The 459,383-nt window shown below is 60.5% G+C and carries 422 protein-coding genes, 1 other RNA gene, 4 pseudogenes and 1 riboswitch (1 of these 428 cut by a window edge); of the genes and pseudogenes, 194 read left to right on the top strand and 233 right to left on the bottom strand.

Going from position 1 to position 459,383, the window contains the following annotated elements; genetic code table 11:
- Positions 1-51 precede the first annotated feature (51 nt).
- The 4 genes from QZR30_RS06790 to QZR30_RS06775 form a co-directional block, all read right to left on the bottom strand.
- Positions 52-1,830, bottom strand: a complete 1,779-nt coding sequence (locus QZR30_RS06790) for an acyl-CoA dehydrogenase C-terminal domain-containing protein (protein WP_311903083.1) — start codon at positions 1,828-1,830, stop codon at positions 52-54.
- A 119-nt stretch (positions 1,831-1,949) separates the two neighbouring features.
- On the bottom strand, positions 1,950-3,722 hold the full coding sequence (locus QZR30_RS06785) for an acyl-CoA dehydrogenase C-terminal domain-containing protein (RefSeq protein WP_046069813.1): 1,773 nt from the start codon (positions 3,720-3,722) through the stop codon (positions 1,950-1,952).
- A 90-nt stretch (positions 3,723-3,812) separates the two neighbouring features.
- The gene (locus QZR30_RS06780) at positions 3,813-5,102 is read right to left on the bottom strand and encodes a GGDEF domain-containing protein (RefSeq protein ID WP_068965596.1); all 1,290 of its coding nucleotides are present in this window, start codon (positions 5,100-5,102) and stop codon (positions 3,813-3,815) included.
- A gap of 206 nt (positions 5,103-5,308) precedes the next feature.
- Positions 5,309-7,114, bottom strand: a complete 1,806-nt coding sequence (locus tag QZR30_RS06775; protein ID WP_043049735.1) for a phenylacyl-CoA dehydrogenase — start codon at positions 7,112-7,114, stop codon at positions 5,309-5,311.
- Positions 7,115-7,166: 52 nt separating this feature from the next.
- Here QZR30_RS06775 and QZR30_RS06770 point away from each other — a divergent pair, with 52 nt between their 5' ends.
- On the top strand, positions 7,167-7,295 hold the full coding sequence (locus QZR30_RS06770) for a hypothetical protein (protein ID WP_267896698.1): 129 nt from the start codon (positions 7,167-7,169) through the stop codon (positions 7,293-7,295).
- A gap of 155 nt (positions 7,296-7,450) precedes the next feature.
- Here QZR30_RS06770 and QZR30_RS06765 read toward each other — a convergent pair whose 3' ends face one another.
- The 6 genes from QZR30_RS06765 to bioB form a co-directional block, all read right to left on the bottom strand.
- A complete protein-coding gene (locus tag QZR30_RS06765; protein ID WP_046069815.1) occupies positions 7,451-7,732 on the bottom strand; it encodes a hypothetical protein in 282 nt (93 codons plus the stop codon).
- Positions 7,733-7,838: 106 nt separating this feature from the next.
- Positions 7,839-8,519, bottom strand: coding sequence for a dethiobiotin synthase (gene bioD / locus QZR30_RS06760; RefSeq protein WP_311903082.1), 681 nt, complete (start codon positions 8,517-8,519; stop codon positions 7,839-7,841).
- Positions 8,516-9,328 carry a malonyl-ACP O-methyltransferase BioC gene (gene bioC, locus QZR30_RS06755; RefSeq protein ID WP_311903081.1) on the bottom strand — a complete coding sequence of 271 codons (813 nt, stop codon included), beginning with the start codon at positions 9,326-9,328 and terminating at the stop codon, positions 8,516-8,518. Before bioC ends, bioD begins: the two co-directional genes overlap by 4 nt.
- Positions 9,321-10,052: an alpha/beta fold hydrolase gene (locus QZR30_RS06750; protein ID WP_311903080.1), complete on the bottom strand. Its 732-nt coding sequence runs from the start codon at positions 10,050-10,052 to the stop codon at positions 9,321-9,323. Before QZR30_RS06750 ends, bioC begins: the two co-directional genes overlap by 8 nt.
- On the bottom strand, positions 10,045-11,226 hold the full coding sequence (gene bioF / locus QZR30_RS06745) for an 8-amino-7-oxononanoate synthase (RefSeq protein WP_311903079.1): 1,182 nt from the start codon (positions 11,224-11,226) through the stop codon (positions 10,045-10,047). The genes QZR30_RS06750 and bioF overlap by 8 nt, the downstream gene beginning before the upstream one ends.
- A gap of 76 nt (positions 11,227-11,302) precedes the next feature.
- Positions 11,303-12,358, bottom strand: coding sequence for a biotin synthase BioB (gene bioB / locus QZR30_RS06740; protein ID WP_043049742.1), 1,056 nt, complete (start codon positions 12,356-12,358; stop codon positions 11,303-11,305).
- A gap of 91 nt (positions 12,359-12,449) precedes the next feature.
- On the opposite strand from bioB, the gene QZR30_RS06735 reads away from it, so the two are divergent.
- From QZR30_RS06735 to rarD, 5 genes are all read left to right on the top strand, one after another.
- A complete protein-coding gene (locus QZR30_RS06735) occupies positions 12,450-13,187 on the top strand; it encodes a ComF family protein (RefSeq protein WP_311903078.1) in 738 nt (245 codons plus the stop codon).
- Positions 13,188-13,244: 57 nt separating this feature from the next.
- Complete coding sequence (locus QZR30_RS06730) at positions 13,245-14,009, top strand: TOBE domain-containing protein (RefSeq protein ID WP_311903077.1); 765 nt, start codon at positions 13,245-13,247, stop codon at positions 14,007-14,009.
- A 79-nt stretch (positions 14,010-14,088) separates the two neighbouring features.
- Positions 14,089-15,987: a PhoX family protein gene (locus QZR30_RS06725; protein WP_311903076.1), complete on the top strand. Its 1,899-nt coding sequence runs from the start codon at positions 14,089-14,091 to the stop codon at positions 15,985-15,987.
- 169 nt (positions 15,988-16,156) lie between these two features.
- Positions 16,157-17,131, top strand: coding sequence for a serine/threonine protein kinase (locus tag QZR30_RS06720; protein WP_046069822.1), 975 nt, complete (start codon positions 16,157-16,159; stop codon positions 17,129-17,131).
- Between the two features lie 122 nt (positions 17,132-17,253).
- Positions 17,254-18,138 (top strand): EamA family transporter RarD, encoded by an 885-nt coding sequence (rarD, locus tag QZR30_RS06715; RefSeq protein ID WP_046069823.1) that lies wholly within the window; start codon positions 17,254-17,256, stop codon positions 18,136-18,138.
- A 222-nt stretch (positions 18,139-18,360) separates the two neighbouring features.
- On the opposite strand, the gene QZR30_RS06710 is transcribed toward rarD, so the two are convergent.
- Positions 18,361-18,873: a glycine cleavage system protein R gene (locus QZR30_RS06710; RefSeq protein ID WP_068965606.1), complete on the bottom strand. Its 513-nt coding sequence runs from the start codon at positions 18,871-18,873 to the stop codon at positions 18,361-18,363.
- Between the two features lie 267 nt (positions 18,874-19,140).
- On the opposite strand from QZR30_RS06710, the gene QZR30_RS06705 reads away from it, so the two are divergent.
- On the top strand, positions 19,141-21,318 hold the full coding sequence (locus QZR30_RS06705) for a malate synthase G (protein WP_311903075.1): 2,178 nt from the start codon (positions 19,141-19,143) through the stop codon (positions 21,316-21,318).
- Positions 21,319-21,383: 65 nt separating this feature from the next.
- Here QZR30_RS06705 and QZR30_RS06700 read toward each other — a convergent pair whose 3' ends face one another.
- Both QZR30_RS06700 and QZR30_RS06695 read right to left on the bottom strand, forming a co-directional pair.
- The gene (locus tag QZR30_RS06700; RefSeq protein WP_311903074.1) at positions 21,384-21,812 is read right to left on the bottom strand and encodes a hypothetical protein; all 429 of its coding nucleotides are present in this window, start codon (positions 21,810-21,812) and stop codon (positions 21,384-21,386) included.
- A gap of 128 nt (positions 21,813-21,940) precedes the next feature.
- Positions 21,941-22,387, bottom strand: coding sequence for a response regulator (locus QZR30_RS06695; RefSeq protein ID WP_057013953.1), 447 nt, complete (start codon positions 22,385-22,387; stop codon positions 21,941-21,943).
- A gap of 244 nt (positions 22,388-22,631) precedes the next feature.
- On the opposite strand from QZR30_RS06695, the gene QZR30_RS06690 reads away from it, so the two are divergent.
- The 8 genes from QZR30_RS06690 to QZR30_RS06655 all read left to right on the top strand — a co-directional run bounded on the left by QZR30_RS06690 (position 22,632) and on the right by QZR30_RS06655 (position 31,623).
- Positions 22,632-24,554 (top strand): putative nucleotidyltransferase substrate binding domain-containing protein, encoded by a 1,923-nt coding sequence (locus tag QZR30_RS06690; protein ID WP_057022921.1) that lies wholly within the window; start codon positions 22,632-22,634, stop codon positions 24,552-24,554.
- Entirely contained in the window at positions 24,551-25,258 is a 708-nt protein-coding gene (locus QZR30_RS06685) for a 3'-5' exonuclease (RefSeq protein ID WP_311903073.1), read from the top strand. Before QZR30_RS06690 ends, QZR30_RS06685 begins: the two co-directional genes overlap by 4 nt.
- Positions 25,259-25,356: 98 nt before the next feature.
- The gene (locus QZR30_RS06680; RefSeq protein ID WP_043049751.1) at positions 25,357-25,875 is read left to right on the top strand and encodes an RNA polymerase sigma factor; all 519 of its coding nucleotides are present in this window, start codon (positions 25,357-25,359) and stop codon (positions 25,873-25,875) included.
- Positions 25,872-26,840, top strand: coding sequence for a FecR family protein (locus QZR30_RS06675; protein ID WP_311903072.1), 969 nt, complete (start codon positions 25,872-25,874; stop codon positions 26,838-26,840). The genes QZR30_RS06680 and QZR30_RS06675 overlap by 4 nt, the downstream gene beginning before the upstream one ends.
- 207 nt (positions 26,841-27,047) lie before the next feature.
- Positions 27,048-29,486: a TonB-dependent siderophore receptor gene (locus tag QZR30_RS06670; protein ID WP_311903071.1), complete on the top strand. Its 2,439-nt coding sequence runs from the start codon at positions 27,048-27,050 to the stop codon at positions 29,484-29,486.
- Between the two features lie 62 nt (positions 29,487-29,548).
- Complete coding sequence (locus tag QZR30_RS06665) at positions 29,549-30,652, top strand: PepSY-associated TM helix domain-containing protein (RefSeq protein WP_046069831.1); 1,104 nt, start codon at positions 29,549-29,551, stop codon at positions 30,650-30,652.
- The gene (locus tag QZR30_RS06660) at positions 30,649-30,831 is read left to right on the top strand and encodes a hypothetical protein (RefSeq protein WP_046069832.1); all 183 of its coding nucleotides are present in this window, start codon (positions 30,649-30,651) and stop codon (positions 30,829-30,831) included. The genes QZR30_RS06665 and QZR30_RS06660 overlap by 4 nt, the downstream gene beginning before the upstream one ends.
- Before the next feature lie 162 nt (positions 30,832-30,993).
- The gene (locus QZR30_RS06655; protein WP_311903070.1) at positions 30,994-31,623 is read left to right on the top strand and encodes a glutathione S-transferase family protein; all 630 of its coding nucleotides are present in this window, start codon (positions 30,994-30,996) and stop codon (positions 31,621-31,623) included.
- Positions 31,624-31,797: 174 nt separating this feature from the next.
- On the opposite strand, the gene creD is transcribed toward QZR30_RS06655, so the two are convergent.
- The 4 genes from creD to rloA2 are packed head-to-tail and all read right to left on the bottom strand — an operon-like array spanning position 31,798 to position 35,816.
- Positions 31,798-33,147 (bottom strand): cell envelope integrity protein CreD, encoded by a 1,350-nt coding sequence (creD, locus tag QZR30_RS06650; RefSeq protein ID WP_046069834.1) that lies wholly within the window; start codon positions 33,145-33,147, stop codon positions 31,798-31,800.
- 52 nt (positions 33,148-33,199) lie between these two features.
- On the bottom strand, positions 33,200-34,639 hold the full coding sequence (gene creC, locus QZR30_RS06645; RefSeq protein WP_046069835.1) for a two-component system sensor histidine kinase CreC: 1,440 nt from the start codon (positions 34,637-34,639) through the stop codon (positions 33,200-33,202).
- A complete protein-coding gene (creB, locus tag QZR30_RS06640) occupies positions 34,639-35,307 on the bottom strand; it encodes a two-component system response regulator CreB (RefSeq protein WP_046069836.1) in 669 nt (222 codons plus the stop codon). The genes creC and creB overlap by 1 nt, the downstream gene beginning before the upstream one ends.
- 8 nt (positions 35,308-35,315) lie before the next feature.
- On the bottom strand, positions 35,316-35,816 hold the full coding sequence (gene rloA2 / locus QZR30_RS06635; RefSeq protein WP_046069837.1) for a retropepsin-like aspartic peptidase RloA2: 501 nt from the start codon (positions 35,814-35,816) through the stop codon (positions 35,316-35,318).
- Positions 35,817-35,989: 173 nt separating this feature from the next.
- Between rloA2 and QZR30_RS06630 the strand changes: the two genes are divergently transcribed.
- Positions 35,990-36,877: an acyltransferase gene (locus QZR30_RS06630; RefSeq protein ID WP_046069838.1), complete on the top strand. Its 888-nt coding sequence runs from the start codon at positions 35,990-35,992 to the stop codon at positions 36,875-36,877.
- On the opposite strand, the gene QZR30_RS06625 is transcribed toward QZR30_RS06630, so the two are convergent.
- Positions 36,874-37,446 carry a DUF2780 domain-containing protein gene (locus QZR30_RS06625; RefSeq protein WP_046069839.1) on the bottom strand — a complete coding sequence of 191 codons (573 nt, stop codon included), beginning with the start codon at positions 37,444-37,446 and terminating at the stop codon, positions 36,874-36,876. The genes QZR30_RS06630 and QZR30_RS06625 overlap by 4 nt on opposite strands.
- A 136-nt stretch (positions 37,447-37,582) precedes the next feature.
- Here QZR30_RS06625 and QZR30_RS06620 point away from each other — a divergent pair, with 136 nt between their 5' ends.
- Complete coding sequence (locus QZR30_RS06620) at positions 37,583-38,041, top strand: anti-sigma factor domain-containing protein (RefSeq protein ID WP_046069840.1); 459 nt, start codon at positions 37,583-37,585, stop codon at positions 38,039-38,041.
- A 93-nt stretch (positions 38,042-38,134) separates the two neighbouring features.
- On the opposite strand, the gene fdhA is transcribed toward QZR30_RS06620, so the two are convergent.
- The 8 genes from fdhA to QZR30_RS06580 all read right to left on the bottom strand — a co-directional run bounded on the left by fdhA (position 38,135) and on the right by QZR30_RS06580 (position 47,923).
- The gene (gene fdhA / locus QZR30_RS06615) at positions 38,135-39,334 is read right to left on the bottom strand and encodes a formaldehyde dehydrogenase, glutathione-independent (RefSeq protein ID WP_005792122.1); all 1,200 of its coding nucleotides are present in this window, start codon (positions 39,332-39,334) and stop codon (positions 38,135-38,137) included.
- A gap of 180 nt (positions 39,335-39,514) precedes the next feature.
- On the bottom strand, positions 39,515-40,372 hold the full coding sequence (gene purU, locus QZR30_RS06610; RefSeq protein WP_005792124.1) for a formyltetrahydrofolate deformylase: 858 nt from the start codon (positions 40,370-40,372) through the stop codon (positions 39,515-39,517).
- Positions 40,373-40,382: 10 nt separating this feature from the next.
- A complete protein-coding gene (locus QZR30_RS06605) occupies positions 40,383-41,015 on the bottom strand; it encodes a sarcosine oxidase subunit gamma (RefSeq protein ID WP_046069841.1) in 633 nt (210 codons plus the stop codon).
- A gap of 130 nt (positions 41,016-41,145) precedes the next feature.
- A complete protein-coding gene (locus QZR30_RS06600) occupies positions 41,146-44,163 on the bottom strand; it encodes a sarcosine oxidase subunit alpha (RefSeq protein ID WP_046069842.1) in 3,018 nt (1,005 codons plus the stop codon).
- Positions 44,160-44,462 carry a sarcosine oxidase subunit delta gene (locus QZR30_RS06595; RefSeq protein ID WP_027605979.1) on the bottom strand — a complete coding sequence of 101 codons (303 nt, stop codon included), beginning with the start codon at positions 44,460-44,462 and terminating at the stop codon, positions 44,160-44,162. Before QZR30_RS06595 ends, QZR30_RS06600 begins: the two co-directional genes overlap by 4 nt.
- Before the next feature lie 15 nt (positions 44,463-44,477).
- Entirely contained in the window at positions 44,478-45,728 is a 1,251-nt protein-coding gene (locus QZR30_RS06590; RefSeq protein ID WP_010207084.1) for a sarcosine oxidase subunit beta, read from the bottom strand.
- A 22-nt stretch (positions 45,729-45,750) separates the two neighbouring features.
- Entirely contained in the window at positions 45,751-47,004 is a 1,254-nt protein-coding gene (gene glyA / locus QZR30_RS06585; protein WP_046069843.1) for a serine hydroxymethyltransferase, read from the bottom strand.
- 190 nt (positions 47,005-47,194) lie between these two features.
- Positions 47,195-47,923: a TraX family protein gene (locus QZR30_RS06580; RefSeq protein WP_046069844.1), complete on the bottom strand. Its 729-nt coding sequence runs from the start codon at positions 47,921-47,923 to the stop codon at positions 47,195-47,197.
- A gap of 90 nt (positions 47,924-48,013) precedes the next feature.
- On the opposite strand from QZR30_RS06580, the gene QZR30_RS06575 reads away from it, so the two are divergent.
- Both QZR30_RS06575 and QZR30_RS06570 read left to right on the top strand, forming a co-directional pair.
- Entirely contained in the window at positions 48,014-49,054 is a 1,041-nt protein-coding gene (locus QZR30_RS06575; protein ID WP_046069845.1) for a threonine aldolase family protein, read from the top strand.
- A gap of 182 nt (positions 49,055-49,236) precedes the next feature.
- A complete protein-coding gene (locus QZR30_RS06570; RefSeq protein WP_046069846.1) occupies positions 49,237-49,437 on the top strand; it encodes a hypothetical protein in 201 nt (66 codons plus the stop codon).
- 74 nt (positions 49,438-49,511) lie between these two features.
- Here the strand turns inward: QZR30_RS06570 and QZR30_RS06565 are convergent, their stop codons facing one another.
- Complete coding sequence (locus QZR30_RS06565) at positions 49,512-51,332, bottom strand: flavin monoamine oxidase family protein (protein WP_046069847.1); 1,821 nt, start codon at positions 51,330-51,332, stop codon at positions 49,512-49,514.
- 274 nt (positions 51,333-51,606) lie between these two features.
- Between QZR30_RS06565 and QZR30_RS06560 the strand changes: the two genes are divergently transcribed.
- Together QZR30_RS06560 and QZR30_RS06555 are read left to right on the top strand one after the other, a co-directional pair.
- Positions 51,607-53,052 carry a purine-cytosine permease family protein gene (locus tag QZR30_RS06560; protein WP_046069848.1) on the top strand — a complete coding sequence of 482 codons (1,446 nt, stop codon included), beginning with the start codon at positions 51,607-51,609 and terminating at the stop codon, positions 53,050-53,052.
- Positions 53,049-53,858: a nitrilase-related carbon-nitrogen hydrolase gene (locus QZR30_RS06555; RefSeq protein WP_046069849.1), complete on the top strand. Its 810-nt coding sequence runs from the start codon at positions 53,049-53,051 to the stop codon at positions 53,856-53,858. Before QZR30_RS06560 ends, QZR30_RS06555 begins: the two co-directional genes overlap by 4 nt.
- A 4-nt stretch (positions 53,859-53,862) precedes the next feature.
- Here QZR30_RS06555 and gbcB read toward each other — a convergent pair whose 3' ends face one another.
- Positions 53,863-54,963 (bottom strand): glycine-betaine demethylase subunit GbcB, encoded by a 1,101-nt coding sequence (gene gbcB, locus QZR30_RS06550; protein WP_043046144.1) that lies wholly within the window; start codon positions 54,961-54,963, stop codon positions 53,863-53,865.
- A 281-nt stretch (positions 54,964-55,244) separates the two neighbouring features.
- On the opposite strand from gbcB, the gene gbcA reads away from it, so the two are divergent.
- Positions 55,245-56,540: a glycine-betaine demethylase subunit GbcA gene (gene gbcA, locus QZR30_RS06545; protein WP_046069850.1), complete on the top strand. Its 1,296-nt coding sequence runs from the start codon at positions 55,245-55,247 to the stop codon at positions 56,538-56,540.
- A 1,045-nt stretch (positions 56,541-57,585) separates the two neighbouring features.
- Positions 57,586-59,124: a lytic polysaccharide monooxygenase gene (locus QZR30_RS06540; protein ID WP_274356629.1), complete on the top strand. Its 1,539-nt coding sequence runs from the start codon at positions 57,586-57,588 to the stop codon at positions 59,122-59,124.
- Positions 59,125-59,251: 127 nt separating this feature from the next.
- Here the strand turns inward: QZR30_RS06540 and etfB are convergent, their stop codons facing one another.
- The 6 genes from etfB to QZR30_RS06510 form a co-directional block, all read right to left on the bottom strand.
- Positions 59,252-60,022 carry an electron transfer flavoprotein subunit beta gene (gene etfB / locus QZR30_RS06535; RefSeq protein WP_046069851.1) on the bottom strand — a complete coding sequence of 257 codons (771 nt, stop codon included), beginning with the start codon at positions 60,020-60,022 and terminating at the stop codon, positions 59,252-59,254.
- A 10-nt stretch (positions 60,023-60,032) separates the two neighbouring features.
- Positions 60,033-61,253: an electron transfer flavoprotein subunit alpha gene (gene etfA, locus QZR30_RS06530; RefSeq protein ID WP_046069852.1), complete on the bottom strand. Its 1,221-nt coding sequence runs from the start codon at positions 61,251-61,253 to the stop codon at positions 60,033-60,035.
- A complete protein-coding gene (gene dgcB, locus QZR30_RS06525; RefSeq protein WP_274356632.1) occupies positions 61,253-63,196 on the bottom strand; it encodes a dimethylglycine demethylation protein DgcB in 1,944 nt (647 codons plus the stop codon). The genes etfA and dgcB overlap by 1 nt, the downstream gene beginning before the upstream one ends.
- Before the next feature lie 172 nt (positions 63,197-63,368).
- Positions 63,369-65,429, bottom strand: coding sequence for a dimethylglycine demethylation protein DgcA (gene dgcA, locus QZR30_RS06520; protein WP_046069854.1), 2,061 nt, complete (start codon positions 65,427-65,429; stop codon positions 63,369-63,371).
- A 16-nt stretch (positions 65,430-65,445) separates the two neighbouring features.
- Positions 65,446-65,976: a DUF5943 domain-containing protein gene (locus QZR30_RS06515; RefSeq protein WP_003194877.1), complete on the bottom strand. Its 531-nt coding sequence runs from the start codon at positions 65,974-65,976 to the stop codon at positions 65,446-65,448.
- 77 nt (positions 65,977-66,053) lie between these two features.
- On the bottom strand, positions 66,054-67,031 hold the full coding sequence (locus QZR30_RS06510; RefSeq protein WP_014720245.1) for a dipeptidase: 978 nt from the start codon (positions 67,029-67,031) through the stop codon (positions 66,054-66,056).
- 218 nt (positions 67,032-67,249) lie between these two features.
- Between QZR30_RS06510 and QZR30_RS06505 the strand changes: the two genes are divergently transcribed.
- On the top strand, positions 67,250-67,651 hold the full coding sequence (locus QZR30_RS06505) for a lysozyme inhibitor LprI family protein (protein WP_043046153.1): 402 nt from the start codon (positions 67,250-67,252) through the stop codon (positions 67,649-67,651).
- Between the two features lie 43 nt (positions 67,652-67,694).
- Here the strand turns inward: QZR30_RS06505 and QZR30_RS06500 are convergent, their stop codons facing one another.
- On the bottom strand, positions 67,695-68,651 hold the full coding sequence (locus QZR30_RS06500) for a tyrosinase family protein (RefSeq protein WP_046069856.1): 957 nt from the start codon (positions 68,649-68,651) through the stop codon (positions 67,695-67,697).
- Between the two features lie 189 nt (positions 68,652-68,840).
- Between QZR30_RS06500 and QZR30_RS06495 the strand changes: the two genes are divergently transcribed.
- Complete coding sequence (locus QZR30_RS06495; protein WP_056846921.1) at positions 68,841-69,257, top strand: DUF3010 family protein; 417 nt, start codon at positions 68,841-68,843, stop codon at positions 69,255-69,257.
- 6 nt (positions 69,258-69,263) lie between these two features.
- Here the strand turns inward: QZR30_RS06495 and QZR30_RS06490 are convergent, their stop codons facing one another.
- The 3 genes from QZR30_RS06490 to QZR30_RS06480 all read right to left on the bottom strand — a co-directional run bounded on the left by QZR30_RS06490 (position 69,264) and on the right by QZR30_RS06480 (position 72,074).
- The gene (locus QZR30_RS06490) at positions 69,264-69,692 is read right to left on the bottom strand and encodes a hypothetical protein (RefSeq protein WP_046069858.1); all 429 of its coding nucleotides are present in this window, start codon (positions 69,690-69,692) and stop codon (positions 69,264-69,266) included.
- A gap of 190 nt (positions 69,693-69,882) precedes the next feature.
- Positions 69,883-71,061 carry an AAA family ATPase gene (locus tag QZR30_RS06485; protein ID WP_059396620.1) on the bottom strand — a complete coding sequence of 393 codons (1,179 nt, stop codon included), beginning with the start codon at positions 71,059-71,061 and terminating at the stop codon, positions 69,883-69,885.
- Positions 71,062-71,129: 68 nt separating this feature from the next.
- Positions 71,130-72,074: a GlxA family transcriptional regulator gene (locus tag QZR30_RS06480; RefSeq protein WP_046069860.1), complete on the bottom strand. Its 945-nt coding sequence runs from the start codon at positions 72,072-72,074 to the stop codon at positions 71,130-71,132.
- A gap of 194 nt (positions 72,075-72,268) precedes the next feature.
- Between QZR30_RS06480 and QZR30_RS06475 the strand changes: the two genes are divergently transcribed.
- The 5 genes from QZR30_RS06475 (at position 72,269) to QZR30_RS06455 (ending at position 76,227) form a co-directional block, all read left to right on the top strand.
- Positions 72,269-73,213 (top strand): choline ABC transporter substrate-binding protein, encoded by a 945-nt coding sequence (locus QZR30_RS06475; RefSeq protein ID WP_068965632.1) that lies wholly within the window; start codon positions 72,269-72,271, stop codon positions 73,211-73,213.
- A gap of 73 nt (positions 73,214-73,286) precedes the next feature.
- Positions 73,287-74,174 (top strand): 3-keto-5-aminohexanoate cleavage protein, encoded by an 888-nt coding sequence (locus QZR30_RS06470; RefSeq protein ID WP_046069862.1) that lies wholly within the window; start codon positions 73,287-73,289, stop codon positions 74,172-74,174.
- A gap of 80 nt (positions 74,175-74,254) precedes the next feature.
- Entirely contained in the window at positions 74,255-75,220 is a 966-nt protein-coding gene (locus tag QZR30_RS06465) for an L-carnitine dehydrogenase (RefSeq protein WP_046069863.1), read from the top strand.
- A gap of 14 nt (positions 75,221-75,234) precedes the next feature.
- The gene (locus QZR30_RS06460; protein ID WP_311903068.1) at positions 75,235-75,711 is read left to right on the top strand and encodes a thioesterase family protein; all 477 of its coding nucleotides are present in this window, start codon (positions 75,235-75,237) and stop codon (positions 75,709-75,711) included.
- 252 nt (positions 75,712-75,963) lie between these two features.
- Positions 75,964-76,227 (top strand): hypothetical protein, encoded by a 264-nt coding sequence (locus QZR30_RS06455; RefSeq protein ID WP_046069865.1) that lies wholly within the window; start codon positions 75,964-75,966, stop codon positions 76,225-76,227.
- A gap of 88 nt (positions 76,228-76,315) precedes the next feature.
- Here the strand turns inward: QZR30_RS06455 and QZR30_RS06450 are convergent, their stop codons facing one another.
- Both QZR30_RS06450 and QZR30_RS06445 read right to left on the bottom strand, forming a co-directional pair.
- On the bottom strand, positions 76,316-77,419 hold the full coding sequence (locus QZR30_RS06450) for a GlxA family transcriptional regulator (RefSeq protein ID WP_043046168.1): 1,104 nt from the start codon (positions 77,417-77,419) through the stop codon (positions 76,316-76,318).
- Positions 77,420-77,919: 500 nt separating this feature from the next.
- Positions 77,920-79,296, bottom strand: coding sequence for an L-serine ammonia-lyase (locus QZR30_RS06445; protein ID WP_056846928.1), 1,377 nt, complete (start codon positions 79,294-79,296; stop codon positions 77,920-77,922).
- Between the two features lie 415 nt (positions 79,297-79,711).
- Between QZR30_RS06445 and QZR30_RS06440 the strand changes: the two genes are divergently transcribed.
- The 3 genes from QZR30_RS06440 to choV all read left to right on the top strand — a co-directional run bounded on the left by QZR30_RS06440 (position 79,712) and on the right by choV (position 82,746).
- Positions 79,712-80,659 (top strand): choline ABC transporter substrate-binding protein, encoded by a 948-nt coding sequence (locus QZR30_RS06440; RefSeq protein WP_046069867.1) that lies wholly within the window; start codon positions 79,712-79,714, stop codon positions 80,657-80,659.
- A 66-nt stretch (positions 80,660-80,725) separates the two neighbouring features.
- Positions 80,726-81,571 (top strand): choline ABC transporter permease subunit, encoded by an 846-nt coding sequence (gene choW, locus QZR30_RS06435; RefSeq protein ID WP_046069868.1) that lies wholly within the window; start codon positions 80,726-80,728, stop codon positions 81,569-81,571.
- Positions 81,568-82,746, top strand: a complete 1,179-nt coding sequence (gene choV, locus QZR30_RS06430; protein ID WP_034116165.1) for a choline ABC transporter ATP-binding protein — start codon at positions 81,568-81,570, stop codon at positions 82,744-82,746. The genes choW and choV overlap by 4 nt, the downstream gene beginning before the upstream one ends.
- A 169-nt stretch (positions 82,747-82,915) precedes the next feature.
- On the opposite strand, the gene QZR30_RS06425 is transcribed toward choV, so the two are convergent.
- Entirely contained in the window at positions 82,916-84,850 is a 1,935-nt protein-coding gene (locus tag QZR30_RS06425) for a BCCT family transporter (protein ID WP_233518734.1), read from the bottom strand.
- 388 nt (positions 84,851-85,238) lie between these two features.
- On the opposite strand from QZR30_RS06425, the gene betI reads away from it, so the two are divergent.
- From betI to yccS, 10 genes are all read left to right on the top strand, one after another.
- The gene (betI, locus tag QZR30_RS06420; protein ID WP_043046178.1) at positions 85,239-85,832 is read left to right on the top strand and encodes a transcriptional regulator BetI; all 594 of its coding nucleotides are present in this window, start codon (positions 85,239-85,241) and stop codon (positions 85,830-85,832) included.
- Positions 85,833-85,942: 110 nt separating this feature from the next.
- On the top strand, positions 85,943-87,415 hold the full coding sequence (gene betB / locus QZR30_RS06415; protein ID WP_043046181.1) for a betaine-aldehyde dehydrogenase: 1,473 nt from the start codon (positions 85,943-85,945) through the stop codon (positions 87,413-87,415).
- A 143-nt stretch (positions 87,416-87,558) separates the two neighbouring features.
- Positions 87,559-89,262, top strand: coding sequence for a choline dehydrogenase (betA, locus tag QZR30_RS06410; RefSeq protein WP_046069870.1), 1,704 nt, complete (start codon positions 87,559-87,561; stop codon positions 89,260-89,262).
- Positions 89,263-89,468: 206 nt separating this feature from the next.
- Positions 89,469-90,911 carry a TldD/PmbA family protein gene (locus QZR30_RS06405; protein WP_311903067.1) on the top strand — a complete coding sequence of 481 codons (1,443 nt, stop codon included), beginning with the start codon at positions 89,469-89,471 and terminating at the stop codon, positions 90,909-90,911.
- Positions 90,911-92,227 carry a TldD/PmbA family protein gene (locus tag QZR30_RS06400; protein WP_056846932.1) on the top strand — a complete coding sequence of 439 codons (1,317 nt, stop codon included), beginning with the start codon at positions 90,911-90,913 and terminating at the stop codon, positions 92,225-92,227. Before QZR30_RS06405 ends, QZR30_RS06400 begins: the two co-directional genes overlap by 1 nt.
- Positions 92,228-92,397: 170 nt before the next feature.
- The gene (locus tag QZR30_RS06395; RefSeq protein ID WP_311903066.1) at positions 92,398-93,288 is read left to right on the top strand and encodes an alpha/beta fold hydrolase; all 891 of its coding nucleotides are present in this window, start codon (positions 92,398-92,400) and stop codon (positions 93,286-93,288) included.
- Between the two features lie 35 nt (positions 93,289-93,323).
- Positions 93,324-94,751, top strand: coding sequence for a multidrug transporter subunit MdtD (gene mdtD / locus QZR30_RS06390; protein ID WP_068965638.1), 1,428 nt, complete (start codon positions 93,324-93,326; stop codon positions 94,749-94,751).
- Between the two features lie 130 nt (positions 94,752-94,881).
- Positions 94,882-96,219, top strand: a complete 1,338-nt coding sequence (gene dbpA, locus QZR30_RS06385) for an ATP-dependent RNA helicase DbpA (RefSeq protein ID WP_235577295.1) — start codon at positions 94,882-94,884, stop codon at positions 96,217-96,219.
- A 159-nt stretch (positions 96,220-96,378) separates the two neighbouring features.
- The gene (locus tag QZR30_RS06380; RefSeq protein ID WP_311903065.1) at positions 96,379-97,557 is read left to right on the top strand and encodes an NAD(P)/FAD-dependent oxidoreductase; all 1,179 of its coding nucleotides are present in this window, start codon (positions 96,379-96,381) and stop codon (positions 97,555-97,557) included.
- Positions 97,558-97,788: 231 nt separating this feature from the next.
- Positions 97,789-99,972, top strand: coding sequence for a YccS family putative transporter (gene yccS, locus QZR30_RS06375; protein WP_057014002.1), 2,184 nt, complete (start codon positions 97,789-97,791; stop codon positions 99,970-99,972).
- Between the two features lie 22 nt (positions 99,973-99,994).
- Here yccS and QZR30_RS06370 read toward each other — a convergent pair whose 3' ends face one another.
- On the bottom strand, positions 99,995-100,732 hold the full coding sequence (locus QZR30_RS06370; RefSeq protein WP_046069877.1) for a substrate-binding periplasmic protein: 738 nt from the start codon (positions 100,730-100,732) through the stop codon (positions 99,995-99,997).
- Between the two features lie 198 nt (positions 100,733-100,930).
- Between QZR30_RS06370 and QZR30_RS06365 the strand changes: the two genes are divergently transcribed.
- On the top strand, positions 100,931-101,383 hold the full coding sequence (locus QZR30_RS06365) for a GNAT family N-acetyltransferase (RefSeq protein ID WP_046069878.1): 453 nt from the start codon (positions 100,931-100,933) through the stop codon (positions 101,381-101,383).
- A 103-nt stretch (positions 101,384-101,486) separates the two neighbouring features.
- Here the strand turns inward: QZR30_RS06365 and QZR30_RS06360 are convergent, their stop codons facing one another.
- Genes QZR30_RS06360 through QZR30_RS06350 form a run of 3 tightly spaced genes read right to left on the bottom strand, consistent with a single transcriptional unit; the run spans position 101,487 to position 104,449 of the window.
- A complete protein-coding gene (locus QZR30_RS06360; RefSeq protein WP_311903064.1) occupies positions 101,487-101,783 on the bottom strand; it encodes a winged helix-turn-helix domain-containing protein in 297 nt (98 codons plus the stop codon).
- A gap of 17 nt (positions 101,784-101,800) precedes the next feature.
- Positions 101,801-102,301 carry a M48 metallopeptidase family protein gene (locus QZR30_RS06355; RefSeq protein ID WP_311903063.1) on the bottom strand — a complete coding sequence of 167 codons (501 nt, stop codon included), beginning with the start codon at positions 102,299-102,301 and terminating at the stop codon, positions 101,801-101,803.
- A gap of 42 nt (positions 102,302-102,343) precedes the next feature.
- Positions 102,344-104,449 (bottom strand): putative bifunctional diguanylate cyclase/phosphodiesterase, encoded by a 2,106-nt coding sequence (locus QZR30_RS06350; protein ID WP_046069881.1) that lies wholly within the window; start codon positions 104,447-104,449, stop codon positions 102,344-102,346.
- A 310-nt stretch (positions 104,450-104,759) separates the two neighbouring features.
- On the opposite strand from QZR30_RS06350, the gene QZR30_RS06345 reads away from it, so the two are divergent.
- On the top strand, positions 104,760-105,425 hold the full coding sequence (locus tag QZR30_RS06345) for a polysaccharide lyase family 7 protein (RefSeq protein ID WP_046069882.1): 666 nt from the start codon (positions 104,760-104,762) through the stop codon (positions 105,423-105,425).
- Between the two features lie 482 nt (positions 105,426-105,907).
- Complete coding sequence (locus QZR30_RS06340) at positions 105,908-106,201, top strand: hypothetical protein (RefSeq protein ID WP_046069883.1); 294 nt, start codon at positions 105,908-105,910, stop codon at positions 106,199-106,201.
- A gap of 105 nt (positions 106,202-106,306) precedes the next feature.
- Here QZR30_RS06340 and QZR30_RS06335 read toward each other — a convergent pair whose 3' ends face one another.
- A complete protein-coding gene (locus QZR30_RS06335) occupies positions 106,307-106,699 on the bottom strand; it encodes a DUF3757 domain-containing protein (RefSeq protein WP_233518726.1) in 393 nt (130 codons plus the stop codon).
- Between the two features lie 553 nt (positions 106,700-107,252).
- Here QZR30_RS06335 and QZR30_RS06330 point away from each other — a divergent pair.
- A complete protein-coding gene (locus QZR30_RS06330; RefSeq protein ID WP_145916442.1) occupies positions 107,253-107,585 on the top strand; it encodes a hypothetical protein in 333 nt (110 codons plus the stop codon).
- A gap of 105 nt (positions 107,586-107,690) precedes the next feature.
- On the opposite strand, the gene fba is transcribed toward QZR30_RS06330, so the two are convergent.
- The 6 genes from fba to tkt form a co-directional block, all read right to left on the bottom strand.
- Complete coding sequence (fba, locus tag QZR30_RS06325; RefSeq protein ID WP_003177554.1) at positions 107,691-108,755, bottom strand: class II fructose-bisphosphate aldolase; 1,065 nt, start codon at positions 108,753-108,755, stop codon at positions 107,691-107,693.
- A 262-nt stretch (positions 108,756-109,017) separates the two neighbouring features.
- Positions 109,018-109,350, bottom strand: coding sequence for an MliC family protein (locus QZR30_RS06320; RefSeq protein WP_046069885.1), 333 nt, complete (start codon positions 109,348-109,350; stop codon positions 109,018-109,020).
- 63 nt (positions 109,351-109,413) lie between these two features.
- Positions 109,414-109,641, bottom strand: coding sequence for a hypothetical protein (locus QZR30_RS06315; RefSeq protein ID WP_046069886.1), 228 nt, complete (start codon positions 109,639-109,641; stop codon positions 109,414-109,416).
- Positions 109,642-109,672: 31 nt separating this feature from the next.
- Positions 109,673-110,836, bottom strand: coding sequence for a phosphoglycerate kinase (locus QZR30_RS06310; RefSeq protein ID WP_043046203.1), 1,164 nt, complete (start codon positions 110,834-110,836; stop codon positions 109,673-109,675).
- Between the two features lie 17 nt (positions 110,837-110,853).
- Positions 110,854-111,909 (bottom strand): erythrose-4-phosphate dehydrogenase, encoded by a 1,056-nt coding sequence (epd, locus tag QZR30_RS06305; protein WP_046069887.1) that lies wholly within the window; start codon positions 111,907-111,909, stop codon positions 110,854-110,856.
- A gap of 169 nt (positions 111,910-112,078) precedes the next feature.
- Positions 112,079-114,076 carry a transketolase gene (gene tkt, locus QZR30_RS06300; RefSeq protein ID WP_005792201.1) on the bottom strand — a complete coding sequence of 666 codons (1,998 nt, stop codon included), beginning with the start codon at positions 114,074-114,076 and terminating at the stop codon, positions 112,079-112,081.
- Between the two features lie 259 nt (positions 114,077-114,335).
- On the opposite strand from tkt, the gene QZR30_RS06295 reads away from it, so the two are divergent.
- The 4 genes from QZR30_RS06295 (at position 114,336) to QZR30_RS06280 (ending at position 118,752) form a co-directional block, all read left to right on the top strand.
- On the top strand, positions 114,336-115,331 hold the full coding sequence (locus QZR30_RS06295; RefSeq protein WP_046069888.1) for an ArsR/SmtB family transcription factor: 996 nt from the start codon (positions 114,336-114,338) through the stop codon (positions 115,329-115,331).
- A gap of 19 nt (positions 115,332-115,350) precedes the next feature.
- Positions 115,351-116,541: a methionine adenosyltransferase gene (gene metK, locus QZR30_RS06290; protein ID WP_003194964.1), complete on the top strand. Its 1,191-nt coding sequence runs from the start codon at positions 115,351-115,353 to the stop codon at positions 116,539-116,541.
- 111 nt (positions 116,542-116,652) lie between these two features.
- Positions 116,653-118,317: an NAD-dependent DNA ligase LigB gene (ligB, locus tag QZR30_RS06285; protein WP_311903062.1), complete on the top strand. Its 1,665-nt coding sequence runs from the start codon at positions 116,653-116,655 to the stop codon at positions 118,315-118,317.
- A gap of 39 nt (positions 118,318-118,356) precedes the next feature.
- Entirely contained in the window at positions 118,357-118,752 is a 396-nt protein-coding gene (locus QZR30_RS06280; protein ID WP_056846947.1) for a DUF1090 domain-containing protein, read from the top strand.
- 6 nt (positions 118,753-118,758) lie between these two features.
- Here the strand turns inward: QZR30_RS06280 and QZR30_RS06275 are convergent, their stop codons facing one another.
- Positions 118,759-119,208, bottom strand: a complete 450-nt coding sequence (locus QZR30_RS06275) for a c-type cytochrome (protein ID WP_311903061.1) — start codon at positions 119,206-119,208, stop codon at positions 118,759-118,761.
- 129 nt (positions 119,209-119,337) lie between these two features.
- Between QZR30_RS06275 and mltA the strand changes: the two genes are divergently transcribed.
- Positions 119,338-120,531: a murein transglycosylase A gene (mltA, locus tag QZR30_RS06270; RefSeq protein WP_311903060.1), complete on the top strand. Its 1,194-nt coding sequence runs from the start codon at positions 119,338-119,340 to the stop codon at positions 120,529-120,531.
- A 63-nt stretch (positions 120,532-120,594) separates the two neighbouring features.
- Here mltA and QZR30_RS06265 read toward each other — a convergent pair whose 3' ends face one another.
- The gene (locus QZR30_RS06265) at positions 120,595-120,981 is read right to left on the bottom strand and encodes an MAPEG family protein (protein ID WP_046069893.1); all 387 of its coding nucleotides are present in this window, start codon (positions 120,979-120,981) and stop codon (positions 120,595-120,597) included.
- Positions 120,982-121,150: 169 nt separating this feature from the next.
- On the opposite strand from QZR30_RS06265, the gene QZR30_RS06260 reads away from it, so the two are divergent.
- Complete coding sequence (locus QZR30_RS06260) at positions 121,151-122,410, top strand: cation:proton antiporter (RefSeq protein ID WP_046069894.1); 1,260 nt, start codon at positions 121,151-121,153, stop codon at positions 122,408-122,410.
- On the opposite strand, the gene QZR30_RS06255 is transcribed toward QZR30_RS06260, so the two are convergent.
- The 3 genes from QZR30_RS06255 to QZR30_RS06245 form a co-directional block, all read right to left on the bottom strand.
- The gene (locus QZR30_RS06255; protein WP_046069895.1) at positions 122,404-123,291 is read right to left on the bottom strand and encodes a formate/nitrite transporter family protein; all 888 of its coding nucleotides are present in this window, start codon (positions 123,289-123,291) and stop codon (positions 122,404-122,406) included. The two genes, QZR30_RS06260 and QZR30_RS06255, sit on opposite strands and share 7 nt — an antisense overlap.
- A gap of 71 nt (positions 123,292-123,362) precedes the next feature.
- A complete protein-coding gene (locus QZR30_RS06250) occupies positions 123,363-125,282 on the bottom strand; it encodes a patatin-like phospholipase family protein (RefSeq protein ID WP_068965657.1) in 1,920 nt (639 codons plus the stop codon).
- A 100-nt stretch (positions 125,283-125,382) separates the two neighbouring features.
- On the bottom strand, positions 125,383-125,787 hold the full coding sequence (locus QZR30_RS06245) for an acyl-CoA thioesterase (protein ID WP_046069897.1): 405 nt from the start codon (positions 125,785-125,787) through the stop codon (positions 125,383-125,385).
- A gap of 198 nt (positions 125,788-125,985) precedes the next feature.
- Positions 125,986-126,092, top strand: a riboswitch (S-adenosyl-L-homocysteine riboswitch).
- 21 nt (positions 126,093-126,113) lie between these two features.
- Between QZR30_RS06245 and ahcY the strand changes: the two genes are divergently transcribed.
- The 5 genes from ahcY to QZR30_RS06220 all read left to right on the top strand — a co-directional run bounded on the left by ahcY (position 126,114) and on the right by QZR30_RS06220 (position 132,682).
- On the top strand, positions 126,114-127,523 hold the full coding sequence (gene ahcY, locus QZR30_RS06240) for an adenosylhomocysteinase (RefSeq protein WP_043046226.1): 1,410 nt from the start codon (positions 126,114-126,116) through the stop codon (positions 127,521-127,523).
- A 172-nt stretch (positions 127,524-127,695) separates the two neighbouring features.
- Complete coding sequence (metF, locus tag QZR30_RS06235) at positions 127,696-128,541, top strand: methylenetetrahydrofolate reductase [NAD(P)H] (RefSeq protein ID WP_046069898.1); 846 nt, start codon at positions 127,696-127,698, stop codon at positions 128,539-128,541.
- Positions 128,542-128,620: 79 nt separating this feature from the next.
- The gene (locus tag QZR30_RS06230; protein WP_311903059.1) at positions 128,621-129,703 is read left to right on the top strand and encodes a hypothetical protein; all 1,083 of its coding nucleotides are present in this window, start codon (positions 128,621-128,623) and stop codon (positions 129,701-129,703) included.
- A 63-nt stretch (positions 129,704-129,766) separates the two neighbouring features.
- Positions 129,767-130,570 carry a substrate-binding periplasmic protein gene (locus tag QZR30_RS06225; RefSeq protein WP_274356725.1) on the top strand — a complete coding sequence of 268 codons (804 nt, stop codon included), beginning with the start codon at positions 129,767-129,769 and terminating at the stop codon, positions 130,568-130,570.
- Between the two features lie 222 nt (positions 130,571-130,792).
- The gene (locus tag QZR30_RS06220; RefSeq protein WP_046069901.1) at positions 130,793-132,682 is read left to right on the top strand and encodes a DEAD/DEAH box helicase; all 1,890 of its coding nucleotides are present in this window, start codon (positions 130,793-130,795) and stop codon (positions 132,680-132,682) included.
- Positions 132,683-132,828: 146 nt separating this feature from the next.
- On the opposite strand, the gene QZR30_RS06210 is transcribed toward QZR30_RS06220, so the two are convergent.
- Together QZR30_RS06210 and QZR30_RS06205 are read right to left on the bottom strand one after the other, a co-directional pair.
- The gene (locus QZR30_RS06210; protein WP_043046234.1) at positions 132,829-133,428 is read right to left on the bottom strand and encodes a YceI family protein; all 600 of its coding nucleotides are present in this window, start codon (positions 133,426-133,428) and stop codon (positions 132,829-132,831) included.
- Between the two features lie 32 nt (positions 133,429-133,460).
- The gene (locus tag QZR30_RS06205) at positions 133,461-134,012 is read right to left on the bottom strand and encodes a cytochrome b (RefSeq protein WP_032878972.1); all 552 of its coding nucleotides are present in this window, start codon (positions 134,010-134,012) and stop codon (positions 133,461-133,463) included.
- A gap of 272 nt (positions 134,013-134,284) precedes the next feature.
- Between QZR30_RS06205 and QZR30_RS06200 the strand changes: the two genes are divergently transcribed.
- Together QZR30_RS06200 and QZR30_RS06195 are read left to right on the top strand one after the other, a co-directional pair.
- Entirely contained in the window at positions 134,285-135,691 is a 1,407-nt protein-coding gene (locus tag QZR30_RS06200) for an adenosylmethionine--8-amino-7-oxononanoate transaminase (protein WP_046069902.1), read from the top strand.
- Positions 135,692-135,722: 31 nt separating this feature from the next.
- Complete coding sequence (locus QZR30_RS06195) at positions 135,723-136,442, top strand: 16S rRNA (uracil(1498)-N(3))-methyltransferase (protein ID WP_046069903.1); 720 nt, start codon at positions 135,723-135,725, stop codon at positions 136,440-136,442.
- Positions 136,443-136,457: 15 nt separating this feature from the next.
- On the opposite strand, the gene QZR30_RS06190 is transcribed toward QZR30_RS06195, so the two are convergent.
- Both QZR30_RS06190 and QZR30_RS06185 read right to left on the bottom strand, forming a co-directional pair.
- Positions 136,458-137,375 (bottom strand): transporter substrate-binding domain-containing protein, encoded by a 918-nt coding sequence (locus tag QZR30_RS06190; protein WP_068965663.1) that lies wholly within the window; start codon positions 137,373-137,375, stop codon positions 136,458-136,460.
- A gap of 93 nt (positions 137,376-137,468) precedes the next feature.
- Positions 137,469-138,710: a D-amino acid dehydrogenase gene (locus QZR30_RS06185; RefSeq protein WP_056846951.1), complete on the bottom strand. Its 1,242-nt coding sequence runs from the start codon at positions 138,708-138,710 to the stop codon at positions 137,469-137,471.
- Between the two features lie 106 nt (positions 138,711-138,816).
- On the opposite strand from QZR30_RS06185, the gene QZR30_RS06180 reads away from it, so the two are divergent.
- A complete protein-coding gene (locus QZR30_RS06180) occupies positions 138,817-139,746 on the top strand; it encodes a LysR family transcriptional regulator (protein WP_046069906.1) in 930 nt (309 codons plus the stop codon).
- Here QZR30_RS06180 and trhA read toward each other — a convergent pair.
- The gene (gene trhA, locus QZR30_RS06175) at positions 139,734-140,351 is read right to left on the bottom strand and encodes a PAQR family membrane homeostasis protein TrhA (RefSeq protein ID WP_046069907.1); all 618 of its coding nucleotides are present in this window, start codon (positions 140,349-140,351) and stop codon (positions 139,734-139,736) included. The two genes, QZR30_RS06180 and trhA, sit on opposite strands and share 13 nt — an antisense overlap.
- A 146-nt stretch (positions 140,352-140,497) precedes the next feature.
- Between trhA and QZR30_RS06170 the strand changes: the two genes are divergently transcribed.
- Positions 140,498-141,412, top strand: a complete 915-nt coding sequence (locus tag QZR30_RS06170; protein ID WP_046069908.1) for a LysR family transcriptional regulator — start codon at positions 140,498-140,500, stop codon at positions 141,410-141,412.
- A 58-nt stretch (positions 141,413-141,470) separates the two neighbouring features.
- Here the strand turns inward: QZR30_RS06170 and madM are convergent, their stop codons facing one another.
- The 12 genes from madM to QZR30_RS06110 all read right to left on the bottom strand — a co-directional run bounded on the left by madM (position 141,471) and on the right by QZR30_RS06110 (position 150,196).
- Entirely contained in the window at positions 141,471-142,235 is a 765-nt protein-coding gene (gene madM / locus QZR30_RS06165) for a malonate transporter subunit MadM (protein ID WP_046069909.1), read from the bottom strand.
- 1 nt (position 142,236) lies between these two features.
- Positions 142,237-142,641 carry a malonate transporter subunit MadL gene (madL, locus tag QZR30_RS06160; protein ID WP_046069910.1) on the bottom strand — a complete coding sequence of 135 codons (405 nt, stop codon included), beginning with the start codon at positions 142,639-142,641 and terminating at the stop codon, positions 142,237-142,239.
- A 67-nt stretch (positions 142,642-142,708) separates the two neighbouring features.
- Positions 142,709-143,608, bottom strand: coding sequence for a malonate decarboxylase subunit epsilon (mdcH, locus tag QZR30_RS06155; RefSeq protein WP_046069911.1), 900 nt, complete (start codon positions 143,606-143,608; stop codon positions 142,709-142,711).
- Entirely contained in the window at positions 143,605-144,201 is a 597-nt protein-coding gene (locus tag QZR30_RS06150; protein ID WP_059396635.1) for a malonate decarboxylase holo-ACP synthase, read from the bottom strand. Before QZR30_RS06150 ends, mdcH begins: the two co-directional genes overlap by 4 nt.
- Entirely contained in the window at positions 144,195-144,965 is a 771-nt protein-coding gene (gene mdcE / locus QZR30_RS06145) for a biotin-independent malonate decarboxylase subunit gamma (protein WP_274356735.1), read from the bottom strand. The genes QZR30_RS06150 and mdcE overlap by 7 nt, the downstream gene beginning before the upstream one ends.
- Entirely contained in the window at positions 144,962-145,804 is an 843-nt protein-coding gene (locus QZR30_RS06140; RefSeq protein ID WP_103734242.1) for a biotin-independent malonate decarboxylase subunit beta, read from the bottom strand. Before QZR30_RS06140 ends, mdcE begins: the two co-directional genes overlap by 4 nt.
- Positions 145,797-146,096 (bottom strand): malonate decarboxylase subunit delta, encoded by a 300-nt coding sequence (locus QZR30_RS06135; protein ID WP_059396637.1) that lies wholly within the window; start codon positions 146,094-146,096, stop codon positions 145,797-145,799. The genes QZR30_RS06140 and QZR30_RS06135 overlap by 8 nt, the downstream gene beginning before the upstream one ends.
- Positions 146,096-146,929 carry a triphosphoribosyl-dephospho-CoA synthase gene (locus QZR30_RS06130; RefSeq protein ID WP_311903053.1) on the bottom strand — a complete coding sequence of 278 codons (834 nt, stop codon included), beginning with the start codon at positions 146,927-146,929 and terminating at the stop codon, positions 146,096-146,098. Before QZR30_RS06130 ends, QZR30_RS06135 begins: the two co-directional genes overlap by 1 nt.
- Positions 146,930-148,600, bottom strand: coding sequence for a malonate decarboxylase subunit alpha (mdcA, locus tag QZR30_RS06125; protein WP_046069916.1), 1,671 nt, complete (start codon positions 148,598-148,600; stop codon positions 146,930-146,932). It lies immediately after the preceding gene.
- Positions 148,601-148,868: 268 nt separating this feature from the next.
- Entirely contained in the window at positions 148,869-149,303 is a 435-nt protein-coding gene (locus QZR30_RS06120; protein ID WP_311903051.1) for a hypothetical protein, read from the bottom strand.
- Entirely contained in the window at positions 149,266-149,895 is a 630-nt protein-coding gene (locus QZR30_RS06115) for a nucleotidyltransferase domain-containing protein (RefSeq protein ID WP_046069918.1), read from the bottom strand. The genes QZR30_RS06120 and QZR30_RS06115 overlap by 38 nt, the downstream gene beginning before the upstream one ends.
- A 61-nt stretch (positions 149,896-149,956) precedes the next feature.
- Positions 149,957-150,196 (bottom strand): DUF6124 family protein, encoded by a 240-nt coding sequence (locus QZR30_RS06110; RefSeq protein ID WP_046069919.1) that lies wholly within the window; start codon positions 150,194-150,196, stop codon positions 149,957-149,959.
- 433 nt (positions 150,197-150,629) lie between these two features.
- On the opposite strand from QZR30_RS06110, the gene QZR30_RS06105 reads away from it, so the two are divergent.
- Positions 150,630-150,917 (top strand): HigA family addiction module antitoxin, encoded by a 288-nt coding sequence (locus tag QZR30_RS06105; protein ID WP_311903048.1) that lies wholly within the window; start codon positions 150,630-150,632, stop codon positions 150,915-150,917.
- A gap of 120 nt (positions 150,918-151,037) precedes the next feature.
- On the opposite strand, the gene QZR30_RS06100 is transcribed toward QZR30_RS06105, so the two are convergent.
- The 7 genes from QZR30_RS06100 to pilG form a co-directional block, all read right to left on the bottom strand.
- Positions 151,038-152,582 (bottom strand): Fic family protein, encoded by a 1,545-nt coding sequence (locus QZR30_RS06100; RefSeq protein WP_311903094.1) that lies wholly within the window; start codon positions 152,580-152,582, stop codon positions 151,038-151,040.
- Between the two features lie 167 nt (positions 152,583-152,749).
- The gene (locus tag QZR30_RS06095) at positions 152,750-153,205 is read right to left on the bottom strand and encodes a chemotaxis protein CheW (RefSeq protein ID WP_046069921.1); all 456 of its coding nucleotides are present in this window, start codon (positions 153,203-153,205) and stop codon (positions 152,750-152,752) included.
- Positions 153,198-159,011, bottom strand: coding sequence for an Hpt domain-containing protein (locus tag QZR30_RS06090; protein ID WP_311903046.1), 5,814 nt, complete (start codon positions 159,009-159,011; stop codon positions 153,198-153,200). The genes QZR30_RS06095 and QZR30_RS06090 overlap by 8 nt, the downstream gene beginning before the upstream one ends.
- Before the next feature lie 161 nt (positions 159,012-159,172).
- Positions 159,173-161,224: a methyl-accepting chemotaxis protein gene (locus tag QZR30_RS06085; RefSeq protein WP_046069923.1), complete on the bottom strand. Its 2,052-nt coding sequence runs from the start codon at positions 161,222-161,224 to the stop codon at positions 159,173-159,175.
- Positions 161,221-161,745 carry a chemotaxis protein CheW gene (locus QZR30_RS06080; protein WP_059396642.1) on the bottom strand — a complete coding sequence of 175 codons (525 nt, stop codon included), beginning with the start codon at positions 161,743-161,745 and terminating at the stop codon, positions 161,221-161,223. Before QZR30_RS06080 ends, QZR30_RS06085 begins: the two co-directional genes overlap by 4 nt.
- 11 nt (positions 161,746-161,756) lie before the next feature.
- Entirely contained in the window at positions 161,757-162,122 is a 366-nt protein-coding gene (gene pilH / locus QZR30_RS06075; protein WP_014720320.1) for a twitching motility response regulator PilH, read from the bottom strand.
- Positions 162,123-162,168: 46 nt separating this feature from the next.
- Positions 162,169-162,576, bottom strand: a complete 408-nt coding sequence (pilG, locus tag QZR30_RS06070) for a twitching motility response regulator PilG (RefSeq protein ID WP_046069925.1) — start codon at positions 162,574-162,576, stop codon at positions 162,169-162,171.
- A 239-nt stretch (positions 162,577-162,815) separates the two neighbouring features.
- On the opposite strand from pilG, the gene gshB reads away from it, so the two are divergent.
- The 7 genes from gshB (at position 162,816) to QZR30_RS06035 (ending at position 168,847) form a co-directional block, all read left to right on the top strand.
- Positions 162,816-163,769 (top strand): glutathione synthase, encoded by a 954-nt coding sequence (gshB, locus tag QZR30_RS06065; protein ID WP_046069926.1) that lies wholly within the window; start codon positions 162,816-162,818, stop codon positions 163,767-163,769.
- Positions 163,770-163,846: 77 nt separating this feature from the next.
- Complete coding sequence (locus tag QZR30_RS06060) at positions 163,847-164,752, top strand: energy transducer TonB (protein ID WP_046069927.1); 906 nt, start codon at positions 163,847-163,849, stop codon at positions 164,750-164,752.
- 151 nt (positions 164,753-164,903) lie between these two features.
- Positions 164,904-165,473, top strand: a complete 570-nt coding sequence (locus tag QZR30_RS06055; RefSeq protein ID WP_046069928.1) for a YqgE/AlgH family protein — start codon at positions 164,904-164,906, stop codon at positions 165,471-165,473.
- The gene (gene ruvX, locus QZR30_RS06050) at positions 165,473-165,910 is read left to right on the top strand and encodes a Holliday junction resolvase RuvX (RefSeq protein ID WP_003195067.1); all 438 of its coding nucleotides are present in this window, start codon (positions 165,473-165,475) and stop codon (positions 165,908-165,910) included. The genes QZR30_RS06055 and ruvX overlap by 1 nt, the downstream gene beginning before the upstream one ends.
- A 133-nt stretch (positions 165,911-166,043) precedes the next feature.
- On the top strand, positions 166,044-166,550 hold the full coding sequence (gene pyrR, locus QZR30_RS06045; protein ID WP_046069929.1) for a bifunctional pyr operon transcriptional regulator/uracil phosphoribosyltransferase PyrR: 507 nt from the start codon (positions 166,044-166,046) through the stop codon (positions 166,548-166,550).
- 24 nt (positions 166,551-166,574) lie between these two features.
- The gene (locus QZR30_RS06040) at positions 166,575-167,579 is read left to right on the top strand and encodes an aspartate carbamoyltransferase catalytic subunit (protein ID WP_046069930.1); all 1,005 of its coding nucleotides are present in this window, start codon (positions 166,575-166,577) and stop codon (positions 167,577-167,579) included.
- Entirely contained in the window at positions 167,576-168,847 is a 1,272-nt protein-coding gene (locus QZR30_RS06035; protein WP_046069931.1) for a dihydroorotase, read from the top strand. Before QZR30_RS06040 ends, QZR30_RS06035 begins: the two co-directional genes overlap by 4 nt.
- Before the next feature lie 119 nt (positions 168,848-168,966).
- Here QZR30_RS06035 and QZR30_RS06030 read toward each other — a convergent pair whose 3' ends face one another.
- Positions 168,967-169,395: a TM2 domain-containing protein gene (locus QZR30_RS06030; protein WP_056846962.1), complete on the bottom strand. Its 429-nt coding sequence runs from the start codon at positions 169,393-169,395 to the stop codon at positions 168,967-168,969.
- Between the two features lie 249 nt (positions 169,396-169,644).
- Here QZR30_RS06030 and QZR30_RS06025 point away from each other — a divergent pair, with 249 nt between their 5' ends.
- Positions 169,645-170,283 carry a C40 family peptidase gene (locus tag QZR30_RS06025; RefSeq protein ID WP_046069933.1) on the top strand — a complete coding sequence of 213 codons (639 nt, stop codon included), beginning with the start codon at positions 169,645-169,647 and terminating at the stop codon, positions 170,281-170,283.
- Between the two features lie 77 nt (positions 170,284-170,360).
- On the opposite strand, the gene QZR30_RS06020 is transcribed toward QZR30_RS06025, so the two are convergent.
- Positions 170,361-171,395, bottom strand: a complete 1,035-nt coding sequence (locus QZR30_RS06020; RefSeq protein WP_068965673.1) for a type IV pilus twitching motility protein PilT — start codon at positions 171,393-171,395, stop codon at positions 170,361-170,363.
- Positions 171,396-171,452: 57 nt separating this feature from the next.
- Between QZR30_RS06020 and QZR30_RS06015 the strand changes: the two genes are divergently transcribed.
- From QZR30_RS06015 to QZR30_RS05975, 9 genes are all read left to right on the top strand, one after another.
- On the top strand, positions 171,453-172,139 hold the full coding sequence (locus tag QZR30_RS06015) for a YggS family pyridoxal phosphate-dependent enzyme (RefSeq protein ID WP_043046293.1): 687 nt from the start codon (positions 171,453-171,455) through the stop codon (positions 172,137-172,139).
- A 34-nt stretch (positions 172,140-172,173) separates the two neighbouring features.
- Positions 172,174-172,992: a pyrroline-5-carboxylate reductase gene (gene proC, locus QZR30_RS06010; RefSeq protein WP_311903042.1), complete on the top strand. Its 819-nt coding sequence runs from the start codon at positions 172,174-172,176 to the stop codon at positions 172,990-172,992.
- 25 nt (positions 172,993-173,017) lie between these two features.
- On the top strand, positions 173,018-173,605 hold the full coding sequence (locus tag QZR30_RS06005) for a YggT family protein (RefSeq protein WP_046069937.1): 588 nt from the start codon (positions 173,018-173,020) through the stop codon (positions 173,603-173,605).
- Between the two features lie 141 nt (positions 173,606-173,746).
- On the top strand, positions 173,747-174,889 hold the full coding sequence (gene metX / locus QZR30_RS06000) for a homoserine O-succinyltransferase MetX (protein WP_046069938.1): 1,143 nt from the start codon (positions 173,747-173,749) through the stop codon (positions 174,887-174,889).
- A gap of 25 nt (positions 174,890-174,914) precedes the next feature.
- The gene (metW, locus tag QZR30_RS05995) at positions 174,915-175,535 is read left to right on the top strand and encodes a methionine biosynthesis protein MetW (protein ID WP_046069939.1); all 621 of its coding nucleotides are present in this window, start codon (positions 174,915-174,917) and stop codon (positions 175,533-175,535) included.
- Positions 175,536-175,556: 21 nt separating this feature from the next.
- Entirely contained in the window at positions 175,557-175,994 is a 438-nt protein-coding gene (locus QZR30_RS05990) for a DUF4426 domain-containing protein (RefSeq protein WP_046069940.1), read from the top strand.
- Complete coding sequence (rdgB, locus tag QZR30_RS05985) at positions 175,991-176,584, top strand: RdgB/HAM1 family non-canonical purine NTP pyrophosphatase (RefSeq protein WP_046069941.1); 594 nt, start codon at positions 175,991-175,993, stop codon at positions 176,582-176,584. Before QZR30_RS05990 ends, rdgB begins: the two co-directional genes overlap by 4 nt.
- Positions 176,581-177,783 carry a radical SAM family heme chaperone HemW gene (gene hemW / locus QZR30_RS05980; RefSeq protein ID WP_046069942.1) on the top strand — a complete coding sequence of 401 codons (1,203 nt, stop codon included), beginning with the start codon at positions 176,581-176,583 and terminating at the stop codon, positions 177,781-177,783. The genes rdgB and hemW overlap by 4 nt, the downstream gene beginning before the upstream one ends.
- Positions 177,784-177,804: 21 nt before the next feature.
- The gene (locus tag QZR30_RS05975) at positions 177,805-178,128 is read left to right on the top strand and encodes a DUF3392 domain-containing protein (protein ID WP_003176691.1); all 324 of its coding nucleotides are present in this window, start codon (positions 177,805-177,807) and stop codon (positions 178,126-178,128) included.
- 141 nt (positions 178,129-178,269) lie between these two features.
- Here the strand turns inward: QZR30_RS05975 and trmB are convergent, their stop codons facing one another.
- From trmB to QZR30_RS05955, 4 genes are all read right to left on the bottom strand, one after another.
- Positions 178,270-178,995 carry a tRNA (guanosine(46)-N7)-methyltransferase TrmB gene (gene trmB, locus QZR30_RS05970; RefSeq protein WP_032878921.1) on the bottom strand — a complete coding sequence of 242 codons (726 nt, stop codon included), beginning with the start codon at positions 178,993-178,995 and terminating at the stop codon, positions 178,270-178,272.
- Positions 178,996-179,004: 9 nt separating this feature from the next.
- The gene (locus tag QZR30_RS05965; RefSeq protein WP_032884143.1) at positions 179,005-179,799 is read right to left on the bottom strand and encodes a thiazole synthase; all 795 of its coding nucleotides are present in this window, start codon (positions 179,797-179,799) and stop codon (positions 179,005-179,007) included.
- A 64-nt stretch (positions 179,800-179,863) separates the two neighbouring features.
- Positions 179,864-180,064 carry a sulfur carrier protein ThiS gene (thiS, locus tag QZR30_RS05960; protein WP_046072595.1) on the bottom strand — a complete coding sequence of 67 codons (201 nt, stop codon included), beginning with the start codon at positions 180,062-180,064 and terminating at the stop codon, positions 179,864-179,866.
- Positions 180,065-180,135: 71 nt separating this feature from the next.
- Positions 180,136-180,516, bottom strand: coding sequence for a DUF423 domain-containing protein (locus tag QZR30_RS05955; protein ID WP_046069943.1), 381 nt, complete (start codon positions 180,514-180,516; stop codon positions 180,136-180,138).
- 74 nt (positions 180,517-180,590) lie between these two features.
- Here QZR30_RS05955 and mtgA point away from each other — a divergent pair, with 74 nt between their 5' ends.
- The gene (gene mtgA / locus QZR30_RS05950) at positions 180,591-181,313 is read left to right on the top strand and encodes a monofunctional biosynthetic peptidoglycan transglycosylase (RefSeq protein WP_046069944.1); all 723 of its coding nucleotides are present in this window, start codon (positions 180,591-180,593) and stop codon (positions 181,311-181,313) included.
- 131 nt (positions 181,314-181,444) lie between these two features.
- Here mtgA and rpoH read toward each other — a convergent pair whose 3' ends face one another.
- The 4 genes from rpoH to ftsY form a co-directional block, all read right to left on the bottom strand.
- A complete protein-coding gene (gene rpoH / locus QZR30_RS05945; protein WP_003176698.1) occupies positions 181,445-182,299 on the bottom strand; it encodes an RNA polymerase sigma factor RpoH in 855 nt (284 codons plus the stop codon).
- Positions 182,300-182,428: 129 nt separating this feature from the next.
- Positions 182,429-183,451, bottom strand: a complete 1,023-nt coding sequence (gene ftsX / locus QZR30_RS05940; RefSeq protein WP_046069945.1) for a permease-like cell division protein FtsX — start codon at positions 183,449-183,451, stop codon at positions 182,429-182,431.
- A complete protein-coding gene (gene ftsE / locus QZR30_RS05935) occupies positions 183,448-184,119 on the bottom strand; it encodes a cell division ATP-binding protein FtsE (protein WP_003195112.1) in 672 nt (223 codons plus the stop codon). The genes ftsX and ftsE overlap by 4 nt, the downstream gene beginning before the upstream one ends.
- Positions 184,116-185,492 carry a signal recognition particle-docking protein FtsY gene (ftsY, locus tag QZR30_RS05930; protein WP_046069946.1) on the bottom strand — a complete coding sequence of 459 codons (1,377 nt, stop codon included), beginning with the start codon at positions 185,490-185,492 and terminating at the stop codon, positions 184,116-184,118. Before ftsY ends, ftsE begins: the two co-directional genes overlap by 4 nt.
- 338 nt (positions 185,493-185,830) lie before the next feature.
- On the opposite strand from ftsY, the gene QZR30_RS05925 reads away from it, so the two are divergent.
- The 4 genes from QZR30_RS05925 to QZR30_RS05910 are packed head-to-tail and all read left to right on the top strand — an operon-like array spanning position 185,831 to position 190,333.
- The gene (locus tag QZR30_RS05925) at positions 185,831-187,186 is read left to right on the top strand and encodes a M16 family metallopeptidase (protein ID WP_046069947.1); all 1,356 of its coding nucleotides are present in this window, start codon (positions 185,831-185,833) and stop codon (positions 187,184-187,186) included.
- Positions 187,179-188,669, top strand: coding sequence for a M16 family metallopeptidase (locus QZR30_RS05920; protein ID WP_059396646.1), 1,491 nt, complete (start codon positions 187,179-187,181; stop codon positions 188,667-188,669). The genes QZR30_RS05925 and QZR30_RS05920 overlap by 8 nt, the downstream gene beginning before the upstream one ends.
- Entirely contained in the window at positions 188,669-189,286 is a 618-nt protein-coding gene (gene rsmD / locus QZR30_RS05915) for a 16S rRNA (guanine(966)-N(2))-methyltransferase RsmD (protein WP_068965679.1), read from the top strand. The genes QZR30_RS05920 and rsmD overlap by 1 nt, the downstream gene beginning before the upstream one ends.
- A gap of 51 nt (positions 189,287-189,337) precedes the next feature.
- Positions 189,338-190,333: a hydrolase gene (locus tag QZR30_RS05910; RefSeq protein WP_046069950.1), complete on the top strand. Its 996-nt coding sequence runs from the start codon at positions 189,338-189,340 to the stop codon at positions 190,331-190,333.
- Positions 190,334-190,453: 120 nt separating this feature from the next.
- Here QZR30_RS05910 and QZR30_RS05905 read toward each other — a convergent pair whose 3' ends face one another.
- The gene (locus QZR30_RS05905; protein ID WP_311903034.1) at positions 190,454-191,308 is read right to left on the bottom strand and encodes a sulfurtransferase; all 855 of its coding nucleotides are present in this window, start codon (positions 191,306-191,308) and stop codon (positions 190,454-190,456) included.
- 34 nt (positions 191,309-191,342) lie between these two features.
- Positions 191,343-192,014 (bottom strand): TetR/AcrR family transcriptional regulator, encoded by a 672-nt coding sequence (locus QZR30_RS05900; protein WP_005792294.1) that lies wholly within the window; start codon positions 192,012-192,014, stop codon positions 191,343-191,345.
- Between the two features lie 145 nt (positions 192,015-192,159).
- On the opposite strand from QZR30_RS05900, the gene QZR30_RS05895 reads away from it, so the two are divergent.
- From QZR30_RS05895 to QZR30_RS05875, 5 genes are all read left to right on the top strand, one after another.
- Positions 192,160-193,587, top strand: a complete 1,428-nt coding sequence (locus QZR30_RS05895) for a coniferyl aldehyde dehydrogenase (protein WP_046069952.1) — start codon at positions 192,160-192,162, stop codon at positions 193,585-193,587.
- Positions 193,588-193,616: 29 nt separating this feature from the next.
- On the top strand, positions 193,617-194,162 hold the full coding sequence (locus QZR30_RS05890) for a hypothetical protein (RefSeq protein WP_046069953.1): 546 nt from the start codon (positions 193,617-193,619) through the stop codon (positions 194,160-194,162).
- A gap of 37 nt (positions 194,163-194,199) precedes the next feature.
- Positions 194,200-195,795: a GMC family oxidoreductase gene (locus QZR30_RS05885; RefSeq protein WP_311903033.1), complete on the top strand. Its 1,596-nt coding sequence runs from the start codon at positions 194,200-194,202 to the stop codon at positions 195,793-195,795.
- Positions 195,796-195,898: 103 nt separating this feature from the next.
- Positions 195,899-196,378, top strand: coding sequence for a pantetheine-phosphate adenylyltransferase (coaD, locus tag QZR30_RS05880; RefSeq protein WP_003176711.1), 480 nt, complete (start codon positions 195,899-195,901; stop codon positions 196,376-196,378).
- Between the two features lie 102 nt (positions 196,379-196,480).
- Positions 196,481-196,732, top strand: a complete 252-nt coding sequence (locus QZR30_RS05875) for a YfhL family 4Fe-4S dicluster ferredoxin (protein WP_003195146.1) — start codon at positions 196,481-196,483, stop codon at positions 196,730-196,732.
- Between the two features lie 85 nt (positions 196,733-196,817).
- On the opposite strand, the gene mutM is transcribed toward QZR30_RS05875, so the two are convergent.
- Complete coding sequence (gene mutM, locus QZR30_RS05870; RefSeq protein ID WP_056846974.1) at positions 196,818-197,630, bottom strand: bifunctional DNA-formamidopyrimidine glycosylase/DNA-(apurinic or apyrimidinic site) lyase; 813 nt, start codon at positions 197,628-197,630, stop codon at positions 196,818-196,820.
- Positions 197,631-197,651: 21 nt separating this feature from the next.
- Positions 197,652-198,464 (bottom strand): HDOD domain-containing protein, encoded by an 813-nt coding sequence (locus tag QZR30_RS05865; protein WP_173664498.1) that lies wholly within the window; start codon positions 198,462-198,464, stop codon positions 197,652-197,654.
- Positions 198,465-198,670: 206 nt separating this feature from the next.
- Between QZR30_RS05865 and QZR30_RS05860 the strand changes: the two genes are divergently transcribed.
- The 3 genes from QZR30_RS05860 (at position 198,671) to ilvD (ending at position 203,258) form a co-directional block, all read left to right on the top strand.
- A complete protein-coding gene (locus QZR30_RS05860) occupies positions 198,671-199,867 on the top strand; it encodes a class I SAM-dependent rRNA methyltransferase (RefSeq protein WP_046069957.1) in 1,197 nt (398 codons plus the stop codon).
- A gap of 184 nt (positions 199,868-200,051) precedes the next feature.
- Complete coding sequence (locus tag QZR30_RS05855; protein ID WP_056846975.1) at positions 200,052-201,212, top strand: MFS transporter; 1,161 nt, start codon at positions 200,052-200,054, stop codon at positions 201,210-201,212.
- Positions 201,213-201,416: 204 nt separating this feature from the next.
- Complete coding sequence (ilvD, locus tag QZR30_RS05850; protein ID WP_046069958.1) at positions 201,417-203,258, top strand: dihydroxy-acid dehydratase; 1,842 nt, start codon at positions 201,417-201,419, stop codon at positions 203,256-203,258.
- 226 nt (positions 203,259-203,484) lie between these two features.
- Here the strand turns inward: ilvD and QZR30_RS05845 are convergent, their stop codons facing one another.
- The 4 genes from QZR30_RS05845 to QZR30_RS05830 all read right to left on the bottom strand — a co-directional run bounded on the left by QZR30_RS05845 (position 203,485) and on the right by QZR30_RS05830 (position 208,814).
- Positions 203,485-205,929, bottom strand: coding sequence for a TonB-dependent siderophore receptor (locus QZR30_RS05845; RefSeq protein WP_311903032.1), 2,445 nt, complete (start codon positions 205,927-205,929; stop codon positions 203,485-203,487).
- A 131-nt stretch (positions 205,930-206,060) separates the two neighbouring features.
- Complete coding sequence (locus tag QZR30_RS05840; protein WP_046069960.1) at positions 206,061-207,008, bottom strand: FecR family protein; 948 nt, start codon at positions 207,006-207,008, stop codon at positions 206,061-206,063.
- Positions 207,005-207,538 (bottom strand): RNA polymerase sigma factor, encoded by a 534-nt coding sequence (locus QZR30_RS05835; RefSeq protein WP_005792307.1) that lies wholly within the window; start codon positions 207,536-207,538, stop codon positions 207,005-207,007. The genes QZR30_RS05840 and QZR30_RS05835 overlap by 4 nt, the downstream gene beginning before the upstream one ends.
- A gap of 214 nt (positions 207,539-207,752) precedes the next feature.
- A complete protein-coding gene (locus QZR30_RS05830; protein WP_046069961.1) occupies positions 207,753-208,814 on the bottom strand; it encodes a hypothetical protein in 1,062 nt (353 codons plus the stop codon).
- Positions 208,815-209,055: 241 nt separating this feature from the next.
- Between QZR30_RS05830 and QZR30_RS05825 the strand changes: the two genes are divergently transcribed.
- A complete protein-coding gene (locus QZR30_RS05825) occupies positions 209,056-210,447 on the top strand; it encodes an L-cystine transporter (protein WP_046069962.1) in 1,392 nt (463 codons plus the stop codon).
- A gap of 12 nt (positions 210,448-210,459) precedes the next feature.
- Here the strand turns inward: QZR30_RS05825 and QZR30_RS05820 are convergent.
- A pseudogene (locus tag QZR30_RS05820) lies at positions 210,460-210,582 on the bottom strand (outer membrane lipoprotein carrier protein LolA); the annotation flags it as partial.
- Complete coding sequence (locus tag QZR30_RS05815) at positions 210,560-211,072, bottom strand: dihydrofolate reductase (RefSeq protein ID WP_046069963.1); 513 nt, start codon at positions 211,070-211,072, stop codon at positions 210,560-210,562. The pseudogene QZR30_RS05820 and the gene QZR30_RS05815, both read right to left, overlap by 23 nt.
- Before the next feature lie 69 nt (positions 211,073-211,141).
- On the opposite strand from QZR30_RS05815, the gene QZR30_RS05810 reads away from it, so the two are divergent.
- Positions 211,142-212,521, top strand: coding sequence for a DUF2868 domain-containing protein (locus QZR30_RS05810; protein ID WP_311903027.1), 1,380 nt, complete (start codon positions 211,142-211,144; stop codon positions 212,519-212,521).
- Positions 212,514-213,881: a DUF3482 domain-containing protein gene (locus QZR30_RS05805; RefSeq protein ID WP_046069965.1), complete on the top strand. Its 1,368-nt coding sequence runs from the start codon at positions 212,514-212,516 to the stop codon at positions 213,879-213,881. The genes QZR30_RS05810 and QZR30_RS05805 overlap by 8 nt, the downstream gene beginning before the upstream one ends.
- Before the next feature lie 3 nt (positions 213,882-213,884).
- On the opposite strand, the gene QZR30_RS05800 is transcribed toward QZR30_RS05805, so the two are convergent.
- The 10 genes from QZR30_RS05800 to QZR30_RS05755 all read right to left on the bottom strand — a co-directional run bounded on the left by QZR30_RS05800 (position 213,885) and on the right by QZR30_RS05755 (position 225,011).
- A complete protein-coding gene (locus tag QZR30_RS05800; RefSeq protein WP_311903025.1) occupies positions 213,885-214,412 on the bottom strand; it encodes a hypothetical protein in 528 nt (175 codons plus the stop codon).
- Between the two features lie 113 nt (positions 214,413-214,525).
- Positions 214,526-215,080 carry a hypothetical protein gene (locus QZR30_RS05795; RefSeq protein WP_311903023.1) on the bottom strand — a complete coding sequence of 185 codons (555 nt, stop codon included), beginning with the start codon at positions 215,078-215,080 and terminating at the stop codon, positions 214,526-214,528.
- A gap of 110 nt (positions 215,081-215,190) precedes the next feature.
- Positions 215,191-215,766: a hypothetical protein gene (locus QZR30_RS05790; protein ID WP_046069968.1), complete on the bottom strand. Its 576-nt coding sequence runs from the start codon at positions 215,764-215,766 to the stop codon at positions 215,191-215,193.
- A 4-nt stretch (positions 215,767-215,770) separates the two neighbouring features.
- The gene (locus tag QZR30_RS05785; RefSeq protein ID WP_046069969.1) at positions 215,771-216,325 is read right to left on the bottom strand and encodes a hypothetical protein; all 555 of its coding nucleotides are present in this window, start codon (positions 216,323-216,325) and stop codon (positions 215,771-215,773) included.
- Positions 216,326-216,513: 188 nt separating this feature from the next.
- Positions 216,514-217,641: a TIGR03364 family FAD-dependent oxidoreductase gene (locus QZR30_RS05780; protein ID WP_311903022.1), complete on the bottom strand. Its 1,128-nt coding sequence runs from the start codon at positions 217,639-217,641 to the stop codon at positions 216,514-216,516.
- 130 nt (positions 217,642-217,771) lie between these two features.
- Positions 217,772-218,785 (bottom strand): putative 2-aminoethylphosphonate ABC transporter substrate-binding protein, encoded by a 1,014-nt coding sequence (locus QZR30_RS05775; RefSeq protein ID WP_056846985.1) that lies wholly within the window; start codon positions 218,783-218,785, stop codon positions 217,772-217,774.
- A 20-nt stretch (positions 218,786-218,805) separates the two neighbouring features.
- Positions 218,806-220,518: a putative 2-aminoethylphosphonate ABC transporter permease subunit gene (locus QZR30_RS05770; RefSeq protein ID WP_311903021.1), complete on the bottom strand. Its 1,713-nt coding sequence runs from the start codon at positions 220,516-220,518 to the stop codon at positions 218,806-218,808.
- Position 220,519: 1 nt separating this feature from the next.
- Positions 220,520-221,584, bottom strand: coding sequence for a putative 2-aminoethylphosphonate ABC transporter ATP-binding protein (locus QZR30_RS05765; RefSeq protein ID WP_059396663.1), 1,065 nt, complete (start codon positions 221,582-221,584; stop codon positions 220,520-220,522).
- Between the two features lie 246 nt (positions 221,585-221,830).
- Positions 221,831-222,694, bottom strand: a complete 864-nt coding sequence (locus QZR30_RS05760) for a LysR family transcriptional regulator (protein ID WP_046069974.1) — start codon at positions 222,692-222,694, stop codon at positions 221,831-221,833.
- Positions 222,695-222,710: 16 nt separating this feature from the next.
- The gene (locus QZR30_RS05755) at positions 222,711-225,011 is read right to left on the bottom strand and encodes a heavy metal translocating P-type ATPase (RefSeq protein WP_311903019.1); all 2,301 of its coding nucleotides are present in this window, start codon (positions 225,009-225,011) and stop codon (positions 222,711-222,713) included.
- An 85-nt stretch (positions 225,012-225,096) separates the two neighbouring features.
- On the opposite strand from QZR30_RS05755, the gene cadR reads away from it, so the two are divergent.
- Complete coding sequence (gene cadR, locus QZR30_RS05750; protein WP_046069976.1) at positions 225,097-225,537, top strand: Cd(II)/Pb(II)-responsive transcriptional regulator; 441 nt, start codon at positions 225,097-225,099, stop codon at positions 225,535-225,537.
- A 130-nt stretch (positions 225,538-225,667) separates the two neighbouring features.
- On the opposite strand, the gene QZR30_RS05745 is transcribed toward cadR, so the two are convergent.
- Positions 225,668-226,501: a thymidylate synthase gene (locus tag QZR30_RS05745; protein ID WP_046069977.1), complete on the bottom strand. Its 834-nt coding sequence runs from the start codon at positions 226,499-226,501 to the stop codon at positions 225,668-225,670.
- 58 nt (positions 226,502-226,559) lie between these two features.
- On the bottom strand, positions 226,560-227,372 hold the full coding sequence (gene lgt / locus QZR30_RS05740) for a prolipoprotein diacylglyceryl transferase (RefSeq protein ID WP_043047005.1): 813 nt from the start codon (positions 227,370-227,372) through the stop codon (positions 226,560-226,562).
- A 216-nt stretch (positions 227,373-227,588) separates the two neighbouring features.
- Between lgt and QZR30_RS05735 the strand changes: the two genes are divergently transcribed.
- Complete coding sequence (locus tag QZR30_RS05735) at positions 227,589-228,335, top strand: NRDE family protein (RefSeq protein ID WP_059396665.1); 747 nt, start codon at positions 227,589-227,591, stop codon at positions 228,333-228,335.
- 125 nt (positions 228,336-228,460) lie between these two features.
- Here the strand turns inward: QZR30_RS05735 and ptsP are convergent, their stop codons facing one another.
- Both ptsP and QZR30_RS05725 read right to left on the bottom strand, forming a co-directional pair.
- On the bottom strand, positions 228,461-230,740 hold the full coding sequence (gene ptsP / locus QZR30_RS05730) for a phosphoenolpyruvate--protein phosphotransferase (RefSeq protein ID WP_046069979.1): 2,280 nt from the start codon (positions 230,738-230,740) through the stop codon (positions 228,461-228,463).
- 22 nt (positions 230,741-230,762) lie between these two features.
- A complete protein-coding gene (locus QZR30_RS05725) occupies positions 230,763-231,242 on the bottom strand; it encodes an RNA pyrophosphohydrolase (RefSeq protein WP_003176750.1) in 480 nt (159 codons plus the stop codon).
- Between the two features lie 143 nt (positions 231,243-231,385).
- Here QZR30_RS05725 and QZR30_RS05720 point away from each other — a divergent pair, with 143 nt between their 5' ends.
- Positions 231,386-232,042 carry an HAD family hydrolase gene (locus tag QZR30_RS05720; RefSeq protein WP_057022796.1) on the top strand — a complete coding sequence of 219 codons (657 nt, stop codon included), beginning with the start codon at positions 231,386-231,388 and terminating at the stop codon, positions 232,040-232,042.
- A 113-nt stretch (positions 232,043-232,155) separates the two neighbouring features.
- Here the strand turns inward: QZR30_RS05720 and QZR30_RS05715 are convergent, their stop codons facing one another.
- Entirely contained in the window at positions 232,156-232,569 is a 414-nt protein-coding gene (locus QZR30_RS05715; RefSeq protein ID WP_043047001.1) for a DUF2269 family protein, read from the bottom strand.
- Positions 232,570-232,610: 41 nt separating this feature from the next.
- Positions 232,611-234,125, bottom strand: a complete 1,515-nt coding sequence (gene ilvA, locus QZR30_RS05710) for a threonine ammonia-lyase, biosynthetic (protein WP_046069981.1) — start codon at positions 234,123-234,125, stop codon at positions 232,611-232,613.
- Between the two features lie 138 nt (positions 234,126-234,263).
- On the opposite strand from ilvA, the gene rpiA reads away from it, so the two are divergent.
- A complete protein-coding gene (gene rpiA, locus QZR30_RS05705; RefSeq protein ID WP_032878877.1) occupies positions 234,264-234,935 on the top strand; it encodes a ribose-5-phosphate isomerase RpiA in 672 nt (223 codons plus the stop codon).
- 324 nt (positions 234,936-235,259) lie between these two features.
- The gene (locus QZR30_RS05700; RefSeq protein WP_311903018.1) at positions 235,260-237,206 is read left to right on the top strand and encodes an autotransporter domain-containing protein; all 1,947 of its coding nucleotides are present in this window, start codon (positions 235,260-235,262) and stop codon (positions 237,204-237,206) included.
- Here QZR30_RS05700 and QZR30_RS05695 read toward each other — a convergent pair whose 3' ends face one another.
- From QZR30_RS05695 to QZR30_RS05680, 4 genes are all read right to left on the bottom strand, one after another.
- Entirely contained in the window at positions 237,207-238,115 is a 909-nt protein-coding gene (locus tag QZR30_RS05695; RefSeq protein ID WP_043046998.1) for an SdiA-regulated domain-containing protein, read from the bottom strand.
- A gap of 121 nt (positions 238,116-238,236) precedes the next feature.
- Entirely contained in the window at positions 238,237-239,163 is a 927-nt protein-coding gene (locus QZR30_RS05690; RefSeq protein WP_046069983.1) for an SdiA-regulated domain-containing protein, read from the bottom strand.
- Positions 239,164-239,440: 277 nt separating this feature from the next.
- Entirely contained in the window at positions 239,441-240,106 is a 666-nt protein-coding gene (locus QZR30_RS05685; RefSeq protein WP_046069984.1) for a fumarylacetoacetate hydrolase family protein, read from the bottom strand.
- Between the two features lie 22 nt (positions 240,107-240,128).
- Positions 240,129-241,523, bottom strand: a complete 1,395-nt coding sequence (locus tag QZR30_RS05680) for an FAD-binding oxidoreductase (RefSeq protein ID WP_043046995.1) — start codon at positions 241,521-241,523, stop codon at positions 240,129-240,131.
- Positions 241,524-241,728: 205 nt separating this feature from the next.
- On the opposite strand from QZR30_RS05680, the gene serA reads away from it, so the two are divergent.
- Positions 241,729-242,958: a phosphoglycerate dehydrogenase gene (gene serA, locus QZR30_RS05675; RefSeq protein ID WP_034116292.1), complete on the top strand. Its 1,230-nt coding sequence runs from the start codon at positions 241,729-241,731 to the stop codon at positions 242,956-242,958.
- 63 nt (positions 242,959-243,021) lie between these two features.
- Here the strand turns inward: serA and QZR30_RS05670 are convergent, their stop codons facing one another.
- Positions 243,022-243,462, bottom strand: a complete 441-nt coding sequence (locus tag QZR30_RS05670) for a DUF4399 domain-containing protein (RefSeq protein ID WP_311903016.1) — start codon at positions 243,460-243,462, stop codon at positions 243,022-243,024.
- Between the two features lie 134 nt (positions 243,463-243,596).
- Here QZR30_RS05670 and QZR30_RS05665 point away from each other — a divergent pair, with 134 nt between their 5' ends.
- Positions 243,597-244,091 (top strand): transporter substrate-binding domain-containing protein, encoded by a 495-nt coding sequence (locus QZR30_RS05665; RefSeq protein WP_059396668.1) that lies wholly within the window; start codon positions 243,597-243,599, stop codon positions 244,089-244,091.
- 132 nt (positions 244,092-244,223) lie between these two features.
- Here the strand turns inward: QZR30_RS05665 and QZR30_RS05660 are convergent, their stop codons facing one another.
- The gene (locus tag QZR30_RS05660) at positions 244,224-244,856 is read right to left on the bottom strand and encodes a 2OG-Fe(II) oxygenase (protein ID WP_059396669.1); all 633 of its coding nucleotides are present in this window, start codon (positions 244,854-244,856) and stop codon (positions 244,224-244,226) included.
- A gap of 131 nt (positions 244,857-244,987) precedes the next feature.
- Here QZR30_RS05660 and QZR30_RS05655 point away from each other — a divergent pair, with 131 nt between their 5' ends.
- Positions 244,988-245,740, top strand: coding sequence for a DUF2059 domain-containing protein (locus tag QZR30_RS05655; RefSeq protein ID WP_046069988.1), 753 nt, complete (start codon positions 244,988-244,990; stop codon positions 245,738-245,740).
- Positions 245,741-245,845: 105 nt separating this feature from the next.
- On the opposite strand, the gene QZR30_RS05650 is transcribed toward QZR30_RS05655, so the two are convergent.
- Entirely contained in the window at positions 245,846-246,787 is a 942-nt protein-coding gene (locus QZR30_RS05650) for an alpha/beta hydrolase (protein ID WP_056847038.1), read from the bottom strand.
- 99 nt (positions 246,788-246,886) lie between these two features.
- Between QZR30_RS05650 and QZR30_RS05645 the strand changes: the two genes are divergently transcribed.
- Both QZR30_RS05645 and QZR30_RS05640 read left to right on the top strand, forming a co-directional pair.
- On the top strand, positions 246,887-247,462 hold the full coding sequence (locus tag QZR30_RS05645) for a DUF6436 domain-containing protein (RefSeq protein ID WP_311903015.1): 576 nt from the start codon (positions 246,887-246,889) through the stop codon (positions 247,460-247,462).
- Between the two features lie 26 nt (positions 247,463-247,488).
- Positions 247,489-249,843: a penicillin acylase family protein gene (locus tag QZR30_RS05640; protein ID WP_311903014.1), complete on the top strand. Its 2,355-nt coding sequence runs from the start codon at positions 247,489-247,491 to the stop codon at positions 249,841-249,843.
- A 9-nt stretch (positions 249,844-249,852) separates the two neighbouring features.
- Here QZR30_RS05640 and QZR30_RS05635 read toward each other — a convergent pair whose 3' ends face one another.
- Positions 249,853-250,818, bottom strand: coding sequence for a GlxA family transcriptional regulator (locus tag QZR30_RS05635; RefSeq protein ID WP_311903013.1), 966 nt, complete (start codon positions 250,816-250,818; stop codon positions 249,853-249,855).
- Between the two features lie 240 nt (positions 250,819-251,058).
- Here QZR30_RS05635 and QZR30_RS05630 point away from each other — a divergent pair, with 240 nt between their 5' ends.
- Positions 251,059-251,700, top strand: a complete 642-nt coding sequence (locus QZR30_RS05630) for an HD domain-containing protein (RefSeq protein ID WP_046069992.1) — start codon at positions 251,059-251,061, stop codon at positions 251,698-251,700.
- Positions 251,701-251,830: 130 nt separating this feature from the next.
- Here QZR30_RS05630 and QZR30_RS05625 read toward each other — a convergent pair whose 3' ends face one another.
- From QZR30_RS05625 to QZR30_RS05595, 7 genes are all read right to left on the bottom strand, one after another.
- On the bottom strand, positions 251,831-252,715 hold the full coding sequence (locus QZR30_RS05625; RefSeq protein WP_003195236.1) for an ABC transporter permease subunit: 885 nt from the start codon (positions 252,713-252,715) through the stop codon (positions 251,831-251,833).
- Positions 252,712-253,632 (bottom strand): ABC transporter permease subunit, encoded by a 921-nt coding sequence (locus tag QZR30_RS05620; RefSeq protein WP_005792353.1) that lies wholly within the window; start codon positions 253,630-253,632, stop codon positions 252,712-252,714. The genes QZR30_RS05625 and QZR30_RS05620 overlap by 4 nt, the downstream gene beginning before the upstream one ends.
- Entirely contained in the window at positions 253,629-254,771 is a 1,143-nt protein-coding gene (locus tag QZR30_RS05615; RefSeq protein WP_046069993.1) for an ABC transporter ATP-binding protein, read from the bottom strand. The genes QZR30_RS05620 and QZR30_RS05615 overlap by 4 nt, the downstream gene beginning before the upstream one ends.
- 66 nt (positions 254,772-254,837) lie before the next feature.
- Positions 254,838-255,932, bottom strand: coding sequence for a polyamine ABC transporter substrate-binding protein (locus QZR30_RS05610; RefSeq protein WP_046069994.1), 1,095 nt, complete (start codon positions 255,930-255,932; stop codon positions 254,838-254,840).
- 151 nt (positions 255,933-256,083) lie between these two features.
- Entirely contained in the window at positions 256,084-257,178 is a 1,095-nt protein-coding gene (locus QZR30_RS05605; protein WP_043047043.1) for a polyamine ABC transporter substrate-binding protein, read from the bottom strand.
- A 196-nt stretch (positions 257,179-257,374) separates the two neighbouring features.
- A complete protein-coding gene (locus tag QZR30_RS05600) occupies positions 257,375-258,739 on the bottom strand; it encodes an aspartate aminotransferase family protein (RefSeq protein ID WP_056846994.1) in 1,365 nt (454 codons plus the stop codon).
- A 59-nt stretch (positions 258,740-258,798) separates the two neighbouring features.
- On the bottom strand, positions 258,799-260,157 hold the full coding sequence (locus QZR30_RS05595; RefSeq protein WP_003195249.1) for a glutamine synthetase family protein: 1,359 nt from the start codon (positions 260,155-260,157) through the stop codon (positions 258,799-258,801).
- Positions 260,158-260,766: 609 nt separating this feature from the next.
- On the opposite strand from QZR30_RS05595, the gene QZR30_RS05590 reads away from it, so the two are divergent.
- Together QZR30_RS05590 and QZR30_RS05585 are read left to right on the top strand one after the other, a co-directional pair.
- Positions 260,767-262,143, top strand: coding sequence for a glutamine synthetase family protein (locus QZR30_RS05590; protein ID WP_003213894.1), 1,377 nt, complete (start codon positions 260,767-260,769; stop codon positions 262,141-262,143).
- A gap of 222 nt (positions 262,144-262,365) precedes the next feature.
- Positions 262,366-262,995, top strand: coding sequence for a TetR/AcrR family transcriptional regulator (locus QZR30_RS05585; RefSeq protein WP_274356881.1), 630 nt, complete (start codon positions 262,366-262,368; stop codon positions 262,993-262,995).
- Between the two features lie 124 nt (positions 262,996-263,119).
- Here QZR30_RS05585 and QZR30_RS05580 read toward each other — a convergent pair whose 3' ends face one another.
- From QZR30_RS05580 to QZR30_RS05545, 8 genes are all read right to left on the bottom strand, one after another.
- On the bottom strand, positions 263,120-263,335 hold the full coding sequence (locus QZR30_RS05580) for a TOBE domain-containing protein (protein ID WP_003176783.1): 216 nt from the start codon (positions 263,333-263,335) through the stop codon (positions 263,120-263,122).
- 19 nt (positions 263,336-263,354) lie between these two features.
- Positions 263,355-264,161 carry an aliphatic sulfonates ABC transporter ATP-binding protein gene (gene ssuB, locus QZR30_RS05575; protein ID WP_046069997.1) on the bottom strand — a complete coding sequence of 269 codons (807 nt, stop codon included), beginning with the start codon at positions 264,159-264,161 and terminating at the stop codon, positions 263,355-263,357.
- The gene (gene ssuC, locus QZR30_RS05570) at positions 264,158-264,943 is read right to left on the bottom strand and encodes an aliphatic sulfonate ABC transporter permease SsuC (protein ID WP_032878854.1); all 786 of its coding nucleotides are present in this window, start codon (positions 264,941-264,943) and stop codon (positions 264,158-264,160) included. The genes ssuB and ssuC overlap by 4 nt, the downstream gene beginning before the upstream one ends.
- A 9-nt stretch (positions 264,944-264,952) precedes the next feature.
- Positions 264,953-266,101, bottom strand: a complete 1,149-nt coding sequence (gene ssuD / locus QZR30_RS05565; RefSeq protein ID WP_005792361.1) for an FMNH2-dependent alkanesulfonate monooxygenase — start codon at positions 266,099-266,101, stop codon at positions 264,953-264,955.
- A 25-nt stretch (positions 266,102-266,126) separates the two neighbouring features.
- Entirely contained in the window at positions 266,127-267,095 is a 969-nt protein-coding gene (locus QZR30_RS05560) for a sulfonate ABC transporter substrate-binding protein (RefSeq protein ID WP_046069998.1), read from the bottom strand.
- Positions 267,096-267,190: 95 nt separating this feature from the next.
- Positions 267,191-267,784 carry an NADPH-dependent FMN reductase gene (gene ssuE, locus QZR30_RS05555; RefSeq protein ID WP_043046976.1) on the bottom strand — a complete coding sequence of 198 codons (594 nt, stop codon included), beginning with the start codon at positions 267,782-267,784 and terminating at the stop codon, positions 267,191-267,193.
- Between the two features lie 324 nt (positions 267,785-268,108).
- Positions 268,109-268,747 carry a peroxiredoxin gene (locus tag QZR30_RS05550; RefSeq protein WP_046069999.1) on the bottom strand — a complete coding sequence of 213 codons (639 nt, stop codon included), beginning with the start codon at positions 268,745-268,747 and terminating at the stop codon, positions 268,109-268,111.
- Between the two features lie 272 nt (positions 268,748-269,019).
- Positions 269,020-270,363 carry an OprD family porin gene (locus QZR30_RS05545; protein WP_046070000.1) on the bottom strand — a complete coding sequence of 448 codons (1,344 nt, stop codon included), beginning with the start codon at positions 270,361-270,363 and terminating at the stop codon, positions 269,020-269,022.
- A gap of 370 nt (positions 270,364-270,733) precedes the next feature.
- On the opposite strand from QZR30_RS05545, the gene tauA reads away from it, so the two are divergent.
- Positions 270,734-271,720, top strand: coding sequence for a taurine ABC transporter substrate-binding protein (gene tauA, locus QZR30_RS05540; RefSeq protein WP_046070001.1), 987 nt, complete (start codon positions 270,734-270,736; stop codon positions 271,718-271,720).
- A 131-nt stretch (positions 271,721-271,851) separates the two neighbouring features.
- Here tauA and argA read toward each other — a convergent pair whose 3' ends face one another.
- Both argA and argE read right to left on the bottom strand, forming a co-directional pair.
- Positions 271,852-273,150: an amino-acid N-acetyltransferase gene (argA, locus tag QZR30_RS05535; protein ID WP_043046973.1), complete on the bottom strand. Its 1,299-nt coding sequence runs from the start codon at positions 273,148-273,150 to the stop codon at positions 271,852-271,854.
- Positions 273,151-273,284: 134 nt separating this feature from the next.
- Positions 273,285-274,433, bottom strand: a complete 1,149-nt coding sequence (gene argE / locus QZR30_RS05530) for an acetylornithine deacetylase (protein WP_046070002.1) — start codon at positions 274,431-274,433, stop codon at positions 273,285-273,287.
- A gap of 158 nt (positions 274,434-274,591) precedes the next feature.
- Between argE and QZR30_RS05525 the strand changes: the two genes are divergently transcribed.
- Positions 274,592-275,959, top strand: coding sequence for a CYTH domain-containing protein (locus QZR30_RS05525; RefSeq protein WP_274356903.1), 1,368 nt, complete (start codon positions 274,592-274,594; stop codon positions 275,957-275,959).
- Positions 275,960-276,086: 127 nt separating this feature from the next.
- On the opposite strand, the gene QZR30_RS05520 is transcribed toward QZR30_RS05525, so the two are convergent.
- A complete protein-coding gene (locus tag QZR30_RS05520) occupies positions 276,087-276,557 on the bottom strand; it encodes an Lrp/AsnC family transcriptional regulator (RefSeq protein ID WP_043046970.1) in 471 nt (156 codons plus the stop codon).
- 127 nt (positions 276,558-276,684) lie between these two features.
- Here QZR30_RS05520 and QZR30_RS05515 point away from each other — a divergent pair, with 127 nt between their 5' ends.
- The 6 genes from QZR30_RS05515 to QZR30_RS05490 all read left to right on the top strand — a co-directional run bounded on the left by QZR30_RS05515 (position 276,685) and on the right by QZR30_RS05490 (position 281,948).
- Positions 276,685-277,023, top strand: a complete 339-nt coding sequence (locus QZR30_RS05515; protein WP_046070004.1) for a hypothetical protein — start codon at positions 276,685-276,687, stop codon at positions 277,021-277,023.
- Positions 277,024-277,108: 85 nt separating this feature from the next.
- Positions 277,109-278,803: a GspE/PulE family protein gene (locus QZR30_RS05510; RefSeq protein WP_311903012.1), complete on the top strand. Its 1,695-nt coding sequence runs from the start codon at positions 277,109-277,111 to the stop codon at positions 278,801-278,803.
- Positions 278,804-278,879: 76 nt separating this feature from the next.
- Positions 278,880-279,800: an SPFH domain-containing protein gene (locus tag QZR30_RS05505; RefSeq protein ID WP_003195285.1), complete on the top strand. Its 921-nt coding sequence runs from the start codon at positions 278,880-278,882 to the stop codon at positions 279,798-279,800.
- A 10-nt stretch (positions 279,801-279,810) separates the two neighbouring features.
- Positions 279,811-280,257: an NfeD family protein gene (locus QZR30_RS05500; protein ID WP_046070006.1), complete on the top strand. Its 447-nt coding sequence runs from the start codon at positions 279,811-279,813 to the stop codon at positions 280,255-280,257.
- A 68-nt stretch (positions 280,258-280,325) separates the two neighbouring features.
- Positions 280,326-280,640 carry a DUF2388 domain-containing protein gene (locus QZR30_RS05495; RefSeq protein ID WP_034116324.1) on the top strand — a complete coding sequence of 105 codons (315 nt, stop codon included), beginning with the start codon at positions 280,326-280,328 and terminating at the stop codon, positions 280,638-280,640.
- Between the two features lie 165 nt (positions 280,641-280,805).
- On the top strand, positions 280,806-281,948 hold the full coding sequence (locus QZR30_RS05490) for a DegT/DnrJ/EryC1/StrS family aminotransferase (RefSeq protein ID WP_059396682.1): 1,143 nt from the start codon (positions 280,806-280,808) through the stop codon (positions 281,946-281,948).
- 125 nt (positions 281,949-282,073) lie between these two features.
- On the opposite strand, the gene gcvH is transcribed toward QZR30_RS05490, so the two are convergent.
- From gcvH to QZR30_RS05450, 8 genes are all read right to left on the bottom strand, one after another.
- A complete protein-coding gene (gcvH, locus tag QZR30_RS05485) occupies positions 282,074-282,454 on the bottom strand; it encodes a glycine cleavage system protein GcvH (RefSeq protein ID WP_046070008.1) in 381 nt (126 codons plus the stop codon).
- Positions 282,455-282,506: 52 nt separating this feature from the next.
- Positions 282,507-283,589, bottom strand: a complete 1,083-nt coding sequence (gene gcvT, locus QZR30_RS05480) for a glycine cleavage system aminomethyltransferase GcvT (protein ID WP_046070009.1) — start codon at positions 283,587-283,589, stop codon at positions 282,507-282,509.
- A gap of 156 nt (positions 283,590-283,745) precedes the next feature.
- On the bottom strand, positions 283,746-285,362 hold the full coding sequence (locus QZR30_RS05475) for an ABC transporter permease (RefSeq protein ID WP_056847002.1): 1,617 nt from the start codon (positions 285,360-285,362) through the stop codon (positions 283,746-283,748).
- A 161-nt stretch (positions 285,363-285,523) separates the two neighbouring features.
- Positions 285,524-286,528 carry an extracellular solute-binding protein gene (locus QZR30_RS05470; protein WP_068965727.1) on the bottom strand — a complete coding sequence of 335 codons (1,005 nt, stop codon included), beginning with the start codon at positions 286,526-286,528 and terminating at the stop codon, positions 285,524-285,526.
- Positions 286,529-286,690: 162 nt separating this feature from the next.
- Positions 286,691-287,908: a 2-octaprenyl-3-methyl-6-methoxy-1,4-benzoquinol hydroxylase gene (locus tag QZR30_RS05465; protein WP_200909402.1), complete on the bottom strand. Its 1,218-nt coding sequence runs from the start codon at positions 287,906-287,908 to the stop codon at positions 286,691-286,693.
- A gap of 61 nt (positions 287,909-287,969) precedes the next feature.
- The gene (gene ubiH, locus QZR30_RS05460; RefSeq protein WP_046070013.1) at positions 287,970-289,157 is read right to left on the bottom strand and encodes a 2-octaprenyl-6-methoxyphenyl hydroxylase; all 1,188 of its coding nucleotides are present in this window, start codon (positions 289,155-289,157) and stop codon (positions 287,970-287,972) included.
- Entirely contained in the window at positions 289,154-290,476 is a 1,323-nt protein-coding gene (gene pepP / locus QZR30_RS05455; RefSeq protein WP_046070014.1) for a Xaa-Pro aminopeptidase, read from the bottom strand. The genes ubiH and pepP overlap by 4 nt, the downstream gene beginning before the upstream one ends.
- A 20-nt stretch (positions 290,477-290,496) precedes the next feature.
- On the bottom strand, positions 290,497-291,054 hold the full coding sequence (locus QZR30_RS05450) for a YecA/YgfB family protein (protein ID WP_043046957.1): 558 nt from the start codon (positions 291,052-291,054) through the stop codon (positions 290,497-290,499).
- Positions 291,055-291,192: 138 nt separating this feature from the next.
- On the opposite strand from QZR30_RS05450, the gene QZR30_RS05445 reads away from it, so the two are divergent.
- The 4 genes from QZR30_RS05445 to QZR30_RS05430 all read left to right on the top strand — a co-directional run bounded on the left by QZR30_RS05445 (position 291,193) and on the right by QZR30_RS05430 (position 292,613).
- Positions 291,193-291,402 (top strand): TIGR02449 family protein, encoded by a 210-nt coding sequence (locus QZR30_RS05445; RefSeq protein ID WP_003177365.1) that lies wholly within the window; start codon positions 291,193-291,195, stop codon positions 291,400-291,402.
- Positions 291,399-291,716 carry a cell division protein ZapA gene (locus QZR30_RS05440; RefSeq protein WP_034116333.1) on the top strand — a complete coding sequence of 106 codons (318 nt, stop codon included), beginning with the start codon at positions 291,399-291,401 and terminating at the stop codon, positions 291,714-291,716. The genes QZR30_RS05445 and QZR30_RS05440 overlap by 4 nt, the downstream gene beginning before the upstream one ends.
- A 30-nt stretch (positions 291,717-291,746) precedes the next feature.
- Positions 291,747-291,925: non-coding RNA, 6S RNA (gene ssrS, locus QZR30_RS05435), on the top strand.
- 58 nt (positions 291,926-291,983) lie between these two features.
- Complete coding sequence (locus QZR30_RS05430) at positions 291,984-292,613, top strand: 5-formyltetrahydrofolate cyclo-ligase (RefSeq protein WP_046070015.1); 630 nt, start codon at positions 291,984-291,986, stop codon at positions 292,611-292,613.
- A gap of 13 nt (positions 292,614-292,626) precedes the next feature.
- On the opposite strand, the gene QZR30_RS05425 is transcribed toward QZR30_RS05430, so the two are convergent.
- Positions 292,627-292,776, bottom strand: a complete 150-nt coding sequence (locus QZR30_RS05425; RefSeq protein ID WP_010207387.1) for a hypothetical protein — start codon at positions 292,774-292,776, stop codon at positions 292,627-292,629.
- A gap of 194 nt (positions 292,777-292,970) precedes the next feature.
- Here QZR30_RS05425 and QZR30_RS05420 point away from each other — a divergent pair, with 194 nt between their 5' ends.
- The 4 genes from QZR30_RS05420 to QZR30_RS05405 all read left to right on the top strand — a co-directional run bounded on the left by QZR30_RS05420 (position 292,971) and on the right by QZR30_RS05405 (position 298,287).
- Positions 292,971-293,420: an EVE domain-containing protein gene (locus QZR30_RS05420; RefSeq protein WP_046070016.1), complete on the top strand. Its 450-nt coding sequence runs from the start codon at positions 292,971-292,973 to the stop codon at positions 293,418-293,420.
- A 69-nt stretch (positions 293,421-293,489) separates the two neighbouring features.
- Positions 293,490-294,455 carry an HlyD family secretion protein gene (locus QZR30_RS05415; RefSeq protein ID WP_311903011.1) on the top strand — a complete coding sequence of 322 codons (966 nt, stop codon included), beginning with the start codon at positions 293,490-293,492 and terminating at the stop codon, positions 294,453-294,455.
- Entirely contained in the window at positions 294,452-297,169 is a 2,718-nt protein-coding gene (rbbA, locus tag QZR30_RS05410; RefSeq protein WP_311903010.1) for a ribosome-associated ATPase/putative transporter RbbA, read from the top strand. The genes QZR30_RS05415 and rbbA overlap by 4 nt, the downstream gene beginning before the upstream one ends.
- Positions 297,169-298,287: an ABC transporter permease gene (locus QZR30_RS05405; protein ID WP_046070019.1), complete on the top strand. Its 1,119-nt coding sequence runs from the start codon at positions 297,169-297,171 to the stop codon at positions 298,285-298,287. Before rbbA ends, QZR30_RS05405 begins: the two co-directional genes overlap by 1 nt.
- Positions 298,288-298,381: 94 nt before the next feature.
- On the opposite strand, the gene QZR30_RS05400 is transcribed toward QZR30_RS05405, so the two are convergent.
- Entirely contained in the window at positions 298,382-298,789 is a 408-nt protein-coding gene (locus QZR30_RS05400; RefSeq protein ID WP_046070020.1) for a flagellar basal body-associated protein FliL, read from the bottom strand.
- 150 nt (positions 298,790-298,939) lie between these two features.
- Between QZR30_RS05400 and QZR30_RS05395 the strand changes: the two genes are divergently transcribed.
- A complete protein-coding gene (locus QZR30_RS05395; RefSeq protein WP_056847007.1) occupies positions 298,940-299,917 on the top strand; it encodes an NADPH:quinone oxidoreductase family protein in 978 nt (325 codons plus the stop codon).
- Between the two features lie 292 nt (positions 299,918-300,209).
- Positions 300,210-301,547: a glycerol-3-phosphate transporter gene (glpT, locus tag QZR30_RS05390; protein WP_043046949.1), complete on the top strand. Its 1,338-nt coding sequence runs from the start codon at positions 300,210-300,212 to the stop codon at positions 301,545-301,547.
- Here the strand turns inward: glpT and QZR30_RS05385 are convergent.
- A complete protein-coding gene (locus tag QZR30_RS05385; protein WP_046070022.1) occupies positions 301,544-302,197 on the bottom strand; it encodes a gamma-glutamylcyclotransferase in 654 nt (217 codons plus the stop codon). The genes glpT and QZR30_RS05385 overlap by 4 nt on opposite strands.
- A gap of 27 nt (positions 302,198-302,224) precedes the next feature.
- Positions 302,225-304,612, bottom strand: coding sequence for a TonB-dependent receptor plug domain-containing protein (locus QZR30_RS05380; RefSeq protein ID WP_311903009.1), 2,388 nt, complete (start codon positions 304,610-304,612; stop codon positions 302,225-302,227).
- A gap of 327 nt (positions 304,613-304,939) precedes the next feature.
- On the opposite strand from QZR30_RS05380, the gene QZR30_RS05375 reads away from it, so the two are divergent.
- Entirely contained in the window at positions 304,940-305,419 is a 480-nt protein-coding gene (locus tag QZR30_RS05375) for a sn-glycerol-3-phosphate transporter (RefSeq protein WP_046070024.1), read from the top strand.
- A 111-nt stretch (positions 305,420-305,530) separates the two neighbouring features.
- Here the strand turns inward: QZR30_RS05375 and QZR30_RS05370 are convergent, their stop codons facing one another.
- The 6 genes from QZR30_RS05370 to QZR30_RS05345 all read right to left on the bottom strand — a co-directional run bounded on the left by QZR30_RS05370 (position 305,531) and on the right by QZR30_RS05345 (position 312,803).
- Positions 305,531-306,499, bottom strand: coding sequence for a CDP-6-deoxy-delta-3,4-glucoseen reductase (locus tag QZR30_RS05370; protein WP_046070025.1), 969 nt, complete (start codon positions 306,497-306,499; stop codon positions 305,531-305,533).
- Positions 306,499-307,965 (bottom strand): 4-hydroxy-3-polyprenylbenzoate decarboxylase, encoded by a 1,467-nt coding sequence (gene ubiD, locus QZR30_RS05365; protein ID WP_043046945.1) that lies wholly within the window; start codon positions 307,963-307,965, stop codon positions 306,499-306,501. Before ubiD ends, QZR30_RS05370 begins: the two co-directional genes overlap by 1 nt.
- Positions 307,966-308,024: 59 nt before the next feature.
- Complete coding sequence (locus QZR30_RS05360) at positions 308,025-310,007, bottom strand: acyltransferase family protein (protein WP_046070026.1); 1,983 nt, start codon at positions 310,005-310,007, stop codon at positions 308,025-308,027.
- Positions 310,008-310,162: 155 nt separating this feature from the next.
- The gene (gene rho / locus QZR30_RS05355) at positions 310,163-311,422 is read right to left on the bottom strand and encodes a transcription termination factor Rho (RefSeq protein ID WP_003176825.1); all 1,260 of its coding nucleotides are present in this window, start codon (positions 311,420-311,422) and stop codon (positions 310,163-310,165) included.
- A 235-nt stretch (positions 311,423-311,657) separates the two neighbouring features.
- Positions 311,658-311,987: a thioredoxin TrxA gene (trxA, locus tag QZR30_RS05350; RefSeq protein ID WP_003213989.1), complete on the bottom strand. Its 330-nt coding sequence runs from the start codon at positions 311,985-311,987 to the stop codon at positions 311,658-311,660.
- 120 nt (positions 311,988-312,107) lie between these two features.
- Positions 312,108-312,803: a FadR/GntR family transcriptional regulator gene (locus QZR30_RS05345; RefSeq protein WP_056847009.1), complete on the bottom strand. Its 696-nt coding sequence runs from the start codon at positions 312,801-312,803 to the stop codon at positions 312,108-312,110.
- Between the two features lie 254 nt (positions 312,804-313,057).
- Between QZR30_RS05345 and QZR30_RS05340 the strand changes: the two genes are divergently transcribed.
- Genes QZR30_RS05340 through QZR30_RS05325 form a run of 4 tightly spaced genes read left to right on the top strand, consistent with a single transcriptional unit; the run spans position 313,058 to position 315,897 of the window.
- The gene (locus tag QZR30_RS05340; RefSeq protein ID WP_046070028.1) at positions 313,058-313,843 is read left to right on the top strand and encodes a transporter substrate-binding domain-containing protein; all 786 of its coding nucleotides are present in this window, start codon (positions 313,058-313,060) and stop codon (positions 313,841-313,843) included.
- 14 nt (positions 313,844-313,857) lie between these two features.
- Positions 313,858-314,526: an amino acid ABC transporter permease gene (locus QZR30_RS05335; RefSeq protein ID WP_046070029.1), complete on the top strand. Its 669-nt coding sequence runs from the start codon at positions 313,858-313,860 to the stop codon at positions 314,524-314,526.
- Positions 314,523-315,173 (top strand): amino acid ABC transporter permease, encoded by a 651-nt coding sequence (locus tag QZR30_RS05330; protein ID WP_046070030.1) that lies wholly within the window; start codon positions 314,523-314,525, stop codon positions 315,171-315,173. Before QZR30_RS05335 ends, QZR30_RS05330 begins: the two co-directional genes overlap by 4 nt.
- Positions 315,160-315,897 (top strand): amino acid ABC transporter ATP-binding protein, encoded by a 738-nt coding sequence (locus QZR30_RS05325; protein WP_046070031.1) that lies wholly within the window; start codon positions 315,160-315,162, stop codon positions 315,895-315,897. The genes QZR30_RS05330 and QZR30_RS05325 overlap by 14 nt, the downstream gene beginning before the upstream one ends.
- Here QZR30_RS05325 and QZR30_RS05320 read toward each other — a convergent pair.
- The 4 genes from QZR30_RS05320 to QZR30_RS05305 all read right to left on the bottom strand — a co-directional run bounded on the left by QZR30_RS05320 (position 315,869) and on the right by QZR30_RS05305 (position 320,372).
- Positions 315,869-316,444 (bottom strand): hypothetical protein, encoded by a 576-nt coding sequence (locus QZR30_RS05320; protein ID WP_233518727.1) that lies wholly within the window; start codon positions 316,442-316,444, stop codon positions 315,869-315,871. The genes QZR30_RS05325 and QZR30_RS05320 overlap by 29 nt on opposite strands.
- On the bottom strand, positions 316,410-318,908 hold the full coding sequence (locus QZR30_RS05315) for a fimbria/pilus outer membrane usher protein (RefSeq protein ID WP_311903093.1): 2,499 nt from the start codon (positions 318,906-318,908) through the stop codon (positions 316,410-316,412). The genes QZR30_RS05320 and QZR30_RS05315 overlap by 35 nt, the downstream gene beginning before the upstream one ends.
- A 10-nt stretch (positions 318,909-318,918) precedes the next feature.
- Positions 318,919-319,641 (bottom strand): fimbria/pilus chaperone family protein, encoded by a 723-nt coding sequence (locus QZR30_RS05310; protein ID WP_082363173.1) that lies wholly within the window; start codon positions 319,639-319,641, stop codon positions 318,919-318,921.
- Between the two features lie 83 nt (positions 319,642-319,724).
- A complete protein-coding gene (locus QZR30_RS05305) occupies positions 319,725-320,372 on the bottom strand; it encodes a DUF1120 domain-containing protein (RefSeq protein WP_056847012.1) in 648 nt (215 codons plus the stop codon).
- Positions 320,373-320,853: 481 nt separating this feature from the next.
- Between QZR30_RS05305 and ppx the strand changes: the two genes are divergently transcribed.
- A complete protein-coding gene (gene ppx, locus QZR30_RS05300; RefSeq protein WP_046070035.1) occupies positions 320,854-322,356 on the top strand; it encodes an exopolyphosphatase in 1,503 nt (500 codons plus the stop codon).
- A gap of 137 nt (positions 322,357-322,493) precedes the next feature.
- Here the strand turns inward: ppx and ppk1 are convergent, their stop codons facing one another.
- Complete coding sequence (gene ppk1, locus QZR30_RS05295; RefSeq protein ID WP_046070036.1) at positions 322,494-324,716, bottom strand: polyphosphate kinase 1; 2,223 nt, start codon at positions 324,714-324,716, stop codon at positions 322,494-322,496.
- A gap of 18 nt (positions 324,717-324,734) precedes the next feature.
- Positions 324,735-325,748, bottom strand: a complete 1,014-nt coding sequence (gene hemB, locus QZR30_RS05290) for a porphobilinogen synthase (protein ID WP_274356956.1) — start codon at positions 325,746-325,748, stop codon at positions 324,735-324,737.
- A 208-nt stretch (positions 325,749-325,956) separates the two neighbouring features.
- Between hemB and QZR30_RS05285 the strand changes: the two genes are divergently transcribed.
- A complete protein-coding gene (locus QZR30_RS05285) occupies positions 325,957-326,592 on the top strand; it encodes a DedA family protein (RefSeq protein ID WP_046072601.1) in 636 nt (211 codons plus the stop codon).
- Here QZR30_RS05285 and QZR30_RS05280 read toward each other — a convergent pair.
- Positions 326,573-327,808 (bottom strand): sterol desaturase family protein, encoded by a 1,236-nt coding sequence (locus QZR30_RS05280; protein WP_046070038.1) that lies wholly within the window; start codon positions 327,806-327,808, stop codon positions 326,573-326,575. The genes QZR30_RS05285 and QZR30_RS05280 overlap by 20 nt on opposite strands.
- 116 nt (positions 327,809-327,924) lie before the next feature.
- On the opposite strand from QZR30_RS05280, the gene elbB reads away from it, so the two are divergent.
- Complete coding sequence (elbB, locus tag QZR30_RS05275; RefSeq protein ID WP_059396688.1) at positions 327,925-328,590, top strand: isoprenoid biosynthesis glyoxalase ElbB; 666 nt, start codon at positions 327,925-327,927, stop codon at positions 328,588-328,590.
- A gap of 106 nt (positions 328,591-328,696) precedes the next feature.
- Here the strand turns inward: elbB and QZR30_RS05270 are convergent, their stop codons facing one another.
- The 5 genes from QZR30_RS05270 to QZR30_RS05250 all read right to left on the bottom strand — a co-directional run bounded on the left by QZR30_RS05270 (position 328,697) and on the right by QZR30_RS05250 (position 334,530).
- Positions 328,697-329,152, bottom strand: a complete 456-nt coding sequence (locus tag QZR30_RS05270; protein ID WP_311903008.1) for a YaiI/YqxD family protein — start codon at positions 329,150-329,152, stop codon at positions 328,697-328,699.
- A 1-nt stretch (position 329,153) separates the two neighbouring features.
- Positions 329,154-331,049 carry an FTR1 family protein gene (locus QZR30_RS05265; protein WP_311903007.1) on the bottom strand — a complete coding sequence of 632 codons (1,896 nt, stop codon included), beginning with the start codon at positions 331,047-331,049 and terminating at the stop codon, positions 329,154-329,156.
- A 202-nt stretch (positions 331,050-331,251) separates the two neighbouring features.
- On the bottom strand, positions 331,252-331,884 hold the full coding sequence (locus QZR30_RS05260) for a LysE family transporter (RefSeq protein WP_046070042.1): 633 nt from the start codon (positions 331,882-331,884) through the stop codon (positions 331,252-331,254).
- Positions 331,885-332,053: 169 nt separating this feature from the next.
- On the bottom strand, positions 332,054-332,620 hold the full coding sequence (locus QZR30_RS05255) for a mechanosensitive ion channel family protein (protein WP_046070043.1): 567 nt from the start codon (positions 332,618-332,620) through the stop codon (positions 332,054-332,056).
- Positions 332,620-334,530 (bottom strand): ATP-binding cassette domain-containing protein, encoded by a 1,911-nt coding sequence (locus QZR30_RS05250; protein WP_046070044.1) that lies wholly within the window; start codon positions 334,528-334,530, stop codon positions 332,620-332,622. Before QZR30_RS05250 ends, QZR30_RS05255 begins: the two co-directional genes overlap by 1 nt.
- Positions 334,531-334,580: 50 nt before the next feature.
- Here QZR30_RS05250 and QZR30_RS05245 point away from each other — a divergent pair, with 50 nt between their 5' ends.
- Complete coding sequence (locus QZR30_RS05245) at positions 334,581-335,045, top strand: TIGR02444 family protein (protein ID WP_046070045.1); 465 nt, start codon at positions 334,581-334,583, stop codon at positions 335,043-335,045.
- On the opposite strand, the gene QZR30_RS05240 is transcribed toward QZR30_RS05245, so the two are convergent.
- The gene (locus QZR30_RS05240; protein WP_311903005.1) at positions 335,042-336,079 is read right to left on the bottom strand and encodes an AlgP family protein; all 1,038 of its coding nucleotides are present in this window, start codon (positions 336,077-336,079) and stop codon (positions 335,042-335,044) included. The two genes, QZR30_RS05245 and QZR30_RS05240, sit on opposite strands and share 4 nt — an antisense overlap.
- A gap of 192 nt (positions 336,080-336,271) precedes the next feature.
- Here QZR30_RS05240 and QZR30_RS05235 point away from each other — a divergent pair, with 192 nt between their 5' ends.
- A complete protein-coding gene (locus QZR30_RS05235; protein ID WP_046070047.1) occupies positions 336,272-336,949 on the top strand; it encodes an FKBP-type peptidyl-prolyl cis-trans isomerase in 678 nt (225 codons plus the stop codon).
- 53 nt (positions 336,950-337,002) lie between these two features.
- Here QZR30_RS05235 and QZR30_RS05230 read toward each other — a convergent pair whose 3' ends face one another.
- From QZR30_RS05230 to QZR30_RS05200, 7 genes are all read right to left on the bottom strand, one after another.
- Positions 337,003-337,461, bottom strand: a complete 459-nt coding sequence (locus QZR30_RS05230) for an Rsd/AlgQ family anti-sigma factor (protein ID WP_046070048.1) — start codon at positions 337,459-337,461, stop codon at positions 337,003-337,005.
- A gap of 211 nt (positions 337,462-337,672) precedes the next feature.
- Positions 337,673-338,194: a disulfide bond formation protein B gene (locus tag QZR30_RS05225; protein WP_046070049.1), complete on the bottom strand. Its 522-nt coding sequence runs from the start codon at positions 338,192-338,194 to the stop codon at positions 337,673-337,675.
- 237 nt (positions 338,195-338,431) lie between these two features.
- The gene (locus tag QZR30_RS05220; protein ID WP_046070050.1) at positions 338,432-339,673 is read right to left on the bottom strand and encodes a heme biosynthesis protein HemY; all 1,242 of its coding nucleotides are present in this window, start codon (positions 339,671-339,673) and stop codon (positions 338,432-338,434) included.
- Positions 339,674-339,678: 5 nt separating this feature from the next.
- Complete coding sequence (locus QZR30_RS05215; protein ID WP_046070051.1) at positions 339,679-340,794, bottom strand: uroporphyrinogen-III C-methyltransferase; 1,116 nt, start codon at positions 340,792-340,794, stop codon at positions 339,679-339,681.
- 18 nt (positions 340,795-340,812) lie between these two features.
- The gene (locus tag QZR30_RS05210) at positions 340,813-341,571 is read right to left on the bottom strand and encodes a uroporphyrinogen-III synthase (protein WP_046070052.1); all 759 of its coding nucleotides are present in this window, start codon (positions 341,569-341,571) and stop codon (positions 340,813-340,815) included.
- Complete coding sequence (gene hemC / locus QZR30_RS05205; protein ID WP_046070053.1) at positions 341,568-342,509, bottom strand: hydroxymethylbilane synthase; 942 nt, start codon at positions 342,507-342,509, stop codon at positions 341,568-341,570. The genes QZR30_RS05210 and hemC overlap by 4 nt, the downstream gene beginning before the upstream one ends.
- A gap of 138 nt (positions 342,510-342,647) precedes the next feature.
- A complete protein-coding gene (locus QZR30_RS05200) occupies positions 342,648-343,394 on the bottom strand; it encodes a LytR/AlgR family response regulator transcription factor (protein ID WP_046070054.1) in 747 nt (248 codons plus the stop codon).
- A gap of 501 nt (positions 343,395-343,895) precedes the next feature.
- Here QZR30_RS05200 and argH point away from each other — a divergent pair.
- Positions 343,896-345,290: an argininosuccinate lyase gene (gene argH / locus QZR30_RS05195; RefSeq protein ID WP_046070055.1), complete on the top strand. Its 1,395-nt coding sequence runs from the start codon at positions 343,896-343,898 to the stop codon at positions 345,288-345,290.
- Between the two features lie 97 nt (positions 345,291-345,387).
- On the opposite strand, the gene QZR30_RS05190 is transcribed toward argH, so the two are convergent.
- Positions 345,388-346,047 (bottom strand): glutathione S-transferase family protein, encoded by a 660-nt coding sequence (locus QZR30_RS05190; RefSeq protein WP_068965764.1) that lies wholly within the window; start codon positions 346,045-346,047, stop codon positions 345,388-345,390.
- 125 nt (positions 346,048-346,172) lie between these two features.
- Between QZR30_RS05190 and QZR30_RS05185 the strand changes: the two genes are divergently transcribed.
- The 3 genes from QZR30_RS05185 (at position 346,173) to QZR30_RS05175 (ending at position 349,870) form a co-directional block, all read left to right on the top strand.
- Complete coding sequence (locus tag QZR30_RS05185) at positions 346,173-346,457, top strand: hypothetical protein (protein ID WP_043046913.1); 285 nt, start codon at positions 346,173-346,175, stop codon at positions 346,455-346,457.
- Positions 346,458-346,607: 150 nt separating this feature from the next.
- Positions 346,608-346,862, top strand: coding sequence for a TIGR02647 family protein (locus tag QZR30_RS05180; RefSeq protein ID WP_056847020.1), 255 nt, complete (start codon positions 346,608-346,610; stop codon positions 346,860-346,862).
- 167 nt (positions 346,863-347,029) lie between these two features.
- Positions 347,030-349,870, top strand: coding sequence for a class I adenylate cyclase (locus tag QZR30_RS05175; RefSeq protein WP_274356969.1), 2,841 nt, complete (start codon positions 347,030-347,032; stop codon positions 349,868-349,870).
- On the opposite strand, the gene rnk is transcribed toward QZR30_RS05175, so the two are convergent.
- The 3 genes from rnk to cyaY form a co-directional block, all read right to left on the bottom strand.
- Complete coding sequence (gene rnk / locus QZR30_RS05170) at positions 349,867-350,277, bottom strand: nucleoside diphosphate kinase regulator (protein WP_046070058.1); 411 nt, start codon at positions 350,275-350,277, stop codon at positions 349,867-349,869. The two genes, QZR30_RS05175 and rnk, sit on opposite strands and share 4 nt — an antisense overlap.
- Before the next feature lie 132 nt (positions 350,278-350,409).
- Positions 350,410-350,628 (bottom strand): DUF1289 domain-containing protein, encoded by a 219-nt coding sequence (locus tag QZR30_RS05165; protein ID WP_046070059.1) that lies wholly within the window; start codon positions 350,626-350,628, stop codon positions 350,410-350,412.
- Positions 350,629-350,630: 2 nt separating this feature from the next.
- Entirely contained in the window at positions 350,631-350,978 is a 348-nt protein-coding gene (gene cyaY, locus QZR30_RS05160) for an iron donor protein CyaY (protein WP_046070060.1), read from the bottom strand.
- A gap of 238 nt (positions 350,979-351,216) precedes the next feature.
- Between cyaY and lptM the strand changes: the two genes are divergently transcribed.
- The 6 genes from lptM to QZR30_RS05130 are packed head-to-tail and all read left to right on the top strand — an operon-like array spanning position 351,217 to position 355,799.
- On the top strand, positions 351,217-351,384 hold the full coding sequence (gene lptM / locus QZR30_RS05155) for an LPS translocon maturation chaperone LptM (RefSeq protein WP_003195417.1): 168 nt from the start codon (positions 351,217-351,219) through the stop codon (positions 351,382-351,384).
- Positions 351,385-351,393: 9 nt separating this feature from the next.
- Positions 351,394-352,641, top strand: a complete 1,248-nt coding sequence (lysA, locus tag QZR30_RS05150) for a diaminopimelate decarboxylase (protein WP_046070061.1) — start codon at positions 351,394-351,396, stop codon at positions 352,639-352,641.
- Between the two features lie 3 nt (positions 352,642-352,644).
- Positions 352,645-353,475, top strand: coding sequence for a diaminopimelate epimerase (gene dapF, locus QZR30_RS05145; RefSeq protein WP_043046906.1), 831 nt, complete (start codon positions 352,645-352,647; stop codon positions 353,473-353,475).
- Between the two features lie 13 nt (positions 353,476-353,488).
- Positions 353,489-354,205: a DUF484 family protein gene (locus QZR30_RS05140; protein WP_043046905.1), complete on the top strand. Its 717-nt coding sequence runs from the start codon at positions 353,489-353,491 to the stop codon at positions 354,203-354,205.
- Positions 354,206-354,207: 2 nt separating this feature from the next.
- Positions 354,208-355,107, top strand: a complete 900-nt coding sequence (gene xerC / locus QZR30_RS05135) for a tyrosine recombinase XerC (protein ID WP_059396695.1) — start codon at positions 354,208-354,210, stop codon at positions 355,105-355,107.
- Positions 355,104-355,799, top strand: a complete 696-nt coding sequence (locus QZR30_RS05130) for an HAD family hydrolase (RefSeq protein WP_046070063.1) — start codon at positions 355,104-355,106, stop codon at positions 355,797-355,799. The genes xerC and QZR30_RS05130 overlap by 4 nt, the downstream gene beginning before the upstream one ends.
- A 192-nt stretch (positions 355,800-355,991) precedes the next feature.
- Here the strand turns inward: QZR30_RS05130 and sutA are convergent, their stop codons facing one another.
- From sutA to glnK, 4 genes are all read right to left on the bottom strand, one after another.
- On the bottom strand, positions 355,992-356,324 hold the full coding sequence (gene sutA, locus QZR30_RS05125; RefSeq protein ID WP_043046902.1) for a transcriptional regulator SutA: 333 nt from the start codon (positions 356,322-356,324) through the stop codon (positions 355,992-355,994).
- A gap of 102 nt (positions 356,325-356,426) precedes the next feature.
- Positions 356,427-356,852 carry a secondary thiamine-phosphate synthase enzyme YjbQ gene (locus QZR30_RS05120; protein ID WP_046070064.1) on the bottom strand — a complete coding sequence of 142 codons (426 nt, stop codon included), beginning with the start codon at positions 356,850-356,852 and terminating at the stop codon, positions 356,427-356,429.
- A gap of 207 nt (positions 356,853-357,059) precedes the next feature.
- Positions 357,060-358,397, bottom strand: a complete 1,338-nt coding sequence (locus tag QZR30_RS05115; protein ID WP_043046900.1) for an ammonium transporter — start codon at positions 358,395-358,397, stop codon at positions 357,060-357,062.
- Between the two features lie 34 nt (positions 358,398-358,431).
- On the bottom strand, positions 358,432-358,770 hold the full coding sequence (gene glnK / locus QZR30_RS05110; RefSeq protein ID WP_002555808.1) for a P-II family nitrogen regulator: 339 nt from the start codon (positions 358,768-358,770) through the stop codon (positions 358,432-358,434).
- A 423-nt stretch (positions 358,771-359,193) separates the two neighbouring features.
- On the opposite strand from glnK, the gene QZR30_RS05105 reads away from it, so the two are divergent.
- The gene (locus tag QZR30_RS05105) at positions 359,194-359,457 is read left to right on the top strand and encodes an accessory factor UbiK family protein (protein ID WP_046070065.1); all 264 of its coding nucleotides are present in this window, start codon (positions 359,194-359,196) and stop codon (positions 359,455-359,457) included.
- Between the two features lie 217 nt (positions 359,458-359,674).
- Positions 359,675-361,171, top strand: a complete 1,497-nt coding sequence (locus QZR30_RS05100) for a YifB family Mg chelatase-like AAA ATPase (RefSeq protein ID WP_068965771.1) — start codon at positions 359,675-359,677, stop codon at positions 361,169-361,171.
- A 6-nt stretch (positions 361,172-361,177) separates the two neighbouring features.
- On the opposite strand, the gene QZR30_RS05095 is transcribed toward QZR30_RS05100, so the two are convergent.
- Positions 361,178-361,753, bottom strand: a complete 576-nt coding sequence (locus tag QZR30_RS05095; RefSeq protein ID WP_046070068.1) for a TetR/AcrR family transcriptional regulator — start codon at positions 361,751-361,753, stop codon at positions 361,178-361,180.
- A 114-nt stretch (positions 361,754-361,867) separates the two neighbouring features.
- Here QZR30_RS05095 and QZR30_RS05090 point away from each other — a divergent pair, with 114 nt between their 5' ends.
- Entirely contained in the window at positions 361,868-362,782 is a 915-nt protein-coding gene (locus QZR30_RS05090; protein WP_059396700.1) for an ABC transporter six-transmembrane domain-containing protein, read from the top strand.
- 3 nt (positions 362,783-362,785) lie between these two features.
- On the opposite strand, the gene QZR30_RS27985 is transcribed toward QZR30_RS05090, so the two are convergent.
- The 3 genes and pseudogenes from QZR30_RS27985 to QZR30_RS05080 form a co-directional block, all read right to left on the bottom strand.
- Positions 362,786-363,508, bottom strand: coding sequence for a methyl-accepting chemotaxis protein (locus tag QZR30_RS27985; RefSeq protein ID WP_442967502.1), 723 nt, complete (start codon positions 363,506-363,508; stop codon positions 362,786-362,788).
- Between the two features lie 180 nt (positions 363,509-363,688).
- A pseudogene (locus QZR30_RS27980) lies at positions 363,689-364,762 on the bottom strand (Cache 3/Cache 2 fusion domain-containing protein); the annotation flags it as partial.
- Between the two features lie 177 nt (positions 364,763-364,939).
- Positions 364,940-365,860: a LysR substrate-binding domain-containing protein gene (locus QZR30_RS05080; protein ID WP_311903004.1), complete on the bottom strand. Its 921-nt coding sequence runs from the start codon at positions 365,858-365,860 to the stop codon at positions 364,940-364,942.
- Positions 365,861-366,012: 152 nt separating this feature from the next.
- Between QZR30_RS05080 and QZR30_RS05075 the strand changes: the two genes are divergently transcribed.
- Positions 366,013-367,422 (top strand): NorM family multidrug efflux MATE transporter, encoded by a 1,410-nt coding sequence (locus tag QZR30_RS05075; protein ID WP_311903003.1) that lies wholly within the window; start codon positions 366,013-366,015, stop codon positions 367,420-367,422.
- 52 nt (positions 367,423-367,474) lie between these two features.
- Here the strand turns inward: QZR30_RS05075 and QZR30_RS05070 are convergent, their stop codons facing one another.
- Positions 367,475-369,139 (bottom strand): putative bifunctional diguanylate cyclase/phosphodiesterase, encoded by a 1,665-nt coding sequence (locus QZR30_RS05070; RefSeq protein WP_046070073.1) that lies wholly within the window; start codon positions 369,137-369,139, stop codon positions 367,475-367,477.
- A gap of 276 nt (positions 369,140-369,415) precedes the next feature.
- Between QZR30_RS05070 and rep the strand changes: the two genes are divergently transcribed.
- A complete protein-coding gene (gene rep, locus QZR30_RS05065; RefSeq protein WP_046070074.1) occupies positions 369,416-371,425 on the top strand; it encodes a DNA helicase Rep in 2,010 nt (669 codons plus the stop codon).
- A gap of 57 nt (positions 371,426-371,482) precedes the next feature.
- Positions 371,483-372,055, top strand: coding sequence for a xanthine phosphoribosyltransferase (locus QZR30_RS05060; protein WP_043046890.1), 573 nt, complete (start codon positions 371,483-371,485; stop codon positions 372,053-372,055).
- A 147-nt stretch (positions 372,056-372,202) separates the two neighbouring features.
- On the opposite strand, the gene QZR30_RS05055 is transcribed toward QZR30_RS05060, so the two are convergent.
- The 6 genes from QZR30_RS05055 to dadA form a co-directional block, all read right to left on the bottom strand.
- On the bottom strand, positions 372,203-374,125 hold the full coding sequence (locus QZR30_RS05055; RefSeq protein WP_311903002.1) for an acetyl-CoA hydrolase/transferase C-terminal domain-containing protein: 1,923 nt from the start codon (positions 374,123-374,125) through the stop codon (positions 372,203-372,205).
- A gap of 138 nt (positions 374,126-374,263) precedes the next feature.
- Entirely contained in the window at positions 374,264-374,674 is a 411-nt protein-coding gene (locus QZR30_RS05050) for a c-type cytochrome (RefSeq protein WP_032878737.1), read from the bottom strand.
- A 181-nt stretch (positions 374,675-374,855) separates the two neighbouring features.
- A complete protein-coding gene (locus QZR30_RS05045; protein WP_005792468.1) occupies positions 374,856-375,404 on the bottom strand; it encodes a cupin domain-containing protein in 549 nt (182 codons plus the stop codon).
- 116 nt (positions 375,405-375,520) lie between these two features.
- Positions 375,521-376,594 (bottom strand): alanine racemase, encoded by a 1,074-nt coding sequence (alr, locus tag QZR30_RS05040; protein WP_046070076.1) that lies wholly within the window; start codon positions 376,592-376,594, stop codon positions 375,521-375,523.
- Between the two features lie 79 nt (positions 376,595-376,673).
- A complete protein-coding gene (locus tag QZR30_RS05035) occupies positions 376,674-377,027 on the bottom strand; it encodes a RidA family protein (RefSeq protein WP_046070077.1) in 354 nt (117 codons plus the stop codon).
- Entirely contained in the window at positions 376,999-378,300 is a 1,302-nt protein-coding gene (dadA, locus tag QZR30_RS05030; RefSeq protein ID WP_043046885.1) for a D-amino acid dehydrogenase, read from the bottom strand. The genes QZR30_RS05035 and dadA overlap by 29 nt, the downstream gene beginning before the upstream one ends.
- Before the next feature lie 156 nt (positions 378,301-378,456).
- Here dadA and QZR30_RS05025 point away from each other — a divergent pair, with 156 nt between their 5' ends.
- Positions 378,457-378,945 (top strand): Lrp/AsnC ligand binding domain-containing protein, encoded by a 489-nt coding sequence (locus tag QZR30_RS05025; RefSeq protein WP_003176896.1) that lies wholly within the window; start codon positions 378,457-378,459, stop codon positions 378,943-378,945.
- Positions 378,946-379,005: 60 nt separating this feature from the next.
- On the opposite strand, the gene QZR30_RS05020 is transcribed toward QZR30_RS05025, so the two are convergent.
- Positions 379,006-379,359, bottom strand: coding sequence for a YkgJ family cysteine cluster protein (locus tag QZR30_RS05020; RefSeq protein ID WP_043046884.1), 354 nt, complete (start codon positions 379,357-379,359; stop codon positions 379,006-379,008).
- 115 nt (positions 379,360-379,474) lie between these two features.
- On the opposite strand from QZR30_RS05020, the gene QZR30_RS05015 reads away from it, so the two are divergent.
- Positions 379,475-380,767 (top strand): NAD(P)/FAD-dependent oxidoreductase, encoded by a 1,293-nt coding sequence (locus QZR30_RS05015; protein WP_311903001.1) that lies wholly within the window; start codon positions 379,475-379,477, stop codon positions 380,765-380,767.
- Here the strand turns inward: QZR30_RS05015 and QZR30_RS05010 are convergent, their stop codons facing one another.
- Positions 380,768-380,992, bottom strand: a complete 225-nt coding sequence (locus tag QZR30_RS05010) for a DUF1127 domain-containing protein (protein ID WP_046070080.1) — start codon at positions 380,990-380,992, stop codon at positions 380,768-380,770.
- A 166-nt stretch (positions 380,993-381,158) separates the two neighbouring features.
- On the opposite strand from QZR30_RS05010, the gene QZR30_RS05005 reads away from it, so the two are divergent.
- Together QZR30_RS05005 and QZR30_RS05000 are read left to right on the top strand one after the other, a co-directional pair.
- Complete coding sequence (locus tag QZR30_RS05005) at positions 381,159-382,583, top strand: aminotransferase-like domain-containing protein (protein WP_056847032.1); 1,425 nt, start codon at positions 381,159-381,161, stop codon at positions 382,581-382,583.
- Between the two features lie 62 nt (positions 382,584-382,645).
- A complete protein-coding gene (locus tag QZR30_RS05000; RefSeq protein ID WP_311903000.1) occupies positions 382,646-384,214 on the top strand; it encodes a phospholipase D family protein in 1,569 nt (522 codons plus the stop codon).
- 26 nt (positions 384,215-384,240) lie between these two features.
- Here QZR30_RS05000 and QZR30_RS04995 read toward each other — a convergent pair whose 3' ends face one another.
- Positions 384,241-385,383, bottom strand: a complete 1,143-nt coding sequence (locus QZR30_RS04995; protein ID WP_311902999.1) for an MFS transporter — start codon at positions 385,381-385,383, stop codon at positions 384,241-384,243.
- Between the two features lie 156 nt (positions 385,384-385,539).
- Positions 385,540-387,033 carry an aldehyde dehydrogenase gene (locus QZR30_RS04990; protein WP_311902998.1) on the bottom strand — a complete coding sequence of 498 codons (1,494 nt, stop codon included), beginning with the start codon at positions 387,031-387,033 and terminating at the stop codon, positions 385,540-385,542.
- Between the two features lie 229 nt (positions 387,034-387,262).
- Here QZR30_RS04990 and QZR30_RS04985 point away from each other — a divergent pair, with 229 nt between their 5' ends.
- Positions 387,263-387,625 carry a cupin domain-containing protein gene (locus QZR30_RS04985; protein WP_046070085.1) on the top strand — a complete coding sequence of 121 codons (363 nt, stop codon included), beginning with the start codon at positions 387,263-387,265 and terminating at the stop codon, positions 387,623-387,625.
- A gap of 71 nt (positions 387,626-387,696) precedes the next feature.
- Here the strand turns inward: QZR30_RS04985 and rpmG are convergent, their stop codons facing one another.
- Together rpmG and rpmB are read right to left on the bottom strand one after the other, a co-directional pair.
- The gene (gene rpmG / locus QZR30_RS04980; RefSeq protein ID WP_003176906.1) at positions 387,697-387,852 is read right to left on the bottom strand and encodes a 50S ribosomal protein L33; all 156 of its coding nucleotides are present in this window, start codon (positions 387,850-387,852) and stop codon (positions 387,697-387,699) included.
- 11 nt (positions 387,853-387,863) lie between these two features.
- Complete coding sequence (gene rpmB / locus QZR30_RS04975; RefSeq protein ID WP_003176907.1) at positions 387,864-388,097, bottom strand: 50S ribosomal protein L28; 234 nt, start codon at positions 388,095-388,097, stop codon at positions 387,864-387,866.
- A 458-nt stretch (positions 388,098-388,555) separates the two neighbouring features.
- Between rpmB and QZR30_RS04970 the strand changes: the two genes are divergently transcribed.
- On the top strand, positions 388,556-390,148 hold the full coding sequence (locus QZR30_RS04970; protein ID WP_046070086.1) for an ABC transporter substrate-binding protein: 1,593 nt from the start codon (positions 388,556-388,558) through the stop codon (positions 390,146-390,148).
- A 129-nt stretch (positions 390,149-390,277) separates the two neighbouring features.
- On the opposite strand, the gene radC is transcribed toward QZR30_RS04970, so the two are convergent.
- Positions 390,278-390,952 carry a RadC family protein gene (gene radC / locus QZR30_RS04965; protein ID WP_046070087.1) on the bottom strand — a complete coding sequence of 225 codons (675 nt, stop codon included), beginning with the start codon at positions 390,950-390,952 and terminating at the stop codon, positions 390,278-390,280.
- A gap of 143 nt (positions 390,953-391,095) precedes the next feature.
- Here radC and coaBC point away from each other — a divergent pair, with 143 nt between their 5' ends.
- From coaBC to argB, 4 genes and pseudogenes are all read left to right on the top strand, one after another.
- Entirely contained in the window at positions 391,096-392,304 is a 1,209-nt protein-coding gene (gene coaBC, locus QZR30_RS04960) for a bifunctional phosphopantothenoylcysteine decarboxylase/phosphopantothenate--cysteine ligase CoaBC (protein WP_043048060.1), read from the top strand.
- Positions 392,305-392,309: 5 nt separating this feature from the next.
- Positions 392,310-392,765, top strand: coding sequence for a dUTP diphosphatase (gene dut, locus QZR30_RS04955; RefSeq protein ID WP_046070088.1), 456 nt, complete (start codon positions 392,310-392,312; stop codon positions 392,763-392,765).
- Positions 392,766-393,019: 254 nt separating this feature from the next.
- Positions 393,020-394,426, top strand: a pseudogene (locus tag QZR30_RS04950) (phosphomannomutase/phosphoglucomutase); the annotation flags it as partial.
- Positions 394,427-394,446: 20 nt separating this feature from the next.
- Positions 394,447-395,352 (top strand): acetylglutamate kinase, encoded by a 906-nt coding sequence (gene argB / locus QZR30_RS04945; protein WP_043048062.1) that lies wholly within the window; start codon positions 394,447-394,449, stop codon positions 395,350-395,352.
- Positions 395,353-395,466: 114 nt separating this feature from the next.
- Here argB and pyrE read toward each other — a convergent pair whose 3' ends face one another.
- A complete protein-coding gene (pyrE, locus tag QZR30_RS04940; protein WP_003195489.1) occupies positions 395,467-396,111 on the bottom strand; it encodes an orotate phosphoribosyltransferase in 645 nt (214 codons plus the stop codon).
- Positions 396,112-396,193: 82 nt separating this feature from the next.
- On the opposite strand from pyrE, the gene QZR30_RS04935 reads away from it, so the two are divergent.
- Complete coding sequence (locus tag QZR30_RS04935) at positions 396,194-396,973, top strand: exodeoxyribonuclease III (RefSeq protein WP_003195493.1); 780 nt, start codon at positions 396,194-396,196, stop codon at positions 396,971-396,973.
- Between the two features lie 59 nt (positions 396,974-397,032).
- On the opposite strand, the gene QZR30_RS04930 is transcribed toward QZR30_RS04935, so the two are convergent.
- Both QZR30_RS04930 and rph read right to left on the bottom strand, forming a co-directional pair.
- Positions 397,033-397,401, bottom strand: coding sequence for a DUF4870 domain-containing protein (locus tag QZR30_RS04930; RefSeq protein ID WP_043048064.1), 369 nt, complete (start codon positions 397,399-397,401; stop codon positions 397,033-397,035).
- A 22-nt stretch (positions 397,402-397,423) separates the two neighbouring features.
- On the bottom strand, positions 397,424-398,146 hold the full coding sequence (gene rph, locus QZR30_RS04925) for a ribonuclease PH (RefSeq protein ID WP_043048066.1): 723 nt from the start codon (positions 398,144-398,146) through the stop codon (positions 397,424-397,426).
- A 286-nt stretch (positions 398,147-398,432) separates the two neighbouring features.
- On the opposite strand from rph, the gene QZR30_RS04920 reads away from it, so the two are divergent.
- From QZR30_RS04920 to QZR30_RS04895, 6 genes are all read left to right on the top strand, one after another.
- Positions 398,433-399,296 (top strand): YicC/YloC family endoribonuclease, encoded by an 864-nt coding sequence (locus QZR30_RS04920; RefSeq protein ID WP_056847473.1) that lies wholly within the window; start codon positions 398,433-398,435, stop codon positions 399,294-399,296.
- Between the two features lie 10 nt (positions 399,297-399,306).
- On the top strand, positions 399,307-399,927 hold the full coding sequence (gene gmk, locus QZR30_RS04915) for a guanylate kinase (RefSeq protein ID WP_046070092.1): 621 nt from the start codon (positions 399,307-399,309) through the stop codon (positions 399,925-399,927).
- Positions 399,928-400,094: 167 nt separating this feature from the next.
- The gene (gene rpoZ / locus QZR30_RS04910; RefSeq protein ID WP_003195508.1) at positions 400,095-400,358 is read left to right on the top strand and encodes a DNA-directed RNA polymerase subunit omega; all 264 of its coding nucleotides are present in this window, start codon (positions 400,095-400,097) and stop codon (positions 400,356-400,358) included.
- A gap of 60 nt (positions 400,359-400,418) precedes the next feature.
- Positions 400,419-402,524 carry a bifunctional GTP diphosphokinase/guanosine-3',5'-bis pyrophosphate 3'-pyrophosphohydrolase gene (spoT, locus tag QZR30_RS04905; RefSeq protein ID WP_015886535.1) on the top strand — a complete coding sequence of 702 codons (2,106 nt, stop codon included), beginning with the start codon at positions 400,419-400,421 and terminating at the stop codon, positions 402,522-402,524.
- A gap of 24 nt (positions 402,525-402,548) precedes the next feature.
- Entirely contained in the window at positions 402,549-402,929 is a 381-nt protein-coding gene (locus tag QZR30_RS04900) for a RidA family protein (RefSeq protein WP_003176922.1), read from the top strand.
- A 55-nt stretch (positions 402,930-402,984) separates the two neighbouring features.
- Positions 402,985-403,725, top strand: coding sequence for a hypothetical protein (locus QZR30_RS04895; protein ID WP_311902997.1), 741 nt, complete (start codon positions 402,985-402,987; stop codon positions 403,723-403,725).
- Positions 403,726-403,851: 126 nt separating this feature from the next.
- Here QZR30_RS04895 and QZR30_RS04890 read toward each other — a convergent pair whose 3' ends face one another.
- A complete protein-coding gene (locus QZR30_RS04890; RefSeq protein ID WP_046070094.1) occupies positions 403,852-404,703 on the bottom strand; it encodes an SDR family oxidoreductase in 852 nt (283 codons plus the stop codon).
- Between the two features lie 187 nt (positions 404,704-404,890).
- Here QZR30_RS04890 and exbB point away from each other — a divergent pair, with 187 nt between their 5' ends.
- The 6 genes from exbB (at position 404,891) to QZR30_RS04860 (ending at position 411,701) form a co-directional block, all read left to right on the top strand.
- The gene (gene exbB / locus QZR30_RS04885) at positions 404,891-405,877 is read left to right on the top strand and encodes a tonB-system energizer ExbB (RefSeq protein ID WP_056847474.1); all 987 of its coding nucleotides are present in this window, start codon (positions 404,891-404,893) and stop codon (positions 405,875-405,877) included.
- A gap of 6 nt (positions 405,878-405,883) precedes the next feature.
- Entirely contained in the window at positions 405,884-406,309 is a 426-nt protein-coding gene (gene exbD, locus QZR30_RS04880; protein ID WP_003176926.1) for a TonB system transport protein ExbD, read from the top strand.
- A complete protein-coding gene (locus QZR30_RS04875; protein WP_043048079.1) occupies positions 406,306-407,055 on the top strand; it encodes an energy transducer TonB family protein in 750 nt (249 codons plus the stop codon). The genes exbD and QZR30_RS04875 overlap by 4 nt, the downstream gene beginning before the upstream one ends.
- Positions 407,056-407,218: 163 nt before the next feature.
- Positions 407,219-408,139, top strand: a complete 921-nt coding sequence (locus QZR30_RS04870) for a hydrogen peroxide-inducible genes activator (protein ID WP_046070096.1) — start codon at positions 407,219-407,221, stop codon at positions 408,137-408,139.
- A gap of 8 nt (positions 408,140-408,147) precedes the next feature.
- Complete coding sequence (gene recG / locus QZR30_RS04865) at positions 408,148-410,223, top strand: ATP-dependent DNA helicase RecG (protein WP_046072605.1); 2,076 nt, start codon at positions 408,148-408,150, stop codon at positions 410,221-410,223.
- Between the two features lie 77 nt (positions 410,224-410,300).
- Positions 410,301-411,701, top strand: a complete 1,401-nt coding sequence (locus QZR30_RS04860) for an aminoacyl-tRNA deacylase and HDOD domain-containing protein (protein ID WP_311902995.1) — start codon at positions 410,301-410,303, stop codon at positions 411,699-411,701.
- A 130-nt stretch (positions 411,702-411,831) separates the two neighbouring features.
- Here QZR30_RS04860 and QZR30_RS04855 read toward each other — a convergent pair.
- The 4 genes and pseudogenes from QZR30_RS04855 to QZR30_RS04840 all read right to left on the bottom strand — a co-directional run.
- A pseudogene (locus QZR30_RS04855) lies at positions 411,832-411,912 on the bottom strand (helicase); the annotation flags it as partial.
- A 97-nt stretch (positions 411,913-412,009) separates the two neighbouring features.
- The gene (locus QZR30_RS04850) at positions 412,010-412,486 is read right to left on the bottom strand and encodes a DUF6392 family protein (RefSeq protein WP_057023323.1); all 477 of its coding nucleotides are present in this window, start codon (positions 412,484-412,486) and stop codon (positions 412,010-412,012) included.
- Positions 412,486-413,082: an S-type pyocin domain-containing protein gene (locus QZR30_RS04845; protein ID WP_311902994.1), complete on the bottom strand. Its 597-nt coding sequence runs from the start codon at positions 413,080-413,082 to the stop codon at positions 412,486-412,488. The genes QZR30_RS04850 and QZR30_RS04845 overlap by 1 nt, the downstream gene beginning before the upstream one ends.
- Positions 412,992-413,951 (bottom strand): PAAR domain-containing protein, encoded by a 960-nt coding sequence (locus QZR30_RS04840; RefSeq protein WP_311902993.1) that lies wholly within the window; start codon positions 413,949-413,951, stop codon positions 412,992-412,994. The genes QZR30_RS04845 and QZR30_RS04840 overlap by 91 nt, the downstream gene beginning before the upstream one ends.
- A 507-nt stretch (positions 413,952-414,458) precedes the next feature.
- Here QZR30_RS04840 and QZR30_RS04835 point away from each other — a divergent pair.
- Complete coding sequence (locus QZR30_RS04835; RefSeq protein WP_046070102.1) at positions 414,459-414,701, top strand: DUF6124 family protein; 243 nt, start codon at positions 414,459-414,461, stop codon at positions 414,699-414,701.
- 129 nt (positions 414,702-414,830) lie between these two features.
- Here QZR30_RS04835 and QZR30_RS04830 read toward each other — a convergent pair whose 3' ends face one another.
- The 13 genes from QZR30_RS04830 to tagH all read right to left on the bottom strand — a co-directional run bounded on the left by QZR30_RS04830 (position 414,831) and on the right by tagH (position 432,329).
- A complete protein-coding gene (locus tag QZR30_RS04830) occupies positions 414,831-415,208 on the bottom strand; it encodes a hypothetical protein (RefSeq protein WP_046070103.1) in 378 nt (125 codons plus the stop codon).
- 124 nt (positions 415,209-415,332) lie between these two features.
- Positions 415,333-416,259, bottom strand: a complete 927-nt coding sequence (tagQ, locus tag QZR30_RS04825) for a type VI secretion system-associated lipoprotein TagQ (protein ID WP_046070104.1) — start codon at positions 416,257-416,259, stop codon at positions 415,333-415,335.
- Positions 416,260-416,343: 84 nt separating this feature from the next.
- Positions 416,344-418,056: a formylglycine-generating enzyme family protein gene (locus QZR30_RS04820; RefSeq protein ID WP_046070105.1), complete on the bottom strand. Its 1,713-nt coding sequence runs from the start codon at positions 418,054-418,056 to the stop codon at positions 416,344-416,346.
- The gene (locus tag QZR30_RS04815; RefSeq protein WP_056847476.1) at positions 418,049-419,233 is read right to left on the bottom strand and encodes an FtsX-like permease family protein; all 1,185 of its coding nucleotides are present in this window, start codon (positions 419,231-419,233) and stop codon (positions 418,049-418,051) included. The genes QZR30_RS04820 and QZR30_RS04815 overlap by 8 nt, the downstream gene beginning before the upstream one ends.
- Positions 419,233-419,937, bottom strand: a complete 705-nt coding sequence (locus QZR30_RS04810) for an ABC transporter ATP-binding protein (RefSeq protein WP_046070107.1) — start codon at positions 419,935-419,937, stop codon at positions 419,233-419,235. The genes QZR30_RS04815 and QZR30_RS04810 overlap by 1 nt, the downstream gene beginning before the upstream one ends.
- Positions 419,937-422,915, bottom strand: coding sequence for a serine/threonine-protein kinase (locus QZR30_RS04805; protein ID WP_056847477.1), 2,979 nt, complete (start codon positions 422,913-422,915; stop codon positions 419,937-419,939). The genes QZR30_RS04810 and QZR30_RS04805 overlap by 1 nt, the downstream gene beginning before the upstream one ends.
- A complete protein-coding gene (locus QZR30_RS04800) occupies positions 422,912-423,631 on the bottom strand; it encodes a PP2C family protein-serine/threonine phosphatase (RefSeq protein ID WP_046070109.1) in 720 nt (239 codons plus the stop codon). The genes QZR30_RS04805 and QZR30_RS04800 overlap by 4 nt, the downstream gene beginning before the upstream one ends.
- Positions 423,632-424,285, bottom strand: a complete 654-nt coding sequence (tagF, locus tag QZR30_RS04795; RefSeq protein WP_059396708.1) for a type VI secretion system-associated protein TagF — start codon at positions 424,283-424,285, stop codon at positions 423,632-423,634.
- The gene (gene tssM, locus QZR30_RS04790; RefSeq protein ID WP_311902991.1) at positions 424,282-427,782 is read right to left on the bottom strand and encodes a type VI secretion system membrane subunit TssM; all 3,501 of its coding nucleotides are present in this window, start codon (positions 427,780-427,782) and stop codon (positions 424,282-424,284) included. Before tssM ends, tagF begins: the two co-directional genes overlap by 4 nt.
- Entirely contained in the window at positions 427,779-429,068 is a 1,290-nt protein-coding gene (locus QZR30_RS04785; protein WP_046070112.1) for a DotU family type VI secretion system protein, read from the bottom strand. Before QZR30_RS04785 ends, tssM begins: the two co-directional genes overlap by 4 nt.
- Before the next feature lie 6 nt (positions 429,069-429,074).
- Positions 429,075-430,409, bottom strand: coding sequence for a type VI secretion system baseplate subunit TssK (gene tssK / locus QZR30_RS04780; RefSeq protein WP_046070113.1), 1,335 nt, complete (start codon positions 430,407-430,409; stop codon positions 429,075-429,077).
- Positions 430,410-430,427: 18 nt separating this feature from the next.
- Positions 430,428-430,937, bottom strand: coding sequence for a type VI secretion system lipoprotein TssJ (tssJ, locus tag QZR30_RS04775; protein ID WP_046070114.1), 510 nt, complete (start codon positions 430,935-430,937; stop codon positions 430,428-430,430).
- 57 nt (positions 430,938-430,994) lie between these two features.
- Positions 430,995-432,329: a type VI secretion system-associated FHA domain protein TagH gene (gene tagH / locus QZR30_RS04770; RefSeq protein WP_311902990.1), complete on the bottom strand. Its 1,335-nt coding sequence runs from the start codon at positions 432,327-432,329 to the stop codon at positions 430,995-430,997.
- 396 nt (positions 432,330-432,725) lie between these two features.
- On the opposite strand from tagH, the gene tssA reads away from it, so the two are divergent.
- From tssA to QZR30_RS04710, 12 genes are all read left to right on the top strand, one after another.
- Entirely contained in the window at positions 432,726-433,745 is a 1,020-nt protein-coding gene (gene tssA, locus QZR30_RS04765) for a type VI secretion system protein TssA (RefSeq protein WP_311902989.1), read from the top strand.
- A 54-nt stretch (positions 433,746-433,799) separates the two neighbouring features.
- Positions 433,800-434,306 (top strand): type VI secretion system contractile sheath small subunit, encoded by a 507-nt coding sequence (gene tssB, locus QZR30_RS04760; RefSeq protein ID WP_016969965.1) that lies wholly within the window; start codon positions 433,800-433,802, stop codon positions 434,304-434,306.
- Between the two features lie 2 nt (positions 434,307-434,308).
- Positions 434,309-435,805, top strand: coding sequence for a type VI secretion system contractile sheath large subunit (gene tssC, locus QZR30_RS04755; protein ID WP_043048103.1), 1,497 nt, complete (start codon positions 434,309-434,311; stop codon positions 435,803-435,805).
- A gap of 78 nt (positions 435,806-435,883) precedes the next feature.
- Positions 435,884-436,372, top strand: coding sequence for an Hcp family type VI secretion system effector (locus QZR30_RS04750; protein ID WP_005792512.1), 489 nt, complete (start codon positions 435,884-435,886; stop codon positions 436,370-436,372).
- 78 nt (positions 436,373-436,450) lie between these two features.
- A complete protein-coding gene (tssE, locus tag QZR30_RS04745; RefSeq protein ID WP_005792513.1) occupies positions 436,451-436,966 on the top strand; it encodes a type VI secretion system baseplate subunit TssE in 516 nt (171 codons plus the stop codon).
- A complete protein-coding gene (gene tssF / locus QZR30_RS04740) occupies positions 436,963-438,822 on the top strand; it encodes a type VI secretion system baseplate subunit TssF (RefSeq protein WP_046070117.1) in 1,860 nt (619 codons plus the stop codon). The genes tssE and tssF overlap by 4 nt, the downstream gene beginning before the upstream one ends.
- Complete coding sequence (gene tssG / locus QZR30_RS04735; RefSeq protein ID WP_046070118.1) at positions 438,786-439,829, top strand: type VI secretion system baseplate subunit TssG; 1,044 nt, start codon at positions 438,786-438,788, stop codon at positions 439,827-439,829. The genes tssF and tssG overlap by 37 nt, the downstream gene beginning before the upstream one ends.
- The gene (gene tssH, locus QZR30_RS04730) at positions 439,822-442,479 is read left to right on the top strand and encodes a type VI secretion system ATPase TssH (protein ID WP_046070119.1); all 2,658 of its coding nucleotides are present in this window, start codon (positions 439,822-439,824) and stop codon (positions 442,477-442,479) included. Before tssG ends, tssH begins: the two co-directional genes overlap by 8 nt.
- A gap of 157 nt (positions 442,480-442,636) precedes the next feature.
- Positions 442,637-444,583: a type VI secretion system Vgr family protein gene (locus QZR30_RS04725; RefSeq protein WP_046070120.1), complete on the top strand. Its 1,947-nt coding sequence runs from the start codon at positions 442,637-442,639 to the stop codon at positions 444,581-444,583.
- A 15-nt stretch (positions 444,584-444,598) separates the two neighbouring features.
- Positions 444,599-445,033, top strand: coding sequence for a DcrB-related protein (locus QZR30_RS04720; protein WP_046070121.1), 435 nt, complete (start codon positions 444,599-444,601; stop codon positions 445,031-445,033).
- Between the two features lie 14 nt (positions 445,034-445,047).
- On the top strand, positions 445,048-449,430 hold the full coding sequence (locus tag QZR30_RS04715) for an RHS repeat-associated core domain-containing protein (RefSeq protein ID WP_056847481.1): 4,383 nt from the start codon (positions 445,048-445,050) through the stop codon (positions 449,428-449,430).
- The gene (locus tag QZR30_RS04710; RefSeq protein ID WP_173664465.1) at positions 449,427-450,188 is read left to right on the top strand and encodes a pentapeptide repeat-containing protein; all 762 of its coding nucleotides are present in this window, start codon (positions 449,427-449,429) and stop codon (positions 450,186-450,188) included. Before QZR30_RS04715 ends, QZR30_RS04710 begins: the two co-directional genes overlap by 4 nt.
- A 229-nt stretch (positions 450,189-450,417) precedes the next feature.
- On the opposite strand, the gene QZR30_RS04705 is transcribed toward QZR30_RS04710, so the two are convergent.
- From QZR30_RS04705 to QZR30_RS04690, 4 genes are all read right to left on the bottom strand, one after another.
- Positions 450,418-451,623 (bottom strand): type III secretion effector protein, encoded by a 1,206-nt coding sequence (locus tag QZR30_RS04705; RefSeq protein WP_311902988.1) that lies wholly within the window; start codon positions 451,621-451,623, stop codon positions 450,418-450,420.
- Between the two features lie 276 nt (positions 451,624-451,899).
- Positions 451,900-452,175 carry an HU family DNA-binding protein gene (locus tag QZR30_RS04700; RefSeq protein WP_003195589.1) on the bottom strand — a complete coding sequence of 92 codons (276 nt, stop codon included), beginning with the start codon at positions 452,173-452,175 and terminating at the stop codon, positions 451,900-451,902.
- Between the two features lie 189 nt (positions 452,176-452,364).
- Positions 452,365-453,513: an NAD(P)/FAD-dependent oxidoreductase gene (locus QZR30_RS04695; protein WP_056847483.1), complete on the bottom strand. Its 1,149-nt coding sequence runs from the start codon at positions 453,511-453,513 to the stop codon at positions 452,365-452,367.
- Between the two features lie 36 nt (positions 453,514-453,549).
- A complete protein-coding gene (locus QZR30_RS04690) occupies positions 453,550-453,717 on the bottom strand; it encodes a rubredoxin (RefSeq protein WP_003213373.1) in 168 nt (55 codons plus the stop codon).
- Positions 453,718-453,912: 195 nt separating this feature from the next.
- Here QZR30_RS04690 and QZR30_RS04685 point away from each other — a divergent pair, with 195 nt between their 5' ends.
- Together QZR30_RS04685 and ubiA are read left to right on the top strand one after the other, a co-directional pair.
- Entirely contained in the window at positions 453,913-454,476 is a 564-nt protein-coding gene (locus tag QZR30_RS04685) for a chorismate--pyruvate lyase family protein (RefSeq protein WP_046070126.1), read from the top strand.
- The gene (ubiA, locus tag QZR30_RS04680; RefSeq protein ID WP_311902987.1) at positions 454,476-455,366 is read left to right on the top strand and encodes a 4-hydroxybenzoate octaprenyltransferase; all 891 of its coding nucleotides are present in this window, start codon (positions 454,476-454,478) and stop codon (positions 455,364-455,366) included. Before QZR30_RS04685 ends, ubiA begins: the two co-directional genes overlap by 1 nt.
- A 108-nt stretch (positions 455,367-455,474) precedes the next feature.
- Here ubiA and QZR30_RS04675 read toward each other — a convergent pair whose 3' ends face one another.
- Positions 455,475-455,852, bottom strand: coding sequence for a COG4315 family predicted lipoprotein (locus QZR30_RS04675; RefSeq protein ID WP_046070128.1), 378 nt, complete (start codon positions 455,850-455,852; stop codon positions 455,475-455,477).
- Positions 455,853-456,006: 154 nt separating this feature from the next.
- Between QZR30_RS04675 and phoB the strand changes: the two genes are divergently transcribed.
- From phoB to QZR30_RS04660, 3 genes are all read left to right on the top strand, one after another.
- Complete coding sequence (gene phoB, locus QZR30_RS04670; protein WP_003176964.1) at positions 456,007-456,696, top strand: phosphate regulon transcriptional regulator PhoB; 690 nt, start codon at positions 456,007-456,009, stop codon at positions 456,694-456,696.
- Between the two features lie 82 nt (positions 456,697-456,778).
- A complete protein-coding gene (gene phoR / locus QZR30_RS04665) occupies positions 456,779-458,065 on the top strand; it encodes a phosphate regulon sensor histidine kinase PhoR (protein WP_311903092.1) in 1,287 nt (428 codons plus the stop codon).
- A 180-nt stretch (positions 458,066-458,245) separates the two neighbouring features.
- On the top strand, positions 458,246-459,383 hold the 5' portion of the coding sequence (locus QZR30_RS04660; RefSeq protein WP_043048122.1) for a hemolysin family protein. It continues 203 nt past the right edge of the window; the window shows 1,138 of its 1,341 coding nt (coding positions 1-1,138); its start codon is at positions 458,246-458,248; the stop codon falls past the right edge of the window.

Here is a 459,383-nt window from a genome sequence, read left to right as displayed (position 1 = left end):
GACGAATAGCAGTACGTCATGTAAGAGAATGCTTACACGGCCTCCCCGCCCTTAGAACAGGGCCTCATCCATCAGGAACAGCGATTCGCTACCGGCTTTTACCGACGCACTCAATGAGTGGATACGCGGCAACAAGCGGGCAAAGTAGAAACGTGCGGTACCCAGTTTGCTGGCGTAGAACGCTTCCTCGGTCTCCTTGCCCAACGCGGCCTTGGCCATGCGCGCCCACATGTAGGCGTAGGCCATGTAGCCGAACGCATGCAGGTATTCCACCGACGCCGCACCGATTTCATTCGGATTGTGCTTAGCGCGATCCAGCACCCACGCCGTCAATTCATCCAGGTTATCCACCGCAGCGCTGAGCGGCTTGGTGAACTCGGCCAACTCTGGACCCGACTCAGTGACGAATTGGCGGATCTCATCGGCGAACAGGGTGTAGAAAGCACCGCCGCTGCCAACGATCTTACGGCCCATCAAATCCAGAGCCTGAATGCCGTTGGTGCCTTCGTAGATCTGGGTGATGCGCACGTCACGCACCAACTGCTCCTGGCCCCACTCTCGGATGTAGCCATGGCCGCCGAATACTTGCTGTCCGAGCACGGTGGTTTCCAGGCCCAGGTCCGTAAGGAAGGCCTTGGCAACGGGGGTCAGCAACGCCACCAGATTATCCGCGCGCTCCCGAGCAGCTGCATCGTCACTGAACTTGGCGATGTCCAGCTGCGTCGCCACGTAGGTGGAGAACGCCCGGCCGCCTTCGTTCGCCGCCTTCATGGTCAGCAGCATGCGGCGCACATCCGGATGCACGATGATCGGATCTGCCACTTTGTCCTTGGCCTGTGCCCCCAGCGGGGAGCGGCTCTGCAGGCGATCACGGGCATATTCAATCGCGTTCTGATAAGAGCGCTCGCCGGAAGCCAAGCCCTGGATCCCCACCCCCAGGCGCTCATAGTTCATCATGGTGAACATCGCCGCCAGGCCACGGTTAGGCTCGCCCACCAGGTAACCCACGGCCTCGTCGAAATTCATCACGCAGGTCGCGGACGCCTGAATGCCCATCTTGTGTTCAATCGAACCGCAGGTCACCGGGTTACGCGCACCCAGGCTGCCGTCGGCATTGACCAGGAACTTCGGCACCAGGAACAGCGAGATGCCCTTGGGCCCGGCTGGTGCATCCGGCAGCTTGGCCAGCACCAGATGGATGATGTTTTCGGTCAGATCGTGTTCGCCACCGGTGATGAAGATCTTGGTGCCGCTGACTTTGTAGGAACCGTCTGCCTGAGGCTCGGCCTTGGTGCGGATCATCCCCAGGTCAGTGCCGGCATGGGCTTCGGTCAAGCACATGGAACCGGCCCACTCACCGGAATACATCTTCGGCAGGTAGGCCGCCTTGAGCGCTTCACTGGCGTGAGTGTTGATCGATACACAGGCGCCGGAAGTCAGCATGGGGTACAGGCCGAATGCCAGGCTCGACGAGTTGATCATTTCTTCGACCTGCGCCGACACCGCCTTGGGCATGCCCATGCCGCCATAGGTCGGGTCGCCGCCCACGCCCACCCAACCGCCTTCGGCATAAGTGCTGTAGGCCTGGGGGAAGCCGTCCGGGGTACTGACTGCGCTGTTTTTCCACTGGCAGCCTTGCTCATCGCCGCCGCGGCTGAGGGGCGCGATGGATTTGGCGGTGACTTTGCCGGCTTCTTCGAGGATCGCCTCAACGGTTTCGGCATCAACGCTGTCTGCCAACGCCGGCAACTGGGCCCAAGTCTTGGCGACCTCAAAAACTTCGTTGAGGACGAAGCGCATATCACGCAACGGCGCTTTGTAATCAGCCATGGCAAACCTCGTGAGAACGTGAAAAGTGATTCGATAGGATCGGTTTTACAAGCTCCGAGTGTACCCGAACAACTTTTCAGACACATAGGGTCCACTTGTGACCGACAGGTATTTTTAAGTCACTCCAGCTGGAATGCCGACCCGGACAGACTCATCAGGCATTCACTGCCCGCTTCCACGGCGGCGCGGTGGGTGGTGGTACGCGGCAGCAGACGCTTGAAGTAGAAATCGCAGGTGGCCAGCTTGGCCTGGGTGAACGCGGCATCGTCCTGGGACTGGGCGGCAATCGCCATGCGCAACCACAGGTAAGCCAGGATGATATAGCCGCTGTACATCAGGTAATCCATTGCTGCCGCACCCACTTCGTCAGGATTCTTCATCGCCGCCATCCCGACTTTGGTGGTCAACTCACCCCACTCCTGATTGAGCTGATTGAGCTGCGTCACATGAGCCCTGAATTGCGGATGCTCGGCCTGCGCGCCACAGAACTTATGCACGATCTTGGTAAACCCGCGCAGCAATTTGCCTTGGCTACCCAGCACTTTGCGCCCCAGCAAATCGAGGGCCTGGATACCGTTGGTGCCTTCATAGATCGGCGCAATCCGCGCATCGCGCGCCAGTTGCTCCATGCCCCACTCACGAATATAGCCATGGCCGCCAAATACCTGCATGCCATGGTTGGTCACCTCCAGACCGGTTTCGGTCATGAAGGCCTTGCAGATCGGCGTAAGGAAGGCCAACAAGTCTTCGGCCTCCTGGCGTTGGCCGGCGTCGCTGCCCAGATGAGCAGTATCGAGCAGTTGCGCGGTGAAGTAGGTCAGTGCGCGGTTGCCCTCGTTAAAGGCTTTCATGGTCAGCAGCATGCGGCGTACATCGGCATGCACGATAATCGGGTCAGCAGCCTTCTCCGGGGCCTTGGCGCCGGTCAGCGAGCGCATTTGCAGGCGTTCACTGGCGTATTTGATCGCGCCCTGGAAGCTTGCTTCGCCATTGCACAGGCCCTGCATGCCGGTGCCCAGGCGGGCGTGGTTCATCATGGTGAACATGCAGTTGAGGCCCTTGTTCGCCTCGCCGATCAAAAAACCCTTGGCGCCATCGAAATTCAGCACGCACGTGGCCGAAGCCTTGATGCCCATCTTGTGTTCGATGGAGCCGCAGTGCACTGCGTTGCGCTCACCCGAGTCGGCATGGAACTTGGGCACGATAAACAGCGAAATCCCCTTGGTACCCGCAGGCGCGTCCGGCAACTTGGCCAACACCAGGTGGATGATATTGGCGCTCATGTCGTGCTCACCGGCCGAGATGAAGATCTTGCTGCCGGTGATTGCATAACTGCCATCGGCCTGGGGCACGGCACGGGTCTTGATCAGGCCCAGGTCGGTGCCGCAGTGTGCTTCGGTCAAGCACATGGTGCCGGTCCATTCGCCAGCGGTGAGCTTGGTCAGGTAGGTGGCTTTCTGTTCGTCGGTACCGTGGGCCTGGATGGCCGACATTGCGCCATGGGTCAGGCCCGGGTACATGCCCCAAGAGGTATTGCTGGAACCGATCATCTCGCTCAGCACCAGGCCCAGAGAATGGGGCAAGCCCTGGCCACCGTAGGCCGGGTCCGCCGCCACGCCGTGCCAGCCGCCTGCCACGTATTGGGCGAAGGCTTCCTTGAAGCCCTTGGGTGTGGTCACCACGCCATTGTCGAAATGGCAGCCCTCTTCATCGCCACTGCGGTTGAGTGGCGCGAGCACGTTTTCGCAAAACTTCGCGCCCTCCTCAAGGATCGCACTGACCATGTCCGGGCTGGCGTCCGTTGCGCCCAGGGCCGCGTAATGGCCGTGGAAATCGAACACGTTGTCGATCAGAAAGCGCATGTCGCGCAAGGGAGCTTTGTACTCAGGCATGGCAATGTCTCCGGCAGCAGATGCTTTCAAGCTACTGCCGGCACCGCCTGTGGACAATCACTGTAGCGCTGCTGAATACAGCGCCATTACTCAACCGGCAGCGCTTTCCATACGTACCGCGCCACGTCGGGTTTGGCCGGCCGCGACCACACAGTTACGCCCCGCGCCCTTGGCGGCGTACAACGCCTGGTCGGCGGACTTGAGCACTTCCTCGGGGCTGCGCTGATCGGCCTGGCGCTCAGCCACACCGATGCTGACCGTCACCGACACACTGGATGCACCGCTGCCAGCACGCCGCTGGCGGCCTTGATGGTCGTCATGGGGGCGGTCCGCGTTGCGCAACTTGATAGCGTAGCCGGCGATGATCTCGCGGATCTCCTCCAGATGCGGCATGCATTCATCCAGGGTCTTGCCGGCAAACACCACGGCAAACTCTTCACCGCCATACCGGTAGGCTCGCCCGCCGCCGCTGACCTTGGACAACTTGCTCGCCACCAGGCGCAACACCTGGTCTCCCACGTCATGACCATGGGTGTCGTTGAAACGCTTGAAGTGATCCACGTCGCTCATCGCCAGCACATAGCTGCGCCCCAGCCGCTGCATGCGCTCGTTGAGAGCCCGTCGCCCGGGCAAGCCGGTCAGCTCGTCGCGAAATGCCATTTGATAGGCCTCGTGAGCCACACCGGCGGCGATCATCAGCATCACCTGGCTGCACATGATGTTAAGGGTGAACGGCAGGATGAAGGTTTGCGGCAACATCCAGAACATCCCCAGCAATCCCACCAGTTGCGCCGCGTGCAGCGGGCGCGGCTGGTACCAGTACTGTGCGGCCAGGGTGAGAAAGCCGATCAGGAACATGGGGTATGAGAGTTGGATCAGGCTCATCCAGGTGCCATGCAGCGCCGGCCAGCGAATCTCCGCCAGCCAGTTAAGTAGCGCCTGGGGAAAACTTTGCTCCAGAGCCAATGCCACGCTGCCTACCGCCAGTAACACCGCGGCGCGTGCGATGAAGTCACGGAACAAATGGGTCTTCTCCTGCCACAGCGCGTAAATGCTGAACAGCAACGGCAACAACAAGCAACACAGGTGAAACACCACCGCAGCGTCCTCGCGCACGCGGCCATTGTCACGGTAGAAATCGGTCTGGGTATCCAGCAGGTAATAGGCAACGTACACCGTGATCATCAGGAACAGTTCACGCTGGCGTCGATACACCGCACAGTAGGCACCGCCCAGCAGCAAGACCAGGGTGGGCAGCACGTTGAACAACGAGGTGAAGAAGACACTGAGGTCCTTGACGTACGCAGCCGAAAGCCCAGCCAGCAATAACAGCAGCGAGGGTAGGAAGTGGCTTAAACGTAGCGCAGACACGCGTGACAAGGGTAAAACTCCGACCCGCAAAAAATAATAGCACTGTGCCTCTATGCGATCAGTTAAGCACAACCGACCGACCATGTATCACATTGCCATCACTTTAACGGCAGGCGCTCCCAATCCCTGAGTGCTGTACGCGGGTTTTTTAACCGGCCATAAAAAACCGCCGACTCCCAAGGGAGGCGGCGGTTTTCAGAAGGTTGCCGGAAGGCTTAGTAAGCCAGGCCGAAGTCTTCTTCTTTCATGTCCATCAGGTTGCTGGCGCCCGACAGCATGGTTGCTACGTGGGTGCGGGTACGCGGCAGGATGCGCTGGAAGTAGAAGCGCGCGGTCTGCAACTTGGCAGTGTAGAACGCTTCTTCGGTGGTGCCGGCAGCCAGCTTCTCGGCAGCCAGGCGTGCCATGTCGGCCCAGAAGTAAGCCAGGCACGCATACCCGGAATACATCAGGTAGTCCACCGACGCGGCACCGACTTCTTCACGGTCTTTCATCGCAGCCATGCCGACCTTCATGGTCAACTCGCCCCATTCTTTGTTCAATGCCGCCAGCGGTGCAACGAACTCTTTGACAGCCTCGTTACCTTCGTTGGCCTGGCAGAACTTGTGCACGATCTTGGTGAAACCCTTGAGCGCTTCGCCCTGAGTCATGAGCACTTTACGGCCGAGCAAGTCCAGTGCCTGGATGCCGGTGGTGCCTTCGTACAGCATCGAAATGCGGCTGTCGCGAACGTTCTGCTCCATGCCCCACTCGGCGATGAAGCCGTGGCCGCCGTAGATCTGCACGCCGTGGTTGGCCGATTCAAAACCGACTTCGGTCATGAACGCCTTGGCGATCGGAGTCATGAAAGCCAGCAAGCCGTCGGCCTGTTTCTTGGCTTCGTCGTCGGTGCCGTACTTGACGATGTCTACTTGCTTGGCAGTGAAGTACACCATCGCACGGTTGCCTTCGGCGAAGGCTTTCATCGTCAGCAGCATGCGGCGCACGTCAGGGTGCACGATGATCGGGTCGGCGGCTTTGTCCGGTGCTTTCGGGCCAGTCAGGGAGCGCATCTGCAAGCGATCACGTGCATATTTCAAGCCGCCCTGGAAGCCGATCTCGGCGTGGGACAGGCCCTGCAGCGCAGTCCCCAGGCGAGCGGTGTTCATGAAGGTGAACATGCAGTTCAGGCCTTTGTTCGCCGGGCCGATCAGGAAACCGGTGGCCGCGTCGAAATTCATCACGCAGGTGGCGTTGCCGTGGATACCCATCTTGTGTTCCAGGGAGCCACAGGTCACCGCATTGCGCTCGCCCACCGAACCATCGGCGTTGGGCAGGAACTTGGGCACGATAAACAGCGAGATGCCCTTGGTGCCGGCCGGTGCATCCGGCAGGCGGGCCAGTACGATATGGACGATGTTGTCGGCCATGTCGTGTTCACCGGCCGAGATGAAGATCTTGGTACCGGAGACTTTGTAGGAACCGTCGGCCTGAGGCTCGGCCTTGGTGCGCAACATGCCAAGGTCGGTGCCGCAGTGCGGCTCGGTCAGGCACATGGTGCCGGTCCACTCGCCCGACACCAGCTTGGTCAGGTAAGCCTCTTGCTGCTCTGGGGTGCCGTGCTCGGAAATGGTGTTCATCGCACCATGGGACAGGCCCGGGTACATGCCCCACGACCAGTTTGCGGCCCCCACCATTTCGCTCACCGCCAGGCCCAGGGATTCCGGCAGGCCTTGGCCGCCGTGCTCCACATCGTGGGCCAGGCTTGGCCAGCCGCCTTCGACGAATTGCTTGTAGGCTTCTTTAAAGCCAGTAGGGGTTTTAACGCCTGACTCACTCCAGGTACACCCTTCGATGTCGCCCACGCGGTTCAACGGTGCCAGTACTTGCTCACAGAACTTGGCGCCTTCTTCGAGGATGGCGTCAACCATGTCCGGGGTAGCGTCTTGGCACGCCGGCAGGCTCTGATAGTGCGCTTCATAACCGAGCAGTTCGTCACGAACGAAGCGAATATCACGCAAGGGGGCCTTGTAGTCAGGCATAGCGATAAACCTCTGCTGATGTATCTGGGATGAACAACCGCGTGGATTTGTTATGGCGGTCAAACAGGTGTTTGAAACATACGTTTACGACCAAGGGTTGTCAAGCATCGGCCGGATGCCGTTTGTCTTGATGCAGGTCATCGCCAGGCACGGCAAGGCCCGCGGCAAGACGCCACGCTAAATTGAGTGCAGAGAGTGATCAGGGCTAGGCAAGAGAAAAAGGTGGGAGGGGGCTTGCTCCCGATAGCGGAATGTCAGTCAGTACTTTTGTAACTGACACAGCGCTATCGGGGGCAAGCCCCCTCCCACATTTTGAACTACGTACATGAAAGAGGATCAGGCGTAGGTGTCGATCAAGGTACCAAGCATTTCATTCGAAGCCTTCGCGACTTTCGCCCCCAGCTCCACTTGAAACTTGCCCTGGGCCATTTCCACCATATTGCTCGCCGAATTGGATGGCTGGGCGCGGTCGCTGGCTTGCAGACGATCACTTTGTGCACCCGATGGCTGGGTCGTCGCGGCGCTGGCAATCTTGCCGGCCGCCTGGTCGACACGGTTCTGCCCGGCCTGAATGCTGTTCAGGCCGGAATAAAACGCGCTGCTGCCAGAGATTTCCATGGCGTAAACCTGCCTTTAGAGAATCGTGAAGTTGGATTGAAGCAGACATCCTGTCAAAAGGCCCGTCAAAAACACTAATGGCACATTGCCTTAGTGATAGCCAAAATCAGTCAAGCAGGTCCAATTCAAGGTATTCGGCCACTGCAGCCGCCGCGGCGTGCTTGAGTTTCGGCACTCTTCCCAGGCAAGGCGCCGGCAAGCGCTCAGCCAGGGTGGCGAGGTTTTCTTCCAGACGAGAGGTCTTGGGGTCGATGATGTTCGCCACCCAACCGGCCAGCGGCAAGCCATCCCGTGCGATGGCTTCGGCGGTGAGCAATGCATGGCTGATACAACCCAGGCGCACCCCAACCACCAGGATCACTGGCAGCTTGAGCGCCATGGCCAGGTCCGACAGGTTGGCCTGGTCAGCCAAGGGTACGCGCCACCCGCCTGCGCCCTCGATCAAGGTGAAATCCGCCCCACGGGCCAGGACGTGCTGCATCGGCTTGAGCAACGATTGCACCGTCAACGCGACACCCGCCTCGCGTGCGGCCAGATGAGGCGCGATAGCCGGCTCGAATGCTACCGGGTTGACCTCGGCATAGCTCAGCGGCACTGAACATTCGGCCAACAGCGCCAAGGCATCGGTGTTGCGCAACCCTTGGGCAGTCAGTTGGCAGCCCGACGCCACCGGCTTTCCGGCTGCGGTACTTTTACCTGCCAGCCTGGCGGCATGCAGCAGTCCAGCCGCGATAGTGGTCTTGCCCACATCGGTGTCGGTGCCGGTGATGAAATAAGCGGCGCTCATGCAGGTTTCTCCAATACGGCATACACCACTTGGTAGGTGGCAGGCAGGCCATGGGCCTGGCGCAACTGCTCGTAAGCATCGACCAGTGCCACCATTCGTGCGCGACCCGTCAACCCTCCCGGGCGGCCCGGGTTGAGGTTATGGGCGCCCAACGCCTTGAGCTCGTGGGTCAGGCTGCGCACATCCGGGTAATGCAGCACATGGGGCTGTCGCTCCAGGCTCATCACCCGCAAGCCACTGGTCGCACACAGTTGTTGATAAACCTCGAAGGTGCGGAAGCGGTTGACGTGGACCAGGCCATCCGCCGCCCGCCAGCTTTCGCGCAGTTCATCCAGTGTGCCTGTGCACAGGCTCGCGAAGGCCAGCACACTGCCCGGTCGCAGTACGCGATGAGCTTCACTGAGTACTGCATCGAAATTTGCGCACCATTGCACCGCAAGGCTGGAAAAGAGCAATTCGATGCTGTCAGCCTTAAGCGGCAAGCGTTCCGCATCACCGGCAATAAAGTGCTGCGCACCGCCCAAAGGCCGCGCATGGTTGAGCATGCCTTCGGCGATATCCAGCGCGATGCCTTCGCTTGCAGGCAAACGCTCACCCAGTACCCGGCTGAAGTAGCCCGTGCCGCAGCCCATATCCAGCCAGCATTGTGGCGAAAGGTTGGGCGGCAAACGGCTGAGCAATTCATGCCCCACCGCCCGCTGCAACTCGGCCACGCTGTCGTAGCTGGCCGCTGCACGGGAAAACGAGGCCGCGACCTGACGCTTGTCCGGCAAGGCGCCCGGCAGGCAAGGATGGGATAAATCAGTCATCAACACACTCATGCAAAAAAGCCTGGATGGCCCCTGCTACACCGTGGGGGTCTTCCAGGAGAAACGCGTGACCGGCCTGTTCAATCAGGCCGACTTCTACATCGGGGAGCAATGCCAGCAGGTCACTGGCGGCTTCGGCAGGCACCAGCCCATCCAAGCCGGCAAACAAATGCAACTGCGGCCCGCGAAATGCCTGCAAGGCGGCTCGGGTATCCAGTTGGGCCAGCAATTCCAGGCCAAGCATCAAGACACTGGGGGGTGTATTCGGCGCACCGCTGACCAGCAGCCGCGACAGTCCGCGGGGGTCTGCGGCGCCCTTGGCGCACAGCAGGCCGAAGCGCTTGCGGGTGACCTGGGAGTCGGCATGGCAGCCCGCCAGGAATGCATCAAAGGTCTCGGCCGGCATCCCGTGGGGCCAGCTGTCATGGGCGACGAAACACGGATTGCTCGCCAGGGTCAGCAAACCGCAGCAACGCTCGCCGCGCCGCGCCGCCAGCTCTGAAGCGAGCATGCCGCCGAGGGACCAACCACCGAGCCAGACGTTGTCCGGCAGCGTCGCATCGAGCTCGTCGAGCCATTCACCCACATCACTGGAATCCAGCACCGGCAAAGGCTCGATCTGTACCCGCAGATGCTCATTCAGGCCGTGCAGTGCATTGGCCAGCGGCTCCAGCGGTGACACACCAAGCCCCCAGCCGGGCAGCAATATCAGTCGATTACGCATGGTCGGGCTCCGAGGCGCCTAACAAGCGGAAACACTCTTCCAACCCGTTTAACAATAGCTGCACCTGCGCCTCGCTGTGGGCCGCCGTTAATGTCACCCGTAAACGGGCGGTACCGGCGGGCACCGTAGGCGGGCGGATCGCAGTTACCATCAGGCCACGCTCGCGCAGCATTTGCGACAGGCGCAACGCCCGGGCGCTGTCGCCAATCAGGATCGGCTGGATCGGCGTAAAGCTGTCCATCAACGCCAGGCCCATCTGCTCGGCGCCCTGGCGGAACTGGCAGATCAACCCGTTGAGGTGCTCGCGGCGCCAATGTTCATGGCGCAACAGCTCCAGGCTTTTCAGGGTGGCGCAGGCCAGTGCCGGGGGTTGGCTGGTGGTGTAGATATACGGGCGGGCAAACTGGATCAGGCTTTCGATCAACTCCTCGCTGCCGGCCACAAATGCCCCGGCGGTGCCGAAGGCTTTGCCCAAGGTGCCAACCAGCACCGGCACGTCCTCCTGGCTCAAGCCGAAATGCTCGACGATGCCACCGCCCTGGGCGCCCAACGGACCGAAGCCATGGGCGTCATCCACCATCAGCCAGGCACCTCTGGCCTTGGCTTCACGGGCCAGTGCGGGGAGGTTGGCCAGGTCGCCGTCCATGCTGAACACGCCATCAGTGACCACCAGCGTATTGCCGCTGGCCTTCTCCAGGCGCTTGGCCAGGCTGTCGGCGTCGTTATGCAGGTAGCGATTGAAACGCGCCCCGGACAGCAAGCCGGCATCCAGCAATGACGCGTGGTTGAGGCGATCTTGCAGCACCGTATCGCCCTGCCCCACCAATGCCGTGACCGCGCCGAGGTTGGCCATATAGCCAGTAGTGAACAGCAGTGCACGCGGGCGCCCGGTCAAATCAGCCAGGGCTTCTTCCAACTCATGGTGCGGCGTGGCGTGGCCCACCACCAGATGCGAAGCGCCACCGCCCACGCCCCAACGGGCCGCTCCGGCGCGCCAGGCCTCGATCACCTGCGGGTGATTGGCCAGGCCCAGGTAATCGTTATTGCAGAACGCCAACAATGGCTGGCCATCCACCACCACTTCGGGCCCTTGAGGGCTCTGCAGCAGCGGGCGTTGACGGTATAGATGTTCGGCACGGCGGGCAGCGAGGCGTGCGGCGAGATCAAAAGACATGCTGGCCTCGATTTGGCGGGTTCAACTGGATCAAATAATGTGGGAGCAAGCCCCCCACATTGGGATCCCATTTCAATCAGACGACAGCGTTGTAGAACTGCTCGCTGCTCTTTTGCTCCACCAGCGCCTGCTCGATCGCCGCCTGATGCACTTCATCGGCGTGCTCTTCGCGAGCTTCAGGCAGGATGCCCAGGCGTGCAAACAGTTGCATGTCCTTGTCGGCCTGCGGGTTGGCGGTGGTCAGCAGTTTGTCGCCGTAGAAGATCGAGTTGGCGCCGGCAAAGAACGCCAGGGCCTGCATCTGCTCGTTCATGGCCTCGCGGCCGGCGGACAGGCGCACGTGGGATTTCGGCATGAGGATGCGTGCCACCGCCAGCATGCGGATGAAATCAAAGGGGTCGATGTCGTCGGCGTTCTCCAACGGCGTGCCGGCAACCTTCACCAGCATGTTGATCGGCACCGACTCCGGGTGCTCGGGCAGGTTGGCCAACTGGATCAGCAGATTGGCGCGGTCGTCAAGGGACTCACCCATGCCGAGGATGCCGCCCGAGCAGATCTTCATCCCCGAATCACGCACATAGGCCAGGGTTTGCAGGCGCTCGCCGTAGGTGCGGGTGGTGATGATCGAGCCGTAGAACTCCGGCGAGGTATCGAGGTTGTGGTTGTAGTAATCCAGGCCGGCCTGGGCCAGGGCTTCGGTCTGGTCCTGGTCGAGGCGCCCGAGAGTCATGCAGGTTTCCAGGCCCATGGCCTTCACGCCTTTGACCATCTCCAACACGTAGGGCATGTCCTTGGCCGACGGGTGTTTCCACGCCGCGCCCATGCAGAAACGCGTCGAGCCGATGGCCTTGGCGCGGGCAGCCTCTTCGAGGACCTTCTGCACTTCCATCAGCTTTTCTTTTTCCAGGCCGGTGTTGTAGTGGCCCGACTGCGGACAATATTTGCAATCTTCCGGGCAGGCGCCGGTCTTGATCGACAGCAAGGTCGATACCTGCACGCGGTTGGCGTCAAAATGCGCGCGGTGCACGGTCTGCGCCTGGAACAACAGGTCATTGAATGGCTGCACGAACAGGGCTTTGACTTCGGCTAAGGACCAATCGTGACGCAGGGTGGCAGAGGTGCTGGCGCTCATGGGCGATTCCTTGATTATGCTTTGGCAAGCGCTGCGGGAAGGGCAATACCCACAGGCACGACACGGATGCCGGCATATTTAAGGAAGAATCATGCACTGTCAACCTGATCACAAACGCCAAGTTTACATCTGGTCAAAAACCATACAATCCTGCCTGATTTGCGATGAAAGCACTCAGTCAGCCGAACATATATGCAACGTCTGCGAAACAGACTTACCTTGGCTAATGGAGCAGTGTGAACGCTGCGCCCTACCCTTGCCGATGGATGGCTTGATCTGCGGGCAGTGCCAGAGGCATTCACCCGCTTTCAAGCAGGTCGTCGCGCCATGGACCTATAGCTTTCCCATCGACACCCTCATCAGCCGCTTCAAGCACCAGGGCCGTTGGCCGCTGGGGCACATGCTGGCACGCCTGCTGGGGCAACACTTGCAACACCGCTTCGACAACGCTGAACTCGACCGACCCGACGGCCTGCTGCCGGTGCCCATGGCCCGCAAACGCCTGCGCGAGCGCGGCTTTAACCAAGCGTTGATGGTGGCCCGCTGGCTCAGTAAAGCCCTCGAGATTCCCTATCATGAACATGCGTTATTACGCCCTTATGAAACCGTCGCGCAGCAAGACCTGGATGCCAAGGCCCGCAAACGCAACCTGCTCAACGCTTTTGCCCTGGCACCCGACGCCCACGTAGCAGGGCAGCATCTGGCGTTGGTAGACGACGTACTCACCACCGGCGCCACGGCCCACAGCCTGGCGCGGCTGTTGATAGGTGCCGGCGCACGCCAAGTCGACGTCTATTGCCTGGCACGTACACCAAGGTCCAGCGTCTGACTTGACTCCCCTGCGCCAGGACGGCAACGTCCGCTCATCTCATCCAGACGTATGCCCATGTCCCTGCCCAACCCCCTCAACCAGCACATCATCCGTCGCCCCCAGCGCATTGCCTTGCTGGGGCATATCGCCGAGCAGGGTTCCATCACCCGTGCGGCCAAAAGCGCCGGGTTGAGTTACAAGGCTGCTTGGGACGCCATCGACGAACTGAACAACCTGGCGCAAAAACCGCTGGTTGAACGCAGCGTCGGTGGCAAGGGCGGTGGTGGCGCCAGGCTGACGCAAGAAGGTGAGCGGGTGTTGCGCCTCTATCAGCGCCTGCAAGTGTTGCAGGCCGAAGTACTCGGCTCGGACGAAGCGGCCAGCGACTTCAACCTGCTGGGCCGCTTGATGCTGCGCACCAGTGCGCGCAACCAATTGCACGGCCAGGTCAGCGCCATCGACAGCCATGGGCGCAATGACATGATTGGCCTGCAGTTGGCCGGCGGCCTGCATCTGGACGCACAGATCACCCACGACAGCACCCAACGACTGGAACTGCAGATCGGCGTGGAGGTGGTCGCCCTGATCAAGGCCGGGTGGCTCGAGTTGCTGGCGATCGGGCAACTTGAAACACCTGGACACAATTGCATGGTCGGTGTGATCGAGACGATTCTCGACGCCGAAGATGGCCCCAGTGAGGTGCGTGTCGCCCTGCCTAACGGCCAGGTGCTATGCGCGCTGGCACCGCCCGCTGCACTCCAGGCCCTTGACGCTGCCGAGGGCCTACCGATCCGCGTGCAATTCGCCCCCAGCAATGTGTTGCTTGGCACGCCGGTATAGCGGGCCAAAGTCTTCGAACTGCAACAATTTGGTCACAAGCGCTGCTTAAGGTGTCTGCAAAAACCGCAGGGAGCCTGAGATGAGCCTATTAGAAGAAAACCAAGCCACCGACCTTGAACAGATGGTCGGCCTCACCCGTCGTCGCTTTATCGGCGCAGGCGCCCTGTGCGGCGCGGCGATGTTCCTGGGTGGCAACCTGTTGAGCCGCAGCGCCCTGGCTGTGAACGCCGCCTCTGCCAGCCCGTTGCTGGGCTTCACCAGCATCGCCGCCGCCACCAGCGACACCATCACCCTGCCCCCTGGCTACAGCGCTTCGGTGCTGATCAGTTGGGGCCAGCCATTGCACAAGAACGCGCCGGCTTTCGACCCGTCCGGCAATGGTACGGCCAAGGCGCAGGAACAACAGTTCGGCGACCACAACGACGGCATGAGCCTGTTTCCCTTCCCGGGCGACAACAACCGCGCGCTGATGGCGATAAATAACGAATACACCAACTACCGCTACCTCTTCGCCCACGGCGGTGCACCGCAGTCGGCTGAAGACGTACGCAAGGCCCTGGCCAGCGAAGGCGTGTCGGTCATCGAAGTGCGGCGCAACGGCGACACCTGGCAGTTCGTTCAGGACTCTCGCTACAACCGGCGCATCCACGGCAATTCACCGATCCGCTTGAGCGGCCCCGCCGCCGGCCATGATTGGCTGAAAACCCGCGCCGACAAAAGCGGCAAAAAAGTCCTCGGCACGTTCCAGAACTGCGCCAACGGCAAGACCCCATGGGGCACCTACCTGACCTGCGAAGAAAACTTCACCGACTGTTTCGGCAGCAGCAACCCGCAGCAGGCTTTCGACGCCGGGCAGAAGCGCTACGGTGTGGTAGCCGCCAGCAAAGACATCAACTGGCACCCGCACGACCCACGTTTCGACATGGCCAAGAACCCCAATGAACTCAATCGTCATGGCTGGGTGGTGGAAATCGACCCATTCGATCCGCAATCCACTCCGGTCAAGCGCACGGCGCTGGGTCGCTTCAAGCACGAAAACGCCGCCCTCGCCGAGACCCGCGACGGACGCGCCGTGGTGTACATGGGCGACGATGAGCGCGGTGAGTTCATCTACAAATTCGTCAGCCGCGATCAGATCAACCACGACAATCCGAAAGCCAATAAAGACCTGCTCGAACACGGCACCTTGTACGTGGCCATCTTCGACGCGGGCGACGGCGATGCCGATCATCCCAAAGGCAAAGGTCAATGGGTTGAACTCACCCATGGCAAAAACGGCATCGACGCCAGCAGCGGTTTCGCCAACCAGGCCGAGGTGCTGATCCATGCGCGCCTGGCCGCCAGCGTAGTGAAAGCCACGCGCATGGACCGCCCGGAATGGATCGTGGTCAGCCCCACCGACGGCCAGGTCTATTGCACCCTGACCAACAACGCCAAACGCGGCGAAGACGGCCAGCCGTTGGGCGGGCCCAACCCACGGGAGAAGAACGTCTACGGCCAGATCCTGCGTTGGAAGGCCAACGCCGATAACCACGGTGCCACGGACTTCACCTGGGACTTGTTCGTGGTAGCCGGCAACCCGGGCGTGCACGCCGGTACGCCGAAGGGCGGTTCATCCAATATCAGCCCTCAGAACATGTTCAATAGCCCCGACGGCCTGGGTTTCGACAAAGCGGGGCGCCTGTGGATCCTGACCGATGGCGACTACAGCAACGCCGGCGACTTTGCCGGCATGGGCAATAACCAAATGCTGTGTGCCGACCCGAGCACCGGTGAAATCCGCCGTTTCATGGTTGGGCCGGTGGCGTGTGAGGTGACAGGAATCAGCTTTGCGCCGGATCAGAAAACCTTGTTTGTGGGGATTCAGCATCCGGGGGAAACCGGTGGTTCGACCTGGCCGGAGCATTTGCCCAATGGCAAGCCGCGTTCGTCGGTAGTGGCGATTCGGCGGGATGATGGTGGGGTTGTCGGCGCCTGACAGAGCCTCATCGTGGGCAAGCCCCCTCCCACAATTGCGAATTGCGAATACATTCAAGTGTGGGAGGGGGCTTGCCTCCAATTGCAATAGCACAGCCACCACCTATCCCAGCCCCGGTGCGTTACCATACCCGGCCCGACGCGGCGCCCTGCTGCGCGCAGGAGTTCGCATGGCCCACCCGTTTGAAACCCTCACCCCTGACCTGGTCCTCGACGCCGTTGAAAGCATCGGTTTCCTCAGCGACGCACGCGTATTGGCACTCAACAGCTACGAAAACCGCGTGTACCAAGTGGGTATCGAAGACGCCGAGCCGCTGATCGCCAAATTCTACCGGCCCCAGCGCTGGACCAACGAGGCGATCCTCGAAGAACACCGCTTTACCTTCGAACTGGCCGAATGCGAAGTACCGGTAGTAGCGCCGCTGATTCACAACGGCGAAAGCCTGTTCGAACACGCAGGTTTCCGCTTCACCCTGTTCCCGCGCCGTGGCGGCCGGGCGCCTGAGCCAGGCAATCTTGATCAGCTCTATCGCCTCGGGCAATTGCTGGGCCGTTTGCACGCAGTGGGTTCCACCCGCCCGTTCGAACACCGTGAAGCTCTGGGTGTGAAGAACTTCGGTCACGACTCCCTCAACACCTTGCTTGAAGGCAACTTCATTCCCAAGAGCCTGCTGCCGGCCTACGAGTCCGTGGCCCGTGACCTGCTCAAGCGCGTGGAAGAGGTGTACAAGACCACGCCGCACAAGAACATCCGCATGCACGGCGATTGCCACCCGGGCAACATGATGTGCCGCGACGAGATGTTCCATATCGTCGACCTCGACGACTGCCGCATGGGCCCGGCGGTGCAAGACCTGTGGATGATGCTCGCCGGCGACCGCCAGGAATGCCTGGGCCAGCTGTCGGAACTGATGGATGGCTACCAGGAATTCCACGACTTCGACCCGCGCGAGCTGGCCCTGATCGAACCTCTGCGCGCCCTGCGCCTGATGCACTACAGCGCCTGGCTGGCACGCCGCTGGGATGACCCGGCGTTCCCCCACAGCTTCCCGTGGTTCGGCAGCGAGCGGTATTGGGGCGACCAGGTGCTGGCGTTGCGTGAGCAGTTGTCGGCGCTCAACGAAGAACCGCTGAAACTCTTCTAACCGCTTTTGCTTTTAATGTGGGAGGGGGCTTGCTCCCTCCCACATAAAGCGAAGCGGGTCCCACTGCTGCACAAATATCCTTACAATCGCGCTTTGTTAGCTGCCTAAGCAAGGATTCTGCAATGCAAGCCGCCAACCCTCGCAAAGGGTACATCCTGGGCCTGAGCGCCTACGTCATCTGGGGCCTGTTCCCGCTTTACTTCAAAGCCATCGCCAGCGTCCCCGCTGCCGAGATCATCGTGCACCGCGTGTTGTGGTCGGCGCTGTTCGGCGGTTTGCTGCTGATGGTGTGGAAACATCCCGGCTGGTTCCGCGAGTTGCGCGACAACCCCAAGCGCCTGGCGATCCTGGCCCTCAGCGGTTCGTTGATTGCGGCTAACTGGCTGACCTACGTATGGTCGGTGAACAGCGGGCGTATGCTCGAGGCCAGCCTGGGTTACTACATCAACCCGCTGGTGAATGTACTGCTGGGCATGCTGATCCTTGGTGAACGCCTGCGGCGCCTGCAATGGATAGCGGTGGGCCTGGCAGCGGTGGGCGTGGCGCAGCAGGTCTGGCAGGTCGGCAGCTTGCCGTGGGTGTCGCTGGTGCTGGCGTTGACCTTCGGTTTCTATGGCCTGATTCGAAAGCAAGCGCCGGTCAAGGCACTGCCGGGGCTGGTGGTGGAGACCTGGATGCTGGTGCCAATTGCCGTGGCCTGGCTGCTGTTCAACCCGTCGGCCCACAGTGCGCAACTGGAATTCTGGAGTACCTCCGAAGCCTGGTGGCTGGTGGCCGCAGGCCCGGTCACGTTGATCCCACTGGTGTGCTTCAACGCCGCCGCTCGGCATTTGCCCTACACCGCACTGGGCTTTTTACAATACGTCGCGCCGACCCTGGTGCTGCTGGAAGCCGTATTGCTGTTCGGCGAACACTTGGCGCCGGCCACACTGATGGCATTCGCCTTTATCTGGGCCGGCCTGGTGGTGTACAGCCTGGATGCCTGGCTGAGCGTGCGCAAACGCTGATCAAATAACGTACAAATCTCTGCAAGCCACGGTTTTCGTGGCTTGCAGCGTTCCACCCCAAGGTTATCCACAACCTGATCCCCGCCATGTGTGCACAAGTCATTGAAACTGCTCGTTTTTTGCTCAACTTACGGAGAAGCAAGGCCGGCGTGGGCTGGCGCCGGGTCTCTACAGGTTATCCACAGGCCCATGCAAGATTTCCATGCATAACCCTGTGGGTCGTTACTCCTCTTGACGCAACTCCACCATCAAGTCATCGGCCAAGGTTTCCAGCGACGCTTGCAAGGACTCCAACGACAGGCTCGCTGGCACCTGCAACAACGCCTCGGCGTTAAACAGCGGATCACCGCTCATGGGTGCCGGGCGCACATCGGTACTCAGGCGTTCCAGATTGACGCCCTGCTGGCTCAACAGCGCGGTGATCTCGCGCACGATGCCCGAGCGGTCATTGCCCACCAGCGTCATCACAATCGACTTGGACACCGACGCTTGCCCGGTGCTGCCCTCGCCCACCAGCGCACGTATGCCATGCGTGGATAAATCCTCCAACGCGCCCACCAACGCTTGACGCTGCTCGGCCGGCACGCTGACCCGCAGGATCCCGGCAAACTGCCCCGCCATATGAGCCATGCGGCTTTCCAGCCAGTTACCGCCGTGGGCGGCAATGGTCTGGGCGATGCGTTCCACCAGTCCGGGTTTGTCGGCAGCGATAATTGTGAGTACAAGATGGTCCATGGCAACGCCCTCTGGAATTCAATCTACAAGGTGGACCCGGGAGCCCTCGAAAACAAATCGTGTACTATTTTTATATTTATCTGGAACAATCCAATAGTTTTTTGAGAACATCTGGTTCTCCGCTGTGACCGTACGACCAAAGTGGGTCGCTAAACGACGTATTTAGTCTAATTTTCACAACCGCAAGTCATCATGTAGTATGCGCAACCGTGCACTACATAATGAAAATCTGAAAAAGCGCATAAGCTCCGCAGAGTGAGGCAAGCAATGACTGAACACGTTCAAGTCGGTGGCCTGCAGGTCGCCAAAGTCCTGTTCGACTTCGTGAACAACGAAGCCATTCCCGGTACAGGCATCACTGCCGACCAGTTCTGGGCCGGTGCCGACAAGGTTATCCACGACCTGGCACCGAAGAACAAAGCCCTACTCGCCAAACGCGACGATTTCCAGGCGCGGATCGATACCTGGCACCAGACCCACGCGGGCCAGGCGCATGACCCGGTGGCCTACAAAGCCTTCCTGCAAGACATCGGATACCTGCTGCCAGAAGCCGCAGACTTCCAGGCCTCGACCCAAAACGTCGACGACGAAATCGCGCACATGGCCGGCCCCCAGCTGGTAGTGCCGGTGATGAATGCCCGCTTCGCTCTGAACGCTTCGAATGCGCGCTGGGGTTCGCTGTACGACGCCTTGTATGGCACCGACGCCATCAGCGAAGCCGATGGCGCAGAGAAGGGCAAGAGCTACAACAAAGTGCGTGGCGACAAGGTCATCGCCTTCGCCCGTGCGTTCCTCGACGAAGCCGCGCCGCTCAGCGCCGGCAGCCACGTTGACTCCACCGGCTACAAGATCGCCGATGGCAAGCTGATCGTCAGCCTCAAGGGCGGCAGTAACAGCGGCCTGCGCGACGATGCGCAATTGATCGGCTTCCAGGGCCCGGCGGCCGAGCCGATTGCGATCCTGCTCAAGCACAACGGCCTGCACTTCGAGATCCAGATCGACGCCAGCACCCCAGTCGGCCAGACCGATGCGGCCGGCGTCAAAGACGTGCTGATGGAAGCCGCGCTGACCACCATCATGGACTGCGAAGACTCCGTCGCCGCCGTGGATGCCGATGACAAGGTGGTGATCTACCGTAACTGGCTCGGCCTGATGAAGGGCGACCTGGCCGAAGAAGTCGCCAAGGGCGGCAAGACCTTCACCCGCACCATGAACCCTGATCGCGTGTACACCGGGGTGGATGGCCAGGACGTGACCTTGCACGGCCGTTCGCTGCTGTTCGTGCGCAACGTTGGCCACCTGATGACCATCGACGCGATCCTCGACAAAGACGGCAACGAAGTGCCGGAAGGCATTCTCGACGGCCTGCTCACCAGCCTGGCGGCGATCCACAGCCTCAATGGCAACAACACGCGCAAGAACAGCCGTACCGGCTCGGTGTACATCGTCAAGCCGAAGATGCACGGCCCGGAAGAAGCCGCGTTCACCAACGAAATGTTCGGTCGCATCGAAGACGTGCTGAACCTGCCACGCAACACCCTCAAAGTCGGGATCATGGACGAGGAGCGCCGCACCACGGTCAACCTCAAGGCCTGTATCAAGGCGGCCAGCGAGCGCGTGGTGTTTATCAACACCGGCTTCCTCGACCGCACCGGCGATGAAATCCACACCTCCATGGAAGCCGGCGCGATGGTGCGCAAGGCAGCCATGAAGGCAGAGAAGTGGATCGGCGCCTATGAGAACTGGAACGTCGATATCGGCTTGAGCACGGGCCTGCAAGGTCGTGCACAGATTGGTAAAGGCATGTGGGCGATGCCCGACCTCATGGCAGCGATGCTCGAACAGAAAATCGCCCACCCACTGGCCGGCGCCAACACCGCCTGGGTGCCGTCACCAACCGCCGCGGCGCTGCATGCGCTGCACTATCACAAGGTCGATGTGTTCGCCCGTCAGGCCGAACTGGCCAAGCGCGAACGTGCGTCGGTGGACGACATCCTCACCATTCCGCTGGCCAGCAACACGGATTGGTCTGAAGAGGAGATCCGCAACGAACTGGACAACAATGCCCAGGGCATCCTTGGCTATGTGGTCCGTTGGATCGACCAGGGCGTTGGCTGTTCGAAAGTGCCGGATATCAACGACATCGGGCTGATGGAAGACCGTGCCACCCTGCGTATCTCCAGCCAGCACATCGCCAACTGGTTGCGTCACGGCATTGTCAATGAAGCCCAGGTGATGGAAAGCCTCAAGCGCATGGCGCCGGTGGTGGACCGCCAGAATGCCGGGGACGCGTTGTACCGCCCACTGGCTCCGGATTTCGACAGCAACATCGCGTTCCAGGCGGCGGTGGAGTTGGTGATTGAGGGGACCAAGCAGCCTAATGGGTATACCGAGCCGGTGTTGCACCGCAGGCGTCGGGAGTTCAAGGCTAAGAATGGGCGTTGAGTAAACGCTGAAAGGAAGAAAGCCCTGTTCGTGAGATCAGGGCTTTGTTCTTATTAGGAGGGCTATCAATTAAAAACAAAAGTGGCTTCACCTGTGCCGTTAATCGTGAGTTCTTGTCCTTCATATTCAAATTTCAAATTCACGTAGTTAATATAATTTATATACGTATCTGGCGAACCTGCGTCTTTGGAAACAACAAAAAACTTTCCAGACGTCGGCCTTATAAAGTAAACGCCATTTTCGTCTCTATAATCAATGTTTCCTCGATGCTTATCTTCATCCCGTGGAAAGTCGAACTCGTAGGGTTCGTCCCGCGGAAACAGTGTGTTCCCATACTGAGCTGTCAACGACCCGGCGCCTTCCATGATGACCACAAAATGTCTCAAGCTTGCTCCTACATTAGAAGATTTTAAAAAGCGCGCCTTTCCATCCCTGAGAATTAGAATATTTGCGTTGTCGCTAGCGGCTTGTTCAGTAGACGTTTGAATAGGCATAACAAGCTCCTTTGGAGGGTATAAGGTCCCGGCTGACGACCAGAACTCTCCAGTGCAGTAGACCCGCTGGCCAGCTGCTTGCCTACTGTGAGAATTGACAGTTCAAACAAGGAAAAGATAAGCGGTAGTTATTGCACCATTCCCAACTCCCGCTTGACCAACTTCGCCAACTTCACGCTATCAATCGGCTTGAGCAAGAAATCCACCACGCTCAAATGCATCGCATCGATCACATCCGGCGCTTCGGCGTCACCCGACATGATGATGATCGGCAGCGCCGCCCGGGTCGACTCACGCACCTGGCGAATCAACTCCAGGCCGTTGCTGGGCTGCATGCGCAGGTCAGTGATCAGCAAACCGATGGAGCTGCTGGACTTCAACAAATCCCACGCTTTCTCACCACTGTCGGCGGTCATGCAGCGAATACCGTCCAGCCCCAGGATCTCCGCCAGCAGTTCACGCGCATCCTTGTCGTCGTCCACGATCAACACGCGTTGTGGCGGTAAATCAGGCTCCAGCATCACGGCGCTCAGCGCCTCGCGCTCGGCATCACTCAAAATATCGTGGTCGGACATACGTTTCTCAGCAATTCTCATCAATCTCCCAGCACAGATGTCAGACATCGTCGGAAGGGCGAACAATGTGCACTTCGTCGGAAAGTTTGCCTAGTGGGCGTTCTACGGGTTTCGGACGATAGTCATGTAAGGTTTTTCCCTAGTTTTGTGCGGTTTTCATCAACCTAGACTTACGTCCAATGGGCACCCGCCGTGCAGGCGTCGACCATGCAGCACGATAACGACAAAAACTGCGGTCACTGTTATGAGTAAAGCTGATGCATTCGCACAGGCAGGAAAAACTGCGGTGTTGCAGAACATCCACGGCACCCTGCAATTCCTGCAACGCTTCCCGCCATTCAACCAGATGGAGCAGGCGCACCTGGCGTTTCTGGTGGAACAGTGCCAACTGCGCTTCTACGGACCCGGCGACAGTATCCTCAAGCCATCGGGCGGCCCGGTCGAACACTTCTATATCGTCAAGCAGGGCCGAGTGGTCGGCGAACGGCCTGACTCGCAAGAAACTACCTTTGAAATCACCACCGGCGAGTGTTTCCCCCTTGCTGCGTTGCTGGGTGAACGCGCCACCCGTACCGAACACAAGGCCGCCGAAGATACCTTCTGCCTGCAACTGAACAAGCCGGCCTTTATCAAGCTGTTCGCGCTTTCCAGCCCCTTTCGTGATTTCGCCCTGCGCGGTGTCAGCAGCCTGCTCGACCAGGTCAACCAGCAGGTACAGCAAAAAGCCGTGGAAACCCTCGGCACCCAATACTCGCTGAACACTCGATTGGGCGAATTGGCCATGCGCCACCCGGTCACCTGCAGCCCGCACACGCCGCTGTGTGAAGCGGTGACCTTGATGCACGAACAGCAGGTCGGCAGCATTGTGATCGTCGACCCGCACAAGGCGCCCCTGGGCATTTTTACCCTGCGTGATCTGCGCCAGGTGGTGGCCGATGGCACCAGCGATTTCAGCCAGGGCATTGAAGCTCATATGACCCAGGGGCCGTTTTCCTTGAGCCCGGACCACAGCGCTTTCGACGCGGCCATCGCCATGACCGAACGGCATATCGCCCACGTGTGCCTGGTCAAAGACCAGCGCCTATGTGGCGTGGTATCCGAGCGTGACCTGTTCTCCTTGCAACGTGTGGACCTGGTGCACCTGGCCCGTACCATCCGCAACGCACCACGAGTGGAAAACCTGGTGGCAATTCGTGGTGAAATCGGCCAGTTGGTGGAGCGCATGCTCGCCCATGGAGCGTCGTCCACCCAGATCACCCACATCATTACGCTGCTCAACGACCACACCGTGTGTCGCGTGATCGAATTGACCCTCGCGGAAAAAGGCGACCCCGGTGTGCCGTTCAGTTGGTTGTGTTTCGGCAGCGAGGGCCGCCGCGAGCAAACGCTGTACACCGACCAGGACAACGGCATCCTGTTCGAGGCCAAGGACGCTGTCGAAGCCGCCGAGATCCGTGGCCGCTTGCTGCCCCTGGCGCAGCACATCAACCAGAGCCTGGCGCTGTGCGGTTTCAGCCTGTGCAAGGGTAATATCATGGCCGGCAACCCCGAGCTGTGTTTGTCGCGAGTGGAGTGGGCGCGGCGCTTCGGCGCGTTTATCCGTGAAGCAACACCGGAAAACCTGCTGGGATCGAGCATCTATTTTGATTTGCGCGCGGTGTGGGGCGATGAGCGCGGCTGCGAGCAACTGCGCCAGGGCATTCTCGATCAGGTGGCGGATAACCGCTTGTTCCAGCGCATGTTGGCCGAAAACGCGCTGCGCCAGCGCCCGCCGGTAGGGCGTTTGCGCGAGTTCGTGCTGACGCGCAAAGGCGGCGAGAAGGCTACCCTGGATCTCAAGGTGCAGGGCCTTACACCATTCGTGGACGGTGCACGCCTGCTGGCACTGGCCAATGGTATCCACGCCAACAACACCCTGGAACGCCTGCGCCAGTTGGTGGCCAAGCAAGTGATCGAACCGCTGGATGGTGCCGCCTATGAAGAGGCCTACCACTTTATCCAGCAGACCCGTATGCAGCAGCACCAATTGCAGACCCGTGAAAACCTGCCCTATTCCAACCGCGTCGACCCCGACAGCCTCAACCATCTGGACCGGCGCATCCTGCGTGAAGCCCTGCGCCAGGCCCAGCGCCTGCAAAGCAGCCTGACCTTGCGGTATCAACTGTGAGCCTGTTCAGTTGGTGGCATAAGAAAAAACCTGGCCTGGATGCGGCGCAGCAGCAGCGCCTGGCGCAATTACCCAAGCCTCGCGCCTTGGGCGACGGCTCGTTGCGCAGCCAGCGCTGGGTGGTGGTGGACCTGGAGACCAGCGGCCTGAACCTTAACCGTGACCAGGTACTGTCCATCGGCGCCGTGGTCATCGAGGATGGTGCAGTGGATTTTTCCCAACTGTTTGAACGCACCCTGCAACGCACCGACACCAAACTCAGCCCCAGCGTGTTGATCCACGGGCTCGGCCCCAGCGCGATCGCTGCCGGCAGCGACCCGGCCGAAGCGCTGCTGGATTTCATGACGTTTGTTGGCGACAGCCCGCTACTGGCCTTCCACGCGCCCTTCGATCAACACATGCTGGGCCGGGCGCTCAAGGACAGCCTGGATTATCGACTGGCCCATCCCGTTCTGGATGTAGCCGACCTGGCTCCTCTGTTGTGCCCGGACGTCACGCTGCGCGAAGCCGGCCTGGACGACTGGCTCAACCACTTCAAGCTTCAGGCATGCGAACGCCATCACGCCAGCGCCGATGCACTGGCTACGGCGGAGCTGATGCTGATCCTGTTCAGCCGTGCCCGGCAGCAGCAGATCGACACGCCCCATGCCCTGCAAGAGCGTTTGGCCCAATGGAAACGCCGTCAACAAGCGCCATCCTTTTAATGGCATCCCGACAGACGCCAATTGCACCCACCTCACGCCTCTGACACAATCGCGAATAATTCTCGTTAGTTAAAGCCCCTTATTTATTCGGTGATGCCGTGTCGTCGGTTCAGACCCCACACAGTGAGCTTGTTGGCGCGTTGTATCGCGACCATCGCGGCTGGCTGCTGGCCTGGCTGCGGCGCAATGTGGCATGTCCAAGCCGCGCCGAAGACCTGAGCCAGGACACCTTCATGCGCCTGCTGGGCCGGGATGAGCTGCGCGAACCCCGCGAACCCCGCGCGTTCCTGGTGGCGATTGCCAAGGGCTTGCTGTTCGACTACTTCCGCCGCGCCGCCCTGGAACAGGCCTACCTCACCGAATTGATGCTGATCCCGGAAAGCGAACACCCTTCGCCGCAAGAGCAGCACCTGATCCTCGAAGACCTCAAGGCCATCGACCGTCTGCTCGGCAGGCTGTCGAGCAAGGCTCGCGCCGCTTTCCTCTATAACCGCCTCGACGGCCTGGGCCATGCAGAAATCGCCCGGCGTCTCGGTGTGTCGGTACCCCGCGTGCGCCAGTACCTTGCCCAGGGCATTCGGCAGTGCTACATCGCGCTGTACGGCGAGCCGTCGTGACCGCCGTCAGTGCCAAACCGGTGTCAGCGCGGGTGCTGGATGCCGCGATTGCCTGGCAACTGTCCCTCGACTCGGGCGACGGCAGCGCGGTGGAACAGGAAGAATTCGCCAAATGGCTGGCCAGCGATGAGGAGCATGCCCGCGCCTGGCGCCAACTGGGCATGCTCGACCAACGTTTCAGCGTGGCCTCGGGCCCGGCGCGGGCGGCGTTGCTGCAATCGCGCCAAGGCATTCGCCAACGCGTGCGCAAGCTGGGCCGTGGCCTGGCGAGCATCGTGCTGGTGTGCGGCCTGGCGCTGTTTGCCGGCGAGCGGTACGTGCCGATCCACTATTGGCTGGCCGACCAGCGCACCGCCACCGGCGAGCAACGCACACTGAAACTGGCAGACGGCACGCAGATCAACCTCAACACCCATAGCGCCATTGATGTGCGCTTCGATGAAAAACGCCGGTTGATTGTGTTGCAGGAAGGCGAAATCCTCGTCGAAACCGGCCACGACGATGCACGGCCTTTCTATGTGCAAACCCGCGACGGCAGCCTGCGAGCGCTGGGCACGCGGTTTATCGTCAAGCGCGAAGACGAGGCCACGCGCCTGAGCGTATTGCAGTCTGCGGTGGCTGCCCAACCTGAGGCGCTGCATCAGGAACAGGTGTTCGAGGCCGGCCAGCAAGTGCTGATGCGCAGCGACGGCCTGGGCCAGACATTGGCTGTCACCCCGGCCTCCGATGCCTGGACCCGTGGCATGCTGGTGGTCGACAACGCCCGCCTGGGGGATGTGGTCAATGAACTGAGTCGCTACCGCGCCGGCTACCTGGGTGTGGATAACGACGTGGCCGAGCTGCGTATCACCGGCAGCTTCCCGTTGCACGACACTACCCTGGCGTTGAACGCGCTGCTGCCGACCTTGCCCGTGCAGATCGAGCAGCACACGCCGTGGTGGGTGACCGTAGCTGCCAAGCCTTAGATTCTGTGGTGACCGGGCAATCGCCATCGGGAGCAAGCCCCCTCCCACATTGGACGGTATTCACATATCCAAAATGTGGGAGGGGCCTGCTCCCGATGAGGCCCTGAAACACACCGCCAAAAAAATAGTTTCGCCCGGCCCTATCACTTTCCGCTTCTCGTTCGGCACCTAGGCAATTGAGAAATATTTCCATTCAGGAGCCGCCCTATGTCCCGCACGCTAGACACCTTGTTGCGCCCCAGCCTGTTAGCCCTGGCCATCGTCCTCGGCACCCCGCTGACCAGCACCGCACTGGCCGCTGCTGAACAAGCCTCCAGCACGCGTGCCTACAACCTGCCGGCCGCGCCATTGGCCGCCACCCTGAACCAGATCGCCAGCCAGGCCGGCCTGGCACTGACCCTCAACCCGACACTCGCCGCCGGCAAGACCTCGGCCCCGGTCAAGGGCCAGTTCGATGCGCAGGGCGCGTTGCGTGAAGCGTTGCGCGGTACTGGCTTGCAGTTGGAACAAAGCAGTGCGGGCACTTACACCTTGGTGCCGGTTCCGGAAGGCGTCGTCGCCTTGCCGATTACCAATATCACCGGCCAGGGCAGCTATGAGAGCGCTTGGGGGCCGGTGGAAGGTTATGTCGCTACTCGCACAGCAGCGGGCACAAAGACTGATACCCCTATCGCCGAGCTGCCCCGTTCCGTCACGGTCATTACCCGCCAGCAAATGGAAGACCGCTCCGTTCTCAACCTCAACGACGCCCTTCGCTACACCGCAGGCGTACAGAGCAGTGGCTATGGCTCCGACTCGCGCAGTGACTGGTTGTTGGTACGCGGTTTTGTCCCGACCCAATTCCTCGATGGCCTGCCATTGCCCAAAGGTAACTACGCAACGCCAAAAATCGACACTTGGAATCTGGAACGCATCGCGGTACTGCGAGGCCCGGCGTCGTCGGTCTACGGGCAAACGCCACCCGGCGGCCTGCTGGATATGGTCAGCCGCCGCCCCCAGGCCGAAAGCTCAAACGAAATTGAAGTGCAGGCCGGCAGCAATAACCACAAGCAGTTCAACTTCGATAGCACCGGCAAAATCGACGACGAAGGCCAGTTCCTCTACCGAATCAGCGGCGTGGTGCGCGACAGTAATACCGCGGTGGACCACATCCCCGATAAGCGATACAACGTTGCCCCCAGCCTCACGTGGAATATCAACGACGACACCAAGCTGACGTTACTCACCCAGTTCACCCGCGATGATACCGGTATCACCGGTCAGTTCCTGCCATTGCAGGGCACCAAATTGAGTTCGCCAGCCGGCAAGATTTCCCATCATAAGAACCTGGGCGATCCAGACTGGGAATTCTATGACCGCACTTACTACGCACTGGGCTATGCATTTGAAACGCGCCTGAACGACACTTGGCAGTTCCACCAAAACCTGCGCTATACCAAGAACGACTTGTCGTTCCAGGGCCTGACCGCCGGTGGTGCGTTCTTCCCCAATGGCCCGGAAACCGCAGTTGACGCTGACGGCAACGTGCGTCGTTCAGCCGGCAAGGTCGATGAGGACATCAGTCAGTTCGCGGTCGACAATAACTTGCAGGCCGACTTCAACACTGGCGCCGTGAACCACACACTGCTGCTAGGCCTGGACCATCAGCGCTCCACCAGCAATGCGCGCTGGGACTGGGGTTCGACCGGCGTGCCAACCATCAATTTCAACCGCCCGGTGTATGGACAGGACTTCTCCAATGTCCAGTACTTCACCATGTATGACTACACCCAGAAGACCCAACAGACCGGCCTATATGTCCAAGACCAGATGGCACTGAACAACTGGCGACTGACGCTTGGCGGACGGGAAGACTGGGTACACACCGGCACGACTTTCCATAACCTGAGCGACGTCACCAACACACAACGCGACAAGCATTTCAGCGCAAATGCCGCGCTGAGTTATGTGTTCGATAACGGCATCACACCGTACCTGTCCTATGCCGAATCGTTCCAAGCGGGTACCGGTACACAAGTGGCCAGCACCGGGGCTTTCAAGCCGACTGAAGGCAAACAGTACGAAGCAGGGATCAAGTACCAGCCACCGGGCACAAAGGCTTTGTTTACAGCGGCGGTATTTGACCTGACCCAAAAGAACTCCACGGTGACTGAGGGCAGCATCACGCGCCAGATCGGTGAAGTGCGCAATCGCGGTCTGGAATTGGAAGCCAGCGCCGACGTCACCGACAGCCTCAAACTGGTAGGCTCCTACACCTATAACGATAGCGAGATCACCAAGGGCGCGACCGGGGAAGAAGGCAATCGCATGAACCAGTTACCACGCAACCAGGCGACAGGATGGGCCGATTATACGTGGCGCAGTGGGTTACTGGACGGCTTCGGCGTAGGTGCAGGCGTGCGCTACGTTGGCGATACCTACGGCAACGCCGCCAACACCGAACTCGGCCATGTAGGTTCCTACACTGTCTACGACGCCTCGGTGCACTACGACCTAGGCCGTGTGAACAGCGCCATGAAGGGTGTCACAGTGGCCGTGGACGCCAAGAACATCTTCAACAAGGACTACCTGTCCACCTGCGACGGTTTCTATTGCTACTACGGTGACCAGCGCAACGTGGTTGCCAGCGTGAACTACAAATTCTAAGACGGTGAAAAACCGCTTATGAAGGGCCGCCTGAACTGCGGCCCTTTTGCCTTGGAGCCGTGATGAAAAGCAAAACCATCCGCCGCTGGTCCTTCATCCACACCTGGACCAGCCTGATCTGCACCGTATTCCTGCTGCTGCTCGCCCTCACTGGCCTGCCGCTGGTGTTCCACCATGAGATCGACCATCTGCTGGGCAACGAGCCCGAGTTGGCGCAGATGCCCGCCAATACACCGCAGCTCAACCTTGAGCAGTTGGTGACTAAAGCCCAGGCCCATCGCCCCGGCGAGGCTTTGCAATACCTGGCTTGGGATGAGGACGACAAGAACGGTGTGATCGCAATCATGGCCGCCACAGCGGGCACTGAGCCGAACGCATCCCATACCTTCATGCTCGACGCCCGCACCGGCGAGGCAATGGAAACACCATCGGCGAACGGCGGGCTGACCCTGTTCCTGCTGCGCCTGCATGTGGATATGTTCGCCGGCCTGCCGGGCAAGTTGCTGCTGGCATTCATGGGTATTCTGTTTGTGCTGGCGATTATTTCGGGCACGGTGTTGTACCTGCCGTTCATGCGCCGCTTGAAATTCGCCACCGTGCGCCAGAACAAGTCCACCCGCCTGCGCTGGCTCGACCTGCACAACCTGATCGGCGTAGTCACCCTGACCTGGGCGCTGGTCGTGGGCGTGACAGGCGTGATCAGCGCCTGCGCCGACCTGCTCATCGCCGCCTGGCGCCAGGACAGCCTCAGCGCCCTGATCGAACCGTACAAAAACGCCGCGCCGCTGACCCATCGCGCACCAGCCACTGAGCTGCTGAGCATTGCCGCCAAGGCCGCGCCCGATATGGAACCGGACTTTATCGCCTTCCCCGGTACACGCTTTTCCAGTGAACACCACTACGCCGTGTTCATGAAGGGCAGCACCCACCTGACTTCCCATCTGCTGACACCAGTGCTGATAGACGCCAGCACCCTGGCCGTTACCGCCATCGCCGAACGACCGTGGTACATGGACGCCATGGGTCTGTCCCAACCGTTGCACTTCGGTGATTACGGCGGCATGCCGATGAAGATCCTGTGGGCGGTCCTGGATGTGCTGACCATCGTCGTACTGGTGAGCGGGATTTACTTATGGATCGTGCGGCGCAAGGCGGCCAAGGTATGAAGCCGCGGCAGTCGAATTTCTGGAAGGTGTTTGGCATACCGCTGGGGATTGGCCTGTTCAGCGCCGTCGGGTTGTTTGCGGCGCTGCTGGGGGATGGGGTGTGGGATTCGTTGAGTTGGGTGGGGTTGGGCGTACCTGCTGCCATTGGCGCCTGGGCGTTGGGCAAGCGGCGCGGCTGAGGGCGCTATCGGGGGCAAGCCCCCTCCCACATTTGATTTGTGAACGCCGTCCACTGTGGGAGGGGGCTTGCCCCCGATGAGGCCCTCAGGATCACAAAAATCCCCCTCGCCAGCCACTGCGCAAGCATCTACGCTAGCCCCAGTCCATTTCGAGAAATGCCCATGTCCGCCCCCAGCATGACCTTGTTCCACAACCCCGCTTCGCCGTTCGTACGCAAAGTTCGCGTGCTGCTGAGCGAGACCGGCCAGCAGGACCGCGTGGCCCTGCACGCTTGCCTGCCGACACCGGTCAACCCGGATGCCCAAGTGGTGCAAGGCAACCCCGTGGGCAAGATCCCGGCCCTGCGCCTGGCAGACGGTTCGGTGCTGCACGACAGCCGGGTGATCCTCGATTACTTCGATCACCAGCACGTCGGCAACCCGCTGATCCCCCGAGATGGCTCGGCCCGCTGGCGGCGCCTGACCCTGGCCTCGATGGCCGACGGCATCATGGATGCCGCCGTGCTGGTGCGTTACGAGACCGCCATGCGCCCGGTGGAAAAGCATTGGGACCAATGGCTGGATGAACAGCGCAACAAGATCCGTCGTGCCCTTGCCGAGCTGGAACAGGACGCCATTGCCGAACTGGCCAGCCACTTCGATATCGCCGCCATCAGCGTGGCCTGTGCCCTGGGTTACCTCGACTTCCGCCACCCGGACCTGCAATGGCGCACGGATAACCCCAAGCTCGCCGCCTGGTACGCCGAGGTCAGCCAGCGGCCTTCAATGCTGCAGACCCAGCCGCCCATCTAAAACTCACCGCCGTCCACTGTGGGAGGGGGCTTGCTCCCGATTGCGGCGTGTCATTGGGCACATCTGTTTCTGAACCATCGCTATCGGGGGCAAGCCCCCTCCCACACTGAAAGGCGGCGTGATTGAGGAAGTTGACCATCCTGTTCTTCAGTTGCTGATCTTCGCGCAATCCGATCATTGCTCCATCTCCACCTTGCGCTTGCCCACCCCATACCAATCCAGTTTGCGCGTCAGCACCATCACCGTACCCAGCAGGCCAAACAGCAACAGCGAGCCCATCAGCAGCGCGTAATCCTCGGCACTCAGCAGCCCGTACAGCAAGCCATACAATGCCGCCAGCCCCGCCGAGAACCCCAAGCCATGAGCAACGCTGCGCAGCACATGGCACACGTAGAAACCAATCAGCAATACGCAGGCACTGGCGGATATCAGGTACGCCAGGGCAAAGCCCACATGCTCGGACAACGACAACAGCAGCAGATAGAAGAACGCCAGCGCGACACCCACCAGCGCATACTGGACCGGGTGCACGGCCAGGCTCTTGAGCACTTCGAACAGGAAGAAGCCGGCAAAGGTCAGGGCGATAAACAGCAGCGCATACTTGATCGCGCGGTCGCTCTTGAGGTACTGGTCCACCGGGTCGATGAAGTTCACGCCAAAGCTGCGGTTGGTGAAATCCTCGCAGCCTTGCCCGTCCAGGCAGTTTTGCAGGGCCTGCTCTAGGTTGGTGGAGAAGAATGAAGTCTGCCAGTTGGCGCTGAAGCCCTGGTCGGTGACTGCCCGTTGAGCCGGCAGGAAGTTGCCGATAAAACTCGGGTGCGGCCAGTTGGACGCCAGCGAAACCTGGCTGGTCTTGCCCACCGGCACCACTTGCAGTTGTTCGGTGCCTTGCAGGCGCAGGTCGAAGGCGAACTCCAGTACCGCAGGTTGCTTGCCGTCCTGCTCCGGCAACGTCACATGCACGCCCTCGCCCAGCCAGTCCACTTGGGAGCCCGGCGAAAATTCCAGGCGTTGGTCACCCAGTTCCAGCTTCAGGGCGTTTTCAATCCCGCGAATATCGCTGATACCCACCGCCAGGAACGCCGGTTCAAAACGGTAATCGGCAAAGTTTTCGGTGATGCCCAACTGCGCAGGCAACTCGAAACGCCCGCTGATACGGTTGTCGGCGTGGAACAGCCGCGCCTGGTAAATGCCCCGTGCCCGCAGTTCGGTTTGCACCTTGCCGTCAAGTTCAAAGCGGTCCGGCAGGAAATACAGACGCCCGCGCTCTTCACGGGTTTCTTCATAGCGCTTGTTGAGCTTTTCATTGAGCTTCCATTCGCGCACGGTCTTGCGATACGGCACCACCATGACCGGCCCGGCCAGGCGCTGGGCGTAGCTGGAACTGCGGGCAATGTCCATCAAGACGCCGTCGCGCAGTTGCTGGCGGTCGCTGATGATGCCGTTGATCATCAGTAGTGGAATCAACAACAGCAGAATCAGCAGCGCAATCGCGCCAAGTTTGAAAAGCAGGCTGCGGTTCATGGGTCTCTCCCTGTTTGAATGGGAGAGAGTCTGGGGAATACGTGTGGGGGATTTATGTGGGTAATGTGGAGACTGTATGGAGATGCAGCACCGCTTGCACACCGCCAGGCACATTGCCGATCTGCAACGAGCCGCCGTGCAGCTTCATCACTTCTTCGACAAAGTTGAGGCCCAGCCCAGTGCTTTTGCGCCCACTGGCCGGGCGTGGCAGCGAGTAGAAGCGCTCGCTCAAACGCGGCAAGGCGTAGTCGGGAATGGCGTCGGCCTGATTGAACAGGCTGACTTGCACATCGTTATGCCGCACCTGCGCACTGAACCGCAGCGCACCACCGGGCGGGGTGAAATCCAGAGCGTTGTCCAGCAGATTGCCCAAGGCCTGGCGCAGCAGGAAGGGTTCGCCAAACACCTTCACGTCGGCGGCAATCGCCTGCTCGACGTGCAAGCCGGCGCCTTCGATCCGCGCACACTGGGCCTTGAGTACGTCCTCGACCAAGGCCGCCAGCGGGATGTTCGACTGTTCTTCCAGCCCCTGGCGTTGCTCCACCTGGGCCAGGTTGAGCAAGCGCTCGATCAACTGCTGCAGGCGTGCACTTTCGCTGTCGATGTTGCCGACAAAACGCTGCTGCTGTTCACGGCTCATATCGCCCTGCAACAGCTCCGCCGCGCCACGAATCGCCGCCAACGGGCTTTTCAGTTCATGGGTCAGGGTGTGCACGTACCGCTCGACGTAAGCCTTGCCCTCCAGCTGCGTGCGCATGTGCTCCACGGCGGTGGACAACTGCTTCAACTCGCCGCCTCGGTAATGGGGCAACTCGGCGCGCCGTCCTTCGCTGACCGCCTCTGCATAAGCCGTCAACCGCCGCAGCGCCACGCTCAACCACCATGACAACAAAGCCCCCAGCAGCAAGCCGAGCACCACCAGCCCGGCGCCGTACCACAGCAGGCGGCGTTCGGTGCGGTCGACATAGGGTTGCAATGAACTGTTGGGCTTGGCCACGGTGACCACGCCGATAATCTGGCCGTTATCGCGAATCGGCGCGCCCACGTGCATCACCGATGAGGCAGCGTCCTCCGCCGCACTGCGGGTGGAACGCGCACCGTATTCGCCGCGCAGAGTCAGGTACACGTCGTTCCATTTCGAATAGTCCTGGCCCACCGCTTCACCCGAGGAGTCGAGCAGCACCGTGCCCTTGGCATCGGTGACGTAGATGCGATGGTTGACCTGGTTTTTCGGCAGGCCCCAAATGGTCGCACCCGGCTGGCGACTGCCATAGGCCTTGAGCAGCGCCGGCCAATGACTCTGGCCGAGAGTGCCGTTCTTCACATCCTCGCGCAGGATTTCAGCCAGCAGGTTGGCGGTATCCACCAGGGTTTCTTCGGTGGACTGGCGCACGCCGGGGCGGATTTCCTTCATCACCGTATTGAGCACAAAGTAACCAGTCAGCCCGATAAACAGCGCATACACCAGGAAGATCCGCAGCCCCAGGCGCATCAGCCGTTGCTCGGGCTGTAGCTGTAGCCGAGGCCGCGGTGAGTCTGGATCGGCTCGGCGTCCGCCGCCACGCTGCGCAGTTTGCTGCGCAGGCTTTTGATGTGGCTGTCGATATTGCGTTCGTAACCCGCATCGGCCGGCACCCCCACCGCGTCCAGCAATTGTTCGCGGCTGAACACGCGCTCGGGTTGTTCCAGCAGGCTTTGCAGCAGGCGGAATTCATGGCGTGTGAGGCTCAAGGGGTGCCCGCGATAGTTGATCTGCATGCGCTCCAGGTCGACCTGGAACAGCGTCGGCGCCACGCCCGGGCCGACCCGCTTGAGGATCGCCCGGACCCGCGCCGCCACTTCCCGTGGGCTGAAGGGCTTGACCACATAATCGTCAGCACCGATTTCCAGCCCTACCACTCGATCGATCTCGGCATCGCGCGCGCTGAGGAACATCACCGGCACTTCGCTGAAGCGGCGCAATTGCTTGCAGGTTTCAAAGCCGGTGATGTCCGGCAGACCGATGTCGAGGATGATCAGGTCGGCAGGGCTCTGGCGCTGATGCTCCAGCGCCGCCTGGCCGAGAGTCAGCCAGGTGGTGGTGAAGCCTTCGCCTTGCAGGGCAAAGATCAGCGTGTCGGCAATCGCCGCTTCGTCTTCGACAATCAGGATGTGCGGCATGGGTTCAATCAGCAGTCCGGTTTGTCGGCAGTGTAGCGACGTGCCGGGTTCACCGCCGCGCCAAATTCACGCAGGGCCTTGGCGCCGATCAGCAGCGGGTAATTGAAGCTGCTGCGGTCGGTGAGGTTGACCTCGACGGTGCGCTTGACGTTGCCCAGGCACATTTCCAGATCGACCACCGGGCGCTTGGCCACCGAGGGCTCGTCCTTGTCGTCGTCTTCGTCGGCACGGCTCTTGATCTTGCTGATACGCGACACCTTGTGCTCGTAGACCTTGTTGCCGGCGTCCTTGCCGCCAAGGCGGAAGCGCACCCAATCATCGCCGTCGCGGGTGAAGGTCTCGATGTCACGAGCCGACAGCGAAGCGGTCAACGCGCCGGTGTCCATCTTGGCCTTGAAGGTTTCGCCGATCTCCGGCAACTGGATGTATTCGTAGCGACCGTAAAGGGTCGGTTCGGCGGCCATGACAGGCAGGGTGACAAGAGCGAGGGAGGCAAATAACAGTTTCACGAAGTGATTTCCTCGGAAAGAAGTAGGCGGATTCTAGACCGCAAAAGCGGCACTTAGTTAGTGACGGCCACCCTACACGGCACATTGTGAAACATTCGTCCGTTGATTTGCGATTTGGCCTCTAGACTCACCTTGCTTATCATGGCCCGCCCACAAGATCCCAAGAGTTATTTATGCGCCGCCTGCTCACCGGCTGTTTTGTCACACTGCTGCTGTTGCTTAACACCCTGGTGCTGTTCGGGCCGCTGATGGTGTTTGCCTTGCTCAAGCTGGTGGCCCCGGGTCGCTTTCGCGACTATATGTCCTGGGCGGTGATGTGGATCGCCGAGACCTGGGCCGAGATCGACAAGCTGATCTTTTCGCTGTGCATTCCGACCCAATGGGACATCCGCGGTGGCGATGACCTGCGCGGTGACACCTCCTACCTCGTCATCAGTAACCACCAGTCCTGGGTCGATATCCCGGCGCTGATCCAGGCACTGAACCGGCGCACGCCGTTCTTCAAGTTCTTCCTGAAAAAAGAGCTGATCTGGGTGCCGTTCCTCGGCCTGGCCTGGTGGGCGCTGGATTATCCGTTCATGAAGCGCTACACCAAGGCCTTCCTGGCCAAGCACCCGGAACTGGCGGGCCAGGACTTGAAGATCACCAAGCAGGCCTGCGAGCTGTTCAAGCGCCAGCCGGTGACGGTGGTCAATTACCTGGAAGGTACGCGCTTCAACGCGACCAAGCACAAGCAGCAGAATTCACCTTTTACGCGCCTGCTAAAACCCAAGGCGGGCGGCGTGGCGTTTGTACTGGCGGCGATGGGTGAACAGCTGGACGCGGTACTTGATGTGACCGTGGTCTATCCACAGCAAAAGATTCCGGGGTTCTGGGACTTGATCAGCGGCGCGGTGCCGAAGGTGATCATTGACATCCGCACTCGCGATCTGGACCCGGCGTTATGGCAGGGGGACTATGAGAATGATCCGGCGTTCCGCCAGACCGTCCAGAACTGGGTGAACCAGCTCTGGATGGAGAAAGATGCGCGCATCGACCAACTGCGCGCGGGGCGGGCCTAGCTGCCAGTACCCCAGGCTTGAGCGAGTTTGCTAAGCACTGAATTGCTGGCGCCCTGGCCGCCCAGGTATTGCAGGATCACCGGGGCAAACTGGCTGACCATCCCGCTGTCCATGCCCAGCGCACTGAACGCGGTATTCAGGTCATTGGTGTTCTTCACGTCACCCAGCAAACCATCAAGGCCGCTGGTCTTGCTGCCACCCTTCTGGCCGAGCAGGCCGCTCAAGGCGCCAAGGCTGCCCAATGCGTTGTTGCCCGACAACTGATCAAGACCCGGCACGCTGTTGCCCAGTTGCGAATAGTCGTTGCCACTCAGTTTGTTCTTGGCCAGGCCCAGCATCGCGCCGGTACCACCGACAGCCTGTTCGGGGGTGATGTTGAGTTGCGAAGTCAGGGCGCTGAGCAAGCCGGCCGTCTCGGACGACGGTGCAGCGGCTGCGGCCTTGTTGTTACCGCCTTGCATGCCCGAGATGGCATTGGCCGCGTCGCCAAGGCTGAAGCCTGCGGCGAACACCGGGCCTGCTGCCAGGGTCATCACACAGGAAAGGGCGAAACCGCGTGAAATCTTCATCAAGACAACCTCTGAATGTGGGAGCAAAAGCAGGCGTTGGACTGGGTATCTCGTCGGTTGTTCCAAGGCCACCCTGGAACCCATCGAGGATAAGGGGGTCCATGCACTGACTACAAAATTTGTCAGGAAGAGACTTATGACTGCGATCCAACCCCAAGTGATTGAGCAAAAGCCTCCGTTCTGGAGCCGCCCGCGCCTGTTCATCGGCGCCTGTGTGGTAGTGGTTGCCGGCATCGGCGGCGCCCTCTACACCCAGGACAGCGTCAAGTCCGCCGCTACGCTGGTGACCACTACCCAGCAGCCAGCGGCACAGATCATGGCCCACAAGGATTACCTGGAAGTGCAGCCGATTGCCTCCACGGCGCCAGCACCGGACCAGAGCCTGGAGCTGTGGGCCATTCCTGAAGGTGGCACGCCGGTTTCGTTAGGGCTGCTGCCGGAAGACGGCAAGGGCATCATTGGCCTCAACCCGCGCCAGCAGGAATCGATCAGCAAGCCGGTGGAGTTGATGGTGAGCTCGGAGAGCAAGGGCGGCTCGGTGAGCAAACAGCCGACAGGCCCGACCATTTACCAGGGTGCGCTGGCCACACGCTGATCCCCCTCCCACATTTGATCTTCAGTGCAGCCTTAAGCGGCAGACGCAAAAAAGGGCGACCCACGGGTCGCCCTTTTTCATTTGCCCAACGCTTTACGCTGCACTGAACAACTTATGCGGATCAATCACAAACTTCTTCGGCACACCCGCATCGAACTCGCCATACCCACGTGGCGCATCGTCCAGGCTGATCACCTGTACGCCAACGATCTCGGCAATGTTGATCCGGTCCCACATGATCGCCTGCATCAGCTGGCGGTTGTACTTCATCACCGGCGTCTGCCCGGTGTGGAAGCTGTGGGATTTGGCCCAGCCCAGGCCAAAGCGAATGCTCAGGCTGCCCATTTTCGCGGCGGCATCCACCGCGCCTGGATCTTCAGTGACATACAGGCCGGGAATACCGATTTTGCCTGCCACACGTACCACGCCCATCAGTGAGTTGAGCACGGTGGCCGGAGCTTCGGCCTTGACGCCGTCGTGACCATGGCCGCGTGCCTCAAAGCCCACGCAGTCGACGGCGCAGTCCACTTCCGGCTCGCCCAGCAGTGCGGCGATTTGTTCGTGCAACGGTGTATCAGTGGACAGGTCGACAATCTCAAAGCCCTGGGCCTTGGCGTGTGCCAGGCGGATCGAGTTGACGTCGCCGATGATCACCACCGCCGCACCGAGCAGGCGAGCAGAGGCGGCAGCCGCCAGGCCGACCGGGCCGGCACCGGCAATGTAGACGGTGCTGCCTGGGCCAACGCCGGCAGTGACGGCGCCATGGTAACCGGTGGGCAGGATGTCGGAGAGGCAGGTCAGGTCACGGATTTTCTCCATGGCCTTGTCGCGGTCGGGCAGTTTGAGCAGGTTGAAGTCGGCATACGGCACCAGCACGTATTCGGCCTGGCCGCCGGTCCAATCACCCATGTCCACATAACCGTAGGCACCACCGGCACGGGCGGGGTTGACGGTCAGGCATACGCCGGTGTGTTGTTCCTTGCAGGAGCGGCAGCGCCCGCACGCCACGTTGAACGGTACGGAAACCAGGTCACCGATTTTCAGGTTTTCGACGTCGCTGCCCTTCTCGATCACTTCGCCAGTGATCTCGTGCCCGAGTACAAGGCCGGTCTGGGCAGTGGTGCGGCCGCGCACCATGTGTTGGTCAGAGCCGCAGATGTTGGTGGAGACCACGCGCAGGATGACGCCGTGCTCGATCTTCCTGCCACGGGGGTCCTGCATTTTGGGATAGTCGATTTTCTGTACTTCGACCTTGCCGTTGCCGAGATACACGACACCACGATTACCAGACATGCTTTCACCTCGCTGTTGTTTTTGTGGAACTGCGTTGCCGCTTGGGTGGGCAGCGCGTTTAAGTGCTCGGGTACAGATGCTGTTTTTGCGTTGTTTGTGAGGGCCTCATCGGGGGCAAGCCCCCTCCCACATTGGGAATGCAATCTCCTGTGGGAGGGGGCTTGCCGCCGATGGCGCCAGTCAGAGCACCACCGTCCGATTGGCGTTCAAAAACACCCGTCGCTCAATGTGATACCCAACGGCCCGCGCCAAGGTCAGCCCTTCGATATCCCGCCCCTTGGCAATCAAATCCTCGGGATAGTGGCTATGGTCTACCACCTCCACACCCTGGGCGATGATCGGCCCCTCATCCAAATCGTTATTGATGTAATGCGCCGTCGCGCCCACCAGTTTCACACCCTTGTTGTACGCCTGGTGATAGGGCTTGGCGCCCTTGAAACCCGGCAGCAACGAGTGATGGATATTGATGGCCTTGCCATCCAGCTTGCGGCACAGTTCCGGCGACAGCACCTGCATGTAACGCGCAAGGATGACCAGCTCGGCGCCAGTGTCTTCCACCACCTGCCACACCTGACGTTCCTGGGACGGTTTGTCGTTGGGGTCGAGCGGGAAATGGTAGTAGGGAATCTGGTGCCAGTCGGCCAACGGCTTGAGATCGGGATGGTTGGAGACCACCGCAACCACGTCCATCGACAGCTGACCGATGCGCTGGCGATAGAGCAGGTCATTGAGGCAGTGATCGGCCTTGGAGACCATGATCACCACTTTCGGCCGGTAGTTCGGCGCGGTCAGCTCGAAAATCATGCCAAAGGCTTCACCGCGTGTTGCCAGGCCATCGCGAAACGCCTGCTCGTCGAAACCGTCCGGCTGGCGGAATTCGACGCGAATAAAAAACCGGCCCGAGAGGCGATCATCGAACGAATGGTGTTCAGTGACATAGCAGCCCTGCTCGAACAGATAGCGGGTGACCGCGTCCACCGTGCCGAGCACGCTGGGGCAGTCGGCGGTCAAAATCCATGTATCGGGTGCGCGGCTCATGGGTCACTCCTCAGGCTTGGACACTCAGGCCAAACTCGGCCGAGGCATCCTGCAACCACAACCACCAGTAATCAGAGAAGCTGCGACGGATCACCAGCTCCCAGGTGTCTTCAGCGGTATGGCGGATCACCAGTTGCGACTTGGCGAACACTGTGCCCACTGCCTTGCCCACCGGGAAGTTGTTGGGGTGCACGTCGTAGCTGGTGGACTTCATCAGCACATCGCGCACATTAGGGCCGCTGAGTTCGAGAACCTGCTGGCCGCCGCTGACGTTGACGATCTGGATGTGCAAATCACCCAAGGCGGCACGCAGGTTCTGTTCGGCGGCGAATTCTTCACCGCTTGGCACGATCAGCAACCACTCATCCGGGCCGAGCCACTGCAGGCTGGTTTCGCCTTTGACGACCACGCTCAGTGGGCCGGGAAGCTCAATGCCGACGGCCTTGTGTACGCCAGCGGCGAAGGCGGCATCATGGCCATCACCGCGGATAGTCAGGTGGCCGAGGAGTTTCTTTTCGCGCACGGTCACGCCGGCGTTCTTGCGGCCCTTGCCGACCAGGCTGGCGAGGTCGGCATGGTGCAGCGACGACTCGGCCTTGGCACCGGTGGTGGGGCGTTGTTGGTAAACGTTGGCTGCTGTCATAAAGCACCTTTCCTGAATTCTGTTGTGAGGCTGATGGCCTCATCGGGAGCAAGCCCCCTCCCACATTTTGATTTGTGAATACCTTCAAATGTGGGAGGGGGCTTGCTCCCGATGGCCGCGACGCGGTCTATCAGATGTTCTGGCGATCTCCTTTCGGATCGAAGAACACCGAAGGCACAATTTCCGCCTCGATCACGCTGCCATCGGCCTGCGGTGAGAACACCCGCTCGCCGATGCGCTTCAAGCCGCCCTTCACCACTGCCATCGCAAACGAATAGCCGAGGGAGTTGTGCGCATAGCTTGAAGTGACATGACCGACCATCTTCATCGGGATCGTCTGCTTCGGATCGAACACCAGCTGCGCGCCTTCCGGCAGCCACACGTTCGGATCAATCGGCTTCAAGCCCACCAGTTGCTTGCGTTCTTCACGCACGCAGTCTTCGCGGTTCATGCCACGCCAGCCGATCCACGAGAACGGTTTGGTGCGGCCCACACACCAGCCCATGTTCAGGTCGTCCGGGGTCATCGAGCCGTCGGTGTCTTGCCCAACGATGATGAAGCCCTTCTCGGCGCGCAATACGTGCATGGTCTCGGTGCCGTACGGAGTCAGGTTGTACTTCTTGCCCGCCTCGACGATCTGTTCCAGCACGCCCATGGCGTAGTCGGCCTGCACGTTGACTTCGTACGACAGCTCACCGGTAAACGAGATGCGGAACACCCGCGCCGGTACGCCGCCGACCAGGCCTTCCTTCCAGGTCATGAACGGGAAACCGTCCTTGTCCAGGTCGATGTCGGTCACTTCACTCAGCAGCTTGCGGCTGTTGGGGCCGGACAGGGTCATGGTCGCCCAGTGGTCGGTGACCGAGGTGAAGTACACCTTGAGGTCCGGCCATTCGGTCTGTTGGTAGATTTCCAGCCACTGGAGAACGCGCGCCGCACCGCCGGTGGTGGTGGTCATCAGGAAGTGGTTGTCGGCCAGGCAGGCGGTGACACCGTCGTCGAAGACCATGCCGTCTTCCTTGCACATCAGGCCATAACGCGCCTTGCCCACGTCGAGCTTGGTCCAGGCATTGCTGTAGATGCGGTTGAGGAACTCGCGGGCGTCCGGGCCCTGGATATCGATCTTGCCGAGGGTGGAGGCATCCAGCAGGCCGACGCTGTCACGCACCGCCAGGCATTCGCGTTTCACCGCGGCGTGCAGGTCTTCACCGTTGCGCGGGAAATACCAGGGGCGCTTCCACTGGCCGACGTCTTCAAATTCGGCGCCATTCTTCACGTGCCAGGCGTGCAAGGCGGTGTAGCGTACCGGTTCGAAGATGTGCCCACAGTGACGCCCTGCTATCGCACCGAAGGTCACGGGCGTGTAGTTGGGACGGAACATGGTGGTGCCCATCTGCGGGATGGTCACGTTCAGCGAGCGCGCGGCAATCGCCAGGCCGTTGACGTTACCCAGCTTGCCCTGGTCGGTGCCGAAGCCGAGTGCGGTGTAGCGCTTGACGTGTTCCACCGACTCGAAACCTTCGCGGGTGGCCAGTTCGATGGCAGCAGCGGTGACGTCATTTTGCAGGTCGACAAATTGCTTTGGCGCCCGTGCGGTAGCTTTCTCGTGGGGCACCTGGAACAGCGCCAGGGTCGGTTCTTCCAGACGGCTCAAGGCCTTTGGCAGCGTACCTTCCACCGGCGCAAAACCGGCTTCGCTGGCGGCGCGCACGCCGCCTTCAAAACCATCGGCCAGGGAATCGCCAAGCCCATAGACGCCGTTGATGCCGCCGACGCATACGCGTTTCTGTGGTGCTTCACCCGGTACGAAACCGAGGATGTCTTCGCGCCAGGTCGGCTTGCCACCCAAGTGCGAGGCCAAGTGAACCACCGGGCTGTAGCCGCCGGAACTGGCCACCAGGTCGCAGTCCAGCCATTCGCCGGGGCTGGTGACTTTATGCGCTTTGACATCGATGGCGGCGACGCGCACACCGGTCACATGCTTACTGCCACGGGCTTCGATCACGGCGCTGCCGGTGAGGATGCGAATGCCTTTGGCGCGGGCCTCCTCAACCAGGGCGCCGCGGGGGTTGTGGCGTGCATCGGCTACGGCGACGACTTGGAGACCGGCATCGAACCAGTCCAGTGCTACGCGGTAGGCGTGGTCGTTGTTGGTCGACAGCACCAGCTTTTTACCCGGTGCCACGCCGTAACGACGCACGTAGGTTGAAACCGCACCGGCAAGCATATTGCCCGGCACGTCGTTATTGCCGTACACCAATGGACGCTCGCACGCACCCGTCGCCAGTACCACGCGCTTGGCACGTACGCGGTGGATACGCTGGCGTACCACACCAATCGGCGCACGGTCGCCGAGATGATCGGTAAGGCGCTCGTGGATAGTCAGGAAGTTATGGTCGTGGTAACCGTTGACGGTGGCGCGGGGCAGCAGCACCACGTCCGGCAGGGCTTTGAGTTCAGCGATCACGCTGGCAACCCATTCGGTGGCCGGCTTGCCGTCGAGGCTTTCGCGGGAGTCGAGCAAAGACCCGCCGAACTCTTCCTGCTCATCGGCGATGATCACGCGCGCACCACTGCGGGCGGCAGCCAGTGCAGCGGCGAGGCCAGCAGGGCCTGCGCCGACGATCAGCACGTCGCAGTGACGGTTGAAGTTGTCGTAGGTGTCCGGATCATTCTCGGTCGGCGAGCGGCCAAGACCGGCGGCTTTACGAATGTACTTCTCGTAGGTCATCCAGAACGATTGCGGGTACATGAAGGTTTTGTAGTAGAAACCCGGCGGCATCAGCTTGCCGCCGACCTTGCCGAGAATCCCCATCATGTCGTTGTTGACGCTCGGCCAGCCGTTGGTGCTGGTGGCGACCAAACCCTGGTACAGCGCCTGCTGGGTAGCACGCACGTTGGGAATCTGGGTAGCTTCGGTGGCGCCGATCTGCAGCACTGCGTTCGGCTCTTCGGCGCCGGCGGCGAAAATGCCCCGTGGGCGCGAGTACTTGAAGCTGCGACCGATGATGTCGACGCCGTTGGCCAGCAACGCGGCGGCCAGGGTATCGCCTTCAAAGCCTTTGTAAGTCTGGCCGTTGAAACTGAAAGTCAGGACTTTATTGCGGTCGATGCGGCCACCGTTGGACAGGCGATTGATCTGGCTCATACCTTCTCTCCAGAAGCCTTGGCGGTGAACTGGGGTTTTTCGCCAATCTTGTAGGTTTCAAGAATTTCGTAGGTGACGGTGTCGCGGGTAGCGTTGAAGTACTGGCGGCAACCGGCGGCATGGATCCACAGCTCGTGGTGCAGGCCGCGAGGGTTGTCGCGGAAGAACATGTAGTCGCCCCACTCTTCATCGGTGCAGGCATTCGGATCCAGTGGGCGCGGGATATGCGCTTGGCCGGACGCATGGAATTCCTCTTCGGAGCGCAGTTCGCCACAGTGAGGACAGAAGATATGCAACATAGGGAATTTCTCCTGTTAGTGGGCGACGGCCGCAGCGCCGTGTTCGTCGATCAGCGCACCGTTGTGGAAACGGTCGATGGAGAAAGGCGCAGCCAATGGGTGCATTTCACCTTTGGCCAGGCTGGCAGCAAAGACGTTGCCTGAACCCGGGGTGGCCTTGAAGCCACCGGTGCCCCAACCGCAGTTGAAGAACATGTTCGGTACCGGGGTCTTGGAGATGATCGGGCAGGCGTCCGGCGTGGTGTCGACGATACCGCCCCACTGGCGGTTCATGCGCACCCGCGACAGCACCGGGAACATCTCGACGATGGCCTGGATGGTGTGTTCGATTACCGGGTACGAGCCGCGCTGGCCGTAGCCGTTGTAGCCGTCGATACCGGCGCCGATCACCAGGTCGCCCTTGTCGGACTGGCTGATGTAGCCGTGCACGGCGTTGGACATGATCACGCTGTCGATAATCGGCTTGATCGGCTCCGACACCAGGGCTTGCAACGGGTGGGATTCGATCGGCAGGCGGAACCCGGCAAGCGAGGCCATGTGCCCGGAATTACCGGCGGTGACTACGCCGACGCGCTTGGCGCCGATAAAACCCTTGTTGGTTTCCACACCGATGCACACGCCGTTTTCCTTGCGAAAGCCAATCACTTCAGTCTGCTGGATCAAGTCCACGCCCAAAGCATCGGCGGCACGGGCGAAGCCCCAGGCCACGGCATCGTGACGGGCCACACCGCCGCGCCGTTGCACGGTGGCGCCCAGGACGGGGTAGCGGGTGTTTTTCGAGCAGTCCAGGTACGGAATCTCGTCGGCCACTTGCTTGGCATTGAGCAATTCGCCGTCCACGCCGTTGAGGCGGTTGGCGCTGACGCGGCGTTCGGAATCACGGATGTCCTGCAGGGTGTGGCACAGGTTGTAGACGCCGCGCTGGGAGAACATCACGTTGTAGTTCAAGTCCTGAGACAAACCTTCCCAGAGCTTCATCGCGTGTTCATACAAATGCGCCGACTCGTCCCACAGGTAGTTGGACCGCACGATGGTGGTGTTGCGCGCCGTGTTACCACCGCCCAGCCAGCCCTTCTCGACCACGGCCACGTTGGTGATGCCGTGCTCCTTGGCCAGGTAGTAGGCGGTCGCCAGACCATGCCCGCCGCCGCCGACGATGACCACGTCGTAGACTTTTTTCGGCGTCGGAGTGCGCCACATTTTCTGCCAGTTTTCGTGATGGCTGAGGGAGTGCTTGAAGAGGCCGAAGCCTGAGTAGCGTTGCATAGTCATTACTCCAAAACCGCGCTCAGCGATAAACCGGGAAATCAGCGCACAGGGCAGACACGTGCTTGGCCACGTTGGCCTCGACATCGGCATCGCCGAGGTTGTCGAGGATGTCGCAGATCCAGCCAGCCAGTTCGATGCATTGCGGCACCTTGAAACCACGCGTGGTCACCGCCGGGGTGCCGATGCGCAGGCCCGAGGTCACGAACGGCGATTGCGGGTCGTTCGGCACCGCGTTCTTGTTGACGGTGATGTGGGCGCGACCGAGGGCGGCGTCCGCCTCTTTGCCGGTGAGGCCCTGGCGGATCAGGCTGACCAGGAACAGGTGGTTGTCGGTACCACCGGAGACTACGTCATACCCGCGCTTGATAAATACGCCGGCCATGGCCTGGGCATTGTCGATCACTTGCTGCTGGTAGGCCTTGAAGCCTGGCTCCTGGGCTTCCTTGAAGCACACCGCCTTGCCGGCGATCACATGCATCAGCGGGCCGCCCTGGGCACCGGGGAATACCGCGGCGTTGAGTTTCTTTTCGATCTCTTCGTTGGCCTTGGCCAGGATCAGGCCGCCACGCGGACCGCGCAGGGTCTTGTGAGTGGTGGTGGTGACCACATCGGCATAAGGCAGCGGGTTCGGGTACAAGCCGGCGGCAACCAGGCCGGCGACGTGGGCCATGTCGACGAACAGCAGCGCGCCGACCTTGTCGGCGATGGCACGAAAACGTGGGAAATCCAGGGTCTTGGAGTAGGCAGAAAAACCGGCCACCACCATCTTCGGCTTGTGCTCCACCGCCAGGCGCTCGACTTCGTCGTAGTCGATCAGGCCAGTGTCGGTGTTAATGCCGTACTGCACCGCGTTATACAGCTTGCCCGAGGACGACACCTTGGCGCCGTGGGTCAGGTGACCGCCGTGGGCCAGGCTCATCCCAAGGATGGTATCACCGGCGTTCAGCAACGCCAGGTACACCGCACTGTTGGCCGATGAACCGGAGTGTGGTTGCACGTTGGCATAATCGGCACCGAACAGCTGCTTGGCGCGTTCAATGGCCAGGGCCTCGACCTTGTCCACATGTTCGCAGCCGCCGTAGTAGCGCTTGCCCGGGTAGCCCTCGGCGTATTTGTTGGTCAGGCCGCTGCCCTGGGCTTGCATGACGCGCTTGCTGGTGTAGTTCTCCGACGCGATCAGCTCGATATGGTCTTCCTGACGCTGCTCTTCGGCATTCATCGCCGCCAACAGTGCGTCGTCATATCCCTGGATCTGGTCTTGTTTGCTGAACATCGCGTCTCTCCCAGCCTTTCGTATTGTTGAGGCCCGTGCAGGGCCCTTTGATGCGATGGTAGGGCTGGCGCAGACAGGCCAAATGCCTGCGCACGCCACGCAAAGGTGCGTTTACGACATTGACCAAACAACACCGAACAAATGTGGAACAGGGCTTGTGTGGGAGGGGGCTTGCTCCCTCCCACAGGGGTTAGGCGATGATCTGACGGACGAATAGCAGCAGGAGGAAGTGCAGCGGATAGAGGGTGTAGGCCCAGCGGCGCATTGCGGGCGGTGAGGCGCTGCGCGCGTGTCGCAATAAAACCATCCCCGCCAATGGCGCAATCAGACAGATCGCCAACCCGGAAAGCGCCACAGGCGTGCCGCTATTGAGCAGAATCTGCCATTGATTCGCGGCGACGCAGACCAAACCCGGCAGCACGCTAAAATACCAGGGCCTGCGAAACACCAGCAACATCGCCAGCGGCAGCAACACACCAAAGAAACCGAACATCAACTGAGTTGAAAATACTGCCGCCATTGTAACGGCGATCAGCGCCAATCCTCGATCAAGCAACGCCTTCTGCTGCCAACCTCGGACAACCAGCAGGCCCAGCGCCAGGGTCGGCAACACATTCAATGTATCGGCATCATCGATAAACATCCGATACGGCACTTCGCTGATCACGCTAAACAGTAGCAACCAACCCAGGTAGCGCCAATGACCGGTCACCGGCGCGTTCCGGAGCCGATGCACATTGGCTGCAATCGCCAGGCAAAACCACGGGAACGCCAGGCGCCCCGGCACATACAGGCCATCCAGGCTTAACCCGACGTAGCGCAGGTGGTCCAGCACCATGCTCAGCAACGCCAGCCACTTGAGCAAGTCCAATGCGCCATCACGGACACGTCCTACAGGAGCCGTTACAGTACTGTGCATAATTCCCCAGTGACTTTGCATTTACAGTGCGTGCGCCTCCTCGACAATCTTGGTTAAAGTGCGCACCAACATCGACCACAGGAATGGGCCATGACCGACAAGAGCCAACAATTCGCCAGCGACAACTATTCCGGCATCTGCCCGGAAGCCTGGGCCGCCATGGAACAAGCCAACCACGGCCATCAACGCGCCTACGGCGATGATGAATGGACCCACCGTGCCGCTGACGGTTTCCGCAATCTGTTCGAGACCGACTGCGAGGTATTCTTTGCCTTCAACGGTACGGCAGCCAACTCCCTGGCGCTGTCCTCGCTGTGCCAGAGCTACCATAGCGTGATTTGCTCGGAAACCGCCCACGTCGAAACCGACGAATGCGGCGCGCCAGAGTTCTTCTCCAACGGTTCCAAGCTGCTCACCGCCCGCACCGAAAACGGCAAGCTGACTCCAGAATCGATCCGCGAAATCGCGCTCAAGCGCCAGGACATCCACTACCCCAAGCCGCGCGTGGTCACCCTGACCCAGGCCACCGAAGTCGGCAGCGTCTACACCCCGGAAGAAATCCGCGCCATCAGCGCCACCTGCAAGGAACTGGGCCTGAACCTGCACATGGACGGCGCGCGGTTCTCCAACGCCTGTGCTTTCCTCGGTTGCTCACCGGCTGACCTGACCTGGAAAGCCGGCGTGGACGTGCTGTGCTTCGGCGGTACCAAGAACGGCATGGCGGTAGGTGAAGCGATCCTGTTCTTCAACCATAAGCTGGCCGAAGACTTCGACTACCGCTGCAAGCAGGCCGGCCAGTTGGCGTCGAAAATGCGCTTTCTGTCGGCCCCCTGGGTGGGCCTGCTGGAAAACGACGCCTGGCTCAAGCATGCGCGCCATGCCAATCACTGTGCGCAACTGCTGAGCAGCCTGGTATCAGACATCCCCGGTGTGGAGCTGATGTTCCCGGTACAGGCCAACGGCGTGTTCCTGCAGCTCTCGGAACCGGCCATTGCGGCGTTGACAGCCAAGGGCTGGCGCTTCTACACCTTCATCGGCAAAGGTGGCGCGCGGTTCATGTGTGCGTGGGATACCGAGGAAGAACGTGTAAGGGAATTGGCTGCGGATATTCGGACAGTGATGGGGGCCTGAAGCTAACGAATACTGGCGGAGTGCCGAGACTGTTTTTTGATATTTCTGACAGGCACGAACTTGGATTTTATTGTCTAGCCTCTTGTTACCCGCAAGGAAAAGCCGCTGCAGAGGCCGCCTTGCGGGGACAACTGCCTGCCGAATAATCGGCCGGAAACGGAAATCCAGCAGAGAGCCAAACCATGGAATATCAAAGCAACGCCAGCATCCTTAAAAGCGACGACACTGCCAGTACCACGGTGATTGATTGGGATGAGTTCAGGACGCACGCAAAGGTCGGGGACACTATCCGCGAGCCGTCCAGGACGTTGAGGATCTACGACAAAGTCTATGAACTGACAGCATCAGGCCAACATTTCGTGGTTCATATCTACGCCCAATAACCCTTAACGCCTAAAGGCCGCGCCGGGGATTCATGGCCTCCGACGCGGAACCGAACTGACGTACCAGCCCTTACTTACAAAGCCTTCGGCTGGAGCGCCGCCCATTCATCGATGGGGCCTGGGTTATTGATAAAGGTACCTCCACCGAACTTCACCGCCAGTTTATTAACCGCGTTCAGGGCAGTGGTCACCGCGCCTTCCCCCCAGCCACCGGTAAAGGACACATCATCCCCAGCAAGAATGAACCCATCGGGACTCGGGCTATGCACATCGTTCATAAACTGGGAAAACAACAGGCGCTGGTATTCGTACTGCCCTGGCAGGTTCATTTTGAAGGCGCTTAGAAAAAACGGCTGCTCTTCCCAATTGATTTCGACAAATGGGTCTGTCATGCCGAACTCTGCGCCAAGGTCTAGCTGATGGTGGGCATACACCGAGTCCAGCAAGGTTGAACATACCGCCACATGGGACGGCAACGGCACGGCACGGTCACCCAGGAACTTGAGGCTGTCGTCATTCCAGGCGTAAGACAAAAACATCCCACTGCCCTTGTACGAACCTTTACTCGCAGCGTAGTCCAACAGATAGGTGCCCCGGGTAATTCGATCCGACAACGTCACACTCATCTTGTGTTGGTGATCCGTTCCGACATCGGTCCAGAAAGGTCGCTTGGTTTGCGCAAATATCTTGGCCGACTGCATGTAGTGGGTGTACATCACCGCTTCCCATTCTTTAGTCGACAAAAGGTCATTCATCTGACTGAAGCGACCGGCACCATCCATGTAACGGAATTTGTCCAGTATCCGCTTGTGGGGGGTATAGACCACGGCGGGGAAGACGTATCGGCTCTCAGTTTTCTGGACATGATCATAAATCCACACGTCGAACTGATCGTCCTCTGATCGCCGTATGATTTGCCGCACTTCTTGATTCAACATCTGCGGAATGACTTGGGCACTCAGACTCTCGACAGTAGTTCCCGCCGGCCAGTGGTCCATGCTGTCGCCCATCATGTCCGGGCTACGTGACAACAACCGGCGCGGCAGCTCACTGGAGCCGTCGTACATCAACTTATGGTTGGTATCCAGGCCGGTGTACAACACCCGCAGCACCTCCAGAAAACTGTTCGGGTAGTCGGTATTCCATCCCCCGGTACCAAAACCGATCTGGCCGAACAGGTCGATATCCTCGCGACTCCATTTTGCCTGCTCCACCATGGCCGCAAAAAAGCTCAGGTTGTCCCAACCTGCGTCCAAAATGGCGTTCCACAGCGTCTTGATCTTCGCCTGATCAATGCTTTCCTCGGACATTGCCGCTTCCATCTCGCGGAAATTGATCGGCTGTTGTTCCAGGAAAATATCGAACAATTTACGTTCGATTTCGACATATTTATCGGGCAATTTATCGCGTTCGTAATAGACCTGTTGCTGCTGGTAATCGACCACTGTACTGGGCGTGGAAGCCGCGCCCGGGTTGGGAAAGTCAGTCGAATTGGCTGACATGCCAACCTTGTCGAAATAGTGCATCAGCGCCTTGCCGGAAACGGGAAAACGCATGGCGCCCATTTCACATATAACGCTGTTGCCGGGGTCCTGCGGATCACCTGTCACATGGGAATAGAACCGCCCACCAATACGGTCACTGGCCTCCACTACCACGGGGTGCAACCCCATGCGCATGGCTTCATAAGCCGCCACAGCGCCGGCTACTCCCGCCCCCACGATAAGTACCTGGCGGCAACTCGTACCGCTGGAAACCCGCCCCAACGGCCTGTCGTCGCTGACGGCCTGATTGAGAAAACGGGAGTAATGAAAGGGGAAGTCTGGGATAAGCGCTGTTACACCTTGGGCCAACAAACGCGCGGCACCTTGAGAACGAGAAGGAATAGCAGACATGTTGATCATCCTTGGTGTGTCAAAGGACGTCCGCCTACTTCTTCACTGCAAAGGGCGACTACGACGAGTTCGCTCTAGCGTAGACGCTTGTAGGAAATCTCTCTATATCAACTAGAAATAAAAGGTACGTGCGTAAGGCAAGCCCTGCTTAGACTGGACTTGCGCAATCAGTTCAGAAATTCCTGAAGTGATTATTTGCGAATGCCGATTCAAATGTACTTTTGCTTACAAGACTCTCCGTGGTCTCACTCAATAAAAACAGACCGTGATATCTATGAACACGCCCCCAGAACGATCAACTGCTGCGTCTTCCACCACGCTGAAAGTTGAAACCCGCTCCATTGACTATGTGCCGCGCCATGAACGCCACGGCAAGGTTTGGCATCAAGCGCCGTTCTGGTTCACAGGCAACTTCGTACTGACCACCATGGTCACCGGCTTTACCGGCGCGGCGCTGGGCCTGAGCCTGATGTATGCGATCCTGGCGATTGTCATCGGCGTGTGCCTGGGCACCTTTGCCATGGCCTTCCACGCCAATCAAGGCCCACGCATGGGCTTGCCGCAAATGGTCCAGTCACGGGCACAATTCGGCTTGCGCGGGGCAATCGTGCCCTTTATCGCAGTGGTCTTCGTGTATATCGGTTTCAACGTCTTCAACGTGATTCTCGCAACAGACGCGATCAACACCGTGCTGCCCGGCGAGCGCGCCCCCTGGTACGCCTTGATGATCATCCTGGCAGTGATCATTGCAGTAGTCGGCCACGACCTCCTGCACACCGTACAACGCTGGCTGACCTACGTGATGATCAGTGTTTTCACCGTACTGACGGTGGCTGCTTTGATGAGCCTGCAAGCCGATTCGGCGGTGGTGGGCGCGCACTTTTCCTGGTCAGCCTTCTTGATTCAACTGTCCGCCGCCGCGGGCTACCAGATCAGCTACGCCGTGTACGTGTCGGATTACTCGCGCTATCTGCCGCACACCACGCCCACGCGCAGCGTTGTCACCTGGACCTACCTGGGCGCCGCCGGCTCAGCGCTGTGGCTGATGTCATTGGGGGCTTTCCTCGCGTCGGCCCTGCCCTCTCCGGATGCTATCGCCAGCGTGCAGGCCGTGGGCAACCAAGTGATACCCGGCTTTGGCACCTTTACCGTATTGATCGCGGTGCCTGCGCTGGTGGGCATCATGGCGGTCAACTGCTATGGCGCCATGCTCACCGGCATCAGTGCCATCGACGGCTTCATCTCGATCAAGCCGCGCCTCAAGAGCCGAATCATCGGCATCAGCTTGGTGGCCGCGGTCATCTTCGTGATCGCCCTGAGCATCCCGGAGAGCTACCTGCACAGCTTCAATAACTTCGTCCTCTTGATGCTGTATTTCCTGGTGCCTTGGACGGCGGTAAATCTCGCGGACTACTATGCTGTACGCAAAGGGCGCTACGCAATCAGCGACCTGTTCAACCCTGGCGGCATCTACGGTCGCTGGTCGAGCGCCGGCCTCACCGCGTATTTCTTCGGCATCGCAGCGATGGTCCCGTTCATGTCCCTGGGTTTTTACCAAGGCCCGGTCGCACTATGGCTGGGCGGTGCCGACATAGCATTCGTGGTTGGCCTGGTGGTCTCGGCGGCGACCTATTGCATCATGGCCCGACGCCTCGATCACGCCCGTGAAGCCCGCGCCGTGGAGGCCAGTGAACGGCTATTGGAAGGAGAAGAGTCATGACCGCAATAACGGTCGTTTGCCATCAACTGGCCCCCCGTATTAGCGATCTTGATTACAACCGGGCGCTAAGCGAAAGCGCAATCCGTGGCGCAAGTGGGGCACAGGTCATCGTCCTGCCCGAACTGATGCAAAGTGGTTACGCCTTCGATAACCGAGGGGAAGCCCATGCGGCTTCCGAGACAGATGACGGCCCGACCCTGAGCCTATGGCGCGCCTTGGCCAGTGAACTGGATATCATCATCGTCGCCGGCTTCTGTGAGCGCCTGAGTGCTGGACGGGTCGCCAATAGCCTCGCGTTGATCCAACCCGCAGGCCGGCTGACGGTGTATCGCAAAGCCCACTTATGGAACCGGGAAAAGCTGATCTTCACGCCCGGCACCGAACCACCGCCGGTCGTCGAAACCAAAATCGGCCGGGTCGCCGCGATGATCTGCTACGACCTGGAACTACCTGAGTGGGTGCGCCTGGCCGCCTTGGCCGGCGCCGACCTGCTGTGCGCCCCGGTGAACTGGCCGGACGGTCCACGCCCGGCCGACGAGCGGCCGGGGGAGATTGTTCGCGTCCAGGCCAATGCTGGGGTCAATCGCATGTTCATTGCCGCCTGTGACCGCTATGGCGAGGAGCGCGGTATAAACTGGGTGGGCGGCTCGACCATTGTCGATGCCAACGGTTACCCGTTGGCCGGCGCAGTCTCCCATCAGAGGGAACAGCGGCTAGTCGCTCAACTACCTCTGGCCGAGGCCAGAGACAAGTTCATCAGCGAGCATAACCACGTTCACCAGGATCGCCGACCGGGCTTGTACTGACCTCTCAAAACTCAATCCGCACATCACCCTTCGGCACACTGCAGCACGACAGGATGTAGCCTTCGGCTTCGTCTTCCTCAGTGATCCCACCGTTGTGCTCCATCTCCACCTCGCCGCCCAGCTTCATCACCTTGCATGTCCCGCAGATGCCCATGCCGCAGGCCTTGGGAATCAGCAGGCCGAGCTTGGCGGCCGCGGCGTGCACCGTTTCACCCGGTGCTACACGAATGCTCTTGCCAGAGGCAATGAACTCCACCTGGTGCAGATCCGCCAAGTCGATCTCCGGCGCATCCGCCGCTTGCTCGGCTTGCTCCACTGCATCGGCCCGCGCTTCTGGCGGCGTCGCGCCAAAGGACTCTTCGTGATAGCGCGCCATATCGAAACCAGCGGCTTCGAGCAGGCGCTTCACCGCGCTCATGTAGGGCGTCGGGCCGCAGCAGAACACTTCGCGCTCGAGGAAGTCCGGCACCATCAGTTCCAGCATCTTGTGGTTCAGGTAACCACGGTACCCGGCCCAAGGCTCTCCCAAACCATGCTTTTCGCAGATCAGGTGCAGACTGAAGTTGTCGATCCGCGACGCCATGTGCTCCAGCTCGCGGTGGTAGATGATGTCCTTGGGCGAGCGGGCGCTGTGAACAAAGGTCATGTCGACATTCGCGTTGGTGTCGTAGAACCAACGGGCCATGGACATGACTGGGGTGATACCGACGCCGCCGCTGAGGTACAGCACTTTCGGGCTGGGAAAGTCGATGGCATTGAACAGCCCCACCGGGCCGTGCACTGCCAGCTCCTGCCCTTCATGCAGCGTGTCGTGCAGCCAGTTGGAGACCTTGCCGCCCGGTACGCGCTTGATGGTTACCGAAAAGCTGTAGGGCACCGAGGGCGAACTGGAAATCGTATACGAGCGCATGATCGGCTGGCCTTCGATCTCCAGCTCCAGGGTGACGAATTGCCCGGGCTTGAAAAAGAACAGGATCGGCTGGTCAGCCATGAAGCAGAAGGTGCGCACGTCCCAGGTTTCCTGGATGACTTTGACGCAACGGACGATGTGTCGACCATTGGCCCAGGTCTGGGTGGTTACCGGATTCAGGAAATTGCTAGACATGTTGTTCTCCACCGCCGACGTCGGCCTTATGGTGGCGATTCTGCGTAACGCCGGGGCCACCCATTTACCTATCTGCGACATTCACATACTTACGGCGACCAGCCCCCAACTACCGGGGGTTGCGCGTCGGGATCAGATTGCGCCATGTCGCCCATGGATAAGGTTCGACGCAACGCCGGGCCCACACTCGCTCCCAACAAAGACGCTTTCTTTACGCCTTGCAACGCAACAACCGTAGCCACTTATCCCGGCCACACAGAATGGCCACGAGGACACATACGATGGACGTCACCGCAACCTTAAGCTTGGGCGATCCGCTGGAACCCGCACGCAAGGCCACCGCGCAAATGCTGCACGAGCGCGAGCGCACCTTTTCACTGCCGCAGCCGTTTTACTCTGATGAGCGGTTGTTTGATATCGACATGCAGGAGATCTTCCAGAAAGAGTGGTTGATCGCCGGCATGACCTGCGAAATCCCTACCAAGGGCAACTACCTGACCCTGCAAGTGGGCAAGAACCCGATCATCGTGATCCGTGGCGCCGAAGGCGTGGTGCATGCATTCCACAACGTGTGCCGCCATCGTGGCTCACGCTTGTGCACCAGCGACAAGGGCAAGGTCGCCAAGCTGGTCTGCCACTACCACCAGTGGACCTACGAGCTGGACGGTCGCCTGTTGTTCGCCGGCACCGAGATGGGCGCTGATTTCGACATGAAGCAGTACGGCCTCAAGCCGGTGAACGTGAAGACCGCCGGCGGCTACATCTTTATCAGCCTGGCCGAGAACCCGCCGGCCATCGATGACTTCCTGTCGACCCTGAATCACTACATGGAACCCTACGACATGGAAAACACCAAGGTGGCGATCCAGACCACCTTGTTCGAAAAGGCCAACTGGAAACTGGTGCTGGAAAACAACCGCGAGTGCTACCACTGCAACGCGTCGCACCCCGAACTGCTCAAAACCCTGCTGGAGTGGGACGACGTCACCGACCCTCGCGCCGACCAAGCTTTCAAGGACCATGTGGCCGCTTCCGCCGCCGCCTGGGATGCCGAGAAGATTCCTTACGCCCACGCCAGTTTCGGCCTGCGCAACCGTATCGTGCGCATGCCGTTGCTCAAGGGCACCGTGTCCATGACCCTCGACGGTAAACAGGGCTGCGCCAAGCTCATGGGCCGTATCAAGAACCCGGACCTGGGTTCGATGCGCATCCTGCACCTGCCCCACTCCTGGAACCACTGCATGGGCGATCACATCATTGTGTTCACCGTGTGGCCGATCAGCGCCCAGGAAACCATGGTCACTACCAAGTGGATCGTGCACAAGGATGCCGTGGAAGGCGTGGACTACGACGTGGAGCGCATGCGCCAGGTGTGGGACGCCACCAACGACCAGGACCGCCGCCTGGCGGAAGAGAACCAACGCGGCATCAACTCCACCGCTTACCAGCCTGGCCCATACTCCAAGACCTATGAGTTTGGCGTGGTGAATTTTGTGGATTGGTACAGCGAGCGCATGTTGAACAACCTGGGCGCCGCTCCAGCGCCGTACCTCAAAGGTGTGGCAGCACACGAATAACTGACACCCTATGGATCAAAATGTTGGAGGGGGCTTTTTGTAGGAGCGAGCTTGCTCGCGAAAAACTCACAGGCATCGCGTTTATTCAGGAAGCACGCGTTATCGTTGACGTTTTTCGCGAGCAAGCTCGCTCCTACTGGTATTAGGGCTGGCCCCTTCCCACATTTGAAGCAGGCGCTGCTTACTATTTGATCAGTTCTCCCGCAGGCCGCTAACACCCTGCCCTCCAGCCTTCGCCCAACAACTTATCCACAAAGTCACCCACCGCAATTGTGGGCAAGTGCGCCGCGCATGCAAATTAAATCAAGAAAATCCGTGACTTATTCAAACTCCCGAGTGCTACGCCGATCTGATCATTTTTTAATCAACCTTCCAGAAGCTTTGATTGACGTGGCTTGCAGCGGTAAGCGAACACCTTATCCACAGATACACCAACAGACTTTGGGGGCAACTTCGTCAGGGCTGTGGAAAAGCGCTTCAACTCTACACAAGCCGGGCCATACAGCAGCCTAAAGCAAAAAAAATCCGAATTTGTTCAAAATTCAACCAGAACCCTGAAAGCCACGCTTTACAAGGGGTGTGGCTGATAGCGAACATCTTATCCACAGAAGCGCCAACAGACTTTGGGGGCAAGTTTCACATTCACCTGTACCGAAAGCATCTAAAAACCTCTGCAAAAACGCAGACTTAGGCTGGCTACTTTTCATACAGGTATCTGCGAGCCTTGCTTTACGTGGCCTGTGGACAACAACAAACACCTTATCCACAGCCACGCGCACAGGGATTGTGGGTAACTGGACGTTTATCCGACTTCGGCCCCCCAATCACTCGTTTTCCAAGATCGACTAACCTCTTTTATGCAGTTATATCCAACGACCCGGAATTTGAAGCGACATCACGTGCCGCCAGCAACCTGACTTTCCGGGACGACGCAGTTAACGCTCCCATAGGAGAACGGCTGATCCATTGAGTGCCGTTGCATAACACACATTGGTCGTTCCAGCAGTTCGGAACTTGTCTATCTGAATTGAAGGTGAGCTAGTTCATGAAAAATCTACAGCGACATAGAGGGGATCTGATTAAGTGGGCGCTGGCAGTGGCATTTCTACTGCCCGCTCTGGGATGGACGCACGGCGCTGTTGACACCCCCATTGCACGGCAAGTGAAGTGCCAAAAAGATGGAGGTTATTGGAGTTCACAAGACGGCTCCTCCATAAAAGATAAAGGCTGCAGGGGCGCTGCACTGGTATTTGAGACACCTGACAAATGGGCGTATCAATTTCAACAATGGAACGAAGTTGCCCACTTGATCAAGGCACCGGGTTATAACGATCCCGAGACGGTCAAGCGGGAAGTTCCGGATGGCAAGCTGTGTTCGGCAGGTGACGATAAGAAAGACGGCCTGAACCGTGTTTCGGCGGATTGGTATCGGACAGATGTCATTCCTGAAAACGGAAAAATGGACGTTCGGATCATCGGTACCGCACCGCACGTCCCCAGCTTTGCCAAAGTGTTTCTCACAAAACCGGGCTTCGATCCGACCACCGCCCCCTTGACCTGGGATAAGTTGACACTGATACACACTGAGCAACTGACTGTCGCCAGGCAGGATTGGGGCAGCAGCCCACCGGCCATTTCCGGCGCCTCTGGGTATTTCCAGTTCGAAGTTCCCGTGCCTTCGGAACAATCGGGCAAAGCCACCTTGTTTGTGCAGTGGCAACGTATCGATCCGGCGGGGGAAGGGTTTTATAACTGTAGCGATATCAACATCGTCGGGGCCTCGATTCCGGAGGAGTGGTATGAACTGGGTCAGTTCATCGATCCCGTCATGGGCGATCTCAAAGCCGGAGACAAGGTCCATTTCCGAATTCTGGACAATTCGCCGCAAGCCAAGGAAGTGATTGATCTGACCCTGCCAATCACCGCAAGCAATCTGGATGCGAATATTTGGGGCAAGCAACTCAGTGACCGGATCAATCCCGCCGTTGCCAAAGTGGGAGAGAAAAACGGCGGCCGCATCGAGTTCAACCTGACTCGACCTGGTGCCAACGCTGTTTACACGCTGGAAAAAGGCTACAGCCAAGCGATGGCAATTGTTCGAGGAGAGGACCCTGGCCCTGTGGACCCGGCACCGCCAGTAGCGCGAATATCTGGCCCGGCAACACTCAAATCAGGGCAAGCCTTCACATTCTCCGGTGTCTCCTCATCGGGCAGCAACGGCCCCCTAGAGTATGAATGGGCTGTTCCGGGGATGAGACAACCGAAAAACGAACCGACCGTCAGCGGGAATGCCGAATCCGTGAGTCAGACGACTACCTTCACAGCACGCTTGAGCGTTACCGACCAGCAAAACGGCAAAACCGGTGAAGCGACATTCGACTTTACCGTCACGCCAGGAAGCGGTGGGGACCACCCGGCGTACGTTGAGGGCACCGACTATAAGGCAGGAGATATTGTGACCAACGAGGGCAAGAACTTTAAGTGCAAGCCTCACCCCTACACCGGCTGGTGTGCGGGGCCTGCCAGGGCATATGCCCCAGGCACTGGGTCGGACTGGATCCAAGCATGGGACCTGGTTCAATGAGCCGCCCGTGAAGCCGTTCAAATCAGCGCCCGGACAGCCAGCTGCCAAGCCCTGACTTCATGGCCTGAAGAGGACCCGATGTGGGAGCAAGCCCTCTCCCACATTTGGGATGTGCGCTGGTTTTAATTCAGCGCACCACACCCTCCTCCACCAATAACTTGAGAATCGCCTGAGCGCCCTCTTCAGCGCTCAGGCCCTTGAGCACCTGCCCGCCACCTCCGCTGGCCTTGGCCGTCGCTGCTTTCATACGATCAGCGCCGCTCTTGGCTTTGATCACCTTGAGACGCTTTGGACGCGGTTTGGCCGGTTGCAACAGTGCGCCGGTGAATAACTCGTCCTGCTCGACCTCTACTTCATGGGCCGCCAGTTCGCCACGTTGCGCCGGGCCGTACGCGCTCTGCCGCGGTTTGGGCGCAGCGTTATCCACAGTGGCGAGAAACGGCAGGCGCACTTTCAGGCGCCGCCGCTGGCCACGGGGCAACGCCTGCAGTACATGGGCTACGCCAGCGTCAATGGATTCCACTTGGGCCAACCCTACAATCAGCGGCCAACCCAATTGTTCGGCCAACAGGAACGGCAGCATGCCCGAGCCTTCACCGGTTTCGGCCTGGCTGCCGGTGAGTACCACTTGAGCACCGGCATCGCGCAGATACTCAGTGAGTACCGGCAAGGCATCCGAGCCTGGCGGTTGCTCCAGTACCTGCAGTTGCGCCAGGCCCATGCCCAGGTAGCTGCGCAGGGTCGGTTCAGCGATGTTGCCGGCGTGCAGCACCTGCAACTTATCCCCAGCCATTTGCAGGCCCAGCTCGACGGCACGCGCATCCTGCTCCGCACGGCGTGGACGCCCGGAAGTGGGGTGGGCGCCGATGGATACCAGGCTGATTACATTGCTTGTCATGGTCATGTCCCTAAGCTGCATCGCGCTTGGCGCCGTTGCGGTAGGCCTCGACCGCATCGATCAAGGCTTGCAGTATCGCGGCGCTCTCGCCGATTACCGACAGGTCGGCACGCTTGATCATGTCGCACCCCGGGTCGAGGTTGATCGCCACCACCTTGTCACAGGCACCGATGCCTTGCAGGTGCTGGATGGCCCCGGAGATGCCCACGGCCACGTAGACCCTTGCAGTGACCCAGGTGCCGCTGGCACCGACTTGGCGATCACGCGCCATAAAGCCATCGTCCACCGCCACCCGTGAGGCGCCTTCCGTGGCGCCCAGGGCCGCGGCGGTCTGGTGGAACAGCGCCCAGTCCTTCACGCCGTTACCGCCGGAGAAAATGAACTCGGCCTCGGCCATGGGAATCGCTGCCGGGTCCACCGCCACCGCGCCGAGATCTTCGATGCGTGGCAGGCTGCGCGCCAGGCCTGTGGATAACTCTACGGGCAACACTTCATGGCGTGTATCACTGACCGGGTCGGCACATTCGGCAGCAGCCAGAATCAGGCGTGGCAGTGGTCGGGCCAAGTCTTCCTGACCTGCGCCGGCACGGCCGATGCAGGTCTGATCCTTGATTTGCCACACCCGCGTGGCCGGGCGCTCCCCGAGGCTGGCGGCAAAGCGCCGGCCCAATTCGCCACCGCCACTCCGACTGTCCGGCAGCAACCAGTGACGGGGGTTGAACTGGTTATCCACAGCACGCAGACCCTGCACACGTTGCTCGGGTGAATAACCGTCGAATTCATGGCCCTCCAGCACCAGCAGGCGGTCGACACCGGCGGTGGAAAACCCGGCCTCCTTGTGTTCGCCGAATACCACCGCCAGCACTGCGCCGTCGCTGCCGGCCAGTTGCCGCGCCAGACCGAGCAAGTCACGGTCGTGACTGCTCAGGCGGCCACCGACCATGTCCGGCACCACGTTGATGTAAAACGCAGGCGCTGGCACCTGATGCAGCGGCAATTGCACTTCCACTGCTGCCGTGCGCTTGGCTGCGCCGCCCTGCTGGGCGCCGCTGCGATCAATACGCTTGATGCCGTTGGGGCCGATAAAACCGACGCCATGCACATTCTTGCGGATGATCCCGTTAGGGCCCATCCAACTGTGTTGTACCGGCTGCATGGCCGCATGCAGCGGGTGCAGGCGGTTACGGGCGATCCATTCGGCCCGTGGGTCGCGGCGGATAATGTCGCTCATCAGTGCACCTCCGCAGGTTCACGTTTGATCGGGGTCTTGACCGGTGCCGGGTCCTCAAGCAAAGCGTCGGCCACCAGCTCAGCGATGTCTTTGATCAATGGCCGTGGTTCGACCACGCCCTCAAGCATCGCCGTACATTGCGGGCAACCTACAGCCACCAGCTCGGCGCCGGTTTCGCGGATGTCATCCATGCGCATATCCGGGATACGTTGCTTGCCGGGAATATCGGTGATCGGCGCGCCGCCACCGCCACCGCAGCAGCGCGAACGGAAGCCCGAACGTTGCATTTCCTTGACCTCGATCCCGAGCGCCCGCAGCACTTGGCGCGGTGCCTCGTATTCGCCGTTGTAGCGGCCCAGGTAACAAGGGTCGTGGTAGGTCACGCTGTTGCCTTTGTGCTGGCCCAGGTTCAGCGCACCATCGCCGATCAGCTCGGCCATGAAGGTGCTGTGGTGCTGCACGAGGTAATTGCCGTTGAACGCACCGTACTCGTTTTTCAGCACATGGAAACTGTGGGGGTCACAGGTGACGATGCGCTTGAAGCTGTACTTGGCCAGGGTCTGGATATTGCGCGTAGCCAACAGCTGGAACGTGGCTTCATCGCCCAGGCGCCGCGCAACGTCCCCGCTGTCGCGCTCCTCCAGGCCGAGTACCGCGAAGTCGACCTTGGCGGCTTTCAGCACTTTGACGAATGCGCGCAGGGTTCGTTGGTTGCGCATGTCGAAGGCACCGTCACCGACCCAGAACAGCACTTCGCAGCTGCCGTTATCGCTGAGCAGCGGCAGGTTCAAGTCCGCGGCCCAGTTCAGACGGCCGCCAGGTGCGAAGCCGCCTGGGTTATCGGTGGCGATCAGGTTTTCCAGGACTTCGGCGCCCTTGTTCGGCGTGGCGCCTTTTTCCAGGGTCAGGTGACGGCGCATGTCGACGATGGCATCCACGTGCTCGATCATCATCGGGCATTCTTCCACGCAGGCGCGGCAGGTGGTGCACGACCACAACGTCTCAGCGTCCACCAGGCCGTTGACGATCGGTTGATGAGGATTGCCGCCATGCTCGCCTACGGGTTTGCCCGGATACGGGCTGCCGGCGAACTTGGCATCGGTGCCACCGGCCAGGCCGACCACCATGTCCTGGATCAGCTTTTTCGGGTTCAGCGGCTGGCCGGCAGCAAAGGCCGGGCACGCCGCTTCGCATTTGCCGCACTGTACACAGGCGTCGAAACCAAGCAGTTGGTTCCAGGTGAAATCCTTGGGTTTTTCCACGCCCAGCGGTGCAGATTTATCGCTGAGGTCCAGGGGTTTCAACCCCGTGGAGCGGCCACCGCCAAAGCGCTCGGCGCGACGGTGCCAGGCCAGGTGCAGGGCACCGGCGAAGGCGTGCTTCATTGGCCCGCCCCAGGTCATGCCAAAAAACATCTCGGACACACCCCACAGCACGCCCACGCTCAATAGCGCAGCGAGCAGCCAACCGCCGAAGTCCGCTGGCAGGATTCCGGCCACCGGCAAGGTCACCAGAAAGAAGCTCACCGAGAAAGCCATCAGGCTTTTCGGCAGGCGCATCCACGGGCCCTTGGATAGGCGCGCCGGAGGATTGCGACGACGCAGGTAGACGAAGGTAGCGCCAACGAACATCAGCACCGAGGCCAGCAGCAGGGCATAGCCGAGGATACGGTTATGCAGGCCAAAGCCATGTACGAGAATGGCCAGCAGGGCCGACAGCACAAAGCCCAGCGCCGTGGCGACGTGGGTGTTGGCGATGTATTTGTCGCGGGCGACCACGTGGTGCAAGTCGACCATGTAGCGCTTGGGCATGGCCAGCAGGCCGCCGAGCAAGTCGACTTTGGATGCACGGCCACGACGCCACATGTTCATGCGGCGCAGGGCGCCAAGGACCGCAAGGCCCAGGGCAGCAAACAAGAGGATTGGCAGCAAGGTGTTCAACATGATGAAGCTCCCACAGACCACACAGGTCTACTGTGAAACTGGCCTTGAATGTGGGAGGGGGCTTGCTCCCGATGGCGGAGTGTCAGTTGATACTGTTGTAGCTGACCCATCGCTATCGGGAGCAAGCCCCCTCCCACATTTGGACCCAGTCCCACATTGGTTCGGTGTCGGGTCAGAAATCCTTGCACAGGCGCAGGGCGTCATAGATCGCAGCGTGGGTATTACGCTGCGCCACACAGTCACCGATGCGGAACAGCAAGTACCCCTCGCCCGCCTCGCTCAGGCACGGCTGCGGCTTGATCGCGAACAGGGCTTCGACGTCGATCTGGCCCTTGTTGCGCGACCCTTCCTTGAGCCCGTAGTAGATGGCTTCGTCCGGACGTACGCCGTTTTCCACCACCACCTGGTCGACCACCCGTTCCTCTTTGGCGCCGGTGTATTCGTTCTCCAGCACAGCCACCAGCTTGTCGCCCTCGCGATAGACCTTTTCCAACATCATGTCGCCGGTCATGATCACTTCCTTGGGGTACATGCTGCGGTAGTAAGTCGGGAACGACGTACCGCCAACTGCCACGCCGGGTTTGATGTCATCGGTGACGATTTCCACCTGGCAGCCTTTGTCGGCCAGGAAGTCGGCCACCGACATGCCGGTGAATTCACAAATGGTGTCGTACACCAGCACGTTCTTGCCTGGCGCGACTTTGCCGTCGAGTACATCCCAACTGCTCACCACCAAACCTTCGGCGGCGCCCCAGTGTTCGTTCTGCTCGATGAACGGATGCCCGCCGACAGCCAGCACTACTACATCCGGACGCAGGTCCAGGATGGTCTCGGCATCCGCCGCCACGCCCAGGCGCAGGTCGACTTTCAAACGCGCCAGCTCCAGTTGGTACCAACGAGTGATACCGGCGATCTGGTCGCGTTGCGGGGCTTTCGAGGCAGTGGTGATCTGCCCGCCGATAAATTCCTTCTTCTCCAACAGGGTCACATCGTGGCCACGTTCGGCGGCGACCCGCGCAGCTTCCATCCCCGCCGGGCCGGCACCGACCACCACGACTTTGCGTTTGGGTCCGGTGGATTTTTCGATGATGTGCGGCACGCCCATGTATTCACGGGAGGTCGCGGCGTTCTGGATGCACAACACATCCAGGCCCTGGTACTGGCGATCGATGCAATAGTTGGCGCCGACGCACTGCTTGATCTGGTCGATCTGGCCCATCTTGATCTTGGCGATCAGGTGCGGGTCGGCGATGTGCGCACGGGTCATGCCGACCATGTCCACATAGCCGCCTTCCAGAATGCGCGTGGCCTGGTTTGGGTCCTTGATGTTCTGCGCGTGCAGCACCGGAACCTTGACCACTTCCTTGATACCGGCGGCCAGGTGCAGGAATGGCTCCGGTGGATAACTCATGTTGGGGATCACGTTGGCCAAGGTGTTGTGGGTGTCGCAACCCGAGCCCACTACGCCGATGAAATCGAGCATGCCGGTGTCGTCGTAATACTTGGCGATCTGCTTCATGTCCTCATGGGAAAGGCCGTCCGGATGGAACTCGTCACCGCACAGACGCATGCCCACGCAGAAGTCATCACCGACTTCTGCACGCACGGCTTTCAAGACTTCCAGGCCGAACTTCATGCGCCCTTCGAAGCTACCGCCCCATTCATCGGTACGCTTGTTGACCCGCGGGCTCCAGAATTGGTCAATCATGTGCTGGTGCACCGCAGACAATTCCACACCGTCCAGGCCACCGGCCTTGGCACGCCGCGCAGCCTGGGCGTAGTTGCCGATCACGCGCCAGATTTCTTCCGGTTCGATGGTCTTGCAGGTGGCACGGTGCACCGGCTCACGTACGCCGGATGGCGACATCAGGGTCGGCCAGTTGAAGCCGTCCCAACGCGAGCGACGGCCCATGTGGGTAATCTGGATCATGATCTTGGCGCCATGCTTGTGCATGGCGTCGGCCAGGTTCTGAAAGTGCGGGATGATGCGGTCGGTGGACAGGTTCACCGAGCTCCACCACTCCTGGGGGCTGTCGATGGCCACCACCGAGGAACCGCCGCAGATCGCCAGGCCGATACCGCCCTTGGCTTTTTCCTCGTAGTACTTCACATAGCGGTCGGTGGTCATGCCACCGTCGGTGGCATACACCTCGGCGTGGGCGGTACTGAGCACGCGGTTGCGGATGGTCAGTTTGCCGATCTGGATCGGCGCGAACATTGCTTCGAAAGCCATGGCAGGGTTCCTCGACTTACAACGGCTTGACGGTGAACAGCCCGTCGTCATGGCCCTCTTCGGAGCCTCCATAGACTTGTTCGGCCACAGTGCGGATGTTGCTGCCGCGCGCTTGCAGAATCTGGTCCATGGCGCCGGCAAACCAGCCGGTGAACATGTAGTCCACTTTGCGCCCGACCTTGCCGTACACATAGACAAACGCCGAGTGCTCCAGCTTGACGCTGGCGGTGCCTTTATCCAGGTCGATGTCCTGGATCTTGAACAATCCCCAGCCGCGCTGCGACAGGCGCTTCATGTAGTGCTCGAACACCGCGACACCTTCCAGGCCGTGGCATTCGGCTTCTTTTTCGCACCAGTGCCAGGCGGATTTGTAGCCGGCCTTATAAAGGATTTCGGCATAGGCGTCGGCGCCCAGTACTTCTTCGATACCCATGTGGTTATTGACGAAGAAATGCCGCGGCACGTACAGCATTGGCAGGGCGTCGGAGGTCCAGACACCGGTTTCGCTGTCGACTTCAATAGGTAATTGCGGGGCGATCTTGGCCATGGAAACTTAACTCCAGAAAATTTGTTTTGATGCCCCCGCCGTCGGATGGCCGAGGGAAAAGAAGTGTCAGCGGTGGCTTATTCGCCCCAGACGTCCTTGAGCACGTTGACCCAGTTCTCGCCCATGATCTTGCGCACTACGCGCTCGCTGTGGCCGCGCTTGAGCAGGGTTTCGGTGAGATTGGGGAACTCGCCCACGGTGCGGATGCCCAGCGGGTTGATGATCTTGCCGAAGCTGGTCAGGCGGCGGGCGTAGCCCTTGTCATGGGTGAGCATTTCGAAGAAATCCTGGCCATGGCCCTGGGTGAAGTCGGTGCCGATGCCGATAGCGTCTTCGCCGACGATATTCATGGTGTATTCGATGGCTTCGGCGTAGTCGTCGATGGTCGAATCGATGCCCTTGGCCAGGAACGGCGCGAACATGGTCACACCAACGAAACCGCCATGATCAGCGATGAACTTGAGCTCTTCATCGGATTTGTTGCGCGGGTGCTCTTTAAGACCCGACGGCAGGCAGTGGGAGTAGCACACCGGTTTTTTCGATTCGAGGATCACCTCTTCTGAGGTTTTGGACCCGACGTGTGAGAGGTCGCACATGATGCCTACGCGGTTCATCTCGCCGACGATTTCGCGACCGAAACCCGACAAGCCGCCATCGCGCTCATAGCAGCCGGTGCCCACCAGGTTCTGGGTGTTGTAGCACATCTGCACCACCCCCACGCCGAGCTGCTTGAAGATCTCCACGTAGCCGAGCTGGTCTTCAAACGCATGGGCATTCTGGAAGCCGAAGATGATGCCGGTCTTGCCTTGTTCCTTGGCGCGGCGGATGTCGGCGGTGGTTTTTACCGGGATCACCAGGTCGCTGTTCTCACGGATCAGGGTCTGGCTGGCAACAATGTTATTAATCGTGGCCTGGAACCCTTCCCACACCGACACGGTGCAGTTGGCGGCGGTCAGGCCCCCCTTGCGCATGTCCTCGAACAGGTCGCGATTCCACTTGGCAATGATCAGCCCGTCGATAACGATGCTGTCGGCGTGCAATTCGGCTGGGCTCATCAGGCGTCCCCTTATTGGCGATTCATGCGCCGAATCGTGTGCCGGCGCTTTGGGGCCAGCATATGCCCAGGGATCGACGGAGCCGGGTGCAAAAACGACAGGGGAATTGCCGAAAGCGTCAATCCGCGACAAAGGCTATGTAGACATGCCTGCTGGGCGGCTGTTCTTTGTCTTACGCTTGAGCCAGAATTGCGCATCACCTGATATGAGACGGCGCAATGAAATCGATTTTCCTGGCTTTGGCACTCATCGCAACCACCGCCCACGCAGCCGAAGACACCGACAGCACACCGTGCGACGGCATCGAAAACGACAAACAGACCCTGGCCTGCGCCGCCTACAACAAAACCACTGCCGAGCAACTGCTCAAGGATAACTACCAGGGCCTGCTGGAACGCATGGGTTCGATCTATGGCAGCGACAAGACCAAGCTGGCCGACATTACCGCACGTCTGAAGGACGCCCAGCAGAAATGGGAAAAATTGCGTGACGCCGATTGCGCGGTGGACACCTTCCCGGCGGTGAACGGCAGCAAGGAATACGCGATTGCGCAGAATGATTGCCTGGCACGGATGAGTGATGAGCGGTCGGAGTTTTTGGAGTCGATTGGGCAGGAGTAAACGCTATTTGCGCGGCAAGGCCGCGCAAATAGCGTCGTTACATTCAAGCCATGAAGGGTGACTTGAACGGGCGCTTGCTCAGGGGTGGGGATGGCTCGTAGGCATAATCCAAACTATTGATTTCCATCACCTGCGAAATACTGCGCGTCCAAGGCACGATCACGTCGTGGTAATTATGCCCTGACGGCCCACCTTGCATCGGACAGTAGTGAGGCGCCAAGCTGGGTTTATCCAGCCTCATCTGCGCTTGCCAATCGGCCCAGATCTTGTCGACGAAGCAGTGATGCAGAAAAAACACCGGGTCTTCGGGTGAAGTCATCGCCAACATGTTGCCGCCAATCCACAGGTGGACTCGGTTGTGCAATTGCGAGCCAGGCGTGGTGACTTGGGGGTCGCCCCTCTGGGTAATCCACCCTTCGAGACGGTTTCTGAACCCCCGATTAAACGGGCTTGCCGTATAATTCGGCTCGTCATACAGCCCTTCGTTCATCGCCATTTTCAAGTCGGCGCCCGTGGGCAGCGAATCGACCAGCTGCGAAAACTGTCGCTTCAGGCCCGGGCCCGGCAGACCGTCTTCCGGATACTCAGGAACGTCCCAATTCCCGGTTTCGTATGCAAATGGCCCATCCTGCACCCTGAACTGATCGGCAGGGTCACCATCACCGCCCATATGTTTCCATACCGGCGCATTCCAGGGATCTGCCGCGTCCAATGTCCAATCCCAGTAAGGAATCGTTACTTCGGGGCTGATACCCCTTAGCTCGTTTTCCAACTGCATCAACATCTCACGGTGCCAAGGCAAAAAGGCCGGGCCCAAATGGGCGCCATTGCGATAGTCGGGGTCCTGGGGCTCATTGGGGTAAACCGTAGGCACCATGACCGCGTGGTGCCAATGCACGTACTTGTCATATTTGCCCTGCTTCCTGAGAGCCAACATCGCCTTGATAAAGTCGTCTAATTCATCATCGTTCAATGTTCGAATTTCCTTGCGAATCCTCATGGCGCAACTCCTTTGTCGGAAAGATCTGGAGCCACGTAAGGCTCCGTCCCGAATCTAGGTGAGGCGCCAAACGGGATCTACTGTCAAACATGACAGTGCAGCCACTATTTCAGACAAACGGCCAACGCCTCTCCATCACGTCGACCCTGTTAAGATTCACGCTCTCTTTACCTGCTCAAGGCAACGTCCATGACCCTCTGCGGCATCGAAATCAAAGGCAGCGAAGCCATCATCGCCCTCGCCGCCCTGGACAACCAGGCGCTGACCCACGTCGCCCTGGCCACCAAGAAAATCGCCCTGGATGACGACGACGAGGCAGCTAACGTCAAAGCCTTCGCCACCCAGGTAAAGGCTTTCGTACTGGACAACGGCATCCAGCGCATCGCGATCAAGAAGCGCAGCAAGAAGGGTGAATTCGCCGGCGGCCCGACGACGTTCAAGATTGAAGGGGTGTTTCAATTGCTGGAAGGGGTTGAGGTAACGCTGCTGTCGCCGCAGACCATCAATGCGCAAAACAAGAAGCACACCTTTGACCTGCCGGCGACGCTCAACAAGTATCAGCACGAGGCGTATAAGACCGCGTGCTCATGCCTGATGAAGAAATAAACGCGATCAGCTTTTGACGCAGTGCTCCAGGCCGTGCCCGCCGCCTTCGTATTCAGGACCGTAATAGTATTTAACGAAGGAGACTTTGCCTTCCGGGGTCGGTGTCACTTGTGCCACGCCCACACCAAAGTCTTTCAAGGCCGGATCGGTGTGGGCAAAGTAGATGCCCAGCGTATCCGAGGTGCCGGCGGCCATGCCTTCATAGCGGGACTTGTCCTCCAGGGTCAGGGTGAAGGTGTAGGCGGCGTACTTGCCAGTGCTTTGCTTGGCATCGAGCTTCATCTCGACCACGCCCTTGAAGTTGCCGATATGTTTATCCTGGCCGTTACATTCATAACGCCCGCTGTAATCGGCGCCGGTAAAAGGTGCGGGCGCCTGGGCAGCCCACAGCGGGGTGGAAACGAGGGCCATCACAGCAACGAGTTTTTTCAGCATGCCAACCTCTTGGGGTTACGTAGTGGCGCTCCTGACGTAGGCGCTTTGATTTTCAAAGCACTTGGCCAGAAGCAACATGGAGACCCTTGGACGTTAGCAGGCTCTTTCTATAGATCGTAGTTAACGGCAAAAAACAAGAAACTTCCGACAGCTTTTGTGACGACCCTTACAAGATACGTCTGACGCTGTCTTAGTGTGATGTACGACTTTTATGCCGTAGCCAATCACCGAACGACTTGTCCTCCAAGGCATAGCCCCCCCGGCTCGACTTCCACACCAGCTCCTTGTCGCGCAAGGCATCGATACACGCCTGGATGGTCTGGGTGCCCGGCACCACGTCACTGCCCATAGCCTCCAGTTTCTTGCTGACCGCCGTAAGGGTGCTGTCAGTGAATGGCGCAAATGGCTCATTGGCGTGTGAACGCTCCACCATCACTTCCAACACGGCACGTTGCGGGACGGTCAGGGCGTTCCAGGCGCTTTCGAATTCGGTCCACACCCCGGCGCGTAGCAGTTCGGCGCGACTGTGCAACAGTTGGCCCAGGTTGCTCGCCTCCCCCAGTTCCAGCGCCACTTCACCAATGATGGTGCGCAGCATCTCGGGACGACGGCCTACCAACTCAAACGCTTCGTCGATATCCGCCGCTTTGAACTGGTTGGTCTTGGCCAGATGGGCGTTGAGGTGAGTCGTGTAAGCCTGGGTGAATTCCTTGCCCAGCAAGGGGAACGGCGTGATGCTGGAGCCGAAAAACGGTTGGCTTTTACCCAGCACCAAATGCGCGAGCTTGTCGCGATTAGAGCCGGTGAACACCAGGTGCAAGCCACTGCCCTCGCCTTCACGGCCCTGATTGAGCTGATCCCGCGCGGCCTTGAGCGCGAACATGGAGTTAAGGCCAGCCTCAGTGGTCAGCGCGTGTTGCGCCTCATCGATCACCAGCACCACGGTTTTTTCGGCGGCGCTGTGGAGTAATTCCAGCGCTTGCGTAAGCGTCGCCCCGGCCGGTAATTGCGGCGTGGTGAAATCCCAGGACAACGTGCGTAGAAAACTGAGTTTTTCGATACCGATATTTTTCGCCAGCTTGCGTACACCCTTTTCAAAGGGCACCAAGGCACCGGCGATAGCACTGGCGATCAGGTCTGCAGGATCTTTTTCCTTGTCGGCCCACAGGTCGACATACACAACCAACCAGCCACGGGCCTGGCATTGCGGGACGAGATCTTCACGCAGAAACGTACTTTTGCCCGTACGGCGCGGAGCCGCGAGAAACAGGCCAGAAGTGAAATCCTGAATACCGGCCCCCACCAGGCCATCGGCAATGCTGCTTGCCAAGGTGGGGCGGCGGAACACAAAGCCGCTGTGCTTGGACATGGTTTTATACTCAATTATGAAACGGACTATAAATTATAGCCGAGAGTATAATTAACTATAATTGCCCGTCAAACCGCCTCCCGTCGCCGATCCTCTCTCGGGCACTTGGCAAACCTGGCTCGATAGCTACGGGTGAAATACGACGGCGACTCAAACCCGCACGCAATGCTCACCTCCAGCACACTCATGCCGCTCTGGCGCAGCAGTTTCCGGGCTTTCTCCAGGCGCAGGCCAAGGTAGAAGTTGCTCGGCGTATCGTTCAGGTGCAGACGAAACAGCCGTTCCAGCTGGCGCCGGGTAACCTTGATCGCCTCGGCCAGGGCCAGGGTGCTCAGGGGCGGTTCAGTGTGTTGCTCCATCTCGCCAATCACCTGCACCAACTTCTTGTTGTTGATGCCATAGCGCGTGGCGATCTGCATGCGCTGGTGGTCTTTGCGTGGGCGGATGCGCCCCAGTACGAATTGCTCCGAGACCTGGATCGCCAACTCCGGGCCGTGTGCCTGGGCGATCAGGTCGAGCATCAGGTCGATGGACGCCGTACCACCGGCGCAGGTGATGCGGCGGCGGTCGATTTCGAAGAGTTCCTGGGTCACGCTCAGGTGTGGATAGGACTCCTTGAAGGCGTCGATGGCTTCCCAGTGCAAGGTCAGGCGGTGACCATCGAGCAGGCCGGCCCCGGCCAGCACGCAGGCACCAGTGTCGATGGCGCCGAGGGTCACGCCGTCATGATCGAGACGGCGCAGCCAGTGTTCCAGCATGGGAGTGGCGAACTGAAGAGGTTCGAAGCCGGCCACCACCAATAACGTCGCGCCTTTTTTCAGCGGCTCCAGCGCGGCGTCAGCGTTGACCGACATGCCATTGCTCGCCAGCACCGCGCCGCCATCGGCGCTCAATATATGCCAACGGTACAGCTCGCCGCGAAAGCGGTTGGCAACCCGCAACGGTTCCAGTGCAGAGATAAAGCCGATGGCCGAAAAACCCGGCATCAGCAGGAAGTAGAAATCCTGGGACATGGTGGCGCTCTCGTAGTACGGGCAGCGTGGTCACTGTGATACGCCAGTTCAACCAGCCATTCAAGAGCACAGGTCGCTGCAGTGCAAGAGTCGGTCGCCGCCGTGCGTTTTGTTGGCACTCAAGCTGCGTAACTTGATGTCACGGCGCACAAAGACGCCGGACCCCACAATAACGACCTGCCGAGGGATCCACCATGAACCGACTGATCAGCCGCTGTGCGCTTGCACTCAGCGCCAGCGCTATTTTGAGTACCCACGTCATGGCAGCGGACGCCGCTTCTTGCCAGAACGTGCGCATGGGCGTGGTGAACTGGACCGACGTAATCGCCACCAGCGCCATGACTCAAGTGCTGCTCGACGGCCTCGGCTACAAGACCAAGCAAACCAGCGCCTCCCAGCAAATCATCTTCGCCGGGATCCGCGACCAGCGCCTGGACCTGTTCCTCGGCTACTGGAACCCGCTGATGACCCGGACCATCACGCCGTTCGTCGATGCCAAGCAGGTCAAGGTCCTCGACAAGCCCAGCCTGGAAGACGCCCGCGCCACCCTGGCGGTGCCCACCTACCTGGCGGACAAGGGGCTGAAAACCTTTGCCGACATCGCCAGGTTCGAAAAAGAGCTGGGCGGCAAGATCTACGGCATCGAGCCAGGCTCAGGCGCCAACACCCAGATCAAGGCGATGATCGCCAAGAACCAGTTCGGCCTGGGCAAGTTCCAGTTGGTGGAGTCCAGCGAGGCCGGCATGCTCGCCGCCGTGGACCGCGCCGTGCGGCGCAAGGAAGCCGTGGTGTTCTTCGGTTGGGCGCCGCACCCGATGAACATCAACGTGGCGATGACCTACCTCAGCGGCAGCGAAGATGCCCTGGGCCCGAACGAAGGCAAGGCCACCGTCTGGACCGTAACCGCGCCGACCTATGCCCAGCAGTGCCCCAACGTGCACAGACTGCTGACCAACCTGACCTTCACCGCCGCCGACGAGAGCCGGATGATGCAGCCGCTGCTGGAACACAAGGACGCCATTGAATCCGCCCGGCAGTGGCTCAAGGATCACCCGCAGGACCAGACGCGCTGGCTGGAAGGCGTGACCACCTTCGACGGCAAGCCGGCTGCGACCAACCTGCAATTGACCAGCAAATAACCCATTTCTTCTCACCGCTTCGCAGCCCGTAACGGCTGCGAACGGCACCACCACGCCCGTAAGGAACCACCCCATGAACCACGACGTCATCATCACCTGCGCACTCACCGGTGCTGGCGACACGACCGCCAGAAGCCCCCACGTGCCGGTCACGCCCAAACAAATCGCCGCTGCTGCAGTAGAAGCCGCCAAGGCCGGCGCCACCGTGGTGCATTGCCATGTACGCGATCCGCAAACCGGCAAGTTCAGTCGCGACGTGGCGCTGTACCGCGAAGTGATGCAGCGCATCCGTGAGGCCGACATCGACATCATCGTCAACCTCACCGCCGGCATGGGTGGCGACCTGGAAATTGGTAGCGACGAGAACCCGATGGAATTCGGCCCCAACACCGACCTGGTCGGCCCGTTGACCCGCCTGGCCCATGTGGAGGAACTGCTGCCGGAGATCTGCACCCTGGACTGCGGCACGCTCAATTTCGGCGACGGCGACACCATTTACGTGTCCACCCCGGCGCAATTGCGGGCCGGTGCCAAGCGTATCCAGGCGCTGGGCGTAAAGGCCGAACTGGAAATCTTCGACACCGGCCACCTGTGGTTTGCCAAGCAGATGATCAAGGAAGGCCTGCTCGATAACCCGCTGTTCCAACTGTGCCTGGGCATCCCCTGGGGCGCGCCGGCCGACACCACCACCATGAAAGCAATGGTCGACAACCTGCCCGCCGACGCGGTGTGGGCCGGCTTCGGGATTGGCCGCATGCAGATGCCGATGGCCGCTCAAGCGGTGCTGCTGGGCGGCAACGTACGGGTCGGCCTGGAAGACAACCTGTGGCTGGACAAAGGCGTACTCGCCACCAATGGTCAATTGGTGGAACGCGCCAGCGAAATCCTCAGCAAGCTGGGGGCACGGGTCATGACCCCGGCCGAGGGCCGAATCAAGATGGGCCTGACCAAACGCGGTTAAGAAATGTGGGAGGGGGCTTGCTCCCTTCCACATTGAGCTGATTCCAAAACAGAACCTTGAATACTTCAGGAAATTCGCCAATGAGCTTTATTACTGAAATCAAAACCTTCGCTGCCCTGGGCAGCGGTGTAATCGGCAGCGGCTGGGTATCCCGCGCCCTGGCCCACGGCCTGGACGTAGTGGCCTGGGACCCGGCGCCCGGAGCCGAGATTGCCTTGCGCAAACGCGTCGCCAACGCCTGGGGAGCCCTTGAGCAACAAGGATTGGCGCCTGGTGCATCTCAAGACCGTCTGCGCTTTGTGAGCACCATCGAAGAATGCGTCAAAGACGCCGATTTCATCCAGGAAAGCGCTCCGGAACGCCTGGAGCTGAAGCTGCAGTTACACAGCCAGATCAGCGCGGCGGCCAAGCCTGATGCACTGATCGGTTCGAGCACGTCCGGGCTGTTGCCGAGTGAGTTCTACGAAGGTTCCACACACCCGGAACGCTGCGTCGTCGGCCACCCGTTCAACCCGGTCTACCTGCTGCCACTGGTGGAAGTGGTCGGCGGCAAAAACACCGCCCCCGAAGCGATCCAGGCTGCAATCAAGGTGTATGAAGCCCTCGGCATGCGCCCGCTGCATGTGCGCAAGGAGGTGCCCGGGTTTATTGCTGACCGCCTGCTCGAAGCGCTGTGGCGCGAGGCGCTGCACCTGGTCAATGACGGCGTGGCGACCACCGGCGAAATCGATGACGCGATTCGCTTTGGTGCCGGCTTGCGCTGGTCGTTCATGGGCACCTTCCTCACCTACACCCTGGCGGGCGGCGATGCCGGCATGCGCCACTTCATGGCGCAGTTCGGGCCGGCGTTGCAGTTGCCGTGGACTTATCTACCAGCGCCTGAACTGACCGACAAATTGATCGATGATGTGGTCGATGGCACCCGTGACCAATTGGGCAGCCACAGCATTTCGGCGCTGGAGCGCTATCGTGATGATTGCCTGCTGGCGGTGCTGGAGGCGGTGAGAACCACCAAGGCCAAGCACGGCATGACCTTCGCCGAATAACAGGACCCTAATAAATGCCCGCATTGACCACCTATACCACCCAAGTCCTTGCAGATTGGGTCGACTACAACGGCCACCTACGCGACGCGTTCTACCTGCTGATTTTCAGCTACGCCACCGACGCGCTGATGGACACCCTGGGCCTGGACAGCGACAACCGGGACGCCAGCGGCCACTCGCTGTTCACCCTGGAGCTGCACCTGAACTACCTGCACGAAGTGAAACTCGACGCCGAGGTGGAGGTGCGCACCCAACTGATCGCCCACGACGCCAAGCGCCTGCACCTCTACCACAGCCTGTATCGAGTGGGCGAAGACCGCGAGCTGGCAGGTAACGAACAGATGTTGCTGCACGTTGACCTCGCCGGCCCGCAGGCGACGCCGTTCACTGCGGCCACGCTGGAAAAACTCGCCGCCATCAGCACCGAACAGGCCGAGCTGCCAAAACCTGCACTCCTCGGCCGCGTCATCGGTTTGCCGGTCAAGAACTGAGCAAAAAAAGCCCCGGTCCAGCCGTGACTGGATCGGGGCAGAGTGCCTTGTGTGAGCCGTGCATCCCGAGGGTGACCAAACCGTCAAGCTGCGTGCCTGGGATTGAGTGTGCCGAATCCTTCTCAAGGTGAGTGACCCGAAAACGACCTGTTCATAGCCATCCGAGCCATTCGTTGATTCTGCCCTTGCCGACCGGCCGGGGCCCTACCAGAATCCAAGTCAGCTCCCGCTCCCTACACCAGGATGAACGTCATGATGCACGCGGATTTGATTGACCAGGATGACCTGCTGAGCCAACTACGCTCGCTGGGTTTTGAAGTGTCCAGCGGTACCACCGCCGAGCAGGCTTGCGAGTGTGCGGTGCGCGGTTTGAGCGAGGCGCGAGCCAAGGCGCTCAAGGGCATGGTTGAAAAGATGTACAGCGGCAGTGCGACGATTTTGCCGGCGGTAAGGCAGGCGATCGACAAGCAGTTGTTGCCGGCTTTGATGCAGTTCAAACAGAACTCAGGCGTCTGACAGATCGCTATCGGGGGCAAGCCCCCTCCCACCTTTGGAATGCATTCCCCTGTGGGAGGGGGCTTGCCCCCGATGCAGGCGACCCGGTTTAAAGCCTTACACTGGCAAACGTCGATTCATTCCTGGCCTGGCTCAACGCCGACATCGGCCCCGACAACGGTGATAGCACCAACGCCTGGGGAATCGGCATCATCGCCACCTGCTGGGTGGTATTGGAGCCGACGCGCTCATCCCGCGGCGGTATGCCGAAGTATTCGCGGTAGCACTTGGAGAAGTGCGGCGTGGAGACAAACCCGCACACCGACGCCACTTCGATGATCGACATCGGCGTTTGCTTGAGCAATTGCCGCGCGCGGATCAGGCGCAGCTTGAGGTAGTAGCGCGATGGCGAACAATGCAGGTATTTCTGGAACAGCCGCTCCAACTGTCGACGCGACACGGCGACATATACCGCCAGTTCATCCAGGTCGATCGGCTCTTCCAGGTTGGCTTCCATCAGCGCGACGATTTCCTGCAGCTTCGGCTGGTTGGTGCCGAGCATGTGCTTGAGTGGCACGCGCTGGTGATCCTGTTCGTTGCGGATGCGCTCGTACACAAACATCTCGGAGATAGCCGCCGACAATTCACGCCCGTGGTCGCGGCTGATCAGGTGCAGCATCATGTCCAGCGGCGCGGTGCCACCGGAGCTGGTGAAGCGGTTGCGGTCGAGGGTGAACAGGCGTGTGCTCATGGACACCCGCGGGAAGGCTTCCTGCATCGACGCCAGGCATTCCCAGTGCACACTGCAATCAAAACCGTCGAGCAAACCCGCGCAAGCCAGCGCCCAGCTGCCGGTACACACCGCGCCGAGACGTCGGGACTGGCGCGCCTGGCTTTGCAGCCACGACACATGTTCACGAGTGACGGTGCGTTGGATACCCACGCCGCCGCACACGATGACAATGTCCAGGGCCGGCGCTTTATGCATGGAGGCATCGGGGGTGATCTGCAGGCCATCGCTGGCCCATACCTGGTTGCCGTCGACGCTCAGGGTCGTCCAGCGATACAGCTCGCGCCCGGACAACTGGTTGGCCATGCGCAGCGGTTCCACTGCCGAAGCCAGAGAAATCAGCGTGAAATTGTCCAGCAGCAAAAAGCCGATGGATTGAGGCGCACGGTTCTGGGGTTGGGCCCCGGAGTTGAACGACGTCATCGCGGTATCTCCTCACACAAAGCGGGTGTTGGCCTCAGGCGAGGCTCTTGTTATGGCGGTCGTCCTCAGGAAGGCGACGCTTTGATAGAGCAAATGCCATGCCTAAATTGGATGGCTATTCAATAACTCCTGAAAACGACCTGTTGACGCGTCTATATAAGCTCGCGCCTGGAGTGCCCGGCAGGTCGCATAACGAGTGATGTTCAAGGGGTGTGAGCAGATCGGTAGCACTTGTGGGAAGGCGCTTTGCGAGCGTAGGAGAAGTCTGTCACCCAAAGCACATTGCTCCGGTGATCGTGTAGGAATAGTTCGGAAGCTACTTATCTATTTGCGACGCGCTAAAAGGTGGCGTTTTTGGCTCGGGTGTTCACTTTATGAGCAGTGTTGACCGGACCACCGCTATCGGGAGCAAGCCCCCTCCCACACTTGACCGAGTTCCAACATGAGAATGTGGTCAAAAATGTGGGAGGGGGCTTGCCCCCGATGCAGGCGACTCGGTCTCAACACTCGACAGCACTCACTGCCAACCCGCCCCGCGAAGTCTCTTTGTACTTGTCATGCATATCCGCGCCGGTATCGCGCATGGTGCGGATCACCCGGTCCAGCGAGATAAAGTGCTGGCCGTCGCCACGCAGGGCCATTTGCGCCGCGTTGATTGCCTTGACCGCCGCAATTGCATTGCGCTCGATGCACGGCACCTGCACCAGCCCACCCACCGGGTCGCAGGTCAGGCCGAGGTTGTGTTCCAGGCCAATTTCAGCAGCGTTGCACACCTGCTCCGGCGTGGCGCCAAGAATCTCGGCCAAGCCGGCCGCGGCCATGGCGCAGGCTGAACCGACCTCGCCCTGGCAGCCAACTTCAGCCCCGGAGATCGAGGCGTTCTTCTTGCACAGAATGCCCACCGCTGCGGCGCCGAGCATATAGTCGACCACGTTGGCTTCGGTGACTTCCTCACTGAATTTCATGAAGTAATGCAGCACCGCCGGAATGATCCCCGCCGCACCATTGGTCGGTGCCGTGACCATGCGCCCGCCGGCAGCGTTCTCTTCGTTGACCGCCAAGGCGAACAGGTTCACCCATTCCATGGCGCTCAAAGTCGAGCCGATAACATTGGGTTTGCCCAGTTCCTGCAAGCTGCGGTGCAACTTGGCCGCGCGGCGGCGCACGTTCAAGCCGCCGGGCAGGATGCCTTCGTGCTTGAGGCCCTGCTCCACGCAATCCTGCATGGCGCGCCAGAGCTTCATCAGGCCACTGCGGATTTCCTCTTCGGAGCGCCAGGTTTTTTCATTTGCCAGCATCAGCTCGGCGACGCGCAGGTTATGGGTCTTGCACAGCTGCAACAGCTCCACTGCGCTGGAGAAATCGTAGGGCAGTTCGGTGCGATCCATGTCCGCCACTCCGCTCTGGGCCTGGGCCTCATCCACCACAAACCCCCCGCCGACCGAATAGTAGGTATCACGGTGCAGTTCGCCATCATCGCCCCATACCACCAGGGTCATGGCATTGGGATGAAACGGCAGGTTTTCGTCGAGCAGGCGCATGTCCCGCGCCCATACGAAAGGCACCGGCAGGCGACCGTCGAGCAGCAGAGTGTCGGTTTCGCGCAGGGTGTGGATGCGCACGCCGATCTGTGATGGGTCGATTGCGTCGGGCCACTCGCCCATCAGGCCCATGATGGTTGCGGTGTCGCTGCCATGGCCGATGCCGGTGGCCGACAGCGAGCCGTAGAGCTGAACTTCGACGCGCCGCACCTGTTCCAACACGTCACGTTCACGCAACGCCTGGACGAACAACGCCGCGGCGCGCATGGGGCCGACGGTGTGAGAACTCGAAGGCCCGATGCCGATCTTGAACAGGTCGAAAACACTGATAGCCATTGCGGTAGAACTCCTCGATAAGCACGGCCAGGCTTGAACGAGGTGCTACGCTCAGATCGCCCAGATGGCGGCATCATCAAGCTTTTGTCGCCGCTCACGGCGTCTCACACCGACGCATCCATGCTCACCAGCGTCGCTCGCGTGCGAACGCCTGTTTCGGCCGTTTTTTGCGGTGCAGAGGGGTAAAAACAGCGGTTTCACCTTCGGAAAAACCTGTAAGCGACGTCATCGGTACTGGATGCGACCCTCCCTGTACTGGATACGACGCCCCCTGTAGGCGTCAGATTTTCACTGGTACATGATCAGTTCCGACTCGTTTGCAAGGCACCGTGCCAGAGCTGTTGTCGCACGCTCCAACCGCAACACTTATAAAGCGCGGCAAATGCCGCCAGAAAAAACACAGGAGTCTAGCCTTATGAAAGCTTCACCCTCGTTGTTGTTGGCCGCCATGTTGAGTCTGCCAGCCCTGGCAAACGCTGCAGAACCGGAACAGTGCAAGACCGTCAACTTCTCCGATGTCGGCTGGACCGACATCACCGTCACTACCGCGACCACCAGCGAAATCCTCAAGGGCCTGGGCTACAAGCCGCGCACCACGATGATTTCGGTACCAGTGACCTACAAGTCCCTGGCCGACGGCAAGAACATGGATATCTTCCTCGGCAACTGGATGCCGACCATGGAAAACGACATCAAGCAGTATCGTGATGCCGGCACCGTGGAAACCGTACGCGCCAACCTGGAGAACGCCAAGTACACCCTGGCGGTGCCCGAGGCGCTGTACGACAAAGGCCTGAAAGACTTCGCCGACATTGCCAAATTCAAGGACGAGCTGGGCGGCAAGATCTACGGGATCGAGCCGGGTAACGACGGCAACCGCACTATCCAGACCCTTATCGACAAAGACGCCTTCGGTCTCAAGACCGCAGGGTTCAAAGTGGTCGAGTCCAGCGAAGCCGGCATGCTCTCCCAGGTCGAACGCGCCTCCAAGCGCAACCAGGCCATCGTGTTCCTCGGCTGGGAACCGCACCCGATGAACACCCGCTTCAAGATGAAGTACCTGACCGGAGGGGACGACTCGTTCGGCCCCAACTACGGCCAGGCCACCATCTACACCAATACCCGCAAGGGCTACACCCAGGAATGCAGCAACGTCGGCCAGTTGCTGAAGAACCTGGTGTTCACCCTGAACATGGAAAGCACGCTGATGGGCAATGTGCTGGACGACAAAATGAAGCCCGACGCCGCCGCCAAGGCGTGGCTGAAAAAGAACCCCCAAGTGCTCGACACCTGGCTTGCAGGCGTCAACACCGTCGATGGCAAACCAGGGCTGGAGGCCGTCAAAGCCTACCTGGACAAGTAACCACTATCCCGGGCCGTTAAGCCGGTCCGGGATGTTTCCCCCCTTCGCATGTGGACATTCACTACCATGCTGACTGAACAGAAAATCCCACTAGGCCAGTACATCGCTGCCTTCGTCGAATGGTTGACCCAGAACGGTGCCAACTACTTCGATGCAATCGCATCGACACTGGAAACGATGATCCACGGCGTGACGTTTGCGCTGACCTGGTTCAATCCGCTGGCATTGATCGGTCTGATTGCGCTGCTGGCTCACTTTATCCAACGTAAATGGGGCCTGACGGTCTTCGTCATCGCCTCCTTCCTGCTGATCCTGAACCTTGGGTACTGGCAGGAAACCATGGAAACCCTCGCCCAGGTGCTGTTCGCCACCCTGGTCTGCGTGGTCATCGGTGTGCCGCTGGGCATTGTTGCCGCGCACAAGCCGATGTTCTACACCATGATGCGGCCGGTACTCGATCTGATGCAGACCGTACCGACCTTCGTCTACCTCATCCCTACCCTGACCCTCTTCGGGCTGGGTGTGGTGCCTGGGCTGATTTCCACGGTGGTGTTCGCGATTGCCGCGCCGATCCGCCTGACCTACCTGGGTATCCGCGATGTACCGCAAGAGCTGATGGACGCCGGCAAGGCCTTTGGCTGCTCGCGCCGCCAGCTGCTCTCGCGTATTGAACTGCCCCACGCCATGCCGAGCATCGCCGCCGGCATTACCCAATGCATCATGCTGTCGTTGTCGATGGTGGTAATTGCCGCACTGGTGGGTGCCGACGGCCTCGGCAAGCCGGTGGTCAATGCACTCAACACAGCCGATATCGCCCTGGGCTTTGAAGCGGGCCTGGCCATCGTGCTGCTCGCCATCATGCTCGACCGTATCTGCAAACAACCCGACGCTAAAGTAGGGGGTGATGCATGAGCATTATCCGATTCGACAAAGTCGACGTGATCTTCTCCAAAGACCCACGCGAGGCGCTCAAGCTGCTGGACCAGGGCATGAGCCGTAACGAAATCCTGAAAAAGACCGGGCAGATTGTCGGTGTCGAAAACGCCAGCCTGGATATCGAGAAAGGCGAGATCTGTGTGCTGATGGGCCTGTCGGGCTCCGGCAAGTCGAGCCTGCTGCGCTGCATCAACGGCCTCAACACCGTGAGCCGTGGCCAACTGTTTGTGGAGCATGAGGGACGCCAGATCGACATCGCCTCCTGCACCCCGGCCGAGCTGAAAATGATGCGCACCAAGCGCATCGCCATGGTGTTCCAGAAGTTCGCCCTGATGCCCTGGCTGACGGTGCGCGAGAACATCAGCTTCGGCCTGGAAATGCAGGGTCGCCCGGAAAAAGAACGACGCACCCTGGTGGATGAAAAGCTCGAACTGGTGGGCTTGAGCCAATGGCGCAACAAGAAGCCCGATGAGCTGTCCGGCGGCATGCAGCAGCGTGTCGGCCTGGCCCGCGCGTTGGCGATGGACGCCGATATCCTGCTGATGGACGAACCCTTCTCGGCCCTCGACCCACTGATTCGCCAGGGTCTGCAAGATGAACTGCTGGAACTGCAACGCAAGCTGAGCAAGACCATTGTGTTCGTCAGCCACGACCTCGATGAAGCGCTCAAGCTCGGCAGCCGGATCGCGATCATGAAAGACGGCAAGATCATCCAGTACAGCGTGCCGGAAGAAATCGTGCTGAACCCGGCGGACGACTATGTGCGCACCTTCGTCGCCCACACCAACCCGCTGAACGTACTGTGCGGGCGCAGCCTGATGCGCACGCTGGATAACTGCACGCGGGTCAATGGTTCGGTGTGCCTGGATCCGGGCGGCGATTCATGGCTGGACCTGGCTGAAGGCAACACCATTCAGGGCGCACGCCAGAACGGCGTGGTGATGAATTTGCAGAACTGGGCGCCAGGGCAAGCGGTGGAAGGTCTGGGCCGGGTGCCGACGCTGGTGGACTCCAACATCGGTATGCGCGATGCGTTACAGATTCGCTACCAGACGGGGAACAAGCTGGTGTTGCATGACAACAACAAGGTGGTGGGGATCCTGGGCGACAGTGAGCTCTATCACGCCCTCCTGGGCAAAAACCTGGGCTGACAAACACTGCAAAACAACTGAAGAAACTGGGTCAATGTAGGAGGGGGCTTGCCCCCGATAGCGGTGTATCAGTAACAGATGTACTGACTGACACACTGCAATCGGGGGCAAGCCCCCTCCCACATTTGGACCCAGTGGTGTCAGCAAGGACACCACTGGCTTTCAACTATCAGCTATAGACCCGGCCAAGGAGCTGCCGATGGCTTTCGAACTGATCGAGCACATCCCGGGTAATCTGTTCCTGGGTGAAGCCCATCAGGTCATATTCCTGCGGCCCATTATGCAGGTACACCTCGGCACGGTAGTAACGGGTGCGTTCTTCTTCAGGCAGGTCAGCCGGCGCCGCCGAGTAACCATCCAGGCTCACCTCGTAGACAAACGGGTTGCCCTCTTGCATCTCGATACGCACGCCGATGCAGCGCTTGGATTTGCCCAGCAAGGTCTGCACCTCCAAGCCTTGCTCACGCAGCGCAACCGCCGCTTCTTCCAGCGCCGGCGTTACGTGCTTGTCCATAAAGCGCTGCACGGTGGCCTGGCTCGGTTGCAGGTCCAGGGCGGTCAAGCGCTCGCTGAAACCACGGCGGCCACGCTCAGCCAGTTGCGCCTGTTCCAGTTCTGTCGCCACATCCTGGCGCATGGCCTTGTGCAAACCGAACATAAACAGGATCAGCACCACCGAAAACGGCAGCCCCGCCAGCACGACCATGGTTTGCATGGCTTCGAAGTTACCGGCAAACAGCAGGCCGATGGTCACCAGGGTGATCACCACCGACCAGAAGATCCGCAACCAGTGCGGCGCATCTTCATCCACATTGCCGCCTTTGCAGGACAGGTTGGCCATCATCACCGCGCCGGAATCCGCCGGGGTCAGGAACAGTACAAAGCCTACGAAGATCGATACGCCGATGACGACTTTCGACGCCGGGTAATGCTCAAGCAGTTGGTAGATGGCCATGGACGGTTGTTCCAGCGCCGTCTTGCCCAACTCCACGGCACCATGGTTCAACACCAGGTCCAGCGCCGAGTTACCGAAGATCGACAGCCATGCCAGAGTAAAGCCCAGCGGGATCAGCAAGACGCCGGCCACCAGCTCACGCACGGTACGACCACGGGAAATACGTGCGATGAACATGCCCACGAATGGCGCCCAGGAAATCCACCAGGCCCAGTAGAACAGGGTCCACAGGCCCATCCAGCGTTCGGTCTTGGCACCGTCGCCTTCATACACATAGAGGTCGAAGGTTTTCAGGATGATACCGTTGAGGTAATCGCCGGTGTTCTGCACCAAGCCGTTGAGCAGGTGCAGGGTCGGGCCGAACAGCAGCACGAAGATCAGCAAGCCGCTGAACAGCACGATGTTCAGGTTGGACAGACGGCGAATGCCGTTTTCCACACCCGACACAGCGGCGATGGTCGCCACGGTGCTCATCACGATGATCACGATCAACAGGTTGGTATTGCTGTGCTCCATGCCGAACAGGTTTTCCAGCCCCGAGGACACCTGCATCGAGCCGATCCCCAGGTTGGTCACCAGGCCCAGCAGGGTCACGAACATACCAAAACCGTCTACCGCGTGGCCCGCCGCGCCCTTCACCCAACGCTCGCCCACCAGTGGGTACAGCGCCGAACGCAAGGCCAGCGGCTGATTGTGACGGTAGGCAAAGTACGCTACGGCCAGGCCGACCAGTGCATAGATCGCCCAGCCGTGCAGGCCCCAGTGCAGGAAGGTCAGTTGCAGCGCCTGGCGGGCCGCACCATTACTGGCCGCAGCGCCCTCGGGCGGGTTGAAGTAATGATCCAACGGCTCGGACGCACCGAAATACAACAGCGAAATACCGATGCCCGACGAGAACAACATGCCCGCCCAGGCGCCGTAACTGAAGTCCGGGGTGTCGTCTTTACTACCCAGTTTCAATTTTCCGTAGGACGAAAACGCCAGGCCGACCACAAACACCAGGTAGGCGGCGATGACCACCATGTAGTACCAGCCAAAGCTTTTGGAAAGCCAGGCCTGGGCGACGCCGAGCATGCGCCCGGCCTCCTGCGGGGCGATGATCAGGATGGCGGTCAATAACAGAATCAGCGCGGTGGAGGTGTAGAACACCCAACCGTTGACCCGGACCTGTTCCGGCGGGGTCTTTATAAGAGAGGCAGAACTCATGGCGCAGATGCTCCAGGCAGTGCGAGAGAGAAACACAAGGCAGCGGTTATCCCGGGACATCGATTTTTCGGCAGTCGACGGACGGGTGTTATAAAGACACCCCGAAAATTCTTGAGCCGCCGAGGCGGTGATCAGGCTCTGATATGGCCTGTTTCAAGGGTTTTGCAGGTGTCAGCGGTTGCGGCCAGCAGGTAGGAAACATCTGTAGGTAGCGACCATTTGTCGCAGATCTTATTCTTTGTTGATTGAACGTTCAATCAAAACAAAATAGACTGGCCCTCAAGCCGACGGACGTTCTTCGCCCATCGGCAGGCCTAAGGAGAGGTGCTACATGCCCAAGGTCGGTATGCAACCCATACGCCGCCAGCAGTTGATCGAAGCCACATTGACGGCCATCGATCAGGTCGGGATGGGAGATGCCAGCATTGCGCTGATTGCGCGTCTGGCCGGCGTCTCGAACGGCATCATCAGTCACTACTTTCAGGACAAGAACGGCCTGATCGCAGCGACCATGCGTTATCTGATGAATGCGCTGATCGAGAACGTCCAGGAACGCCGGCGCGCCTTGAAGGATGACAGCCCACGGGCCCACCTTCAGGTGATCATCGAAGGCAACTTCGACGCCAGCCAGGTCAACGGCCCGGCAATGAAAACCTGGCTGGCCTTCTGGGCCACCAGCATGCATCACCCGTCATTGCACAGGTTGCAGCGGATCAACGATCACCGCCTGTATTCCAACCTGTGCTGCCAGTTCCGCCGTGCGATGCCGTTGTCCGAGGCTCGCAGCGCAGCCCGCGGCCTGGCGGCGTTGATCGACGGTTTATGGTTGCGCGGCGCTCTGTCGGGAGACGCTTTCGACACGGAGCAGGCGCAACGGATCGCTTACGAATACATGGATTTCCAATTGGCCAAGCAGGTGAGTTAGAGCCCTTATAAACGCTCAACCCCTGAACGTCCGCCGCTCAGTGTTGCCACAACCCCATGGCCCACTGTTCGGCGGGTAACGCCAACCACTTATGCACTTGCGAGGACTTTATGGCCCGTTTCGACCTGCAAAAACTCTACATTGACGGCGGCTACAGCGACGCTGGCAGCGATGCCACCTTCGAAGCCATCAACCCGGCTAACGGTGAAGTTCTCGCCCAAGTGCAACGCGCCACGAAAGAAGACGTCGAGCGTGCCGTAGTCAGCGCTGAAAAAGGCCAGAAGGTCTGGGCTGCCATGACCGCCATGGAGCGTTCGCGCATCCTGCGTCGTGCTGTCGACATCCTGCGCGAGCGCAACGATGAGCTGGCCGCCCTGGAAACCCTGGACACCGGTAAAGCCTTCTCCGAAACCAAGTATGTCGACATCGTCACCGGCGCCGACGTGCTGGAATACTACGCCGGCCTGGTGCCCGCCATCGAAGGCGAGCAGATCCCGCTGCGCGATACCTCGTTCGTCTACACCCGCCGCGAGCCCCTGGGCGTGGTCGCCGGTATCGGCGCATGGAACTACCCGATCCAGATCGCCCTGTGGAAATCCGCCCCGGCCCTGGCCGCCGGTAACGCGATGATCTTCAAGCCAAGCGAAGTCACTTCGCTGACCACCCTGAAACTGGCCGAGATCTACACCGAAGCTGGCGTTCCAGCAGGCGTGTTCAATGTCTTGACCGGCAGCGGTCGTGAAGTCGGCACCTGGCTGACCGAGCACCCGCGCATCGAGAAAGTCTCGTTCACCGGCGGCACCGACACGGGCAAGAAGGTCATGGCCAGCGCTTCGAGCTCCTCGCTCAAGGAAGTGACCATGGAACTGGGCGGCAAGTCGCCGCTGATCGTGTTCGAAGATGCCGACCTGGATCGCGCCGCCGACATCGCGATGATGGCCAACTTCTACAGCTCCGGCCAGGTCTGCACCAACGGCACCCGTGTGTTCGTGCCTAAGCACCTGCAGGCTGCGTTTGAAGCCAAGATCCTTGAACGCGTTGCGCGCATCCGTGTGGGTGACCCGCAGGACGACAACACCAACTTCGGCCCGCTGGTCAGCTTCGCCCACATGGAAAGCGTGCTGGGCTATATCGCCAAAGGTAAGGAAGAAGGCGCCCGCCTGCTGTGCGGCGGCGATCGCCTGACCGACGGCGACTTCGCCAAGGGCGCCTTCGTGGCCCCGACCGTGTTCACCGACTGCACCGACGAGATGACCATCGTCCGTGAAGAAATCTTCGGCCCGGTGATGAGCATCCTCACCTATGAAACTGAAGAAGAAGTGATCCGCCGCGCCAACGACACCGACTTCGGCCTGGCTGCGGGCCTTGTGACCAAGGACCTGAACCGCGCCCACCGCGTGATTCATCAACTGGAAGCGGGTATCTGCTGGATCAACGCCTGGGGCGAGTCCGACGCCAAGATGCCGGTCGGTGGCTACAAGCAATCCGGTGTGGGCCGTGAGAACGGCATCAGCTCGCTGAACAACTTCACCCGCATCAAATCGGTACAGGTTGAGCTGGGCGACTACGCCTCGGTGTTCTAACACCCGAGCCTTGTATTGCCTATAAGGCCGCCATCGGGGGCAAGCCCCCTCCCACCTTTGACTGTGTGAACCCGATCAAATGTGGGAGGGGGCTCGCCCCCGATGAGGCCTGACCTGACTAGACTTCAAAGAGGGTGCATCCAATGTCCCAAGAATACGATTACATCATTGTGGGTGCCGGCTCCGCCGGTAACACCCTGGCGACCCGTCTGACCGAAGACGAAGGCGTCACCGTTTTGCTGCTGGAGGCCGGTGGCCCCGACTACCGCCTCGACTTCCGGACCCAGATGCCAGCTGCCCTGGCCTTCCCGCTGCAGGGCCGCCGCTACAACTGGGCCTACGAAACCGATCCAGAGCCACACATGGACGGTCGTCGGATGGAATGCGGCCGCGGCAAGGGCCTGGGTGGTTCGTCGCTGATCAACGGCATGTGCTACATCCGTGGCAACGCCATGGACTACGACAACTGGGCGAAGCTGCCGGGCCTGGAAGACTGGACCTACCTCGACTGCCTGCCGTATTTCCGCAAGGCCGAAACCCGTGACATCGGGCCCAACGATTACCACGGTGGCGAAGGCCCGGTCAGCGTGACCACGCCGAAAGCGGGCAACAACCCGCTGTTCCACGCCATGGTCGAAGCCGGCGTACAAGCCGGCTACCCGCGTACCGAAGACTTGAACGGTTACCAGCAAGAAGGCTTCGGCCCGATGGACCGTACCGTCACGCCGAACGGCCGTCGCGCCAGCACCGCACGCGGTTACCTGGACACGGCTAAAAAGCGTTCGACCCTGACCATCGTCACCCACGCCCTCACCGACAAAGTGTTGTTCGAAGGCAAGCGAGCCGTAGGCGTGCGCTACCTGATCGGTGCCGCCGAAGAGCGCGTCGAAGCTCGTGCGCGTAAAGAAGTGCTGGTGTGCAGCGGCGCAATCGCTTCGCCGCAACTGCTGCAACGCTCCGGCGTCGGCCCGGCCAAACTGCTGGAAAGCCTCGACATCCCGGTGGTCCACGACCTGCCAGGCGTCGGCGAAAACCTGCAGGACCACCTTGAGCTGTACCTGCAATATGCGTGCACCCAGCCGGTGTCGCTGTACCCATCATTGCTCTGGTACAACCAGCCTGCGATTGGTGCCGAGTGGCTGTTCAACGGCACTGGCATTGGCGCCAGCAACCAGTTCGAAGCCGGCGGTTTTATCCGTTCGCGTCCGGAATTCGAATGGCCGAACATCCAGTACCACTTCCTGCCGGTCGCGATTAACTACAACGGCAGCAACGGTGTGAAAGAGCACGGTTTCCAGGCACACATGGGCTCCATGCGTTCGCCAAGCCGTGGCCGCGTGCAACTGAAGTCGAAGAACCCACGGGACTACCCGAGCATCCTCTTCAACTACATGGCCACCGAGCAGGACTGGCAGGAGTTTCGCGATGGCATCCGCCTGACCCGTGAAATCATGCAGCAGCCGGCACTGGATCAATACCGTGGCCGCGAAATCAGCCCGGGTATTGAAGTGCAAACCGATGAGCAGCTCGACAAGTTCATCCGCGAGCACGCCGAAACCGCGTTCCACCCGTCCTGCTCGTGCAAGATGGGCACCGACGAGATGGCCGTAGTGGATGGCGAAGGCCGCGTGCATGGCATGCAGGGTCTGCGTGTAGTCGATGCGTCGATCATGCCGATCATCACCACCGGTAACCTGAACGCGCCGACGATCATGATCGCCGAAAAAATCGCCGACAAGATCCGTGGCCGCAAGCCACTGCCGCGCAGCACCGCCGACTACTACGTGGCAGGCGATGCGCCGGTGCGTGGCAAGCCGATGCGTGAAGTAGGCCCTACTGCGCAGTAACTGATACACCGCGGCGCCTGGTATCGCAGGCAAGCCAGCTCCCACATTTGACTGTGTTCACAAATCAAAATGTGGGAGCGGGCTTGCCCGCGATGAGGCCCGACCCGACACCGCAAGCCCCCCGCCTACACTTTCCTTGATCAGCTCTGCGCCCCGGCCTACTCTGTTGGCCTGCCGCGCGCCGAGCCGCCCACAAGGAAGGCCCCATGTTCGAACACCACGCCACCCTCAAACAGCACTTCAGTGCCCTGCGCACCCGTGCCGAATTCTTCTCCCTGCGCTACGTACGCGAATCCGGTCAGTACCTGTCGGTACGCAAGAACGTCGCCGAACCACCACATCTGAGCCACGATGAAGGCGCCATGCTTACCGTGCGTCTCAATGGTGTGGAAGCCTATGCCGCGACCAACGACATTTCCCTTGCCGGCCTGCAAGCGGCCCTTGAGCGCGCCGAACAGCAAGCCCGGCTGATCCAGCCCCACGCCCTGCTCGACCTGCACCAGCAGCCGGTTTCCAATGAAGTCGCCGACTACCTGTCTCCGGACCTTGATCAGCCCTTCCCGTCCCTGAGCGACTGCTACCAATTGCTCGGCGATGAATCTGCCGCCGTGCCCAAGGATGAACGCCTGGTGACTTGGGAAGTCAGCCTGGGCACCACCCATGTTGAGCAGATCTACCTCAACAGCGCCGGCGCGCAATTGCGCCAGGCTCAGCGCTTCGTCTTTCCTGGCCTGAGTGTCACCGCCTTCGACGGCAACGACAGCCAGACCCGCACCCTGGGCGGTACCAACTTCGGCCAGCAAGGCAGTGCCGGTGTGATCCAGCGCTTTGGCCTGGTTGGCGCTGCCAGCCAGGTGGCCGACGAAGCCCTGCAATTGCTGCTCGCACCGAACACGCCCCACGGCCCACGTGACCTGCTATTGATGCCCGACCAGATGATCCTGCAGATCCACGAATCCATCGGCCACCCGCTGGAGCTGGACCGTATCCTCGGGGACGAGCGCAATTACGCCGGCACCAGCTTTGTGAAGGCCAGCGACTTCGGCCATCTGCAATACGGCTCACCTTTGCTCAACGTGACCTTCGACCCGGACATCCCCGAACAACTGGCCAGCTACAGCCACGACGACGACGGCAGCCGCGCCAGCAAGCAATTCCTGATCCGCGACGGCCTGCTGCTCAAGCCCTTGGGCGGTGCGCTGTCGCAATTTCGCGCCAACCTGCCAGGCGTCGCCAACAGCCGCGCCTGCGGCTGGAACCGCCCACCCATCGACCGCATGGCCAACCTGAATATCGAGGCCGGCGATAAAAGCCTCGCGCAACTGGTGGGCGGCATCGAACACGGCATCCTCATGTCGACCAACCGTTCGTGGTCCATCGACGATGCGCGCAACAAGTTCCAGTTCGGCTGCGAGTGGGGCCAGTTGATCGAAAACGGCGAACTCAAGGGCGTGGTGAAGAACTCCAACTACCGGGCGATTTCCGCACAATTCTGGCGCAAGCTCAGTGCCGTCGGCGATGCCAGCACTTTCAAGGTATTGGGCACGCCGAACTGTGGCAAAGGCGAGCCCAACCAGGTGATCCGCGTTGGCCATGCATCGCCGGCCTGCGTGTTCAGTAACGTCGACGTATTTGGGGGAGATGCCTGATGGATAACTTCAAGGCATTGGTGGACTGGCTCAAGCAAGCCATCACCGACAAGGAACAATTTCACCTCGGCTACGCGGATGAGTCGTCCGAATTCGTGCGTTTCAATCACGCCAAGGTACGCCAGGCCGGACAGGTGCAACAGGCCAGCCTCAACCTCAAGCTGATCGACGATGGTCGCCATGCGGACCTTGGCATCACCTTGTCCGGCGAGGCGGAACTGGACCGCCAGCGGCTCGCCGATGGCCTGGAACAACTACGCCAGACCCTGCCGCTGCTGCCCCAGGATCCGTACCTGCTGCTCAACCACAACGCCTGGCAAAGCCACAACGAACAATTGCGACCGCTGCCGGACATGGCGCAAGTGCTGCAAGACATCAGCCTGGCTGCCGAAGGCGTAGACCTGGTCGGCTTCTACGCAGCCGGGCCCATCAGCCGTGGGTTCGCCAGCTCCGAGGGTGCATTCGGCTGGCATCGGGCCAATAGCTTCAACTTCGATTTCAGCCTGTTCCACGCTAATGGTGAAGCGGTAAAAGCCAGCTACGCCGGGCACACCTGGAACAGCGCCGAATTCACCGCCCGCTTGCAGCAAGCGCGCGAGCAGCTGGCGTTTCTCGGTCGCCCGCTGCACAACCTGGCGCCCGGCCAGTACCGGGCCTACCTCGCCCCGGCAGCGCTGGAAGAAATCATCAGTATCATCACCTGGGGAGGGTTTTCCGCCCAGGCCATCGCCAGCAAGAGCAGTTCATTGCAGCGCCTGTATGCCGCTGAGCAGTCGCTGAGCCCGCTGGTGACAATCGATGAGCAGATCAGCGGCTCCCTGAGCCAGGCGTTTTCCACAGAGGGCTACCCGCGCGAGGACGTCACCCTGATCGGCGCCGGCAAGGCGCTAGGCCAACTGGTGAATTCGCGCAGCGCCGCCGAATACGGCTTGAGCGCCAACGGCGCGAGCAGCGATGAATCGCCCAGCGCCCTGCAGATGGCGCCAGGCAGCCTGGCCCAGGCCGATATCCTCAAGCAGTTGGGCACCGGCCTGTATATCAGCAACCTGTGGTACCTGAATTATTCCGACCTGCCGGCGGCACGCCTGACCGGCATGACGCGCTTCGCCACGTTCTGGGTGGAAGACGGCGAGATCAAGGCGCCGGTCAGCACCATGCGTTTTGATGACAGCGTCTTCCAGTTGCTCGGTTCGCAATTGGAAGCGCTGACCGCTGATCGGGAGCTGCTGCTGTCGGCCAGTACCTACAGCCAGCGCAATACGGCCTCCAGCCTTCTGCCTGGCGCCTTGGTAAAACGCCTGACGCTGACCTTGTAAGCACCGGCTCCCTATGGGAGCGGGCTTGCTCGCTCCCACATTGGACTGCATCTCTCCTGTGCGGCCTGTTGTCGCCTGCAAAAAACCTCGATATAACGGTTAGTGGCCACCCGCCACCCCACCCACGAGAGCACGACCTTGCCTGGGAAAGGGCAAGCTGGAGCGTTGACATGAACCATGGAAGTTTTGTCATTGAAAAGCTGGTCAAGCACTACAACGTTCATGTTGAGCAACTAGGAAAGAATCCTGGAAAGAAAACCGTACTGATGGTCAACGGCGCGCTCTCCACCACCCGCTCCTTTGCCCGTACCAGCAAATGCCTTGCCGAGCATTTCAATGTGCTGCTGTTCGACCTGCCCTTCTCAGGCTATTCACGCGAACACAACACCGACCTCGACCTGGTCAACAAGGATGACGAAGTACAAATCCTGCGCGCCCTGGTGGAACGCTTCCAGGTCAACCATCTGGTGTCGGCCTCGTGGGGCGGCATCTCCACGCTGCTGACCTTGGCGCACAACCCGCCCTCCATCGAAAGCTCGGTGGTGATGGCCCTGGCGCCCAACCTCAACCAGGCCATGCTCGAATACGTGGAGCGCGTGCGCGTGTTGATCGAGGCCGATGACAAGTCTGCGGTCGGTCACCTGCTCAACGAAACGGTCGGCAAATATCTGTCTCCCCGCCTCAAGCGCAACAATCACCGGCACCTGTCGAGCATGGCCACCACTGAGTACCGCCAGGCGCGCTTTCATATCCACCAGGTACTGGACTTGGGCGATGGCAACTACTTGCCCACACTCCAGCAGATTAAAACCCCAGTGCACTTTCTCAACGGCACACTGGATGAATACACTCCGGCCACGGACGCCCAATTGTTCAAACAGTATGTAGGCCGCAGCAGCTTCGCCGTCGCCGCACACACTGGCCATCTACTGGACCTGGAGTCCTGCGAGGCGGCATTGGCAGTGCACCGCGCGTTGTTGGATTTTCTAGTGGGCGAGCATGCAGCGTTATCGGACTTAGATGAACCGCCAGTGGGAAAAAACTTAAGGGTTAGCGCATAATCGCCAACACATAGCCTGCTAATCAAAGGGTCTCCATGCCGAATCGCGCCCCTCTCGATGCCAAGACCGCCCGCTGGCTACCCTGGGTGGTAGCGATTGCCTTCTTCATGCAGTCGCTGGATGGGACGATCCTCAACACTGCGCTGCCGGCCATGGCCCGGGACCTGGCGGAAAACCCGTTGCGCATGCAGGGGGTGGTGATCGCCTACATGCTTACCGTCGCCTTGCTGATTCCTGCGTCGGGCTGGATAGCCGACCGCTTCGGCACCAAGAAAATCTTCTTTGGCGCGATCATGCTGTTCAGCATCGGCTCGCTGCTGTGTGCATTGTCCAGCAGCCTGACCATGCTGGTGGGCGCACGGGTGATCCAAGGCTTGGGCGGTGCGCTGATGCTGCCGGTAGGGCGCTTGGTAGTACTGCGGGCTTATCCGCGCTCCGAGCTGGTACGCATCATGGGCTTCATTACCATCCCCGGCCTTCTCGGCCCATTGCTGGGCCCGACCATGGGCGGCTGGATGGTGCAATACCTGACCTGGCACTGGATCTTCCTGATCAACCTGCCGGTGGGCATGATCGGTTGCTACGCCGTGTGGAAGTTCATCCCCGACCTGCGCGGCAGCGAGCGCACGCGCTTCGACGGCCTGGGTTTCCTGCTGTTCGGCGCAGCCATGGTGTTGATCACCATCGCCATGGAGGGCCTGGGCGAACTGCACCTGCCGCACCTGCGGGTGATGTTGCTGCTGTTCGGTGGGCTGGCGTGCCTGGCGGCGTACTGGTTGCGCGCCGGGCATATCGATAGCCCGTTGTTCTCCCCGATACTGTTCAAGACCCGCACCTTTGCCGTGGGCATTCTCGGTAACCTGTTTGCGCGGCTGGGCAGCGGCGCATTGCCGTTCCTGGTGCCGCTGCTATTGCAGGTGGCGCTGGGCTACTCGCCGTCGGAAGCCGGGATGAGCATGCTGCCGCTGGCGGCGGCGGCGATGTTTGCCAAGTCCGTGGCCAGGCCGCTGATCGAGCGCCTCGGCTACCGCGTCGTGCTGACCGGCAACACCTTGGCCCTGGGCCTCATGCTGGCGAGCATGGGCCTGGTCGGCGAGCACACGCCCTACCCGCTGCTGTTAGCCATGCTGGCGGTCCTGGGGGCGATCAACTCCCTGCAATTCACGGCAATGAACACCGTGACCTTGATCGACCTCGACGACGCCCAGGCCAGCAGTGGCAACAGCTTGCTGTCGGTGGTGGCGCAATTGTCCCTGAGCCTGGGCGTGGCCTGCGCCGGTGCATTGCTCGGCGGCTTTACCGCCGAGGCGGGCAACGACGGGGTGGAAAGCGTGCTCGGGGCCTTCCAGCTGACCTTCCTCACCGTGGGTATCATGGCGATGCTGGCGGCGGCGATCTTCCTGCAATTGTCGCCAAAAGACGGCAAACGAGTGGTCAGCCGCGAGCACGATATCGAGCACTGACGGGCTTCTCGTCTAGAACTTGCAGGGAAAATCCCACGGGGCTGGTACACTACGCGACATTTTGTTTTGCAGAGCCAGTCCCGTGACTACCATCGCCACCGCTTTTAATACTTTGCCCCTGTCCGCCGCCATGCTGGCTAACCTCGACTCGCTGGGGTATGTCGAGATGACGCAGATCCAGGCGCAAAGCTTGCCGGTGATCCTCAAGGGGCTGGACCTGATTGCCCAGGCCAAGACCGGCAGCGGCAAGACCGCCGCCTTCGGCATCGGCCTGTTGAACCCGATCAACCCACGCTACTTCGGTTGCCAGGCACTGGTGATGTGCCCGACCCGTGAGCTGGCCGACCAGGTCGCCAAGGAAATCCGTCGCCTGGCCCGTGCCGAAGACAATATCAAGGTGCTGACCCTGTGCGGCGGCGTGTCCCTCGGCCCGCAGATCGCTTCCCTGGAGCACGGTGCCCACGTGATCGTCGGCACCCCGGGCCGTATCCAGCAGCACCTGCGCAAAGGTTCGCTGGTACTGGATGGCTTGAACACCCTGATCCTCGACGAAGCCGACCGCATGCTCGACATGGGTTTCTACGACGCCATCGAAGACATCATCAGCAAGACCCCGCCACGCCGCCAGACCCTGTTGTTCTCGGCCACCTACCCGGTGAGCATCAAGCAACTGGCGTCCAAGTTCATGCGCGCGCCCCAGCAAGTGAAAGCCGAAGCGTTCCACTCCGATGACCAGATCGAGCAGCGCTTCTACGAGATCTCCCCGGAAGAACGCATGGATGCGGTGACCAAGGTCCTGGCGCACTTCCGCCCGGCTTCCTGCGTGGCGTTCTGCTTCACCAAGCAGCAAGTGCAGGAAACTGTCGACCACCTGACAGCCAAAGGCATTTCCGCCGTCGGCCTGCACGGCGACCTGGAACAACGCGACCGTGACCAGGTACTGGCCATGTTCGCCAACCGCAGCACCTCCGTACTGGTCGCCACAGACGTCGCCGCCCGTGGCCTGGACATCGACTCGCTGGACATGGTGATCAACGTCGAACTGGCCCGCGACTCGGAAATTCACATCCACCGCGTCGGCCGCACCGGTCGTGCCGGAGAGACCGGTATCGCCATCAGCCTGGTGGCGCCGTCCGAAGCGCACCGCGCCCAGGCCATCGAGCAACTGCAGAAGTCGCCACTGAACTGGGACCAACTGGACAACCTCAAGCCGCAAAGCGGTGGCCCGCTGCTGCCGCAGATGAGCACCCTGTGCATCGCCGCCGGGCGCAAGGACAAGGTCCGCCCAGGCGACATTCTGGGTGCATTGACCGGTGAAGCCGGCATTCCGGGCGCCCAGGTCGGCAAGATCGCAATCTTTGATTTCCAGGCATTCGTGGCCGTGGAACGCGGGATCGCCAAGCAGGCGTTGCAGCGTTTGAATAATGGCAAGATCAAGGGCCGATCGTTGCGCGTGCGGATCTTGTAAATATCTCGCATACCAATGGAGATTCAAATGTGGGAGGGGGCTTGCTCCCGATAGCGGAGTCTCAGTCAATATAGATGTGACTGAACCACCGCCATCGGGAGCAAGCCCCCTCCCACATTTGACTGTATTTCAATTCAGAATTTGTATGAGGACACCGTTTTGCGCTCGACCGAAGTTGTGATCATTGGCGCCGGCGCCGCAGGCTTGATGTGCGCACTGACCGCCGCCGGGCGTGGGCGCAAAGTGATGCTGATCGACCACGCCAACAAGGCCGGCAAGAAGATCCTGATGTCCGGTGGTGGCCGCTGCAACTTCACCAATATGTACACCGAGCCTGCCAACTTCCTCTCGCATAACGCGCACTTCTGCAAGTCGGCCCTGGCGCGCTACACCCAGTGGGATTTCATTGGGCTGGTGGCCAAGCACGGCGTGCCGTACCACGAGAAAAAACTCGGCCAACTGTTCTGCGACAACAAGTCCAGCGACATCCTCGGCATGTTGCTCGATGAGTGCATCCAGACCGGCGTGAGCCTGCACCTGGACACCTCCATCGAGGCAATCGCCAAACTCGAAAGCGGTTATCAGTTGCAGACGACTCTGGGCGAGTTGCGCTGCGAGTCGTTGGTCATTGCTACCGGCGGCTTGTCGATCCCGACACTGGGCGCCACCGGTTTCGGTTACCAAGTGGCCAGGCAATTCGGCCATGAACTGTTGCCGACCCGCGCCGGGCTGGTGCCGTTCACCATCACCGACCAGCTCAAGCCATTGTGCAGCGAGTTATCCGGCACTTCAGTGGATTGCCTGGTGAGCTGTAACGGCCAGAGCTTTCGCGAGAACATCCTGTTCACCCATCGCGGCCTGAGCGGGCCGGCGATTTTGCAGATCTCTTCCTACTGGGAATCGGGCGACACGGTGGAAATCAATCTGTTGCCCGATCATGACGCCCATGACTGGCTGCAACAGCAACAGGCCGAGCATCCCAACAGCGAGTTAAAGACCCTGCTGGGGGAGATTTTCACCAAGAAGATGGCCAACCTGCTGGCCCAAAGCTGGTTCGAATCCAAACCGATGAAGCAGTACACCCACGCTGAAATTGCCGATATCGCGCAAAAGCTTGGGAGCTGGCAACTCGTACCGGCCGGCACCGAGGGCTATCGCACTGCTGAGGTAACCTTAGGTGGAGTGGATACGCGGGAGGTGTCGTCCAAGACCATGGAGTCACTGAAAAGCCCTGGCCTGTACTTCATCGGCGAAGTGCTGGATGTGACCGGTCACTTGGGCGGGTTCAACTTCCAGTGGGCCTGGGCTTCGGGCTACGCAGCCGCGCAATATGCCTAACGCAACACAGTAAAATGTGGGAGGGGGCTTGCCCCCGATGGCGGTGTATCAGTCACCTGATGAGCTGGCTGACACAATGCTATCGGGGGCAAGTCGAATCGTCGCACCGCCCCTCCCACATTGGTTTTGTGGTGATCTTGAAAAATTTGCTGTTGGATGTGATCACCACCCTTGCCGTGGCGTCCTTGATAGCTCAATTTAGCGACACTGTCCCGGAAGACTCCAGACTTCATGTCATCGACCTCGTTCAAGCAGTCCATGCGGCGCCTGTGGGCGCTGGATAAATTCAGCTACAGCGTACGGGTGTTCATCGCCCTCACCGGCAGCATGGCGCTGTGTTGGTACCAGGATGAAATGACGCTGCTGATCCCGCTGTTCCTGGGGATTATCGCCAGCGCCCTGGCCGAGACCGATGACAGTTGGCAAGGCCGTCTCAACGCCCTGGCGGTGACGCTGGTGTGTTTCAGCATCGCTGCACTGTCGGTGGAGTTGCTGTTCCCCTACCCGTGGATCTTTGCCATTGCCCTGGCCCTGGCCAGTTTCTGCCTGACCATGCTTGGCGCGTTGGGTGAGCGCTATGGCGCGATTGCCTCGGCCACCTTGATCCTGTCGGTCTACACCATGATCGGCGTTGACCAGCGTGGCGGCGCCGTCACCGACTTCTGGCATGAACCGTTGCTGCTGGTGGCCGGCGCCGCCTGGTACGGGGTGCTGTCGGTGCTGTGGCAGGTACTGTTTTCCAACCAGCCGGTGCAGCAAAGCCTGGCGCGATTGTTCCGTGAGCTGGGGCGTTACCTCAAGCTCAAGTCATCCTTATTCGAACCGATACGCCAGCTGGATGTGGAAGCACGCCGCCTCGAACTGGCCCAGCAAAATGGCCGGGTGGTCGCGGCATTGAATGCGGCCAAGGAAATCATCCTGCACCGCGTCGGCAACGGTCGGCCGGGCTCGAAGGTCAGCCGCTACCTGAAACTCTACTTCCTGGCCCAGGACATCCACGAGCGCGCCAGTTCCTCCCACTACCCCTACAACGCCCTCACCGAAGCCTTCTTCCACAGCGATGTGCTGTTCCGCTGCCAGCGCCTGCTGCGCCAGCAAGGCAAGGCGTGCCAGACCCTGGCCGAGTCGATCCAACTGCGCCAGCCATTCATCTATGACGACAGCTTCGCCGAAGCCCTGGGCGACCTCAACGCCTCCCTGGAACACCTGCGCATCCAGAGCAACCCGGCCTGGCGTGGCCTGTTGCGCTCGTTGCGCGCCTTGGCGGCCAACCTGTCCACCCTCGACCGCCTGCTGGGCGATGCCAGCAACCCCGACGCCCTGGCCGACGCCACCGACAGCAACCTGCTGGACCGCGCCCCGCGCAACCTCAAGGAAATGTGGACGCGCCTGCGCACCCAACTGACCCCCACCTCGCTGCTGTTTCGCCATGCCCTGCGCCTGTCCCTGGCGCTGACCATCGGCTACGGCACCCTACATGCGATCCACGCGTCCCAGGGTTACTGGATCATCCTCACCACCCTGTTTGTCTGCCAGCCCAGCTACGGTGCTACGCGGCGCAAGCTCGGCCAGCGCATCATCGGTACCGCCATCGGCCTCACCGTGGCCTGGGCGCTATTCGACCTGTTTCCCAACCCCGTGGTGCAATCAATGTTCGCCATCGCCGCGGGCCTGGTGTTCTTTATCAACCGCACCACGCGCTACACCCTGGCCACGGCGGCGATCACCCTGATGGTACTGTTCTGCTTCAACCAGGTGGGCGATGGCTACGGGCTGTTCCTGCCGCGGCTGTTCGATACCTTGCTCGGCAGCCTGATCGCGGGGCTGGCGGTATTCCTGTTCCTGCCGGACTGGCAAGGCCGGCGCCTGAACAAAGTGCTGGCCAATACCCTGACCTGCAACAGCATCTACTTGCGCCAGATCATGCAGCAATACGCCGCCGGCAAACGCGACGACCTGGCCTACCGCCTGGCCCGCCGCAACGCCCACAACGCCGATGCCGCACTGTCCACCACCCTGGCGAATATGCTGATGGAGCCGGGACATTTCCGTAAGGAAGCCGATGTGGGCTTTCGCTTCCTGGTGCTGTCCCACACCCTGCTCAGCTATTTGTCAGGGCTGGGTGCGCACCGCGAAACCCAACTGCCGGCCGATGTGCGCGAGCATTTGATCGACGGCGCCGGGCACGCCCTGGCATTGAGCATCGATGAAATCGCCAGTGGGCTGGCGAATAAACAACCGATTGCGATTCAGAGTGATGCCGAAGAAGCGTTGGCGGCAGAGCTGGAGCAAATGCCCGATGAGATCGACGAAGGGCAACGGTTGGTGCAGACGCAGTTGGCGTTGATTTGCCGGCAGTTGGGGCCGTTGCGTACCTTGGCTGCGCATTTGATCAAAGATACCAGCGCGGCTTAGGCCGCTAACGGGAGCAAGAACGCTACATCCCATGCGCCTTCATCAACCGCGCATAACTGCCATCAGCCTTCATCCTGGCAATCTCCCGGTCAAAACCGGCGACGATCTGCGCATGCTCGGGGTTCTTCAGGCTGACCAGGATGTGCAGGCTGTTCTCGCTCAATGGCTTGCCCACAAACACCACGGCATCGCGCACCCGCGGCGACTCCCGCGCCAGGTAATAGCGCGCTACGTATTCATCCTCCAGCGTCAGTCTCACACGCTGCGCCGCCAGCATGCGCACGGCCATGGCGAAGTTGTGCACTGGCACTTTCTGCAACTGGGTGTCTTGATCGAATGCCGCCGAGTAGGCATAACCGCGCACCACGGCGATGGCCTCGTCGTGCAGTGCGTCCAGGCTGTGATATTCGATGGCATCGTCGCTACGCTTGAGAAAGCGCACACGGTTAAGCAAGTACTCGCCGGAAAACTGCCCCAGGTGCGTGCGGTCCTCGTTATACCAGGCGTTGATCAGCACGTCGTAGCGCCCATCCCCCACGCCCTTCAATGCGCGCGCCCAGGGCACCTGTTCAAAATCACTGGCGTACCCTGCGCGGGCCAGGGCCGTACGGACGATATCAGTAGCCAGGCCGCCATTGACCAAGGTGGCATCAGTAAACGGTGGCCAACCATCCGCCACCAGGCGCAAACGTTGTGCCAGCGCCGGTTGCGCCAGCAGCAGCACTGCGATCAAAGCAACGGCACGAGTCAATCGCGGCATGCTTAAAGTCCTTGGCGGGCAGGCGATGGCCTGATAACAGTAGCTCATCAATGAGCTTGCATTGCAGATTACACAAAGAAGCCCGCGGCGCATGCACAGAATGATGGCAAATTGACGCCATTCACAAAATGGCCGATTTTAGACAGCAGCGCCCGTCGCGCTTACTATCCCTGGCAGGTCTTTATAAGAGCGCACATCATGACGGTTGATTGGGTCTGCAAACATCACGACGACTTGGGCAAGGAACAGCTGTACGCCATCTTGCGCCTGCGCAGCGAGGTCTTCGTCGTCGAACAAAAATGCGTCTACCAGGACATAGATAGCCAGGACCTGGCAGGGGATACTCATCACCTCATGGCCTGGCAAAATGATGAGCTGGTGGCCTACCTGCGGTTACTCGACCCGGAGTCCCAGGGCGGCGATGTGGTGATTGGCCGCGTTATCGTAGCAAAGGTGGCACGGGGCAGCGGGCTGGGGCATCAAATGATGGAAGAGGCGCTCAAGCGCGTTGAGGATATCTGGCCGCAAACACCGGTTTACCTGTCGGCGCAGGCACATTTGCAGGGGTATTACGCGCGGTATGGATTTGTGGTGGCGGGCGAGGAATACCTGGAAGACGATATTCCACATATCGGTATGCGGCGGGCTTGAGGGCCTCATCGGGGGCAAGCCCCCTCCCACCTTTGAATGTATTCACAGATCAAATGTGGGAGGGAGCTTGCCCCCGATGGCGCCAGACCAGCCCCCCCCTGCCTCAGGGATAACCCAGCACTTGCTTGATCGCCGCAAGATTGGCCTCGATCCACCGCCGATCAATCGCGCCCCACTCACGAATTCGATAATTCCCCGCGTGGTTGCGCGCTCCCTCTTGCTGCTCAAACTCGCAGACGATATCCAGGTCCGCCAATGCCGCAATCGTGTCCTGGGCCGTACGCCGAGGCATGCCAGTGGCTTCGGTGAGCGCCGGCACGCTGCTGGCCAACTGGCTGTCGATCAGGTACGCCACGTACAGGCGCCGGTAGAAGCTGCTCTTGGTCTTGCTCACATCCATGGTCAGTCGCCTTGTGCTCAGGGTTTGCCTTGCAGGTCTCGCCATGTGAGGTAGACCCGCAGGTCGAACTCCACCTGATGGTAGCCCGGCATCATGTATTCGCAGAGTTTGTAGAACGCCTTGTTGTGGTCCGACTCCTTGAAGTGGGCCAGCTCATGCACCACGATCATGCGCAGAAACTGCGGCGCCGCCTCCTTGAACAGCGAAGCGATGCGAATCTCCTTCTTGGATTTGAGATTACCGCCCTGCACCCGCGAAATCGTAGTGTGCAAACCCAGGGCGCGATGAGTCAGGTCCAGCCGGTTGTCGAACAGCACTTTATCAATAGCGGGTGCGTTGCGCAGGTGCTCCTGCTTCAAGGCCAGGGCATAGGCGTACAGGGCCTTGTCGCTCTGCACGGCGTGGCGTTCGGGGTAACGCTGTTCCAGGTAGGCGCCCAACTGGTCTTTGGCAATCAGTTGGCGCACCTGCTCCTGGAGCGCAGCGGGATAGGCCTGGAGGTATTTCAACGCGGTCATGGGGTCTGCAACGCAATTCGGACGGGCGCCAGTGTAGCCAATTCAAGGCAAATGAGGGTACGACCAACCGGCAACGTCCTCGGCCATCAATGGCGCCGCCGCCCACGGCCCCTGGATATGCGTGCAACCATTGGCTTTGAGCCACTGGATTTGCTCAAGGGTCTGCACCCCCTCGGCAATCACCAGCACATCAAAATGCCCACACAACTGGATGATGCTGCGTGCCATCGCCGCATCCCGTGTCGAACCGGGCAGGCGCGCCACCAGTTGCGGGTCAAGCTTGAGCGTGTCGAACTGCAAGTCCCGCAAATGGGCCAATGAACAGTGACCTGAACCAAAGTCATCCAGGGCAATACGCACCCCAATTCGGCGCAGTAGTTGCAGCTGTTTGGTCGACTCCTCCAGGTTACTCATCAGGCAGTTCTCGCCGATTTCCACCTCCAGTTGCCGCCCCTGCAGCCCATATCGCTCCAGGATCTGCTGCAGTTGGCTGGCCAGGTTGGGCATATTGAACTGGCTGCTGCTCAGGCTCACGCTCAGCACCAGCTCAGGGTCGAAGACGCCCTGCCAGGCCTGGCGCTGGGCAGCGACTTGCTGGTAGATCCAGGCGCTCAACTGGCTGATCAACCGCGCCTCTTCCAGCAGCGGCAAGAACAAACCCGGCGGTACATCGCCGACGCTCGGATGCTGCCAGCGCAACAACGCCTCGACGCCGCGCAAACGTCCATCCACGATACAAACCTGGGGCTGGTACACCAGGGTGAAATCTTTGTTTTGAATGGCGGTGCGCACGCTGTCTTCAAGCATCAGCCGCGAACGGGCACGGCCGTTCATTTCCTGGTCGTAATAACGATACTGCTGACGGCCGGCCCGCTTGGCTTCGTACATCGCAATGTCTGCCGCCCGCAACAGGCCGTTCAGGTCTGAGCCACAATCCGGGAAAGTCGCAATCCCGATACTGACCCCGAGCATTACCTCCAAACCGTCGACCTGCTGGCACACAGACACCCGCTCGATGAGCTTTTCCGCGATCTTCGCCGCCTGTTCGGGAAATTCCAGCTCAAGCAACGCGGTGAACTCGTCCCCGCCCATGCGCCCGAGAATGTCGTAGGAGCGCAGACAGGCCTGCATCTGTTCCGACACCCAGCGCAGCACTCGGTCGCCAGCGTCGTGGCCCAGCGTATCATTGACCCGCTTGAAGCCATCCAGGTCCAGGTACAACAACACCAGCGCCTGCTCGTTGCGTTCGTTGCGCAACAAGGTGTTCTCTACCGCCTGATGGAATCCACGACGATTGAGCAGCCCGGTCAACGGATCGGTCACGGCCTGGAATTCCAGTTGCTGATGAAGATGGCGCACTTCGGACATGTCCAGCACCGTCACGACCATAGCCTTCTGCTCGGCAGGCAATGGCGCACAGGACAATGCCACCGGCACCTGCTGGCCACGCCCGGTGCGCAAAATGGCGTCATGCTGGCGCCACGTCTCGCCCCTGCGATACGCCTCGTACATCGGGAAGCCCAACCAGGCGGGCACATGGGGTTTTTGCAGGAAACTCAGGAAACTTTCGCCCTGCAGCTCAGCCATCGTGGCGTTCAGCAAACGCGAGATAGCCGGGTTGGCGTACTCGATCACACTGCCTTCGCCCACCACCAGGATGCCCTCGGCAGCGTTATCCAGTATCGAGGCATTAAAGGCCCTGGCCAGCTCCAGGTCATGGCTCAGGCACTGCAAGGCACGGCGGTTGCGCTGATGTTCAAGCAAGGCTTGCACCTTAGGCTTGAGGATATGCGGGTCAAACGGTTTGAACAGATAGTCGATCGCCCCGCTGGCATAGCCTTCAAGCACTGACGCGGGGGACTGGGCGGTGGCTGTCAGAAAGATAATCGGCGTCATGCGCGTACGTTGGCTGCCACGCATCAGGCGCGCCACCTCGAAGCCGTCCATACCGGGCATGCGTACGTCCAGCAGCACCAGGTCGACATCGTGGGCCAGCAGCAACTCCAAGGCTTCCAGGCCGGACGTGGCGGTAATCACCTGCCAGTCTTCACGTTGCAACAGCGCACGCATGCTGACGAGGTTTTCCGGGTAGTCATCGACCACCAGGAGAACCGAACTTGCATCGCCGGGTTGTGGAGCGCCATCCATGCTACGTCTCTTCCTTAGGGAGCTGCACCGGTCACTTCTGATACAAAGGCCGGATAAACACTGAGGGCTCACTCTAGCCCCGGTTCCAAAAAAGCAGAAGTGACGCCGATGCCCTCATTGCACCAAAGCCAAGGAAGCCGACTAACGGTAAGGCCCTGTAGCCCGCGATTCATGGGCAACATGGCTTTTTGGCATTCCTCTGACGCCAATAAATTGCCAGCTATTGTTTAACAATCGTACGAGCAGCGCCTATAAAGAACCGGTAAGGCCTGCGGGCCAACGCTTTCACCCTCTGTAAAAGGCCAACACCATGATCGACCTTTCCACCTGGAACCTGAGCATTCCGGTCGGCTCCCCGCCCACGACCATCGACACCCCGAGGCTACTGAGCGGCTTCAACGATCAATACTTCCAGGCCGAAGGCAGCGACGTGCAGTTCTGGACCCCCGTTACCGGCACCCGCACCGAAAACGCCATCTACCCGCGCAGCGAACTGCGCGAAACCTACGCCGACGGCCGCCTGCGCAACTGGACCTACCCCGAGGCCGACAACTTTCTGCGCGCCACCCTGGCGGTCAACCAGGTGCCCTCCTCCGGCAAAATCGTGATCGGCCAGATCCACGCCTATGACAGCCAAAAGCCGCTGATCAAGCTGGAGTACCAGTTCAAGGAAAAAACCCAGACCGGCAACATCGTCGCCAAGGTGCGCATGCGCCCGGATGAAGCCGAAAGCCGGGTGATCATCGTCGCCTCCAATGTGCCCCTGGAAAAGAGCTTCACCTACGTGATCAACCTCAACAAAGCCGGGCTGCTCAGCGTGTTTGCCGCCGACAGCGAGTGGAATGAACGCATAGGCGCGGCCTGGGGCGACAAGCCGCTGTACTTCAAGGCGGGGGTGTATGTGCAGGACAACAGCGGGGACAGTAAGGAAGGCGCGAGGGTGACGTTTGCGAAGTTGGATATTGATCACGAGTAAGCGGATTGCCCTCAATACGAGTAGTCCATGTCTGATGAGCACGAGGATCATTTCCCGATAGATCCAGACGATTAAATCCCCTGTGGGAGGGGGCTTGCTCCCGATAGCGGTGTATCAGTTCCAATAGCTGTGACTGACCCACCGCAATCGGGAGCAAGCCCCCTCCCACACTTGCCGCGCTTGGCCTGAGAGTCCGGTGCTAGTCCTACAGCACCGTTGCGGCCAGTCAATTCGCCGCTTATAGTTCGCCCCGTCGCTGGCTGAACAGCGATAGGGTTTCGCAGCCCTACAGAGTTAAACCGCACCCGTCAAAACAGTCCCGGTATTCTTGCCGATGGCCGTCTTTGTTATGGCGGCTGTGCGTGGGAGACCTTCGGGTCTGCCGGGTCTTAACTCCTCGGTCTGCGAACCCGCGTACAGCTGCCACCTAATTTGTTTCGCAGCAAACGGTGGTCAATCTTCTTTCGAGTTAAGGATTCACCATGACCCAACAACTACCACCCCGCCGCTTCACCCCCTGCACCGAAACCGCCACAGACTACCCCGTGCTCCTGATCGACAGCGACGCCCCACTGCTCGACCTCCACGCCTGCCTGCGCGAACGCCTCAACGCGGCCCTTGAACATCTCAACCTGATGGCCTGTTCCAGCCTGCCGGACTTCGCTGAGCGCGACCTGAACAACATCGCCAACACTGCACGCATACTGGTTCAGGACGTGAGCGATGTGTTTCGAGTGATTGAGCATCGAGGGTTCGATACGCCCAGCGCCGTCTAATCAAACTCCAGCAAAAAACCCGTATTCCTGCGGGTTTTTCATAGATCGGACTTATTTAAAATTATCCCATCAGGTCAGTCCTAATCACCTGATGGCTTCGCCTATCTACTGAGGAGGCAATGTAAATTTCGCAGGACCCTTTGAGTTCATCAGCTCAAAAGTACAGTCTGTGACATTGTTACCTTTACATTCCTCGTGCTCGTTCCAAGCACTGCCTTTAGCCACGGGAGATAAGGTAAAACGCTTGGACAGTCTTAAATAGTCGTTCTTGCCTTTTCCTACATAATCGCAGATCACATAGTTGTAAGGTAACTTCGTTTCACTGTCTGTTTCCTGCTTGATCGCCGCGACTGAAAATTTAAACCCGTCAACCATCGAACTATCCTCGATAAGCTGCTCACCATTCCACTCCTGCTCCCCGTCTGAAAAGTGAATGCTCACTGCCTTAATACTTGAGACGTCGGGACAAGACAGCGGAGCTGTATAGGCATTACCCATTAGCGCTAATCCTCCAACAGCAGTAAGGCATTGAAGCGTTTTTAATAGATGCAAATGTGACATAGCTTGTATTCCCTTATTGGAGTAATCATCTGCAGCATGCGGGAATTAATTTACGAAGAACACTGTCAACATTGACAGTGTTAAATAACAATTAGAAATAAGCACAGTAACTTAATAGCCAGACCATTACGATACAGGGGGCACGCCAGGTTGAGCTTATTGAACAAGGCGTTCCGATCTCGTAGATTCAATTAATCAGCAATGCGCCACAAAGAGGGCAGCTAATCGGGAACTCAGCTTTCACAGATAAAATTCAAAAAAATTACAGTTCAGCGGATCATTAACCTTGGGAGGGAAAGCCCTTGATGGATTTAAACAGATCTTCTTCCTTGGACCTCCATAGCGAAATCGTATAAAAAACTGTCAAATTTAACAGTTCCTCCAAATCGCGCTGCTAGCTAACCTCTCAGAGCGCCACATAAGTAATCGAGATTGGCCGAATACACATGTTCAGGCCTACCTTAAACATTTCCACAGAATGGTGAAAATCATGGCCTTAACCAACCCAAATGGAACCTATGAAGGTGCTGTATATGATCCCGGCGAACGCAATGCCGCCACCCTCATAATTTCCTCCTCAGACACACAAGCAGGCAGAATAACAAAAGCCGATATGACTTATTACGGACTTAATTTTAATGTTACCGGAACCTTTACAGCTCAATCTTTTAATTTGCGAGCTCAAGCCAAAAACGGAGACAGCATACTCAATATAACCCTGAACTCGTCGAACGATTATCAAAAACTGGACGGCAAGGTCACTGTGGAGCGAGGAGGACCAAATGTAGGTAGAACCTACGACATGACATTCCAGAAACACTGATACAAGCGCATAACCGACTGTTACTTTTATTTGACATTATCATCCAGCAAATTTAAAAAACCCGTCTGACGACGGGTTTTTTAATACAGATTAAAAGTGAAAAATTTAGTTCACCTTAGCGTTCAACTCACCTTTCAAATACCGCTGGTACATCGCTTCCAACGAAATCGGCTTGATCTTCGAAGCATTGCCGGCAGTACCAAACGCTTCGTAACGCGCGATACACACATCACGCATCGCAGTGACGGTAGCGCCGAAGAATTTACGTGGGTCAAATTCGCTCGGATTGGTCGCCATCAGGCGACGCATTGCACCCGTGGATGCCAAACGCAGGTCGGTGTCGATGTTGACCTTGCGCACGCCGTACTTGATGCCTTCGACGATTTCTTCAACCGGTACGCCGTAGGTTTCTTTGATGTCGCCGCCGTACTGGTTGATGATCGCCAGCCACTCTTGCGGTACCGAGGAAGAACCGTGCATCACCAGGTGGGTGTTGGGGATGCGCTTGTGGATTTCCTTGATGCGGTCGATGGCCAGCACGTCGCCAGTAGGCGGCTTGGTGAACTTGTAGGCGCCGTGGCTGGTGCCGATGGCGATGGCCAGGGCGTCAACCTGGGTCTTCTTGACGAAGTCCGCGGCTTCTTCCGGGTCGGTCAGCATCTGGCTGTGATCCAGCACGCCCTCGGCGCCGATGCCGTCTTCTTCGCCGGCCATGCCGGTTTCAAGCGAACCCAGGCAGCCAAGCTCGCCTTCAACCGATACGCCGCAGGCGTGAGCCATGGCCACGGTTTGTTGGGTCACGCGCACGTTGTACTCATAGTCGGTCGGGGTCTTGCCGTCTTCGCCCAAGGAGCCGTCCATCATTACCGAGCTGAAGCCCAGTTGGATGGAGCGCTGGCACACGTCAGGGCTGGTGCCGTGGTCCTGGTGCATGCACACCGGGATATGCGGAAATTCTTCGATGGCGGCGAGGATCAGGTGACGCAGGAATGGGGCGCCGGCGTATTTGCGCGCACCGGCCGAAGCCTGGACGATCACTGGGGAGTCGGTCTTGTCAGCGGCTTCCATGATGGCGCGCATCTGCTCAAGGTTGTTGACGTTAAAGGCTGGGACGCCGTAGCCGAACTCGGCTGCGTGGTCCAGCATTTGACGCATGCTGATAAGTGCCATTGTGTTGTCTCTCCCGGTCGAGGGTCGTTAATCGTGCAAGCCTGCCGTAGCGGCGGCTGCTATTCAAGTTATTGCAGATCAAGGGGTTAAGCTTGAGCTGCTGAATCGTTATTGCAGTAGCCGATTCTCACTTTGGAACCGAATTTACTGTGGGAGGGGGCTTGCTCCCGATTGCAGTGTGTCAGCCAGCACATGGGTGTCCGGCAGACCGCTATCGGGGGCAAGCCCCCTCCCACATTTGGATCTCATTACAGTCAAAATTTCACTGAGCTTTGCAGCCGCGCCCGATCAAATCATCGGTGGCCACCCAGTAAACCAGGCCTTCCTCACCTTTGGTGTGAAACGCCAACTGGCCGTCGCTGTACAACACGCCCGAAGCGGCAATCTCTTGCTTGAGACGGTAAACCTGGTCCGAACCACCCAGGCGTACATCCACCTGGCTGCGGTCCTGATTGGCAAAGCGCCAATTGACCTCGGCCTTGCTGTCGCAGGTCCAGGTGGTCCACTTATCGGCAGGCTCTGCCTTGTTAAACATGTTCATGCTGCTGCAGCCAGCCAACAGGGCCAGGGCTGCCAGGGCGAAAACGCCTTTCATTGCCAATCCTCGAACGGCGACCCCGGAAGGCCGCCTTTGCTGTCGGTTAGTGGATCAGACCCGTCATGGGCAACCCTGTTCCTGACCGTTGGGCGCGGAGTCGTATTTCTCCAGCCGTTCGTTGCCGATGCGCTTGTTGATCACCGGCATGGTCTCGGCTTGCCAGTCAGCCTGGTAACAGCTTTTTTTCAGCGGTGCCTTGGCGTTATCCGCCTCGGGCGCCGCACTTGGCGTGCTGCCGCAGCCGGCCAGCAGGCCCGCTGCGATTACCAGTGCCAACGACTTGATCATGGGAACACTCCTTTTCCTGATCACGCGAGCTTTAGCCCTTGGCTCGGGTTTCCAGCACTTCTACGGCTGGCAGTACTTTGCCCTCGACGAACTCGAGGAAGGCGCCGCCACCGGTAGAAATGTAGGAGATCTGATCAGCAACGCCATATTTATCAATGGCCGCCAGGGTGTCGCCACCGCCGGCAATGGAGAAAGCCGAGCTTTCAGCGATCGCCTTGGCCAGCACTTTGGTGCCGTTGCCGAACTGGTCGAACTCGAACACGCCCACCGGGCCATTCCACAGGATAGTCTGGGATGCCTTGAGCAGTTCGGCGAAGTTGGCCGCAGTTTGCGGGCCGATATCCAGGATCATGTCGTCAGCGGCCACGTCAGCGATGAGCTTGACGGTGGCTTCGGCGCTTTCAGCGAACTCTTTGGCAACGACCACGTCCACCGGCAATGGCACGCTGACTTTGGCGGCAATGGCGCGGGCGGTATCCAGCAGGTCCGGCTCGTACAGGGACTTGCCCACCGGATGGCCGGCTGCGGCCAGGAAGGTGTTGGCGATGCCGCCGCCGACGATCAACTGGTTGCAGATCTGGCTGAGGCTATTGAGTACATCCAGCTTGGTGGAGACCTTGGAGCCGGCGACGATGGCGGCCATCGGCTGGGCCGGAGCGCCCAGGGCCTTGCCCAATGCATCCAATTCAGCGGCCAGCAGTGGGCCGGCAGCGGCAACCTTGGCGAACTTGGCCACACCGTGGGTCGAACCTTCGGCGCGGTGCGCAGTGCCGAAAGCGTCCATCACAAACACGTCGCACAGCGCCGCGTATTGCTGGGCCAGTTCGTCGCTGTTCTTTTTCTCGCCCTTGTTGAAGCGCACGTTTTCGAACAGCACGATGTCGCCAGGCTTAACGTCAACACCGCCCAGGTAGTCAGCCACCAACGGCACGTCACGGCCCAGGGCCTTGCTCAGGTATTCAGCTACCGGCTTGAGGCTGTTTTCGGCAGAAAACTCACCTTCGGTCGGGCGACCCAAGTGGGAGCAGACCATCACGGCCGCGCCTTTTTCCAGGGCCAGCTTGATGGTCGGCAGCGAGGCCAGGATTCGCGCATCGCTGGTGACAACACCGTCCTTGACTGGGACGTTGAGGTCTTCGCGGATCAGTACGCGTTTACCTTGCAGATCGAGGTCGGTCATCTTCAACACGGTCATGGGTCGCAGTTCCTGAATTACTGTTGAGGTTGTTTAGAGGCGATGTGCAGATAATGTTCCGCAACATCCAGCATTCGGTTGGCAAAACCCCATTCGTTGTCGAACCAGGCCAGGATATTCACCAACCTCGGGCCGGAAACGCGGGTCTGGCTGGCATCGACAATCGCCGAATGCGGGTCATGGTTGAAATCGCAACTGGCATGGGGCAACTCGGTGTAGGCCAGCAGGCCTTTGAGCGGGCCGCTGGTGGCGGCGTCGCGCAGGATCCGGTTGACCTCCGCCGCATCGGTGTCGCTGACGGTTTGCATGGTGATATCCAGGCAAGACACATTCACCGTCGGCACCCGTACGGCTTTGGCCTGGATTCGCCCGGCAAGTTCCGGCAACAGTCGCTCGATGCCGCGAGCTAAGCCTGTGGACACCGGAATCACTGACTGGAACGCCGAGCGCGTGCGGCGCAGGTCTTCGTGGTGATAGGCGTCAATCACCGGCTGGTCGTTCATCGCCGAGTGAATCGTGGTGATCGACACGTAATCCAGGCCGATCGCCTGATCCAGCAAGCGCAACAGCGGCACGCTGCAGTTGGTGGTGCACGAGGCGTTGGACACCAGCAGCTCATCGCCAGTCAGGCAATCCTGGTTGATGCCGTAGACGATGGTGGCGTCCACATCCGCCTCGCTGGCCATCGGCTGGGAAAACAGCACACGCGGCGCGCCGGCGTCGAGAAAACGCTGGCCATCGGCACGGGTGTGATAGGCACCGGAGCATTCCAACACCAGGTCGACGCCCAGCGCCGCCCAGTCGATGCCCTCGGGGGTGGCACTGCGCAACACTTTCACGCAGTCGCCATTGATATGCAGACAATCGCCGTCGACCCGCACTTCGCCGGGAAAGCGGCCGTGGGTGGAGTCAAAGCGTGTCAGGTATTCGATGCTGGCCATGTCGGCCAGATCATTGATCGCGACAATTTCAAACCCGGCCGCCGCTCCTCGCTCGAACAGCGCACGCAAGACGCAACGACCAATGCGGCCGTAGCCGTTGAGTGCAACTTTGTAAGGACGCGGTTGAGGCATGGGGTTCTCGCATTGTGGGCGACACAAACCACTGTAGGAGCGAGCTTGCTCGCGAAGAACTTGAGAGCGCCGCGTTAAACCAGAAACACTGCGTTATCGTTAACGATCTTCGCGAGCAAGCTCGCTCCTACAGTAGAGGCGGTGACCAGTGGGCCACCGCGTTAGCGCCTTAGTCTTCCAGCAGCTCTTCAGCCTGACCCAGGATATTTTCCAGGGTAAAACCAAACTCTTCGAACAACGCTGGTGCCGGCGCCGACTCACCGTAGGTGGTCATGCCGATTACGCGACCTTCCAGGCCCACGTACTTGTACCAGTAGTCGGCGTGGGCCGCTTCGATGGCGATACGCGCGCTGACCTGCAAAGGCAACACCGACTGCTTGTAGCCGGCGTCCTGGGCTTCGAACACGCTGGTGCACGGCATGGACACAACGCGCACGTTACGGCCCTGGGCGGTCAGCTTGTCGTAGGCCTGGACGGTCAGGCCCACTTCGGAACCGGTGGAGATCAGGATCAGCTCCGGCTCGCCGATGCAGTCCTTGAGCACATAACCACCACGACTGATGTCGGCGATCTGCGCGTCGGTACGCACCTGGTGTTGCAGGTTCTGGCGCGAGAAGATCAGCGCCGATGGGCCGTCCTTGCGCTCGATGGCGTGCTTCCAGGCCACGGCGGATTCAACCGCGTCGGCCGGGCGCCAGCAATCCAGGTTCGGCGTGGTACGCAGGCTGGTCAGTTGCTCGACCGGCTGGTGCGTCGGGCCATCTTCGCCCAGGCCGATGGAGTCGTGGGTGTACACATGGATCACGCGCTTCTTCATCAGTGCGGCCATGCGCACGGCGTTACGGGCGTATTCCATGAACATCAGGAACGTCGCGCCGTATGGCACCAGGCCGCCGTGCAGGGACACGCCGTTCATGATGGCGCTCATGCCGAACTCGCGCACGCCGTAGTACATGTAGTTGCCGCTGGCATCTTCTGCCGAGACACCTTTGCAGCCTTTCCACAGGGTCAGGTTGGAACCGGCCAGGTCGGCCGAGCCGCCGAGAATCTCAGGCAGCAGCGGGCCAAACGCGTTCAGGGTGTTCTGGCTGGCTTTACGGCTGGCGATGGTCTCGCCCTTGGCCGCGACTTCGGCGATGTAGGCCGAGGCTTTTGCCGAGAAGTCGGCAGGCAGGTCACCGGCCAGACGGCGTACCAGTTCATTGGCAAGCTCAGGGAATTCGGCGGAGTAGGCCGCGAAACGTTGGTCCCATTCGGCTTCGGTGGCCAGGCCTTTTTCCTTGGCATCCCATTCGGCGTAGATGTCGGCCGGGATTTCAAACGGGCCGTGGTTCCACTTCAGCGCTTCGCGGGTCAGGGCGATTTCCGCGTCACCCAGAGGGGCGCCGTGGCAGTCTTCTTTACCTTGCTTGTTCGGCGAGCCGAAGCCGATGGTGGTTTTGCAGCAGATCAGGGTCGGCTGTGCACTCTTGCGCGCGGTGTCGATGGCGATCTTGATCTCTTCAGGATCGTGGCCATCAACATTGCGGATCACCTGCCAGTTGTAGGCCTCGAAACGCTTGGGGGTGTCGTCGGTAAACCAGCCTTCGACTTCGCCGTCGATGGAGATGCCGTTGTCATCGTAGAAGGCAATCAGCTTGCCCAGGCCGAGAGTGCCAGCCAGGGAGGCGACTTCATGGGAAATGCCTTCCATCATGCAGCCATCACCCAGGAACACGTAGGTGTGGTGGTCGACAATGTCGTGGCCAGGGCGGTTGAACTGCGCGCCCAGGACTTTTTCCGCCAGCGCAAAGCCTACGGCGTTGGCCAGGCCTTGGCCCAGGGGACCGGTGGTGGTCTCCACGCCTGGGGTGTAGCCGAACTCCGGGTGGCCCGGGGTGCGGCTGTGCAGTTGGCGGAAGCTCTTGAGGTCGTCGATGGTGACGTCGTAGCCAGTCAGGTGCAGCAGCGAGTAGATCAGCATCGAGCCGTGGCCGTTGGACAGCACGAAGCGGTCACGGTCGGCAAACGAAGGGTTGCTCGGGTTGTGTTTCAGGTAGTCACGCCAAAGTACCTCGGCGATATCCGCCATGCCCATCGGGGCACCGGGATGGCCGCTGTTGGCTTTTTGCACGGCATCCATGCTGAGGGCACGAATGGCGTTGGCACGCTCACGACGGCTGGGCATCGCTGATCTCCTGGAGTTTGCTTAAAAGAAACGGAAAAAAGGACCGGCATTTTCCCTCAGCCACCGCCTGCGGGCAATGACAGATAGTCACTTGAAGGGCTTTTTCCCGAGGTTTCTACAGTTATCCCTTGCAGAACCCTGCCACAGGTTCGTCTAAGGGTTATAGCGGTGGCTTATAACCGCCACTTATCGATCAATATCAAAACTTTTTGATATTGACCTTGCGAGGATCCCAACCCGTCACTAGACTGCTGGCCTTATGAACCTACCCGTGCCCTCCCTGCGTCCTGACGATGGCGATGAGCTTGCAGCCTTGTGCAAGGCCGCTGGCGATCCGTTGCGCTTGAACGTATTGCGTGCACTGGCCAACGATTCTTTCGGGGTATTGGAACTGGCACAGATCTTCGCCATCGGCCAGTCCGGCATGAGCCACCATTTGAAGGTGCTGGCCCAGGCCGACCTGGTAGCCACCCGCCGTGAAGGCAATGCGATTTTTTACCGCCGCGCCCTGCCCCACACCGAACAACTGGGCGGCAAACTGCACGCGGCCTTGCTTGAGGAAGTGGACAACCTGGGGCTGCCAAGCGACGTGCAATCGCGGATCGGCCAGGTGCACGGGCAACGCGCCGCCGCCAGCCAGGACTTTTTTTCCCGGGTTGCCGACAAGTTTCGCGCCCAGCAGGACCTGATCGCCGGGCTGGCCCAGTACCGCGAAAGCGTGCTGGCGCTATTGGACAAGCTGAGCTTCAGTGATAAGGCCACGGCCCTGGAAGTCGGCCCTGGCGACGGCGGTTTCCTGCCGGAATTGGCGCGCCGCTTCGTGCAGGTCACGGCTCTGGACAACAGCCCGGCGATGCTGGAGCTGGCGCGCCAGCTCTGTGAGCGCGAAGCCTTGGGCAATGTGCGCCTGCAGTTGGCCGACGCCCTGGGTGACACCGGCCTGCGGGCCGATTGCGTGGTGCTGAACATGGTCTTGCACCATTTCGCCGCACCAGCCGATGCCCTCAAGCAAATGGCCGGGTTGCTGCACCCCGGCGGTAGCCTGCTGGTAACGGATTTATGCAGCCACAACCAGAATTGGGCCAAGGAGGCCTGCGGTGATCTCTGGCTGGGTTTTGAACAGGACGATCTGGCCCGTTGGGCCACCGCTGCGGGACTCGTTCCCGGGGAAAGCCTCTATGTAGGTTTACGTAATGGTTTCCAGATTCAGGTCCGCCATTTTCAGCGGCCGGCTGGCGACACTCACCATCGGTAAATATCAGGAAAACATCGAGATGAGCGAATACTCCCTTTTCACCTCCGAGTCCGTGTCTGAAGGGCATCCGGACAAAATCGCCGACCAGATCTCTGACGCGGTGCTGGACGCTATCATCGCTGAAGACAAGTTCGCCCGCGTGGCGTGCGAGACGCTGGTGAAAACGGGCGTGGCGATCATCGCCGGTGAAGTCACCACTACGGCCTGGGTCGACCTCGAGCAGATCGTTCGTGATGTGATCACCGATATTGGCTACAACAGCTCCGACGTCGGCTTCGATGGCGCCACCTGCGGCGTGATGAACATCATCGGCAAGCAATCGCCCGACATCAACCAGGGCGTTGACCGGGCCAAGCCTGAAGACCAGGGCGCCGGCGACCAGGGCCTGATGTTCGGCTACGCCAGCAACGAGACCGACGTGCTGATGCCGGCACCGATCACCTTCTCGCACCAGTTGGTGCAACGCCAGGCCGAGGCGCGTAAATCCGGGGTATTGCCATGGCTGCGCCCGGACGCCAAGTCCCAGGTGACCTGCCGCTACGAAGGCGGCAAGGTCGTGGGGATCGACGCCGTTGTATTGTCGACCCAGCACAACCCGGACGTGTCCTATGCCGACCTGCGCGAAGGCGTGATGGAGCTGATCGTCAAGCACGTGTTGCCTGCCGAGTTGCTGACCAAGGACACCCAGTTCCATATCAACCCGACCGGCCAGTTCATCATCGGCGGCCCGGTGGGCGACTGCGGCCTGACCGGGCGCAAGATCATCGTCGACAGCTACGGCGGCATGGCCCGTCACGGCGGCGGCGCGTTCTCCGGCAAGGATCCCTCCAAGGTTGACCGTTCCGCGGCTTACGCCGGTCGCTATGTGGCCAAGAACATCGTGGCTGCCGGCCTGGCCGAGCGCTGCGAAATCCAGGTGTCCTATGCCATTGGCGTGGCCCAGCCCACGTCGATCTCGCTGAATACGTTCGGCACCGGCAAGATCAGCGATGACAAGATCGTCAAGCTGGTGCGTGAGATCTTCGACCTGCGCCCCTACGCGATCACCACCATGCTTGACCTGCTGCACCCGATGTACCAGGAAACCGCAGCCTACGGCCACTTCGGTCGTACCCCGGCGCAGAAGACTGTTGGCGACGACACCTTCAGCACCTTCACCTGGGAAAAAACCGACCGCGCCAACGACCTGCGCACTGCCGCCGGCCTGTAAGCGTTCGCGCTGCACACAGAAACACCTGGTAAAAAGCCCCGAGCAGTCGGGGCTTTTTTGTGGGCACTTGGATGACTTAGGCTGGGCACCCTTCCTCGAGCAAGGATGCTCATGATGCATAGGTTCATGGCTTTTTTTCTCAGTGTTCTACCCGGCTGGGCGTGGGCAGAGGCCTGCCCCGATGACGCTCACGCGCAACTCGACACCTTGACCAGGCAGGTCAGCCAGTGGGACGACAGCTACCACCGCCTGGGCCAGTCCCCCATCAGTGACGAACTCTACGACCAGGCCCGCCAGCGCCTGGCGCACTGGCACGAATGCGCTCACCAGCCCCTCCCGAAGGCTGATAATCCGCTGGCCAGTTCACGTGGCACATTACGCCATCCGGTCGCGCACACTGGCCTGGGCAAGCTGCTGGACGAGTCGGCAGTCAGTGACTGGCTCAGCACCCGTCACGATGTATGGGTCCAGCCCAAGGTAGACGGCGTCGCGGTGACGCTGGTGTATCGACAAGGTCGCTTGCACCAGCTCATCAGCCGGGGCGACGGCCTGCTGGGGCACGACTGGTCAGCCTCCGGGCGCAGGATCCCGGGCATCGTGCAACAGTTGCCAGACGCGGTGGATGTAGTGTTGCAAGGCGAACTTTACTGGCGCCTGAACCACCACGTGCAATCGATGAAGGGTGGGCTCAGTGCACGCAGCAAAGTGGCTGGCCTGATGAACCGTCGACAGTTGAGCGATGCCGAGGCAGCAGGGATCGGCTTATTCGTCTGGGCCTGGCCCGATGGTCCGAGCGATTTCAACGAACGCCTGGCCACCTTGGCGCACTGGGGCTTTACCGACAGCCAGCGTTACAGCCACCCTATCGAGAACATCAGCAAAGCTGCGCATTGGCGCACGCATTGGTACAACGCGCCACTGCCCTTCGCCAGCGATGGCGTGGTACTGCACCAGGCCGCGCGGGCGCCCGCCGAACGCTGGGAGGCCAGCGCCCCCTATTGGGCGGTGGCCTGGAAGTTTCCGGCAGTAAAGGCCCTGGCGCTGGTGCGCAACGTAGAGTTCCAGGTCGGGCGTACCGGGCGCATTACCCCCATCCTCGAGCTGGAACCCGTGCGCCTGGATGATCGGCAGATCAGCCGAGTCAGTGCCAGCTCACTGAAACGTTGGGAAACTCTGGATATCCGTCCTGGTGACCAGGTGTCCATCAGCCTGGCGGGCCAGGTGATTCCCCGGTTGGATGAGGTGGTCCTGCGTAACGCCACAAGGGTGGATGTGCAGGTTCCCGATACCCGGGCCTTTCATGCCTTGAGCTGCTGGCAACTGGACCCGGGCTGCGAAGATCAATTGCTTGCCCGCTTAACCTGGCTGAGCGGCAAACAGGGCCTGGCCTTGCCGCATATGGGCCGTGAAACCTGGAACATATTGATCCAGGCGGGTCTAATCGCAGGCTTTCTCGATTGGTTAACCCTGGATGCGGCCCAGCTTGCTACCATTGAGGGCTTCGGTGACCGCACCCGTACGCGGGTGCTCGACAATATTCAACGCGCCAGGCAACGCCCTTTTTCACAATGGCTCAAAGCCTTGGGCGTACCACCTGCGGCGCGCAACAACCTGGAAGGCGACTGGCAGACACTGGTCGCCAAAGACACCCAAGCCTGGCTGGCCTCGGACGGCATCGGCCCGGGACGTGCGGCGCAACTCAGCGCTTTTTTTCGCGACCCGCAGGTACAAGCCTTGGCTGAAACATTACGCGGGGCCGGGATAGATGGGTTTTGAACGCCGCCCGGCCACCTGATTGCGACCTTGGAGCTTTATATGAAATTTCTCGCCCCCCTTGCCTTGCTGACCCTCGCAAGTTTCACAGCCACGCCACTACTGGCCGCCGAAGACGCGCAGCCGCTTACCGGCTGCGCCGCCAAGCGCCAGGCTATCAGCGCCCAGATTGACCAGGCCAAGGCCCATGGCAACAGCGCCCAGCAAGCCGGCCTGGAAAAAGCCCTGGCCGAAGTCACCGCCCACTGCACCGATGCGTCCTTGCGTAAAGAGCGTGAAAACAAGGTGCTGGACGCCAAGCATGAAGTCAGTCGGCGTCAGGCCGACCTCGACAAGGCCATGAAAAAAGGCGACCCGGACAAGATCGACAAACGTAAGGACAAGCTGGCCGAGTCGCGCAAAGAGTTGCAGGACGCGGTGGAAGAACTCGACCAGTAAACCCGGTCAGTGGTCGCGGAACTGCTTATGACAGGCGCTGCAGGCATCTTCGACTTTTTGTACCGCAGGCTGGAGGTTGCTGGCCTTGTAGGGCTGCATTTGGCTGGCGATCACCAATTCACCGGTGGCAGCCTCAAGGTCGCGGGCCAGTTGCTGGAATTGCGCCTGTTTTTGCCAGACATCGTCCTTGGCACTGGTGTGGTCTTCTTCGCGCACACTCGGGAAATGCTTCCATGGTTCATGGGACAAGGCATCCAGCTTGACCGCGCCCTCGGCGAACCTGGCACCGTCGAACGGAATACGTCCGCGCAGCATGCCGCCCAGGTCTTCGCCGGTCTTGAGCATCTGCTTGAAGATCGCCTTGCGCTGGCCCAGAGGGGAGTTGGGGTCGACACCGCCACAGGCGGACAAGGCCAGGCAGGCCAGCAGTACAACGGTCAGTTTTTTTAACATCATGATGGCTTCAAGGTCACGGAAAACGGCGGCCAGTATCCTCGCACCGCCCACAAAGACCAATAGCCCTATTAATAATAAGGGTTGCCCGCCTGCAGCGACGCACGGGCAATCGTTTCAGGAATTGCCTAGATGAATGTCACCTTGAAACCCTGGAGCCGCCGCCTGGTGTGGGCTCTGCCAATGATCGCGCTGCTGGCCGGCTGTGATGCAGGTAAAGACACCGACAAAGAAGTCGCCAAAGAAGAAGCCAAGCCTCACGCCGTCGCCACCTATGTGAGTGCGCCTTGGGAAGCCTTGCCGGTTGTCGCCGATAGCGACTTGCTGGCCGGGTTTGAATCCTGGCGCAGCGCCTGCCAGCGCCTCAAGGCCGACCCGGTGTGGGGCACGACCTGCGCAGCCGCGGCCAGCGTACCGGGCGATGCCGTGACGGTCCGTGGCTTCCTCAAAGAGCACCTGGATGTATTCGGCCTGCGTTCGGCTGACAACACCCCACATGGCTTGATCACTGGCTATTACGAGCCGGTCTACCCTGGCAGCCTGACCAAAACCGCCAGCGCCCACGTGCCGGTATACGGTGTGCCGGATGACCTGATCATCGTCAACCTGGAAAGCATCTACCCGGAACTCAAGGGCAAGCGCCTGCGCGGACGCCTGGAAGGCCGCGTCCTCAAGCCCTACGACGACGCCAGCACCCTCAACAGTCAAGGTTCGACCGCCAAGCCGATTGCCTGGCTGACTGACCCGATGGACCTGCAATTCCTGCAGATCCAGGGTTCGGGGCGCATTCAACTGGCGGGCGGGCGTCAACTGCGTGTCGGTTATGGCGACCAGAACGGCTACCCCTATCGCCCTATCGGCCGTTGGCTGGTAGAGCAAGGCGAGCTGAAAAAAGAAGAGGTGACCATGGGCGCCATCAGTGCCTGGGCCAAGGCACACCCGCAGCGTATTCCAGAGCTGCTGGCGAGCAACCCCAGCTACGTTTTCTTCAGCGCCCGCCCCGACAGCAACGAAGGCCCGCGCGGCTCACTGAACGTGCCATTGACCGCTGGCTATAGCGTGGCGGTGGATCGCAAGGTGATCCCACTGGGTAGCCTGCTGTGGCTGTCGACCACCAAACCCGACGGCTCACCGATCATCCGCCCCGTCGCAGCCCAGGACACCGGCGGCGCAATCACCGGCGAAGTGCGGGCAGACCTGTTCTGGGGCACGGGTGATGCGGCAGGCGAGCTGGCGGGAAATATGAAGCAGCAGGGGCAGATCTGGATGTTGTGGCCAAAAGGTGCGCCACTCCCCCAGGTACCAGAGGCGCCAGCTGGTACCTGATAATGCTGAAGATCAAATTTGGGAGGGGGCTTGCCCCCTCCCGCAAGCTTTCTGCGTCAAGGGTTAGATCGAGACGAAGAAGAAACTCGCAATCAACACCATCCCCACAAACCACACCAGCGAACGCAAGATCGCCCAGTCCGCCAGGTAGCAGATGATGTACAGCAGGCGGCTGGTGATAAATAGCACCGCCAGCACGTTGATCGTCACCAGTTCTGCCGTACCGGCCAGGTGCGCGATGATCACCGCCGCGGCAAACGCCGGGGTCACTTCAAAGCTGTTGAGTTGCGCACTGTGGGCGCGCTTGGCAAAGCCTTCGAGGGTATCGAGGAAGGCCCGCGGATCGTGGTTCTGCCGAGCCCCGAACTTGCCGCCGCTGAACTTGGCCACTCCCGTGCACAGGTACGGCAGAAAAATTGCGATCAACACACACCAGAAAGCCACTGTCATAACCCATTCCTTTTTAGTTTTATCCGATAGTCAAAGTTTTATCACCAGCATGCCGAACAATACCACCAGGCCCTGCTCAATTGATTCGTGATGTAACTGCACCTGTTTATACTAAACCCTGCTTCGGCGCACCTCGTGTGCCTACATTTCCCCGCTCCAAGGACCCCGGATGCTTGAACTTGTCGCCGCCTTCATTTGCCTTACCACCCTGCTCACCTATGTGAACTTCCGTTTCATCGGCCTGCCACCGACCATCGGCGTGATGGTCACCGCGCTGATCTTTTCGCTGATCCTGCAAGGCCTGAGCGTGCTCGGCTACCCAGGCCTGGAGGAACGCGTCCAGCAACTGATCGGCCAGATTGATTTCGGCGATCTGTTGATGAACTGGATGCTCTCGTTCCTGCTGTTCGCCGGCGCCTTGCACGTCAACTTGAACGACCTGCGCAGCTATCGCTGGCCCATCGGCTTGCTGGCAACCTTTGGCGTGCTGATCGCCACCGTCGTGATCGGCAGCCTGGCGTACTACATCTTCGCCCTGTTTGGCTGGCATGTAAGCTTTCTCTACTGCCTGCTGTTCGGCGCCTTGATTTCCCCCACTGACCCGATTGCGGTGCTTGGCGTACTGCGTACCGCCAATGCGTCGAAACCGCTGAAAACCACCATCGTCGGCGAGTCGCTGTTCAACGACGGCACCGCCGTGGTGGTGTTTACCGTGTTGCTGGGCATCGCGCAGTTGGGCGAGACGCCCACCGTGAGCGCCACTGCGATGTTGTTTGCCCACGAGGCCATTGGCGGCGTGGTCTTTGGCGGGCTGATCGGCTACCTCGTGTACCTGATGATAAAGAGCATCGAACAGCATCAGATCGAGGTCATGCTAACCCTCGCCCTGGTGATCGGCGGCTCGGCCATGGCTTCGGAACTGCACGTCTCGGCACCGATTGCGATGGTGGTCGCGGGGCTGATCATCGGCAACCTGGGTCGCAAGCTGGCCATGAACGATATGACCCGTCGTTACCTGGATGGCTTCTGGGAACTGCTTGACGACATGCTCAACGCCCTGTTGTTTGCGCTGATCGGCATGGAACTGCTGCTGTTGCCGTTCAATTGGCTGCATGTGTTCGCAGCCAGCCTGCTGGCGCTGGCGATCCTGCTCTCGCGCCTGTTGACCGTGGCCCCGGCAATCCTGCTGCTACGACGCTGGCGCACGGTGCCACGCGGCACTATCCGCATCCTCACCTGGGGTGGCTTGCGTGGCGGTGTCTCGGTGGCACTGGCCTTGGCCCTGCCGCTCGGCCCGGAGCGTGACTTGCTGCTCAGCATCACCTATATCGTGGTGCTGTCATCGATCCTGTTGCAGGGCTTGAGCATCGGCAAGCTGGTCAAGCACGTGACCCGGGATGAGCAACAGGTCACGTCCAGCCCTCACTGATCCTTGTCGATCTGCTGCGGATGCCTTGGGTCCGCAGCCGCTTTACCCGGCAGGCTGCTTTCACTGCGGATCTGCGCGTGACTGATCAGGGCGAAGATGAAGCTGCCCCCGATGATGTTGCCGGCCAGCGTCGGCCCGGCGAAGACCAGCCAGAAGTCCTTCCACGGCAGTTCGCCGGCAAACACCAGGTACGACACTTCCGCCGAGCCGACGACGATATGGGTGAAATCTCCCAACGCCATCAGGTAAGTGATCAGTACGATGATCCACATCTTCGCGCTTTCCATCGAAGGGATCATCCAGACCATGGTGGCGATCATCCAGCCGGACACGATGCCCTTGGCAAACATCTGCGCGGGATCGTTCTCCATGATCTTGCGCCCGATATCGAGGAAGGCCAGGTCGGTCTTGGTGTCAAAGATCGGCAGGTGCAACATCACGTAGGCCACCAGCAAAGTGCCGCACAGGTTGCCCACCAGTACCACTGACCATAACCGCAACAGGCGACCGGCATTGCCCAGGGTAGGCTTGCTCATCACCGGCAGCACTGCGGTCAGGGTGTTTTCGGTGAACAGTTGCTGGCGCGCCAGGATCACTGCGAGAAACCCCGCGCAATAGCCGAAGCTGGCGATCACCTTGAAGCCTTCGCCGTCCGGCAGCCGCGAATTGAGCAACCCCATCGCCATCAATGAAAGCCCCATGGTGAGCCCGGCCGCGAGTGCCGACCACCACAAGGCGGCGACACTGCGTTCCAGTTCCTGGTCGCCCTGGGTGCGGATGATTTCGTGCAAAACAGCCGCGCGCGGCGGCTGGTTCTTGTCGACGTCCTGTTGCTCTTCCTGCGACAGGTTGGGGGTCTTGCCGTCTGCTTGAGTGGCCATGATGTACCAGAGTCCGAGAGGTGCCTGAAACTACGACCTGCCGCAACGATGGCTGTTCAATGGCTCGGCAGCTAAACCGGAATAAGCCAGGCCTTTGCCTGTTCTACCGCAGGGGAACTGACCAGTGTGCTCCAGGGCTTATCGTGGGGTTGATAGTATTTGATGATGCCGTTGAGCACGCTGTTGAAGTCAGCCGGTGTGGTTGCGTCGCGCAGGTCTCGCGCCGCGCGCTGCAACAACTCAACATTGGCGGGCGGCTGGCCGGGAAGGTACAACGACGGGTAAATGACCTCCCTGGTAAAATTCTCGCCCTTCACTCCGACATCCCGTCTTTGCATTTCAGTAACGGCGCTGCTCAACACCTTGGACAGGCTCGAAGAATTGCTCGACGCCAGTTTGGCGCCCACCTGCAACAACTGCTGGAAATTACGATGACCCGGCGCATTCAAGCGCTTGCCCAGCCAATCGATATGCTCGGGCCTGCTGGCCAGGGCATCCAAGTTGCGTAGCGCCGAGGCCAACTTCGGCGTAATCACCAGCGATGTGCTGGTTTGATTAGCTTCGCTGATCGCAGCGTCCAGCGCTTGCAAAGCCTGTTGTGCCTGCTGGCGAAACCGAAGCGCATCCGCGCCGGCCGGATCCTTCTGCAGCTCATCCTGCACGCCGGCGAGCATTTGATCATCCATCGCCATCACAGCATCGTCCAGGGAGGCGAACTCATGACGTTCACGCACCAGCTCGCGCTTTTCCAGGTGCCCCGACACCGCCTGGTGAGCCTTGGCCTGCAGATGCAGTTTCTGCTCAGGGGTCATGGTGAAGTTGACAGTGCCATTAAGCAGGCCGCGAAAATCACCTTTTTCCGAATTCAGCGGCAAGGTTATCGATTGATCTTCGAACGCTTTGAGCCGGTCGTCCTGGTAGGCTTCTGCAGCGGTATGCGGTGCCCCCGTGAAGGTGTCGCCCAGAAAACTGAAAAAGCTTCCGCTGTTGGACGAATCAGCGGTTTTTTCAGACTCGAATTTTACGATCAGCGTTTCGTCCTTGCTTAGGGGACTCTCCGGGAAAGAACGTTCGATAACCCCGGAAGCCGGCGTATTGAGCAACAGTCCACCATCCTGAAAAGCCGTGATTTCAGCTTCGGCCTGGAACCCATGGCCTTGTTCGGATGGGCTGCTGAACAGGCCCGGCAGTGCACCCGAAATATGCGCAGCACGAGCAATATCCATATCCGGCGTCAAGCTGGCATTGAACACCACCAATTGCGGGCGGCCATCGAACATGCCAGTACCCGTGATGTTGAGCTGCTTGATCGCCGGGATATGGCGACTCAACACCTCCAGATCGCGAAAGGTAGGCCCTGCTCCTGCGCTGAGCCGGTTGGCGATTTCCGTGACTTCAGTCGGTCGTTTGGCCTCGGGTATGTCCGCGATATGGGCGAGTATTGATTGACGCGACTGATCGCGGATCAATTCCTCCAGTGGCTGTGCCTCGCTTTGCAGGCGCGGCAACATGGTCAGCAACAGTTGAGAAATATTACCCACCGGGCCAGGCAGCTTGCTGGCGAGTTTGCCAAGCTGGGAACTGACACCCTGCAACCAGGCCAGGACGGGGTTTTTGCTGTTGAGCAAGCTGGGCAGATCGAGGTTGTTCGACAACTCGGTGAATGCCTTGGCGTCCATGCCACTGGCGAGCACCGCTGCAGAGATAGCACCGGCAGATGAGCCGGAAACCACCTTGATGTCTTTCAGTTTGTCGGCCTCTTCAAGGGCCTGCACCATCCCCGGGAAGGCGATGCCCTTGGCACCACCACCACTGAGCACCAGATGTGCCGGGGGCGGCGGTGACAGTGCGACCTCCACACGCCCGTCGCCGTGGCGAAAAACGCTTACCTTGCTTTCGCCCACGCCTTTGACCAACGGCGTCTTCACCTCTTGATCGAGGTTTTGAGGTAATAGTGGCTGATTCTGTACAACGGAATTGGAGACATTCATACACGAGGCTCTCTCTACAGGGTGTAGGCCTGAGTGATGAGAGAGTCTCGGGAAGATCCATGCGGAAGAATCCGGTAACGCAAATCATGCCGTGCAGTTGTTACTCAGAGAGACCGTCGTCCTTGAACTGGTCCTTCACGTACTTGATTTCGGTACGGCCGTGAGGCGCTGGCAAGCCGTCTTCGCCCAGGTTGACGAAGACCAATTTTTCCACGGTCAGGATGCTTTTGCGGGTGATCTTGTTGCGCACCTCACAAGTCAGGGTGATCGAGGTGCGGCCAAACTCTGTAGCGGTGATGCCCAGCTCGATAATGTCGCCCTGGCGCGAGGCGCTGACAAAGTTGATTTCGGAGATGTACTTGGTCACCACGCGCTGGTTGCCGAGCTGGACAATCGCGTAGATGGCCGCCTCCTCATCGATCCAGCGCAGCAGGCTGCCGCCGAACAGGGTGCCGTTGGGGTTGAGGTCTTCGGGTTTTACCCATTTGCGGGTGTGGAAGTTCATGGTCACTCCAAAGCGTCTTGCGAAATGATGGGCAACATCATGGCAGAGCGCGGACCCAAGCTCTATGAACCATTGCCTATCACCCCCATGAGCGATCTTCATGCCGCCGACAGAAAGGCTTGGGAAGTGTGTCGTACACGGCTATAATCGCTCCCGCTTCAAAACGGTCATCTTCGATTGATACCGTTCTCCCGCCACCTGTCCGAGGGGCGCTGCAGCAGGTTCAACCTGTCAGGCTCGGATGGGGCGTTGTCCGGCCTGGTTGCCCTGGCCTGATACTAAACGCACAACGGCGCCCATTCGCACACTACGAATGGAGGCTCTTCATGAGCGCTGTCATCACGCCTGCAGATTTCACCGACTACAAAGTCGCCGATATGTCCCTCGCTGCCTGGGGCCGTCGCGAAACCTTTATCGCCGAATCCGAAATGCCTGCCCTGATGGGCCTGCGTCGCAAGTACGCCGCCGAGCAACCGCTCAAGGGCGCGAAGATCCTCGGCTGCATCCACATGACCATCCAGACCGCCGTACTGATCGAGACCCTGGTTGCCCTGGGCGCCGAAGTGCGTTGGTCGTCCTGCAACATCTTCTCGACTCAAGACCAGGCCGCTGCCGCTATCGCTGCCGCCGGTATCCCGGTATTTGCCTGGAAGGGCGAGACCGAAGAAGAGTACGAATGGTGCCTGGAGCAAACCATCCTCAAGGATGGCGCGCCATGGGATGCCAACATGATCCTCGACGACGGCGGTGACTTGACCGAGCTGTTGCACAAGAAGTACCCGCAGATCCTCGACCGCGTCCACGGCGTGACCGAAGAAACCACCACCGGCGTACACCGCCTGCTGGACATGCTGGCCAAGGGCGAGCTGAAAATCCCGGCCATCAACGTCAACGACTCGGTGACCAAGAGCAAGAACGACAACAAGTACGGTTGCCGTCACAGCCTGAACGATGCGATCAAGCGCGGCACCGACCACCTGCTGTCGGGCAAGCAAGCCCTGGTGATCGGCTACGGTGACGTGGGCAAGGGTTCGTCCCAGTCCCTGCGCCAGGAAGGCATGATCGTCAAGGTTTCCGAAGTCGACCCGATCTGCGCCATGCAAGCCTGCATGGATGGTTTCGAAGTGGTTTCACCGTTCATCGACGGTATCAACGACGGCACTGAAGCAAGCATCGACAAAGCCCTGCTGGGCAAGATCGACCTGATCGTCACCACCACCGGTAACGTGAACGTGTGCGATGCGAACATGCTCAAGGCCCTGAAAAAGCGCGCCGTAGTGTGCAACATCGGTCACTTCGACAACGAGATCGACACCGCCTTCATGCGCAAGAACTGGGCATGGGAAGAAGTGAAGCCGCAGGTTCACAAGGTTCACCGTACCGGTGCCGGTCAGTTCGACCCGCAGAACGATGACTACCTGATCCTGCTGGCCGAAGGCCGCCTGGTTAACCTGGGCAACGCCACTGGTCACCCAAGCCGCATCATGGACGGCTCGTTCGCCAACCAGGTACTGGCGCAGATCTTCCTATTCCAACAGAAATACGCCGACCTGTCGCCAGCCCAGAAAGCCGAGCGCCTGACCGTGGAAGTACTGCCGAAGAAACTCGACGAAGAAGTGGCCCTGGAAATGGTCCGCGGCTTCGGTGGCGTGGTGACTCAACTGACCAAGACCCAGGCCGACTACATCGGCGTGACGGTTGAAGGCCCGTTCAAGCCGCACGCTTACCGCTACTAAGTAATCAGCCCAATCTGCTCTACCTGTAGGAGCGAGCTTGCTCGCGAAAAACTCAAGGACACCGCGTACATCCTGTTTCTACGCGTTATCGTTGACGTTCTTCGCGAGCAAGCTCGCTCCTACAGTGCAGATGGGTTGCACAGTCGGCTTCTGAGTTTCCAAGGGTATTACTATGTCCCAAGACCGTCGCTACAGCTTCGAGTTCTTCCCGACCAAGACCGATGCTGGGCATGAAAAGCTGATGGCCACTGCCAAGGTGCTGGCCAGCTACAACCCCGACTTCTTCTCCTGCACCTACGGCGCCGGCGGTTCGACCCGCGACCGCACGATCAACACCGTGCTGCAGCTGGAAAGCCAAGTCAAAGTTCCCGCCGCTCCGCACTTGTCGTGCGTGGGCGACAGCAAGGACGACTTGCGCGGCCTGCTGACCCATTACCAGCAAGCCGGCATCCAGCGTATCGTCGCCCTGCGTGGCGACCTGCCTTCCGGTATGGGCATGGCCAGTGGCGAGCTGCGCTACGCCAACGAGCTGGTGAGCTTCATCCGCGAAGAAAGCGGCGATCACTTCCATATCGAAGTGGCCGCTTATCCGGAAATGCATCCCCAGGCGCGCAATTTCGAAGACGATTTGCAGAATTTCGTGCGCAAAGCCAATGCCGGCGCCAACAGTGCGATTACCCAGTACTTCTTCAACGCCGACAGTTATTTTTACTTCGTCGAGCGCGTGCAGGCGATGGGCGTGAATATTCCGATCGTGCCGGGCATCATGCCAATCACCAACTACAGCAAGCTGGCGCGCTTTTCCGACGCCTGCGGCGCCGAGATCCCACGCTGGGTGCGCAAACAACTGGAAGCTTATGGCGACGACGTAAAAAGCATCCAGGCGTTCGGCGAGCAGGTCATCACCGAGATGTGTGAGCAATTGTTGCAAGGTGGCGCGCCAGGGTTGCATTTCTATACCCTGAACCAGGCTGAACCCAGCCTTGCCATTTGGAACAACCTCAAGCTGCCACGCTAAGGCTTGTGCAGTTGTGCCAAGGCCCTCGTCCAGACGAGGGCCTTTGTCGTTTTACGTTACCCACGGAACCCCGTAGTCCATGAATACAGTGTCCTCGCCTTCCCGTCCGCAGCTGATCTACCTGGTCTTCGGTGCCGAGACCTACCACCAGGAGGCGGTATTCAGCATCGCCAGCGCACTTGCGTTCCTGCAGGAGACTACGGACGCGAACATAGACATTCAGGTATTCAGCGACAACCCCGAGCCTTATCGCCTGCTGCCGGTGCGCGTGCGTCCTCTCGACGAGGCCACCCGCAAACGCTGGAGCGAGCCCCACGGCTATCACTTCCGCACCAAACACGTGGTGCTGCGCCAGGTGTTGCAAGAGTCTCCGGTGGCGCTGCTGATCGACACCGACACCTTCTTCCACCATTCTCCCATGACGCTGTTCGAACGCGTCCAGCCCGGCACCCTGCTGTGCAATGCCTTCTACACCAAGTACGGCGATAATCACGAAAGCATCCTCTACACTGCTCTGCGCCAGCGCCTGCTGGATATGGGCGTGGCCGACGATGACATGATGACCCTCAATTCCGGCGTCATGGGCCTGACCCAGCAGGATGCGCACATCCTTGATCGCTCTATCGAATTGATGGATGAGCTGTTCCCCCATGCCCAGGGCGCGTACACCCTGGAAGAGTTCTGCCTGTCCATCGCCGCCTATCGCACCGTCAACGTGCGCGAGTGCCCGGACCTGATCCATCATTACTGGAGCCGCAAGCAGTTGTTCCGGGCCAAGGTCAAGGCGTGGATCGCCAAGCACGCCAGCGCCCCTACCAGTGCACAAGCCCTGGCCGACACGCGGCAGGTGTCCTCGCACCTGCCGCGCCCGCCACGCTTGCAGCGCTTGATGTACAAGCTCATCACCCTGTTGCTGCCCAAGCACCAGCAACAGTTCATCCGCGAAATTCTTTACGGTTGCTACGAACACGAAAACGAGTTCGACCAGGCCTGCGGTCCGGTGTGGTGGGATAAGGCCCGACAAAACCAGGAGGAACGCCAGAAGCGCCCGATCGATGCCCACCAGCTGGAACACTGGTTCGCCAACCCCGTGGTGCGCCTGATTCTGGGTGAGCGCCGCGCCGCGATCCACGAACACCTGCTGGACGCTCCGGCGAAATAGGAGCGTCCGCCAATACGCGTGCCAGAGCTTCTCTTTCGCCCATGAGCGTCGTAACCTGAGGGCATGCCCGTCATTTTCAAGCTGTTGATCGCTGCGCTTTTTGCTTGCCTGAGCCTGGCCGCTAATGGCGAGAAATTGCGCATTGTCACCGAGCCCTGGGCCCCCTACGTCTACGACGACCACGGCCGCATGGCTGGCCTGGACTATGAAACCACCGTGATCGTGTTCCAGCGCCTGGGCGTCGAGGTGCAATGGCAGTTCCTGCCCTGGAAGCGCTGCCTGGCGATGCTCGATCAGGGCCACGCCGACGGCGCGCTGGATATTTTCCACAGCCACGACCGTGACGCCCTGCTGCTCTACCCCGGCGAGCCATTGTCGGACGTTGAATTCGTACTGTTCTACGCCAACGAACGCGCGCATCCTGCCGAAACCCTCGATGACCTGCGTGGCCTGACCGTCGGTGTTTCCCCCGGCTACCTCTATGGCGATGCATTCAGCGAGTCCAACGCCTTTGAGCGTGAGCCCGCACCCAGCCATGAAGCCAATTTCGGCAAGCTCATGCTCGGGCGCATCGATATGGTGGTTACTGACCGACGGGTGGGGCAACACGTGATCAAGGCACTGGGCCTTGAGGGCAAGGTCAGCCAGGCGTCGGTGTTGGTCAGCCGCCAGCCGCAATTTCTCGCGGTGCGGCGCGGCGCGGGCATGGACCTGCTGGTACAACGCTTTGCCGCCGAGCTCAAGCGCTTCAAGCAAGAGCCGGCCTATGCCGCCTTGAGCGCCAAATATGGTGGAATGCACCCACAAACGGCGCCTATATCAGCGTCAGGACGTGCCGTTGAGCAGCAGGAAAGCAGCGCGCCGTGATTGCTCTGTTATACTCCGGCCTTTCCGCCAGGCTTACGCCCGGCCGCTCGGGTCTTGAAAAAGGCACCCAACCCAGCTACTGCGCAGCTTTGCAGCCCGCGCGAGCCGGTGGCGTGCCCGCCAGACGCAGCAGGACCGGACGGGATTGCGCTCCCCTAAGCGCCATTCACGCCCGGCAAGATTATCCCTTTGGGCCAAGCCCTAACTAAAACAGGATTACTCATGTCCTTTGCTTCCCTCGGTCTCTCCGAGGCTTTAGTCCGCGCCATCGAGGCAGCGGGCTATACCGAGCCTACTCCGGTGCAACAGCGGGCCATTCCCGCCGTGTTGCAAGGTCGCGACCTGATGGTCGCGGCTCAGACAGGTACTGGTAAAACCGGCGGTTTCGCCCTCCCGATCCTGGAGCGGTTGTTTCCCAACGGTCACCCGGACAAATCCCAGCGTCATGGCCCGCGCCAACCGCGCGTACTGGTCCTGACCCCAACCCGCGAACTCGCCGCCCAAGTGCATGACAGCTTCAAGCTGTATGCCCGCGACTTGAAGTTCGTCAGCGCCTGCATCTTCGGCGGCGTCGGCATGAACCCCCAGGTTCAGGCCATGTCCCGTGGCGTCGACGTGCTGGTGGCCTGCCCCGGTCGTTTGCTCGACCTTTGCGGCCAAGGCAGCGTCGATTTGTCCCACGTGGAAATCCTCGTGCTGGACGAAGCCGACCGCATGCTCGACATGGGCTTTGTCCATGACGTGAAGAAGGTCCTCGCCCGCCTGCCAGCCAAACGTCAAAACCTGCTGTTCTCGGCGACGTTCTCCCAGGACATCACCGCCCTGGCCGGCAAGCTGCTGCATAACCCGGAACGCATCGAGGTCACGCCGCCGAACACCACGGTCGAGCGTATCGAGCAACGCGTATTCCGCCTGGCCGCCAGCCACAAGCGCTCGCTGTTGGCACACCTGATCACCCACGGCGCGTGGGAACAGGTGCTGGTCTTCACCCGCACCAAGCACGGCGCCAACCGCCTGGCCGAGTACCTGGACAAACACGGGCTCACTGCCGTAGCCATCCACGGTAACAAGAGCCAGAACGCACGCACCAAGGCCCTGGCAGATTTCAAGGCCGGCTCAGTACGTATCCTGGTCGCCACCGATATCGCCGCCCGCGGCCTGGATATCGACCAGTTGCCACACGTGGTCAACTTCGAGTTGCCCAACGTCGATGAAGACTATGTGCACCGTATCGGCCGTACTGGCCGCGCCGGTCGTTCGGGCGAGGCTATTTCCCTGGTCGCGCCGGACGAAGAAAAACTGCTTAAAAGCATCGAGCGCATGACCAAGCAGAAGATCGCCGACGGCGACCTGATGGGCTTCGATGCCAGCGCCGTGGAGGCCGAGAAACCTGAAGCCCGCGAGCGTCCAGATGTGCGTAACCCGCGCAACCCACGCGGTCCGAAGGGCGATGGCCCGAACGGCGGCGGTGGTGGCGGTGGTCGTCGCGACAAAGGCAAGGACAAGGGCAAGGAAAAGTCCGCCACCAGCAGCCGAGGTGAACGCCCGGCCCGTGAGCAAAAGCCACGTGAAGGCACCCCGGCCCGCGAACAGCGCCAGCCGAGCCAGCCGCCACGCGCCGCCGCTGACCGTGCCCCGGACGAGTTCCTCGACGACGATGTGGATAACTTTGGTAACCGCGTCGACTACGTGCCCCAGGCCAAGCCGGCCCAGGGCCGTGGCCGTCGTCCAGGTGCCCCGGCACAAGGCGCCGGTGCGGGTGCTCCCCGTGGCGGCCAGCCTCAGGGCGGTCGCCAGAACGGCCCGCGCAACAGCAGCGGCGGCAGCACCGGTACTCCGCCTGCCAAGCGCAGCGGCCCGCGTAATGGTGCACCGCGTGACGGCCAGGCGCGTCGCGAAGATTCGCGCAGCAACAACCGCCGCCCGGCCCGTGACGACCAGCCACGCCTGTCCGAGCCAGCGGTGCAAAACCCGCGTGGTGGCCCGGCGCCGAAGATCATCCACAAGGAGTCGAAAGCTGATCGCTTCCCGACACCCGAGCAGTTGGACCAACTGCCCGGCCGTCCTCGTGGTGAAAAACCGGCACTGCTGACTCGCAACCGCGAGGCATAAAAAAAACCCGTATCGCGAGATACGGGTTTTTTTTGCCTATAGGAACGTGCTTGCTCGCGAAGGTCGTCAACGATAAAGCTGGCAGCCTGAAAAAACGCGGTGTCTCTACGTTTTTCGCGAGCAAGCTCGCTCCTACATACGGAGCATTACTTCGCTTTCACACCTTCAAAGGTGATGTACAGCTGAACCACGTCGGACTGTGGACCTACGTCCATGCCCTTCGGAACGAACTCTTTACGGCTGATCGAGGTGGTGCCTTCAAAGCCGGCACGGTAGCCGCCCCATGGATCCTTGCCTTCGCCCAGGAACGTAGCCTTGACCACGATAGGCTTGGTTACGCCATGGAAGGTCAGATCGCCCGTTACATCAGCAGTCTGCTTGCCATCCGCGTTCTTGCCGGTTGGCTTGACACTGGTGGAGACGAACTTGGCGTCAGGGAATTTGCCCGAATCCAGGAAGTCTGCGCTGTTGACATGCTTGTCGCGCTCGGCGTGGTTAGAGAACACGCTGGCGGTGCGGACATTCATTTCAATCTTGGCGTCTTCTGGCTTGGCAGCGTCGAAGCTGAACTTGCCGTCCAGGTCCTTGAAGGTACCGGTGATGTAGCTGTAGCCCAGGTGGCTGATCTTGAAATCGACGAAGGCGTGCTGGCCTTCCTTGTCGATCACGTAGTCAGCGGCCATCGCCGAACCTGCGGACAGCAGAGCAGAACCGATTGCCAGAGCAGCGAGTGTTTTTTTCAACATGCTTTCTATTCCTTGTGAGTCGAGGTTGAACATCAGGCTTTGCGCCCCAGCATTCGTGTCAGGGTCGCATCACGATCGATAAAGTGGTGTTTCAACGCAGCCACGCCATGCAAGCCGGCGAAGACCACCAACACCCAGGCCAGGTACAGGTGCACCCAACCGGCGGTATCTGCCTGGTCCGGTAGACCGGAAACCACGGCAGGAATTTCAAACAGACCAAACACCGGAATACCGACGCCGTCGGCGGTGGAAATCAGGTAACCGGCAATCATCACGGCAAACAGCCCCAGATACAGGAACGCATGGCCAAATGCAGCACCGATCCGCGTCATACGGCTATAGCTGGCCAGCGGCGGTGGCGGCGGGCTGACCAGACGCCAGACGATACGCACCAGCATGATGGCAAACAGCGTGATGCCAATGCTCTTGTGCAAGTCAGGTGCATCTTTGCGCCAGGCGCTGTAGTAGTCGAGGCCGACCATCCACAGGCCCAATGCGAATAAACCAAAGACCACCAAGGCGACGCCCCAGTGTAGAACCATGCTGACCCAGCCGTACCGGGCGGGAGAATTGCGTAGCTGCATGTACTTAATCCCGTAAGAACTGTGCCCAAGACTAGCGTTTTACCTATCGAATTAAAGCGGAAAATTTCGCTTTGAAATATCGAGAAATACGATGAAGAGGCTAGGTATCATAAATTAACAAGGGATTAAGACTATTCCCAAGAAACGCGACAGACCGTCCTGCATTTACCGCCAATTGCCCCACAATGGCTTGTGACAGGCGCCACCATTGCATAGGCTTGCGCGATTGTTTCGCCTGCGCCGGCCGCAGGACCGCTTCGAGGAGATCACCGATGGGCTTGAATAACCAGTGGATGCAACGCGACCTCGCGGTGCTGTGGCATCCCTGCACCCAGATGAAAGACCACCAGCAACTGCCGCTGATCCCGATCAAGCGCGGTGAAGGCGTATGGCTGGAAGATTTCGAAGGCAAGCGCTACCTCGATGCCGTCAGTTCCTGGTGGGTCAATGTGTTTGGCCACGCCAACCCGCGCATCAACCAGCGCATCAAGGACCAGGTCGATCAACTGGAACACGTAATCCTCGCCGGTTTCAGCCACCAGCCGGTGATCGAGCTGTCCGAGCGCCTGGTGCAGATGACACCTGAGGGCCTGACGCGCTGCTTCTATGCTGATAACGGCTCATCCTGCATCGAAGTCGCCTTGAAGATGAGCTTTCACTACTGGCTCAACCGCGGCCTGCCAAACAAGAAGCGCTTCGTCACCCTGACCAACAGCTACCATGGCGAAACCATCGCCGCGATGTCGGTGGGCGACGTGCCGCTGTTTACCGAAACCTACAAGGCGCTGCTGCTCGACACCATCAAGGTGCCGAGCCCGGACTGCTACCTGCGCCCCGACGGCATGAGCTGGGAAGAACATTCGCGCAACATGTTCCTGGCCATGGAACAGACCCTGGCCGACCACCACGAGACCGTCGCCGCCGTGATCGTCGAGCCGTTGATTCAGGGTGCAGGCGGCATGCGCATGTATCACCCGGTGTATCTCAAGCTGTTGCGCGAAGCCTGCGACCGCTACGGCGTGCACCTGATCCACGACGAAATCGCCGTGGGCTTCGGTCGCACAGGCAGCATGTTCGCCTGTGAACAGGCCGGCATCCGCCCTGACTTCCTTTGCCTGTCCAAGGCCCTCACTGGCGGTTACCTACCATTGGCCGCCGTGGTCACCACCGACGATGTCTACGAAGCGTTCTACGACGACTACCCGACCCTGCGCGCCTTCCTGCATTCCCACAGCTACACCGGCAACCCGCTGGCGTGCGCGGCGGCCTTGGCGACGCTGGATATCTTTGAAGAAGACAACGTCATCGAAAACAACAAGGCCCTGGCCCAGCGCATGGCGACCGCCACCGCGCACCTGGTCGACCATCCCCATGTCGCGGAAGTCCGCCAGACCGGCATGGTGCTGGCCATCGAGATGGTGCAGGACAAAGCCACCAAGACTGCCTACCCATGGCAGGAACGCCGTGGCCTGAAGGTTTTCGAGCATGCCCTGGAACGCGGCGCGCTGTTGCGGCCGTTGGGCAGCGTGGTGTACTTCCTGCCGCCCTATGTGATTACACCTGAGCAGATCGACTTCCTGGCCGAGGTGGCCAGCGAGGGGATTGATATCGCCACTAACAGCAAAGTCAGTGTGGCAGTGCCGAAAGATTTTCACCCAGGCTTCCGTGATCCGGGTTGATTGCCTACATACACCTTTTCAGAGAACAGAAATGAGACTGTCCCGCTTTTTCACCGACGCCCCGCTGAGCCTCGGCGACCATGAACTGCCCGAAGCCCAGGCGCATTACATCAGCCGTGTGTTGCGCATGGGTGAAGCCGATGCCGTGCAATTGTTCGACGGTTCTGGCCAGGAGTTCCGGGGCACCTTGCTGGAAGTCGGTAAAAAGCGCGTCACCGTGCAACTGACGGAGTGCTTTGCCGGCCAGGCCGAATCACCGCTGCACGTCCACCTCGGCCAGGGCCTATCCCGGGGCGAGCGTATGGATTGGGCGATCCAGAAAGCCACTGAACTGGGCGTCAACGCGATCACGCCGATCTTCACCGAGCGCTGCGAAGTGCGCCTCAAGGACGAGCGCGCCGACAAGCGTCTGCTGCACTGGCGCCAAGTGGCAATCAGCGCCTGCGAGCAATGTGGGCGTTCGACGGTGCCGGTGATTCATGCGCCGGTGCTGTTGGCAGACTGGCTCAAGCAGGTCGAGGCCGACCTGAAGCTGGTGCTGCACCCGGTGGCCGAGCCGATGATCAGCCATGCCAAGCCATCGCGGCTGGCTTTCCTGATCGGGCCGGAAGGTGGCTTGACGGATGGAGAAGTCGAAACCGCCCAGGGCGCGGGCTTCCATGCCGCGCGATTGGGGCCGCGAGTATTACGTACCGAAACCGCGCCGGTGGTGGCGCTGGGCGTTGCGCAGCAACTCTGGGGCGACTTCTAAAGGTGGATGAGGTGATCACTCCACCGGGTCGCTGACCGGGCTGGCAATGATCGCCTTCAACTCACTGGTCATCGGAAACTCCAGGTTCAAGCCATTCGGTGGAATCGGCTGCTCGAACCAGCGCTGGTAAATCCCGTTGATCGCCCCCGAGTGGTAAAGGTCGCCCAAGGCCTGGTTAACCACCGCGAGAAACTGTGGGTCATCCTTGCGCACCATGCAGCTGTAGATCTCCCGCGATTGCTCCTTGCCCACGACCACCCAATGGTGTGGGTCCCTGGCCTTGGCGCGTTCGCCGTAGAGCAGCGCATCGTCCATATAGAACGCCACCGCACGGCCGGTCTCCAGCATCTTGAACGCTTCGCCGTGGTCCTTGGCGCTGATCACGAACATATTGCTCTGATGCTCGGCGTTGTAGCGTTTGAGGAAGCGTTCGTTGGTGGTGCCGGCGGTGGTCACCACGTTCTTGCCCTTGAGGTCGGAGAGTCCGTGGATGCCGCTGGTCCTGGCCGTCAGTAACTGCCCCTTCACATAGATAAACCCATAGGAAAATGCCACCTGCTTCTGCCGTTCGGCGGTCACTCCGGTGGAGCCACACTCCAGGTCAACGGTGCCGTTCTGTACCAATGGGATCCGGGTCTGGGACGTCACCAGGCGATAATTCACACGCAAGTTTTTCAGGCCGGCCTGTTCCCGGACGCGCTCGACGATCCTGTGGGTGAGGTCCACCGAATACCCCATCGGCTTGCCGCTCTGATCGCCTATATACGAGAACGGCACTGACGCATCACGATAGCCAACGGAAATTTGCTGGCTGGCAGTGATTTTCTTCAAGGTTGCGCTGGATTCGCTCGCTGACGCCAGGGGTAGTCCCAGCGTCAGCGAAGAGAAAATGCAGACCTTGAAAATGCAACGGTTTACCGCTGTTTTTTGCATAGGGTAGTCTCGCTGGCTATAGCTATAGGTCGAGCCGGCAGCCGGCCTATCCAGGCATCGCTATTCATCTCTTTACACTCCAACAACCAAAGGTCAGGCCGCCTTGGGAAGAAACACATGTGCGTCAATCGAAGTCGACCGCTCTGCAATCATTTCGGCCAGCAACTGGCCGCTGGCACACGCGAGCGTGAAGCCAAGAGCGCCATGCCCGAGGTTGAGCCACAGATTGCGATAGGAACTGGCGCCAATCAGTGGCAGGCCGGTGGGCGTCGCTGGCCGCATCCCTGCCCATTCAACCGCAGCGTCATAGTTGCCGCCCATCGGAAACGTCTGGCGGGCCAAGCGTTTTATCACCGCCAGGCGCTTGGGCTCCGGGGCGCTGTTGAAACCCACCATGTCGACCATGGCGGCGACACGTAACTGATCGCCGATCCGGGCATAAACAGCCCTGCGGTCGTAATCGGTCACATTGACCTTCGGGGCATTGTGCTGCTCGCCGATGGGCACGCTGAGGCTGTAGCCCTTGAGGGGGTAAAGCGGTAGACGCATACCTGGCAAACCCAGGCTTGAACTGTTGTGACCGGCTGCCAGGATCAGGTTCTCCACAGGGATGACTTCGTCCTCAAGCTCTACGGCTACAGCCGTATTAAACGCCTCATGGACACGCAATACTTTGCGCCCGTAGACAATGCGGCAGCGTCCCGATGCCTCCAAATGCCCGCCAAGCTGCTGGCAAAATGCATGGCAATCGGCAACCTCTTCATTGGGGTTGTAAATACCGCCGACAAAGGTCCCCTCCATCAGGGACGGTTCAAGCTTGCGGCAGTCTTCGGCCGATAGCACTTGTTGCTGGAGGGGGTCAGTCAATCTGCGCCGCCCCTGCGCGAAGCTGTCATCGGAACGGAAGGTCAGCAGTTTCCCATTGCGCTTCCAGTTGAACCCTTCCAGATGGTCCTCTACCCGCCAGCGGTTCAGGACGTCCTGGCTCATCGCTGCCAGGCGAAGCAAATGTGCGGAGTTTGTACGGTTGACCGAGGAGCGGCAGGCGCCGAGGAAAGAGGCGAGCCAGCGCCATTGTGAAAGGTCCAGCCGGGGCCTGAGCTTCAGGGGAGACTCCGAGCGCAGCAGAAAGCCAAGCGCCTTGAGTGGTACACCAGCATCAGCAAGGGGGGTGACATAGCGGTAGGACAGTTGGCCACCATTCGCAAAACTGGTGACATTACCCAGTTTTTTTTGCGCTTCGACCAAGGTGACTTCCATGCCTGCACGCACACATGCATAGGCACTCGCCAACCCGATGACACCGCCGCCGATGATACATACTCGCCTTGCCATATTGACACCTCACATGGATTGAAACGAATTCCAGAGTAGGTTCAAGTGACAAAAGTTGAACAATGAATAAAGGTAAGCCACCTATAAGTTAAGGTTATGAAAACCCATGCGTCTGCGACATATCGAAATCTTCCAGGCCATCCGCCAGACCGGCTCCGTCAGCGCCGCCGCGCAGTTGCTGCACGTCTCGCAACCAGCGGTGACCAAGGTGCTGCAGCACGCCGAATTGCAGCTCGGCTTTCCGTTGTTTCTAAGGGTGCGTGGCAAGTTACAGCCCACACCGGAAGCCCTGGCCTTGGAAAGCGAAGTAGAGAAAGTCACAACGAGCCTGCAAGGAGTGCAACGGCTGGCCAAGAGCTTGCGCCATACGTCTGAACAAAGCGTGCGCATCGGCGCCATCCCGGCGCTGGCACAGTCGCTGCTGCCACCGTCAATCCTTGAGTGGAAGCGCAGCTACCCGGACATGATCTGTGAGCTGTCCAGCGACCATAGCCGCGAGCTGGTGCAGCAGTTGTTGATGCGCGAAATCGACCTGGCACTGACCCTCAATTTCTCCGGCCACCCGGGGCTCACCAGCCAGATACTGGCAAACGGGGCGCTGGTAGCGTTGGCCTCCAAGGCTTACTGGCCTGAGGCTGAATCAAGCAAGCCATTGCCTTTGGCCGAACTGGCGAACACGTCGCTGATTGGTCTTTCCAGCGCTGATCCGTTGGCGGCAAAGCTCGACAGTTACCTGGAAAATATTGACCCACCGCCACAAATAAGCATTTCCGTACAAACCTATTCCCTGGCCCGGGCCATGGTTGAATCCGGTGCGGGAATAACGGTGATTGATCCCTTCACGGCCCTCGGTGCGTCCACGACGACGATGTGCATTCGCACGCTTGTCCCGCAGTTGCCGATCACCCTGTACGCCCTGACCCGCGCCAACGAACCGCCTCCGCATATGTTGGCCGACCTGTTGCATATCTTCGGCAACCGGGCACGTGAGTTGCTCGAGCGCCTTCAGAATGCCCCCTTCATTCAGAGCACGTAATGCATGATCGCCACGAAATGCAGCAGGCTGCCGCCGATGACAAACAGATGCCAGATCCCATGGGAATGGCGCAGGCGATCCTCCAGAGCAAAAAAGATAATACCGACGGTATACAACACCCCGCCCGACGCCAACCAGATGAATCCCGCCGTACCCAGCGCCGCCATCAGCGGCTTGACTGCCACGAGTACGATCCAGCCCATCACGGCATAAATTACAATGGACAGAATCCGCGCCTCCGAGCGCGGCTTGATCTCTTGCAGGATGCCGATCACCGCCAGCCCCCACACGATGCCGAACAGCGTCCAGCCCCATGGCCCGCGCAGGGTCACCAGGCAAAACGGCGTATAGCTGCCGGCGATCAACAGGTAGATGGAAAAATGATCGACCTTCTGCATGATCGCTTTTCGCCGCCCCTGCACGCTGTGGTACACCGTCGACGCGCTGTACAGCACCATCAGGGTAAAGCCGTAGATCGCCACGCTGACGATCTTCCAGGGGCTGCCGTCCAGGCTCGCCACCACCAACATCCACACGGCGCCAATACACGCAGCGACTGCACCGAGCAAATGGCTCCAGGCGTTGAATCGTTCCCCGTGGTACATCTGTCACCGACCTCCCCATAACCTTCAAGAACAGGCTGGCAAGCGTCCAGCCTTGCGCATAAGAGTGCAAGCGGCTTGTGACGTTCCGAGGACGGCGCACGCGTTTGCGGGCACAATTGTAGGTAATCGAACAAGAGCCCACGGCCATGCTGATCGACGAAGAGTTCACCCTCAAGAAGCTGGAAATCTTCCTGGCGTTCATGCGCACCGGCAACCTGGCCCGCGCCGCCGCCGAGTTGCAAACCAGCAACGTCAGCGTTCATCGCGCCATCCACTCCTTGGAAAATGCCCTGCGCTGCCCGCTGTTCAAACACGAAGGTCGCAACCTCACCCCGCTGGAAAGCGCCTATGTGCTTGAAGAACGCGCACAAAAACTGGTGGCCGATGTGGTCGACAGCGTACGCCTGACCCGCGAAGCCGCCGGCTTCTCCGCTGAGCGTTTCAAGCTCGGCTCGCTGTATTCGCTGACGGTAAAAACCGTACCGCAACTGATCATGGGCCTGAAGATCCGCCGCAGCGAACTCAACATCGACCTGATCCTCGGCTCCAATTTCGACCTGCTCTACAAACTCAAGAACATGGAAGTCGACGCGATCCTCATCTCCCTCGACGAACACGCCAACGACCCCGACTGTGAGCAGATCGCCCTGTTCAGCGATGACATTTTCCTGGCCACCCCGGCCGATTCGCCTCTGGATCGCAATCTGGAAATCGACCTGGCCGACGTGCGCGACGCCACCTTCATCACCCTCACCCAGGGTTTTGCCACGCACCAGGACGGCAATCGGGTGTTCAAGCAGGCGGGGTTCGAGCCGAAGGTGGCGATGCAGGTGAACGACATCTTCACTCTGCTGAGCATGGTCAGTTCAGGGGTGGGTTATGCCCTGCTGCCGGGGCGGATTGCAGCGGTGTATGAGAACCGCGTGAAGCTGATACCGCTGCAACCCCGCTATCGGTTGCAGCAGCATATCGGCGTGGTGTTCCTGAAGGCCAAGGAGCGCGACCCGAACCTGCTGGCGCTGCTGGCGGAGTGTCGGATGTATGCTAATCGCCAGGCTTGAGAATGCCATCGGGGGCTTGCCCCCGATTGCGCCCGACCAAACACCACAGTCCGCAAACCTAACCAACCAACCCACGCACAATGAAGTACAGCAGCGAAGGGCCAAGCAAACACCCAAGCCCGGTATGGAACGTCGCCGTCAGCGCGCCATACGGTACCAGCCGCCGATCCGTCGCCGCCAGGCCCGCCGTCACGCCACTCACGGTGCCGGCCAACCCACCAAACACCATCGCCGAACGCGGGTTATCCAGGCCCATCCAGCGCGCCGCCACTGGCGTGCCAACCATCACCAGTATCGCCTTGATCAACCCCGTTGCGATCGACAGCGCCATCACATCCGAGGTCGCGCCAATCGCCGCGCCGGTCACCGGGCCGACGATGTAGGTTACAGCGCCAGCTCCGATAGTGGTCATGCTGATCGCATCGCGATAACCAAAGGCCCAGGCCATGCTCGCGCCAACAATAAACGGCAGGATCGTGCCCAGCAGCAGTGCAATCACGCCGATCATTCCGGCCTTGCGCGCCTCGGTGGCTTGCACTTCGAACGCCGTAGCGACGATGGCGAAGTCACGCAACATCGCACCGCCCATCAGGCCGATCCCGGAAAACAGCGCAAGGTCCGCCAGGCCCTTTTGCCCACCCGTGAGAGTGCCGCCGACCCAAGCCAGGACCAGGCCGATAACAATGGCAATCGCCGAGCCATGAATGCGCCCGAACGTCAGGCGCTTGGACAGCACCACGGAAATCCACATCACCACGCCAACGAACGCAAAAGCGGTAATCAGGCCGTTATGTTCCAAGCCTTTTTCAATGAGGTCCCACATATCAGCGACCTCCCGCGACGAGAATCAGCGGCTCTTCGGGCGGCAAGGGCTCGCCCTTGTGGGTGCGGCTGATCAAGGCGATGGTGCAACCACACACCACGACCGAACCAATGGCCGCGAGCACTGCAACCGGGCCGCCATGCAGCGCCGTTACTACGTTTTGCTGCGCCGCCATCGCCACCACCACCGGGATGTACATGGCGCCCCAGAAGCCCACGCCCATCTCGCAGTCCTTAGTCATGCCACCGCGCTTTTGCATCCACAACCGCGCGCAGATCAGCAGGATCATCGCGATCCCCACGCCGCCTACGTTGGATTTGACGCCCAGCAACACGCCAAGCATGTCGCCCATGATCACGCCTGCAAGCGTGCAGATCGCCAGCAATGCCACACCGTAGATAATCATTATTGTTGTCCTCAAAGTGCTCGTTCGAAATTGTTGTTTTTGTGCTTCGAAAGCCTTGGGTGCTGCTTTATCGGTGGCGGCGTTCCTCCTCTTGCAGCAGGGCCTGCAAGGTATCCAGGCGTGCGCCTTCGCAGGCGATCACCGTGCCTTGGTCGAAGACCCGCCGTGACAGGCCGGTGAGCACCGCGCCCGGAGGCAATTCGATCTGCAGGCGCACGCCGCGCTCATAGGCGCTTTGCACGGTGCCGCGCCAGTCGACGACGCGGCACATATTGAAAGCCAGGTCATCGCGCAGTTGCTCGGGGTTGTGGATGGGTCGTGCGCGGGTGCTGCTCAGGTAGGTGATGCGCGGCGCCTTGAGCGGCACGAAGGCTTGGGCCAGGACCTGGGCCGGCTGTTCCAGCAACGCGCAATGGGACGGCACGCTGACGGCCAGGCGCTTGGCGATGCCGCTGCCTTTAATGCGTTCGGCGACGAGCTTCATGGCTTCATCACTGCCGGCGATGACGGTCTGGTTATCGGCGTTGATATTGGCCAGGTACACCGGGGTCAGTGGGCTGTGGATATCCGCCAGCAGCGCCTCGACGCGGGATAATTCAGGGCCAATCAGGGCGGTCATGCCATAGCCCTGTGGATAAGCCTGCTGCATCAGCTCGCCCCGCAAGCTCACCAGCTTTACCGCGTCAGCGAAGTTCAGGGCACCGGCGATGACGGCGGCTGGGTAGGCGCCGATGGACAGGCCCGCCACGTAATCAGGCGTATGTTGCAACTGACGGGCATGGGCGACGCCGACGATCAGCAGGCACAGTTGCACCGCACGCGTGCTCGCCAAGGCTTGCGCCGAATCGAGCTGACGCACATCTTCACCCAAGGCATCACTGGCTTCTTCCAGAACCTCGGCCGATAGCGCCTGGAGCATACCCGTCCGCTGGGCACCCTGCCCCGGAAACACCAGGAGGCTGCTCATGCCACAGCCTGCCAAGGGTCGAGCACAAGGTGTGCGCCGCTGCTGGTTTTGAGCAGCACACGACGAGATACGCCGGCCCATTCGCGCAAGGCGACAGCGCCAAACGGGGTTTGCAGTTGCAGGTCCACGGCGCACGGCGCGGTGTCGAGTTTCGCCAGTAACGCCCGCGCCTCAAAGCGATCAAGCGGTTCGGGGGTGCGCAAAATTAAATCCAGGTCACTCATGACATGCAACGCTTCGACGCCGCTCGCCAATTCAAATCCGGCGCTACCGCTGACGCCCCAGTGATACTGCGCCAACACTGGCCGCAGTTGATCGAGCGCCCGCAGCGCCGGTAAATCCCGTGGCGAGATCACCTGGCGCAAGTCTTCGGGCACCACGCGCCGTTGCACCCCTGCAATGGGCATCACCGCCGCAAACCGCTGCTCACGCAAACGCCCACGCACACCAACCGCCACTTGGCCCGGATCGGTGACGGCGCGACGCACCACCACCGGATGACCCGCGCTGATCGCATCCAGCGCCCAGGCTGGCGCGTCATCAGGCAGATGCGCCGGCGTCATGCCCCAGAGCAAATCGTGGGCGTTCACCATTGTTCCCGCAGCAGTTGGCGTACGTGGCTTGAGGCGGCGCGATTAGTCGCACCGAGACGTCCTTTCAAATCGGGTTGCACGACATCTTTGATCGCCTGCACCAGGCAATCGGTGACCCGCGCCACATCGTCCGTTGTCGGCTGTTCAATCTGGCTCACCGACAAGGTCTCCCAGAGCAAACCCAGGCTGGCATAACTGTCGATGTCATAGGCCATCGGCGGCACACTGGCGGCCAAGGCTTCCAGCTCTTCAACACTGCGCAAGGTCACCCGCGCCGCCGAGGCCTTGCCCATGGCGTGCACCATTACCCCAGGGTCGCGCAGGGCGATCAAGCGGTTGGCCTGGTAACCGTGGGCCAGAAACGCACCGGACATGGCCTTGCCCACCAGCAACGCAATCACCGGGTGCCCGGCCAGGCGTGCGCGGGCGTAGCTGTCGGCGGCGGCGGCCAGGGCCTGGTGGATGCCGAGGGCTTCTTCACGGCGACCATAGGCTTGGCTGGGCACATCGACGATGGCGATGATGGGGCGTTTGTCACCCGTCACGATGGCTTCATCGACGGCCTTGGCTAGCCCCCAACCTTCCAGCAACCCGACTTCGCCATTGCGCGCACGCGGGAAGCGGTTATTCGGGTCGGTGACCACCGCGATAAAGCGCACCGCCTGTTCACCCAAGACGCCGTCTGCGACTTTCAATGAGTCCGGCAAGCCCTCTACGGGTGCTGCGCCAGCGCTCAATGCATTGAACCACTGTAACCCTCTCATGGGCGTTCTCCCTGATACAGAGCGCGAACCGTCGCGGGCTCGATTTGCGCCGCTGTGTCGAGTTCGGCCAGGCGCGCCAGGTAGAAATCAGCGCGCCGGCTGCGGGGTTGTTCGGGCGCCCCGTGTTGCAACAGCGCGCTCACGGTCTGCTGGATCTGCACCACATCGTCCGCCACGTAACGGTCGGCCAAGCCACTGTTGAAACGTTGTTCGCCGCCGGTGAGGCTCCAGATAAACGGGCGGTCGCGGGAGTCGTATTCTTCCAACCCGGCCTCCTGTTCGATCACCTGCGGTCCGTTCAGCCCCAGGCGCGCTTCGCGGGTGACCACCAGGTAACTGCACAGTCCGGCCGCGATGGACATACCACCAAAACAACCGACACTGCCCGCCACCACACCGACCACCGGCTGGTACTGGCGCAGGTCGACAATCGCAGCATGGATATCAGCAATCGCGGCCAGCCCCAGATTGGCTTCCTGCAAGCGCACCCCACCGGTCTCCAGCAGCAGCACGGCACGGGTCGGTATGGCGTTGCGGTTGTCTTCGGCGGCCAGTTCCAGTGCCCCCGCGATTTTTGCGCCACCGACTTCACCGAGGCTGCCGCCTTGGAAATTGCCCTCGATAGCGGCGACCACTACCGGCAAACCGCCGATGCTGCCCTTGGCAATCACCACACCGTCATCGGCCTGGGGCACCACGCCCTGGCGGCTGAGCCACGGCGACATGACCCGTTGGAACGGGTCGATCAGTTCACGATAAGTGCCAGCATCCAACAACGCCTTGGCGCGCTGCCGCGCACCGAGTTCGACGAAGCTGTGTTTGTTGAGCAAATCAGTCATGGCCGACCTCCTCGAAACCTTGCTCCAGGCGCAAACGCACCACGCCGGGGGTGGCGCCGAAATCGTGGATATCGATGTTCAAGGCAGGTGGCGTCTGCTCCTGGAAGATGCGTTCTAACAGGTGCTGCCAACGTTGCTCGGCGCCGTTGACCGAGGTCTGCACTTGGATGGTCAGCGTGCCGGGAGTGCCCGGCTCCAGCAGCACTTCGAGGTCGCCCGAACCGACGCAACCCACCAGCGCGCGGCCTTTTGGCGGCTGGCCCGCGGGGAATTCAAAGGATAAGGTTTCCATCACAACGCTCCGTCGAGGCGGTCGATAAACAGGCAGGCGGCGAGCAAGTCGGCAGCGCCGCCAGGGGAGGCATTCAGGGCCAGGAGTTGCTGGTCCAGTGCGTGCAGTTGGCGACGGCCCGCAAGGGTTGCGCTACCGCCAGCGTCGAGCACGGCCTGGGCGCCTTGCTGCATGGCTTGGAGGCCTTCAGTGCCGGCGCGGTAGAGCACGCAGGTGTCGGCCAGCTCGGTCATGATCGCGAGCAATGCATCCAGGCGGGCATTTTGCTCACCGGCGTTTTGCCCGCGGCTTTTATGCAGTTGCGGCAGGCCGCGTTGCATCACAGCGGGGAAGCCCAGTTGCGCTTCTTCACGGGCACCGCGTGCGCCGTAGCGCTGGGCGACCTGTGCGCCGTGGCTCAGCGGTTGCGGCGCGAAGCGGTCTTCGAGCAGAGCTAGTTTGGCCGCGGTCAGGGTTACGGCGCGTGGTTGCAGGGCCGCTGCTGCGGTGAGCAAACCAAGAGCCCAGATTGCGCCGCGATGGGTATTTACGCCGTTGGTAGTGATGAGCATCGCTTGCTCGCCTTCGCGGCCAAGACGGCCGAGTGCTTCACGCAAGGGCACACCGACTTCACCGAATACAAGGGCAGCCTCGGCCATTTCCTTGAACATCGGCCACAGCGACAGCGCTGAGGCGTGCATCAGGCCCAGGTGCAAATCACTGTGGGCGCCGTTGCCGCGCCGGTCTACCAAGGCGGGTTTGGGCGACAAATCCGCTTCATCGATCAGCGAGTCGACGGCCATATCCGCCAGGCGATCAGCCAGGCTCAGTTCATGCTGTTTGAGAGCGTGCATTTACCAGCTCCTGAATTTGGCAGGCGGGTTGTACAAGCCGCCGGACCATTCCACCAGGTCGGCTACGCTCTTGGCAGCCAGCAACTCGCGGGTGGCGTCGGTGCGGCGGATACCCAGGTCTTCGGGCAAGGCAATCAAGCCTTCGCGGCGCATACGGACGGTGTCCTTGGGGTTATGCCGCATACCGATGGCCGTCACCCCGGCGACTGCAGCGATCATTGCCTGGCGTTCTTCCAGGGAGCGCGCCTTGTAGAGGTAAGCGATGCCCTCTTCGGTGAGCAAGTGGGTAACGTCGTCGCCGTAGATCATGATCGGCGCCAGGGGCATGCCGCTTTTGCGGGCCACTTCTACTGCGTCGAGGGTGTCGACAAAGGTCGGTTTGCCGCCTTCCTGGAAGGTCTCGACCATTTGCACCACGAGTTTTTTGCCGCGCTCAAGCAGCGCTTCCGGCGCATCGTCATGGCGCATATCCAGCCAGGCCGGTGTGCCGTGCCGACGACCACGTGGGTCGTGGCCCATGTTCGGCGCACCACCGAAACCGGCAAGGCGGCCACGGGTCACGGTGCTGGAATGCCCGTCGCCATCCACCTGCAGGGTGGCGCCGATAAACAGGTCCACCGCGTACTGGCCGGCCAGTTGGCAGAACATGCGATTGGAGCGCATCGAGCCATCGCGACCGGTGAAGAACACATCCGGGCGGGCGGCGATGTAATTCTCCATGCCCAGTTCGGTGCCGAAGCAATGCACGCTCTCGACCCAACCGCTTTCAATCGCCGGGATCAACGTGGGGTGTGGGTTGAGGGTCCAGTTGCGGCAGATCTTGCCCTTGAGCCCCAGGGATTCGCCGTAGGTGGGCAGGATCAATTCGATGGCGGCGGTGTTGAAGCCGATGCCATGGTTGAGTGACTGCACATTGTGTTTTTCATAGATGCCACGGATCGCCATCATCGCCATCAACACATGCACCGGCTTGATATGGCGCGGGTCGCGGGTGAACAGCGGTTCGATGTAGAAAGGCTTGTCGGCCACCACCACGAAATCCACCCAGCTTGCGGGGATGTCCACACGGGGCAAGTCGGTGACGTCGTCCACCAACTGGTTGACCTGCACAATGACGATGCCATCGCTGAACGCGGCGGGTTCGATCAGCGCCGGGGTGTCTTCGGTGCTGGCGCCGGTGTAGATATTGCCGGCGCGGTCGGCCATGAAACCGGCGGAAAGCACCACGTTGGGGATCAGGTCCACCACCAGACGCGCATAGAGTTCGATGTAGGTATGGATCGCGCCGATTTCCAGCAGGCCATCTTCCAGCAGCTGGCTGATGCGCAGGGATTGAGTGCCGGCGAAGGAAAAGTCGAGCTTGCGGGCGATGCCTTTTTCGAACAGGTCCAGGTGCTCGGCGCGCCCGACACTGGGCATGATCATGTGCAAATCGTGGAGCTTGGCCGGGTTGGCCTTAGCCAGGGAGCGCGAGAGGAAGTCGGCCTGCTTCTGGTTGTTGCCTTCCAGTACCACGCGGTCGCCGGGGAGGATCAGCGCTTCAAGCGCCTCGACGATCTTGTCACTGGGCAGCACCGCCCCGTCTGCAATTTTTTTGACCAGCCCGAGCCGCCGCTGCTTCTCGTCGCGCCGCCGCGTCCAGCGCGAGTCGGGGGTGATGGTTGTTGTCATGGTCGCTCCACGGGGTTTGCTGTCGTGGGGCTGTACCTTAGGAGTGAATTTGGGGGCTATCAATCAAGCTCAGCGGCAGACTGTTACGCCTGGAGTAATGAAGATCAAAATGAGGGAGGGGCTTGCTCCCGATTCCGCTGGGTCAGCTATTAAATTTTGGCTGATACACCGCTATCGGCGGCAAGTCGAATCGTCGCACCGCCCCTCCCACATTTGCTCAGTAGCGCCTGTCAGATAGCAGTCCCTGTGTGGGACCGAACGAACCGCGCTATCTCTGATCAAGGCTAGCCAACAAATCTTGCACTTTGAGCATCAATACCGTCGCGCTATCGATCAACTGGCTTAGCAGGGCCTCATCCTCATCCATATACCCTTCGTATTCCGCCAGGTTGCGACGCTCATGACACAACGCCAACAACCGCACCTGCACCTTGCTCGCGTCGAGGGTGTGAACCAGACATTGAAAGACCAGATAGCGTTTGTCAGAACGATAGCCTTGCAAGCGCAAAGCCGTGAGGGCGATAGCATGGGCGGCGTTGTAAGCCAGATCGAAACGGCTGGCGAATGATAGCTGTGGGGTTGCGGCGTCCTTCAATCGATCACGAGCTGAACGCATCAGCCCGTCACACTCCCTGCGATCCGGCGGCTCAGCCTTCAAGCCACCACTACGTTGCAGATTCTCCAGGTTTGCCTTGCTGTCCATCCGTGGATTCCAGAGGGTTGCCCCCTAACAGATTGATCTTGTCCTGCTGCACTACCCGCTGCACGAAACTGTTCCCGGCATTCCATTTACCGATCCAGTCTTCAGGGGTGTACAGCGTCGGGTTGATGGTGCGACCCAGTTGCTCTTCCAGCGGCATGAGTTGCTCCATGACTTCACTGTAGTTGAGGCTTTGACCGATCAGCATCAGATCTATGTCACTGGATGAGTGCGCCTCACCCTTGGCGATGGAACCGTAGATAAACGCCCAGGTGATCTGCTCGGCAAACGGTGCCAGTGCATTGCGCAATGGCTCGTCCAGGCTCAGCGTCTTGCGCACGATAGCCAACAGTTCCGAGTAAATCGGGCACTGAGGGTTGGCTTGGTAGTGAGTCTGGTTGCCTTGGCGCGTCATGTTCAAGATGCCCGCCAACTGCAAACGCTCCAACTCTCGGGTGAGGCTACCCTTACCCACCTGGGCCCACCGGGCAATTTCATTGGTGAAAAAGCTTTGGTCGGGCTTGCCGAAAAGCAGGCCCAGCACTTTTTGCTGGGTGACCGTGAAGAGCGCAGTACTGAGCGGCAAGGTGTGCATGGCAGCGGCCAATGAGTCCCAAAAAGGGAACGATAGGTCCCTTTTTGGGAACGATCAAGTTTTAAGCCGCTGAGGAGGGGGATATCTGTTCCAGTGCTTGATCCACCAATAGCTGTCCTATCTCTGCCATTTGCTGAATCCCGAGCATGACGGCGCGCTGGGAAGTGTCCAAGTCGAAAGCCAGGTTGCAGGTGAGTGCGTTGAGGGAGGACAGGGTTTCGCTGGCGTTGACCAGCAGGGTTTCGGTGTTTTGGTGGGGGTTTACGGTGAAGAGGGGTGGATTGGGGGTAGGTTTGATCATGATGAAACTCCTAAACAGTCAGTAAGGAGCGCCACCGTTCGCTTGCACGCGAATGAGGGTGGCGACCGTGCGCAGGTGTGCAAGACCGGGCCTGTTTAGGACACCCAGCAGGTCCGAAGACCTCCTGCGCGCAGCCGCCATAAAGCAGCGAGCACAAAAAACGCCCGTTGGATGGCTGGGCGTTCATACGCCTAAACAGTTTCGTCGGACTTGCACGTCCGTGTCACCGTTTTTTGCGATGACGGGACGAAGACTAGGCGTGCGGACCTCTCACCACAAGTTCATGCACGGCTCAAAATCTTGCAGGAAAAATCCGAAGCCTTTTATGTCGAAGTGCGTGCAGGAAGTTTCATACAGCGTTTTGGGGTTGTTGCTTGGAACTGGTCCTTCTAGCCTTCGCGGTTGAATGCCCATAGTCGAAGGACGTACCAACATGCCGATGCACAACCCACCTCACCCAGGTGAAATCTTGCTCGAAGATGTGATCCCTGCCCTGGGTATCACCATTACCGAAATGGCGCGACGTTTTGGCTTCGCCCGCGAGACTTTTTCAAGGATCCTGCATGGCCACGCCCCGGTCAGCCCGGACCGTGCCGTCCGGTTAGAGCGGGCCGGTGTAAGTACTGCACAGCTGTGGTTGTCGATGCAAAGTGCCTACGACCTGTGGCAGGCCGAGCATCGGGAGCAGCCGGTAATTGAACGCTTGGCGCGGATTGATTGAGGAATGGAGAAAGTGGGAGGCGCAAGTCGAATCGTCGCACCGCCCCTCCCACATTTGCTCAGTAGCGCCTGTTAGATAGCAGTCCACGAGAAGTTCATGCACGGCCCAAATCTGCCCCAATCAATCTTCGCCACTCCCCACCTCTCGCTCTTCAAATGCCGATCGCACGGCTTCCACAACACGCTCTGCACGGCCCGTATCGTCCAACTGCGGATAGGCTTTCTTCAGTTTCCCTGATACCTGCCAGCCATTTTCCTTGAGCGAGCGAATGATGCGGTTCGCGTCGTGATCCGGCATTTCCAGCACTTCCTTGAGCCGCTCCTGGGCAAGCTGGAAAATGATGAGTACCCGCGCTTCATCAGCCATCTCGGTACGGACGGTATGCGCCACGACCTGCGCCGTGTACAGCACGTGCTCGGTCAGATCGGGATAGCGCCATGCAAAGTGCGCGTCGTCGTAGTCATCGAAGACCAGGTTGCTTGAGGTGCCGTCTTCATAGACGGCGACTTTTCCAAAACGATAGGACGCTGCATAGCGTTGCATAAATGGCCGCGAAAACACTTCCAACGTACGGTCATAACGCGCCCGAAAATCAATCGAACGGGTGATGGTGGCCGATACAGGCAGGATCACGCCCTCCGGCACCGCCTTATCACGAATCAAGATATCGTTGATCAAGAAACGATGAATCCGACCATTACCATCGCGCATCGGCTGGATATACACAAAGGCAAAGGCAATTGCCGCCGCCCGGGCCAACGGCTCGGCGCCGCGTGTGGCTAGTTCGAATGCCTTTAGGCCACCGAGCAAGTGTGGCAGCCCCTCAAAGGCCGGCGCGATGTAGTGCACGATATCCTCGCGCATCGTCGCCTGCCCCACGAAGACCGGTGAGCGTCGCAAGCCCAGCCCGAACGCGTCGTGCCCCAAAATTCCGGCTTGCAACGTGTGCAGGCTGTCGTTGCTCAACGGATCCTCGATACGGCCGCAATACTTGGCAATCACGTGGGCAAACCGCTGAATCCTGTCGGCTTTGTCTGACTCTTGCTCGATCAGAAAGCTGGCCCGCGACTCCTTGAGCGTCAACCAGCTGGCCGTGCGCATCAGGATGTCAGTGCCAAAGGTTTGGTTCAGCTCGCGAAGGGCTTCGCCCAGGTCAAATTGCAGCACTTCTTGAACCGATTCGGTACGGCGGACCAAGGGGCAGAACGCTGGCACACCGGGAAGATTATTGTTTATCCGCCAGCGTCGTACCCGCAGAAGCTCAACACGCGTCAGGTAATGCTGCGCTGATACGGCGTCGACATAACCGCCATTGGTGACATCCGGCACATCAAGGTGCTGTCCCGTCAGCCACTCGTACAAGAATCCAGCGCGGCGAGCATATTGACCAAAGGGCGCTTGCCGGCACCAGTCTTCGATTGGTTTCGGGCCAACTGTGGCAAACAGACGGGCAAAAAACTCAAGGTGAATCTCTTCGTACTTGAGCCCAAATTCGAAATGCCCCGCGAAATCGTCCGACGGTTGGTAGCTGGCGGGATACTTGCGCTCGACATGTCCATCGCTCTCGCGGCTCATCCGTGTCTTACCGATTACCGATTCGACGCGTAGGGGTTGTGCAAGTGCGATACCGTATTGCTCGGCGAGTGCCTTGAAACCTACTTGCATCATCAAATCCCCTAACGAGCCATTAAAAATACTAACTATGGGGGGATAGTAGGCGAAAACAATAATCTCGCGCTCATGAAAATGCTAACGCTCACTTTAATTTGATAACAAATCAGCTTTTCTCGTCTAAAACGATAATTTCAGCTGCAACGGCTCGACACGCGTGTTTACGCCAACCCGGACTCGACCAACAGCGCCTCCAACCCCATCAAATCCGGCACCTTCGCCACCTGTTCCCCCACTTGCACCGCCGCCAGTTCCAACGGGCACAACGGCACATCCACGTAGCTCAACTCGCTGTCGAGTTTGTACGAGCGGGGAATGCCCTGGATCACCAGCGCAATAAACTTCAAGGTCGGCCGCCCGCCCAGTGCGTTCAACACCACGATCCGCGAACGTTCGCCGGTCACGCTGGCTTCACCGCACACGGCTTCAAAGCTGATCAAGGGGATTTGCCGATCACGCCAGGTCACTTGCCGCAGGTACCACGGCGGTGCATCGCTGGCCGGTTCGCCGCGCTGGAAGTCGATCAGCTCGGCGATGGCGACGTTGGGCAGCACCAGGTGGCGGTCGGCCAGGGGCAGCAGCAGGCCGGTGAGTTGGCTGGCGCGGTAGTCAAGCATGGGACTTGCTCCAGTAGGCGATGCTTTCCAGCAGCACCGACTCCTGGTACGGCTTGCCGAGGTAGTCGTTGACGCCGATGGCCATGGCGCGGTCGCGGTGTTTCTGGCCGGTGCGCGAGGTGATCATGATGATCGGCAGGCGCATCAGGCGGGGGTCGTTGCGCACTTGGATGGCCACTTCGAAGCCGTCCATGCGCGGCATTTCGATGTCGAGCAGCATCAGGTCCGGGGTGTGTTCTTCGAGCACGGCGATGGCGTCGATGCCGTCCTTGGCGGTGAGCACGTTCATGCCGTTGCGCTCCAGCAGGCGGCTGGTGACTTTGCGCACGGTGACCGAGTCGTCCACCACCAGCACCAGCAGCGGGCGCTTTTTCAGCGGGTCGGTGAGGATCAGCGGGGCGTCGACCGACTGGGCCGGCAAGGCCGGTTGGCGAGCACGGATATGCGCAAGCAGGTCGATGATCAAGACCACGCGGCCATCGCCGAGAATGGTCGCCCCGGACAAGCCCTGCACCCCGGCAAACTGCGGGCCCAGCCCCTTGACCACGATCTCCCGAGTTCCGGCCATGGCGTCCACATGCACCGCCACGCGCCGTTCATTGCAGTGCACCAGCAGCACCGGCACCGGCTGATACTGGCCCAGCAGTTTCGGGCGGCTGACGGTGTGCAGCAGGTCGCCCAGGTAGAACAACTCGTAGCGCTGGCCGGCATATTCATAGTGCGGCGGGTCTTGCTGGTAGTGCCCCGCCAGCTCGTGGGGCAGCACGCGCACCAAACCTTCGATGGTGTTGAGGGGAATCGCGTATTGGTCGTCTGCGCATTGCACCATCAGCGCCCGATTGACCGACACCGTAAACGGTAAGCGAATGCGAAAATGCACGCCCGCCCCCGGCGTCGAATCGATCACCATCGAACCGCCGAGTTGGCGCACTTCTTCATGCACCACGTCCATGCCGACGCCGCGCCCGGAAATCTGCGTGATTTTTTCCGCGGTGGAGAAGCCCGGTTGCAGGATGAATTGCAGCACGTCGCGATCACTGATCTCTTGATCAGGGCCAAGCAGGCCGCGCTTGATCGCCTTGCGCCGCACGGCTTCAAGGGGCACGCCGGCACCGTCGTCGCGCATGTCGAAGACGATATCGCCGCCTTCGTGGGTCAGGTCCAGGGTAATGCGACCTTTCTCCGGCTTGCCCGTCTGCAACCGTACCTCGCGGGATTCCAGGCCGTGGTCGACGGCGTTGCGAAGCATATGTTCCAGCGGCGCCGCCATGCGTTCGAGTACGTTACGGTCCATCTCGCCTTCGGCGTTGCCGACGATGAACTCCACGTCCTTGCCCAGCTCCTGCGCCACTTGGCGCACGATACGCTTGAGGCGCGGCAGCATGCGTTCGAAAGGCACCATGCGCGTGCGCATCAGGCCCTCCTGCAACTCGGTGTTGATGCGCGCTTGTTGCTGCAACAGGTCGTGGGCGTCCTGGTTGCGGCGCTCGAGGGTGTCCTTGAGATCGAGCAGGTCGGAGGCCGATTCAGACAGCGCACGGGCCAACTGCTGCAGTTGCGAATGGCGGTCCATTTCCAGCGGGTCGAACTCTTCGTAGCCCAAGCGTTCGGCTTCGGCCTGCTGGCGGCTGAGGAGACGGCCCTGGGTTTCGCTGTCGAGTCGGCGCAATTGGTCGCGCATGCGCTCGATGGTAGTTTGCACTTCATTCAAGGCGATGCGCGCATCGTTGACTTGCTGTTCGATGCGACCACGGAAGATCGAGGTTTCCCCAGCCAGGTTGACCAGGTCGTCGAGCAGGTCGGCAGAGATTTTCACCATGTCGGCAGCAGGATCTATCACTGCCTCACCCTTGCCCGCCGGCAACGCCACCGGCATGACTGGCTCATCACTGGGGTGCACCAGACTCTTGATGCGTTCGATCAGCTTGTCCACCGAGCCGACGGGCAATCCATCCGCTACGGCGTCGATCATCTGCGCCAGGCGGTCATGGCAACCTTGCAGCAGCGCAAACAGCTCGGGGGTCGGCGCGAGCAAGCCGGCGGACAAGCCTTCGTAGAGAAATTCGAGCTCATGGGCCAAATCGCCAATCGGCCCGATCTCGACCATACGTGCGCCGCCCTTGAGGGTATGCAGGTCACGCAGCAGGGTTTCGACTTCCTGGCGATTGCTCGGCTCGGCCTGCCAGCGCAGCAGCGCGCTACCTGAACTGTCGAGGATATCGGCGGCTTCTTCGAGGAAGATATCCAGCAGCTCAGGGTCGGCACCCGAGGCCGGCTCCGCCGCAACCGGAGTTGTTGGTGTGCTGCTCTGGCGCAGCTCCCGCAGTTTGGCGACCAGCTCGGCGCCATCGCTCAAGGGCTGCTGGTGTTGCAGCTCTTCGAGTTGCAAGGCCAACCGTTCGTGGCTGGCCATCAATACCAGGGACAGCTCGGTGGAGTAACTGTAGCGGCGGTCCACCAGGCCTTCATACAGGCACTCCAGCTCATGGGCCAGGTCGCCTACCGGGTCGATTTCGGCCATGCGCGCACCGCCCTTGAGGGTGTGCAGGTCGCGTTGCAACGAGGACAACGGCGTCCCATTGTCGGGCTCCAGCAGCCAGCGCTTGAGGGACTGCCCGGCGCTGTCGAGGATATCCACGGCTTCTTCAAGGAAGATGTCGACAATCTCGTCGTCCATCGCCGTCTGCTGGCCCAGCTGCGCAGTGGCGGCGCCCAGCTCGGAAATACTCAGCGCACGGCTGCCGTCGCTTTTGACCAGGCCGGTAGCCGAGGGGTCCAGCGCGTCATCCAGTAACTCGCGCAGGGCCTGCACCCGTGCCGGCACCGGGCTGATTTCCTGGCCGGCGGCCAACTGGTCGAGCATGTTGATCAAGGCTTCATGGGCCTGCTCGGCTTCCAGGAAAAACCGCTCGCTGACCGCCAGGCTGCTTTCTTCCACGGCGCCATACAGGTCGAGCAAGGCTTCGCACAGCTCATCGATGGGGTGCAGGTCGGCGATGTGCGCGCCCTCCCCCAAGGTCGTCAGTTCATCCAGCAGTGCGGTGAGCTCCTGGCGCTCGCCAGGGTGTTGCTGCCAGCGACGCAGCAGGCTTTCAGCATCGAGCAGGATGTCCATGCCCTGGGCCAGGAAATTGGTGATCAGCTGCGGGTCGCGCTTGATGCGCAGGCCAGTGCCTGGGCCGTCGAGCAGTGCTGCAAGCTGCTGGTCCAGCAGGCTTTGGGTACGGTTGATCAGGTCTGCCGCCCCTTTGATCGGTGCCAGGGGATCGCTGCCCAGGTCGCGCAGCCCGCGCTGAAAAAGCCCTTGGGCCTCGAGCAGCAACTCCACTTCATCCAGGTCCAGCGGCAGGCGGTGGGCCTTGTATTCGCGGGTCAGGTGATCGAGCGGCCGCGCCAGTTCGGCGATGGGTAGCACCCCGGCCATGTAGGCACTGCCCTTGAGGGTGTGCAGGGCGCGTTGCAGTTCATCACTGACCTGCAGCGGCACATGCTCTGCAGCCTGTTGCAGGAAGTGGTCGAGGCTGTCCAGATGGCTCTGGGCTTCGTTGCGGAAGATCTCCAGTAGCATCGGGTCATGGGGTTCGGCAATCGACACGGGTGCGCTGCTGGCCAAGGCGTGGGCACGGGCGGCCAGGGCGTCGACTTCGTCGCGCTGACGCTGGGCATCGGTAGCAAAATCGGCGATCAATTCCGGCAGCAGGGCCACCGCTTCATCCAGCACCTGCTGCACCTCAGGGCCGAGGGTGACGCTGCGCTCCAGTACACGATTGAGCAGGTTTTCCACAGCCCAGGCCAACTCGGCCAGCACCAGGGCGCGCACCATGCGGCCGCTGCCTTTGAGGGTGTGGAAGGCCCGGCGCATTTCACCCTGGGCGAGTTTGTCCGTGGTGTTGGGCAGGTTGCGATGCAGCACCTCAAGGACTTCCTCGGTTTCCTCAAGGAAGACTTCGCGCAACTCATCGTCAATCGGCGCTTCATCAGCCGGCGGCGGTAACAGGCTGCCCGGACGCCGCAAGGCTGGAGGATTGAGGCGTGAGGTGGGGCTGGCCAACGCATCGAATTGGGACTGGCTCGGTGCGGTCTCGGTAGACAATGCGCCGTCGGGCGCGGCCAGGGCCTGGCGCCAGGGTTTTTCTGTTGGCAGGTAACCCAGTGCGCTCAAGCCCTGAGTCGCCAGTTCCAGCACTTTTTCGCCGGCCGCGTCAGGATCTTGGAGCATGCGTTCGAGGTAATACTCCAGGCTGCTGATCACCTCGGCGAAATGCGCCAGTTGCGCCTCGCAAGGCGCAGCGTCACTGACCATCAACTGCTCATCGACGTAGTCGGTGCAACCGCGCATCAAGCTCGCCGCCCGCGGCAAGGGAATCATCGCCAGGGCGCCGCGCACTTGGCTCAACAGCTGCGGCAGGGATTCCAGGCGCTGGCGGTCCCAGTGGGCCTCGATGCAGTCGATCACCAGTTCCTTGGCCTGCTTCAAGCACTGGCAGGACTCACGAATCACCAATTGATGAATCTGAGTCAGGTCGGTGGTGGGCAGCCGATTCTCTTCGCGGCTTTCCGGCTCGACGGTGCCGATCATCCCGGCCAACGTCGCTTCGACGTAGAGCAAGGCGCCGGCCACATCCATCAATACCGCATCACTGGGTTCGCGCTGGCCCTGGACCAGGCTCAACACCACGGCGAGTTGGTCAATGATCACTTTGCGCGGCTGACCGAACCCCAGTACAGCAAGGGTATCGGCGATCTGCCGCAGCGGCGCCAGCAGCGCGTCGAGGTCGTTGGTGTGTTGTCGGTCACTGCGTACGAACAGGTCGAGGCGCTCCTTGACCCGCACCAGTTCCTCGCACAAGGCGCCAAGCACCGAGCCCATGGCATTGCGATCCGGCCCGGCCAACCGCGCACGCTCGGCATCCACCACGGCACTGTCGGGCAAGGCTTCGTCCAGGCCATAGCGTTCTTTCAGGCTTTGCATGCGCGGCGTCGGACGGGTGACTTTGGCGACGTAGAACAACAGGCTCTTGAGCAACTCATCCGGCGCCGGCTGGTTGATACCGCCGATGCCCTGGGCCAGCAGGCGCTTGAGTTGTTTGTCACTGGCCTTGAGCAGGCTGCGCAGCGCCGGGCTGTTGGCGATCACGCCAGTGAGCATGCCTTCGACCAACGCCGAGGCGACCTGCCACAACGGCAACAACGGCGCGCCCTGGCACAGCGCCTCAAGGCGCGCGAACACCCGCGCCATATCTTCCAGGTTGCTCGGGCCGTGGTCTTCGCGCAGCAACCCGGCGAGGGCTTGTTGCAGCAGTTGGTGCCACTGGCGCAATTGTTCATGCAAATCCGATGTCGCACGCAGGGCCAGTGCTTCATCAGGCAGCGGCGTGATCGACAGCAGTTGCGGGCTGAACAGGCTGGTTTCCGACAACAGGCTTTCACCCCGGGCGCTGCGCAGGTCGTTGAGCAACGGCAGCACCACCAGTGGCAAATCGCGGCGGGCGCTGTGCACGCGGTCGAGGTACAGCGGCAATTGGCCGAGGGCTTGTTGCAGCAGGCGGATGCTTTCATCGCGCTGGCCGACACGACCGGCCTGGAGGGCCAGGGCCAGCGCCTCGATCTCTTCGGCCAGCAACGCCGCGCCATAGAACTCGACCATTTGCAGCGCGCCATGCACCTGGTGAACACCGGCCAGGCACTCGTCGATGGCGTCGCCGGTTTCAGCGTACAGGTCCAGCGCCGAACGGGCCTGCTTCAGGGTTTCGGCAATGTCGCCCTTGACCCATTCGAGGGCCACGTAGTCGTGCCGATCAACCATAACTGCTCCGCTTTGAATTCGTGGGTTGCTGGTGTTCTTGAAACCAATGGAGATCAAATGTGGGAGGGGGCTTGCCCCCGATAGCGGTGTATCAGCCAGCAGGTGTATTTACTGACCCGCCGCAATCGGGGGCAAGCCCCCTCCCACATATGGAGCGCATTTCAATCATCAGTCTGCTTGGGCGGTGGGAGCGTGAAACCCGACACCGACCTGCGCAACTGACTGGCCATCTTCGCCAGGTTACCAATGCTTTCGGCGGTGGCGGTGGAACCCGAAGACGTCTGGGTGGTGATCTGCTGGATCACATTCATGGTCAGGGAGATCTGCCCCGCCGACGAAGTCTGCTGCTGCGCCGCGTTGGAGATGCTCTGGATCAGCGCCGCCAGGGTTTTCGACACGCCTTCGATCTCTTCCAGCGCCACCCCCGCGTCCTGGGCCAGACGGGCGCCACGCACCACTTCGGTGGTGGTCTGCTCCATGGAAATCACCGCCTCGTTGGTGTCGGCCTGGATCGCCCGCACCAGGGTTTCGATCTGCCGCGTGGCCGCCGACGAGCGCTCGGCCAACCGTTGCACTTCATCGGCCACCACAGCAAAACCGCGTCCGGCGTCCCCGGCCATGCTCGCCTGGATCGCCGCGTTAAGGGCGAGGATATTGGTCTGGTCGGCGATGTCGTCGATCAGGCTGACGATGTCACCGATTTCCTGGGAGGACTCGCCCAGGCGCTTGATGCGCTTGGCGGTGTCCTGGATCTGTTCGCGAATGTTGTCCATGCCGTGGATGGTGTTGTGCACCACCTCGTTGCCTTTGTTGGCGATTTCCACCGAACGCTCTGCCACCGCCGAGGATTCGGCGGCGTTGGCCGATACCTGGTCGATGGACTGGGCCATCTGCTCAATCGCCGTCGAAGCCTCGGCAATCTGCTGGGCCTGGTGCTCCGACGCCTGGGCCAGGTGCATGGCGGTGGCCTGGGTGTCCTGCACCGCCCCGGCGACTTGCCCGGCGGTGAGGTTGATGGTGGCGACCAGGTCGCGCAGCTGGTCTACGGAGTAGTTGATGGAGTCAGCGATGGTGCCGGTGAAATCTTCGGTGACCGAGGCCGTGACGGTGAGGTCGCCGTCGGCCAGGTCTTCGATTTCATCCAGCAGGCGCATGATCGCGTTCTGGTTGCGCTCGTTCTTCTCGGCGGTTTCATGCAATTGGCGGTTGGTCTCGCGCACCATGACCAGGCCGATCAGGATGATCGAGGCCAGCGCCAGCAGGCCCAGTACGTAACCACCGATGGTGTCGAAACTGCGCCCACTGGCAAGGTTTTCAAAACCGGTGGCCAGGTGCGAGGCTTCATCGAGCAGGGTTTGCGACAGATTGAAAATATGGCTCGCCGATGCCCGCACCTGGAACAGCTGCGGCGAAGTCTCGAGGATTTCATCCACGGAGCCGGAGACGAACTCGAACAGCTCGGCGATTTCCGTCAGTCGCGCACGGGCGTCCTGGTCTTCGACCTGGGTGATGCGCAGCCCCGGGTTGCCGTTGAGCATACCGTTGAGCACCACGCCGAAACGGTTGGCGTCACGACCAAAGGCATCGGCGGCCTGCACCGCGGTTTCGTCCCCTGCGAGCACAGTGTTGACCGCCCCCAGGATACGTTCGGCCAGCAGTGATTGGCGCTGGGCCAAAGCCACCTGACTGGCCGGGGCGCCGCGTTGCAGGAGGATATCGACGACTTTTTCCGACTCCATCTGCAATTGCGGGACGGTTTCGGCCAGGGTCGCGGCCACTTGATGCAGGGACAGTACGGTCTGCTCGCTGGCAAGGATCGCGTCGGTGTTTTTCAGCAACGCCTCCCAATCGGTCTGCACCGCACGCATTTCGGCGCGTACCGCACTGGGCGCAGCCGGCAAGCCGGTTTGCGGGTCGCCTTTTTTCAGATAGCCCCAGCGCTGGGCAAAATCATTGCGCGCATCGCCCAGCAGTTTGAACGCGGCGGCCTTGCCGGCGGCCGCTTCGGTAGCGTTCTTGGCGATGCGCTGGGACAGCACGCGCAGCTCACCGGCGTGGCCGATGTACTGTTTATCGTAGGTGGACTGGGTGTTGAGGTACGCGAAGTTGGCGAACAACAGCATGATGAACACGATCAAGGCGATAAACAGCACGATGATCTGCGAACGGCTGCGCGAAGCGGCCTGGGGCTTGGGCGTGGTAGCGGTACTCATGCGGCGACATCCATGAAGCCTGGGGCCTGGGCCAGGGCGAAGGGACTGATGACTTGCCACTGCGTGTCGCCGTCGAAGTGGCCCTGGATAAACGGCGCACCAGAGGCGGTGCTGGCCATCCAGGCATCCAATGGGAAATGCTGCATACCCGCCACCTCGTCTACCAGCAGCCCGACAAACAGGTCGTTGAACTCCACCACCAATACACGCCGTTGCTTGCGCGCCTTGGACAACTCAAGACCAAGGAAACCACCCAGGTCCATTACCGGCAACAAGCGCCCGCGCAGGTTGGCCACGCCCTTGACCCAGGGCTTGACCCCGGGTATCAGGGTGCAACGCGGCTCATGCAACACTTCGGCGACTTCGCCCATGGGCGCCACGTACCCGTTTGCCCCTACACGAAAAGCAATCCCGCTCCAGCGTTGCAGGCGGGTTTCCTGGGACGGCAGGTCGGCGGCCAGCAGGCGGCAGCGGCGGTCGATGTCCAGCAGCAGTTCGAAGGCGGTTTGCGACTCGGTCATGATCGCGAGCCTTAGCCGGCCAGTACCTTGTTCAGGGTGGCGATCAGGGTTTCTTCGTCCACCGGTTTGGTCAGGTAGTCCTTGGCGCCCTGGCGTGCGCCCCAGATCTTGTCGGTTTCCTGGTCCTTGGTGGTGATGATGATGATCGGGATGCCGTTGGTTTCCGGCTCCTTGGACAATTGGCGCGTGGCCTGGAAGCCGTTGAGACCCGGCATCACGATGTCCATCAGCACCGCGTCAGGTTTTTCCTGGCGGGCCAGGGCCACGCCGTCCGCGCCGTTTTCGGCTTTCAGGACCTGGTGGCCGTGCTTTTCCAGCATGCCGGTAAGTTTGTACATTTCGGTCGGCGAATCGTCGACGATCAGAACACGTGCCATGGTTTTCCCCACTACATTGGTCGGCGCCGGCCCTTGTGGGGTGGCGTCAGTGTGCTTGTTCTACTGCGGCGAAGGCAGGCACATAGGCCTTTATCACGCCCAGCAGTTCTTCCTTGCTGAAAGGTTTGGTCAAAAACTGATCGACACCCACGATGCGCCCCTTGGCCTTGTCGAACAGGCCATCCTTGGAGGACAGCATGATCACCGGGATCGCTTTGAATGCCGGGTTGTTCTTCACCAGGGCGCAGGTCTGGTAGCCATCCAGGCGCGGCATCATGATGTCGACAAAGATAATGTGCGGGTGATGATCCACAATCCGCGCCAGGGCATCAAAACCGTCGATGGCCGTGATGACCTCGCACCCCATGTTCTTCAACAGGGTCTCGGCGGTGCGGCGGATCGTTTTCGAATCGTCGATCACCATCACCCTCAAGGCGTTGGAATGCTGTTCCATATCTGCTCTACCATCGCCACAGCGAATCGGTTTTCGGTGTGTACTGCCTGATGTTGCACAGGATGAGCGCCGCAAGCCTTGGAATTCAAGGGCCGCTGCGCCGTGGCAGTCTTTTTAGCACAGTCTCGGGGAGCAATCTATCGAGGCACCTGCCCAGTGGTTTTTCCTTGACCCACAACAGCCGCAGCGCCACTCTGACGCCACTTTTATGCGCCCTAATTTGCTAGAGGAAATCCCCCATGAGCGTTCGCGTCGGCATTGTCATGGACCCTATCGCCAGCATCTCCTATAAAAAGGACAGTTCGCTGGCCATGCTCCTGGCCGCCCAGGCCCGCGGCTGGACGTTGTTCTATATGGAACAGCGCGACCTGTACCAGGGTGACGGCCAGGCCCGCGCGCGCATGCGGCCGTTGCAGGTGTTCGCCAACCCTGAGAAGTGGTTCGAGCTTTCAGACGAAATCGACAGCCCCCTGAGCGATCTGGATGTGATCCTGATGCGCAAGGACCCGCCGTTCGACATGGAATTCGTATATTCCACCTACCTGCTGGAGCAGGCCGAACGCGCCGGCGTGTTGATCGTCAACAAGCCGCAGAGCCTGCGCGACTGCAATGAAAAGCTGTTCGCCACCCTGTTCCCACAGTGCACGCCACCGACCGTGGTCAGCCGCCGCGCCGACGTACTACGTGAATTCGCCGCCAAGCATGGCGATGTGATTCTCAAACCGCTGGACGGCATGGGCGGCACCTCGATCTTCCGTCACCGCGCCGGCGACCCGAACCTGTCGGTGATCCTCGAGACCCTGACTGTGCTGGGCACCCAGCAGATCATGGGCCAGGCCTACCTGCCGGCGATCAAGGACGGCGACAAGCGCATCCTGATGATCGACGGCGAGCCGGTGGATTACTGCCTGGCGCGTATCCCGGCAGCAGGCGAGACCCGTGGCAACCTGGCGGCCGGTGGTCGCGGTGAAGCGCGACCGTTGTCGGACAAGGACCGCTGGATCGCCGCCCAAGTCGGCCCGACCCTGCGGGAAAAAGGTCTGCTGTTTGTCGGACTCGACGTAATTGGAGAGCACCTGACTGAAATCAACGTCACCAGCCCTACCTGTATTCGCGAGATCGACAATGCATTTGGCACGAACATCGGCGAAATGCTGATGGCCGCCATTGAGCGCAAGCTACAAGCCAAGTGACATAGAACAGCCGGACACACACCAACATTGCGTTATCATGCGCCACCTGTGAAACGCGCGATGTTGGTTTTCTTGTCATGACACTCCCGTCCGATCTGCCCCCAGAACTCACCCACAGAGGCGTGCGCCCGGCTGATCGGCTCGGATTTACCCTGTTTCTCGCCGCCTTGATTCACCTCGCCTTGCTGCTGGGCGTGGGCTTCACCATGGTCGAGCCCAAGCAGATCACCAAGACCCTGGAAATCACCCTCGCCACGTTCAAGAGCGAAAAGAAGCCCGAAAAAGCCGATTTTCTCGCCCAGGACAACCAGCAAGGCAGCGGCACCCTCGACAAGAAAGCGGTGCCCAAGACCACCGAAGTCGCGCCCTTCCACGACAACAAAGTCAATAAGGTCACCCCACCGCCGGCGCCCAAGCCCGAGGTCAAGCAGGCTGCGCCCAAGGCCGCCGTAACGACCGTCGCACCCAAGCCGCAAAAAGCCCCGACCCAGCGCGAAAAGACCAAGACCGAACCCAAGCCCGAACCGGTGAAACCCGCGCCAACCTTCGACAGTTCGACGCTGTCCGACGAAATTTCCAGCCTGGAAGCCGAACTGGCCCATGAACAACAGCTGTACGCCAAGCGTCCGCGCATCTATCGCCTGAACGCCGCCTCGACCATGCGCGACAAAGGCGCCTGGTATAAGGACGAGTGGCGCAAGAAGGTCGAGCGCATCGGTAACCTCAACTATCCGGAAGAAGCCCGGCGCCAACAGATCTATGGCAATTTGCGCTTGCTGGTGTCGATCAACCGTGACGGTTCGCTCTATGAGGTGCAGGTACTGGAATCCTCCGGCCAACCGTTGCTGGACCAGGCCGCCCAGCGCATCGTGCGCCTGGCCGCGCCCTTTGCGCCGTTCAGCGGCGACTTGAACGACGTGGACCGCCTGGAAATCATCCGCACCTGGAAATTTGCCAAGGGTGACCGGCTGTCCAGCAACTGATGCGCCCCGCCTACTGTAGGAGCGAGCTTGCTCGCGAAAAACCCCAGGACGACACGTTCATTCAGGCAGCACGCATAATCGTTGACGAGCTTCGCGAGCAAGCTCGCTCCTACACTTGTCAGTTCGCCCCTCCAACGCCACACTAGCGGACATGAAAAACGTCAGCCCGACCTACCTCAAGCACCAATTCCTGATCGCCATGCCCCATATGGCCGACCCGAACTTTGCGCAGACCTTGACCTACATTGTCGAGCACACGGCCAATGGTGCCATGGGGCTGGTGGTCAATCGCCCGCAGGAGCTGAACCTGGCCGATATCCTTGAACAATTGCGCCCGGAGATCGACCCGCCGGCCCGTTGCCAGGGCGTGCCGATCTACATCGGCGGGCCGGTGCAGACTGATCGCGGCTTTGTGCTGCACCCCACCGGGCCGAAGTTCCAGGCCACGGTCGACCTTGAAGGCGTGTCACTGTCCACTTCCCAGGATGTGCTGTTCGCCATCGCCGATGGCGTTGGCCCTGAGCAAAGCGTGATTACCCTAGGCTACGCCGGTTGGGAAGCCGGGCAACTGGAGGCCGAACTGGCCAGCAATGCCTGGCTGACCTGCCCGTTCGACGCCGACATCCTGTTCAACACCGCCAGCGAACTGCGCCTGGAAGCGGCCGCCGCCAAGCTGCGGGTCAACCTCAACCTGTTGACCAGCCAGGCGGGACACGCCTGATGGCCTTGCGTCTGATCCTCGGTTTTGACTACGGCACCAAGCAGATCGGCGTAGCGGTCGGCCAGGTCATCACCGGCCAGGCCCGTGAACTGTGCACCCTCAAGGCCCAGAACGGCGTGCCGGACTGGAACCAGGTTGAAGCCCTCATTAAAGAGTGGAAGCCAGATGCGGTGGTGGTCGGCCTACCCTTGAACATGGACGGCACCCCCAGCGACATGTGCCTGCGCGCCGAGAAGTTCGCCCGCCGCCTCAATGGCCGCTACAACCTGCCCTTCTATACCCACGACGAGCGCCTGACCACCTTTGAAGCCAAAGGCGAGCGCCGCGACCGTGGCGGGCAGAAGGGCAGCTACCGCGACAACCCCGTGGACGCCATCGCCGCCGCCTTGCTGTTGCAGGGTTGGCTGGATGAAAACACCGCTTTATTTGAATCCTGACCCGCCGCGATCCTGTGGGAGCGGGCTTGCCCGCGAAGAACGTTAACGATACCGCGTGAAGGCTGGATGAACGCGGTGCCCATGAGTTTTTCGCGAGCAAGCTCGCCCCTACACACTTAATAAGGAGCCCCCCGTGAGCCTGCCCAACCCCGCCGAACTGATCAGCCAGATGGCAATACGCCTCAAGGCGCACCTGGAACACCGCGCCATCAGCGAGCCGCGTTTTATCGGCATTCGTACCGGTGGTGTGTGGGTGGCCCAGGCACTGCTGGAAGAGCTGGGCAGCGACTCGCCCCTGGGCACCCTGGATGTGTCCTTCTACCGTGATGACTTCAGCCAGAATGGCCTGCACCCGCAAGTGCGCCCTTCGGCCCTGCCGTTCGAGATTGAAGGCCAGCACTTGGTATTGATCGACGATGTACTGATGAGCGGCCGCACCATCCGCGCCGCCCTGAACGAGCTATTCGACTACGGCCGCCCGGCCAGCGTGACCCTGGTGTGCCTGCTGGACCTGGACGCCGGCGAATTGCCGATCAGCCCGGACGTGGTCGGCGCTACCCTGTCGCTTTCCGCACAGCAGCGGGTAAAATTGTCCGGTCCCACGCCGCTCGAACTCGAACTGCAAGACCTTGCCCTTTAAACCGCCTTGTACAGAGTCCCCGCGATGACGCCTCTAGATGCCAAGCGCCCGCTGCAGCTCAATGCTCAGGGCCAGTTGCAACATTTCTTGTCCCTCGACGGTTTGCCCCGCGAACTGCTCACCGAAATCCTCGATACCGCTGACTCGTTCCTCGAGGTCGGTGGCCGGGCGGTGAAGAAGGTCCCGCTGCTGCGCGGCAAAACCATCTGCAACGTGTTCTTCGAGAACTCTACCCGTACCCGTACCACCTTTGAACTGGCGGCCCAGCGGCTGTCGGCCGACGTGATCACGCTGAACGTGTCGACCTCGTCGGCGAGCAAGGGCGAGACCCTGCTCGACACCCTGCGCAACCTGGAAGCCATGGCCGCCGACATGTTCGTGGTACGCCATGGTGACTCCGGCGCCGCGCACTTCATTGCCGAGCACGTGTGCCCGAACGTCGCGATCATCAACGGCGGCGACGGCCGCCACGCCCACCCGACCCAGGGCATGCTCGACATGCTCACCATCCGTCGGCACAAGGGCAGCTTTGAAAACCTCTCGGTGGCCATCGTCGGCGACATCCTGCATTCGCGGGTGGCGCGCTCGAACATGCTGGCCCTGAAGGCCCTGGGTTGCCCGGATATCCGCGTGATCGCACCCAAGACCCTGTTGCCCATCGGTATCGAGCAATACGGCGTGACGGTCTACTCCGACATGACCACAGGCCTCAAGGATGTGGACGTGGTGATCATGCTGCGCCTGCAACGCGAGCGCATGGCCGGTGGCCTGTTGCCGAGCGAAGGCGAGTTCTACCGTCTGTTCGGCCTGACCACTGCACGCCTGGCGGGCGCCAAGCCGGACGCCATCGTGATGCACCCGGGGCCGATCAACCGCGGTGTGGAAATCGAGTCGGCGGTGGCCGACGGCCCGCAGTCGGTGATCTTGAACCAAGTGACCTACGGTATCGCCGTGCGCATGGCCGTGCTGTCCATGGCCATGAGCGGGCAAACCGCGCAACGTCAATTCGAGCAGGAGCAGGCCCAGTGAAGCTCAGCATTCTCGGTGCCCGAGTCATCGATCCAGCCAGTGGCCTGGATCAAGTTACCGATCTACATCTGGATGCCGGCAAGATCATCGCCATCGGCGCAGCGCCCGCTGGCTTCGGCGCCGTCGAGAGCATCGACGCCAAGGGCCTGGTGGCCGCGCCAGGGCTGGTGGACCTGAACGTCGCCCTGCGCGAGCCGGGCTACAGCCGCAAAGGCAATATCAACAGCGAAACCCAGGCCGCGGCGGCCGGTGGTGTGACCAGCCTGTGCTGCCCGCCCAATACCAAGCCGGTGCTGGATACTTCGGCGGTGACCGAACTGATCCTCGACCGCGCCCGCGAAGCCGGCAATTGCAAGGTGTTCCCTATCGGCGCCCTGAGTAAAGGCCTGGATGGTGAACAACTGGCCGAACTGATCGCCCTGCGGGACGCCGGTTGCGTGGCTTTCGGCAATGGCCTGGACAATTTCCGCAGCACGCGCACCCTGTGCCGCGCCCTGGAATACGCGGCCACTTTCGACCTGACGGTGATCTTCCACTCCCAGGACCGCGACCTGGCCGAAGGCGGCCTGGCCCATGAAGGCGCTGTCGCCAGCTTCCTCGGCTTGCCGGGCATTCCGGAGACCGCCGAAACCGTGGCCCTGGCCCGTGACCTGCTGCTGGTGGAGCAAAGCGGTGTGCGTGCGCATTTCAGCCAACTGACCAGCGCCCGGGGCGCGGCCCTGATTGCCCAGGCCCAGGCCCGAGGTTTGCCGGTGACGGCAGATGTCGCCTTGTACCAGCTGATCCTGACGGATGAAGCGCTGATCGACTTTTCCAGCCTGTATCACGTGCAGCCGCCCTTGCGCACCAAGGCCGACCGTGATGGTTTGCGGGCGGCGGTGAAGTCGGGCGTGATATCGGCGATCTCCAGCCATCACCAGCCCCATGAGCGCGACGCCAAGCTGGCACCGTTTGGCGCGACCGAGCCGGGCATCAGCAGCGTGGAGTTGTTGCTGCCGTTGGCGATGACGTTGGTGGAGGACGGCTTGCTCGACCTGCCAACGCTGCTGGCACGCTTGAGCGCCGGCCCGGCTCAGGCCCTGCGCCTGCCGGCGGGCAAGCTTGAAGTCGGTTCGCCAGCGGACCTGGTGCTGTTTGACCTGGGCAGCTCGACGGTGGCAGGGGAGCATTGGTTGTCCAAGGGTGAAAACTGCCCGTTCATTGGCCACAGCCTGCCGGCGACGGTGCGGTACACCTTGATGGATGGGCGGATCAGCTACCAGGCCTGATGCTGGCAAAACTGTAGGAGCGAGCTTGCTCGCGAAAAACGTATAGGCGACGAGGGCAGCCTGTCAGCACTGCGTCATCGTTGACGTTCTTCGCGAGCAAGCTCGCTCCTACAGGTTATTCAGCGGCCGTTATTGCGCTCGGCATTGCGGATCGAAATCTGCGTATTCAACGTCCAGAAGTCATACAGCACCCCCAGCAGGAACAAACCGCCGGTCAGCAGGTAGATCAGGCCGGTGATCCATTTGCCTTGGTACATACGGTGCACACCGAACACACCCAGGAATGCCAACAGAATCCACGCGACGTTGTATTCGATCGGCCCGGCGGTAAAACGCAGGTCGGCTTCACGGTCCATGGCCGGGATCAGAAACAAGTCGATCAGCCAGCCAATACCCAGCAGGCCGAAGGTGAAAAACCAGATCGTACCGGTCACGGGTTTGCCGTAGTAAAAGCGATGCGCCCCGGTAAAACCGAAAATCCACAGCAGGTAACCGATCACCTTGCTGTGGGTGTCTTGCTGCTGAGCAACCTGTTGATAGGTGTTCATGAAGTACCTCTTTTGCTTCGATAGATAAATTTTTTCATTTTCTTTGTGACTTTTTTACGAGCGCCCGACGTACGGCAAATGGTATCTTCCTGCCCTCAAAGCCTTATGCCACCTGACTTGTGTAGGACAATTGCGGCAATTCGTCGCGTTTTTCCTGAATTTGACCCCAAGGTTCAGTCGACAAACGGCCTGAGGACGACACAAAAAGCTGTTATAAAGTTGCGCGCAAACCCATAAGAGCCACGCCTAATGCGACCATTTTTCAAGACATGGCTGACCATCTGCCTATTAATGCCACTGGCCGCCCACGCCACCAATCGTGAGCAACGACTTCCGAACGTCAATGGTTTCACCCCTAAAGTCCACAGCACAACCAGTACGGCCAAATCGGCAAAGCTGACCGTCAACCGCCCAACTCAACTGAGCAAGGCCCACGGTAAAGCAACTCCCGGCCTGATGGCGGTGAACACCAAGCAAAGCAGCAACGTGCTCAGCCGCGCCGTCAACGTGCTCGGTACTCCTTATCGTTGGGGCGGCAGCAGCCCAAGTAAAGGGTTCGACTGCAGCGGCTTGGTGAAATATGCCTTTAACGATGTAAAAGCGGTGGATTTGCCACGCACTTCCAACGCCATGGCGGCCGGTCACGGCTTGAAGGTTGATCGCAAAGACCTTAAGCCAGGCGATCTGCTGTTCTTCAAGTTGAAGAGCCGCCAGGTCAACCACGTTGCCATCTACCTGGGCAACGACCGCTTTATCCACGCGCCACGCCGTGGCAAGTCGGTAAGCATCGACACGCTGAAAAAGCCGTTCTGGGACAAGAACTACGTGATTGCCAAGCGGGTGCTGCCGAAAGAGCAGAACAGCAACCTGCGGATCGTGCAGCGCTGATATTCAGCTGGAATACAGTAAACAATGCGGGAGGGGGCAAGCCCCCTCCCGCATGTGGTTTCATTGTTTGAAAAATTTCATATGTCTGCAGGCACCCTCGCCTTCTCTCGCGCATCGTCTCGACTGACCACGCCTCGCGCAACCAACGCCTTCAAACTCATATCCAGCGTCTTCATCCCCAACGCCCCACCGGTCTGAATCGCCGAGACCACCTGCGCCACCTTGTCCTCGCGGATCAGGTTCCGGATCGCCGGCGTGCCCAGCATGAGTTCATGAGCCGCCACGCGCCCGCCGCCGACCTTCTTCACCAGCACTTGGGACACCACCGCCTGCAACGACTCCGACAGCATTGAGCGAACCATGGCCTTTTCCCCGGCCGGGAAGACGTCTATCAGCCTGTCCACGGTCTTTGCTGCCGATGAAGTGTGCAGGGTGCCAAATACCAGGTGCCCGGTCTCAGCGGCCGTCAGCGCCAGGCGAATGGTTTCCAGGTCGCGTAGCTCACCCACCAGTATCACATCCGGGTCTTCCCGCAGGGCCGAGCGCAGGGCGACCGAAAAGCTGTGGGTATCGCGGTGCACTTGGCGCTGGGTGATCAGGGACTTTTTCGGCCTGTGGATAAATTCAATAGGATCTTCCAGGGTGAGGATATGCTGGCGTCGATGCTGGTTAAGGTGGTCGATCATCGCGGCCAAGGTGGTGGACTTACCCGAGCCGGTGGGCCCAGTGACCAATACCAGGCCGCGTGGAAGCTGGGCGATACGCTGGAAAACCTCGCCCAGCCCCAGGTCTTCCAGGCTCTGGACCTCGGTCGGGATAGTGCGAAATACCGCACCCACGCCGCGGTCCTGGCGGAACACGTTGGCTCGAAAACGCGCCACCCCGGGCAACTCGAAGGCAAAATCCGTTTCAAGAGATGTTTCGAAATCCTTTTGTTGGTGTTTATTAAGCAACGGGCACACCAGGTCGACCATTTGCGATGCCTCAAGCACCGGCCAATCCATGGGCCAGACCTCGCCATCGATGCGCAGCATTGGCACCAGGCCGGCCGAGAGATGCAGGTCGGAGGCGCCTCGGCTTACGCTGGCCGTCAGCAATTGCGTGATATCCATAGGGCTTTCCATTTCCAGTAGAATGCCGCGGACTCCATATCCACGGGTGCAACTTGAATGTCGACGATAGCAGACAACATCGGCCTGGTTAGCCAGCGCATCCGCGCCGCAGCCGAGGCCGCGCAACGTGACGCAAGCAGCATCCACCTGCTGGCCGTGAGCAAGACCAAGCCTGCCCAGGCGGTGCGCGAAGCCTATGCCGCCGGTATGCACGACTTTGGCGAGAATTACCTGCAGGAAGCCCTGGGCAAACAGGCCGAATTGACCGACCTGCCCTTGAGTTGGCACTTCATCGGCCCCATTCAATCGAACAAGACTCGCGCCATCGCCGAGAACTTCGCCTGGGTGCATTCCGTGGACCGCCTGAAAATCGCACAACGCCTGTCCGAACAACGCCCGGCCGACCTGCCGCCGCTGAATATCTGCATCCAGGTCAATGTTAGCGGTGAAGCCAGCAAGTCCGGCTGCACGCCTGCCGACCTGCCGGCCCTGGCCAATGCCATCAGCGCGTTACCGCGCCTGAAGCTGCGTGGCCTGATGGCGATCCCCGAGCCAACTGAAGACAGGGCCGCGCAGGATGCAGCGTTCGCCAGGGTGCGCGACCTGCAAGCCAGCCTGGACCTGGCGCTCGACACACTTTCCATGGGCATGAGCCATGACCTTGAGTCGGCCATCGCCCAAGGCGCCACCTGGGTGCGCATCGGTACCGCCCTGTTTGGCGCCCGCGATTACGGCCAGGCGTGAAATGGCTGACTTCCCTCGAAAATAAGGACCTGTCATGAGCAACACGCGTATTGCCTTTATCGGCGCCGGTAACATGGCGGCCAGCCTGATAGGCGGCCTGCGGGCCAAGGGCCTGGACGCCGAGCAGATCCGCGCCAGCGACCCGGGCGCCGAAACCCGCGAGCGCGTCAGCGCCGAGCACGGTATCGAAACGTTTGCCGACAACGCCGAGGCCATCCATGGCGTCGACGTGATCGTACTGGCGGTCAAGCCCCAGGCCATGAAGGCCGTGTGCGAGAGCCTGCGCCCAAACCTGCAACCTCATCAGCTGGTAGTGTCCATTGCCGCCGGTATCACCTGCGCCAGTATGAACAGCTGGCTCGGTGCCCAGCCCATCGTGCGCTGCATGCCTAACACCCCGGCGCTGCTGCGCCAAGGCGTCAGCGGCTTGTATGCCACCCACGAAGTCACAGCGCAGCAACGCGAACAGGCCGAGGAGCTGCTGTCTGCCGTGGGCATCGCCGTGTGGCTGGAGCAGGAGCAGCAGCTGGATGCGGTTACCGCTGTTTCCGGCAGCGGCCCGGCCTACTTCTTCCTGTTGATCGAGGCCATGACCGCAGCCGGCGTCAAGCTGGGCCTGCCCCATGATGTCGCCGAGCGACTGGCCGAACAAACAGCCCTGGGCGCCGCGAACATGGCCGTCGGCAGCGATGTGGATGCCGCCGAGCTGCGCCGTCGTGTAACGTCCCCGGGCGGCACTACGCAAGCCGCCATCGAATCGTTTCAAGCCGGGGGCTTTGAGGCCCTGGTGGAAACAGCACTGGGTGCCGCGGCACATCGTTCAGCCGAGATGGCTGAGCAACTGGGCAAATAGTCGTCCCTTACCAAGGTAATCAAACATGCTCGGAATCAATGACGCTGCCATTTTTATCATCCAGACCCTGGGCAGCCTGTACCTGCTGATCGTGCTGATGCGCTTTATCCTGCAACTGGTGCGGGCCAACTTCTACAACCCCCTGTGCCAGTTCGTGGTCAAGGCCACGCAGCCACTGCTCAAGCCGCTGCGCCGGGTGATCCCGAGCCTGTTCGGCCTGGACATGTCCTCGCTGGTGCTGGCGTTGCTGCTGCAAATCCTGCTGTTCGTGGTGATCCTGATGCTCAACGGCTACCAGGCGTTCACCGTGCTGTTGTTGCCATGGGGGCTGATCGGTATTTTCTCGCTGTTCCTGAAGATCATCTTCTGGTCGATGATCATCAGCGTGATTCTTTCGTGGGTCGCACCGGGCAGCCGTAGCCCGGGCGCCGAATTGGTGGCCCAGATCACCGAACCGGTGCTGGCGCCGTTCCGTCGCCTGATCCCGAACCTGGGTGGCCTGGATATCTCGCCGATCTTCGCGTTTATCGTGATTCAGCTGATTCAGAGCTGGGTGATTCCACGCCTGGCGTACTTTGCGTACATGCCCAAAGAGCTGTTCGGCCTGATCTGAAATATGCAAAAAATTGTGGGAGGGGGCTTGCCCCCTCCCACATTTGTATCTTTGTATTGAATTGAATCCGTGCAGGCCTTTGCTTGCCGCTGGGGGCCCCGCTCTTTAGACTTACGCCTCATTTAAACGAGAGCAGGGTCGATGCCAGCTGCCTTCCCCCCCGATTCCGTTGGACTGGTCGTGCCCCAAGTGGCGCACTTCAGCGAACCGCTGGCCCTGGCCTGCGGCCGTTCGTTGCCCGCCTACGACCTGATCTATGAAACCTACGGCGAACTGAACGCCACGGCGAGCAACGCCGTGCTGATCTGCCACGCCTTGTCCGGCCATCATCACGCTGCCGGCTTCCACTCTGTGGACGAGCGCAAACCCGGCTGGTGGGACAGCTGCATCGGCCCCGGCAAACCCATCGACACTAACAAGTTCTTCGTGGTCAGCCTCAACAACCTCGGCGGTTGCAACGGTTCCACCGGCCCCAGCAGCCTCAACCCGGAAACCGGCAAGCCGTTCGGCGCGGACTTCCCGGTGCTGACCGTGGAAGACTGGGTGCACAGCCAGGCACGCCTGGCCGACCTGCTGGGCATCGGCCAGTGGGCCGCAGTAATTGGCGGCAGCCTGGGCGGCATGCAGGCGCTGCAATGGACCATCAGCTACCCGGACCGCGTCCGCCATTGCCTGGCCATCGCCTCAGCGCCCAAGCTGTCGGCGCAGAACATCGCCTTCAACGAAGTGGCGCGCCAGGCCATCCTCACCGACCCCGAGTTCCACGGCGGTTCGTTCCAGGAAGCCGGCGTGATCCCCAAGCGTGGCCTGATGCTGGCGCGGATGGTGGGGCATATCACCTACCTGTCCGACGATTCCATGGGCGAAAAATTCGGCCGTGGCCTCAAGAGCGAGAAGCTCAACTACGACTTCCACAGCGTCGAGTTCCAGGTAGAAAGCTACCTGCGTTATCAGGGCGAAGAGTTTTCCGGGCGTTTCGACGCCAACACCTACCTGCTGATGACCAAGGCCTTGGACTATTTCGACCCGGCCGCCAACCACGGCGACGACCTGGCGAAAACCTTCGAGAACGTCACGGCCAAGTTCTGTGTGATGTCATTCACCACTGACTGGCGTTTCTCGCCGGCCCGCTCCCGTGAGCTGGTGGACGCCCTGATGGCCGCCAAGAAAGACGTTTGCTACCTGGAAATCGATGCTCCACAAGGCCACGATGCCTTCCTGATCCCGATCCCGCGTTACCTGCAGGCGTTTCGCAACTACATGAACCGAATCACGCTTATATGAATTGCTTACGCTTTGGGAGAACGCCATGAGAGCCGACCTGGAAATCATCCAAGACTGGATCCCCGCCGGCAGCCGCGTGCTCGACCTGGGTTGCGGCGATGGCGAGTTGCTGAGCTGGCTGCGCGACAACAAGCAAGTCACCGGCTACGGCCTGGAAAACGACCCGGACAACATCGCCCAGTGCGTGGCCAAGGGCATCAATGTAATCGAGCAGGACCTGGACAAAGGCCTGGGCAACTTTGCCAGCAACAGCTTCGACATCGTGGTGATGACCCAGGCCCTGCAAGCGGTGCACTATCCGGACCGCATCCTTGACGAAATGCTGCGCGTCGGCCGCCAATGCATCATCACCTTCCCCAATTTCGGTCACTGGCGCTGCCGCTGGTACCTGGCCACCAAGGGCCGCATGCCGGTCTCGGATTTCCTCCCGTATACCTGGTACAACACGCCGAACATCCACTTCTGCACCTTCGAAGACTTCGAAGCCCTGTGTGGCGAGCGTGAAGCCAAGGTGATCAACCGTCTTGCCGTCGATCAACAGCACCGCCACGGCTGGGCGAGTAAGCTATGGCCCAATCTGTTGGGCGAAATCGGTATTTACCGGGTCAGCAGCCCTGGCCTGTCCGACCACAAAGTTGCCGTCTAATCATCTTCAAGAGGAACGTTCATGAGTCGTTTGGCTATTTTTCTATTGACCGCATGCCTGGGCGCCAGCGCCATGGCCGCCGACGCTATCGACGCTAATCGCAAGAAGGATTTTGGCGATATCACCGTCCACTACAACACCTTCACCTCCAGCTTCCTGCCACCCGAGACCGCTCAGAAAGTCGGCGTGGTGCGCAGCAAGGAGAAGGGTCTGATCAATGTGACTGTGATCAAGGGCGTGGCCCCGGTCGCGGCGCAGGTGACCGGCACCATCAAGGATCTGGGTGGCAAGAGCGAGATCCTGACGTTCAAGCAAATCGAAGAAAAAGGCGGGATCAGCTATCTCGCGCCCTATTCGGTGACCCAGCGCGAATACAAGACGTTTACCATCAACGTTGAAACCGGCGGCAAAGCCCATGGTTTCCAATTCAATCAAGAACTGTTTCCGGCCGACCGATGAATCTCTCCCAACTGGTATTGGCCAGCCATAACGCTGGCAAACTCAAAGAACTGCAAGCCATGCTCGGCGAATCAGTGCAACTACGCTCGATTGGCGAGTTCAGCCAGATCGAGCCGGAAGAGACCGGCCTGTCGTTCGTTGAAAACGCCATCCTCAAGGCACGCAATGCCGCGCGCATCTCCGGCCTGCCGGCGTTGGCGGACGACTCGGGCCTGGCAGTGGACTTTCTCGGCGGCGCCCCCGGCATCTATTCGGCCCGTTATGCCGATGGCAAGGGCGATGCGGCCAACAATGCCAAACTGCTCGACGCCCTCAAGGACGTGCCGGATGCCGAACGCGGCGCACAGTTCGTCTGCGTTCTGGCCCTGGTGCGGCACGCCGATGACCCGTTGCCGATCCTGTGCGAAGGCTTGTGGCAGGGGCGCATCCTGCACGCCGCCAGCGGCGAACATGGCTTTGGCTACGACCCATTGTTCTGGGTGCCGGAGCGCAATGTTTCCAGCGCCGAACTGAGCCCGGCCGACAAGAACCAGATCAGCCACCGCGCCCGCGCCATGGCCTTGCTGCGCCAGCGCCTGGGCTTGAAATGACCCAGAACACCTCTGCGCAGCCGCTGATCCATGGTGGCGCGCAAACACCACGGGCGGCCCTGCCCCACCTGCCGCCCTTGGCGCTGTACATCCACATCCCTTGGTGCGTGCGCAAATGCCCGTATTGCGACTTCAACTCCCACACCGCCAGCAAGGTGCTGCCGGAAGAAGAGTATGTAGATGCATTGCTGGCGGATCTGGATCAAGACCTGCACGCCGCTTATGGCCGGGAACTGAGCTCGATTTTCTTCGGTGGCGGCACCCCTAGCCTGTTCAGCGCCGCCGCGTTGGGGCGCTTGCTCAGGGGTGTGCAAGCGCGCATCCCGTTTGCCACGGATATCGAGATCACCCTGGAAGCCAATCCCGGGACCTTCGAGCAAGAGAAGTTCGTGGCCTACCGCAAGTTGGGGATCAATCGCCTGTCCATCGGCATCCAGAGTTTCCAGCAGGAAAAACTTGAGGCCCTGGGTCGCATCCACAATGGCGATGAAGCCGTGCGCGCTGCCGGTATGGCCCGCCAGGCAGGGTTCGATAACTTCAACCTGGACTTGATGCATGGCCTGCCCAACCAGTCCCTGGACGACGCCCTCGGCGACCTGCGCCAGGCCATTGCGCTTAATCCGACGCACCTGTCTTGGTACCAACTGACCCTGGAACCCAACACCGTCTTCTGGAACCAGCCGCCCGCGCTGCCGGAAGACGACACGTTGTGGGATATCCAGGAAGCCGGCCAGGCCCTGCTCGCCGAGCACGGTTACGCGCAATACGAGGTGTCGGCCTACGCCCAACCGGGGCGGCCGGCGCGACATAACCTGAATTACTGGAGCTTTGGCGACTTTATCGGCATTGGCGCTGGCGCCCACGGCAAGCTCAGCCACCCGGACGGGCGCATCGTGCGCACCTGGAAAACCCGTGCGCCCAAGGACTATCTCAATCCGGCCAAAAGCTTCCAGGCCGGGGCGAAAGAACTGACCAACGACGAGCTGCCGTTCGAGTTCCTGATGAACGCTTTGCGCCTGACCGAGGGCGTCGATGCCAGGCTCTACGCCGAACGCACCGGGCTCGAGCTGGCCAGCCTCGACGAAGGCCGCCGCGAGGCAGAACAAAGTGGCTTGATGCAGGTCGAACCGTCACGCCTGGCGGCAACCGACCGCGGGCAACTCTTTCTCAATGACCTGTTGCAGAAGTTTTTGAGCTGATAGCTCTTTTAAGGAAATCGAATGGATCTGGTACTCGACCTGCTCGCCACCGTATCCCGCTGGAGCCGTAGCAACCTGTCGGAAATCTCCCTGGCACTCGTGGGCTGCTTGCTGGTGCTGTTCGGCGCCGATATCAAGGGCTGGGTCGAAGCGCGCCTGGGCAGCATCGCTGGCGCCTTGCGCGTGCCCTTGATGGCCCTGCTGTGCATGATCGGCAGCGGTGCGGCGTTGATCTACGCTACGCCGTGGATTGTGCGGGGGTTGAGCCAGTTCAATAACTACAGCCTGGCGCCGGTGTTGGTGGTGGTGCTGGTGTTGATTGGGGTGGTGGCAGACCGCCGCTGATCTCGAACCCAACACAAAACAAAATGTGGGAGGGGGCTTGCTCCCGATTGCGGTGTATCAGCCAAAGATTTGGTGGCTGACACCCTGCTATCGGGAGCAAGCCCTCTCCCACATTTGATTGCATTTCAAGCTGATGACTGTTTAAGCCAACTTCTCAAACTTCAAATCCCACACCCCATGCCCCAACCGCTCACCACGGCGCTCAAACTTGGTGATCGGCCGCTCGGCCGGGCGCGGCACGCACTTGCCATCTTCCGCCAGGTTGCGGTAGCCAGGGGCGACGTTCATCACCTCCAGCATGTATTCCGCGTACGGTTCCCAGTCGGTGGCCATGTGCAGGATACCGCCCACTTTCAGCTTGCTGCGCACCAACTCCGCAAAGGACGCCTGGACGATACGACGCTTGTGGTGACGGGCTTTGTGCCATGGATCGGGGAAGAACAGCATCAGGCGGTCGAGGCTGTTGTCGGCGATGCAGCGGTTGAGCACTTCAATCGCATCGCAGTCGTAGACTCGCAGGTTGGTCAGGCCCTGGGTGAGCACGCCGTTAAGTAACGCACCAACGCCTGGACGGTGCACTTCCACACCGATGAAATCCTGCTCCGGTGCGGCCGCGGCCATTTCCAGCAGGGAGTGGCCCATGCCGAAGCCGATTTCCAGGGAACGTGGGGCCGAACGGCCAAAGACCTGGTCGTAATCAACCGGCGCATCGGCCAGAGGCAACACGAACAGCGGCGTACCTTGTTCCAGGCCCTTCTGCTGGCCTTCGGTCATGCGACCGGCGCGCATCACAAAACTCTTGATGCGGCGGTGCTTGGACTCGTCGCCTGCTTCCACGGTGTTCGGCGTTTCGTTTGATTCAGTCATCAATAGCTCTTACTTGATCAGACCATCCAGCGGCGAAGAGGCGCTGGCATAGAGTTTTTTCGGCATGCGCCCGGCGAGGTAGGCCAGGCGGCCCGCGACGATCGCGTGTTTCATGGCTTCGGCCATCATGATCGGTTGCTGGGCGTGGGCGATGGCCGAGTTCATCAGCACCGCATCGCAGCCCAGTTCCATGGCGATGGTTGCATCGGAGGCTGTGCCCACGCCCGCATCCACCAGCACCGGGATCTTGGCTTCTTCAAGGATGATCTGCAGGTTGTACGGGTTGCAGATGCCCAGGCCGGAACCGATCAACCCAGCCAGCGGCATAACGGCGATACAGCCGATTTCGGCCAGTTGGCGGGCAATGATCGGGTCATCGCTGGTGTAGACCATCACGTCGAAGCCTTCCTTGACCAGGGTTTCAGCGGCCTTGAGGGTTTCGATCACGTTGGGGAACAGGGTTTTCTGGTCGGCCAGCACTTCCAGCTTCACCAGGTTGTGGCCGTCGAGCAGCTCACGAGCCAGGCGACAGGTGCGCACGGCTTCGATGGCGTCATAGCAGCCAGCGGTGTTCGGCAAGAAGGTGTAGCGATCCGGCGACAGCACTTCGAGCAGGTTCGGTTCGCCTTCGATCTGGCCAAGGTTGGTGCGGCGCACGGCGAAGGTGACGATCTCGGCACCCGAGGCTTCGATGGCCAGACGGGTTTCTTCCATGTCGCGGTACTTGCCGGTGCCGACCAGCAGGCGGGACTGGTAGGTACGACCGGCCAGGACGAAAGGCTTGTCGCTACGAACGATGCTCATGGGAAATCCTCTGTTTGGATGAGGTTCTGCAGAATGCGGGTTGACGCACTTGGGCGCCGGGCGGCTAGCCGCCGCCGATGGCGTGGACCACTTCGACCTGGTCACCTTCGACGAGCGCGGTCTCGGCGTGCTGGCTACGCGGAACGATATCCAGGTTGAGCTCCACTGCGACGCGTCGCCCGGTCAGGTCCAGGCGGGTCAGCAGGGCCGCGACGGTTTCGCCATCGGGCAGTTCAAAGGATTCGCCGTTCAACTGAATGCGCATGCCACGGGCCGCCATCGTTTTTAGGGGCCAGTATTCTAGCTCGATTGGAACCTAAAGGTCAGCTCCAAGCGTCAAGCGGTCAGCTGCAAGCGCCAGGCCGCAAGGCCGAGGAAGAACCAGCCGAGCAGGAATGCCAGCCCGCCGAAGGGCGTGATGATCCCCAGTTTGCTGATGCCGGTCAGGGTCAGCGCATACAGGCTGCCGGAAAACAGCAGAATACCGACGGTAAACGAGATGCCCGCCCAGCTGACCAACCGCCCAGGAATATGTGCCGCCAGTAAGGCCACGCCGAACAGCGCCAGGGCGTGCACCAACTGGTAGGTCACACCGGTGTGAAAGATCGCCAGGTACTCGGCGCTCAGGCGGTTTTTCAGGCCGTGGGCGGCAAACGCCCCCAGGGCGACACCGGTAAAGCCGAAAAAGGCAGCCAGCATCAGAAAGCTACGCAGCATGGGGAACTCCAGTCAGACTCATCGGGCAGGGTCTGTATAATGGCCCGCTCAACGGGTTCGGCCAAGCCATCTCTATGCTGCGTGTCCTCTTCAAACGCTTTCTCAACGTCGTGAAATGGTTTGCCATCGGCAGTGTGTTGCTGGTGCTGCTGTTCAGGGTTGTCCCGCCACCGTTCACTGCATTGATGGTGGAGCGCAAGGTCGAATCCTGGATCGACGGTGAGCCCATTGACCTGCAACGCACCTGGGTGCCGTGGGATGAGATTTCCAACGACCTGAAAGTGGCAGTGATGGCCGGTGAAGACCAGCGCTTCCCGCAACATTGGGGTTTTGATTTTGGTGCGATCCAGGCGGCGATCCAGCACAACGAGCGCGGCGGTTCGATTCGCGGCGCCAGCACGTTGAGCCAGCAGGTGTCGAAGAACCTGTTCCTGTGGGCCGGTCGCAGTTATCTGCGCAAGGGCCTGGAGGCGTGGTTTACCGGGTTGATCGAGGTGCTGTGGCCCAAGGAGCGGATTCTTGAGGTGTACCTCAACAGCGTGGAGTGGGATGAAGGTGTGTTTGGTGCAGAGGCGGCGGCGCGGCACCATTTTGGCGTGAGTGCCAAAGGCCTTTCACGGCAACAGGCCAGTTACCTGGCGGCTGTATTGCCTAATCCGCGGGTGTGGAGTGCCAGCCACCCGACAGCTTACGTGGCGCGACGGGCGGCGTGGATTCGTCAGCAGATGAGTCAGTTGGGTGGGGATGGCTACCTGACTGAGCTGAACAACTCTCGAAAAGCCCCCTGGTCCAACTGACACAATACAAAATAACTGTGGGAGGGGGCTTGCTCCCGATAGCAGAGTGTCAGTCAACATCAAAGTGACTGATCTATCGCTATCGGGAGCAAGCCCCCTCCCACATTTTCAAACCAGCATTGCCAGCTGGATTAAGCGGCGATCGACAGCTTCAACTTGTTCATCGCGCTTTTCTCAAGCTGACGAATCCGCTCGGCCGACACGTTGTACTTCTGCGCCAGGTCGTGCAGCGTGGCTTTCTCTTCCGCCAGCCAGCGCTGGTAGAGGATGTCGCGGCTGCGGTCGTCCAACACTTCCAGCGCTTCATGCAGGTTGTGGTTGGAGTTGTCGCTCCAGTCGGCGTCTTCCAATTGACGAGCCGGGTCGTACCGGTGGTCTTCCAGGTAGTTGGCCGGCGATTGGAAGGCGCTGTCGTCATCCGCTTCGGCGGCTGGGTCGAAGGCCATGTCATGGCCGGTCAGGCGGCTTTCCATCTCGCGCACTTCACGAGGCTCCACACCGAGGCTTTCGGCCACGCGGTGGACTTCCTCATTGTTCAGCCATGCCAGGCGTTTCTTCTGGCTACGCAGGTTGAAGAACAGCTTGCGCTGGGCCTTGGTGGTCGCCACTTTCACGATGCGCCAGTTGCGCAGGATGAACTCGTGGATTTCCGCCTTGATCCAGTGCACGGCAAACGACACCAGGCGCACACCCATTTCAGGGTTGAAGCGCTTTACAGCCTTCATCAGGCCGACGTTGCCTTCCTGGATCAGGTCAGCCTGGGCCAGGCCGTAGCCGCTATAGCTACGGGCGATATGTACGACAAAACGCAGGTGGGCGAGCACCATCTGCCGAGCCGCCCCCAAATCCTGCTCATAGTAGAGACTCTCGGCCAGTTCACGCTCCTGCTCGGGCGTCAGCAATGGAATGCTGTTGACCGTGTGCACATAGGCCTCCAGGTTCGCACCTGGGACCAAGGCATAAGCAGGTTGCAAAGAAGTGGTCATACGAAAAAACCTCCGACTCACATAACTCGTGCAGTTCAGCACTGCGAAAATTGACCGGGAACCGTAGGACAAGTTCCCTAAACCACTGATACGGTCAATACAAACGAAACCACATTACCCTGGCATTAACTACTTCGGCGCCAGCTCACGTAAATGCCGTGCTACCGCAATCCAGGCACCGATATACCCCAACAGGACCGCGCCAAGCAAGAGACTCAGACCATCGGCAACCGGCACCCCGGCCAAGGCAAAATCACTGCCATACAAACCGGCCAGCCCAACTACCGCGTCGTTCAGCCAATCAAGGCCAAACGCCAGCACGCCCCAGGACAAAACCCCGGCACCCAAGCCATAAAGCGCGCCCATGTATAGAAAAGGACGACGCACATAGCTGTCCGTGCCGCCGACCAGTTTAATCACTTCTATCTCGGTGCGACGGTTTTCAATATGAAGACGAATGGTATTACCTATCACCAAAAGTAATGCAGACACCAACAGCACCGTCAAACCGAACACAAAGCGGTCGCCCAGCTTGAGGATCGCGGCCAGACGCTCTACCCAGACTAGATCAAGTTGCGCCTGTTGCACCTTCGGCATCTCTGCGAGTTTTTGTCGTAGGGCCTCCAGGGCCGGCTTATCGACTTCGTTCGGCGTCACCAGCACCACGCCAGGCAATGGGTTCTGCGGCAGCTCCTTGAGCGCCTCGCCCAGGCCGGATTGCTGTTGGAACTCTTCAAGGGCCTGGTCGCGGCTGATGTACTCGGCCTCGGCAACGCCCGGGATGTTCTTGATGTCGTCGCGCAGCGCTTCGCCGTCCTTGCTGCTGGCGTCCAGGTTCAGATACAGCGAAATCTGCGCCGCACGCTGCCAGGAGCCACCCAGGCGCTCGACATTATTAAGCAGCAGCGACAAGCCCATCGGCAGGCTCAACGCCACGGCCATCACCAGGCAGGTGAAGAAGCTGCCTATCGGCTGCTTGCCCAGGCGGCGCAGGCTGTCGACCAGGCTGGCCCGATGGCTTTCGATCCAGGCATGCAGCAAGGTGCCGAAGTCAGGACCGTCGTCTTCGTCGCGCTTTTTCTTCGGTGGTTGCGGGTCGGCCGGTTTCGGCGCCACGCGTTCGGACACTTTAGGACTGCGAGTGGCACTCATACGCCGGCCTCCCCATCACCAATCAGGCGACCGCGTTGCAGGGTCAGCATCCGATGACGCATGCGGGCGATCAGGGCCAGGTCGTGGCTGGCGATCAGTACGCTGGTGCCCAGGCGGTTGATGTCTTCGAACACGCCCATAATCTCGGCCGCCAGGCGCGGGTCGAGGTTGCCGGTAGGTTCGTCCGCCAGCAACAAGGCCGGACGGTGGACGATGGCGCGAGCAATACCGACGCGTTGTTGCTGGCCGGTGGACAGGTCGCCAGGGAAGAGATCGGTCTTGTCCGACAAGGCTACGCGCTCCAGGGCCGAGTCCACGCGCTTGACGATCTCGGCCTTGGACAACCCGAGGATCTGCAACGGCAAGGCCACATTGTTGAAGACCGTGCGGTCGAACAGCAACTGGTGGTTCTGGAACACCACGCCGATCTGACGGCGTAGGAACGGAATCTGTGCATTGCTGATGGTCGCCAGGTCCTGGCCTGCCAGCAGCAACTTACCGGTGGTCGGGCGTTCCATGGCCAGCAACAGACGCAACAGCGTACTTTTGCCCGCACCCGAATGCCCGGTGACAAACAGGAATTCGCCGCGCCGCACCCGAAAGCTCAGCTCATGCAAGCCCACATGCCCGTTGGCATAGCGTTTACCGACCTGTTCGAATCGAATCATGAACGCTCCCGCTCGGCAAACAGCGCCTGTACAAAGGGTTCGGCTTCAAAAGTGCGTAAGTCATCGATGCCTTCACCGACACCGATATAACGAATCGGCAACCCGAACTGTTTAGCCAGGGCGAAAATCACACCGCCCTTGGCCGTGCCGTCGAGCTTAGTCAATGCCAGGCCGGTCAGTTGCACCGTCTGGTTGAATTGCTTGGCCTGGCTGATGGCGTTCTGGCCAGTGCCGGCGTCGAGCACCAGCAAGACTTCGTGCGGCGCGTCGGCATCGAGCTTGCTGATGACACGGCGGACTTTTTTCAGCTCTTCCATCAGGTTGTCTTTGGTGTGCAGGCGCCCGGCGGTATCGGCGATCAACACATCGATATTCCGAGCCTTGGCCGCTTGCACGGCATCGAAGATCACCGAAGCGGAATCGGCACCGGTGTGCTGGGCGATCACCGGAATCTTGTTGCGCTCACCCCATACCTGCAATTGCTCGACCGCGGCGGCACGGAAGGTGTCACCGGCGGCGAGCATGACTTTCTTGCCCTCACCCTGCAGCTTCTTGGCCAGCTTGCCGATGGTGGTGGTCTTGCCGGCGCCGTTAACGCCGACCACCAGGATCACGAACGGCTTGTTCGGCGTGATCACCAGCGGCGCCTCCACCGGCTTGAGCATCGCCGCCAGTTCGGCCTGCAAGGATTTGTACAGGGCATCGGCGTCGGTCAACTGCTTGCGTGCGACCTTCTGGGTCAGGCTCTGGATGATCACGGCGGTGGCTTCGACGCCCACGTCGGCGGTGAGCAGGCGGGTCTCGATGTCTTCCAGCAGCTCATCATCAATGACCTTCTTGCCCAGGAACAGGCTGGCCATGCCTTCACCAATGCTGGCGCTGGTCTTGCTCAAGCCCTGCTTGAGACGGGCGAAGAACCCGGTCTTGCTGGTTTCGGCAGGGACGGTTGGCTCTTCGATCACAGCGGGAGCGGCAATCTGCACGGGCGCAGGCTCGACCGATGCTTCGACAACCACCGGCTGCGGCTCTATAACCACCGGGATCGGCGGAGCCACATGCTCGGCCTGCACATCTTCAACCAGTGCTACAGGCTCTTCGGCCACCGGCAATTGCGGCCACGGTTTGTGCTCGGGTTCAGGCTCGGGCTCTGCCTCGACCACGGGCTGCAATACCGGCTCGGCCATCGGCAACACCACCGGCGCCGGGGTATCGGCAACCGGTTCGGCTTCTACTAAAGGCTCAGGAACGGGCTCGGGTTGAACCTGCGGCTGTTCGACGACGGTTTCCTGCGGCTTTTTGCGCAGCCATCCGAACAGGCCTTTTTTCTCGCCAGCCGCAGCTGGGCTCTTCTTGTCGTCGTTGGAACCAAACATGGAGGACGGCTATCTCAAAGTAGCGATGCGCCAGGGCGCCTCGGTAAATAAATTCGATGCAGAACAGACTGCTTTAACGCCCGCTTGTTCATGCGCAACATTTTGTAAGGCGTAAATAAAGGCCTTGGCAAATCGTTTCAATATAGGACTGAAGCGATAAAATCGGCGAAAAGTTGAAGATCGTCGGGGAAAAACACCCTCTATTCCAACATTCCTACGACTGGATCCAGGACTAGATGACAACCGCAGTGGCCGTCTCTAAATCGGATCAGTATCCTAGCACCTCCTCGCCCGCCGACGCTAAGACCAAGCGGGCAGCCCAACAGGTTTAAAAACGAATGAATGCTCTAGCCCGCCGCGCCGCAGGCCTGCTGCTCAGCACAGTTTGTCTGCCCCTCTCAGCCTTGGCTGCCGACCCACAACCCACCCATGAATTCACCCTGGATAACGGCCTTAAAGTGGTCGTGCGCGAAGATCATCGTGCGCCCGTGGTGGTTTCCCAGGTCTGGTACAAGGTTGGCTCAAGCTACGAAACCCCGGGCCAGACCGGTTTGTCCCACGCCCTGGAACACATGATGTTCAAGGGCAGCGCCAAGGTTGGCCCAGGCGAAGCCTCGCTGATCCTGCGTGACCTGGGCGCCGAAGAAAACGCGTTCACCAGCGATGACTACACCGCCTATTACCAGGTGCTGGCCCGCGACCGCCTGGGCGTGGCCTTCGAACTGGAAGCCGACCGCATGGCCAGCCTGCGCCTGCCGGCCGACGAGTTCAGCCGCGAAATCGAGGTCATCAAGGAAGAACGCCGCCTGCGCACCGACGATAACCCGATGTCCAAGGCCTACGAGCGTTTCAAGGCCATGGCCTTCCCCGCCAGCGGCTACCACACGCCGACCATCGGCTGGATGGCTGACCTGGACCGCATGAAGGTCGAGGAGCTGCGCCACTGGTACCAATCCTGGTATGTGCCGAACAACGCCACCCTGGTGGTGGTCGGCGACGTGACCCCGGACGAGGTGAAAAACCTGGCCCAGCGTTACTTCGGCCCGATCCCCAAGCGTGACGTGCCACCGGCGAAGATCCCAATGGAGCTGCCCGAGCCTGGCGAGCGCCTGCTGACCCTGCACGTGCAGACCCAACTGCCGAGCGTATTCCTGGGCTTCAACGTCCCTGGCCTTGCCACTGCCGAAGACAAGCGCTCGGTACAAGCCCTGCGCCTGATCTCGGCCCTGCTGGACGGCGGCTACAGCGCACGTATCTCCGAACAACTGGAGCGTGGCGAGGAGCTGGTGTCTGCCGCTTCCACCAACTACGACGCCTATACCCGTGGCGATACGCTGTTCATGCTGTCGGCCACACCCAACCAGCAGAAGAAAAAGACCGTAGCCCAAGCCGAAGCCGGCCTGTGGCGCCTGCTTGATGAGTTGAAAGCCAAGCCGCCGACTGCCGAAGAACTGGAACGGATCCGTGCTCAGGTGATTGCCGGCCTGGTGTACCAGCGCGACTCCATTACCAGCCAGGCCACGGCCATCGGCTCCCTGGAAACCGTCGGCCTTTCCTGGAAACTGATGGACAGCGAGTTGGCCGATCTGCAAAGCGTCACGCCGGAAGATATCCAGAAAGCTGCCCGCACCTATTTCACCCGCGAACGTCTGAGCGTCGCCCATGTTTTGCCTGAGGAGAGCGCTCATGAATAATCGTAAAAGCAGCCGCCTGATCCTGCCCGGCCTGATCGCTGTCACCCTGGTCGCGGCCAGTGCCGTGTATTTCCTGCGCCCGAGCGAGTCGGTCGCCAGCCAAGCCCTGGACAAGGCCCAATCGGCCAGCACCCTGCAATCCCTGGCAGAACTGGACGGCAAGGCACCGACCAACCGCAAGCTCGATGTGCAGACCTGGACCACAGCCGAAGGCGCCAAGGTGCTGTTCGTCGAAGCCCATGAACTGCCGATGTTCGACATGCGCATCCTGTTCGCTGCCGGCAGCAGCCAGGATGGCGATACGCCGGGCCTGGCACTGATGACCAATGCCATGCTCAACGAAGGCGTGCCGGGCAAGAATGTCAGCCAGATCGCCAGTGGTTTTGAGGGCCTGGGTGCCGACTTCGGCAATGGCGCCTACCGCGACATGGCGCTGGTCTCCCTGCGCAGCCTGAGCGACAGCGATAAGCGCGAAGCAGCCCTGACACTGTTTGACCAAGTGATCGGCCAGCCGACGTTCCCGGCGGACTCCCTGGCACGGATCAAAAATCAGATCCTCGCCGGTTTCGAGTACCAGAAGCAGAACCCCGGCAAGCTGGCGAGCATTGAGCTGTTCAAGCGCCTGTACGGCGACCACCCTTATGCGCACCCAAGCGAAGGCACCTCCGAGAGCGTGCCGAAGATCACCTTGGCGCAGTTGCAGGCGTTTCACGCCAAAGCCTATGCGGCCGGTAATGCGGTGATTGCGGTGGTGGGCGATCTGACCCGCGCCGAAGCCGAGGCCATGACGGCCAAGGTCTCTGCGTCGCTGCCCAAAGGCCCGGCCATGGCCAAGATTGCCCAGCCGACCGAGCCAAAACCCGGCCTGAGCCGCATCGAGTTCCCATCCAAGCAAACCCACTTGCTGTTCGCGCAACTGGGGATCGACCGCGCTGATCCGGACTACGCCGCTTTATCCCTGGGCAACCAGATCCTCGGCGGCGGCGGCTTCGGCACCCGCTTGATGAGTGAAGTGCGTGAGAAGCGCGGCCTGACCTACGGTGTGTACTCCGGTTTCTCACCGATGCAGGTGCGTGGCCCGTTCATGATCAACCTGCAGACCCGCGCCGAAATGAGCGGTGGCACCCTGCGCCTGGTTGAAGACGTGCTGGCTGACTATCTCAAGACCGGCCCGACGCAAAAAGAACTGGATGACGCCAAGCGCGAACTGGCTGGCAGCTTCCCGCTGTCCACCGCGAGCAATGCCGATATCGTCGGGCAGTTGGGCGCCATGGGTTTCTACAACCTGCCGCTGAACTATCTGGAAGATTTCATGAAACAATCCCAGGCCCTGACCGTAGAGCAGGTCAAGGCAGCCATGAACAAACACTTGAGCGCCGACAAGATGGTCATCGTGACCGCCGGCCCGACGATTGCGCAAAAGCCACTACCGCCCCCCACTGATAAACCTGCCGAGCAGCCGCTCGGGGTTCCGGAGCATTAATGGCCAGTTCATCTCGCCCGAAAAAACCTGTCCACAACGTACATAACGGTGTGGGCCAACTGCGCATCATTGGCGGTGAATGGGGCAGCCGCAAGCTGAGCTTCCCCGACGTCGTCGGCCTGCGCCCGACGCCGGACCGCGTGCGTGAAACCCTGTTCAACTGGCTCGCGCCGTATATCGGCGGGGCCAAGGTGCTTGATCCGTTCGCCGGCAGTGGCGCGTTGTTCCTGGAGGCGCTGTCCCGTGGTGCCGCCCAGGGCCAGGCGCTGGATGCCAGTAATGTGGCAGTGTCCAGCCTCAAGGAGCACCTGGGCACGCTGCGCTGCAATACCGGCCAGGTGCAGACGGCTGACGCGCTGCGCTATCTGGAAACCCAGGCGGCCACGGAATATGACGTGGTGTTTCTCGACCCGCCGTTCAACCAGAACCTGCTGCCGACCGTGTGCGCATTGCTGGAAGAACGTCAGTGGTTGGCACCGGATGCCTGGGTCTACACTGAAAGCGAGACCGCGCCGTCCACACTCGGCCTGCCGGGCAGCTGGCGCCTGCACCGGGAGCAGAAATCCGGGCGGGTGTATTACGCACTGTGGCACCGGTTGGTCGAAAACGCCGCTTAACCTGTGGCGAGGGAGCTTGCCACGGCGAGCTCACTGGCTACCGAGAGTTTCATGACCCCCTCTTCCGACTTGTTCAAACCCGCCTTCGGCCTCGGCAACCCCCACCTGCAAACATTGTGGGGGCCGCTGTGGCGCCCGACGACCCACATCGAGCGCCAGCGCGAACGCCTGTGGCTGGAAGACGGCGACTTCCTCGACCTCGACTGGCACGGCCCCCACGATGCACAGGTACCATTGGTGCTGGTGTTGCATGGCCTCACCGGTTCGTCCAACTCACCTTACGTGGCCGGCCTGCAAAAAGCCCTTGCCGCCCAAGGCTGGGCCAGCGTCGCATTGAACTGGCGGGGCTGCTCCGGCGAGCCGAACCTGCTTGCCCGCAGCTATCACTCCGGCGCCAGCGACGACTTGGCGGCGGCGATTGCCCATCTGCGCACCAAGCGGCCTCTGGCTCCCTTATATGCCGTAGGGTATTCACTGGGCGGCAATGTGTTGCTCAAGCACCTGGGGGAAACCGGCATGGCTTCGCAGCTGCAAGGCGCGGCGGCGGTGTCGGTGCCGTTTCGCCTGGACCAGTGTGCTGACCGCATCGGCTTGGGGTTTTCGCGGATCTATCAGAAACATTTCATGCGCGAGATGCTGGCGTATATCCGCGTCAAACAGCGCCAGTTTTTGCAGGATGGCCGTGAGGAAGGGCTCAAAACCCTGAACGCATTGGGCTCCCTGGAAAAGATGCGAACGTTCTGGGACTTCGACGGGCGGGTGACGGCGCCGTTGCATGGTTTTATGAGTGCTGAGGATTACTATCGCCGCGCTTCCAGTCGCTACTACCTGGGCGATATCCGCACGCCAACGCTGATCATCCAGGCGGCCGATGATCCCTTTGTGTTTGCTCATAGCCTGCCCGAGGCGAGTGAACTCTCGGAGTGCACCGAGTTTGAATTGCTGGCAAAGGGTGGGCACGTGGGGTTCGTGGAGGGCTCGCTGAAACGCCCAGGCTATTACCTGGAACGCCGCATCCCACAATGGCTACTGGCACAACATGGATAAAAATGTGGGAGGGGGCTTGCTCCCGATTGCAGTGGGTCAGCTAAAGATAAGCTGACTGTTACACCGCTATCGGGAGCAAGCCCCCTCCCACATTTTGATTGGGTTTACAGGGGCGATTGCTCAGTCGCCTGTTGCAATTTCCCGCGCCGGCTCCGTAATCCACTCACTCCACGACCCCGCATACAACTTGCCCAACGGATATCCCGCCAACGCCAGCGCAAACAGGTTATGGCACGCCGTCACCCCCGAACCGCAGTACGCCACCAACTCCTCCGGCGGACGCCCCTTTAACTGCGCAGCAAAGCGCTGCTTGAGCTGCTCGGCCGGCAGAAAGCGCCCGTCACCGCCCAGGTTTTCAGTAAACGCTGCGCACTGCGCGCCTGGGATGTGCCCGGCAATCGGATCGATGGGCTCAACCTCTCCACGAAAGCGCGGCTGGGCGCGGGCATCGATCAGGGTCAAGCCAGGTCGGCCCAGGCGTTTGTGCAAGTGTTCGGCATCCAGCACCAACCGGTGATCCGGCGCTCCGGCAAAGGTGCCCGGTTCGATCACTGGTGCATCCAGGCTCAAGGGGAAACCAGCGACATGCCAGGCCTTGAGGCCACCGTCGAGAATAAACACGCCCTCCCGCTTGCCCAGCCAGGCCAGCAGCCACCAGGCACGGGCGGCATAGGCGCCTGGGCCATCGTCATATAGCACCACATCGGTGTCGGCACTGATGCCCCAGGCCCGTAGCTGCTTGGCGAACGTGTCTGCTGCTGGCAAAGGATGACGACCCGTCACGCCCTTGGTTACCGGGCCGCTGAGGTGGCGCTCCAGGTCGGCGTATTGAGCCCCCTCGATATGCCCTTCGGCGTAACTGCACAGCCCGTAGTCCGGGTCTTCCAGGGCAAAGCGGCAATCCAGGATCACCAGCCCGGCCGACTTCTGGCGCTCGGCCAATTGCTGGGGGCTGATCAGTTGGGCAAGCGGCATGACGGACTCCTGTGAATACAAAGGGGGAAAGGTCCTACTTCACTTCTTCCAGTGCCTGGTTCAACGGCACGTAAAACTCTTTGAACAAGGCGTCCACCGCCTCTTTGGCCTGGGGCGTGACAAAACCAGCCTCCAGTACCAGCACCTGATACACCCCGCGCTTGATCGCCTCGGCGCTCAAGTGGGTGGATTTCTCATTGGTGGTGCACAGGAATCGCACCCACGAGGTCAGGATTATCCAGGCGTTCAGGGTCAGGGCTTCGGTTTGCACCGGGTCCATATTGAGAATGCCTGCGTCGACAAACCCCTGGTAGATGGCACCACCCTGGATCAGGCAACGCTGGGAAAACCGCCGGTAGCCGGTGGCCAGCTCCGGGTCGCTTTCGAGTAAATGTTCAAGATCGCGGTGCAGGAAACGATAACGCCACATGCCCGCCAGCACGGCCTGCAGATAAAAGCGCTTGTCTTCCACCACCATAGTGCGCCCCTGGGGCGGGCGCAGGAAACTGTCCACCAACGCTTCATATTCGCGAAACAGCACGGCGATGATCGCCTGCTTGTTGGGGAAGTGGTAGTACAGGTTACCCGGGGAAATTTCCATGTGGGCGGCAATGTGGTTGGTGCTGACACTGCGCTCGCCCTGCTGGTTAAAAAGCTCCAGGCTGGTTTGCACAATGCGCTCGCTGGTCTTTACTCGTGGTGCCATGGGGGATCAGCTTCTATACACGGGATGGGCCATCTTACGGCCTATGCCGGCCAGGATAAATCCGGATGTTACTGCAATCTTATTTGACAATTTAGAGCAATGACTCTAAAAATCCAGGCAGACCAATAACAACCGGGACCGCGCCATGTCTGCCAACGTTGCCTACCTGCAAGATTCCCAGGCGCTGGATCACCTCCAGGACCTGTTCGACGCCCAACGTCGCGCCTACGCCGCCAACCCGATGCCACCGGCGGCGCAACGCCAGCAATGGCTCAAGGCCTTGCGGGACATGCTCAGCGATGAACGCCAGGCGCTGATCACGGCGATCAGCCAGGACTTCAGCCATCGCAGCGCGGACGAAACCCTGTTCGCCGAACTGATGCCCAGCCTGCACGGCATTCACTATGCCAGCAAACACCTCAAGGGCTGGATGAAACCCTCCCGCCGCGCTGTAGGCATTGCCTTCCAGCCCGCCTCGGCCAAGGTTATTTACCAACCCTTGGGCGTGGTCGGCGTCATCGTGCCGTGGAACTACCCGTTGTACCTGGCCATCGGTCCGCTGGTCGGGGCGTTGGCAGCCGGCAACCGGGTGATGCTCAAGCTCAGCGAATCCACGCCCGCCACCGGCGAACTGCTCAAGACGCTGCTCGCCAGGATCTTCCCCGAGGACCTGGTTTGCGTGGTACTGGGCGAAGCCGAAGTGGGCATGGCGTTTTCCAAATTGCGCTTCGATCACTTGCTGTTCACCGGCGCCACCAGCATTGGCAAGCACGTGATGCGCGCAGCCGCCGAACACCTCACGCCGGTCACCCTGGAGCTGGGCGGCAAGTCGCCGGCCATTGTCTCGGCCGATGTACCGCTCAAAGACGCCGCCGAGCGTATCGCCTTCGGCAAAGCCTTGAACGCCGGGCAAACCTGCGTGGCGCCGGACTATGTGTTGGTTCCGGAAGACCGCGTGGAGGGGTTTGTCGAGGCTTACTCCAAGGCCATTCGCGGGTTCTATCCGACCCTGGCTGACAACCCGGACTACACCGCCATCATCAACGAGCGACAACTGGCCCGGCTCAATGCCTACGCCAAGGACGCCACCGACAAGGGCGCCACCCTGATCCCGCTGTACGAGCAAGGCCAGGCGCGACGGATGGCCCACAGCCTGCTATTGAATGTCAGCGACGACATGACCGTGATGCAGGACGAAATCTTCGGCCCGCTTTTGCCCATCGTGCCTTATCGCGGCCTTGACCAAGCCTTTGCCTACATCAACCAGCGTCCGCGCCCACTGGCCCTGTATTACTTCGGCTACAACAAGGGCGAGCAGGAGCGCGTGCTCCACGAAACCCACTCCGGTGGCGTATGCCTGAATGACACCTTGCTGCACGTCGCCCAGGATGACATGCCGTTCGGTGGCATCGGCCCGTCGGGCATGGGCCATTACCACGGCCATGAGGGTTTCCTGACGTTCAGCAAGGCCAAGGGCGTGCTGGTCAAACAACGCCTCAACGCAGCAAAGCTGATCTACCCGCCCTATGGCAAATCGATCCAGAAACTGATCCAGAAGCTGTTTATCCGCTGATAACCGCCACCTTCGGGACGATAAAAATAATGAACCCCAGCCTGACTGACTCACCCGCGCTGTCGCGGCGCGGCGTCTTGAAAATCGGCCTGTGCGCCAGCGCGTTTCTCGCCACTGCCGGGCTTGGCGCCAGCCTCAGCGGCTGTTCCAGCAGTACACCGGCCAGTGGCTTTGCCATGCTGCGCGCCAGTGACTTGCCGTTTTTGCGTGCGGTGATCCCGGTGCTGCTGGAAGGCGCGGCCAGCGCCGAGGCGGTGGTCGCTGGCATTGACGACACTCTGAAAAAGCTCGACTACAGCCTGCAGCATTTGTCGCCAGAAATGTTCAAGCTCACCCAGCAGTTATTTGACGTGCTGAGCATGGGTATCACCCGCGGCCCGTTGACCGGTATCTGGGGCAGTTGGGAAAACGCCAGCAGCGAGCAAATCCGCAACTTCCTGCACCGTTGGGAGAACAGCTACCTGAACCTGCTGCGCATGGGCCAGGGCTCGTTGCTCAAGCTGGTAATCATGGCCTGGTACTTCCGGCCCGCGTCCTGGGCCCATTGCGGCTACCCCGGCCCGCCGAAGATCTGATTCGCATCCCCCACAATAAAAACCAGAGACGAACCTGATGCCCGTACCCGATCTGTTCCGCGACGGCCTGGCCCGAGGCTGGAAAACCCACAACGGCGCCGCCCTCGACAACGACCTGACCCTGGAAGCCGATGTAGCCATTATCGGCAGCGGTGCCGGAGGCGGCACCACCGCCGAAATCCTCAGCGCCGCCGGCTACAAAGTGTTGTTGATCGAAGAAGGCCCGCTCAAGACCAGCAGTGACTTCAAGCTGCTGGAGGACGAAGCCTATGCCAGCCTTTACCAGGAAGGCATCGGGCGTATGAGCAAGGACGGCGCCATTACTATCCTGCAAGGCCGGGCGGTGGGTGGCACCACCTTGATCAACTGGACCTCCAGTTTTCGCACACCCGACGCCACCCTCGCCCACTGGGCCAGCGAATACGCGGTGAAAGGCCACAGCAGCGCCGAGATGGCACCCTGGTTCGAAAAAATGGAGCAGCGCCTGGGCATCGCGCCGTGGGCGTTGCCACCGAATGCCAACAACGATGTGATCCGCAAAGGCTGCGAAAAACTCGGCTACAGCTGGCATGTGATCCCACGCAATGTGCGCGGCTGCTTCAACCTGGGTTATTGCGGCATGGGCTGCCCGGTCAATGCCAAGCAGTCGATGCTGGTGACGACTATCCCCTCCACCCTGGAAAACGGCAGCGAGCTGCTGTATCTGGCCCGCGCCGAGCAGCTCAAATACAGTGGCGACACTATCAGCAGCCTGGAGTGCGTGGCCATGGACGAACGCTGCGTGGCCCCCACCGGACGCAAGATCAGCGTGAAGGCCAGGCACTACGTGCTGTCGGGCGGAGGCATCAACAGCCCGGCCCTGCTGATGCGCTCGGACGCACCCGACCCGCATTCGCGGCTGGGCAAGCGCACCTTCCTGCATCTGGTCAATTTCTCCGCCGGGTTGTTCGACGAAGTGATCAACCCGTTCTACGGTGCACCGCAGTCGATCTATTCCGACCATTTCCAATGGCAGGACGGCACCACCGGTAAAATGTCCTACAAGCTTGAAGCACCGCCTTTGCACCCAGGGTTGGCCAGCACCCTGTTCGGCGGCTATGGCACGCAGAACGCACTGGACATGAATCGACTGCCCCACACCCACGCCATGCTCGCACTGCTGCGCGACGGTTTTCACCCCGACAGCCTGGGCGGCACTGTGGGTCTGCGGGGTGACGGCACGCCGGTGCTCGACTATCAGGTCTCGCCCTACGCCTGGGATGGCCTGCGCCGGGCCTTCCACAGCATGGCCGAGATCCAGTTCGCCGCAGGAGCCAAATCGGTCAAGCCCCTGCATCACGATGCAAGGTTCGTGAACACCTTGGCCGAAGCACGCAACGTGATTGACGGCTTGAGCCTGGAACTACACCGCACAACCCTGGGCAGCGCCCATGTGATGGGCGGTTGTGCCATGGGCGAAGACCCGAAAAACGCCGTGGCCGACAGCCTTGGCCGACATCATCAGTTGCGCAACCTGTCGATTCACGATGGCTCGTTGTTCCCCACCAGCATTGGCGCCAACCCACAATTGTCGGTGTACGGATTGACCGCGCAACTGGCGACAGCATTGGCCGAACGTCTGAAAACGGCATGAAAAAGCCTGGGATTGACGACCTCTATCTACATAAGTCGACTTGGCCGACCGGGATGGCTGCGATACCATCCGGTTCCCCAACGGACTCCGCCAGGACGACGCGATGAACCGAGTGTTGTACCCAGGTACCTTCGACCCGATTACCAAAGGCCATGGCGATCTGGTCGAACGCGCCTCTCGCCTGTTCGACCATGTGATCATCGCGGTCGCGGCCAGCCCCAAGAAAAACCCGCTGTTTCCCCTGGAACAGCGCGTGGAGCTGGCGCGCGAGGTCACCAAGCACCTGCCTAATGTGGAAGTAGTGGGCTTTTCGACGCTGCTGGCGCATTTCGCCAAGGAGCAGAACGCCAATGTGTTCCTGCGTGGCCTGCGCGCGGTGTCGGACTTCGAATACGAATTCCAGCTGGCCAACATGAACCGCCAGCTGGCGCCGGATGTGGAAAGTCTGTTCCTCACGCCGTCGGAACGTTATTCATTCATTTCCTCGACGTTAGTCCGTGAAATCGCGGCTTTGGGCGGAGATATCACCAAGTTCGTCCATCCTGCGGTGGCAGATGCACTGACCCTGCGCTTCAAGAAGTAAGACCGCTCAAGCGGCGCCTGCTCGCACTGCGGGCGCCAATGCGGCACAATTGCGCGCATTAGTTTTCAGATGCCTTGGCCGCGTGCCCTGGCAGGAGTTTCCATGTCCCTGATCATCACCGACGATTGCATCAACTGCGACGTCTGCGAACCCGAGTGCCCGAACGCTGCGATCTCCCAAGGCGAAGAGATCTATGTGATCGACCCTAACCTGTGCACCCAGTGCGTTGGCCATTACGACGAACCTCAGTGCCAGCAGGTTTGCCCGGTGGATTGCATTCCGCTGGATGAGGCACACCCTGAGACTGAAGAGCAGTTGATGGAGAAGTACCGCAAGATTACCGGTAAGGCTTAAGTTTTTTAGTGCCTATGAGGGCCTCATCGGGGCGGTGCGACGGTTCGACTTGCCCCCGATGACAATCTCAGCCATCACAAAGCTATCAGCTCTGGCACTTGGGGCAAAACACACTCGCCCGCTGCCCCAGCACCACATTGCGCAACTCGGTCCCACAGACCTTGCACGCCTCGCCGCCACGGCCATAAACGAACAGTTCCTGCTGGAAATACCCCGGCTGCCCATCGCCGCCGATAAAGTCCCGCAGCGTAGTACCGCCCCGCTCGATAGCAGCGGCCAGCACCCGCTTGATCTCAATCGCCAGCTTCAAATAGCGCCCGCGTGAAATGCCACCGGCGGCACGCCGCGGGTCAATACCCGCCGCAAACAGTGCTTCCGTCGCATAGATATTGCCCACCCCCACCACTACCGCGTTATCCATGATGAACGGCTTCACCGCCATCGATTTGCCGCGCGACAGCTGGAACAAACGTTCGCCGTCAAACAGCTCGGTCAACGGCTCCGGCCCCAGGCGAATCAGCAGTTCGTGGTTGTGCGGGTCCTGGCTCCAGAGCATTGCACCGAAACGTCGAGGATCGGTGTAGCGCAAGGCCAGGCCGGATTCGAGTTCGATGTCGACATGCTCATGCTTGAGCGCAGGCATGCCGACCTCCACCAGGCGCAGGTTGCCCGACATGCCCAAGTGACTGATCAAGGTGCCCACTTCGGCATTGATCAACAGGTACTTGGCCCGCCGTTCCACCAGCACGATGCGCTGCCCGGACAGGCGCACATCCAGGTCTTCCGGGATCGGCCAGCGCAGGCGCCGCTCACGCACCACCACGCGGCTGACACGCTGGCCTTCCAGGTGCGGGGCGATCCCGCGCCGGGTGGTTTCGACTTCTGGTAACTCGGGCATGTGTACCTCTTGAATAACGGGTCAGTGCGCGCCCAGTTCGCGGATCGACAACTTCAGGCTCTCGAAGTCGTAGTCCGACAGGCCCACGTAATCCAGCACCAGATGGCCAATCGCGTTCCACTCATGGTCCACGGCCTGGTTACCCAGCACGCGACAGGACGAACAGATATGCTCGGCCATCTTCAAAATCGCCAGCAGGTTTTTAAGCTGCGGATTGCGCGACGTCTCATCGCTGAAAATCGCCAGGGCGTTGTGGTGATTGGCGATGGCATCGGTCACATGTTCCGGCAGGCGCCAGGACTTGGCGGTGTAGTAGCCGACCACCGCATGGTTGGTGTTGAACGCGTTGTTCTCGGTGTCGACCACGCGGCGCTCGGGGCCGGCGCTGGCATAAGCCTGCTCCAGCACTGCCATGTAGTTGGGGAAACGCTTGAGCATCAGCGGCACGCCGCAATCGTGGAACAGGCCCAATGCATACGCTTCATCGACGGCCTGGGAACCGGTGCGCTTGGCCAGGGTGAGGCAGGTCATGGCCACATCCTGGGCGGTGTCCCAGAAGCGGTTGAGGGTGACGATGGTGTCGTCGCTCATCTCGCCCTTGATCGACAAGGCATTGATCAGGTTGATGACCGACCGGCTGCCCAGCAGGTTAACTGCACGCTGGATCGAGGCGATCTTGTTGCTCAAGCCGTAATACGACGAGTTGACGATCTTGAGCAACGCGCCAGACAAGCCCGGGTCCTGGGCGATCAACCGTGCGATCACTTCCAGGTCCGGGTCGGGCATGTACTGCTCCATCTGCAAATCCACCATGATCTGCGGTTGGGGCGGCACGCTGATGCCTTGCAGGACCTGTTGGATCTGCTCGGCGGAAAGCTCTTGGGACATAAGTACACACTCTGGGCTAGACGCGAATTCTAACCCTTATGAAGACGTGACCGACACCCACAACCCAAACTGAAACCCTCCCACATGTCCGGTGCCGCCGCCAAATAATGCGCAACACGCTATACTCCCGCTCTTTTTTCCGGAGCGACGTCATGTCCCTGCCAAGCCTGCGTCTCAAAGCCAACGCTGATCGTCGTTTGCGCAACGGCCACCTGTGGGTCTACAGCAACGAAATCGACGTGGCCGCCACACCTCTTCACGGCTTCCAGGCAGGCGACCAGGCGATCCTGGAAGCGGCCGGCGGCAAGACCCTGGGCATCGTGGCCATGAGCCCCAACAACCTGATCTGCGCCCGCCTGCTGTCGCGCGACATCAAGTTGCCGCTGGACAAGTCGCTGCTGGTGCACCGCCTCAACGTCGCGCTGTCCCTGCGTGATCGCCTGTTCGACAAGCCGTTCTACCGTCTGGTCTACGGTGATTCCGACCTGCTGCCGGGCCTGGTGGTCGACCGTTTCGGCGACATCCTGGTGGTACAGATCGCCTCGGCGACCATGGAAACCCATAAAGAAGACGTGATCGCCGCGCTGACCCAAGTGCTCAAGCCGAGCGGCATCCTGTTCAAGAACGATTCCGCCGCACGTGACGCCGAGGGCCTCAACCGCTACGTCGAAACCGTTTTCGGCCTGGTGCCGGAGTGGGTGGCGCTGGAAGAGAACGGCGTGAAATTCGAAGCCCCGGTGATCCAGGGCCAAAAGACCGGCTGGTTCTACGACCACCGCATGAACCGCGCCCGCCTGGCCCCGTACGCCAAAGGCAAGCGCGTGCTCGACCTGTACAGTTACATCGGCGGCTGGGGCGTGCAGGCCGCCGCCTTTGGCGCCAGTGAAGTGTTCTGCGTCGATGCGTCGGCCTTCGCCCTCGACGGCGTCGAGCGCAACGCCGCGCTGAACGGTGTTGCCGAGAAGATGACCTGCATCGAAGGCGACGTATTCGAAGCCCTGAAAGAACTGAAAGCCAGCGAAGAACGCTTCGACGTGATCGTCGCCGACCCGCCAGCCTTCATCAAGCGCAAGAAAGACATGAAAAACGGCGAAGGCGCCTACCGCCGCCTTAACGAGCAAGCCATGCGCCTGCTCAGCAAGGACGGCATCCTCGTCAGCGCCTCGTGCTCCATGCACCTGCCGGAAGATGATCTGCAGAACATCCTGCTGACCAGCGCCCGCCACCTGGATCGCAATATCCAGATGCTCGAACGCGGCGGCCAGGGCCCGGATCATCCGGTGCACCCGGCGATTGTCGAAACGCGCTACATCAAGAGCATTACGTGCCGGTTGTTGCCCAATAGTTAAAAAATGTGGGAGGGGGCTTGCCCCCGATTGCTGTGGGTCAGCTAAAGACAAACTGACTGTTCCACCGCTATCGGGAGCAAGCCCCCTCCCACATTTGTTATGTGTTTCTCCCAATAGTTTTGATTGAATTCCATTTTTCGCAGACTAGTATCGGTTTCTGGTTTTACTCCGGAAAACAAAAACAATGTCTGGGCCCACTCTCTCCCGCTTTATCCTTATCACCTGCATTTCCCTGATCAGCTTTTTCCCGATCAATATCCTGCTCCCTTCATTTCCCGCGCTGTCCAACCAGTTCCACACGCCCAGCGCAGACATCGCGCTGTCCATCAGCCTGTTCACCCTAATGTTTTCGATCTCACAACTGGTCGCAGGCCCGCTGTCGGATAAATGGGGGCGCAAGGAAGTGCTGCTTGGCTGCATCACGCTGTCAATCATTGGCGCAATAGGCTGCGCGATGGCGTCGGACTACCTGACCTTCCTACTGTTTCGCACGGTCCAGGCCATGGGCTGCGGCTTCTTCGTATTGGGCCATGCACTGGTGGAAGACCTGTTCGACGAACAGGACCGAGCCCGCGTGCGCCTCTATTACATGACCTTGAGCGGCTCGTTTGTCGCACTGTCGCCGCTGATCGGTTCCTGGCTGCAAACTACGTTCGACTGGCAAGGCAGCTTCTATGGTTTTGCGTTGATGGCGCTGGGCATGTTGATCCATGCGTTCTGTATCCTGCCGTCGAAGTCCTCCGGCCCACACCGCGAGCCGGTATCCATCATCGGTACACTCAAGGCTGTGGCGCGCAATCGCGACTTCCTGCGCTACTGGTGGATCGCCGCGCTGGTGTTCGCCTGCTACTTCGCCTTGATCAGCGTGACACCGTTGATTTTCATGGACTCGCTGAAACTCACCGAGTACCAGTACGCGCTGGTGCTGATGGTGTACGGCCTGGCCTATCTGCTCGGCGGTGTGGTGGCCTCCTATCTGCAAAAATACATATCGCTGTCCAGGCAGATCAATATCGGCCTCGGGTTGTTACTCGTCGCCGGTGTATCGCTGGCGCTGATCGTCAGCCTTGAGGTGATCACCACCGCAACCCTGCTGATCCCGATGCTGGTCAGCGCGCTGGCCGTCACCCTGGTGCGCCCGGCCGCCATTTCTGCGGCGATGTTGCTGTTCTCAAGCAGCGCGGGCACGGCGGCATCAGCAGGTAACAGCATCATGTTCCTGACGGCCGCCGTCAGCAGTGCCGCTCTGGCGCAAACCGGAACCCATTTGCTGATGACCATTGCCGTCAGCTTCATTGCTTTCAGCCTGTGGGGTTGGCTGACGAATGCCAGGATCAATCGCTGACGCACCTACAGGAAGTCGGTGTAGAATCGGCCCTATTCATCGCCAGTCATCCCCCGGCGGGTTTATGAGCTCGAGGCCCAAGCACGCGGCGATCCCGCGACGCGAGTGGCAACTTCCGGACACACGGCCATTTTTCGGGTGTTCCAGTCGTCAATTAGAAGCTCACTCCCCTTTAGTACTTGATTAGCCGCCCGGAGTGCTCCAATGCCTGATTACCGCTCGAAAACATCCACCCACGGCCGCAACATGGCCGGCGCGCGCGCACTGTGGCGTGCCACGGGGATGAAAGATGACGACTTCAAGAAGCCGATTATCGCGATTGCCAACTCCTTCACCCAGTTCGTACCCGGTCACGTCCACCTCAAGGACCTGGGCCAGTTGGTCGCCCGTGAAATCGAACGCGCTGGCGGTGTAGCGAAAGAATTCAACACCATCGCCGTGGATGACGGCATCGCCATGGGCCATGACGGCATGCTGTACTCGCTGCCGAGCCGCGAGATCATCGCCGACTCCGTGGAGTACATGGTCAACGCCCACTGCGCCGACGCCATCGTATGCATTTCCAATTGCGACAAGATCACCCCTGGCATGCTGATGGCTGCCTTGCGCCTGAACATCCCGGTAATCTTCGTCTCCGGCGGGCCGATGGAAGCAGGCAAGACCAAACTCGCCTCCCACGGCCTCGACCTGGTCGACGCCATGGTGATCGCCGCCGATTCCAGCGCTTCTGACGAGAAGGTCGCGGAATACGAGCGCAGCGCCTGCCCGACTTGTGGTTCGTGCTCCGGCATGTTCACCGCCAACTCGATGAACTGCCTGGTCGAAGCCCTGGGCCTGGCCTTGCCGGGCAACGGTTCCACGCTGGCCACCCACAGCGACCGCGAGCAGCTGTTCCTGCAGGCCGGCCGAACCATCGTCGAGCTGTGCAAGCGTTACTACGGCGAGAACGATGAGTCGGTGTTGCCGCGCAATATCGCCAACTTCAAGGCGTTCGAAAACGCCATGACCCTGGACATCGCCATGGGCGGTTCCACCAACACCATCCTGCATTTGCTGGCCGCCGCTCAGGAAGCCGAGATCGATTTCGACCTGCGCGACATCGACCGCCTGTCCCGTCACGTGCCGCAACTGTGCAAGGTCGCGCCAAACATCCAGAAGTACCATATGGAAGACGTGCACCGCGCCGGCGGGATCTTCTCGATCCTCGGCTCCCTGGCCCGCGGCGGCCTGCTGCACACCGACCTGCCGACCGTGCACAGCAAGTCCATCGCCGAAGGCATCGCCAAATGGGACATCACCCAGACCGACGACGAAGCCGTGCACACCTTCTTCAAGGCCGGCCCGGCGGGCATCCCGACCCAGACCGCGTTCAGCCAGTCGACCCGTTGGGACAGCCTGGACACCGACCGTGAAAACGGCTGCATCCGCAGTGTCGAGCACGCCTACTCGCAAGAGGGCGGCTTGGCCGTGCTGTACGGCAACATCGCCCTCGATGGCTGCGTGGTGAAAACCGCGGGTGTGGATGAGTCCATCCATGTCTTCGAAGGCCGCGCCAAGATCTACGAAAGCCAGGACAGCTCGGTTCGCGGCATCCTCGCTGACGAGGTCAAGGAAGGCGACATCGTGATCATCCGCTACGAAGGCCCGAAAGGCGGCCCGGGTATGCAGGAGATGCTCTACCCCACCTCGTACCTGAAATCCAAGGGCCTGGGCAAAGCCTGTGCGCTGCTGACCGACGGGCGCTTCTCCGGCGGCACCTCGGGCCTGTCCATCGGCCACGCTTCGCCGGAAGCCGCTGCCGGGGGCGCGATTGGCCTGGTGCAGGATGGTGACAAGGTGCTGATCGACATTCCGAACCGCTCGATCAACCTGTTGATCAGCGATGAAGAACTGGCTGCACGCCGGGTTGAGCAGGACAAGAAAGGCTGGAAGCCGGTGGAGAAGCGTCCGCGTAAAGTCACCACTGCGTTGAAGGCCTACGCCCTGCTGGCCACCAGCGCCGACAAGGGTGCTGTGCGTAACAAAGCGATGCTCGACGGACTGTAAGACTCGCGCAAAAAAATGCCCCGCCAAGTGCGGGGCATTTTTTTGCCTGGAGATAACCCCAAGCACAATGATGATCAAAATGTGGGAGGGGGCTTAAGCTAATGCCAGTGTAGGAGCGAGCTTGCTCGCGAAAAACTCAAAGGCACCGCGTTTATTCAGGAAACACGCGTTATCGTTGACGTTTTTCGCGAGCAAGCTCGCTCCTACAGAAGTAATGCATCAGGCTTTAGAACTGTGGGGTGTAGGTCATGCTGAACATCACATTACGCGGGTCGCCATAGTAGTTGCTGCCCCACGTCGCGTTATACGCAGGGATGTAGTACTTCTTATCGAACATATTGTTCAAGTTCGCCGCCACGGTGAATTCCTGGTTGATCTTGTAGGCCACCCGCGAATCCCACAGTGCATTGCCGGGTACGCTGAAGTTGCGGTCGTAGGCTTCGATGCTGCTTTGTGCGGTTACGCCGGCACCGACACTGAACTGCTGCCAATCGCCCGGCAACTGGTAGTCACCCCAGACCTTGAGCAGGTGCTTGGGTGTCCAGGTGCTGAAGATCTTGCCTTCGTAAGTGTCGTCTTTGAGGAATTTGGTGGTGTTGTAGGTGTAGCTGGAGACCAGTTGCAAACCCGGCAGCACTTCGCCGCTCAAAGTGGCTTCGAAGCCTTGGCTGCGAACCTTGCCCGAGGCGAGCGAGCAGTACCAGCCGCCGCAGACTTTGCCGCCTTGCAGGTCTTGAGCCGCACGGTTTTCCTGGTCATAACGGAAGATGGCGAACGAAGTATTCAGACGACCGTCCGCCAGTTCACCCTTCAGGCCCAGTTCGTAGTTCTGGCCTTCGATGGGCTTGAGCACGGTCAAAGAAGTGGTCAGGTTGGTCTGCGGTTCGAACGCGTCCGCGTAGCTGGCGTAGGCCGACCATTGGTCATTGAGGGCGTAGACCAGGCCAGCATACGGGGTAACGTGACCATTGCTCTGCGTGGTGCTGCGGGTTGGGTCGCCATACACACCCCGGGAACCGCTCTCGTCGGTGTAGCCATAGTCATACCAACTGGTACGTGCACCGACAATCAAGGTCAGTGGGTCCACAACCTTAACGCGCCAAGTGCCATAAACCCCTTTCTGCCGAATGTCATACCAACTTTTCGTAGCATTGCCCGCCTGGAACAGCTGGTTTTTATCGCGCTGTGGACGGTTGTGATCAATGTTGAAAATGTCCGCGCCGGCCGTCGCTGCTCGCGCCCACTGGTCGTTGGTGGTGAGTTTGGAATAGTTGGCGCCCAGTACCATCTCCTGTTGCAAGCCCAAACCTTCAAACTTGCCGTTCACATACACATCTACGCCGCGGCTCTTGGTATTGAAGTCGGTGACCCAATCCACATAACGCACATTGCCGGCGGTGCCGGGGTTGGGAATCTCATCCCAGGTCGCCTGGTAGGTCGCATCGTTGTGTTCATCCATGGCCACGAGGGCGGCTTTCACCTTCCAGTCATCGTTGAAGCGATGCTCGATATCGGCGAACACCTGGGTCTGGTTATTGACGTTGCGGTTCCAGCTGGCGCCGACAAAAGTCGAGCGCGGCAGGCCGATATCGCTGCCATTGGCGTAACGGGGCAGTGACATGAAGTTGGGGCGCGAGTGGCCTTTCTGGTTGCTGACCCCCACACCGACCGTGGTGTCTGGCGTGAAGTCGTAGTCCACGGCGGCATACACCGTCTGATTCCAGCCACCGGCATAGTCAACGAACGAGTCCGTCGTGTCGTAATCCGCCACAAACCGGCCGCGCAGAGTGCCTTCGTCATTAAGCGGGCCACCAGCATCGACCTGGGTGCCGTAGTGGTCCCAGGAGCCGGCTTTTGCGGTGATCGTCACGGTCGGGTCCTGCTGGCCACGCTTGCGCACCAGGTTCATGGTGCCGCCCGGGCTGTTGGCGCCCTGCAACAAGGCGGCCGGGCCGCGCAGGGTTTCTACACGGTCATAGATGGCCATGTTTTCAGTGAGGTAGCTGCCCAACGCATAGGTGTTACGCGGGATGCCCACGCCATCGTATTGCAGGGTGCCGATTTCGAAACCACGGGAGAAGATGAACATACCCGGCCCGGGGGATTTGGTCGCCGTCAGACCCGGGGTACGCTTGACCACCTCGGAAAGCTTGGTGGTGTTCTGGTCATCCATCTGTTTACGGGTCATGACGCTGACCGATTGCGGGATGTCCTTGAGCTTCTGCTCACCCTTGCCCAGGGTCACCGCACTGGTGGTGTAGGAGCCACTGCCTTCGGTCGTGGCGCCCAGTCGTTCAGCGCTGATGGTAGTGGCGCCGACTTCGATAGCGCCGCCGGTGGCTGCGCGCTTCTCTAGGGTCACGGTGTCGGCGTTGATAAACGCCGCACTCAAGCCCGTACCGCCAAGCAATTGCGCCAAGGCTTCGCGCTGGCCGAGATGGCCACTCACACCGGGCGACACCACCCCTTGGGTCAACTCACCGGACACCAGCACCTGCACGCGCGTCACCGCTGAAAATGCCGCCAGCGCGCCATCGAGGCCTTGCCCGGGAATATCGAAACGGTAAGCCTGGGCCTGGGTGACCTCGGCAGCTTGCAGGGATAGCGACGCAGTGCCGGTCAAGCAAATGACCAGCGCGAGCAAGGGCGATGCGGCGAAACGGTGTGCCATGGATGGAGCTCCCCGGTGCAAAAAGTCTGTGATCGGCGCGGCACTACTTGAGAGTGCTTACTATTTACGCCTCAGTGATCAAGGACGAATGCTCACCGGGAAACCCTGAAAGTATTTTCAAAAAGTTGCGACTACGACGCCTTGCCCTCGCGAAGCACCAGCAAATACGGGGTGTAATGCTCGGCACGCAGGTTGAGGGTGTATTCCAGCGCCTTGATCACCGCGTCGGGTTTATCGATTTCAAACACGCCGGAGACCACGCGATTGCGCAATGCGTCGCCCAGTATCAGGGTCTTGCCCGGCCAATAACGGTTCAGCTCGCTGACCACGTCCGACAGCGGTTGCTGGCGAAACACCAGTTGCCGCTGGCGCCAGGCAAACCCGCTTGCCGCGTCGAAGCCATGGACTTCAGCCAGGCGTTGGTCCTGGTACTCCACCGCCCTTCCCGGCTCCAGATACACCGGTGCGCCACTGCCGGAACTGACCTGCACCTTGCCCTGCGCCACCTGCACGAGGGTTTGCGCATCGCGTCGCGCCACACTGAACCGGGTGCCGACCACCTTCACCCAGCCGTCGCCGGACTGCACTACAAACGGTCGCGCCGGATCCTTGGCCACCTCGAAGAAACCTTCGCCACGCAACAAGCGCACCTGGCGCTCGCCCGCATTCATACGCACCTGTATGGCACTGTCGGTATTGAGCTGCAGGCGGGAGCCATCGGCCAGTTCGATGCTGCGTGACTCGCCGGTGCCGGTGGCATAGTCCGCACGCATACGGTCAAGCCAAGGTGTGTTTTGCACAGTCAGGCCTACCGCCAGCAGCAAGGCCGCGGCGCAGGCCCAGCGCCGTGCGGGCTTGCGCCAGGCGGCCTGTTCGGCGCGGCGAACCACCCGCGCCGGTTCATGCAAACCACCGAGCATCGCCTGCACTTCCTGCCAGGCGGCATCCTGGGCATCGCCCTGCTCCAGCCAGAGGGCAAAAGCCTGCAGTTCGCCAGGTGTGACATCCTCGGCCTGCAGGCGGAAATACCAGGCGGATGCTTCGTCGAACAGTTCGTCGGCTGTGGGGGTAGCGGTCATGACCGACGTCCTTGTTCATCGCAGGCAAGCCGCTTTTTGATAAAGCCACGGCATTCAATCAAGGCGCGACGCAATTGGTATTCCACACTGCGCGGGCTGATCGACAGGCGTTCGCCGATCTCGCGATAGGAGAGTTCGTCGACATGATAGAGCAGGAAGATCTGTCGAGTCGCTTCAGGCAACGCCAAAATCGCGTCCTGCATCAACTGTTGCTGTTGATAGGCAGCCAATTGCTCATCGATACCCGGGTTGCTGCACGGCAATTCTTCGCTGGGCTCGCCGGCATCCAGGCGTTCGCGGCGAATGGCCTGGCGCTGGTGATCGCGCACCAGGTTGCTGGCGATGGTGAAGAGGAACGCCGGGAGATTGTCGATTTTATCGCCACAGTCCATGCGAGCCAGGCGCAGGAACGACTCTTGGGTCAGATCGGCAGCCACTTGGGCACTGCCGGTGCGGCGAGTGACGAAGGCTTCGAGGGCTTTCTTCTGCTCCGCGAACAGGCGCGCGATCTGCGAATTCCAGGAGAGCACGGCACTACCTTGAGAAGAACATGGGGTTCAGGAGGTGTGCACGCTAGCAGAGGATGAGATTGGTTCGCAATTGATATCTATTTTTGCATAGATACTGCTGTGTACTTGAGGCTGCCTTCGCGAGCAAGCCCGCTCCCACATTTGACCGTATTCTCAGGTTGAAACTCGGTCGAATGTGGGAGGGGGCTTGCCCCCGATGGCAGGCGACGCGGTCCTACTGAATCTCCTCCGGCTTGACGATCACCCAGTTCTTGTCCGCCGTCACTGGCAGTCCTTCTTTGGCTTGCGCCGCCGCGTGCTTGGCGATCATGCCGTTAAGCTGGGTCATATATTTGTCCTTGCGGTTGATCCATAAATGGATGCCTCCCTTGGCCACGTCCACATCGTGGAACAGCATATAGCCATCGCTGGTGGGTGTATCACCGCCGACAATCACCGGTTTTTTCCATTCGTCGATGTAGGTGAGGATCGCCGCGTGCTTGCCGGCCATCCAGGTTGCCGGGGTCCACAGGTAGGGGGTCAGTTCCAGGCCGAGGTTGGCGTTCTGGTCATACTTGCCGGCGGCGATCTGCTTGCGTGCGGTGGTCAGCTCGCCGGTCTTGCGATCCTTGAGCAGGGTGCTCACGCCGATGACATTCTCGGGCTTGACGTTGTAGCCGTACTTCGGATCGGCGGCGACCATGCGCACCAGCTCCTCGGAAGCGGCGGTCATCACGTACACCTCGATGCCGTTTTCCATCAGTTTGTTGTATAGCTCGGCCTGGCCGGTGAAGACTTTCGGCGGCTGCACTTCGGACTGCTTCACCGCGTCGCCTTCGAAGTAACTGACCGGCACCGGCTTGCCGGATGCCATCAGCTCATCGACCTGGACCTTGAGCTCCTTGAGGGTGAAGCCGGAAAACACCTGGGCAACCCACGGGTAGCAGACCATGTCGTCGACTTCGCAGAGGCGATAGTAGTAACTGAACAGGCTTTCCTTATGTTCGGCGGTGTCCTTGAACGGCATCAGCTTGAGCGAAGGATCGAGGCTGTCGCGGGTGATCAGGCCCTTGTTTTCCATGTACGGCAGCAGCGACTCCTCAAGATCGTAGCGGTAGCTGGTGTTGTCCATGTCGAACACCGCGTAGTTACCCTTGTTGGCGTTGGCGGCGATCATTTCGTTCAACTGCTTGGCAGCCGGCACCGGCCAGTGTTTCAACTCGGTGGCGGCGAACGCCTGGCTGGCGAGCCCGAGGAGGAAAGCGGCGGATACCAGTAGTTTCGGCGCAAGCTTCATAGGCGTTGTCTCCCTGAGTGAAAGACATCGACGCTAACAAATCCGTATGACAGTTATCGCCCGGGCGCGACCGCTTGCGTCTTGATCACGCCAAGGCCATACGCATGCGCGCCAGCGCCTTATTCCAAAAACGACAGTCACCATTCCATATCGGTATTAAATCATTATATTTCAAGCTGTTAGGCTTCCCGGTTCGCAATCGCAGGCTCACGCGATTGGCTGCCCTCTCAACGGAGCTTCAATGAATCTGCCCCTGATTCTCAATTTATTGGTGTTCGCGGCCCTTTTGCTGGGCCTGGCACAAACCCGTCGGACTAACTGGAGCCTGGCCAAGAAGGTTCTGTTTGCCCTGGTTCTTGGCGTGCTGTTCGGTGCGGCCTTGCACACGATCTACGGCGACGGCAACCCGGTGCTCAAAGCCTCCATCGGCTGGTTTGACCTGGTCGGCAACGGCTATGTGCAACTGCTGCAAATGATCGTGATCCCACTGGTGTTCGCCTCGATCCTCAGTGCCGTGGCGCGTCTGCATAACGCTTCGTCCCTGGGTAAGATCAGCTTCCTGACCATCGGCACGCTGCTGTTCACTACCGCCATCGCGGCGTTGATCGGCATCGGTCTGACCAATCTGTTCGGTCTCACTGCCGAAGGTTTGGTGGCCGGCACTCAGGAAATGGCGCGCCTGCAAGTGATCCAGAGTGATTACGCCGGCAAGGTTGCCGACCTGAATATCCCGCAATTGCTGCTGTCATTCGTGCCGGCCAACCCGTTCGCCGACCTGGCCCGGGCCAAGCCGACATCGATCATCAGCGTGGTAATTTTCGCCGCTTTCCTGGGGGTTGCTGCGCTGCAGTTGCTCAAGGATGACGTGGAAAAAGGCCAGAAGGTCATCAATGCCATCGACACTCTGCAAGCCTGGGTGATGCGCCTGGTGCGCCTGGTGATGAAGCTGACCCCGTACGGTGTATTGGCGCTGATGACCAAGGTGGTCGCCGGTTCCAACCTGCAAGACATCATCAAGCTCGGCAGTTTCGTGGTGGTGTCGTACCTGGCCCTGGGGCTGATGTTCGTGGTGCACGGCTTGCTGCTGTCGTTGGCCGGGATCAACCCGCTGCGCTTCTTCCGCAAGGTCTGGCCGGTGCTGACCTTTGCCTTTACCAGCCGCTCCAGCGCAGCGAGCATTCCGCTGAGCATCGAGGCACAAACCCGTCGCCTGGGTATCCCGCAATCCATCGCCGGTTTCGCCGCCTCGTTTGGCGCGACCATCGGCCAGAACGGTTGCGCCGGTCTTTACCCGGCGATGTTGGCGGTGATGGTCGCGCCGACCGTGGGCATCAACCCCCTGGACCCGCTGTGGATCGCGACCCTGGTAGCGATTGTGACCTTGAGTTCGGCGGGCGTCGCCGGTGTGGGCGGTGGTGCGACCTTTGCCGCGCTGATCGTACTGCCGGCCATGGGCTTGCCGGTGTCACTGGTGGCGCTGCTGATTTCCGTGGAGCCGTTGATCGACATGGGCCGTACGGCGTTGAACGTCAATGGCTCGATGACGGCGGGGGCGATTACCAGCCAGATCATGGGGCAGACGGATAAAAAGCTGTTGAATGCCGATGAACATGCCGAACTGGCGCAGGCATAAAGGCTTATAACCTGTAGGAGCGAGCTTGCTCGCGAAGAACCTGAGGGCGCCGCGTTCATTCAGAATGCCCGCGTCATCGTTGACGATCTTCGCGAGCAAGCTCGCTCCTACACTAGTTGCGCTCCCACACCTCAAAGTTGTACGCCGGCTTATCGCCTTCAGCCGGATTCTCGACATTCGACACCAGCTTCCACTGGTTCATATCAAACTCTGGAAACCACGCATCCCCTTCCGGGCTCAACGCCACCCGCGTCAGATACAGGCGATCGGCCTGTTCCAGCCCCTGCGCGTAAAGCTGCGCGCCGCCGATCAGCATCAGCTCGTCCGCGCCCTGCGCCTTGGCCCATTCCTCAGCCCGTTCTACCGCCGCTTCCAGTGACGGAAAAACTTGCGCACCTTCAAGCGCCAGATCGGTCTGACGACTGACCACCAGGTTCAAGCGCCCCGGCAGCGGCCGGCCCAGGGAGTCCCAGGTCTTGCGCCCCATGATGATCGGCTTGCCGAGCGTGGTGGCCTTGAAATATTTGAAATCCCCCGGCAAATGCCAGGGCATGCTGTTGTCGACGCCGATCACGCGGTTTTCACCGAGGGCTGCGATCAGGCTTAAAGGGAGAGTTTTTTTCATGGCGACGAGAATACCAGAGGCGCGAGCCAGCGGTTATGCTCCAACCTCACTGAAACAACAGGATGGCGCGTGACTGCACTGAACCCCCTGCACACACTCTGGCTGACAGAAACCGTGCGCCTGCGTGAAGAACACGCTGGCCCCCTGGAAGATTTGGAAGCCAACCGCCTGGCTCGCACAGCCGGGGGCGACCTGCCGACGCGGATTACCCTGCGTGCCTTGCACCTGGCCGAACGCGATGGCCTGACCGGCGCCCTCACGCGCTGGCTGCAAGGCGCACGCCTGGCGCTGGTGTTGCTGGCAGTGGTGGCCGTGATCAGCGGCGCCGGCTTGGCGTTTGCCGCACTGGGTAACGGTTTGACCTCAGTAAACGTGTTCTGGGCCTTGGGCAGCCTGCTCGGTTTGAACCTGATCTTGCTGATCAGCTGGGCCCTGGGCCTGCTGTTTGCCGGCGAGCACAGCGCCAGCCTCGGGCGACTATGGTTGTGGCTCAGCGAAAAGCTCGCCCGCGATGCCAAGAGCGCGCAATTGGCACCGGCGTTGTTGCTGTTGCTGCAACGGCAAAAACTCAATCGCTGGGCGGTGGGTGTGCTGGTCAACGGCCTGTGGCTGCTGGCATTGCTCAGCGCCCTGGTGATTTTGTTGATCCTGTTGGCCACACGGCGCTACGGCTTTGTATGGGAAACCACCATTCTCGGTGCCGACACCTTTGTCGCCGTAACCCAAGTCCTCGGCACCCTGCCCGCGCTGCTGGGCTTCAACGTGCCGAGCGTCGACATGATTCGCGCCAGCGGCGATTCCGCGCTGAATATCGAAAGCGCCCGCCAAGCCTGGGCCGCCTGGCTGGTGGGCGTGTTACTGGTCTACGGCCTGCTGCCCCGGCTGATCCTCGCGCTGCTCTGCCTGTGGCGCTGGAAGGTCGGGCGTGCCGCATTGCGCCTGGACCTCAACCTGCCCAGCTACAGCCAGTTGCGCGAACGCCTGATGCCCAGCAGCGAACGCCTGGGGGTCAACGATGTGGCGCCCGAGCAACTGCACCACGTCAGCGGTGGCGTCAGCGATCTGGACAGCGACGGCGCTTTGCTGGTCGCCATCGAGCTGGACGATCAACACCCTTGGCCACCCAAGCTGCCGGCCAGCGTAAAGAACGCAGGCATTCTCGACAGCCGCGAATCGCGGAACAAACTGCTGGAGCAACTCAGCCGGTTCCCGCCCGCGCGCCTGGCCATCGCCTGCGACCCGCGCCGCTCGCCCGACCGAGGCAGCCTGGCGTTGATCGCCGAACTGGCACGCAGCGCCACCGCTACCCGCGTATGGCTGCTGCAAGCGCCGCCGGGACAGGCCCTGGACGCCGAGCGCCTGGGTGATTGGCACTCCGCGCTGCAACAGCTTGATCTTAAGTTTGCCGATTGCGCGCCGCTGAACTGGCTGGAGACCGGTCATGACTAAACCGCTGAAACTCGCCGTGGTCGGCCACACCAACGTCGGCAAGACCTCGCTGCTGCGCACCCTCACCCGTGACGTGGGCTTCGGTGAAGTCTCCCATCGGCCCAGCACCACGCGGCATGTCGAAGGCGCACGCTTGTCGGTAGATGGTGAAGCCTTGCTGGAACTGTACGACACGCCCGGACTGGAAGACGCCATCGCCCTGCTCGACTACCTGGAGCGCTTGGATCGCCCCGGCGAACGCCTGGACGGCCCGGCCCGCCTTGCGCGCTTCCTGGAAGGCAGCGAAGCCCGCCAGCGTTTCGAACAGGAAGCCAAGGTGTTGCGCCAACTGCTGGCCTCGGACGCCGGCCTGTATGTAATCGACGCCCGCGAACCGGTGCTGGCCAAGTACCGTGACGAGCTGCAGGTGCTGGCCAGTTGCGGCAAGCCGTTGCTGCCGGTGCTCAACTTCGTCAGCAGCAGCGAGCATCGCGAGCCGGACTGGCGCGAAGCCCTGGCCCGCCTCGGCCTGCATGCGCTGGTGCGTTTCGACAGCGTGGCGCCGCCGGAAGACGGCGAGCGCCGCCTGTATGAAAGCCTGGCCCTGCTGCTGGAAACCTCACGGCCGCAGTTGCAGCGCCTGATCCTCGATCAAGAAGCCCAGCGCCAGGCCCGCCAGCAAAGCGCTGCGCGGTTGATCGCCGAGCTGCTGATCGACTGCGCCGCCTGCCGTCGCAGCGTGGTGACCGAAGATGAACAGCAAGCCATCGGTGATCTGCGCAAAGCCGTGCGCCAACGCGAACAGAAGTGCGTCGAAGCCTTGCTCAAATTGTTCGGCTTCCGCCCCCAGGATGCCGCCGCCAGTGACCTGCCGCTGCTCGATGGGCGCTGGGGCGATGACTTGTTCAACCCGGAGACCCTCAAACACCTTGGTGTGCGGGTCGGTGGTGGAATTGCCGCCGGCGCTGCGGCTGGCGCGGGCGTGGACCTCTTAGTCGGCGGCCTGACGCTTGGCGCCGCAGCCCTGGCCGGCGCTATCGCCGGGGGCGCCCTGCAAACCGCACGCAGCTACGGCAGCCGCCTGCTCGGCAAAATCAAGGGCCAACGCGAGCTGACCGTCGACGACAGCGTGCTGCGCCTGCTCGCCCTGCGTCAGCGCCAGTTGCTCAAGGCCCTCAACCTGCGCGGCCATGCAGCGGTGCACAGCATCAAGGTCGACACGCCCCAGGACAAAACCTGGCGTGAGGGCAAGCTGCCCGACGCCTTGGGCAAGGCCCGTGCCCACCCGCAATGGTCGAGCCTCAACCCCCACGCCAAGCTGAGCCAGGCTGAGCGCCAGGAGCAGATCCTGGCCCTGGCGCAGCAACTCACTGCGAATTGACCACTAGTGCCAGTTGAACTTGAGGAACAGTTGGCTCAAGGCGTGAATGGTTTGATGGTCCAAGGTATCGAACAGCTCGAAAGAAGCATCCTGACCGGAAGGCTCCAAACTGCCATTGCCGTCCTGATCACAGGCAGTGGTGCTATACATCAGCTTGTCCCTGCCCCCGGTGCTGCTGCGCTGGTAGAAGTCGGATCGAACTTCCACTGCCTGGCCGCTTTTATCGTAACGACTCACATACAAGTCAACTGAGCGCCCCGCAGTCTCACCGGCATTGAACCAACTCAGTTTCAACGCTTGGTTGGCGAACGCTTGTAGCAGCCGACGGTCATGGAGCGACGATGCCCCGCTGAAATCAACATCCCCGGTTTTCTGATAGTCCACCGCGCCATCGGCAGTGGCATCGAACGCCAAGGCTTCATGCACCAACTCATCGGGCAGCCCCGGGTCTCTCTGAAAAAAGTACAGCTTCGCCGTGTCTGCCAGTTCGTTGTCACTGCGATCTTGCACGATCACCTTCAAGTAACGCATTGGTATTGCCTCAGTAAAGAACCAGGCGCCAACATAGTTTCGCCTCAGGTTCATGCCTAGGTAACACCGGCGCCACGACCAGTCAGAAACCACGACGCTCGTGTATTCGCGCTTCACTCTTCCAGGCGAGGCTTCTCATACCACTTGAAGGCGAGAAAGCTATTGCACAGATGACGAACCAGTTCCTGATCACTCTGGTTGACCGCGCCATTTCGGTCGACGTCGATACGGGAAAAGGCCTCCACCACACCATTGCCGTCGACATCGTAACCGGCAGCCTGATAAATCAGCGAGGGTTTGCGCAGAGGGCTACGTCGATTCAGGAAGTTCAGCTGCACACGATTGGGCGGGCCCTGGGGGTAGTCGTATAACCCCACCATTACGAGAGTGCGCTGCCAACTCTCGCCCGGGTTAAACCAATTCAACTTCAGAAAGGTATTGGCAAATGCCTTGAGCAATAAGCTATCGACGGTATCGCAGGTACCGTCATGGTTGATATCACCGGCGAACTTGAAGTCTACCTTTCTATCGGCATCGATATCCACGGCGACGGTCTCATGGATCAACTCGTCGATGCCTTCGGAACAGCGTTGATAGAAATGCAGAATGACCGTATCGGCCTGCCCGTTGCCGCTGCGATCCTGGGCGGTAACTTTTAAATAGCGCATGGAATGTCTCACATAAAGAACAGCTCCATACGCTAGTTCATACCTGCTTTACCCACTAGAGTCTGGCGTCCGCCATGGCCGTAGGAAACAGCAACTTGGCGACGCATCAATCAATGCGCCGGAACATCAACGACCTTGACGTCGCAAGCTTCGGGCGCATGCCAATTGAACTTCAAGTAAAGTTCAGCCAGTTGCTGGACCAGATGCTTGTCCACCTCATCGATAACACCATCCCGATTGATATCGGAATGAATGTTCCACTCAAGCTCACCGTTGTTATCAAAATCATAGGCGGCACTCCATGACACCTGCGTATCCGGGCTTAGGAACCCTGGCCCTTTATGCAAATGCAGGCGCACGGTGTCGGGTGTGCCGTCTTTATAAAAGTCTTCGGAAAAAATCTTCATATAGCGCTTTGTACCAGCCCCGCGATTAACCCAATTGATTTTCAGATAGATATTGGCAAACCTGTCCAGCAGCACCCTGTCCAAGCTGTTTTCCTGACCGTTATTTGTAACGTCGCCCCGGCTGTAGTCCACTTTCCCATCTGAGGTGAAATCATAGGCAACGACCTCATTGACCAAGCGGTTCTGATCGCATTGCGTACGTTGGTAGAATTGGAGTCGCACCGTATTTGCCCGGCCATCCCCAGTCTGATCCTGTGCAATAACCTTTAAATAACGCACTTTTTTACTCCTTGTGTGCATACCACTTGAACTCGAGAAAGAACTTGCATAACACTCTGATCAACGCCTTATCCAGCTCATCCACTTTGCCACTTCGATTGACATCGGTGTTGGTAAACGAGTCCATCACGGCATCCCCATCACCGTCATAAGCGCTGGCTTTATAAACAAGGGTTTCCTGCTCTCCCGAGCGCTCAATAAAATTCAATTCAATCGCATTGGGCTTGCCGTTGGCACTGTAGTGTTTCACATGCATGGTTAAACAATGTGAATGACCAGCGCAAAAATCAAACCAACCGAGCAACATGAATACATTCACGAACGAATTGAAAATACGTTGATCAAGGAAGTCTTCCTTGCCATCTCCGTTAATATCCCCACTGAGATGCAAATCATAAAGACCATGTTCATATTCCCCTTCGCGATCCAAGTTGAAGGCAATCTCTTCGTGCATCAACTGATCAGCACCGCAATTATCCCTCTGATAAAACCTGGCAACAATTTTATCTGTGTGGTCACGCCCTCCACGCCCCTGAGCAAAAACTTTCAAATAACGCATCAATTAAATCCTATGATGAATGATTGATTACGCTATCAGTCTCTTCAAACTTCAAACTAGTCGACATGGCAGCTTCGGCCGCGAGAGGCAACTTCAGGCTACGTAGGAAGAACCCGCCAACAGCACGATAGTCGGCCATGCCATGTTGCTCGTACAGCCAAATACCTAGGCAATCGCCGGCTCCGGTTTCATCGCGCCTCTCCCCACACCGTGCTGATATTTCGCTCGGCCAGCGCCGGGCCCACACTCATGCCCACGCCGGTGTGCATCAATGCGGCGCTGACACCGGGTGCCGCCTGCACAAACGAAAACGGCCCCGGCCCGCGAGCACCGTAGACACCTTGCCAGCGCTCGACCACCTGGATCTTGCCCCCAAGGGTCTGCTCGGCCAGCTCGATCATCCAGTCGTCCACCTGTTCGGCGTTGAAGGGTGACGGATCGCTGTCGTAGTGGTGGGAGTCACCGATGATCAATTCGCCATGGGGTGTGGGGCTAATCAGCAAGTGGATACCGTGCTCATGCAGGTGCGGCGTTTCGCGCAGGATCTGCGCCTGCACCGCGCAGGCTTCCGGCAGGTCGGCGAAGGCGCCGTAGTGCACGCAGCTCAGGCCGGTGAGCAGGGCGTGTTGCAGCTCCAGGTTAAACATCGGTCGGGCGCGCAGCATTTGCAGGCGACAGGTTTGCGGGTTGAGCTGGGCGATGGATTCGGCCAACAGGGTCTGATAGTCATGGCCGGAGCAGACAATGATCTGCTCGCCGCGAAAGCTGCCTGCGGTGCTGTGCAACCGGCCGGGCTCAACGTCGCGCACCAGGGTGGAGAAATGAAACTCCACGTTTAGCGCCTGGCTGAGGTACTGGACCAGCGCCGGGATCGCTTCACGGGAATACAGTTGCTGGTCGTCCTTGCCGTGCAGCGCAGCGCGATGATGGCGGAACTGGCCGGCGTAGAGATCGTTCATCGCATTGCCTTGCAGCAGCTCGACGTTGTAGCCGTGTTCTTGCGCGCGATCGCTGCAGAAGGCTTCCAACAGATGCTCTTCGGCTTCGGTGCGGGCGAACAGATATGAACCGTTGCGCTTGAGCTGCAGGCCGCCCACCTGCGCCCACTGTGCCCAGATTTCGCGGCTTTCCCGCGCCAGGTCGAGCATCGGCCCCGGTGGCTGGCCGGCGACCAGCGCTTGGCCGAAGTTGCGTACCGAGGCGCCCAGAGGCGTGGCGCTGCGCTCGAACACCTTGACCTTGAGGCCGCGTTTGGCGGCGGCATAGGCGTGTGAGAGGCCAAGGATGCCGGCGCCGACAATCAGTAAATCTGCCATGGAATATGCAGCCCTCTGTAGGAGCGAGCTTGCTCGCGAAAATCGCCAACGATGACGCAATGCGTCTGATGACCCGCGTCGTCTGTCCGTTTTTCGCGAGCAAGCTCGCTCCTACAGGTTGAAGTAAAAGTTATTGTTTTTCCGACTTGCCGTCATAGCGCTTGCGCCATTCGGCCAAAATGCTGTCACGGTTCTTCGACGCCCAGGCAAAATCGTTCTTGATCAGGCGCTGCTCGTAATCGGCCGGCAACTCGGTCTGCGGCTTGGCGATACCTGGTTGGGCAAGGATGGCGAAGTTGGCCTTGTATAGCTCCATCGCCGCTGGGCTGGCGGAGAAGTCAGCGAGTTTTTTCGCGGCGTCGCCGTGGGCGCTGCCTTTGATCACAGCGGTAGCTTCAATCTCCCAGCCCAGGCCCTCTTTCGGCAGGATGATGTCCAACGGGGCACCCTGGCGTTTGAGTTGAATCGCCGGGTACTCGAAGGAAATCCCAATCGGGAACTCACCGGACGCCGCCAGCTTGCATGGCTTGGAGCCGGAGTGAACGTACTGGCCGATGTTCTGGTGCAGGTCGTCCATGTATTGCCAGCCTTGCTTCTCGCCGAAGGTCTGCAACCAGGCGCTGACGTCCAGGAAGCCGGTGCCGGAGGACGCCGGGTTAGGCATCACGATTTTGCCCTTGTACTCAGGCTTGGTCAGGTCCTGCCAGCTCACCGGCTTGGCCAGGCCCTGCTTTTGGGCTTCGATGGTGTTGAAGCAGATGGTCGCGGCCCACACATCCATGCCGACCCAGGATGGCGGGTTGGCAGCGTCGCGGTAGTTTTTGCCGATTTTGTCCAGATCTTTGGGCGCGTAGTTGTCGAGCATGCCTTGCTGGTCGAGGATCGCCAGGCTGGAGGCAGCCAGGCCCCATACCACGTCAGCCTGCGGGCGGTCTTTCTCGGCCAGAAGCTTAGCGGTGATGATGCCGGTGGAGTCGCGTACCCACTTGATCTCGATATCGGGGTTGGCCTGCTCGAAGGCTTTTTTGTAGGTCTTCAATTGCTCGGCTTCGAGGGCCGTGTACACGGTCAGCTCGGTCTTGGCCAAAGCATTCAGGCTGAATGCCGTGAGGACCGCAGCGACCAGCGCCAGGGGCTTGAACATGGAGCACCTCCTTCAGTTTGTTATTGGCCAGGCGCGGTCTGGCGCCAGGCTTGAGAGCGACGCAGCGCGCCACGTGAGGCCCACGCCAGCAGCAGCGAGACGCCGGCCGAAGTGAACAGGATCAAGGTCGACATGGCCGCGGCGCCGCCCACATTGCCGGCGTCGTCCATGTTCAACACGGCGACGGCGGCGAGGATGGTGTCGGGGCTGTAGAGGAAAATGGCGGCGGACACGGTGGTCATCGCCGACACAAACAGGTAGCGCAGGATATCCAGCAGCGCCGGCAGGCAAATCGGCACCGTGACACGCAGGTAGTGACGATACAGCGGCGCCTTGAGGGACAACGCCGCGGCTTCGAACTCGGCGTCCAACTGGCGCAGGGCGGTGGTGGCGGTCATCTGCGCAGTGGTCAGGTAATGCGCAATGGTGCACACCACCAGCAATGCCATGCTGCCGTAGAACACATGCAGCGGGTTGCCGTTGAGGTTGAAAAAGAACACGTAGCCCAGGCCCAGCACCAGACCTGGTACGGCCATCGGCACGAAGCTGAGCATGCGCAGCGCCAGGTTCAGGCCCTTCTGGCCCTTGGTCTTTTCCATCAGGTAGGCGCCAGTGAAGATCAGTACGCTGCCGATCAACGCCGTGCACAGCGCCATGGTCAGGCTGTTGCGATAGGCCAGCCAGCCGCCGCCGGCGGTGTCTTCGAACTGGTAGTGGTTGAGCGATAGCGACAGATTGTACGGCCAGAACTTCACCAGCGACGAATACACCGCCATGCCGAACACCAGCAGCAACACCGCGCAAATCAGCAATACGATGGCCAGGTAGCAACCGTCGCGCAGCCGCGATGGCGCGGGCAGAAACACCTGGGCGCGACCGCTCATCGAGTCGCCATGCCGACGGCGCAACCAGGCATCCACGCCGAAGCTGAACAGTGCCGGCAGCAGCAACACCATGCCGATCAACGCGCCGCGCCCGAACTGTTGCTGACCGACCACCGCCTTGTAGGCTTCCAGCGCCAGCACCTGGTAATCACCGCCCACCACCACCGGCACACCGAAGTCGGTGATGGTCAGGGTAAACACCAGGCAGAACGCGGCGAACACCGCCTGGCGCGTGGCTGGCCAGGTAATGCTGCGAAATGCCCGGGCCGGGCTGGCGCCCATGCTCGAAGCGGCATCGAACAAACGCGCGTCTGCCAGGGACAAGGCCGACAGCAGGATCATCAATGCATGGGGAAAGGTGTAGATCACTTCGCCGAGCACAATGCCCCAGAAGCCGTAGATATTCTCCGAGAGCAAGCCACGCAACAGGCCCTGGTTGCCGAACAGGTAGACCAGCGCAATACCCGGCAGCATCGATGGCGCCATCAACGGCAGCAACGACAAGCCACGCCAGACAGATTTGCCGGGAATCAACGTGCGTTGCAGGGCGTAGGCAAACAGATAGGCCAGCGGTACGACGATGGCTGCTACGCTGAGGGACACTTTCAGGCTATTGCCCAGCAACCAGTGGAAGTTGGCGCTGGTCAGCAGTTCGCCCGCGGCCACCAGACCACCGCCCTGCCCGGATTCGCTGCTGAAGCCGCGCCAGAAGATAGCCAATAGTGGCAGCAACACCGCCACCACCAAAAGGCCCAGCCAGAGCCATTTGCCGCCGACCACGAAGATACGGTCGCCCCACTCGGCGCGGGACACCTGACGCGCTACCGGCAGTGTCATGACAGCAGCCATCTCAGGCAAACACCTGCAGGCTGCGCGGCGGCAAGGCCACCCAGATATCCTGGGCGCCCAGGCGCGGCATGGCTTCGGGCGCCAGCTCGGCCAGCAACGGATGGCCCGGCAACTGCTCCAGTTCAAAGCTCATGCGGCAGCGGTTGCCGAGGAAAGTGATCTCGCGGACCTTGGCCGGGAACAGGTTTTCCTCATGCACCGGCGGGTTGACGCTAATGGCTTCCGGGCGGCAGAACAGACGGCCGGACTTGGCCACGCCGGCATCGTCGGCCAGGCGCATCTTCATGCCGCCAACCTGGGCATGGCTGGCGCTGTTGCGGCTGAACGGCAGCCAATTGCCCTGCCCCACAAACTCGGCCACGAACGGCGTGGCCGGACGGTCGTAGATTTCCTGCGGCGTGGCGTACTGCTCGACCTTGCCGTTGTTCATCACGGCAATGCGGTCGGCCATCAACATGGCTTCATCCTGGTTGTGGGTCACCATCAAGGTGGTGATGCCCAGGCGCCGTTGCAGTTGGCGCAGCTCAGTGCACAGATGCTCGCGCACACGGGCATCGAGGGCTGACATCGGTTCATCCAGCAGCAATAGCGACGGGGCCGGCGCCAGTGCACGGGCCAGGGCCACCCGCTGTTGTTGGCCGCCGGAGAGTTGACCGGGGTATTTCTTTTCGCTGCCGAGCAGGCCGACCAGCTCGAGCATCTGCCCGACGCGCTTGCGTACTTCATCACGGCCGCTGCCGGTGAGGCCATAGCCGATGTTCGCTTCCACGCTGAGATTGGGGAACAGCGCATAGGACTGAAACAGGATGCCGTAGTCCCGCGCCTGCGGTGGCAGCAGGGAAACGTCACGCTCGCCCAGGTAAAGCGCGCCGCTGTCCTGGCGTTCCAGGCCGGCGATGCAGCGCAGCAGCGTGGTCTTGCCGCAGCCGGAGGGGCCTAGCAGGCACACCAGCTCGCCGGCGGCGACGTCCAGGGACACGTTGTCCAGCGCGGTGAAGGCGCCAAAGCGTTTCTGGATCCCGCGCACCTTCATGGGCGTGCCGGGTTGGGTCAGGGCTGTGTTCATTAGGGGCACCTCATCAACTGATGAAGGCCATGCTAGGTGGGCAATGCGTAGCTGGTGTGGCAGAAAGGCAAAAGGAGGTGATAGTGGTATTGGTGGATTTGTGTAGGACTCATGGAGATGAGTTGCCTGTCCTACCGCTATCGGGAGCAAGCCCCCTCCCACAGTTGACCGGGTTCCAACATGAGAATGCGGTCAAAATGTGGGAGGGGGCTTGCTCCCGATTGGCCCTCAAGCCAGCCACAGAACTTAAATTGGCGACATTTCCTGAGCCAGGCCAAGGAATGCCGCAGGCAACCGCGCACCTTTGCGCTCCTTGAGGCAATACAGATACTCCGGAATCTGCGGCGCATTCTCGATGGTCAGCACCCGCAACTGCGGGTCATGGGGCACTTCCTGGCGGGCAATGATGCTGATGCCGATATTGCGCAGCACCGCCTCACGGATCGACTCACGGCTGCCAATCTCCAGCAAAGGCCCATAACCCACGCCGGAGCCCTGCAACATCTCTTCGGTCAGCCGACGGGTGGTGGAGCCTGCCTCGCGCATCAGCAGCGTATGCCCAGCCAGCGCGCTCAACGGCACATGATCGAGCTTGGCCAGCGGGTGATTGCGATGCACCGCCAGCACCAGCGGGTCAGTGCCCAGCACGCGGCGGATCAGGCGCGGGTCTTCCAGCAATTGCGAAGACGCGGCGACATCGACGCGGTAATCATCCAACGCTTCAAGCACTTGCTGGGAGTTGCCGATTTCTACCGACACGTCCACTTGGGGCAGGCGCTCGCGGAAGGCTTTGACCAGATCGAGGATGTAATACGGCGCCGTCGCGGCAATCCGCAGCGCGCCCTGGACCTGGCCGTTGTTGCGCAGGAAAAACTCGATATCCGCTTCCTGCTGCAACAGCGTCTTGACCATTGGCAGCAGCCGCGCACCTTCGTCACTGACGGTGAGGCGACGGCCCCCGCGATAGAACAGCTCAACGCCATACTGGCTTTCCAGGTTGCGAATCTGGGTAGTTACCGTGGGCTGGCTCAGGCCGAGTTTTTTCGCCGCCTGGGTGATGCTGCCCAGGCGGGCGACCATGAAAAACGCCTTTAACTCAGCACTCAGCACACCACCCTCTCATCCTCTATTTGCGCAACAGGCGCAGGCCGTTGAATACCACCAGCAGGCTTACGCCCATATCGGCGAAGACCGCCATCCACATGGTCGCCATGCCCATGAATGTGACCGCCAGGAAGATCGCCTTGATAACCAGCGCAAGGGCGATGTTCTGCTTGAGGATACTCGACGTTTGCCGCGACAATCGAATGAAAGCCGGAATCTTGCGCAAATCGTCGTCCATCAGCGCTACGTCAGCGGTCTCGATGGCTGTGTCAGTGCCTGCCGCGGCCATGGCAAAGCCGATCTCGGCGCGCGCCAGGGCCGGGGCGTCGTTGATACCATCGCCGACCATGCCCACCCGATGGCCTTGACCGTAAAGGGTTTCGATAGCTTGCAGCTTGTCGGTGGGCAGCAAGTCGCCCTGGGCCTGGTCGATGCCGACCTGACTGGCAATCGCCTGAGCGGTGTGAGTGTTGTCCCCGGTAAGCATCAGGGTCTTGATGCCCAGGTCGTGCAATTGCTCAATAGCTTCGCGGCTGCTGTCCTTGACGGTGTCGGCCACGGCAAACAGCGCCAGCGGGCCGGATTTGTCCAGCAGCAGCACCACGGACTTGCCTTGTTTTTCCAGGGCGAAGAGCTTTTCTTCCAGCGCCGGGGAGCACAGGCCGAGGTCTTCCACCAGACGGTGGTTACCCAGGTGATAGGTCTGGCCGTTGATATCGCCGCGCACACCGCGTCCGGCCAGGGCCTCGAAGTTATCCACAGCATGAATCGTCAGGTTTTTATCCACCGCCGCATTGGCTATCGCCAGGGACACCGGGTGGTCGGAACGCCCGGCCAAGCTGGCGGCCAGGGCCGGGGCGCTGCCTTCGAGATTGGGGAACAGCGGCAGGTAATCGGTTTGCACCGGTTTGCCGTGGGTGATGGTGCCGGTCTTGTCGAGGGCCAGGTAGTCGAGCTTGTAACCCCCCTCCAGGTACACACCGCCCTTGATCAGGATGCCTTTACGCGCCGCTGCGGCCAGGCCACTGACGATGGTCACCGGGGTGGAAATCACCAAGGCGCAGGGGCAAGCCACCACCAGCAGCACCAGGGCGCGATAAATCCAGTCGAACCACACGCCAGCCATGAACAACGGTGGAATCACCGCCACGCCCAGGGCAAACAGGAAGACTGCCGGGGTGTAGACCTTCGAGAAACTATCAACAAACCGCTGGGTTGGCGCCCGTGCGCCTTGGGCCTGCTCCACGGCGTGGATGATCCGCGCCAGGGTCGAGTTGTTGGCCGCCGCAGTGACTTTGTATTCCAGGGACCCGGCCTGGTTGATGGTGCCGGCGAAGACTTTATCGCCGATGGTCTTTTCAATCGGCAGGCTTTCCCCGGTGATCGGTGCCTGATCGATGGTGGATTGACCGGCAGTGACCTCACCGTCCAGGCCGATACGCTCGCCGGGCTTTACCCGAACGATCGCACCAAGCTCAATACTTTTAACCTCTTGTTCCATCCACGAGCCGTCGGCCTGTTTTACCGTGGCCTGTTCCGGCGTCATCTGCATCAGGCCGCTGATGGCATTGCGCGCCCGGTCCAGGGACTTGGCCTCAATCAACTCGGCCACGGTGAACAGGAACATCACCATCGCCGCTTCCGGCCACTGGCCAATCAAAATGGCGCCGGTCACCGCGATGCTCATCAGCGCGTTGATGTTCAGGTTGAGGTTTTTCAGGGCAATCCAGCCCTTTTTGTAGGTGGTGAGGCCGCCGCTGAGGATCGACACCAGCGCCACCAGCGCGATCACCCAGGTCGGTGCCACGCCGGTGAAATGCAGCACTTCCGCGCCCAGGGCACCCACGCCAGATACCGCCAATGGCCACCAATGTTTCTTGGCGGGCGGTGCGGCGGCAGGGCTGCCTTCTTCGATAGGGTCGGCCTGCATGCCGATGGACTTGATCGCATCAATGATCGGCGCTGTGCTCGGCAGGTCATGGGTGACGCCGAGGATGCGGTTGATCAGGTTGAATTCCAGCTGCTGCACACCGGCGAGCTTGCCCAGTTTGTTCTGGATCAGCGTCTGCTCGGTGGGGCAGTCCATGGCTTCGATGCGGAAGGTGCTCAGCCGCGAGCCGGCGGTGGGCGCTTCGCTCAGGGTCACCACGGCAGGCCCGGCAGCGCCGGAGCAGCATGAGCCCGCGTGGCCGTGGTTATCCACAGGCGTCAGCTTTGCGGGGCCATGATCATGGTTGTGATCGTGACCGTGGTCGTGCTTATGGTCATGAGCATGGTCGTGATCGTGATCGTGCTTGTGCGGGGTGTGAATGGAGTGGCTCATCAGGTTGCTTCCGTAAAGGTGCCTGTTGCCAAGTAAAGACCCTGTAGCCACTATAGGGTCAAGCACCCATGTGGAGATTGCTGCGATGAAGATCGGCGAACTGGCCAAACTTACCGACTGCCCGGTGGAAACCATCCGTTATTACGAGAAGGAAAACCTGCTGCCACCGCCTGCGCGCACCGATGGCAACTACCGGGTCTATACCCAGGCACACACCGAGCGGCTGACCTTTATCCGCAATTGCCGCAGCCTCGACATGACCCTCGAGGAAATCCGCAGCCTGCTGGGGCTGCGCGACAGCCCCCAGGACCAGTGCGAAAGCGTGAATGCGCTGATCGACGAGCATATCCACCACGTGAAAGCGCGGATCGATGGGTTGCTGGCCTTGCAGGAGCAATTGCTGGACCTGCGCCAACGTTGCGGCGGTGGGGAACAGTGCGGGATTTTGCAGCGATTGGAAGTCAGCGGAGGGATTGCGGCCAGCGAGGCCGAGCCTTCGCACGTGGGCAGAAGCCACGGCCATTGAACCTAAGTGAACACGATTAAAATGTGGGAGGGGGCTTGCTCCCGATAGCAGTGGATCAGTCATAACCTCTGTAACTGATACACCGCCATCGGGAGCAAGCCCCCTCCCACAGTTCTGACCGAGGCAGGCTTTAAATAGCCACGTCTGCCTTGATGCTTGGATCCGCGTCATAGCCCACGATCTCGAAGTCTTCGAACTTGTAGTCGTAGATCGAGGCAGGTTTACGCTTGATCACCAGTTCCGGCAGTTTTTTCGGTGTGCGCGCCAACTGGGTGCGGATCTGTTCCATGTGGTTGCTGTAGGCGTGGGTGTCGCCGGTGGTGACGATGATCTCGTGGGGGATCAGGTCGCACTGCTGGGCCAGCATGTGGGTCAGCAACGCCAGCGCGGCGGTGTTGTACGGCAGGCCCAGGAACACGTCGGAGCTGCGGATATACAGCTGCATCGACAGATGACCGTCATGCACGAATGCCTGGTACAGCAGGTGGCACGGCGGCAGGGCTTGCTTGCCGTTGCGCGCGTTTTCCTGGGGGCTCTTGGTTTCGTCCGGCAGGTATTCGACGTTCCAGCCGTGGAACAGGATGCGGCGGCTGTTGGGGTTGGTCTTGAGCGTGTGCACCATGTAGTCGATCTGGTTGATCGTGCCGCCATCCTTGGTCGGCCACGCGGTCCACTGCTCGCCATACACCGGGCCCAAATCACCGTCTTCGGTGGCCCACTCGTCCCAGATTTTCACACCGTTTTCGTTGAGCCACTTGATGTTGGTGTTGCCGCTCAACATCCAGATCAGTTCATTGGCGATGCTTTTGAAGTGCAGCTTCTTGGTGGTCAGCAGCGGGAAGCCGTCGGCCAGGTTATGCCGATACTGACGGGCAAACACGGCCCTGGTGCCGGTGCCGGTGCGGTCGCCCTTGGTCAGGCCATTGGTCACGACGTCGTGCAGCAGTTCGAGATATTGCTTCATGTGGTTACCCGTAGCGTTGAAGCCGCGGCCCTTCAAGCAAGGGCCACGGCATTCGAATTTAAAGCGCGGCGTTCTTCAGCGGCTGCGGGCGATTGTACGCCCACCAGAGCATGCCCAGGCCCGCGAGGATCATCGGCAGGCTGAGAACCTGGCCCATGGTCAGCCAGCCCCACGCCAGGTAGCCCAGCTGCGCGTCCGGCACCCTTACAAATTCGACGATAAAGCGGAAGATCCCATAGAACAGCGCGAACATGCCCGACACAGCCATGGTCGGGCGTGGCTTGCGCGAGAAAATGTAAAGGATAAGGAACAGTGCAACACCTTCCAACGCGAACTGGTAGAGCTGCGACGGGTGGCGCGGCAGTTGCGCCGGGTCGCTGAACGGCGGGAACACCATGGCCCACGGCACATCGGTCGGCTTGCCCCACAACTCGGCGTTGATGAAGTTACCGATGCGCCCGGCACCCAGGCCGATCGGCACGAATGGCGCGACGAAGTCCATCAGTTGGAAGAACGACTTGCCGTTGCGCCTGCCAAACCACCAGGCGGCGATCATCACGCCGATAAACCCGCCGTGGAAGGCCATGCCACCTTTCCACACTTCGAAGATCAGCGTCGGATTGGCGATATAGGCCGACAAGTCGTAGAACAGCACATACCCCAGGCGTCCGCCGACGATCACCCCCATCGACATCCAGAACACCATGTCGGAGAGCTTCTCCTTGGTCCAGGTCGGGTCGAACCGGTTCAGGCGCCGGGAAGCCAGCAGCCAGGCACCGCCGATGCCGATCAGGTACATCAACCCGTACCAGTGGATTTTCAGCGGACCGATGGCCAGGGCCACCGGGTCGATCTGCGGGTAAGGCAGCATTGCGACTCCTCGTTAAAACATTTAGTCATGACGCACCGGACCATGCCGAGGTGCGATTAAGCCTGCGTTACAGCGCCGATATCAAATTAAGAAGTTCACATACACACCAAACAGCCCGGCATGTTAACGGATGGAAGGCGCGCGGCCCAACTTCGTTGCGATGGAACGCCTGCGCGTCTGTGGGTAGAGTGGCAAAAACACAAAAGGGGTCGCCCGATGTGCCTGATTGTTTTCGCCTGGCGGCCGGGCCATGCCCGACCGCTGATCGTTGCGGCCAACCGCGATGAGTTCTACGCCCGCCCCAGCCTGCCGCTGGCCCAGTGGTCGGATGCGCCACAGGTCTATGCCGGCCGAGATCAGGAGGCCGGCGGTACCTGGCTGGGCGTCAGCGCCGGAGGGCGTTTTGCCGCCCTGACCAATATCCGCGACCCGCACCAACCACCAGCACGCAAGTCCCGGGGGGAACTGGTTGCGCGGTTTCTCAGTGGTTCGCTGCCGATTGAAGACTATTTAGCCGACGTTAACGGACGCTCGATTGAATATGCCGGGTTTAACCTACTGGTGGGCACGCGGGATGAGCTGTGGCATTACAACGCCAATGATACCGAGCCGACGCGGTTGAAGGCTGGGGTGTACGGGTTATCCAATGCTGGGCTGGATACACCATGGCCGAAGCTGGTGAAAGCCAAGGCAGCGTTCAGTGCGGTGCTGGAGAACCCCGAGCCTGAGGTACTGCTGGGGATTCTGAGCGACCCGCAGACTGCCCCGTTTGCTGAACTGCCGGACACCGGCGTAGGCCTGGCGACCGAAAGCCTGTTGTCGAGTGTGTTTATCGCCAGCCCCAGTTACGGGACACGGGCGAGCACGGCGCTGATTGTGAATGCCGATGGGACGCGCAGGATGCTGGAGCGTAGTTTTGGACCCCACGGCGGGCGACTAGGTGAGGTCGAACTCAATTTTTAACCACACCCCAAAACCAATGTGGGAGGGGGCTTGCTCCCGATAGCGGTGGGTCAGTACCAGATATTCTGGCTGACACCCTGCAATCGGGAGCAAGCCCCCTCCCACATTTTGTTCAGTGCCAGCCTTTAGAGGGTTTTCGCCGAAGCCGGGTTGATCATCCGGGTCAGCCCCAGATTCTTCAGCGCCAACTGCAGCGAGCTGTGGATAACTTGCGGGTTGTCGATGGTCATCAGCTCGGCCAGCAAATCCTTGGCCATGCCCAATTCAACCTGGCGCAGCATCCACTTCACCTTCGGCAGGTTGGTGGCGTTCATCGACAGGCTGTCAAAGCCCATTGCCATCAACAGCACCGCCGCCGCCGGGTCGCCGGCCATCTCGCCGCAGATGCTCACCGGCTTGCCCTCGGCATGGGCGTCGCGCACCACGTGTTGCAGGGCTTGCAGCACCGCCGGGTGCAGGTAGTCGTAGAGGTCGGCCACCCGTGGGTTGTTACGGTCTACGGCCAGCAGGTACTGGGTCAGGTCGTTGGACCCCACCGAGAGGAAGTCCACCTGCCGCGCCAGTTCCTTGGCCTGGTACACCGCCGCGGGGATCTCGATCATCACGCCAATCGGCGGCATCGGCACGTCGGCACCTTCATCGCGCACTTCGCCCCAGGCCCGGTGGATCAGGTGCAGGGCTTCTTCCAGCTCATGGGTGCCGGAGATCATCGGCAGCAGGATGCGCAGGTTGTTCAACCCCTCGCTGGCCTTGAGCATGGCGCGGGTCTGGACGAGGAAGATTTCAGGATGGTCGAGGGTAACGCGAATGCCACGCCAGCCAAGGAAGGGGTTGTCTTCCTTGATCGGGAAATACGACAGTGACTTGTCGCCGCCAATGTCCAGGCTGCGCATCGTCACCGGTAGCGGGTGGAAGGCCTGAAGTTGCTCGCGATAAATCGCCAGCTGCTCCTTCTCACTCGGGAAACGCTGGTTGATCATGAACGGCACTTCGGTGCGGTACAGCCCCACCCCTTCGGCGCCACGTTGCTGGGCGCGTGCTACATCGGCCAGCAGGCCGGTGTTGACCAGCAGCGGTACCCGGTGGCCGTCGAGGGTGACGCACGGCAGCTCGCGCAACGAGTCGAGGCCCTGTGCCAGTTGCTTCTCTTCTTCCACCACTTCGGCGTATTGCTTGCGCAGCACGTCGCTGGGGTTGGTAAACACCTCACCGCGATGCCCGTCGACGATCATGTCGATGCCGTCGACCTTGGAATACGGCAGGTCCACCAGGCCCATTACCGTCGGGATGCCCATGGCCCGGGCCAGGATCGCGACGTGGGAGTTACCCGAGCCCAGTACCGAGACCAGGCCCACCAGCTTGCCCTCAGGCACTTCACCGAGCTGGGTGGCCGTCAATTCTTCACTGACCAGGATGGTGTTGTCGGGGAAGACCATGTTGGTGCTGCGGTCTTCCTGCAGGTACGCCAGCAGGCGGCGGCCGAGGTCGCGCACATCAGAGGCCCGCTCGCGCAGGTAGGCGTCGTCCATCATTTCGAAGCGGTTGACGTGATCGGTGACCACCTGGCGCAACGCACCCTGGGCCCACTGGCCGGTCTTGATCACGGTCTTGACTTCGTTACCCAGGGACGCGTCGTCGAGCATCATCTGGTACACGTCGAACAGCGCACGCTCTTCGGGGCGCAGCTGGGTGGCCAGCTTGTTCGACAGGTTGCGCATGTCGGCGCGCACGCCTTCGAGGGCGGTCTTGAACAGTTTGATTTCAGCGTCGATGTCATCGACGCTCTTGTCCGGCACCACGTCCAGGTCGGCCGGCGGCAGCATGACCACCGCCTTGCCCACCGCAGCCCCAGGCGAGCCCGGTACGCCGACGAACTTGGCTTCCTGGATGCCCTTGCCCTGGCGCCCCAGGCCGCGAATCGAACCGGTGGCCTCGGCGTGAGCGATAACCCCGGCAAGTTGCGCGCTCATGGTCACGAGGAAGGCTTCTTCACCTTCGTCGAACTGGCGGCGTTCTTTTTGCTGAATGACCAACACGCCGACTACGCGGCGGTGGTGGATGATCGGCGCGCCGAGGAACGAGGCGTAGCGCTCTTCGCCGGTTTCGGCAAAGTAGCGATAACGCGGGTGGTCGGCCGCATGTTCGAGGTTCAGGGGTTCTTCACGCGTCCCCACCAGGCCCACCAGACCTTCATTGGGCGCCATGCTGACCTTGCCGATGGAGCGCTTGTTCAAGCCCTCCGTGGCCATCAGCACAAAACGGTTGGTCTCTGGGTCCAGCAGGTAAACCGAGCAGACCTGGCTGCCCATGGCTTCCTTGACGCGCAACACAATAATCCCCAACGCCGCCTTGAGATCCTTGGCGGAGTTAACTTCCTGGACGATCTTGCGCAGCGTATTGAGCATGGCTCGGGGTCGAACTCCGTCGTCAGTCGCGCGCTAAAAGGCGCGGGGCAAGCTCTTTGAGAGCGCGACGATAAACCTCGCGCTTGAATGTCACCACCTGGCCCAACGGGTACCAATAACTGACCCAGCGCCAGCCATCGAACTCCGGTTTACCGGTCAAATCCATCCGCACCCGCTGCTCATTGGAGATCAGGCGCAGAAGAAACCATTTCTGCTTCTGGCCGATGCACAGCGGTTGGCTGTGGGTACGCACCAGGCGTTGCGGCAAACGATAACGCAACCAGCCACGGGTACAGGCCAGAATCTGCACATCTTCACGCTCAAGGCCGACTTCTTCGTTCAACTCACGGTACAAGGCGTCTTCAGGGGTTTCGTCGGGGTTGATTCCACCTTGAGGAAACTGCCAGGCATCTTGGTTGATTCGGCGAGCCCATAGCACCTGTCCGGCATCATTCGTAAGAATAATCCCGACATTAGGACGGAAACCATCGGGGTCGATCACGGCAACAACCTCGCAAACGCATGTCGCCGCATTGTTCCACAAAGGTTGTTCCAGCGGCAACGAGGCTTCTTACCTTATGTGCACTCTTGTGAAAAGACCGTATTCTGGACGCCTTTTTACAGACTTTTCAGCGAGTAATTGCAATGCGCCTGGCTTTATTCGACTTGGACAACACGCTCCTGGGTGGTGACAGCGATCACGCCTGGGGTGATTACCTGTGTGAGCGCGGGTTTCTCGACCCCATCGCCTACAAGGCCCGCAACGATGCGTTCTACCAGGATTACCTGGCCGGCACGCTGGATAATGCCGCCTACCTGAACTTTTGCCTGGAAATCCTCGGCCGCACCGAAATGGCCCAGTTGGACGAGTGGCACAACGACTATATGCGCGACTGCATCGAGCCGATCATGCTGCCCAAGGCGGTGGAACTGCTGGCCAAACACCGCGCCGCGGGCGACAAGCTGGTAATCATCACCGCCACCAACCGTTTCGTCACTGCGCCAATTGCCGCACGGCTGGGCGTCGAGACCCTGATCGCCACAGAATGCGAAATGCTGGACGGCCGCTATACCGGGCGCAGCACCGATGTGCCGTGCTTTCGCGAAGGCAAGGTGACGCGCCTGAACCGTTGGCTGGAGGAGACCGGGTATAGCCTGGAAGACAGCTATTTCTATAGCGACTCGATGAATGACTTACCGTTGCTGGAGCAGGTGACGCATCCGGTGGCGGTGGATCCGGATCCGAATCTGCGCGCTGAAGCCCAGAAGCGCGGTTGGCCGGTGATTACGCTGCGTAGCTGATGGCCCTATCGGGGGCAAGCCCCCTCCCACACTTGACCGAGTTCCAACATGAGAATGTGGTCGAAAATGTGGGAGGGGGATTGCCCCCGATGCAGTCGACGCGATCTGAAGCCCTAAACCGGCTTGGCGCCCATGAGCCCGGCAATCGCCACAAACCCCACCAGACTGACCACCGCCAGCACCAGGGTGAAATTCAGGCTACCGCCCTCGCCTTTGCGCAGGCGATTAAGCCGCGCCACCAGCCAGAACCAGGCCAGCGCCGCCACGGTGTAGAGGATGCTGGAACCCAGGATCCAGGTTTGCCCCAATGGCCAGCCCAGCAGGTGTACCAGCCACCAGCCGGTGAACGGCATGCTGACCAGGCAAATGCCCATCAGCAACCAGACAAACGCCCACGGGCGTTGCACAGTTACAGCAGGGCCTGCGCTGCGCTTACGCCAGGCCAGTACGGCCAGACCGAGGCCACTGAGCAGCAGCAACACGGTGGCGGTGATGTGGATAACCTTGAGGGTGGTCAGCGTTTCCATGGTCTCGATTCCTTTAAAGGCCGCTCAGTCAGCGTAGTCGCTCAACCGAGGAACAACTGGTAGGCCGGGTTTTCGCTCTCATCCCAGTACGGGTAACCGATTTCAGCCAGGGCCGCCGGCACCAGGTGACGCTCATCCGCCGGCACTTGCAGCCCGGCAACCACACGGCCGTCGGCCGCGCCGTGGTTGCGGTAATGGAACATCGAGATGTTCCAGCGCCCGCCCAACTTGTTGAGAAAGTTGAACAATGCCCCCGGCCGCTCCGGAAATTCGAAGCGAAACACCAACTCGTCGCTGACTTTGGCCGCGTGCCCGCCGACCATATGGCGAATGTGCAACTTGGCCAGTTCGTTCTCGGTCAGGTCCAGCACCGGGAAGCCCTGGCTGGTCAGGCTGGCGATCAGCGCACTGCGTGGATCGTTTTCCGGGTGGGTCTGCACGCCGACGAAGATGTGCGCCTCGCTGCCGGTGTGGTAACGGTAGTTGAATTCGGTGATCTGGCGCTTGCCCACAGCCTCGCAGAACGCCTTGAAACTGCCCGGTTGCTCGGGGATGGTCACGGCGATAATCGCTTCGCGGCCTTCGCCCAGCTCGGCACGCTCGGCCACGTGGCGCAGGCGGTCGAAGTTGACGTTGGCGCCAGAATCGATGGCAACAAAGGTCTGGCCGCTGACGCCTCGGGTCTCGACGTACTTTTTGATTCCGGCCACGCCCAACGCGCCTGCCGGCTCAGTGATAGAGCGAGTGTCGTCGTAGATATCCTTGATCGCCGCGCAGATTTCATCGGTGCTGACAGTGATCACTTCATCGACATAGTCCTTGCAGATGTCAAAGGTATGCTGGCCGATCTGCGCCACCGCCACGCCATCGGCGAAGATCCCGACGGTGGGCAACACCACGCGCTCGCCCGCGGCCATGGCGGCTTGCAGGCAGTTGGAGTCGTCCGGCTCGACGCCAATGATCTTGATCTCCGGGCGCAGGTATTTCACGTACGCGGCGATGCCGGCGATCAGCCCGCCGCCGCCCACCGGTACGAAAATCGCGTCCAGGGGCCCAGGGTGCTGGCGCAGGATTTCCATCGCCACGGTGCCCTGCCCGGCAATAGTGTGCGGATCATCGTAGGGGTGAATGTAGACGTAGCCCTTTTCATCGACCAGCTTGAGCGAGTAGGCCAGTGCTTCCGGGAAGGAATCGCCGTGCAACACTACTTTACCGCCACGGGAGCGCACGCCTTCGACCTTGATCTCCGGGGTAGTCTTGGGCATCACGATGGTGGCCTTGACCCCCAACACCTTGGCCGCCAGGGCGAGGCCCTGGGCATGGTTGCCCGCCGAAGCCGTGACCACGCCGCGGGCACGTTCCTCGCTGCTCAACTGGGTCAGCTTGTTATAAGCGCCGCGAATCTTGAACGAGAACACCGGCTGCAAGTCTTCGCGCTTGAGCCAAATCTTGTTGCCCAGCCGCTCGGAGAGCTGGCGGGCAGTCTGCAAGGGGGTTTCCACGGCAACGTCATAAACGCGCGAGGTGAGGATCTTTTTGACGTAGTGTTCAAGCATCGGCAGGCATCTACTTCACGGGTTGGGCAGGGCCAGGGAGTCTAACCCGGCTTTTGGCCGGGCGACCACACGAATCCCGAGGTTTTGTTGGGTTATACTCGCCGCCCTCGATAATTCCCCGCCCGTTCCGGAGCCCGCATGACCCAGGATCAACTCAAACAGGCAGTGGCCCAGGCCGCTGTCGATTTAATCCTTCCTAAGCTCGACGACAAGAGCATCGTCGGTGTCGGCACCGGTTCCACCGCCAACTGCTTTATCGACGCACTGGCCCAACACAAGGGCGCGTTCGACGGCGCAGTCGCCAGCTCCGAAGCCACCGCCGCACGTCTTAAAGGCCATGGCATTCCGGTGTACGAGCTCAACACCGTGAGCGACCTGGAGTTCTACGTCGACGGCGCCGATGAAAGCGACGAACACCTGAACCTGATCAAGGGCGGCGGCGCAGCCCTGACCCGCGAAAAGATCGTCGCAGCCGTAGCCAAGACCTTCATCTGCATCGCCGATGCCAGCAAGCTGGTGCCGGTGCTCGGCGCCTTCCCGTTGCCGGTGGAAGTCATCCCCATGGCCCGCAGCCACGTGGCCCGCGAGCTAGTGAAGTTGGGCGGCGACCCGGTGTACCGCGAAGGTGTGTTGACCGACAACGGCAACATCATCATCGATGTGTTCAATATGCAGATCACCAACCCCGTTGAGCTGGAGACGCAGATCAACGCCATCGTGGGCGTGGTCACCAACGGCCTGTTCGCAGCGCGCCCGGCCGATGTGTTGCTGCTGGGCACCCCGGAAGGCGTGAAAACCCTCAAGGCTTAACAACTGCGGGAGGGGGCTTGCTCCCGATGGCTGTGTGTCAGGCAACTAATCTGTAGCTGACACTCCGCTATCGGGAGCAAGCCCCCTCCCACATTTGAGAGCCCTCGCTGTAACAAAAACGCTACCTTTCGCAGCACTCCCCTCCAAAACCGTGCGCTCGGTCACGGCATGCCAAGTCCCGCCTGGTATCCAATCCGTTACAAATTACAGCCACGCGACCCACGCGTTTAACAATGCGCCAATTTGCAGCCGCCCACGGAATGAGGCGCGCATTGTGCAAAGGGTCTGGGCTTTGAACATTCCCATCACCTCAAGGAAGACCTTGTGATAAAGCCCCTAGCCCTCGCCATCAGCGTTGCCGGTGCCCTGCTGTCCGCGCAAGCCCAAGCCTACGATTACGGCCAGCACGCCAACACCACCCTGGAAAAACTGATCAATGACTACCCCGGTCGTTATCGCGGTACGGCCAATTTTGCCGGCGCTGCGGATTGGATGCAGAGCCAGATGGGCACGGCCTATTCCATCAGCCGCCAGGACTTCACTTGGAACAACAGCAGCCGCGCTTCGCAAAACGTAGTGGCCTACGCCGCCGGCACCAAGCCGCAGTACGTGGTGATTGGCGCGCATTTCGACACCTATTTTGGTCGCCCAGCCCTGCAAGGCCTTGACGACAATGGCTCCGGTGCCAGCGTGTTGACCGAGGTAGCCAAGAACCTCGGCGGCCTGCAACTGGAAAATGGCCTGCAAATAGTCGGCTTCGGCGCCGAAGAAGAGGGCTTACGCGGCTCCCGCGCCTTTGTCGACTCGCTCAGCGCCAGCCAGCGCGCCAATATGCTCGCGATGATCAACCTCGACAGCTTGATCACCGGCGACATGATGTACGCCCACGCCGGCCAGAACAGCACCGCCAACCCGGCCTTGGCGTCTTTGCGCGAGCACACGTTCCAGATCGCCAAGGAGTTGAACATCCCGCTGTTCACCAACCCCGGCCTGGATCCGCAATACCCCCAGGGTACCGGCTGTTGCAGCGATGGCGAGGCCTTTGAACCGCTGAACATCCCGATCCTTTATGTCGAGGCCACCAACTGGGAACTGGGTGACCTGGACGGCTACACCCAGACCGATAACCCGAAAATCCCCGGTGGCTCGACCTGGCACGACCCGAACGAAGACAACAAGGCCGTGCTCACCGATGCCTTCGGTCAGGCGCGCATCGAGCAGCGCCTGCGCGACTATTCACGCCTGCTCAGCCGCCTGGTGCTGGAGTTGACCAACGCCGACCTGATGGCCTCAACGGCGTCCGGTGGCGCGGTCGCACGCAATATGCAAGACAACCTGCAGCGCCAGCATCAGGCCATGGTGCGCTTGCATGATCGCCGCTGGCTGACCCTGCAGGCTGCCAGCCGGGAGGTGGGCAGCTTTGATGGCGAAATCGGCGTGGATGGCGAATACAACCCGGACAGTGGCTTCGACAGCGCCCCCAACCCCGAAGCCCGGCGCCTGGGCTTGCATGCCCTCGGCGACTACCAACTGATCTCGAGCCTGAATATCGGCGCCAGTCTGAGCTACCTCAATGGCCGCGACAAACTCGAGCATCGCGGCAAACTGGACAGTGACACCTGGCAGGCAGCCGTCTATGCGCTGCTCAACGATGGCGGACCAAGCTGGCTGGCCGGTGACCTGAGCGTCGGCCGCACGCGCTTCGAATCCAAGCGCAACCTGGTGATCCAGGCCAGTGGCGGGCCGATCCTGCTCGATCAGCAACTGAGCGGCGAGACCGACGCTCTGGCATTGGGCGCACGGGTCCTTGGCGGCTATGACTTTGATTTCGGTGCCTTAAAGAGCGGGCCGTTCGCCGGCCTGGACTACAGCCATTACCGCATCGACAAATTCCACGAAAAACAGAACCTGCGCACGGCCCTGGAATACGAAGAACAGTCTTTCGACTCCCTGGAAGCCAGCCTCGGCTGGCGCGTGCGTGGCGCGGTCGCCCTGCCCTACGGCCTGAGCCTGCTACCTTATGGCGACATCGCCTGGGTCAAGGAGTTGGCCGACGGTCGCCTCGACGACCTGCAACTGAGCGCTCGCGCCGATGGCCAGGCGCGCACCGCCAGGCTCGGTTCAGTGGACAAGAGCTTCGGCCGGGCGCAGATCGGCAGCCAATTGGCGATCACCCCGGAATTGGGCGTGTATGCCGAGGTCAATAGCCGACTGGGGCATGCCGAAGGCAGCCAGACCGGCTATTCACTGGGCGTGCAATGGATGTTCTGATCAGGGTTTCTTGAACACGTAGAACAAGTTCGGCTCGCTGACCATGTACAAGGTGCCATCGTCGTCCATGGCGATCCCTTCGGCCTGGGGCACGCGCTTGCTCAGGCCATGGCGCCCTTTAAGCAGCGACAGACTGCTTAACGGGCGACCGTCGATATCCAGCTCCAACACCAGGAACGACTCATCCGACAGCGCCAGCAGATGCCCGCTGCGCTCGTCGTATTGCAGGCTCGACAGGTCGCGTACAAACAACCCGGCATCGCGCTTGGGGTTGTTGATCACGTGCACCGAGTAGGTTTTTTCCGGCTTGAAATGGGGAAATCCGTGGACCTCGTAGATCAGCATCGGGTCACGCTCCTTGGCCACGAACAGGCGCTTGCCTACCGAGTCGTAGGCCAATCCTTCAAAACCCTTGTTGCCGCCAATATGCACGCCGAGGGTCATTTGCTCGGCGTCGGCGGCATCGAGAAATTGCGTGTCATCGTCCACGTGCACCTTGATCAGCCGCTGCTGGCGCTCATCGCTGATGACATAGATGTTGTCGCTGATAAATTCCACCGCCTCGGCATCGCCAAAGCCCACCAGGGGAATGCGCCGCAGGATCTTGCCGTCCAGGGACAGCTCCACCAGCTCGGCGTTTTTATTAGTGACGGTAAACAGGCTTTTGCGCACCGGGTCGTAGGTGAGGGCCGAGACGTCGTCGTCGAGCCCTTCGATCACCTGGCCTTCGACGATGACGCGATAGTCCGCCAGGCCAATCGCGCGCTCATCGGCGGGCTGGCGCCACACCTGCCAATTGAACCAGGCACGCTCGAACAGGCGGAACTGCTGCGCAACCACCCCGGCGGCAACCAGGGCAAGCAACAGCAGGATGAAGAAAGCAGGTTTGGGACGGGCAAGTCGACGCATTGGGGCGGGCTCAGAGAAAAAACTGGCGAATAGATATCAAGGTCGCCTGAATTTAAACTTAAACGCACCGGACTGTCTGGCGAATGCCGTTTATAAAGAAAAGTCTGACGTTATTCGTCAGTTATTTCTGCTTTTCAAAACGATAGAACAGGTTTGGCTCACTGACCATGTACAGGTTGCCGCTCTCGTCCATGGTCACCCCTTCGGCGCGTGGGATGGTGTCTTTCAGGCCATTGAAGCCACCGAGCAAGGTCATGAAGCTGACTTGCTCGCCTTTCTCGTCCAGTTCCAGCAACAAATGGGAGTCGGCTGACAGTGCCAATAAGTGCCCGGTACGGGAATCGATTTCCAGCGCCGAGAGGTTGCGCATGTCCAGTTCGCTACTGGCCAGCTTGGCCTTGCTGCCAGCCAGGCGCTGGCTGCCATCGCTTTTCCAGGTGAACAGCGCCGGCGGGCGCTCTTCGCCCAGTATGAGTTGCTGGTTGCGCTTGTCCCAGGTAATGGCCTCAAAGGCCTTGTTCTGGTCTGCGGATGGGCCAAGGTCATAACTGGGGAAGTCAGCCTTGTTCAACGCGGTGGTAGCGGCGTCGACCCTGACAATGGTCAGGCTGTGCTGACGCTCATCGACCACCGCCATCAGGCCGTTTTCCAGCACCGTCAAGCCTTCCGGATTGTTCCAGCCATTGAGCGGCATCTTGCGCAACACATCGCCTTGCAGGCTCAGTTCGACCAGGAACGGGTTCTTGCCCATGACGGAAAACAAGGTTTTGGTCTGGGGGTTGTAGGACAGGTCCGAAGCCTCATCCTTCTCCATACCGGGCAGCAACTTGGCATCGATGACCGCGTGATAATCCGGGAGCCATACGCTCTCCTGGCGTTCGGCCGGGCTCTCAAAGCGCTCCAGCACCCACAACACACCGCGATCGTCCCAATGCATGGCCCAGGCAACCCCATACAGAATCGCACCGGCCAAAAACACCCAGGAATACCAACGCATGGACAAGCGGGAGCGAAGCGAGGGTTTTGAAGTGGGCAGAGGCACGGCCATTGAGCGCTTTTCCGGAAAGTCAGCTGTAGGGGATAGCACAGGATTCAAAGGCCCGCGCGCAAGTGGCTGGAATTATCCGGATGGTGTGTGAAAAAAATGCAAAAGCCCATACTTGGGATATACACAAAACCAATGTGGGAGGGGCGGTGCGACGATTCGACTTGCTCCCGATAGCAGTGTGTCAGTCAGAATATCTGCTACTGATACACCGCAATCGGTACCAAGTCGAATCGTCGCACCGCCCCTCCCACATTTTTCACCGCATTTCTTCAGGCAGTCAGCGAACGACGCTTTCGAAACGGTTCACACCCGCCAGCTCCAATACCAGTTCATCGCCCACATTCAGCGGCCCGACGCCAGCCGGGGTGCCGGTCAGGATTACGTCACCCGCCTGCAGGGAGAAGCACCCAGCCATATGCTGGATCATCGGCACAATCGGGTTGAGCATCTGCGCGCTGTTACCGTCCTGGCGCACTTCACCGTTGATGCTCAGGCGAATGCCGATATCGGTCAGATCCTCAAAGGTACTGCTGACCACGAAGGGTGCAATCACCGCCGCGCCATCGAAGGACTTGGCGATTTCCCATGGCAAGCCCTTGGCTTTGAGCTCGGCCTGCTTGTCGCGCAAGGTCAGGTCCAGGGCCGGGGCAAAGCCGGAGATGGCGTCGAGCACTTCTTCACGGCTGGGTCTGGTCGACAATGGCTTGCCGATCAACACGGCGATTTCCGCTTCGTAATGCACCGAACCGCGCTCGGTTGGAATGCTGAAACCGCCTTCCAGCGGTACCACGCAACTGCCCGGCTTGATGAACAGCAGGGGCTCGGTCGGCACCGGGTTGTCCAGTTCCTTGGCGTGTTCGGCGTAGTTACGCCCAATGCAGACCACTTTACCCACGGGGAAGTGGATATTGGTGCCGTCGACATACTTGTGCTGGTAGCTCATGGAACGACTCCTCAAGGTGCGGTTAAACAGCGAAGATCTTGCCGGGGTTCATGATCCCGTTCGGGTCGAACACGGCTTTCACCGCCTTCATGTACTCGATTTCAACCGGCGAGCGGCTGTAGGTCAGGTAATCGCGCTTGGTCATGCCCACCCCGTGCTCGGCGGAGATCGAGCCGTTGTACTTCTCGACGGTTTCGAACACCCACTTGTTCACAGTGGCGCACTTGGCGAAGAACTCATCCTTGCTCAGGTTTTCCGGCTTGAGGATGTTCAGGTGCAGGTTGCCGTCGCCGATATGGCCAAACCAGACGATTTCGAAGTCCGGGTAGTGTTCACCGACAATCGCGTCAATCTCACTCAGGAACGCCGGCACTTTGGAGACGGTCACCGAGATGTCGTTCTTGTACGGCGTCCAGTGGGAAATGGTCTCGGAGATGTACTCGCGCAGCTTCCACAGGTTGTGCAGTTGGGTTTCGCTCTGGCTCATCACGCCGTCCAGTACCCAGCCCTGCTCGACGCAATGCTCAAAGGTTTCCAGGGCATGGTTGGCGACTTCTTCGGTGGTGGCTTCGAATTCCAGCAGCGCGTAGAACGGGCACTCGGTTTCGAACGGCGCCGGCACATCGCCACGGCCGAGGACTTTGGCCAGGGCCTTGTCGGAAAAGAACTCGAAGGCCGTCAGGTCCAGCTTGCTCTGGAACGCGTGCAGCACCGGCATGATCGAGTCGAAGTCGGTGGTGCCGAGTACCATGGCGGTGAGGTTTTTCGGGGCACGGTCCAGGCGCATGGTGGCTTCGACCACAAACCCCAGGGTGCCCTCAGCGCCGATAAACAGCTGGCGCATGTCGTAGCCGGTGGCGTTCTTGATCAGGTCGCGGTTCAGCTCCAGCACATCGCCCTTGCCGGTGACCACCTTCATGCCAGCCACCCAATTGCGGGTCATGCCGTAGCGAATCACCTTGATCCCGCCGGCATTGGTGCCGATATTGCCGCCAATCTGGCTGGAACCGGACGAGGCGAAGTCCACCGGGTAGTACAGGCCGTTTTCTTCGGCGACGTTCTGCAGTTGCTTGGTGACCACCCCCGGTTGGCACACCGCAGTGCGGTCGGTGAGGTTCACATTGAGGATCTGATTCATGTAGTCGAACGACACCACCACTTCGCCATTGGCCGCCACCGCCGCTGCCGACAGGCCGGTACGCCCGCCGGACGGCACCAGCGCTACCTTGTGCGTATTGGCCCAACGCACGATGGCCTGCACCTGCTCGGTGGTCTTGGGGAACACGATGGCGCTGGGCGCGGGTGCGAAGTGCTTGGTCCAATCCTTGCCGTAAGCCTCCAGGGAGTCTGCATCGGTCAGCACTTTGCCGGGCTCAACCAGGGTCTTTAGCTCATCAATCAGGGCAGGATGGGTCATCGACAGAACTCTCGAACAATTCATGGTCATCCTGAGAACGCTTCACGTCGCAGGAATAGGTGTTTAGCGGGGTGCGTATGCTAGCATACCGCCCCCGCAGGACAGACCCAAAGGGCGTTTCTGCGGTGACGGCTTTCCTGCCGTCCGGGTCAGCTTGCGCTGCTCGACTCCCTGCCAATTTTCTCCGGGATACAGGTTTACGCAGATGAGCAAGACTTCTCTCGATAAGAGCAAGATCAAGTTCCTTCTTCTGGAAGGCGTCCACCCATCGGCTGTCGACGTTCTGAAAGCCGCCGGGTACACCAGCATTGAGTACATCACCAGTTCTCTGCCGGAAGCCCAGCTCAAGGAAAAGATCGCCGACGCGCACTTTATCGGCATTCGCTCCCGCACTCAGCTGACCGAAGAGATCTTCGACCACGCCAAGAAACTCGTGGCTGTCGGCTGTTTCTGCATCGGCACCAACCAGGTCGACCTCAACGCAGCGCGCGAGCGCGGCATCGCGGTGTTCAACGCGCCGTACTCCAACACCCGTTCTGTGGCGGAGCTGGTGTTGGCCGAGGCTATCCTGCTGCTGCGTGGTATCCCCGAGAAGAACGCCTCCTGCCACCGTGGCGGCTGGATCAAGAGCGCGGCCAACTCCTTCGAGATCCGCGGCAAGAAGCTGGGTATCGTCGGTTACGGCTCGATCGGTACGCAACTGTCGGTCCTGGCCGAAGGCTTGGGGATGCAGGTGTTCTTCTACGACACCCTGACCAAGCTGCCACTGGGCAATGCCACCCAGGTGTCGAGCCTGACCGAGCTGTTGGGCATGTCCGACATCGTCACCCTGCACGTCCCGGAAACCGCTGAAACCCAGTGGATGATCGGCGAAAAGGAAATCCGCGCGATCAAGAAAGGCGGCATCCTGATCAACGCTGCACGTGGCACTGTGGTCGAGCTGGACGCCCTGGCCGAGGCGATCAAGGACAAGCACCTGATCGGCGCCGCCATCGACGTGTTCCCGGTGGAGCCGCGCTCCAACGACGACATCTTCGAAAGCCCGCTGCGTGGGCTGGACAACGTCATCCTGACTCCGCACATCGGTGGTTCCACCGCTGAAGCCCAAGCCAACATCGGCCTGGAAGTCTCGGAAAAACTGGTCAAGTACAGCGACAACGGTACCTCGGTATCGTCGGTCAACTTCCCGGAAGTGGCTCTGCCGGCTCACCCGGGCAAGCACCGCCTGCTGCACATCCACCAGAACATTCCGGGCGTGATGATGGAGATCAACAAGGTCTTCGCGGAAAACGGCATCAACATCTCCGGTCAGTTCCTGCAGACCAACGAGAAGGTTGGCTACGTGGTCATCGACGTCGACGCCGAGTACTCGGACCTGGCGCAAGAGAAGCTGCAGCACATCAACGGCACTATCCGTAGCCGCGTGTTGTTCTAAGGTTTCAACTGCACCACGACAAAGGGAGCCCCATGGGGCTCCCTTTTTTCATCTGAACAAATCTTACTTAACGTTAACCGTGATCACTTTAGAGGCTACAGTCGGGTTGAACTGCATGTGCAGTTTGTCGCCGGCCACCAGCTGCAAGGTGTGTTTGCCTGGGGTGAGGGTCACTTCGGTCTCGGTCTGGGCCTTGCCGTAATGGATCACAGTGTCGGTGGCCGGGATCGGCAGTTTCGCATCCGGCAGTTCTTTCTGGTCGATCAGCAGATGGTGGTGGCCGGTGCCTGGCGCCTGGTCGGTGGCGGGGGCCAGTTTCAGGCCTTCCGTGCCGAATTTCACGGTGAAGGTTTTATCGACGGTGGCGCCATCCTTCGGCGAGACGATAAACACCTTGGCACCTTCCGGTGGAGCGCTGCGCGGAATACCGTCGGCGGCTGTGGCCAACATCGAAGCACCCAGCAACAGGCTGGCCAGGGTGGCGCGGGAAAAAAGGGCTTTCATTCGCTTCTCCAGTTTTTCGGTGAAATCTGTGGGGTTATGACAACTTCGCGACAAATTGCTGTCCAAGGCACTCGACACCATAGCAAAGCGATGCTGAACGGCGTCTCGCCCGTACGAATTCTTTAGGAGTGACCATGCGCTTTTCGCCTGGCCTGTTACTTTTGCTTCCCCTGCTGAGCCCGTTGGCTCACGCCGAACTGATCGACGACGTCAATGATCGCGGTGAACTGCGCATCGCCCTGGAAGCCAATACCGCGCCCTACAACTTCAAGGACGGCGACAAACTCACCGGCTTTGAGGTCGAGCTGGGCGAGCAGCTGGCCAAGGAAATGGACGTACGCCCTTCTTTTATCACCACCGACGACAGCGACCTGTTGCCAGGTGTGGAAACCGGCAAGTACGACGTGGCAATAAACCATATCGCTATGACTGCCGAACTCAAGGATCGGTTCGATTACAGCACGGCTTATCGCGAGAAGCCGGACCTTGTGATCCCATTCCAGAAAGGTAACCCAGCGTTCAAGAGCAGCCTGGACATGGCCCTGGAGCGGGTGAAGGCGGATGGCAGATTGAAGGCGATGGCGCAGAAGTGGTTCGACAGCGACACACCGGCAGCCAAGGCACAGTAGATCAAATGTGGGAGGGGGCTTGATCCCGATAGCAGCGGGTCAGTTGATAAATGTGTAGCTGACACTCCGCTATCGGGAGCAAGCCCCCTCCCACATTTTGTTCAAGGCGAGACTTTAGAATCCTTTGCCGGCTTAAAACGGCTCGTTGCCCCGTCGGCGAAACCAACCGGTCAAGGACAGCCGCTCTCGGGTGGCAGGCAGTACCTCGTGGGGCACTTCGCCCGACAAAAACACCACCAGGCAACCACCGGTCGGCACCACGTCGTATTCAACGCCGCCCTTGAGGTACATGCGCAACTGGCCGCCGTGTTCGGGTAACCAGGCGTCGTTCAAGTAGACCACCGCCGAGACCATGCGCCGGTCATCATCGCGAAAACGGTCCACATGCTTAAGGTAAAAGGCCCCGGGCGGGTACATCGCGAAGTGGCTTTCGAAATCTTCCAGGCCAAGGAACAGGCTGCGGTTCATCGCCAGGCGCAGGCTGTCCATCACCGCCATATAGGTATCGCAGACCGCCGCGTCACCTTCCTCCAGCCACTGGATATGGTCACCGCGAATGCCCTCGCGAATCTCCTGAGCCGGCCCGCGCCCCACCGCTGCCGGTGCCAGTTCACCTTCAGCCGCACGTTTATGGCACTCAGCAGCGAGTTCCAGGGTCAGAGCCTGGGGCAGGAAGCCATTCTGCTGCGACCAGCCTTTTTCGGCCAGGTCGTCGACGATGCGTTGCAGCAGCGGGTGATCGAGGGGTATTTGCATGGCGCGCATAGTATCCATACGCCTGTGAATCCGACAGAGCCGCTGAGCGTCTGAATACACTTTAGTCAGGTGACTGATAGGACTTCTCGACAAATCCTACGCCCGACACGGACAATAGTGGCCGACTGACAGGAGTCCATATGCGTCGTTTGTTATTTTCCGTGTTGATGCTCTGCGTTTTGCCCGCCTGGGCAGACGGCTATGACCAGTTATACAAGGTCGCCGGCTGGGCCGAACAACGTGCGCATTTCAATGACGCCCTCAGTGCCGCCCAGCAACGCTATCGCAATAGTCTGCCGCCAGCGGTGTACCAGGCGCTGGTGGACAACAGCAATAAGCGCTTTGCCGCCCAGGCCATGGACCAGCGTGCCGAGGAGCAACTGCGCAAGCACCTGCCAGACCCGAAACCGGCCCTGGCATTTTTCCAATCGCCCCTGGGGCGCAAGATTGTCGCTGCCGAATTGCTGGCTACCCGCCGCGACCAGTTGGCGAAGAACGCCCAGGGCCTGCCGAAAATCCAGGCCGAAGCCACCCGCAGCCTGATCATCGGCCACCTGGCCCAGGCGCTGCCTGCTCGTGAAGCCGGCGCGGAAGTCAGCCTGGCGATTGCCGGCGTGGCGGCCGACAGCTTGAGCCAGATGATCCCCGGCCTGCTTGGCGGCGGTCAGGCCCAAGGCATGTTGAATGGACAGCGTGAACGGCTGATGGCGCAGATTGATAAGGATCTGAACAATACGCTGCTGTATGTCTACCGGGATTTGTCCGACCCGGAGCTGGAGGAGTTCGCCACGTTTGCCGAGTCGCCCCAGGGTAAGGCGTATTACCAGGCCGCCCTGGCAGCCATTCGCGCAGGGCTGGCAGTCGGCCAAAGCACCTCAAGCCTGGCGCAGTAACAAAATGTGGGAGGGGGCTTGCTCCCGATAGCAGTGTGTCAGTCAACTTATGTGTAGCTGACCCAGCGCTATCGGGAGCAAGCCCCCTCCCACATTTGGACCGTATCAGTTCAGATGGTCCGTCAAATACCGGAAGTATTCTTCGCGAATCTCTGGAATCTCATTGGCCAGGTGATGCCGGCCGCGCTTTAGCATCAACACCTCAGGTTGATCGAACTTACTGCGCAGCACGCGCAAGTTGTGCTGCCAGTCCACCGTCATATCCTCCTCACCCTGCACGATCACCGGCCGCCGTGGGCTGCGTGGCGCGGCTTCGATGCGCTTGATCCAGCGCGCCAGCGCCCCCACCCAGGCGGTGGGTAATTGGCGGGGCTGGAGCGGGTCGGCTTCAAGGAACGGCTTGAATTCAGGATCGTTGGAGTTATCGCTGAAACGCCGGGCGATGCCTTTGACGAACGGGCGCAGCAGGTAATAGCTGACCTGGGACCAACCCCAGGCCCGCGGCCGTACCAGTGGCGATAACAAAAAGGTCTTGCCCTGGGCCGGGCTGTCGGCACCGTGGTTGAGCAGGTGATCCACGACAATGGCGCCTCCGGTGCTCTGCCCGAACAGGTGCCAGGGTTGCGGCAATTGCAGCGCCTTGGCCTCGGCGAATAGCCCCTGCACCACCCGCTGGTACACCGCAAACTCATCGATGCTGGCGCGCGGGCCGCTGGACAAACCGTGACCCGGCAGGTCGCAGGCAATCACCACGAAGCCTTGGTCCAATGCCCAGTCCACCACGTGGCGGTACAGTCCCATGTGATCGTAGAAGCCGTGAAACATGAACATCGTCGCCACCGGCGCAGGCGGCCACCACACCTGGGCCACCACTTCGAACCCGTCCACCTCGAAACGCCCCAGGCGACTCACGGCCGGCACCTTGCGGGCGGCCAGGTCGAGCCCATAGAAACGTTGGTAGACCCGCGCTTCGGCGCTGAGCGGTTGCGCGTCCACCAACGGCCGCAAGCTTTCGCGCAGATGATCAGGGTCAAAGGTGACGGGCATAAAGGCTTCCAGACTGGCGGTGAAGATGAATATCGAGCTGCGATATTCATCTGTCAGGACAAGCATGGCAAGCTACGCGACCTGCGAGGATACCTCTGAATGCGACCGCCCTACCGTAATGCCCTGTTCGCCAGTCTGATCCTGGTTATCTGCGCCGGCGTGCTGTGGGCCGCATATGACTGGTTCCAGGGCCGCTACCTGCGCGCCTTCAGCGAGCACACGGCGGTGTTCTCCGGCGATGCGCTGCAACTGCCTGCCGCCCTCAGTGGCCCTGGCCCGATTCGCCTGGTGCACTTCTGGGACCCGGCCTGCCCGTGCAATGTTGGTAACCAGCAACACCTGGGCGAGCTGATCGAGCAGTACGCGCCCCAAGGAGTGGAGTTCTATGCCCTGCAAAAACCCGGCAGCCGCGGCCAGCTGCCCGACAACCTGCGCCACATGAAAGTCATCGACGCCCTGCCCGGCGCCGACCGAATACCCGCCAGCCCAGCAGTGGGCATTTGGGACCGCACAGGCAAGCTGGCCTATTTCGGCCCCTACAGCGAGGGGCTGACCTGCAACGCCAGCAACAGTTTTATCGAGCCGATTCTCAAGGCCCTTGGAACCGGACGCGAAGTGAATGCCACTCACACCCTCGCGGTAGGCTGCTATTGTTCGTGGCCTAAGGATCTGTAGCCCGTCCATTTTGGTAAGGAATGTTCATGAAGCGCGTCTTGCAGGTTTTCGCGGTGCTGATTGTGCTGGTCGCCCTGGGCGCCGGTTGGTACCTCTACAGCAAGCAACCCACGCGCCAGGGCACGGTAACCCTGGCCCACCTGCAAGGCTCGGTCACGGTGCGCTACGACGATCGTGGCGTGCCGCATATCCGCGCCGAGAACGAAACCGATCTGTACCGCGCCCTGGGCTATGTGCATGCCCAGGACCGCCTGTTCCAGATGGAGATCATGCGGCGCCTGGCCCGGGGCGAGCTGGCCGAAGTGCTGGGGCCGAAGCTGCTCGAGACCGATAAGCTGTTCCGCAGCCTGCGTATTCGCGAACGCGCCTCGAGCTACGCCGAGCACATGGCCCCTGACTCAGCCTCCTCGAAAGCCCTGCAGGCCTATCTGGACGGGATCAACCAATATCAGACCAGCCATCCCAGCCCCATTGAGTTCGACGTGCTGGGCATCCCCAAGCGCCCGTTCACCGCCGAAGACAGCATCAGCGTTGCCGGGTACATGGCCTACAGCTTTGCCGCGGCCTTTCGTACCGAGCCGGTGCTGACCTACGTGCGCGACCGCTTGGGCAGCGACTACTTGAAAGTCTTCGACCTCGACTGGCAACCCAAAGGCGCCCTCAACCTGGCGAACGACGACTGGAACACCCTCGGCGCTATCGCCGCCCTGAGCGAACAGGCCCTGGCTGACAACGGCCTGCCACAATTCGAGGGCAGCAATGCCTGGGCCGTCAGCGGCAGCCACACCCGTAGCGGCAAACCACTGCTGGCGGGTGACCCCCATATCCGCTTCTCGGTGCCATCGGTGTGGTACGAGGCGCAACTGTCAGCGCCCGGTTTTGAGTTGTATGGCTATCACAACGCGCTGGTGCCAGTGGCGTTCCTGGGGCACAACATGGATTTTGGCTGGAGCCTGACCATGTTCCAGAACGACGACCTCGACCTGGTCGCCGAGAAGGTCAACCCGGACAACCCCAACCAGGTCTGGTATCACGGCCAATGGGTCGACATGACCAGCAGCGAGCAGCAGATCCAGGTCAAGGGCCAGGTGCCGGTGACCCTCATCCTGCGCCGCTCGCCCCACGGTCCGATCATCAATGACGTGCTCGGCGAGAACGCCGGCAGCACGCCGATTGCCATGTGGTGGGCGTTCCTCGACAGCGAGAACCCGATCCTGGAAGGCTTCTACCAGCTCAACCGTGCCGATACCCTGGTCAAGGCACGTGCTGCTGCGGCCAAGGTCTCGGCGCCAGGCCTCAACATCATATGGGCCAATGCCAAGGGTGATATCGGCTGGTGGGCGGCGGCGCAGTTGCCGATGCGCCCGGCAGGGGTCAACCCGGCGTTCATCCTCGATGGCAGTACCGCCCAGGCCGACAAGCTGGGCTTCTACCCCTTCAGTGCCAACCCCCAGGAAGAAAACCCGTCGCGTGGCTATGTGGTGTCGGCCAACGCGCAGCCGGCCTCCCCTACAGGCATGGAAATTCCCGGCTATTACAACCTGGCCGACCGTGGCCAGCAGTTGAACGCGCAGTTGAGCGATAAGAGCGTGAAGTGGGATGTGACCAACAGCCAGGCGCTGCAACTGGGCACCACTACCGCCTATGGCCCGCGGCTGCTGGCGCCACTGTTGCCGGTGCTGCGGGAAGTGGTCAAGGACCCGGCGCAGTTAAAGCTGGTGGAACAACTGGCCAACTGGAAAGGCGATTACCCGCTGGACTCCACCAGCGCAACGCTGTTCAACCAGTTGCTGTTCAACCTCGCCGACGCAACCTTCCACCCGAAACTGGGCGACGCGTTGTTCAAGACCCTGATCAGCACCCGTGTGATCGACGCCGCATTGCCACGCCTGGCCGCCTCGGCGGATTCACCCTGGTGGAATGGCAAGCGTACCGACACCGTCAAACTCGCCTGGGACAATAGCCTCGCGCACCTCAAGAGCACCTTCGGCGATGACCCGGCGCAGTGGCAATGGGGCAAGGCGCACACCCTGACCCACGGCCACCCGCTGGGCATGCAAAAGCCATTGGATAAGCTCTTCAACGTCGGCCCGTTCCCGGCACCCGGCAGCCACGAAGTGCCGAACAACCAGACCGCCCCGATCGGCCCGGCACCGTGGCCGGTGACTTATGGGCCGTCAACGCGACGCCTGATCGACTTCGCCGACCCGACCCATGCCCTGACCATCAACCCCGTGGGGCAAAGCGGCGTGCCGTTTGATACGCACTATGGCGATCAGGCGCAAAGCTATATCGAGGGCGGGTATGAGCAGGCGCATTTCAGTGAAGAGGAAGTCACGGCCAATACCCGCGGAACCCTCAAGCTGCTGCCTGCCAGATAGACATGATCGCTACACCGGTGCCGCAAAGTTAAGCCTGAACTGTTGCGGCGTAACGCCCAGCCGGCGGTTGAACACACTGCGCATGTGCTGGGCGTCGCGAAACCCGCATTGATAGGCCACGGTCTTGAGCGGCGCGTGGCTGCTTTCAAGCATCACCCGCGCCGCATCCACCCGCGCACGCTCGACAAATTCGGCTGGCGTGACCCGCGCTTCTCGGGCGAACACCCGGGAGAAATTGCGCGCACTCATATTGGCGGCCCTGGCCAAGTCGGCGATGGTCAAATCGCCGGTCAGGTTGGCCAGCACGTACAACTGCACCAGCGCCACCGCCGAGGTGGTTTCGGCATGGGGCGTGAGGAACGGGCTGAACTGCGACTGCCCGCCCGAACGCTGGGTAAACACCACCAAGCGCTTGGCCACGCTCAACGCGACTTCCGGACCGTGGTCCTGGGCCAGCAGGTACAGTGACAAGTCGATACCCGCCGTGACCCCGGCCGAGGTGTAGAGGTTGCCGTCCTGCACGTAGAGACGGTCGGCTTCGACCCGGGCCGAGGGGCACACACGCGCCAGGTCCGCGGCATCGCCCCAATGGGTGGTGACGGTTTTACCCTCCAGCAGGCCGGCGCGGGCCAGCATGAAGGCACCGTTGCAGATCGAGCCGAAGCGTTGTGCCCTTGCGGTGGCAGCACGCAGCCAGTCATCAAACTGGGGACCGAAGTTTTCGAAGGGCAGTTGCGGGCCGCCGGCGACCAGCAGCAGATCGTAGGGTTGCAGGGCTTCGCTGTAGTGTTTGTGGGCCTGCAAGGACAGGCCGTTGGAGGCGGCCATAGAACCGTGACCGAAGCCGATGACCTCCAGTTGGTAGTGATCTTCGGGAGCCAGGAAGCGGTTGGCCTCGCAGAACACGTCCATCGGCCCGGTCACATCCAGTGACTGGACGCCGGGGAAAATCAGGATGGCGACGGTTTTGTGCATGGGAAACCTTTATCTCTGGGCTGACGCAAAACCCTGTGGAAGCTGGCTTGCCTGCGATGCAGACACCTCGGTTCATCAGGTATACCGAGGTGATGCTATCGCAGGCAAGCCAGCTCCCACATTTGACCGAGTACACCCTTGGCACGATGTGTATCCACATTGGCCGAGAACGCTCCCTCGTCGCGATAGCTGCGTCACGCACGCGCGACCAGACTAGGTGCTTTCCAGAGGAGAACCACCATGAGCACCACCATCGCCGGCATCCAGATCCCCGACAGCACCTTGGCCAAGGCCACCACCGAATATATCCGCGACGTCGAGTCCGACCTGCTCTACCACCACTCGCGCCGGGTATTTCTGTTCGGCGCCTTGAGCGGTGAGCGCAAGCAACTGGCCTACAACCCGGAGTTGCTGTACGTAGGCGCGATGTTCCACGACCTCGGCCTGGTGGAAGGCCATCGCAGTGACAACGAGCGCTTCGAAGTGGACGGCGCCAATGCCGCCGCCGCGTTCCTCAAGCCCTATGGGCTGAGCGATGACGACATCGAACAAGTGTGGCTGTCGATCGCCCTGCACACCACGCCTGGCGTGCCTAAGCACTTGCGCCCCACCGTGGCGCTGGTGACCGCCGGTGTTGAGATGGACGTGCTGGGCATGGACTACGCCGCGTTCAGCAGCGTGCAGCGCGAAGCGGTGGTGCATGCGCATCCAAGGGGTGAAGGGTTCAAGGAGTGCATCATCTGCGCGTTTGCCGACGGCTTGCGCCATCGCCCGCAGACCACGTTTGGCAACGTGAAGACCGATGTGCTGGTGGATCAGGAGCCGGGGTTCAAGCCGATGAATTTTGTTGAGGTGATTCGTAAGTCGCCATGGGCAGCATAACCAAATTGGAATGCCATCAATGTGGGAGGGGGCTTGCTCCCGATTGCTGAGTGTCAGTCACTGCATCTGTTACTGACCCACTGCTATCGGGGGCAAGCCCCCTCCCACATTTTGAGCCCAGTTCCGGCAGTCAGACCGGCGCTGGCGCGCGGCGCTTGTCCGGTTGTTGCCAGCCATCCGCTGCGGCTTCTTCGATGGCTTGCTGGATGGCTTTCTTGCGATGCTCTTCGGCCCGGCGGCTGAAGAACCACACCAGGAAGGTCACCAGCGACACCGCCAACAGAATCAGGCTCGCCACGGCGTTGATCTCAGGCTTGACCCCCAGGCGCACCGCCGAGAACACTTCCATCGGCAAGGTGGTCGAGCCCGGGCCCGACACGAAGCTGGCCAGTACCAGGTCATCCAGGGACAGCGCAAAGGACATCATGCCGCCCGCCGCCAGCGACGGCGCGATCATCGGGATGGTGATCAGGAAGAACACCTTCCACGGCCGTGCGCCCAGGTCCATAGCCGCCTCTTCGATCGACAGGTCCAGCTCACGCAGGCGCGCCGACACGACCACTGCTACATACGCCGCACAGAACGTCGTGTGCGCGATCCAGATGGTGACGATGCCACGCTCCTGGGGCCAGCCGATCATCTGCGCCATGGCCACGAACAGCAGCAACAGCGACAGGCCGGTGATCACTTCCGGCATCACCAGCGGTGCCGTCACCAGGCCGCCGAACAGCGTGCGGCCCTTGAACTGGCTGATGCGCGTCAGCACAAAGGCCGCCAAGGTGCCCAGCGCCACTGCGGCCACCGCCGTGTAGCAGGCGATTTCCAGGGAGCGTGCCACCGAGCCCATCAACTGGGTGTTGTCCAGCAGGCCCACGTACCACTTGATCGACCAACCGCCCCACACCGTCACCAGCTTGGATTCGTTGAACGAATAGATCACCAGGATCAACATCGGCAGGTAGATAAACAACAAGCCTGCGACCAGCATGAAGCTGGAGAAACGAAAGCGCTTCATATCTTGCCCTCCAGCTCTTTGGCCTGGCTGCGGTTGAACAGGATGATCGGCACGATCAGGATCGCCAGCATCACCACGGCCAAGGCAGAAGCCACCGGCCAGTCACGGTTGTTGAAGAATTCCTGCCACAACACTTTACCGATCATCAGGGTTTCCGGGCCGCCGAGCAGTTCAGGAATCACGAACTCGCCCACCACTGGGATAAACACCAACATGCAGCCGGCGATGATGCCGTTCTTGGACAGCGGCACGGTGATTTTCCAGAAGCTGTTGAAGGTGCTTGAACCGAGGTCGGAGGCGGCTTCCAGCAGGCTTTGGTCGTGTTTGACCAGGTTGGCGTACAGCGGCAGGATCATGAACGGCAGGTACGAGTAGACCACGCCGATATACACCGCGATGTTGGTGTTGAGGATCTGCAACGGTTCGCTGATCAGCCCCATGGACATCAGGAAGCCATTGAGCAAGCCGTTGTTGCTGAGGATGCCCATCCACGCATACACGCGGATCAGGATCGCGGTCCAGGTCGGCATCATGATCAGCAGCACCAGCACGGTTTGCATCTCTTTGCGTGCGGTAGCGATGGCGTAGGCCATCGGGTAGCCGATCAGCAGGCACAGCAGCGTGCTGAAAAACGCCATCTTCAGCGAGCCCAGGTACGCGGCGATGTAGAGCTCGTCGCCGGCCAAGAGGCTGTAGTTGGCCAGGTTCAGCACCACTTGCAGCTTTTGCTCAACGTAGGTGTAGATCTCGGTGTAGGGCGGGATCGCCACGTCGGCTTCAGCAAAGCTGATTTTCAATACGATGAAAAACGGCAGTGCGAAAAACAGAAACAGCCACAGGAAGGGAATCCCGATGACCACCTGCTTGCCATTGGGGATTATGCGATCCAAGCGCCGCTTGAATTTCTTCATGTTCATGAGCGAAGTACCACGCCGCTGTCGTCTTCCCACCACACGTAAACCTGATCACCCCAGGTTGGGCGCTGGCCACGGCGTTCGGCGTTGGCGACGAAGGACTGCACCAGCTTGCCGCTCGGCAGCTCCACGTAGAACACCGAGTGCCCGCCCAGGTAGGCGATGTCGTGCACCTTACCGCTGGACCAGTTGTGCTCGCAGGTCGGCATTTGGGTAGTGACCAGCAGTTTTTCCGGGCGGATGGCGTAGGTCACCGATTTGTCTTCCACCGCGGTGGCGATGCCGTAGCCCACGTAGATATCGCGGTCCAGATCAGCGCACTTGAGCACTGCGTGGCCTTCGGCGTCGTCCACCACCTGGGTGTCGAAGATGTTGACGTTGCCGATGAACTCGCACACCAGGCGGCTGGTGGGGGTTTCGTAGATATCGATGGGGCTGCCGATCTGGGCGATCCAGCCCAGGTGCATGATCGCGATACGCTCGGCCATGGTCATGGCCTCTTCCTGGTCGTGGGTCACCATCACGCAGGTCACGCCGACGCGCTCGATGATTTCCACCAGCTCCAGTTGCATCTGCGAACGCAGCTTCTTGTCCAATGCGCCCATGGGCTCATCGAGCAGCAGCAGTTTCGGGCGCTTGGCCAGGGAGCGGGCCAGGGCCACACGCTGGCGCTGGCCACCGGACAACTGGTGCGGCTTGCGCTTGGCGTACTGGCTCATCTGCACCAGCTTGAGCATCTCGGCCACGCGGGCGTCGACTTCGGCCTTGGGGATCTTGTCCTGCTGCAGGCCGAACGCGATGTTCTGCGCCACGGTCATGTGCGGGAACAAGGCGTAGGACTGAAACATCATATTGATCGGCCGCTCGTAGGGCGGCATGTCGGTGATGTCCACCCCGTCGAGGTAGATGCGGCCTTCGGTGGGGCGCTCGAAACCTGCGAGCATGCGCAGCAAGGTGGATTTGCCCGAACCCGAACCGCCGAGCAAGGCGAAGATCTCGCCTTTCTTGATTTCCAGGGACACATCGTCCACGGCAATCGTCTCGTCGAACTTCTTCGTGACCCGGTCGATTTTGACCAGCACCTTTTTCGGTGTCTGGTCGCCCTCGAGGGCTTTCTTATAGGCGCCGGAGGCAACTGCCATTTACGAAACTCCCAAAAAAAACGGTGCGGTTCGCCTTAGGCGGGCGAACCCAGGATAGTTTGAGCCTTACTTGCCCGTCTTGACCTTGGTCCAGCTACGGGTCATTAAACGCTGCACTTTCGGGGGTAGCTCGAAGTTGACGAAAGTCCGCTCGAGAACCGCCTGCGGTGGGTAAACCGCTGCGTCAGTGCGTATCGATTGCTCCATCAGCTTGTCCGCCCCTGGGTTAGGGTTGGCATAACCGACCTGATCACTGACCTGAGCGATCACCTCAGGCTGCAGCAAATAGTTGATGAAGGCGTGGGCTTCCTTGACGTTGCTGGCATCCTTGGGGATCGCCAACACGTCAAACCACAGGTTGCCGCCTTCTTTCGGGATCGCGTAGGCGATATTCACGCCTTTGCCTGCCTCAGCCGCACGGGCCTTGGCCTGGAACACATCGCCGGAGAAGCCGGCCGCCACGCAGATATTGCCGTTGGCCAAGTCCGAGATGTATTTGGAGGAGTGGAAGTAGGTCACGTAGGGCCGCACTTTCAGCAGTTTTTCCTCGGCTTTCTTGTAGTCGGCCGGGTTGGTGCTGTTAGGGTCCAGGCCCATGTAGTTGAGCACCGCAGGCAGCATTTCGTCTGCCGAGTCCATGAAGGACACGCCGCAAGTGGCGAGCTTCTTCATGTTTTCCGGCTCGAACAACACCGCCCAGGAGTCGATATGGTCGACGCCCAGCACTTCCTTCACTTTATCGACGTTGTAACCGATGCCATTGGTACCCCAGAGGTACGGCACTGCGTACTGGTTACCCGGGTCGTTCTTTTCCAGACGCTTGAGCAGTACCGGGTCGAGGTTGGCGTAGTTCGTCAGCAGTGACTTGTCGAGCTTCTGGAACGCCCCGGCCTTGATCTGCTTGCCGAGAAAATGGTTGGACGGCACCACCACATCGTAGCCGGTACGCCCGGCGAGCAACTTGCCTTCCAGGGTTTCGTTGGAGTCAAACACGTCATACACGGGCTTGATGCCACTGACCTTTTCGAAGTTGGCCAGGGTGTCGGGGCCGATGTAGTCCGACCAGTTATAAATATGCACCGTCGGTGCGGCCTGCACGCTGGCAGCCAGCGTGATACCTGCACCCACCAGCATGGCTTTGCGAAATAAAGAAATTGGCAAGTGGAGGTCCTCTTAAATAGTTGGGCCTTAGAGTTGTTGCCCGGCAACAAAACCGGCGCGCAACTTACCCTCGATAAACCGATCCGGCAAAACTTTCTTTGATCTAATTTGTGGGAGGGGGGAAATTGCCCCCTCCCACAACTAACAGGACTTACTTGCCCGACTTGATCTTGGTCCAGCTGCGTGTCATTTCCCGCTGGGTTGCAGCCGGCAGGTCAGCAATCGCGTAGAGCTTGGCCTGCACGTCCGCCGACGGGTAGATGCCCGGGTCGCTGGTGATGTCTTTGTCCACCAATGCGGTGGCCTTCTCGTTACCGTTCGGGAAGCGCACGCTGTTGGTGATCGACGCCATGACTTCGGGCTTGAGCAGGTAGTTCATGAAGGTGTAAGCCGCTTCGACGTTTTCGGCATCCTTGGGGATGGCAACCATGTCGAAGAAGCTGCCAGCGCCTTCTTTCGGAATGTCGTACGCCACTTTCACTTTGCCACCGGCTTCAGCCGCACGGGACTTGGCCTGCTGAATGTCACCCGAGTAACCCACGGCTACGCAGATATTGCCGTTGGCAAGGTCGGAGATGTACTTGGACGAGTGGAAATAGCCGATCGAAGGACGGATCTTCAAGAACAGGTCTTCGGCCTGCTTGAGATCGGCTTTCTTCTGGCTGTCGGTCGGCAGGCCCAGGTAATGCAGCGCAATCGGCAGCATTTCGGTTGGCGAGTCGAGGAAGCTCACGCCGCAGCTTTTCAGCTTGGCGATGTTTTCCGGCTTCATCAGCACATCCCATGAGTCGATCTTGTCTACGCCCAGCGCAGCCTTGACCTTCTCCGGGTTGTAGCCAATGCCGATCGAGCCCCACATGTACGGGAACGCGTGCTTGTTGTCCGGGTCGCTGACCGACACGGCCTTAAGCAGGGATTTGTTCAGGTTGCTGTAGTTAGGCAGCTTGGACGTGTCCAGTTCCTGGTACACACCGGCCTTGATCTGCTTGGCCAGGAAGTTGTTGGACGGCACGACAATGTCGTAGCCGGACTTGCCTGCCAGCAACTTGGCCTCCAGGGTCTCGTTGCTGTCGAAAACGTCATACACCACCTTGATGCCCGATTCTTTTTCAAAGTTGGCAATGGTGTCCGGTGCAATATAGTCGGACCAGTTATAGACGTGCAGCACTTTACTGTCTGCCTGGGCCGCGCCCGCCATTGCGCCCATCAGCGACAAGGCGAGGAGGGTCTTGCCAGCGTTTTTCAAACCTAATGCCTTCATTGGGTGATGCTCCGATTTTTTCTTTTTTGGGCCACAAGCTTTATATGTTTTACGGCCCAGCCAAAGGGCAACAAAACAGGGCGACAGTCTGGCAAGTTCCGAGGCCGGCTTTCAACCAAAGCCTCACATATAACTGCCCGGTGCGCAGCGCCCGAACGCCGCTGCGCACTGAGCCTAGCACTTAGCCCTGCAATGCCGCCAAGGTCAGGTCCAGGCACTGGCGAGCCTTGCTGACCAGCTCGTCAATTTCAGCCTTGCTGATCACCAATGGCGGCGAAATGATCATGGTGTCGCCCACGGCACGCATGATCAGGCCATTCTCGAAGCAGAAGGTTCGGCAGATCATGCCGACGCCCTTGCCTTCATAACGCTTGCGCGTGGCCTTGTCCTGGACCAGCTCAATCGCACCGAGCATGCCCACGCCGCGCACTTCGCCCACCAGTGGGTGATCTGCCAGTTCCCGCAGACGTTTCTGCAAATACGGTGCCGTTTCATCCTGAACACGGTTAACGATTTTTTCGTCGCGCATGATGCGGATGTTTTCCAGGGCCACCGCCGCCGCTACCGGGTGACCGGAATAGGTGAATCCGTGGTTGAAATCGCCGCCTTCATTCAGCACCTCGACCACTTCATCACGCACGATCAGGCCACCCATGGGGATGTAGCCCGAGGTCAGGCCCTTGGCGATGGTCATCATGTGTGGCTTGAGGTCGTAGAAATCGCTACCAAACCACTCACCGGTACGGCCAAAACCGCAGATCACTTCGTCGGCAACAAACAGGATGTCGTACTTGGCGAGGATTTCCTTGATGCGCGGCCAGTAGGTGGCTGGCGGCACGATCACGCCACCGGCGCCCTGGATCGGCTCGGCAATAAAGGCACCGACGTTGTCCACGCCCAGTTCCAGGATCTTCTCTTCCAACTGGTTGGCCGCCCACACACCGAACTCATCGGGGCTCATGTCGCCGCCTTCGCCAAACCAATATGGCTGGGCGATATGGGTGATGCCCGGAATCGGCAAGTCGCCCTGTTCATGCATATAGGTCATGCCGCCCAGGCTGGCGCCAGCCACGGTGGAGCCGTGGTAGCCATTCTTGCGGGCAATGATGGTTTTCTTGTTCGGCTGGCCCTTGATCGCCCAATAGTGGCGGACCATGCGCAACATGGTGTCGTTGCCTTCGGAGCCGGAGCCGGTGAAGAACACATGGTTCATGCCGGCCGGTGCGATGTCGGAAATCGCCTTGGCCAGTTCCAGCACCGGCGGGTGTGCGGTCTGGAAGAACAGGTTGTAGTACGGCAGCTCTTTCATCTGCTTGGCGGCGGCATCGGCCAGTTCATCGCGACCGTAACCGATCGCCACACACCATAGGCCGGCCATACCGTCGAGGATCTTGTTGCCTTCGCTGTCCCACAGGTAAACGCCGTGGGCTTTGGTGATGATCCGTGGGCCTTTCTCTTTCAATTGCTTGAAGTCGCTGAACGGCGCCAAGTGGTGATCATTGCTCAAGGCTTGCCATTCACGGGTTTGCGGGTTGTTGCTGGACATACCAATCTCCTAGACTTTTCAGGTGAAGGCGCGCCAATTCCTACGACGCGCCCGGCGCATCAGACGGCGAAGAGCAGGAATTCCCGCTCCCACGAACTGATCACACGCTTGAAGTTTTCATGCTCGGCCCGCTTGACCGCGACGTAGCCTGTGATGAATTTTTGCCCCAGGTATTTCTCGATGGTCTTGCTGTTTTCCATACGCTCCAGGGCGTCTTCGATGGTCAACGGCAGGCGCAGGTTGCGGCGTTCGTAACCACGGCCGACTACTGGAGCGCTCGGGTTGTGACCTTCGACCATACCGATGTAGCCGCACAACAGGCTGGCGGCAATCGCCAGGTAGGGGTTGGCATCGGCGCCCGGCAGGCGGTTCTCCACGCGGCGGTTCTGCGGGCCGGCATCCGGTACGCGCAGGCCGACGGTGCGGTTTTCTTCGCCCCACTCCACGTTTACCGGCGCCGAGGTATCGGGCAGGAAGCGGCGGAACGAGTTCACGTTGGGGGCAAACAACGGCAGCAACTCGGGGATGAATTTCTGCAGGCCGCCAATGTGGTTGAGGAACAACTGGCTCATGGTCCCGTCTTCATTGGAGAAAACGTTCTTGCCGGTAGCGATGTCGATGATGCTCTGGTGCAGGTGCATCGCGCTGCCGGGCTCGCCGGTCATCGGCTTGGCCATGAAGGTAGCGGCCACATCGTGCTTGAGCGCGGCTTCACGCATGGTGCGCTTGAACACCAGGATCTGGTCGGCCAGGGACAAGGCATCGCCATGACGGAAGTTGATTTCCATCTGCGCCGTGCCGTCCTCGTGGATCAGGGTGTCGAGGTCCAGCTCCTGCAGTTCGCACCAGTCGTAGACGTCTTCGAACAATGGGTCGAATTCGTTGGCGGCTTCTATAGAGAAGGACTGGCGACCGGTTTCCGGGCGGCCGGAACGGCCAATCGGCGGCTGCAGTGGGAAGTCCGGGTCTTCGCAGCGCTTGGTCAGGTAGAACTCCATCTCCGGCGCCACGATGGGCTGCCAGCCACGATCGGAGTAGAGCTTGAGGACTTTCTTGAGTACGTTGCGCGGCGACAGCTCGATCGGGTTGCCTTGCTTGTCGTAGGTGTCGTGGATCACCTGGGCGGTCGGCTCGATAGCCCACGGCACCAGGAACACCGCGTTCTGGTCGGGGCGGCAGATCATGTCGATATCGGCAGGGTCGAGCAATTCGTAATAGATGTCGTCTTCGACATAGTCGCCGGTCACGGTCTGCAACAGAACGCTCTCGGGCAGGCGCATGCCTTTTTCCGCGATGAACTTGTTGGTCGGCGAGATCTTGCCCCGGGTGATGCCGGTGAGGTCGCCAATCATGCATTCGACTTCTGTGATCTTGTGGTCTTTCAACCAATCGGTGAGCTGGTCGAGGTTGTTACTCATAAATGCCTCTGGGCTGGGTTTCCTGGCATCCATTAAAAGGCCAGGCGTTGGTTGACGCAGCATCCGCGTCGTTTTTACATTCAGGGTAGGAGCTTACCTGCCATTTGCTGCAGCGTTGCATTCCTCACGCCAAACTTGTGCAGAATCATGAGCAACCCCGCAGGCGCAAGCCATTGAGAGGCAAACTCGAGGGCAGTGAAGAAGCAAAGAAGAGGTCGGCCCGGGCGTCAAGAATATTGACCGGGGCGCAGGGGTTCACGCAGGACACATGAACGGGTGAAAAAGCCCGACTGGAGCAGGCCAAGACGCCAAGTGGCGGCAGGAAAAACATGAAGCACCCCGGTATTATTGCTGTTATGGGTTTGAATCGAGCTTAGCCTTGTTCATTTTTTTACACAACACCCCCGTAAAAAATCCTACACGCCCCGCTCAAGCCTGCTGGTCCCAAGCACGTTAAACCCGGAAAACCGCCCCAAAACCCCGCAAAAAAGCCCTCACGGCGCTTTTTTAGGGCAAAAAAGCCCTCGCTTGACTTCGGCATGCCGTTCGGGTTGACTGAAACCAGAAAAGATCAATGATTGATATTTTTAACAACAAAGGTGTTGCATCATGTCGGTACCCCCGCGTGCCGTTCAGCTTAACGAAGCGAACGCGTTCCTTAAGGATCATCCTGAGGTTCTGTACGTAGACCTTCTAATTGCGGATATGAATGGTGTGGTGCGCGGTAAGCGCATCGAACGCACCAGCCTCCACAAGGTTTACGAGAAGGGCATTAACCTGCCTGCCTCTTTATTTGCCCTGGATATCAACGGCTCGACGGTGGAAAGCACCGGCCTGGGCCTGGACATCGGTGATGCTGACCGAATCTGTTATCCAATCCCCGATACCCTGTGCAATGAGCCCTGGCAAAAACGCCCTACCGCGCAATTGCTGATGACCATGCACGAACTTGAAGGTGAACCTTTCTTCGCCGATCCGCGCGAAGTGCTCCGCCAAGTTGTAAGCAAGTTTGACGACCTCGGCCTGACCATCTGCGCCGCCTTCGAGCTTGAGTTCTACCTGATCGACCAGGAGAACGTGAACGGCCGCCCACAACCGCCCCGCTCGCCTATTTCCGGCAAACGCCCGCACTCGACACAGGTCTACCTGATCGACGACCTCGACGAATACGTCGACTGCCTTCAGGACATCCTGGAAGGTGCGAAGGAGCAAGGCATTCCGGCCGACGCCATCGTCAAGGAAAGCGCTCCAGCGCAGTTCGAAGTGAACCTGCACCACGTCGCCGACCCGATCAAGGCTTGCGACTACGCGGTACTGCTCAAGCGCCTGATCAAGAACATCGCCTACGACCATGAGATGGACACCACCTTCATGGCCAAGCCTTACCCGGGCCAGGCAGGCAACGGTCTACACGTGCATATCTCCATTCTGGACAAGGACGGCAAGAACATCTTTGCCAGCGAGGATCCCGAGCAGAACGCCGCATTGCGTCACGCAATCGGCGGTGTGCTGGAGACCCTACCCGCCCAAATGGCGTTCCTGTGCCCCAACGTCAACTCCTACCGTCGTTTCGGCGCACAGTTCTACGTGCCCAATTCGCCGTGCTGGGGCCTGGATAACCGCACCGTGGCGATTCGCGTACCCACTGGCTCGTCCGATGCCGTACGTATCGAACACCGTGTGGCCGGCGCCGATGCCAACCCTTACCTGCTGATGGCTTCGGTCCTGGCGGGCGTGCACCACGGCCTGACCAACAAGATCGAGCCAGGCGCACCGGTGGAAGGCAACAGCTACGAGCAGAACGAGCAAAGCCTGCCGAACAACCTGCGCGATGCCCTGCGTGAGTTGGACGACAGCGAGGTGATGGCCAAGTACATCGATCCTAAGTACATTGATATCTTCGTCGCCTGTAAGGAAAGTGAGCTGGAAGAGTTTGAACACTCCATCTCCGACCTTGAGTACAACTGGTACCTGCATACCGTGTAAGTGGTTGCGGCATTGAAGAAGCGCCACAGGCTCAGGGTCTGTGGCGCTTTTTTATGGGCTTATTCCGGGAGACCGAATTGGCCTCATCGGGAGCAAGCCCCCTCCCACATTTTGAATGTATTCACAGATCTAAATGTGGGAGGGGGCTTGCTCCCGATGGCGGTTTGAAAGACAACACACCTCCCTGCTCATACAATGCCCGCTGCCTTGTAGGAGACTTCCATGCCCACCCGCCCCGCCACGCCTCGCAAACCCCGCGCCCGCAGCCAGGCGCGGATCGACGCGATCCTCGACGCCGCCCGCACCTTGCTGGCCACCGAAGGCGTGGCGAGTTTGTCGATCTACAGCGTGGCCGAACGAGCACAGATTCCACCGTCGTCGGTGTATCACTTCTTCGCCAGTGTGCCGGCGTTGCTGGAGGCGTTGACCGCCCAGGTACACGCCGCCTTCCGCGCCGCCATCCAGGCGCCCATCGAACATGACTCACTCAAGCACTGGCGCGACCTGTCCTGCATCGTTGAACAGCGCATGCTCAACGTTTACGACCAGGACGCGGCTGCACGTCAGTTGATCCTGGCACAGCACGGGTTGACTGAGGTGACCCAGGCCGATCGTCAGCATGATCTGGAGTTGGGGGCCTTGATGCTGGAGGTGTTCAACCGCCACTTCGAAGTGCCGAGCTTGCCCAAGGATGTGGATGTATTTGCCCTGGCATTGGAGCTGAGCGACCGCGTGTATGCGCGTTCAGTGCATCAGCATGGGCTGATTACGCCGCGTATGGCGCAAGAAGGGATGCGCGTGTTTGATGCCTATGTGGGGCTTTATTTGCCGGCGTATCTGCCCAAGCGGTGAGCCTTGTGTTGGCTGGGCCGGCCCTATCGGGGGCAAGCCCCCTCCCACATTTTGACCTTATTGTTCCTGAATAAACGCGGTCCAGTGTGGGAGGGGGCTTGCTCCCGATAGCGGTCTCAAGCAATCACAACTTGGCAATCGACACCTCAGTGGATTTCACAAAGGCAATCACTTCACTGCCAATCACCAGCTCCAGCTCTTTGACCGAACGCGTAGTGATCACCGAAGTAACGATGCCGGACGCAGTCTGTACGTCGATTTCCGACAGCACGTCACCGACCACGATTTCCTTGATGGTGCCTTTGAACTGGTTACGCACGTTGATGGCTTTAATAGTCATGATGTTTTTCCTGTGTGGGTTATTGAGCCCAACGCAATTGCGTCGGCAGCGGTGAAACAGGTTCGGGTTCCGGCGGTGAGCCGGGCAGCGACAGCACGCGGTTGAGCACCTCGGCCTCCAACGCGGCCAGGCGGTGTGAACCACGGGCCCGTGGGCGCGGCAGGTCGACGTTCAGGTCGAGACCGATTTCGCCGTCTTCAATCAGAATCACACGGTCGGCAATCGCCACGGCCTCGCTGACGTCGTGGGTCACCAGCAACACAGTGAAACCGTGCTTGCGCCAGAGGTTCTCGATCAGTTGCTGCATCTCGATGCGGGTCAGGGCGTCCAGCGCCCCCAGCGGCTCGTCAAGCAGCAGCAGGCGCGGCTGGTGGATCAACGCACGGGCCAATGCCACGCGCTGCTTCTGGCCACCGGACAAGGCAGCTGGCCATTCATTGGCGCGCTCGGCCAGGCCCACCGCTTCGAGGGCCTCCAGCGCCCTGGGGCGCCAGTTGCCCGTAAGGCCAAGGCCGACGTTGTCGATGATCTTTTTCCACGGCAGCAAACGCGCTTCCTGGAACATCAATCGTGTGTCTTCAATCGCCTCGTGCAGCGGCGCGGAGCCGGCCAGCAGCTCGCCGCCACTGGCCTTGTCCAGCCCCGCCAGCAGGCGCAACAAGGTACTCTTGCCGCAGCCGCTGCGACCGACCACGGCCACGAATTGACCGGCCGGAATATGCAGGTCGATGTCCTTGAGCACTTCGCGAGTGCCGAAGGATTTGCGTAATTTGCGCACCGCCAGGGGGATGCCCTTGAGCAGGCGCGGGGGTTGTTGAGCTGTCATGCCGCACCTCCTTTGACTTGATACGCCGGGTGCCAGCGCAGCCATACCCGTTCCAGGCCACGCGCCGCCAGGTCGGCGAGTTTGCCGAGGATGGCGTACATGACGATGGCCAGCACCACCACGTCGGTTTGCAGGAATTCACGGGCATTCATCGCCAGGTAGCCGATACCGGAGCTGGCCGAGATGGTTTCCGCCACGATCAGCGTCAGCCACATAAAGCCCAGGGCAAAACGCACGCCAACCAGGATCGACGGCAGCGCGCCCGGCAGGATGACTTGCCAGAACAGGCTGAACCCCGACAGGCCATAGCTGCGCGACATTTCCACCAGCGCCGGGTCGACGTTGCGGATGCCGTGGTAGGTGTTCAGGTAGATCGGGAACAATGTGCCCAGGGCCACCAGGAAAATCTTCGCGGTTTCGTCAATGCCGAACCACAGGATCACCAGCGGGATCAGCGCCAGGTGCGGCACGTTACGAATCATCTGCACAGAGCTGTCCAGCAAGCGCTCGCCCCACTTCGACAACCCGGTGATAAAGCCCAGGGCCAGGCCGATGCTGCCACCAATCACAAAGCCCAGGCCGGCACGCCAGCCGCTGATGGCCAGGTGCGTCCAGATTTCGCCACTGACCACCAGGTTGACCCCGGCTTCGATCACCGCACTGGGCGCCGGCAAAATGCGCGTCGACAACCACCCCGCCGACACTGACAACTGCCACACCGCCAACAACAAGATCGGCAGCACCCAGGGCGCCACGCGATGGCTGAATTTTTCAAAGTCCATGGCGGCGCCTCAACTCTGTGACGCAGCTTTGGGAAGGATATCGTTGGCGACCATCTCGCCGAAGGGGCTGACGTAGCCAGCGCTTTTCGGCAACTCGGGACGTTCGATATCCAAATGCGGGAACAACAGCTCGGCGACCCGATAAGACTCTTCCAGGTGCGGATAACCGGAGAAGATAAAGGTATCGATGCCCAGGTCCGCGTATTCCTTGACCCGCGCCGCAACCGTTGGGCCATCGCCGACCAGCGCAGTCCCGGCACCGCCCCGCACCAGGCCGACGCCGGCCCACAGGTTGGGGCTGACTTCCAGGTTGTCACGGCTGCCGCCATGCAAGGCCGCCATGCGTTGCTGGCCGACCGAGTCGAAGCGCGCCAGGGATGCCTGGGCCCGGGCGATGGTGTCGTCGTCCAGATGGGAGATGAGTTTGTCGGCGGCTTTCCAGGCTTCTTCGTTGGTTTCGCGCACAATCACATGCAGGCGAATGCCGAAGCGCAGGGTACGTCCGAGTTTTTCGGCCTTGGCGCGAACCTGGGCGATTTTTTCCGCGACCGCCGCCGGGGGCTCGCCCCAGGTCAGGACCATTTCCACCTGTTCGGCTGCCAGGTCCTGAGCGGCTTCGGAAGAACCACCGAAGTACAGCGGCGGGCGCGGTTGCTGGACCGGCGGGTAAAGCAGCTTGGCGCCTTTTACGCTGATGTGCTCGCCGTCGTAGTCCACGGTTTCGCCTTCCAGCACTCGGCGCCAGATGCGGGTGAATTCCACCGAGGCCTGGTAGCGCTCTTCGTGGCTGAGGAACAAGCCGTCGCCGGCCAGCTCTTCGGGGTCACCACCGGTGACCAGGTTGAACAACGCACGGCCTCCGGACAGACGGTCGAGAGTCGCGGCCTGACGTGCAGCCACCGTCGGGGAAATGATCCCGGGGCGCAGCGCGACGAGGAATTTCAAGCGCTGGGTCACTGGAATCAGCGAGGCCGCCACCAGCCACGAGTCTTCACAGGAGCGACCGGTGGGGATCAACACCCCACCGAAACCCAAGCGGTCAGCGGCCTGGGCCACTTGCTGCAGGTAACCGTGGTCGACGGCGCGAGCGCCTTCGGCGGTGCCAAGGTAATGGCCGTCGCCATGGGTAGGCAGGAACCAGAAAATATTGAGGCTCATGGAGTTGTCTCCTGAAGAAGTCGAATTACGGCGCTTTGGCAACCGCGGCGGGTGGCGTCCAGATCACGTCCTTGATACTCAAGGGCTTGGGGATCAATTTGAGTTGATAGAAGGTGTCGGCGATTTTTTGCTGTGCGGCGACTACTTCGGGCGTCAGGAACAGCGCGCCGTAACCCTGGCGTTTCACCGAGGTCAGGGTGATGTCGGCCGGCAGGCCCAGCAGTGGCGCGACTTGTTCGGTGACCTGCTCAGGGTTGGCCTTGGACCACTCGCCCACTGCGCGCACTTCTTCCACCAATGCCTTGATCACTTCAGGGTGTTGCTCGGCATAGGGTTTGGTGGCGAGGTAGAACTGATGGTTGTCGGCGATGCCGGTGCCGTCACGCAGGGTGCGGGCCTGCAGTTGATTTTCGGCGGCAGCCTGGTAGGGATCCCAGATCACCCAGGCGTCTACGCTGCCGCGCTCGAATGCGGCACGGGCATCGGCGGGCGGCAGGAAGACCGTCTTCACGTCGGTGTAGTTGAGGCCGGCATCTGCCAGGGCACGCACCAGCAGGTAGTGCACGTTGGAGCCTTTGTTGAGCACGACCTTTTTGCCTTTGAGCTCGGCTACCGATTTGATCGGCGAGTCCTTGGGCACCAAGATGGCTTCGCTGGTGGGCGCTGGCGGTTCGTAGGCGACATAGAGCAGATCAGCGCCGGCAGCCTGGGCAAAGACCGGCGGGGTTTCGCCAGTGACGCCGAAATCAATGGAACCGACGTTCAGGCCTTCCAGCAACTGCGGGCCACCGGGGAACTCGGTCCACTGCACCTGCACGCCCTGGGCGGCGAGGCGTTTTTCCAGGGAGCCCTTGGCCTTGAGCAGCACCAGGGTGCCGTACTTCTGATAACCGATCCGCAGCGTCTCAGCAGCTTGGGCTTGAACAATGGCGCCGAAGGACACAGCCGCAGCAAACAGTGCGACCAGACCACGACGCAAGATGACAGTGCGCATGGCGCTCTCTCCACAGTTGCGATTAGGGTTTTGGCTGCACCTGCTTGGCCGTTGACGGCTGAGTAAGGTGAGTATTTCTCGATATTGGGTGAGGCTCAGATGCTCCAGCGAGCGCTCAACAAACGTTCATTCAATACATCGGGGTCCAGTGGTTTCGGGCGTCGGGCCATGGCGCTGTAGAGCTGCTCCAGGGCCTCGTGCAGACGCTGCTCGAGCACTGGCACCAGTTGCGCCTGGACGCTGCCTTCGCCATAGGCGATCTGGCTGTCCTCGGCAAAAATACCGTGGAGCAATTCCTGGGCTTTAAGGGCCGACAACACCGGCTTCAAGGCGTAGTCCACCGCCAGCATGTGGGCGATGCTGCCCCCGGTGGCTATCGGCAACACCACCTTATGCGCCAGGGCGCGTTCAGGCAGCAGGTCCAACACGGTTTTCAGCGCGCCGGAGAACGACGCCTTGTACACCGGCGTGGCGATCACCAGGCCGTCGGCATTGGCCACCTGTTGCAGCAGGTCGATGACCTTGGGGCTGTCGAAGCGCGCATGCAGTAAGTCCTCTGCCGGGAAGTCCCGTATCTGGTAACTCACCACCTCCACGCCCTGGCGTTGCAGCCATTGACGGGTTTTATCCAGCAGCACCCCGGAGCGGGAACGCTGGCTGGGACTACCTCCAAGTGTTACGACCAGCATGTAGGGAATTCCTTAAGCAAGTGTCAGCGGTTCGCGGTGTGGCGATGGCGCCAAGATGGAACAGACCTTAGCAGCAGATTTATATATCTATAAATCTTATTTATTCATTTGTTTATTCCATAAAAACATATGCGTTTTATTATTCGCCAGGCGAAAAAAAAGGCCGTTAAAACGGCCTGAAAACCCCTGCTATGTAAGTACCAGTTGTAGGAGCGAGCTTGCTCGCGAAAAACTCATAGGCGCCGCGCTCATCTAGAACTACGCGTTACCGTTAACGTTTTTCGCGAGCAAGCTCGCTCCTACAGAGGGCTTGTGCGTAACGCCTTAACGGTTGGGTTGTGGGGTGAGGCGCAGGTACGGCTTCACGGCGCGGTAGCCCTTCGGAAAGCGTTTCTTGATCTCTTCCTCATCCTTGAGCGACGGCACGATCACCACTTCATCGCCATCCTGCCAGTTGGCCGGGGTGGCGACCTTGTGGTTGTCGGTCAGTTGCAGTGAGTCGATCACCCGCAGGATTTCATGGAAGTTACGCCCGGTGCTGGCCGGATAGGTGATGGTCAGGCGGATCTTCTTGTTCGGGTCGATCACGAACAAGGAGCGCACAGTGAGCGTGTCACTGGCGTTCGGATGGATCAGGTCGTAGAGGTCCGAGACCTTGCGATCGGCATCGGCCAGGATCGGGAAGTTGACGATGGTGTCCTGGGTTTCGTTGATGTCTTCGATCCACTTGTGGTGCGAGTCCACCGGGTCTACCGATAGGGCGATGGCCTTGACGCCACGTTTGGCAAATTCGTCCTTGAGCTTGGCAGTGAAGCCCAACTCGGTCGTGCACACCGGGGTGAAGTCCGCCGGATGGGAAAACAGCACACCCCAGCTGTCTCCGAGCCATTCGTGGAAACGAATCTTGCCGGCGCTGGAATCCTGTTCGAAGTCGGGGGCGATGTCGCCCAGTCTTAGGCTCATGGTGTGGCTCCTGATGGATGCTTATGGAGCCCACTGTGCATGGATCTGGGATTTTTTAAAAAGAATAAATATCGATTTATCTAGACGATAAAGGAATATTAAAAATGTGTTCATTGGACTTGGGTACAAGCGAGGACCAACATTGTTTTCAAGGTTCGAGAAGGCCTTGAGACGCTGTAAAAGAGGGTTCAGGAAGGGCTTGCGGGGGTTGAGCCCGACTTGGACAAGCAAGACACCTTGCCCGGCATTGCGCCGGGCAAGGTTTTACAGGCTTACAACAGCGGGATCGAGTAGCTGACGATCAGGCGGTTTTCGTCCTGGTTACGTGCGTTGGCGATATCGCTGCGCCACATAGCGTTTTTCCACGCCACGCCAACGTTCTTCAGCGGACCTTCCGGTACGACGTAGGCAACAGTGATGTCACGTTCCCACTCGGACTGGCCGGTGAACTCGGCACGGTTGCTGGCAACGGTGTCGATATGGTCGCCCTTGAGGTACACGACGCCGGCGGTCAGGCCAGGTACGCCGACCTTGGCGAAGTCGTAGGAGTAGCGAGCTTGCCAGGTGCGCTCGCCAGCACGGGCGAATTTCTGGATCTGCATGTCGGTAGTGATGTAGGCCGACGAGCCGTCACCTTGGTTCAACCAAGGGAAGTCGCTGCTGCCGTTGCTGACCTGGTAACCGCCACCGAAGGTGTGACCGGCAACCGAGTACAGGAACAGACCGCTGTACAGGTTGTTATCCACCTTGCCACGACCGTTGTTGACGCCACCGTAGTTACCTGTGGAGAAGTAGGCAGACTGGTTGCCATTGTTACCGTCGTCGGAGCTGTTGAAGTAACGCAGGTCGGACTTCAGCACGCCAGGGCCGATAGCCCAGTTGTGGGTCAGGCCCAGGAAGTGTTGCTTATAGAAATCTTCCAGGTTGCCGTAGTAGTACTGGGCGGTCAGGTCCTTGGTGATCTTGTAGTCACCACCGGCGTAGTAGAACTTGTTGCTCGAACGCCAGTTCGCACCACGGCTGTTGGCGCCGGAGATGGACAGGCTTTCGTTGTTGCTGGAGTTACGGCCCTTGGCTTTTTCGATCTGGCCGGCGACCAGGGTCAGGTCCTTGATGTCGCTGGAGGTGATCTGGCCACCCTGGAAGGTCTGCGGCAGCATACGACCATCGTTGGTGACGATGACCGGCAGCTTAGGCTGCAAGGTACCCAGCTTCAGTTCGGTCTGGGAGATCTTGGCTTTGGCAGTCAGACCCAGGCTCGAGTAGTTATCAACGGCTTCGCCATTGGACTTGCTCGGGAAGATGGTGCCGCCGTAGGAGCTGGCAGTTGCGCCGTTGGTACCGCCGCCGGAGTCCAGGCGAACACCCAGCAGGCCGATAGCGTCAAGACCGAAGCCAACGGTGCCTTGGGTATAACCGGAGATAAAGCGCAGATCGAAGCCTTGGCCCCATTCTTCGTTCTTGCTCGGGTTGGCGGTGCCTTCACGGTTATCGGTGTTGATGTAGAAGTTACGCAGGCCCAGTGTGGCCTTGCTGTCTTCGATAAAGCCGGCAGCGCCTGCTTGCTGGGCAACTGCGCCCAGGGCTACAGCCAGTGCCAAGGTGGACTTATTCATGTACCGCTCCTCTCATTTCTAATTTTTGTATTTCTTTGGTCCCGGGTCTGACGCCCTGGATCCACAGATGCGCGATTAGCGCCAGATAGTGACTGCCAAGTCAATCGTAACCTTGTGTGTCTACTACCTTGGTCTAATCGCAGTTGATTTGGTCCCTGCAGGGTAATGAGTTTTTCATACACCCAAAAAGAATTATTTCATTCTTTTTCATACGATCCAGGAATAAGACTTTCCATGCAGCAGACGGGTCAGGATAGACTCTCCGCTCCATAAGCTAATTCCTAAAGGGTATTTACCAGTGCTTTTTTAGATCGATTAGTGTGACCGTACGGTTGCACACGTCACTCACGATCAAAAAGGCGACGCCATCATGGCCAAACGCACATCCTCCCGTCAATTTGTTACAGTTTTTGTATCGCTAATACTTTCTTTTAGTGTCAGTGCCGCCGATTTAACCGTCGGTTATCAAACCGGCATCGACCCCAGCAAAGTCCCCCAGGCCGACGGCCTTTATGAAAAAACCATTGGCGAGAAAATCGCCTGGCGCCGGTTCAACAGCGGGCCGGAGGTGGTCACGGCCATTGCCTCGGGTGATGTACAAATCGGCAACCTCGGCTCCAGCCCCCTCGCCGCAGCCGCTTCGCGCAATCTACCCATCGTCGCGTTTATCGTATCGGCACAGATCAACACTTCTGAAGCCTTGGTAGTGCGTAATGGAAGTGGCATCGACAAACCCGAAGACCTGATCGGCAAAACCATCGCCACGCCCTTCGTCTCAACCTCCCATTACAGCCTGCTCGGCGCGCTGAAGCACTGGGGGCTGGACACTAAACAAGTCAAAGTGGTGAACCTGCAACCGGCCGAGATCGCCGCCGCCTGGAAGCGCGGCGATATCGACGGCGCATTCGTGTGGTCACCGGCCCTGGGCGAAATCCGCAAGACCGGCAAGACCCTGACCGATGCGGCGCAGGTGGGCCAATGGGGCGCACCGACGTTTGAAGTGTGGGTAGCGCGCAAGGATTTCGCGGAAAAACATCCTGAGGTAGTGGCCAAGTTTGCCAAGGTCACCCTCGATTCATTCGCCGACTATGCCGCCCATAAAGAAAGCTGGACGGTGGATTCGGAACCGGTGCAGAAGATCGCCAAATTGACAGGCTCCAACGCCGTGGATATTCCAGAGTTGCTGGCGGGCACGACGTTTCCCGATGCGCAGGCACAACAGACCGACGCCCTGCTCAAGGGCGGCACGGCGAAGGCGATTGGGGAGACGGCGAAGTTCTTGAAGGAGCAAGGCAAGGTGGAGACAGTGTTGCCGGATTATTCGGCCTATGTGACCGACAAGTTCATCACAGAATAAACGCGGTCCAATGTGGGAGGGGCGGTGCGACGATTCGACTTGCTCCCGATTGCGGTCTGTCAGTGACTTATCTGTTAACTGACCCACCGCTATCGGGAGCAAGTCGAATCGTCGCACCGCCCCTCCCACATTTACAACGCTTTCTCGAAGATCTTGGAGTTGCGCTGATAGTTGTAAAGAGAAGCCCGCGCCGACGGCAGGCGGTCCACGCTGCTCGGCACGAACCCGCGCTCTCGGAACCAGTGGGCCGTACGAGTAGTGAGCACGAACAACGTCTTCAACCCCTGGGCCCGGGCCCGGGTCTCAATGCGCTCCAGCAATTCATCGCCGCGCCCACCGTGGCGATATTCAGGGTTAACTGCCAGGCAAGCCAACTCCCCCGCATCTGAATCCGCAATCTGGTAGAGCGCCGCGCAGGCGATGATCATGCCTTCGCGCTCGACCACGCTGAACTGTTCGATCTCACGCTCCAGCACTTCCCGCGAGCGGCGCACCAGGATGCCCTGCTCCTCCAACGGACTGATCAGGTCGAGCAAGCCGCCGACGTCTTCAATCGCCGCTTCGCGTACCAGCTCGAATTGTTCCTGGGCCACCAGCGTACCGCCGCCGTCCCGGGTGAACAGTTCGGTAAGCAAGGCGCCGTCTTCGGCATAGCTGACGATATGGCTGCGCCCCACTCCTCCCCGGCAGGCTTGCGCAGCGGCATCAAGCAGCTCGGCTTGATAGTTGCTGCCCAGGCGTTGCAGGTGCGCTGGCACTTGCTGTGGGCGCAGCTCACGCACCAGACGACCGTTTTCATCGATCAGGCCCAGGTCGGCACCAAACAACAGCAGCTTGTCGGCGCCCAAATCGATGGCGGCGCGGGTGGCGACGTCTTCGCAGGCCAGGTTGAAGATCTCACCGGTGGGCGAATAACCCAATGGCGACAGCAGCACGATGGAACGCTCGTCCAGCAGGCGATTGATGCCCTTGCGGTCGACCCGACGTACTTCGCCAGTGTGATGGTAGTCGACGCCCTCAAGCACACCAATCGGCCGCGCGGTCACCAGGTTGCCGCTGGCCACCCGCAGGCGCGAGCCCTGCATCGGCGACGAGGCCATATCCATGGACAAGCGCGCTTCAATGGCGATACGCAAATGGCCTACTGCATCGATCACGCACTCCAGCGTCGACGCATCGGTGATGCGCAAGCCTTCGTGGTATGCCGGGGTCAGGCCGCGGGCCTGCAGGCGGGTTTCAATCTGTGGGCGCGAACCGTGCACCAACACCAGCCGCACACCCAGGCTGTGGAGCAGCACCAGGTCGTGGACGATATTGCCGAAGTTGGGGTGGTCCACACCATCGCCGGGCAGCATGACCACAAAGGTACAGTCGCGATGGGCGTTGATGTAGGGCGAAGCGTGGCGAAGCCAATTGACGTATTCGGGCATGGAACCTGGGCCTGTAATAAAAAGCAGCCGAAAAATGGATGAGTCGCAAAAACGCACAGCGGGCTGATGGTTATCGTCGGAACAGGCTTGGCGACACGCTCGCTCTCCTTATGTACGAATGGGCAAAGGTTAATTTATGCAGGTTTCAGGCAGTAATGTTCGACCAGTTCCCGCAATAGACGCACTGTAGGCGTCAAGCGTGACATTTCGAGGTACTCGCCCGGCTGGTGGGCACAGGCGATGTCGCCGGGGCCAAGCACCAGGGTTTCACAACCAAGGCGCTGAAGATAAGGCGCTTCGGTGCCGAACGCTACTGCTTCGGCACGATGACCGGTCAAACGTTCCGCCACCCGCACCAACTCGGCGTCCTCAGGCTGCTCGAAAGGCGGCACTTCGGGAAACAACGGCGCGTAATCGATCTTGACCTTGTGGCGCTCGGCCAGGGGTTCGAGCTTCTGCCGGATCGCCGCACGCAGCACCTCGGGGTCCATGCCCGGCAAAGGGCGCAGGTCGAATTCGAGGGAACACTGGCCGCAAATGCGGTTGGGATTGTCGCCGCCGTGGATGCAGCCGAAGTTCATGGTCGGTTGCGGCACGCTGAATTGCGCATTGCGATACTCGCGCTGCCAGGCCAGGCGCAGGCCGCGCAATTCGCCAACGGCATCGTGCATCGCTTCGAGGGCGCTGTGGCCCAGGCTTGGGTCCGACGAGTGGCCGCTGCGGCCGAGGATGTCGATGCGTTCCATCATCACGCCCTTGTGCAGGCGGATCGGCTTGAGGCCCGTCGGCTCGCCAATCACCGCCGCCCGCCCCAGAGGCCGCCCCGCCTCGGCCAGGGCGCGTGCACCGGACATGGAGCTTTCCTCGTCACAGGTGGCGAGGATCAGCAGCGGCTGCTTGAACGGCTGGTCCAGCAACGGCAACACCGCTTCAATGGCCAGGGCAAAAAAACCCTTCATGTCGCAACTGCCCAGCCCTACCCAACGGCCATCGACTTCCGTCAGCTTGAGCGGATCGGTCTTCCACAGCGCCTCATCATAAGGAACCGTATCGCTATGGCCCGCCAGCACTAAGCCACCGGGGCCACTGCCGAAACTGGCGAGCAGGTTGAATTTGCCAGGGCTGACTTGCTGGATGTCGATAGCAAAGCCCAAGTCGCCCAGCCACGCGGCGAGCAGATCGATCACCGGGCGGTTGGTCTGGTCGAGCGACGCTTGGGTGCAGCTCACCGACGGCGCGGCGATCAAGGCGGCGAACTGCTCTTTCATGGACGGTAACGGCATGCGCGGTCTCCCAACTTCCCGGATGAACCTCACTATAGAGGCATCTGCACGACACAATAAACCGTTGCGCCACGTTGCCTGGCTCAGTCCTGTACACTGCACGACCTTGGCAGCCACATTTTTCCCCGGCTGCGCTCCCGATCCTGGATTTTCCGGCCATGCAGAAAGAAACCGAAATCAAGCTCCGCGTCAGCCGCGAAACCCTCGCCGCGCTGCGTGAGCACCCGCTACTGAAAAAACGCAACAAAAGTGGCTGGGAACGCCGTGAGTTGATGAACCAGTACTTCGACACCCCCGAGCGCGACCTGGCCCAGGCCAAGGTTGCCCTGCGCCTGCGCAAGGACGGTGACGACATCATCCAGACCCTCAAGACCCGTGGCCAAAGCGTCGCCGGCTTGTCGGAACGCAACGAGTACAACTGGGACCTGCCCAAAGCCAAGCTCGACGTGAAGAAACTCGACGGCGAATGCTGGCCCGAGCAACTGGCTGAGCTGGACAAAAAGACCCTCAAGCCGATCTTCACCACCGACTTCGTCCGCGAACGCGCCGAAATCGCCTGGGGCCGCGGCAAGGCCAAGGTGGTGATCGAAGCCGCCCTGGACCTGGGCCATGTGGTGGTCGGCAAGCAGAAGGAAGAAATTTGCGAGCTGGAACTGGAACTGCGCGAAGGCGAACCCGCTGCCCTGCTGGAACTGGCCGCCGAACTGGCCGCGACCCTGGCGCTGATGCCCTGTGACATCAGCAAGGCCGAGCGTGGCTATCGCCTGTACGATGCCAGCAGCTACTCCCTGAGCCTGCCTGCGCCGCAGATCCACGCCGAAATGCCGCTGGACGATGCTTTCGCCGCAATCATGTGGCACCTGCTGGGCAGCAGCCAGCGCCTGGCCGAGCAATACCGTTTCAACGGCCACTGGCGCCTGCTGCAGGACTGGGTCGAAAACCTCGGCGAACTGCGCGCCCTGATCGGCAGCCTCGGCCAGGCCGCTCCGCGTCAGTCCACCAGCGAGCTGCGCAGCGCCCTGGATGCACTGCTGGAAGACTGGCGCCCGCTGGTTCAGGCCGGTGATGACGATGAAGACATTCGCAAAGCCGCGCCGGAGCAGTTCGTCGAAGAACTGGCCGACGTGCGCTGGGGCCTGTTCTCACTGAACACCTCGCGCTGGCTGCTGGCCCGCACCTGGACCGCCGAGCGTAACGTGCGCGGTAACCGCCAGGGCGCTGCGCAAATCACCAACTGGCTGCCACGCCTGCTGGCCGATGACGCCGTCGCCTTGCAACTGCCACGCTACCAGCAACAGCCGGAAGACCTGGCCGAGCAACTGCCGCGCATCGAACGCATCCAGGCCTGGCTGCACCATGCGCGTCATGTGGTGGACATTCCAGAACTGGACCGCTTGTACGGCGAGCTGAACAAGCTCGCGCACCTGGCTAACCAGCCGATTACCGATGAGTCGCTGGATGCGCGTATGCATCAGGCGATTGCGGTCTATCAGAATCGGGCCTGGAAGACGCTTCTGCGTCTGTAACGCTATCTACCCTGTAGGAGCGAGCTTGCTCGCGAAGATCGTTAACGATAACGCGCAAAGCCTGGCACCCACGTTGCTCTTGAGTTTTTCGCGAGCAAGCTCGCTCCTACATTAAGGGCCCTGCCTGTCAGCGCAATACTGGCAGGCTGGTAGTGGACTTGATCTCCGACAAAGCCACAATCGAATTGACCTCCTGGATCCCCGGCACCATCGACAACTTGTCAAAGAAAAACCGTTCGTACGCCTCGATGTCCGACGCGACGATACGCAGCAGAAAATCCACCGCTCCCATCAGCACATAACACTCCAGAACCTCCGGAAACCCACGGATCGCCTCGGTGAACTCGGTGAAGTTGGAGCGGCCGTGGGCATTGAGTTTGACCTCGGCGAAAATCTGCGTGTTAAGCCCGATTTTCTTGCGGTCCAGCAAGGTGACCTGGCCGCGGATCACCCCCTCTTCCTTGAGCCGCTGAATGCGCCGCCAACAGGGAGACTGCGACAGGCCGACCTGCTCGGCGATCTGAGCGCTGGAGAGCGAGGCATCCTCTTGCAGCAGGGCCAGGATGCGGCGGTCATAGACGTCCAACTCGCTGTGCATTGAAATACCTGCAAATAAGCTTATTTTGAATTGTTCGATTTGATTAATCGCAAAAGAAGCTCATCTTAGATAAGAATTCTCCCGAGGCGAATGTAAAAATTTCTCCAGTCGAATCTGGAGAGTCAGCATGCATGCCGTTGAAACCAACCACCCTGCCACCCGTGTAGATGCCTGGGCCGTCAACAGCGCCCATTGCCAGGCGCACTATCACATCGTCGCAGAAGCAGAACCGGACGTGCTGTGCCGGGTGCTGAACTATTTCGCGCTGCAGTTCCTGACCCCTGCCCAGGTCAGTGTGAGCCGGGCAGCCGACCTGCTGAACATCGATATCGTGATGGACGGCCTGAGCTGGCACCGCGCCCAAGTGATCGGTGAAAAGATCCGAAACCTGATCAGCGTATGCGACCTCAAGCTTTGGTCGGCTGATGTCGAGCGGCCTCAAGCGCTGGCGGCAAGTGCTGGGTAATAGCCTGCAAAACACCCAGGGAGGAGGAATTCCAGAGGCTGGCTAGCCTTGGATTTACATCCCAAGCCTCCCAGGAAAAACCTGCATGTCCGTCGCCTCCCACGATCACCCCTTGGAACTGCATCAATTGTTGCCGGCATTGATCGATCAAGGGCTGATCACAGCGCAGGCGGCGCAAAACGTTTCGGCAGTGCCCTGCAGCCTGCATCCCCTGGAACGCATCGCGGCCGAAGGCCCTTGCCTGGAAAGCCTGACCCAATGGCTGGCTGGGCATGTGGGCCAGCCTTACCTGCGCATAGACCCGTTGCAGATCGACGTAGCAACGGTGGTGCCCCTGATGTCCCATGCCTTCGCCCAACGCCACGGCATTCTTGCAGTGGCCGTGGATGCTCAGAGCGTCACGGTCGCCAGCGCACAGCCCCATGTCAGCGCCTGGGAAGCCGGGCTCGCCCAGGTGCTCAAGCGTTCGATCAAGCGCGTAGTTGCCAACCCCCGGGATATCCAGCGCTGTATCAACGAGTTTTACCGCCTGGCCAAGTCGGTCAGTGGCGCCGATCAAAAGATGACGACGCCTGGCAACGTCGAATTGCTTAGCCTCGGCGCCAGCGACAAGGAGCCGGATGCCAATGACGCACATATCATCAACATCGTCGACTGGCTGTTGCAGTACGCCTTTGCCCAACGGGCCAGCGATATCCACATCGAGCCCTGCCGCGATCAGGGCCGGGTGCGCTTTCGCATCGATGGGCTGTTGCACGACGTCTACCAATTTCCGCCCCAGGTCACCAAGGCGGTGGTCAGCCGTTTGAAAAGCCTCGGGCGAATGAATGTGGCCGAGAAACGCAAGCCCCAGGATGGACGCGTCAAGACCAGGAACCCGGCGGGCGTCGAGGTGGAGCTGCGCCTGTCGACCCTGCCGACGGCGTTTGGCGAAAAGCTGGTGATGCGGATTTTTGACCCCCAGGTATTGCTCAAGGACTTCGACCAGTTGGGCTTGTCGAGCGCTGACCAGCAGCGCTGGCACGCCATGACCCGGCAAGCCAATGGCATCATCCTGGTCACGGGCCCGACCGGCTCGGGCAAGACCAGCACCCTCTACACCACCCTCAAGCAACTGGCGACCCGGGAAGTCAACCTGTGCACCGTGGAGGACCCGATTGAAATGGTCGAGCCGGCCTTCAACCAGATGCAGGTGCAGCACAACATCGACCTGACCTTCGCCAGCGGCATCCGCGCCCTGCTGCGCCAGGACCCGGACATCATCATGATCGGCGAAATCCGCGACCAGGAAACCGCAGAGATGGCGATCCAGGCAGCGTTGACCGGACATTTGGTGCTCTCGACCCTGCATACCAACGACGCGCCCAGCGCCATCAGCCGACTACAGGAACTGGGCGTTGCTCATTATTTGATCAAGGCTACGCTGATAGGCGTTATGGCGCAGCGCCTGGTGCGGGTGTTGTGCACCCACTGCAAGCGCCCGGCAGCGCTGGAAGATGTTGGCGGCTTCGAGGCGGTTGGCTGTGCGGAATGTCGTGACAGCGGTTATCGGGGCCGAGCCGGGCTCTACGAAATCATGCGCATGGACCCAGCGCTCAAGAGTTTGGTCACTCCCGGCGCGGACATACAGGCACTGCGCCGCGGGGCATTGGCGCAGGGCATGAGCAGCCTGCGCATGGCCGGCATCGATAAAGTGAAGGCCGGCCTGACCACGATGACGGAGGTATTACGGGTCACGCCTGGGGATTCAGAAACAAATCCTTTGTTTGTTGGGCCGTGAAACCGTCTTTATCCGTGACCAGACCGTTACAATCGGCCTAATGTCGTTCACTGACACCTTCAGATAGGGAATCGTTATGCAGATCGGAACCGTACTGCTTCTTTTCGTGGGATTGGCCATCGCCATCCTGTTCATGGGTTTCAAAGTGGTGCCCCAAGGCTACCAGTGGACCGTCGAACGTTTCGGTCGCTACACCAACACCCTCAAGCCCGGCCTGAACATCATCATCCCGGTCATGGACCGCATCGGTCGCAAGATCAACGTGATGGAGAGCGTGCTGGATATCCCGCCCCAGGAAGTCATCACGGCCGACAACGCCACCGTGCAGATCGATGCCGTGTGCTTCTTCCAAGTAGTCAACACCGCCCAGGCCGCCTACGAGGTCAACAACCTCGAACATGCCATCCGCAACCTGCTGCAAACCAATATCCGTACCGTACTTGGCTCCATGGAGCTGGATGCCATGCTGAGCCAGCGCGACGGTATCAACGAAAAACTGCTGCGTACTGTGGATGAAGCCACCGCGCCGTGGGGCATCAAGATCACCCGTATCGAGATCAAGGACATCAGCCCACCCGCCGACCTGATGGCCGCCATGTCCGGCCAGATGAAAGCCGAGCGAATCAAGCGTGCACAGATCCTTGAAGCCGAGGGCCTGCGTGCGTCGGCAATCCTGACCGCCGAAGGCAAGAAGCAGGCGCAGATCCTCGAAGCCGAAGGTAGCCGTCAGGCCGCGTTCCTGGAGTCCGAAGCGCGTGAGCGTCAGGCCGAAGCCGAAGCTCGGGCGACACAAGTGGTGTCCGAAGCCATCGCATCGGGCAATGTGCAGGCGGTCAACTACTTCGTCGCGCAAAAATACATCGATGCCTTGGGCAAGCTGGCGTCGGCCAACAACAGCAAGGTCATCCTGATGCCGCTGGAAGCCAGCCAGGTGATTGGCGCCGTGGGCGGTATCGGCGAAATCGTCAAGGCGACTTTCGGCAACCAGAAAGGCTGAGGCCAACACCATGTGGGACTTTTTGCTGCATTTGTCGTTCTGGGATTGGTTGGCGCTGGGCACCGTGCTGTTGATTCTCGAGGTGTTCGGTGCCGGAGGCTACCTGCTGTGGATGGGTATCGCTGCGGCTGCAGTGGGGGTGATCAAGTTCCTGGTTCCGCCGCTCGGGCTGGAGTGGCAACTGCTGCTGTTCGCCATGCTGTCGATCCTGACGGCCGTGTATTGGTGGAAGCGCCAACGCAGCAGCGCCAAGGTCAGCGATCAACCGGGGTTGAACGAGCGTGGCTCCGAATTGATCGGGCGCACCTTCATGGTGCATCAGGCGATTGTGGATGGCCGGGGCAAGATTAAAGTCGGCGATGGCGTGTGGATGGTCACCGGTGCCGATGCCCCAGCAGGCGCTCAAGTACGCGTGGTTGGCCAGGATGGGGTGATTTTAAAGGTTGAAACTGTTTAGTCAGTGATGGAACTGGATCGGCTTAACTACAATCAAAACGTACAGATAACCCACCGGAGTCACCCATCATGCGTCTTAAATATGCTGTCGCCACCCTCGCTGTGCTTTCCCTTCCTGTCGGCTCAGCCATGGCCGATAGCTTCTGGCGTAATGTCATCTCGTCGGGCGCCACCACCGGCTCGACTTACCTGACCTTCAAGGACCACAAGCTGGTCGTTGCCGCCCAGGATGACGCAGGCAGCTTCGTTGCCAGCGACGGCGGCATTCGCGGCCCGTACCTGGAAGCGGCCATGCAGAAAGTCCGCGCCGATAACCCTGGCCTCAAGGCCACTGACATGGAGCTGGCCAACGCCATCCTCGCGAAGAATGCCGTAGCCGAGTAACCATGCCCGATAAAAAATGCCGCTTTTACAAGCGGCATTTTTTTGCCTGCACGCTGACGAATCGTTCACGAGCGACAGGCTATATTCAGTCTCGCCGTGCAACCATGCGTTACTGACTCGCCTATTAGTACCTGTCGCCTACCTGAAACGGATGCCCTCTTCGACATGAGCCAACTGCCCTTCCTGCCGTTTTCCAAACCTACCATTGATGAAGCCACCATCTCGGCGGTGGGCGATGTCCTGCGTTCCGGCTGGATCACCAGCGGGCCGAAGGTGCAGGCGTTCGAAGCGCAGTTGTCGGAGTACTTTGGCGGGCGCCCGGTGCGCACCTTCAACTCGGGCACCTGCACCATGGAAATCGCCTTGCGCATCGCCGGCATCGGCCCTGGGGATGAGGTCATCACCACGCCAATATCCTGGGTTGCCACGGCCAACGTCATCCTCGAGGTGGGTGCCACGCCCATATTTGCCGATATCGACCCGGTAACCCGCAACATTGACCTGGCCCAGGTTGAAGCGGCCATCACCCCGCGAACCAAGGCGATCATCCCGGTCTACCTGGCCGGTTTGCCCCTGGATATGCCGATGCTTTACGCACTGGCCAACAAGTACAACCTGCGTATCGTCGAAGATGCAGCCCAGGCCCTGGGGTCCAGTTGGGATGGAGAGCGAATTGGCGCCACCGGCGACTTCGTATCGTTCAGCTTCCAGGCGAACAAGAACATCACTTCGTCCGAAGGCGGCTGCCTGGTGTTGAACAACGCCGAGGAGGCCCGCCTGGCAGAGAAGTATCGCCTGCAGGGCGTGACCCGCAGCGGTTTCGACGGCTTGGATGTGGATGTGTTGGGCGGCAAGTTCAATATGACCGACATTGCCGCAGCCATTGGCCTGGGGCAGTTTGCGCATATCGAGAAGATCACCGCCCACCGCCAGAACCTGGCGCGCCATTACTTCAAGTGCTTTGGCAGTGATTTTGAAGAGAAATACGGCGCGCAACTACCGCCGCCGGACTTCGAAAACAGCAACTGGCACCTGTTCCAACTGGTGCTGCCGGAGCGTCACGATGGCCTGCAGGCACGTGCGACGTTCATGGAGCAGATGCAGGCCCAGGGCGTCGGCATTGGCTATCACTACCCACCCATCCACCTGCTGAGCCTGTATCGGGCGCAGGGTTTCAAGGAAGGCATGTTCCCAGTGGCAGAGCGTGTCGGGCGTTTGATCGTGTCGTTGCCAATGTTTACGGCGATGACGGAGGCGGATGTAGAGCGGGCTGTGGCGGCGGTTAAAGCAGTGTTGAAAGCCGGCTGACCACTTAAGGCAAGCGCGATCAAATGTGGGAGGGGGCTTGCCCCCGATGACGGAGTGTCAGTCAGTATATTTTTAACTGACCCACCGCTATCGGGGGCAAGCCCCCTCCCACATGGGTCTTGCTTTTACTCGCTGATAGCGGCTGCGTAACCGGCAGCGTCGAGCAGCTTGTCCAGCTCGGCCGGGTTGCTTGGCTTGAGCTTGAAGATCCACGCATCGTAGGGGGCAGAGTTCAACAGCTCCGGACTACCACCCAACTCTTCGTTGACCGCGATCACTTCGCCAGCAACCGGCGAGTAGATATCCGAAGCGGCCTTCACCGACTCAACCACACCTGCGGCATCGCCCGCGGCAAACACCTTGCCAATTTCCGGCATTTCCACAAACACCACATCGCCCAGAGCATCCTGTGCATACTCGGAGATGCCCACCACGATAAGATCACCCTCCTTTTTCGCCCACTCATGACTTTCGGCAAAACGCAGGTCGGCAGGGATATTGCTCATAGTCTGTGTCCTCAAGAAGAAATGTCAGCGGCCTTCGGCCTGCCGGAAATAGTTAGATCAAGGTTTTGCCATGGCGCACGAAGGTCGGCTTGACCACTCGCACCGGGTACCATTTGCCGCGGATTTCCACTTCGGCCCGGTCGGCAGTCGCCGTCGGTACACGCGCCAGGGCAATGGATTTGCTTAGCGTAGGCGAGAAACTACCACTGGTGATCTCTCCTTCGCCAACATTGGCGATACGAACCACCTGATGAGCCCGTAAAACCCCGCGCTCCTCGAGCACCAGCCCCACCAGTTTGAACTGCACACCGGCGGCTTTTTCTGCCTCCAGGGCGGCGCGGCCAATGAAGTTGCGTCCGACGGGCTCCCAGGCAATGCTCCAGGCCATGTTGGCCGCCAGGGGCGAAACAGCCTGATGAATGTCCTGGCCGTACAGGTTCATGCCGGCCTCCAGGCGCAAGGTATCGCGGGCGCCGAGGCCGATAGGGGAAATGCCGGCACCCACCAGATCGTTGAAAAACCCCGGGGCCTGGTCGGCGGGCAGGACAATTTCCAGGCCATCTTCACCGGTATAGCCGGTGCGGGCAATGAACCAGTCACCGTCGGCCTGGCCTTCGAACGGCTTGAGCTGATGAATCAAGGTGCCACGGGACTGGGTCACCAGTTCAGCGATTTTCTGCCGGGCGTGGGGCCCCTGGATGGCGAGCATGGCCAACTCGGGCCGCTCATGCAGTTGCGCCTGGTAACTGCCCAATTGCCCTTGCATCCAGGCCATGTCCTGATCGCGGGTGGCGGCGTTGACCACCAGTCGGTAACCGCTTTCGGTGCGGTAGACGATCATGTCGTCCACTACCCCGCCCTGCTCGTTGAGCATGGCGCTGTACAACGCACGGCCACAGCCGTGCAATCGATCGACATCATTGGCCAGCAAGTGCTGGAGCCATTCCTTGGCCTGAAGGCCGCTGACATCGATTACGGTCATATGAGATACATCGAAAACCCCGCAGTCGCGTCGCACCTGATGGTGCTCTTCAACTTGCGAGCCGTAATGCAAAGGCATATCCCAACCGCCAAAATCGACCATTTTCGCGCCGAGGGCGAGATGCAGGTCATACAGAGGCGTACGCTGTCCCATGGGTTTCTCCTTCCGGGCTTGGCGAAGGTGCGCAGAGCTGCCACCTGCGCCGAACACCCTGAATTACAAGGCCCACAGGCACATACAGCAGGTCGACCCGAAAGACGGAGCGCACCGAATGCCGCGCATTGTAGCCTCAAGCTGTAGGACTGGCACCTAACCGATTTGTCGGGCAGAGCGGCGAATCAGCCCGATGACCGGCAACAACCCGACCAGCACAAGGGTCAGCGCCGGCAAAGAGGCCCGCGCCCATTCGCCTTCACTGGTCATTTCAAAGATGCGCACCGCCAGGGTGTCCCAGCCGAACGGGCGCATCAGCAGGGTTGCAGGCATTTCCTTGAGCACGTCGACGAACACCAGCAGCGCCGCGCTCAAGGTGCCCGGCAACAACAACGGCAGATACACTTTGCAAAACAGTCGTGGGCCGCTCACTCCAAGGCTGCGTGCAGCTTCGGGCAGCGACGGACGGATTCGCGCCAGGCTATTTTCCAGCGGCCCGTAGGCTACGGCCAGGAATCGCACCAGGTACGCCAACACCAGTGCAGACAGGCTGCCCAACAGCAAGGGCTTGCCCGCACCTCCCAGCCAGCCGGACAGCGGCACCACCAGCTCACGGTCCAGATAGCTGAACGCCAGCATGATCGACACCGCCAGCACCGAGCCCGGCAAGGCATAGCCGACATTGGCCAGGCTGATGCCGGAGCGAATCGCCCGGGTCGGCGCCAGGCGGTTGGCAAAGGCCAGTACCAACGCCACGCTGACGGTGATCAGCGCCGCGATACCGCCCAGGTAGAGGGTGTGGACGATCAGGCCGGTATAGCGCTCATCCAGGTCGAAGCGCCCGCGCTGCCAGAACCAGGCCACCAGTTGCAGCATCGGGATCACAAACGCGCAGGCGAAGACCAGGCCGCACCAGGCGCTGGCCGCAGCCGCCTTGAGCCCGCGCAGGTGGTACAACGCCTTGCCTCGTGGTCGCTCATTGCTCGGTCGGCTCGCCCCACGCGCGCGCCGTTCGCCATACAGCACCAGCATCACCACCAGCAGCAACAGGCTGGCCAGCTGCGCGGCACTGGAAAGGCTGAAAAAACCATACCAGGTCTTGTAGATGGCGGTGGTGAAGGTGTCGAAGTTGAATACCGAGACGGCGCCGAAATCCGCCAGGGTCTCCATCAAGGCCAAGGCCACGCCAGCACCAATCGCCGGGCGCGCCATCGGCAAGGCCACGCGCCAGAACGCTTGCCAGGGCGACTGCCCCAGCACCCGCGCCGCTTCCATCAAGCCCTTGCCCTGGGCCAGGAACGCCGTGCGCGCCAGCAGGTAGACGTAAGGGTAGAACACCAGCACCAACACGATGATCACGCCGCTGGTGGAGCGCACTCGCGGCAAACGCAGCCCGGCACCGAACCATTCGCGCAGCAAAGTCTGCACGGGCCCTGCGAAATCCAGCAGGCCGACGAACACAAAGGCCAGCACATAAGCCGGGATCGCAAAGGGCAGCATCAGCGCCCAATCGAGCCAGCGTCGCCCGGGGAATTCGCAGAGGCTGGTCAACCAGGCCAGGCTGACACCCAACAGTGTCACACCTAGACCGACGCCGAGTACCAGGGTCAAGGTGTTGCCCAGCAATCGAGGCATCTGAGTATCCCAGAGATGGGACCAGATCTGGTGGTCGATGCTTTGCCAGGACAGCAGCAGCACGCTCAGCGGCAGCAGCACCAGGGCGGCGACGGAAAAGACCGGCAGGTACCAACGGCGTTGGGCGGGGTGGGCCAAGGAAAAGCTCTCTATGAACAGACTATTCAAAGACAAACACAAAACAATGTGGGAGGGGGCTTGCCCCCGATAGCGGAGTGCCAGTCACTGATGATTAGACTGACACTCCGCCATCGGGAGCAAGCCCCCTCCCACATTTAGATCTGTGGCAATTTACACATTCAGTTCCAGCCGGCGCGATCCATCAGGCGAATGGCCTCGGCCTGACGCTTGCCCGCCACTTCCACCGGCAAGGTATCGGCCACGAACTTGCCCCAGCTCGCCACTTCCGCCGATGGCGGCACCGCCGGGTTGGCGGGGAACTCCTGGTTCACGTCGGCAAAGATTTTCTGCGCCTCAGGCGTAGTCATCCACTCCACCAGTGCCTTGGCCGCTTCCGGGTGCGGCGCGTGCCTGGTCAGGCCGATGCCCGAAAGGTTCACATGCACGCCACGGTCGCCCTGGTTCGGCCAGAACAGTTTCACTGCCAGGTCCGGCTTCTGCTTGTGCAGGCGACCGTAGTAGTAGGTGTTGACGATACCCACGTCGCACTGCCCGGCGTTTATGGCTTCCAGCACGGCAATGTCATCGGAGAACACGTCGGTGGACAGGTTGTTGACCCAGCCCTTGACGATCTCTTCGGTCCTGGCCGCGCCATGGGTTTCGATCAAGGTCGCGGTCAGCGACTGGTTATAGACCTTTTTCGCCGTACGCAGGCACAGGCGGCCTTCCCACTGCTTGTCGGCCAGGGCTTCGTAGGTGGTCAGTTCGCCCGGTTTTACCCGGTCGGTGGAATAGGCGATCGTGCGTGCACGCAGGCTCAAACCGGTCCAGGCGTGGGCCGATGAGCGATATTGCAGCGGAATATTCTTGTCGATGACGGCAGAGGTGAAGGGTTGCAGGATGTCCATCTGTTCAGCCTGCCACAGGTTGCCGGCATCGACGGTGAGCAGCAGGTCGGCGGTGGCGTTCTCGCCCTCGGCCTTGATGCGCTGCATCAGCGGCGCTTCCTTGTCGGTGATGAACTTGACCTGCACGCCGGTCTTCTTGGTGTAGGCATCGAAAACCGGCTTGATCAGTTCGTCGATACGCGAGGAGTAGACCACCACTTCGTCGGCCGCCTGCACGGTAGTGCTGCCGATCAGGATGAGTGCCAGGGCAGTCAGGAGGCGCTTGGGTGCCAACATGGGTGCGGTCTCTCTCATTTGCAAATTGAGGGCAAATGATAAGGACTCACATTTGGTAACGCTCGGCGGAGGCGTTACCAGATGTTGCACATCCCGAATATGCGCGAGGATTGAGTGCCTCATCGGGGGCAAGCCCCCTCCCACAGGGGACTGTGTTTCAATTCAGGGTTTAGCGAGTTCTGGTAGATCGCCAGTCAAACCTAGCGCCTGGCGCACAAACACTGCCTTGGCTTCGGGCATCTGGTCGACGATTTTCAAGCCGGTATTACGCAACCAGCGCAACGGCAGTTGATCAGCCTGGAACAGGCGTTCAAAGCCTTCCATCGCCGCCATCAACGCCAGGTTGTGCGGCATGCGCCGCCGCTCGTAACGGCTCAGCACCTTCACGTCCGCCAGGCGCTCGCCGCGCTCGGTGGCCGCCAGCAATACTTCGGCCAACACCGCCGCGTCGAGGAAGCCCAGGTTCACGCCCTGCCCTGCCAACGGGTGGATCACATGGGCCGCGTCGCCGATCAACGCCAGGCCCTCGGCCACATAGCGTTTGGCATGGCGCTGACGCAACGGCACGCAAACTCGTGGGTCGGCGCTGATCACAGTGCCCAGGCGGCCTTCGAAGGTACGCTCGAGTTCCCGGCAGAAGCGTTCATCATCCAGAGCCATCAGGCGCTCGGATTCAGCCGGCGTGGTCGACCAGACAATCGAGCACCAGTCTTCCTGCCCATCCCGTACCAGCGGCAGGAACGCCAGCGGGCCGGTATCGGTAAAGCGTTGCCAGGCCGTGCGCTGGTGCGGCTGGCTGCTGCGCACGCTGGTGACGATCGCGTTATGCAGGTAATCCCACTCGCGGGTCGGGGTGCCGGTCAGGCGGCGTACTGCGGAGTTGGCGCCATCGGCGGCCACCACCAGCGGCGCACGCAATTTGCGCCCGTCAGCCAGGGTCAGCAGCCAGTCATCGCCGGAGCGGCGCATCTGCTCAAGGCGCGCATGGGCCAGCAGGCCGAGGTCGCAGTCGTGCAGGCGCTCCAGCAAGGCATCCTGCACTACGCGGTTTTCGACGATATGCCCGAGCACCTCGGCATGCACGCTGGCCGCCGAGAAGTGGATCTGCCCGGTGCCGCTGCCATCCCACACCTGCATCTCGCCGTAAGGGCTGGCGCGACGCTCGACGATGCCGTCCCACACGCCCAGGCGTTCGAGGATGCGCTGGCTGGCAGCCGACAACGCGCTCACCCGCGGTTCAAACGCCGCATCTGGCTCGAACGGTTTGACACTTAAGGGGCTGCCGTCGAGCAGCAGCACCTGCAAGCCACTGCCCTGCAACGCCAGCGCCAGCGCGCTTCCGACCATTCCGGCCCCGACAATCAGCACATCTGCGTGCATGTCCATGCTTTAAGCCTTGTCTCGTGTGCGGCACAGGCCGCCGATAAAGTAGTGGGCCGGTTCAGACATCGGCGCGCGTGCCCAGGCCCATGGCCTGGCGGGCGAACCAGCGTTTGGCCGGCGGCAACAGGTCCAGGCCCAGCAGGCCCAGGTTGCGACCCAGCGCCATCAACGGCTGGCCGCTGCCAAACAGGCGCGTGACCTGGTCGGAGAAACCCACGGTGAGTTGCTGGTCCAGACGCTGGCGCTCGCGATAGCCTTGCAGGGTCGCCAGGTCGCCCGGCACGGCCGGCCCGGCCAGCAACGCCTCGGCCAAGGCATTGGCATCGCGCAGGGACAGGTTGAAGCCCTGCCCGGCAATCGGGTGCAGGCTGTGCGCCGCATTGCCAAGCACCGCCAGGTGCGAGCGCACTTGCTCTTCGGCTTCCACCAGGGTCAGCGGGTACAGGTGACGGGCACCCACCTGCTTGAGGGTGCCCAGGCGATACCCGAACACACCCTGCAATTCGCTCAGGAAGCTTCGCTCGTCAAGGCTGGCCAGGCGCTGGGCGTCCATGCCGATGCGGGTCCAGACCAGCGCGCAACGGTTGTCCGGCAGCGGCAGCAAGGCCATCGGCCCTTCATCGGTAAAGCGCTCGAACGCTTCGCCATTGTGGGCTTCGCTCGGAGTGATGTTGGCGATCAGTGCGCTCTGGTTGTAGGGCCGGGTCTTCACGCCAATGCCCAGTTGCTCACGCAAACCGGAGCGGCCGCCATCGGCCAGTACCGCCAGGTCGCACTCCAGCACGGTTTCATCGTTGAGAGTCAGGCGATAGCCATCGGGCAGTGGTTCCATGCGTGTGACTTCCGCCGGGCAGCGCCAGCTCACCACGTCCTTGTCCAGGCCTTGCCACAGGCATTGGCCGAGCCAGGCGTTTTCCACTACATAGCCCAGGGCCGGCACGCCCTCTTCCATGGCGGACAAACGTGCCGTGGAGAAACGCCCACGGTCCGACACATGGATTTGCTTGATCGGCTCGGCACGCTGGGAGATGGCCTGCCACAAGCCCAGGCGCTGGTAAATCTGGCGGGCGCCAAACGACAGCGCCGAAGAGCGCGCATCGTAGCTCGGCTGGTAGCTGTCACCCGGCGCAAAGGGCTCGATCAACACGATCTTCCAACCCCGCGTCTTGGCCCCGGCCTGCAACGCCAGGGCGAGGCTGGCGCCCACCAGGCCGCCGCCGATGATTGCCAGGTTGACCCGGCTCATCGGGCAGCCGCCATGAGCGCTTCGATCTCGGCAACGGTTTTGGGCACGCCGCCAGTCAGGATTTCACAGCCTTGCTTGGTCACTATCACGTCGTCCTCGATGCGTACGCCAATGCCACGCCATTTCTTTGCCACGTTCTGGTTATCCGGGGAAATATAGATGCCCGGCTCCACGGTCAAGGCCATGCCGACTTCCAGCACCCGCCATTCACCGCCGACCTTGTACTCGCCCACATCATGCACATCCATGCCCAGCCAGTGGCCGGCGCGGTGCATGTAGAAAGCGCGGTAGGCCTCGCTGGCGATCAGCTCGTCAACGTCACCTTGCAGCAGCCCCAGCTTCACCAGCCCGGCGGTGATGACCTGCACGGTCGCCTCGTGGGCCTGGTTCCAATGTTTGTTCGGCGCGATCTGCTTGAAGGCGGCTTCCTGGGAGGCCAGCACAATCTCGTAGATCGCCTTTTGCTCAGGCGAAAACTTGCCGTTGACCGGCCAGGTGCGGGTGATGTCGCTGGCGTAGCAGTCGATCTCACAACCGGCGTCGATCAGCACCAGGTCGCCGTCCTTGAGCAGCGCGTCATTCTGCTGGTAATGCAGGATGCAACTGTTGCGCCCGGCGGCGACGATGGAGCCATAGGCCGGCATTTTCGCGCCGCCCTTGCGGAATTCGTAATCCAGCTCGGCTTCCAGGCTGAACTCATGCAGCCCGGCACGGCTGGCCTGCATTGCCCTCACGTGGGCAGCACAGGAAATTCGCGCCGCCTCGCGCATCACCTTCACTTCTGCCGCCGATTTATACAGGCGCATATCGTGGAGCAGATGATCCAGGGCAACGAATTCGTTCGGTGGCTGGGCGCCCAGGTGCGCCTTGGAACGGATCACGTTGATCCACTCCATCACATGCCGGTCGAATTCGGCGTTGCTGCCCATGGCCGAATATACCCGGTCGCGGCCTTCGATCAGGCCGGGCAGGATGTCGTCGATATCGGTGATAGGGAATGCGTCGTCGGCGCCAAAGTCACGGATCGCGCCTTCAGTGCCGGCGCGCAGGCCATCCCATAGCTCGCGTTCAGCGTTGCGCTCACGGCAGAACAACACGTATTCGCCGTGCTGGCGACCGGGCATCAGCACGATCACCGCCTCGGGCTCCGGAAAGCCGCTCAGGTACTGGAAGTCGCTGTCCTGGCGGTACACGTGCTCGACATCGCGGTTGCGGATGGCCACGGCGGCAGCCGGCAGGATCGCGATGCTGTTGGGTTCCATCTGCGCCATGAGCGCCTTGCGGCGACGGGTGTATTCCGCTTTGGGGATATGAATCATGGGCAGATGGGCTTCCTTTCTTAGTGCAACGACGGCTTGGCCGCGACCGGTTCAGCGGACTTTCGGGTCTCGGTGAACAGCAGCAACGGCGCGACGCGCAGGTATTCCATGACTTCCATGTAGTCGCCTTCGCCGTCTTCGGATTCTTCCAGGGCATCTTGCACCTGGGAGATGGCTGCCAGGTCCTGCAGCACTTCCTTGGCGTCGGTGCTCAGCTCCAGGCCGCCGGCGTTAACGCCGAAACCGTGGAGGAAACCCTGGCACCACTGGCCCAGGGCGGCAGCGCGCTCGGTGAGCGGCGCGTCATCGGTCGGCAGCAGCAGGACCACGGTGACGTCGTCACCGGTCAGCTCGCCCTTGACCATCTCTTGCAGGCCAATCAACGCGTTGCGCACGTTTTCGTTGGGTTCGGTTTCCAGCAGCTCGGCTACATCAGCCAGCCAGTTGTCGGCATCAAAGCCCACACCGGTGCAACTGCGGCCCAACAGCACGCCGTGCAGTTCGGCAGGCGAGCATGGGTGACCGCTGGTGCTCAGCAGTTTGGAAAAAGCGTCGTACGGGGAATTCTGAATGGGCATGGTGAGCTAGGCGCCAGACGGCGCAATGTCTAGAATGGAGCGCTGTATCCTAGCACCGGCAGACGCACCAAGACTATCGAGGGCGTCAGATCGTTTATCCTGCAGTTGCCATTCATCAGACAAATCCAGTGGAACCCAATGGAAGACACCGACCTGCAAGCGCTGATGGCCAGACTCGAACTGCTAATTGATCGGGTCGAGCAACTAAAGAGTCAAAACGGACTCCTATTAGCTCAGGAAAAGACCTGGCGCGAGGAACGCGCTCACCTCATTGAAAAAAACGAAATCGCCCGGCGTAAGGTCGAATCGATGATTTCGCGCCTGAAGGCCTTGGAGCAAGACTCATGAGTTCAAGCAATAGCGTAACCGTGCAGATCCTCGACAAAGAATATTCGATCATCTGCCCCCAGGAAGAACGCAGCAACCTGGTGAGTGCTGCCCGCTATCTGGACGGCAAGATGCGTGAAATCCGCAGCAGCGGCAAAGTCATCGGCGCCGACCGCATCGCCGTGATGGCCGCGCTGAATATTACCCACGACCTGTTGCATAAGCAGGAACGCCCTGACGTACAGGCCAGCGGCTCGACCCGCGAGCAGGTACGTGACCTGCTGGAGCGCGTGGATCTGGTGCTTTCTACCGATTCAGACACACCCAAGGGCTGATTGCCGAGTCTGTTTAAGGTATACTCGCGTCACTCCCTGGCGTGTTTGCCAGTCGGCGATGTCCCTGAGCCGATTCGCACTACCCTGGAAGTTGCACGTTGGGCTGGTGTGCATGTCCGCTAGACGGAAAGCCTTAAAGCCTACTGCTTCTTCCACCTTGAACTTTCGGGTTCAAGGGCTAAGTCGACAGCGGCTCTGTCGGGGAGCCTGAATTTCCAAACTCAATGCCAGTCCCAGGACTGGCATTGTTTTATGAGCCGAAAAACCATGACCGAACCTGCGCCGCTTTCCCGTCCGCAACTTCGACGCATGTTGCGCAAAGCCCGCCGGGCACTCACGCCGAGCGAGCAGCGCCAGGCCGCCCTTGGGGTGTATCGGCAACTGGCACAGCACCCGCTGTTACGCCGGGCCAAACATATTTCCTTATATCTACCGACGGACGGTGAAATCGATCCGCGCCTGCTGCTGCATGCAGCCCAGCGCCGGGGCAAGGCCACCTATCTGCCGGTACTGAGCGCCTGGCCGCGCACCAAGATGGTGTTCCAGCGCGTGCGGCCTGGGGAAAAGTTGTTGCCCAACCGCTTTGGCATTCTTGAGCCACGGGTCAATGCCCATCGCCAACGCCAGGTGTGGGCGCTGGATTTGGTGCTGTTGCCGCTGGTGGGCTTCGATGATGTGGGCGGGCGCCTGGGCATGGGCGGCGGGTTCTACGACCGCAGCCTGGCCTATCTGGCCCGCCGCCATAGCTGGCGCAAGCCGACGCTGCTGGGGCTGGCCCACGAATGCCAGAAAGTCGGGCGACTGGCGCAGGCAAGCTGGGATGTGCCGTTGGCGGGGACGGTGACCGATAAGCAGTGGTATGTCGCAGAAACGCCGCTGGAAACAGCGGCGCCTTAGTTAATGCTTCGAGTTAACGCTTGAACGGTTGTGGCTGCTGCTGAGCCAGTTCAACCGGTGCATCGGTCTTGTTCGACCACAGGCTCTGGGCATAACCGGTGGTCACGACGCCCAGACCAAACAAAATAACCAAAATCCATAGTAAATCCGGTTTACGTTGCATCGATTGCCCCCCTTCAGGCATCTCGTACACGATGACAACAACGTTCCAAAGTAGTCCGTTGCAGCTGCGTCAAGCCTAAAAGCGCGCATTCTGCGGCAACGTGAACCAACACGCAAACCTTGACGCCAACCGACTGTCGGTTTGTGATGGAATTGCCCGACAACTTGCCCAATGCCTTTTTCAGGAGCCCAAAAATGGCCTACTGGCTGATGAAATCCGAGCCCGATGAACTCTCCATCACCGGCCTGGAAACGCTCGGCCAAGCGCGCTGGGATGGGGTGCGTAACTATCAGGCACGCAACTTTCTGCGGGCGATGGCCGTGGGCGATGAATTTTTCTTCTATCACTCCAGTTGCCCGCAGCCCGGTATTGCCGGCATCGGCAAAATCATCGAGGCCGCCTACCCGGACCCTACTGCCTTGGAACCCGACAGCCCTTATTTCGACGCCAAGGCCAGCGCAGAGAAAAACCCGTGGAGCGCAATCACCGTGGCCCACGTCAAGACCTTCCCCAAGGTGCTGAGCCTGGGCGATTTGAAGCAGCAAACCGCCCTTGCCGAAATGCCGCTGGTGCAGAAAGGCAGCCGGCTTTCGGTCATGGCGGTCACGCCTGAACAGTGGGCGGCCATCCTTCATCTGCTTTAACTGACCGATATCAAGACCCTCACGGGGTAAACCCGTCACACTGGGACGCTAACGCCGCAGGATGCAGCCATGTCTACGAACCACCGCACCTCCCGTCTTTTCGCCTCCGCCCTGATCGTCCTGTTGCTAGGGGCCGGGGCCTTTGGTTACTGGCGCTCGACCCAGGACCGCCTGCCCGAAGGCTTGAGCATAGGTAACGGGCGGCTGGAGTCCACCGAAGTGCAGATCGCCGCCAAGATCCCCGGGCGCCTGGCCGAAGTACGCGTGGATGAAGGCGACAAAGTGCTCAAGGGCCAGCTGCTGGCGCGTATGGACACCCGCACCCTGGAAGCCCAGCGCGCCCAAGCCGAAGCCGAGGTGTTGCGCGCCAAGGAAAACTTCGCCGCCGCCGAAGCCAACGTGCAGTTGCGCCAAAGCGAGCAATTGCTGGCCAGCCAGGAACTCAAGCGTACCCAGGAGCTGTACCGGCGCGGCTTCGCCAGCAGCCAATTGATCGACCAGCAACAAGCACGCCAGAACACCGGCAATGCGGCGGTGATCGCGGCCCAAGCCCAAGTCAACGCAGTGAAGGCCGCCATCGGTGCGGCCCAGGCCCAGGTCGCCCAGCTCACCAGCGAAATCGATGACAGCAGCCTGCGTGCGCCCATCGACGGCATCATCCAGTTGCGCCTGGCCGAGCCAGGTGAAGTGCTCGGCGCGGGTGGGCGCGTGTTGCTGCTGATTGACCCCAATGACCAGTACATGAACCTCTACCTGCCCGCCTCCGTCACCGGTCGCCTGACCGTCGGCAGTGAAGCGCGCATCCTGCTCGATGCCCTGCCGCAGCAGGCGTTGCCGGCCAAAATCAGTTTTGTCGCGGACAAATCCCAGTTCACCCCCAAGGAAGTGGAAACCCGCGATGAGCGGCAGAAACTGGTGTTCCGCGTCAAATTGCACCTGACTCAACCCAGTGCCGTGCCGCAAGCCAAGCCGGGCATGCCCGGCGCGGGTTATGTGCGCACAGCCGATATCGACTGGCCGGCCAACCTGCAATGAGCGGCCTGGCGCTGCACGCCACGGGGATCAACCACCGCTACGGCAAGCAACAGGCACTGCTCGACATCGCCTTCAGCCTGCCGGCTGGCACCCGCTGCGGGTTGATCGGCCCGGACGGCGCCGGCAAGTCGAGCCTGCTGGGGTTGATCGCCGGGGTTAAGAAGCTGCAGGTGGGCCAGTTGCAGGTGCTCGGCGGTTCTATCCAAGACCGTCGCCATCGCAACAGCCTGTACCCGCGCATCGCCTTTATGCCCCAGGGTCTGGGCGGTAACCTGTACCCCGAGTTGTCCATCAGCGAGAACATCCGTTTCTTCGCCACCTTGTTCGGCCTGTCGAAAGCCGATTGCGACCAGCGCATGCACAACCTGCTGCTCGCCACCGACCTCGCACGTTTTGCCGAGCGCCCGGCAGGCAAGCTCTCCGGCGGTATGAAGCAGAAGCTCGGCCTGTGCTGCGCGCTGATCCATGATCCGGACCTGTTGATCCTCGACGAGCCCACCACCGGCGTCGACCCGCTGTCACGCCGACGCTTCTGGGAACTGGTAGACAGCGTACGCAGTGAGCGCCCGCAACTGACACTGCTGGTGGCCACCGCCTACATGGAAGAGGCCGAGCAATTCGAGCATTGCCTGATGCTCGACCGTGGCAGGTTGATCGCCGATGGACTGAGCCGCGAACTGGCGACGATAACGCCCAGCGGCAAGCTCGATGAGGCCTTCACCCACTTCCAGGGCGACAGTGCCCACGACAACCAGCCACTGGTAATTCCACCGCGCACAGGCGGCAACGCCGATATCGCCATTCAAGCCCACGACCTGACCCTGCGCTTTGGCGATTTCACCGCGGTGAACAAGGTCAGCTTTGCCATTGGCCGCGGCGAGATCTTCGGCTTCCTCGGTTCCAACGGTTGCGGCAAGACCACCACCATGAAAGTGCTGACCGGGCTGATGCCGGCCACCGAGGGCAGTGCAATCCTGCTGGGCAAACCGGTAGACGCCAAGGACCTGGCGACCCGCAAGCGCGTGGGCTTTATGTCGCAAAGCTTCTCGCTGTATGGCGAGCTGAGCGTGCGCCAGAACCTGGTGCTGCATGCGCAACTGTTCGACCTGCCCAAGGCTGACAGCGGCCCGCGTATTGATGAACTGATCCAACGCTTCGACCTCGGTGAAGTGGCCGACCAGCCCTCCGGCGAGTTACCCCTTGGCCTGCGCCAGCGTTTGTCCTTGGCGGTTGCGGTGCTGCATCGCCCGGAAGTGCTGATCCTCGATGAGCCTACCTCGGGCGTCGACCCGGCGGCGCGGGATGATTTCTGGCGGTTGCTGATCGAGTTGTCGCGGGAACAAGGTGTGACCATCTTCCTGTCCACTCACTTTATGAATGAAGCCCAGCGCTGCGACCGCATCTCCTTGATGCATGCCGGCAAAGTGCTGGCCTGCGACACACCCGAGGCGTTGCAACAGCAGTTCCACGGCGACACCCTGGAAGCGGCTTTCGTCACCTGCCTGGAACAGGCCCAAGGAGAACCCGAACCCGCAGCCCCCCGGGCAACCGTCAACGACACCCACGCGCCACCGGTGAGCAAACGCGGTTTCAGCCTGGCACGGTGGTTGGCCGTGGCCAGTCGCGAAGGCAAGGAGTTGCTGCGCGACAGGGTACGCATGGCTTTTGCCTTGCTCGGGGCGATGTTCATGATGGTGATCTTCGGCTACGGCATTTCCCTGGATGTGGAAAACCTCGCCTTCGCCGTCTACGACCAGGACCAGACTCCGCAAAGCCGCGCCTACTTGGAAGCATTTCGCAGTTCACGCTATTTCGCCGAGCAAGCCCCCATCCGCGACGCCAATGAATTGCACCGGCGCCTGCAACGCTCGGAAATCAAACTGGCCCTGGAAATCCCACCGGGTTTTGGCCGCGACCTGTACGCCGGGCGCCAACCGACCGTGGCTGCATGGATCGATGGCGGCATGCCGTTTCGCGCCGAAACCAGCCGCAACTACGTCGAAGCGGTACACCAAGGCAATCTCCAGCAGTTGGCCGAATTGAGCAGCCTGCCCCGCAGCACACAAGCCGCGGTCAAGCTGGAAACACGCTTTCGCTACAACCAGGACGTGGTCAGCGTGAACGCTATCGGCCCGGGCGTAATGGCGCTGATCCTGGCATTTATCCCGGCGATGCTCACCGCCCTGGGCATCGTGCGCGAAAAAGAGCTGGGTTCGATCACCAATTTCTACGCCACGCCGCTGACACGCCTGGAGTTCCTGCTGGGCAAACAGGCGCCCTACCTGGCCGTCAGCCTGGTCAACCTGGCGCTGCTGGCGGCGATGAACCGCTGGTTGTTCGGTGTACCGTTCAAAGGCAGCGGCTTGACCCTGGCTTTCGGTGGCCTGTTGTACGTGCTGGCGACCACGAGCATGGGCCTGTTGATCTCGGCATTCACCCGCACCCAGATCGCAGCTATCCTCGGCACCATGATCATCACCAGCCTGCCGACTATCCAGTTTTCCGGGCTGATCGTGCCGCGCTCCTCCCTGGAAGGCGCAGCGGCACTGATGGGCATGCTGTTCCCCGCCGGGCACTTCCTGGATATTGCGGTGGGTACCTTCACCAAGGCTCTGGACCTGCGCCAGTTGTGGCCGCAGTGCCTGGCGTTGTTCGGGTTTTTCGTCGGTTTCACCGGGCTGAGCCTGGTGATGCTCAAGAAGCAGGAGGCCTGATGCACAAGCTCGCCCATATCCTGCGCCTGGGGCTCAAGGAACTCACCAGCCTGCGCCACGACAGCGTGTTGCTGCTATTTCTGTTCTACGCCTTCACCGTGGCGATCTACATGCCCGCTGCCGGCTCGGTGATTGGCGTGCACAACGCCAGCGTGGCCTTTGTCGATGAAGATCACAGTGCGCTCTCGCGACAAATGGCCGAGGCCCTGCAGCCGCCAGAATTCCAAGCGCCGGCGCCACTGGCCTACGACCAGCTGGACAAGGTCATGGACAGCGGTCAGTACACCTTCGTCGTCAATGTACCGGCGAATTTCCAGGCCGATCTGTTGGCGGGGCGCCAGCCGGGCGTGCAGGTGAACGTCGATGCCACGGCAATGAGCCAGGCCTTCATGGGCGCCGGTTACATCGGGCGGATTTTCCAACGCGAACTGCTGACCTACAGCGGCCAGGCCGACGCTGCCGGCAAAGCCCCGGCCCTGCTGACCACCCGGGCGCTGTTCAATACCAACCTGGAAGGTGGCTGGTTCCTGGCGGTGATCCAGATCGTCAACAACATCACCATCCTCGCCATCGTGCTGACCGGCACCGCCCTGCTGCGCGAACGCGAGCACGGCACCCTCGATCACCTGCTGGTGCTGCCCCTGACCGCGCTGGAGATCATGCTGGCAAAAATCTGGAGCAACATGCTGGTGGTGGTGTTGTGTACGTGGCTGTCCCTGGAACTGGTGGTCAAAGGCTTGCTCGGCGTGCCGTTGGCCGGCTCCATGAGCCTGTTCCTGTTGGTGACGGCGTTGTATCTGTTTGCGAGCACCGCGCTGGGGATCTTCCTCGCTACCCTCGCCCGCTCGACACCGCAGTTCGGCCTGCTGGCGATCCCGGTGATCATCCCGATGCTGTTGCTCTCTGGCGGCAGTACGCCGCTGGACAGCATGCCCGAGTGGCTGCAGTGGGTGATGCAGGGTTCGCCGTCGACGCACTTTGTGAGTTTGAGTGCGGCGATTTTATTCAGGGATGCTGGGGTGAGCGTGGTGTGGCCGGATTTGCTGGCGCTGGCGGGGATTGGCTTGGTGTTTTTTGCGGTGGCGTTGGCGCGGTTCAGGAAGAGTCTGGCGTCTTGAGGCGCCTGACCGACAGCTATCGCGGGCAAGCCCACTCCCACAGGGGATTTCATTTCAATGTGGGAGTGGGCTTGCGAGAAAGTCGCGCAGCGACTTACTGGATGATCAGGTTGTTGAAGAGCAGGTCTTCGACCACCGGCTTGCCGGTCTCATCGTTCATCACTTGCTGGGTTTGTTTCAGGGCTTCCTGGCGCAGTTTTTCCTTGCCTTCAACGGTGCTCATGGCCTCGCTGGTCTGCTGGGTGAATAGCGCCACCAACTGATTGCGAATCAGTGGATCGTTGGCTTTGACCGCCGCGGCGGCTTCGGTGCCGGTTACGCGCAGGGCGATGTCGGCTTTGTACACCTTGAGCTTCGCCGTGCCATCCAGGCCATAGTTGCCTACGAATGGCGGCGTCAGGCTGATATAGCTGACCTTCGGCGCCTCGCCTTCCTTGGCCTCTTCGGCCTGGACAGCCATCGGCAATGTCAGGGCCAGCATCAACAGGATCCACGCTTTCACAGTTCATTCCTCGAATTCGGTTGCCCGGTAGCATAACGCTAGCAAGGCTGAGCACAAGCTTATGGCGGCTTATCAGGCCCGGGCATGCTCGTTGACCCGCGGGCGTACCCTCCTACACTTATCGGCCACGACGCCAAAAGGAATAGTCCGATGAAAGCTGTGCTGTGCAAAGCCTTCGGCCCCGCCGAAACCCTGGTGCTGGAAGAAATCGCCAGCCCTGCGATCAAGAAGAACGAGATCCTGCTGGACGTACACGCAGCCGGGGTGAATTTCCCGGACACCCTGATCATCGAGGGCAAGTACCAGTTCAAGCCGCCCTTTCCGTTCTCACCCGGTGGCGAAGCGGCGGGTGTGGTCAGTGAAGTGGGTGAGAAAGTCAGCCACCTGAAAGTCGGTGACCGCGTAATGGCGTTGACCGGCTGGGGCAGCTTTGCCGAGCAGGTCGCGGTGCCCGGCTATAACGTGCTGCCGATCCCGCCAAGCATGGACTTCAACACCGCTGCCGCCTTCAGCATGACCTACGGCACCTCGATGCACGCGCTCAAACAGCGCGCCAACCTGCAACCCGGCGAAACCCTGCTGGTGCTCGGCGCTTCCGGGGGCGTGGGCCTGGCCGCCGTGGAAATCGGCAAGGCCATGGGCGCCCGGGTGATCGCTGCCGCCAGCAGCGCCGATAAACTCGCGGTGGCCAAGGCGGCCGGCGCCGATGAGCTGATCAACTACAGCGAAGCCAGCCTCAAGGACGAGGTCAAGCGCCTGACCGACGGCAATGGCGCCGATGTGATCTACGACCCAGTGGGCGGAGATCTGTTTGACCAGGCCATCCGCGCCATCGCCTGGAACGGCCGCCTGCTGGTGGTGGGGTTTGCCAGCGGGCGCATTCCTGAACTGCCGGTGAACCTGGCATTGCTCAAGGGCGCGGCGGTAGTGGGGGTGTTCTGGGGCTCGTTTGCCCAGCGCCAGCCGCAGGATAACGCGGCGAATTTTCAGCAGTTGTTCACGTGGTATGCCGAGGGCAAGTTGAGGCCATTGGTGTCGCAGGTGTATCCGCTGGAGCAGGCGGCCCAGGCGATTGATGACCTGGGGCAACGCAAGGCGGTTGGCAAGGTTGTCGTACAAACCCGCTGACAGATTTGAAATGCGGTCCATGTGGGAGGGGGCTTGCCCCCGATAGGAGTCGGTCAGTGAGTCCATGAGTGACTGAACCACCGCTATCGGGAGCAAGCCCCCTCCCACATTTTGATCCCCAGTGCTCAAGAGAACTGATCACGACCCATACTTATCTATTAGCGACATGTTCGTAAAAGAACATGCGATTGCTCCCCTTTCCTGTGTTTGCAGATAAGAGGCGATGCTATTTTCGGTAACGAAACTGTAACATTCGCATCCGCAGTCAAAACAAGAAATTTGGAGCTCTTGAATGTTTGCTTTCTTTCGTCCTGCCGCACACCAGGCGCCCCTGCCTGAAGAAAAAATAGACAGTACCTACCGACGCCTGCGCTGGCAGATCTTTGCCGGTATTTTCTTCGGTTACGCCGGCTATTACCTGCTGCGCAAAAACTTCTCCCTGGCCATGCCCTACCTGATCGACGAGGGTTATACCCGCGGTGAACTGGGCCTGGCGATGTCGGCGATTGCGATTGCCTACGGCTTGTCCAAGTTTCTCATGGGCCTGGTCTCCGACCGCTCCAACCCACGCTACTTCCTGCCCTTCGGCCTGCTGGTTTCAGCGGGTGTGATGTTCATTTTCGGTTTCGCGCCTTGGGCAACGTCCAGCGTAACCATGATGTTCATCCTGCTGTTCATCAACGGCTGGGCCCAGGGCATGGGCTGGCCGCCAAGTGGGCGGACCATGGTGCACTGGTGGTCGCAGAAAGAACGCGGCGGCGTGGTGTCGGTATGGAACGTGGCGCACAACGTCGGCGGTGGCCTGATCGGCCCGCTGTTCCTGCTGGGCATGGCGTGGTTCAACGACTGGCATGCGGCGTTCTATGTGCCGGCCACGGTGGCCCTGGCGGTGGCGGCGTTTGCCTTCATCACCATGCGCGACACTCCGCAATCGGTGGGCCTGCCACCGATCGAGCAGTACAAGAACGATTACCCGGAAGGCTACGACGCCAGCCACGAAGACGAATTCAGCGCCAAGGAAATCTTCGTCAAGTACGTGCTGCGCAACAAAATGCTGTGGTACATCGCCTTCGCCAACGTGTTCGTCTACCTGTTGCGCTACGGCGTACTGGACTGGGCGCCGACCTACTTGAAAGAAGCCAAGCACTTCACGGTCGATAAGTCGTCCTGGGCGTATTTCTTCTATGAGTGGGCCGGTATCCCAGGCACGTTGTTGTGCGGCTGGATGTCGGACAAGATCTTCCGTGGCAACCGCGGCCTGACCGGTATCGTGTTCATGGCCCTGGTGACCGTGGCGACCCTGGTTTACTGGCTCAACCCGCCGGGCAACCCGATGATCGACATGATCGCGCTGTTCTCCATCGGCTTCCTGATCTACGGCCCGGTAATGCTGATCGGCCTGCAGGCGCTGGAACTGGCACCGAAGAAAGCCGCCGGCACCGCAGCGGGCTTCACCGGTTTGTTCGGTTACCTGGGTGGTTCGGTGGCAGCCAGTGCGGCCATGGGCTACACGGTTGACCATTTCGGCTGGGACGGTGGGTTCGTGTTACTGGTCGGTGCCTGCGTACTGGCGATCGCGTTCTTGATTCCTACGCTGTGGCACACCAACAGCGTCAGCTCGGCGCGTTAAGCACCCGGGCAATCCTTGGCACAACGCTTGAGCCGCGCCTCCAGGTTCTTATCTGGCATGGCGTGGCTACGCAGGGCGTTCACGGTCTGCTCGACATAATCGCGAGTGGTGCCGTAACGCCCGCAAGCGCTTTGCAGCACGTGATTAAGCACAATATCGGGCAAGTTGCCGGCGTAGCTGGGCAAGTGCCGCTCCAACACAAACCCCAACGCCTGCACGGTACTGCCATCTTCCAACCGGCAACTGAGCCAGTGTGGCCGATAAGAAGGGTAAGGCATCTCGCGCTGCCACAAGGCGTACAGCGAGGCCTCCAACTGGTCTTCCGGCAAGCGGTAGGCAAACCCGCTGCAGGACCCGCCGCGATCCAGCCCGAACACCAACCCCGGCAACTCCGGCGTGCCCCGGTGCTCGTGGGACCACAGGTACAAGCCGCGGTGATAACCATGAACCCGTGCGCGCACCCGTTCGGTCGACGAACATTCAGGGCGCCAGATCAGCGAACCATAGGCAAACAGCCACACTGGCCCACCCTTGTGCCGGGCCATAGTGGCCTGCATCGAGCTCATTAATTGTTCGTGAGTGAGTTGCGGCCCAAGATCGAGCCGCGGAGGGTAAGCCAACTGCAAAAGATCGGTTTCAATGGCGGTCATGGCGAAAAGCGGTGCGCCTCCTGTGTGTTACCAGTTGTAAGCGACTTTACCGTAATAAAACGCGCCGCTGTAACCGTACGGCGAAAAAGTGCTATAGGCCAGATTGCCGCCACTGCTGGCGTAGGCATTGACCTTCTCTGGATATTTGTCGGTAACGTTGTCGCCCCCCAGGGTAAAGGTCCAGTTCTTGAGCTTGTAGTCGGCTGACAGGTCCAGCACCCAGGCGGCCTTGAAAGTCTGGTCGTTGATCTTGTCCGCCTGATAGCTGGTGAACTCGCCATAGCGCACCAGGTTGCTGTGCAGCGCCCACGGGCCAAAGGTGAAGTCGTTGCCCAGGCTCAGTTTGTGCTGGGGCGTGGTGTCGCCGAGCAAACCGATACGCTCACGACGATCGACCCGTACCAGGTTGGCCCCGAGGCTGTCGAGAATCGCCGGGTTGGCTTTCACGTCAGTGACTTTGGTGTGGTTGTAGTTATAGCCCAGGGTGCTGTTCCAACGGATGCCGTTATCAAACTGGTAGCGATAGTTGGCCACCAGGTCGACCCCATCGGTGCTGGTGTCCGTGGCGTTGTTGAAGTACCGGGCGGTGGTGTAGTTGATATTGCCGACGCCATTGGCTTGCAGGTAGGCAACCGTCGCCGGGTTGAGATTGAGGTTGGAGGACAGGCTGATACGGTCGCGAATATCGATGCGGTACACGTCGAGCGTGACGGTCAGGTCATCGGCCGGCTCCAGCACCAGGCCGAGGCTGTAGTTGCGCGACTTCTCGGCCTTGAGGTCCTCGGCACCCAGCAGGCGGGCCACCTGGCTGTTGGCCGGGAAGGTACCAGCCTCCTGGATGGTGCTGCCGATCAGCTGCGACGAGGTGTAGGCAAAGTTCTGCTGGGCCAGGGACGGCGCACGGAAACCGTTGGAGATGCTGCCGCGCAAGGCCACCTGCGGGGTGAAGTCGTAGCGGGCTGACAGCGAGCCGCTGACGTTTGAACCGAAGTCACTGTAATCCTCATGGCGCACAGCGGCCGAAACACTGAGTTTTTCGGTGAAATTGGTTTCCAGGTCCAGGTATTGCGCCCAGTTGTGCCGGGTACTGGTACCGGCATCCGCGTCGCGGAAACCACCCAGGCCCGAGCTGCCGGACTGGTAATAGGAGGCAGGCTCGCCCGCTTCGATTTCGTAGCCCTGATGCAGGTATTCACCGCCAAACGCCACGGAGACCGGGTACGGCAGCAAGCCCACGTCGAACTCTCGGGACAGGTCCAGGCTGACTTGTTTCTGGTCGTTGCTCAGGGTGCCGTTGTTGAACTTGCGCGGCGTCGCCAGGCCCAGGGAGGTGTTGATGGTTTCGGTGCCCAGCTCGTACTGATTCTTGCCGTAGTTGGCCGACAAGTCGTAATGCCAGTCGTAGGCCAGCAGGCCGCGCATGCCCACCACCAGTGAAGTGTCTTCCAGGTTGCCCTTGATCAGCGGCAGGTAGCCGTTGGGGTTCAGTGCAGGGATGTTATTGGAAGCGTTGCTGGCCCGGTAGAACGCCGCTGTTTCACCGCGGCGCTTGCTGTAGCCACCAAAGGTGTAGAACTCGGCTGCATCGCTGAAGGAATATTCCGAATTGAACTGGAACTTGCCTTCATTGGTGGCCGGCTCGCCTTGACGGAACACACGCTGGCCGTAGGTGGTGGAGCCAATGCTACCTGGGCGGTAATCGTTGCCGGCGCGGTTGGTGTAATCGTTGTCGGCGCCTTCGGCCGACAGGTTGATAAAGCCGCTGTCGCCCAACGCCAGGCCAGTATTACCGCTGACATTACGCTGAATGCCGTCGCCTTTCTTGTACTCGCCGAACTTGGTGGAAATCGAGCCGCCATGGTCGGCGTGCTTGAGGATCACATTGATCACCCCGGCAATCGCATCAGAGCCGTAACGTGCGGAAGCACCATCGCGCAGCACTTCGATATGGTCCACCGCCGACAGCGGGATCGCGTTCAAGTCCGCCGGGGCCGAACCGCGCCCAACGGCACCGCCCAGGTTGACGAAGGCACTGGTATGGCGGCGCTTGCCGTTGACCAGCACCAACACCTGGTCCGGCGACAAGCCGCGCAACTGCGCCGGGCGCACCAGTTCGGCGCCATCCACCAGGCTTGGCCGTGGGAAGTTGATCGACGGAATCAAGCGCGCCAATACGGCGCCCAGTTCGTCGGAGCCGGTGCTGCGTAGCGTCTCACCGGAGATCACATCGATTGGCGACAGCGAAGCACTGGCCGTGCGCTCTTGGGCGCGGGTGCCGGTCACGATCACCGTGTCGAGCCTGGGCGCATCGGCGGCGGCTGTTTCGTCTGCCTGTACTGGATTGAACCCCACAACGGTCAGCAAATTGGCCGACAAAATCGCCATGTATAGCGTGTGTTTCCTGTAGCTCCCCATACCGCTCCCCTTTGAATCAAGAATAGAACTGCAACACTCTGAGTTCGTATGATCGATCCGGCTGGCGGCGGTGGCGGTCAGTGATTGGTTACTGTTGATGAAGTCGGTAGCCCGTTGCCATATAGCTTAAAGACATTTATCAGCCAGAATAAATACCTTAAAAGAATAAGCAAAAGCATAAGCGCACCCGCCCACTCGTCAGGATCTAAACCGGTAATTTCGGTAATTTCAGCCCCGGTTCAGCCTGGGTACGCGCCAAGCAGTCAAAATAGCGCACACATCACGACCCACTTAGCCGCTCATCACATCGACTATCGAGGTCGCTCCATGAAGAAATTCCGCCTGCCTGGCCTGCTGTTCCTGGCCCAGGCCACCACCGCACTGGCTACCGAAACCCCACCTGCCGATGACAAGGGCTTCTGGTATGCCCAGACCAGTGTCTACACCCGGCACTTTGCGCCAGACCCGGAGCACAACAACAAGCAGGATTTGATCGGCCTGGAACGCAACGAGGCGTCGGGCCTGGTGTATGGCGGGGTGACCTTTCGCAACTCGTTCCGCCAGCGCTCTTACTACGCCTATGCGGGCAAGCGCTATGACATGGCCGACTACCCGGTGTATGCGAAATTGACCGGCGGGCTGCTCCAGGGCTATCGCGGCGAGTATCGCGACAAGATTCCGTTGAACCGATTCGGCGTAGCGCCGGTGATCATTCCGTCGGTGGGTACCCACTATGGGCCAGTGGCGGCGGAGCTGGTGCTGCTGGGGTTCAATGCAGCGATGGTGACGACCGGCGTACGGTTCTGACACTGACACAGCACGTGTCTACTGTGGGAGCTGGCTTGCCTGCGATAGCGGTGTTGGCTGACAGACCGCTACGCAGGCAAGCCAGCTCCCACATGGATTCAGCTTGAGTCTCTAGGGCCGTGGAGCGTAGGCGAACACATCGGCGCGCATACGGTGCGCATCCATTCCGGCGTTGACCAGTGCGTCCAGGGTGCCGTAGATCATCGCTGGCGAACCGCTGGCATAGACATGCACGCTATTGAGGTCGGCAATGTCCTCGCACACCGCTTCATGCAGCAAACCACAGCGGCCTTCCCAGCCACACAGGTCGCTGACCACCTTGTGCAGGAACAGGTTGGGCAATTGCTGCCATTGCTCCCAATGCTCGATCTGGTAAAAATCTTCCGGGCGACGCACGCCCCAGTACAGGTGCACCGGGTGCTTGAAGCCGGACGCCCGGCAGTGCTCGATCAGGCTGTGCATCTGCGCCATGCCGGTGCCGGCGGCCATCAGCACCAGCGGCCCGTCCGGCAACTCGGCCAGGTGGGTGTCGCCGAACGGCAGTTCGACGCGGGCCATCTGGTTGCACTGCAATTGTTCAATGAGGTTGCGTGCGCTGTCCTCGCGGGCCAGCACATGCAGCTCCAGCTCACGTCCGGCATGGGGCGCCGATGCCAGGGAAAACGCCGATTTCTCGCCATTCGCCCGCTCGATCATCAGGTATTGCCCGGCATGGTAACGCACCGCCTTGCCCGCCGGGGCACGCAGGCGTACACGCCACACATCGCCGCCGACGTCTAAGCACTCAATCAATTGGCACGACAATTTGCGCAACGGCAACTCCCCCGGCGCCAGTACCCCATCCCACAACACAACGCAGTCCTCCAAGGGTTCGGCAATACAGGTGAAGAATTCACCATGATCACGCACCTCGCCGGCTTGGCGTACCCGCCCTTCCACCAGCAACGCCGCACACACATGGCATACACCATTGCGGCAGGCTTGGGGGCACTCATAGCCCAGGCGACGTGCGCCGTCGAGGATTCGCTCGCCAGGGTCCAGCTCCAGCACAGCGCCGGAAGGTTGCAGGGTTACACGCATCAATCTATTCCCAATTCTTTCCAGATCGCATCGACACGCGCCGTGACGGCTTCATCCTTGACGATCACCCGACCCCACTCGCGAGTGGTCTCACCCGGCCACTTGTGGGTGGCATCAAGGCCCATCTTCGAGCCCAGCCCCGAGACCGGCGAGGCGAAGTCGAGGTAGTCGATCGGCGTGTTATCGATCATCACTGTGTCGCGCTTGGGGTCCATGCGCGTGGTGATGGCCCAGATCACGTCGTTCCAGTCCCGGGCATTGATGTCGTCGTCAGTGACGATAACGAATTTGGTGTACATGAACTGTCGCAAAAACGACCACACACCCAACATGACCCGCTTGGCATGTCCCGGGTACGACTTCTTCATGGTCACGATCGCCATGCGGTACGAGCAACCTTCCGGCGGCAGGTAGAAGTCGGTGATTTCGGGGAATTGCTTTTGCAGGATCGGCACGAACACTTCGTTGAGCGCCACGCCGAGGATGGCCGGCTCATCCGGCGGACGGCCCGTGTAGGTACTGTGGTAGATCGGCTTGACCCTATGGGTGATGCGCTCGACGGTAAACACCGGGAAGCTATCGACTTCGTTGTAGTAGCCGGTGTGATCGCCGTAAGGGCCTTCATCGGCCATCTCGCCCGGGTGAATCACGCCCTCGAGGATGATTTCGGCGGTGGCCGGCACTTGCAGGTCGTTACCGCGACACTTGACCAATTCGGTGCGGTTACCGCGCAGCAAACCGGCGAAGGCGTATTCGGACAGGCTGTCGGGCACAGGCGTCACGGCGCCGAGGATGGTGGCCGGATCGGCGCCCAAAGCCACTGAAACCGGAAATGGCTGGCCGGGATGCTTCTCGCACCACTCCCGGAAGTCGAGAGCGCCGCCACGGTGGCTCAGCCAGCGCATGATCACCTTGTTACGGCCGATGACTTGCTGACGGTAGATGCCGAGGTTCTGGCGGTCCTTGTTCGGGCCCTTGGTGACGGTCAGGCCCCACGTAATCAGCGGCCCAACGTCGCCCGGCCAGCAGGTCTGCACCGGGAGCATGGCCAGGTCTACATCATCGCCCTCGATGACCACTTCCTGGCATACCGCGTCCTTGACCACCTTGGGGGCCATGGCAATGATCTTGCGAAAGATCGGCAGCTTCGACCAGGCGTCCTTCAAGCCCTTGGGCGGCTCGGGCTCCTTGAGAAAGGCAAGCAACTTGCCGATCTCACGCAGTTCGCTGACCGACTCGGCGCCCATGCCAAAGGCCACACGCTCGGGGGTGCCGAACAGGTTGCCCAGTACCGGAATGTCAAAGCCAGTCGGTTTTTCGAACAACAGCGCCGGGCCCTTGCTGCGCAAGGTGCGGTCGCAAATCTCAGTCATTTCCAGCACCGGAGAAATCGGCATCTGGATACGTTTCAACTCTCCGCGCTGCTCAAGTTGCTGCACGAAATCCCGAAGATCCTTGAATTTCATTAACCATGCCACCCGTAAAATAGGCGTACATCCTACCTGCTCTGAGGGCGGCTGGCAGCTTAATTGGCCGTCAGCCCTCGTGATTGCAAGGAACTGAACAATGGTTCCAGGAAGGCTTCGATGTGCCGGGCACCAACGTCTGACAGATGGTTATCGTCGGTATACAACGCTCGACCATTGAGTTCGACCCGGCACAAACCATCGCTGCCGCACAGCAGGGGCGCAGGGTCCAGCACCTTGACACCGCTGTCGCCCGCCGCCAGTTCGTCAAACAACTGCGTGATAAAGGCCTGGCGCTTCACATGCTCGGCTACGGCGAGCCCTTCACCGTCCACTGACCGGTTCATCATCGCCAGGCGGCTCAGACGATAAGGCACGATGATCTCCTGCAGCGGCACTTCCTTGACCAGCCAGACCTTATGGCCGGCAGCACGCAAGCCCTGGATGCGTTCACGAAGGCCTTGGGCGAAGCGTTGCTCGGCGACGGCACGCACATACTGGCCAGTGCCGGGGTCCTTAAGCGCATGCTCCTTGTCACCCGACATTTGCCCATAGACGTACAGGCTCCAACGGGCCGCCAGCACCACATCGCTGAACACCTGCTCGGCCATGGCCTTCTCGACGCGATGGTTGAAGTGCGCGCATCGAGCAATATTCTCCAGGCCATCCAGCGGGATACAGCCGGCAAAACTGGCCTCTACCAGACTGATATTGTGGCGATCAGCCCCCTCTTTGAGCGCGGGTATTAGCGCAGTGGCGTGACTGTCACCCCATACCAGCGCTGAAACAGATTGGCTTTTCGGACCGAAATGGCAGAACAGCCGATCATCGGGGGTGTCTTTGTCAGCCATGCACGCCAGTAGGTCCGGGCTCCACTTCTTGGCCTGGGCAAAACGCAATGCCTGTTCGGACAAACGCGAAGGCACGCCGTCAGCTTCGCGTATCGCCAAGCCGGTAAAGCCAAGCCCCAGAATGCCGACCAAGGCTGACGCCAGAATCGCCTTGCGTCCGGCCAGCAAGCGTTTTTCCCGGAACGGCGTTTCCACGAAGCGCCAGGACAGATAACCCAGCACCAGCGAAAGCAGCATCAGCCCAGCCAGTTCCAAGGCGCTCAAGCCATCCACTGCGGCATAGTTGGCATACACGAATACCGGCCAGTGCCACAGGTACCAGGAATAGGAAATCAGCCCGATACCCACCATTACCCGCGTACTTAACAACCGCCCTACCCAGGTGTGCTGCTGGCCGTTGGCCCAGATCAAGCCGACGACCCCCAGCACAGGCAATAGAGCGGTTGCGCCGGGAAACGGCGTTTTCGCGTCATAACCCAGTACAGCGATCAGAATCAGTGCCATGGAGGCCAGGCTGACCCCTTGCGCCAAAGCGGGCGAAGCGCGCCACTCATGCTTGGGCAACACTGCCAGCATCGCGCCGGCCAGCAATTCCCAGGCCCGCAGATGCAACAGGAAGAAAGCTTTTTGCGGCTCATGCTCAACCGCCCAGACGCTCATGCCGAAAGACCCGAGCAGCACCGCGAACAGCGCCAGGCGCCAGTGTTTCAGGCGGCTCGACAGCAATGCCAGCAACAGCGGGAAGAAGATATAGAACTGCTCCTCCACCGCCAGCGACCAGGTATGCAGCAAAGGCTTGATGTCTGAAGACACATCGAAATAGCCATGCTGGCGCGAGAACAGCAAGTTGGAGGTAAAGGTCACCTGATAGTGCGCCGACCGGCCCAACTCCTCGTAGTCCTTAGGCGCCAACAGAAACCAACCCGCTACCAGTGTCGCGGCGATCATCACAAACAGCGCGGGCAAGATACGCCGGGCGCGGCGAGCCCAGAAGTCGATAAAACTGAAGCGGCCAGCCTGGCGCTCACGCCAGATAATTGACGTAATTAAAAAGCCGGAAATGACGAAAAACACATCAACGCCAACAAAACCGCCAGTAATGCCAGGAACGCCAAAATGAAATAACACGACTGCGAGGACAGCGATGGCACGCAGGCCGTCGATGTCTCTGCGGTAAGCAAGAGTGGTCATAAGGATGTGATCAGTCTGTGACGAAAGGAGTTAGCGTAGTCACGCGTCAATTTTTGTTACTTAACGGATACTTATGCCACAAATGCCGCAAAATCTCGACGCATAAAAAAAGGCGCCCCTGAGGGGCGCCATTTTTTTGGACCTGAAACGCCTTATTATTTGCGCTTCATCGACAGGAAGAACTCGTCGTTGGTCTTGGTGGTTTTCAGCTTATCGATCAGGAACTCGATGGCAGCCACTTCGTCCATCGGGTGCAGCAGCTTGCGCAGGATCCACATACGCTGCAGTTCGTCGTCTGCGGTCAGCAACTCTTCACGGCGGGTGCCGGAACGGTTGATGTTGATCGCAGGGAACACACGCTTTTCAGCGATGCGACGGTCCAGAGGCAGCTCCATGTTACCGGTACCCTTGAACTCTTCGTAGATCACTTCGTCCATCTTCGAACCGGTCTCGACCAGTGCGGTGGCGATGATGGTCAGCGAGCCGCCTTCCTCGATGTTGCGCGCAGCACCGAAGAAACGCTTGGGCTTCTCCAGGGCGTGGGCATCGACACCACCGGTCAGCACCTTGCCGGAGCTTGGGATCACGGTGTTGTAGGCACGCGCCAGACGAGTGATGGAGTCGAGCAGGATCACCACGTCTTTCTTGTGTTCGACCAGGCGCTTGGCCTTCTCGATCACCATCTCGGCAACCTGCACGTGGCGGGTTGGCGGCTCATCGAACGTCGAGGCAACCACTTCACCGCGCACGGTGCGCTGCATTTCGGTCACTTCTTCCGGACGCTCATCGATCAACAGCACGATCAGGTGAACTTCAGGGTTATTACGTGCGATGTTCGCTGCGATGTTCTGCAGCATGATGGTCTTGCCGGCTTTCGGCGGTGCGACGATCAGGCCACGCTGGCCCTTGCCGATCGGGGCGCACAGGTCGATCACTCGACCGGTGAGGTCTTCGGTGGAACCGTTGCCGGCTTCCATCTTCATGCGCACGGTCGGGAACAGCGGGGTCAGGTTCTCGAAGAGAATCTTGTTTTTCGCGTTCTCGGGGCGATCGAAGTTAATCGTGTCGACCTTGAGCAGGGCGAAATAACGCTCGCCTTCCTTCGGAGGACGGATCTTGCCAACGATGGTGTCACCGGTGCGCAAGTTGAAGCGACGGATCTGGCTCGGCGAGACGTAGATGTCGTCTGGGCCGGCGAGATAGGAGGCGTCTGCGGAGCGGAGGAAGCCGAAGCCGTCCTGGAGAATCTCCAGCACGCCATCACCGGAGATTTCCTCGCCGCTTTTCGCGTGCTTCTTGAGCAGGGAGAAAATCACGTCCTGCTTGCGCGAACGGGCCATATTTTCTATGCCCATTTCTTCGGCCAGCTGGAGCAGGTCGGTAATCGGCTTTTGCTTGAGTTCAGTCAGATTCATATAGGAATGACGTAATCATTTTATGGAGGGGGGAAATTAAGCTTTTGGCTTAATGAGGCCGCGCCGCAGAGAAGGCGACAGGATCGCGTACTAATCGAAAAGGAATGCGTCGGCGACGGCTTGCAGGGGGCAGTGGAGAAACCAGTGCGGGGCCGAATGTACCACCTGAATTTCTGAGCGTCTAGCCCTGTTTCACGAAAAAGCCCCGCGATTTGCGGGGCTTTTTCGACAACGCTTAAATGTTCGCGTCGAGGAAAGCTTGCAGCTGGGACTTCGACAGTGCGCCCACTTTAGTGGCTTCGACGTTACCGTTCTTGAACAGCATCAGCGTAGGAATGCCGCGCACGCCATGCTTGGCTGGGGTTTCCTGGTTGTCGTCGATGTTCAGCTTGGCGATGGTCAACTTGCCTTCGTAGGTGGTTGCAATGTCGTCCAGGACCGGAGCGATCATTTTGCAAGGGCCACACCATTCAGCCCAGTAGTCAACCAGCACCGGGCCTTGAGCCTTGAGTACTTCGGCCTCAAAGGTCGCGTCGGTGACGTGCTTGATAAGATCGTTGCTCATGGATGTCTCCGGAATGTAAGCAAAAAAAACGTTGCTCATCATAGCTGCCCTTCCCCCGTTCAGGAAGCCGCGTCTGATTGAGTCTTGCTATGGCGCTGCATGAGTGTGGGTATAACCCATTCACGACGTGACGGGCGTCACGAATGCTATGCCGGTGCGCAACGCCGCATTGCGTACGTGCTCCTGCATGGCTTTCTGTGATGTCGCACTGGCGCGCCGGGCCAGGGCCCGCAGGATCTTGCGGTGTTCCTGCCAGGTCTCCATGGCTCGTTCCGGTCGGATGAACGGTAGTTTCTGGCTCTCCAGGAACACCTCGGCGCTGGCACTGAGAATGCTCACCATCGCCTGGTTGCCGCTGGCCAGCAGGATGCGCTGGTGAAACTCGAAGTCCAGACGGGCGGCCGCTTCGAAGTCTCCAGCCTTGAGCACGTTGCGCATCGCCGCAACATTGTCTTCCAGGCTATCCAGCTCATCAATGGTCAGTGTCACCGCCGCCAACCCCGCCGCGAACCCCTCCAATGCGTAGCGCAACTGGAAGATATCCAGTGGCGTGGCCTGCGCCGCAAAGGGCCAGGCGAACCCCGGCGCGTCTTGCAGGCCTTGCACGAACACGCCTTTACCCGGCTGCACGCTGACCACGCCCAAGGCACTCAGGGACGACAATGCCTCGCGCAACGACGCCCGGCTCACCCCTAATTGCACCGCCAGGTCACGCTGGGAAGGCAACGCATCGCCCGGCCCGAAGCCCTGCTCCTTGATCAGCTTGCGGATGGCTTGCAGGGCCGCCTCCGGTACGGCTTGGGCGATGGAATTCATAAAAAACCAGGTTTCCAGGTCACTGTGCCGCTAGTTGTAAAGCTATTTACAACCGGCTGCAAGCCACGCCCCAAAGGGGCTCGCATAGTTTTGTCGACGCCCGAAAAGGGTGCGAAACGGGCGACAACTGTTCAGACCAGTAAGACCGCCGCCGCCCAGCAAATCCAAGCGTTGCAGGCCATTACAAGAGGAATGGCATGGGCTGTGCACTGAGCAAATCCAGAAAATCCCTTCGCCTTTCTCGGAGAGTTGTCATGACCAAGCGCTACAGCGCCCTGCTCACTGCCCTGTTTGCCAGCCTGATGCTGAGCCAGGCTCCCGCCCAGGCTAATGGTCTGGATGACATCGTCGCCCGTGGCACCCTCAAGGTCGCCGTGCCCCAGGACTTCCCGCCATTTGGTTCGGTCGGCCCCGACATGCAACCACGGGGGCTGGACGTCGACACCGCCAAGCTGCTGGCCGACCAGCTCAAGGTCAAGCTGGAGCTGACCCCGGTCAACAGCACGAACCGTATTCCGTTCCTCACCACCGGCAAGGTCGACCTGGTGATCTCCAGCCTGGGCAAAAACCCCGAGCGTGAAAAGGTCATCGACTTCTCCAAGGCCTACGCCCCGTTTTACCTGGCCGTGTTCGGGCCGCCCGAGGCCGCCATTGGCAGCACCGATGACCTCAAGGGCAAAACGATCAGTGTGACCCGCGGCGCCATCGAGGATATCGAGCTGACCGCAGTGGCCCCCAAGGAAGCCACGATCAAGCGCTTCGAGGACAACAACTCGACCATCGCCGCCTACCTGGCCGGCCAGGTCGACCTGATCGCCAGCGGCAATGTCGTCATGGTCGCCATCAGCGAACGCAATCCCAAACGCGTACCTGCGCTGAAGATCAAGCTCAAGGATTCACCGGTGTACGTGGGTGTGAACAAGAACGAGCCAGCGTTACTGGAGAAGGTCAACCAGATCCTGGTCACGGCCAAGGCTGACGGCAGCCTGGAAAAGAATGCACTGCAGTGGCTGAAAGAACCGCTGCCTGCCGATCTCTGAAGCGGAGCTTACAGATGGCCTATCAATTCGACTTTGTGCCAGTGCTGGCCAATACCGACCTGCTGCTGCGCGGCGCACTGTTCACCCTGGAGCTGACGGCCATCGGCGCGATCCTCGGGGTTGCCCTGGGCACCGTCGGCGCCGTGGCACGGGCGTGGAAGATCCAGCCGTTTGCGTGGATCTTTGGTGTGTATGTTGAATTGATCCGCAACACCCCCTTCCTGGTGCAGCTGTTCTTCATCTTTTTCGGCCTGCCGTCCCTGGGGTTGAAAATCACTGAGTGGCAAGCCGCGGTACTGGCAATGGTGATCAACCTCGGCGCCTACTCCACCGAGATCATCCGCGCCGGGATCCAGGCGATCCCACGCGGGCAGCTGGAAGCGGCTGCAGCGTTGGCGATGACGCGCTTCGAAGCGTTCCGCCACGTGGTGTTGCTGCCGGCGCTGGGCAAGGTGTGGCCGGCCCTGAGCAGCCAGATCATCATCGTGATGCTGGGTTCGGCGGTGTGTTCGCAGATCGCGACTGAAGAATTGAGCTTTGCCGCCAACTTTATCCAGTCGCGTAATTTCCGTGCATTTGAAACCTATGCCCTGACCACCCTCGTTTACCTGTGCATGGCGCTGATGATTCGCCAGTTGCTCAACTGGATAGGCCGGCGGTTTGTGATGAGGAACAGCCGATGAGTGAGTTCACCTTGTGGGACATCGTGCGCAACCTGTTCACCGGTCTGCAATGGACGCTGCTCTTGTCATTGGTGGCGTTCGTGGGCGGCGGCCTGATCGGCCTGCTGGTGATGACGATGCGCATCAGCCGTAAAGCGTTCCTGCGCAATAGTGCCCGCACCTATATCGAACTGTTCCAGGGCACGCCATTGTTGATGCAGTTGTTCTTGGTGTTCTTCGGTGTTGCTCTGCTCGGCGTGGATATATCGCCCTGGCTGGCAGCGGCAATCGCCCTGACCCTGTTTACCAGTGCTTACCTGGCCGAAATCTGGCGCGGCTGCGTGGACTCCATCGCCCATGGCCAATGGGAGGCCTCCGCCAGCCTGGCCCTGAACCCACTCGAGCAACTTCGCTATGTGATCCTGCCGCAAGCGCTGCGCATTGCCGTCGCGCCCACGGTGGGCTTTTCGGTGCAGGTGGTCAAAGGCACCGCCGTGACCTCGATCATCGGCTTCACCGAACTGACCAAGACCGGCGGCATGCTCGCCAATGCCACCTTCGAGCCCTTCATGGTCTACGGCCTGGTGGCCCTCGGTTATTTCCTGCTCTGCTACCCCCTGTCCCTCAGTGCGCGCTACCTGGAAAGGAAACTGCATGCCTCTGCTTAGAATTTCTGCCCTGCATAAATATTACGGCGATCACCATGTGCTCAAGGGCATTGACCTGACGGTGGATGAAGGCCAGGTGGTGGCGATCATCGGCCGCAGCGGCTCGGGCAAGTCCACCTTGCTGCGCACTCTCAATGGCCTGGAGTCGATCAATGACGGTGTGATCGAAGTGGACGGCGAATACCTGGATGCCGCCCGCGCCGACCTGCGCAGCCTGCGGCAGAAAGTCGGCATGGTGTTCCAGCAGTTCAACCTGTTTCCGCATTTGAGCGTTGGTGAAAACGTAATGCTGGCGCCGCAGGTGGTGCAGAAAGTGCCCAAGGCCAAGGCGGCCCAACTGGCGAGGCAGATGCTCGAGCGGGTCGGGCTGGGCGAGAAGTTCGATGCCTTCCCCGATCGCTTGTCCGGTGGCCAGCAGCAACGGGTGGCCATTGCCCGGGCATTGGCGATGTCACCCAAGGTGCTCTTGTGCGATGAGATTACGTCGGCCCTGGACCCGGAGCTGGTCAATGAAGTGCTCAGTGTGGTGCGCCAACTGGCCCAGGACGGCATGACCCTGATCATGGTCACCCACGAAATGCGCTTTGCCCGGGAAGTCGGTGACAAACTGGTGTTCATGCATCAGGGCAAAGTGCATGAAACCGGCGACCCGAAAATGTTGTTTGCCAACCCAGGAACCGCCGAGCTTGCCAATTTCATTGGCTCGGTGGAACAACCGAGCTGACCAGCTCAAAGCTGCCCTGCCCCTCCAAGTGGATTTCACTGCGGACCGCCAAGGCATCGGAGGGCAGTTCGGCATGGATATCCACCAGGGCCGTGAGTCGCCGACCGACCACCGACCGGCCGCCTGCGTGCGCTACCACCGCCTGGCCGGGCAGCAACTGGCCGCTGGCTGGTGCGCCAGGCACATGGGCAACCGCCCAATCGACGGAGCGGCCATCCACCTGGGCATTTTTGAGGCTCAACCGGTAACGCCCCTCGCGGCCAAACCGAAAACCCTGCCCATCGGCGGCAACGCCAACAAAACGCAGGGCCATGGCCGCTGGCTCAATGCAGAGTACATTCACGCTGATCGAGCGGACCGTCAGCGCCACTGTGGTGCTTTCAGCCTCTGCATGCCTGCGTATCGGGCCATAATCGATGCGCGGCTGACTCAGCGATAGGCGACAGTTTTCAGCCAACGCATCAGACGGCGCCAGCAACGTGCAACATAGCGCCAAGGGCAGGCTTGCAGCCTTAACCACCTTGGCAAACCGCCGATGCGGCTTCATAGAATTTGTCATTGTCTGGCTTGGTCTCGGGGTCAATGTTCAACAAGCAAGTGGAAGAGTCCGGCAATGAAACCCGCAGGGTTTGCGACTCAGTGACGTCGTTGAGGAAAATCATGCCCTCGCCCACCACGCTGGTGATGAAACGATTGCCTTTGCCGAATACCGAGGCGCCCTGAGGTAATGGCCGGCCGTGCTGATCGTTCGCGGTGACCAGCATTCGACGCACTTTCACTACGTCGAAATCCACGGAGTTGAACGAGCCTCGACCCGCGGCAAGTACCTGGGTGCCGTTTTTCAGGTCCACCCGCTTGGGCAACGATTGGGTCTGCACCTCGACTCGGCTGTTGGTGTAGGCCGGCAGGCCCGCGATCACGGCTTGCCCGCTGAAGTCGGTCCAGACCGGGCCCTGTGGTGTCTGGACTTTCGCGGAACCGATATCGCCGACCGAAACGACGCCGAACGTGTCCTGTACGGTATAAGGCGAGAAGGTCAGGCCACCTTCGTGAGCCACTGCACCGCCCTGCAACTGCCCCGTGTAGCTGGTGCCCAGGGGGTCGCGACTGACGCCCAGGCCCACCCGGGTATAACGTGGCAGCAGGTCAACCTGAGCACGCACCGATTGCTCCCGGGCCCGGATGTCGCGCTCGACGCCGACTTCGTAATTCACATACTCGTTGACCCTTTCGCTCAGCGCAGTCCCCGCGGTGAACTGGTCTCCACGGCGACTGGTGAAGCTGCTTACACGACGATCCCCGCCCAGCGGCACACTGACCTGTAAGCGCAAGGACAGGTCGTTATCCAGAGAACTGTCAGGCCCACTGCCGGCAAATGAAGCGTCACGGCGGGCCCGTTTGCCACCCACTTGCGAATCCGCGATGAATGCAACATCGACGCGGCCAAACGTCTTGTTCCATGAGGCGAACACATGTTCGGTGGTTTGCCCGCCAAATTGAGCACTGCGCGTGTAGTTCAGAGAAAATATGCCCAGGATGGCGTCGTTCCAGCTCATGCCCGCCGTGTATTGGTGTTTGAAGTACGAGTCCAGCTCATCGGTTCTGAGCGAATGCCCCACTTCAGTGACTTCGCGGTAACCGCGCGTTTGGGTGGTTGCACTTAAGTTGACATCGATATTGGCGACCACCGGGCTGCTCACGGACAGGCTGCTACGTGAACCGGACACAGCCTTGTGGCTGTCTCGGGACAGGTTATGTCGTGCGTTAACCGAAACCCGCTGGAAAAACACACTGCTCAGGCTGCCACCCACCGCCCAATAATCATCGGCACTCAACAAGCCAAAACCCGCAGACGAATCGCGCCCCAGCCCCCAGGTGCCGCTGCCCATGGCAATCAACGGTGACGGGCCCTCTTCACCTGCCGTTCTGCGCAGTTCGCCAAGCGAGAAATAATAGCCAGGCGCCGCCGGGGCAGCCCCCGCGAACGACGCCGCCGGCACAACAAAACTGCGCTTGGCGCCCCGCACGTCAATCACACTGACGTCAAGATCACTGGTGCCATTGAGCAGGGGCAATCCGGTCAACCGGAACGGTCCTTCGGGCACCAGGGTACTGTGGATCAACACGCCGGACTGGCGCACCTCAACCCGGGACTGGCTTTGGGCCAAACCCTCGACCACCGCATTGTTGTTGCCTGCGGGTATCCGGGACTGCCCATCGGGAAAAAACTGCAAGCCGGAGAGCTGGATGCCACCAAACAGCGGGTTATTACTGGACAGTTGGCCCGCCTGGAAAGTCGAATGCAACGCGGCGATGTCCCGCTGCGCATAAGCATGCAGATGTTCAGTGCGCGTCTTGCCGTTGTCAGACACATAGAACTGGCGGCTGCGGACGATCCAGTCTTCCAGGTTGAAACCCGCTTCGGTATAGGCCGACACGAACCGTGTGGGCCCGCTGCGCGAGTGGCTGTCATACCCCAGCACGTCATAGTTGAACAAGGCCGCCGCCCCACCCCTGGAAAAACTTCCGGCCTCCCACTGCGGCTCACGCAGGGCCTGGGTGGGCACCACGAGCACCACTTCGTCAGTACCGGGCCGCAGGCGCACCATCGTCGTCGGGAACTGCCCGAGGAAATCATGACAAGTCTGGTCCGGCGTGACGCCTTCCAGAAGAACGCCCCGGGGCTTGACCAGTCCAGCCTTCTCCAGCAGCCCAGGGGTGAAACACAGCCCCCCCTGTGCGTCGAACCGGGCATCGACCAGTCCAAGGGGGTTTCCATTGACGCGCACCCCCACCACCTTGACGCCTTCGCGGAAGCGCGCCGCACTGCGAAAGTAGTCGGAAACCTTGGGGTCTATGCCGTGGGTGGTGAGCGCTGCAAGATCGAATCCCTCGCCGATCTCCAGCGCAGCCACGAGACCAGGCAAGCTCCATAGCGCCGCAAACCCGACGAGCAATGTGGGTTTGCAAGGCCGCGAAGGGGCGGCGACACGGTTATTCAGAGGCATCATCATGGGTCGATCAACCCTCATCGGTGTTGATCGGAGCTCGGTAGCTATCGACCGAAAACCCATAGACCGTTGCTGGCTGAATCTGAACTTGCGCGGTGCCGTCCAAGGCTGCGTCAACCTTCGCCACCAGCACCTCGCCCGGCAAGATGTAGGTACGCGGCAACATAGCCGAGGTATTTCCTGGCAGCAGTTGTACGTCCGGCGCCAGGCGCACGACATAGGCGCTGTCGTTATGGACGGTCAGTTGTTGCCCCGCCCGCTTCCACTTCAGCAACTCCCAAGGCGTGTGGTGCCGCGCCAGCCCCTGCGGATGCAGGATCAGCGGCAAATTCTGACGCAGGGTAATGCCGATGGTCGCACCACCCGCGGCCCGAGCCTGGGGGATGCCCTCGAAGGAGATACGCTTGAGCCGTTGGGTCTTGAGCGGCTCCTTCAAGGTGCTGATAAAGCGCACCAGCTGCGTCTCCCCTGCCTCCACTCGAGTGATAGGCGGTGTGACAATCAGTAGCGGCTCCAGGTCCTCAGGCACGTTTTCAACAACAGAATGAAGCAGCGCCGGTGCCTCGTCAGTATTCTTGATATTGATGGTGGCTTCACCGTCTTCTTCATATAGCACCACCACCGTTGTTTCCGGCAACATACCGTCCGCCGTGGCAACAGCGCTGAAACAAACACTCCACAGCAGCGCAAAACTTATTAAAAAAACACGCACTCGGCATTCTCCGCAACTCATGAAGTTGACGATCTGCTATCAACCGCCCACAGAAAAACAACCAATAAGAAATAGTGGTTTCTTGATCGGCTGTTTTCAGTTGTTTAGATGTAACTCAATACCAGCGTGGCGCGACCATCAATGGAAACGTCGCGGCTCAGATCCAAGTCCTGAGCCCTGTTGATTACCGCCTTCACTGCAAGTGTGCCGGTCAGTTGGCTGATAGAGGCCGGTGTGATAGTCACGCTGTTACGCCAAGAATACTGGCTTGGCGACTGGGCAACTTTGCCATCACTGTTCTGCCAGGCCCCCAGGCCTGTACGCATGATCGGATGCAGCACCGTTGCGGAAGACCGCAGGTCCCTGAGGGTCACAGAATAACCACCGGTTCGCCGGCCTCCCACCATGCCCAAGCCAAAGTTTTGCGCTTCGCTAAAGCCTGCCCCCAGGATACCTGTCACCTTGCTGCCCGCTTGCAGGTCAGTAAGGGTGAGCCCGAACCTGGCCGGTGTGGCGCCGCAATTGATGACAAGAGAAGTGGTCCTCTCCTCGCGCGGGTTGAACGACGTGCGGGACAACTCGCCGGAGCGAATCGTACCGTAGTCGATGATGCCACTGCCTGCCAGACTGAGATTGCATGCAGCGGGGGTAATGGTGCCCCTGACGACCAACTGGGCACTGGTGGTTGCCTGGGCACTCAGGGTCGCAGCCAGGCACGCAATACCTAAGGTCAATCCAATAATTTTTTTCATGTTTGTCCTGTCACTTGAAGTTCTCAGGCGCTCTTTATTTTCGGTCTTGGCGACTCCGTCGCCCAACGCCTTATCTTCCGTAATACAAAACTATAAATAAATAACACCTAGGCAGAATTGCCGAGTGACAGTCTGGCGCCTTGGCGCTTAGCAATTGAATCAGACAACACGTCATTTATTGTGGTATCGGGTTAAATCAAGCAATAACCTTTATCCATTAGCAGAGTAGTCCCAAGCAAGGTATCGGACAAAGAACTATTCCAACCCCTGTAAGCAAAGTCATGGGTATCTTGGCAACCGCATATGATTAAATACTCTTACCCCCCGAAGCACCTCTTCAACGGCCACATACAAATTTCTCCTACATTTATAATGAAACACCCTTACAGACAGCATTCATAAAATTACCGAAGCACAACGCGTTGGCGTCAGCGGTCGATCGTGGCACGATGGCGAGGTTATCGACCGAGATCCCCAAACCATGCCGCAATCCCAAGCCAAGAACCTGTCCTTGATCGCCGCCATCGACCTGGGCTCCAACAGCTTTCACATGGTCGTGGCCAAGGCCCAGAACGGCGAGATCCGCATCCTCGAGCGGCTCGGCGAGAAAGTGCAACTGGCCGCCGGGATCGACGACGAGCGCAAGCTCAATGAAGAATCCATGCAGCGCGGGCTCGATTGCCTCAAGCGTTTTGCGCAACTGATCAACGGCATGCCTACTGGCGCCGTGCGCATCGTCGGCACCAACGCCTTGCGCGAAGCTCGCAACCGCAACGAGTTCATCCATCGTGCCGAGGACATCCTCGGGCATCCGGTGGAAGTCATCTCGGGCCGTGAAGAAGCCCGCCTGATCTACCTCGGCGTGTCCCATACCCTGGCCGATACTCCCGGCAAACGCCTGGTGGCGGACATCGGCGGCGGCAGCACCGAGTTCATCATCGGCCAGCGTTTTGAACCGCTGCTGCGTGAAAGCCTGCAGATGGGCTGCGTGAGTTTTACCCAACGGTATTTCAAGGACGGCAAGATCACGCCGGCGCGCTATGCCCAGGCCTACACCGCGGCACGGCTGGAGATCATGAGTATCGAACACGCCCTGCACCGCCTGACCTGGGATGAAGCCATCGGCTCGTCCGGGACCATCCGCGCCATTGGCCTGGCCTTGAAAGCCGGCGGCCATGGCACTGGCGAGGTAAACGCCGAAGGTTTGGCGTGGCTCAAGCGCAAACTGTTCAAGCTTGGGGATGCGGAAAAAATCGACTTCGACGGCATCAAACCCGACCGACGCGCCATTTTCCCCGCGGGCCTGGCGATTCTCGAGGCTATCTTCGACGCCCTCGAACTGCAACGCATGGACCACTGTGACGGCGCCCTGCGCGAGGGCGTGCTCTATGACCTGCTGGGCCGTCATCACCACGAAGACGTGCGCGAGCGCACCCTCAGCTCGCTGATGGAGCGTTACCACGTCGACCTGGAACAAGCTGCTCGTGTGGAGCGCAAAGCCTTGCACGCTTTCGACCAGGTCGCCGAGGATTGGGACCTTGAAGACGGTGTCTGGCGGGAGCTGCTCGGCTGGGCCGCCAAGGTGCATGAAGTGGGCCTGGACATCGCCCACTACCACTACCACAAGCATGGCGCCTACCTGATCGAGCATTCGGACCTGGCCGGTTTCTCCCGGGAGGACCAGCAGATGCTCGCGCTGCTGGTGCGCGGCCATCGTCGCAATATTCCCAAGGATAAGTTTGCCGAGTTCGGCAAAGACGGCATCAAGCTGATCCGCCTGTGCGCGCTGTTGCGATTTGCGATCCTGTTCCACCACATTCGCGGTACCCAGGAAATGCCCCAGGTGAAACTGCATGCCGTTGGCGACAGCCTTGACGTGGTGTTCCCCAAGGGCTGGCTGGATGAAAACCAGTTGACCCAGGCGGACTTCGCCCAGGAAGCGGAATGGCTGACGCGGGTGGGGTTCAGCCTGAACCTGCGCTAAAAAGCACACCGATAGATAAATGTGGGAGGGGGCTTGCTCCCGATGGCGGTGGCCCTGCCGACTAATGTGTCGACTGATTCACCGCTATCGGGAGCAAGCCCCCTCCCACATTTTTTAGACCTCGCTGGTGCTGGGGTTTAGTTCACCGCAAGAATCGGGCTACCCAGCTTCTCCAGCAACGTCGCCTGCGCGCTGCGCGGGTTCTGGTTGCCGGTCGGCGTGTTACGCACGTAGCGACCGTCCGACTGCAGGCTCCAGCTGTGGGTGTTGTCGGTGAGGTAGCTTTCCAGCTCCTTCTTGACCCGCATGATCAGCTTCTTGCCTTCCACCGGGAAACAGGTCTCCACCCGCTTGTCGAGGTTGCGCTCCATCCAGTCGGCACTGGAGAGGAACATCTGCTCTTCGCCGCCGTTGAGGAAGTAGAACACTCGTGTGTGCTCCAGGAAGCGACCGATGATCGAGCGCACGTGGATATTATGCGACACGCCGACAATACCCGGACGCAGGCAGCACATACCCCGCACCACCAGGTCGATGCGCACGCCGGACTGGCTGGCTTTGTACAGCGCACGGATGATCTTCGGATCGGTCAGCGAGTTGAATTTGGCAATGATGTGCGCCGGTTTGCCGTCGAGGGCGAACTGGGTCTCGCGGGCAATCATGTCGAGCATGCCCTTCTTGAGGGTGAACGGTGCATGCAGCAGCTTCTTCATGCGCAAGGTCTTGCCCATGCCGATCAACTGGCTGAACAACTTGCCGACGTCTTCGCACAGCGCGTCGTCGGACGTCAGCAGGCTGTAGTCGGTGTAGAGCTTGGCGTTGCCGGCATGGTAGTTGCCGGTACCCAAGTGGGCGTAGCGCACGATCTCACCGGCTTCACGACGCAGGATCAGCATCATCTTGGCGTGGGTCTTGAAGCCGACCACACCGTAGATCACCACCGCACCGGCCGCTTGCAGGCGGCTGGCCAGTTGCAGGTTGGACTCTTCGTCAAAACGCGCACGCAGCTCGATCACTGCGGTGACTTCCTTGCCGTTACGCGCAGCATCCACCAGCGCATCGACGATTTCCGAGTTGGCGCCACTGCGGTACAGGGTCTGGCGCACGGCCAGGACATGCGGGTCCTTGGCGGCCTGGCGCAGCAGGTCGACCACCGGGGTGAAGGATTCGAATGGGTGCAGCAGCAGGATGTCCTGCTTGCTTATCACGCTGAAAATGTTTTCGCTGTTTTGCAGCAGTTTCGGGATCTGCGGGGTGAACGGCTTGTATTGCAGCTCCGGGTGGCTGTCCAGGCCGGTGATGCTGAACAGGCGAGTCAGGTTCACCGGACCGTTGACTTGGTACAGCTCGGACTCGGCCAGGTTGAACTGCTTGAGCAGGTAGTCCGACAGATGTTTCGGGCAGGTATCGGCGACTTCCAGGCGTACAGCGTCGCCGTAGCGCCGCGAGAACAGCTCGCCGCGCAGGGCACGGGCCAAGTCTTCGACATCTTCGGAGTCCAGCGCCAGGTCGGCGTTGCGGGTCAGGCGGAACTGATAGCAGCCCTTGACCTTCATGCCCTGGAACAGGTCATCGGCATGGGCATGGATCATTGACGACAGGAATACATAGTTGTCGCCAGCGCCGCCTACCTCCTCGGGTACCTTGATGATCCGTGGCAACAGGCGCGGTGCCGGGATGATTGCCAGGCCAGAGTCGCGACCAAACGCATCGATACCTTCCAGCTCAACGATAAAGTTGAGGCTCTTGTTCACCAGCAACGGGAACGGGTGCGTAGGGTCGAGGCCGATGGGGGTGATGATCGGGGAAATCTCGTCACGGAAGTAGCGCCGCACCCAGGTCTTGATCTTGGCGGTCCAGTGGCGACGACGAATGAAGCGGACCTGATGCTTTTCAAGCTCCGGGAGCAGGATGTCGTTGAGGATTGCGTATTGGCGATCCACATGGCCGTGCACCAGCTCGCTGATGCGAGCCAGGGCTTGGTGCGGTTGCAGGCCGTCGGCACCGGCTTGTTCGCGGGCGAAGGTAATCTGCTTCTTGAGCCCGGCGACACGGATCTCGAAGAACTCGTCCAGGTTGCTGGAGAAGATCAGCAAGAATTTCAGTCGCTCCAGCAACGGGTAGGACTCATCCAGCGCCTGCTCCAGCACGCGGATGTTGAATTGCAGCTGTGACAGCTCGCGGTGGATGTACAGGCTGCTGTCATCCAGGTTGGTGACCACGGCCACCGGCGCCGGCGCAGGTGCTTCAACGACCACCGCAGGCGCGGCCGGCTCCAGTTCCGGCGGGGTCTCGGCGACTTGTTCAACCACCGGGTGAGCGTCTTTTACAGCCACTTCTGAGAGTCCTTCGGTATTCATCGAGTGTTCCTGTGAGGGCTATTGTTGCTCTCTAAGCAATTGGGCGGCGCGGGCGGCGAAGTAGGTCAGGATGCCATCGGCGCCGGCACGTTTAAAGGCAGTCAGGGATTCGAGGATCACCCCTTCACTCAACCAACCATTCTGGATTGCGGCCATATGCATGGCGTATTCACCGCTGACCTGGTAGACAAAGGTCGGCACCTTGAATTCCTCTTTGACCCGATAAAGGATGTCCAGATAAGGCATCCCGGGCTTGACCATCACCATGTCGGCGCCTTCGGCCAGGTCCGCCGCAACTTCGTGCAGGGCTTCGTGGCTGTTGGCAGGGTCCATCTGGTACGAGGCCTTGTTGGCCTTGCCCAGGTTCAGGGCCGAGCCCACCGCATCGCGGAACGGGCCGTAGTAGGCGCTGGCGTACTTGGCCGAGTAAGCCATGATCCGCACATTGACATGGCCGGCCAGTTCAAGCGCTTCACGAATTGCCTGGATGCGACCGTCCATCATGTCCGACGGCGCAACCACCTGGGCACCCGCTGCGGCATGGGATAACGCCTGCCTGACCAGCGCATCGACGGTAATGTCGTTCTGAACGTAACCGTCTTCGTCAAGAATGCCATCTTGGCCGTGGGTGGTGAACGGGTCCAGGGCCACGTCGGTAATCACGCCCAACTCCGGGAAGCGCTCGCGCAGGGCGCGGGTGGCACGCTGGGCGATCCCTTGCGGGTTCCAGGCTTCTGCGGCGTCCAGGGACTTGAGCTCCAACGGCGTCACCGGAAACAGTGCCAGCGCCGGGATTCCCAGTTCGACCCAATTGGCCGCCTCGATCAGCAACTGATCAATGGTCAAACGCTCCACACCTGGCATCGATGCCACCGCTTCCCGACGATTTTCACCATCGAGCACAAATACCGGCAGGATCAGATCATTCGTCGTCAGTACATTTTCACGTACCAGGCGACGAGAAAAATCATCACGGCGATTGCGACGCAGGCGGGTAGCGGGGAACAGGCGATTGGCAGGGGTAAAGCTCACGACAGACTCCTGAGCCCGCGTTTACGGGCGAGCGTTGCAGTTATAAGCGGCCATTATGACGAAGGAATGACAGTTGTGCTTATCGATGCGACCTGTAGTCGCATTCGTCATTTATGTAGGAATTGTTCACTTCGTGACACATCTCGATACTTTCATGAATCTTCGTGAAGGCGTAGGCTGCGCGTTCATTTCGCCAGCACCCCAGACCATGCTTCAACAATTTCTGCATGACTTCGGTTACTTTGCCCTCTTCCTCGGCACGTTCTTCGAAGGCGAGACCATCCTCGTGCTCGCAGGCTTCCTGGCGTTCCGTGGCTACATGGATATCAACCTGGTGGTGGTCGTTGCCTTCTTTGGCAGCTACGCCGGCGACCAGCTCTGGTACTACATGGGGCGCAAGCATGGCCGCAAGCTGCTGGCACGCAAGCCGCGCTGGCAATTGATGGGCGACAAGGCGCTGGAACATATCCGCAAGCACCCGGATATCTGGGTACTGAGCTTCCGCTTCGTCTATGGCTTGCGCACAGTGATGCCCGTGGCAATTGGCCTGTCCGGCTATCCGCCACTGCGCTATTTGATCCTTAACGGTATCGGTGCGGCGATTTGGGCTGCTGCGCTGGGGGCTGCGGCTTATCACTTCGGCGCAGTGCTGGAAGGCATGCTCGGCAGCGTCAAGAAATATGAGCTGTGGGTGCTGGGCGCGCTGCTGGTGCTGGGCCTTGTCCTGTGGCTGCGCCGCCGCTTCAAGAATGCCCGTATCGCCCGGGAGGAGTGTGCCGAGGCCAAGGCCCGGCTGGCTGCCGAGCCAGCCCCGGTGGAAACACCTAAGACACCAGTCGAGTAAGCCGGCTTCTGCAACAGTAGAGGCCGATCACGCTCAGCAGACTGTAGCTCGCCAGCGCCAGCCAGGCCAGGTTGCTGGCGGGCCACAGACCCACCAACGGTGCCAGCCATACCAACGGCGCATTCAGCGCCAGCCGCGCCAGCTCGACCTTCAACGCCCACGGGCGATTCTCCAGCGCCACCCCCAAGGTAAACAGGCCCAGCGCCATGGTTCCCCAGCCCAGGACCAGTGCCGCCGAGGGCATCGCCTCGCCGAAATTCATTAGATAGCTGCCAAATCCCACATACGCTGCAAATTGCAAAGCGATGTACACCTGTTGCCGCGCATCCAGCGGCACCTCGAATTTGCGGAACTGGCTCAGGTCCGGCTTGGCCATCGGGTACTTGGCCTTGACGTCCGCCGGACGCCAGCCGGTGCGCATGAACCAGATGCGCAACTTGTCCCACCAGCTTTCAGTACGTCGGGCGTCATGCCATAACTGCGCATAAAACTGCAGGTTGGCCCACAGCGGGTTCCAACTGGCCAGGGGCGTGGTCACACCGAAAATGACCGGCTCGTTGTCGTCTTCCTCCTGGAACGTGCCGAACAGTCGGTCCCAAATAATGAACACCCCGCCGTAGTTGCGATCCATGTAGAGAGCGTTCTGTGCATGGTGGGCCCGATGATTGGACGGTGTGACGAAGAACCACTCGAACCAGCCAAGCTTGGGAACGTGACGGGTATGGACCCAGAACTGATAGAGCAGGTTGAGCGACGCCACGCTGATAAACACCACCAGCGGCACACCGACCACAGCCAGGGGCAGGTAGAAGATCCAGCTCAGCAGGAAACCGGTGCTGGTCTGGCGCAAGGCAGTGGTGAGGTTGTAGTCCTCGCTCTGGTGGTGCACCGAATGCGCGGCCCAGAGGATATTGCGCTCATGACCCATGCGATGCAGCCAGTAGTAGCACACGTCATAGAACACGAAGGCGAACACCCAGGTCCAGGCACTCTGGGTCGACCACTCGAACAGCGCCAGGTGCTTAAGGGCGAATGCGTAGGTCAGCAGACCCACACCCTTGGTCAACAACCCGGTGGTGGTGGACAGTACGCCGGTGCTGAGGCTGTTGATGGCATCTGCCACTCGATAGTTGCGCGCGCCGCGCCAACGGTCGGCCAGCAGTTCAACCACGATCAGGGCGATGAAAAACGGTACCGCGTAAGGCACGAAGTCCATGGGTTAGTCCGGTGTATTTTTTGTTACATCAAGATTAGGTGCACCGCCATGAGATCCCATTGGCAACAGGTTACAAATTAGTAGACATTTAACGCCATGAATCAGGAGAAATGCCCATGAGCAAAAAGATTGCAATGATCCTTTCCGGCTGTGGCGTGTACGACGGCGCAGAAATCCATGAAAGCGTGATCACCCTGCTGCGCCTGGACCAGCGCGGCGCTCAAGTCGAATGTTTTGCGCCGAATATCGCCCAGTTGCACGTGATCAATCACCTTACCGGTGAGGAAATGCCTGAAACACGCAATGTACTGGTGGAGTCGGCGCGCATCGCCCGCGGTGCAGTGAAGGACATTCGCGAAGCCAACGCCGCAGACTTTGATGCGCTGATCGTGCCTGGCGGCTTCGGCGCGGCGAAGAACCTGTCTGACTTCGCCGTGGAAGGCGCTGCCTGCAGCGTCAACCCGCAGGTACTGGAGCTGGCCGAAGCCTTCGCCGAAGCGGGCAAACCCGTGGGGTTGATCTGCATTTCGCCTGCGTTGGCCGCGAAGATCTACGGCCCGGGCGTGACCTGCACCATCGGCAACGATGCCGACACAGCGGCGGCCCTGGACAAGATGGGCGCCACCCACCACGAATGCACGGTGGAGGACATCGTCGAAGACAAGGCGCGCAAGTTGGTGAGCACACCGGCGTATATGCTCGGCAAAAACATCAGCGAGGTCGCATCAGGCATCAACAAGCTGGTGGACCGGGTGTTGGAACTGACCCACGAAAATGACTAACGCCCTCTTTCTGTAGGAGCGAGTCTGCTCGCGAAGAACGTCAACAATAACGCGGGCAAGCTGGATGAACGCAGCGCTCTCAGGTTCATCGCGAGCAAGCTCGCTCCTACAGAGGCCTCATCAAACGGGTCAGGATTCGGTCCAGCGCATTAGCAAACGCTTGCTTGTCTTTTTCCCCATGGGGCGGTGGCCCGCCGCCCATCTGGCCCTGCTCACGCAGGTCGGTGAACAGGTTACGCACCGCCAGGCGTTCACTCATGTTCGCCGGGCTGAACTCCTTGCCCCGTGGGTCAAGGGCTGTGACGCCCTTCTTCACCAGCCGGTCGGCCAAGGGCACATCGCTGCAGATCACCAGTTCACCGGGCACAGCATGCTCAACCAGGTAGTCATCAGCCGCATCCGGCCCGCTGGGCACAACGATGAGCTTCACACAGGAAAAGCTCGGCTTGATCTGGCTTTGCCCAGCCACCAGCACCACCTCGAACTGGCGCTTGAGGGCAAACTTCACTACCTGGTCCTTGGCCGCCCCAGGGCAGGCGTCGGCGTCGATCCATACTCGCATGCTACGCCGCCGCCCGGCGCTTCTCGGTCAGCCGGCTACGGCCATACAGCACCACAATCGCCAGGATCGCCACGGCCTGCGCACCCAACGAATACGCATCGGCATGGATGCCCAGCCAGTCGAAGTCAAAGAACGCCACCGGGCGCGTACCGAAGATGCCCGCCTCCTGCAAGGCCTTGACACCGTGCCCGGCGAACACCACCGACAGCGCGCACAGCAGCGCCGCGTTGATACCGAAGAACAGCGCCAACGGCAGCTTCGCCGAACCGCGCAGGATCACCCAGGCCAGGCCCACCAGCAGCACCAGCGCCGTGGCCCCACCCGCCAATACCGCGTTATGCCCGGCCGGGCCGGCTTGCAGCCATAGGGTTTCGTAGAACAGGATCACCTCGAACAGCTCGCGGTACACCGAGAAGAACGCCAGTACCGCAAAACCGAAACGCCCACCGCCGCCCACCAGGCTGCTCTTGATGTAGTCCTGCCAGGCCGCCGCGTGACGCCGATCGTGCATCCATACGCCGAGCCACAACACCATCACGCTGGCAAACAACGCCGTGCAGCCTTCGAGCAGTTCGCGCTGGGCACCGCTGACGTCAATCACATACGCCGCCAAGGCCCAGGTGGCCAAGCCGGCCAACAGCGCCAGGCCCCAGCCGACGTTGACGCTACGTACCGCCGATTGCTGGCCGGTATTGCGCAGGAAGGCCAGGATCGCCGCCAGCACCAGGATCGCTTCCAGACCTTCGCGCAGCAGGATCAACAAGCCGGAAATGTAGCTCAACGACCAGCTCAAGCCATCGCCGCCCAGCAAGCCGGCGGACTCGGTAAGCTTGCCCTTGGCCGCGTCCAGGCGTTGCTGCACCTGTTCGGTAGGCAAACCGTCCTGCAATGATTGCCGATAGGCCATCAGGGCCTTCTCGGTGTCTTTGCGCACATTGGCATCGACGTTATCCAGGGAGCTTTCCACCAGTTCGAAACCTTCGAGGTAAGCGGCGACCGACAGGTCGTAGGCCTGCTCGTGGTCACCGTTGCGGAAGGCTGCAAGGCTCTTGTCCAAGGTGGTGGCGGTGTAGTCGAGCAACTGCGCGGGGCCACGCTGGACTTGCGGCGGCTGCGCACGCTGGGCGCGGAAAGCCGCGGCGGCGGCCGGACCATTGGCGGCGAGCACTTCATTGGGGGTCTGGCGCGCCAGGTCGGCCAAGTTGAACGCCTGCGCGCTTTTGGCGGCAGCCGGGTCGGCGGTGAAACCGGAGATGTAGGTAGCCAGGTCCCAGCGCTGACGGTCGTCCAGTTGATCAGCGAACGATGGCATATCGGTGCCTTCGACACCCAGGCCGAGGGTGTTGTAGATCGCGTACAGGCTCAAGCGATCCAGGCGTGCAGCATCGCGCAGGTTCGCGGGTGGCGGCGTAAGGCCCACGCCCGCCGGGCCATCACCGGCACCGGCCGTACCGTGGCAGACCGAACAGTGCTGAGCGTACAGCGGCGCGCCGCGTGTAGGGTCGGGCGTGATGGCCGGGGCCTGGCTGACTTCATAGGCCACCGCCAGCTTGGCACCCAACTGACGGGCCTGACGAGCCACACCCGCACCGTCCTGGCGGGCATTGACCGCCGCCAGCAGTTCCTCGACGCCGGTTACCAGCTCGGCGCGCTCAGGCTTATCCGGCAGATCGGCCACCAGACCCTGCAACACCCCAAGAAACTCCACCTGCTCGCGGTATTCCGAGTCGTCCACCACCTTGCCCGCCTCTACCGTCGGAGGGTAGTCGGCGCCAATGTAGTCCAGCAAATGCAGGGCTTGTGGCGCGCCTTCGGCGGTTGCGGCCAAGAGATTGAAGCTGCACGACATCAGCGCCGGCAACAGCAGCCACGCAAGAAAGCGGAAAGGGGCAGTCATGAATGAATCTCAAGTGGAAATACGAAGTAACACTATTGTTGAGCTTTAATGGATTCGACTCAAGGTGTTATTTCATATCGCCACAAAACCAATGTGGGAGGGGGCTTGCTCCCAATGACGGAGTTTCAGTCAACAGACTCATCGACTGATTCACCGCTATCGGGGCAAGCCCCCTCCCACCTTTTTGTGCCGGCTTGTTCAGTTACGTTGTGGCGCGGTGCAAGCTTGCGAGGAAACCGGCGGCACCGACAAACAAACCGGCAAAGGTGCGGTTTACGCGTTTCTGCTGCTTGGGCGTGCGCAGCAGCCGCAGAACTTTAGAGGCCAACCCCGTGTAGCCCGCCATCACGATCATATCGACACTGATCATGGTCGCACCGAGGATCAGGTATTGAATCAGCAACGGAGCCTGCGGGTTCACGAACTGCGGCAGCACCGCCAGCATGAACACCAGGGCCTTGGGGTTGCTGGCGTTGACCAGGAACCCCCGGAACATCATCGCCATCGGCTTGCCGATCGGGCGTACGGCGGCGTCATCGGTCATGTCCATGGGCAAGGCGCGCCATTGCTTAATGGCCAGGTACACCAAGTAGGCCACCCCAAACCATTTGATTGCATAGAACGCGGTAGACGACGCCGCCAGAATGGCGCCCAAGCCGCCCGCCACCACGGCAATCTGCATCGCCAGGCCAAGCTGCAGGCCGATGGCGTTCCAGTAGCCACGCACAAAACCGTATTGCAGACCGCTGGACATCGAGGCGATGGCTCCGGCGCCAGGGGAAAGAGAAATGATCCAACTGGCCAGGAAGAAAGCCAGCCACGTGTCGAGAGCCATTGCGCACCTCAGAAGGGAGTTAGCGGTTGTGCCTTAAGCTAACTCCACCGACCAAAGCCTGGCTATAAATTTCTGTAGGAGCGAGCTTGCTCGCGAAAAACTCACAAGCGATACGGGCCGGCTGGATGCACTGCGTTACCGTTGACGATTTTTGCGAGCAAGCTCGCTCCTACAAGATATTCGTACCTGTTCCCGGCCAACGTCGCACCGAACGCTGGAAGAACAAACTGTTGGGCACCTGCACCATCGCGCTGCTGGTGCCGGCTTCCTCGACTTCGATCAACGTGGTGTAGAGCAGATTGATCGCCACCACCCGGCCCTTCACGCCAGGTTTGTCGACGGTGTCCACCAGTTCGACGATGTCACCGAGACGGAACGGCCCGACCGTAAAGATCAGGATCGCGCACAACAGGTTGGACAGCACCGACCACATGGCGAAGAACGCCACTGCCGCCACCGCGACAAACCCCGACAGCGCCGTCCATAAGACAGTGGCGGACACACCCAGGCGGCCCAGCACAAAGATCAGCGCACTGCCCATGATCAGCCAGCGCAGGCCGCCACGCAGGGGCATCAGTAACTGCGGCGGCAGCGGGTAGCGCTCACCCAGGCGGGTCAGGCCCTTGGCGACAAAGCGCTGGGCCAGGTAGCCGGCCAACAGGATCAGCAGGATTTGCACGCCGATCCATACGGGCTCGACCCATTGCGCCGGCAACGGCAGTTGCAACGCTTCCATCAGGACAGCGCCTCCAGCTCCGCTTGCAGGGTTTCGAGCAACTCGAGGGCCTCCATCCAGGTTTCCTCCAACTGCCCTTCGCGCACCTTGAGCTTGGCCTGTTCGGCCAGCAGGTCGCGCAGTTCATCCTTGCGCACGGCCTCGTACACGGCGCTGTCGCCCAGGCTGGCTTCGATCCTGGCCAGGCGCTCGTGCACCTTGCCCAACTCGGCTTCCAGCTTGTCGGCTTCACGCTTGTGCGGGGCCAACTGCTGGCGCAATGCGGCGGCAGCCTGGCGCTGGGCTTTCTTGTCGGTCTTGTCTGGATTGACCGGCGTGTTACTGGCCGGCGCATTGCGCAGGCGGTAATCGGTCAGCCAGCGCGCATAGTCGTCCAGGTCGCCGTCGAACTCTTCGACCTTACCGTCAGCCACCAGCAGGAAGTTATCGGTGGTGCTCTTGAGCAGATGGCGATCGTGAGAGACCACCAATACCGCACCGCTGAATTCCTGCAGGGCCATGGTCAGCGCCAGGCGCATTTCCAGGTCCAGGTGGTTGGTCGGTTCGTCAAGCAGCAGCAGGTTCGGGCGGTCCCAGGCGATCAGGGCCAGAGCCAGCCGGGCTTTTTCGCCTCCGGAGAAATTCAGCACTGGCTCATCGATGCGCGCACCACGGAAGTCAAAACCACCGAGGAAATCACGCAAGGTCTGCTCGCGTTCGGTCGGCGCCAGGCGTTGCAGGTGCAACAGCGGGCTGGCCTTGGAATCGAGCGAGTCCAGTTGGTGCTGGGCAAAGTAACCCACCACCGTGTTCTCGCCACGGGTCAGGCGACCAGACAGAGGCTCAAGCTCGCCCGAGAGGTTCTTGATCAGCGTCGACTTGCCCGCGCCGTTGGGGCCCAGCAAACCGATACGAGCGCCTGGCGTGAGCTGCAGCTTGACCTTCTCCAGGATGGTTTTGTCGCCATAACCCAGGCGCGCATCAGAGAGGTCCAACAATGGGCTGGAGATCTTCACCGATTCGCGGAATACAAAATCGAACGGCGAATCGACATGGGCCGCCGACAGCTCTTCCATGCGCTCCAGGGCCTTGATCCGGCTCTGGGCCTGGCGGGCCTTGGTGGCTTGGGCCTTGAACCGGGCGATGTAGCTTTCCATGTGCGCACGTTGCGCCTGTTGCTTCTCATAGGCCTGTTGCTGCTGGGCCAGGCGCTCGGCGCGGGCGCGCTCGAACGCGGTATAGCCGCCACGATAAAGGGTGATCTTCTTCTGTTCGACGTGGGCGATGTTATCGACCACGGCATCGAGGAAATCCCGGTCGTGGGAAATCAGTAGCAACGTACCCTGATAGTTCTTGAGGAAGTCTTCCAGCCACAGGATCGCATCAAGGTCCAAGTGGTTGGTCGGTTCGTCGAGCAGCAGCAGGTCCGAAGGGCACATCAGCGCTTGGGCCAGATTGAGGCGCATGCGCCAGCCACCGGAGAAGTCGGCGACCGGACGGTCCATCTGCTCGTTGGTAAAACCCAGGCCGGCAAGCATCTTGCGGGCACGGGCGTCGGCGGTATAGCCGTCGGCACTGTCCAGCTCAGCGTGCAGGCGGGCCTGGGCGGCACCGTCCTGGGCTTTTTCGGCTTCGGCGAGGTCGTGTTGCACCTGGCGCAGGCGCAGGTCGCCATCGAGCACGTAGTCGATCGCGATGCGGTCCAGGGTGTCGATCTCCTGGCGCATATGGGCGATGCGCCAGTCGGCCGGCAGCAGGCAGTCCCCGGAGTCCGGGGTCAGCTCACCCAGCAACAAGGCGAACAACGTGGATTTGCCGGCGCCGTTGGCACCGATCAGGCCGGCTTTGTGACCGGCGTGCAGGGTCAGCTCGGCGTCTTCAAGAAGACGTTGCGGGCCACGCTGTAATGTTAGGCTTTGAAGTCGGATCATAATGGCGGCGGAGTCTACCAGCTTCGTTGGCCGCTGGCTTGGGTGTGAATATGTGCGCTGACCTGTGGAGCTTTGCCCTCTCGACCTACGCTCGCCCGGGTGTAGAGGCTGCTTGCCTGCGCTTGCAGGAACAAGGAGCGGATGTGTGCCTGTTGCTGTGTGGTGCGTGGCTGGAACAACGAGGGGTGGCGTATACGTTCGAACGCGTGCAGGCATTGCAGCTGCTAGCTCGCCCCTGGCGGACACAGGTGGTCGAACCGTTGCGACAAGTGCGTGTGCAATGGCGAACCATGGCGCAGCAGGATACGCAACTGGCATCGCTACGGGAGCGGGTCAAGACTCTAGAGATGGAAGCCGAGCGAGCATTGCTGATGCGCTTGGAAACGCTGGCGCAGGCATGGCCTATCAATGAGGGGGTGGGTCAGTACGGATGGCTTGAAGGCTTGGCGACCGAAGCCGCCAACCTTGACCACGACGCGCTGCAGCGGCTGCGCGTCGTAGTCGCCAACACTTAAGAAGCGTTGGTTTGGGTGGTGCTTGGCGCTATCGATGCAGGGGTGCTGCTGGTCGATGCGGTTGGAGCGGTTGAAGCGGTTGCATTGGCAGCAGGTGCTGCTGGAGTGGCTGGCTTGGCGGGTGCTGGTTTTGCAGCAGCGGGTTTGGCGGCTGGTTTCGCGGCAGCAGGTTTAGCAGCTGGCTTGGCGGCCGGTTTCGCGGCAGCAGGTTTCGCAGCTGGCTTGGCGGCTGGTTTCGCAGCAGCGGTTTTAGCAGCTGGCTTGGCGGCTGGTTTCGCAGCAGCGGTTTTGGCAGCTGGCTTGGCGGCTGGTTTCGCAGCAGCGGTTTTAGCAGCTGGCTTGGCGGCTGGTTTCGCAGCAGCGGTTTTAGCAGCTGGCTTGGCGGCTGGTTTCGCAGCAGCAGTTTTGGCAGCTGGCTTGGCGGCTGGTTTCGCAGCAGCGGTTCTGACAGCTGGCTTGGCGGCCGGTTTCGCAGCAGCGGTTTTGGCAGCTGGCTTGGCGGCTGGTTTCGCAGCAGCGGTTTTGGCAGCTGGCTTGGCGGCTGGTTTCGCAGTAGCGGTTTTGGTAGCTGGCTTGACAGCCGGTTTCGCAGCAGCAGTTTTCGCAACCGGCTTGGCTGCAACTTTTGCAGGGGCACGAGCGCCCAGTGCTTTCCCTACGGCTTCCTTCACACGACCAATGCCCTGGGCCAGCTTCAGGCTTTCCTGAGCGTCTTTCTTGAGTTGGGAAATGTAGCTGCGGGTCTCAGCTTGACGATCCTTGAGGGCATCCAGCAGGTCCTCAAGTTCTTTAACGGCGTCCTTGGCTTTGGCTTGCGCCTTGGACTTGCCGGCTGTAGCGGCGTCTTGCAATTTGGTGCGGGACTTGTGCAGTTTTTCTTGGGCTTTACCGCGTTGTTTTTCCAGTTTGGCGAGCAGTTTTTCTGCATCGGCCAACGCCTGGGAACATGCGCTTTCGAGATGTTCGAGCAGGCTGCCCGAAAGTTGTTGGAGCAAGTGCAACGGGGTATTTACAGGCTTCTGTTTGGCCGACATGGTTTACCTCCTGGCTGACGTGGGTGCGGCTCATACTAGCCCTCTGCTCTTACCGCCGCTAGGGCATGTTGACAGTATCGTTTGCCTTGCGTTGCACCGTACGAAAATTCTTATCGATATAACGAAAAACCGCGCCACTTTTTACTCACTCACCCTGGCATAATCCGTCGCACTTTCGCCGGGAGACTGCCCATGTCGCGTTACCTTTTTCTAGTGCTTGGCTTGGCGACCTGCTTAGCGGATGCGAGCGAGCAACTGCCGTCAAAAACCACCGCCTCGGATCCGCACGATCTTGCCTATAGTCTCGGCGCAAGCCTCGGCGAACGGTTACGCCAGGAAGTCCCTGACCTACAGATCCAGGCACTGGTGGACGGCCTCAGGCAAGCCTACCAAGGCAAGCCGCTTGCGCTGGACAACGCACGTATCGAACAGATACTCGCCCAGCACGAAGCACAGAGCGCCGCCGACGCCCAAATCCCTCAAAGCGAAAAAGCACTTGCCGCCGAACAACGATTCCTGACGCAGGAGAAAGCCGTCACTGGCGTGCGCGAATTGGCAGACGGGATCCTGCTCACCGAGCTGGCGCCTGGCACAGGTAATAAACCGCTGGCCAGCGATGAGGTGCAGGTGAAATACGTGGGGCGACTACCCGACGGAACTGTCTTCGACAAAAGTACGCAGCCGCAATGGTTTCGCCTGGACAGCGTAATCAGCGGTTGGAGCAGTGCGTTGCAACAGATGCCGGTGGGTGCGAAATGGCGCCTGGTAATTCCTTCATCCCAGGCCTATGGCGCAGATGGGGCGGGTGAGTTGATTCCACCCTTTACTCCGCTGGTGTTTGAGATTGAACTGCTCGGCACTCGCCACTGACCCATAAAAAACGGTGCGACATGCGCACCGTTTTTTTATATCGTCGTCAAGGTTCAGACCTGGGTGGCCGGCTCTTCCTTGTGAGCGTTGTGCAGCACTTCGATCAGGCAATCCTCCAACTCGAAACGCTCATGCAGCAGCGCACCCAATTCTTTGAATTTTTCCGCTACACATTTCCCTGCATCACACAGGTCGGTGAACGCCAGCAGTTTCTCCGTGATCACATCGATGCGCGGGTAAATAGTCTCTGCCAGGTCGAGGCCACGCTGGTCGTCGAAGGCTTGCGCCTCTTTGGTCAGTTGCTCGTAGACGCCGAAATGGCCTGCCGATACATAATCCACCAGTGCTCCACAGAAATCCTGCAATCGCTCGCGATTCTCACCCAATGCTTCGGGCTTGGCACCGAGAGCATCAAAGGCCCGAACCAGTTCGTGGCGTGCCTTCAACCAGCTGTCGATCAGCTTGTGCACCCCACCCCAGCGTTCCTGAGCATTCTGACAACTTTCCAGCATGATGATCTCTCTTCCCTATAGGGGGGTGCTGCTGCTATGTACCTGCGCAACACTTCGAGGATAAAGCAGCAGCCGGACAAGGCCGCGTCTGACAAACGGTTTGGATAACGCGTGCGGGCCAGATTATGCCCGCACGACTGTGGCTTCAAGGTACGCAGGAGAGAAAGTTCATACAAGTGTTTAATCCACTCCTACAAACTGCGTTCGGTTTTCATGGCCTTGCAGGGCGCAAATGCCTACAAAATAACAACCTTGAAAATTGCATGGTGCCCAGGATCAGCATGGTTACGAAGAACAACAGGCTCCACTCGGGAAGGCTCAGTTCAAATAGCGTCCAGGTGATTTCGACGCAATCGACAGTGCCGTTGAACACTGCACGTATGGCCTGCCAGAACGACAGGCTCTCAATCATGGATTGCAGGTTGGGCCAGCAATCCCGGACCTGGCCTGGCGGCATACTCTGCAGTAGCACTTGGCGCCCCGCGGTAATGGCGCCAAGCAGCGCACATCCCATGCTCGCCAGCCCATACAGGCAAACGCCCAAGCGCCCAGGGTTATAAAGAGCAGCGACCAGGTTGATCAACGTAAACGTGGCAAGCAACAGGCGTTGTACCTGGCATAAAAAACAAGGCTGTAGCAGCGCGCCATATTCCAGATAAAAGGACGCGCCCAACGTCAGCGCACCTGCCATGAACGCCAGGAAAAACAAAGAGCGTAAAGGGGCCAAAGACATTGTTTATCCGCACTGCAAGAGATAGGACGCTACGGTAGAGTAAAGGCCCGACCCCTTTCAATACGCTCTAGAGCAGACTATTCCGCGAAAACGTAAGGACATCCCGCCAGAGCCAGGAGGAAATCCAATTACAACAAGTAGGAATTAGTAACAACACCGCTTAAGCCAAGTGTTTACGGGGGCATGGCGGACCGGGTGTCAGATAGGTCGGAGCCAATCTGTTCACCCTTTCCTACTTCAAACTCGCACAGGGACTGGCAGCGGCGAGGACAGCAGACGATTGTCCAGCAACCCCAGGCCTTCCTGGAACAATTGGTTGCTGCGCTCGGTGTCGCCCAACTGGGCCAGCAGGCGGGCCAGTTCGGCGCAGGCTTCAGGATTGCGCTGCACTTGCAGGCTGCTTTCCAGATAGTCCCGTGCCTTGCCCCACAGACTGTTTTGCAGGCAGAGGCGGCCCAGCGTCAACAGCAAACTGGCATCGCCAGGATGATCCTTGAGCCAGCCTTCGGCAAACTTCAATTGACGTGCAGGATCACTGCCGCGCAGCAGGCCATACAGCCGGATCAAGTGACTGTCATAGCCACGCTTGAGCGCGCCACGTAGCACCTCCTCGGCTTTGGCATCCGCGCCAAGTCGACGCAGCTGGTCGGCATACGCCAGCACCAGCTGTGGCTGCTGGCGCTGGGCCGAAGTCAATTGCTCCCATGCCCGTTCGAGGGACTGCAAGCCCGCTTCACCTTGCTCTTCACGCTGGGCAGCCAGGCTGAGGTTCTCGCCCCAGGCGCGACGCTCCAGCTCGGCCAGCTCGCCCGCAGGCAGCACTTTGTCCTTGCGCAGTTCAGGCAACAGGCGAATCACCGACGACCAGTCGCCACGCTGCTGATGCAGGCGTTGCAACTGTCGTAGCACCTGCGCGTTATGCGGATGACGCTCGTGCATCGCCTGCAGGGTAACCAGGGCGCCGTCGGTATCGCCTCGGTCCATCTGCAATTGCGCATGGCTCAGCGCAACCGCCAGTTCGGCCTGGGGCTGGCGCTCCAGGGCGCGCTCGAGCAAGCCATCGGACTCCTCATAACGGCCCTGCTCATTGGCCGCACGGGCGGCACCGATGTAATACAACAACGGCTGGCGCTCTGCTTCCGCGGCGCGGTGCAAATGGCGTTCGGCGCTGGCCCAGCGGCCCTCGGCAAGGTCCATCTGGCCTTGCTCGATAGCAATCTGCACACGGCGGCTGCGGTTGCGCCGCGACCAGGGATTGACCACGCCACTGGATGTGGTGACCAGGCTCAACAACACGCGCACCAGGTAGATCGCCAGGCCGATGGCAAATACCGCCACCAAGGTAGCCCACAGGCTCGATTCGTAATGCAGCAAATGGGGATAGGTAATCAGCACGTAGCCGGTGTGTTTCGAAATGCCCACGCCCAGCGCCAGTGCGACCGCAATCGCCAGCACCAGGATCACATAGAAACGCTTCATCAGCTCTACTCCTGGGTCGCCGGTTGGCCAGCCGAGGCCTTGGCATCATCGGCAGACTGATGACGACGTTCGAGGTACGCCTGCACTGCGGCCAGGCTCGCCGCCAGGTCTGGGGTCACCACCGAAACGGCCTTGGGCTCGAGTTCAGCGATACGCGCCAGCATCGCCTTGCTCTGCGGGTTGTCCTGGTTGAAGTTGTCTTGCAACACGCTACGCGCTTCACCCAGCGAGCGGCTGTACACCGCCGACTCGCCATTCAGTGCGGCCCATTGTGCTTGCTCCAGCGCCAGGCTCAGGGCCAGTCGCACTTGGTTCAAGCCTTGGCCCGCCAACAATGGGCGGATGTTGTCATCCGGGTTGAAGTCGATGCGGAAGTAACGGGAAATCTGCTCCCACCACTGGCTCAACCAGTTCTCCGTATCGCTGGTAGGACGCCCTTGGGAGGAAGGCTCGGTGAGTTGATACTCCGGCGCAATCGCCGCCAACTGCACGACCTGGTCACGCAAGGCCGCCAGCTGCAGGTAAAGGCCGGTACGATCTGGTTGCTCGGTGCTACGCAGCGCGGCCAGGCTCTTGGCCAGTTGCTCGCGCGCGGCGAAAGCGCCTGGGTCGCTCTGCTCGCGAAGAATTTCGTCGGCGCCCTGGACCAGCGACTGAGCGCTGTTGATGTCTTGTAAGGCGGACAAGCGCAAGCTGGCCAGACGGATCAGGTGCTCGGCTTCGGCCAGCCGCCAGTCCTTGCGGCTGGCGCCCAACACGGTTTCCAGACGCTGGTTCAGGCGCTGCTGATCACCCTGCAGTTGGGCGACCAGGCGGCGACGCTCTTCCAGTTCATCCGCGCCCGGCAACTGCGCCAGGCGGGCGGCCAATTGTTGCTGGCTTTGCTTGAGGCTCTGGGATTGGTCATCCAGGGTTTGCACCTGGCCCAGCTGATGCTGGCTGCTGGCTTGCAGCGCGCGGACCTGCCAGATCCCCCAGCCGCCGGCGGCTACGCCCACAGCGCCCAGAAGCAAGGCGACGATTGCCAGGCCATTGCCACGGCGTGGCGTACTGACCGGTGTCTCGACCGGCGCATCGAGCGCGGGCTGAGCTTCATCTTTAGGCAAGGCTGTTTCGCTCACGTATCCGTCCTTTGCGTATCAGAGAGTGGGAACGGGATAGCTCCCTAACGCCACTAACAAAGCCGCGGCACTCGCGCCACGACAATCCACAACTTTTTCTGCACCAGCGGCCCGCGCCATTTCATAGACGCGCGGACTGGGCACGAACAATGGCAGCTGTGCCACCTCTGGCCAATCGGGGCCGGCCATGGCCTGCAAGTGTAAAAAACCCTGCCCACTGCTGACCACCAGGCCGTTCAAGCGTTCCAACTGGATGCGCTGCATCAGTGCGCCCGCCTCGTAAGCCGGGAGAAAACGCCGATACAATTCCAGGTAGTCGACACTAGCACCTTGCTCGCGCAAACGCTCTGCCAGCAGCTCCCGCCCGCCTTTGCCGCGCAGGATCAGCACCCTTGCACCCGGCCGGGCAGTAGCCTCGCGCAATGCAGGCAATTGAAGCAAGGCCTCGCTGTCATCGCCAGTGGCTGGATAGTGAACATCGAGGCCATGATCGGCCAGTATCTGCGCCGTCGCCGCCCCAACGCTGAACCAGGGCATTGGCGCCGGAGTACTCTTCAATCGTTGCAAGGCCAGGCGCGCGGCCGGTTTGCTCACCACGATGACCGCGCAATAGCGCTGCAGCGCGCCGAACAACGCTTGTTGCTCGGGCGTGACCGGCAACGCTTCGGTTTCCAGCAAGGGTAGGCTGCTGCTGTAGATACCAGCCTCGGACAGCAAGGCCCCCAGGGCCTTCGAGTCCTCGGCAGGCCGCGTCAGCAGCACGCGCCAGTCGGTCACTGCGGGCCGGCCTCGCCATAGACTTTCTGCAGGATGGCGCCAGCGCCTTTGCCCAGCAACTCCTCGGCGACCTGGATGCCCAGGGCCGTGGCATCACGTTGCGGGCCGCGCACTTCGGCGGTCAGCAGCGTACCGCCGTCCGGGTCGCCGACCAGGCCACGCAGCCACAGGTTTTCACCTTCGAGCACCGCATAGCAGGCGATTGGCACTTGGCAGCCACCATTGAGATGCTTGTTCAAGGCACGCTCGGCGGTGACACGCACTTCGGTATCCGCGTGATCAAGGGGCTTGAGCAGTGCGTGGATTTCGCCGTCGGCGGTGCGGCATTCAATGCCGACCGCACCCTGCCCGCCCGCGGGCAGGCTGTCTTCGATGCTGATGGCTGACGTGATGCGCTCTTCGAAGCCCAGGCGGATCAAGCCGGCAGCGGCAAGGATGATTGCGTCATATTCGCCGGCGTCGAGCTTGGCCAGGCGAGTGTTGACGTTGCCGCGCAGGAAACGGATCTGCAAATCGGGGCGCCGGCTCAGCAACTGAGCCTGGCGACGCAGGCTGGAGGTGCCGACGATACTGCCCAGCGGCAATTCATCCAGGGATGCGTAGGTGTTGGAAACAAAGGCGTCACGCGGGTCTTCGCGCTCGCAGATGCAAAAAAGGCCCAGGCCTTCAGGGAAGTCCATGGGCACATCTTTCATCGAATGCACGGCGATGTCGGCTTCGTTCTCCAGCAGCGCGGTTTCCAGCTCCTTGACGAACAAGCCTTTGCCGCCGATTTTCGACAGTGGCGAGTCGAGCAGCTTGTCGCCACGACTGACCATGGGCACCAGGGATACCTTGAGGCCCGGATGGGCCTGCTCAAGGCGTGCTTTGACGTATTCGGCCTGCCACAAGGCCAGGGCGCTTTTACGGGTGGCGATGCGGATTTCGCGAGAGGACATGGATCAATCCGAACTGAATAGTTACAGCGGATAATAACAGCTCAGGCAAATACGCTTTGATTTGAATCAGCAAGTGCGGGGCCTCCCTGGCCACATCGCACCGGGATAAGGAATGCAGACCGCGCCGCAGCCCTTGGGCTAAAGCTGCTGCATCATCTTGCGCACGCCGGCGACGTGGCGTCGGCTGACAATCAGTGCATCGCCGTTGAGTCCCTTCAGGAATAGCTGAAAGTGCCCCAGGGGCGTACGTTGCAGGCGCTCGATACGTTCACGGGCTACCAGCGCGTTGCGATGGATGCGCACGAAGCGGTCGCCAAACTCGTCCTCGAGAGCCTTGAGCGGCTCATCGAGTAATACCTCGCCCGACTCATGACGCAGGGTCACGTACTTGTGATCGGCAATAAAGTAGACGACCTGGCTAAGGGGTATCAGCTCGATGCCCTTGCGGGTGCGCGCACTGATGTGGCTGCGTGGCCCGTTACCACTTTGGGCGGCCGGCTGGGTCAAGGCAGCGAGCTGGGCGCGATTGGGTCGCTCGGCTTTCTTCAAAGCCTTGAGCAAGGCTTCGGCGCTGACCGGCTTGACGAGAAAACTGACAGTGCTGTCTTCGAGCGTCTGAGCAGAAAACTCATCCTGGGCCGCACACAACACCACGGCCGGTGGCGATTCGCGCTCGCTCAGGCGAGCGGCCACTTGCAGGCCATCGAGGCCCGGCATGCGGATATCGAGCAGCACCAGGTCCGGCTTGAGGCTGTCGATCAGGGTCAACGCCTCCTCACCGTTGGCGGCACTCGGTTCAAGGATTGTATAACCCTCGAGTTCACTGACCAGACGGCTCAGTCGCTCGCGGGCTTGGGGTTCGTCATCAACGATCAGGACATTCATATTGCGCTGGATTCCTGCGTGAGTCTCGCACAAGGATAGCGTAGACAGGTGCGGTGACTTACGTCACAGCGATCCACGCTAAGACTAGCGCGAGCGGCAAAAAGTGCCCTGAGAGCGGCACCCAAATTTACCCGGACCTGTTCAATAGCGCCCAGGACCTGCTGCCGTCGGGCATCGTCGTAGGGTTCACTGATACACAATCCGAATACCCCCCTGTTTAATGGATAGTCTGGTTATGACCGCATCAGTCGACTTTGGTGCATTCACACACTATCAGTGCAACTGTAGACGCTCACCGAGACGATATTGCTCAATCGTCAAATATCGTTTCAATAAGTACCTGCCTCCAGTCTCGTCCCGGATGCGGCCGGCGGCAAGGCACTTAGCCATCTACGCCGCAAATAAAATTGCCAGGCACCCGCAACACCGCCACCAAGGGCAACCCTGTTATTATCGCCGGCACACCTCCATGCCTCTTTCAAACAGATCACGAGCGAATCCATGAGCACCGACAAGACCAACCAGTCCTGGGGCGGCCGCTTCAGTGAACCCGTCGACGCCTTCGTCGCCCGCTTCACCGCCTCCGTCACCTTTGACCAACGCCTGTATCGCCACGACATCATGGGTTCCATCGCCCACGCCACGATGCTGGCCAAGGTCGGCGTGCTGACCGATGCCGAGCGTGACAGCATCATTGACGGCCTGACCACCATCCGCGGTGAGATCGAGGCCGGTACGTTCGACTGGCGCGTCGACCTGGAAGATGTGCACATGAACATAGAGGCGCGCCTGACCGACCGCATCGGCGTGACCGGCAAGAAACTGCACACCGGCCGCAGCCGTAACGATCAGGTAGCCACCGATATCCGCTTGTGGCTGCGCGATGAAATCGACCTGATCCTGGCCGAAATCACCCGCCTGCAAAAAGGTTTGCTGGAGCAGGCCGAGCGTGAATCGGACACCATCATGCCCGGCTTCACCCACTTGCAGACCGCACAGCCGGTGACCTTCGGCCATCATCTACTGGCCTGGTTCGAAATGCTCAGCCGCGACTACGAGCGCCTGGTGGATTGCCGCAAGCGCGCTAACCGCATGCCATTGGGCAGCGCCGCGCTGGCGGGTACCACCTACCCGATCGACCGCGAGTACACCGCACAACTGCTGGGCTTTGACGCCGTGGGCGGCAACTCCCTGGATGGCGTGTCGGACCGTGACTTCGCCATCGAATTCTGCGCCGCCGCCAGCATTGCGATGATGCACCTGTCGCGCTTCTCGGAAGAGCTGGTGCTATGGACCAGCGCGCAGTTCCAGTTCATTGACCTGCCGGACCGCTTTTGCACCGGCAGCTCGATCATGCCGCAAAAGAAAAACCCCGATGTGCCCGAGTTGGTGCGTGGCAAGAGCGGCCGGGTATTCGGCGCACTGATGGGCCTGTTGACCCTGATGAAAGGCCAACCGCTGGCCTACAACAAGGACAACCAGGAAGACAAGGAGCCGCTGTTCGACGCCGCCGACACGCTGCGCGACTCGCTGCGTGCCTTTGCCGACATGATCCCGGCGATCAAGCCCAAGCACGCGATGATGCGTGAAGCGGCCCTGCGCGGGTTTTCCACCGCGACCGACCTGGCTGACTACCTGGTACGCCGTGGCCTGCCGTTCCGTGACTGTCACGAAATCGTCGGCCACGCGGTTAAATATGGCGTAGACACCGGCAAGGACCTGGCGGAAATGAGCCTGGAAGAACTGCGCCAGTTCAGCGACCAGATCGAGCAGGATGTGTTTGCCGTGCTGACCCTGGAAGGTTCGGTGAATGCCCGCGACCATGTGGGCGGTACTGCACCGGCACAGGTCAAAGCTGCTGTAGTACGCGGCAAAGAATTGCTCGCCAGCCGCTAAAACTGTGGGAGGGGGCTTGCTCCCGATGGCGGTGGGTCAGCTAAGGTTTTCTTACCTGATACACCGCCATCGGGAGCAAGCCCCCTCCCACACTTGATTATTTTTTGGCCGCAATCATCGCCATGAATGACGGCAGCGCCGCCTGCCTGTCCGCCTCCACCTTTTGCGCGTTGGGCATTTCATTCAGGCGCGCGAGCAGCGTCTTCGCCTTTGGTAACTCAGCCAGCAGATCCAGGCCAAACAGCTTCTCGCCCACACCACAGGCCAGATTCAAGCTGTACATGAAATACAGATCGGCAATGGTAAAACTTTCACCTGTCACATAAGGTGCGAACTTGCCATGCCGCCCCAAAGAAGCGATGCCCAGCAACAACTCGGCCTTGGATTTTTCCTTGATCGCCTCCGGCACCGGCATGCCGAAAAATGCCTCGGCGAAACACGCTCGCGCAGGCAGCTCGATGTAGAGCTCGATTTCTCGACACAACGCCAGCACCTGAGCCCGTTGAAAAGGCTCGGCCGGGAGCAGCGCAGGGCCCTCCTGGGTCTGCTCGATGTATTCGAGGATCACGCTGGTTTCGTTGATAAACCCCTGCTTCACGCCCAGCACCGGCACCTTGCCGCGGGGGCTTATCGCCAGTGCTTCGGGAGTTTGCCCGGCATAAAAAGGTACCTCTTCGAAAGGCAGCCCTTTCTCCAGCAACGCCAGTTTCACCATGTTGTAGTAGTTGCTGACCGAAAATCCGTAAAGCTTGAGCATCGCAAAGCCTCCAGGCCGGGTGCGGGGTTGGCTGCAAGAGTTATAGATGCCCGAAGCCGGGCTGACCAGCAGCATCACCTACCTGAATGGCGGTAGACTGACGTCCTTTCCTTAAGGAGCCTGCCATGAGCGAGCCGACCGATATTGATAACGACGAAGAAGAGTTCACCGAAAGCACGCTGACCCAGGCCATCGAAAACCAGATCGAAAGCGACAACCCGCCTGCCGCCAAGGCCACCTTCAATAAACTGACCTTGGTAGGTTACGAGCGCGAAGACATTTTGAACCTCATGGCCCATGTGCTGGCGGTTGAGATAGACAAGATGCTCGAAGAAGACCGTGCTTTCGATACCGAATGGTATGAAACGGCGTTGCGAGCGCTCCCTGAACTACCGCCTGAAAACAACTGAAACCAGCCTCGGCGTGGCCGGGAAGCCCGCTTCCTCGCCACAAATCTGCGCCATATCAATACCTACGACTTTCTCACTGGACAGCCCGCCAAAGTGCGTTCACCTTATGGCGTGCTAGCCTCTAATAAATTTAGAAAGTCTGGAGTCCTTATGTCGTATACACCCGAGTTGGTTGCCGAACTGGAAATCCTTGCACTCTTCAACCTGGGCAGTTCCCAGGAAGGTCTGAAAGTCCACCAGACTGCCGCTCCTACCGCCATTGCCGCTGCCAAGCGCCTGTTCGAGAAAAAACTGATCGACCAGCCGGATGGCGGTTATCTGACCAGCCTGGGTCGCGACGCCGCCGAACAAGCGCAAACCCTGCTGACTATCCTGACCACCAGCTCGACCAAAGAAGCCGCCTGATAACTGATACCGCCCGTGGAGTCCGCCCTCGCGGATTCCAAGGGTGTTGCTGTGCAACGGCGAAAATTCTGACACCAAAATCATTTCCCCTCTAAACCTCCTACGCTTCTGGCTGTAAACTCCTACACGGCCGCCCATGTCGGGCCCTGCGAGCCGCCGAGTTCGACATGACCCGCACCCATGAAATCCGCCCCGACCTGGACGAAGGCATCGACCGCAAGGTGCTGACCCAGTTGCGCGCGCGCTTCATGGCACTCAATGAAGAGCGCATGGCCCGTGCCGTCGAGGGGCTGACCCCGCGCCAGCAAAGCGTGCTGACCCTCCTCCCGCTATTTTTCCACGTCAATCACCCGTTGTTACCGGGCTACGTCTCCAGCACCACCCCGGCCGGGCTGTCGAATTTCGAACCTGACGATCAAGCTCTGACCGAAGCCCAGCGCCTGACCCGCTCATTCTCTTATAAGCCCCGCCACGGCAACCCGCCCCGACCGATCCACGGCCTATTCCTGATGGGCAGCCTCGGCACGCTGGCCCAGGCCGATCAAAGCGATATGGATGTGTGGGTGTGCCATGCGCCCGATCTGAACGACAACGAACTGGCCGAGCTGCGCAAGAAGTGCCAATTGCTGGAGGTCTGGGCCCTGGGCATGGGCGCCGAAGCGCATTTCTTTTTGATCGAGCCGACGCGCTTCGTATTGGGTGAGCGCGACACGCAACTGAGTTCCGACGATTGCGGCACCACCCAGCACTACCTGCTGCTGGACGAGTTCTACCGCACCGCCATATGGCTGGCCGGGCGCACGCCGATCTGGTGGCTGGTGCCGGTGTATGAAGAAAGCCGCTACGCCGAATTTACCCACACACTGATGTCCAAGCGTTTCATCCGCGCCGACGAGACCCTAGACCTTGGCCACCTTGCCCACATCCCGCCGGGCGAGTTCATGGGTGCCGGGCTGTGGCAATTGTTCAAAGGTATCGAATCCCCCTACAAGTCGGTGCTCAAGCTGTTGCTGACCGAGGTCTACGCCAGTGAACACCCAAACGTGCAATGCCTGAGCCTGCGTTTTAAACAGGCGGTGTTCGCCAACCAGGTCGATCTGGATGAGCTGGACCCTTACATCATGGTCTACCGCCGCATCGAGGAGTACCTCAAGGCTCGCAACGAGCCAGAGCGCCTGGAACTGGTGCGACGCAGCCTGTACCTGAAGGTCAACCGCAAGCTCAGCGTCGGCCAGCGCACTACCGGTTGGCAACGGCTGCTGCTCGAGCGCCTGGCTTTTGAGTGGGGTTGGGACCAACGCCAACTGGCCCTGCTGGACAGCCGCAGCCAGTGGAAAGTGCGCCAGGTCGCGTCCGAACGCCGTGCCCTGGTCAATGAGCTGAACTACAGTTACCGCTTCCTCACCCAGTTCGCCCGTACCGAACAGACCGTCAGCCTGATAAACAAGCGTGACCTCAATGTGCTGGGCCGGCGCCTATATGCAGCGTTTGAGCGCAAGGCCGGCAAGGTTGAGTTCATCAACCCCGGTATTGCTCCCGACCTGGCCGAAGATACCCTGACACTGGTGCAGTCGCCCAACCGCAAGGAAACTGGCCAGTACCATTGGGGCTTGTATAACGGCAACCTCACGGCCTTGGAATGGGAGCACTTCGCGCCGATCAAACGCAGCCGCGACCTGCTGGAAATGCTTACCTGGTGCCACCGCAACGGGGTAATCGACAGCAGTACCCGCCTGGCGCTGCACCCAGGCACCAGCGACATGACCGAGTTCGAGCTGTTCAACCTGCTGGGCAGCCTGCAGCAGACCATCGCCCTGCCCCTGGCCAGCGTCGATGAAGTCCGCCTGTTGCGTCCGGCAGTGCCGGAAGAAGTGTTGTTGCTGATCAACGTCGGCGTTGATCCGCTCAAACATCATCGTGAGCTGAATATCCTGATGACCACCGAGCGCACCGACTCCCTGAGCTATGCCGGTGTACGCGACAACCTGGTGCTGACCCTGGACCAGGTCACGCTCAATAGCTGGAACGAGGTGATGGTCAGCCGCTACGACGGCCCCCACGCGCTGCTCGACTGCCTGCGCGACTACCTCAACCAACTGCCGTCGGACCATCTGCCACGGCTGCGGGTGCGCTGCTTCTGTCACAACCGTGCGCAGTTCATTGCCCAGCGTGTGGAGGAGGTATTCGACACTGCGCAGAACCTGCTGCTCAGCCAGGGCAATCACCGCTACCTGCTTCAGGTGCAGCAGCACTATCACGTGATGGAACTGACACCGGGCCAGGCCACTCATGTGCCGCTGCCCACACAGGACGCGCTGATTGCCTACCTCAGTGAGGAACTGGCCAGCTACAGCCCGTGGCACCTGGACGCCATGGCCCTGGAAGACCACGACCTGGCGCTGCTGCTACCCATGGGCCAGGCCGATTGTGTGCAGGTGTTCTATCGGGTCAACGAAGGCTTCGCCGAGCTGTACGTGCTCGACGAATTCAATGCCCTCTGGCAGCAGCGCCTGCCATTCCACGATGAACAGAGTCTGCTGGCGCCACTGCAGCGCTTCCTGCAATCGACCCTTTACCGCCGGGAGGCGTTATCGTCCCTGGACGCGCAGCCACCCCTGGGTGAGATTCATACCCTGTACTACCAGCTAATGCCCTCAGGCAACTCCCGCGCGCGCCGCGTCGAGCCAAGGCCAGCCCCGCAAAATCCTGCCGACAAGCCGTTTTATGACGTGCAGGCGATTATCGGCAAGGGCGCGCCGGGCCAGGTGGGGATTACGTTGTACTGCAATCAGCGGGAATTTTCCGAGCTGGAATTCGGCGACCAACTGTTTGCCGTGGTAGCCCGGGAGATTGTCGCGCAACGCCAGGAAACCGAACGATACCGCTGCTATATCACCGATCTGGATTTGTCGGGCCTGCTGGGGGACGTGCAGAGCCCGAGCAATCTGTACCTGCGCTACAAGGCAGAATTGGAACAGTCACTCAATGCGGCGCTGGATCAGGTCTAGAGCGTGAAGGCGCCGCCATCTTTGGGCTGGCCTTCGACGTTGAGCAGTTCAAGCTTGAGTGTCTTGCCGCCCGGCGCAGGCCAGTCGATATGCTGGCCCACTTGCAAGCCCAGCAAGGCACTGCCCACCGGCGCGAGGATCGAGATCTTGCCTTCGTCGGCATTCGCGTCCTTGGGGTAGACCAGGGTCAGGTGGTAGTCCTTGCCACTGCCTTGCTCACGGCAGTGCACACTGGAGTTCATGGTCACGACAGTTGCAGGCACTTCATCGTGGCCAACCACTTCTTCGGCGCGGTCGAGTTCGTGTTGAAGGGCTTCGACGCCCGGCGAGTCCTCGCCTTCACGGTCGATCAGTTGCTCAAGACGCTGCACGTCGAGACGGGTAAGAATGATGGAAGGTGCGGTCATGATTCAGGCAGACTCCTTTTTTCTGCACAAAAAAAGCAAAACCCCGCCAGGAAAAGGCGGGGTTCTCACGGACCTCGATGAGTTGAGGTGTATCCGGACACTACCACAGCGACACAAATAAACAAGACAACGTCAGGCGCGTGCCTTGCGTTGCTCGGCTTCGGCGCAGATCACCCGGCGCCGCGCATCGTCGGCAGAGCGCCATTCGCGGATATCTTCCACATGGCGGAAGCAGCCGAGGCAGACCTTCTGTTCGTCCAGGCGACACAAACTGATACAAGGTGACGGCACCGCCGGGCTGACATTACTGAACAGCGGCTTGGGCGGGCGTACAGGTGCAGGCTGGGTCACGGTCAGATCTCGTCCTGCCCCAACTCATCAAAGTCCAGCTCGACGCCGGTATATTCCTGGACCAGGCGGGTGAGCATCTCGCCCAACAATTCTTCGCTCTTGTCGCACTGCCATTTGCCGCTTTCTTCGTCGTAGTCGAAGTGAACGCCACCGGAGCGCGCCGCCAGCCACAGCTGACGCAGTGGTTCCTGGCGACTGAAGATCAGTTGCTGGCCGCTCTCGAACTTGACGGTCAGCACACCGGCCGAGCTTTCCAGATCCACATCCAGGCCGCTGTCGTCGAAAATATCTTCCAGCTTCTCCTGGGTGGTATCCACCAGGTCGTGAAAACGGGCTTCGGTCAAACTCATCGTGGCAACCTCAAAAGTGTCTGGTTTTGCTCAAGCGCCGCACGATACGGACGCGCTTCGCCGATTGCAAAGGATACCGATTTCATTACAGACGGCAGTACGAAATATGCTCTAACAGCGTAACCCGCTTCCCAGTCATCTCGGCAAACCCCCGCCGGACGGGTATTGCGGCGCATAGGCAAGCTGGCGGGTGGTCGGTATACTCGGGCGCAATTAATGCATATTCAAGGATTTCGCCATGAAGCGCCTGATCTCTTCCCTTGCTGCGCTCGTCGCGGTCGCCTGTCTCGTCAGTGCCTGTGGTCAAAAAGGCCCGCTGTACCTTCCCGATGACAGCAAAGACCCGAATGAACAGGCGCAATCGTCGCAAAAGCCGTCAAAAGCGCATAAGCACGACACCTACTAAGGGACACTTATGGACGCTTTTAACTACCGGGACGGCGAGCTGTTCGCGGAAGGCGTGGCGTTGTCCGCGATTGCCCAGCAGTTTGGCACCCCGACCTATGTGTACTCCCGTGCGCATATCGAAGCCCAATACCGCTCGTTCACCGACGCGCTCTACGGCGTACCGCACCTGGTGTGCTACGCGGTCAAGGCCAACTCCAACCTGGGCGTGCTGAATGTCCTGGCGCGCCTGGGCGCCGGTTTCGACATCGTGTCCCGTGGCGAGCTGGAACGCGTACTGGCCGCCGGCGGCCAGGCTGACAAGATCGTGTTCTCCGGGGTCGGCAAGAGCCGCGATGACATGCGCCGCGCCCTGGAAGTCGGCGTACATTGCTTCAATGTCGAATCCACCGACGAACTGGAGCGCCTGCAGGTCGTTGCCGCCGAAATGGGCGTTCTCGCGCCGATCTCCCTGCGCGTCAACCCGGATGTCGACGCCGGCACCCACCCTTACATTTCCACCGGTCTCAAAGAGAACAAGTTCGGCATCGCCATCGCCGACGCCGAAGACGTGTACATCCGCGCCGCGCAACTGCCGAACCTGGAAGTGCTGGGCGTCGACTGCCATATCGGTTCGCAACTGACCACCCTGCCACCCTTCCTGGATGCGCTCGACCGCCTGCTGGCGCTGATCGACCGCCTGGGCGAGTGCGGCATCTACCTGCACCACATCGACCTGGGTGGTGGCGTGGGCGTGCGTTATCGCGATGAAGAACCACCGGCGATCGCCGACTATATCCAGGCCGTGCGCGAACGCATTGAAGGCCGCGACCTGACCCTGATGTTCGAGCCGGGCCGTTATATCGTCGCCAACGCTGGTGTACTGCTGACCCAGGTCGAGTACCTCAAGCACACCGAACACAAGGATTTCGCCATCGTCGATGCGGCGATGAACGACCTGATCCGCCCGGCGCTGTACCAGGCCTGGATGAATGTCACCGCCGTGACGCCTCGCGCAAGCGTTGCCCGCGCCTATGACATCGTCGGCCCGATCTGCGAGACCGGCGACTTCCTGGCCAAGGATCGTCAGTTGGCCCTGGAAGAAGGTGACCTGCTGGCCGTGCATTCGGCCGGTGCCTACGGGTTTGTCATGAGTTCCAACTACAACACCCGCGGGCGTACCGCCGAGGTGCTGGTGGACGGTGATCAAGCATTTGAAGTGCGTCGCCGCGAGACGGTAGCCCAGTTGTATGCTGGCGAAAGCCTGCTGCCGGAGTAAGCCATGCTGCTGCGTTTTACCAAAATGCACGGGCTGGGCAATGACTTCATGGTCCTCGACCTGGTCAGCCAGCACGCGCACATCCTGCCCAAGCACGCCAAACAGTGGGGCGATCGCCACACCGGTATCGGCTTCGACCAGTTGCTGCTGGTTGAAGCGCCGAGCAACCCGGAGGTGGATTTCCGCTACCGGATCTTCAACTCCGACGGTTCCGAAGTGGAACAGTGCGGCAACGGTGCGCGCTGCTTTGCGCGCTTTGTGCTCGACAAGCGCCTGACCGCCAAGCGCCAGATTCGTGTCGAGACCAAAGGCGGCGTGATCGAACTGGATATCCGCAGTGACGGCCAGATCAGCGTCAACATGGGCGCGCCACGCCTGGTGCCGGCGGATATTCCGTTCCAGGCCACCGAGCAGGCCCTCAGTTACCCGCTGGATGTGGATGGCAAGACCGTGGATATCGCTGCCGTGTCCATGGGTAACCCCCATGCAGTACTGCGGGTCACCGACATCAATAACGCCCCGGTACACGAACTGGGACCGAAGATCGAACATCACCCGCGCTTTCCGGCACGGGTCAATGTGGGCTTCCTGCAGGTGATCGACCGTACCCGTGCGCAATTGCGCGTATGGGAACGTGGCGCCGGCGAAACCCAGGCTTGCGGCACCGGCGCTTGCGCCGCTGCCGTGGCCGCGATCAGCCAGGGGTGGATGGATTCGCCGCTGCTGATCGACCTGCCCGGCGGACGCTTGTCCATCGAGTGGGCAGGCCCAGGCCACCCGGTAATGATGACCGGGCCGGCCTCGCGTGTATACGAAGGACAGGTCCGTCTATGAGTGAGCCAAGCCAATGACCGATAAGCCTCAAGTACCCGCACACGCTACCCCGAGTGAAAGCCTGGAGGCCGCTGCTGTCGCGGCGTACCTTGAGGCTAATCCGGACTTCTTCGTAGAGCACGAAGAGTTGCTGCCGGCCCTGCGTATCCCCCACCAGCGCGGTGACACCGTGTCGCTGGTGGAGCGGCAGATGAAGATCCTGCGCGAGCGCAATATCGAAATGCGCCATCGGCTCTCCCATCTGATGGACGTGGCCCGCGACAATGACCGCTTATTCGACAAGACCCGCCGCTTGATCCTGACCCTGATGGACGCCGCCAGCCTGGAAGAAACGGTGATCGCCGTGGAAGACAGCCTGCGCGAGGATTTCCAGGTGCCTTTTGTAAGCCTGATCCTGTTCAGCGATAACCCAATGCCGGTGGGGCGCTGGGTCACAGGTGGCGAGGCGCAGACGGCCATCGGTGGCCTGCTTTCCGAAGGCAAGACCGTCAGCGGGACCTTGCGCGAACATGAACTGGACTTCCTGTTCGGGGCCGAACAGCGCAAGCAGATCGGCTCTACCGCAGTCATTGCCCTCAGCCATCAGGGCTTACACGGCGTACTGGCCATTGCCAGCCGCGACCCTGCACACTACAAGAGCTCGGTGGGCACTTTGTTCCTGACCTACATCGCAGAAGTGCTGGGCCGTGTCCTGCCACGCCACACCACCACCCTGCGCGCGGTGCGCTGACCATGGAGCGGCAACTGGACGCCTACTGCGCTCATCTGCGCAACGAGCGCCAGGTGTCGCCCCACACCCTCGAAGCCTATCGTCGGGACTTGAACAAGGTCCTGGCCTATTGCGAAAAACAGCACGTCAGCAGCTGGAAGGCCCTGGATATCCAGGCCCTGCGCAGTCTGATCGCACGGCTGCACCAGCAAGGCCAGTCCTCGCGCAGTTTGTCTCGCTTGCTGTCGGCGGTGCGTGGCCTCTACCACTACCTCAATCGCGAAGGCTTGTGCGACCACGACCCGGCCAATGGCCTGTCCCCGCCCAAAGGCGAACGACGCCTGCCCAAGACCCTGGATACCGACCGCGCCCTGCAGTTGCTCGATGGCGCCGTGGAAGATGACTTCCTGGCCCATCGCGACCAGGCGATCCTTGAGCTGTTCTATTCCTCGGGCCTGCGCCTGTCGGAGCTGACCGGCCTTAACCTCGATCAACTGGACCTCGCAGATGGCCTGGTGCAAGTCCTCGGCAAAGGCAGCAAAACCCGCGTGCTGCCAGTCGGCAGGAAGGCCCGGGAAGCTCTCGAGCTATGGCTGCCGCTGCGCCTGTTGACCAATCCTGAGGACGATGCGGTGTTTGTCAGCCAGCAGGGCCGACGCCTGGGACCACGGGCGATTCAGCTGCGGGTCAAGGCCGCCGGTGCGCGGGAACTCGGACAGAACCTGCATCCACATATGCTGCGCCACTCCTTCGCCAGCCATCTGCTGGAGTCCTCCCAGGATCTGCGCGCTGTGCAGGAACTGCTCGGCCACGCCGATATCAAGACCACGCAGATCTACACCCATCTCGACTTCCAGCACCTGGCAACGGTGTATGACAGCGCCCATCCACGGGCCAAACGCATCAAGGGCAGCGACTTATGAGCATCAAGCTGATCACCTTCGACCTGGACGACACCCTCTGGGACAACGTACCTGTCATCATCAGCGCCGAAGCGTCGATGCGCGAATGGCTGGCGGTCAACGCCTCCAAGGTCGGGGACTTGCCCCTGGAGCATTTCGCCAGCCTGCGCCAGCAAGTACTGCAGCGCCATCCTGAACTCAAACACCGCATCAGTCTGTTGCGACATCGTGTTTTGGTGCATGCGTTCGAGGAAGCCGGTTACCCCCAACCAGAAGCTGCGCAGATGGCGGATGTCTGCTTTGAAGCGTTTATCCATGCACGCCACCAGCTCACCGTTTTCCCGGAGGCCGAGCCGATGCTCAAAGCGCTGCGCCAGCACTTTTTGCTGGGAGTGATCACCAATGGCAACGCGGACGTGCAGCGCGTGGGCCTGGCGGACTACTTTCACTTTGCCTTGCGCGCCGAAGATATCGGCATCGCCAAGCCCGATGCTCGCTTGTTTGAAGAGGCGTTGCAGCGGGGCGGCGTGGATGCCAGTGCGGCAGTGCATGTGGGCGATCACCCTGGAGATGACATCGCCGGCGCACAGCAGGCGGGGCTGCGGGCGGTGTGGTTTAACCCGACGGGCAAAGTGTGGGAAGCATCAAAGCGTCCGGATGCAGAGATTCGTAGCCTGACGGAGTTGCCGGAGTTGCTGCAGAGCTGGCAGTAACACCGCAGATCAAAATGTGGGAGGGGGCTTGCTCCCGATAGCAGTGGTTCAGCCAGCACATGTGGCAACTGATACACCGCGATCGGTAGCAAGCCCCCTCCCACATTTAGAACACCACAAGGCTCGGATAAATCATAAGGCGTGAAAAAGCCCGCAGCGACGGCGGGCTTTTTCGGCAAGCAGGAGGCAGACTCAGATGGGTCGGCTGCCGTACTTGTTGTCCGGCTTCTTCGGTGGATCAGCCACCACGTTGGGCTCGACTTCGACCACTTTGCCGCCTTTAGCGAGGAATTCTTCCATCGCACGGGCCAGGGCATCGCGCTCTTTGTTCTTGGCTTCAACGCTCGGCAGCTCGTCTACCGAGACCGCAGCCTTGGCTTTGCCTTTGGCTTTGGGGCTCGCCTCATCGACACTGCTCTCATCGACATCGTCAGCAACGTCTTCCGCTGCTACTTCAAGACCTTCTTCGGTTTCGTCTTCATCACCTACTTCGAGGTCGTCTTGTTCCAGATCATCGTCGCTCATGTTCTACCTCATGACTTGCGAAAAGCAGATTAGTTATAGCCCAGCTTCACCCTCTGTCGAGGTCGCCGGAAAAAAATCAACATCCACCGGATAACCAGTGGCTTATGCCTCTTCACCCTGCAAGGTGGCGAGGACTTTACGAGCACCGCCATGATCACGGTGCTCGCCCAGATAAACACCTTGCCAGGTCCCTATCGCCAAGCGGCCGGCCTTGACCGGCAAACTCAGCTGGCAGCCCAGCAGACTGGCCTTGAAGTGCGCCGGCAGATCATCCGGACCTTCGTCGTTGTGTTCAAACCCTGCGCCACCTTTTGGCACCAGCAGGTTGAAAAACCGCTCGAAGTCACGGCGAACCGCCGGGTCGGCATTCTCGTTAACAGTCAACGAGGCCGAGGTGTGCTGCAGCCACAGATGCAACAGGCCCACACGACACGCCTTTAATTCAGGCAAGCCGGCAAGCAACTCGTCCGTTACCAGATGAAAGCCCCGGGGCTTGGCCCGCAGGGTAATCAGGGTCTGTCGCCACATACAGTTCTCCGCCCATCGGCGCGCATTCTAGCGTGCTCTGTGAAAAAACAAAGCGCCGAATACGCCTTCATAGCTGTAAGACATTTGCACCCTTGAAAGTGCCGTGTGGATACCATCACAAAGTCGACAAAAACCCACGTACCTTTAGCCACAGACAAACGCCAGGCAAAAAAATGCCCGGCAAGCCGGGCATCTTTTTTCATTTGCTTACAAGTTGTAGCCGCGCTCGTTGTGTTGCGCCAGGTCGAGGCCAACCGCCTCTTCCTCTTCGGTGACCCGCAGGCCCATGACCATGTCCAGTACCTTGAGGATGACGAAGGTCACGATCGCCGTGTAGATAACGGTGAAGCCGACGCCTTTGCACTGGATCCAGACCTGGGCAGCAATGTCGGTCACGGTGCCGAAACCGCCCAGGGCGGGGGCTGCAAACACACCCGTGAGGATCGCACCGACGATACCGCCGATGCCGTGCACGCCGAAGGCATCCAGGGAGTCGTCATAGCCGAGCTTGCGCTTGAGGCTGGTGGCGCAGAAGAAGCACACCACACCGGCGACCAGGCCGATCACCAAGGCGCCCATCGGCCCCACAGTGCCAGCGGCTGGTGTGACAGCGACCAGGCCGGCCACCACGCCCGAGGCGATCCCCAGTGCGCTTGGTTTACCGTGGGTGATCCACTCGGCAAACATCCAGCCCAGTGCCGCAGCGGCGGTGGCGATCTGGGTCACCAGCATCGCCATGCCCGCAGTGCCGTTGGCCGCCGCAGCGGAACCGGCGTTGAAGCCGAACCAACCGATCCAGAGCATGGCGGCGCCCACCAGGGTATAGCCCAGGTTGTGCGGGGCCATTGGCGTGGTCGGGAAGCCTTTGCGCTTGCCGAGCACGATGCACGCCACCAGGCCAGCCACACCGGCGTTGATATGCACGACGGTGCCGCCGGCGAAGTCCAGCACGCCCCAGTCCCACATCAGGCCACCGTTGCCGCTCCAGACCATATGCGCGATCGGCGCATAGACCAGGGTGAACCAGATCGCCATGAAGATCAGCATCGCGGAGAACTTCATACGCTCGGCGAAAGCACCGACGATCAGCGCCGGGGTGATGATGGCGAAGGTCATCTGGAAGGTAATGAACACCGCTTCCGGAAACAGCGCCGCAGGCCCGGTAATGCTGGCCGGGGTGACACCCGCCAGGAACGCCTTGCCCATGCCGCCGAAGAATGAATTGAAATTGACCACGCCCTGTTCCATACCGGTGGTATCGAACGCGATGCTATAGCCGTAGACGACCCACAGGATGCTGATCAGGCCAGTGATGGCAAAGCACTGCATCATCACCGACAGAATATTCTTGGAGCGGACCATGCCGCCGTAGAACAGCGCCAGCCCAGGGATGGTCATGAACAGCACCAGTGCCGTGGCGGTCAGCATCCAGGCAGTGTCGCCGGAGTTGAGGACTGGAGCAGCCACTTCATCTGCCGCCATGGCCAGGCCTGGCATTACGATGGACAGCAGGGCTCCGAGCCCTGCGAATTTACGCAGAGTCATATTGTTTTCTCCTGGGGCGTTGGGGTTTGGCGGCTTAGATTGCGTCGGTATCGGTTTCGCCGGTACGGATGCGAATAGCCTGTTCCAGATTGACCACGAAGATCTTGCCGTCACCGATCTTGCCGGTGTTGGCCGCCTTGGTTATCGCCTCGATAACCCGGTCAAGATCCTTGTCGTCAATGGCGACATCGATCTTCACCTTCGGCAGGAAATCGACCACGTATTCCGCGCCGCGATACAGCTCGGTATGACCCTTCTGCCGACCGAAGCCCTTGACCTCAGTAACGGTAATGCCCTGCACGCCGATCTCGGACAGTGACTCGCGTACATCGTCCAACTTGAACGGCTTGATGATGGCAGTGACTAGCTTCATGAAAACTCTCTCCCGAATTGGTGGACTTGCCCCAGGAAAACAAACCCGTCTCAAGTCTAAGCGCAGCGCCTGGCTTTGTAACGCATCGTCGCCTCGGCATATGCCGTCACGACGCCAGCGAACCACTGGTGACGAAACCTTTACCCCCTGATCCCTCGGCGCACTGCATTCGTCACAGCGACTGCGTCAGTGCATGGGTCATGATCGTCTAAGCAGAAACCTTGCCAGCTCCGTAAAAACCACTGAAAACAGTCCTTTGCCCACTTGTGCCCACCCTCGGGGCGTTTGCGCGGCGGCAATGCGCATCAAAACAGTGCGCGACTGCCCGCCCCACTGCGCGAAAAGCGTGCGCAGCGGGGACGTGAAAAGACTATAGACGCTGCGTGATACACTGCCGGCCAACTGTTTTCCGGAATATTTCCCATGCTCGCGCCCAAAGACTTCCTCGACGCCCTGAGCGGCCACGCCTCTCGCCTGTTCAGCGGCGACACCCCGCTGCCCCGCAATGAAATCGAAAGCCAGTTCAAGGCATTGCTGCAAAGTGGTTTCAGCAAGCTCGACCTGGTCAGCCGCGAAGAATTCGATAGCCAGATGGTGGTGCTCGCCCGCACGCGTGCGCGACTGGAGAGCCTCGAGGCCAAAGTGGCGGAACTGGAAGCGCGGCTGACACCAACATCGACTGAATAAACGCAATCCATGTGGGAGGGGGCTTGCCCCCGATAGCAGTGTGTCAGTCACCATTAATATTGGCTGATGCATCGCCATCGGGGGCAAGCCCCTTCCCACATTTGTTTTGCATCGCACTATGGATACGTTCTGTAAAACCTCCCCCGCCTCGCTCTTCCACACCTCGTCTACCCTTGAAGAACCCGCAGGAAGCGGCCCTCATACTCAAGGAACGAGCATGTCCCTCGCCATCGTCCACAGTCGCGCCCAGGTCGGCGTCGAAGCCCCTGCCGTCACCGTCGAAGTGCATATGGCCAATGGCTTGCCATCACTGACACTGGTGGGTTTGCCGGAGACGGCGGTGAAAGAGAGCAAAGACCGCGTGCGCAGTGCCATCCTGAATTCGGCGCTGCAATACCCAGCACGTCGCATCACCCTCAACCTCGCGCCCGCCGACCTGCCCAAGGACGGCGGGCGTTTTGATTTGGCGATTGCCCTGGGGATCCTCGCGGCCAGCGTGCAGGTGCCGGCGTTGATGCTCGACGAGGTGGAGTGCCTGGGAGAGCTGGCGCTGTCCGGCGAGGTACGGGCGGTAAAGGGTGTGTTGCCGGCGGCACTGGCGGCGCGCAAGGCTGGGCGCACCGTGATAGTGCCCCGAGCCAATGCCGAGGAAGCGTGCCTGGCGTCTGGATTGAAAGTGATTGCCGTGGATCATTTGCTGCAGGTGGTGGCGCACCTGAATGGACACGTGCCGATTGAACCGTACACATCCGACGGCCTGCTGTATTTGAACAAACCCTACCCGGACCTGAGTGAGGTACAGGGCCAATTGGCGGCCAAGCGTGCGCTGCTGATCGCCGCGGCCGGTGCGCATAACCTGTTGTTCAGTGGCCCCCCGGGCACCGGTAAGACCCTGCTCGCCAGCCGGCTACCGGGTTTGCTGCCGCCGCTGAGCGAGCAGGAAGCCCTGGAAGTTGCAGCGATCCAATCCGTGGTCAGCCTCCAGCCCCTGAGCCATTGGCCTAACCGCCCGTTCCGGCAACCGCACCATTCGGCATCCGGGCCGGCGCTGGTGGGTGGCGGCTCGAAGCCGCAACCGGGGGAAATCACCCTGGCCCACCACGGGGTGCTGTTCCTGGATGAACTGCCGGAGTTTGATCGTAAGGTGCTTGAAGTGCTGCGCGAGCCATTGGAGTCTGGGCATATCGTGATCTCTCGAGCCCGTGACCGGGTGAGTTTCCCGGCGCGCTTTCAACTGGTCGCGGCGATGAACCCCTGCCCTTGCGGCTACATGGGTGAGCCCAGTGGGCGTTGCCGGTGCACGCCGGAGCAGATCCAGCGCTATCGCAACAAGCTCTCCGGGCCGTTGCTGGACCGCATTGACTTGCACCTGACGGTGGCCCGGGAGACCACTGCGCTGAACCCCTCCCAACAGATCGGCGAAACCACCGCTCAGGCATCCGCCCAGGTAGCGCAAGCCCGCGAGCGTCAGCAACAACGCCAGGGCTGTGCCAATGCGTTTCTCGACCTGCCGCGGCTGCGCGAACACTGCCAGCTGGCAAAAGCCGATGAAACCTGGCTGGAGGCCGCGTGTGAACGCCTGACGCTATCCCTGCGCGCCGCACACCGGCTGCTCAAGGTAGCGCGCACGCTAGCGGATCTTGAGCAAGTAGACGGCATCGCCCGCCATCATTTGGCGGAAGCCTTGCAATACCGACCGGCCGCGATTGGCTGACAGCGGTCAGGAGAACCCCAGCAGCAGCCTCGCCACCTCCAGCACTTCATCCAATGCCGCTTCTGCCGACTCGGTGGAAGGCTTGAGCATCAGGTCATCGGCATAGCCCATCGCCAGGGCAAAAATCTGCCGTGCAGCGCGTTGGGGCGACTCGCAGTGAAACGCGCCGGCGGCAACGCCGCGTTCGATCACCTCGGCAAGCATGCCTTGCCATTGGGCGTTGATCGCCAGGTAAGCCTGGGCCATTTGCGCGTCGTGCATGGCCTCGTCCCAGGCGTCGAGCCATAGCGCCCAACCGGCATCGGCAGTGCTGGGCAGGCAGTCGTGCAAGAACCCCGCGAGCGCCTCCAGCGGTGGCGCATCGGCCAAGGGCTCGCGCACTTCGTGCAATTGCTCATTGGCAAAGCGCACAAAGGCTTCGCGGCGCAGTTCATTCCAGTCGCTGAAGTAGTGATAAACGTGACTGCGCGACAGCCCGGCATGTTCGGCCAGGTCACGGGTGGATACATCGGCAAAACCCTTGCTGCGAAACAGCTCCAGGGCGGCGGCGATGATCTGGTCTTTACGGTCGATACGCGACATTGAGCAATTCCTTCGAGCGTGAACAGATAAGCGGCGCTTGCTTTTTGAGCGATCGCTCAAGGATACTTGAGCAGTCGCTCAATAATAGCGTCTATCACTCCTTTGGTGCACCCCATGACATCCGTCACCCCACACATTCTGATCGAAGAAAGCAAGAAAATCGGTCAACAGTCCGCCAGCCAGACACTCAAGGCTATTGCCAAAGCCTATCCCGGCAAGCTGTCTTGCACCTTGTCGCTGGTGGCGCTTGAGAACGCACTGTTGTTGGCTTACCCGCTGTTTGCCGGGTTCGCGGTGGATTCGATTATCCGCGGCGATACCACCAGTGCGTTGCTCTATGCCGCCGTGGTCATGGCGTTCTGGGCCGTAGGAGCGGCACGACGGGCACTGGACACGCGCACGTTCACGCGCATTTACGCCGATCTCGCGGTGCCGGTCATTCTCAACCAGCGCCTACAGAACCACAGCACCTCGAAATCGGCGGCACGGGTGGTGCTTGCACGGGAGTTCGTCGACTTCTTTGAAAAACACGTGCCAATCATTGCCACGGCGTTAGTGTCGATTGTGGGCGCGGCGGTAATGTTGATCGTGATTGAGCCATGGGTAGGCATGGCGTGCCTGGCCGCGCTGCTGCTGTGCATGACCTTGTTGCCACGCTTTGCCCAACGTAATCAGACGCTGCACGAGCGCCTGAATAATCGTCTGGAAAAAGAGATCGGCCTGGTCGAAAAGGTCGGCGCGCCAACCCTGCGACGCCACTACCAGGTGCTGTCACGCCTGCGTATCTGGCTGTCAGACCGCGAGGCCGCGGCGTTCCTGTTTATCGGTGCGATCGCAGCCTTGCTGTTCGTGGTTGCGATCAGCCAGTTGGCCATGACCCCAGCGGTCAAGGCTGGCCACATCTACGCGGTCATGACCTATCTGTGGACCTTCGTCACCAGCCTGGACGAAGCGCCAGGCATGGTGGACCAACTGGCGCGGCTCAAGGACATTGGCAAGCGCGTGGATCCAGGGCTTGGAGAGCCCTGAGCCTCAACGAAACCGGTCGACCTCCTGACGCAAGCTTGCCGCCAAGGTCTCCAGCTCCTTGGCGGTAACCGCCAGGTTCGACACCACTTCGCGCTGCTCGCTGTTGGCCAGTGCAATGCTCTGCAAGTTGCTGCTGAGCAAGGTGGCGGTACTGCTCTGCTCCTGGGTCGCGGTGGTGATCGCAGCGAACTGCTGGCCGGCCGAGCGGCTTTGCTCGTCGATACGCGCCAGGGCCGAGGCCACGGCGGCGTTACGCGACAGGCCCTCCTGCATCAGTACATTGCCGTGTTCCATGGTGCTGATGGCATTGCCGGTTTCCTGCTGGATGCTCTGGATCATCGTGGAAATTTCATCGGTAGCCTGACGGGTGCGCGACGCCAGGTTGCGCACCTCGTCGGCGACCACGGCGAAACCGCGACCCTGCTCACCGGCGCGGGCGGCTTCGATGGCAGCGTTGAGCGCCAGCAGATTGGTCTGTTCGGCGATGGCCGTGATTACACCAACGATCCCGCCGATTTCCTGGGAGCGCTGGCCCAGGGTGTTGATCACCGCAGCGGTGCTGTTCAGGGCAGTGGCGATATGCTCCAGGGACGATGACGCCTCCTGCATCGAATCGCGGCCAATGCGGGTCTGCTGGGCATTCTCTTGCGCCAGGCGCTCGGTATTGCCCATGTTGTCGGCGATGTTCAACGAAGTGGCGCTGAATTCTTCCACCGCGCCGGCCATGCTGGTAATTTCGCCGGACTGCTGTTCCATGCCTTCATAGGCACCACCGGACAAACCTGACAGCGCCTGGGCGCGGCTGTTGACCTGTTCGGCTGCGTTGCGGATATGCGAAACCATGGTCGACAGCGCGTCACCCATCTGGTTGAAGCTGCGCGCCAATTGGCCGATCTCGTCATGGCTGGACACGTTGAGGCGTGCACTCAAGTCGCCCGCGCCAAGAGCTTCTGCCTGGCGTACCAGGTCGCTCAATGGCGCCAGCTTGCTGCGCAACAGCCACACCGTGGCACCCACTGCCAGCAACATCGCCAGCACACTGCCGATTACCAGGCGGATACCGACTTCCCAAGTCACGGCGCGAATCTCAGCCTTGGGCATGCTCGCTACCACTGCCCATGGGCCGCCGTCGAACGGCACCGAGACGCTGTAGAAGTCCTCGTGCTTGTCGCTCCAGAAGCGGCCAGCTCCAGGTTTCTTCGCCAGGTCGAGCATCACCGCAATGGCCTCATCCGGCGCCTGCACGCCAGCTGGCGCCACCAGCCAATGCTTCTGTTCATCCAGCAGCGCGAGGGAGCCCGTCTGGCCGATACGGAAGCGCTTGAGATTTTCAAACTGGGCGTTCTGGGCGTCGGTGTAATCGAAACCGATGAACAACACGGCGATGACCTTGCCGCTGCTGTCACGCACCGGGCTGTATTGGGTCATGTAGGAACGGTCGAACAAAACTGCACGACCGATATAGGTCTGCCCCTCGGCAACGCGCTGGTAAGCTGCGCCCTGACGGTCAAGCACGGTGCCAATGGCGCGGTTGCCATCCTGCTTGGTCAGCGAGGTGCTGACGCGGATAAAGTCGTCGCCGCTGCGCACGAACACCGTGGCCACGCCGCCAGACATCTGCTTGAACTCATCCACCTCTTCGAAATTGTTGTTCAGCACCTCGTCGCCCAGGTAAAGGCTCGGGGTCTGCACACCAGCCACCGCCACCGGTTGGTCAGCACGCACACTCAAGCCGGCGACGAAGCGCTTTTCAAACAGCCCGCTCAAACGCTGGGTACTTTCGCGCAAGGTGCTGTGGAAGGTATTGAGTTGGTCGGCGAGCAAACGCGCCTCACTGGCCAGGTGTTCCTCACGGGTGTCGAGGTTGGCGGAGTCGAGGGAGCGCAGGGCGAAGACGGTACTGCCGCTGATAACGACAGCCAGAATCACGGCGAGTGCGAGACCTAACTGGGAGGCAATCCGGGCACGAGGTTGAGACATGGGAGCTCCTGGCCGAGGCCAGGATCATCCTGATCTCTTAGCGCTGCTCGGCAAATTATTCTAGTGGGAAACGTTGGTGCACGATGGTTCCAACACCCCTTCTTCGGCGGCATTTGCCAATACTTGAGAGAATTACAGGGGTATCGCGCAAACGATTGCACGACCACTTAAGTCCACTCAATCTAGGCGCTCGACGCGAGGCAATTCCATCGCCTTGACTTCGCTTTGAAGAAACTCCGCCAAGCGCCGCAAACGGTCGCCGCCTGGACGGGTTTTCGGCCACACCAGGTAGTAGTTTTCCCTACTGGCGACCGCCGTGGGCCAGGGCAGGCTCAGCCGACCTTGCGCCACATCCTCAGCCACCATCAGCAGATCGCCCATGGAAACGCCATAGCCTCGCGCCGCAGCGATCATGCCCAGTTCTAGGGTATCGAATACCTGCCCGCCCTTGAGGGATACCTGGGACGACAACCCCATGCGTTCCAGCCAGTTGCGCCAGTCGCGACGGTCGGGGGTGGGGTGCAGCAATTCCGCACTCGCCAGGCGCGCGGCGTCCCAAGGACCATCGTCCAGCAGGTTCGGCGCGCCGACGGGGATCAGCAACTCCGGGAACAAGTAACAGGCGTCCCAGTCCGTCGGAAAATGCCCGTAGCTCAACAACACCGCACAGTCGAAAGGCTCCTGGTTGAAGTCCACTTCGTCCACGTTCATCCATGCACTGGTCAGTTGCACCTCATTGCCTGGCTGCAAGGCGCGGAAGCGACTCAACCGCGCCAGCAGCCAGCGCATGGTCAATGTGGACGGCGCTTTCATGCGCAGGATGTCATCTTCGGCATTCAGGGTATGACAGGCGCGCTCCAGCGCGGCGAACCCTTCGCGCACCCCGGGCAACAACAGGCGTGCGGCTTCGGTGAGCTGCAGGTTGCGGCCGCTGCGCTGGAACAGGCGGCAAGCGAAATGCTCTTCGAGGGTGCGGATATGGCGGCTGATCGCACTCTGGGTAATGGACAACTCCTGCGCCGCACGGGTGAAGGAATTGTGTCGCGAAGCGGCTTCAAATGCACGCAGGGCATACAGCGGAGGAAGACGACGAGACATTGGGAAAGCTCCGACGGCGCAATATCGGCACCCTACCAGAATCAATCCAGCATGAGTTTTAATCATGCGAACGATCGCATTTATCCTTTTGTGCAGTGGACGCAAAGCGCCGAGAATCAACCCTCTCCCAACACTCTGACTATTCGAGCGTGATGATCATGCAACATCCGGCACGTACCGAGCTCTGGGCCATTCTGCGGCTGTCGGGGCCGTTGATTGCTTCACAGCTGGCGCACATGCTGATGGTGTTGACCGACACCCTGATGATGGCGCGCCTGAGCCCCGAAGCCCTGGCCGGTGGTGGCCTGGGCGCGGCGAGCTATTCGTTCGTGGCGATCTTCTGCATCGGCGTGATTGCAGCCGTGGGCACCCTGGTCGCCATTCGCCATGGCGCGGGCGATATCGACGGCGCCACCCGCCTGACCCAGGCCGGGCTGTGGCTGGCATGGTTGATGGCTCTGGCGGCGGCATTGCTGCTGTGGAACTTGAAACCGGTGCTGCTGATGTTCGGCCAGACCGAAACCAACGTGCACGCGGCCGGGCAATTCCTGACGATCCTGCCCTTCGCCCTACCCGGCTACCTGAGCTTCATGGCACTGCGCGGCTTCACCAGCGCCATCGGCAAAGCCACGCCGGTAATGGTGATCAGCCTGTGCGGTACAGTAGTCAATTACCTGCTCAACCACGCGTTGATCGAAGGCATGTTCGGCCTGCCGAAGCTGGGCCTGATGGGTATTGGCCTGGTGACCGCCATCGTAGCCAATTGCATGGCGCTGGCCCTGATGTGGTACATCCGCAGCAACCGCGCCTACGCGGCCTACCCGCTGAGCACCGGCCTGCTGCGCCTGAATACCCAATACCTGCGCGAGCTGTGGCGCCTGGGCCTGCCGATTGGCGGCACCTATGCGGTGGAGGTCGGGCTGTTCGCCTTTGCGGCGCTGTGCATGGGCACCATGGGCAGTACGCAGTTGGCGTCGCATCAGATCGCCCTGCAGATTGTCTCGGTAGCGTTCATGGTGCCGGCGGGAATGTCCTACGCAGTGACCATGCGTATCGGCCAGCATTACGGCGCCGGCCAGTTGCTGCAGGCACGCATGGCCGGCCGGGTCGGCATCGGCTTTGGCGCCATGGTGATGTTGGGATTTGCCGTTGTGCTGTGGCTGTTTTCCGACCCGCTGATCGGGTTGTTCCTCGATCATGACGACCCGGCGTTCCATGACGTCATCGTCCTGGCCGTCAGCCTGTTGGCCGTCGCCGCCTGGTTTGAATTGTTCGACGGGGTGCAGACCATCGCCATGGGCTGCATCCGTGGCTTGAAAGACGCCAAGACCACCTTCCTGGTGGGGCTGGGCTGTTACTGGCTGATTGGCGCACCTTCGGCCTGGCTGATGGCGTTCACTTTAGGCTGGGGACCAACCGGCGTGTGGTGGGGCTTGGCGCTGGGGCTGGCGTGTGCGGCGGTGAGCCTGACGTGGGCATTTGAGGCGAAGATGAAGCGGATGATTCGACAGGAGCTGCAAGCTCATGGTGGGAGTGGGCTTGCCCCCGATGGCGGTGTATGAGCCAACACATTCAGCAACTGACACTCCAGCATGGGGGTCTTCCACAGAATGTTTAGCCCGGCAACGCCTGCTGGCTTTGCCCAAACATCAGGTATTCGACCAATTCCGGCAATGGCAACGGCTTGCTGATCAGGTAACCCTGGGCCTGGTCGCACCCGAACAAGCGCAACAATGCCAACTGCTCCGGCGTCTCTACACCTTCAGCCACCACTTCCAGGTTGAGGTTGTGGGCCAGGTTGATCATCGCGTGCACCAACTTGCGGTTTTCCTCGCGTTCTTCCATGCCACCGACAAAACTCTTGTCGATCTTCAACAAGGCGATCGGCAGGCTGTTGAGGTGCACAAACGACGAAAAGCCGGTGCCGAAGTCATCCAGGGAGAACCGCACACCGAGTCGGCCAAGGGCGTCCATGGTCTGCTTGACCAAGTCGCTGCGGCGCATCACGGCAGTTTCGGTCAGCTCGAACTCCAGCCATTGCGCTTCCACACCGCGCTCGGCAATCAGGCGACTGAGCGTTGACAGTAATTGGCTGTCCTGGAACTGGCGGAACGACAGATTGACCGCCATGTGCAGCGGCGGCAGACCGCGTTCGCGCAGGTCTTGCATGTCGCGCAAGGCCCGGGAAATCACCCAGTAGCCCAATGGCACGATCAGGCCGCTCTGCTCGGCCAGCGGCACGAACTCGCTGGGCGGCAACAAGCCGCGCTCACCGTGGCGCCAACGCACCAAGGCCTCGAGACCGACGATATGGCCGTCGTCCAGATCCAGGCGCGGCTGGTAGTGCAGTTCCAACTCATCGCGGCGCAGGGCCCGGCGCAGTTCACTTTCCAGGTCGGCCAGGCTGCGAGCATTGCGGTTGATGCGTTCGTTGAAGATATGAAAGGTGCAGCCCTGGGTGCTTTTGGCCTGCTGCATGGCGATATGGGCGTGCCACATCAGCGGGTCGGCGCCGGCTCGGGCGCGGGCATGGGCCACGCCCAGGCTACAGCCGATCAACAGGCTTTCACCGTCCACCCAGTACGGCTCGGCCATCACTTCGGTGATGCGCTCGGCCATCCACTCGGCACGCTGCGGCGCCCGGCGGGTATCGATCAGCAAGGCAAACTCATCGCTGCCCAGGCGGGCCAGTTGGTCGCCGGCCTCGAGCTGGCTCTTGAGCCGCGACACCACTTGCAGGATCAGGCGGTCACCAGCCTGATGGCCGAGGGCGTCGTTGGCATGACGGAAGTTGTCCAGGTCCAGGTGGCCGAGGGCCAGGCCGCGGCCTTCGTTTTCCACCAGCCGCGCCGCCAGCAGGGTCTGGAAACCCTGGCGATTGGCGATACCGGTGAGCGGGTCCTGCTCGGCCAGGCGCTGCAAGGTGTTCTCCAGCACGCCGCGCTCGCGCACATGGCGCAAGCAGCGGCGCAGTGTGTCGGCGTCCAACGCATCCAGGATCAACCAGTCGCTGACACCCAGCGGCGCAACCAATGGTTCCTGCTCCAGCAGCAATACACACGGCAAGCTGCAGCGGCCGGGGCCGGGTTGCAGGCTCGGTGTGGTCAATAGCACAGCACCTTGGTCGTCATCGAACAGACGACTCACCGAGTCCCAGTTGGGCGCACTGATCAGCACAGCCCCCTCGCCCATCGGCGCCAGGCACTCGCGCAACAACGCTGCCCACGCTGGCTCTTCGGCCAGCAGCAGCAAACGCAAGGGTTCGACAGGCGTAGACACGCTAACTCCCTAGACTCGGCAAAATTTCGTTGGCGGTGGCATTATGACGTGCGGCCTGGCAATGATAAATGCATGACAAATGCATGGCAGATGATAGGTGTTATCAAACACGCAGACTGTGAAAAATAGTCTGAGTATTCCCCACATCCTGCGGCAAAGTAGCAAAACCGGCAAATTTAGATCGAGTGGTACGTCACACCGTCGTTCTATGGCAGCAGAATCTTTCCAGCCTGTTAAAATGCCCGCCCTTTTGAACAACGACTCCTTAAATTCCGTATGTCCCGACTCAATCCCCGGCAGCAAGAAGCCGTGAACTACGTCGGCGGCCCTCTATTGGTGCTCGCCGGCGCCGGCTCCGGCAAGACCAGCGTGATCACCCGCAAGATCGCGCACCTGATCCAGAACTGCGGCATCCGTGCCCAGTACATCGTCGCCATGACCTTTACCAACAAGGCGGCGCGGGAAATGAAAGAGCGGGTCGGCACCTTGCTCAAAGGCGGTGAAGGCCGTGGCCTCACGGTGTGCACCTTCCACAACCTGGGCCTGAACATCATCCGCAAGGAGCATGTGCGGCTGGGCTACAAGCCGGGCTTCTCGATCTTCGACGAGACCGACGTCAAGGCCCTGATGACCGACATCATGCAGAAGGAATACGCGGGCGACGACGGCGTCGACGAGATCAAGAACATGATCGGCGCCTGGAAAAACGACCTGATCCTGCCCGCCGAGGCCCTGGAAGCCGCACGCAACCCCAAGGAACAGACCGCTGCCATCGTCTACACCCACTACCAGCGCACGCTCAAGGCGTTCAACGCGGTGGACTTCGACGACCTGATCCTGCTGCCGGTCAAGCTGTTCCAGGAACACAAGGACATCCTGGAGAAGTGGCAGAACAAGGTGCGCTACCTGCTGGTGGACGAATACCAGGACACCAACGCCAGCCAGTACCTGCTGGTGAAATTGCTGATCGGCACGCGCAACCAGTTCACCGTAGTGGGCGACGACGACCAGTCGATCTACGCCTGGCGCGGCGCCCGCCCGGAAAACCTGATGCTGCTCAAGGTCGACTATCCGTCCTTGAAAGTGGTGATGCTGGAGCAGAACTACCGCTCCACCAGTCGCATCCTGCGCTGCGCCAACGTGCTGATCTCCAACAACCCCCACGAGTTTGAAAAACAACTGTGGAGCGAGATGGGTCATGGCGATGAGATCCGCGTGATCCGCTGCCGCAACGAGGATGCCGAAGCCGAGCGTGTGGCCGTGGAAATCCTCAGCCTGCACCTGCGTACCGACCGGCCCTACAGCGATTTCGCGATCCTGTACCGCGGCAACTACCAGGCCAAGCTGATCGAGCTGAAACTGCAACACCACCAGGTGCCGTATCGCCTGTCGGGCGGCAACAGCTTTTTCGGGCGCCAGGAAGTGAAAGACCTGATGGCCTACTTCCGGCTGATCGTAAACCCGGACGACGACAACGCCTTCCTGCGCGTGATCAACGTGCCGCGTCGGGAAATCGGCTCCACCACCCTGGAAAAGCTCGGCAACTACGCCACCGAACGCAAGATCTCCATGTATGCCGCCACCGACGAAATCGGCCTGGGCGAGCATCTGGATACGCGCTTCACTGACCGCCTGTCGCGCTTCAAGCGCTTCATGGACAAGGTCCGCGAGCAATGCGCCGGCGAAGACCCGATCAGTGCCCTGCGCAGCATGGTCATGGACATCGACTATGAGAACTGGCTGCGCACCAACAGCTCCAGCGACAAAGCCGCGGATTACCGCATGGGCAACGTCTGGTTCCTGATCGAAGCGCTGAAAAACACCCTGGAAAAAGACGAAGACGGCGAAATGACCGTCGAGGACGCCATCGGCAAGCTGGTGCTGCGCGACATGCTCGAGCGCCAGCAGGAAGAGGAAGACGGCGCCGAAGGTGTGCAGATGATGACCTTGCATGCCTCCAAGGGCCTGGAATTCCCTTACGTGTTCATCATGGGCATGGAAGAGGAAATCCTCCCGCACCGCTCCAGCATCGAAGCCGACACCATCGAGGAAGAACGGCGCCTGGCCTACGTCGGCATTACCCGCGCGCGTCAGACCCTGGCCTTCACCTTCGCTGCCAAGCGCAAGCAATACGGCGAAATCATCGATTGTGCCCCTAGCCGTTTCCTTGACGAGCTGCCACCGGACGACCTCGCCTGGGAAGGCAACGACGACACCCCCACCGAGGTGAAGGCCGTGCGCGGCAACACCGCCTTGGCGGATATACGCGCGATGTTAAAGCGCTAGAATCGACTACTTTTTAATCTACTTTCGGCGCCTGTTGCGCCATCAGAGGAAGTTTCCGTGGAAGCACTGCACAAGAAAATTCGCGAAGAAGGCATCGTGCTTTCCGATCAGGTACTCAAGGTCGATGCCTTTCTGAACCACCAAATCGACCCGGCGCTGATGAAACTGATCGGCGACGAATTCGCCGCGCTGTTCAAGGACTCGGGCATCACCAAGATCGTCACCATCGAGGCCTCGGGCATCGCCCCGGCGATCATGACCGGGCTGAACCTGGGCGTGCCGGTGATCTTCGCTCGCAAGCAGCAGTCGCTGACCCTGACGGAAAACCTGCTGTCGGCGACGGTGTATTCCTTCACCAAGAAAACCGAGAGCACCGTGGCGATCTCCCCGCGCCACTTGACCAGCAGTGACCGCGTGCTGGTGATCGATGACTTCCTGGCCAACGGCAAGGCGTCCCAGGCGCTGATCTCGATCATCAAGCAGGCCGGCGCAACCGTGGCAGGCCTGGGGATCGTGATCGAGAAGTCGTTCCAGGGTGGGCGTGCGGAGCTCGATGCGCAGGGTTATCGGGTTGAATCGCTGGCGCGGGTGAAGTCCTTGAGCGGTGGTGTGGTCACCTTCATCGAGTAATTTGCTCCACAGCAAATACCAAGTGAACACAGTTTAAAATGTGGGAGGGGGCTTGCTCCCGATTGCGGTGTATCAGTCACCAGATGTGTTGGCTGACCCACTGCTATCGGGAGCAAGCCCCCTCCCACATTTACCCTCTATTGCCTGTTAATGCGCGGTGGCCTGGAGGCCGGCGAGTAACAGGCGCTGATACAGATCCTCCTTGAACCCCTCGGGATTATCCAAGCGCATCCGCTTCAAATGCTCGGGAAATGCCTCCGGCTCCGGCGCGTCGAGTGCCGCCTTGCCCAACTCCAGAATCTCCGTCAGCTTGAATTTGCTCTTGAGCCAGTTCAACGCCCGCAACAAATCCCGCTCTTCACCTGTGAAATCACTGCCCAGCGGGTATTCAGGGAAGAGTCGTCGATGCCTGGCTTGAATCGCTTGCAGCCGTTCCGGCGTGTTGTCGCCAAAGCGCGGATCCAGCTGGAAATCCTTGGGCAGCTTGCCGGCCTTTTGCGCCTGGTCGATCAACTCGCCCTGGAACCGTGAGTCGGTGACATTCAACAGCGCTTCGATCACCTTGGCATCCGTCTGACCCCGCAAATCGGCAATGCCGTACTCGGTAATGACGATATCCCGCAGATGCCGGGGAATGGTGCAGTGCCCGTACTCCCAGACGATATTGGAACTGACCTCCCCCGCCGCCTCGCGCCAACTGCGCAGGATCAGGATCGAACGCGCACCTTCCAACGCATGCCCCTGGGCCACAAAGTTGTATTGCCCGCCCACACCGCTGAGCACGCGGCCGTCTTCCAATTGGTCAGCCACTCCGGCACCGAGCAGTGTCACCATGATCGCGCTGTTGATGAACCGCGCATCCAGGCGTTGCAAACGCTTGAGTTCTTCCTGGCCGTACAGCTCGTTGATATAGCTGATGCCCGTCATGTTGAATTCGAGGCGCTTGGCGTGGGTCATTTCCTGCAGGCGCTGGTAAAAGCTGAGTGGCCCCAGGAAGAAACCGCCATGGATCGACACGCCATCGGGCTGGGCCGCATCATCCAGCAGGCCGGCATTAGCCTGCGCCTGGGTCGCCACATCCGGGTACACCTTGCGCTGGATAATCCCGGCATCCGCCAGCACCAGCAGGCCGTTGACGAACATCTCGCTGCAACCGTAAAGGCCCCGGGCAAAAGGCTCGACACCGCCTTCACGGCTGATCAACGGCGCCCACTGATACACATCCATGTCCGTCAGCAACAACCGGTAGGCTTCGTTATCGGCCTGGCGCGCCAGCAAGGCAGCGGTCAGCGCATCGCCCATGGAACCGATGCCGATCTGCAAGGTGCCGCCGTCACGCACCAGGGTGCTGGCATGCAGGCCGATAAAATGGTCCTGGAAACCCACCGGCATGTTCGGGGTAGAAAACAGCGTGGTGCTGTCTTTTTCATCGAGCAGGTAGTCGAAGGCGTCCATGCCCAGTTCCGCATCCCCAGGCATGTAGGGCAGATCGCTGTGGACTTGGCCGACAACGAGGATGGTTTCCCCGGCTTCGCGGCGCTTGGCGATCATCGGCAGCAGGTCGAGGGTGATATCCGGGTTGCAGCTCAGGCTCAGGCGGTCGGGATGCTCGGCGCTGCTGGCAACCAGTTGCGCCACCAGGTTCAGGCCGGAGGCGTTGATGTCGCGGGCGGCATGGCTGTAGTTGCTGCTGACGTAATCCTGCTGTGCCGACGTGCTGTGGAGCAGGCTGCCGGGCTGCATGAAAAACTGCTGGACCTGGATATTCTTCGGCAGGCTGTCTTTATGCAGGTCGGCGAGAAAATCCAACTCAGGATAGTCACCAAACACCCGCTCGATGAAAGGTTCGAGGAAGCGCTTCTGCAAGCCATCGCCCAAGGTTGGCCGACCCAGACTCAAGGCGGTGTAGATCGTCAGTGCCCGCTCCGGCAACTTGGCGATGCGCCGATATAGCGCATTAGCAAACAGGTTGGGCTTGCCCAGGCCCAGCGGCATACCCATGTGGATATGCGCCGGCAACCGCGCCAGTACGTCGTCAACTGCTTGCTCGATTGAACACAACTGCACCATCCGACTGCTCCCGAACATTCCATGAATTGGAGTTGGACCGAGCTTGCCGGGTCTTTGCTGCAATGAACAGCTTCGAAACATAAATCGCGGGCACAAAAAAGCCGCTCGTAAGCGGCATTTTTGGCGAAGATCGTCTGATTACAGACCGGACATCTTCTTGATGGCGCCTTTGAGGTCTTCATCCGAGCAATCAGCGCAGGTGCCTTTCGGTGGCATGGCGTTAATACCGGTGATGGCCTTGGCCAGGATGCCGTCGAGGCCGCCCTGATGATCGGCGCGCTCTTTCCAGGCAGCGGTGTCGCCAACTTTCGGCGCACCCAAGAGGCCAGTGCCGTGGCACGCGTTACAGTGCTTGGCGATAATCTCGTCCGGCGTCTTCGCACCGCCGCCACCCGCTGCCACGGCCACTTCCATGCCCTTGCACTCCTGGCCCTGGACGCACACCTGGCCCACGGGCTCCAGGCGCTTGGCAATATCATCATTGGTCGCAGCCTGGGCGCTGACAGCCCATAGGGCCAGTACGGTTGCTGGTGCAGCCAGCATTTTCATAATTAGGTTCACGCGTTCACCCTCAATGGTGGCTATTCACGCCTGCGGCCACGGTTTCGCAGGCGGCGAAAGTATAACGGTTAGCCCGCCTGGCCGAAACAACCCTATTAAATAAAGGGAGATTCAACCTCGCGGAATACTGCACGGGCGTCTCTACAACGTTGGCAGGACGCCTCTTCTGTTAAAAGTTCGCGGGCGTGGCTGCGCTGATTAGTCGCGCCGGCACGTCGAACGGGTTGCGAAAACGATGCGGCTTGGTGCTTTCAAAGTAGTAGCTATCGCCAGCTTCGAGCACAAAAGTTTCAAGACCGACCACCAGTTCCAGGCGACCCTCCAGCAGGATCCCGGTTTCTTCACCTTCGTGGGTGAGCATTTCTTCACCTGTGTCGGCGCCCGGTGGGTAGATTTCATTGAGAAATGCGATAGCCCGGCTCGGGTGCGCCCGGCCCACCAGCTTCATGGTGACGGCACCGTCGGAGATGTCGATCAGCTCATTGGCTTTATAGACGATCTGCGTCGGTATTTCCTGGAGGATCTCCTCGGAAAAGAACTCGACCATGGACATAGGGATACCGCCCAGCACCTTGCGCAAGGAGCTGATCGAGGGGCTGACGCTGTTTTTCTCGATCATCGAAATGGTGCTGTTGGTGACGCCCGCACGCTTGGCGAGCTCACGCTGGGAAAGACCTTTGAGTTTACGGATGGATTGCAGTCGTTCGCCGACGTCCAATGCAGGAGCCTCCTAGGATTCAGGCTTTGTTGTAATTGAGCGTTATCATGGCGACAGCGTTCAGTATTTACAACACTTGGGCCTAAATCCCGGACAGCTTGGTTCGTAGCCGGCGGCTAAGCCCCGGAATAGAGGCGTGGCACTCGGCGCAGGTTGCAGAAGATCTGGTAGGGAATGGTCTCAGCGGCTACGGCGACGTCACTGGCGAGGATAGTCTTGCCCCACAGCTCCACAGTGGAACCGAGGCCCGCCTGGGGTATGTCGGTGAGGTCGACACACAGCATGTCCATGGACACACGCCCCAACAGTTGGCTGCGCTGGCCCGCCACCAGCACTGGCGTGCCGGTTGGCGCATGGCGCGGGTAGCCATCGGCATAGCCCATGGCAACCACACCAATACGCATCGGCTTGGGCGTGACGAACTTGGCGCCATAGCCCACGGGCTCACCGGCGGGTAGCTCGCGTACGCAGATAACTTTGGACTCCAGGGTCATCACTGGCTGCAAACGGGCAGCGAGCGCTTGGTCTTCACCAAATGGCGTTGCACCGTAGAGCATGATGCCCGGGCGCACCCAGTCACTGGTCATCGTCGGCCAGCCCAGCACCGACGGCGAATTGCGCAGGCTGACTTCGGCCGCCAGGCCTTTTCGCGCCGCTTCGAATACCGCCACCTGTTCGTCACTGCGCACGCAATCGAGTTCATCGGCGCGGGCGAAGTGGCTCATCAACACGATCTTGGCGACCTTGCCGCTGGCCAGCAGGCGCTGATAGGCCTCGTGGTAATCCTTGGGATGCAGGCCGACACGGTGCATGCCCGAGTCCAGCTTGAGCCACACCGTCAACGGCTTGCTCAGGCGGGCCTGTTCAATGGCATCCAACTGCCATAGCGAATGCACCACGCACCACAAGTCATGCTCGATGATCAGCGGCAGCTCGTCGGCCTCGAAAAAACCTTCCAGCAGCAGCACCGGCGCACGAATGCCGGCAGCACGCAATTCCAGGGCTTCCTCGATGCACGCCACGGCAAACCCGTCGGCCTCGGCTTCCAGCGCCTGGGCCACACGCACGGCACCATGGCCGTAGGCGTCTGCCTTGATCACGGCGAGGGCCTTGGCCCCCGTGACTTCACGGGCCAGTTGATAGTTATGGCGCAGGGCTTGGAGGTCGATCAGGGCACGGGCTGGACGCATGGCGGCAGGCTTCTAGGCAGCAAGGTGAAGAAAAAACCGGTGCCGACCAACAGCGTCGGCGCCGGGAGAGGGATCGTTATTAAGGCAGCGCAGCCACGACGGACAGCTCGACCAGGATTTGCGGCTCGCAGAGCTTGGCTTCAACCGTGGCGCGAGCCGGGGCGACGCCCTTGGGCAGCCACTTGTCCCATACCGCGTTCATGCCGGCGAAGTCAGCTTCGATGTCTTTCAAATAGATCGTTACCGACAGCAACTTGCTCTTGTCAGTGCCGGCCAGGTCCAGCAGACGCTCGATATTAGCCAGGGTTTCACGGGTCTGCTGTTCAATCCCGGCGCTCATGTCGTCGCCGACTTGACCTGCCAGATACACGGTACCGCTGTGGACAACGATCTGGCTCATGCGCTCATTGGTGAGCTGGCGCTGGATTGACATGTTTCGCGGACTCCTGGTGGTTGCCATAACGGGAAATATCGAGACCTGCGGCGCTGATCTGCGGGGTTTTCCTGGCCATCAGGTCGGCCAGCAAGCGACCAGAGCCACAGGCCATGGTCCAACCGAGCGTGCCGTGGCCGGTATTCAGGAACAGGTTCTTGAATGGGGTGGCACCGACAATCGGCGTGCCGTCGGGCGTGGTCGGGCGCAAGCCGGTCCAGAAACTGGCTTGGGCCAAATCGCCGCCCTGAGGATAAAGGTCGTTGACGATCATCTCCAGGGTTTCACGTCGGCGTGGGTTCAGCGACAGGTCAAAACCGGCTATTTCAGCCATGCCACCAACACGAATGCGGTTGTCGAAACGGGTAATCGCGACTTTGTAGGTCTCGTCGAGAATAGTCGAGGTCGGCGCCATGGCCGGGTTGGTGATCGGTACGGTCAGCGAGTAGCCCTTGAGCGGGTACACCGGTGCCTTGATCCCCAGTGGCTTGAGCAGCTTCGGCGAATAACTGCCAAGGGCCAGGACGTAGCGGTCGGCGGTTTCCAGCTTGCCGTCTATCCACACGCCGTTGATGCGATCACCTGCATAATCGAGGCGCTGGATGTCCTGTTCAAAGCGGAACTCCACACCCAACTGCTTGCACATATCAGCCAGGCGCGTGGTGAACATCTGGCAGTCGCCAGTCTGGTCATTCGGCAAACGCAGGGCACCGGCGAGGATATCCGTGACGCTGGCCAGGGCCGGCTCAACCCGGGCAATGCCGGCGCGATCAAGCAGTTCGAACGGCACGCCGGACTCCTGCAGCACCGCGATGTCTTTGGCGGCACCGTCGAGCTGGGCCTGGGTGCGGAACAACTGGGTCGTACCGAGGCTACGGCCTTCGTAGGCAATGCCGGTCTCGGCGCGCAACTCGTCAAGGCAGTCACGGCTGTACTCGGACAGGCGCACCATGCGCTCCTTGTTCACCGCATAGCGGCTGGCCGTGCAGTTGCGCAGCATCTGCGCCATCCACAGGTATTGATCGATATCGGCGGTGGCCTTGATCGCCAGCGGCGCGTGGCGTTGCAGCAGCCACTTGATGGCCTTGAGCGGCACGCCCGGCGCAGCCCATGGCGAGGCGTAGCCAGGGGACACCTGGCCGGCGTTGGCGAAACTGGTTTCCATGGCAGCGGCAGGCTGACGGTCGACCACAACGACGTCAAAGCCGGCCCGCGCCAAATAGTAGGCACTGGTCACCCCAATGACACCGCTACCCAAGACCAGAACGCGCATTTTTATATCCTCATCACGGGCTTAGCCGCTGACGTGTGTTATTCGAGCAATGATGGGCGCAGTATAAAAAGCATTCACCAGTGCATTTCACTATATAAATGCCTATATTTGGCGACAATTCTCGGCAAAAACCCTTTTCACAGAGGCGTATCCCCTATGCGTACCAACACCCAGACCAAGCGGGAGCTGGACAAGATTGACCGCAATATCCTGCGCATCCTGCAAACCGATGGGCGTATCTCGTTCACGGAGTTGGGAGAGAAGGTCGGGCTGTCCACCACTCCTTGTACCGAGCGGGTGCGACGCCTGGAGCGCGAAGGGATCATCATGGGCTACAACGCGCGGCTCAATCCCCAGCATTTGAAGGGAAGTTTGCTGGTATTTGTCGAGATCAGCCTCGATTACAAGTCGGGCGATACCTTCGAAGAGTTTCGCCGCGCCGTACTGAAACTGCCCCATGTGCTGGAGTGCCACTTGGTGTCAGGGGACTTCGACTACTTGGTGAAGGCGCGGATTTCCGAGATGGCCTCGTATCGCAAATTGCTCGGCGATATCCTGCTCAAGTTGCCCCATGTGCGCGAATCCAAGAGCTATATCGTGATGGAAGAGGTGAAAGAGAGCCTTAACCTGCCGATTCCGGACTGACTCACCAGCACAACTCATCCAAATGTGGGAGCAAGCCCCCACATTGGCCGAGAACATCCGCTAGACCAATACCTGCCGGGTGCTCGCCATGTACTCATGGATCTGTTTTTCCACCCTTGGATGAATCAGCTCCACCGGTCCCCGTCCATTGGGGCATGGCAGGGTCTTGGTGGTGCCAAACAACCTGCAGATCAAGGGCCGCTCGTCATACACCGTGCAACCGTTGGGCCCCAGGTGCACGCAGTTCAACTCGTCCATGGCCGCCTCCTGCTCTGCGGCGGTCTTGCGCGGCAGGCGCGACATTTCCTCAGGCGACGTCGTCACCGGCCCACAGCAGTCATGGCAACCTGGGACGCACTCGAACGAAGGAATCTGTCGACGCAGCGCGCTGATTTTCTGCCTGTTGCAACTCATCGAAACACACACCGAACCGCGAATAAGCGTGGATTCTGACGCAAAACGCCCTGCGCAGACAGCCTCGTCCGACCGCTGTATCCTGCGTCAAATTTTCCAAACAGGGATGCTCCCCATGACCGCCAGCGCCCGGCACACCGCTTCCTACTATGCCGCCAGCAGCCTGCCACAACCGGATTACCCGACATTGACCGGCGATGTGCGTGCCGATGTGTGCGTGATCGGCGGTGGTTTCTCCGGGCTCAATGCCGCCCTGGAACTGGCCCAGCGCGGCTTCAGCGTGGTGTTGCTGGAAGCGCGCAAGATCGGCTGGGGCGCCAGCGGGCGCAATGGCGGCCAGTTGATTCGCGGCGTTGGCCACGGACTGGATCAGTTCGCCAATGTGATTGGCAGCGACGGCGTGCGCCAGATGAAACTGATGGGTCTGGAAGCCGTGGAGATCGTGCGCGAGCGCGTGGAGCGTTTCCAGATTCCCTGTGACCTGACTTGGGGCTACTGCGATCTGGCCAACAAACCCCGTGACCTGCAGACCCTGGCCGAAGACGCCGAAGAGCTGCGCAGCCTGGGCTATCGCCACGAGGTGCGCCTGCTGCAAGCCAGCGAGATGGGCAGTGTGATCGGCTCCGACCGCTATGTTGGCGGCATGATCGACATGGGCTCCGGCCACCTGCACCCGCTGAACCTCGCCCTGGGTGAAGCTGGCGTCGCACAGCAGTTGGGCGTGAAGCTGTATGAACAATCAGAAGTGACCCGCATCGACTACGGCCCCGAGGTCAAGGTGCACACCGCCCAAGGCAGTGTGCGCGCCCAGACCCTGGTATTGGCCTGCAACGCCTACCTGAACGGGCTCAACCCGCAACTAAGCGGCAAGGTGCTGCCCGCCGGCAGCTATATCATCGCCACCGAACCCTTGAGCCAGGCGCAAGCCGCCAACCTGTTGCCGCAGAACATGGCCGTGTGCGACCAACGCGTGACGGTGGACTACTTCCGTCTGTCCGCCGACCGCCGCCTGTTGTTCGGCGGCGCCTGCCACTATTCCGGTCGTGACCCGAAGGACATCGGCGCCTATATGCAGCCGAAGATGTTGCAGGTGTTCCCACAATTGGCCGAGGTGAAGATCGACTACCAATGGGGCGGCATGATCGGCATCGGTGCCAATCGGCTGCCACAGATTGGTCGCCTGGCCGATAACCCCAACGTGTATTACGCCCAGGCTTACGCCGGTCATGGCCTCAACGCCACCCACCTGGCGGGCAAGCTGTTGGCCGAGGCTATCAGCGGCGAGCAACAGGGGCGCTTCGACCTGTTCGCCCAGGTGCCACACATCACCTTCCCCGGCGGCAAGCACCTGCGCTCGCCGCTGCTGGCCCTGGGGATGCTCTGGCACCGCCTCAAGGAACTGGTTTGATCAATCGCGCCAGAAGGGTTTCAAACCTTCATGGCGCGCCTGTTCAGCGCTAAGCCCTACGTCGCGCAGTTGCTCACTGGTCAGGTCCAGCAGGGCTTTGCGTGTATGACGACGGCGCCAGAACATACCCCAGCGACTCTCGGTCGGCGCGATCATCGCCCGCGCTTGCCCCGCTTCCAGTTCCTGGCTGCGTAACGCCAACCGCACATCGCTCATACCGTTCATTTTGCTGTCCCTCATTGGTGTGTTGCCTTGAGTGGACAGCATGCGCGAGCGGTCAAAACCATTACAGATTCAACCTATTTTTATTAAACCAATACAGACACTGCCTATGGGTGGCTGAATCCTGTATTTTCACCCTATCTGTACTGGTCCCTCGGGAGCGACCATCATGACCCTCTACGTCAACCTTGCCGAATTGCTTGGCACCCGCATTGAGCAGGGTTTCTACCGTCCGGGGGATCGACTGCCTTCGGTGCGAGCCTTGAGTGTTGAACATGGGGTCAGCCTGAGCACCGTACAGCAAGCCTACCGGTTGCTCGAAGACAATGGCCTGGCGACGCCTAGACCCAAGTCTGGTTACTTTGTGCCAGCCAGCCGCGAGCTGCCGGCGCTGCCCGAGGTCGGTCGCCCGGCTCAGCGGCCAGTGGAAATATCCCAATGGGACTTGGTGCTGGAGCTGATTCGCGCGGTGCCACGCAAGGGAGTCATACAGCTGGGCCGTGGCATGCCGGATGTACTGTCGCCCACCCTGAAGCCGCTGCTACGCAGCCTGGCCCGCGTAAGCCGGCGCCAGGATCTGCCGGGGCTGTATTACGACAACATCCTCGGCTGTATGGAGCTGCGTGAGCAAATTGCCCGCCTGTCATTGGACTCGGGCTGCCAGCTGAACGCCGAGGACATCGTGATCACGACCGGTTGTCACGAAGCGCTGTCCGCCAGTATCCATGCGATTTGTGAGCCTGGGGATATCGTCGCGGTAGATTCGCCCAGCTTCCATGGCGCTATGCAAACTCTCAAGGGCCTGGGCATGAAAGCCCTGGAGATCCCCACCGACCCGCTCACCGGCATCAGCCTCGAGGCCCTTGAGCTGGCGCTGGAGCAGTGGCCAATCAAAATCATCCAGCTCACCCCGAACTGCAACAACCCGTTGGGCTACATCATGCCGGAGGCGCGTAAACGCGCACTGCTGACCCTGGCCCAACGCTTCGACGTGGCCATCATTGAAGACGATGTGTATGGCGAACTGGCCTACAGCTACCCGCGCCCGCGCACGATCAAATCCTTCGACGAAGATGGCCGCGTGCTGCTGTGCAGTTCGTTCTCGAAAACCCTGGCGCCAGGCCTGCGCATTGGCTGGGTCGCCCCGGGGCGCTACCTGGAACGGGTGCTGCATATGAAATACATCAGCACCGGCTCCACCGCCACCCAGCCGCAGATCGCGATTGCCGAATTTCTCAAGGGCGGCTATTTCGAGCCGCATTTGCGCAGGATGCGCACGCAATACCAGCGCAATCGCGACTTGATGCTCGACTGGGTCAGCCGCTACTTCCCCGCCGGCACCCGCGCCAGTCGGCCTCAGGGCAGCTTCATGCTTTGGGTTGAACTGCCGGAGGGCTTCGACACCTTGAAGCTCAACCGTGTGCTGGTGGAACAAGGTGTACAAATAGCCGTAGGCAGTATCTTTTCAGCCTCCGGCAAGTACCGTAATTGCCTGCGCATGAACTACGCTGCCAAGCCAACGCCACAGATTGAAGAGGCCGTGCGCAAGGTCGGCGCCGCCGCAAGCAAACTGCTGGCAGAAACGGCGGACTGACCTTTACCGCTCAATTGCCGTCATATACCGACAAACGCCATGATCTGGAAGCAGCTCCCTTGATGATTCGACGGCTTTTACCGTTTTTCCTGTTGGGAGCCCTGGCCCTGGGTGGCTGCGCGACGGTCAGCGTACCGCGCATTCCCAGCGATGCCCTGGCGGCGACGCAGTCGTCATTCGGCCGCTCGATCCAGGCCCAGGCAGCGCCGTACCAGGGGCGTTCGGGCTTCCGCCTGCTGCCCAACAGCAGCGAGGCCTTCATGGCCCGCGCCGAGTTGATCCGCAACGCCCAGACCAGCCTCGACCTGCAGTACTACATCGTGCACGACGGCATCAGCACGCGCATGCTCGTGGACGAACTGCTCAAGGCGGCTGACCGCGGGGTGCGCGTGCGTATCCTGCTGGATGACACCACCAGCGGCGGCCTCGACCAGGTCATAGCCACCCTCGCCGCCCACCCCCAGATCCAGATTCGCCTGTTCAACCCCCTGCACCTGGGCCGCAGCACCGGCATCACGCGTACCCTGGCGCGTGCGTTCGACCTGTCGCTGCAACATCGGCGCATGCATAACAAACTGTGGCTGGCGGACAACAGCGTGGCGATCGTTGGCGGACGCAACCTGGGCGATGAGTACTTCGACGCCGAGCCTAACCTGAATTTCACCGATATCGATATGCTCAGCGTCGGGCCGGTGGCCGAGCAGTTAGGCCACAGTTTCGACCAGTACTGGAACAGCGCCCTGAGCAAGCCGATCGACGAGTTCGTCTCCAACAAGCCCTCCAGGCTCGACCTCGCTACTGCCCGCGTGCGCCTGGAAGCCTCACTGGCCGAGTCGCGACAGAAGAACCATGCCTTATATAACCGCTTGCGTACCTACCAGACCCAGCCACGCATGGACATCTGGCGTCGCGAGCTGATCTGGGCCTGGAACCAGGCGCTGTGGGACGCACCGAGCAAAGTACTGGCCAAGGCTGACCCTGATCCGCGCCTATTGCTCACCACCCAACTGGCACCGGAGCTGGAAGGGGTCAGCCAGGAGCTGATCATGATTTCGGCGTATTTCGTTCCGGGGCCTTCCGGGCTGGTGTACCTGACGGGACGCGCCGATGCGGGTGTCTCGGTAAGACTGCTGACCAACTCCCTTGAAGCCACCGACGTACCGGCCGTGCACGGCGGCTACGCGCCCTATCGCAAGGCATTGCTGGAGCATGGGGTGAAACTCTACGAGCTGCGTCGGCAACCGGGCGATCCAAGCGCCGGCAGCGGCCCACACTTGTTTCGTCGAGGCAGCTTCCAGGGCTCGGACTCCAGTCTGCACAGCAAGGCGATGATCTTCGATCGAGAGAAGTCGTTTATCGGCTCGTTCAATTTCGACCCACGTTCAGTTCTGTGGAACACCGAAGTCGGCGTGATGGTAGACAGCCCCGAACTGGCGGAACACGTGCGCAACCTGGCACTGCAAGGTATGGCGCCGGCGTTGAGCTACGAGGCGAAACTGCAGGATGGCCAGATCGTGTGGGTGACCGAGGACAACGGCCAACTGCACACCCTGACCCGTGAACCGGGCAGTTGGTGGCGCAGGTTCAATGCCTGGTTCGCCACTTCAATTGGCCTGGAACGCATGCTCTAAGACCAACGAAGCCCACGCCCACAAGTTCAGACCGGTTGCGCTGCTCCAAACGCCCCCTGGCGCAGCAACAACACCACCAGCCCCAACGCCCCAACTGCCATCAGCAACGGCAACGCATGCCCGCTGATCCACTGGCTGCCCGCACCGGCCACCAGCGGCCCAACCAGGCAGCCAATGCCCCACAGCTGCGCCACATGAGCATTGGCACGCACCAGCGCATCGTCGCGGTAACGCTCGCCAATCAAAATCAGCGACAAGGTAAACAACCCGCCGGCACTGGCGCCGAACAGCACCCACACCGGCCAGATCAGCAGTGTGTGCATCAACAGCGGCACCGCCAGGCTCGACGTCAGCAACAGCAGGGCACAGCCCAGGAACAGCGTGCGCCGTGGCAGGTAGTCGGCCAGCGCGCCGATGGGCAATTGCAGCAGCGCATCACCCACCACCACCGTGCTGACCATCGCCAAGGCGATTTCGGCAGTGAAGCCCTGTTGCAGGCAGTACACCGGCAACAGCGTCAGAATCATCGCTTCAAACGCAGCGAATAATGCCACCGCCCAGGCAATCGCCGGCAGGCTCAGGCAGAACCGCCACAGCTCGCTGAACGTGACACTGAACGCATCCGCCGTCGGTGCCCCGGAACGCCCCAGCAACAGCAGCGGCGCCACCACCAACAGGCCCACGCCCACCCAGAAACCGTAGTCATGGTCGGTACCCATCAGGCCCAGCAACAATGGCCCTGACAGCTGGCTCAAGGCATAGGTACAGCCATACAGCGCCACCAGGCGGCCACGCCACTGCTCCACCACCAACTGGTTGATCCAGCTTTCGCCGAGGATAAATACGATGGTCAGGACTACCCCGATCATCAATCGCAGCACCAGCCACACCGGGTAGCTGGGCAGGATCGCCAGCAGGCCGATGGACACCGCCCCGGCCCACAGGCACAGGCGCATCAGGTTCGCGGTGCCGAGCCAGGACGCCATTCGGCTGGAGACCTTGGCCCCGAGCAATACGCCGAATGCCGGCATCGCCGCCATCACGCCAATCGCGAAACTGCCGTAGCCCCAGCCTTCAAGGCGCAGGGATACCAATGGCATACTGACGCCCAAAGCCAGACCAACGCTGAGTACCGAGGCCAGGACGGCGAAGTAAGTCGCCCAACGCATTGCCACGCTCCTGTGGAGATTTAAAGGTTCACACAAAACAGTGTGGGAGGGGGCTTGCTCCCGATAGCTTGGTATCAGCCACCGCATGTGGTGACTGGCCTACCGCTATCGGGAGCAAGCCCCCTCCCACATTTGCCTGCGGCGTTTCCTGCAGGTTTAGAGCTTGATCCAGGTCGCCTTAAGCTCCGTGTACTTGTCGAAGGCATGCAGCGACTTGTCGCGGCCATTACCCGACTGCTTGAACCCGCCAAACGGCGCGGTCATGTCGCCGCCGTCGTACTGGTTGACCCACACGCTACCGGCACGCAGGGCCTTGGCCGTCAGGTGCGCCTTGGAGATATCCGCCGTCCACACCGCCGCGGCCAGGCCGTATTGGGTGTCGTTGGCGATGGCGATGGCTTCTTCGGCGCTGTCAAACGTAATCACCGACAGCACTGGGCCAAAGATCTCTTCCTGGGCAATCTTCATGGCATTGGTCACGCCGTCGAAAATCGTCGGCTCAACGTAGGTGCCGCCGGACTCCTCCAGAGTGCGCTTGCCGCCTGCGACCAGCTTGGCGCCATCGGCGTGACCGGCCTCGATGTAGGAGAGCACGGTGTTCATCTGCTGCGTATCAACCAGCGCACCGACGTTGGTGGCCGGGTCCAGCGGGTTGCCCGGTTTCCAGCCCTTGAGCGCCTCGATTACCAGCGGCAGGAAGGTGTCCTTGATCGAACGCTCCACCAGCAGGCGCGAGCCGGCGGTGCAGACTTCGCCCTGGTTGAAGGCGATGGCGCCAGCGGCAGACTCAGCGGCCGCTTGCAGGTCCGGCGCATCGGCAAACACGATGTTCGGGCTCTTGCCGCCAGCTTCCAGCCACACACGCTTCATGTTCGACTCGCCGGAGCGGATCAACAGTTGCTTGGCGATCTTGGTAGAACCGGTGAACACCAGGGTATCGACGTCCATATGCACCGCCAGCGCATTGCCCACGGTGTGACCATAGCCAGGCAATACGTTGAACACGCCTTTTGGTATGCCGGCTTCAACGGCCAGGGCGGCAATACGGATGGCCGTCAGCGGTGACTTTTCGGACGGCTTGAGGATCACCGAGTTACCGGTGGACAACGCCGGGCCGAGTTTCCAGCAGGCCATCATCAACGGGAAGTTCCACGGCACGATGGCACCTACCACGCCGACTGGCTCGCGGGTCACCAGGCCCAGTTGGTCGTGCGGGGTGGCTGCGACTTCATCGTAGATCTTGTCGATGGCCTCGCCGCTCCAGCTCAGGGCATTCGCCGCGCCCGGAACGTCGATGTACAGGGAATCGCTGATGGGCTTGCCCATGTCCAGGGTTTCAAGCAACGCCAGCTCTTCGGCATTGGCCTTGAGCAGCGCGGCGAAACGGATCATCACTGACTTGCGCTTGGCCGGCGCCAGGCGCGACCAGACACCGGAGTTGAAGGTGGCACGGGCATTTTCCACGGCACGCTGGGCATCGCTGGCGTCACAGCTGGCAACGGTGGCCAGCAAGCGGCCATCCACCGGGCTGATGCACTCGAACGTGTCGCCGGAAACGGCGGCGGTGTACTCGCCATTGATATAGGCACGGCCTTCGATCTTCAGATCCTTGGCGCGTTGTTCCCAGTCGGCACGGGTCAGGGTGGTCATGCGAGTGTCCTCCTCTTATTGAATACAAGGGGCCTGGGGTTCATCCCGGCACCTTCACGAATTCTTGCCCGGCCAGCCTGCTGTTCGGCTCAAGGCAGCTGCCACCCTAAACCAGCGGCTGGGGATGTTTCAATATATTTGACAGAACGGCGGCAAACGCCCTTGCGATGTTCATTTTAATAAACATAGACTTTGGGCTCTCCAACCCCAGGCCAGACGGGACACGCACATGAGCATCCAGGATATCGTCGATTTCAGCCAAGCCAACACGGCCCCCGACCGCTACCGCCCCGCCGCCGAAAAAGTTCTCAAGGGCGATCCGGAGCAGACGCTCTATAACCACTACAACAGTCCGTGCGGGCAGATGAATGCCGGGGTGTGGGAAGGCGAAGTCGGGCAATGGAAGGTCAACTACACCGAACATGAGTACTGCGAGATTGTGCAGGGGGTTTCGGTGCTGCGCGACGCCGAGGGCAACGCCAAGACCTTGCGTGCTGGCGACCGCTTTGTGATTCCCGCTGGTTTCAGCGGAACCTGGGAAGTACTGGAGCCGTGCCGCAAGATCTATGTGGTATTCGAACAAAAAGCCTGATCAGCACATCACAGACAAAAAAAAGCCCGCATCGTGAGATACGGGCTTTTTTTCACAAGGAAGAAAATCAATTACTTGATTTTGCCTTCTTTGTAGATCACGTGCTTGCGAACGCGCGGGTCGAACATTTTCTTTTCGAGCTTGTCCGGGGTAGTACGCTTGTTCTTGTCGGTAGTGTAGAAGTGACCAGTACCGGCGCTAGAGATCATTCGAATCAATTCACGCATGATAGAGCTCCTTAGATCTTGCCAGCGGCGCGGATTTCGGCCAGCACGACAGTGATGCCGCGCTTGTCGATGATACGCATGCCTTTGGCAGATACACGCAGGCGAACAAAACGTTTCTCTTCTTCAACCCAGAAGCGGTGATGCTGCAGGTTCGGCAGGAAACGACGACGGGTTTTGTTATTTGCGTGGGAAATGTTATTCCCAGTCACCGGACCCTTACCGGTAACTTGACAGACTCTCGACATGCCTCAGCCCTCTAAAACCACATGCCCAACCCGGCATGGGTTGGCCGCTTAATCTCTCAGTCATTTGGCGCCAGGCGCCGCGTTTCTTTAGGGTCTTACCGGCTACACCTACAAGCGAAGGAACCGGGCCCCTAGAAAAGAGCGCTGCTTTATACCAGAAAGACCCCAGTGCAACAACAGCCCGTGTGTTTTTACCACCGTAAATCTTAGTGGCAGACGCCTGAACCACTGCCAGGAGGGGCCGCTGTGACAGCCGACCGCTCGTCGCACAGAATGATTTACAGCGCCCACAGGCACGGGGAAGTACACGGCGAAACGCGCTGAGGCGCCATCAAAACAGCATTTGGGCCAAAAGCACAGGCAAAAATGGGCTAGTCATTTATCAATCAGACCTCTACGGTAGGCTTTTTCCAGACTGCACTCGCAGATGGGCCTTCGATCTGCACAGGAAACCGAATATGCGCCTCGCTGCCCTACCGCTATTGCTTGCTCCTCTCTTTATCGCGCCGACGGCTATCGCGGCCACCAACCTGAGCGTCTGCACCGAGGCCAGCCCCGAGGGGTTCGATGTGGTGCAGTACAACTCGCTGACTACCACCAATGCCTCAGCAGACGTGCTGATGAACCGCCTGGTGGACTTCGACGCAGCCAGCGGCAAACTGGTACCGAGCCTGGCGGACAGTTGGGAAGTCTCATCCGATGGCCTGACCTACACCTTCAAGCTGCACCCGGGCGTGAAATTCCACCGCACAAACTATTTCAACCCCAGCCGTACGTTGACCGCCGAAGACGTACGTTTCAGCTTCGAGCGCATGCTTGATCCGGCCAACCCGTGGCACAAGATCGCCCAGAGCGGCTTCCCCCACGCCCAATCCCTGCAGTTGCCGGCACTGGTCAAGAAGATTGACGCCCTTGACCCGTTGACCGTGCGTTTCACCCTCGACCACGCCGACTCCACCTTCCTTGCGTCGCTGAGCATGGGCTTTGCCTCGATCTACCCGGCTGAATATGCCGACAAACTGCTCAAGGCCGGCACTCCCGAGAAGCTCAACAGCCAGCCAATCGGCACCGGCCCGTTCGTTTTTGTGCGTTTTCAGAAAGATGCCGTGGTGCGCTACAAGGCCAACCCGGACTACTTCGCCGGCAAGCCGGCGGTGGATAACTTGATCTTCGCCATTACTCCGGATGCCAACGTACGCCTGCAGAAGCTGCACCGCGATGAATGCCAGATCGCACTTTCGCCCAAGCCACTGGATGTGGGCGAGGCCGAAAAAGACCCAGCCTTGAAGGTGGAAAAAACCGCCGCGTTCATGACCGCATTCGTCGCCATCAACAGCCAGCACCCACCGTTGGACAAGCCCGAGGTGCGCCAGGCGATCAACTTGGCCTTTGACAAGAACAGCTACCTCAAGGCCGTATTCGAAGGCACCGGCGAAGCAGCCAATGGTGTCTACCCGCCGAACACCTGGAGCTATGCCCAGGATTTGCCGGGCTATCCACAAGATCTCGCCAAAGCCAAGGCGCTGCTCGACCGTGCCGGGCTCAAGGACGGCTTCAAGACCACGATATGGACTCGCCCTACCGGTAGCCTGCTGAACCCCAACCCGAATCTTGGCGCACAGCTGTTGCAGGCCGACCTGGCCAAGGTCGGCATCCAGGCCGAAATCCGTGTGATCGAATGGGGCGAGTTGATTCGCCGCGCCAAGGCCGGCGAGCATGACCTGCTGTTCATGGGCTGGGCTGGCGACAACGGCGACCCGGATAACTTCCTGACCCCGCAGTTCTCCTGCGCCGCAGTGAAGTCCGGCACCAACTTCGCCCGCTATTGCGACCCCGCGCTGGATAAGTTGATCCGCGCCGGCAAGACCACCAGCGAGCAAGGTGTGCGCACCAAGCTGTATCAACAGGCCCAGGCGCAGATCCAGCAGCAGGCACTGTGGCTGCCGCTGGCACATCCGACAGCGTTTGCCCTGGCCCGCAAGAATGTCGAGGGCTATCAGGTGAGCCCGTTCGGGCGTCAGGATTATTCGAAAGTCAGCGTCAAGCCGTAAGGCGCAACACCTTGCACTGTAAGAGCGAGCTTGCTCGCGAAGATCGTTAACGATAATGCGAAAACCCTGATGCCCCGCGAGATCATCAGGTTTTCGCGAGCAAGCTCGCTCCTACAGATACGGGTGTCGTTATATCCACCCGTATTCAGCCATCGACAGCGGGTCACCATCTCCAACAATGATGTGATCCAGCACGCGCACATCCACCGCCTCCAACGCCTTTTGCAGCAACTTGGTCAATTTTCGATCAGCTGCACTGGGCTCTACACTCCCGGACGGATGGTTGTGACACAGGATCAACGCCGCCGCGTTGTACGCCAGCGCACGCTTTACCACTTGTCGCGGATAAACAATCGCGGTGTCGATGGTGCCCTGAAACATTGCCTCAAACCCCAACACCCGGTGTCTTGAATCAAGGAACAGGCAGCCAAAAATCTCATGGGGTTCATGGCGCAGTAGTGCCTTGAGGTACTCGCGCACGGCCAGCGGGCTCTCCAGCACCGAATCAGCGCGTAAGCGCTCGGCCATGTGGCGCCGGGACATTTCCAGCACCGCCTGCAGCTGGGCAAACTTTGCCGGCCCCAGCCCCAGATGCTGGCTGAACAGCGTCTGGCTGGCCTCCAGCAGTGGGCGCAAGCCACCGAATTGCGCCAATAGATGGCGCGCCAGATCGACCGCACTTCTACCGGAAACCCCTGTACGCAGGAAGATCGCCAACAACTCGGCATCGGACAGGCTCGCCGCGCCGCCTTCCAACAACTTCTCCCGCGGGCGCTCCGCCACGGGCCAATCACGAATACTCATCCTACCTCCGTGTGTACCTGCTCCGCTGTTGCCCAGCGGGCGCTGTGTTATCGTAGGCGCTCTTTTTTGCATGCGATTTCACCTGGGGAGGGGTCATCGCAGGCGTCACTGAACTGGCATCACTGAACTGGAAAGGCAAACCAATGCAGCGTCTGTATCGGAAACGCATCGTTCTCGGCGTCGGCGGCGGCATTGCCGCCTACAAGAGCGCAGAGCTGGTTCGCAGGCTCCTGGACCAGGGCGCCGAAGTGCGCGTGGTCATGACCCGTGGCGGCAGTGAGTTCATCACCCCGCTGACCATGCAGGCCCTGTCCGGCCACCCGGTTCATCTGGACCTGCTCGACCCGGCGGCCGAAGCCGCCATGGGCCATATCGAGCTGGCCAAATGGGCCGACCTGGTACTGATCGCCCCGGCCACCGCCGACCTGATCGCCCGCCTGGCCCAGGGCATTGCCGATGACCTGCTGACCACGTTGGTACTGGCCACCGACGCCACCGTCGCCATCGCCCCGGCCATGAACCAGGCCATGTGGCGCGACCCGGCTACCCAGGCCAATACCCAGCTCCTGCAAAGCCGCGGCCTCAAGGTGTTCGGCCCCGCTTCCGGCAGCCAAGCCTGCGGCGATGTCGGCATGGGCCGCATGCTCGAAGCCACCGACCTGGCACAGTGCGCCGCCGAGTGCTTCCAGCACCTGGCCCTGACCGGCAAGCACGTGCTGATCACCGCCGGCCCGACCCAGGAAAACATCGACCCGGTGCGCTACATCACCAACCATAGCTCAGGAAAAATGGGCTTCGCGTTGGCAGAAGCAGCGGTCGAGGCAGGCGCACGGGTCACCCTGATCACTGGCCCGGTGCATCTGCCCACCCCTGACCGCGTCACGCGAATCGACGTAGTCAGCGCCCGGGACATGCTGGCAGCCTGTGAAGCGGCCATTCCCTGCGACCTGTTCATCGCCTCGGCAGCGGTTGCGGATTACCGCCCGGAAGTCGTCGCCCCGCAAAAGCTCAAGAAAGACCCCACAAGCGGTGACGGCCTGCTCCTGCAAATGGTGCGCAACCCGGACATCCTGGCCACCATCGCCACTCGTCCGGATCGCCCGTTCAGTGTAGGTTTTGCTGCCGAAACCGAGCACCTGCTGGACTACGCCGCACGCAAACTGAAAGACAAAAACCTCGACCTGATCGTTGCCAATGATGTCGCCAACCCGAGCATCGGCTTCAACAGCGAGGAAAATGCCTGCAGCGTGATCGACCGCGAGCTGCATGCCACCCTTTTCGCCCAGACCAGCAAGGGCAAGATTGCCCGCCAACTGATCTCTTTTATCGCCCAACGGCTGAACCAGGTTTAATTTCCATGCACGCTTTGCAAGCCAAGATCCTCGATCCCCGCATCGGCAACGAATTCCCTCTGCCGGCCTACGCCACTCCAGGCTCCGCCGGCCTGGACCTGCGCGCCATGCTCAAGCAAGACACCGTCCTTGAACCGGGCCAGACCATCCTGATCCCCACCGGCTTGTCGATTTATGTTGGCGACCCTGGCCTGGCGGCGCTGATCCTGCCGCGCTCCGGCCTGGGCCATAAACACGGAATCGTGCTGGGCAACCTGGTCGGCCTGATCGACTCCGACTACCAGGGCGAGCTGATGGTGTCGTGCTGGAACCGTGGCCAGACCGCGTTCAACATCGCAATCGGCGAACGCATCGCCCAGCTGGTGTTGGTGCCCGTGGTACAAGCGCACTTCGAACTGGTAGAAGAGTTCGACGAAACCCAGCGCGGCGCAGGCGGTTTTGGGCATTCCGGCAGTCACTGACTAAGCTGAATCAGGCCGGACACCCTGGTCCGGCCCGATGCCACCGCCCGGCGTTTCAGGATGAAGAATGCGCGGAGCTCACGAACGAGATTTATCCAGCAAAATCAATGTATTACTTGACCGTACGGGCAAGCCAAAAGCCCCGATGGCACTTTTACACCACGAACTCTCTGCCGAAAACGCCGTCATACCCTTCAGTTTGAGCCTGCCGGCCAGCCACATTCAGGCCAGCCTTGCCCCTTCCAGATGGAGTTTCCCCCGCGATGAGTATTGCAGCCCGCGTAGCCCCTACCTTCCCCGACAGCATTTTTCGCGCCTATGACATTCGGGGCGTGGTACCCAAGACCCTGACCGCCGAAACCGCCTACTGGATTGGCCGCGCCATCGGCTCCCAGAGCCTGGCCCAGGACGAACCCAACGTATCAGTGGGGCGTGACGGCCGCTTGTCCGGCCCGGAGCTGGTCGAGCAACTGATCCAGGGCCTGGCCGACAGCGGCTGCCACGTCAGCGACGTCGGCCTGGTGCCAACACCCGCGCTGTATTACGCCGCCAATGTCCTGGCCGGCAAATCCGGGGTAATGCTCACCGGCAGTCACAACCCCTCGGACTACAACGGCTTCAAGATCGTCATCGCGGGCGACACCCTGGCCAACGAACAGATCCAGGCCCTGCACAAGCGCCTCAAAACCAACGACCTGACCAGTGGCCAGGGCACCGTCACCAAAGTCGACATCCTGCAGCGCTACTCTGACGAAATCACCCGCGACGTCAAACTCGCGCGCCGCCTCAAAGTGGTGGTCGATTGCGGCAACGGTGCGGCCGGCGTGATCGCCCCGCAGCTGCTCGAAGCCCTGAACTGCGAGGTGATCCCGCTGTTCTGCGACGTCGACGGCAACTTCCCCAACCATCACCCAGACCCAGGCAAGCCAGAAAACCTGGTAGACCTGATTGCCAAGGTCAAGGAAGTGGGTGCCGACGTAGGCCTGGCCTTCGATGGCGACGGCGACCGCGTGGGCGTGGTGACTGAAACCGGCGAGATTGTGTTTCCGGACCGCCTGCTGATGCTGTTTGCCCGTGACGTGGTAGCGCGCAATGCCAACGCCGAGATCATTTTCGACGTGAAGTGCACCCGCCGCCTGACGCCACTGATCAAGGAATATGGCGGCCGCCCGCTAATGTGGAAGACTGGCCACTCGTTGATCAAAAAGAAAATGAAGGAAACTGGCGCGCTGTTGGCCGGTGAAATGAGCGGCCATGTATTCTTCAAGGAACGCTGGTTCGGGTTTGACGACGGCATTTACAGTGCCGCTCGCCTGCTGGAGATCCTCAGCAAGGAGAAATCCACGGCCGAAGAGCTGTTTCAGACCTTCCCGAATGATATTTCTACGCCAGAGATCAATATCCATGTGACCGAGGAGAGCAAATTCAGCATCATTGACGCATTGCACGATGCGCAATGGGGTGAAGGCGCCAACCTGACCACCATTGATGGTGTGCGAGTCGATTACGCCAAAGGCTGGGGCCTGGTTCGCGCGTCCAACACCACACCGGTGCTGGTCCTGCGTTTCGAGGCGGATACCGAGGCTGAGTTGCAGCGCATCAAGGACGTGTTCCACGCCCAGCTGAAACGTGTTGCCCCTGATCTCCAATTACCGTTCTGATTTATTGCCCGGAGCCCTGAATGACCCTCGAACGCGAAGCCGCTGCCAACACCGCCAAGGTCCTGTCCGAAGCGTTACCTTACATTCGACGCTACGTCGGCAAGACGCTGGTGATCAAGTACGGCGGCAATGCCATGGAAAGCGACGAGCTGAAAACCGGCTTTGCCCGCGACATCGTGCTGATGAAGGCCGTAGGGATCAACCCGGTGGTGGTGCACGGCGGCGGCCCGCAGATCGGCGACCTGCTCAAGCGCCTGTCGATCGAGAGTCACTTCATCGATGGCATGCGCGTCACTGACGCGCAGACCATGGACGTGGTGGAAATGGTCCTCGGCGGCCAGGTCAACAAAGACATTGTCAACCTGATCAACCGCCACGGCGGCAGCGCCATCGGCCTGACCGGCAAGGATGCGGAGCTGATCCGTGCGAAGAAACTCACGGTTACCCGCAAGACTCCTGAGATGACCCAGCCGGAAATCATCGATATCGGCCAGGTCGGCGAAGTGATCGGCATCAACACCGATCTGCTGAACCTGCTGGTCAAGAGCGACTTCATCCCGGTGATCGCACCTATCGGTGTGGGCGCCAACGGCGAGTCCTACAACATCAATGCTGACCTGGTAGCGGGCAAGGTGGCTGAAGCACTGCAGGCTGAAAAGCTGATGCTGCTGACCAACATTGCCGGCCTGATGGACAAGGAAGGCAAGGTTCTGACTGGCCTGTCCACCCAGCAAGTGGACGAGTTGATCGCCGACGGCACCATCTACGGCGGCATGCTGCCCAAGATCGGTTGCGCACTGGGCGCGGTGCAGGGCGGCGTCGGTAGCGCGCTGATCCTGGATGGCCGTGTACCGAATGCGGTGCTGTTGGAGATCTTCACGGATACCGGCATGGGTACGCTGATCAGCAACCGCAAGCGTCCTTAAAACGCTGCAAATAAAAGGCCCCGCTCAATCCGATTGAGCGGGGCCTTTTTGTATAGAGCGAGAGGACAATGGAGATCCCCTCCCACACAAACCCATTTCAACAAAAAGTCGGTATCAGACGCCAAACTGCTCGCGATACGCCCGCACTGCCGGCAAATGCTGCTTGAGCTGCGGATCATCTTCCAGGAACTGCAACACCTGGTTCAACGACACGATACTCACCACCGGAATGCCGAAATCACGCTCAACTTCCTGGATAGCCGACAACTCACCGTTGCCGCGCTCCTGGCGGTTCAAGGCGATCAGCACACCGGCGGCCTTGGCGCCGTCCTGGGACGCGATGATCTGCATCACTTCACGGATCGCGGTGCCGGCGGTGATCACGTCATCAATGATCAGCACATCGCCGGTCAGCGGAGCGCCGACCAGGCTGCCGCCTTCACCATGGGCCTTGGCTTCCTTGCGGTTGAAACACCATGGCAGATCCTGCCCATGATGCTCCGCCAGGGCCACCGCTGTAGCCGCAGCCAGGGGAATACCCTTGTAGGCCGGGCCAAAGAGCACGTCGAAGGAAATACCGCTTTCAACAATGGCTGCCGCGTAGAAACGACCCAGCTGAGCCAGGGCCGAACCCGAGTTGAACAGGCCCGCATTGAAGAAGTACGGGCTGGTGCGCCCGGACTTGAGAGTGAACTCACCGAAGCGTAGAACGCCGCGATCGATGGCAAAACGAATGAAATCGCGTTGATACGCCTGCATGAAAAAAGCCTCAGATACCACGGATTTAGCTAATTAGGTGGACGGCGTGTATCATACACGCACGCGATTTTTGGGGCCATTTATGCGGATCATCAGTGTGAACGTTAATGGTATTCAGGCTGCAGTCGAGCGTGGTTTGCTCAGTTGGCTGCAAGCACAGAATGCCGACGTCATCTGCCTGCAGGACACCCGCGCCTCCGCCTTTGAACTGGACGACCCAGCCTTCCAACTGGATGGCTACTTCCTTTATGCCTGCGATGCCGAAGTGCCCACCCAAGGTGGCGTGGCTTTGTACTCGCGGTTGCAACCCAAGGCGGTCATCAGCGGCCTCGGCTTCGAGACAGCCGACCGCTACGGGCGCTACCTGCAAGCCGATTTCGACAAGGTCAGCATCGCGACCTTGCTGCTTCCTTCGGGGCAGAACGGCGATGAAGACTTGAACCAGAAGTTCAAGCTAATGGACGACTTCGCCCGTTATCTGGATAAACAGCGACGCAAACGTCGCGAGTACATTTATTGTGGCTCGCTGTACGTGGCGCAACAGAAGCTGGATATCAAGAACTGGCGCGACAGCCAGCAGTCCCCGGGCTTTCTGGCGCCGGAACGGGCCTGGATGGACGAGATTGTCGGCAACATGGGCTATGTCGATGCCCTGCGTGAAGTCAGCCGTGAAGGCGACCAGTACAGCTGGTGGCCGGACAACGAACAGGCCGAGATGCTCAACCTGGGTTGGCGCTTCGACTACCAGTTGCTGACCCCAGGTCTGCGTCGGTTCGTGCGCAGTGCACGCTTGCCGCGCCAGCCGCGCTTTTCGCAGCACGCGCCATTGATTGTGGACTACGACTGGACATTGACCATCTGAGGTCGATCTCCAGGCACAAAAAAACCGACAGCGATGTCGGTTTTTTTGTGGCCGGTCGGTTACTTGACCAGGCGCCAGGTCCACGGATAGCGGTAAGCAACGCCTTTGTTGGCCTGGATCCCGGCGATGATCGTCAGTATCAGCGCCCCGATCACCAGCACGGTCATCAGCAAAAAGCCGATGACGACAAAGCCCAGCACCAGGCACACCAGCCAGGCGATCGCCACGGTAATCTGGAAATTCAGCGCTTCCTTGCCCTGATCATCGATAAGCGGGTCCACGTCCTTCTTGAACTGCCACAGGATCAGCGGCCCCAACAAGCTGCCGAAGGGAAATACCAACCCCGCAAACGCCGCGAAGTGACACAACATTGCCAACTGGCGTACTTCCTTGGACGGTGCCGGAACCGGCAACTGGCTGTCACTCATGGCGTTTCTCCTTGGCACCGGCTCAGTCGGCCAGCGCGGCATTCTGCAGTTGGAAAATTTCGGTCATGCCTTTCTGGGCCAAGGCCAGCATCGCGTTCAGCTCAGCCGGCTGGAATGGCGCGCCTTCAGCGGTGCCCTGCACTTCGATGAAACCACCGGTGCTGGTCATGACCACGTTCAGGTCAGTCTCGGCGGCCGAATCCTCCAGGTAGTCCAGGTCCAGCACAGGCTCACCCTGGTACATGCCGACCGATACCGCGGCGATCATCTGCTTGAGCGGGTCACCGGCCTTGAGGCCGCCGCGCTTCTTGATCACTTTCAGCGCGTCGACCAGGGCCACCATGGCCCCGGTGATGGAGGCAGTACGGGTACCGCCATCAGCCTGGATCACGTCGCAGTCGACGTACAGGGTCACGTCGCCCAGCTTGGACATGTCCAGGGCGGCGCGCAGGGAACGGCCGATCAGGCGCTGGATCTCCAGGGTGCGCCCGCCTTGCTTGCCACGGCTGGCTTCACGCTGGTTACGCTCGCCAGTGGCGCGCGGCAGCATGCCGTATTCAGCGGTCAACCAACCCTGGCCCTGGCCCTTGAGGAAACGCGGCACGCCGTTTTCGACGCTGACGGTGCAGATCACCTTGGTATCGCCAAACTCGACCAGTACGGATCCCTCGGCGTGTTTGGTGTAGTTGCGGGTGATGCGGATCGAGCGGAGCTGATCGGCAGCGCGACCACTTGGACGTTTCATAGGGGATACCTGTACGAAGGACGAAAAACTGCCGAGCATTATAGAGCTGCCAGCCGATTCGGGGCACTTCTAAAAATTCGGTTACGAATGCGCATGTTTGGGCGCCTCCTGCGCACTGCGCTACAATCCTGCGCCTCTCGACTGTAGGAGCGAGCTTGCTCGCGAAAAACACTAACGATAACGGGGGTCTCCTGATTCAGCGCGACGCCCTTGCGTTCTTCGCGAGCAAGCTCGCTCCTACAGGTCGGCCTGGCCAATCTCTATTTATCCAACACGAGGTACCTCCATGGTGCACAGCATGACCGCCTTCGCCCGTGTCGAAAAAGCCGGGGCCCAAGGCACCCTCAGCTGGGAATTGCGCTCGGTCAACAGCCGTTACCTGGAGCCGCACCTGCGCCTGCCGGAGTCGTTCCGCGACCTCGAAGGCGCGGTCCGTGAAGCACTGCGCCAGGGCATCTCCCGTGGCAAGCTGGAATGCACCCTGCGCTTTACCGAAGAAACTACCGGCAAGCCACTACAGGTCGACCGCGACCGCGCCGCGCAACTGGTGGCCGCCGCCGAAACCATTGCCGGCCTGATCAAGCAACCGGCCGCACTGAACCCTCTGGAAGTGCTGGCCTGGCCCGGCGTGTTGGTGGCCGACGCAACTGACCCGCAAGCCTTGAATGCAGAAGCCCTAGCCCTCTTCAACCAGGGCCTGAAGGAACTCAAGGCCGGTCGCGAGCGCGAAGGCGCCGAACTGGCGCGCCTGATCAACGAGCGTCTGACCTCGATCGAAGCAGATGTAGTCACGCTGCGCGAAATGGTGCCGCAGATGCTCGCCACCCAACGCCAGAAGGTTCTCGACCGCTTCACCGACATGAAGGCCGACCTTGACCCGACTCGCCTGGAACAGGAAATGGTCCTGCTCGCACAGAAGAGCGATGTGGCCGAAGAGCTCGACCGCCTGAGTACCCACATCCTTGAAGTGCGCCGCGTCCTCAAGTCTGGCGGTGCCGCCGGTCGGCGCCTGGACTTCCTGATGCAGGAACTCAACCGCGAAGCCAATACACTGGGCTCCAAGGCGTTCGATCCGCGCAGTACCACGGCCGCGGTCAACCTCAAAGTGTTGATCGAGCAGATGCGCGAACAAGTACAGAATATTGAGTAAGGCAACCTCCATGACCCACAGCACCGGCACCCTTTACATCATTTCCGCCCCTTCGGGCGCGGGCAAGAGCAGCCTGGTCAAGGCCTTGACCGACGCTGACGAGCAGATCCGCATCTCGGTGTCCCACACCACCCGCGCCATGCGCCCGGGCGAGGTCAATGGCGTGCACTATCACTTCGTCGAGCGCACCGAGTTCGTCAAGATGATCGAACATGGCGATTTCCTCGAACGTGCCGAAGTCTTCGGCAACCTCTACGGCACCTCCCAAAGTCACTTGCAACAAACTCTGGACGAAGGCCACGACCTGATCCTGGAAATCGATTGGCAGGGCGCCGAGCAAGTGCGCCAGCTGATGCCCAAGGCTCGCTCGATCTTCATCCTGCCGCCGTCGCTGGAAGCCTTGCACCAACGCCTGACCAACCGCGGCCAGGACAGCGACGCGATCATCGAAGGCCGCATGCGCGAGGCCGTCAGCGAAATGAGTCACTACGTCGACTACGACTACCTGATCATCAATGACGATTTCGCCCAGGCCCTGGACGATTTGAAGGCGATTTTCCGCGCCAACCAGCTCCAGCAAAAGCGTCAACAGCAACGTTTTGGCAAATTACTTGCCGAACTGCTCGGCTGATTGGCTCTTCCCAAAACTGCTGCAAGGGCCTTACATTGGCACTTGCAGCGGTTTTGCGAGGGTCTGCGAAAAATCAGCGCTTCCCTAAACGCTGGTGATTTTTTAAACTGCTCAGTCCGCTCGCCCAACCGGGCAGCGCGCATCTTGCATTCGCTCCGAGGAATACCATGGCCCGCGTAACCGTTGAAGACTGCCTAGAACACGTGGATAACCGCTTTGAGCTGGTCATGCTCTCTACCAAGCGTGCCCGTCAACTGGCCACTGGCGGCAAAGAGCCCCTGGTCCAGTGGGAAAACGACAAGCCTACCGTTGTAGCCCTGCGTGAAATCGCTGAAGGCCTGATGAGCTATGAGTTCATCGCCAACGCCGAAATCGTTGAAGACGAACCGCTGTTTGCAGCGTTCGAAGGCGAGTCCAACGAGGACGTCTAAGCCTATGCCTGGTCGACGTAGCACGGCGCGGGGTCACAGCCATCGGCAGGAGTTCACACTTTGCCGAGCATAGACGCCCTCGCCGATCGCTTATCGACCTACCTCGGCCCAGACCAGGTCAACCTGGTCCGCCGAGCGTATTTCTACGCCGAACAAGCCCACGACGGCCAACGCCGCCGCAGTGGCGAGGCGTATGTCACCCATCCTCTTGCGGTGGCAAATATTCTTGCCGACATGCACATGGACCATCAGAGCCTGATGGCTGCGATGCTGCATGACGTGATCGAAGACACCGGCATCGCCAAGGAAGCGCTCAGTGCGCAGTTTGGCGAAACCGTGGCCGAACTGGTCGACGGGGTCAGCAAACTGACCCAGATGAACTTCGAGACCAAGGCCGAAGCCCAGGCGGAAAACTTCCAGAAGATGGCCATGGCCATGGCCCGGGATATCCGGGTGATCCTGGTCAAGCTGGCCGACCGGCTGCACAACATGCGCACGCTGGAAGTGCTGTCCGGTGAAAAACGCCGGCGCATCGCCAAGGAAACCCTGGAAATCTACGCGCCCATCGCCAACCGGCTGGGCATGCACGCCATTCGCATCGAATTCGAAGACCTCGGCTTCAAGGCCATGCACCCGATGCGTTCGGCGCGCATCTACCAGGCGGTCAAGCGCGCCCGGGGCAACCGCAAGGAAATCGTCAACAAGATCGAAGAGTCCCTGAGCCATTGCCTGGCGATCGACGAAATCGAGGGCGAGGTCAGCGGCCGGCAGAAGCACATCTACGGCATTTACAAGAAGATGCGTGGCAAGCGCCGGGCCTTCAACGAGATCATGGACGTGTATGCGTTCCGGATCATCGTCGACAAGGTCGATACCTGCTACCGCGTGCTGGGCGCTGTACATAATTTGTACAAACCCCTGCCGGGGCGATTCAAGGACTACATCGCCATTCCCAAGGCCAACGGCTACCAGTCCCTGCACACCACGCTGTTCGGCATGCATGGCGTGCCCATCGAAATCCAGATCCGTACCCGCGAAATGGAAGAGATGGCCAACAACGGCATCGCCGCCCATTGGCTGTACAAGTCCAGCGGCGACGAGCAGCCCAAAGGCACCCATGCCCGCGCCCGCCAATGGGTCAAGGGCGTGCTGGAAATGCAGCAACGTGCCGGCAACTCCCTGGAATTCATCGAAAGCGTGAAGATCGACCTGTTCCCGGACGAGGTCTACGTGTTCACGCCCAAGGGCCGGATCATGGAGCTGCCAAAAGGCTCCACGGCGGTCGACTTCGCCTATGCGGTGCACACCGACGTCGGCAACAGCTGCATCGCCTGCCGCATCAATCGTCGTCTCGCACCGCTGTCCGAACCGCTGCAAAGCGGCTCCACGGTCGAGATCGTCAGTGCACCAGGCGCACGCCCGAACCCGGCGTGGCTCAACTTCGTGGTCACCGGCAAGGCACGTACGCATATTCGTCATGCCCTGAAACTGCAGCGTCGTTCCGAGTCCATCAGCCTGGGCGAACGCCTGCTGAACAAGGTGCTCAATGGCTTCGACAGCGCCCTGGACAAGATCCCGCAGGAGCGCGTGCAAGCGATGCTCCACGAATACCGCCAGGAAACCATCGAAGACCTGCTGGAAGATATCGGCCTGGGTAACCGCATGGCCTACGTGGTCGCCCGCCGCCTGCTGGGCGAAGGCGAACAGTTGCCAAGCCCTGAAGGCCCCCTGGCGATTCGTGGTACCGAGGGCCTGGTGCTCAGCTACGCCAAATGCTGCACGCCGATCCCTGGCGACCCGATTGTCGGGCACTTGTCTGCGGGAAAAGGCATGGTGGTGCACCTGGACAACTGCCGCAACATCACCGAAATCCGCCACAACCCGGAAAAATGCATCCAGCTCTCGTGGGCCAAGGATGTCACCGGCGAATTCAACGTCGAGCTGCGGGTGGAGCTGGAACACCAGCGCGGACTGATCGCCCTGCTGGCCAGCAGCGTCAACGCCGCCGACGGCAATATCGAGAAAATCAGCATGGACGAACGTGATGGTCGCATCAGCGTGGTCCAACTGGTGGTCAGTGTGCACGACCGCGTGCACCTGGCCCGCGTGATCAAGAAACTGCGCGCCTTGACCGGTGTGATCCGCATCACCCGTATGCGTGCATAACCGATCCATTACAAGGAGTCATTCATGACCAAGACAGTTATCACCAGCGATAAAGCCCCAGCCGCCATCGGCACCTACTCCCAGGCGATCAAGGCGGGCAATACCGTCTACATGTCCGGCCAGATTCCGCTGGACCCAAAGACCATGGAACTGGTTGAAGGCTTCGAAGCCCAGACCGTACAAGTCTTCGAAAACCTCAAGTCCGTGGCTGAAGCTGCCGGTGGTTCGTTCAAGGACATCGTCAAGCTGAACATCTTCCTCACCGACCTGAGCCATTTTGCCAAGGTCAACGAGATCATGGGCAAGTACTTCGAACAACCCTACCCAGCTCGCGCCGCCATCGGCGTTGCCGCCCTGCCAAAGGGCGCACAGGTTGAGATGGACGCCATTCTGGTCATCGAGTAAAACACCCGGCGCAGCCCCAAAGGCTGCGCCGGCTTCGTTTCATAAGGATTTCGTAATGCGCAAAGCGCTTGTAGCCTCTTCGTTGCTCGCACTGTTGCTGGGCGGCTGTGCCAGCAACCCGGCCGACCTGGACGTAAGCGGTACCTGGATCAACCAGGCCGCCATCGACGCGGCAGCCAAGGGCGGCCCTTTGCGTGAAGCCCTGCAATCCTATGGCCCCAACCTTGAGTGGGAGGTCAACACCAAGGCGTTGCAGGCGCGCTACTACAACGGTTTTGAAGTAGCGGAAGGCAAGTTGTCGGGTGAAAACCCCGGAGCGTGGAGCGTGGACTTCTACGGCAGCTCCGCCACCGAACTCAAGCGCAAAGGCAAACAATTGCTGCAAGTGGCCAACGACAATGAGCCAGAGCAGCTGTTCGCCCGCGCCAAAGACCCGGCCCCCGAAGGCGCACCACTGGGTGCCAACTTCGAGCGGGCGCTGTACGCGGCCTACATGGGTGGCGACTGGAAGATCACCGACGGCACAGGCAGCGGCGCCACGGTGCAGTTCCAGGCTGACGGCAAGGTCGCCGGCCTGCCCGGTGTTGACCGCTACTCGCTGTGCCTGGCGGGTGATTGCGCCTCCATGAGCGGCGGCTACGACAGCATCTGGCTGCAACTGAACGGCCAGGGCAACCCGTGGATTTTCACGCGTAAGGGTGAACAACTGGAAGTCTTCCAGGCGATCAATACCGCGCAGGCGGATGAAGTGCCTCAGTTCACCCCAGGCCCACGCCAGTGGCTGCTTGAAAAGTAATAACAGCATCACCTGAATCTAAATGTGGGAGGGGGCTTGCCCCCGATAGCATCACACCAGTCAATATTTCCTTGGCTGACTCACCGCTATCGGGAGCAAGCCCCCTCCCACATTTTTGACCGGGTTTCATCCTTTCAGGATGGAGGTATAGCCTTCCCGGTAAGTCGGGTATGTTGGCGCCCAGCCCAGCGCCTTGATGCGCGCATTGCTACATTGCTTACTGCCCGCACGCCGCACACTGGCGTCATCAGCCCATTCGGTCACACCCAGGTACTCGCGCAACCAGCCCACCACCTCGGCCAATGGCGCCGGCGCATCGTCGACACCGATGTAGACTTTGTCCAATGTACCGCCCTGCTCTACGTGCCGCAGTAAAAACGCCAGCAGCCCGGCCGCATCATCAGCGTGAATCCGGTTGCCATATAAAGGCGGGTCAATCGCTACCCGATAGCCTTGGCGCACCTGGGTCAACAGCCATTCGCGCCCCGGACCGTAAATTCCGGTCAGCCGCACGACACTGGCGGGGATGCCGCTGTCGAGCGCCACTTGCTCTGCCTCCAGCATCACCTGCCCGGAGTAACCCTTCGCTTGCGTCTCTGACGTTTCGTCGACCCATTCGCCGTTCTGCTGCCCATACACGCTGCTGCTGGATACGAACAACAGATGTTTCGGCTCCTGGCCGTAGTCCTTCAACCACTCCAGCACATGTTGTAGCCCCTGCACGTAAGCGGCGCGATAGCCGGCTTCGTCATGGTCGGTGGCAGCGGCGCAATACACCAGGTAATCCACCCCGCCGATAGGCCAGGTGTCAGGGCAATCCTTGTCGAACAGGTCGCCGGCGATGCCAATCACCCCGTCGGGCAGGCGCGAAATATCGCGGCGCAAGCCATGAACCTCCCATTCCGAGGCCAGCAATTGGCTAGCCAGCCGACTACCCACATCGCCGCAACCGGCAATCACAACAGAAGGCACAGACATCACAAAACTCCGTTCTTAAAGGTGCAGATTAGCCGCCAGGCATGACCAGCGGCCAGAAAAAGCACAAATAAAGTTACTGTATTACTTCTGTTAACAAGAATTACTTGCAATAATAACCACCCATTTGTCCTCGACCCCCTGGGTCTGGAAGGACAATCACCCATTTTTTCTCTCAGGTCCGGCCAGCATGACACGTAATACAAACCCCGCTTCGCCAACCAAGCCTCACAGCCCATCCCGCGCCTGGCGTGCGATTGCTGCGATGCTGTTCAGCGTACTGCTGGCACCGACCGCCGCATTCGCTGATGCCACCGCCCCCGCCGCTCCGGCTGCCACTGAGCAAAATGCTGCTACCCCGGCGGCCGTTCCAGCTCCGGCGCCAGCCGCTACCGATCCGGCCCAGGCTGCGGGCGACGCTGCACCTGCCGACGAAACTGGCGTAGTGCTGGAAGAAGACAACACCCTGGGCATGGCCCACGACCTGTCGCCATGGGGCATGTACCAGAACGCCGACGTGGTGGTGAAGGCCGTGATGATCGGCCTGGCCATCGCCTCGATCATCACCTGGACCATCTGGATTGCCAAAGGCTTCGAGCTACTGGGCGCCAAGCGTCGTCTGCGTGCTGAAATCGTCCACCTGAAAAAAGCCACCACCCTCAAGGAAGCGAGCGAAACCGCGACCAGGAAGGGCACTCTGGCCAACACCCTGGTGCACGACGCCCTGGAAGAAATGCGCCTGTCGGCCAATACCCGCGAAAAAGAAGGTATCAAGGAGCGCGTGGCTTTCCGCCTCGAGCGCCTGGTTGCGGCCTGCGGCCGCAACATGAGCAGCGGCACCGGCGTACTCGCCACTATCGGCTCCACCGCACCGTTCGTCGGCCTTTTCGGCACCGTATGGGGCATCATGAACAGCTTCATCGGCATCGCCAAGACCCAGACCACCAACCTCGCCGTTGTTGCCCCCGGCATCGCCGAAGCCCTGCTGGCTACCGCCCTGGGCCTGGTTGCCGCGATTCCTGCGGTGGTGATCTACAACGTCTTCGCCCGTTCGATTGCCGGCTACAAGGCCCAGGTTTCGGATGCATCGGCAGAAGTCCTGTTGCTGGTCAGCCGTGACCTCGATCACCTGCCTACCGAGCGCAGCTCGCAACCGCACATGGTGAAAGTGGGGTAATCGGCCATGGGCCTGCATTTGAATCAAGGCGACGACGAGCTCGTCGAGAACCACGAAATCAACGTCACACCGTTTATCGACGTGATGCTGGTGCTGCTGATCATCTTCATGGTGGCGGCACCGCTGGCCACCGTGGACATCAAGGTGGACCTGCCAGCATCCAGCGCCAAGCCGGCGCCGCGGCCGGAGAAACCGATCTTCCTCAGTGTCAAGGCAGACCAACGCCTGTTCCTGGGCGAAGAAGAAGTCAAGACTGAAAGCCTGGGCCCGGTGCTCGATGCCAAGACTCAGGGTAAGAAAGACACGACGATCTTCTTCCAGGCCGACAAAGGCGTGGACTACGGCGACCTGATGAGCGTGATGGATGCCCTGCGGGCAGCCGGCTACCTCAAGGTGGGCCTGGTCGGACTTGAGACGGCAGCCAAGAAATGATCACGACGCGCCACAAACTGACGCGTTATGGCACCAGCCTCGCCGTCGTGCTGGGCGTGCATGCCGTCGCGATCATCATCGCGCTCCAATGGTCCGCGCCGCAGGTGATCCAGTTACCACCCGCCGCCATGGTCATCGACCTGGCGCCGATGCCAGCGCCGCCGCCTCCGGCACCGCCCAAGGTGGTGACGCCACCGCAGCCACCTGCCCCGGTGGAAGAGCTGCCTCTGCCAAAAATGGCCGAGGCGCCCAAGCCAACGATCCAGGTACCCAAGCCGGTCAAGCCCAAGCCTAAACCGAAACCGCCCAAGCCCGTGGAGAAGAAGCCCGAGCCACCCAAGGAAAAACCTTCCGAGGAGCCACCGAGCGAAACTCCACCGACCAATACACCGGCGGAAAAATCGGCCCAGCCCGCACCAGGCCCATCGGCACAGCAGATAGCGGCCCAGGCGTCCTGGCAAAGCACCCTGCTGGCGCACCTGCAGAAGTACAAGAAGTACCCACCCGCCGCCCAACAGCGCGGCAAGGAGGGTATGAACCGCTTGCGCTTTGTGGTCGATGCCGAAGGCAACGTGTTGTCCTACGAGCTGGAAGGCCGCTCCGGCAATGCCGACCTGGACCGTGCGACGCTGGAGATGATCCGCAAGGCCCAGCCGCTGCCCAAGCCACCAGCCGACCTGCTGAAAAATGGCAGCGTCGAACTCGTTGCGCCGTTCGTCTACAACATCGACAAACGTCGCCGCTAGATCCATCTACACAGCTATGCGGGAGATATTTTCTCCCGCATGCGCTGGCGCCACATCAGCAAAATTTCCGACATTCCTCACTTAATCCCCAGCAAAGTTCTGATAACGTGCGTCTATCGATTGCAGCCGGTATGCTTGGCCTGCAACCTCATGGACGCCCGCTATGACTCTTACAGAATTACGCTACATCGTGACCCTCGCCCAGGAACAGCACTTCGGCCACGCGGCCGAGCGTTGCCATGTCAGCCAGCCGACGCTGTCGGTGGGCGTGAAAAAGCTTGAAGATGAACTCGGTGTGCTGATTTTCGAGCGCAGCAAGAGCGCGGTGCGCCTCACTCCGGTAGGCGAAGGCATCGTGGCCCAGGCCCAGAAGGTCCTGGAACAAGCGCAAAGCATTCGCGAACTGGCCCAGGCCGGCAAAAACCAGCTCACCGCACCGCTCAAGGTCGGCGCGATCTACACCGTTGGCCCTTACCTGTTCCCGCACCTGATCCCGCAACTGCACCGCGTCGCACCGCAGATGCCGCTGTATATCGAAGAAAACTTCACCCACGTGCTGCGCGACAAACTGCGCAACGGCGAGTTGGACGCGATCATTATCGCCCTGCCGTTCAACGAGGCGGACGTACTCACGCTACCGCTCTACGACGAGCCGTTCTACGTGTTGATGCCGGCCTCCCACCCGTGGACCAAGAAGGACACCATCGACGCCGCCCTGCTCAACGACAAGAGCCTGCTGCTGCTCGGCGAAGGCCACTGCTTCCGCGACCAGGTATTGGAAGCCTGCCCGACCCTGACCAAGGGCAGCGACGGCGCCAAGCACACCACGGTGGAATCCAGCTCACTGGAAACCATTCGCCATATGGTCGCTTCCGGCCTGGGCATCTCGATCCTGCCGCTGTCAGCCGTAGACAGCCATCACTACGCCCAGGGCGTGATCGAAGTGCGCCCACTCACCCCTCCGGTGCCGTTCCGCACCGTGGCGATCGCCTGGCGCGCCAGCTTCCCACGCCCCAAAGCGATTGAGATCCTCGCCGATTCGATCCGCCTGTGCTCGGTGGCCAAGCCGCCCGTCGCGAGCTAAGCAACCGTATGACTGAGCTGTCGCAGGTGCCGGTGACGGCACTCAAGGGTGTCGGTGAGGCCATGGCCGAGAAGCTGGCCAAGGTCGGCCTGGAAAACCTCCAGGACGTGCTGTTCCATTTGCCCCTGCGCTACCAGGATCGCACCCGCGTAGTGCCCATCGGCCACTTGCGCCCCGGGCAGGACGCGGTGATCGAAGGCACCGTCAGCGGCGCCGACGTGGTGATGGGCAAGCGCCGCAGCCTGGTGGTGCGCCTGCAGGATGGCACCGGCGGCTTGAGTTTGCGCTTCTACCATTTCAGCAACGCGCAGAAAGAGGGCCTAAAGCGTGGTACCCGCGTGCGCTGCTACGGCGAGGCGCGCCCTGGCGCTTCGGGCCTGGAAATCTACCACCCGGAATACCGCGCCATTACCGGCGACGAGCCCCCACCGGTAGATACCACGCTCACACCGATCTACCCGCTGACCGAAGGCCTGACCCAGCAACGCCTGCGCCAGCTGTGCATGCAGACCCTGACCATGCTCGGCCCGCAAAGCCTGCCCGACTGGCTGCCCCTGGAGCTGGCCCGCGACTATCAACTGGCGCCCCTGGCTGATGCGATCCGCTACCTGCACCACCCACCCGCCGACGCCGATGTGGACGAACTGGCCCTGGGGCATCACTGGGCCCAGCATCGCCTGGCCTTCGAAGAACTGCTGACCCATCAGCTGTCCCAGCAGCGCCTGCGCGAGAGCATGCGCTCCTTGCGTGCGCCAGCGTTGCCCAAGGCCACGCGACTGCCCGCGCAATACCTGGCCAACCTCGGCTTTGCGCCGACCGGAGCGCAACAGCGCGTAGGTAATGAAATTGCCTACGACTTGAGCCAGCAGGAACCCATGCTGCGCCTGATCCAAGGCGATGTGGGCGCGGGCAAGACCGTGGTCGCCGCCCTCGCCGCCCTGCAGGCGCTGGAAGCCGGTTACCAAGTGGCGCTGATGGCGCCGACGGAAATCCTCGCCGAACAACATTTCATTACTTTCAAACGCTGGCTAGAGCCCTTGGGCCTGGAAGTCGCGTGGCTGGCAGGCAAGCTCAAGGGCAAGAACCGCGCCAGCGCCCTGGAGCAAATCGCCGCCGGCGCACCGATGGTGGTGGGTACCCATGCATTGTTCCAGGACGAAGTTCAGTTCAAGAACCTTGCCTTGGTCATCATTGACGAACAGCACCGCTTCGGCGTGCAACAGCGCCTGGCCCTGCGCCAGAAAGGCGTGGGCGGGCGCATGAACCCGCACCAGTTGATCATGACCGCCACCCCGATTCCGCGCACCCTGGCCATGAGCGCCTACGCCGACCTCGACACCTCGATCCTCGACGAACTGCCGCCCGGGCGTACCCCGGTCAATACCGTGCTGGTCACCGACACCCGGCGCGTCGAAGTGATAGAGCGCGTGCGCGGCGCCTGTGCCGAAGGCCGTCAGGCGTACTGGGTGTGCACCTTGATCGAAGAGTCTGAAGAGCTGACCTGCCAGGCCGCCGAGACCACCTACGAAGACCTCACCAGCGCCTTGGGCGAGCTCAAGGTCGGGCTGATCCATGGGCGCATGAAACCTGCGGAAAAAGCCGCGGTGATGGCCGAGTTCAAGGCCGGCAACCTGCAATTGCTGGTGGCGACCACGGTGATCGAAGTGGGCGTGGACGTGCCCAACGCCAGCCTGATGATCATCGAAAACCCCGAGCGCCTGGGACTGGCGCAACTGCACCAACTGCGCGGCCGGGTCGGCCGGGGCAGTGCTGCCAGCCACTGCGTGTTGCTGTATCACCCGCCGCTGTCGCAGATCGGTCGTCAGCGCCTGGGTATCATGCGCGAAACCAATGACGGTTTTGTCATCGCCGAAAAAGACCTCGAACTGCGCGGTCCGGGTGAAATGCTCGGCACGCGCCAGACCGGCCTGCTGCAATTCAAGGTTGCCGACCTGATGCGCGACGCCGATCTGTTGCCTGCAGTGCGCGACGCGGCGCAAGCCTTGCTCGAACGCTGGCCCGATCACGTCAGCCCGTTGCTGGATCGCTGGCTGCGGCACGGGCAGCAATACGGCCAAGTGTGACGCCTGACGCACTTATCCGACCAACACCTGTATCAAGCTGGTTATACTCCAATGAATGTAAGAAATTGGATCAGGCCATGTCAGAAGTTGCCCTCGCCACAGCCCCACTGACCGCCCCGCCGGTCATTCGGGCGCTGCTCGCCAAGCTCGCCATCCCCTACACGGAAGTCATCGAACAACCTGGCATGAACCCTGCTAAAAAGGTCCAGGCGGTGTTGCTTGAAGATGCGGTTGGCGCACTCATGGTGCTGTTCCCCCAAAGCCAGTTGCTTGACCTCAACCGCCTCGCCGAACTCACGGGTCGCCGCCTCACGGCCGTTGCCCCTGAGCGCGTCGAACGCATGCTCGGCAAGCATGCCCTGAGTCTGCTGCCGGGCCTGCCGGCACTCACCAGTTCACCGTGCCTGTATGAAGGCAGCCTGCTCAACGAGCCGAGCCTGCTGGTGCATTCGGGCGAAGCCGGACTGTTGCTGGAAATCCCCGGCGACGCGTTCAAGGGTATGCTGACCAAGGCCAGCGCCGCGCACTTCGGTGAACCGCTGAGCAATATCCGCCCAAACCTCGACCGCCCCAATGATGACCGCGAGGAAATCACCCAGGCGATGCAGGCGTTCACCGCCCGCCGTATCCAGCAACGTCTTGAGGCGACCATCGAGATTCCACCGCTGGCCGACACGGCGCAAAAGATCATCAAGCTGCGCGTCGACCCCAACGCCACCATCGATGACATCACCGGCGTGGTGGAAACCGACCCGGCCCTCGCCGCCCAGGTGGTGAGTTGGGCCGCGTCGCCCTACTACGCATCACCGGGCAAGATCCGTTCAGTCGAAGATGCCATCGTGCGCGTACTGGGCTTCGATCTGGTGATCAACCTGGCCCTCGGCCTGGCCCTGGGCAAGACCCTGAGCCTGCCCAAGGACCGTCCGCATCAGTCCACGCCCTATTGGCACCAGTCGATCTACACCGCCGCCGTGATCGAGGGCCTGACCCGCGCCATACCCCGCGCCCAGCGCCCGGAAGCCGGCCTGACGTACCTGGCCGGCCTGCTGCACAACTTCGGCTACCTGCTGCTGGCCCACGTGTTCCCGCCGCACTTTTCGCTGATCTGCCGGCATCTGGAGGTCAACCCGCACCTGTGCCACAGCTATGTCGAGCAGCACTTGCTAGGTATCACCCGCGAGCAGATCGGTGCCTGGCTGATGCGCTATTGGGACATGCCCGACGAACTGTCCACCGCCCTGCGCTTTCAGCACGATCCGACCTATGACGGGCAATACGCTGAGTATCCGAATCTGGTGTGTTTGGCCGTACGCTTGTTGCGCAGCCGGGGGATTGGTTCCGGGCCCGACGAGACCATTCCAGATGCGCTGCTTGAGCGTCTGGGCCTGAGTCGTGAGAAGGCTGAGGAAGTAGTCGGCAAGGTGCTGGATGCCGAGGTGTTGTTGCGCGAACTGGCTTCCCAGTTCACCCAGGGCTGAATGTGTAGCCCCTCAGGCCGCTATCGGGAGCAAGCCCCCTCCCACATTTGCCTGCATTCCAACGTTGGAACTCAATCAAATGTGGGAGGGGGCTTGCTCCCGATGCATCCAACTCGGCCTACCTGAAACCCTACTTCTTCTTTTTCGGCTTCAAATACTTGGTCAACCCCTGAAACCAGATTACCAGCGCCGGGTTGCCCTTGATCTGGATCTATTGATCGTTCCCACGCTCTGCGCTCATCGCTCTACACAAATCTCGATGAGCACAGAGCGAGGGAACAATCACTAACCGAGTAACGGAAGGTAGATCAGTCGTGGTTCTTATCAATCAATGTAAACACCAACGCCTTTACTTGAAAAGTGGGGCTGTACTTGCAGATCAACTTGATATTCGGATATGTACTTGGATCAAGGCGATAGGCATCCCATCCTCCAGTCATGCCCACGGGCTGTGGCATTTTTACAGGAGCACTCGATTCTATCGGGACGCCGAAATGAGACCGAATGTCGGATTTTGTCATCGTAGAAGCGAGCGGTTTGGGCAGCTCGCCCTTATATTCAACCGTTGAGGGAGTGCTTTTGATCAGAGTGATGAATAGCGTTTCCAATCGCTTGGTTTCTGCCCAAAAACTCAAGGAAAGACCCAATGCCGGTTCCAAGTGTAGGCGATCCCGCCCTTCATAAAGTTCCTGTAATGGCTGGTTCGGTATCAACCCTTCGGCAATCAAAACGTCGTAGCGCCTGCCAAGACTCCTGATCCAGCCCTCGATAGTTTTCGCATTCATCAATACCACCCCTGTTCTTTAGCGAGCCTATGCAGCTGCTCTCGAGCCACTTCAATGTCCGCATCGGTGAAGCCTTCTTCAAGAAGGCCGCGTTTAATCGCATTGAAATTGCTGTCCACTGCTGCCCTAAGGTCGGAGGCATCCTGCACCTGCTTTGCTTTGGTACTACGCCCCCCGTAGGTCTCACTGTATTTTTGATGGACTCGGGCAGGAATAGCGATGCTTGGGGCTCGTCGAAGGTAATCCCTTATTTCCCGTGGATCCATTTCTCCGTCAAGTTTTAATAAAACGGCTTCAAGCACTTTACGAGCCGGAAGATGATCGATGTCATAACCATCTTTGATGCTACGACTGCTCAAGTCGTCATATGCCCCAACTTCCAGTGGAGTAACCATTGGCTTGGCAAACACCAAATACAACGGCGGCAGACCCGAATCAGCAGGAAACGAAATGATCGTATCCTGCCAGGTGACGTCCTCAGCTTCCCGACCTGGGTAGTGACTGATTACCGAATCTTGCCCCACTGCAACCGGATGAACGAACAAATTATCCAATCGCTCCGGTGTACCTGGGTATGGGCTCGGCGCACTGACCACCGGTCCACGGTTCGGCGTCCAGTGATGCTGATGCCATCCAGCACCGCCACCATCGCGCTGTTGTCCGCATTCCATCCGGCTTGCGCAACGGGCACGCGATCAACACCACTCTCAGGCTTGGTATGTATGCCGTAAACACGCAGTTCACCTGACTCATCCTGGCGAAACTGGAAACGCACCCGCGTACTGGCCGAGCGCATACCGGCCAACTGTGCGGGGCTGTACAGCGTTGAATCACCGATATCTCGCGGCCAAAAAGCCAGAAGCACGACGTTGAGGGCCGAACTGGCGCCGGCCAGCCCTCGTACAGCCCAGGCCCCGAGGTCGCTGCCGAGCGTTCCGGAGACCCTGCCGACGGCGCCCGTCGTACCGGTTGAGGCCATGACGGCCGTGGTGCCGAAGTTCCTGGCGTTTTCCGGGCCGGTTCCCGCAGCGGTAGAACCGGCCGGCACCGAAACGCATGATTTGGCGAAAACGCATGCATCAGCGGCACGATTCGGCGCAACGGGCGCGGAAAAGCTGGGAGGGGGCGAGACGGATGCGGTCGGTCCCATTCCAGCGGCGGTGAATCGTTGAGGCTGGGGGCCGAACTGCTGAGATTTGAAGCTCTGATTGGCAATCAACTCCGGCGGCGGATCGCATTTGCAGATACACAGATCCCCCTCAAGCGCCGCCTGCTTGCCGTCCCACTCTTCGTGCAGATGAGGGCCGGTGAGCGCGATGAAGCCTTCAGTGCCGCAGGCTGGACAAGCGACCCGGTCACCCTCCCTTGAGATCAATTGGCCGTTGAAACTGGTGCGCTCACAACCGCTGATCACTTTGCCACCCGCCGTGGTGGTTGAACCCGTGGTGATGTTGTAGCGCCTCACATATGGCTCTGCACGCGGTCGTTGAGAGGGGTGTTGACTGGGCCGATTGACTGCAGGACCTGAGTATCAGTGCTCTTCATGGTTTGTCCTTTTTTACGCGTACGGGTGCTCAAACGCGGTCGTGGCGTTGAGTTATGCAAAGAGGAAATGGCAAGGAAGATGTTGCTGACTAGCACAGAGCCAAACAACTGTCCGTTCGGCTAGGTATTGGGAAAAACAGAAACATCCGACAACTCTTTGAGGTTGCCCCTAGGAAACGCGGCCTCTAGTCTCCGTACACCGCTGCAAACTCAGCGGTCGGGCGTCGCGGCCCGGATTGATTAAGTACTGCCTCCTTTCAGTTGACGCTTTTTTATCGTCTACTGTGCTGCGTTATGGTGGCTGTGCGCGGGATACCTTCGGGTATGCCGGTTTCCTTAATCTCCGGTCCGCGAACCTGCGCACAGCTGCCACCCCATCGCATCGCGGCGATCAATGGCAGCTCCACTTAGATTAAGGGATTTCATAATGATCAAACCCACCCCCAACCCTCCCATCCGCCTGTTCACCGTTGCCGACGGTATCAGCACCGAAGACCTGTTGATCAACCTCAGCGAAACACTTGCTTCGGCCAATGCGCTGAGCTGCGACCTGGCCTTTAACTTAGAAGGTTCACCACGAGAGGAACTGCTGGGCGTTGCGCAACTGATTGAGCTGGCACAGTTGTTGGCTGATCGAGTACTCACTGTCTCAGGACAGGTAAGCCCGTGAGATGACGGACTGACCCCTTTTGCGAGCAAGTCACTTCCCATATTTGACCGAATTCCAGCTATGGAATGCATTCCAAGTGTGGGAGGGGGCTTGCTCCCGATGAATCCAACTCGGTTTTACTGAAAAACCTCAGCTCTTCTTTTTCTTCGGCTTCAAATACTTGGTAAGCCCCTGAAACCAGATCACCAGCGCCGGGTTGCCCTTGATCTGGATCGACTTGTCCTGAATCCCCGTCATGAACGCCAGTTGCTTGTTCTTCGCCTGCATGGTGGCGAAGCCATAGGCGGCATCCTTGAAGGCAATCGCAAAGGCAGGCTCAGGGTGAACACCTGAACGGCTGGTGATGCGCTGGTCTTTGACAATGAAGTGACGGGCAACCTTGCCGTCGAGGGTCTGCAGCTGGAAGGCCAGGTCTTTGTCACCCAGTTGCTGCTGGAACGCGGGGTTGGTGCGGCTGGCTTTGCCCATCATCAGGCCCAGCACCCACAGGAGAAGACGAAATTTCATGCACACGGCCTCGGTGTATTTATTGGAGTGGCCGCAGCAGTGTAACGATTTGCAAAAAGAACGCCACCGATCTCGCGCTTTAGACGCAGATCGGCGGGCGTTTAACGCTTATAGCAACAAGTGCTTAGACGTTAGGGCAAGGCACTGGTGCCCAGTCGACCAGGTTCGGGTTAGTGCAGTTGAGCTTGAGTTGCGAATCACCCGCGTTGGCCACCTGCTTGCTTTCAGCTTGCTTGGCCTGGGCCGTTTGCAAGGTCTTCTCGGTGGTGACCGCTTCTTTCGGCACGGTTGGCAGCACTGGCTTTTTCGGTGGCTTGGTACCCGTGCCTTTTTTCTTGGTCGGTGTCACAACAGGTGCCGCATCGGCCTGGGCCACGGTGACCACGTCGGCACGCTGTACGCCGACTTGTTGCAGGTCTTTTTCGTAGGCCTGGGTGTAGTTGTTCAGATCTTCGCTGGCTTTGCCGTTGACCGCAACGATCAGGTCATTGGATTCCTTGAGGCCCGCAACGATTTCCGCCAGGCGCTTGCGGCCTTCGGTGTCGTTGACAGTCTTGGCTTTGCGGTCGGCCACCAGCTTGGTGAACGCGCTCTGGTAGCACTGTTGCGAAGCCTTGGCGTAGGCGGTGCTGCGGTCGATGTCGGAGACGCTTTTGTTCACGTCAGCGGCATAGGAGGCAATGCGCTGGTTGTCATCGGCAATCTGCTTCTGACGCTCGGTGTAGTAACCCGCCGCGCCGCCGGCCAGGGCGCCGCCCGCAGCACCGATGGCGGCGTTACGGCCACGCTTTTCCTTGTCGCCGGTCAGGGCGCCCAACAACGCACCGCCGGCCGCGCCGATGGCGGCACCGGTCACCACCGACTTGGTCATGTTCGAATCGGTAGCGCGCAGGTGCTGCACCGGCTCGTAGCAGTTGGGGTAGTACTCGACCTTGGTGCTCGACGCGACCTTGGAGGCTGGCGACGTAGCGCAACCAGTCAACACGGTGCTGAAACCGGCTGCGATCAGCAGCAGGTGACGCTTGGAAACCGCCTTACGGGAAAAAAGCATAGGTGTGATCTCTATTAAGTTTGACTTGCCCAGCACGGCCCACCGCCGCCTGAGTCCTTTCCAAGCTCGCTAGACAGCCAACGATCAAGACCGCTGACCGCTCGCTGCGAGCAATTCCTTCAAGATCGTTGCCGGGTCGGCCCGCTGTTGCTTGCGGTAGTTGCCGACATGGCGAACGAACAGTGTCGCGCGCGTCACCAGGCTCTTGCCGAGCACTGGCTTGCGATCCAACTCTTCCTTGATTCGTTGAAACTGCGCCTGGATCACCGCATCGGTATAGCGCGTGCCGGTGGCCAGGTTGTCGATATAGATCGCCACCGCGCCGTCGAGGGCGCTGCGTCCATTGGTAATGGCCGTGGCGAACAGCTGCGCGCTGGCCTCGTCCTTGCTGTCCAAGGCCTGCTGGCGACTCTTTTGCAGGTTGGCCAGGCGAATGTTGTAGTTGCTGATGGTCTCGGCCACCAACGCCGCCGACTGGATCAGGTTGCCCGCCGCTTCTTCACGTTGCTGGGCAATCAGCGAAACGTTGCGCTTGAGCTCTTCGTTGACCAGGCCCAGCTCGGCTTGCAGCTTGGGGTCGACGCTGGCGGCGATGATGCTGTCCAGGCGCTTGGTCGGGTCCTGGGCGTCGTCGATGGCGTCAGTCAATGAGGCCAGGCGCCCTTCCTTCTGCCATTGGGCAAACAATTCCTTGTAACGCGAACGCGGCGCCGACAGTGCGCCAATCGCCACGCGAAAGCCGGTGGTCTCATTGCTTTGCTCGGTGCCATCGGCAGCAAACAGCGGATACTCTCGGCGCATGCCGGTAAACAGCGTGCCCTCGCCTTCCAGGTAGTTGCCGCCCTTGACTACAAAGCCGCCATAGGTGCCCTGGCGCCGGCCGGCATGCACCAGCTGGAAGGATTCCTGGACCATTTCCGCAGCGTTGCCGATCACGTCGAACAGGCCGATGGGGTTGGGCAACTTGGTGCCGATGGGCATCAGCCGTGCTGCCTGACCAGTGCCGCCGGCCACTTGGTTGAACACCGCGTAGTCGGCCAACGGGCCATCGCTTTCGCTGCCCTCGGCGCGGCGTGGGTACAGGCGCCCTTCCAGGTCCTGGCGGCTGACCGCCTGGCCACCGCGTGCGGCGTATTCCCACTCCACTTCGGTGGGCAGGCGCACAAAGCCCAGGCCGCCGTCTTCGGCTGACGAACCGCGCCCGCTCACCGGCAACAACTCACGGTGGTATTTCATCAGCCAAGCGCTGTACACCGCCGAAAACCGCTCGGCTTCAAAGCGCGACAGTTTCACCTTGGGCAAACGCCCGGCCATGCCGGCAGGCGCGTCACAGGCCGGGGCCGGCTCGCCGCTGGCCAGGGACTGCGCCTGGGCCATCACCTGGGCATACTGGCGCGCGGTCACTTCGTACTTGCCGATGAAGTACAGCATGGGCTTGAGAGGGGTCTTGGCGTCGGTCTTCGGCATCAGCGGCGCGATGACCTTGTTCCAGTCCTTGGGCAAGTCCTTGAGGGTGAACTGGCCATTGATGAAGTCGCGGCGATAGCCGGAAATAAACGACTGCTGGTAACCGGCCTCGCCTTCGGCGAAGGGGTAGCCGAGGCTGATTTCGCGGTCATCCAGGGTGCCCTGGGCCAACACATAGGCGTAGCGGAACACCATGTTGCCGTCGCAGGGCAGCGGTAGGCTGACGTCATCCGGCAACGGCTTGGGGTTGTCGAGCTTATCGCTTGCCTCATCCGCCCAGGCCAGCGAGGCCAGGCTCAGCGCCACACAGGCGCCCAATAACTTATACATCTCTGATTCCCTCAGAAGCCTGGATACGCGCCACCCGCCAACCACCACCGGCAGCCGCCACGGCGCTGACGCCGAACACAGCAGCCAGGGCCAGACCGTAGTGACGCGCCAACAGGTGGCTGGCGTATTCGCCCGGCACCTGCACAAAAAGCTTATTCAGCGCGGCCTCGGCCAGGCCATACAGCCCACCACTGAGCACGGCGGCAAGGCCTGCGCTGTACAGCGCCTGCAGCAGTACAAACAACAAAAGCGCTCCGGTGGAAAACCCCAGCAGACGCAACACCGATAATTCCCGGCGCTTGCGCGCCACCGCCGCCAGGGTTGCGGCGAAGATCGCCGCGAACGCCCCGGCCAGGGCCAACCCGGCGATGATCCAGAACACAATCGACAGGTTGCGACTCAACGACTGCACCTGGGCGATGGTGTTCGCCTGGGTCGACACCAGCAGATTCTGCCCGGCGAAGAACACCCGCAAAGGCTCTACATCGGCGAGGCTGCGCGCATACAAGCGAAACGCCGGGTACACCCGCTGCTCGCTCACCGCCACCGCATCACCTGCCCACCCCAACGCCGCTACTGCACGACCATCGCGGTAATCTTCCGCCGCTTCCAACAAGCCCAGGCCTGCAAACAAACCGTCACGGGCGAACGCTTCGAACGGCAACACGGCCAACACCTGCAATCGCGTGTGCTGGGCTTGGACCTGCCCGGCCACCTGCCGCGCAAAACTGGTTTCCAACCAGTCGCCAGGCCTGGCCGCGAGCTTTTCAGCAGCGGTATGACTCAGCACGATCTGATCAAGGCCTTGGGGTATCGGCAAACCGGCCAACAACGGATCACCCACGGCGGTCGGCAGCATTTCCAGGGTCAGCGCGCCCACCTGGGCGGTTGCCGCAATCTGCCGTGTACGCGGCAAGGCAAACGCCACATCGCTGCGCTGCCCCAGCTGCTCGATAAACGCCGCACTGAATCGACCACCCCCCAACGGGATGATTTCACGGGTGGCGGGGTCAGTCTCCAAGCGTTCGGTCAAACTGCTGACCAGTCCAAATTTCAGGCCGAATAACACCAGCAACGGCGCGATGACCGCCACCAGCGCCAGCACCGAACAGGCCGACAGCCAGCGATCGTTGCGGTAGTCCTGCCAGGCGAGCGATGTGATCAGGCCGATGCGCATCAGCACACCTCCCCGAGGGTCGCAGTGACGCCGCCGTCAGCATCGCGACGGCAACTGATACGCCGCACCTGCAAGCCACTGGCACGGGCCAGAGGCTCGTCATGGGTGGCGATCACACAGGCAGTGCGGTGCTCGCGGGCCTGGGCCAGCAAAGCCTGCATCACACGCTCGGCGTTGAGCGGGTCGAGGGACGCAGTCGGTTCATCCGCCAGCACCAGTTGCGGCCCATGGGCCAAGGCCCGGGCACAGCTCACACGCTGGCGCTGGCCTACCGACAAGGCCGCCGGCTGCTTGGCCAGTTGGTCGCTGATCTGCAACTGCTCGGCCAGGCGCGCCACGCTGCCGTCGTCTTTCAAGCCCAGCAATTGCCGGGACAAGGCGATATTGCCGCGCACATCGAGAAACCCCAACAAACCACCGGTTTGCGGTACATAGCCCAGGTGCTGGCTGCGCAATGCAGCCAGGTCGGATTGCCGGTCGGCACGCCACAGCGCGCCGATGTCCTGCTGATTGAAGTCAAACTGCTCGGCCTGATCCGGCGCCAAGACCAGCGCCAGCAGGTCCAGCAAGGTACTTTTGCCGCAACCGCTGGGCCCGACAATCGCCAGTTGTTCACCTGCACCAAGACGCAGCGCCGCAATCACCAGGCTATAGCGCTGGCTACCGACACCCCGGCTCTTGTGCACCGCGTTCAGGTTCAGCATTACGGCAGCGTCGACAGTGGCACGCGGTACAACGCATCGCCCGGTTCGGCATCGCCGAAACGGACCCAGTTGGCCACGTCGTTATGGAAGGTTTCATACAGGCGGATCTTCGAATCCAGCTCGTCGATAAAGTCTTCCTGCTCGGCCACGCTCAACGACAACCACAAATCCTGGGTCATGTTCAGCGACTTGCTGCGATACGGCAGGCCCTCCAGATATTCGCCGAGCAAGCCGCCGTCGGACAGGTTGCCGCCCTTGCGCAGGGCTTGCGGGTCGCGGCTCATATAGGCCGAGGCGCTGGCGATTTCCTGGAAGAAATCCTTGGGTGAGCTTTGGGTCTTGCGCGCCGCATCCACGACCAACTTCAGCGACTGCTGCAAGTCGTTGAGTTGCAGCTTGGTCAGCATCACGCACACCTGGAATGCCGGCAGCGCCGGGTTGGTGAGATCGCGGTCGGCGGTCCAGGCGCTGACCAGTTGCGGCGCCTGGCTGGCGGTTTTGCGCCCGAGGAAGTCCATATGCATGGCATAGCCGACTGCGGCGGACTTGTCCGCCAGGCTTGGCGCCGAACCGAGCAGCGGCACCGGTTGTGGCGTGTTACTGCGCACCTGATGCACCAGGTTGGCGAATACCGTGCCGATCTCATCCACACGCTCACCCAGTTTGCGCACATCACCACCCGGCACCGGCGTATAGAGGTCGCCGATCTGCGGGTTGGCGTCGGCGGTAAGGATGCGGTATTGGCTCTCGGCGCCAGCATGGGTTTTCTTGCCGGCGTCGGTGCGCAGGTGCAGCGCATAGATCTTGATCTGCTTGCCCAGCGCCGCCTGGCGAACCTCGGCTTCATTCATCTGGGTGGCGGCGAACGGGTCGTTCTTGCGCAACGCGCCTGCGTCGGTGACCAGCAGGATGATGCGACCTCCGTAGCCCGACCAATCCATGCCGTCCACCGCCTGCATCACCCCGGCAAACGCATCTTCGTTGAAGGAATGGCTGGACACCGTAGAAGCCTTGACCTGGCGCGCCATGTCGAGGAAGCGTTGCGGGTCGCGGCCTTGGTCGAGGCTGATCAGGGTCTTGGCGACATATTCCAGGCCCGGGGTTTTCTTGATGCTGCTGCGGAAACCCACCAGGCCGAAGCTCACACTGTCCAGCTCGCCACGTTCGGCAATGCGGGTTTGCAGTTCGTGAACCACATCGCGCACCTGATCGATATACGGCTGCATCGACACGGTGGTGTCCACCACCAGCACCACGGCGGTGCGGAAGGCGTCGGCGTTGGCGCTGATCACCGGCGTAGCTTGCTTGGCCTGCGCGCTGCTGCCCGGGTCGATGGAGGCGATATTGAGCAACTGCACCGGCTGGCCGTTCTCGTCGAAGCTCTCTTTGGAATCGAAGATTGGCAGCAGGTAGAACTGGTCCTGCGGCACCGCGCTGGCGGTGGGTTCCAGGGCCAGGACTTGCTGGTTGTCTTCACGGTTGTTCTGCGCCTTGGCCAACACGCTTTTCGCGGCGGCGGGATCGGCCAGCAGTTTTTCCACTTCGGCCGATTGGCGCAGGAACATCACTGGCGCGCGGCCCGAGCGTTCGGTGAACTTGAGCACCAGGCTTTGTTTCCAGTCGCTGACCTGGGAGGCCGGCAACCAACCGTCGCTGCGACCATCGGTGGCAGCGCCGACGCGTACCCAAGGGCTGCCATCGACATCCTTGCGTTGGTACACATAGAGCACGGAGAACGCCGGCAAGGCTTTACCGGGCGCACTGCCCGCATCGGTGGACAGCTTGGCGCCGGGCTTGCTCAGCACGCGCTGGAATAGAGTTTTCTTGCCCGCCATCAGCAAGGGTCGCTGGCCGCCGTCCACTTCAGCGGCGGCCACGGGTGGTGTCACCTTCGGCACGACGGCAGCCGGCGGCTGGGCCGGTTCATCGCTGCCACTCAACCACCAGTAGCTGGCTCCCCCAATGGCCAAGGCAACCGCCACCGCAACAGCAGCCAGTGCCAACACCGGTCCACGGCGCTGCTCGGACGGCGCGTTGTGCTGCGTCGGCGTCACCACCGGCTGGCGCACTATCGGCTGCGGCTGTGGTTTATCGGTCGGGATATCGATGGTGACGGGCGTCATGCCCGCCAGGTCGAAACTCAATGGAATCGGCAGCGGCCGCACCAAGGTGGCTTCTGCCGAGTCCGCCGGCAGTTGCTCCAGTGCCTCCAGCAACGCCGCCGCATTCGGGAAGCGCTCCGCCGGGTCCTTGGCCAGCAACTTGCGCAGCACGCCCTGATAACGCCCGTGGTGCACCGGCAGCTCCGGCAACGGCTCGGTCAGGTGCGCCAGTGCGGTAGAGAGCGCATCAGTGCCGCTGTAGGGCAGCTTGCCGACGAGGATTTCGTACAACACCACGCCGAGCGCGTAGAGGTCGGCACGACCATCGATCTCCTGGCCTCGCGCCTGCTCCGGGCTCATGTAGCTTGGCGTGCCCACGGCAAACCCGGCCTGGGTGAATTGGGTGCGGTCGTCCAGTGACTTGGCGATGCCAAAGTCCGAGAGCACTGCGGTGCCGTCAGCACGGAACAGGATGTTCGCCGGCTTGACGTCGCGGTGCACCAGGCCTTGGGCATGGGCATAACCCAGCGCCGAGGCAATCTGGCGGATCAGCGTCACGCCCTGCTCCGGCGTCAGGCCGGCGGCAATGCGCTCCTTGAGCGTGCCGTTGGGCAGGTATTCCATGGCCATGTAATACAGTTCACCGACGTTGCCGATGTCATGGATGGTCACCGTGTGCGGATGCGACAAGCGCGCCAGGGTTTTGCCCTCGCGCAGGAAGCGTTCGCAGAACGTCGGGTCGGCCGCCAGCGCTGCCGCCATCACCTTCAACGCCACCTTGCGCTCCAGCGAACGCTGGGTTGCCAGGTACACGCTGGCCATGGCGCCTTCGCCGATCTCGCCTTCGATGTCATAACCCGGGATGACGATGTTCATGACGAGACCTTCACGACAATGGCGGTGATGTTGTCCGGTGCGCCGCGATTGAGCCCCAGGTGCACCAGGCTGCGCACGATTTCATCCGGCGCGTCATGGCTGAGCACCTCGCGGATTTCATGGTCTTCGACGGTCTTGTTCAGTCCATCGCTGCACAACAGGTAGCTGTCGCCGGGGGCGATCAACAGGTCCACCGAGGCGACATCCAACTGGGCTTCCACGCCAACAGCGCGGGTGACGATATTGGCGCGTGGATGTGTGCGGGCGTCGGCTTCACTGAGCAAGCCGCTGTCTTGCAAATCCTGGACGTAGCTGTGGTCACGGGAAATGCTTTCCAACACACCGTCGCGCAAGCGATACAAACGACTGTCGCCGGCCCACAGGCACACCCCGCGCAAGCCGCGTGCAGCGAACACCACCACGGTGCTGCCCATCATGGTCACGCCACGGTTGGCGGTTTCTTCGCGCACAGTGGTGTTGATGCGCAGCAGATCATTGCGCAGCGCGGCCGAGTATTCATCGAGGGAACGGCCCAGCGGGACACTGCGCAGGCTGTCGACGATCAGGCTGCTGACATAGTCCCCAGCCGCATGCCCGCCCATGCCATCGGCCACTACCCACAGGCGATTTTCCGGCAGGTCCAGGCAGGCATCTTCGTTGACTTGGCGAACCATGCCCACATGGCTTTTGCTCGCGGATTTGTACGTTGCCCCCATCTACACCACACCTTCTTGTCCGAGCAAAAACTGCGCAAAATCGTCGGCAGCAGGCAAACCCTGGCACCGTAATAAACCTGGGGAAATACGCTGCGAACCCCGGCCCCACCACAGGCTCGCGCCCTCGCACGCTTGTTCGGCCAGTGCGGTCATGCGCTGATGGGGCTCGCTGGCTGCCACCCGTTGCAGGCCGGCGAAACGGCTGTCCACTGCACGCGGCTCAGTCGCCGGCACGCCCAGGGTGTCGAGGCCAGCGTTGAAGCTTTCGAAGGTGGCGCCGCTGTCCAAGGTGGCGAGCAATAGCGCTTCGGCCTGCTCGAACCAAGTGTCCGGGCCGCCCACCAGAGAGGCGGGGTTGGTGTCGTGATCCAGCAAGCTGACCACCGTCAACGGAAAATACCGCCCGACCCGGTCAATGCTCGGCATCACCACCCCCGCCGCCGCATCCGGCCCGCACACGCCCGGTGCCAAGACAAAACGCCACAACGGGCTGACCAGGTATACCTTGAGCCAGTCGCCACCCAGGCTCTTCTGGCTGGCGAGCAAACCCGCCGCCAGCCAGCTGTCCCAAGGGCCGATAAAACTCTGGGGCAAGGCGCGGCTGACAAAGTCCCCGCGGCTGGCCACCTTGCCGTAGAAACCCAGGCTGGTCATAGCCGCTCCGGCAGGCTGAAGCCGCTGAGTACCCGGCTCTTGAACGGGTTGAAGGCACTGTTGGCGCGCAATTCGTAGACGATGCTGGCGCCGTCGACGCGCAAGCGCAGGTTGAAGCGATCCGGCGAGTTGCCGGCGGTAAGGTCCGATTGCTCCAGCAGGCGGAACCAGGCCCATGGGCCGTCCAGGGTGATGCCGGAGCGACCACTGGCCGACGGTGGCATGATGGAGATGCGCACTACGCCAATACTGCCGGGGTTAGGCCATTGCATCGCCACCGGGCGGCTAGGGCCGTGGTCGTAGCTCAATTGCTGGCCGTCCAGATCGAGCAGGAACTGTGTGATGGTCGGGTCCATCGACACCGGTTTGAGCTCGAAACGCACGATCGGCTGGGTGCCCCCGGATCTGAAAAACGCATCACGGATAGTCGCCGCACGCTGGAAGGTTTGCAGCACGCCCGGGGCAATCCCCAGCTTCTGCGCCGCGCCGGGCTGCCAGCGCCAGGTCTGTGCCGATGTATCCACATAGGGCTGCAGGTATTTGCGGAAGTAGTTATCCATCACTCCGCCCACGCCGAAGAACTGGCCGAAGTCATCCAGGGTGGCGTCCCGCGCACTGCCCGGCGACATCGGATAGCGACCGGCCAACGACTGGCGATACACGTTGACCACCTCGCTGACCCAGGCCGCGTTCAACTGGTTGCGCACCCCGCCCATCATGCTGTTGGTGGTGGAATTGACCACCGACTTGACCATGCCCTGCACCAGCGGCGGCTGGCGCTCGGCATTCAGGCTGACCCGCGTGGCCGCAGCCGCTGCCTGGTTCTTGGCCTCACCGAGCAGCGCATCGCCGCTGGCGCCGACCATGGCGCTGACTTGCACATACAGCGCATTCATGTCCGAGAGCAGGCCGTCGATGGCCGCCGGCTCACCTTCGTTTTTACTGACGATGCTGTTGAGTTCGGCAAAGTGCGCGGTCACTGGATCATCCGCAGTCATCGGGGCATTGGCGGTGGGTTGTTCCTGACCAAGCAAGCTGCCGAGGCGCTCCTTGAGTTTGTCGACGCCGCCTTCCACCGGCACACCTTTGGCGGCCAATTGGCGTTCTTCGGCTTGCAGGTCGGTTTCCTTGGCCACCGCCACCAACAGCTTTTTCAACGGCGAAGTCGGGCCGGAAATCACCCGTAGCACGTCGGCAGCCTGGGCCACGCTGGTGATCGGCACGAAGTCGATGTCGGCGAGCAGCGCATCCCACTGGCGCTGGTAATCCTGGAAATACAGGCGGCGCACATCGGCGGCCAGGCTCACCACGTTCTGCTGATCGGCCTGTTCTTGGCCCAACACCCACTGTTCCTCGGCCAGGGTGCCGGTTTGGTTCAGGCTGCTCAGCAGGAATGCCTGGCGATAGCCCTTGGCGGTGAAGAAACCACTCAAAGGCTCGCCCAAGGGCTTGCCGCTTTTGCGGCTGAACACCAACGCCGCGTCACGCCCGGCAGCTTCGTTGAGGCGAAAGTCAGGGATGCCTTCGGGCAGCTTCTGGCGCTTGACCCGGTCATACACGCGCTGGGCCACCGGCAGTTGCTGCAACTGGCGACGCAGGTCATCGATCAGGCGTGGGTCAAGGCGGGCGCTCGGCGGGTGCCGCTCGAACAGTGCCTGCAAGTGCCCGGCCAGTGCCTGGCGTTGGTCGGCCGGCAGGTCGCGGGGCAGGTTGCGGTCCCAGTCCAGGGCAATCCAGGCCTTGATAAAGTCCGCGTCATAGTGCTCGGTGTCGGCGAGCATCAGGTAAGCCTTGAGGCCCTCATAGAGGAAGTCAGAGTTACCGCCGCCGTGCAGTTGCTCTTCGATACGCGTCACCAGACGCGGCGCGAAGACGGCGATCAACAGCTTGCGATAGACGCTGGCGGACTCGGCTTCGAGCATATCGCCTTGATACAGCCCAAGCCCTTCGGACCAGCTTGGCGAGTCCCCCGCCAGGTTCTTGACCGCATTGAGCAACGGCAGCACGGCAAGCACTTCCCGTTGTGCCGGGCTCAGGTTCTGCACAGTCTGGCCCAGGGGCGCGACCTTCTGGTCGACCTGGGCGATATACGCTTGGTTGGCGCGATAACTCACCCACCACAAACTGCTGACCACCACGACCAAAGCGACGGTGGCGGCCAGTACGCCACGGGCGATCCACTTGCGGCGCCGTTCGACTTTCGGGTTCACCCCCACCAAGCCACGCTCGGCGAAAGCCACTGCGGTGAAGAGTTTTTCGATGAAGTAACTGCGCCCGGTGCCGCTCTGGCGCGCCAGGTGCTGGCGGTCCAGGTTCATGCTCTGGGCCATGGCGCCGATCAAGCGGTCAATCGGGCTGCCTTCCTGGGTGCCGCTGGTGAAATACACGCCGCGCAGCAACACGCGCTCTTCAAAGGCGTTGGGTTTGAAAACGCCTTCGAGGAAGCTTTGCAGGCAGTCCTTCAACGCGCCGAACTGCTGCGGGAAACCGTAGATCAGATCGCGCCGCGCCGGGTCGCGTTCCTGTTGCAGGCGCTCGACCAAGCGTTCATTGAGGCGCTGTTCCAGCCCGGCGAATTCGCTTTGCAGGTGCGCCAACGGACTGTCGCTGTGCTTGCCGTCATCAAGGGCAAAGGTCATGCCCCATACCTGGGCGCGCTCTTCCTTGCTCAGGTTATCGAAGAACTCCATGAAGCCCGGCACCAGGTCGAGCTTGGTGAGCATCAGGTAGATCGGGAAACGCACGCCCAGTTGGCTGTACAGCTCCTGGATGCGCAGGCGTATCGCGGCGGCATGGGCAGCGCGCTCGGCGTCTGTACCCAATAGCAGATCCGACAGGCTGATGGCGATAAACGCACCGTCAATGGGCCGGCGCGAGCGCTGCTTTTTCAGCAGGTCGAGAAAGCCCAGCCACGCGGCTTTGTCCACCGTGGAGTTGCTGTCTTGGGTGGTGTAGCGACCGGCAGTGTCGAGCAATACCGCTTGATCGGTGAACCACCAGTCACAGTTGCGCGTCCCGCCGACACCGCGCACCGCACCGGCACCCAATTGTGCCGCCAGCGGGAAATGCAACCCGGAATTGACCAGCGCGGTGGTCTTGCCCGAACCCGGCGGGCCGATGATCACGTACCACGGCAGCTCGTAGAGGTTGCGACGTTCGTCGCCGCCGAGCTTGGCTTTTTTCAGCAGCGTCAGGGCTTCGTCCATACGCTGGCGCAGGGTCGACAATTCTTCGGCAGTGGCGACGCTGTTAGGGTCGGCCGGGGTTTCGGCGGCCAGGCTGCGCATCACTTCGGCGGCCTGGCGGCGGGCCTGGATGATGCGGAACACGCGGTAGGCGATCCACAGCGCAAACACCAGGATGATCAGCGCCCAACGTCGCCCCTCGGGCATCAGCACATCGAGCAACGGCCCGACAAACCAGATGATCAGGCTCAGGGCAATCAGGCCCAGCACGGGGATCACCCAGCGAATCATGAAACTGAAAAACGCCTTCACTCGACGCCCTCCGCCAATACGGTGATTTCAACCCGACGATTGCGGGCACGGCCTTCGGCAGTACTGTTGGTCGCCAACGGCTCGGTGTCGCTGCGGCCTTCGGCGCTGAAGCGATCACCCTGGCCGGTCTTGGCCGCGAGGATCTCCAGCACCGACTTGGCCCGGGCTTCGGACAGCGCCCAGTTCGACGGAAAGCGCAGCGTGGCAATCGGGCGGTTGTCGCTGTGGCCGGTGACGCGTACCTGACCCTTGACCTTGCGAATGGCGTCAGCGATACGCAGCATCAGCGGCTGGTAGTCATCGACGATGCTGGAGCTGGCGGACGCGAACAGTTCATCGCCACGGATGGTCACCACCGAGCGGTCCACCTTGTCTTCCACAGCCACGCGACCGGCCTTGATGTCTTCGGCCAGGAAGCCGGCCAGGCGTGGCCGCTCAATGACTTTTGGCTGCGCCACCGGACGGTCGATGGCCTGCACCGGAATCTCACCCAGGGCATGGATGTTCTTGAATACCGGCTCGGCATCCGAGGCCAGCTTCATGCGCAGGCCGAACAGCAACGCCAGCAATAACGCCAGGCCAATCGCCACAGCAATCCACGGCGGCAGGAATTGCGCCAGGCGATCACGGGCCACGGTCACGCCGCGCCAGTGCGGCGACAGCTCACGCTCGTGTTCGCCACGGGCACTGCGAATCGCTGCGGCGGTGCGCTCGCGCAAGGCCTCCAATTGGCTGCGCCCATCGGTCATCACGCGGTAGCGGCCTTCGAAACCCAGGCACATGCACAGGTACAGCAGCTCCAGCAGGTACAGGCGTTCCCGTGGGCTTTGCAGGCAGTGGTCGAGCAACTGGAAGACCTTTTCACCGCCCCAGGCTTCGTTGTGCACAGTGATCAGCAGGCTTTGTTTACCCCAGTCACTGGTGCTGCCCCACGGCGTACTCAGTACCGCCTCGTCCAATGCAGTGCACAGCGCGTAACGGGCCAGCAGCACTTCATTGCGCGCTACGCCGGCGGCCTCGGCGCGCTCTTCGAACTGGCGCAGGTAGGCCAGCAACTGCGCACGCAGGCTGGCTGGCGCCGGGTGGGCGATGGTGTTGCGCAGCCGCGTCAGCAGTGCCAACAGCGGGCCGGCGGCGCTTTCCAGTGGGTTCAGGCCGTGGCTCTTGCCAGTGAGGATCGGCGCGGCCGGCATCGACAAAGGTGCCGGCTCTGCACGTGCAGGTTCTGGCGCACGGCCCCCGGGGCGCGGCATGAACTGGGTGCGGTCATCATCATTGGGATGCATCGCGGATTATCCTCGGATCGCCCAGAAGGCCAGGTTCAAGCCCGGGAACTGCCCGGCGATATGGAAGGCAAAACCGCCGGAATTGCTCAACTGCTGCCAGTGCTCGCTGCCCCGGTCCAGTTCGTAATAGGTGCTACCGGCGTGGTACGGCAGTTGGCGCGGCGCCACCGGCAACGGCAGCAGGCCAATGCCCGGCAGTTGCAGGTTGACCATGTCGCGGATGTGCTCCACCGAACCGACTTTGCTTTGCTGGCCGAAGCGCGCACGCAGGGTTTCGCCAGGCACATCGGCACGCACCACGAGGATGAAACTGGCGTTGTCGAGCAAGGTCTTGTCGGCCAACATGGCCACGTGGATGCCGTAGGCTTTCTCGACAATCGGGATTGGCGTGGCCTTGCTGTCGATCAGCATCGACAGCGCCTCACGCAAGGCGGCCATGACCGGCGTGAAGCTCAAGGCCAGGTCGTCATGCTGGTATTGCGGGTATTCCTGGGGGCGCCGGCCCGAGGTTGAAAAGGTGGAAAACTCACCGGCCAGGCTCACCAATTCACTGAAGAAGCGTTCCGGGTGCAGCGGGCTCAACTGGTTGAAATGCTGGATCAGCGGCTGCGCGCGATTGACCAGTTGCAACAGCATGAAGTCGGCAATCTCCGAGGCGCCGCCAGCGCCGGAGGCCACAACGCGGCCGGCCAAAGCTTCGCCACGCTGGTGCAACAGGCCGAGCAGTTCGCTGCGAAAGGCGGTCAACGGTTTGCTTGCGGCCACATCCAGCACCGGCGGGATATAGGTGTCATCCAGCACCAACGCGCGGTCGGCGCGTTTTTCCTTGATGCGTACCAGGCCGATGGCGGCGTAGTCGCTGATACCGTCCTGCGCCGTCAGCAGGCGTAACGCTCGCGAACCCACGGCCACTGGCGCGCGGTTTTCGAAAGGCGCGTTGTCGTCGCGCACTTCGCGCACCTGGCTCACATAACGTGCGGCTTCCAGGGCTTCGCCCTCATCGACGGTGTCGCGGGCACCCGCACGCTTGAGCGGCAGGGCCAGGTACACCAGGCCGTCGCGCAGATTGTCGTCGATATTCAACGGGCTCGGCGCCAGGTCATCCTGGGGGATATTGAACGGCGTGCCGTCCGGCAACAGGCCACGGGCCGACACAATCGCCAGCTTGCCCTGGGCCAGCAGACCCTGGTCGATCAGCAATTCGGAAAAGCCCCAGGCGCCTGCCGACAACGGGCGGCTGCGGGCGTCGATCAGGTTTTCCAGGTAACGGTCATGCTGCTGGAAGTGCTGCGTTCCGATGAACATGCCTTCCGACCAGACCACGCGATTGTTCCAGGACATGGGGGCTCCGATTGCTTGTTATTGGGCAGGGCTGGATGGGGGAGCCACGACATCGGCGCGCACGGCACGCACATCGAGGCTGATCTGGTATTCACTGGATTGGCGCGGCGGCACGTTGATGACGGTGCGCCATTGCGCACGGTCCAACTCGCGATAGCCCACCAGCACGCCGATCTGGCGCGTGGCCGGGTCAAGGTCGCGCTGGATGCTCAGTTGCTGGCCGGGTTGCACCATCACTTCATCCTGGTCCAGCAGGTCGAGGCCGAGGGTCGATTGCGCACGGTCCGCCAGGGCGAAGTAATCGGAGCGGGAAAAGGTCGCGGCGTTTTTCAATTCGAAAATGCGCACCCGCACCGGCGCGGCTTGGCCATTTGCACCGGGGTTAAGCCCGGCAATGGCGTGAAAGTGCAGCTCGACGGCGGTGGTGTTGGCTTGCGCGTCGGCAACCGCTTCGGGTTTGACCGCGTCGTTGGCACACGCCGTCAGCAGCAGCGCGGTTGCAGCTGCGAGTAAAAACCTGGGAATCATCCTGCGTCCTCAATGACGTACTTAGCTATCCGTTTTATCCATTCGTACAACGCGCTTTTAGCGTCGCTGTCGTGCGCTGTGTTCTTCGTAGGCCCGGCTGAATTCGCGGCCGAACAGGTCTTGGAAATCCTCCTGGGCCTCGCGGGAAATATTGCTGTAGAGCTCGGTGAATTGCTGCCAGTACTGGGCCTGGCGCGAGCCGTTGAAAATACTCGAAAGGCCACCGGGCTTGCCCATGCGCTCTTCCAGCTGCGCCGGTTCAAAGCGCATGAGCAGGTGCTTTATCGCTGCTTCCACCCCAGCCATCACCGCCAATTGGTGGGCGCGCAAGTCGTCGAAGCTGTCACGCACCGCAACATCCGGCGCCATAAACGCCTGGTTGCCGTGACGAAGCAACAGCAGTAAGGCTTCGTCGGCATTCGGGGCGAATTTCAACGGGTTGTTTTCGGCGGGACGGATCATCGTCTGCTGCATGCGGAACTCGCCCTTGAGGCTGGCCCGGGCGCGCAATACGTCAATCAGGCCCTCGACCATCAGCCGGTAGCTGCGGCCGATGCTTTCCATCTGGGCGCAGGCGTCGGCTTTATCCAGGCGTAGCTGGTCGAGGCCGGCGCCGCGCAGGAAGGCTTGCAACAGGTCGGGTTGTGGCTCGGCGCCGGCCACGGGGAGCGCAACAGGCTCGACCACAGGTGGCGGCGGGGCAATAGGGGCAGCAGGCGGCGCAGTATTGACGACCGGCGCGGGTGCGTCGCCAAACAGGTCCCAGTCTTCGGGAATGACCGAGCCTTGCACCTGCGGTTTCTCAGGTATGGGCGCAGGCACAGCGACCGGTGCCGGCGGGCGGAAATCGTGCTGCTCGGACGGCACATGGTCGGCCACGGTGGGCGGCGGCACGGCGGTGGGGCTGAGGAAATCGAACAGGTCGGGCAAGGTTTCCATCGACGAGGCGCCGTGGAACTGCGGTGCGATCATCGGCGTTGGCGCAGGCGGGTTCGTCACGGCGCCCATCAGCGCTTCAAAGCTGTTCGGCGGATCACCGGCAAACGGCTGGCTGCCGACGGCCTGCACGTTGAAGTCGATACGCGCCTGGATTTCATAATCGCCAATGCGGATCAGTTCGCCATCTTGCAGCGGCTCGCTATTACCCCTGCGCAAACGAATACCGGCGTTAACCAGTTCCACACCGTTGGTACTGTTATCAGTTAAGTAATAACGTCCATCTTTGTATTGAATAACGCAATGTTGGGAGGAGACGAGACGTTCAGGGTCAGGCAATACCCAGTCATTCTCTGAACTGCGGCCGATAGCCATCACGCCCTGGTCCATGGACTTCTCGGGGCACTGCCCAGGGGTGATCTTGTGATAACTAGTGATAGTCAAACACAGCGCCATCTTGCCTCCTTGCTGATACATCGCGCGCGGTCTATCCAAAGGGACACGCTTCCCTGAAGACTTGCCCACGGTCGCGCAAAAAACGACCGCCAAAATCTGCCGTTACCAGCATGATCGCTGATATTAACTGGCTTGCATGACAAAAATCCTCTACGGACACGCCTTTCGACCCGTCAGTCGCGCAGGTTGTTAAACACCGCACATCTGTCACAGAGGGCGAATAGCTTACCTTGACAAGGCATAAGTACTACACCAAAAATGCACAACTTCTTGAACATCAGTGATAGCCCAATAGTGGCACTCTGATGTTATGACCAGGAAAACATGCAAAGTTCATCGCGTAACTCGAGCATGCGTTGCCCGCCGTTCAGCGGGCCGATAAGGAGATCGAATTCAGTGGATGTGCCGTTGCTGCTCACCGCCGTTTCTGCGACTTCGCCTTGTGGCGAAGACATGGAGTATGACGCGCAATTCTTGCAACTGGAGCGTGATGCCAAGGGCCAGCCCGAGCGCAGCATGGGCGACTCGATCCTGCCCGCTGAACCGCCGGAATGGCGCAGCATCCAGCAGCAAAGCCTCGACTTGTTGCAGCGCAGCAAAGACCTGCGCATCACCCACTTCCTGCTGCAAAGCTCCCTCGCCCTCCAGGGTGTGGCCGGGCTGGCCGAAGTCCTTACGCTGATCAACGCCCTGCTGCGCGAATACTGGGCCGACCTGCATCCGCGCCTGGATGCCGACGACGATAACGACCCCACCGTGCGCATCAATGCCCTGTCCGGCTTGACCAGCGACACGACGATTCGCCTGCTGCGCGAGAGTATTCTCACGCGCTCGCGCACCTTCGGCCCCGTGAGTTTGCGCGCCGCGCTTAACGCCAGCGGCCTGCTGAGCTTCCCCGATGAGCAACTGGGCAGCCAGCAGCTCAATGCCGCGTTCCTCGACAGCGACCCCGAACTCCTGCAAGCCACTCGCGACGCCTTGAGCGCAGCACGTACGGCCTGCGAAGCCATCGAACAGCAGGTCAATGACCAGGTCGGCTCCGCCCAGGGCGTGGATCTCAGCGCCTTGAAGCAACCGCTCAAGCAGGCCCTGCAAATTCTCAATCAAGCGGTGCCCGGCACCGACAGCGGCAGCGATCCCGAGGCCGTCAGTGACGACAACGCCCCCTCGGTCGATTACGCCACTGCGCACGCAGCCCCGCGCCCGACGGGCGACATCGCCACGCGGGATGACGTGCTGCGCAGCCTCGACAAAATCCTTGCGTATTACACCCGGCACGAGCCTTCGAGCCCGCTGCCGGTGTTGTTGAACCGAGCGAAGAATCTGGTACACGCCGACTTCGCGGCCATCGTGCGCAATCTGATTCCCGACGGCATGTCCCAATTTGAAAACCTGCGCGGCCCGGACAGCGAGTAAGCCGCCGGACCGTGCAGTAACAACACCGTCGCTCAAGCGACCAGGAGCAGCAACGTGGCGAAGCAAAGTTCTCAGAAATTCATCGCGCGCAACCGTGCGCCTCGAGTGCAGATCGAGTACGACGTCGAGCTTTACGGCGCCGAGAAAAAGGTTCAGCTGCCCTTCGTGATGGGTGTGATGGCCGACCTCGCCGGCAAGCCCGCCGAGCCGCTGGCAGCCGTGGCCGATCGCAAGTTCCTTGAAGTGGACGTCGATAACTTCGACTCGCGCCTCAAGGCCATGCAGCCACGCGTGGCGTTCCACGTACCCAACGAGTTGACCGGCGAAGGCAACCTGAGCCTGGACATCACCTTCGAAAGCATGGACGACTTCAGCCCGGCCGCCGTGGCGCGCAAGGTCGATTCCCTGAACCAGCTGCTCGAAGCCCGCACCCAGTTGGCCAACCTGCTGACCTACATGGACGGCAAAACCGGCGCTGAAGAAATCATCATGAAGGCGATCAAGGACCCGGCACTGCTTCAGGCACTTGCCAGCGCGCCCAAGCCTGCAGGGGAGCAGTAAGCATGACTGACAATACAGTACGCGAAGGCGCATCCAGCCTGGGCGCCACCGAAGAAACCAGCGAGTTCGCCTCGCTGTTGATGCAAGAGTTCAAGCCCAAGACCGAGCGTGCCCGCGAAGCCGTGGAAACCGCGGTGCGCACCCTGGCCGAACAGGCCCTGGCGCAAACCGACCTGGTGTCCAACGACGCGATCAAGTCGATCGAATCGATCATCGCCGCCATCGACGCCAAGCTCACCGCCCAGGTCAACCAGATCATCCACCACCAGGATTTCCAGCAGCTGGAAAGCGCCTGGCGTGGCCTGCACTACCTGGTCAACAACACCGAGAGCGATGAGCAGCTGAAGATTCGCGTGCTCAACATCTCCAAGCCGGACCTGCACAAGACCTTGAAGAAATTCAAGGGCACCGCGTGGGACCAGAGCCCGATCTTCAAGAAGATGTACGAAGAAGAATACGGCCAGTTCGGCGGCGAACCTTATGGTTGCCTGGTAGGCGATTACTACTTCGACCAGTCGCCACCCGATGTGGAACTGCTGGGCGAACTGTCGAAAGTCTGCGCCGCCATGCACTCGCCTTTCATCGCTGCCGCGTCGCCAACCGTGATGGGCATGGGCTCCTGGCAGGAGCTGTCGAACCCGCGTGACCTGACCAAGATCTTCACCACCCCGGAATACGCCGGCTGGCGCTCGCTGCGTGAATCGGAAGACTCGCGCTACATCGGCCTGACCATGCCACGCTTCCTGGCGCGCCTGCCGTATGGCGCCAAGACCGATCCGGTGGAAGCCTTTGCCTTCGAAGAAAACACCGACGGCGCCGACAGCTCCAAGTACACCTGGGCCAACGCCGCGTACGCGATGGCGGTGAACATCAACCGTTCGTTCAAGCACTACGGCTGGTGCTCGCGCATCCGTGGCATCGAGTCCGGCGGTGAAGTGGAAAACCTGCCGGCCCACACCTTCCCGACCGATGACGGCGGCGTGGACATGAAGTGCCCGACCGAAATCGCCATCAGCGACCGCCGTGAAGCGGAACTGGCGAAGAACGGTTTCATGCCGCTGCTGCACAAGAAAAACACCGACTTCGCCGCGTTCATCGGTGCGCAGTCGTTGCAGAAACCGGCCGAATACGACGACCCGGACGCCACCGCCAACGCCAACCTGGCCGCACGCCTGCCGTACCTGTTCGCCACCTGCCGTTTCGCCCACTACCTGAAGTGCATCGTGCGCGACAAGATCGGTTCCTTCAAAGAGAAGGACGAGATGCAGCGCTGGTTGCAGGACTGGATCCTCAACTACGTCGACGGCGACCCGGCACACTCCACCGAAACCACCAAGGCCCAGCACCCGTTGGCGGCTGCCGAAGTGATCGTGGAAGAAGTCGAAGGCAACCCGGGGTACTACAACTCCAAGTTCTACCTGCGCCCGCACTACCAGCTGGAAGGGCTGACAGTGTCGTTGCGTTTGGTATCGAAGCTGCCTTCGGCGAAAAGCGCGTAAAAAATCGGGACTGGCTCGCTCCTACAGGGGTCGGTGGCGTTAATACATTCGGTGGCAGAGTCCACACAGGGAGAAAACATGGCTGTTGATATTTTCATCAAGATCGGCGACATCAAGGGCGAGTCCATGGACAAGGCCCACAAGGACGAAATCGACGTATTGAACTGGAGCTGGGGCATGGCCCAGTCCGGCAACATGCACGTCGGCGGTGGCGGCGGTGCGGGCAAGGTGAATATCCAGGACCTGTCGCTGACCAAGTACGTCGACAAGGCTTCGCCCAACCTGATGATGCATTGCGCCAGCGGCAAGCACATCGACAAGGTCAAGCTGACCGTGCGCAAGGCCGGTGGCGAAAGCCAGGTCGAGTACATGGTGATCAACCTGGAAGAAGTGCTGGTCACGTCCCTGAGCACCGGCGGCTCGGGCACCGATGATCGCCTGACCGAGAACGTCACCCTGAACTTCGCCCAGGTGATGGTCGACTACCAGCCACAGAAAGCCGACGGCACCAAAGACGGCGGCGCGATCAAGTTTGGCTGGAACATCCGTTCCAACACCAAACGCTGATAGCCCCTGTGGCCGTGGCCCCGCGCCACGGCCACAGATACCTTGTCCCTCTCGCAACCCGTCCGTGGAGCTGCTTTGGTGGTAACTGAAATCGCTTCCCGCGACCGTCTGCAACCGTCCCTGCTGGACCGGTTGACCGACGACGACCCGACCAATCCCAAGGAAAGCGCCGATAAACGCGTGCTGTCCCTGACCCAATTGAAGGCCTCGGTGCTGCGTGACCTGGCGTGGCTGCTCAACACCACGTCGTTGCTCGATGCCGATGCCACGCTGCACACCCCAGCCGGTACCTCGGTGGTCAATTACGGCCTGCCGGCGCTGGCGGGCAACAGCGTTTCCAGCGTTGACATCAAGGCCCTGGAAGCCCTGATCTACCAGGCCATCGCCACCTTCGAGCCGCGTATCCTGCGCCACACCCTGCGGGTCAAAGCCCGGGTCGGTCATGGCGAAATGAACCATAACGCCCTGAGTTTCGAGATCGAAGGCGACCTGTGGGCACAGCCAGTGCCCTTGCGTCTGTTGCTGCAAACCGACCTGGACCTGGAGTCGGGCCATGTACGCGTGGTCAACGCCGACCAGCGGAGGCGCCCATGAACCCGCGCCTGCTGGAGCTGTACAACCAGGAACTGCACCACGTGCGCGAAAGCGCCGCCGAGTTCGCCAAGGAATACCCGAAGATCGCCAGTCGGCTGACCCTGTCCGGCATGGACTGCGCCGACCCCTACGTCGAACGCTTACTCGAAGGTTTCGCCTACCTGACGGCCCGGGTGCAGCTCAAGCTCGACGCCGAGTACCCGACCTTTACCCACAACCTGCTGGAAATCGCCTACCCGCATTACCTGGCGCCGACGCCGTCGATGACCGTGGTGCAGCTGCAGACCGACCCGGATGAAGGCTCCCTGGCCAGCGGTTTCCCGCTGCCCCGCGACACCGTATTACGTGCTGCCCTGGGCCGCGAAACCCAGACCTGCTGCGAGTACCGCACCGCCCACCCGGTGACGTTGTGGCCGTTGCAGGTCAGTGCCGCCGAATACTTCGGCAACCCCGCCGCCGTGCTCGGGCGCCTGGCCGCCGGCGAGCCGAAAGCCAAGGCGGGTTTGCGCCTGACCTTGCGCACTGGCGCCGAATTGCCTTTCAGCAGTCTCGATCTGGACAATCTGCCGCTGTACCTCAGCGGCGCCGATGAGCAACCGTTCCGCCTCTACGAACAGCTGCTGGGCAACGCCTGCGCGGTGTTTGCACGCAAGCCTGGTGGCGATTGGGTCGAGCGCCTGCCCCAGGGCGCGTTGCGCTCGCGGGGTTTCGACGATGCCGACGCAGCCATGCCGGTGGTGGCGCGGGCATTCCAGGGCTATCGCTTGTTGCAGGAATACTTCGCCCTGCCCCATCGCTTCCTGTTCGTCGAGTTCGCCGAACTGAGCCGTGCAGTCAAGCGTTGCGACGGCCAGGAGCTGGAGCTGATCGTGCTGTTTGACCGTCATGAGCCGAGCCTGGAGGGCAGCGTCGGTGCGGCACAGTTCCTGCCGTTCTGCACCCCGGCGATCAACCTGTTTCCCAAGCGCGTGGACCGCATCCACTTGTCCGACCGAGTCAACGAACACCATGTGATCGCCGACCGCACGCGGCCAATGGATTTCGAGATTCACTCGTTGAGCGGCATCACTGGCCATGGCACTGGGCCGGAGCAGCCGTTCTTGCCGTTCTACGCGGTGCGTGACCCGTCGCGCTATGGCCGTGACCTGGCTTACTACACCGTGCGCCGCGAGCCACGGGTGTTATCCAGCGACCAGCGCCGCAACGGCCCGCGCTCCACCTATGTGGGCAGCGAAACCTTCGTCAGCCTGGTGGACAGCCGCCAGGCGCCCTACGGCCATGACCTGCGCCAGTTGGGTGTCACCGCGTTGTGCACCAACCGCGACTTGCCGCTGTTCATGAGCGTGGGTAACGGCAAGACCGACTTCACCCTGGCCGACAGCGCCCCGGTGCTGTCTGTGCGCTGCGTCGCCGGGCCAAGCCGGCCGCGCGCCAGCCATGCCCATGACGCAAAGGCCTGGCGCCTGATCAGCCAGTTGTCGCTCAATTATCTGTCGTTGAGCGAACAGGGCCAGGGGGCCGGGGCTTTGCGTGAACTGCTGCGCCTGTACGGCGACAGCAACGATGCCGCCCTGCAATTGCAGATCGAGGGCCTGCGCGAAGTCAGCAGCAAGGCCGTGACCCGACGCCTGCCGATGCCTGGCCCGATTGTGTTTGGCCGTGGCTTGGAAATCACCTTGGAGTTCGATGAAAACGCGTTTCGCGGCACCGGCGTGTTCCTGCTCGGCGCGGTGCTGGAGCGCTTCCTGGCACGTTATGTGTCGATCAACAGTTTTACCGAGACGGTGATCCGTACCACCGAACGCGGCGAGATCATGCGATGGAAAGCCAAGCCCGGACGGCGTCCGACCCTGTGAGTACCCTGGATGCGATGCACCAGGAGCCCTGGGAATATGACTTCTTCCAGGCGCTGCGGCGTATCGAGTGCGAATCGCCGGACCTGCCGCGCCTGGGCCATTCCCTGCGCCTGGCGGATGACCCGTTGCGCCTGGGGCAACAAGCCGATTGCACCTTCGCCCCGGCCACGCTGGCGTCGGTCGACCCCGGTGGCGACGGCAAGCCGGCGCGGCTCGAGCAATTCTTCTTCGGCCTGGGCGGCCCCAACGGTCCGCTGCCTTTGCACATCACCGAATACGTACGCGAACGCCAGCGCAACAACGCCGACAGCACCAGCAAGCAGTTCCTGGATGTGTTCCACCACCGCTTGCTGAGCCTGTTCTACCGGGCCTGGGCCGAGGCGCGGCCAACGGTCAGCCACGACCGCCCGGATGATGACTACTGGTCTGCACGCCTCGCCGCCTTGAGTGGCCGCGGCATGCCAAGCCTGCAGAATCAGGGGCTTATCCCGGATACCGCCAAGCTGCACTACAGCGGCCACCTGTCGGCGCAGACCCGCTACCCGGACGGCTTGAAAGCCATTCTCAGCGAATACTTCGGCCTGCCGGTGGAGATCGAAGAGTACGTCGGCCAATGGCTGGAGCTGCCCGAACGTAGCCGCGTGGGCGTGAGCGCCAATAGGCTGGGCGTGGACTTTTGCCTGGGCCGCTTTGTGTGGGACCGCCAGCACAAATTCCGTATTCGCCTCGGCCCGCTGAAACTCAATGACTACATGGGCATGCTGCCCGGCCGCCAGCCGTTCAACGAGCTGGTGGCGTGGGTGGCCGAGTACCTGGGCCATGAATTGGACTGGGACTTGAACCTGGTTTTGCAACAACCCGAAGTACCGGCGCTGCACCTCAACGGCCAGTTCCGCCTGGGCTTCAACACCTGGCTCGGCCGCCCTGCGCATGACGCCAACGACCTAATCCTGGCCCGGCATTACGCCGATCACGCCACCACCTCAAGGAATCCAGAGCATGGGTGAAATCAGTCGCGCCGCACTGTTCGGCAAACTCAACAGCGTGGCCTACAAGGCCATCGAAGCCGCCACCGTGTTCTGCAAATTGCGGGGTAATCCGTATGTGGAACTGGCCCACTGGTTTCACCAGTTGCTGCAACTACAGGACTCGGACTTGCACCGCATCATCCGTCAGTTCAACGTCGAACCGGCGCGCCTGGCCCGAGACCTGACCGAAGCCCTGGACCGCCTGCCACGCGGTTCCACCTCGATCACCGACCTGTCCTCCCATGTGGAAGAAGCCGTGGAGCGCGGCTGGGTGTATGGCAGCCTGATGTTCGGTGAAAGCCAGGTGCGCACCGGCTATCTGGTGCTGGGTATTCTCAAGACGCCGAGCCTGCGCCATGCGCTGCTGGGGTTGTCGGCCGAGTTCGACAAGATCAAGGCCGAAGCCTTGAGCGAGCGCTTTGACGAATATGTCGGTGACTCGCCGGAAAACGCACTGACTGCCAGCGACGGTTTCAATGCCGGCGCCGTGCCGGGCGAAGCCAGTGGCGCGATGGCGCCAAGTGCGATGGGCAAGCAGGAAGCCCTCAAGCGCTTCACTGTCGACCTGACCGAACAGGCCCGCAGCGGCAAGCTCGACCCTATCGTCGGCCGTGACGAAGAGATCCGCCAACTGGTGGATATCCTCATGCGTCGGCGCCAGAACAACCCGATCCTCACCGGTGAAGCCGGGGTAGGCAAGACTGCCGTGGTCGAGGGTTTCGCCCTGCGCATTGTCGCCGGTGACGTACCACCGGCCCTGAAGGATGTAGAACTGCGCAGCCTCGACGTGGGCCTGCTGCAAGCCGGCGCCAGCATGAAAGGCGAGTTCGAACAGCGCCTGCGCCAAGTCATCGAAGACGTGCAGGCGTCGCCCAAGCCGATCATCCTGTTTATCGACGAAGCCCATACCCTGGTGGGTGCCGGTGGTGCTGCCGGTACAGGTGACGCCGCCAACCTGCTCAAGCCCGCCCTCGCCCGTGGCACCTTGCGTACCGTGGCCGCCACCACCTGGGCCGAGTACAAGAAGCACATCGAGAAAGACCCCGCCCTGACCCGCCGCTTCCAGGTGGTGCAGGTTGCCGAGCCGTCGGAAGACAAGGCGCTGCTGATGATGCGCGGCGTGGCCTCGACCATGGAAAAACACCACCAGGTGCAGATCCTCGATGAAGCCCTGGAAGCCTCCGTGAAGCTGTCGCACCGCTACATCCCGGCGCGCCAGTTGCCTGACAAATCCGTGAGCCTGCTGGATACCGCCTGCGCCCGCGTCGCTATCAGCCTGCACGCGGTGCCAGCGGAAGTGGACGACAGCCGTCGCCGTATCGAAGCGCTGGAGACCGAGCTGCAAATCATCGCCCGAGAGCATGCGATCGGCATTGCCATTGGTGCGCGTCAAACCAATAGCGAAGCGCTGCTGAGCGCCGAGCGTGAGCGCCTGTCCACGCTGGAAAGCCGTTGGGGTGAAGAAAAAGCCTTGGTAGATGAATTGCTGGCTACCCGTGCAACCCTGCGCGAAAAAGCCGGCGTGGTGGACAGCGGCAACGATGAATTGCGTGCGCAACTGGTCGATCTGCAACAGCGCCTCACCACCCTGCAAGGTGAAACCCCACTGATCCTGCCGACCGTGGATTACCAGGCGGTGGCCTCGGTGGTCGCCGACTGGACCGGCATCCCGGTGGGCCGCATGGCCCGCAACGAACTGGAGACCGTGCTTAACCTCGACCAGCACCTGAAAAAGCGCATCATCGGCCAGGACCACGCCCTGCAGATGATCGCCAAGCGCATCCAGACTTCCCGCGCCGGCCTCGACAACCCGAGCAAGCCGATTGGCGTGTTCATGCTGGCCGGCACCTCGGGTGTGGGCAAGACCGAAACCGCCCTGGCCCTGGCTGAAGCCATGTACGGCGGCGAGCAGAACGTGATCACCATTAACATGAGCGAATTCCAGGAAGCCCACACCGTGTCCACCCTCAAGGGCGCGCCACCGGGCTATATCGGCTACGGCGAAGGCGGCGTGCTGACCGAAGCGGTACGGCGCAAGCCCTACAGCGTGGTGCTGTTGGACGAGGTGGAAAAAGCCCACCCGGACGTGCACGAGATTTTCTTCCAGGTGTTCGACAAGGGCGTGATGGAAGACGGCGAAGGCCGGGTGATCGACTTCAAGAACACCCTGATCCTGCTGACCACCAACGCCGGGACCGAGCTGATCTCCCAGGTGTGCAAAGACCCGGCGAACATCCCCGAGCCGGAAGAGATCGCCAAGGCCCTGCGCCAGCCGCTGTTGGAGATTTTCCCGCCGGCACTGCTGGGACGTTTGGTGACCATTCCCTACTACCCGCTGAGCGACGAGATGCTCAAGGCGATCACGCGCCTGCAACTGAACCGCATCAAGAAGCGCGTGGAGAGCACCCACAAAGTCGCGTTCGACTACGACGACGCAGTGGTCGACCTGATTGTTTCGCGCTGCACCGAAACCGAAAGCGGTGGGCGCATGATCGACACCATCCTCACCAACAGCCTGCTGCCGGACATGAGCCGCGAGTTCCTCACGCGCATGCTCGAAGGCAAGGCGCTGGCGGGGGTGCGGATCAGCAGTCGGGATAATGAATTGCACTACGACTTCAGCGATTGACCTGACGGAATTCGATAAAAATTGTGGGAGGGGGCTTGCTCCCGATAGCGGTGAATCAGTCACCCAATGCATAACTGACACACTGCTATCGGGAGCAAGCCCCTTCCCACATTTGGACTCGGTTTCTTCAGTTATTTAGTCATTTACGGGTTAACCGATGCTATTCAACCAAGCCTCACGCCTGGCCAAGATCACCAGCCCCCTCGGGCCGGATGTGCTGTTGCTCAATGAAATGGGCGGCGGTGAAGAGCTCGGCCGGCTGTTCAACTACGAGCTGCAACTGACGTCCCTGGACGCCAACATCGACCTCAACCAGTTGCTCGGCAAACCCATGAGCGTGGGCCTGCAACTGGCCGACGGCGGCGAGCGGCATTTCCACGGAATCGTCGCCCGTTGCAGCCAGAACATCGACCAGGGCCAGTTCGCCAGTTACCAGGTGACCCTACGCCCATGGCTGTGGTTGCTCAGCCGCACCTCCGACTGCCGGATTTTCCAGAACCTGAGCATCCCGCAAATCATCAAGCAGGTATTCCGCGACCTGGGCTTTTCCGACTTCGAAGATGCCCTGAGCCGACCGTATCGCGAGTGGGAATACTGCGTGCAGTACCGCGAGACCAGTTTCGATTTCGTCAGCCGTCTGATGGAACAGGAAGGCATCTACTACTTCTTCCGCCATGAACAGGACCGCCATGTGCTGGTGCTGGCCGACGCTTACGGCGCCCACACCACCGTACCAGGCTACGCGTCGATCCCTTACTACCCCAAGGACGAGCAGCAGCGCGAACGCGACCATATGCACAACTGGCACCTGGCGCAGGAGGTGCAGCCCGGGTCGCTGGAGCTCAACGACTACGACTTCCAGCGCCCCAGCGCCAGCATCGACGTGCGCTCGGCCATGCCACGCCCGCACACCGCCGGCGACTACCCGCTGTACGACTACCCGGGCACCTATGTGCAAAGCGCAGACGGCGAACACTACGCCCGCACCCGCATCGAAGCGCTACAAACGCTGCATGAACAGATCGAGTTCGCCGGCAATGCGCGGGGCCTGGGCTCCGGCCATCTGTTCAGCCTCACCGGCTTCAGCCGCCAGGACCAGAACCGCGAATACCTGATCGTCGGCTGCCGCTACTACATCGTCCAGGAAAGCCTGGAAAGCGGCGGTGGCTCGGGCTCGGCGCAGTTCGAAAGCAGCCTGACCTGCATCGACGCCCAACAGAGTTTCCGCCCGCTGGCCAACACCCACCGCCCCATCGTCAAAGGCCCGCAGACCGCCCTGGTGGTCGGCCCCAAGGGCGAAGAAATCTGGACCGACCAATACGGCCGCGTAAAGGTGCACTTCTACTGGGACCGTCACGACCAGTCCAACGAGAACAGCTCGTGCTGGATTCGTGTGTCGCAATCCTGGGCCGGCAAGAACTGGGGTTCGATGCAGATTCCACGGATCGGCCAGGAAGTGATCGTCAGCTTCCTTGAAGGCGACCCCGACCGTCCGATCATCACCGGCCGCGTCTACAACGCCGAGCAGACCGTGCCCTACGATCTGCCGGAAAACGCGACCCAGAGCGGCATGAAAAGCCGCTCGAGCAAAGGCGGCACACCGGCCAACTTCAATGAAATCCGCATGGAGGACAAGAAGGGGCTGGAGCAGTTGTACATCCATGCCGAACGCAACCAGGACATCGTGGTGGAGGTGGATGAAAGCCACTCGGTGGGGCATGACCGCAATAAGAGCATTGGCCACAACGAGACGGTGACCATCGGGAGTAACCGCCTGCGGGTGGTGCGCAACAACGATACCGTGATTGTGGGTGGGGCCAAGTCGGACAGCGCCGCCACCCACTACACCATCGAAGCCGGAGAGTGTCTTCGCCTGGTGTGCGGGGACAGTGTGATCGAGCTCAAGGCAGGCGGGGACATCAACCTGACCTGTGGCTCGTTCAACCTGTTTTCCACCGGCAGCAGCAAGATCCAGACGAAGGGCAAGCTGGATATCAACCTGGGCAGCGACAAGGGCACATCGCCCGGCGCCCAAGGCGTGCAAGACACGATCAAGTCCGCCGTCGAATCAAAATTCCCCGGCAAGCCCGGCGCTGGTCAATAACGAGATTTCTTCACCATGAATTACCTGATCAACGAAGCACAGTTCACCTTGCCGGACACTGAGGTACAAGACACCTCGATCAATATCCTCAAGTTCGCCAAGCTGGGTACTACCCTGGTGGTGAGCCGCAGCCCGTTGGCGGACGGCGAGAGCCTGCAAAGCAATTTCGAAGGCCAGCTGAAAAAACTCGAACAGCAGGTCAAGGACCTTCGCTATTCCCCGGCCCAGGCGGTTAAGGTCGGGCCGGCGCAGGACATCGACGCCTTTGAAGTGCAGAACCGTTTCAACAAGGGCAGCGACAATATTTACCAATATCAGTTGGCAATGCAGATACCCGGCACACGCAACCTGGTCGCCCTGAGTTACGTCAAGACCCAGCCCCTGGGGCCTGCCGAGGCGGCGCATTGGGCAACGCTGAAAAACACGCTCACCTTTTGCGCTACGCCTTGAGTCGAGCCTGAGCAATGAGTGATGACCTCTGGGCTGCCCGAGAAGGCGACGCACTGCTGCACACCTCGGTGATGGCCGATATTCTCGGAGGTGTGCTGGAAGTGGCCGCCTATGCGGCGATCACCTACGTGGGCTGTCTTGCCGTCGCGGCGGCGGTTGCCATCACGACCGGCGCAACCATCGCCACCGGCGGCGTTGCCCTGGTGCTGGTGGTCGGTGCTGTCGTCGGTATCACCGCAGGACTCACGGGCGCCGACCTGAAAATATCCAGTTGGTGCGAGTCCGCCGCCAACTGGGTATTTCCGCCAGTGATCGACGCCTTCATCACCAGCGGCTCGGAAAACGTCTTCATCAATGGTAAAAAGGCTGCCCGCGCAGCTGGCAAGATGACCGCTGTTTCAGTTCCGCCCAGCGAACCCTCGGCCCCCAGCTTCCTGGACATGGCCGGCGAGTTTTTCTCGCAGTTGTGGCGCCCGACCGTCGCCTCCCCCGCCCCCGGCACCAAGCCTTGCCCACTGGACACCGTGGCGTGCAACAAGCACCCGCCCATGCCGCTGCAATTCATTGCCGAAGGTTCCAGCTCGGTATTCATCAATGGCCAGCCTGCTGCGCGCAGCGGTGATCGCAGTACCTGCGATGCCAAGATTGGGACGGCCGAGGGCCTGATTTCTCCGGATGTGCGCATTGGTGGCGAGACCATTGTGGTGCAGGAGATTCGGAGTGGGAAAACACCGGGGGTGGGCCTGGCGATTACTGCTTTATTGATGCTGCGCGGCAACGTGAGATGTTTCTGGAGCAAACTACCCTGCCTGTTCGGCAGTGTGCTGGTAGGGGCAGGCGTCTCCTATGGGACCAGCAAGATAACCTCTGCCCTCAAAAACGCCATGAACGGCTCGCCTAACCCGGTGCACAGCGCGACCGGTGCCAAGATTCTAGGCGATGAGGATGAACTGGATTTTGTGCTTGCGGGCCTGCTCCCAATGGATTGGCAGCGTTTCTACAGCAGTCTCGACACACGGAACGACGGACTCTTTGGTGCGGGATGGAGCGTCGCCTATGAGGTATCCGTCGAGATCGATATAGACGAAAAACTGTTTTACATCGATGAGCAGGGACGCCGCCTGGATATCGGTTACGTCCCCCTGTCAGGCGGGGCGTTCGACCCAGTCGAGGGTCTTGTGGTCAGGCGCAGCGGCGACGGCGCGGTCTTGATCGAGAGTATCGACGGCCTGTATCGGCTGTTCGAGCCCGACCCGCTGAACGGCTTTCGGATGCGCCTGCAGTTGCTGGGTGATCGCAACGAAGGGCGAATCTTTCTCGACTATGACACTCAGGGGCGGCTGTATCGCCTGCGCGATACCCACGACTTAATGCACGTCGAACTGAACTATTCGGCCCAACACCCACGGCGCGTGAGCCATATCGAACGACGTTACTTGCGCCAAGAGCATTTTGACGCGCGCAGCGACGTGCTGGTCAGCTATCGCTATGACCACAACGGCGACTTGGCCGAGGTCATGGATGCACAAGGCGTGACCCAAAGGCGCTTTGCCTACGACAGCGCGCGGCGCATGATCGAACACCAGCGTTCAAGTGGTTTGCGCTGCTTCTACCAATGGGCTGAGGTGCTTGGACCGCAAGGCCCGGAATGGCGCGTCAGTCGCCACTGGAGCGATGCAGGTGATCAATACACGTTCGACTACGATCTGGACGCTGGTATCACCCACGTCACTGACGGGCTTATGCGGGTCGGCACCCGGCATTGGAACCCGCAGTACCAGATCACTCGCTACGTCGATAACCTGGGCCATACCTGGCAATTCGATTGGAACGAAGAACGCCAATTGGTGGGTGCCATTGACCCGCAAGACGGCCAGTGGCACTTCAACTACGACGCGTCAGGCAACTTGAGTGCAGTCATCGACCCACTGGCCAGAACCAGCGGCACGCAGTGGCTGGAACACTGGGCATTGCCCCAAGTGGAAACCGACCCGGCGGGTAACAGTTGGCACTATCGCTATGATCAGCGTGGCAACTGCATCGAAGAAATCGACCCCCTCGGACACTGCACCCGCTACGTGTATGACGGTTTCGGGCAGCCAGTGCGCATCATTGATGCGACGCAGAAAACCAGGACACTACATTGGAACGAGTGGGGTCAACTGGTCGAAGAGGTAGATTGTTCGGGTTATCCAACGCGCTATCAGTACGACGCCTTCGGCAATCTGCTAATGCAGACCAATGCCGAAGGTGAATCAGTGCGTTACCGGTACGGTCTTCAGGGGCTGCTTCTGGAGTGTCAGCTACCGGACGGCCGCGTCGAACAGTTTCAACGTAGCGCCAGCGGTTCTCTGATTGTTCACGTTGACCCTGCCGGCAGCACCACACGCTATGCCTATGACGTTCGCGGCCTGGTCAAACAACGCTGGGACGCGCATAACCGTTCGGTCAAATTCGATCATGATGCCTACGGACGACTGTGCAAGCTGACCAATGAGAATGGCGAAAGCTATCGCTTTGAGTGGGACGCAGCTGACCGTATGGTGCAGCAGCAGGATTTGGATCAAACCCGGCGCTGCTACACCTACGACTCACTGGACAACGTTGTCGCCGTGGACTATCTACCGGGGGCTGAGGGCGAGCCGGTAACGCCGCTGTCGCACCAGTTCGAGCGCGATCCTGGTGGACGCCTGGTCAGTAAAACCACCGCGGACGGCACCACCGTTTATGAGCACGACCTGAACGACCAACTGGTCGGTGTCACCTTCACCGCCCCTGACGGTCGCCAACAGGTACTCGGTTTCAACTATGACGCGCTGGGGCAACTGCTTGAAGAGCAAAGCTCGGCAGGGCCTGTGCAGCATCGTTACGATGAACTGGGAAACCTGATCCAGACCGGCTTACCCGACGGTCGATGGTTGAACAGGCTCTACTATGGCAGCGGTCACCTGCATCAGTTGAATATCGATGGCAAAGTCATCAGCGACTTCGAACGTGACCGCTTGCATCGCCAAGTGCAGCGTACTCAGGGCCAAATCAAGACAAGTACCGCCTACGATCGAAGTGGCAGGGTTCGCTCACGCCAGCGCCGCAGCATCGATCAGCCTTGGCAACTGCCGCCTTTGGTCGAGACCGATTACAGCTACGACCCTAGTGATAATCTGATCGGCCGACGTCGCGTTGACCGCCAGCACGATCGCCAAGAGCACCTGGGTTACGACAGTACCGATCGGATTCTTTTAAGCCATCAGGCTGGCCGCACCGAAACCTATGCCTATGACGCCGCAGCCAATCTGCTGGACAGCCCAAATCATGGTGGTCTCGTACGGCATAATCGCCTACTTACCTATCAAGACAAACGTTATGCATACGATGCTTTAGGTCGGATGATCGAGAAGCGCAGCGCTGCTCATGGCTTGCAGTGTTTTGCCTACGATGCTGAAAGTCGGCTGGTTGAAGTGCGAAATGACAACGGCAACGTGGTCAGAATGACTTATGACCCACTCGGACGGCGCATCAAGAAAACTGAGCACGATTACAATGACCATTTGTTGAGCCAGACGGATTTCATCTGGGATGGTTTACGCCTTTTACAGGAGTACAAACACAGCCAGACCAGTCTTTATATATACGAAGGGGACGGCTATGAACCTCTGGCCCGAATCGACGGCAGCGGGTCATTGCAAAAAATCCGTTACTACCACAATGATTTGAACGGACTCCCGGAGCAACTGACCGAGGCCGATGGACAAGTTACCTGGCAGGCGTGTTATGAGGTGTGGGGCCGCACATTGGCGGAGGTTCGGGAACCCCATTACATTGAAGAGCAAAACCTACGGTTTCAAGGGCAGTACCTAGACCGGGAAACGGGACTGCATTTCAATACATTTCGGTTCTATGATCCCGATGTGGGCCGTTTTACAACGCCAGACCCTGTCGGGCTGGCAGGAGGTTTTAACCTTTATCAGTATTCTCCTAACCCTTACGGATGGATCGATCCGCTGGGATGGGCCCCGTGCGGCTCAACCACTGCTAAGCTTCAGGCACACGCCAATGCGGCTAGAAAGGCTATCTACAGTAACCCACAAAGATCGTTGACCCCGAGACAGAGAGCGGCAGTTAAACGGGCCTATGACAGAGGTGATCTCGGACAGGCACGTTCTCGCTATCGTCGGTATGTAGGGCAGCGAATTGATGCAAACTTCAAAACCAGGGTGAAAAATGACCCATCACTGGGTCACTTGGAGGTATCGAAGTCAGGACAGCGTCTTCCCGATGTGTATGAAACTAAAACTAAAACCTGGTGGGACCTTACGACGAAGGCTGATTGGAAAAGAGGCACGCATCAGCGGCGTTATGGGGACTGGGGCAATGGTTATGAAGGGATATTATGGTGAGTAACAAAATGCCATCAACGGTGTTGTCCGGCGTACAGCAGGACGGGCTCGTATTACCTAAAAAAACGCTCTTTGAAAAAGAGAGCATCATCGACTGTAAATTAAAAGATGCGAAACTCTCCGATCCGATTTTTGATCAATGCGTGTTGGAGAGCTGTATGTTTGAGAAGAGTGATTTCTCCGGCTCAAGATTTTTCAATAAAACCCTGCTGACCAATTGCTCATTCAAGACTGTCGACTTTCAGGGATCGGGCTTCAGCAACAGCCAATTCAAGGATTGCACGTTCATAAAATGCAACTTCAAAGAGGCGTCTCTGAAAGACTGCGAGTTCAGCAACTGCACATTTACCCAGTGCAAAATCATTGACAACACGTTCAGCGCCAGCAAAATAACTTCCATTAAGTTTTCGGGAAAGCTACAAGAAGTAGCTTTCATAGCCGATCAACCCAACACCCCTCTTCTTGCTGACTTTAAACTGTGCAAGCTGGATTGGGTAACATTTGAGAACTGTGATCTTTTACAGATTACCCCCCCCGCGGACACCCAGCACATTTTTTTAAAAGATGTATCTGTTCGCGCGCGCAAAGCGCTCGCCTCGATAGCGTCCGAGCCAGACAATCAAACCAATAAACTATTGATGCGCCGACTTCAAAAACTTACCACGCAACGAGGTGCCCTTTTCAATATCAAAAATCTTGAGGCGTATGAAGGGCCGGAATTTACCAAACAATTCATTGCACTACTTCAAGATTTTTAAAAAAGTCATAACCCGGGCTTAAAACGGTTCCCTTTAACACTTTTGAAGCTCATGTCAACCTGGGCTTTCGCCACCTTCTGGGCGAAACAAGCGAGAGGGAAAAATTTATTCAGACCTCTTGGCCGAGGTATCTGAACGCGGACAGATTTATCTAAAAAACCACCCCGATAAATCTGTACGCTGTTCTCAACCTCACGCCCATCTCACTTCAAGTTAACGCTTATGCTTATTATGCGTTTGACTCCATCACGGCCCGCGCTGCCTTGAGTTTTTTCAAAATGTACGTGTAGCGTCTTTCAATATTGTCCATACGAGCCTCTTCAGTCGGTGGCTCGGATGAGTCAGCAGACACATAAGGATCGTACTCGAATTTATAACGTTTGGTTAAGTCCGGCAAATGCTCTTCCATTATGTCCATCCTTTCCTCAAGGTTGTCCATACGTTCCTCTGGAGTAGCATCTGGCGCGTCGTCGACATCCTCGAAAGCACTGCCGTCTTTACCTTCGCTGAGAAAAGACATCATGACGGTGGCAAACTCAAGTGAGTTTTTAGCACCTTTTAGCCGAGCATCCATTATTTGTTCCTGCGTCGCTAAAGGATCTACAGTGCCAATCGTACCGTCCTCGTTCTGCACTGTTGCTCCAGGCATTTCAGCCTGCGCCGCCTCTTTTTTACTGAAGTAGTCAGACGTGATCTGCGCTCCTACATTAAAGAATGAGCTGACGCCGTTGTTTGTAACTGACGTTATCAAGGCATTCTTAAAAGTACCTGCCGCTGAAGAAGGTGAAGGGGGGGGTGGCGGCAGATTGATATTATCTTGCAAATTATTGATTGTATTGATGTTACTATTTGGCTTACTCGCTGTATTTCCAGATCCGACGGGCTTAATTGTTTGCGGTTTAGCGCTTGTAGGCTTAGGCTTAGGCTTAGGCTTAGGCTTAGGCTTTGTAGTTGTAACCGTCGGATTTTTACCCGATGTAGTTGTTCCCGACGTAGTTGTTCCCGACGTAGTTGTTCCCGACGTAGTTGTTCCCGACGTAGTTGTGCCCGTTTTATTTGTGCCCGTTTTATTTGTGCCCGTTTTAGTTGTGCCCGTTTTAGTTGTGCCCGTTTTAGTTGTACCCGCCTTAGTTTTGACCGGAATTTTAACTTTCCCGGCTCTTCCATCGCTTCCAGAGCTCAGTGCAGTGGCCTCCTCAGAAGTGAGGCTATCAGCAACAGCCTTATCCGCACGTCTGTTTTTAGCATTTATCTCTTCAGGCGTTGCAGCAGGGTATTTAAAGGCCTTCTCGTTAGTCACACTTGATTCAGATTCAACTTTGGAGCGGTCTGGGGTTACCTCAGCTTGCCCCGAAGCCGGGGAACCGCTTTCTTGCGTCTTTTTCTGTTCGGGTAGCAGGTAAGAAGACGGAACTAAAGCCTGATCAACTTTCATATATACACCTCTAAAAAATACGTTTAGAGAGCGCATTCCTTGCTATCTCGCGCTATATGTGTCAATCGTCAGAATTTGGTTCCAAATCAATCGAATAATTTTAAAAAAACCGATGCCGTTCGGCCTGATACAACCTCGACCGCGATTTCTCGCAACAATGCAATAAGCCTTCTACTTTTGTGCCCGCGAATTTCTCTGCCAAAAAAAATGGGCACGCCGACCCAGTCGGCGTACCCATTTTTTACCGCCCGCCTCCCTTCGAGACGGCCTCACTAGTTACGGGTTGACGCTATCTTTGAGCGACTTGCCCGGCTTGAACGCAACGGTGTTGCTGGCCTTGATCTTCACTGGCTCACCGGTTTGCGGGTTCTTGCCGGTGCGGGCGCCACGGTGGCGTTGCAGGAAGGTGCCAAAGCCAACCAGGGTAACGCTGTCCTTGCGGTGCAGGGCGCCGGTAATTTCTTCGAGAACGGCGTTGAGTACGCGGTTGGCCTGCTCTTTAGTGAGGTCTGCTTTTTCAGCGATGGCGGCTGCGAGATCTGGTTTACGCATATGAAGCCTCTTTGACGGTTTTTTGTTGTTATGTCCGTGCTGCTCTCTGTTGGAGCAGCGCCCAAGGCGCCGCAGGCTCTACTCTGCGGCAGACGGGAGTGAGGATGGCATGCCCTCGGGCGCCGCGCCAGTCTCGCGGCGACCTTTCTCGGGGCTTGAACGTGCTGATTCCGACAGAACGACCGGTATTTACGCCAGCAACGGTGGAAGTTCTTTGTTCAGGGCCAGTTTTTCCATGACAGCACTGCCGGTCAGCGCGTAACCCAGCAGGCGACCGCTGGCGTCGCGACACAGGGCCTTGATATCGCCGCCCAGCCCTTCGACGCTCCACACGCCTTCGGTCCCCCGTGGCGCAGGTGATACCACCAGTGGGCAGATCGGGGTTTTCACCGTGATCGGCATTGGCCCGTAGCTCACGGCGGTGGCGTTACCGGCCAGGGTTTGCGCCAGGGCGCGGGCGCAGCTCATGAGCGGCATCACGTACAGCAGGTTCAGGCCATCGACCTCTGCGCAGTCGCCCAGGGCGTAGATATTGGCATGGGAGGTCTTGAGGTGGCGGTCCACCATAATCCCGCGATTGATTTGCAGGCCGGCGGCCGCAGCCAGGTCTACGCGAGGGCGCAGGCCGATGGCAGAGACCACCAGGTCGCACTGGATCACTTCACCGTCCGACAGGTGCGCTTCAAGGCCGTCAGTGGTGCGTTGCAGGCGATTGAGCACCGGGCCCAGGTGGAAACGCGCACCAATGCCCTCCAATCCAGCCTGCACTGCTGCGGCTGCCGCCGGGTGCAGCAGGGTCGGCATGACTTGCTCGCATGGCGCGACCAGGTCGATTTCATAACCACCAACGATCAGGTCGTTGGCGAATTCGCAGCCGATCAGGCCGGCGCCGAGCAGCAGCACGCGGCGTTTACCCGCAGCGGCGGCGCGAAAGCGCGCGTAGTCTTCGAGATCATTGATCGGGAAAATCAGTTCAGCCGCGTCGCCTTCGACCGGTACGCGTACGGTTTCTGCACCCCAGGCCAGGATCAGGTCGCGGTAGGCCACCGCTTCCTCGCCGATCCACAGGCGCTTGTGGCCCGGGTCGATGCCGCTGACACGTGTGTGGGTGCGCACTTCGGCCTTGAGCTGCTCGGCCATGGCGCCGGGTTCAGCCATGCTCAGGCCGTCGGCTTCCTTGTTTTTGCCAAAACCGGTGGAGAGCATGGGCTTGGAGTAAGAGCGCCCGTCATCCGCGGTGATCAGCAGCAAGGGGGTCTCGCTGTCGAGCTTGCGAAACTCCCGGGCTACGTTGTAACCGGCCAATCCTGTGCCGATGATCACGACAGGTGCGTTCATTCCTTTCTCCTTGTAGTACGTTTCTTAAACTAAAAATCAGCCGATTTCGATCATTTCGAAATCCATTTTGCCCACGCCGCAGTCAGGGCATAGCCAGTCTTCCGGAACGTCCTGCCACAGGGTGCCCGGTGCGATCCCATCATCCGGCCAACCGTCCTTTTCGTCATAGATCAGGCCGCAAACTACACATTGCCACTTCTTCATTACTTACTTCCTCAGGTCCAGGCATCTTGGCCGGCGGTCGGTGGATCCAGCGTTGCCGCACGGCTCAGGGCGTTTTGTACTGATCGGGGCCGGCAGATGCAAGCACGATCGGCGCAAACGGCCGGTTTGGCGCGGCAAAAGATCAGGGTGCCATGGTAAGCTCGCCGCCTCTTTTGCTGCCAATACTGACTCACTGTGCCGCACTCAATCGCCCTTCCCGATGCTGGCCAATGGCTGACCCAGAGCCTTCTGAGCCCCTTGCCCACGCCCCTGACCCTCAATTGGCTGTTTGACGAAGGCTCGCTGACACGACGGCTGACGTGGCTGTCCAACGACGGTTTCAGCGTGACGCCGCTGTTCGAAGGCTGGCAGCCGTTGCGCGATGATGAATGCGCCGCCCTGGGCCTGGCCCAGGCCAGTGTCGGCTGGGTGCGCGAGGTGTACCTGCGTGGGCATGGCCAGCCGTGGGTGTTTGCCCGCAGTGTGGCAGCGCGGGGCGCCTTGCAGGGCGACGGCCTGCACATGGACGAGCTGGGTAGCCGTTCGCTGGGCGAGCTGCTGTTCTGCGACCACGCCTTTACCCGCCAGGCCATTGAGGTGTGTCACTACCCTCGCCCATGGCTGCCGACAGCGGACCAGACCGACGGTTTATGGGCGCGCCGTTCGCGCTTCGACCGCGGGTCGCTGAGCGTGCTGGTGGCGGAAGTCTTCCTGCCGGGTTTCTGGCACGCGCTGCATGATCATCCGGAGAATTGCTGATGTATCAACGTCTGCTCAAGTCCCTGAACCGCCTGAATCCCAGGGCCTGGGATTTCATTCAGTTGACGCGCATGGACAAGCCCATCGGCATCTACCTGCTGCTGTGGCCGACACTCTGGGCACTGTGGATCGCCGGCAAGGGCTCACCGTCTCTGCTCAATATTGTGATTTTTGTACTCGGCGTGGTGCTGACCCGCGCCGGCGGCTGTGTGATCAATGATTGGGCCGACCGCAAGGTTGACGGCCATGTGAAACGCACCGAGCAACGCCCACTGGTGAGCGGCAAGATCAGTTCAAAAGAAGCACTGGTGTTTTTTGCCGTGCTGATGGGCATCAGTTTCCTGCTGGTGCTGCTGACGAACGCCACTACTATCCTGCTGTCCCTGGGCGGCTTGGCGCTGGCAGCGAGTTACCCATTCATGAAGCGCTACACCTATTACCCGCAGGTGGTATTGGGGGCAGCGTTTTCCTGGGGCATGCCGATGGCATTTACCGCGGAAACCGGCCACCTGCCCGCGACGGCGTGGTTGCTGTATATCGCCAACCTATTGTGGACGGTGGGCTACGACACTTATTACGCGATGACCGACCGCGATGACGACTTGAAGATCGGAGTGAAATCCACCGCCATTCTGTTTGGCGATGCTGATCGTGTGATCATCCTCACGCTGCAGGGGCTGTCACTGGTTTGCCTGTTGCTGGCCGGTGCGCGGTTCGAGCTGGGCGGGTGGTTTCAACTGGGGTTGCTGGCCGCGGCGGGCTGTTTTGCCTGGGAGTTCTGGTACACCCGAGACAAGGATCGCCTGAAATGCTTCAAGGCGTTTTTGCACAACCATTGGGCCGGGTTGGCAATTTTTGTCGGGATTGTGCTGGATTACGCGTTTCGGTAGTGCAGGACTGACGCCATCGGGGGCAAGCCCCCTCCCACATTTTGGTGTGTGAATACATTCATATGTGGGAGGGGGCTTGCCCCCGATGGATTCAGCAGCGCCGTAGACTTAAGGCTTGATGATGTGCCAGGCGCCACCCTTGCCATCTCCGGTCTTGTCACCGGTCTTCTTGTCGTCCTTGTAGGTGTAAACCGGCTTGCCTTTGTAAGCCCATTGGCTGGTCTGGTCGTCACGGGTGATGACCTTCCAGTTGCCCGTCGCAGTGTCGGTGGACTCGGCCTTCAACGGCGGCCAATTGGTCGCGCACTGGTCCTTGCACACTGACTTGCCGTCGGCATCCTTATCGAAGGTGTAGAGCGTCATGCCCTTGTGATCCACCAGCATCCCGTCTTTCGTCATCGCCGGCTCCGCCGCAAATGCCAGGCCCGGTAGGGTCAACACCGCCGTAACCAGCAGGGCTTTCCAGGAAACAGTGCTGTAAGTCATCGGAACCTTCCTTTTGTGGTTGTCAGGATTCGGACCCAAAGGGTAGTCCAGAGTGCCGTAAATTGCCCAGGCGACTAAATTACTGTCACACGACTGCAATAATTCCGTTATCTAATGCGGCGCAAGACAGTTAAATGACAAGAGGATTTTAGGCATGGTTGGCAGGAGCATTCTGATTGTTGACGACGAAGCGCCCATTCGCGAGATGATCGCCGTTGCGTTGGAAATGGCCGGCTATGACTGCCTGGAGGCGGAGAACTCCCAGCAGGCCCATGCCATTATCGTCGACCGCAAGCCGGACCTGATCCTCCTCGACTGGATGCTGCCCGGCACCTCGGGCATCGAGTTGGCCCGCCGTCTCAAGCGTGACGAGCTGACCGGTGATATCCCGATCATCATGCTCACCGCCAAGGGCGAGGAGGACAACAAGATCCAGGGCCTGGAAGTCGGTGCCGATGACTACATCACCAAGCCGTTTTCCCCACGGGAACTGGTCGCACGCCTCAAAGCCGTGTTGCGCCGCGCCGGCCCGACCGATGGCGAGGCGCCAATCGAAGTCGGTGGCCTGCTGCTGGACCCGATCAGCCACCGCGTGACCATCGATGGCAAGCCCGCCGAGATGGGCCCGACCGAATACCGCCTGCTGCAATTCTTCATGACCCATCAGGAGCGCGCCTACACCCGTGGCCAATTGCTGGACCAGGTGTGGGGCGGCAACGTCTATGTGGAGGAACGCACCGTTGATGTGCATATCCGTCGCCTGCGCAAAGCCTTGGGCGATGCGTACGAGAATCTGGTACAAACCGTGCGCGGCACCGGCTATCGGTTTTCTACCAAAGGCTGATCCAGTCCCTTTCCTCCCTTAACAGCTGACAAGGACGCATGTTTAAGTGAACCAGAACTGGCACGGCACCCTGATCCGCCACATGCTTCTGTTGATCACTGCCTGCCTGCTGGTCGGGCTGATCAGTGGCTATTACGGCTGGAGCCTGGCCGTCGGCATCGCGTTGTACCTGGGCTGGACCCTCAAACAATTGCTGCGCCTGCATGAATGGCTGCGCCAGCACAAACCCGACGAAGCACCGCCCGATGGCTATGGCCTGTGGGGCGAAGTGTTTGACAGCATCTATCACCTGCAGCGCCGCGACCAACGGGTACGCGGGCGCCTGCAAGCGGTGATCGACCGGGTGCAGGAATCCACCGCCGCACTCAAGGACGCGGTGATCATGCTCGACAGCGACGGCAACCTTGAATGGTGGAACCGCGCGGCCGAGACCCTGCTGGGCCTCAAGACGCCCCAGGACAGCGGCCAGCCGGTGACCAACCTGGTACGCCACCCGCGCTTCAAGGAATACTTCGAGCAGGACAACTACGAAGAGGCCCTGGAAATCCCCTCGCCCACCAATGACCGCGTCCGCATCCAGCTGTACCTGACGCGCTATGGCAACAATGAGCACTTGATGCTGGTGCGTGATGTGACCCGCATCCATCAGCTTGAACAGATGCGCAAGGACTTCGTCGCCAACGTCTCCCACGAGCTTCGCACACCGCTGACGGTGATCTGCGGCTACCTGGAGACGCTGCTGGACAACGTCGACGAGATCAACCCGCGCTGGAGCCGCGCCCTGCAGCAGATGCAGCAGCAAGGCTCGCGGATGCAGACCCTGCTCAATGACTTGCTGCTTTTGGCCAAGCTTGAAGCCACCGATTACCCCTCGGATAACCACCCGGTGGCAGTGCAAAGCCTGCTGCACACCATCAAGAATGACGCCCAGGCGCTCTCCGGTGAACGCGGCCAGCAGATCACCCTGGAAGCCGACCCAACGGTGCTGCTCAAGGGCAGTGAGAGCGAGTTACGCAGCGCGTTCTCCAATTTGGTGTTCAACGCGGTGAAGTACACCCAGGACAAGGGCAATATTCGTATTCGCTGGTGGGCCGACGAACAGGGCGCGCACCTGAGCGTGCAGGACTCGGGCATCGGCATCGACGCCAAGCACCTGCCGCGCCTCACCGAACGCTTCTACCGCGTTGACTCCAGCCGCAACTCCAACACCGGCGGCACGGGGCTCGGCCTGGCCATCGTCAAGCATGTGTTGTTGCGCCATCGGGCACGCCTGGAAATCAGCAGCGTGCTGGGGCATGGCAGTACGTTTACCTGCCATTTTCCAACAACGCAGGTGACGCGTTCGCCAGTGATCGACAATGATGAATAACTCAAATACAGCCCCCTCCCACATTGGATTTGTATGCTTTTGGAGAACAGCTTCCAGGCCCCACCTGGCAGCAGGCACTAGGCAAGCGCCCCGTCAGCCGCTACATTGGCCGACTTGCGCCTGCCTTTCAGGCCCACCTTTCATCCCCTATTGAACATACGGAACCTGCAAAACCCCATCATGGACCCTTCCCCTGGTATTACCCTCGCTACACTCTTCGCCGATTTCGGCATGATTCTTTTTGCACTGGTCCTGGTACTGCTCAACGGTTTCTTCGTTGCGGCGGAATTTGCCATGGTCAAGCTGCGCGCCACCCGGGTCGAGGCCATCGCCCACAAGAACGGCTGGCGCGGGCAGATCCTGCGCACCGTTCACAGCCAGCTCGACGCCTACCTGTCGGCCTGCCAGCTGGGTATCACCCTGGCTTCCCTGGGCCTGGGCTGGGTCGGTGAGCCGGCCTTTGCGCACATCCTCGAGCCTATGCTCGGTGCCATCGGCGTGCAGTCGCCGGAGGTGATCAAGGGCGTGTCGTTCTTTGCCGCCTTCTTCGTGATTTCCTACCTGCACATCGTGGTCGGTGAGCTGGCGCCCAAGTCCTGGGCGATTCGCAAGCCCGAGCTGCTGTCGCTATGGACGGCGGTGCCGCTGTACCTGTTCTACTGGGCGATGTACCCGGCCATCTACCTGCTCAACGCCAGCGCCAACGCCATCCTGCGCATCGCCGGCCAAGGCGAGCCTGGTCCGCACCATGAGCACCATTACAGCCGCGAAGAACTCAAGCTGATCCTGCACTCCAGCCGTGGCCAGGACCCGAGCGACCAAGGTATGCGCGTACTGGCTTCGGCGGTGGAAATGGGCGAGCTGGAAGTGGTCGACTGGGCCAACTCCCGGGAAGACCTGGTAACCCTGGACTTCAACGCCCCGCTCAAGGAAATCCTCGCGCTGTTCCGTCGTCACAAATTCAGCCGTTACCCGGTGTATGACGCGGTACGCAATGAGTTCGTCGGCCTGTTGCATATCAAGGATTTGCTGCTGGAACTGGCCGCCCTGGACCACATCCCCGAATCGTTCAACCTGGCCGAACTGACCCGCCCGCTGGAGCGCGTCTCGCGGCATATGCCGTTGTCGCAACTGCTGGAGCAGTTCCGCAAAGGCGGCGCGCACTTCGCCCTGGTGGAGGAAGCCGACGGCAAGATCATCGGCTACCTGACCATGGAAGACGTGCTGGAAGTGCTGGTGGGCGATATCCAGGACGAACACCGCAAGGCCGAGCGGGGCATCCTCGCCTACCAGCCTGGCAAACTGCTGGTGCGTGGTG

The organism is Pseudomonas sp. rhizo25, from assembly GCF_031931935.1.
Lineage (GTDB): Bacteria > Pseudomonadota > Gammaproteobacteria > Pseudomonadales > Pseudomonadaceae > Aquipseudomonas > Aquipseudomonas synxantha.
The sequence above is the reverse complement of the archived record's forward strand: the minus strand, read 5'-3'. Positions and strand labels throughout refer to the sequence as shown.

Bases quoted from the DNA above. Each gene is read 5' to 3' on its own strand.
- metF (WP_046069898.1), top strand. From the start codon at position 127,696: ATGTCCCAAGACCGTCGCTACAGCTTCGAGTTCTTCCCGACCAAGACC.
- QZR30_RS06455 (WP_046069865.1), top strand. From the start codon at position 75,964: ATGATGCACGCGGATTTGATTGACCAGGATGACCTGCTGAGCCAACTA.
- QZR30_RS05815 (WP_046069963.1), bottom strand. From the start codon at position 211,072: ATGAAAAAAACTCTCCCTTTAAGCCTGATCGCAGCCCTCGGTGAAAAC.
- creB (WP_046069836.1), bottom strand. From the start codon at position 35,307: ATGCCGCACATCCTGATTGTCGAAGACGAAGCGGCGATTGCCGACACG.
- QZR30_RS05425 (WP_010207387.1), bottom strand. From the start codon at position 292,776: ATGCAACGTAAACCGGATTTACTATGGATTTTGGTTATTTTGTTTGGT.
- QZR30_RS06790 (WP_311903083.1), bottom strand. From the start codon at position 1,830: ATGGCTGATTACAAAGCGCCGTTGCGTGATATGCGCTTCGTCCTCAAC.
- proC (WP_311903042.1), top strand. From the start codon at position 172,174: ATGAGCAACACGCGTATTGCCTTTATCGGCGCCGGTAACATGGCGGCC.
- bioD (WP_311903082.1), bottom strand. From the start codon at position 8,519: ATGAGCGCCGCTTATTTCATCACCGGCACCGACACCGATGTGGGCAAG.
- QZR30_RS05655 (WP_046069988.1), top strand. From the start codon at position 244,988: ATGCGTCGTTTGTTATTTTCCGTGTTGATGCTCTGCGTTTTGCCCGCC.
- tauA (WP_046070001.1), top strand. From the start codon at position 270,734: ATGGCCAAACGCACATCCTCCCGTCAATTTGTTACAGTTTTTGTATCG.
- QZR30_RS06570 (WP_046069846.1), top strand. From the start codon at position 49,237: ATGGAATATCAAAGCAACGCCAGCATCCTTAAAAGCGACGACACTGCC.
- fba (WP_003177554.1), bottom strand. From the start codon at position 108,755: ATGGCACTTATCAGCATGCGTCAAATGCTGGACCACGCAGCCGAGTTC.
- QZR30_RS06655 (WP_311903070.1), top strand. From the start codon at position 30,994: ATGTCCGCCCCCAGCATGACCTTGTTCCACAACCCCGCTTCGCCGTTC.
- QZR30_RS04675 (WP_046070128.1), bottom strand. From the start codon at position 455,852: ATGACTTACAGCACTGTTTCCTGGAAAGCCCTGCTGGTTACGGCGGTG.
- QZR30_RS05270 (WP_311903008.1), bottom strand. From the start codon at position 329,152: ATGCGAGTATGGATCGACGCCGACGCCTGCCCTGGGGCGGCCAAGGAC.
- QZR30_RS06690 (WP_057022921.1), top strand. From the start codon at position 22,632: ATGAGTAAAGCTGATGCATTCGCACAGGCAGGAAAAACTGCGGTGTTG.
- ruvX (WP_003195067.1), top strand. From the start codon at position 165,473: ATGGCCTTGCGTCTGATCCTCGGTTTTGACTACGGCACCAAGCAGATC.
- QZR30_RS05405 (WP_046070019.1), top strand. From the start codon at position 297,169: ATGCACAAGCTCGCCCATATCCTGCGCCTGGGGCTCAAGGAACTCACC.
- QZR30_RS05375 (WP_046070024.1), top strand. From the start codon at position 304,940: ATGAAGAAATTCCGCCTGCCTGGCCTGCTGTTCCTGGCCCAGGCCACC.
- QZR30_RS05190 (WP_068965764.1), bottom strand. From the start codon at position 346,047: ATGCTCAAGCTTTACGGATTTTCGGTCAGCAACTACTACAACATGGTG.
- creC (WP_046069835.1), bottom strand. From the start codon at position 34,639: ATGCGCCTGGGGCTGCGGATCTTCCTGGTGTATGCGCTGTTTATCGGG.
- argE (WP_046070002.1), bottom strand. From the start codon at position 274,433: ATGCCGTTACCGTCCATGAAAGAGCAGTTCGCCGCCTTGATCGCCGCG.
- QZR30_RS06185 (WP_056846951.1), bottom strand. From the start codon at position 138,710: ATGGCAAGGCGAGTATGTATCATCGGCGGCGGTGTCATCGGGTTGGCG.
- QZR30_RS05860 (WP_046069957.1), top strand. From the start codon at position 198,671: ATGTCCCTGCCAAGCCTGCGTCTCAAAGCCAACGCTGATCGTCGTTTG.
- QZR30_RS06730 (WP_311903077.1), top strand. From the start codon at position 13,245: ATGTCCCTGCCCAACCCCCTCAACCAGCACATCATCCGTCGCCCCCAG.
- QZR30_RS06250 (WP_068965657.1), bottom strand. From the start codon at position 125,282: ATGAATGTCTCCAATTCCGTTGTACAGAATCAGCCACTATTACCTCAA.
- QZR30_RS05075 (WP_311903003.1), top strand. From the start codon at position 366,013: ATGATCATGCAACATCCGGCACGTACCGAGCTCTGGGCCATTCTGCGG.
- pepP (WP_046070014.1), bottom strand. From the start codon at position 290,476: ATGATTCATATCCCCAAAGCGGAATACACCCGTCGCCGCAAGGCGCTC.
- radC (WP_046070087.1), bottom strand. From the start codon at position 390,952: ATGAGTATTCGTGATTGGCCCGTGGCGGAGCGCCCGCGGGAGAAGTTG.
- QZR30_RS06005 (WP_046069937.1), top strand. From the start codon at position 173,018: ATGCTCGGAATCAATGACGCTGCCATTTTTATCATCCAGACCCTGGGC.
- QZR30_RS05495 (WP_034116324.1), top strand. From the start codon at position 280,326: ATGCGTCTTAAATATGCTGTCGCCACCCTCGCTGTGCTTTCCCTTCCT.
- QZR30_RS06360 (WP_311903064.1), bottom strand. From the start codon at position 101,783: ATGGATGTGAGCAAGACCAAGAGCAGCTTCTACCGGCGCCTGTACGTG.
- gbcB (WP_043046144.1), bottom strand. From the start codon at position 54,963: ATGTCTAGCAATTTCCTGAATCCGGTAACCACCCAGACCTGGGCCAAT.
- QZR30_RS06765 (WP_046069815.1), bottom strand. From the start codon at position 7,732: ATGGAAATCTCTGGCAGCAGCGCGTTTTATTCCGGCCTGAACAGCATT.
- QZR30_RS05805 (WP_046069965.1), top strand. From the start codon at position 212,514: ATGACTAAACCGCTGAAACTCGCCGTGGTCGGCCACACCAACGTCGGC.
- phoB (WP_003176964.1), top strand. From the start codon at position 456,007: ATGGTTGGCAGGAGCATTCTGATTGTTGACGACGAAGCGCCCATTCGC.
- QZR30_RS05925 (WP_046069947.1), top strand. From the start codon at position 185,831: ATGAATGCTCTAGCCCGCCGCGCCGCAGGCCTGCTGCTCAGCACAGTT.
- QZR30_RS06110 (WP_046069919.1), bottom strand. From the start codon at position 150,196: ATGATCAAACCTACCCCCAATCCACCCCTCTTCACCGTAAACCCCCAC.
- QZR30_RS05520 (WP_043046970.1), bottom strand. From the start codon at position 276,557: ATGCACAGCGAGTTGGACGTCTATGACCGCCGCATCCTGGCCCTGCTG.
- rpmB (WP_003176907.1), bottom strand. From the start codon at position 388,097: ATGTCGAGAGTCTGTCAAGTTACCGGTAAGGGTCCGGTGACTGGGAAT.
- yccS (WP_057014002.1), top strand. From the start codon at position 97,789: ATGTCATCGACCTCGTTCAAGCAGTCCATGCGGCGCCTGTGGGCGCTG.
- epd (WP_046069887.1), bottom strand. From the start codon at position 111,909: ATGCCTCAACCGCGTCCTTACAAAGTTGCACTCAACGGCTACGGCCGC.
- QZR30_RS06505 (WP_043046153.1), top strand. From the start codon at position 67,250: ATGAAATCGATTTTCCTGGCTTTGGCACTCATCGCAACCACCGCCCAC.
- QZR30_RS05010 (WP_046070080.1), bottom strand. From the start codon at position 380,992: ATGAACGGTATGAGCGATGTGCGGTTGGCGTTACGCAGCCAGGAACTG.
- QZR30_RS06200 (WP_046069902.1), top strand. From the start codon at position 134,285: ATGGGCTTGAATAACCAGTGGATGCAACGCGACCTCGCGGTGCTGTGG.
- QZR30_RS04785 (WP_046070112.1), bottom strand. From the start codon at position 429,068: ATGCATCCCAATGATGATGACCGCACCCAGTTCATGCCGCGCCCCGGG.
- QZR30_RS06280 (WP_056846947.1), top strand. From the start codon at position 118,357: ATGAAATTTCTCGCCCCCCTTGCCTTGCTGACCCTCGCAAGTTTCACA.
- ilvD (WP_046069958.1), top strand. From the start codon at position 201,417: ATGCCTGATTACCGCTCGAAAACATCCACCCACGGCCGCAACATGGCC.
- QZR30_RS06485 (WP_059396620.1), bottom strand. From the start codon at position 71,061: ATGTCCAAGCACAGCGGCTTTGTGTTCCGCCGCCCCACCTTGGCAAGC.
- QZR30_RS05315 (WP_311903093.1), bottom strand. From the start codon at position 318,908: ATGATGCCTCTGAATAACCGTGTCGCCGCCCCTTCGCGGCCTTGCAAA.
- QZR30_RS05650 (WP_056847038.1), bottom strand. From the start codon at position 246,787: ATGCCCGTCACCTTTGACCCTGATCATCTGCGCGAAAGCTTGCGGCCG.
- QZR30_RS05055 (WP_311903002.1), bottom strand. From the start codon at position 374,125: ATGGTGCAGTTGTGTTCAATCGAGCAAGCAGTTGACGACGTACTGGCG.
- lgt (WP_043047005.1), bottom strand. From the start codon at position 227,372: ATGCTGCCTTACCCGCAGATCGACCCGGTGGCCCTGGCCATCGGTCCG.
- QZR30_RS05090 (WP_059396700.1), top strand. From the start codon at position 361,868: ATGACATCCGTCACCCCACACATTCTGATCGAAGAAAGCAAGAAAATC.
- QZR30_RS05645 (WP_311903015.1), top strand. From the start codon at position 246,887: ATGCGACCGCCCTACCGTAATGCCCTGTTCGCCAGTCTGATCCTGGTT.
- QZR30_RS06225 (WP_274356725.1), top strand. From the start codon at position 129,767: ATGCCCGTCATTTTCAAGCTGTTGATCGCTGCGCTTTTTGCTTGCCTG.
- madM (WP_046069909.1), bottom strand. From the start codon at position 142,235: ATGTGGGACCTCATTGAAAAAGGCTTGGAACATAACGGCCTGATTACC.
- dadA (WP_043046885.1), bottom strand. From the start codon at position 378,300: ATGCGCGTTCTGGTCTTGGGTAGCGGTGTCATTGGGGTGACCAGTGCC.
- QZR30_RS06090 (WP_311903046.1), bottom strand. From the start codon at position 159,011: ATGGTTGATCGGCACGACTACGTGGCCCTCGAATGGGTCAAGGGCGAC.
- betB (WP_043046181.1), top strand. From the start codon at position 85,943: ATGGCCCGTTTCGACCTGCAAAAACTCTACATTGACGGCGGCTACAGC.
- QZR30_RS05735 (WP_059396665.1), top strand. From the start codon at position 227,589: ATGTGCCTGATTGTTTTCGCCTGGCGGCCGGGCCATGCCCGACCGCTG.
- dapF (WP_043046906.1), top strand. From the start codon at position 352,645: ATGCTGCTGCGTTTTACCAAAATGCACGGGCTGGGCAATGACTTCATG.
- QZR30_RS05585 (WP_274356881.1), top strand. From the start codon at position 262,366: ATGCCCACCCGCCCCGCCACGCCTCGCAAACCCCGCGCCCGCAGCCAG.
- QZR30_RS05615 (WP_046069993.1), bottom strand. From the start codon at position 254,771: ATGGCAGTTGCCTCCGGCGCCTATAAGAAAGCCCTCGAGGGCGACCAG.
- QZR30_RS05510 (WP_311903012.1), top strand. From the start codon at position 277,109: ATGTCCGTCGCCTCCCACGATCACCCCTTGGAACTGCATCAATTGTTG.
- tagF (WP_059396708.1), bottom strand. From the start codon at position 424,285: ATGACCAGCCTGGGTTTCTACGGCAAGGTGGCCAGCCGCGGGGACTTT.
- exbD (WP_003176926.1), top strand. From the start codon at position 405,884: ATGGGCCTGCATTTGAATCAAGGCGACGACGAGCTCGTCGAGAACCAC.
- QZR30_RS06565 (WP_046069847.1), bottom strand. From the start codon at position 51,332: ATGTCTGCTATTCCTTCTCGTTCTCAAGGTGCCGCGCGTTTGTTGGCC.
- mdcH (WP_046069911.1), bottom strand. From the start codon at position 143,608: ATGAGCAGCCTCCTGGTGTTTCCGGGGCAGGGTGCCCAGCGGACGGGT.
- mdcE (WP_274356735.1), bottom strand. From the start codon at position 144,965: ATGAGAGGGTTACAGTGGTTCAATGCATTGAGCGCTGGCGCAGCACCC.
- QZR30_RS05325 (WP_046070031.1), top strand. From the start codon at position 315,160: ATGCCTCTGCTTAGAATTTCTGCCCTGCATAAATATTACGGCGATCAC.
- QZR30_RS04870 (WP_046070096.1), top strand. From the start codon at position 407,219: ATGACTCTTACAGAATTACGCTACATCGTGACCCTCGCCCAGGAACAG.
- QZR30_RS06515 (WP_003194877.1), bottom strand. From the start codon at position 65,976: ATGGCCAAGATCGCCCCGCAATTACCTATTGAAGTCGACAGCGAAACC.
- QZR30_RS06060 (WP_046069927.1), top strand. From the start codon at position 163,847: ATGACACTCCCGTCCGATCTGCCCCCAGAACTCACCCACAGAGGCGTG.
- gmk (WP_046070092.1), top strand. From the start codon at position 399,307: ATGACCCACAGCACCGGCACCCTTTACATCATTTCCGCCCCTTCGGGC.
- QZR30_RS04715 (WP_056847481.1), top strand. From the start codon at position 445,048: ATGAGTGATGACCTCTGGGCTGCCCGAGAAGGCGACGCACTGCTGCAC.
- QZR30_RS05775 (WP_056846985.1), bottom strand. From the start codon at position 218,785: ATGTTCAAGCCCCTGGCGCTGGTCGCTGCGGTCCTCACGGCATTCAGC.
- QZR30_RS06500 (WP_046069856.1), bottom strand. From the start codon at position 68,651: ATGAGGATTCGCAAGGAAATTCGAACATTGAACGATGATGAATTAGAC.
- dgcB (WP_274356632.1), bottom strand. From the start codon at position 63,196: ATGTTGAACACCTTGCTGCCAATCCTCTTGTTTGCTGCCCTGGGCCTT.
- serA (WP_034116292.1), top strand. From the start codon at position 241,729: ATGAGCAAGACTTCTCTCGATAAGAGCAAGATCAAGTTCCTTCTTCTG.
- QZR30_RS06785 (WP_046069813.1), bottom strand. From the start codon at position 3,722: ATGCCTGAGTACAAAGCTCCCTTGCGCGACATGCGCTTTCTGATCGAC.
- QZR30_RS06735 (WP_311903078.1), top strand. From the start codon at position 12,450: ATGCACTGTCAACCTGATCACAAACGCCAAGTTTACATCTGGTCAAAA.
- QZR30_RS04850 (WP_057023323.1), bottom strand. From the start codon at position 412,486: ATGAATGCGAAAACTATCGAGGGCTGGATCAGGAGTCTTGGCAGGCGC.
- QZR30_RS05690 (WP_046069983.1), bottom strand. From the start codon at position 239,163: ATGGCCGTGCCTCTGCCCACTTCAAAACCCTCGCTTCGCTCCCGCTTG.
- ubiH (WP_046070013.1), bottom strand. From the start codon at position 289,157: ATGAGCCGGGTCAACCTGGCAATCATCGGCGGCGGCCTGGTGGGCGCC.
- QZR30_RS05100 (WP_068965771.1), top strand. From the start codon at position 359,675: ATGTCCCTCGCCATCGTCCACAGTCGCGCCCAGGTCGGCGTCGAAGCC.
- QZR30_RS05780 (WP_311903022.1), bottom strand. From the start codon at position 217,641: ATGGCAGATTTACTGATTGTCGGCGCCGGCATCCTTGGCCTCTCACAC.
- QZR30_RS05855 (WP_056846975.1), top strand. From the start codon at position 200,052: ATGTCTGGGCCCACTCTCTCCCGCTTTATCCTTATCACCTGCATTTCC.
- QZR30_RS05550 (WP_046069999.1), bottom strand. From the start codon at position 268,747: ATGAGCCTAAGACTGGGCGACATCGCCCCCGACTTCGAACAGGATTCC.
- ssuE (WP_043046976.1), bottom strand. From the start codon at position 267,784: ATGCTGGTCGTAACACTTGGAGGTAGTCCCAGCCAGCGTTCCCGCTCC.
- QZR30_RS06560 (WP_046069848.1), top strand. From the start codon at position 51,607: ATGAACACGCCCCCAGAACGATCAACTGCTGCGTCTTCCACCACGCTG.
- QZR30_RS04800 (WP_046070109.1), bottom strand. From the start codon at position 423,631: ATGGGGGCAACGTACAAATCCGCGAGCAAAAGCCATGTGGGCATGGTT.
- tssJ (WP_046070114.1), bottom strand. From the start codon at position 430,937: ATGATTCCCAGGTTTTTACTCGCAGCTGCAACCGCGCTGCTGCTGACG.
- QZR30_RS06040 (WP_046069930.1), top strand. From the start codon at position 166,575: ATGACGCCTCTAGATGCCAAGCGCCCGCTGCAGCTCAATGCTCAGGGC.
- QZR30_RS05095 (WP_046070068.1), bottom strand. From the start codon at position 361,753: ATGTCGCGTATCGACCGTAAAGACCAGATCATCGCCGCCGCCCTGGAG.
- tssC (WP_043048103.1), top strand. From the start codon at position 434,309: ATGACTGACAATACAGTACGCGAAGGCGCATCCAGCCTGGGCGCCACC.
- QZR30_RS05685 (WP_046069984.1), bottom strand. From the start codon at position 240,106: ATGAGCTACCAGCACAAGTATGTCGACGGCACCAATATCCACTTCCCC.
- QZR30_RS04720 (WP_046070121.1), top strand. From the start codon at position 444,599: ATGAATTACCTGATCAACGAAGCACAGTTCACCTTGCCGGACACTGAG.
- QZR30_RS06220 (WP_046069901.1), top strand. From the start codon at position 130,793: ATGTCCTTTGCTTCCCTCGGTCTCTCCGAGGCTTTAGTCCGCGCCATC.
- QZR30_RS06345 (WP_046069882.1), top strand. From the start codon at position 104,760: ATGATCGACCTTTCCACCTGGAACCTGAGCATTCCGGTCGGCTCCCCG.
- QZR30_RS04970 (WP_046070086.1), top strand. From the start codon at position 388,556: ATGCGCCTCGCTGCCCTACCGCTATTGCTTGCTCCTCTCTTTATCGCG.
- QZR30_RS06030 (WP_056846962.1), bottom strand. From the start codon at position 169,395: ATGAACACCTATCAACAGGTTGCTCAGCAGCAAGACACCCACAGCAAG.
- gshB (WP_046069926.1), top strand. From the start codon at position 162,816: ATGAGCGTTCGCGTCGGCATTGTCATGGACCCTATCGCCAGCATCTCC.
- QZR30_RS05115 (WP_043046900.1), bottom strand. From the start codon at position 358,397: ATGACTCTGCGTAAATTCGCAGGGCTCGGAGCCCTGCTGTCCATCGTA.
- QZR30_RS05515 (WP_046070004.1), top strand. From the start codon at position 276,685: ATGCATGCCGTTGAAACCAACCACCCTGCCACCCGTGTAGATGCCTGG.
- trxA (WP_003213989.1), bottom strand. From the start codon at position 311,987: ATGAGCAACGATCTTATCAAGCACGTCACCGACGCGACCTTTGAGGCC.
- rdgB (WP_046069941.1), top strand. From the start codon at position 175,991: ATGAATCTCTCCCAACTGGTATTGGCCAGCCATAACGCTGGCAAACTC.
- metX (WP_046069938.1), top strand. From the start codon at position 173,747: ATGCCAGCTGCCTTCCCCCCCGATTCCGTTGGACTGGTCGTGCCCCAA.
- QZR30_RS05770 (WP_311903021.1), bottom strand. From the start codon at position 220,518: ATGGCTGCTGTCATGACACTGCCGGTAGCGCGTCAGGTGTCCCGCGCC.
- QZR30_RS06330 (WP_145916442.1), top strand. From the start codon at position 107,253: ATGGCCTTAACCAACCCAAATGGAACCTATGAAGGTGCTGTATATGAT.
- QZR30_RS06670 (WP_311903071.1), top strand. From the start codon at position 27,048: ATGTCCCGCACGCTAGACACCTTGTTGCGCCCCAGCCTGTTAGCCCTG.
- QZR30_RS05905 (WP_311903034.1), bottom strand. From the start codon at position 191,308: ATGCCGCTTGCCCAACTGATCAGCCCCCAGCAATTGGCCGAGCGCCAG.
- QZR30_RS06540 (WP_274356629.1), top strand. From the start codon at position 57,586: ATGAAAAATCTACAGCGACATAGAGGGGATCTGATTAAGTGGGCGCTG.
- QZR30_RS05505 (WP_003195285.1), top strand. From the start codon at position 278,880: ATGCAGATCGGAACCGTACTGCTTCTTTTCGTGGGATTGGCCATCGCC.
- pilG (WP_046069925.1), bottom strand. From the start codon at position 162,576: ATGGAACAGCATTCCAACGCCTTGAGGGTGATGGTGATCGACGATTCG.
- rho (WP_003176825.1), bottom strand. From the start codon at position 311,422: ATGAATCTGACTGAACTCAAGCAAAAGCCGATTACCGACCTGCTCCAG.
- QZR30_RS06395 (WP_311903066.1), top strand. From the start codon at position 92,398: ATGAACCATGGAAGTTTTGTCATTGAAAAGCTGGTCAAGCACTACAAC.
- ssuC (WP_032878854.1), bottom strand. From the start codon at position 264,943: ATGGACTTTGAAAAATTCAGCCATCGCGTGGCGCCCTGGGTGCTGCCG.
- QZR30_RS05445 (WP_003177365.1), top strand. From the start codon at position 291,193: ATGGAAGACACCGACCTGCAAGCGCTGATGGCCAGACTCGAACTGCTA.
- QZR30_RS05285 (WP_046072601.1), top strand. From the start codon at position 325,957: ATGCTTCAACAATTTCTGCATGACTTCGGTTACTTTGCCCTCTTCCTC.
- QZR30_RS05450 (WP_043046957.1), bottom strand. From the start codon at position 291,054: ATGCCCATTCAGAATTCCCCGTACGACGCTTTTTCCAAACTGCTGAGC.
- rarD (WP_046069823.1), top strand. From the start codon at position 17,254: ATGCAAGCCGCCAACCCTCGCAAAGGGTACATCCTGGGCCTGAGCGCC.
- fdhA (WP_005792122.1), bottom strand. From the start codon at position 39,334: ATGTCTGGTAATCGTGGTGTCGTGTATCTCGGCAACGGCAAGGTCGAA.
- QZR30_RS04920 (WP_056847473.1), top strand. From the start codon at position 398,433: ATGGTGCACAGCATGACCGCCTTCGCCCGTGTCGAAAAAGCCGGGGCC.
- QZR30_RS06295 (WP_046069888.1), top strand. From the start codon at position 114,336: ATGAACCTACCCGTGCCCTCCCTGCGTCCTGACGATGGCGATGAGCTT.
- bioB (WP_043049742.1), bottom strand. From the start codon at position 12,358: ATGAGCGCCAGCACCTCTGCCACCCTGCGTCACGATTGGTCCTTAGCC.
- QZR30_RS05990 (WP_046069940.1), top strand. From the start codon at position 175,557: ATGAGTCGTTTGGCTATTTTTCTATTGACCGCATGCCTGGGCGCCAGC.
- rnk (WP_046070058.1), bottom strand. From the start codon at position 350,277: ATGACCGCACCTTCCATCATTCTTACCCGTCTCGACGTGCAGCGTCTT.
- QZR30_RS06085 (WP_046069923.1), bottom strand. From the start codon at position 161,224: ATGAGTACCGCTACCACGCCCAAGCCCCAGGCCGCTTCGCGCAGCCGT.
- metW (WP_046069939.1), top strand. From the start codon at position 174,915: ATGAGAGCCGACCTGGAAATCATCCAAGACTGGATCCCCGCCGGCAGC.
- QZR30_RS05795 (WP_311903023.1), bottom strand. From the start codon at position 215,080: ATGCGCTATTTAAAAGTTACCGCCCAGGATCGCAGCGGCAACGGGCAG.
- QZR30_RS06230 (WP_311903059.1), top strand. From the start codon at position 128,621: ATGAATACAGTGTCCTCGCCTTCCCGTCCGCAGCTGATCTACCTGGTC.
- QZR30_RS06590 (WP_010207084.1), bottom strand. From the start codon at position 45,728: ATGCAACGCTACTCAGGCTTCGGCCTCTTCAAGCACTCCCTCAGCCAT.
- QZR30_RS05305 (WP_056847012.1), bottom strand. From the start codon at position 320,372: ATGAAAAAAATTATTGGATTGACCTTAGGTATTGCGTGCCTGGCTGCG.
- QZR30_RS06705 (WP_311903075.1), top strand. From the start codon at position 19,141: ATGACTGAACACGTTCAAGTCGGTGGCCTGCAGGTCGCCAAAGTCCTG.
- hemC (WP_046070053.1), bottom strand. From the start codon at position 342,509: ATGTCCTCTCGCGAAATCCGCATCGCCACCCGTAAAAGCGCCCTGGCC.
- QZR30_RS05230 (WP_046070048.1), bottom strand. From the start codon at position 337,461: ATGCTGGAAAGTTGTCAGAATGCTCAGGAACGCTGGGGTGGGGTGCAC.
- ptsP (WP_046069979.1), bottom strand. From the start codon at position 230,740: ATGCTCAATACGCTGCGCAAGATCGTCCAGGAAGTTAACTCCGCCAAG.
- QZR30_RS05335 (WP_046070029.1), top strand. From the start codon at position 313,858: ATGGCCTATCAATTCGACTTTGTGCCAGTGCTGGCCAATACCGACCTG.
- QZR30_RS05720 (WP_057022796.1), top strand. From the start codon at position 231,386: ATGCGCCTGGCTTTATTCGACTTGGACAACACGCTCCTGGGTGGTGAC.
- ftsY (WP_046069946.1), bottom strand. From the start codon at position 185,492: ATGTTTGGTTCCAACGACGACAAGAAGAGCCCAGCTGCGGCTGGCGAG.
- tssG (WP_046070118.1), top strand. From the start codon at position 438,786: ATGGAAAGCCAAGCCCGGACGGCGTCCGACCCTGTGAGTACCCTGGAT.
- QZR30_RS06015 (WP_043046293.1), top strand. From the start codon at position 171,453: ATGTCGACGATAGCAGACAACATCGGCCTGGTTAGCCAGCGCATCCGC.
- QZR30_RS05890 (WP_046069953.1), top strand. From the start codon at position 193,617: ATGAACCCCAGCCTGACTGACTCACCCGCGCTGTCGCGGCGCGGCGTC.
- bioC (WP_311903081.1), bottom strand. From the start codon at position 9,328: ATGACTGATTTATCCCATCCTTGCCTGCCGGGCGCCTTGCCGGACAAG.
- QZR30_RS05895 (WP_046069952.1), top strand. From the start codon at position 192,160: ATGTCTGCCAACGTTGCCTACCTGCAAGATTCCCAGGCGCTGGATCAC.
- glyA (WP_046069843.1), bottom strand. From the start codon at position 47,004: ATGTTCAGCAAACAAGACCAGATCCAGGGATATGACGACGCACTGTTG.
- QZR30_RS06135 (WP_059396637.1), bottom strand. From the start codon at position 146,096: ATGGAAACCTTATCCTTTGAATTCCCCGCGGGCCAGCCGCCAAAAGGC.
- QZR30_RS05440 (WP_034116333.1), top strand. From the start codon at position 291,399: ATGAGTTCAAGCAATAGCGTAACCGTGCAGATCCTCGACAAAGAATAT.
- QZR30_RS27985 (WP_442967502.1), bottom strand. From the start codon at position 363,508: ATGGCCGGCGCGGTGGAAGAATTCAGCGCCACTTCGTTGAACATCGCC.
- lptM (WP_003195417.1), top strand. From the start codon at position 351,217: ATGAAGCGCCTGATCTCTTCCCTTGCTGCGCTCGTCGCGGTCGCCTGT.
- QZR30_RS06775 (WP_043049735.1), bottom strand. From the start codon at position 7,114: ATGCCTGACTACAAGGCCCCCTTGCGTGATATTCGCTTCGTTCGTGAC.
- QZR30_RS05080 (WP_311903004.1), bottom strand. From the start codon at position 365,860: ATGTCTCGTCGTCTTCCTCCGCTGTATGCCCTGCGTGCATTTGAAGCC.
- QZR30_RS05370 (WP_046070025.1), bottom strand. From the start codon at position 306,499: ATGCGTGTAACCCTGCAACCTTCCGGCGCTGTGCTGGAGCTGGACCCT.
- QZR30_RS06105 (WP_311903048.1), top strand. From the start codon at position 150,630: ATGCCGATGCACAACCCACCTCACCCAGGTGAAATCTTGCTCGAAGAT.
- QZR30_RS05470 (WP_068965727.1), bottom strand. From the start codon at position 286,528: ATGTTGGCACCCAAGCGCCTCCTGACTGCCCTGGCACTCATCCTGATC.
- etfA (WP_046069852.1), bottom strand. From the start codon at position 61,253: ATGAGCGACATTATCCGCCGCGACCCACGGGCCGAATGGATCGCCCGT.
- QZR30_RS04875 (WP_043048079.1), top strand. From the start codon at position 406,306: ATGATCACGACGCGCCACAAACTGACGCGTTATGGCACCAGCCTCGCC.
- QZR30_RS06180 (WP_046069906.1), top strand. From the start codon at position 138,817: ATGCGTCTGCGACATATCGAAATCTTCCAGGCCATCCGCCAGACCGGC.
- QZR30_RS06340 (WP_046069883.1), top strand. From the start codon at position 105,908: ATGACCCAACAACTACCACCCCGCCGCTTCACCCCCTGCACCGAAACC.
- QZR30_RS06600 (WP_046069842.1), bottom strand. From the start codon at position 44,163: ATGAGCCAGATCAATCGCCTGTCCAACGGTGGCCGCATCGACCGCAAT.
- QZR30_RS05340 (WP_046070028.1), top strand. From the start codon at position 313,058: ATGACCAAGCGCTACAGCGCCCTGCTCACTGCCCTGTTTGCCAGCCTG.
- QZR30_RS06310 (WP_043046203.1), bottom strand. From the start codon at position 110,836: ATGACCGTGTTGAAGATGACCGACCTCGATCTGCAAGGTAAACGCGTA.
- QZR30_RS04820 (WP_046070105.1), bottom strand. From the start codon at position 418,056: ATGTATAAGTTATTGGGCGCCTGTGTGGCGCTGAGCCTGGCCTCGCTG.
- mltA (WP_311903060.1), top strand. From the start codon at position 119,338: ATGAATGTCACCTTGAAACCCTGGAGCCGCCGCCTGGTGTGGGCTCTG.
- QZR30_RS05910 (WP_046069950.1), top strand. From the start codon at position 189,338: ATGACCCCCTCTTCCGACTTGTTCAAACCCGCCTTCGGCCTCGGCAAC.
- xerC (WP_059396695.1), top strand. From the start codon at position 354,208: ATGGAGCGGCAACTGGACGCCTACTGCGCTCATCTGCGCAACGAGCGC.
- QZR30_RS06445 (WP_056846928.1), bottom strand. From the start codon at position 79,296: ATGGCTATCAGTGTTTTCGACCTGTTCAAGATCGGCATCGGGCCTTCG.
- QZR30_RS05640 (WP_311903014.1), top strand. From the start codon at position 247,489: ATGAAGCGCGTCTTGCAGGTTTTCGCGGTGCTGATTGTGCTGGTCGCC.
- QZR30_RS05525 (WP_274356903.1), top strand. From the start codon at position 274,592: ATGCAGAAAGAAACCGAAATCAAGCTCCGCGTCAGCCGCGAAACCCTC.
- QZR30_RS06665 (WP_046069831.1), top strand. From the start codon at position 29,549: ATGAAAAGCAAAACCATCCGCCGCTGGTCCTTCATCCACACCTGGACC.
- argA (WP_043046973.1), bottom strand. From the start codon at position 273,150: ATGCCCGAATACGTCAATTGGCTTCGCCACGCTTCGCCCTACATCAAC.
- ftsX (WP_046069945.1), bottom strand. From the start codon at position 183,451: ATGAGTGCCACTCGCAGTCCTAAAGTGTCCGAACGCGTGGCGCCGAAA.
- QZR30_RS06400 (WP_056846932.1), top strand. From the start codon at position 90,911: ATGGATAACTTCAAGGCATTGGTGGACTGGCTCAAGCAAGCCATCACC.
- coaBC (WP_043048060.1), top strand. From the start codon at position 391,096: ATGCAGCGTCTGTATCGGAAACGCATCGTTCTCGGCGTCGGCGGCGGC.
- QZR30_RS05745 (WP_046069977.1), bottom strand. From the start codon at position 226,501: ATGAAGCAATATCTCGAACTGCTGCACGACGTCGTGACCAATGGCCTG.
- QZR30_RS05260 (WP_046070042.1), bottom strand. From the start codon at position 331,884: ATGGCTCTCGACACGTGGCTGGCTTTCTTCCTGGCCAGTTGGATCATT.
- QZR30_RS06315 (WP_046069886.1), bottom strand. From the start codon at position 109,641: ATGATCAAGTCGTTGGCACTGGTAATCGCAGCGGGCCTGCTGGCCGGC.
- dbpA (WP_235577295.1), top strand. From the start codon at position 94,882: ATGCTGGCTAACCTCGACTCGCTGGGGTATGTCGAGATGACGCAGATC.
- QZR30_RS06080 (WP_059396642.1), bottom strand. From the start codon at position 161,745: ATGACCGAGTCGCAAACCGCCTTCGAACTGCTGCTGGACATCGACCGC.
- QZR30_RS06470 (WP_046069862.1), top strand. From the start codon at position 73,287: ATGAACCACGACGTCATCATCACCTGCGCACTCACCGGTGCTGGCGAC.
- QZR30_RS05250 (WP_046070044.1), bottom strand. From the start codon at position 334,530: ATGATCCGACTTCAAAGCCTAACATTACAGCGTGGCCCGCAACGTCTT.
- argH (WP_046070055.1), top strand. From the start codon at position 343,896: ATGAGCACCGACAAGACCAACCAGTCCTGGGGCGGCCGCTTCAGTGAA.
- QZR30_RS05665 (WP_059396668.1), top strand. From the start codon at position 243,597: ATGCGCTTTTCGCCTGGCCTGTTACTTTTGCTTCCCCTGCTGAGCCCG.
- QZR30_RS06480 (WP_046069860.1), bottom strand. From the start codon at position 72,074: ATGTCCCAGGATTTCTACTTCCTGCTGATGCCGGGTTTTTCGGCCATC.
- glpT (WP_043046949.1), top strand. From the start codon at position 300,210: ATGTTTGCTTTCTTTCGTCCTGCCGCACACCAGGCGCCCCTGCCTGAA.
- QZR30_RS06095 (WP_046069921.1), bottom strand. From the start codon at position 153,205: ATGCTTGACTACCGCGCCAGCCAACTCACCGGCCTGCTGCTGCCCCTG.
- QZR30_RS05265 (WP_311903007.1), bottom strand. From the start codon at position 331,049: ATGACTGCCCCTTTCCGCTTTCTTGCGTGGCTGCTGTTGCCGGCGCTG.
- QZR30_RS05310 (WP_082363173.1), bottom strand. From the start codon at position 319,641: ATGAGTTGCGGAGAATGCCGAGTGCGTGTTTTTTTAATAAGTTTTGCG.
- QZR30_RS04805 (WP_056847477.1), bottom strand. From the start codon at position 422,915: ATGAACATCGTCATCCCGGGTTATGACATCGAAGGCGAGATCGGCGAA.
- QZR30_RS05140 (WP_043046905.1), top strand. From the start codon at position 353,489: ATGACCGATAAGCCTCAAGTACCCGCACACGCTACCCCGAGTGAAAGC.
- QZR30_RS06465 (WP_046069863.1), top strand. From the start codon at position 74,255: ATGAGCTTTATTACTGAAATCAAAACCTTCGCTGCCCTGGGCAGCGGT.
- metK (WP_003194964.1), top strand. From the start codon at position 115,351: ATGAGCGAATACTCCCTTTTCACCTCCGAGTCCGTGTCTGAAGGGCAT.
- QZR30_RS05695 (WP_043046998.1), bottom strand. From the start codon at position 238,115: ATGCGTCGACTTGCCCGTCCCAAACCTGCTTTCTTCATCCTGCTGTTG.
- recG (WP_046072605.1), top strand. From the start codon at position 408,148: ATGACTGAGCTGTCGCAGGTGCCGGTGACGGCACTCAAGGGTGTCGGT.
- tagH (WP_311902990.1), bottom strand. From the start codon at position 432,329: ATGGCGCTGTGTTTGACTATCACTAGTTATCACAAGATCACCCCTGGG.
- QZR30_RS06630 (WP_046069838.1), top strand. From the start codon at position 35,990: ATGCGCCGCCTGCTCACCGGCTGTTTTGTCACACTGCTGCTGTTGCTT.
- QZR30_RS06265 (WP_046069893.1), bottom strand. From the start codon at position 120,981: ATGACAGTGGCTTTCTGGTGTGTGTTGATCGCAATTTTTCTGCCGTAC.
- mdcA (WP_046069916.1), bottom strand. From the start codon at position 148,600: ATGACAACAACCATCACCCCCGACTCGCGCTGGACGCGGCGGCGCGAC.
- tkt (WP_005792201.1), bottom strand. From the start codon at position 114,076: ATGCCCAGCCGTCGTGAGCGTGCCAACGCCATTCGTGCCCTCAGCATG.
- QZR30_RS05430 (WP_046070015.1), top strand. From the start codon at position 291,984: ATGACCGAACCTGCGCCGCTTTCCCGTCCGCAACTTCGACGCATGTTG.
- cadR (WP_046069976.1), top strand. From the start codon at position 225,097: ATGAAGATCGGCGAACTGGCCAAACTTACCGACTGCCCGGTGGAAACC.
- QZR30_RS05380 (WP_311903009.1), bottom strand. From the start codon at position 304,612: ATGGGGAGCTACAGGAAACACACGCTATACATGGCGATTTTGTCGGCC.
- QZR30_RS05620 (WP_005792353.1), bottom strand. From the start codon at position 253,632: ATGAACATGAAGAAATTCAAGCGGCGCTTGGATCGCATAATCCCCAAT.
- QZR30_RS05330 (WP_046070030.1), top strand. From the start codon at position 314,523: ATGAGTGAGTTCACCTTGTGGGACATCGTGCGCAACCTGTTCACCGGT.
- tssK (WP_046070113.1), bottom strand. From the start codon at position 430,409: ATGTCCTGGAACAATCGCGTGGTCTGGTCGGAAGGCATGTTCATCGGA.
- QZR30_RS05035 (WP_046070077.1), bottom strand. From the start codon at position 377,027: ATGTCAATCCAGCGCCAGCTCACCAATGAGCGCATGAGCCAGATCGTT.
- sutA (WP_043046902.1), bottom strand. From the start codon at position 356,324: ATGAGCGACGATGATCTGGAACAAGACGACCTCGAAGTAGGTGATGAA.
- QZR30_RS05255 (WP_046070043.1), bottom strand. From the start codon at position 332,620: ATGGAAGCGTTGCAACTGCCGTTGCCGGCGCAATGGGTCGAGCCCGTA.
- QZR30_RS05120 (WP_046070064.1), bottom strand. From the start codon at position 356,852: ATGTGGCGACAGACCCTGATTACCCTGCGGGCCAAGCCCCGGGGCTTT.
- QZR30_RS05500 (WP_046070006.1), top strand. From the start codon at position 279,811: ATGTGGGACTTTTTGCTGCATTTGTCGTTCTGGGATTGGTTGGCGCTG.
- QZR30_RS05050 (WP_032878737.1), bottom strand. From the start codon at position 374,674: ATGAAAATGCTGGCTGCACCAGCAACCGTACTGGCCCTATGGGCTGTC.
- QZR30_RS04725 (WP_046070120.1), top strand. From the start codon at position 442,637: ATGCTATTCAACCAAGCCTCACGCCTGGCCAAGATCACCAGCCCCCTC.
- QZR30_RS04990 (WP_311902998.1), bottom strand. From the start codon at position 387,033: ATGACCACCCTGACCCGTGCCGACTGGGAACAACGCGCCAAGGATCTG.
- QZR30_RS05840 (WP_046069960.1), bottom strand. From the start codon at position 207,008: ATGACCGCTACCCCCACAGCCGACGAACTGTTCGACGAAGCATCCGCC.
- QZR30_RS05465 (WP_200909402.1), bottom strand. From the start codon at position 287,908: ATGCACGCAGATGTGCTGATTGTCGGGGCCGGAATGGTCGGAAGCGCG.
- QZR30_RS05395 (WP_056847007.1), top strand. From the start codon at position 298,940: ATGAAAGCTGTGCTGTGCAAAGCCTTCGGCCCCGCCGAAACCCTGGTG.
- QZR30_RS06115 (WP_046069918.1), bottom strand. From the start codon at position 149,895: ATGCACACCTTGCCGCTCAGTACTGCGCTCTTCACGGTCACCCAGCAA.
- QZR30_RS06625 (WP_046069839.1), bottom strand. From the start codon at position 37,446: ATGAAGATTTCACGCGGTTTCGCCCTTTCCTGTGTGATGACCCTGGCA.
- QZR30_RS05920 (WP_059396646.1), top strand. From the start codon at position 187,179: ATGAATAATCGTAAAAGCAGCCGCCTGATCCTGCCCGGCCTGATCGCT.
- rpoZ (WP_003195508.1), top strand. From the start codon at position 400,095: ATGGCCCGCGTAACCGTTGAAGACTGCCTAGAACACGTGGATAACCGC.
- QZR30_RS06620 (WP_046069840.1), top strand. From the start codon at position 37,583: ATGACTGCGATCCAACCCCAAGTGATTGAGCAAAAGCCTCCGTTCTGG.
- ligB (WP_311903062.1), top strand. From the start codon at position 116,653: ATGATGCATAGGTTCATGGCTTTTTTTCTCAGTGTTCTACCCGGCTGG.
- QZR30_RS05885 (WP_311903033.1), top strand. From the start codon at position 194,200: ATGCCCGTACCCGATCTGTTCCGCGACGGCCTGGCCCGAGGCTGGAAA.
- QZR30_RS05005 (WP_056847032.1), top strand. From the start codon at position 381,159: ATGACCCTCTACGTCAACCTTGCCGAATTGCTTGGCACCCGCATTGAG.
- rph (WP_043048066.1), bottom strand. From the start codon at position 398,146: ATGAAACGTCCAAGTGGTCGCGCTGCCGATCAGCTCCGCTCGATCCGC.
- QZR30_RS05020 (WP_043046884.1), bottom strand. From the start codon at position 379,359: ATGAGTTGCAACAGGCAGAAAATCAGCGCGCTGCGTCGACAGATTCCT.
- QZR30_RS06190 (WP_068965663.1), bottom strand. From the start codon at position 137,375: ATGCAAAAAACAGCGGTAAACCGTTGCATTTTCAAGGTCTGCATTTTC.
- alr (WP_046070076.1), bottom strand. From the start codon at position 376,594: ATGCGTCCAGCCCGTGCCCTGATCGACCTCCAAGCCCTGCGCCATAAC.
- QZR30_RS05900 (WP_005792294.1), bottom strand. From the start codon at position 192,014: ATGGCACCACGAGTAAAGACCAGCGAGCGCATTGTGCAAACCAGCCTG.
- etfB (WP_046069851.1), bottom strand. From the start codon at position 60,022: ATGACAAGCAATGTAATCAGCCTGGTATCCATCGGCGCCCACCCCACT.
- QZR30_RS05625 (WP_003195236.1), bottom strand. From the start codon at position 252,715: ATGAAGCGCTTTCGTTTCTCCAGCTTCATGCTGGTCGCAGGCTTGTTG.
- QZR30_RS05630 (WP_046069992.1), top strand. From the start codon at position 251,059: ATGAGCACCACCATCGCCGGCATCCAGATCCCCGACAGCACCTTGGCC.
- rpiA (WP_032878877.1), top strand. From the start codon at position 234,264: ATGACCCAGGATCAACTCAAACAGGCAGTGGCCCAGGCCGCTGTCGAT.
- argB (WP_043048062.1), top strand. From the start codon at position 394,447: ATGACCCTCGAACGCGAAGCCGCTGCCAACACCGCCAAGGTCCTGTCC.
- QZR30_RS05420 (WP_046070016.1), top strand. From the start codon at position 292,971: ATGGCCTACTGGCTGATGAAATCCGAGCCCGATGAACTCTCCATCACC.
- QZR30_RS05105 (WP_046070065.1), top strand. From the start codon at position 359,194: ATGCTCGCGCCCAAAGACTTCCTCGACGCCCTGAGCGGCCACGCCTCT.
- QZR30_RS06580 (WP_046069844.1), bottom strand. From the start codon at position 47,923: ATGCACAGTACTGTAACGGCTCCTGTAGGACGTGTCCGTGATGGCGCA.
- QZR30_RS05000 (WP_311903000.1), top strand. From the start codon at position 382,646: ATGATTCGACGGCTTTTACCGTTTTTCCTGTTGGGAGCCCTGGCCCTG.
- QZR30_RS05235 (WP_046070047.1), top strand. From the start codon at position 336,272: ATGTCGCGTTACCTTTTTCTAGTGCTTGGCTTGGCGACCTGCTTAGCG.
- trmB (WP_032878921.1), bottom strand. From the start codon at position 178,995: ATGACTGAATCAAACGAAACGCCGAACACCGTGGAAGCAGGCGACGAG.
- QZR30_RS06405 (WP_311903067.1), top strand. From the start codon at position 89,469: ATGTTCGAACACCACGCCACCCTCAAACAGCACTTCAGTGCCCTGCGC.
- betI (WP_043046178.1), top strand. From the start codon at position 85,239: ATGCCCAAGGTCGGTATGCAACCCATACGCCGCCAGCAGTTGATCGAA.
- QZR30_RS04700 (WP_003195589.1), bottom strand. From the start codon at position 452,175: ATGCGTAAACCAGATCTCGCAGCCGCCATCGCTGAAAAAGCAGACCTC.
- ubiD (WP_043046945.1), bottom strand. From the start codon at position 307,965: ATGAAATTCAAGGATCTTCGGGATTTCGTGCAGCAACTTGAGCAGCGC.
- QZR30_RS06365 (WP_046069878.1), top strand. From the start codon at position 100,931: ATGACGGTTGATTGGGTCTGCAAACATCACGACGACTTGGGCAAGGAA.
- ppx (WP_046070035.1), top strand. From the start codon at position 320,854: ATGCCGCAATCCCAAGCCAAGAACCTGTCCTTGATCGCCGCCATCGAC.
- QZR30_RS05600 (WP_056846994.1), bottom strand. From the start codon at position 258,739: ATGTCCAGCAACAACCCGCAAACCCGTGAATGGCAAGCCTTGAGCAAT.
- QZR30_RS05590 (WP_003213894.1), top strand. From the start codon at position 260,767: ATGTCGGTACCCCCGCGTGCCGTTCAGCTTAACGAAGCGAACGCGTTC.
- bioF (WP_311903079.1), bottom strand. From the start codon at position 11,226: ATGTCTTTTGATCTCGCCGCACGCCTCGCTGCCCGCCGTGCCGAACAT.
- QZR30_RS04985 (WP_046070085.1), top strand. From the start codon at position 387,263: ATGAGCATCCAGGATATCGTCGATTTCAGCCAAGCCAACACGGCCCCC.
- QZR30_RS05580 (WP_003176783.1), bottom strand. From the start codon at position 263,335: ATGACTATTAAAGCCATCAACGTGCGTAACCAGTTCAAAGGCACCATC.
- QZR30_RS05220 (WP_046070050.1), bottom strand. From the start codon at position 339,673: ATGAAGCGTTTCTATGTGATCCTGGTGCTGGCGATTGCGGTCGCACTG.
- QZR30_RS05595 (WP_003195249.1), bottom strand. From the start codon at position 260,157: ATGAGTAACAACCTCGACCAGCTCACCGATTGGTTGAAAGACCACAAG.
- QZR30_RS06055 (WP_046069928.1), top strand. From the start codon at position 164,904: ATGAAAAACGTCAGCCCGACCTACCTCAAGCACCAATTCCTGATCGCC.
- QZR30_RS06450 (WP_043046168.1), bottom strand. From the start codon at position 77,419: ATGACGTCGTTCAACTCCGGGGCCCAACCCCAGAACCGTGCGCCTCAA.
- tssH (WP_046070119.1), top strand. From the start codon at position 439,822: ATGGGTGAAATCAGTCGCGCCGCACTGTTCGGCAAACTCAACAGCGTG.
- mdtD (WP_068965638.1), top strand. From the start codon at position 93,324: ATGCCGAATCGCGCCCCTCTCGATGCCAAGACCGCCCGCTGGCTACCC.
- QZR30_RS06495 (WP_056846921.1), top strand. From the start codon at position 68,841: ATGACCCTCTGCGGCATCGAAATCAAAGGCAGCGAAGCCATCATCGCC.
- QZR30_RS06335 (WP_233518726.1), bottom strand. From the start codon at position 106,699: ATGGGTAATGCCTATACAGCTCCGCTGTCTTGTCCCGACGTCTCAAGT.
- QZR30_RS06260 (WP_046069894.1), top strand. From the start codon at position 121,151: ATGCTTGAACTTGTCGCCGCCTTCATTTGCCTTACCACCCTGCTCACC.
- ahcY (WP_043046226.1), top strand. From the start codon at position 126,114: ATGAGCGCTGTCATCACGCCTGCAGATTTCACCGACTACAAAGTCGCC.
- QZR30_RS06440 (WP_046069867.1), top strand. From the start codon at position 79,712: ATGAAAGCTTCACCCTCGTTGTTGTTGGCCGCCATGTTGAGTCTGCCA.
- coaD (WP_003176711.1), top strand. From the start codon at position 195,899: ATGAACCGAGTGTTGTACCCAGGTACCTTCGACCCGATTACCAAAGGC.
- QZR30_RS04900 (WP_003176922.1), top strand. From the start codon at position 402,549: ATGACCAAGACAGTTATCACCAGCGATAAAGCCCCAGCCGCCATCGGC.
- QZR30_RS05825 (WP_046069962.1), top strand. From the start codon at position 209,056: ATGAATCTGCCCCTGATTCTCAATTTATTGGTGTTCGCGGCCCTTTTG.
- madL (WP_046069910.1), bottom strand. From the start codon at position 142,641: ATGATTATCTACGGTGTGGCATTGCTGGCGATCTGCACGCTTGCAGGC.
- QZR30_RS05670 (WP_311903016.1), bottom strand. From the start codon at position 243,462: ATGAAAGCCCTTTTTTCCCGCGCCACCCTGGCCAGCCTGTTGCTGGGT.
- tagQ (WP_046070104.1), bottom strand. From the start codon at position 416,259: ATGCTTTTTTCCCGTAAGGCGGTTTCCAAGCGTCACCTGCTGCTGATC.
- QZR30_RS04695 (WP_056847483.1), bottom strand. From the start codon at position 453,513: ATGAACGCACCTGTCGTGATCATCGGCACAGGATTGGCCGGTTACAAC.
- QZR30_RS04810 (WP_046070107.1), bottom strand. From the start codon at position 419,937: ATGCTGAACCTGAACGCGGTGCACAAGAGCCGGGGTGTCGGTAGCCAG.
- QZR30_RS06170 (WP_046069908.1), top strand. From the start codon at position 140,498: ATGCTGATCGACGAAGAGTTCACCCTCAAGAAGCTGGAAATCTTCCTG.
- rpoH (WP_003176698.1), bottom strand. From the start codon at position 182,299: ATGACCACTTCTTTGCAACCTGCTTATGCCTTGGTCCCAGGTGCGAAC.
- QZR30_RS05280 (WP_046070038.1), bottom strand. From the start codon at position 327,808: ATGGACTTCGTGCCTTACGCGGTACCGTTTTTCATCGCCCTGATCGTG.
- QZR30_RS05680 (WP_043046995.1), bottom strand. From the start codon at position 241,523: ATGACCCATCCTGCCCTGATTGATGAGCTAAAGACCCTGGTTGAGCCC.
- QZR30_RS04995 (WP_311902999.1), bottom strand. From the start codon at position 385,383: ATGCGTTGGGCGACTTACTTCGCCGTCCTGGCCTCGGTACTCAGCGTT.
- QZR30_RS05975 (WP_003176691.1), top strand. From the start codon at position 177,805: ATGGATCTGGTACTCGACCTGCTCGCCACCGTATCCCGCTGGAGCCGT.
- rsmD (WP_068965679.1), top strand. From the start codon at position 188,669: ATGGCCAGTTCATCTCGCCCGAAAAAACCTGTCCACAACGTACATAAC.
- QZR30_RS05715 (WP_043047001.1), bottom strand. From the start codon at position 232,569: ATGGAAACGCTGACCACCCTCAAGGTTATCCACATCACCGCCACCGTG.
- QZR30_RS05025 (WP_003176896.1), top strand. From the start codon at position 378,457: ATGCGTACCAACACCCAGACCAAGCGGGAGCTGGACAAGATTGACCGC.
- QZR30_RS05320 (WP_233518727.1), bottom strand. From the start codon at position 316,444: ATGAAGCCGCATCGGCGGTTTGCCAAGGTGGTTAAGGCTGCAAGCCTG.
- QZR30_RS06490 (WP_046069858.1), bottom strand. From the start codon at position 69,692: ATGCTGAAAAAACTCGTTGCTGTGATGGCCCTCGTTTCCACCCCGCTG.
- QZR30_RS06695 (WP_057013953.1), bottom strand. From the start codon at position 22,387: ATGTCCGACCACGATATTTTGAGTGATGCCGAGCGCGAGGCGCTGAGC.
- gbcA (WP_046069850.1), top strand. From the start codon at position 55,245: ATGGACGTCACCGCAACCTTAAGCTTGGGCGATCCGCTGGAACCCGCA.
- QZR30_RS05245 (WP_046070045.1), top strand. From the start codon at position 334,581: ATGTGCGCTGACCTGTGGAGCTTTGCCCTCTCGACCTACGCTCGCCCG.
- QZR30_RS05415 (WP_311903011.1), top strand. From the start codon at position 293,490: ATGTCTACGAACCACCGCACCTCCCGTCTTTTCGCCTCCGCCCTGATC.
- QZR30_RS05180 (WP_056847020.1), top strand. From the start codon at position 346,608: ATGTCGTATACACCCGAGTTGGTTGCCGAACTGGAAATCCTTGCACTC.
- QZR30_RS05175 (WP_274356969.1), top strand. From the start codon at position 347,030: ATGACCCGCACCCATGAAATCCGCCCCGACCTGGACGAAGGCATCGAC.
- QZR30_RS06750 (WP_311903080.1), bottom strand. From the start codon at position 10,052: ATGCGTAATCGACTGATATTGCTGCCCGGCTGGGGGCTTGGTGTGTCA.
- QZR30_RS06255 (WP_046069895.1), bottom strand. From the start codon at position 123,291: ATGGCCACTCAAGCAGACGGCAAGACCCCCAACCTGTCGCAGGAAGAG.
- QZR30_RS06710 (WP_068965606.1), bottom strand. From the start codon at position 18,873: ATGGACCATCTTGTACTCACAATTATCGCTGCCGACAAACCCGGACTG.
- hemW (WP_046069942.1), top strand. From the start codon at position 176,581: ATGACCCAGAACACCTCTGCGCAGCCGCTGATCCATGGTGGCGCGCAA.
- QZR30_RS06350 (WP_046069881.1), bottom strand. From the start codon at position 104,449: ATGGATGGCGCTCCACAACCCGGCGATGCAAGTTCGGTTCTCCTGGTG.
- thiS (WP_046072595.1), bottom strand. From the start codon at position 180,064: ATGCGCATTCAGTTGAACGGCGAATCCTTTGAACTGCCCGATGGCGAA.
- QZR30_RS04895 (WP_311902997.1), top strand. From the start codon at position 402,985: ATGCGCAAAGCGCTTGTAGCCTCTTCGTTGCTCGCACTGTTGCTGGGC.
- QZR30_RS06245 (WP_046069897.1), bottom strand. From the start codon at position 125,787: ATGAACTTCCACACCCGCAAATGGGTAAAACCCGAAGACCTCAACCCC.
- QZR30_RS04750 (WP_005792512.1), top strand. From the start codon at position 435,884: ATGGCTGTTGATATTTTCATCAAGATCGGCGACATCAAGGGCGAGTCC.
- purU (WP_005792124.1), bottom strand. From the start codon at position 40,372: ATGAGCCGCGCACCCGATACATGGATTTTGACCGCCGACTGCCCCAGC.
- dgcA (WP_046069854.1), bottom strand. From the start codon at position 65,429: ATGGCTTTCGAAGCAATGTTCGCGCCGATCCAGATCGGCAAACTGACC.
- ubiA (WP_311902987.1), top strand. From the start codon at position 454,476: ATGTATCAACGTCTGCTCAAGTCCCTGAACCGCCTGAATCCCAGGGCC.
- QZR30_RS06770 (WP_267896698.1), top strand. From the start codon at position 7,167: ATGGCGGTCAAACAGGTGTTTGAAACATACGTTTACGACCAAGGGTTG.
- QZR30_RS06150 (WP_059396635.1), bottom strand. From the start codon at position 144,201: ATGGTGAACGCCCACGATTTGCTCTGGGGCATGACGCCGGCGCATCTG.
- lysA (WP_046070061.1), top strand. From the start codon at position 351,394: ATGGACGCTTTTAACTACCGGGACGGCGAGCTGTTCGCGGAAGGCGTG.
- QZR30_RS05560 (WP_046069998.1), bottom strand. From the start codon at position 267,095: ATGCGCACTGTCATCTTGCGTCGTGGTCTGGTCGCACTGTTTGCTGCG.
- QZR30_RS06510 (WP_014720245.1), bottom strand. From the start codon at position 67,031: ATGAGCCCAGCCGAATTGCACGCCGACAGCATCGTTATCGACGGGCTG.
- QZR30_RS06700 (WP_311903074.1), bottom strand. From the start codon at position 21,812: ATGCCTATTCAAACGTCTACTGAACAAGCCGCTAGCGACAACGCAAAT.
- tssF (WP_046070117.1), top strand. From the start codon at position 436,963: ATGAACCCGCGCCTGCTGGAGCTGTACAACCAGGAACTGCACCACGTG.
- rpmG (WP_003176906.1), bottom strand. From the start codon at position 387,852: ATGCGTGAATTGATTCGAATGATCTCTAGCGCCGGTACTGGTCACTTC.
- rep (WP_046070074.1), top strand. From the start codon at position 369,416: ATGTCCCGACTCAATCCCCGGCAGCAAGAAGCCGTGAACTACGTCGGC.
- QZR30_RS05545 (WP_046070000.1), bottom strand. From the start codon at position 270,363: ATGAATAAGTCCACCTTGGCACTGGCTGTAGCCCTGGGCGCAGTTGCC.
- QZR30_RS06355 (WP_311903063.1), bottom strand. From the start codon at position 102,301: ATGACCGCGTTGAAATACCTCCAGGCCTATCCCGCTGCGCTCCAGGAG.
- QZR30_RS06720 (WP_046069822.1), top strand. From the start codon at position 16,157: ATGGCCCACCCGTTTGAAACCCTCACCCCTGACCTGGTCCTCGACGCC.
- QZR30_RS04690 (WP_003213373.1), bottom strand. From the start codon at position 453,717: ATGAAGAAGTGGCAATGTGTAGTTTGCGGCCTGATCTATGACGAAAAG.
- QZR30_RS05635 (WP_311903013.1), bottom strand. From the start codon at position 250,818: ATGCACAAAACCGTCGCCATCCTGATTTTCCCCGGCGTCCAGTCACTG.
- QZR30_RS04830 (WP_046070103.1), bottom strand. From the start codon at position 415,208: ATGAAATTTCGTCTTCTCCTGTGGGTGCTGGGCCTGATGATGGGCAAA.
- QZR30_RS05830 (WP_046069961.1), bottom strand. From the start codon at position 208,814: ATGAAGCTTGCGCCGAAACTACTGGTATCCGCCGCTTTCCTCCTCGGG.
- QZR30_RS04835 (WP_046070102.1), top strand. From the start codon at position 414,459: ATGATCAAACCCACCCCCAACCCTCCCATCCGCCTGTTCACCGTTGCC.
- QZR30_RS06130 (WP_311903053.1), bottom strand. From the start codon at position 146,929: ATGCACGCTCTCAAACAGCATGAACTGAGCCTGGCTGATCGCCTGGCG.
- pilH (WP_014720320.1), bottom strand. From the start codon at position 162,122: ATGGCACGTGTTCTGATCGTCGACGATTCGCCGACCGAAATGTACAAA.
- QZR30_RS05785 (WP_046069969.1), bottom strand. From the start codon at position 216,325: ATGCGTTATTTGAAAGTTTTTGCTCAGGGGCGTGGAGGGCGTGACCAC.
- QZR30_RS06275 (WP_311903061.1), bottom strand. From the start codon at position 119,208: ATGATGTTAAAAAAACTGACCGTTGTACTGCTGGCCTGCCTGGCCTTG.
- QZR30_RS06120 (WP_311903051.1), bottom strand. From the start codon at position 149,303: ATGGACAGCAAGGCAAACCTGGAGAATCTGCAACGTAGTGGTGGCTTG.
- QZR30_RS06555 (WP_046069849.1), top strand. From the start codon at position 53,049: ATGACCGCAATAACGGTCGTTTGCCATCAACTGGCCCCCCGTATTAGC.
- QZR30_RS04930 (WP_043048064.1), bottom strand. From the start codon at position 397,401: ATGAGTGACAGCCAGTTGCCGGTTCCGGCACCGTCCAAGGAAGTACGC.
- ssuB (WP_046069997.1), bottom strand. From the start codon at position 264,161: ATGACAGCTCAACAACCCCCGCGCCTGCTCAAGGGCATCCCCCTGGCG.
- mtgA (WP_046069944.1), top strand. From the start codon at position 180,591: ATGCTGCGTGTCCTCTTCAAACGCTTTCTCAACGTCGTGAAATGGTTT.
- QZR30_RS04860 (WP_311902995.1), top strand. From the start codon at position 410,301: ATGTCAGAAGTTGCCCTCGCCACAGCCCCACTGACCGCCCCGCCGGTC.
- QZR30_RS05345 (WP_056847009.1), bottom strand. From the start codon at position 312,803: ATGAATTCCATCGCCCAAGCCGTACCGGAGGCGGCCCTGCAAGCCATC.
- QZR30_RS05845 (WP_311903032.1), bottom strand. From the start codon at position 205,929: ATGGCACACCGTTTCGCCGCATCGCCCTTGCTCGCGCTGGTCATTTGC.
- QZR30_RS05660 (WP_059396669.1), bottom strand. From the start codon at position 244,856: ATGCGCGCCATGCAAATACCCCTCGATCACCCGCTGCTGCAACGCATC.
- gcvT (WP_046070009.1), bottom strand. From the start codon at position 283,589: ATGGGACAGCGTACGCCTCTGTATGACCTGCATCTCGCCCTCGGCGCG.
- gcvH (WP_046070008.1), bottom strand. From the start codon at position 282,454: ATGAGCAATATCCCTGCCGACCTGCGTTTTGCCGAAAGTCATGAGTGG.
- QZR30_RS04815 (WP_056847476.1), bottom strand. From the start codon at position 419,233: ATGCGCATCGGCCTGATCACATCGCTCGCCTGGCAGGACTACCGCAAC.
- QZR30_RS05015 (WP_311903001.1), top strand. From the start codon at position 379,475: ATGACCGCCAGCGCCCGGCACACCGCTTCCTACTATGCCGCCAGCAGC.
- QZR30_RS04935 (WP_003195493.1), top strand. From the start codon at position 396,194: ATGCGGATCATCAGTGTGAACGTTAATGGTATTCAGGCTGCAGTCGAG.
- QZR30_RS05200 (WP_046070054.1), bottom strand. From the start codon at position 343,394: ATGAATGTCCTGATCGTTGATGACGAACCCCAAGCCCGCGAGCGACTG.
- QZR30_RS05955 (WP_046069943.1), bottom strand. From the start codon at position 180,516: ATGCTGCGTAGCTTTCTGATGCTGGCTGCCTTTTTCGGCTTTACCGGT.
- creD (WP_046069834.1), bottom strand. From the start codon at position 33,147: ATGAACCGCAGCCTGCTTTTCAAACTTGGCGCGATTGCGCTGCTGATT.
- ilvA (WP_046069981.1), bottom strand. From the start codon at position 234,125: ATGCTTGAACACTACGTCAAAAAGATCCTCACCTCGCGCGTTTATGAC.
- QZR30_RS05130 (WP_046070063.1), top strand. From the start codon at position 355,104: ATGAGCATCAAGCTGATCACCTTCGACCTGGACGACACCCTCTGGGAC.
- betA (WP_046069870.1), top strand. From the start codon at position 87,559: ATGTCCCAAGAATACGATTACATCATTGTGGGTGCCGGCTCCGCCGGT.
- QZR30_RS06210 (WP_043046234.1), bottom strand. From the start codon at position 133,428: ATGTTGAAAAAAACACTCGCTGCTCTGGCAATCGGTTCTGCTCTGCTG.
- choW (WP_046069868.1), top strand. From the start codon at position 80,726: ATGCTGACTGAACAGAAAATCCCACTAGGCCAGTACATCGCTGCCTTC.
- QZR30_RS06725 (WP_311903076.1), top strand. From the start codon at position 14,089: ATGAGCCTATTAGAAGAAAACCAAGCCACCGACCTTGAACAGATGGTC.
- QZR30_RS06575 (WP_046069845.1), top strand. From the start codon at position 48,014: ATGACCGACAAGAGCCAACAATTCGCCAGCGACAACTATTCCGGCATC.
- QZR30_RS06140 (WP_103734242.1), bottom strand. From the start codon at position 145,804: ATGACTGATTTGCTCAACAAACACAGCTTCGTCGAACTCGGTGCGCGG.
- QZR30_RS06660 (WP_046069832.1), top strand. From the start codon at position 30,649: ATGAAGCCGCGGCAGTCGAATTTCTGGAAGGTGTTTGGCATACCGCTG.
- elbB (WP_059396688.1), top strand. From the start codon at position 327,925: ATGAGCAAAAAGATTGCAATGATCCTTTCCGGCTGTGGCGTGTACGAC.
- QZR30_RS06025 (WP_046069933.1), top strand. From the start codon at position 169,645: ATGCGACCATTTTTCAAGACATGGCTGACCATCTGCCTATTAATGCCA.
- rbbA (WP_311903010.1), top strand. From the start codon at position 294,452: ATGAGCGGCCTGGCGCTGCACGCCACGGGGATCAACCACCGCTACGGC.
- QZR30_RS06320 (WP_046069885.1), bottom strand. From the start codon at position 109,350: ATGAAAGGCGTTTTCGCCCTGGCAGCCCTGGCCCTGTTGGCTGGCTGC.
- QZR30_RS06020 (WP_068965673.1), bottom strand. From the start codon at position 171,395: ATGGATATCACGCAATTGCTGACGGCCAGCGTAAGCCGAGGCGCCTCC.
- QZR30_RS06370 (WP_046069877.1), bottom strand. From the start codon at position 100,732: ATGCCGCGATTGACTCGTGCCGTTGCTTTGATCGCAGTGCTGCTGCTG.
- dut (WP_046070088.1), top strand. From the start codon at position 392,310: ATGCACGCTTTGCAAGCCAAGATCCTCGATCCCCGCATCGGCAACGAA.
- QZR30_RS05800 (WP_311903025.1), bottom strand. From the start codon at position 214,412: ATGCGTTACTTGAAGGTGATCGTGCAAGATCGCAGTGACAACGAACTG.
- QZR30_RS05490 (WP_059396682.1), top strand. From the start codon at position 280,806: ATGAGCCAACTGCCCTTCCTGCCGTTTTCCAAACCTACCATTGATGAA.
- ppk1 (WP_046070036.1), bottom strand. From the start codon at position 324,716: ATGAATACCGAAGGACTCTCAGAAGTGGCTGTAAAAGACGCTCACCCG.
- choV (WP_034116165.1), top strand. From the start codon at position 81,568: ATGAGCATTATCCGATTCGACAAAGTCGACGTGATCTTCTCCAAAGAC.
- QZR30_RS05385 (WP_046070022.1), bottom strand. From the start codon at position 302,197: ATGACCGCCATTGAAACCGATCTTTTGCAGTTGGCTTACCCTCCGCGG.
- QZR30_RS05965 (WP_032884143.1), bottom strand. From the start codon at position 179,799: ATGAGCATCGTTCGTAGCGACAAGCCTTTCGTCCTGGCCGGTCGTACC.
- cyaY (WP_046070060.1), bottom strand. From the start codon at position 350,978: ATGAGTTTGACCGAAGCCCGTTTTCACGACCTGGTGGATACCACCCAG.
- ftsE (WP_003195112.1), bottom strand. From the start codon at position 184,119: ATGATTCGATTCGAACAGGTCGGTAAACGCTATGCCAACGGGCATGTG.
- QZR30_RS05765 (WP_059396663.1), bottom strand. From the start codon at position 221,584: ATGAACACAGCCCTGACCCAACCCGGCACGCCCATGAAGGTGCGCGGG.
- QZR30_RS06605 (WP_046069841.1), bottom strand. From the start codon at position 41,015: ATGACAGCAGCCAACGTTTACCAACAACGCCCCACCACCGGTGCCAAG.
- glnK (WP_002555808.1), bottom strand. From the start codon at position 358,770: ATGAAGCTAGTCACTGCCATCATCAAGCCGTTCAAGTTGGACGATGTA.
- QZR30_RS06195 (WP_046069903.1), top strand. From the start codon at position 135,723: ATGAGACTGTCCCGCTTTTTCACCGACGCCCCGCTGAGCCTCGGCGAC.
- QZR30_RS06100 (WP_311903094.1), bottom strand. From the start codon at position 152,582: ATGCAAGTAGGTTTCAAGGCACTCGCCGAGCAATACGGTATCGCACTT.
- ssuD (WP_005792361.1), bottom strand. From the start codon at position 266,101: ATGAGCCTCAATATTTTCTGGTTCCTGCCTACCCATGGCGACGGCCAT.
- exbB (WP_056847474.1), top strand. From the start codon at position 404,891: ATGACACGTAATACAAACCCCGCTTCGCCAACCAAGCCTCACAGCCCA.
- QZR30_RS05185 (WP_043046913.1), top strand. From the start codon at position 346,173: ATGAGCGAGCCGACCGATATTGATAACGACGAAGAAGAGTTCACCGAA.
- QZR30_RS06460 (WP_311903068.1), top strand. From the start codon at position 75,235: ATGCCCGCATTGACCACCTATACCACCCAAGTCCTTGCAGATTGGGTC.
- phoR (WP_311903092.1), top strand. From the start codon at position 456,779: ATGCTTCTGTTGATCACTGCCTGCCTGCTGGTCGGGCTGATCAGTGGC.
- QZR30_RS05225 (WP_046070049.1), bottom strand. From the start codon at position 338,194: ATGTCTTTGGCCCCTTTACGCTCTTTGTTTTTCCTGGCGTTCATGGCA.
- QZR30_RS04890 (WP_046070094.1), bottom strand. From the start codon at position 404,703: ATGTCTGTGCCTTCTGTTGTGATTGCCGGTTGCGGCGATGTGGGTAGT.
- QZR30_RS05875 (WP_003195146.1), top strand. From the start codon at position 196,481: ATGTCCCTGATCATCACCGACGATTGCATCAACTGCGACGTCTGCGAA.
- pyrE (WP_003195489.1), bottom strand. From the start codon at position 396,111: ATGCAGGCGTATCAACGCGATTTCATTCGTTTTGCCATCGATCGCGGC.
- QZR30_RS06595 (WP_027605979.1), bottom strand. From the start codon at position 44,462: ATGTTGCATATCTTCTGTCCTCACTGTGGCGAACTGCGCTCCGAAGAG.
- QZR30_RS05360 (WP_046070026.1), bottom strand. From the start codon at position 310,007: ATGACCACTCTTGCTTACCGCAGAGACATCGACGGCCTGCGTGCCATC.
- mutM (WP_056846974.1), bottom strand. From the start codon at position 197,630: ATGCCCGAGTTACCAGAAGTCGAAACCACCCGGCGCGGGATCGCCCCG.
- QZR30_RS05755 (WP_311903019.1), bottom strand. From the start codon at position 225,011: ATGAGCCACTCCATTCACACCCCGCACAAGCACGATCACGATCACGAC.
- trhA (WP_046069907.1), bottom strand. From the start codon at position 140,351: ATGTACCACGGGGAACGATTCAACGCCTGGAGCCATTTGCTCGGTGCA.
- QZR30_RS06475 (WP_068965632.1), top strand. From the start codon at position 72,269: ATGAACCGACTGATCAGCCGCTGTGCGCTTGCACTCAGCGCCAGCGCT.
- QZR30_RS05240 (WP_311903005.1), bottom strand. From the start codon at position 336,079: ATGTCGGCCAAACAGAAGCCTGTAAATACCCCGTTGCACTTGCTCCAA.
- QZR30_RS04705 (WP_311902988.1), bottom strand. From the start codon at position 451,623: ATGAAAGTTGATCAGGCTTTAGTTCCGTCTTCTTACCTGCTACCCGAA.
- QZR30_RS06205 (WP_032878972.1), bottom strand. From the start codon at position 134,012: ATGCAGCTACGCAATTCTCCCGCCCGGTACGGCTGGGTCAGCATGGTT.